We start from the raw sequence: 363,010 nt of genomic DNA, 5'->3' as shown, positions 1-363,010 counted from the left end.
GTGTGCTGGATGACGGGGTGATCGGTGCGATGTCTCCGGAGCGTTTGGACGGGGTGTTCGCGCCGAAGGTGGATGCGGCGTGGTATTTGCATGAGTTGACGGCGGGGATGGATCTGTCGGCGTTCGTGTTGTTCTCTTCGGCTGCTGGTGTGCTGGGGAATGCGGGGCAGGCGAATTATGCGGCGGCGAATACGTTCCTGGATGCTCTTGCGGCTCATCGTCGTGCTTCGGGGTTGGCGGGCAAGGCTCTGGCGTGGGGGTTGTGGTCTGCGGGGGATGGGATGGGGGGTGAGTTGTCGGAGGCTGATCTGCGGCGGATGAGGCAGGTCGGTATCGAGGGGTTGTCGGTCGAGCGTGGTCTGGAGCTTTTCGATACGGCGATGGGTCTGGATGATCCGGCTCTCGTCCCGATCCAGCTCGACCTGCCCACCCTCCGACGCACCGCCGACAACCTCCCCGAGCTTCTTCACGCCCTGGCCCCGCCGACCCGGCGACGTTCCGCCGCGGGCAAGGCCGATCCTGGCGCCCTGCGCCGGAAGCTCGATGTGCTGGACGCGGAGGGGCAGCACGAACTGCTCCAGGAGCTGGTGACCGGACTCGCCGCCGGCCTGCTCGGGTACCAGGAAGCCGGGGGCCTCGATCCCGAACGTGACTTCCTGGAGCTGGGCTTCGACTCACTCATGGCCATGGAGCTGCGGTCCGCGCTCAGCGAGGCGACAGGGCTGCGGCTGCCGTCGATGGTGGTCTTCGACCACAAGAGCGCTGCGGCGCTCGCCCGCTTCCTCCTGGACGAGATCTCCGAGGCCGGTCCGGTCTCCGGCGCAGCGTCCGCCGACGGTACGCCGGAGGCGGTGACGGGCACGGGACGCCCGTCCGGCGCGGCGGCGGACACTCTCAGCCAGCTGTTCCGCGAGGCAATTCAGAACGGCCCGCTCCAGAAGGCGATGACCATGCTGAACGCGGTCGCGGAGACGCGGCCCGCCTTCACCTCGGCCTCTGACATACCGGCCCTCCCGGTCCCTGTCCGGCTGATGGAGGGGCCCGCCGGACGTACGCGGCTGATCTGCCTGAGTACACCCATGGCTACCAGCGGGGTCTATCAGCACGCGCACATCGCCAACCACTTCAAGGGCGTGCGCGGGGTGGCGGGCATTCCATTGCCCGGCTTCGTGCGCGGTGACAGCCTGCCTGCCACGAACGACGCCGCCGCCGAGGTACTGGCGGAGGCCGCCCTCGAGGCCGCGGGGGGCGAACGGTTCGTGCTGGCCGGCTACTCGGCGGGTGGCATCCTCGCTCACGCCGCCGCCATGCATCTCGAAGAGCGCGGCCTGCGTCCTGCCGGCGTCGTCCTCATGGACTCCTATCTGCCCGACGTCTCCAACGCGCTGCTCGACGGCCTGCTGGAGACCATGCTGGAGATGGAGCAGACGTTCGACGGCTTCGACAGTGCTCGGCTGTCCTCCATGGGCCGCTACAGCACCATGCTCGGCTCGTTCCCCCTGGAAGGGCTGCGTGCCCCGGTGCTCTTCCTGCAATGTGCGAGGCCGTTTCCCGGTGCGGACACGGACGGGCCGGGCGACGCCTGGCAGGCCGCGCCCTGGAACGCGACCCAGACGGTACGAGGAGTGGGCGCGAACCACTTCACCATGCTGGAAGAGGGCGCCGCGGACTGCGCGCGGGCGATCGAGGACTGGATCGGCACGCTGGACTGACGTACTCCGGGCCTGAGCGCCGTGACCGCGGGAGCCACCGTGGTCACGGCGCCCGGGCGCCGCTCCGGCCGCAGGCGAGCGTGCGGCAGCCGAACTGTTCCCTCGCTCGCTCTCCCCGACCGATCCATGAGCAATTCGACCGAGCGACCGACGAAAGGTGATCGAACATGAGTGTGGCCGCCGGGTCCCAGCGGGCCGTGACCAAGGGCACTGTGCCGTTCGGCGAGTACCGGACCTGGTACCGCATCACGGGGGACGTGACCTCGGACAAGCCCGCGATCGTCGTGGTGCACGGCGGTCCGGGCAGTACCCATGACTACCTGCAGAACATGGCGGTGTTCGCCGACCACGGCTGGCCCGTCGTCCACTACGACCAGCTGGGCAACGGCGGCTCCACCCATCTGCCGGACCGAGGAGCGGACTTCTGGACCGTCGACCTCTTTCTCGCGGAGCTGGACAATCTGCTCGGCGCGCTGGGCATCGCCGACAACTACGTCCTCTTCGGCCAGTCCTGGGGCGGACTGCTGGTGGCCGAGCACGCTGCCCGCAAGCCCGCCGGGCTGCGTGGGCTCGTCATCGCCAACGCGCCGGCCTCCTACCCGTTGTGGCTCCAGGAGATGGAGGTGCTGCGGGCCCAGCTGCCGCCCGGCGTCAACGAGACGCTGCTGCGCCACGAGGCGGCGGGTACCACCGGGACCAACGAGTACTACGAGGCCATGGGCCCGTTCTACGACCGCCACGTCTGCCGGATCAAGCCGTGGCCGCGGGACTACCAGGCCTCGTTCTACGAGGTGTACAACGACCCCACGGTCTACTTCACGATGAACGGGCCGAGCGAGTTCCACGTCATCGGAACCCTGCGTGACTGGGGCGTGGAGGACCGCCTCGCCGACATCGAGGTCCCGACCCTCGTGCTCTCCGGCCGCCACGACGAGGCGACGCCCGTCACGGTGCGGCCGTACGAGGAGCTGATCCCCCAGGCGCGGTGGGAGATCTTCGAGGACTCCAGCCACCTGCCGCACCTCGAGGAGCCCGAACGGTTCGTCGAGGTGATGCTCGGCTACCTGCGCGAGGGGCGCTGACGACGGGCCGGCAGAGGAGTACGGGAAGGGGGGCCGCAGATCGGCGGCCCCCCTTCCCGTACTCCGGACTGTCGTGCCGTCAGGCGCCGAACAGTGCCGTGGCGCGTGTGGTGAGCGCCTTGCGGTCGATCTTGCGGTTGGAGTTGAGGGGGAACTCCCCGAGGTGCTCGTACCGGCGCGGGAGCATTCCGGCCGGCAGGATCTCCCGCAGGACCCGTGCCAGTACCGCCGGAGAGGTACGTGTGCCGGTGTAGAAGACCACCAGCTCCGAGCCGCCCTCCACCTGCTGCACCACCGTGAGGGCGTCCTCCACCCCGGGGCAGGAGCGTACGGCGTGGTCGACCTCGGCCAGCTCCACGCGCCAGCCCTGGAGCTGGATCTGTGAGTCGAGCCGTCCGAGGTAGATCAGTTCGTCACTGCCGGGCAACCGGCGTACCCGGTCTCCGGTGCGGTACCAACGGCGGCCGTCGCGCTCCAGGAAGCGGCCCTCGTCGTCCGCTGGGTCGAGATAACCGACGGTCATCTGTGGTCCGGTGACGCAGAGTTCGCCCTCGTCCTCGGCGGGCGACCCGTCGTCCGCGAGCAGCAGATGGTCGTGTCCCGGATGGACCGCGCCGATGGGCACCAGGCCGTTGACCCCGTGCTCGGCCGAGGCCACCGGGTCCCAGCGGTGGCCCGTGATGGTGATCGTCAGCTCGGTGGGGCCGTAGATGTTCTCCAGAAGCGAGCCCGGGGCGGCCTCGTGCCAGTCGGCGGCGTCCTTGCAGTGCAGCGCCTCGCCCGCGAAGAAGCTCCACCGCAGGGTGGGCAGCGAGTCCGGGGACAGCTGTCCCGTGCGGCGGACGAGGGAGATCGCGCTGGGCGTGGAGAACCACACCGTGACGCCCTCCTCGCGCAGGTGGTCGGGGAGCCGACGGTAGCTGTGCGGGGGGATGGTGGCGACCGTGGCCCCGGCGCCCCAGGCGCAGAACAGATCGAACATCGCACAGTCGAAGTTGAGGTCGAAGGTCTGCGAGAAGACGTCCTGCGGCGTGAAGTCGTACCGCTCGTCCAGCAGCTGGAAGTAGTGGTGGGTGCTGCCGTGGCTGATGGGCACCCCCTTGGGGTTGCCGGTCGAGCCGGAGGTGAAGAGCATGTAGGCCGTGTCGTCGGCGGCGACCGTCCGCGGGGCGCTCAGTGCCGCCGCGGGGTCCACGGTGATCTGCCGCCAGGGCGTCACCGCATCGGCGCCGGTGAGGACGGTGCCGTCGGCCGAGGCCGCGAGTACTGCGGTGCGGGGGGACGGGGAAGCGCCCGGGCCGTGGAGCCTGGACAGTGCTGCCGCGCCCTCCTCGTCCACGACGATCGCCTCGACCCCGGAGAGTTCGAGCATCCGGCGGGTGCGTTCCGTGGGGAAATCGGGGTTGAGCGGCACCACGGTGGCGCCCGTGTAGAGCCCGGCGAGCAGTCCGACGTACGCCGGTACGGTCTTGCCGGCCAGGACTCCGACCGCGCGGGGCGGGGTGCCGTCGGCGCACAGGGCGCCGGCCCATGTGAGGGCGAGGTCATGGGCCTCGCGGTAGCTGAGTGCGAAGGCGGTGCCGAGCCGAAGGGCCGTGCCGTCAGGGGATATCTCCAGGCCGCGCAGAAATCGGTGATGGAGCGCGTGCTCGTCGGTGCCGGACATACTTCCTCCTGTGGGTGGTCGTTTCCCGCAGGCCGCGCATTACCGTGATCCCGGCTGCCGGCCCAGGGACAGGGGTTTCCCTGGACGCGTTAAGCGGGACAGGGGTTGGTAGCGGTTGTTCGGGTTCTCACAGGGCGATTAGCGTCACCACCCTTGGACAGGTTCGCCGTTATCACCGGAACCGGAATGGGGCCCGAACACATGAGTACGTGGGACAAGGAATTCGAAGGAATCATCCGCAGCTATCTGCCGTTCCTTTCGGCGGACGAGCCGCTGGAGGAGGATGCCGGACTGCGGGATCTCGGCCTGGACTCCATGGGCACCGTGGAACTGCTCGCCGCGCTGGAGAATTCCTACGGTGTCCGCTTCGTCGACGAGGCACTGAGCATGGAGACCTTCGCGACGCCCGGAGTGCTCTGGGCCAGGACTTCGGAGCTGAAGCAGGTCACGCACGGCTGACCGGAGTCGGCCGTGCGTGTGCGGCGGGGTTCGCGGGGGCTTCGCCTCAGCGGGCCCCGCCGCGGCGTTGCGGGCGCAGTGCCAGCCGCGGATCGACCGCCGTGACCTCGAAGTTGCGGGTGGCGACGGAGACACGTCCGAACAGCGCGTCCTGGCCGGCGATGAACAGGCGGCCGACACCGCGGTCGCGGAGTGCTGTCAGCGCGTCCGGCCAGTGGACCGCGCGGACGCAGCCGTCGAGCACGAGCTCGCGCACCTCGGCCCCGGTGGTCAGGAGCTTTCCGTCGTGGTCGGAGATCACCGGCAGTCGCGGATCCCTGAACTCCAGCCCCGCCAGCGCCTCGTCCTCGATGCGTCTGCGCAGCCCGTCGAAGGCCGGGGAGTGCATGGGCGGGTGCATCACGTACAGCGGCAGCCCGCCCAGGGCGCGCAGCCGGAGCTGGAGCCACTCCAGGCGGGACCGCGACAGGGTCAGCATGGCGAAGTCGTCGTCCACCTGGCAGGTGATGTCGTGCCACTCGCCCATGGCATCCAGCTCGTCGCGCACGGTGCGCAGTGTCTCGGGCGGGGTCCGGGCGAAGGACAGGGTGACCGCTTCGCGGTGTTCCGTGGCGAAGTAGTCGTCCAGCACCCGGGCGAAGCGCGCGGTCATCGTCACACCGTCGGCGAAGTCGAGCGCCCCGGAGTGGACGGCGGCCGCCTTGTTGCCGAAGCTCGGCCCCACGCATACCGTGGGTTCGCAACCGAGGCCGGCCTCGGCCCACTGGGCCAGTGCCAGGCTGTTGACGAGGAAGGCGACCTGGGCGTATTCCGAGTAGTCGCCCTCCGTGTCGCGGTAACGGTCGATGAGGGAGTAGCCGAGCCGTTCACCGGCGGCGGCCACCAGCTTCCGGGCCTGCGGGTTGATCACCATGAATCGGGCCACGTCCTCGAACCGGGTGGGTCCCATCCCCGGGAAGACCACGGCATGGCCCGTGCGAGTCTCCTTGTCCATGGCGACAGTGTTGGCGGTGCGGGCGAGGGCACAGCACCCCTAGCCGCCCCTAAGCCGCAGGACGGGAGGCCTTTTCCGTGTCCTCCGCCGTTCAGGCGGCCGTCCCTTCGAGTACCAGAACCGCGTTGTGCCCGCCGAAGCCGAATGTCGTGGACATTCCGATGGGGCGCCGACCCGGCGCGACGCCGAGCGGTACGGCGTCCAGGACGTGCCGCAGCGCGCCGAGCGAGGCGTCGGGACGCCGCAGTCCCACGGTGGGCGGCGCCACCCTCGCGTTGAGCGCCATCAGCGTGGCGATCGCCTCGACCGCGCCTGCCGCTCCCATCAGATGGCCGGTGGCGGACTTGGTGGAGGACATCGGAAGGGTCTCCAGGGCGCCGGCGAGCACACCGCGCATCGCGGCGATCTCCAGTCGGTCGTCGCGCGCGCTGCCGGTGGCGTGCGCGTTGAGGTAGCTCAGCGCGTCAGGGGTGACGCCCGCGTCGTCGAGGGCGTGCCTGACGGCGTCCATGGCGGCCACGCCGTCCTCGGCGGGGGAGAGTTCATGGAACGCGTCGCAGCTGGAGCCGTATCCCAGAATCTCTCCCAGGACGGGCCGGCCACGCCGTTCGGCGCTCTCCGCGGACTCCAGGACCAGCACGCCCGCGCCCTCACCCATCAGGAAGCCGTCGCGTTCCTCGTCGAACGGCACGGAGATCCCGGTGGGGGACATGATTCCGGCGTTCAGGTAGGCGGCGCGCATGAAGTTGGTCAGCGGCGCCTCGGCGCCGCCCACCACCGCAGCGTCCGCCGCGCCGCTGCGGATGGCCCGAACGCCCAGGCCGATGGCCTGTGCTCCGGAGGCGCAGCCTGCCGTGACACAGTACGTCTCACCGCGCAGCCGGTGGCGGACGGCGATCTGGACAGCGGCCGAATGAGGAGCCATCATCGGCACGGCGTGCCGTGAGACCGCATCGGTGCCGTTGCGCCGCATCGTGGTCAACTGCTCCTCGAAGGTCAGCACCCCGCCGGCGACGGAGCCGATGACACACATGACGCGTTCCGGAGTGTGGGGCAGGCCGTCGGACCAGCCGGCCTGCCGGATCGCTTCCTCGGCGGCGACCAGCGCGAGCTGGCTGAAGCGGTCGGTGGTGTGGATCCCCTTGCGGCTCAGCACCGCGTGCGGATCGAACGTCTGACAGTGGCCCTCACCGTCGGTCAGCCCGGACTCTCCGTTCACCACCCGGTTGTGGAGGGCCGCCACGCCTTCGCCCATCGGAGTGACCGCACCGGTTCCGGTGACCATGACACGGCGCCGGGGCGGCGGCGGATGGCGGTCTTCGGTTTTCACTTGTCCTCCGGGAATTGTGCGATGCAATTGCACGGGTGGGAATTCTCCATGACAGCGGCGGTGTCATCTCTGGCCCATCACACATACCCTTCGATTCCTGAAGCCCGGCCACGAGCCTGGGGCTCCCGGCCTGCGAGCATGGTGCACGTCCGGAGTTCCGGAAGCGCGACGGCCTTGCAACCGCCCTGTAGAACAGTGTTACCAAGGCATTACACGCTCACCTATCGCGAGGCGAGAATAGGGGGGTGTCAAGGGAGTTGAGGGGTGGTCGATTCTGGCCACTTCGAAAGGGCCGAGGGCATACTCGTGGCGTCAGCGCGCGGCTTCCGTCGCAACGGTCAACGCCCGAGAGGAAATCCGACTGCCATGACCGCAGCACCGGCGCAATCCACTGTCTGGGCCCGGCGGTACCACCCGGCCCCGGACGCTGCTGTCCGACTGGTCTGCTTTCCGCACGCCGGTGGGTCCGCCACGTTCTACCTCCCGGTCGCCCGTGCCCTGAGCCCGGCCGTGGACGTCCTCGCGGTGCAGTACCCGGGCCGTCAGGACCGCTACACGGAACCGCCGGTGGACTCCATCCACGCGCTCGCGGACGTGGTGACGGACGAACTGCTGGGAGGCTGGGCCGACAGGCCGCTCGTCCTGTTCGGCCACAGCATGGGGGCCATGGTCGCCTACGAGGTGGCCACCCGGCTCCAGGAGCGCGGCGCACCCGCGGCGGGTCTTTTCGCCTCCGGCCGTCGCGCGCCGTCCACCTACCGCGACGAGAACGTCCACGCCGCCGACGACGAGGGCATCGTCGCGGAGATGAAGCGCATGCAGGGCACGGACGAACAGGTCTTCGCGGACGAGGAGGTCCTGCGGATGATCCTTCCCGCGGTGCGCAGCGACTACCGTGCGGTGGAGACCTACCAGCACCGGCCGGGGCCACCGCTGGAGTGCCCGGTCACCGTGCTCGTCGGCGGGGACGATCCGCAGGTGACGCCGGAGGAGGCACAGGCCTGGGAGCGTCACACCGATGCTTCGTTCCGGCTCCGCACCTACCCCGGCGGCCACTTCTACATCGTCGCCCAGGCCCCCGAAGTCCTGCGGGAAATAGGTGGGTTCACCGACAACGTGAAGCCCTCGGACGGCGCGGCGACCCCGCTCCGCTGAGCGGACGGACGCGGAGAACGACGTACGGCGTCGTCCTCCGTGCGTCCGGAGAGGGCTCGGAGGGGCGGAACGATGTACGGCGCCGTCCTCCGTGCGTCCGGAGAGGGCCCGGAAGGCGAGCTCAACGGTCCGAAGCGTGACACCGAGATTCTGGAGGCCCTCATGGGCGCCGAGAAAAGGATTCCGAACACTCAGTCCGGCCCGCGCGTAACCGCGTCCCTGTCGACCGCCGCCGCGGCGCGCCGCTCCCACCGGACTTCCGGGCGCGGCGGGACCGCGGCCGGATCCACCCCGGCCGCCGGGAGGGCTTCCCGGCCTGCGCCGCATCCACTCTTCGACGACGCGGCGGCACACGTACCCCGTGCGCCGGAGCCCGCGTTCGACGATCTCCCCGAGCTGTCGACCCTGCCGATGACTCTCGGCTTCGGGTTCTGGGTGCCTGGGGCGGGCCGTGGCGTCGAGCACCAGGCGCCGTCTCCCATCCGACAGGGCGAGGGGCGCCCGCTGCCCGGTGTCCAGTCCTCCCCCTGAGAATCCCGCACCGGCCGGGTGACCGCACCCGGCTCTCGCTCTGACGGATCGCTGACCACGGGCATGTGGTGAGCGATCCGTCGGCATGCGCCGCGGCCCGTACGGACGACAACGGCGGAACGGAATCGTCCGGTGCGCCGCCCCCGGTGCGTACGGGACCTGACCGTGAGGGCCTGGGCGGTGTGCTGCCGGCCCGGCCGTACGGCTTCCACCCGGCAGTCACCCGCGTCACCATCAGCCCCACGAAACGACACCGGCCCCGTCCGCACACAGCGAACGGGACCTGAGGTTGCACACATGCGCCGGCGGGGTCAGCCCTGGGCCCGGCCCTCCAGCGCACCGCGCCGGTCGGCCAGGCGCGTGGGCAGATTGCTCCTCCGGGTCACCCCGAGCTTGCGGTAGATACGGGTCAGATGCTGCTCGACCGTGCTCACCGTGATGAACAGCTGCCCGCTGATCTCCCGGTTGGTCAGGCCGCGCGCCGCCAGGGTGGCCACCCTGGCCTCTGCCTCGCTCAGCTGCTCGTGGACCGACGAGGCCGCCGCCCTCGGGCCCGGCACCGTCGGACCCGGCTCAGGACTCTCCCGCTCCGTGGCGGGCTCCTCGCCCCCGGTACGGCAGATCCGGGCTTCCTGCGACGCCCGACGGGCGGTGGAACGCGCCTGTTCGTTCTGCCCGGACCGCTGCAGCACACGGCTCATCGCCGCGAGAGCACGTGACAGCTCGAGGCGGTCCTGGGACCGTTCCAGATGGTCGATGGCGCGTTCCAGCAGACCCTGGCGCCGGCTCGGATCGCTGCACGACGCCAGCAGCCGCAGGGCTACACCCTTCGCTCGGACGTCCAGCCGGGGGTGTTCCAGCTCCTCGGTGACCAGCTGATGGGCGAGGACCGTGCGGCCGAGCCGCATGTTGGCCAGGGCGAGGTCGCCCCGCCACGGGAACAGCGCGGGGAAGTCCAGACCCAGGCGCTCGGAGAGGCCCCCGGCGGCCCGGAAGTCGCTGATGGCGGACAACGCCCGGTCGGTGGCCAGGAAATGGTGGCCGCGCGCCCGCAGATAGTGTGCCCCCCACACGGTGGTGAACATGGTCTCCGGTACCACCTGACGCAGGTGCTGCGCCGCCGCGTCGTGGTTGTCGAGAGCCGTGTCGACCATCATCAGGATGCTCAGCGGATAGCCGATGAACACGCCCCAGGCAGAGGCGGGAAGACGTTCGTAGCCGGTGGCGGCGAGCTTCGCCGCGGCAGCGAGATCGCCCTGCCGGAGTGCGATCGCGGCGCGGAGGCACTCCAGGACGGCGAGCCAGGTGGGGGCCAGTCGGCGAGCGGCTTCCTCGCGGAGGATGTCGCACCAGCTCACGGCCGATTCGGTCTCGCCGTCGTGCAACAGGGCGAGGATCGCCGCGACGACCGTTTCCAGTGAGACGTCGTCGAGTGCGCAGTTCTCCAGCACACGGCGGGCTTTGGCGGCGGCGTGGTCAACGCCGGTGCGAGTGGACACTGCGGCGAGATCCCAAACGGCATGCGCACAGCTGGAGGACCCACCGCCGGTCGGCTCCGCGCTGTGCTCGGGTCTGGTGGCGGGGCGGCGCCATTCCTCCACCGCCGGTCCGTAGACCCAGCGTTCGGCCAGTCTGAGGCAGGCGATCGTGCTGTCGTCGACGGCTCCACCGGATGCTTCGAGCACCTTCAGCCCCAGCGCGGCGGTCTCGGTCTCGCCCTGCCACAGTGCGTGCCGGACCAGTGTGGCTGTGTCCCGGCGGCTGAGCGTCTCCAGGTCGAGACCCTCCGGAAGCAGATCCAGGTGCAGGGCGGAGACCGCCGGGCTGGTCCGCCAGGAGGCGTGGACCAGGGCGAGCCGCGTGTCGTGCTCGGTGCCCGGAGTACAGGCGTTCATCACCAGTTCCAGGTAGCGCACGGCGGTGCAGGAGTCGTCGTGGGCGAGTGCCTGTTCCGCCGCCGCCCGCAGGACGCCCGTGGCCCAGCCCTCCACCACGATGCCGGCCTCGGCGAGGTGCCGGGCGACCGGACGGGCGCCGATGCCCTGCTGGTGCAGGAGCTTGGCCGCCTGGAGGTGCAGACGGGTGCGCTCGGTGGTGGAGAGGCTGTTGAGCAGGGTCTTGGCGATCGCCGGATGACGGAACCGGTAGTTCCCCGGCGTCGGTCCTGTGGTGAGCAGCGCCTCCGCGACCAGTGTGTGCAGCACCTGTTCCGTGGTGTCCATGCTGAGTCCGCTGAGCCGGCTCAGCGGACCGGCGGAGCCTTCGTCACCGAGTACGGCCAAGGCTTCCGCGACTTCCAGGAGTTGGGGATTCCAGCGGTAGAGACAGGCCAGCACCGCCTGCTGGTAGTGGCTCCCGACCGTCGCCGGACCGGCCGGTCCGGAACGGCCGTGGGACCCGGCGCCCGCCGTGCGCTGGTCCTCCAGCAGCGCGTCCACCAGCTTGGGGTTGCCGCCGGTCAGCTCGTAGTAGGCCGCGACCAGTCCGGGGTCGGGCTGCTCCCCGGTGCGCTGCGTGATCAGTTCGGCGATGCCGTGCTCGGAGAGCGGCACCAGCCGGATCAGGCCGTGCGGGAGCCGGGTGACCTCCGCGTAGAAGCGCGGCAGGGTGGGCTGGGCCCAGTCCCACTTGCTCAGCACGATCATGATCCGCGCCGACTCCATGCGACGGCTGAGGTAGAGCAACAGCTGGAGGGAGAACGCGTCGGCGAACTGCACGTCGTCGACGCCGATGACCAACGGGCGCTCCCGGGACAGCTGCAGCAGCTCCGCGCAGGTGTCCCGCACGGCTCGTGCACCGGATCCGGATAAGGACTCCAGATCCGGGCTGCCGGGCGGAGCGGCGACCACGGCCGGGCTGAGCAGCGCAGTGACATGCTCGGTCGTCTCGGCGGGAAGCCCGCGCGAGTGGAACAACTGGTCGACGACATCGGCCTGGAGCGACTGCAGCCCGCGCGCGGCGGTCGCGGTCAGACAGAGCGCCCCCACGCGGTCCGCTCGCGCCGCGAACTCCTGGAGGAGTTCGGCCTTACCACTCGTCAGTCCGCCGTTGACGATGAGCAGACGCCCCCTCCCCTCCGCGGTGTCCGTGAGCTGATCGCCGAGATGGCGCAGTGCGTCGACGTACTCAAGAAGCATCGGTGGTACCCCCGTTCCACACCCGAGCCCTGATAAACCACCTCGGGCTGCTGCCTATTGCTTACACCATTGACTGAAATGGTTCGCATACGAGGTTCTGTGGTGCGCGCACAAGGACTGTCCGTCGGATGGAGTAACGGCCCCCCGGCACTCAGCGGCCGACGATAGCACCCCATTCAGTGCTGCAGTACGACGCCAAAGTGAAGGCCGGATTACGCTTGATGGTCACCGGTCAATCGGATCCCCCGCGCAGGGGTCGTGTCGCCCTCGCGGAATATCCGAGTCCTGCTGGGTTCGGCGGCGGCCTGCGGTGATCAGCCGGGTGGACGTGCCCGGGGAGGGTTGGTCCTCGGGGCGGTCCCAGAGGTGGCGTCGCGACCGGATGCCCGGGGGCGGCTCGTGATACGTATACGGTCCGCCGCGCCAGGTCAGGAGTGAAGCGGGCGCGTGCGCGGGACCTTCGGGCACGCCCTTGGCGCGCCCGCCCGTCGCCCCGCCGCGCTCGTCGCGAGCAGTCCGTACCCCGCCGGCCCAGGCATCTCGTGGCCCTGGGCGGCAGCCCCTCGCGGTGCGGCCATGACCAGACGCAATTGGCCGAATCGCGGGCGTTGGCCGAAAGTACCCGGGTGTAAGCAATTGGATTCGCGGCGGAATTGCTCGAATCGGACGCCGACTGCCAGCCAATTTTCGCTCGTTTCAAGCCGCCGGGCATGTCGCAGCAATGGTGCATACGAGGTACGGGCACTTTGAAGAGGCCCTGCGGCGCGGCGGCACGGGAACTCGGGGGTACGACGACCAGGCATTCCGGGAACGCCGTCCTGCAGTGCGCCTAGGGGGCCCTAGGGGTGTTGGGCCGTGAGTGCGGACGAGACGATCGCCATACCGTTTTCATCAGGAAGGTACAACCGATGACGACCGAGCCTGCCCTCGCAGGACGCAAAGAATGGCTGGCGCTCGCAGTCCTGGCACTGCCGCTGCTGCTGGTGTCGATGGACATCTCCATCCTCTTCTTCGCCGTGCCGGCGATCAGCGCCGACCTGTCGCCCAGCGGTACGCAGCTGCTGTGGGTCTTCGACATCTACGCCTTCGTGCTGGCCGGACTCCTCGTCACCATGGGGTCGGTCGGCGACCGGATGGGCCGGCGCAAGCTGCTCATGACCGGCACGGTCTTCTTCGGTGGTGCCTCGCTGATCGCCGCCTACGCCTCCAGCGCGGGCATGCTGATCGGCGCCCGCGCCCTCCTCGGCGTCGGCGGCGCCTGCCTGCTGCCGTCCACGCTCTCGCTGATCCGCAGCATCTTCACCGACGCGACGCAGCGGGCGAAGGCCCTCGGCGTCTGGTCGGCCGTCCTGATCTCCGGTGTCTCCCTCGGCCCCGTGCTCTCCGGAGTGATGCTGGAGTTCTTCTGGTGGGGCTCGGTGTTCCTCATCAACGCTCCGGTGATGGTGCTGCTCCTGCTCCTGGCGCCCCGGCTGCTGCCGGAGTTCAAGGACCCGCAGCCGGGACCCTTCGACGCGCTCAGCTGTGTGCTGTCGCTCGGCGCGATCCTCCCGATCATCTACGGGATCAAGGAGCTCGGGGCGGACGGCTTCGAGGTCGTGCCGGTGGTGGCGATCGTGGTCGGCCTGGTCATCGCCCTCCTCTTCGTCCTGCGCCAACGCACGGCCGCCGCACCGCTGCTGGACCTGTCGCTGCTCCGGACCCGCGCCTTCCGTGGCGGAGTGGTCTTCGCGATGGTCGCCTCCTGGGTGATGATCGGCTTCGCGATCTTCACCACGCAGTATCTGCAGTCGGTCCAGGGGATGTCGGCGCTGGAGGCCTCTCTGTGGAGCCTCACTCCGTCGGTCGGCATCTTCCTCGCCACCGGAGTGTCCACGGGCCTGGCGCAGCGTGTGGACCACGCATACATCGTGGGTGGTGCGTTCGTCCTCACCGCCGCCGGTCTGCTCTTCCTCACCCAGGTCCGAGCGGACTCCCCGCTGTGGATGGTGCTGGTCGGCGCGGGTGGGCTGTCCGCCGGGGTCGCCGCCACGATGCCCCTGCTCACCGGCATGGTGGTGGGCTCCGCTCCGCCGGAGAAGGCGGGCATCGCCTCCGCCACGCTCCAGACCGGCCAGGAGCTGGGCGGCGCGGTGGGTCTGGCCACTCTCGGCACACTCGGCAGCGCGGTGTACCGCAGCAGCCTGGACGGTTCGGTGCCTGACGGGCTGCCTGCCGAGGCGCTGGACGCGGCGAGGGAGACCCTCGCGGCGGCTGTTCTGGTGGCCGGTGAACTCCCGGACGACGTGGGCGGCGCGCTGCTCACCGCGGCGCGCGAGTCCTTCACCGACGGCCTGAACGCGGCGGCGCTGGCCGGCTCGGGTGTCCTGCTGCTCGCCTCCCTGCTGGTCGTGCTGCTGCTGAGAGGCGCCGCAGGACCTGCCGTGGCGGCACCCTCCGGGGCCGGGGACGAGCAGGACGGGCCTGCCGCTGCTCCCGATGCCGTGAACCCCGTGGGCACGAAGAGCTGAGGCAAGGCGTATCTGTCACGGCCGCTGTCCCACCCTGGGTGGGACAGCGGCCGTTTTCTCATGGGCGCAATTCAAAGCGTGATTGGCTCGCTCGTTGGGGGCGGTCGTTCGGTGATCGCCAATTCGACCGAATGTCAGCAGTCATTGTCCCGAGGTGATGAATGGACCGTCTCGCCTTTACCCGGAGCGAGTTGGCACGGTGTCGGGTTTGCATTGATCCGGGAAAGGAACACCGAGTTCGGTAATCGGTGAGGCGAACTCCCCTGTGGTGCTTGTCGGTTGATCAACCTCCTCGCTCCCGGCGGCGCCCACCGCCGGGCCGCTCAGTCCGGAACCACCCAGCCGGGCACCCAGGTCCCGACGGCGTCGTGGCCGGCCGTCGTGGCGGCGAGGTGGGTGCGGAGGGTGGCCAGCGCCGGGTGGGGGTTGTCGCGGTGCCACAGGAGCGAGTGCGGGTAGACGGGCGTCGGGTCGGTCACCGGAATGCGGCGCAGGCCGTGTCCGTCGGGCCAGATGAGGCGGCTGTGCTCGCCCATGAAGGTGGCCAGGGCGGGGGTGTCGGCGATCGTGTCGAGGAGCGCGTCCGAGCCGAAGTTGGGGCCGGTGACCTCGATGGTGAGGCCGAACTCTGCGACGAGGTCGTCGTAGTAGGCGCCCCATTCGGTACCGGGGGCGATGCCGGGCATCCAGATCCGGTGCCCCGCGAGCTGGGCGACGGTCACCGACCGGGCGTCCGCCAGCGCGTGGGCGGGGCCGGTGAGGAGCTCGAGCGGCTCGTCGAGCACCCGGACGGACTCGATGCCCTCGGGAAGCGGCCGGCCGGGCGCGGCGACGGCGCGGAAGGACGCGTCGATCGCGCCGGAACCGATGGCGGTGACCGCGGTCTCGATGTCGAGCAGCATCATCACGCCGAGGTCGATCTCGGGGTGAGCACGGTGGAAGCCGCGCATCAGGCTCGACTGCGCGCTGCGCGAGGCGATCACGTCGACGCGCAGCGGACGGCGGCCGGGGCGCACGGACGCGCCCGCACGCTCGGCGACGCGGAGCAGCTCGCGTGCGTGGGGCAGGAACGCCTGCCCGTCGATGGTGAGCTCGACGCCCCGTGGCGCACGGGTGAACAACCGCACGCCGAGGGCGCGCTCCAGTGTGGCGATGCGTTTGGAGACGGCCTGCTGGGTGATCGACAGGTCGGCGGCGGCCTTCTGGAACTGGCCCGCGTCCGCGACGGCGGCGAAGGTGCGTACTGCTTCGAGATCCACGCCGACCCACCTTAGTGAACAACCAGTGGTTGTGCATTGCTGGCGCGCCGGTTGTTTGACCTGCGGTTGTCCTGCCCGCTTACCTCTCTTCGGTCAACGTCAGCTTGTCCGGGTGTGACCTCGAGGGAGTGCGCTGAGCATGGTGGGCAGGAGACGGCTGGGCCGGCGGTTCGGCTGGCTCTGGGCGTCGTACGCGATGAGCGCGTACGGGTCCGGGCTTGGGTTCGGGGCGTTGCCGCTGATCGCCGTGCTGGTGCTCCATGCCGGACCCGCCGAGGTGTCCGCCCTGTCCGCAGTGGGGCCTGCGGTGGGTGCGCTGATCGCGGTGCCCCTCGCGCCGTGGGTGGAGTTCCGGCGCAAGCGCCCGGTCATGATCATGATGGACCTGGCCCGGTTCGCGGCCATGGCGACGATCCCGGTCGCCTACGCCTTCGGACGGCTCGGTCTCGTCCAGCTGCTCGTGGTCTCGGCCGTGGTCGCCGCAGCCAGGATCGCGTTCAACGCGGCCAGTGGCGCCTACCTCAAGGCCCTCGTCCCACCGGACGACCTGCTCAGCGCCAACGCACGGTTCGAGTCCACGAACTGGAGCTCCATCGCGGTGGGCCCACCGCTGGGCGGGGCGGCGATCGGCCTGTTCGGGCCGGTCACCACCGTGGTGGCCGACGCGCTCAGCTACCTGCTCTCCGCGCTGGGCATCACCGCGATCCGCGGCCAGGAAGCAGCACCGCGAACGACCGGCAGGGGCCCGATCCGGGCGGGCGCGCTGTTCGAGGGCTGGCGGCACATCATGGGTCACCCCGGTCTGCGGCCCCTCTATCTCAACCAGATGCTCGTCGCCGGTCTGATCATGGCCACCGAGCCGCTGCTGGCCGTGCTCCTGCTCCGGCAACTCGGTTTCCCACCCTGGCAGTACGGCCTCGCCTTCGCCGTCCCCTGCCTCGGCGGGCTCATCGGCTCGCGGCTGGCCCGCCGTGTCGTGGCCCGCTTCGGGCGGCACCGGGTCTTCCGGACCGTCGGCACCCTGCGCGCCGTCTGGCTGATCGGCCTGGCCTTCGTCGGTCCCGGCGTCATCGGCCTCGTCACCGTGATGGCCGTCCAGTTGGCGATCATCATCAACATGAGCCTGTACAGCCCGGTGCTCGCCACCTACCGGCTCGAACACACCCCAGAGCATCTCGTCGCCCGCACCCTGACGGCCTGGTCGATCGGCCAGCAGGCGTCCATCGCCGTCCTCACCGCGCTCGCCGGGCTGCTCGCCGACGTCACCGGCCCACGCACCGCTCTCACGGTCGCGGGACTGCTCATCCTGGCCGGCCCGCTCCTGCTTCCCCGGCAGGACCCGACGTCACAGCACGAGCCGGAACCGTCCCGCGGCCATTCATGAGGCGTTGTGGAGGTCACCGTTCAGTGGATACGGACCTCCTGGACGAAGGAGTCCCGGGTGGGCAGGCCGCGGCTCGCAGGAACGCCGCCCCGGTCGGCCTGCCCGAGGTCGCTCCGGCACCGCGGGTGCCGGAGGGTGCTCAGACGGCCGCTGAGGTCTCCGTGTGCCGATCGGGACCATGCCGCAGCGCTGTCTCACCGGACCCCTGACCGGCGCGCGGTAGGCGTCGTCGGTCCCCCGCCGCCGACCCGCAGCGGGTGGCGGGGGGGGTGACGACGGCGTCACACGGCTGAGGTTTCAGCTGCCCGGGGAATCAGTCCGTGAGCCAGCCGGGGCTGACCATGCGGTACTCATAAGCCATGACCACGACTTGCGACCTGTCGCGGGCGCCGAGTTTGGCCATGATGCGGCTGACGTGGGTCTTCGCGGTCAGAGGCGAGACCACCAGTTGCGCGGCGATCTCGTCGTTGGTGCGTCCGGCGGCGATCAGCCGCATGACTTCCCGTTCGCGGCTGGTCAGCGCGTCGAGGCGTGGGTCGGGCCCCTGAGGGTTGTCCGGACGGTTGGCGAATTCGGCGATGAGCCTGCGGGTGATGGAAGGGCTGATGAGTGCGTCACCTTGCACGGCGACGCGCACCGCGTGCAGGAGTTCCGCCGGTTCGGTGTCCTTGACGAGGAAACCCGTGGCGCCGGCCCGCAGGGCCCCGTACACGTACGCGTCGAGGTCGAAGGTGGTCAGCATGACCACCTTCACCGCCGCCAGTGCCTCGTCGGTGGTGATGCGACGAGCGGCTTCGAGTCCGTCCATGACCGGCATACGGATGTCCATCAGCACCACATCGGGACGCAGTTCACGGCAGGCGGCAAGAGCGGCCTCCCCGTCGGCGGCCTCTGCGACCACGTGCAGGTCGTCCTCGTCGTCGAGGATGCCGCGGATCCCTGCGCGTACGAGGCGCTGGTCATCCGCCAGCAGGATCCTGATCATGTACTGCTCCGTCGATCGGCTCGTGATGGTCCGGGAACGGTAGCTGGCCCCGGACGATGAAGCCGCCCGCACGGCCGGGCCCGGCGCTCAGGGTTCCGCCCAGTGCGCGAGCCCGTTCCGTCATGCCCGTGATTCCGCTTCCGCCCTCGCGCCTGGAGCGGGTCGCACCGTGGCCGTCGTCCTGGACCCTGAGCCCCAGTCCCCGTTCGCCATGGTGGATCTCGACGGCGACGTGTCGGGCGCCGCTGTGCTTGGCGGCGTTGGTCAGCGATTCCTGGACGATGCGATAGGCGGCGAGGTCCACCGCCGCCGGGAGCGGTGAGGGGATGCCGCTCTCCTCGACGCGCACGTCGAGACCCGCGCGAGCAGCGGAGGAGACCAGCTCATCGATCCTGGACAGGCCCGGCGACGGAGCGGTGGGAGCCTCCTCGTCGACCTGGCGCAGGACCCCGAGGGTGGCTCGTAGTTCCTGCAGGCCCTCCTTGCTGCCCTGCTTGATGGCGGTCAGCGCCTCCTGCGCCTGGGCGGGATCCTTCTGCATCCGGTGGAGTGCGGAGGACGCCTGCACGTGGATCATCGACATGTTGTGGCCGATGACGTCGTGCAGTTCACGGGCGATGCGCAGCCGCTCCTGAGTGGCGCGAAGCCTGGCCTCCTCCTCGGCGTAGGCGACCCGGCCGTGGCGCATCGTGCCCAGCGCCACCACCGCGACGAGCCAGCCGGTCAGCATGAACACCGCTGTACCGTTCACGTCGCCGGTGCCGGCCAGAACACCCGCCCCGACGCCGATGACCATCACCGCCGCCATGGCGACCGCTGCCCGGATCCGTCCGCGGGCCGCCAGCGCGTACAGCGCGGCGATCGGGATCAGGACGAGTGGGCCGTCGACCGTGCTCAGCAGGTAGTAGGCGCCCGTGCCGATCACCGTGAGCCAGCCGACCGCCACCGGGTACCGGCGGCGCAGAGGCAGTGCGGCACACACCGCCACTGCCAGCAGCCAGGAGCCGATCACCGAGGTGCCCGCGTCCCAGTTCGATCCCAGCCGCTGCCCCTCGGCCACCCCAGCCAGCACCAGTACGACCCCGGCGAGCGCGACATCGGCACCTGTCCCGGTCGGCAGGCGGAGGCGCGTTGTGTCGAGGTGCGGCATTGCTTCATTCTGCCCGCGGCGCGACGGGAACCGGAACTGTATGTCCGGCTTTGCGTCGAGGTTGCGTGCTGGGGAGGTACGCGGTGGCCGTGCCGTACATCTGCTGGTGTACGGCACGGCCGTCGGCTCCTGCTCCTGGTGCAGGCCGGGTGTCAGCCGTGGGCCGACGCCCGCGCCCCGGGGCCCCGAGCAGGATCGAGGCATGTCGTCGTCTCGCGGTTCCTCTCGGATCAGCGCGGCCTTCGTCGGTGCACTCGTGGGTGCCGCTGTCGGAATCCTGCTGGTCACCGTCGCCGGAACGTTCTCGATCACGGTCAGTGGTGTGTTCGCCGGGCTGACGCTCGGTCTGCCCGCTCTGGCCGGAGGATGCGTGGGCGTGATGACCCTAGGCAACACTCGCTCGAATTCGAGGTAGGCATCATGTCTTCCCCCCGCGGCTCGGCCGCGTCCCTGGCCCCGCCTGCGCCGCAGGGCGGTTCGCCCGCGCCCGTCGGACGGTTCGGTGCCCTGTCAGGTTGGGCGCAGCGTCATCGTTGGGCCGCCATCGTGCTCTGGGTGGCCGTGGTGGCTGCCATCGCGCTGGGCTCCACCGCTGCGGGCTCCGCGTATCAGAACGATTTCTCGCTGCCGGGCACCGATTCCCAGGCGGCCACCGACCTGTTCGAGGAACACGGCAGTGACCAGGCGGGCGACAGCGTCGAGATCGTCTTCAAGGACACCGCCGGCATCACGAGCGGCAAGGGCAGCATCGAGCCGATGCTGGCCGAGGTGAAGCAGATGGCGGGGGTCGCCGACGTGCGCAGCCCCTTCGCCGACGCATCGGCCGTGTCGAAGGACGGCACGATCGCCCGCGCGTCCGTCACGCTGGACGGCAAGACGGAGGATGTCCCGAAGGAGGACGTCGCCAAGATCATCGATACCGCGCAGAGCATTGCCACCGAGCACCTCCAGGTCGAAGTGGGCGGCGAGGCCGCGCGCAACGCGGAGGACAAGGCAGGGCCGACTGCCGAACTCGCCGGGATCGTGGCGGCTCTGGTCATCCTGGTGCTGCTGTTCGGCTCGCTGCTGGCGGCGTCTCTGCCACTGGTCACCGCCCTGTTCGCCGTGGGCGGTTCCATCGGCCTGATCGCCCTGGCCTCGCACGTCTTCACCGTCGCGGACTTCACCCCGCCCATCCTGATGCTCGTCGGCCTCGGCGTCGGCGTCGACTACGCCCTGCTGATCTTCTACCGCTACCGCCATGAACTCCTGGCCGGAGCCGAGCCCTCGGAAGCCGCCCGTAAAGCCCTCGACTCCGCCGGCCGGACGGTCTTCTTCGCCGGCTGCACCGTCATCGTCGCCCTGCTGGGCCTGGTCGCCCTCGGACTCGGCTCCCTTCAGGGCATCGCCCTCGCCGTGGCGATCACCGTCCTGATCACGATGGCCGCCTCCCTGGTGCTGCTGCCCGCCCTGCTGGCACTGTCCGGCACACGGATCCAGCGCCATGTCCTCAAGCAGCAGGCCAAGGCAACCGGGAAGGGCAGGACCGAGGGCAACGGCTGGCGCGCCATGGCGCGCGCCGTACAGCGCCGTCCGATCCCGACCCTCCTGGTCGGCGTGATCGCACTCCTGGCCCTGTCCGCGCCGGCACTGGGCATGCGCCTTGGCTTCGCCGACTCCGGCAACGACCCCGAGGAGACCACGTCACGCCACGCCTACGACCTGCTCGCCGAGGGCTTCGGCCCAGGCTTCAACGGACCGCTCATTGTCCTGGTCAAGGGAGATCAACAAGCCGGAGAGACCGTCCAGGCCCAGCTCGCCACCACCGACGGCGTCGCAGAGGCCGGCCCTGCGATGCGCTCCGAGGACGGCGCCCTGTCCACTGTCATCGTCTACCCGACGACCTCGCCGCAGGCCGAGGAAACCGTAGACCTCGTCCACCGTCTGCGCGACGACGTGGTCCCGCCCCTGGAGCACACCACCGGCGCCCATGTGCTGGTCGGCGGCGCCACCGCCGCCTCCCAGGACGTCTCCGAAACCCTCGCCGACCGCCTGCCCCTGTTCGTCGCCGTCGTCGTGGGCCTCTCCTCGCTGCTGCTCCTGCTGGTCTTCCGGTCCATCTGGATTCCCGTCAAGGCCGCTGTGCTGAACCTGCTGTCCATCTCCGCTGCCCTCGGCGTGATCACCCTGGTGTTCCAGCACGGCTGGTTCGGAGCACAGCCGGGTCCCGTCGAAGCGTTCATCCCAGCGCTGATCTTCGCGATCGTCTTCGGGCTGTCCATGGACTACGAGGTCTTCCTCATCTCCCGTATCCACGAAGAATGGACGCGCACCAAGGACCCCTCGAAGTCCGTACGCGAAGGGCTCGCATCCACCGGCAAGGTCATCACCGCCGCCGCGGCCATCATGATGTTCGTCTTCGGGGCCTTCGTTCTCAGCGACGACCGTATGCTCCAGCAGTTCGGACTCGGCCTGGCCGTCGCCATCCTCCTCGACGCCGTCGTCATCCGATGCCTGATCGTCCCCGCCGTGATGCAGATGCTCGGCGAACGGGCCTGGTGGCTCCCTGCTCCTCTGGCCCGAAAACTGCCCAAGGTCTCCATCGAGCGCCCTGAGCAGAACTGACCGCGCCTCGCCGCAGCTCGGATCACTGCCGGCTTCCGCAACCTCTGGAGCCGGCGGCGCGGGTCACGGTGCACGCCGTGACCCGCGCACGAATCCACCTGAAGCAGGGCGTGGCCGAGGCCACGTCCTCAACCGCTGACCAGGCCCCACGGCTGCCCGCTACCGCGAAGCACCTCGTCCCCGGCCAGTCTGGCGCCGCGCGGCGACGCGGAGACCGTCGCCCTGGACCTTCGCGCGGCCGTCCACGGAGCCGTCTCGCTACGCGTCAACCAACCCGAGTCGCCCTGGCCCCCGCTGGATGAACAGGTGGACCGGTTCCTGACGAAGCTGGTCGGCGCCCCGCTCGCGGAGGGGTGACGGCGGTGGCGTGCGGAGGTACTCACGAACCGCCCTCTCGGAAGGCCGTGTGAAGCATGCCGAGGGCGGTGCCAAGCAGCCTCAGCAGGATTCGTCGGCCAGTTCTTCGAAGGCTTCGCGCGCCATGCTCCGGCCATCGGCCCACACCTGGCCGGGCTCCAAGGCATCGACATCCGTCAGGCGGAAGGTCACCAGGCCTGTGTACTCATAATTGAACTCAGCCTTGCCGAAGGAGATTTGGTAGGTGAGGTCGGCGAGCAGATGCTGATTCCCCACTTGCACGGCATCCCACTGCGAGGGTGCGAAGAGAGAGCAGGCTGTGACCTCGGCGTCGCAGTGGCTCGGGCACTCCTCGCCCGCGATCACCCTCGGTTACTATGCTCACTTCATGCAGGAGGCTTGCCGCAAGGGGCGGGGAACCGTCGACGGACTGCTTGGGGAGCGGGGAGAGCGGGACGACGGTCGAAGCTCCCCGGAATCGCCCCAGCGTCGTCGATCGCCGCTTCTCACCCCTACGCCCCGGAGAGGTCGTCCGTGGATTGCAAGGCTGTAGAGATGGGTGGCCTGGGAACATGCTGGAAGAGGTCGTAGCGACCCGCTATGTCACGCCTTTGCGTGAGGGTGGCTCGCTGCCCGGGATCGTCGAGGCCGACGACCTGGGCACGTACGTCATGAAATTCACCGGAGCGGGGCAGGGTCGCAAGACCCTCGTCGCGGAGGTCATCTGCGGAGAGCTCGGCAGGAGGCTGGGGCTGCGCGTGCCGGAGCTGGTGACCATCCAGCTCGACCCCGTCATCGGTCTCGCCGAGCCGGACCAGGAGGTGCAGGAGCTTCTCAAGGGCAGTGCCGGGCTCAACCTGGGCATGGACTATCTGCCCGGTTCGCTCGGCTTCGATCCGCTCGCGTACGAGGTCGGGGCCGCGGAGGCCGGGAAGATCGTCTGGTTCGACGCGTTGATCAACAACGTCGACCGGTCGTGGCGCAATCCCAACATGCTGGTCTGGCACGGTGACCTCTGGCTGATCGACCACGGCGCCACCATGATCTGGCACCACAACTGGCCGGGCGCGCAGGCGTCGGCGGCCAAGCCGTACAACGCGTCCGACCATGTCCTCGCGCCGTTCGGGCCGGACATCGCGGCCGCCGCCGCCGAGCTGGCCCCGCTCGTCACCGAGGAACTCCTCACCGAGGTGGCGGCCGATGTGCCCGACGAGTGGCTGGCCGGCGAGCCCGGCTTCGAGACCACGGACCAGCTGCGCCGGGCCTACGTGGAGCCGCTGCTGGCCCGCGCCCAGGGCATGCACGAGCGGATCCTCATGGACGCGCCGAGCGGGAAGCGCCCCTCGCAGGCCCCGGGCTGGCTCACCGAGCACCTCACGCCCTGGCCCCACCCGACGAAGAAGGACCGCGCCGCCCAGGCGGACGCCGGACGTAGCGGCAAGGACGGCGGCCGATGAGCACGCGCGATGTCTTCGAGTACGCGGTCCTGCGCGTCGTTCCGCGCGTCGAGCGGGGGGAGTGCTTCAACGCGGGTGTGCTGGTCTACTGCCGCGCCAAGTCCTTCGTCGCCGCGCGGACGCACCTGGACGAGCACAAGCTCAGGGCGCTCGACCCGCAGGCGGACGTGGTCGGGGTGCGAGCCGCGCTGCGCGCGGTGGAAGGGGTCTGCACGGGTGGCGACGCGGCGGGCCAGGCCGCCGGTGACGACCCGGGGCGGCGCTTCCGCTGGCTCATCGCGCCGCGCTCGACAGTTGTCCAGCCGGGCGTCGTGCACAGCGGTCTGACCGCCGACCCGGCGGCCGAGGTCGAGCGGCTGCTCGACCTGCTGGTGCGCTGATCCTGCCGTCGGCGCCGCCGCCCCGGAGGCCGGGAGCGGCGGCGCCGTCCGGTGTGACATGTGCCCGTGCCCCCGTGTGCCGTTGACACCGGGTGCCAGGGCTTCTAGCGTCTCGTCTGCTGAAGGTACTAAGCGGTTGCTCAGTTATCGGGAACTTCCTGACGTCCGCTGAGCCGCGATCCAAGGGCGAGGAGAACCAAGCATGTCCACCACCGAGCAGCGCGTCGCCATCGTGACGGGAGCGGCACGGGGCATCGGCGCCGCCACCGCCGTACGCCTGGCGGCCGAGGGCCGCGCCGTCGCCGTACTCGACCTCGACGAGGCGGCGTGCAAGGACACGGTCGAGAAGATCACCGACGCCGGGGGCAAGGCCCTCGCCGTCGGCTGCGATGTGTCGGACAGCGCGCAGGTGGAAGCCGCCGTCGCGCGCGTCGCCGCCGAGCTCGGCGCCCCGACGATCCTCGTCAACAACGCGGGTGTGCTCCGCGACAACCTGCTCTTCAAGATGAGCGAGTCCGACTGGGACCTCGTGATGAACGTGCACCTCAAGGGCGCGTTCCTGATGGCGAAGGCCGTCCAGTCGCACATGGTCGAGGCCAAGTTCGGCCGGATCGTCTCGCTCTCCTCCTCCTCGGCGCTGGGCAACCGCGGCCAGGCGAACTACTCCGCCGTCAAGGCCGGTCTCCAGGGCTTCACCAAGACGCTCGCCAAGGAGCTCGGCAAGTTCGGCGTCACCGCCAACGCCGTGGCCCCCGGCTTCATCGTCACCGAGATGACCGCCCAGACGGCCGCCCGGGTCGGCATGGGCTTCGAGGAGTTCCAGGCCGCCGCCGCGACGCAGATCCCGGTGCAGCGCGTGGGGCACCCCGAGGACATCGCCAACGCCATCGCCTTCTTCACCGGCGACGACGCGGGTTTCGTGTCCGGCCAGGTCATGTACGTCGCCGGCGGACCGCTCAACTGACCCCGGAAGGGCTACGGACACCATGACAACGCAGGACAGTGGCAAGGTCGCGCTCATCACGGGCGCGAGCCGGGGCATCGGCTACGGCATCGCCGAGGCGCTCGTCGCCCGGGGCGACAAGGTCGTCATCACGGGCCGCGGCGAGGACGCGCTGAAGGAGGCCGTCGAGAAGCTCGGCGCCGACCGTGCGGTGGGCATCGCGGGCAAGGCCCACGACGAGGCGCACCAGGCGGCGGCCATCGAGCGGGCCATGGAGGCGTTCGGCCGGGTCGACTACCTGATCAACAACGCCGGTACGAACCCGGTCTTCGGGCCGATGGCCGAGCTCGATCTCAACGTGGCCCGCAAGGTCTACGAGACCAACGTGATCTCGGCGCTCGGCTTCGCCCAGCAGACCTGGAAGGCGTGGCAGAGGGAGAACGGCGGGGCGATCGTCAACATCGCCTCCGTCGCCGGTGTCTCCGCCTCGCCGTTCATCGGCGCGTACGGGATGAGCAAGGCGGCCATGGTCAACCTGACCCTCCAGCTGGCGCACGAGTTCGCGCCGGTCGTGCGGGTCAACGCGATCGCACCGGCCGTGGTGAAGACCAGGTTCGCGGAGGCGCTGTACGAGGGCCGTGAGGCCGAGGCAGCGGCCGCCTACCCGCTCGGCCGGCTCGGTGTCCCGGAGGACATCGGCGGCGCCGCCGCCTTCCTCACGTCCTCGCAGTCCGACTGGGTCACGGGGCAGACGCTCGTGGTCGACGGCGGTATTTTCCTGAACGCGGGCGTCGCCTGAGGTAGGACTGCGCCACTTTGGCCCTGATTGACTCAAGTGCCCCGCCGGGCCTGCGGATTGGCTCGGTGGGGCACTGCGGTATGGTCTGCCGACCCCAAGGCTGATCGAGGAGCGTGCACGTGTTCTACCGGGCCAGTCTGCAGGTTGCTGCAGCCCTTGCTTCCCTTTCTGTGCTGGCCGGCTGCGGACTGCTGTCCGACAGCAGTTCCGAAACGGACCAGCAGATATCGGTCGGAACGACGAGCTCGCCCTCGACCCTCGATCCGGCTGCCGCGTGGGACGGTTCCTGGGAGCTCATGAGGAACGTCTTCCAGACCCTCGTGAGCTTCCCGACCGGCAGCACCAGCCCCGAGCCCGACGCGGCCGAGGAGTGCCGGTTCACCGACGCCACGAGCATGGCGTACCGGTGCACCCTGAACTCCGGCCTGAAGTTCTCCAACGGGGAGAAGATCGACGCCGAGGCCGTGAAGTACTCCATCGACCGGATCGTGAAGATCAAGGTCAAGGGAGGCCCTGCCGGTCTGCTCGGCTCCCTGGACCGGGTGGAGACCAAGGGCGACGACACGGTCATCTTCCACCTGAGCAAGGCGGACGCGACCTTCCCCTTCATCCTGGCCACCCCCGCGATGTCGATCGTCCCCCCGAGCGAGTACCCGGCGGACAGCATCCGTGACGACGGCAAGGTCACCGGCTCGGGGCCGTACATCCTCGACGCGTACGAGCCGGGCAACAAGGCCGAGCTGTCGAAGAACCCCGGCTACAAGGGATTCGCCGACCGGAAGAACACCGCCGTCACCATCCGCTACTTCGAGGACTCCGAGCCCATGGTGGCGGCGCTGAAGGACAAGGAGATCGACGCCACCTACCGCGGTCTGACCGCCGAGGAGGTCATCGGTCTGGAAGACAACAAGTCGGACAACAACGGCCTGCAGATCGTCGAGACGGTCGGCGCCGACATCCGCTTCCTCGTCTTCAACCCCAAGGACCCTGCGGCCGGGAACCCCGCCGTCCGCAAGGCCATCGCCCAGATCGTGAACCGCGACGCCCTCGTCGCCAAGGTCTACCAGGGCACCGCCGAACCGCTCTACTCCATGGTTCCCAAGGGCATCGCGGGGCACGCCACCAGCTTCTTCGACTCCTTCGGCGACCCGGACACCGCCAAGGCCGAGGCGATCCTCACCGACGCGGGGATCACCGAGCCCGTCGAGATGACCTTCTGGTACACCACGGACCGCTACGGCTCCTCCACCGCGCCGGAGTTCGCCGAGCTCAAGCGTCAGCTGGAGGCGTCCGGACTGTTCCGCATCACGCTGAAGAGCGCGCCGTGGAAGACCTTCCAGGAGGGCTTCACCAAGGGCGACTACCCGGTCTTCGGCCGAGGCTGGTTCCCCGACTTCCCGGACCCCGACAACTTCATCGCGCCCTTCGTGGGCAAGGACAGCGTCACCGGCACTCCCTACCTCACCGACGAGATCACCGACGAGCTGCTGCCGTCCTCCCGCAAGGAGAGCGACCGCGGCGCCGTCTCCCAGCAGTTCAAGCGGGCGCAGGAGATCCTCGTCAAGGACGTGCGGCTGCTGCCCCTGTGGCAGGGCAAGCTGTACGTGGCCGCGGGCGAGGACATCGGCGGCGGCGAGCGCGCGCTCGACCCGCAGACCGTCATGCAGATGTGGGAGCTGTACCGCAAGACCAGCTGGTAGGCGGGCGGCAGCAGGCTCGGCAGGTCCGTTGTCAGTGGTCCCCGGTAAGTTCTGTGGTCAAGAACGGATTGCTTACCGGAGGTTGTGGACGTGACCGACACCGACCTGCTGCCCGAGTCCTGGCGCGGCGTCCTCGGCGAAGAGCTGCAGAAGCCCTACTTCAAGGAGCTCATGGAATTCGTCGAGGAGGAGCGGGCCAGGGGGCCGGTCTATCCGCCGCGCGAAGAGGTCTTCGCCGCGCTGGAGGCGACCCCCTACGAGCGGGTGAAGGTGCTCATCCTCGGCCAGGACCCGTATCACGGCGAGGGTCAGGGGCACGGCCTGTGCTTCTCGGTGAGGCCGGGCGTCAGGACGCCTCCCTCGCTGCGCAACATCTACAAGGAGATGAACGACGAGCTCGGCCTGCCGGTCCCGGACAACGGATATCTGATGCCGTGGGCCGAGCAGGGCGTCCTGCTGCTCAACGCGGTTCTGACGGTCCGCGGCGGCGAGGCGAATTCGCACAAGGCCAAGGGCTGGGAGAAGGTCACCGACGCGGTGATCCGTGCGGTGGCCGAGCGGCCCGACCCGGCCGTCTTCGTGCTGTGGGGGAACTACGCCCAGAAGAAGATCCCGCTGATCGACCAGGACCGCCATGTCGTGGTCAAGGGTGCCCACCCCTCGCCGCTCTCCGCGAAGAAGTGGTTCGGCTCCCGTCCCTTCACCCAGATCAACGAGGCCGTCGCCGCGCAGGGTCACGACGCCATCGACTGGCGGATCCCGGACCTGGGGACCGGGGCGAACCGCCCGGCGGCTCGGGCCCGCGCCTGAGCGGGAATGCCGGTCGCTCCAGCTAGCGTCTGAGCGACCGGAACAGGCCGGGCAGTGATCAGGGAGACCTCTGAAGTGGAGCAGCGGGAAGCGTCGGGGGACGTCGTCATGACCAGGATCGGCCAGGCGATCATGCTGCTCCACGCGGGGGACAGGGAAGAGGCCCGCAACCGGTTCGGCATCATCTGGTCGGAGATCGGGGAACACGGCGACGCGCTGCACCGCTGCACCCTCGCGCACTACATGGCCGACGCCCAGGACGATCCCGGGGACGAGCTCGCCTGGGACCTCCGGGCGCTGACGGCCGCGGAGGGACTGGCCGGCGGCGGGGCGGTCGCGGGCCGGGCGGAGGGGGCCGACGAGGACTCCCGTGACGGGGACGCCCGTGGCGAGGACTTCCCTGACGGGGATTCCCGTGGCGAGGACTCCCCACCCGGGTCGGTCACGGGGTCGCCCGGGTCGGTGACCGGCCTGCCCGGGGAGCATCGGGACGCGTCGGCCGTGCGGGCCTTCTTCCCCTCGCTGCACCTCAATCTGGCGGCGGACTATCTCAAGCTCCAGCGCTTCGAGGCGGCCCGGCTCCATCTGGACCAGGCGTGGGACGCGGCCGGGGTACTGGAGGGCGACGGGTACGGCGGAGGGATCCGCGCGGCCATCGGGCGCATGGAGCAGCGGTTGCGGGGGAGTGCGGCGGGGGAGTGACCCGGCCGCCGAGGCCCCGCCCCTCCGGATGTCCGGCCCCAGGCCGGGTGTCCGGCCCCTCGGTCCGTGCCTGCCCCCTCATTTCGGGGCCCGGCCCTCGACCCGCGCCCGGGCTCCTCCGCAGGGGCCTGGGGCCCAGGCCCGGCCAGAGGTCCCGGCCCTCGCAGCGTCTGCCTCCTACTCGCCGGTCGCGCCGTCGATCCGTTCCCGTACGAGGTCGGCGTGTCCGTTGTGCCGGGCGTACTCCTCGATCATGTGCGTGTAGATCCAGCGGAGACTGAAGGGGCGTCCCCGCCTGCCCACGCCGACGGAGAGGCCGTCCAGCTCCACCTTCGCCGCGTTGGCGCGGGCCGCCGCGATCTCCGCCAGCCAGGTGGTCCTGGCCTCTTCCCAGGTGTCCGCCTCGGTGACGTGGAACTCCTTGTCCGGGTCCTCGTCCGTCCCGTAGACCGGCGGCAGCTCCTCGCCTGCCAACACCTCGCGGAACCAGCCCCGTTCGTTCTCCGCCAGGTGTCGTACGAGACCGAGCAGGGTGAACTCCGACGGGGGCACGGAAGCCTCCCGCAGCTGGGCGTCGGTCAGCCCCTCGCACTTCAGGGCCAGCGTCGCCCGGTGGTAGTCGAGCCACCCCTCCAGCATCTGGCGTTCGGCCGCGTCGACAGCCGGCTGGGACCGTTCCTGTGTCGTCATGCGGGCCATCCTCGCGCAGCGGCGACCCGCGGCACCACCGGTCAGTCCGCCGTCGAGCCGAGCATCCCGCGCAGCAGTTCGGCGCATCCCGCGCGTAGTTCGTCCTCGGTGGGCACGGCCCGGTGGTACGACCCCGCGGCGCAGGCGAACATCATGCCTTCCGCCCAGGCCACGAGGGACAGCGCGTGCCGCTCGGGCTCCGCCGATCCCGCCGAGGCCATCAGGGCCACCAGCGGTTCGCGGAAGCGCCGGCCCGCATCGTCGTAGAACGCCCGGAGTTCGGGGCGGCGGGTGGCCTCCAGGGCGAGTTCGTAGCGGCAGACCAGGAGTTCGGTGCCGCCGGTCAGATAGCGGTGCAGCGCGTGCGCCAGCCCTCCGGCGGCCTCGTCGGGGCCACCGCCCGTGGGCAGCTTCCCTGGAGCGAGCACCCGCGCCTCCAGCTCGGCGAGCCGGCGCACGGTGACTTCGAGCAAGGCCTGCCGGGTGCGGGCGTGGTTCGAGGTCGAACCCTGGGGGAGCCCGGCCCGCTCGTCCACGGCCCGATGGGTGAGGCCCCTCATGCCGCGCTCGGCGAGCAGGGCGAGCGCGGCGTCGGCGATCAGCTCGGCGCGGGAGGACGGGCTGGTGGTGCGGGCCGGAGTGGGGCGTGTGGGCATGGAGCCAATCTACCGCCGTCACTACACCTGTAGTAGCGTGGCAGCTCGTTACTACAGGTGTAGTTCCGAGGAGGTCATGTCATGGCGGCACCCCGAGCAGTGGTCATCGGCAGCGGGATCGGCGGGCTCACCGCCGCCGCGGCACTGCACCACAACGGCTGGCAGGTCACCGTGCTGGAGCGCGCCCCCTCACTCGAACCCGTCGGCGCCGGCATCAGCCTGGCCCCCAACGCCCAGCGCGCGCTCGACGTCATCGGGCTCGGCGACGCGGTCAGGTCCCTCGCCGCCTGGCAGGGCGACGGAGGCATGCGTACGCCGTCCGGGCGCTGGCTCGCCCGCACGGACAGCGCAGCCGCTGCCGCACGGTTCGGAGGGCCGCTGGTCCTGCTGCGCCGCTCCGCCCTCGTCGAACTGCTGCGCGACCGGCTCCCCGAGTCCGCCGTGCGCACCGGTGCCCCGGCGCGGCTCGTGGACCCGGGCCGGGCGGGCGGCGCCCGGGCGGTGGTCGGCACACCCTCCGGAGACCTCGAGGCCGACCTGGTCGTCGGCGCCGACGGAATCGGCTCGGCCGTCCGCACCGCGCTCTTCCCGGGGCATCCAGGGCCCTCGTACAGCGGATTCACCACCTGGCGCGTCCTCGCGCCCCCGCTGTGCCGGGCGTTCGCCCCGCACGAGACCTGGGGCCGGGCCGCACTCTGGGGCAGCCACCCCCTGAAGGACGGCTGGATCTACTCCTACGCCGCCGCCGCGGCCCCGGCCGGAGCCCGTGCCGCCGACGACGAGAAGGCCGAACTGCTGCGCAGGTTCGGCGACTGGCACGACCCGGTGCCGGCCGTCATCGGCGCGGTCGAGCCCGGCCAGGTCCTGCGCCACGACGTGCACCAGATGACCGACCCCCTCCCCGCCTTCCACGCGGGCCGTACCGTGCTCCTCGGCGACGCCGCGCACGCCATGGCACCCACACTGGGCCAGGGAGGCAACCAGGCCATCGAGGACGCCGTCGTGCTCGCCCACCATGTGACGCCCGGCGCGGACCTCGGCGCTGCGGTGGCCGCCTACAGCGCGGACCGGCAGCCCCGCACCACCACGATCGTCCGCAGGGCGGCGCGGATCTCCCGGATGATGCAGCTCTCCGCGGCCCCGGCCGTCGCCCTGCGCGCCGGGCTGATGTCCGCCGCCTCCCGCCTCGGCCCGGGGCTCGTCCTCCGCACGTTCGACGGAATCGCCGACTGGCAGCCGCCCCGGCGCACGTATGCTGCCGGGACCAGGGAAGGACAGAGCGCGCGACCGTGACAGTGCCCTGGCCGAGGCGACAGGGAGAACTTCGTGAAGGTCGGCTGCATCGGGCTCGGCGACATCGCACAGAAGGCGTATCTGCCGGTACTGACGACCCTTCCGGGCGTCGAACTGCACCTGCAGACCCGCACCCCTGCCACGCTGAAGGCCGTCGCCGGGACCCACCACATCCCCGAGCGGCAGTGCCACGAGGGCCTGGACGCCCTCCTCGCCCAAGGACTGGACGCCGCCTTCGTGCACGCGCCCACCCCGGCGCACGCGGAGATCGTCGGACGGCTGCTCGAAGCGGACGTGCCCACCTACGTCGACAAGCCCCTCGCCTACGAACTCGCCGACTCCGAGAGGCTGGTGGCCCTCGCCGACGAGCGCGCCGTCTCCCTCGCCGTCGGGTTCAACCGGCGGCTGGCGCCGTCGTACGCACAGTGCGCCGAGCATCCGCGCGAGCTGATCCTCCTCCAGAAGAACAGGGTGGGTCTGCCCGAGGACCCGCGCACCATGGTGCTGGACGACTTCATCCATGTCGTCGACACCCTCCGCTTCCTGGTCCCGGGACCCGTGTCGAACGTCGGCGTGCGGGCGCGGATCGTCGAGGGGCTCATGCACCATGTGGTGCTCCAGCTCTCCGGGGACGGGTTCACCGCCATCGGCATGATGAACCGGCTCAACGGATCGACGGAGGAGATCCTCGAGGTATCGGGCCAGGACAGCAAGCGGCAGGTACTCAACCTCGCGGACGTCGTCGACCACAAGGGCCAGCCGTCGCTGCGGCGGCGCGGGGACTGGGTGCCCGTCGCCCGGCAGCGCGGCATCGAGCAGAGCGTGGAGTCCTTCCTGGACGCGGTCCGGGCCGGGCGCCGGCTCAGTGCCCAGGACGCTCTGGAGACCCACCGGCTGTGCGAGCGGGTGGTCCAGGAGGCGTGGGAGCAGGCGTCCTGAGGGACCGCAGACCGGCTCCTGCGAAGAAGACGGCCAGCACCCCGAGCGCGCCGTACACCGGCCAGGCCCCCAGCCGCACGAAGAGGGTGGTGCCCTCGGCGAGGGGCACGTCGTACACGGCGGCCTCGCTCGCGTCCGTACCGATCGGCGCGCCCAGGCGCCGGCCGTCGGGGCCGTAGACCGCGCTCTCGCCCGTGAGGGTGGCGTGCACCATCGGGCGGCCCGTCTCCGCCGCGCGCAGCGCGCCCAGCGAGGCGTGCTGCGCGGGGGCCCAGCTGTGCTGGAACGTCGAGGTGGACGACTGGGCGACCAGCACCTGCGCCCCGTCCTTCGCCAGCTGCCTGCTCATGTCGGGGAACGCCGACTCGAAGCAGACCAGCGGACCGATCCGCACGCCGTCCGGCAGGTCCATCACCACGGGTCCGCTGCCGCGCAGCCGGTCCTCGCCCGCTGCCTTGCCCACCGAGGTCGCCCAGCCGAGCAGGGCACGGGCCGGGACGTACTCGCCGAACGGCACCAGGCGCATCTTGTCGTACCGGTCGCCGGTCGGGCCGTCCGGACCCACCAGCACCGCCGACTTGTAGATCCCGGCGCGGGCGGGGCCGTCGGTGCGGCGGGCATCCATGTTGACCAGCACATCGGCGCCGACCGCACGGGCCAGTGCCGCGACGCGGTCGGTCGTCTCCGGGCTCCGGGACAGATCCACCCCCACACTGCTCTCGCCCCACACCACCAGGTCGACGTCACGGCCGGCCAGACCCCGGGTCAGCTCCTCACCGCGCGTGAAGCGGCGTTCGATGCTGCCGGGACCCTCGATCACACCCGGCTGTACGACGGCGATCCTGACCGAGCCGGCCTCCTCGGGCCTCGGCGCCCACACCGCCATCGAGACCACGGCCACCGCCCCCGCCAGCAGGCACGCCACCGCCGCCCGGCGGGCCGCCCCCACGGCGACCAGCAGCACGACCGCCGTGTTGACGGCCACCACACCCAGACTGACCAGCCAGACCCCGCCCACCGAGGCCACGCGGAGTGCCGGGGGGACATCCCACTGGCTGGCCCCCAGCAGACCCCAGGGACCGCCCAGCCCCTCCCAGGAGCGGACCAGTTCGATCATCAGCCACCCCGATGGCACCACCACCACGGCGGCCACCGACCGGCGGACGGAGGGCGATCCGCCGATGAGCCGGGACACGAGCAGGCCCCAGGGAGCCCACAGCAGCCCGAGCAGGGCGGCGAGCACCACGATGAACACATGGAGGCTGGGCACCAGCCACTGGTGCACGGCGAGCATGAAACCCATGCCGCCGAGCCAGCCGTCGGCCGCCGCGCGCCGCCCCGTGCCCGCCGACCGGATCAGCAGCATCCAGGGCACGAGCGCGACGTACGCGAACCACCAGAGCGACGGCGCGGGAAACGTCAGGGCCGGCAGGGCACCCGCGAGCAGCGCCACGGCACCGCGCCCCGTACGGGAACGCAGCACCCGCTCGTACGGCCGTACGCCGCTCTCGTCCGGCCGCCCGTCCTGGAGCCGCCCGCCCGGCATCGGCATGCATCTCCTCCTCGACGGTCCTGCGCCTGATCCCAGTGTGGTGCAGAAGATCAGCAGCGCCCAGGGGGCGTGCCGGGGCGGGCGTGGCCATCGCCGTTCGTGGATCAGCCGGGCGGGGCCTGCGGCACGTACCGCCATTTCCGGTGTGCCGTGACCGTCCGTATCCGCCAGCCGGCCTCCGTGCGCAGCAGCTCGAAGACACAGCGGCCGCCGCTGACCAGGTCGGGGACTGCTCCTCCGGCCCCGGCCTCCGGGCCCGCCGGGGAGAGGTAGTCGGCCCGCACCCGCGCCTCGTCGCCCGGGTAGCCGCCCAGATCCTGGAGGTCCAGGCGCCGGTTCACGATCAGATGCTGGCGGGCGGGGAAGAGCCGAAAGCTCTCCGCGAGCCATCGCGCTGCCTCGGCGGCCGGCCCTTCGGTGCCGCCCGCGTCCCGGTAGTCGGCGCGGCCGTCCGGTGTGAACAGCGCCGCGTAGTCCTCCCACGCGCCGTCGTCCACCGCCGCGGCGTAGTCGGTGATCACTGCATCGATGGACAGCCGGTCCATCACCGTCGCGAGAGCCACGCGCTGTGTCATCGCCCAAGTCTCCGCCCGTGGGAGCGGCAGGCCAAGGGGCACGCACCGCCCTTGGAACCCGGAATCAGCTGGGGACGACGGCCACCGGCCCCAGGGCGTGCGTGACCGTCGTCTGAGCGACGGGCGGGAGACCGAGCCCGAGGGCCTCACCGCCCTTTCGCCGCCCGACCACGGTCAGGGCCGCCGTGGCCGACGCCGTGACCAGGGTGCGCGACGCCGAGCCACGCACCGGTTCGCGTACGACGTCGATCTGCGGGTGGTCCTCGCGCCGGCCCGCCGTGAGCTCGGCCAGGGCCCGCTCCGCCGAGGCCGCGGCCGCGTCGCTGTCGAACACGGGGCCGCCGGAGAGCATCGACGAGAACATCGTCCACCCGTGCACCAGGCGCAGCCGCGCGCCGGGCCGGAGCGCCGCCGCTTCGAACGCGAAGTCCAGGACCGCCCCGCTGCTCTCGTCGGCGGCCACGCCCGCGACCACGTCGGGAAAGGCGTCCGGGGCCTCCGCCTCGCTCTCGTCGGTAAGGCCGGTGTGGACGACCACGACCGGGCACTGCGCCATCGAGGCCGTCGCCAGGCTGTTGGACCCGATCATCAGGGAGCGGAAGCCTCCGAGCCCGCGCGAGCCGACGACCACCATCGAGGCGTCCCGGCTGAGCGAGGCCAGTGCGGCCGAAGGGAAGTCCAGCGGCGTCAGCGTCGAGACGGGCAGCTCGGGGGCGGTTCCGGAGGTCCGCAGCACACCCTGCGCGAGCAGCTCCTCGGCCTCCCGCAGCCCGCTCTCCTCGTCCTTGCGCCGAGCGGGTGGCCGCGCGTGCACGATCAGCAGCGGCAGTCCGCGGCGTACGGCTTCCGAGGCCGCCCAGTCGAGCGCCTCCCAGCTGTGCGCGGACCCGTCCACCGCGGCGATCACGGGAAGGGCGTCGGCGGTCATGAAGCCTCCAGGGCGGTCGGAGATCTCCCGGACCGTGGCCCGGAGCTCCGGGCCGGGGCGGGACGGCCCGGCACCGCGATTATGGCCCCGTGGACGGCGGGCGGCTCGGCGGGCCTCACCGCCGGGCCGGGGCCACTGTGCAGTGGACGTAACCACGCTTGATCGTCCTGCGTGACACCCGGGAAACGGACGTTTCGTACCGTCACGGTGTCAGCGTCCCCCATGAAAGGCCGTCCATGAGCGTGCCGAACCCGCAGCCGGACACTCCCGCCGAGGTGCGGACGGTCTGCTCGTACTGCGGTGTCGGCTGCGGGATCGTCCTCGACATCGGCATGGGCCCCGACGGGCGGCGCACCGTCCTGAAGGCCACGGGCGACAAGGCCCACCCCGCCAACGGCGGACGGCTCTGCACCAAGGGGGCGACGAGCGCCGAGATGCTGGCCGCCCCCGGCAGGCTCACCACGGCGCTGGTCCGGGCGGACCGCAGCGAGGAGCCGGCACCGCTGCCCATGGAGGCCGCCGTCCGGGAGACCGCGCGGCGGATGCGCGCGATCGTCGACGAACACGGACCCGACGCGCTCGCCCTGTACGTCTCGGGCCAGATGACCCTGGAGGCGCAGTACCTCGCCAACAAGCTGGCCAAGGGCTTCGTCCGCACGAGCTGGATCGAGTCCAACTCCCGGCTCTGCATGGCCAGCGCGGGCAGCGGCTACAAGCTCTCGCTGGGGGCCGACGGCCCGCCCGGCTCGTACGAGGACTTCGAGCACGCCGACACCTTCTTCGTCATCGGCTCGAACATGGCGGGCTGCCACCCCATCCTCTTCCTCCGCCTCATGGAGCGGGTCAAGGCGGGCGCCCGGCTCATCGTCGTCGACCCCCGGCGCAACGCCACCGCCGACAAGGCCGACCTGTTCCTCCAGATACGCCCCGGCACGGACCTGGCGCTGCTCAACGGCCTGATGCACCTCCTGATCGAGAACGGCCACACCGACCCGGAGTTCATCGCCGAGCACACCGAGGGCTGGGAGGCCATGCCGGGCTTCCTGAAGGACTACCCGCCCGCCTCGGTCGCGGAGATCACCGGCATCCCCGAGGCGGACATCCGGCTGGCCGCCCGCTGGATCGGCGAGGCCGGCGCGTGGATGAGCTGCTGGACCATGGGCCTCAACCAGAGCACCCACGGCACCTGGAACACCAACGCCCTGATCAACCTCCACCTGGCGACCGGCGCCATCTGCCGTCCCGGCAGCGGCCCCTTCTCGCTCACCGGCCAGCCCAACGCCATGGGCGGCCGCGAAATGGGCTACATGGGCCCCGGCCTGCCCGGCCAGCGCGGCCTCCAGTCCGACGAGGACCGCGCGTACGTCGAGGAGCTGTGGGACATCGAGCCCGGCACCCTGCGCACCGACGCGGCGGGCACCGGGACCGTCGACATGTTCCGGCGGATGGCCGACGGGCAGATCAAGGCCTGCTGGATCATCTGCACCAACCCCGTGGCGTCCGTGGCCAACCGGCGCACCGTCATCGAGGGCCTCGAAGCAGCCGAGTTCGTCGTCACCCAGGACGTCTTCTCCGAGACCGAGACCAACGCGTACGCCGATGTGGCGCTGCCCGCGGCGCTGTGGGGCGAGGCCGAGGGCGTGATGATCAACTCGGAGCGGAACCTCACGCTCGGCAGGCAGGCCGTGGACCCGCCGGGCGAGGCCTGGCCGGACTGGCGGATCATCGCGCGGATCGCCTGCGAGATGGGGTACGAGGACGCCTTCACCTACAGCAGCGCCGAGGAGATCTTCGAGGAGATCAAGCGGGCCCATAACCCGAGGACCGGCTACGACCTGCGCGGGGTCAGCTACGAGCGGCTCCGCGGGGCACCCGTCCAGTGGCCCAGCGCCTCCCCGGACGGGCCCGACCGCAACCCGGTCCGCTACCTCAACGACGGGGTCAGTCAGACCCTGACCGTCCGCCCCGACGGAAGCGTGCCCCGGCTGGCCTTCCCCACGGCGAGCGGCCGCGCGGTGTTCTTCGCCCGCCCGCACATGCCCGCCGCCGAGATGCCCGACGACGACTTCCCGTTCGTACTCAACACCGGTCGCCTCCAGCACCAGTGGCACACCCTCACCAAGACCGGAAAGGTCGCCAAGCTCAACCGGCTGAACCCGGGCCCCTTCGTGGAGATCAGCCCCCAGGACGCCGAGGCCCTCTCGATCGGCGAGGGCGACTCCGTCGAGGTCGCCTCACGGCGCGGAAGGGCCGTCCTGCCGGCCGTCGTGACCGACCGGGTGCGGTCCGGGGACTGCTTCGCGCCCTTCCACTGGAACGACCTCTTCGGCGAGTACCTCAGCGTCAACGCGGTCACCAACGACGCGGTCGACCCGGTGTCCTTCCAGCCCGAGTTCAAGGTGTGCGCCGTGACCCTGGCGAAGGTCGCCGCCGTCGCCCCCGTGCCCGCCGCGGCTCCCGGGCCCGCCGTCGTGTCCGTGCCGCTCGCGGGCCCCGCCGCCGCCCTGGCCGGGGTGTTCGGGATCGCCGACGCGGCTCCGCCCGTGCTGGCCGCGCACGAACGCCGTTACCTGGCCGGCTTCCTCGCCGGACTCGGCACGCAGACCGGGGGCACCCCCGTACTCCCGGCGCACGCGCCGTTCGAGCCGGACCACGCGCTGTGGGTCAACGGCGTGCTGGCCGGAATGTTCTCGCGCGCACCGGGCGAGGCGGCCCGGGAGCACTCCGGGGCCGAGCCGGCGTCCGATGCGGCGCCCGGCCGGCAGATCGTGGTCCTGTGGGCGTCGCAGACCGGCAACGCCGAGGAGGTCGCCACGGCCGCGGCCGAGCGGCTCGCCGCCGAAGGACGGGCGCCGACCCTCCTGGGAATGGACGACAGCCCGCTGGAGAAGCTCCCGCGCGCCGCCGACCTGCTGGTCGTCACCAGCACCTTCGGCGACGGCGACGCCCCGGACAACGGCTCCGGCTTCTGGGAGTCGCTCAACGCGCCCGACACCCCCCGGCTGGACGGCGTGCGCTATGCCGTCCTCGCCCTCGGGGACTCCTCGTACGACGACTTCTGCGGGCACGGCAGGCGGCTCGACGAACGCTTCGGTGAACTGGGCGCCGAGCGGCTCGTCCCGCGCACGGACTGCGAACCCGACTACGAGGAACCGGCGGGCCGGTGGCTCGACGACGTGTTCGCCGCGCTGGGCGCCCCGGCGGTGTCCGGCGCACCGGCCGCGGGGCCGGCCCCCGGTCCCGCGGCACCCGCCCGCACCGTCCGGAGCGCGACCGGGCGCCTCGTCGGCAACACACTGCTCAGCCTCCCCGGAGCCACCAAGGAAGTACGCCAGTTCACCTTCGACACCCGCGAGAGCCCCGTCCCCCTCACCTACGAGGCGGGTGACGCGCTCGGGGTGGAGCCGCTCAACTGCCCGGAACTCGTGGCGGAATGGCTCGCCGTCACCGGTCTGGACGCGGCGGACCCCGTGGAGCTGACGGGCCTCGGGTCCGTGCCCCTCGGCGAGGCGCTCCACCGCCACCTGGACATCGCCCGCATCACCCCCGGCCTGCTGCGCCTCGTCTCCGACCGCACCCACGACCGCACCCTCAAGAAGCTGCTGCGCCCGGACAACAAGGGTGAACTCGCCCAGTGGACCTGGGGCAGACAGGCCGTCGACGTCATCGCCGAGCACGCCGTCCGTGCTACGGCGGCCGAGTGGGCGGGCGTCCTCAAGCGTCTCAAGCCGAGGCTCTACTCCATATCCTCCAGCCCGCTCACCGACCCCGGCCTCGTGCGGCTCACCGTCTCCGTGGTCCGCTACGAGAACCGGCACGGCCGCGTCCGCAAGGGCGTGGCGTCGACCTTCCTCGCCGACGCGGCCGAAGGCAGCCCCGTCCCCCTGTTCGTCCAGCGCGCCCCGCACTTCCGCCCGCCCGCCGACCCGGCCACCCCGATGGTGATGATCGGACCCGGCACCGGGGTCGCGCCGTTCGTCGGATTCCTCGACGAACGGCGTGCCCTGGGGCACCGGGCGCCCAACTGGCTGTTCTTCGGCGAGCAGCGTCGTGCGACCGACTTCTACTACCGGGACGCACTCGACTCCCTGCGCGGCGACGGCACCCTGACCCGGCTCGACACCGCCTTCTCGCGGGACCAGCGGGCCAAGATCTACGTCCAGGACCGGATGCGCGAGCACGGCGCCCAACTGTGGTCCTGGCTCCAGGACGGCGCCCACTTCTACGTCTGCGGCGACGCCTCCCGGATGGCCAAGGACGTGGACCGGGCGCTGCGCGAGATCGCCGTGGCCCACGGCGGGCTCCAGGAGGACGCCGCCGCTCTGTACGTCAAGCAGCTCGCCGCCGACAAGCGGTACGTGCGCGACGTGTACTGAGGTCAGCTCCCCGACACGGCCGCGCCGAAGGCCGGGAGATACGCGGACGCGTGTCCCTCGGCCGTCGGGTGGACGTTCGAACTGCTGATCCATGCGTCGCTCGTGCAGATCTCGTGCCCGGCGAAGGCGGGCCGGCCGTCCACGAAGGTGAAGCCGGCCGCCTCCGCGCGGCCGGCGATCGTCTCGTTGAGCAGGTCCGAACCCGCGTTCACGGCCGTGCGCTTGGCCGAGCTGAGCCCGCCGAGGCAGAGGCCGCCCTCCTTGTAGAGGTGCGGGTATCCGACGACGACGACCTCGGCGCCGGGAGCGGCGGCCCGTACGGCCGCGTAGAGGCTGTCCAGCTCGCCCGGCAGCTCGTTCACGACGTACTCCCCGGCTGTCGCCAGGGCACGTTCGCAGGCCGACTGCGTGGAGTACTGACAGCTGAGCATGGTCGAAGCGAACCCGGAGTCGTTGCCCCCGATGCTCAGACTGACCAGCGTGGTGTCCGCGTCCAGTTCGCCGATCTGGTCGTCGAGCACATCGGGGATCTTCGCGCCGCCGCATGCGGCGAAGGTGAAGGAGGCCGGGTCGTTGGCGTCGGCCCAGAGCGCGGGATAGGCGTTGCGGCTCCGGGTGCACGCGACGTCGGAGTAGCTGCCGGCGCCGGTGCCCGAGGCGTAGGAGTCGCCGAGGGCGACGTAGTTCACCTCCGCCGCCTCGGGCGACGCGCTCGCCGTGGCCACGGGGACCGAGGCGAGCGCGAGGGCGAGTACGACGGCTCCGACCGGGCGGGTGAGGTGCATGGGTTCTCCCGTGAGAGGGGGGACGGATGGAGGCGGGTGCACGGCCGGCGGGCGACCCCGGCGACCGCGTACAACCTCCCTCCGCCGCGCCCCCGCGTCATCGGCGAAATGACTGACTCCCGGACCGAGACGGTCCGGGAGCCGGGATGTCACGCGCGGGAGAAGGGGCTCAGCCCGCGGACTCGCCCGCGTGCGGGCTCAGCACACCGGCTCCGATCAGTACGAACAGCAGGATGCCCAACAGCACGCGGTAGATGACGAACGGCATGAAGCTCTTCGTCGTGATGAACTTCATGAACCAGGCGATGACGGCGTAGCCGACGGCGAACGCGATGACGGTCGCGAAGATCGTCGGCCCCCAGGAGACGTGGCCCTCGCCCGCGTCCTTCAGCTCGAAGGCACCCGAGGCCAGCACGGCGGGGATCGCCAGCAGGAAGGAGTAGCGGGCCGCGGCCTCGCGGGTGTAACCCATCAGCAGGCCACCGCTGATGGTGGCGCCCGAGCGGGAGACACCCGGGATCAGCGCCATCGCCTGGCAGAAGCCGAAGATCAGACCGTCCCTGACCCCCAGTTCCCTGAGGGACTTGCGCTCCTTGACCACGCGGTGCTTGCCGCCGCTCTCGTCGCGCGCCGCGAGCCGGTCCGCGATGCCGAGGACGATGCCGAGCACGATCAGGGTCGTCGCGATCAGGCGCAGGTCGCGGAAGGGGCCCTCGATCTGGTCCTTGAACGTCACTCCGAGCACGCCGATGGGGATCGAGCCGATGATGACCAGCCACCCCATCTGGGCGTCGTGGTCGCTGCGCATCGAGGCATTGGTCAGGGACCGGAACCAGGCCGAGACGATCCTCGCGATGTCCTTGCGGAAGTAGATGAGGACCGCGGCCTCCGTGCCGATCTGCGTGATCGCGGTGAACGCCGCGCCCGGGTCGTGCCACCCCGCGAACGCCGCGGTCAGCCGCAGATGCGCGCTGGAGGAGATCGGCAGGAACTCGGTCAGTCCCTGAACGAGGCCCAGGACGAATGATTCGAACCAGCTCATGGGGCTTTGGCCATCCCGGAGGTGCTCATGCAACGGCCGACGGTCGCAAAGGCCGTCGGCAGTGTGCGGATGTGGTCAGAAAAAGGGGACGGGACGTCACGGCCCCGACATCCTCTGTCGGTCGCGCGCAGCGTATCGCTTGTAGGTGAACAGCCGGTCGCTACCCCCGGCTCAGCGGCCCTCGTTCAGGAGCCGCCGCCCAGCCGGTGCCGCCTGCGCCAGGCGATCAGGGCCCCGCCCACGCCGGAGAGCACGATGAAGCCCATGGCCGCCAGGAAGGCGGGCGACGTCGGAGAGGTGGCCTGGCTTCCGGCGACGACGTACGCGGCCGTGTTGGGGATCGACCCGAGCCCGGTCGCGAGGAGGAACGGCGGATAGCCCATGCGCGAGGTCGCCGCGCAGTAGTTGGCCGCGGCGAACGGCACGCCGGGGAACAGCCGTATCGCGAGCATCGAGCGGAACCCGTGCCTGCTCAGCAGCCCGTCCGCGGCCTTCAGCCACTTCCCGCGCAGCAGCGTACGCAGCGCGTCCTGGCCCAGCACCCGTCCCAGCATGAAGGAGACACCCGCCCCCAGCACCGTGCCTGCCAGGGCCGCCGCCAGCCCGGTCTGCGAGCCGAAGAGCGCGCCCGCCGCGAGGTTCAGCAGCGGGCGCGGCACGAACGCCACGGTGCACACGCCGTACGCCACCCCGAACAGCATCGCCGCCGCCGAACCCGTCAGCTGGGGTGGCCAGCCTGAGGCGAGCAGCCGCTGTGGTTCGAACAGCAGCATGCCGACCGCGGAGGCCAGCAGGACCGCCACGAGCAGGGAGAACCGGGACCAGGGGGAGAGCAGCGCCCTCGTACAGCGCACTGCGAGGCCGGCGGACGGCCGTGTTGCGGGGACGGGGTCGAACATCTGGGGAGCGTAACCGAAACGTATGTGTGATCGCCGTAATGTGCGTGCTGCAAGCATGCGACGGCCGTATCGCGGATGCGTGACAGGGACGGGGCGGACACGGATGCCGCCCGGGGTTCCGCTTCCCCTGCCGACCCTTCTCCCACGGGACCCTGCCCGTCCCGTCGGCCACCCCGATGGGGTACGAAGTCCGGTGTGGAGAATCAGACTCAGCCCGCGACCGTACGCGTGTTCATCGCCCTCGCCCCGCCGGACCACGCGAAGGAAGAACTGGCCCGGGAACTACGCCTCGCGTACGGCACGTACCCGCGGATGCGGTGGAACCGCATCGAGGACTGGCACATCACCCTGGCCTTCCTCGGGGAGCTCCCGGCCGAGGCCGTTCCGCTCCTGCGCGCGCCGCTCTCCGGCCTCGCGGCGGACCACCGGCCTGTGCGCCTGGCGTTGCGGGGCAGCGGGGTCTTCGACGACCGGGTGCTCTGGAGCGGGATCGACGGAGAGCTCGACGAGCTGAACATGCTTGCCGCGGAGGTCCGTACGGTCGTCAAGAACTGCGGTATCGCCTTCGAGGACAGGCCCCTGCGTCCGCATCTGACGCTGGCTCGGGCCCGCCGGGGAGACAGGTCGTCGGCTGCGGAGATCGCCGAGGGGCTCGCCGGATTCACCGGTCGCGGATGGCCCGCCGAACGCCTGCACCTGGTCGGCAGCAACGTCGGCCGCAGCCGTGGGCCGATCCACTACCGCGACATCGAGGCATGGGCCTTCGGCAAGGGGAACAGCACCGGAGCCTGAACGGCCCGACCCCGCACGGCCCGTGGAACGGGCGTCACGAAAACCATTCGACCCCGACGCGCCGTTCCGCCATGCTCAGGGACATGTTCCGGTACGCCTTCCTCGCAGCGCAGTCCGCAGTCGCGGACACGCCGAAGGTTGCCGTGAGCCCTGCGACCGCTGTCGCAGCAGCAGCAAACGACGCAGCGTCCACCGCTGCCGCGGCGCCCTTCGGCGGCGCCCGAAGCTGACCCTCCCCCGACAGTCCGGCGGACCCCGCAAGGGGAGGGTCGGCGGGGCCCTGGGGTCTTCTCTCTCAGCTTCGAACACCAAGGAACGAGCCATGCCCAAGACGGCATACGTGCGCACCAAGCCCCACCTCAACATCGGCACCATGGGCCACGTCGACCACGGCAAGACCACCCTGACCGCCGCGATCACCAAGGTCCTCAGCGACCGGGGCACCGGCACCTTCGTGCCCTTCGACCGGATCGACCGGGCGCCGGAGGAGGCGCAGCGGGGCATCACCATCAACATCGCGCACGTCGAGTACGAGACCGACACCCGGCACTACGCGCACGTCGACATGCCCGGACACGCCGACTACATCAAGAACATGGTCACCGGAGCGGCCCAGCTCGACGGGGCGATCCTCGTCGTCTCCGCGCTCGACGGCATCATGCCGCAGACCGCGGAGCACGTGCTGCTGGCCAGGCAGGTCGGCGTCGACCACATCGTCGTCGCCCTCAACAAGGCCGACGCGGGCGACCCCGAGCTCACCGACCTCGTCGAGCTGGAGGTCCGCGAGCTGCTCTCCGCGCACGGTTACGGCGGGGCCACCGTGCCCGTCGTACGCGTGTCGGGGCTCGGCGCCCTGCAGGGCGACCCACGCTGGACCGCGTCGATCGAGGGCCTGCTCGACGCCGTCGACACCTATGTGCCGATGCCGGTGCGCTACACCGACGCGCCGTTCCTCCTGTCCGTGGAGAACGTCCTCACCATCACCGGTCGCGGCACCGTCGTCACCGGCGCCGTGGAGCGCGGCACGGTGCGCGTCGGGGACCGTGTGTCGGTGCTCGGCGCGGACATCGAGACGGTCGTGACCGGCCTGGAGACCTTCGGCAAGCCGATGGAGTCCGCGGAGGCCGGGGACAACGTCGCGCTGCTGCTGCGTGGGGTCGAGCGTGACCGCGTCCGCCGCGGTCACGTGGTCGCGGCGCCGGGCAGCGTGACACCCAGCCGGCGTTTCACCGCACAGGTGTACGTCCTGTCGGCCCGGGAAGGGGGCCGGGCCACGCCGGTCGCCACGGGCTACCGGCCGCAGTTCTACATCCGTACGGCGGACGTCGTCGGGGACGTCGACCTCGGCGAGGCGGCGGTCGCGCGGCCCGGCGACACGGTCACCATGACCGTCGAGCTCGGCCGTGACGTGCCGCTGGAGTCCGGCCTCGGTTTCGCGATCCGCGAGGGCGGCCGGACGGTCGGCGCCGGCACGGTCACAGGCCTGCTCTGACGGCTCATCCGCGGCGCGCCTCCCCCGGCCCGGGGGAGGCGCGCCGCGCGCCGTGCTACAGACTGGGTCCCATGGCAGACACAGCTCTTGTACTGGGTGCCGGAGGCGTCACCGGCACCGCATGGGAAACCGGAATCCTGCACGGACTCGCCAAGGCGGGTGTCGACCTCTCCACCGCCGACCTGATCGTCGGGAGCTCGGCGGGGGCCATCGTGGGAGCACAACTCGCCTCGGGCCTCGTCCCCGTGGGTGAGCTGTACGAACAGCAGCTCGCCGACCCGGAGAACGAGAAGAGCCCGGCCGGCCGCCTCGGCCCCGTCACCATCCTCCGCTACGCCCGCGCCGTGATGTCCTCGCGTACGCCCGAGGAGTACGGCCGCAGGCTCGGCACCCTGGCCAGGGACAGCCGTCCGGCGGGGACCCCGGCCGAGCGGCGAGCGATGATCGCCGGCCGGCTGCCCTCGCCGGAGTGGCCCGGACGCCATCTTCTGGTCACCGCCGTGGACGCGACGACCGGCGCCCTGCACACCTTCGACCGGACGGGAGCCGTTCCGCTCACCGACGCGGTCACCGCCAGCTGCGCGGTGCCCGCTGTCTGGCCGGTCGTCACCGCGGGCGGCGGCAGCTGGATCGACGGGGGAGTGCACTCCCCGGCCAACGCCCAGCTCGCCGCGGGCTACGGGCGTGTCGTCGTGATCGCCCCCACCGCGGGCGGCAGCAGGGTGGTCGCCGCGCCGCGCGCCCAGGCCGCCGAACTGGAGGCGGCGGGCGCCCGGGTCGAGGTCATCACCCCGGACGCCGGCACCAGGAAGGCGATCGGCCGCAACTCGCTCGACCCCGCTCGCAGGGCCGCGGCGGCGAGAGCCGGGCTCGCCCAGTCCGTCGCGCACACCGAGGCGGTCGCCGCGGTCTGGAACGCCTGATCCGTCGGAAGGAGGCCCCGTCGCCCGTCACAATGGGGGAGTGAACGAGCAGATACCCGTCATCCGCGACACCGACAGCGGCACCGCCCGGCTGCTGCCCGACGTGGACCGGGACCGCGCCTGGCTGCTCACGGTCGACGGCGCCCCGCAGTCGTACGTCGACCTCGACGAGCCGGAACACCTCGAATTCGAGTACGCGCGACGGCTCGGCCACGTCGCCGACCGGGCGGGCACACCGGGCACCCCCCTGGACACCATGCACCTCGGCGGCGGGGCGCTCACCCTGCCGCGCTACGTCGCCGCGACCCGCCCCGGATCCCGGCAGGACGTCGTCGAGGCGGACCAGGGGCTCGTCGATCTGGTCGGCGAGCACCTCCCGCTGCCCGGGAACGCCGGGATCACGGTGCACGCCGCCGATGCCCGGCGATGGCTCGAAGCGGCGCCGGAGGGCTCCGCCGATCTCCTGATCGCGGATGTCTTCGGCGGCGCCCGGATCCCGGCCCACCTCACGTCCGTCGAGTACGCGCGTGCCGCGGGACGGGCCCTGAGGCCCGGCGGAATCTACGCGGCCAACCTCGCCGACAGTGCGCCCTTCACCTTCCTGCGCTCGCAGCTGGCCAACTTCGCCGACGTGTTCGAGGAACTCGCCCTCATCGCCGAACCGGCCGTGCTGCGCGGGCGGCGCTTCGGCAACGTCGTGCTCGTCGCCTCGCGCTCACCCCTCGACATCGCGTCGCTGACGAGGCTGTGCGCGGCCGACGCGTTCCCCGCCCGTGTCGAGCACGGGGCGGCGCTCAGCAGACTGGCCCGGGGTGCGAAGCCCGTGCGGGACGGCGAGGCCGTCGCCTCACCCGTTCCCCCCGACGGCGCTTTCAGCATCGGCTGACTCCCGGGCCGGCGCGGGCCGGCCGCCGATCTCCTTCACCGTGCTGCGGCGCGTCAGATTGCGTACGTCGGGGACGAGCAGCACGCCCGCCGTCACCAGCACGATCAGCGCGGCGCAGCCCCACAGTGCCTCGCTCCGGCCGACGAGGGTCTCGACCGGTCCGGCCGCGGCCGTGGCCAGCGGCACCATCGCGACCGAGCCGAACCAGTCGTAGGCGGAGACCCGGGACAGCTTCTCCTCGGGGATCTCCTGGTGGAGGGCTGTCATCCAGGAGACACCGAAGACCTCGATGGCCACCCCGGTCACGAACATGACCGCGCAGAGGCCGGCCACGGGCAGGGGCACGGCCAGCCCCGCCGACGGCAGGGCCAGCGGGAACACGCAGAGCGTTCCGGCCAGCAGCAGCCGCCGGGGCTTCCAGCGCATCATCAGCAGCGCGCCGCCCAGCGTCCCGACCCCGAACGCGGCCAGCGCGAACCCCCAGGGCCGGGCCCCGCCGAGCTCGTCGCGGGCCACGAGGGGGCCGTACACCGCCTCGGCGGCTCCGACGACGGCCACCACCACGGAGAACTGGAGCACGATCGCCCAGAGCCAGGGGCGTCCCGCCACCTCCTGCCAGCCGTCGCGGAGATCGGCGAGCAGCCCCCGGCCGGGAGCGCGCGCGGGGATGTGGCTCACGTCGAGGAAGGCCCGGAGCACACCGGCGACGGCGAACGCCGCCGCGTCGACCGCCAGCACCCACCCCGGGTCCATCGCCGCGATCATGGCGCCGCCGAGCGCGGCGCCGCCGATGGCCGCGCCGTGCATCGACATCCTGAAGAACGCGAAAGCGCGCGCGGCCTGTTCGCCCGTGACGCTGGACATCAGCATGCCCTCGGCGGCCGGACTGAAGAAGGCCTGGCCGGTGCCGCAGAGCGCCGTCAGCAGCATCATCTGCCACAGCTCGGCGCCGCCGGTCAGGACCAGCAAGGCGAACACCGCCTGCGAGACGCAGTTGAGGGTGTTCGCGGCCACCATGACCCGGTGGCGCGGCAGCCGGTCCGCGACCGCCCCGCCGATCAGCAGGAAGAGCACCAGCGGAGCGGTGCGCGCCGCCGCGACCAGACCGACGTCGCCGCCGTCCCCGCCCGATTCCAGAACGGCGAACGCCGCCGCGATCAGGGCGCCGTGGGTACCCAGGCTCGTGATGATCGCGGCGGCGGTCAGCAGGCCGAAGTTGCGGCCTGCCCGCGCGGGGCCCTGCGCGGGGGAGGGAGAAGAAACGGCGGAAGTCACCAGGGGACTATCCCCGTCCGGTGCCCCTGTCGCCAAATGGGCGGGGTACGCCCATGCCTCAGGAGGTGGGCTCCACGCCCTCCGCCAGGCGCACCGTGCTGAGGATCTTCTGGATGGTGGCGTCCGGGAGCTCGTCGTCGACACCGGCGTTGGCGTAGAGGATCCAGGACGAGTACTCGTCCTTGGCGTTCTTGAAGGTGAACGCGATCGACTTGCCGTCGGTGTCGCACTTGTCCTTGTTGGCCAGTCCGGTGGCGGTGGCCGTGACGACGCTGCCCGAGAGACCCGACTTGGTCGTGTACGGCTTGGGCTTGCCGATCTTGACCTTGTCCTTCGGGTCCTCCTGGGCGTAGGCGGCCCAGACCCAGTTGGCGGCCTCGTTGGTGGCGGCCTCGTCGGTGTTCTTGGCGCCCTGCCCGCCCTTGGTGCCGACACCGGCCAGGCCGGTGTCCTCCTTGGACCCGTCCTTGTCCGCGTCGTCGATGCACCACTTGCTCTTGTAGTACGCGGGCGCGGAGAAGCCGACGGCCGGCGGGCCGGTGGGGTCCTTCACGTCCTCGAAGCCCGAGAACACGCCGGTGCCCGCGACCTCCCAGTCGCCGGGAACGTCGAACTGCGTGCCCCACTTGGGGTTGGTCACGACCTTCCAGCCCGGAATCGAGGGCGCCGCGTCCTCACCGCCCCGCGGGTTCGCGACGGGTGACGACGCGGTGTCGGACGGCTTCGCGGTCGGCGAGGCGGAGGACTTCTTGTCGTCGGCGACGGTCGAGCCGCCCTCGTCGTCCTTGTTCATCACGACGACACCGGTGACGACCGCCGCGACGACGACCGCGGTGGCCGCGACGACGGCGACGATCGTCGTCTTCTTCTTGTCGTCCGGCTGCGGTCCGCCCGGCCCGCCGCCCTGTACGGCGTACTGCGGCACGGTCGGCTGCTGGTACGGGTTGTGCTGCCACCCCGGCTGCTGTCCGGGCTGACCCTGCTGCTGATAGGGATTCGGCTGTTGGTACCCCGGCTGCTGGTACGGGTTCTGATTCTGGTCCTGCGGGTTCTGCTCGCCCCCGGGCGGCTGCTGTCCTGGCCACATGGCCAGTAACCATAGAGGGACGGGGGTACCCGCTGCTACGGCCGCCCCTGTGAGGGGATGGTCAAAGCCTGCTACCCGCTAGTAACATCGCGGCCATGAGCACTGAAGAGATGACGGTCGGCGAGATCCTGTCCGCGAGCGTCCCGATGGTCCGGACCCTCGGCATCACCTATCTGGAGACGACCGCGGAGCGCGCTGTCCTCTCCCTGAAGGACCAGGCCGAATACCACAACCACCTCGGCGGTCCGCACGCCGGAGCGATGTTCACGCTGGCCGAGTCGGCGAGCGGCGCGATCGTCGTCGCCGCGTTCGGTGACCAGATGGCACGGGCCGTTCCGCTGCCCGTCACCACGGAGATGGCCTTCAAGAAGGTGGCCATGGGCGATCTCACCGCCACCGCGGTGCTCGGCCGCCCGGTGGCCGAGGTCGTCGCCGAGCTCGACGGGGGCACGCGCCCGGAGTTCCCCGTGCGCGTGGAGATCCGGCGGGCCGACGGCGCCGTCACCAGCGAGATGAGCGTGGTCTGGACCCTCCGCCCGAACAGCTGATCTCCGGCCGGCCACTCCCGGCCGTCCCCGAACCGGCGGTCCCGGCTGTCCCCGGCCCGCCGGTCACGCGGCCCGCGTCCGGGGGCCGCGGCGGACGCTCGTACCGGCCGGAGCGGTAGGCTGCCCGCCGTGCACCACCCGTGGTGCGCGGCGGCAGATTTCTTACGGGAGGGACCGGCGTTGCACGTCCAGGAGTGGCTCGAGACCGTACCCGCGGTCAGCATTTACCTCCTGGTGGGGGTCGTCATCGGGCTGGAGAGCCTGGGCATCCCGCTGCCGGGCGAGATCATCCTCGTGAGTTCGGCGCTCCTCGCCTCCCAGCACGGCGAGGTCGACCCCGTCGTGCTCGGCGCCTGCGCGTCGGCCGGAGCGATCATCGGTGACTCGATCGGCTACGCCATCGGGCGCAAGGGCGGGCGTCCGATGCTCGCCTGGCTGGGCGGGAAGTTCCCCAAGCACTTCGGGGCACCGCAGATCGCCATGGCGGAGCGCTCGTTCGAGAAGTGGGGCATGTGGGCGGTCTTCTTCGGCCGCTTCGTCGCGCTGCTCCGGATCTTCGCCGGCCCGCTCGCCGGCGTCCTGCGCATGCCGTACTGGAAGTTCCTGATCGCCAACATCCTCGGCGGGATCGTCTGGGCCGGCGGCACGACCGCCGTCATCTACTCGGTGGGAGTCGTCGCCGAGGCCTGGCTCAAGCGCTTCTCCTGGCTGGGCCTGCTCGCCGCCGTGCTGATCGGCCTGGTCTCGATGCTCGTGCTGAGGAACCGGGCCAAGAAGGCCGCGGAGCAGGCGGAGCAGGCGGACGGCCCGGTGACGGTGGCCGCGCCCGACGCGGTGCCCGCGGCCGACTGACCCGCCGCGTTGCCCGGGGGCGTCCGACCGGGCGTGGCCGAGGAGGCGACCGGCAGGGTGTGTGGCCCGCGAGACGACCGCCCCGACGCGTGGCCCCTGAGCCGGTGCCCGGGGCCGGAGGCGGTCCGCTCGGCCCCGGGCGGAGCGGTCAGCCCTGGTGCGCCGCGCGGTGCGCCTTCGCCAGTTCCACGTAACCGGCGGCGTTGAAGGCGATGCCCTCGCGCTCCTCGGCGGTCAGCTCCCGCTTCACCTTCGCGGGCACGCCGGCCACGAGGGAGCCCGGCGGGACCCGCATCCCCTGAGGCACGAGGGCCTGCGCCGCGATCAGTGAACCGGCTCCGATGTGCGCGCCGTTGAGCACGGTGGCCCCCATGCCGACCAGGACGTCGTCCTCGATGACGCAGCCGTGCAGCACGGCGTTGTGGCCGACCGAGACCCTGGCGCCCACCGTCAGCGCGAAGCCCGGGTCGGTGTGCACGCTGCAGTTGTCCTGGATGTTGCTGTCGGGCCCGAGGGAGATGGGCCCTCCGTCGCCGCGCAGCACGGCGTGGTACCAGACGCTGGAGCCCGCGGCCATCGACACCTCGCCGATCACGACCGAGGTCGGCGCGAGGAAGGCGTCCGGGTCGATGTCCGGTTCCTTGCCGCCGATGCCGGTGACCAATGCCTGCTCTGCCATCGCCTGCTCCTCCGGTGGGGTGTGGTGCGCTCGGCGCCCCTTGCTCGGCACGAACCGTAATGGACGTTCCCGGAGGTCCGGGCAGGTGGGGTGAACATCACAGCCCGCCGCGCGGACCCGTCGTCGCCGGGCCGACTACCGTGAGCGGGTGCCGAAGAACCGGAACATGTTCTCCTCCCTGGCCCGCCGACGACGTGGTGTCACGTCCCGCGCCGTCCACCGTGTCTGGGCCTGGGCGCAGGAGAACGGGGCGGTCACCGCGCAGCACCCGGGACGTCTCCGCTTCGGCCGGATCGGCGCGGGGACCCGGCTGGCCTTCCCGCAGGGCACGGTGTTCGGGGAGCCCTGGATCGAGCTCGGCGACCACTGCATCATCGGGGAACAGGTCACGCTCACCGCCGGCCTGATGCCCGATCTGGACCTCGGCTCCGATCCCATCCTCACCCTGGGCAACGGTGTGGTGCTGGGCAGGGGCAGCCATGTCATCGCCGATACGACGGTGACGATCGGCTCGGACACGTACTGCGGTCCGTACGTCTACATCACCTCGACCAACCACAGCTACGACGACCCCCACGAGCCGGTCGGCAAGCAGTGGCCGCGCATGGAGCCGGTCGTGATCGGGCCCGGCTGCTGGATCGGCACCGGCGCGGTGATCCTCCCGGGGGCCAGGCTGGGCCGCAACGTGGTGGTCGCGGCGGGAGCCGTCGTGCGGGGCGAGGTCCCCGACCACGCGGTGGTGGCGGGTGCGCCCGCCCGGGTCGTACGCAGCTGGGACCCGGAGGCGGGCTGGCAGCCGCCCCTGCGTACGCCCGCGCCCGTGCCGATTCCCGAAGGGATCACATCCGAACAGCTGGCCGCTGTGGCGCTCCTGGAGCAGGACCCGGCCGAAGGGGCCTGAACCCCTCCGCGGGCCGGTCCCCGAGCGGGTACTCAGCCCGTGGCCAGCAGAACCGTTCCGATCAGGGCGAGGCCGGCTCCCGCCGCCTGGATTCCGCGCAGCCGCTCGCCGAGCACGCCTCTCGCCGCGAGCGCCGTCACCACGGGATACAGCGAGGCCAGCACGGCGGCCACGGTGACCGGACCGTGCTGGGCGGCGATCGCGTACGTGCCGTTGGCCGCGACATCGGCGAGTCCCACGAACGCCAGCGCGGGGAGCGAGGCCCGCACGACGGCGGCTCCGCCGTCCTCGGGCAGCGCGCGTCCGCCGCGGCGCACCGAGACGTACAGCGCCGTGCCGCCGACCGCGATGTTCGTGACGCGCTGGACGAAGAGAGCGAGGAAGAGGCCGGTCACGGTCGTCGACGCCTCCGCGATCAGAGCCATCACCGTCCCGAAGCCGAAGGCGGCCACCAGGGTCAGCACGACCGCCCGGCGCTGGACCGGCGCTCCGCGCAGCTGCGGCCCTCCGGCCAGGACGACCCCCACGACGGCGACCGCCACCCCCGCGAACTGAGACAGCCCGGGCCGCTCGCCGACCATCAGACCCACCCCGACCGGGACCGCGACGCCGAGCGAGCCGAGCGGCGAGACCACGCCCATCGGGCCCAGGGCCAGGGCCTTGTAGAAGCTGAGCATGGCCACAGGGCCCACCACGCCTGCCGCCACCGCGAACCAGAGCAGGCCGCCCGCCTCGCTCCAGCCGCCGGTCGCGAGCACCACGACACCCAGCACCACGGCGGCGATGCACTGCGACACGACCACCACGGTCAGGGCGGGGGTACGCCGGGTGAGCACTCCGCCCCCGAAATCGGCCAGGCCCCACAGCAGGCTCGTGGCCAGGGCGAACAGTGCTGTCATCGGTGCCTCGCAGTACAGTGCGGTGGTCGGTGGGTCCACCACACCGTAGTGCACTATTTTCGACTCTGGCATCCAAAATATTGGACGGAACGTGTCTGACCTCGATCAGCTCACCCAGTCGCTCGCGCGCAACCTCAAGCTCTGGCGGGGCGAACGCGGCTTCACCCTGGACGCACTCGCGGCCCGAGCGGGGGTCAGTCGGGGCATGATCATCCAGATCGAGCAGGCGCGTACGAACCCGAGCATCGGCACCACCGTCAAGCTCGCCGACGCGCTGGGAGTCAGCATCACCACCCTGCTCGACTACGAGCAGGGCTCGCAGGTGCGCCTGGTGCCGGCGAGCCAGGCGGTGCGCCTGTGGTCCACGGAGGCGGGCAGCTCGACCATGCTGCTGGTGGGCACGGATGCCCGGGGGCCGCTCGAGCTCTGGAGCTGGCGTCTGATGCCGGGTGAAGGGAGCGCCTCCGACCCGCACCCGGTCGGGACGGTGGAACTCCTCCATGTCTCCGCCGGCGAGCTGACCCTGGTCGTCGACGGTGAGGCGCACGCGGTGCCGGCGGGTACCTCGGCGACGTTCGAGGCCCATGTGCCGCACAGCTACCGCAACGAGGGTGCCGAGCCGATGGAACTCACCATGGCGGTGTCCATCCCACCGGTCCGCAGGGAGGGCAAGTAGGCAGCCGCTGAAGGCTGTTAGCGTGACGGCATGCACGCACCCCTGGGCAACTTCGCCGACGCCTGTCCCGCAGCCGAGCGGCTGGAACTGCTCACCCCGCCCGTCGCGAACGCCGTGGCGGAGGGCTGGGGCGGTGTCCCCGCCGAGTCGGTCGTCCATGTCGACACGGACCCGGATCTGGCAGACACGGCCGTCTTCACGGAGCACTACGGCGTCGACCTGCTGGAGCGGTCGGCCAACTGCGTGGTGGTGGCGGGCAAGCGGGGCGGAGACGTCACCCTCGCCGCGTGTGTGGTGCTGTCGCACACCCGCGTCGATGTGAACGGGGCGGTACGCAGGCATCTCGGCGCGCGCAAGGCGTCGTTCGCCCCGATGGACACGGCGGTGGGCGAGACCGGCATGGAGTACGGCGGGATCACGCCCATCGGGCTCCCCGGCAGCTGGCCCCTGCTGATCGACCCCGCTGTGGCCGACGAGGAATGGGTCCTGATCGGCAGCGGCAGCCGCCGCGGCAAGCTGATCGTCCCGGGCAAGGCCCTGGCGGTACTGCCCGGCGCGGTCCTGGTCGAGGGCCTCGGGGTCTGAGTCCGGCCCCATCGCGACGGGGGCCGACCCGGCCGGGCACGCCCCTTCGCGATCTTCGCGACGGGGCCCGGACCTGCCTGGCCCTTCGCGACGGGCCCGGGTCTGCCTGGCACCCCGGCCTGGCCGAGCGGGACATCCGGTGGACCGGGCAGCGTGGGAGGACCGGCGCTCAGCCGGTGCCGGGCCGGTGCTCCTTCAGCCACTCCGTGGCGAAGTCCACCGCCGCCCGGAAGCGGAACAGGCGGCTACGGGCCGAGCCCACCGTGCCCGTGCGCACCGATCCCTCGGCGGCCCGGCGTACGAAGTCGTGCCCCAGGGCGGGAAAATCGCTGTCGTCCAGCTCGATGTCCTCGTACTGCCACCAGCGGCGTCTGCCCTCCGGGGCCACCACGCAGCGGTAGAGGCGGCGGGCCGGGGCGGGCAGGCGGTACTCCGCGAGATGGAAAGCCGTGCAGCTCCCGAAGCCCGTGCCCAGCAGCAGGACCTGCGCATCCGCCTCGTACAGCCGGGCGAGGGGGGAGTCCTCGCCGAGATGACAGTCCTGGCGGTGGCCGGCGAGCAGCTTGCCCGCCGCCGGGCCGATCGCGGCGAACGAGGTCTGCGGGTGCCCGCTGCGCAGCGCACCAGGAGTCAGCCGCACCGTCTCGGCCAGCACGCCCATGGCGCGTGCGGGAGACACCGCGGGGTCGAACGGAGGCATCGTCGCGCGCACCGCGGCACGCGCCTGCTCGCTCAGACCGCGGACGCGGTCCAGGTAGGAGCGCGAGGTGTCGGAATTCTCCGGGGTGAAGGCAGGGACGACCAGGGTCCCCTCCGGCCCCAGGGCCCGGCGGAGGGCATCCGCCATGGCCTCGGCGTCCCCGCCCGCGGAACGCATCGAGCCGTGCACCAGCACCACGCCGCCGCCCCGCACGCCCAGCCCGTCCAGCTGAGTGGCGACGCGCTCACCGCCGAGAAGGAGTCGCTGTGTCACAGCCCACATTGTCCCCGCCCGGGAGCCCCTGCGGCACCACTCCTTCCGGACAGGACGGCGCGCAGCCGCGCTGCGGGGCGCGGCCCGGGCGCGCGGTTCAGCCCAAGGCACCGGCCTGGCGCGGCGCCTCAGCCGCAGACGCCGTTCAGGCGGGGTGCTTGAGCCGGGGTATCTCGATGGCCGGGCAACGGTCCATGACCATGTCGAGCCCCGCCGCGCGTGTGCGCCCGTACGCCTCTTCGTCGATCACCCCGAGCTGGAACCAGACCGCCTTCGCGCCGGCCGCCACCGCCTCGTCCGCCACGCCTCCCGCGAGGTCGCTGTTGACGAACACATCCACCACGTCGACGGGGAAGGGTATGTCCGCCAGGGAGGCGTAGCCCTGCTCGCCGTGGACCGTCTCCGCCTTGGGATGCACCGGCACGATCCTCTTGCCGAAGGTCTTGAGGAGCCCCGCCACCCCGTAGGCCGCGCGGGAGCGGTTGCCGGACAGGCCGACCACCGCCCAGGTGTCGCCCGAGTCCTGGAGAATCCTGCGGATCGTCTCATCGTCTGCGTACATGCCCGAAGAACGGACGGCCCGGCCGACGCATTCCCCACGGGAGGGTGAATCCTCGGGGCGGACGGGCGCATAGGGTGGACCGATGCAGGAGCAGTACCGCACCGTCGCCCGCGCGGGCGTGCACGAGACAGAGGTCAGCCGATCGCGCTTCCTCTGCGCGCTCGCCCCCGCCGCCACCGAGCAGGAGGCGCAGGAGTTCGTCGCACGCGTCCGCAAGGAGCACCCCACCGCCAACCACAACTGCTATGCCTACGTGATCGGCGCCGATGCCTCCGTGCAGAAGGCGAGCGACGACGGGGAGCCCGGCGGGACGGCGGGCGTCCCCATGCTCCAGATGCTCATGCGCCGCGAGACGCGGTACGTCGTCGCCGTGGTCACGCGCTACTTCGGCGGCGTCAAGCTGGGCGCGGGCGGACTGATCCGGGCGTACGGAGGAGCGGTCGGGGAGGCGTTGGACGCGCTGGGCACGACCACCCGCAGGCGGTTCAGGCTGGCCACCGTCACCGTCGACCACCAGCGGGCGGGCAAGCTGGAGAACGATCTGCGCGCCACCGGTGTGGACGTGCGCGAGGTGTCGTACGCAGAGGCGGTGACCATCGGGATCGGGCTGCCGGACGCCGGGGTCGACGGCTTCAGGGCCTGGCTGGCGGACGCCACGGCGGGCACCGCGATGCTCGAACTGGGTGGCGAGGCGTACGGAGACGTCCGAGGCGGATGAGGGGTCCGGGGCCGGACGGCATTAGCGTGGTCGGGTCCGCCGCGGATCTCCGGGGCGGGCGGGTGCCGGACCTGTGGGGTCCTGGGGGCGGAGGAAGTGGAACATGCGGGTCGAAGCCGTCGGAGTGATGTCGTGAGGATTCTGCACACCTCGGACTGGCATCTGGGGAGGTCGTTCCACCGCGTCCCGATGCTCGACGCCCAGGCCGCCTACCTCGACCACCTCGTGGAGACCGTCCGGGCACGGTCGGTCGACGTGGTCGTCGTCGCGGGTGACGTCTACGACCGGGCCGTCCCGCCGCTCTCGGCCGTCCAGCTGTTCGACGACGCACTGCACCGGCTCGCCGCCGCCGGCGTGCCGACCGTCATGATCTCCGGAAACCACGACTCGGCCCGGAGGCTCGGGGTCGGCGCGGGGCTCATCGCGCGGGCCGGCATCCATCTGCGGACCGACCCGGCCGACTGTGCCACCCCGGTCCTGCTGCCGGACCCCGAAGGGGGTGACGTGGCGTTCTACGGGTTGCCCTATCTGGAACCCGCCCTCGTCAAGGACAGCCTGGGCGCCTCGAAGGCGGGGCACGAAGCCGTCCTCACCGCGGCCATGGACCGGGTACGCGCCGATCTCGCCGCCCGGCCCGACGGCACACGCTCGGTGGTCCTCGCCCATGCGTTCGTGGCGGGCGGAGAGCCCAGCGACAGCGAACGCGACATCACCGTCGGAGGCGTCGCCGCGGTCCCCGCCGGAGTCTTCGACGGCGTCGACTACGTGGCGCTCGGCCACCTGCACGGCTGCCAGACGGTCACGGAACGCGTGCGCTACTCCGGCTCACCGCTCGCGTACTCCTTCTCCGAGCACACGCACCGCAAGACGATGTGGCTGATCGACCTCGGCACCGGCGGCGACCTCGTGGCCGAACGCGTGGAATGCCCGGTGCCCCGCCCGCTCGCACGGCTCAGGGGACGCCTGGAGGCCCTCCTGGAGGATCCCGCGCTCGACCGGCACAGGGGCGCCTGGGTCGAGGCCACGCTCACCGACCCCGCACGGCCCGACGAGCCGATGGCCCGCCTGCTCGAACGCTTTCCGTACACCCTCAGCCTCGTCTTCGAACCCGAACGCACACCGGACGACCCTTCCGCCTCGTACGCCCAGCGGCTCAGGGGCCGTGACGACCAGCAGATCGCGGAGGACTTCGTGGCCCATGTACGCGGCGGAAGCGGCCCCAGCGCGCGGGAGCGGACGGTGCTGCGCGCCGCCTTCGACGACGTACGGGTCGACGACGTGACCGGCGAGGTGTCCCGTTGAGGCTGCACAAGCTCGCCCTCACCGCGTTCGGACCCTTCGGCGCGACCCAGGAGGTCGACTTCGACGCGCTCTCCTCCGCCGGGATCTTCCTCCTGCACGGACCGACGGGCGCGGGCAAGACCTCCGTGCTCGACGCCGTCTGCTACGGGCTCTACGGCGCGGTGCCCGGCGCCCGGCAGAGCCCCGGTACCTCGCTGCGCAGCGACCACGCCCCGGTGGACCTGCCGACCGAGGTGTGCCTCGAGCTGACCGTCGGCGGGCGCCGGCTGGAGATCACCAGACGGCCCGCACAGCCCCGGCCCAAGAAGAGGGGCGGCGGCTTCACCACCGAGAAGGCGCAGAGCTGGCTCCGCGAGTACGACGCCGAGCACGGCTGGAAGGCGCTCAGCCGCTCCCACCAGGAGATCGGCGAGGAGATCGGCGGGCTCATCGGGATGAGCCGTGACCAGTTCTGCCAGGTGGTGCTGCTGCCCCAGGGCGACTTCGCGCGGTTCCTGCGCGCGGACGCGGAGGCACGCGGCAAGCTGCTCGGCCGGCTCTTCGACACCCGCCGGTTCGCGGCCGTCGAGGAACGCCTGGCCGAGCTCCGACGCGTGGCCGAGGCCCGGGTGAGGACGGCGGACGAACAGGTCCTCGCCCTCGCCCAGCGCATCGCACAGGCGGCCGGCCCCGCGGCGGACGAGATGGCACAGCCCGAGGAGCGCCCCGGCGAACCAGGGCTCGCCGAGGGCATCCTGCGGTGGGCCGCCGTCGCGCGCAGCGGTGCCCGCGAGCGGCTCGACATCGCCCGGTGCGTCCTGGCCGAGGCGGAGGGCCGGAACACCGCCGCACGCCAGGCACTCGAAGCTGAGACCGAACTGGCCCGGCTCCAGCAGAGGTACGAGGAGACCCGTCGCCGCGCGGCCGGACTGGAGGAACGCCGCGCCGAGCGCGACCGCTGTCACGAGCAGTTGACCCGCGCGCGCAAGGCGGATCTGGTCGCCCCCGCGCTCGGGCTGCGGGACGAGGCGGAACGCGCCCATCGCACGGCCCTGGCCGCCCGCGAGCGGTCCCGGGCCGAGCTGCCGCCCGCCCTGACCGAAGCGGGCTCCGACCAGCTCGCCGAGCGGGAGCGCGGACTCCGGGCCGAGCTGGGCGCACTCGACGCCGCGCGCCGGGCCGAGCAGCGCAGCAGGGACATCGACGCCGAACGGGCCGGTCTGGAGAGGCAGTCGCGCGCCGACGACGAGCTGATCCAGGAGGCGGAGACCTGGCTGGCCGCCTGGGACGCGACGCACCGGAGCCTGAGGGAACGCGTCGAGACCGCGCAGGACGCGGCGACCAGGGCGGAACAGCTGGCCGGCCGGCTCGGCCCCGCGCGCAGGAGGCTGGACGCGGCACGCAGGCGCGACGCCCTCTCCGTGCAGGAGGAGACGGCGGCGGCCTGTCTCACGGCTGCCAGGGAGTGTGCGGTGGCCGCGCACGAGAAGTGGCTCGGGCTGCGGGAACAGCGGCTGCGGGGGATCGCGGCGGAGCTCGCGGGCCGGCTCGTCGACGGAGTGGCGTGCACCGTGTGCGGTTCGGCCGAACACCCCGAGCCCGCCCGGGCCGAGGACGGGCACGTGGACCGGGCCACCGAGGAGGCGGCCCTCGCCGCCCATCAGCGTGCCGACCTGGCGCGCACCGAGGCCGAGGGCGAGCTCGGAGTGCTGCGTGAGCGCCTCGCCGCGGCACGTTCGGAGGCAGCGGAACCGGATGACACGGGCGCGCCGCTGCCGGCGGCCGGGGGCGGTCTTCCCGTACCGGACGACCGCTACCTCGTATCCGTCGACGAGCTCCAGGAGTCCGCCGACCGGCTGGCCCGCGAGCACCGGGACGCGCACCGCCTGGCCGCCGGAACACACGCGGCCAGGGAAGCCCTCGCCGCCGCCGAGCGTGAGCACCTGGGCCGGCTCGACGACCGGCAGCAGGCGGAGCGCCGCGCCGCCGCCCGCACCTCGCAGCGGGAAGCGCTCGACCGTGAGCAGTCCGCGCTAAAGACCGAGCTGGCCAAGGCGCGGGGCGCCTGCGACTCCGTCGCTCAGCATGCCGCCCTGCTGGAGCGCCGTATCGGGCTGCTCGCGGGGGCGGCGGACGCCCTCCGGGAGGAACAGCGTGCCGCCGAGCGGCTCAAGGAGGCCGACGGGAGGCTGGCGGACGCCGCGTTCCGGGCCGGGTTCGACACCCCGGAGGCCGCCGCCGCGAAGCTGCTCGACGACACCGCGCAGCGGGAGCTCCAGCACCGGATCGATGCCTGGCAGACGGAGGCCGCCGCGGTCGCCGACCGGCTTGCCGAGGACGACGCCAGGGCGGCGGCCGACCGCCCGCCCGCGACACCGGACGCCGCGCGGGAAGCCCACGAGCTGTCCGTGAGGCTCCTGCGCGACAGTGCCGCCGCACACTCCGCGGCGCGGGAGCGCGGCGCCGAACTCGACCGGCTCTCCCGCCGGGCCGAGGACGACGTACGGGCGCTCGGGCCGCTGCGCCAGGAGTACGACCGGGTGGCCCGCCTCGCCGGGCTCACCGCCGGCACATCGGCCGACAACGAGCGGAAGATGAGGCTGGAGGCGTACGTACTGGCTGCCCGCCTCGAACAGGTGGCCGCGGCTGCCTCGGCCCGGCTCCAGCGGATGTCCTCGGGCCGCTACACCCTGGTCCACTCCGACGAGCGCAGCGGAGGCCGCAGGGCGGGGCTCGGGCTGCACGTCGTCGACTCCTGGACGGGCCGGGAGCGTGACACGGCCACCCTCTCCGGCGGTGAGACCTTCTTCGCCTCGCTGGCCCTCGCACTCGGCCTCGCCGATGTGGTGACCGACGAGGCGGGCGGCGTACGACTGGACACGCTGTTCATCGACGAGGGCTTCGGGAGCCTCGACGACCAGACCCTGGACGAGGTGCTCGACGTCCTGGACTCGCTGCGCGAACGCGACCGCAGCGTCGGGATCGTCAGCCACGTGGCCGACCTGCGCCGCCGCATCCCCGCCCAGCTCGAAGTGGTGAAGGAACGCCACGGCTCGGCGGTGCGCCACCGGGTGGCGGGCGCGCTCAACGGCTGACCGGGCGGCGGGGGAGGGGTGTCCCGCCCGCTTCCCGGCGGCAGCCACCTCGGCCCCGCCGTTCCCGTGGTGACGGAAACGGCGGAAGAGGGGGCCGGCGAGCGATCACCGGCCCCCTCTTCCCCGGACCGCCAGGACCTCGGGCTGCCGGGTCCTCAGGTCGCAAGGATCGCGCCAGGGCCCCGGCCAGGGCGGGGGATCAGAGCCGGGACAGCTCGTCCACCAGGTCGTCCAGGCCCAGCGAGCCCTGGGACAGGGCAGCCATGTGCCAGGCCTTGAGGTCGAACGCGTCACCGTGCGCCTTACGGGCGTTCTCCCGGCCCAGCAGCCACGCACGCTCGCCCAGCTTGTAGCCGATCGCCTGCCCCGGCATCGACAGATAGCGGGTCAGCTCGCTCTCCACGAAGTCGGCGGGACGGCCGCTGTGGCTGCCGAAGAACTCCTCCGCCAGATCCGGAGTCCACCGCTCACCGGGGTGGAAGGGCGAGTCCGCGGGAATCTCCAGCTCCAGGTGCATGCCGATGTCGACGATCACCCGGCAGGCACGCATCATCTGTGCGTCGAGATAGCCGAGGCGGCGCTCCGCGTCGGGCAGGAACCCCAGCTCGTCCATGAGCCGCTCGGCGTAGAGAGCCCAGCCCTCGGCGTTGGCGCTGACCTGGCCGACCGAGGCCTGGTAGCGCGAGAGGCTCTCGGCGACATGCGTCCACTGGGCGATCTGGAGATGGTGGCCCGGCACGCCCTCGTGGTACCAGGTCGACACCAGGTCGTACACGGGGAAGCGGGTCTCGCCCATCGTGGGCAGCCAGGTGCGGCCCGGCCGCGAGAAGTCCTCCGAGGGACCGGTGTAGTACGGAGCGGCGGCGCCTCCCGCCGGGGCGATCCGCGACTCGACCTTCCGCACGCGCTCGGCGAGTTCGAAGTGGGTCCCGTCGAGCGCCTCGATCGCCTCGTCCATGAGGCTCTGCAGCCAGACCCGGACCTCGTCCACGCCCTCGATGTGCTTGCCGTGGACATCGAGATGGGCGAGCGCCTCCCACGGCCCCGCGCCCGGGAGGATCTTGTCCGCCTCGGTCTTCATCTCGGCCAGCAGCCGGTGGTACTCGGACCAGCCGTACGCGTACGCCTCGTCCAGATCCAGGTCCGTGCCGTTGAACTGGCGTGCCCAGCGGGCGTAGCGCTCACGGCCCACGGTGTCGGGAGCGCCCTCGATCGCGGGGGCGTACACGTCCCGCATCCAGTCCCGCAGGACGACCAGGCTCGCGGCGGCCTGGCCCGCTGCCTCGTCCAGCTCCTCGCGCAGCGAGTCCGGGCCGTCGGCCACGAAGTCCTGGAAGAAGCCCGGGCCGTCCTGTCCGGCCCAGGCGCCCAGCTGCCCGATGAACGTGGCGGTCGGGCGCGGGCCGGCGTACAGCTTGCGCTCCAGACCGAGCGCGAGCGAGGAGCGGTACCCCTCCAGCGCGCCAGGAACGGCCCGCAGGCGCTCCGCGACAGCGGCCCAGTCCTCCTCGGTGGAGGTAGGGGTGGCCGTGAACACATCACGGACACTGTGGGCGGGGGAGTGGATGTTGGAAACGGCCCGGAGGCCCTCCTCGGCCTCGTGGACGGCGAGTTCGGCCGTCAGGCGTTCCCGGAGGAGCCGTGCGCAGCGCCGCTCCTCCTCGGTCTCCGCCCCCGGCACCTGCTCGGCGACGTCTAGTTCGGCGAGGGTGCGGCGGATGAGTTCGGCCGACGCGGCCTGACCGGTGGGCGAGAAATCGGGCAGCCGGCGGGAGCTTTCCGCGACACCGAGATAGGTACCGGTGATCGGGTCGAGTTCGATGATTGCGTCGACGTACGCGTCGGCGACCTGGCGCGGCAGTGAGCTGCTCGAAGTGTCTGACATGTGGACATCCTCGTACGGCGGAGGCCCTCGCGTCACGGGGAATCCGACTTCGGACGCAGCCATGATCCGGACGAGGCTCGTGACCAATACATCTACGACCCGGAGGAGTCGGAGGACGTCCCGGCTGCGCCGCCGGCGGACCGTGCCCCTGGCGAGGGCGGCATCAGCGGACCGCACTCCCACTGCTGGAAGATCAACCGCGTGTCCACCCGCGCCACTTCGCGGCGGGAGGTGAACTCGTCCAGCACCAGGCGCTGAAGGTCCGCGGGGTCCGCCACGGCCACATGCACCAGATAGTCGTCGGGCCCGGTGAGGTGGAAGAACGCCCGGGACTCCGGCAGCGCCCGGATCCGCTCGACGAACGGGCCGATCAGCTCCCTGCGGTGCGGGCGGACCTGCACGAGAAGCAGCGCCTCCAGACCTCGTCCGATCCTGGCCGGATCGAGCCGCAGCCGGTGCCCGAGGATCACCCCCGAGCGGCGCAGCCGCGCCACCCGGTCCAGACAGGTGGACGGGGCCACCCCGACTTCGGCGGCGAGTTCCCGGTACGTCGTCCGGGCATCGTTCTGCAGCAGTCGCAGAATATGCAGATCGACCGGATCGAGAGCGACGGATTCAGACATCCGGCGAACGTAACACGGTCACTGGGCACACTCGCCCGGATGATGTTCAGGCTGGTGACATGGACACCGAAGCCTCATCGCCGACATCCCCGGTCCCCTTCCGGTCCAGGGCGCTCGCCACCGAAGCCGTGCACGCGGGACGCGACGATCTCGCCTCTCTCGGGCTGCACGCCGCGCCCATCGATCTGTCCACCACCTATCCCTCGTACGACTCCCGTGGAGAGGCCGAACGCATCGACGTCTTCGCCACCACCGGGGCCAGGCCCGACGGGCCGCCCGTCTACGCACGGCTGGACAACCCGACGACCTCCCGCTTCGAGACCGCACTGGCCCGGCTCGAAGGCACCGAGAGCGCGGTCGCGTTCGCCAGCGGAATGGCGGCGCTCACCGCCGTGCTGCTGGCCCGCGCGAGCCTGGGGCTGCGGCATGTCGTCGCGGTGCGCCCGCTGTACGGCTGCAGCGATCACCTCCTCGGCGCCGGGCTGCTGGGCACCGAGGTGACCTGGACGGACCCGGCGGGGATCTCCGACGCGATCAGGGCGGACACCGGCCTGGTGATGGTCGAGACGCCCGCGAACCCGACGCTGGCCGAGATCGACATCCGGGCCGTGGCGCACTCCTGCGGCTCGGTGCCGCTGCTGGTGGACAACACCTTCGCCACCCCCGTGCTCCAGCGGCCGACCGAGCACGGAGCCAGGATCGTGCTGCACAGCGCCACCAAGTACCTCGGAGGCCACGGAGATGTGATGGGCGGTGTCGTCGCCTGCGACGAGGAGTTCGCGGCGACGCTGCGGCAGGTGCGGTTCGCCACCGGAGGCGTCCTGCATCCGATGGCCGGCTATCTGCTGCTGCGCGGCCTGTCGACACTGCCGGTACGGGTCCGGGCGGCCTCGGCGTCCGCGGCGGAACTCGCCCGCAGGCTCTCCGCCGACCCGCGCATCGCCCGGGTCCACTACCCGGAGGTGGGCGGCGCGATGGTGTCGTTCGAGGTCTTCGGGGACCCCCACAGGATCATCTCGGCGGTCCGGCTGATCACACCCGCCGTGAGCCTCGGCAGCGTCGACACCCTCATCCAGCATCCGGCCTCCATCAGCCACCGCATCGTGGCTGAGGGAGACCGGCGGGCCTCGGGTGTCGGCGACCGTCTGCTGCGCATGTCGGTCGGACTGGAGGATGTCGAGGACCTCTGGGCCGACCTGTGTCAGGCGCTCAGCGACGAACCTGCTGTTCCGCCTGCCCGGTCCGGGGGAGCGGCCGTGCCGCCGGTGTCACGGACTCGGCCGCAGGCCGGGCCGCGGACGGGGTCAGCCGGGCGGTGATGACGAGGGTGCCCTCCTCGATCTGGTAGTCGAGGGGCAGCGACAGCGCCCGCATCGCGGCGACCATCCCCGTGTTGTGGGCCTGCGTCACCGCGTACACGCTGTCGCAGCCCGCCTCGACGGCCAGGGCGACCAGCCGGCCGAGGAGCTCGGAACCGATGCCGCGGCGCTGCCAGTCGTCCTCGACGAGCAGGGCCACCTCGGTCTCGTCCCCGTCCCAGAGCAGGTGGCCGAGGGCCACCAGCCGTCCTGAGGCCGTCTGCACGGCGAGGGTGCGGCCGAAGCGCGGGCTGAGCAGGTGGTCCAGATAGCGGTCGGCGTCCCGGACCGGGCCGTGGTAGCGCAGGCCGAGCGTGCGCTCGGAGCAGCGGTCGTGCATCGCACGCGCGGCGTCGAGGTCGGAGCGGTCCGCGCGGCGGACGGTGATCTCGTTGCCCTCGGGCAGGGTGAGGATGTCCTCGCTGCGCGGGACGCGCGGGCCGAGCCGGGTGTCGAGCTCGACCAGGGCGCGGGCCCGGGCGAATTCGGTCGGGGTGAACGGGAGGTACGGCCGCTCGACGGTGATCACGCCGCCGGAGGGGTCGCGCAGCCGCATCACGGTGTCCTCCAGGACACCTTCCACCGGCGCGCTCTCCCCGGTGGGGCGGCCGGTGACCGACAGGGCCGGGAGCGAGTGGATGGTGCACCGGCCGAGCAGCTGGCGCAGCGCCAGCGGGAGCTCGGCGGCGTCCAGCGCGGTGCGGGTCGCGAGGCCGAGGACGCGGGTGGGCGTGTCCACCAGGTCGTGGGCATCCGCCCGCTCGATCCAGGTCGAGGAACCGCCGGCGGCGGAGATCTCCCGGCTCAGCTGCTGGGGCGTCAGCGCCGCCGGGGCGCGCAGCAGGAACTCGTCGACGGTGCCCTCCGCCAGCGGGTGGGTCTGCAGGGTCAGGATGTCGATCCGGTAGCGGGCGAGGGCGATGCAGAGGGCGGCCAGGGTGCCGGGGGTGTCCCGTACGGTCGTCCGCATCCGCCACAGCACCGTCTCGAACACCTCGTCGGCGTCGGAATCGGTGACGGCGGCGATGGCGACCGCGGGATCCGCTCCGGCGCCGGTATCCGGGGGCGGAGCGTGGCTGTGCCTGCGTGCCCACCATGTGTGGAACGCGGCCGTGGCGATCAGGGCCACGGCCGAGGCTCCGAGGAGATAGGGCCCGTCGGGCTGGTGCCCGATCAGATTGGCGATCGCGTCGGCCACGGCCACGGCCGTGAACAGTGCGGCCAGCTCGATCAGGTCCCGCCGCCAGTGGTGCGGACGGCGGGCACTCTTCGCGGATGTCACATCAGTCATGTCTCCTACTGTGACCGAACGGTGTTGCCTGATCACGAACGGATTGTGACTGATGGGTTACGTGTGGATCTGGTCGCCTTCAGCACCTTTTCCACGCCGGGGGCGGGGCCCTGCCCCGCGTTCCCGTGAGGGTCCGCCGCGCGCGGTACCGAGAGCTCCGCCGCCCGCCGTACCGAGGGCTGCGAGCCAGGCCACCGCCCGGCCCGGAACCCTGGCCGGCCTCCGGTCACTGCCCGGTGCGCCCCGGCTGCAGCACCTTGGTGAACAGGACGGCGCCGCCCTGGGCCCGAAGCCGCACCGTCAGTTCCCCGCTCCCGCCGTCGATGTCGACCTCTCCGAAGAACTGCGGCGACTCCATGGGCGACACGTTCGCCCGGTCGGGTGCCCGGAGGAAGACACGCTCCGGTCCGAAGGTGCCGTCCAGCGCGTTGGCCGGGAACCCGCCCGCGGCGAGCGGCCCCGACACGAACTCCCAGAACGGCGCGAAGTCCTTGAACGCCGCGCGCTCGGGAGCGTAGTGCTGAGCCGAGGTGTAGTGCACGTCCGCGGTGAGCCAGACGGTGCCGGTGATACGCCGGTGCTTGATGTACCGCAGGAGTTCCGCGATCTGCAGCTCCCGTCCCAGCGGCACGCCCGGATCGCCCTGCGCGACCGCCTCGAAGTCCGTGGCACCGTCCGGGACCACCAGCCCCAGCGGCATGTCCGAAGCGATCACCTTCCACACCGCCCGCGACCGCGCGAGCTCACGCTTGAGCCAGGTCAGCTGCTCGGCGCCGAGGATGCCCGTGGTGTCGTCGGACTGCCTGTTGGGGGAGTTGGCGTTGCGGAACGACCGCATGTCCAGAACGAACACGTCCAGCAGCGGACCGTGGCGCACGACGCGGTGCATGCGCCTCTCCTGGGGTGACGCCTGGAGCGTCGGTACGGGGAAGTACTCCCTGAACGCCCGCATCGAACGCGCCGCCAGCAGATCGACGTTCTTCTCCGTGTACCGGACGTCGTCGAGGATCTGCCCGGGGTACCAGTTGTTGCGCACCTCGTGGTCGTCCCACTGCACGATGGAGGGCACCTGAGCGTTGAACGCCCGGACGTTGTCGTCGAGCAGGTTGTACCGGAAGTTCCCCCGGTACTCGTCCAGGGTCTCGGCCACCTTCGACTTCTCGGGCGTCGTGATGTTGCGCCACACCCGCCCGTCGGGCAGGGGCACGCTGGGTTCGAGCACCCCGTCCGCGTAGATGGTGTCACCGCTGCACAGGAAGAAGTCGGGGTTCAGGCGGCGCATCTCGTCGTAGACCCGGTAGCCGCCGATGTCGGGGTTGATGCCCCAGCCCTGGCCCGCGATGTCGCCGGACCACAGGAACCGCACCCCGTCCCGGCGGGTCGCAGGAGCCGTGCGGAAGGTGCCGTACACCGGCTTGCCCGTGCGGCGCGGGTCGTCCGGGTCGTGGAGCGTCACCCGGTAGTGCACCCGCTCGCCGGCCGGCAGACCGTACAGCGGTGTCGTCCCGGTGAAGTCGGTGAGGGAGCCGATCAGCGGGCCGTGCCAGGTGCGTGCGCGGCGGAAGGACTCGGTCGCCGACGTCTCGACCACCATCCGGGCGGGGCGGTCCGAACGCACCCACACCAGGGCGGACGACGCCGTCACATCACCGACCTGCACGCCCCAGGACGCGCTCGGCCGGCCCGACAGCGCGAAGGCGGGCGCGGCCGCGAGCGTCGCGGGTACGGCGACGGCGGCCGAGGCGAGGAGCGAGCCGCGCAGGACTGCGCGGCGGGCCGGGGCCGGGATGCGGGGACGGTTCGACATCGATGCGCCTCCAGGGCGAGCGGGCCTGCCCGAACGGCTGCTCCGTACAGGCGGCTTGCGGACCCATACCTAGTCCCCGGCGGCAGCGGCCACGCCAACCGCAGATGAACAACCGGTCGCGCCGTGCCCACGGCACAGCCCTCAGGACCGGACCGCGTCGGCCAGGAGTCGGACCCCCCTGGTGATGACCGCGGGGGCCAGATGCGCGTAACCGAGCATGAGGGGGATCGTGCGGTCGTCGTGCTCCTGGGCGCCGCCCGCCGCGTAGGAGGTCAGTGGACGCAGCGCGACACCGGCCCCGGCCGCCCGCCGCAGGATGTCCGTCCGGGGCCCGTACCGTTCGGGGAGCCGGGCGATGATGTGCAGGCCCGCGGCGATGCCGCTGACCTCCGTGCCCGGGAAGTGGTCGGCGAGTGCCTCCGTCAGGGCGTCGCGGCGCTCCCGGTACGCGCGCTGGCAGCGGCGCAGCTGGCGGTCGTATCCGCCGCCGGTGACGAAGTCCGCCAGGACCGCCTGGTCGAGCGAGGGGTTGCCGAGGTCCATCGTGCGCTTGCGGGCCACGATCTCGTCGGTCATGGCGGCGGGGGCGATCAGCCAGCCGAGCCGCAGACCGGGCGCCAGGGACTTGCTGACCGAACCGGTGTACACGACGTGCTCCGGGTCCAGGCCCTGGAGGGCACCGACGGGCGCGCGGTCGTAACGGAAGTCGCCGTCGTAGTCGTCCTCCATGATCACCCCCGAGGCGGCGCGGGCCCAGTCGAGCAGCGCGCCGCGCCGTTCGGCGGAGTAGGCGATTCCGGTGGGGAACTGATGAGCCGGGGTCGTGACGACGGCGCGCACGCCGGAGCGCAGAAGAGGCGCCAACGCGAGCCCCTCGCCGTCGAGCGGAAGAGGTACGGTCGTCAGCCCCGCGGAGGCGAACAGCGAGGCGTGCTCCGGGCTTCCGGGGTCCTCGACGCCGACCGAGGCCGCACCCTGCGCGCGCAGGACGAACCCGAGCAGCGTCGTCGCCTGGGCCACGCCCGAACACACCACCACCCGCTCAGGATCGGCCACCACACCGCGACGCCTGGCCAGCAGGGAGGCGAGGGCCACGCGCAGCTCCGGCAGGCCGCGGGGATCGGGATAGCCGAGGGCGCTGTGCGGCAGCCGGTCCAGGGCCGCGCGGTGTGCGGCGGCCCAGGCGCTGCGCGGGAACAGTGACAGATCCGGGGTGCCCGGACGGAAGTCCACCCGCGCGCCGGGCGCACGCGGTGACAGATCCCGCGCACTCCCCGCCGAGGGCCGCACCGCACCGCCGACCCAGGTGCCCGCGCCACGGCCGGTGCGCAGATAGCTCTCCGCGGTCAGCTGCTCGTACGCCTCGGTCACCAGCCCGCGCGAGACCCCGAGATCGGCGGCGAGCTCACGGCTGGCGGGCAGCCGGGTCCCGGCCGGCAGCCGTCCGGAACGCACGGCCTCCCGCAAGGCCGACTGCAGGGCCCGGCCCCGCTGACGCGCAGGAGCGGCCACGGCGGGGAGCAGCAGCTCCCAGGCCGCGGACGCGGGCGGGTGGCCCTGCGGCGAGGACGGGCCGGACGGTGGATTGGTCCCCGAAGACGTCATGGAAGTGGACCTTAAACCGGACCGCGAGGAAATCTAGCGTCGCCCGCATGAACTCAACCTCCCTGCGCGGAGCCCTTCTCGCCGCCCTCGCCTGCACCCTCGTGGGTGCCTCCTTCACCGCCAACAGCGTCCTCGGCGACTATCCGTACGCCGGCGGCCAGGCACTGCGATACGGTCTCGCGGCCCTGCTGCTCCTGCCCTTCCTGGACCGGCGCGGCGCCCATGGGCCGGGCGCGCTGCGGAAGCTCTCACTGGGCCGGTGGGGGCGTCTGGCAGCCCTGTCCGCGATCGGAATGGTCGGCTTCAACCTGGCCGTCCTGGCGGCGGAACGGTCGGCGGAACCAGCCGTTCCAGGGGTCCTCGTCGGATGCGCGCCCATCGTCGTCGGCGTGCTGGTGCCCGCGCTCGAGGGGCGTCGGCCGTCCCGAGCCGTCCTGTACGCGGCCGGACTCGTCGCGGCCGGAGCCTTCACCGTCCAGGGCTGGGGCCGCACCGACCTGCCGGGCATCCTCTACTCGGTGGGGGCGCTGGCGGGTGAGGTCTGCTTCGCGGTCCTGGCGGTGCCGCTGCTCCGCCCGCTCGGTCCGAAGCTGCTGTCGGCGGCGGTGTGCGCCGTGGCGGCCCTGGAGTCCGCATTGCTCGGTGTGCTCGTCGACGGGGGTGGATTCCTGAGGGTGCCCACGCCTACGGAGACGATCGCCTTGCTGTGGCAGGCGGCCGTCGTCACCGTGATCGGGTTCGTGTGCTGGTACAGCGGGATGCGGCGCATCGGCGCCGAACGTGCCGCGCTCTTCTCCGGGCTGATCCCCGTATCGGCCGCGATGACCGCACCCCTGGTGGGAACCGGGACGTACGGCATGGGCCAGGGCGCGGGAAGCCTGCTGGTGGGCCTGGGGGTGGCGCTCGGGTCGGGGGCGCTCCGGCGGGGCCGCCCGGTCGCGTCAACGACTCGTGTCGAGGATGACCCGGGCGACGGCGGCGGGGTCGTCGTTCATCGGGACGTGGCCGCAGTCCGGCAGGCGTACCAGGCGGGCGCCCGGGATGATCTGCTTCGCCCTGATGCCCTGGCGGCGCAGGAGCAGCCGGTCCTTGGTACCCCAGGCGACGGTGACGGGTACGTCCGGCACGTCGTCGGCGAACGCGACGGAGAGGCCCGCCGTCAGTGTCTGATGGAAGCCGGTCGCCGTACGGAGCGCGACGGTCTCCGCGACGACGGCATCGGGTGAACGGCGCCCGGGGCGGGCGTAGATGGTGCTCGTCAGTGCCGTGCGGCCGGGCGCGCTCTTCGACAGCTGCTCTATCAGAGGCATCGGCATCGCGAGGGCCGCTCCGCGCATCGCCCGCAGCACACCGAAGGCGTACCGGCGCTCGCCCGGGGTCCAGAACCCGGCGGGGGAGAGCGCCGTCACCGACCGTACGAGCTTCTCCCTGCCCAACTCCAGTGCCAGCAGGCCCCCCAGGGAGTTCCCGGCGACATGCGGACGCACCAGGCCGAGCGTGTCGAAGAACGAACCGAGCACCGGCACCATGGTCCGTACGTCGTACGCGAGCCCGTCGGGCAGCGCCGGCGAAGCGCCGAATCCGGGCAGGTCGACGGCTATGACGTCCCGCTCGGCGGCCAGGATGCGCAGGACCGGTTCCCAGGCCTGGTGGTGATGACCGATGCCGTGGAGCAGCACCAACGGCTCGCCGGTCCCGGAGCGTTCGTACCTCATACCGACGACGCGGCGGCCGGCGGGTGCGTCGACTGCGAACGAGACCGTGGTGGTCATGCTGCTCCTCGGGACGGTCGTGCGGGCCGGACAGACAGGAATGAGACTGCCCGTCAACAATGATTACCGTCGGGTAGCTTGCAGTTCAAGGGGTGCGCGGCTCTTCAGCGGCGAGGTGAGCGCGATTCCCGCTGGACGCCCTCAGGCGCATCGGCTGGGATGGGGGAGTGACTGCCGACACCGTGACCGATCTCTTCGAAGAACACCGGCCCGTCCTCACCGGGGTGGCGTACCGCATGCTCGGACGTGTCGCCGACGCCGAGGACGTCGTGCAGGAGGCATGGCTGCGCTGGTCGTCGGAGGGTCGGGGGGATGTGCGCGAGCCTCGCGCCTTTCTCGTGACGATCACCACGCGTCTGGCCATCGACCGGCTGCGCCATCTGAAGTCCCGGCGCGAGGCGTATGTGGGGCCCTGGCTGCCGGATCCCGTGGTCACCGAATTCGGCCAGGCCGTCCCCGACTCCGCGGAACGGGCGGTCCTGGCCGACTCCGTTTCGCTCGCCGTGCTCGTCGTACTCGAAACCCTCTCTCCCCTGGAGCGCGCCGTCTTCGTCCTGCGCGAGGCCTTCGGCTTTCCGTACGCGGAGATCGGTGCCACGCTCGACCGGTCGGAGACAGCGGTGCGGCAGCTCGCCGGGCGGGCGAAGCGGCATGTGGAGGAGCGCAAGCCGCGGTACGACGTGGATCCGACAGTGCGGCGCGATCTCACCGAGCGTTTCCTCTCCGCCGCGGCGGGTGGGGACCTGAAGGAGCTGCTGACCCTGCTGGCGCCCGATGTCCGTCTGGTCAGTGACAGCGGGGGCAAGGCGAAGGCGCCCCGGCGGATCATCGAGACCGCGGACAAGGTCGGCCGCTTCCTCGTCGCCGTGGGGCAGGAGCGGTACTGGCCCACGGGTGTGGAAGTCCGGATCCGTGAGATCAACGGCGGCCCGGCCATCGTGTTCCTCGCGGACGGGGCGGTGTCGGCGGTCTTCCAGCCGGAGATCAGTGATGGGGTCATCCGCTGCGTCTACATCCACCGGAACCCTGACAAACTGGCCACCCTGCACATCGATGGCGACCTTGAGCTCAACCTTGGCGTCGACATCGGCGGCGGCCTCGACGTCGGCGGCGGCCTCGACGTCGGGGCCGGCCTCAACGTCGGGGGGCGGCCTCGACCAGGGCTCGCCCGACGGTTCATGTGACGTTCCGACAGGTCGTTCGTCAGTAGGTCGTGGGCCGGGGAGATCTGACGGGGCGTGAGTGGCCGTTCGGGGAGCCGCATCCGCCACTGCGGGCGGTCCGGGCTCACGCCGACCTGGGCGGCCGGATGGACCGTGGCATGGCCGGTGTCGACTCGACCTCCTGCGGAGCTCCCCGTACGCGGCCGGAGCCCGCACGGCCACACCGCGGGTTCCGACCGCTGGGGCACGGTGCGGTTGCTGAGCCCTCCCAGAAGATCGAGAGGACGCACCGGACAACGCCGAGGAACGGACACCCTTGGATCCTGTTAATCACATGATCCGCCGGACACGGACAGGCCATGGCGGGCCCGGCCGGGTAGCCAATGGGTGTGGCGTGGTCCTCCCAGGCTCTTGCCGCCTCTCGCGTCCCTTGCCGGCCCCGCTGTTCGACCCTGCCGCTGAGCTCCCCGGGCACGCGCATCGCGTCATCGGGGAGCTCCACGTCGTGGGGGTACGCCGTGTTGCGGGGGTGCGCCGTCGTACGAACGTCCCGTGAACGCTCTGCGGCAGGAGGCTGCCCCGCACTGTCACGGGGTGAGCATTGGTCTTGACCAAGGTCCTGCACCGTCCTAAGGTCTGAACGATAAGGCAGGAACCTTTAATAAATAACGTCGCGGAAAAGCCGCCGGGCGATTGCGGAGGACAGGGTGGGGACCACGCAGCTGGAAACGGTGCAGGAGCCGAAGTACTGGCACCTCAAGACCGTGCTCAGTGAGGCACTCGACTCGGACTTCGCGGTGGGAGAGGTACTGCCCAACGAGCGGGAGCTCGCCGCGCGCTTCGGCGTCGCCAGGGCCACGCTCCGGCAGGCTCTCGAACAGCTCGAACTCGAAGGCAGGCTGCAGCGGCGCCGCGGTGTGGGCACGACCGTGGCCCCGCCCCGGGTCGGGGTGGCTGTCGCCACCGCACAGCAGGGCTGGGCGGGCGGCGACTCAGACGAGGCGTGGCAGCCCGTCGAGTGCACCACCGCGACCGCGCCCGCGTCGGTTGCCGCTGTGCTCGACATGGACGCCGAGGCGCCCGTGCACGTGGTGCGCCGTATCCAGGCCACCCACGGCCAGACCGTCGCGGCGGAACTACTCTACGTTCCGCAGTCGTCCGTGCCCGAACTCTCCGCGATAGCAGCGCCGTCCGGACCGGCCAGGGCCCGGAGCGTCCTGCGGGAGCTGCACCGCCTCGGTCTCGACGGCCAGGACCGCTCGGTGGAACTCGGCTCCGCCCGCGTGGACGACGCGAAGGAGCTCGACCGGCTTCCGGGTGCCCCGGTCCTCGTCGTCACGACGCGGTACTTCGCCGCCGCCGGAACGGTGGCCGTCTCCGTCGCCACCTACCGGGCCGATACCTGCCGTCTCACGTTCGGGGACTCCGGAGCACTGGAGATCAGCCACGAGGAGCAGGAGCGCAAGGCGTCCTGACGCCCGGCTCCCGCCACGCGCAGGGCTTCGGGCTTTCCTGCCCTCCGCTCTGCTGCTGCCCGGACCTTGAGGCCAGCGGCTCGGCCCTGCTCCTCGGAGCGTTCCGGTCCGGGCTCGTCTCTTTCGCGGCCCGTCGCTGACAGCGGCGGGCCGCAACCGATTTCGGCTCAGGCAGCCATGGCCGTCGGCGCGCGCGGCCACGGTGCTCGATCAGTGCCGCCACGGTGCTCGATCAGTGCCGCCACGGTGCTCGATGAGTGCCGCCACGGTGCGTCTGGCGCGGGTCGGCACCGTCGTCCCCGCGGGTCGGTGTCGTCGGCGGTTCAGGGCGGTACTGCCTTTGCTCGGGTCTGCCGTCCGCTCGGGCCGGTGCCTCAGCGGCGGGCGGTCACTGAGCCTTCCACGGCGAAGAGCTGTTCCTCCACGTGGTCCAGTGCGAGCCGCAGCGCCCCCGTGGCGACGGCCGCCTCGCCGAGGAGTGACAGGGTGACCCGTGGCGGACGCAGGCAATAGCGGGCGAGCTCGTCTCGGAGCGGATCGAGGACACCGTCCAGCCCGGCGGCCCAGCCGCCGACCACCACGATCTCCGGATCGAGCGCCAGAACCAGGGCCGCGACATCGTGCACCAGCCGCTGGATGAACCGTGCGACGGCTGCCTGCGCACCGGCGTCACCGTGCTTGGCCTTGGCGAACACCGCGGCGACCGCGTGCTCGTCCAGCGGGTCGAGCGGGGTGTCCGTCGTGGACAGAAGGTGCTCGGGCGTGACATCGCGACCCAGCAGATGGAGCGCGCCTATTTCCCCTGCCGCGCCGCCGAACCCCCGGTGCAGCCGCCCGCCGATCAGCGAGCCCGCCCCCGGGCTCAGGCCGGCCAGGACGAAGACGATGTCGTCGGACTCGGTGGCCGCCCCCTTCCAGTGCTCGGCCACGGCGGCGGCGTTGGCGTCGTTCTCGACGAGGACGGGACACCGGAAGGAACGCCGCAGCCTCTCGCCGAGCGCGAGGCCGGTCCAGTCCGGCAGTGCCGTGGCCAGCCGCACGGTCCCGTCGGCCTCGACGATGCCCGGGCTGCCCACCCCGACCGCCCTCAGACTGCTCCGCTGCACCCCGGTCCGGCGCAGGACATCGGCGATCATGCCTCTGACCTGGTCGAGCCTGTCGTCCGCGCATGCCGTCTCGGAGACATCGCGCGAGCCTGCACCGATGATCCGGCCGTCCAGCCCGGAGAGCAGCGCGGAGACCCGGTGAGGGCCGATCTCGATCCCCAGCAGATACCCGGCCTCTGCCCTGAACCTGAACCGCCTCGCGGGGCGGCCCTGGCGCCGGGTTCCGCTCTCGTCGGGCTCGGCCTCGACCACCAGGCCCGCGCTGAAAAGCCCCTCGACAACTCCCTCGACCGTGGGACGCGACAGACCTGTGATCCGGGTCAGGTCCGTGAGCGTGGGGGAATCCGCTCCACGCAGGGCGTGCAGCACCACAGCGGAATTGATCCGCCGAAGCAGAGACGGGTCCCCACCGGTCAGCCGGCTCACCGTGTGTCCTCCCAGGTCGTGCGCGTGTCTGCCGGATCGTACTCGCTGCCCCCGACGGCGGCGAGCCGCCCCCGGAGAGAGACAAACGGAGCCGGTCGCGCGCCGGGCACAGGCAGGGCTCGTCCTCTGTTCAGCGGGGAGCCACGAAGCCGGACTCGTAAGCGGCGATCACCGCCTGCGTGCGATCTCTGGCACCCAATTTCGCGAGCACCGCGCTGACATGTGTCTTCACCGTCTCGACGCCTACCGTGAGCTTGGTGGCGATCTCCGCGTTGGACAAGCCCCGCGCCATCAGGCGGAGCACCACCGACTCTCGCTCGGTAAGTGCGGCGCGGTCCAGAACCGCCCGCGCCTTGCTCGTCCCGTAGTCCGCGGCGAGCTGCCGGACAGCGGCGGGAAACAGCAGTGACTCGCCCTCCGCCACCAGTCGCACCGCGTTCACGATCTCCGCAGGCCGGGCCCGCTTGAGCAGGAACCCGTCCGCACCCGCGCGCAGCGCCTCGTACACGTACTCGTCGTTCTCGAATGTGGTCACCACCAGGATCTTCGGCGGATCAGTGACGGTGCGCAGCACGGCCCGGGTCGCCTCGATGCCGTCCATCAGAGGCATGCGCACATCCATCGCCACGACATCGGGCCGCAGTTGGCGCACCAGCGGGATCACTGCCGCACCGTCGGCGGCCTCACCCACCACTTCGATGTCGGCCTGAGCCTCCAGGACCGCGCGCAGCCCCGCGCGCACCAGGGGTTCGTCGTCGACCAGGAGTACGGTAACCGGCATCCCGTCAGCGTATGTGGTCCAGCGGGAGGCTCACCCTCACCCTCCATTCTCCTTCGTGCGGGCCGGTTATCGCTCGGCCTCCCAGCAGCGCCGCCCGCTCACGTATGCCCCTCAGCCCGCTCCCGCCGCCCGGGCCGCGCGGCGATCCGGCGAGGGGGTTGGCAACCTCCAGCTCCAGGCGATCCTCCACCACGACGATCCTCACCCGTACGGGAACGGCGCCCGCGTGACGTAGCACGTTGGTGAGCGACTCCTGCAGAATCCGGTAGCCCTCGCGGGACACAGAGCCGGGCACGAGCTCCAGTGGGCCCGTCAGCTCCATCTCGATCTTCACCCCGGAGCCGCGAGCCGAGTCCAGCAGCTTGTCTGCTTCGGCAAGAGTCGGGCGACCGCTGACGGGAAGATCAGATTCCCGCAACACCCGCAGGACGCGTTCGAGATCGTCCAGTGCGTTGCGCCCCGTCTCCTCGATGGCGGCGAGCGCCCGGTCGGTGAACTCCGGATCGCCGGCGGTCCGGGCGGCCCCTGCCTGCACCACCGCGACCGTCAGCGCATGCCCGATCGAATCATGAAGCTCGCGGGCGATCCGATTGCGCTCCAGCAACTGCTCCGTGCGCTCCTCCAGGGCGGTCAGCCGCTCGGTCGGTGAAGGACCCAACAGCCCCCTGGCCGCGGCCGTGGCCACTTCTCCGCACAGGACGATCAGCCCGAGCAATATGAGGATCGGCAAGGGCGCGAGCAGGGCGCACAGCCATTGGGCCTCGATGTGACCGGTCAGCCAGTGCAGGCTGGGTCTCGCCCCGAACGAGGCGCAGACGAGGTCGAACGTCGTCGCGGGCAGCCAGACGGTGGCGAAGCCGGCCGCGGCCGCGAGCAACAGCCGGACCTCGAGCCAGGCCACGGTCCGCCAGCGCTCCGCCCATGTGGTGGCAGGCGCGACGGAGATCGAGGCGTCCGTGCGGCCCCGCTCGGCGGGGGTGAGGAGCAGTTGTGCCTGTACTCCCTCGACGAGCCGTATCGCGGGCAGGAGCCCGGCAGGCACGGCGAAGACGAAGGGCATCCACGGGGTGTCCATGGAAATGAACAGCCACACGCTGACGACCGCGGACGGAATGAGCAGATGCAGCCAGCGGCTGTATGTGACGGGAGCGGCCAGCGGTCCGAGAAAGTGGCGCATGTCCGCCATCGTGTCAGCGCCCGGCGGAGAGCGGCTCCCCCTAGCGAGGGAGATGATCCCCTCGGTCGGGGGAGGCCGGAGGACGGGGCCGGAGGCGAGGCTTGGGACATGACCAGCATCGACGTGCGTGAACTCACCAAGAATTACGGGCCCACACGTGCCGTGGACCGGCTCACGTTCAGCGTGAGGCCCGGCCGCGTCACGGGGTTCCTGGGCCCCAATGGCGCGGGCAAGTCCACCACCATGCGACTCGTGCTCGGCCTGGACAGACCCACGGCCGGGACGGCGACGATTGCCGGACTGCCCTACGCCTCACTGGACAATCCCCTGCGCAAGGTCGGCGTTCTCCTCGACGCCGGAGCGGCGCACGGGGCGCGCATCGCCCGCGATCACTTGCTGGCTCTCGCCACGAGTAACGGCATAGCCGGCCGGAGGGTTGACGAGGTGCTCGAGACGACGGGGCTCGCGGCCGTCGGAAAGCGCCGTATCAAGACGTTCTCACTCGGCATGCGGCAGAGGCTCGGTATCGCGGCGGCGCTGCTCGGTGATCCCGAGGTGGTCATGCTCGACGAACCCTCGAACGGGCTGGACCCGGAAGGCATCGTCTGGATCCGCGAGTTGCTGCGGACTCTGGCTCGAGAAGGCCGGACCGTTCTCGTTTCCAGTCACCTGATGAACGAGACCTCATCCTTCGCGGACCACCTGATCGTCCTCGGAAGAGGCCGGCTCCTCGCCGATCTGCCGATGCGGGAATTCCTCGACTCCCGCAGCCGGCCCGCTGTGCAGCTCCGTACCGCGGACTCTCCCCGGCTCCGTGAAGCCCTGATCCACAAGGGGTATGCGCCAGTGCAGGGTGATGACGGGCGTCTGACCGTGGAGGGGGCGACGGCGGAGGAGATCGGTGCCACGGCAGCACGCGAAGGCATTCCGCTGCTCGAGCTCGCCGTTGTGCGAGCGAGCCTGGAGGAGGCATACCTCGACCTGACCGCGAGCGAGACCCCTTTCGCCGCAGCCTCGCCCTCGATCGCCCGCAAGGAGGCCTGAACGCCGTGACCATGTCGACTTCGGCAGTACTGCGCTCCGAATGGATCAAGATCAGATCGGTGCCGACGGTGTCGGGATCTCTGATAGCGGTTTTCGCCGCCACGATTGCCATCACCGTGCTCGCGTTCGCGACGGTGGGTCAGGCGGAGGCGGCTGACGAGGGCAACGATCCGTTGTTCTCCGCCTTCTACGCGCTCAACTTCGGCCAGATCGCTGCCATCGCCTTCGGGGCGACCGCGGTGTCGACGGAGTTCCTCAACGGCGCGCTGCGGATATCGCTCGCGGCTGTCCCGAACCGAAGCCTCTTCTACGCGGCCAAGATGTCGGTGATCGGCGGCCTCGCCCTCACCGCGGGCCTGGTCACCAGCTTCGCAGCGTTTCTGATGGGGCAGATGTTCATGGGTGCGTACGCGATCGGCCTGGGAGACCCCGGAGCGCTGCGAGCGGCGTTCGGCGGCGGTGTCTATCTGGCGCTGATGGCTCTCTTGGCAGCCGGGCTGACAGCGGTGCTGCGCAGCGCGGTTGCCGTACTCAGCCTGCTCATCCCCTTCATCCTGATCGTTTCCTTCGTGGTCGGAGACGTCGCGGGAGACCTAGCTCAGTATCTCCCCGACCGTGCGGGACAGTTGGTGCTCCACGGGCACCAACAGGGGAGCCTCGGGCCGTGGGCGGGCCTGGCCGTCACCGCCGGATGGGCAGGGATCGCGCTGTTCGCCGGCTGGTGGACCCTGAACCGACGGGATGCCTGAGGTACGGCCTGGGCCCGCCTGAGAGCCATGTGTCAGTGCGAGAGGGTTTACTGACGGTATGACCACCGCACACCACCTCCGCCTCATCGACGGGATGCGCACCAGAGACTTTCCGACGGCGCGCGTTCCGTCAGGCTCGGGAGTCAGCGGACCTGGCTATCACACGGCATCACTCCTCGGCGGGGACGGCCAGGAGGGGGACGAAGCAGACCACATCGAGCACCGGGCGCAATGCCTGGCCGAGCACGACGCCCTCGTCACGCTGCTCACTCTGCGCTGGGGCGAACCGCAGGTCGTCAGTTTGTGGAGCGCGCAGGAGCGACTGATGGCAGGGGAGGTGATATCCGAACCCTGGGCCGAGCCGGTCGCGAGCTGCGAGTACCTCCAGTTGTGGCGTGCACAGGACCGGTGGCTCGCCCTGGTGCTCTACCTGGAGGACGAAGGGCCGGGATGTGAACTGAGCGTCCTGGTCACCGTGGTCGACCCTCCCTGAGCGACCGGCACGCTCGTGCCCCGGCACGTTCCGGACCGCCACGCTCCCGAGCGCCAGGTTTCCGCCCGGCGCACGCTCCCGAGCGCCAGGTTTCCGCCCGGCGCACGCTCCCGAGCGCCAGGTTTCCGCCCGGCGCAGGCTCCCGAGCGCCAGGTTTCCGCCCGGCGCAGGCTCCCGAGCGCCAGGTTTCCGCCCGGCGCAGGCTCCCGAGCGCCAGGTTTCCGCCCGGCGCAGGCTCCCGAGCGCCAGGTTTCCGCCCGGCGCAGGCTCCCGAACGGCAGCTTTCCGCCCGGCAGGCTCCCGAGCGACGCCTCCCGGGGGAGTCAGGAAGGGCCGGTCCGGTCGACGGGGCCCTCGGAGACCGCCGCCAGCAGACGGGCGTACTCCTCCGCCATGGTGCTCACCGTCCAGTGGGCGTTCAGACCGCTCGGATTGGGCAGTGCCCAGACCCGCGCGCCGCCCACGGTGGGTTCCTGCGGGCCGATCCGGGCACCGCGTTCACCGAAAGCAGTGCGATAGGCGGTGACACCGACGACGGCCAGCCACACCGGACGCAGCTCCTCCACCTTGGCCGACAGCAGCCTGCCGCCCTCACGGAACTCCTCCGGGCCCAGCTCGTCGGCCCGCGCTGTCGCCCTGGCCACCACGTTGGTGATGCCCAGGCCGTACTCCAGGAGCTGGCTCTGTTCCGACGGCTTCAACTGGCGGGGGGTGAAGCCCGATCGATGCAGTACTGGCCAGAACCTGTTGCCCGGATGAGCGAAATGGTGCCCTGTGACAGCGGTCATGAGGCTCGGATTGATGCCGCAGAACAGCACACGAAGACCGCCCGCGACCACGTCGGGGACGACGCGGTCGCGGGCGGCCTGGAGCTCTTCGGGAGTCATCCGGCGGTTTCGGGATTCATCCGGTGACGGAGAGGGCCGTCAGAGAATGGAGCCGGGGGCGTATGCGGCGGCCTCCGGATGCTGCTTGGCGATCTCTTCGATCCTGGACACCAGGGAGGTGACCTGATCGCCCGCCGCACCGGTGAACGACAGCTTGTCGGCCATCAGCGCGTCGAGCTCGGCACGGTCGAGGGGGATGCGCTCGTCGGCGGCGAGCTTGTCCAGCAGCTCGTTGCGCTCCGCGCCCTGCTCCCGCATGGCGAGGGCGGAGGCGACCGCGTTCTCCTTGATGGCCTCATGAGCGACCTCGCGGCCGACCCCGGCCCGCACCGCACCCATAAGCACCTTGGTGGTGGCGAGGAAGGGAAGGTAGCGGTCCAGCTCACGAGCCACGACCGCGGGGAACGCGCCGAACTCGTCGAGCACCGTGAGGAAGGTCTCCAGCAGACCGTCGAACGCGAAGAAAGCGTCGGGCAGCGCGACCCGGCGGACCACGGAACAGGACACGTCGCCCTCGTTCCACTGGTCGCCCGCCAGCTCGCCCGTCATCGACGCATAACCCCGCAGGATCACCATCAGGCCGTTGACCCGCTCGCAGGAGCGCGTGTTCATCTTGTGCGGCATGGCCGACGAGCCGACCTGACCCGGCTTGAAGCCCTCGGTCACCAGCTCGTGGCCGGCCATCAGCCGGATGGTCTTGGCGACGGACGAGGGCGCGGCGGCCAGCTGTACAAGCGCCGTCACCACGTCGTAGTCGAGGGAACGGGGGTAGACCTGGCCGACGGAGGTGAAGGCGTGGGCGAAGCCGAGGTGCCCCGCGATGCGCTGCTCCAGCTCGGCGAGCTTGCCCGCGTCGCCGCCGAGCAGGTCCAGCATGTCCTGCGCCGTGCCGACAGGTCCCTTGATGCCGCGGAGCGGGTATCGGCCCAGCAGGTCCTCCAGCCGCCCGTACGCCACCAGCAGCTCGTCCGCGGCGGTCGCGAAACGCTTGCCGAGCGTCGTGGCCTGAGCGGCGACGTTGTGCGAACGGCCCGCGATGACCAGCTCGCGGTACTCCGCCGACAGCTTGCCGAGACGGGCCAGAACCGCCACCGTGCGGTCCCGCATCAGCTCCAGCGAGAGCCGGATCTGCAGCTGCTCGACATTCTCGGTGAGGTCCCGGGAGGTCATGCCCTTGTGGACCTGCTCGTGGCCGGCGAGAGCGTTGAACTCTTCGATCCGGGCCTTCACGTCGTGCCGGGTGACCTTCTCGCGCTCGGCGATGGAGGCCAGGTCGACCTGGTCGATCACACGCTCGTAGTCGGCCAGCGCCGCGTCGGGCACCTCGATCCCGAGGTCCTTCTGAGCGCGCAGCACCGCCAGCCACAGCTGACGTTCCAGCTTCACCTTCTGCTCGGGGGACCAGAGGACGGCCAGCTCCGTGGAGGCATAGCGGCCGGCCAGGACATTGGGGATGCGAGGCTTCGCAGACACAGCAGTCACGTGTCCGGATTCTACTGGCGGTTTCTGCAGGTCCGCGCCGCGGGCCGGTCTGTGGCTTCCTACGAAGCCTGGGAGGCCGGCCTCGGTCAGCCGTCCACCCGGCGCCAGCCCGTCACCGGTCCGGGAGCCGCCACGTCCTCGGGAGTGATCCAGAACGCCTTGCCGAGTTCCGCGTCGAACTGCGCACCGGCCCGTCCGTCGCCGGACGAGCGCCCGGTGAGCCGTCGCCCGATCCAGGGCATCAGATGCTGCCGGGCGAAGCTGATGTCGTCCACCCGCCGCTGGGCCCACCGTGCGGGCGGGGACGCGGGCGCAGGCGTCTGCCAGTCGCTCTCCGCGGGCAGCCCCAGCGTCTGCCAGACCGCCTCCGCGACCCGGCGGTGCCCGTCGGCCGTCAGATGCAGCCGGTCCACGTCCCACATCCGCGGATCGCTCAGCGACGGTGCGCCGTACAGGTCGGCCACCAGAGCGCCGTGGCGTTCGGCCAGGTCGCCGACCAGCGAGAACAGCTCTTCCATGCGAGGGCGGAAGCGTTCGAGCACCGGTCCGTTCCGGCCGGGGCTGCGCATCAGCACCAAGGTCTTGCAGGACGGCGCGAGCCGCTCCACCGCCTCCTCGAGCCGACCGCGCACCATGCCCATGTCGCACTTCGGCCGGAGCGTGTCGTTGAGCCCGCCGACGAGCGTGATCACATCGGGCTGCAGCGCCGCGGCGACCGCGACCTGTTCATCCACGATCTGGCCGATGAGCTTTCCCCGCACCGCGAGGTTGGCGTACCTGAAGCCCGGTGTGCGGACCGCGAGCCGGGCGGCGAGAACATCGGCCCACCCCCGGTAGGAACCATCGGGCAGCAGATCCGACATGCCCTCGGTGAACGAGTCGCCGACCGCGACGAGACTGGTGTAGGAGGCATTCAATTCCATGGCGCTGGAAATCGTACCGCGCCGGAAGCCGGCGGCCGCGTATGAAGGGACAGCGACGGGGAGGGGCGCGACCGTGGCCGCGCCCCTCCCCGCACCGTCACGTCAACGTGCCTGGTGCCTGCCCACCAGCTCGCGCAGGACGTCTTCCATCGTGATCATGCCCGCCAGCCGCCCGTTCTCGTCGAGCACGGCCGCCAGATGCGTACGGCTGCGCCGCAGCGCGGTCAGTACGTCGTCCAGCGGCGTCGCCGCGCGCACCCGGGCGATCGGCCGCAGAGCCGAGACCGGGAAGGGGACATCGCGCGGCGCCGCGTCCAGCGCGTCCTTCACGTGCAGGTATCCGATGATGCGCTGCTCGCTGTCCATGACCGGGAAGCGCGAGAAGCCGGACTCGTGGGAGAGCCGCTCCAGCTCCTCCGGAGTCGTGCCGACCCTGGTGTACAGCACCCGGTCGACCGGCAGCAGTACCTCCTGGACCGGACGCCGTCCCAGTTCCAATGCGTGGCGCAGACGGTCCGCCGAACGGTCGTCGACGAGCCCCGAGTCCTCGGCGTCCTTGACGAGCCGTGCCAGCTCGTCGTCGGAGAAGGTGGCGGCGACCTCGTCCTTGGTCTCCACCCGCAACAGCTTGAGCAGCGTGTTCGCGAAGGCGTTGATCGCGAAGATCACCGGCTTCAGCGCCCGGGCGAGAGTAACCAGGGGCGGTCCGAGCAGCAGCACCGTGCGGAGGGGCTCCGCCAGCGCGATGTTCTTCGGCACCATCTCGCCCAGCAGCATGTGCAGATACGTGGCCACCGTCAGGGCGATCACGAACGAGATCGGGTGCACCAGGCCGTGCGGCACGCCCACCGAGTCGAAGACCGGCTCCAGCAGATGGGCGATGGCGGGCTCGGCGACGATACCCAGCACCAGTGTGCAGAGCGTGATGCCGAGCTGGGCCGCCGCCAGGAGCGCCGAGACGTGTTCGAGGCCCCAGATGACGCTGCGCGCCCGCCTGTTCCCCGCCTCGGCCTCGGGCTCGACCTGGCTGCGGCGTACGGAGATCAGCGCGAACTCCGCGCCGACGAAGAAGGCGTTGACGACCAGGGTCAGCAGACCGATGAAGAGCTGGATGGCGGTCATCGCTCGTCCTCCGCCGGCTCGTCGTCACCGGCGAGCGGTGCGTGCAGCAGGGCACGCGCGGCGCGGTGCCCCGAAGCGTCCACCACGTCGATCCGCCAGCCCGTCAGCTCGACGGTGTCGCCGACGACAGGGATGCGGCCGACCTCCGTGGCGATCAGCCCGGCGAGAGTCTCGTACGGCCCTTCCGGTACCCGCAGTCCGATGGTGCGGAGCTGGTCCGTGCGGGCCGCTCCGTCGGCGGACCACAGGGTCCGCCCGTCCGCGTCCTCACCGGCGGGCGCCAGGTCGGGGGTCTCGTGCGGGTCGTGCTCGTCCCGGACCTCGCCGACGACTTCCTCCACGATGTCCTCCAGCGTCACGACTCCCGCCGTGCCGCCGTACTCGTCGATGACGACGGCCATGGCGAGCTTGCCGGAGAGCCGGTCCAGCAGCCGGTCCACGGTGAGCGTCTCCGGCACGAGCAGGGGTTCGCGCAGCATCTCCGCCACACGCTTGCGAGGCCGCTGGTCCGCCGGGATCGCCAGTACGTCCTTGATGTGCGCGACACCGACGACCGAGTCCAGGTTGCCCCGGTACACGGGGAAGCGGGAGAGGCCGGTGGCCCGGGTGGCGTTCGCGACGTCCTCGGCGGTCGCCTGCACCTCCAGGGCGGTGACCTGGACGCGAGGCGTCATCACGTTCTCCGCGGTGAGTTCGGACAGGTTGAGGGTGCGCACGAAGAGCTCGGCCGTGTCCGCCTCGAGTGCGCCTTCCTTCGCGGAATGGCGTGCCAGAGCCACCAGTTCCTGCGGACTGCGCGCCGAGGCGAGCTCTTCGGCGGGTTCGAGACCGAAGCGCCTCAGAATCCGGTTGGCCGTGTTGTTGAGGTGGCTGATGAAGGGCCGGAACACCGCCGTGAACGCGCGCTGCGGCGTGGCGACCACCTTGGCGACGGCGAGCGGGGAGGAGATCGCCCAGTTCTTCGGGACGAGTTCGCCGACCACCATCAGGACCACGGTGGACAGCGCGGTGCCGATCACGAGCGCGAGTGAGGAGGCCACACCGGGTGACAGTCCGGTCGCCTCCACCGGCCCCCGGATGAGCTTGGCGATGGACGGCTCGGCGAGCATGCCGACCACCAGGTTGGTCACGGTGATGCCGAGTTGGGCGCCGGAGAGCTGGTAGGTGAGGCTGCGTACGGCCTTGAGTGCTCCCGCCGCACCCCGCTCACCTCGGTCTGCGGCCCTTTCGAGCTCGCCGCGCTCCACCGTGGTCAGAGAGAACTCGGCCGCCACGAACGCACCGCAGGCGAGGGAGAGCAGTACCGCCACGAGGAGCAGGAGTACTTCGGTCATCGGTTCACCTCCGTCCCAGGATCGAGCAGGGGCAGGAGGTTCGCGCGATGTCGGCGGTATCGACTACTGGGGGGCTCGCCCATGGGCGGACGCTCACACCTTTCGAAGGGGTCGGATGTTCGAGAATCCATAGTAAAGGATCAGCAAAATCGGGTGCGTGTGAGTTGCTGCGGGGCTGGTCAGGGGCCTGGGAGCACGTGCGCAGGGGTGCGCGCGGAAACGCTCACAGGGACTTGACCCAGCGCCGCCAGTGGTCCTCGCGATGGTAGCCACCTGCCGCCCATGCGTGGTGCGCCTGACCATTGGCCTCCAGGACCATGGCGTCCACCCGCCGCCCGCCCAGCGCGGCGAATCGCTGCTCCGCGACGTCCATCAGCGCCGTGGCGATGCCCTGCCGGCGGAAGTCGGGGTGCACGGCGAGGCGGTACATGGAGCACCGCCATCCGTCGTACCCGGCTATGACGGTTCCGGCGAGGCGGCCGTCGCGTTCGGCGAGGATCAGGGACTCGGGGTCCCTCTCGATCAGGCCGGCGACCCCGTCGTGGTCGTCCGTGATGCTGGTCCCCTCCGCGGCGTCGCGCCAGAACCGCAGGACGGCGTCGACGTCGGAGGGGGTGGCGGGGCGGATATCGAGATCGGTCATGGTGGGAGCCAACCAGAGTGTGCGCGGAATCAGCCATTGTTTTCGTGCGAGTCAGGTACCCCGTGGACCGCCGATCCCACCCGTCCGTCCCGGCGCCGTCTCCCGGCGCCGCGCGTGCCCGTTCCCCTTGCGAGTGCTAGCACGGGCGCGCTAGCGTGATGTCGTGCCCAAGACTCAGCTGAACGTTCGAGTGGACGAGGCCACCGCCGAGGCGGCGCGTCAGCGCGCCCTGCAACGGGGGATGAGCGTGAACCGCTACATAGAGGAGCTCGTCAAACAGGATGCGGGCGAAGTGGGACACACCTTCGTCGAGGCCGCGGCCGACTTCATGAAGCAGTACGAGTCGGTGTTCGCCGAGGAGTTCGGCACGGAGCGCAAAGGCACCCGTTGAACCTGCAGATCGACCTTTCCTGGCTGCTCATGGTCGCCGAGCACAAGACGCCCGGCGATCCCCAGGTCGTGGACTGGGGTGCGCTCGTCGCCGCTGTCAGCCGGCACGAGGCGGAGATCTTCGGCAGCCCCGTCTACAGCGATCCGCATTCCCGGGCCGCCGCCATGCTGCAGTTGCTCCTCCATGTGCCCGCGCTGGAGCACTCGAACGCGATGTTCGCCTCCGCCGTCGCCTACGGCTACCTCGTCGCCTCCGGGCTGAAGATCATCACTTCGCCCGAACAGGTGCGCGATCTCGCGCTGCTGGTGAAAGAGGGCAAGGCCGACGTCAGGGCCATCGCCGACGAGCTGCGCCGCTGGAGCCTGTGAGGACGCGTCCCATGGCGGGAGTCCCGATGCGGGAGCAGCCCCGGGGCGAGGCCGGACGCGAAGGGCCCCGCACGGCCGTACGTGAAGGGGCCTGCGCGCGATCGGCCGGAAGAGCCTCCGCCCGAGCGGTCAGGGCGAAGCCTCCGCTGACCGGTCCACCACCGCGGACCTCCGGGCCACGCCCAGCACACAGGGCGTGGTCGGCAGCTGCACGCCACGTTCAGGGATGCGGAACCGGCGGTACACCCCCAGTTCGAAGCCGGCCTCCTCCAGCGCGGTGATCGTGTCCCGTGCGGTGTGGCAGCCCCCGAAGAGCAACGGCCAGAAGGTGCGGTCCACCGTCCGCTGCGCCGCTGCCAGCGCTCCGCCCTGCGCCAGGGTGTGCTCGAAGAAGCGCAGCTCGCCGCCCGGCCTCAGCACCCGCTTGATCTCCGCCAGCGCCCGGGGCAGATCCCGTACGGTGCACAGGACCAGCGAGGCCACGGCGGCGTCGAACGCCTCGCTCTTGACCGGCAGCGCCTCCGCGGTGCCCGGCACCATATCGACCGGTACCTCCGCCCGCAGCGCGGCATCGGTCGCCAGCCGGCGCAGATTGCGCTCCGGCTCGATCGCCATCACCTCGGAGACGGCCCCCGGGTAGTGAGCGAAATTGAGGCCGTTGCCCGCGCCGATCTCGATGACCCGGCCGGAGAGGCCGGCGAGGAGCTCCTCGCGGTGGGCCGCGATGCCCGCCTTGAGATCGGCGGTCACGCTCATCCGGGCGTAGAAGCGGGCGAAGACCGGGTGGTGCACCGCGTCCCGAGGATTCTTCGTGCTGCGCCGACGCATGACGGGCCTCCTTCGAGCACGGGGAAACGGCTCCACCTCGATTCTCCCCCGTACGGGCGCACTCAGCCGCTCATGCGCGGGCCGAGTTCCCTCCGAGCTCCGGCGCCAGCCAACTCGCCGCCCGGGCCCGGAAGTCGGACGGGGCCAGTGACCCGGCTCCGGCAGGCACCGCGCCCAGGAGCGGCGCCCCCGCCGAGACAGGCAGGTCGTCGATGTTGCACCGGGAGGCCAGGTCCGGGTCGGCCGGCATGCTCCCCACCACCACACCCGGGCACACCAGCCCGCGCGACCGCAGGGCCTCCGTCGTCAGAGCGGTGGCGTTGAGGGTGCCCAGGCCCGCGGCCGCCACGACCAGCACCGGTGCCGTCATCAGCCGTGCGGCGTCCGCGAGCGTGGCTCCCTGTTCGTCGTAGCGCACGAGCAGCCCGCCCGCGCCCTCGACGAGTACGAGATCGTGCTCCGTCGCCAGCTTCTGGGCCGTCTCGGCGATCTCGTACGGGCGTACGGGCGTGAGCCCGGCGCGGCGTGCCGCCGTCTCGGGTGCCAACGGCTCCGGGAAACGAGCCAGTTCGACCGCGGTCACATGGGCGCCGGCCAGCCTGACCACCTCGGCGGCGTCCCCCGGCTCTCCCGGCGCGAGACCCGTCTGGGCGGGCTTGAGCACGGCAACCCTGCGGCCCTGCCAGGCCGCCGCCACCGCGGCCGTCACGATCGTCTTGCCGATCTCGGTGCCCGTGCCGGACACCACCAGAATCGTCATCTCAGCCTTCCCTCGCCGCCGCGCACACGGCCCGGCAGATTCGCGCCACATCGTCGTCGCCCGTCACATAGGGCGGCATCGTGTACACGAGATCGCGGAACGGGCGCAGCCACACACCCTCGCGGACCGCCGCGCGGGTCGCGGCCTCCATGTCCACCTCGTGATCGAGCTGTACGACCCCGATCGCGCCCAGCACTCTGACCTCCCGTACACCCGGCAGCTCCGAGGCCCCGGCCAGCCCGAGGCGCAGAGCCCTGCCGATCCGCTCGACCTCCAGCTCCCAGTCCTGGCCCAGCAGGAGGTCCACGGACGCGCAGGCCACGGCCGAGGCCAGTGGATTGCCCATGAAGGTCGGCCCGTGCGCCAGCACCGGCACCTCTCCGCTCGAAATGCCCTCGGCCACCCGTGAGGTGCACAGTGTCGCCGCCAGCGTCAGATAGCCGCCGGTCAGCGCCTTGCCGACACACATCACGTCCGGTGACACCCCGGCATGCCCCGCCGCGAAGAGCTTGCCGGTGCGGCCGAAGCCGGTCGCGATCTCGTCGAACACCAGCAGCACGTCGTTCGCGTCGCACGCCTCGCGGAGCACCCGGAGGTAGGCGGGCGAGTGGAACCGCATCCCGCCCGCGCCCTGGACGACGGGCTCCACGATCACCGCGGCCAGCTCGTCGGCGTGGGCGGCGATCAGCTCCCGCAGATGCCTCACGTACGCCTCGTCCGGCTCGGCGTTGAAGCCGTCCGGGGGGGCGTCCGCGAAGACCTGCCGGGGGAGGGCACCCGACCACAGCTCGTGCATCCCGCCCTCGGGGTCGCACACCGACATCGGCTGCCAGGTGTCCCCGTGGTAGCCGCCGCGCCACGTCAGCAGCCGGTGCTTGCCCGGCCGCCCGGCCGAGCGCCAGTACTGCAGGCACATCTTCACCGCGACCTCGACCGAGACCGAACCCGAATCGGCGAGGAAGACGTGTCGCAGCGGCTCAGGGGTGATCTCCACCAGCCGGGCGGCCAGCCGGACGGCGGGCTCATGGGTGAGCCCGCCGAACATCACATGGCTCATCCGGTCCAGTTGCCCGCGGGCGGCCTCGTTGAGCACCGGATGGTTGTAGCCGTGGACCGCCGACCACCAGGACGACATGCCGTCCACCAACTCGCTCTGCCCATGGGCGGGTTCGGCGAGTCTGAGACGGACCCCGGACGCGGACTCCACGACCAGCGGTTCCTGCCGCCCCGGCATCGGGCCGTAGGGGTGCCAGACGTGGGCCCGGTCCAGGGCGAGGAGTTCGGCGGGGCGGAGCGGGTCAGGCATTGGGTGCGAGATCCGTTCCGGCACCGCGTCGGCGGACGGCCACCAGGTCCGTGCGCGCCGTCAGGGGCTCGGTGGCCTCGGGCGCCCGGTCGGCGGGCGCCGCCACGGTCCCGCACACCGCCGAGGTGTCACCCGCCGTGGAGCCGGATTCGCCGCACGGAGCGCAGCCGCTCCCGTGTGAACCGCACCCGCTGCTCTCGTGCGAACCGCAGCCGCCCGCCGACTGCGCGCGGTGCTCCGGGAGGGTCGTGGTCTCCGCTCCCTCCACTTCGAAACCGGCGTCCGCGATCATGTCGAGGTCGGTCTGCCCGGCCTGCCCCTCGCTGGTCAGGTAGTCGCCCAGGAAGATCGAGTTGACCAGATTCAGGGCCAGCGGCTGCATCGAGCGCAGATGGACCTCACGCCCGCCCGCGAGCCGCACCTCGGCATCGGGGCAGACGAACCTGACCATCGCCAGGATGCGAAGGCACCGCTGCGGTGTGAGGTGCCACTCCTTGGCGAGCGGCGTGCCCTCCATGGGAATCAGGAAGTTCACCGGCACCGAGTCGGGGTCCAGCGCGCGCAGCGAGAACACGACGTCCACGAGATCGGCGTCGGTCTCGCCCATCCCGGCGATCAGACCGGAGCAGGCGGAGAGCCCGGCCGCCTGGGCCTGCTGAACGGTGTCCACCCGGTCGGCGTACGTGTGGGTGGTGGTGATGTCTCCGTACGTACCCTCGGAGGTGTTGAGGTTGTGGTTGTACGCGTCGGCGCCCGCAGACCTGAGGCGGTCGGCCTGGCCCTCCGACAGAAGGCCGAGACAGGCGCACACCTCGACGCCCTCGTGCTGATCCTTGATCGCTTCGATCGTCTGCGACACCCGGTCGATGTCCCGGTCGGTCGGCCCCCGGCCGCTCGCCACCAGGCACACGCGCTTCGCGCCACCGGCCACACCCGCGGCGGCGGCCTTCTTCGCCTCGTCCGGTTTCAGCCAGGTGTACTTGAGGATCTCGGCCTTGGAGCCGAGGCGCTGCGAGCAGTACGAGCAGTCCTCGGGACAGAGCCCGGACTTCAGGTTCACCAGATAGTTCAGCTTGACGCGCCTGCCGAACCACTGGCGGCGCACCTTCCCGGCCGCGGCCACCACGTCGAGCAGTTCGTCGTCGGAGGTCGCCAGCACGGCGAGCGCCTCTTCACGGGTCGGCAGTTCGCGCCGCAGCCCCTTGTCCACCAGCGTGTTCAGCAGGTCCATGGCGTTGATCCTGACGTACGGCACCGCCATCGGCCAAGGAGGAACCGGACAGGAGAGCCGGCCGATGCTGTGTGTATTGCCACACCCTGGCCTGTTGCGCACCCGGTTAGGGTCTGTGAGCTGCCTACAAAAGGGACCCGCTCATGTCCTACGCCCCATTCGACTGGATCGACGACGAGGCGCGCCGCCGGGCAGACGCCGGACTCGTCCGGATGCTGCGCCCGAGGCCCGCCGAGGCCGGACCGCTGGACCTCGCCAGCAACGACTACCTGGGGCTGACCCGGCACCCCGAGGTCACCTCGGCCGCTGCGGAGGCGGCGCGGGAATGGGGTGCGGGTTCCACCGGCTCCCGTCTGGTCACCGGCTCCACCGCACTCCACGCCGAACTGGAGCGGGAACTCGCCGACTTCTGCGGATTCGAAGCGGCCCTCGTGTTCTCCTCCGGTTACGCCGCCAACCTCGCGGCCCTCACCGCGCTCACCGGACGCGACTGGCTGATCGTGTCCGACGCGGGTAACCACGCCTCGATCGTCGACGGCTGCAGGCTCTCCCGGGCCGCGACCGCCGTGGTGCCGCACGCGGACCCCGAGGCCGTACGCAAGACGCTCCGCACCCACGGGGGACGGGCACTGGCCGTGACCGACTCGGTCTTCTCGGTGGACGGCGACGCGGCCCCGCTTCCCGCCCTGGCCGACGCCTGCCGGGACGGGGGCGCCGCCCTCCTGGTGGACGACGCGCACGGACTGGGGGTCCTGGGCGAGGGAGGGCGCGGCGCGCTCGCCGCCGCCGGTCTCGCGGGCGACGAGGGGATCGTCGCCACGCTCACCCTCTCCAAGTCGCTGGGCAGCCAGGGCGGAGCGGTCCTGGGACCCGCCCGGGTCATCAGCCATCTGGTCAACACAGCCCGTACGTTCATCTTCGACACCGGCCTCGCGCCGGCCGCTGCCGGCGGCGCGCTCGGCGCGCTCCGGCTGCTGCGCCGGGAGCCGGAACGCGCGGCCAGGGCAGGCGCGGTCGCCCTCGACCTGCACGGCCGGCTGACCGCGGCGGGCCTGACCGCCGTACGCCCCGACGCCGCCGTCGTGTCGGTACGCGCGCCCTCCCCGGAGTCGGCCGTGCGCTGGGCGGCGGACTGCCGGGAGGCCGGGCTCGCGGTGGGATGCTTCCGGCCGCCGTCGGTGCCGGACGGGATCTCACGGCTCCGGCTGACCGCCCGGGCCGACCTGACGCAGGACCAGATCGAGGCCGCCGTGAGCACGATCGTCTCGACGGCGCCCCCGGCCGGCTGAGTCCGGAGCCACCACGGCACCGATGCCCCGGGAAGGCCCGCGTCAGCCGACCCGGGGACCGTGCAGCCCGGCCACGAAGGACGTCCACGCCGTCCCGGAGAAGCGCAGAGGTGGGAGCGCCTCGTCCTTGGAGTCCCGGACGGCCAGGAGATTCTCGCCGAGCAGCGCTGCTTCCACGCAGTTGTTCATCCCTGTGCTGCGGCTGCTGCGCCGCCATGTGGGTGCGGGCTGTGCGGGACGGTCGGACATCGTGCCCCCCTCGGGCAGTCTGAAGTTCCGCCTAATCGCCACGGCCTACGGCGGCGATGAGGTCCAGCGAACGCTCCGGCGACAGCGCGTGGGCCTGCAACGTACGGAAGGCCGAGCTGTACGCCTCAAGGTCTTCTCTCCGCTCCAGATAGAGACTACTCGTCAAATGGTCAAGAGTGACCACATCCAGATCAGAAGTGCTCGGAAAGGAGAAGATAACGAAAGGCCCGGTGAGTCCGACGTAGCTTCCCGCCTCGAACGGCAGTAACTGCAGTGTCACGTGGGGCAGTTGAGCGGAACGTGCCAGGTGATGCAGCTGATCCCGCATGACCGCGGGGCCGCCGACCCGGCGCCGGAGCACGGCCTCGTCGAGCACGGCGCTGAACCGCAGCGGTCCCGGTGAGTACAGGACGCTCTGCCGGGCGAGTCTGACCTCCACCAGGGAGTCGAGCTGTGCGGGCGGGAGCCCGTCCAGCGAGGACCGGGTCACCGCTCGCGCGTAGTCGGCTGTCTGCAGCAGCCCCGGCACCACCGAGGTCTCCAGGGTGCGGGCCTCACAGGCCTGGGACTCCAGGCTGATGAAGTCGCGGTACTGGGGCGGGATGAGCCCGCGATAGGCGTGCCACCAGCCGACTCCGCCGCCGCCCGCCGAGCCCGCGAGGGTCTGGAGCAGTGAGCGCAGGTGTGCGTCGTCCACGCCGTAGGCGTCGAGCAGCCGGGTCACGTCGGCGGGAGTCACCCCGCTCGCCCCCGTCTCGATCCGGCTCACCTTCGACTGGTTCCAGCCCAGCATCACGGCGGCTTCCCGGCTGGTGAGTCCCGAGGCATGGCGCAGGCTGCGCAGTTCCTCCCCGAGTTTGCGACGGCGTACCACGGGGCCGTGCCGCATGCCGGCCTCCTTCCCTTGTGCGGAGGGCCGTCCTCCGCGGGACAGCCAGGAAAGGGGCCAGTGTGGTGGTTGTGTACGGCTACGGGGGAGAGTTCACCGGAATGGGCGACAGATATATGCATATCTTGGTCGATCGCTGCCCTGCGGGGCAGCATCGGTGGCAGTCTGGCGCGAAGCACAGTCCAGGCCGATCGCGGGTCGGTCAGGCGGGAAAGGGACGGCGTCGCCATGGCAGACCATCAGGAAGCAACCGTGACTCTGCCGAGCGACCCGGCCTCGGTGTCCGAGGCCCGGAGATACGTCGCACGGGTACTCGCCGAATGGGGTCTGGCCGAAGGCAGCGAGACCGCCGACGACATCCGGCTGATCGTCTCGGAACTGGCCACCAACGCCGTGCAGCACACCTTCGGCCAGTCACCCACGTTCACCGTGGACCTCCGCCTGGACCGGGACGTCGAGCTCTTCCTCGGAGTGACGGACAGTCACCCCCGATGGCCCCAGCGCCTGCCCGCGGCGGTCAGGCAGGACAACGGCCGGGGCATGGTGATCATCCGGGCCCTCGCCAAGCAGTGCGGTGGACGGCTCAGCGTCAGCCCCACCCCCGACGGCGGCAAGACCGTGTCGATCGCTCTTCCCTGGGCGGTCCCCGCGCAGACGTGACGGCTGCTGCCCTTCGACCGGCGGTGCCGGCCGCCCTCAGAGGTTGGTCGTGCCGACCACCTCGACCGGCGTCGACAGGCCGAACGGGATCACCTGGTCGAGCGCAAGGACGGCAACGCTGAGCCGGCACCCGTCAAGCCATCGCCTACGGTGCGGAGGCCCGGCCGAAGCCGCTGCGCAGCAGCGCCATCAGCGTAGAAGCGGCCGCCGTGTTCCGCTCCCCCCGGTGCGCCACGGAGATCGTCCGCCGGAACGCCGCCGGTTCCAGGCGTCGCACGGCCAGAGGTGTCGGGGACATCGTCGCGACCATCTCCGGTACGACCGCCACGCCGATGCCCGCGCTGACCAGCGCGCACACCAGCGCGTAGCCCGGAGACTCGCACACCACGGCGGGGGTCGCCCCCGCGTCGGCCAGCGCGCGTTCCACCCCGCGCCGTGGCGGATGAGCCGGCGCGCTGCTGATCAGCGGGCGGCCGGCCAGCTCGGAGACAGGCAGCGGACCGCTGCCCTCGGACAGCATCTGCCCGAGCGCGGTGACGAGCACCAGCTCCTCGACGAGCAGTGGCTCGGCGTGCACCCCCGCGGGCAGCGGATCGGGCGCCGCCGGTTCGTAGGCGTGGGTCAGCGCCAGATCCACCTCGCCCGCCGCCACCGCGGCCACCCCGGCCGGCGGCTCGTAGTCCGTGACGGTCAGCTCGACATCGGGGTGGGCGCGGCGGAAGGCGGTGAGCACCGGCGGCAGCAGATGGATGCCGGCCGTCACGAAGGTGCCGACCCGCAGCCGCCCGCCCGACAGCCCGGCGAGGCGGGCCAGCTCGTGCCGCGCCTGGTCCAACTCGTCCAGGACCCGCCTGGCCCGCCCGGCCAGCAGCTCCCCGGCGGCCGTCAGTCGCGCACCACGGTGGTGCCGGACGAGCAGCGCGGCCCCGGCCTCCCGCTCCAGTTTGGCCAGCTGCTGCGAGAGCGCTGGCGCGGTGTAGCCCAGCCGCGCGGCCGCCCGTGTGATCGAGCCGGCCTCGGCCACCGCCACCAGCGCGGCCAGCCTCGTCGGGTCGTACATTAAGCATTCCTTTTGGCAGACCCAGAAGATTCCAAGTACACGCTAAAGGCTCCGAGCGGTCAGTCTGTACGCATGGACGCACAACTGCTCGCCTTCGTGGCCGTCGCCGCAGGAATGGTCGCGCTGCCCGGCGCGGACTTCACCGTCGTCGTACGCAACGCGCTCGCATCCCGCAGGTCCGGGCTCGCCACCGCGGTGGGGGTCGCCGGAGGGCTGCTGGTGCACACCGCGCTGGCCGTCGCCGGACTCGCCGCCGTGCTCGTGACCATGCCGGTGCTGTTCCGCACCGTCCAGCTGCTCGGCGGCGCCTATGTGCTCTATCTCGGCCTCAGTGGCCTGCACGCGATGCGTCGCCGCACCACCGGGGGAGCGGGCGCCGACGAAGGGGCGGCCGGCGGTACGGCGATGGGACCGGCGCGCTCGCTGCGACAGGGCTTTCTCACCAACGCCCTCAATCCGAAGGCACCCGTGCTCTTCCTCAGCCTGCTGCCCCAGTTCGTCCCCGACGGCTCGCCGCCCCTTCCCCGGACCCTGCTGCTGGCCTCGGTGGTGGTGCTGCTCGCCCTCGTCTGGTTCCCGGCCGTGGCGCTGCTGGTGGACCGCCTCGGGCGGTGGCTGCGCCGGCCGCGTACCGCCCGCGTGATCGAGGGCGGCAGCGGCACGGCGCTCACCGCGCTGGGACTCGTCCTGGTGACAGGGCCCCTGCTGCACTGAGCGGGCAGGGGAGAGAGGTCAGCGGACCCTCCCGTACCAGACGTTGTTCGACCAGATCCGCTCCAGGCGGACCACCGCTCCGGTCTTCGGTGAGTGCCAGATCTTGCCGCTGCCGGCGTAGATGCCGACGTGGTACACACTGCGCCCCGCGTGGAAAAAGACCAGGTCGCCGCGTTTCCGCTGCGACCTGGAGATATGACGGGTCTTGTTGTACTGCTGCTGGGCCGTGCGGGGAAGTTTCTTCCCCGCCTTCTTGAACGAATAGAGAGTGAGGCCGGAGCAGTCGAACCGGTGGGGGCCGGTGGCCCCCCATCTGTACGGTGCACCCTTCTTCGAGGCGGCGATGTTGAGCGCCTTCGTCGAGTGAGCCGCGGCTTCGGCCTCGTCGACGAGGCCGGGGGTCAGCATGGTGGCGCCGACGGCGAATGTGAGAACCGAGGCCGTACCGACCCGGGCGAGAAGAGACGGGACATGAACCTGCGCAGACATGCGCAACCCTTCGTCAGCCGCCTGTGAAGGATGACCTGTCGGGTTCGGGCTGGCGAAGTTGCCCGGCCGCGCGAAGCGGTTTCACCCCGAGGACCGTCCGGATGTCCGGGCGGCCCGTTGTGCTCGGGTCCTCCACTCCTGCCGATCCACTCCTGTCGACCAGGCATCCGGACGGCGGCAGGACTCGGCGTCCGCCCGGACCGCCCCGCCGCGGTGGCGGGGGCTTGTCGTCCCAGGGATCTTTACGCACGCACTGTCGGTTTTCCTCGCTGAAGTTCCGATATGTGAGAGTCGTCACCACTGATCCGTTCGGGTGGACGCCGAGGGCGCTGTGACGGAGCGGCGTTGCCCGACCAGCCGCGTACCAGCGACGGAACGAAGGATTCCGCTCAGTGTCCGCACTCGGTGCGCAAGTTGGGCTGTCCCTCGGGCGGGGGAGCTCCTACGCCGAACGAGCGAGGAAAACTCATCGCCGGACCGGGCGTGTCGTCACAGGTCGCCGAATGGCGGGCGCGGCACCCGAGTCGGGCTCCGCGAGTGATCAACTCGACGCAGCCGGAGGCACGGCGACCCCGCCCGGCGCTCCCCGTCCAGCAGCCGTAACGCCCTGGCCAGTGTCTCCGCGTGGATCTGCGACTCGCCCCGCTCGTGCATCAGCACGAGCGCGTCACGGAGGGCCGTGGCCCGGGAGGCGAGCGCCTGGGCCGCCCGGAGCGCGCCGTAGGTGTCGCTGCCACGGGCGGGGTTGATGCGGCCGAGCTGGTCGAGCACCTCCAGATAGCAGTCGATGAACTCGGCCTCGGCGCGGGTCAGCGCGGGGAGCGGCGGGAACTGGGGGGTGAGCATCGGGCGTTCACCTCGCGGCATGCGGTGGCTGGGACGGCGTGCGGTTCTCCACGACGTGGTCCACCAGCCCGAACGCCAGGGCGGCCGGGGCGTCGAGGATGGTGTCCCGTTCGACGGCGGCGCTGATCTCCCGCGCGGAACGCCCGGTGTGACGGGCCAGCATGGCGGTGAGCAGCTCGCGCTCACGCGCCAACTCGCGTGCCGTGATCTCGAGATCGGACGGCTGGCCCTGCACCGGCTCGTCCAGAGCGGGTTGCTGGATGACTACCCGGGCGCCGGGCAGAGCATGTCGGTGTCCGGGCGCCCCGGCCGCGAGCAGCACGGCGGCACTTGAGCCCGCCTGCCCGAGGCAGAAGGTCTCCACCTCGCAGGTCAGGTAGAGCATGGTGTCGTAGATCGCCGTCATGGCATTGAAGGACCCGCCGGGCGAGTTGATGTAGAGCGACAGCGGCCGGTCCGGGTCCGCGTGCTCCAGATACATGAACTGGGCGATGAGATCGGTCGCGGCGGTGTCGTCGACGGGTGTGCCGAGGAAGACGATGCGCTCGGACATCAGCTTCGAGTACGGATCCATGCTCCGGGATCCGTATGCGGTGCGCTCGGTGAACTCGGGCAGGACGTGTCGGGCGGCGGGACGGAACATGACGGAGCCTCTCCTCGGAATCACCGCAGGCGGAACCGGCCTGTACGACCCAGTACGTAAAAAATGTACAGGACGTACAGAAGGTTATGATGGGGACTATGGCCTACGAGATTCCGGTGACGCAAGCCCGCGCAGAGCTCGCCGAGCTGATCAACCGCGTTGTCTACGGCGGCGAGAGAGTGGTCGTGACGCGGCACGGAAAGCCGCTCGTGGCGCTGGTCTCCGCCGCTGACCTGCAACGACTCGAGAGCGAGGAGCAGGCGGTCGAGGAGCAGGTGATCAGTTCCGTGTCGTCGATCCGCTCGGCGCCATCTGCTCAGGGCGAACGGCGCCGCTTCGGTATCGCCGCGGAACACCGCGGCCACGACCAGGACGACTGACCGCCGGACGCCGGCCCGGCGAACGGAAAGGCCGTGCGCTCCGCCCTGGGGCGGGAGCGCACGGCCTTTTTCCGGTGCGGAGCGGCTCAGCCGGCGAGCGCCCCCTCGGGCGTGCGGCCGACGGGTGCGGCAGCGGGCTCCGGGCGCCTGCGGCCTCCGATCAGTACGGCTGCCAGGCCCAGCAGTACCCAGAGCGCCAGCGTCAGGGCGGGGCCGCCGGACGCGCTCCCGTCGAAGAAGGCGACCGAGCGCAGCAGGGAACCGCCCGCGCCCGGCGGCAGCCACTGGCCGATCATGCCGAGCGGCTCGGGGAGCAGTTCGGGGGCGCTGGTGACGCCGGAGGACGGATTGCCCAGCAGTACGACCAGCAGTGCCCCGAGGCCGATGCCCCGCGTGCCGATCAGGGCGCCGAGCCCCGCAACCGTCGCACCCGCCGCCAGCGCGGTCAGCCCGATGGCGCCCGCTTCTGCCCACCAGTCGCCCGTGAGCACGCCGAGCCAGCTGTGGGCCATGGAGGCGGCGGCGATCCCGACCAGGGCCGCCGCACCCGTCAGTGCCACGACCGCCCACCCGCCGCGCAGCTTCATCAGGGTGACCAGGGCTCCGGCCGCCACACCGGCGAGGGTGAGCGGGAGGACGCTCGCGCCGAGCGCGCTGCCGCGCGGGTCGGTGGAGGGTGCGGCAACGACATCGGTCACCGGGACGGTGATGCCGTCCGGCGCCGCCGCCGTGACCGCCTCGGTCAGCAGCTGGGCCACGACCGGACTTGCCGCGGACGCGGTGAGCAGCTGGGGGCCCTTCGCCGTGACCACGACCGCGCCGTATACGGCCCGGTCCTCGATCGCGGCGCGGGCCGCGGCCTCGTCGTCGTAACGGTGGATCTCGAAGGCGCCCTCGCGTCCCTCGAACCGCTCGGCCAGCTGGTCGGCCGCCGGTGCCGCACCGGCGATGCCCACGGGCAGATCCCTGGGGGTCATCCGTGCCGCGGGCCAGGAGAAGGCCCAGAGTGCGAGCGTCACGATCAGGGGGACGAGCAGGATGACCGCCAGCGCGCGGCGGCTGGGGGCAGCAGGCATGGGGCGTGCCTCGATTCAAAGAGAAGGATCGTTCGTTTTACGTACGGCCCACTGTCGTGCCGAGCAGGGAGCTTGTCAAGAATGAATGTTCGTTTTAGGTTGGCTCGCATGGCACGTGTATCTCAGGAGCACCTCGACGCCCGCCGCCGGCAGATCCTCCAGGGGGCCGCCCGCTGCTTCGCCGGCAATGGCTTCCACGGCACGTCGATGCAGGACGTGCTCAAGGAGATCGGGCTGTCCGCAGGGGCCGTCTACCGCTATTTCGCGGGCAAGGAGGAGCTGATCACGGCCATCGCGGACGAGGCCTTCGCGAGCATCCGCCAGGCGTTCGAGGAGGCGGCGGACCTCACCCCGCCGCCCACCCCGGACGTGCTCCTCGGTCGGGTGATGCGCGGCATCCTGTCGGGGCAGATGTACGGACTGGAGCGCCGCGCGTGTGCCGCGCTCATCGTCCAGGTGTGGGCCGAGACCCTGCGTGACGAGCGGCTGGCGCAGGTGCTCGAGGACGGTTACGCCGGCATGCGCGTCGCCTGGGCGAAGCTGGTGGAGGCGTACCGGGCGGCGGGCATCCTGCACTCCGACGTGCCCGCCGATGATGTCGCCCGCACGATGATCGCCACGGCGCAGGGCTTCATGGCTCAGGAGGCGCTGTTCGGCGGGGTGGAGCCCGAGATCCTGGAGAACGGGCTGCGCGGGCTGATGTCCATGGATCCGCAAAAGATCAGTTAACGCGCCGGAAAAACTTTCGCCCTAACGTGCAATACCTGGCCGCGAGATCCTCTTCGCCGTTCAACAGAGTGTTGAACGCGGGATAGGGTCCCGCTGCGCCCGGGGCAGGTACCGGGCGGAAGACGAAGAGGGTGGAAGCGTGCAACTGACTCCGCACGAACAGGAACGCCTGCTCATCCATGTGGCGGCCGATGTCGCAGAGAAGCGCAGGGCGCGCGGACTGCGGCTGAATCACCCCGAGGCGATCGCGCTGATCACCTCCCACCTTCTGGAAGGCGCGCGCGACGGCCGGACCGTGGCCGAACTCATGGCCTCCGGGCGGAAGGTGCTCACCCGCGACGACGTCATGGACGGCATCCCCGAGATGATCCACGACGTCCAGGTCGAGGCCACGTTCCCGGACGGCACCAAGCTCGTCACCGTCCACGACCCGATCGTCTGACGGGGGAGCAGCAGATGATTCCCGGAGAGATCCTCTACGCGAAGGCCCCGGTGCCGCTCAACGAAGGGCGCCCCGTCACCCGCCTCACCGTCCTCAACGCGGCGGACCGGCCCGTCCAGGTCGGTTCCCACTACCACTTCGCCGAGGCGAACACGGGCCTGGACTTCGACCGCGCCGCCGCCCATGGACTGCGGCTGAACATCGCCGCCGGAACCGCCGTGCGCTTCGAGCCCGGCATCCCCGTCGACGTCGAACTCGTCCCGCTCGCAGGCCTGCGCATCGTCCCCGGACTGCGCGGCGACACCGGAGGTTCCCTCGATGCCTGAGCTCAGCCGCCCCGTGTACGCCGATCTGTTCGGACCCACGACGGGCGACCGCATCCGCCTCGCCGACACCGATCTCGTCGTGGAGATCGAGGAGGACAGGTCGGGCGGTCCCGGACGGTCCGGTGACGAGGCCGTGTTCGGCGGCGGCAAGGTGATCCGCGAGTCGATGGGCCAGGCGCGCACCACCCGTGCCGAAGGCGCGCCCGACACGGTGATCACCGGCGCCGTGATCATCGACCACTGGGGCATCGTCAAGGCCGACATCGGCATCCGCGACGGCCGCATCACCGGTATCGGCAAGGCCGGGAACCCGGACACGATGGACGGCGTCCACCCGGATCTGGTCATCGGCCCCGAGACCGAGATCATCGCCGGGAACGGCAAGTTCGTCACGGCGGGGGCCATCGACGCACACGTCCACTTCATCTCGCCCACCCTCGTCGACCAGGCGCTCTCCTCCGGGATCACCACGCTCGTCGGCGGCGGCACCGGGCCGGCCGAAGGCACCAAGGCGACGACTATCACCCCCGGCCCCTGGCACCTCGCCCGGATGTTCGAGGCGCTCGAGGGATACCCGGTCAACATCGGTCTGCTCGGCAAGGGCAACACCATGTCCCGCGAGGCGATGCACTCCCAGCTCCGCGCAGGCGCCCTGGGATTCAAGATCCACGAGGACTGGGGCGCCACCCCCGCCGTCATCGACGCCTGCCTGAGCGTCTGCGAGGAGACCGGCGCCCAGCTCGCCATCCACACCGACACGCTCAACGAGGCCGGCTTCGTCGCCGACACGCTGGCCGCCATCGCGGGACGCACCATCCACGCGTACCACACCGAGGGCGCGGGCGGCGGGCACGCGCCCGACATCATCAGCGTGGTCTCGGAGCCGTACGTCCTGCCCAGCTCCACCAACCCGACGCGGCCGCACACCGTCAACACCATCGAGGAACACCTCGACATGCTGATGGTCTGCCACCACCTCAATCCCACGGTGCCGGAGGACCTCGCCTTCGCCGAGTCACGGATCAGGCCCTCGACCATCGCCGCGGAGGACATCCTCCACGACCTCGGAGCCATCTCCATCATCTCCTCGGACTCCCAGGCGATGGGCCGCATCGGCGAGGTGATCCTGCGGACCTGGCAGACCGCCCATGTGATGAAGCGGCGGCGCGGTGCCCTGCCGGGCGACGGCCGGGCCGACAACCACCGGGCACGTCGCTATGTCGCCAAATACACGATCAACCCGGCTGTCGCCCAGGGCCTGGACCGGGAGATCGGGTCCGTCGAGCCGGGCAAGCTCGCCGACCTGGTGATCTGGGACCCGGCCTTCTTCGGCGTCAAGCCGCAGACCGTGATCAAGGGCGGCCAGATCGCGTACGCGCAGATGGGCGACGCCAACGCCTCGATCCCCACCCCGCAACCGGTCATGCCGCGCCCGATGTTCGGGGCCGTGGGCCGGGCGCCCGCGTCCAACTCCTTCAACTTCGTGTCCGTGGCCGCCGTCCAGGACGGGCTGCCGGAGCGTCTGGGACTCGGCAAGCGGTTCGTGCCGATCACCAGCACCCGGGGCGTCACCAAGGCGGACATGCGGGAGAACGACGCCCTGCCCCGGGTCGAGGTCGACCCCGACAGCTTCGCCGTCACCATCGACGGTGATCCGGTCGAACCCGCACCGGCCGCGGAACTTCCCATGGCCCAGCGGTACTTCCTCTTCTGAGGGCAGGACAGCACTTCATGACGACGCGCGCAGCCCTGCTCGTCCTCGCCGACGGCCGGTTCCCCGCCGGTGGCCACGCCCACTCCGGTGGCGCCGAGCCGGCCGTCAAGGCAGGACACATCCGCAACGCCCAGGACCTGGAGGAGTTCTGCCTGGGCCGGCTCCACACCACCGGTCTCACCTCCGCCGCACTCGCCGCCGCGGCGGCGCAGGGCCTCGACCCGCTCGCCCTCGACGAGGCCGCCGACGCCCGGACGCCCTCACCGGCGCTCAGGAACGTCGCGCGCAGGCTCGGCCGCCAGATGATGAGGGCGGCACGGGCCACCTGGCCCAGCCCCGAACTGACCGCGCTCGCCGAAGCCCGGCCGCGCGGGGCCCACCAGCCCGTCGTCCTCGGCCTCGCGGCCCGGGCAGCGGGTCTGGGGCCGGCCGACGCCGCGCACTGCGTCGTCTACGAGACGGTCAGCGGCCCGGCCACCGCCGTGGTCCGGCTGCTGTCGCTCGACCCCTTCGAGGCCACCGCCGTCCTCGCCAGGCTCGCACCCGCACTCGACCTGGTCGCAGAACAGGCCGCACAGGCCGCGCGTGAAGGCATCGACGCGCTTCCCGCCGCGTCGGCGCCACTGCTCGACATCTCGGCCGAGGCCCACGCGGCCTGGCCGGTCCGCCTGTTCGCGTCCTGACACCGACCCCCGCCGCACCACCTTCACCAGGAGCCGCATCCCATGCACCTCGACCACGCCCACAACGCGCCCGCAGCCGTGAGCGCCGACGCCGCACGCCCCGACGGCACCCGCCGTGCCCTGCGCATCGGCCTCGGCGGGCCGGTGGGCTCCGGGAAGACCGCGACCGTCGCCGCCCTCTGCCGCGCGCTGCGCGACCGGATCTCCATCGCCGTCGTCACCAACGACATCTACACCCGCGAGGACGCCGCCTTCCTGCTCCGCAACGCCGTGCTGCCGCCCGAGCGCATCCAGGCCGTCGAGACCGGGGCCTGCCCGCACACCGCCATCCGCGACGACATCTCCGCCAACCTCGAAGCCGTCGAGGACCTGGAGGACTCCGTGGGGCCGCTCGACCTGATCCTCGTCGAATCGGGCGGCGACAACCTCACCGCCACCTTCTCCAAGGGGCTCGTCGACGCCCAGGTCTTCGTCATCGACGTGGCGGGCGGCGACGACATCCCGCGCAAGGGCGGCCCCGGTGTCACCACCGCCGACCTGCTCGTCATCAACAAGACGGACCTCGCCCCCTACGTCGGCTCCGACCTGGAGCGGATGGCCCGCGACGCCGCCGAGCAGCGCGGCGAACTCCCCGTGGTCTTCACCTCCCTGCGGGGCCCCGAGGGCGTGGCACCCGTCGCCGACTGGGTACGGGCACAGCTCGCGGCCTGGGCCGCATGAGCGTCGTAGCCACGGCCCGGCTCACCGCCGTCGCCGACGGACGGGGTGCCACGGTGCTGCCGGTGCTGGAGAGCGAGGGGCCGCTCGCCCTGCGCCGAACGAGGTCCCCGGACACGGCGTACACGCGTGTCACCGTGGTCGGCGCCATGAGCGCGCCCCTGGGCGGTGACCGGCTCGCCGTCGAGGTGCGCGCGGAGGAGAACGCGCGGCTGAGCGTGGACTCCGCCGCGGCGACCGTGGCGCTGCCTGGTGCCGACCCGGACGCGGGCCCGGCCACGTACGACGTGCGGCTCGTTGTGGGGGAGGAGGCGGAACTCCGCTGGCTCCCCGAACAGCTCGTCTCCGCCCACGGCAGCGACCTGAGGATGACCACCCGGGCCGAACTCGCCGCCACCGCACGCCTGGTGCTCCGCGAGGAACAGATCCTGGGCCGGCACGGCGAACCCACGGGCCGGCTCACCACCCGTCTGACCGTCCGGAGGGCCGGCCGTCCGCTGCTCGACCAGCAGCTGGCGTACGGCCCCGGGGCGCCCGGCGGCTGGGACGGACCCGCCGTCCTGGGGGGTCACCGGGCCGTCGGGCAACTCCTCGTGGTCGACCCGTCGTTCGACGGCGGGCTTCCCGCACCACGGGCGCTGGGCCCCACCGCCGCACTGACCCCGCTGTCGGGACCCGCCGTCCTGGTGACGGCGCTCGCCGCGGACGCACGGCTGCTGCGCGCGGTACTGGACGAGGCTCTGGAGGAGCTGCTGAAGGCGACAAGCCCCCTCCGGCCGAGCTGAGTTCGCTCAGCGGGACAGCGACACCGGTTATTGGTTCGGTAAAGAAACACGTGTACGCCCTGTTCTCAGCAGGCTCACAGACGAAAGGATCCCCGGGACGCGGAAACAGCCGCGCCGCCACGCGCGGCGCAACACACAGGGGGAGGTTCCACTTGAGACGCACAGCGGTGCTCGGTTCGGCCGGCACACTGATCGCGGGCACGCTCATAGCCGGAGCGATAGCCGCACCGGCGGCCGGTGCCGACAGTCGCCACCACGGCGACCAGGAGGCGCGCGGCGTGCAGACAGCTGCCGCCCGGGCCGCGCGAGCCGGGATCGACTGGACCGACTGCCCGGCCGACTGGGCCATCGCCGCACCCATCCAGTGCGGCTGGGTGACCGTTCCGCTCGACTACAGCAAGCCGAACGGCAAGCAGATCAAGCTCGCGGTCGACCGGCATGTCAGCACGGGCACGAAGGACGAGCGCCAGGGCGCCCTCCTCTACAACCCCGGAGGCCCCGGCGGCTCCGGGATGGCCTTCCCGAAGCGCATCATCAACAAGAACCCGCTCTGGACGAAGGTCGCGAAGGCATACGACTTCGTCGGCTTCGACCCTCGCGGGGTCGGCCACTCGGCGCCGATCTCCTGCATCGACCCGCAGGAGTTCGTGAAGGCCCCGAAGGCGGACCCGGTGCCCGACAGCGAGGCCGACAAGCGCGCACAGCGCAAGCTCGCCGCCGAGTACGCCGACGGCTGCGCCGAGCGCAGCGGCGACATGCTGCCGCACATGACCACGCCCAACACCGCGCGCGACCTGGATGTCATCCGTGCCGCGCTCGGTGAGAAGAAGCTGAACTTCCTGGGTGTCTCCTACGGCACGTACCTCGGCGCGGTCTACGGCACGCTCTTCCCGTCGCACGTACGCCGGATGATCGTCGACAGCGTGGTCAACCCCTCGAAGGACAACATCTGGTACGAGGCCAACCTCGGCCAGGATGTCGCCTTCCAGACCCGCTGGGACGACTGGAAGGCCTGGGTGGCGAAGAACGACGCCGCCTACCACATCGGCGACACCCCCGAGAAGGTCGAGCAGGCGTGGCTGACGCTGCGTGCCGAGGCCAAGAAGAGCCCGCTCGGTGGCGTCGTCGGCCCCGCCGAGCTCATCGGATTCTTCCAGAGCGCGCCGTACTACGACTCCGCCTGGGCGCCCACCGCGCAGATCTGGAGCGACTATCTGGGCGGTGACACCCAGGCGCTGATCGACGCCGCGGCACCCGACCTGTCGGACACCGCGGGCAACATCAGCTCGGAGAACAGCAATGCCGTCTACACGGCGGTCGAGTGCGCGGACGCCAAGTGGCCCACCAGCTGGCAGAAGTGGGACCGCGACAACACCAGGCTGCACAAGGACCACCCGTTCATGACCTGGGCCAACGCCTGGATGAACCTTCCCTGTGCGACCTGGCCGTCCAAGCAGCAGACGCCGCTGGACGTGCGCACCGGCAAGGGGCTGCCCCCGGTGCTGATCGTGCAGTCCACGCGTGACGCCGCCACCCCGTACGAGGGCGCCGTCGAGCTGCACAAGCGGTTCAAGGGCTCCCGCCTCATCACGGAGGAGGGCGCCGGATCGCACGGTGTCACCGGCCTGGTCAACCCCTGCATCAACGAGCGGGTGGACACCTACCTGCTCACCGGGAAGACCGACCGGCGCGATGTGACGTGCACCCCGCACGCCACACCGAAGCCGTGAGCACCGTCTGAGACGGGGGCGGGCGGCCGGGGTTCTCGCGGCCGCCCGCCCTCACGCCTCTCTGCCGTGCCGCGCCAGCCAGGCGTCCTCCGCCGCGTAGTCGAAGAGGCCCTCGCCGTAGTTCGCCACCATCTTCGGGAAGGCCTGCTTCCAGTCCCGTCCCGCCAGTTGTGCGGTGAGCCATTCGACGGTCTGCGGCAGCGACTCCATGTAGTCCGTCACCGCGCGATAGCCGAGCTCCCGTTCCGCGAGCGACATGTCGTAGACCACGGGACGCGCACCGGACCACGGGGTGTCCCCGATCCCTGCCTCGGGCGGGGCTCCCGGTATCAGCACCGTCTCCGTGGTGAGGCCGAGCACGTCGTCGACGGCGGCGCCGATCTCGGCGACCGTCGGTATCCGCGGGTCTCCCGCGTTGAGCACCCGGGACCCGGGCTTCCCGGCCGCGAGCCGTATCAGCTCCGCGACGTTGGACACATGGACCGGGTGGAAGCGGCTCCTCCCACCGTGGGCGAGGACCCGTCTCCTGCGGCCGTCCAGCAGGCGCTTGACGAAGTACAGCTCGCGCGGTGTGCGGCAGTGCTCGCCGTGCACCGCACCCGCCCTCAGCAGCGTCACCGGCAACACGGCTCCGGCTGCGAGCAGTTCCTCCTCCAGGGCGACCTTCCGCGTCCCGTACGTCGCGTCCCCGGGAGCCACCGTGGGCTGCGACTCCGGGATCGGCACCGGATAGTCCGGGAAGCCGTCGGGCTCGCCCTGGGTGTCGAAACTCCGGCCGCGGTCGTCCTGGTAGACCGCGCCGCTGGAGAGGACGACCGCGGAACCGGCCCGGTCGCCGAGCCCCGCCAGCTGCACGGCGTGATCCCGGCCGAAGGCGACCATGTCGACCAGTACGTCGCAGCCGTCGCCGAGCGCTGCCGCCAGCGCCCCCTTCTCCTCCCTGTCCACCGCGACGGCGCGGACGCCGTCGTCCCAGGTGGCGTCCCGCTTGCCTCCGCGTGAGGCGGCGGTCACCTCCCAGCCGTCCTCGGTCAGGGCCCGCACAGCTGCCCGGCCGATCTGTCCCGTGGCGCCCAGCACGAACGCTCGTTCTCCGCTCATGCACCCGACGCTACGGCCGCCTCAGCTCCGGCACCAGGGAAATCTGCCGGCAGCAGATTTCACGCTCAGCGTGGCCGGCGCGGGGACTTCTTGGACTGCTCGGCCTGTGCGGCCTTGGCCTTGACGGCGTACTCATCGACGTACTCCTGCCCGGAGAGGCCGAGGATGGCGTACATGATCTCGTCCGTGACCGCCCGGATCGCCGCCTTCTGGTCCTCCAGGCCGGCGTAGCGGGAGAAGTCCAGCGGCTCCCCGAAGCGGATCGTGACCCGCTTGATGCTGGGCACCTTCTGGCCGGGCGGCTGGATCTCGAACGTGCCGACCATCGCGCAGGGGATGACCGGGACGCCCGCCTTGATGGCCATCACGGCCACCCCGACCTTGCCCTTGTACAGCCGGCCGTCGTGCGAGCGCGTGCCCTCCGGGTAGATGCCCAGCAGTTCCCCCTTGCTCAGCACCCCGAGGCCCTCGCGGATGGCGGCCTGTCCGGCCTCCTTGCCCGACCGGTCCACCGGGATCTGCCCGATGCTGTGGAAGAAGGCGGCGGTCAGCCTGCCCTTGATGCCGGGGCCGGTGAAGTACTCGGCCTTCGCGAGGAACGTGATGCGGCGCCTGAGGATCGCGGGCATCAGGAAGTGGTCCGAGAACGAGAGGTGATTGCCCGCGACGATGGCGGCACCGTCGTCGGGAATGTGCTCCAGCCCCTCGATACGGGGGCGGAACACCAGCCGGAGCAGGGGGCCCAGCACGACGTACTTCAGGACGTAATAGAACACAGCTTCTCTCCTAGCCTTCCGGACCGGGCCGGCTGCCGCGTTCTGCCGGGTCGCACATGACAGTGTTGCTCTACACCGACTCGCCTGACGAGTCATCAGTCGGCAGACCGTTCGAAGTCCGTACCTCTCCCGGGTGATCGATCGTAGCTCTGATCCCGGTTCATGAGTGGGTGCGCGGCTGCGGAAGGGGCCTCCGGCGCGTGCCGGAGGCCCCTTCCGTCGTCGGAGGAACCGTCAGTCCTGGTGAATGCCCGCCCCGGGGCCGAGCGGCAGGTCGAAGCCGTAGAAGACCGCCAGGGCGATCAGCCAGGCCACCAGGAAGGGGACGACGAAGACGAACAGGCGGGAGAGGATCGTGCCCAGCTTCGCGTCGGGTTCGTAGCGGCGCAGGATGATCAGCATCAGGAAGACGTACGGGTTCAGCGGTGTGATCATCTGGGTGGCCGAGTCGCCGATGCGGAACGCCGCCTGGGTGACCGCCGGTGACAGGCCGATGAGCATGAACGCCGGTACGAAGACCGGGGCGACCAGGGACCACAGCGCCGAGCCCGAGGTCACGAACAGGTTCAGCAGACAGACCAGCAGGACGAAGAGGACCAGCCCCGTGAAGCCGGTGAGTCCGGCGGACTCCAGGAGCGCGGCGCCCTTCACGGCCAGCAGGGTGCCGACGTTCGACCAGTCGAAGACGCCGATGACCTGGGCGATCACCAGAATCAGCACGATGTACGCGGACATCCCGGTGATCGAGTCGGCCATCAGCTCCGGGACGTCGCCCGCCTTGCGCACCTTGCCGGTGACCTTGCCGTAGACGATGCCGGCGAGCAGGAACGCGACGAACAGCAGCGGCACGATGCCGGTCAGCACCGGTGAGGGCACCAGCGCGCCGCCCTCACCGCGCAGCGCCGAGCCGGGCAGCAGCCAGCAGACGATGACCACGGCCGCGTAGACCAGGACCGTCAGCCCGGCGAAGCGGAGCCCCCGGCGCTCGGCGGCGGTGACCTCCAGGGTGGGCCGGTAGCCGCCGTCGTCGGCCGTCGGCCCGTCGTCACCCGGAGCCGTGGCCTCCACCGCGGCGGGCAGCCGCGGTTCGAGGACGCGGTCGATGAGGAAGCCGCCGATGAGGGCCAGGAAGACGCTCGCCGTCGCGGTGAAGTAGTAGTTGACGAGGATGTGGGTGGGCGCGTCCTCCCCGCCGGGCAGGACGGCGGCGGCCTGCTGGGTGATGCCCGTGTACAGGGCGTCCAGGGCGCCGATGGAGAAGCCTGCCGCGTAACCGGCGCAGACACAGGCGAACCCGCCGATCAGGCCGGCGATCGGGTTGCGCCCGGCGCCCTTGAAGACGAGCGCGGCCAGCGGCGGGATGATCAGGATCGCCACGTCGCTCATCAGGTGGCCCTGTGCGGCGACGAACGCCACCAGATGGGGAAGCACCGCCTTGGGCGCGCGGCCGATGGAGACGCGGACCGCCGTCTCCAGCATTCCCGTACGTTCCGCGACTCCGACGGCGGCCATCATGAGCAGCACGGTGCCCAGCGACGGGAAGCCGGTGAAGTTGGGGATGAAGTTCTCCAGCAGCCAGGTGATCCCCTCGCCGGTGAAGAGGCCCCTGACTTCGAGCACCTCGTCGTCGCCCGGCACCGTCACCGTGGCTCCCCCGGCGGCCAGCGCGGTGGAGACGACGCCGAGGACGACGAAGATGCAGAGGAACAGCACGACGGGGTGCGGGAGCTTGTTGCCCGCGCGCTCGATGCCGCCGAGCACCTTGTCGAGCAGAGCGTTGCCGCCCGTCGTCGCGGGGGTCTCGGTCCGTGACGTCACCGGCCCTCCTCCACCGTGTCGGGGCTCTCGGCCGCTGATTCCGTGAGCAGGTCCTTCCGGACGGCCCCGCGCTGCGCGACGAGAACGACGCGTGAGGGGTCGGTGAGTACGGAGATGTCGCTCAGCGGATCACCGTCGCACACCACCAGGTCGGCCTCCTTGCCGGCCTCCAGCGTCCCGATCCGGTCGTCGAGGCCGAGGAGCTGGGCGGAGGTGAGCGTGCCCGCGGTGATCGCCTGGAGCGGCGTCATGCCGAGCGACGTCAGGTGGAGCAGCTCGCGCAGATTGCGGCCGTGCGGAACCATCGCCGCGTCGGTCCCCATCGCGATCTTCAGCCCGTCGGCGATGGCGGCGGCGATGTTGGTCCGCGTGATGTCCGACCAGCGGAGCTTCTTCTCGTAGTGGAAGGGCTCCATGGTCGCTTTGTCGATACCGTCGAACACCGTGGAGAGTGTCGGCACGAGGAACACGCCGCGTTCCCCGGCGAGCTCCCTGGCCTGCGCGGTCATGCCGTAACCGTGCTCGACGCTGGTGACACCGCCCCGGATCGCGTTGAGGATGCCGGCCGTGCCCTGGGCGTGCGCGGCGACGGGACGGCCGCCGTGCCGGTCGGTCTCCTCCACGACGGCGCGGATCTCCTCGACGGTGAGGCCCTCGTCGTCGGGCTGGTCGTACGGGCTCGACATGCCGCCGGTGGCGCAGATCTTGATCACATCGGCGCCGGAGCGCAGCAGCCTGCGCACCGCGAGGCGGACCTCGTCGGGCGTGTCCGCGACCTCACCCATTCCGTCGCTGGTGTCGAAGCCGCAGTCGGTGTGGAAGTCGGCGTGGCCGCCGGTGTGGCTGAGGATCCGCACGGCCGTGTGCAGACGCGGGCCCGCGGTCAGGCCCTGGGCGACGGCGTCCCGGAACCCCGAGGACAGCCCGCCCAGGTCGCGGGCGGTGGTGACACCGGCGTCCAGGGTCAGCCGCAGCCGGCCGGCCGCGCGGAAGACCTCCAGGGCGGGGTCCTCGGCGAAACGGCGCACCATGTGGCGCGCCGACTCGACGCCGAGGTGCACATGGGCGTCGACGAAACCGGGGAGCACGGTGCGGCCCCCGACATCGAGGGTGCGTACGCCGTCCCGCGCCGGGGGAGCGGTGGCGGCGGGCCCGGCGTGGACGATCACACCGCGGTCGTCCACGTCGACCACGGCGTCGGCCACCGGCTCGGAACCGGTGCCGTCGATCAGCCGGGCGCCGGTCAGGCGCAGCGCGGCCGAGGCGGGCAGGACGGGGGCGGTGGGCGCGGGGGAGAGGAAGGGCGGAGTGCTCATGGCGAGCTACCTTCCAGAACCGGAATTACACGCCCGTAAAATCGCCGGATCAGGACAAGATCCCACCCCGTACGCAGGATTCGGTCACCCCATGCAGACGCAGAATATGGCGCACCCCGACGAACTGGACCTCGCGATCATCCACGCCCTGCAGACACAGCCGAGGGCGCCGTGGACGCTGCTCGGCGACGTCCTGGGCATCGACCCGGTGACCGCCGCACGCCGGTGGGCCCGGCTGGAGCGGACGGGGACGGCCTGGGTCGACGGCTATCTCTCCCCCGGCCACGACGACGGGGTCTACGCCCAGGTCGAGATCGACATGGGCGGCCTGCCCGCCGAATCCACGCTGGACAGCCTGTCCAGGGACAGCCGCATCCTCAGCCTCAAGCAGACGACCGGCAGCCGGGACCTCCTCGCCATCGTGGGCGCCGCCGACCTCGACGACCTCTCCCGCCTCGTCGGCGAGCGCATCTCCCCGCTGCCCGGCATCCGGACCACCCGCGTCCATGTGATCACCGCCGTGCCGTTCGAAGGCGACCAGTGGCGGCTGCGCAGCCTCAGCAAGGCCCAGCAGAAGGCGCTCACGGTGCCTCGGGACGAGGTGCCCGACGAGCCGCTGCGGCCGGTCGACCGGGAGCTGGCCCTCGCGCTCGGCCACGACGGCCGGATGCCGGTCCGCGACCTGGCGGCGGCCGCCGGCACGAGCACGGCCACCGTCCGCCGCCGGCTGCGGGTGCTCACGGGAAACCGGCGGCTCTCGCTGCGCTGCACGCTCGCCCGGCCGCTCACCGGCTTCCCGGTCTCGGTGGTGTACTTCGCGTCCGTCCCGGCCCGTCACCTGGAGGACACCGTCGCCTCGCTCCGCACGCTGCCCGAGCTGCGCATGTGCAGCGTGACCACCGGCCGCGACAACCTGATCCTCGACCTGTGGCAGCGCGACCTGTCCGACGTCCACAGCATGGAGGCCCACCTGGAGAGCCGGCTCGCGGATCACCAGCTGCGCATCACCGAGCGTGCGATCGTGCTGCGGACCGTGAAGCACGTCGGCCGCATCCTGGACCGGCGCGGCCGCAGCATCGGGCTCGCGCCGGTGAACTACTGGGCGGACCCCGCCTGATCCCCGGGACGGCGCCGGGCCGCCTCAGGTGTCGCGGGTGGCGAGCATGCCCAGCGTGGCCAGCCCCAGCACCACCCAGCCGAACCACAGCCAGCCGTTGCTCCCCAGTGCCACCGTGTACCCCGTCACCGCGACCAGCGCGCCGACGGTGAGCACCCCCATGGTCTTCGTGGATCCAGGCATGAGCACACGCTCCTCACCCGGCCGCACGGCCGTTGGAGCCATGGTCACCCCTGGGGCGGGCTCACCGCTACTGCCCGCGTGCCTGCAATGAGGCGAGATAGGCGTTGTACGCCTTGAGCTCCTGGTCCCCGTCCCGGTCGGCCGCACGGTCCGAGCGCTTCGCCGTCCGCTGCTCGGAGCGGTACCACTGGAAGACCAGCGCGATCAGTACCAGTACGGACGGGATCTCGCTGAACGCCCACGCGATACCGCCCGCCACCGACTGGTCGCTCAGCGCGTCGATGCCGAGCGAGGCCGGCGGATTCTCGTACGCCTTCACCATCGGCTGGCTCGCCATCATCAGCGCGATCCCGAAGAACGCGTGGAACGGCATGCCCGCGAAGAGCTCCAGCATCCGCATCACGTAGCCGGGGCGGTGCGGGCCGGGGTCGACGCCCATGATCGGCCAGAAGAACACCAGGCCGACCGCCAGGAAGTGCACCATCATCGCGATGTGGCCGGTCTTCGACTCCATCAGGAAGTCGAACAACGGGGTGAAGTAGAGCGCGTAGAGACTCGCGATGAAGAGCGGGATCGTGAACGCCGGGTGCGTGATGATCTTCATGTAGCGGCTGTGGAGGAGCTTCAGCAGCAGTTCGCGCGGACCCGTACGGTCCCGCCCCGCCACCGGCAGCGCCCGCAGCGCGAGCGTGATCGGGGCACCCAGCAGGAGCAGGATCGGCGACACCATGCTGATGACCATGTGCTGCACCATGTGCACGCTGAACATGACCATGCCGTAGTCGTTCAGGCCGGTGCACATCACCAGGGCGATGGACAGGACACCGAGGACGAAGAAGATGATCCGGTTCACGGGCCAGCCGTCGCCCCGCCCCCGGAGCCGCAGCACCCCGTACGCGTACAGGACGAGCGCGACGACGCAGCCGATGAGGAAGAACGGGTCCGCGGAGAATTCGAGCCCACGTCCCAGCGTGAACGGCGGCAGATCCATGTTCATGCCGTGCCCGCTGTGATCCATCTGTTCACTCCCGCTGGGGACGTCCCCGATTCGTGCCGGTTGTCCGGACCAGAGTAGAACCGCCCCCGGCCGCGAGTGCGGCCGGGGGCGGTTCGTGGGACGTCGTGGCGGTCAGAGAACGACCTGTGCCTCGGCGTAACGCTCGGCGGGCACCGTCTTGAGGGTCTCCACGGCGGCGGCCAGCGGAACCATCGTGATGTCCGTGCCGCGCAGCGCCGTCATCATGCCGAATTCGCCGCGGTGCGCCGCCTCCACCGCGTGCCAGCCGAAGCGGGTGGCCAGGACGCGGTCGTACGCGGTCGGGGTGCCGCCGCGCTGGACGTGGCCGAGGATCACCGGGCGGGCCTCCTTGCCGAGGCGCTGCTCCAGCTCACCGGAGAGCTGCGTCGCCACACCGGCGAAGCGCTCGTGGCCGTAGATGTCCTTGGTGCCCTGGTTGAACTCCATCGAGCCCTCGCGGGGCTTGGCGCCCTCCGCGACGACGACGATCGCGAACTTCTTGCCGTCCGAGAAGCGCCGGCCGACCAGCTCGGTCAGCTCGTCGATGTCGAAGGGGCGCTCCGGCACGACGATGGCGTGGGCACCGGCAGCCATGCCCGAGTGCAGCGCGATCCAGCCGGTGTGGCGGCCCATGACCTCGACGATCAGCACCCGCTGGTGGGATTCGGCGGTGGTCTTCAGCCGGTCCAGCGCCTCGGTCGCGACGCCGACGGCGGTGTCGAAGCCGAAGGTCACATCGGTGGAGGCGATGTCGTTGTCGATGGTCTTGGGGACCCCGACGATGGGCAGCCCGGCCTCGGAGAGCAGGTTGGCCGCCTTCAGCGTGCCCTCGCCACCGATCGGGATGATCGCGTCCAGGCCGAGATCGGCGACATGGCCCTTGGCCCGCTCCACGCCGTCACGCAGATGCGCGGGCTGGACACGGGAGGAACCGAGGATGGTGCCGCCGCGGGCGAGGATGCCGCCGACCGCGTCGAGGTCGAGCTTGCGGTAGTCGCACTCGAGGAGGCCCTTCCACCCGTCGTGGAAGCCGATGACCTCGTCGCCGTGGTCGACAACAGCGCGGTGCACGACGGAACGGATGACGGCGTTGAGGCCGGGGCAGTCGCCGCCGGAGGTGAGCACACCAATTCGCATTGCCCGGGAAACCTTTGCAACGTGGGCCGACGCCGGACCACGTCGTCCGGTTGGATCCCCGCCACCCTACCGGCGCGGGGTGACCGGACCGAACCCACTGTCCGACTGCTGGACGTCCACCCGGCGTACACCCCGCGCGCACACGTACGGACCGGCCCGTGGAACGGGCCGGTCCGCAGGGAGACCGTCAGGCCGGCTGGGTCGCCGCGGCGATCCGCTCGGCGCGCAGCGCCTCGTACCACCGGTCGTCGCTCGGCGGCAGCGCGTTCACGTCGAGGGCCAGCTTGAGCAGCAGGTCCGCGATGAGCGGGTTCCGCGCGAGCACGGGTCCGTGCATGTACGTACCGAAGACGGTGTCGTTGTACGCGCCCTCCGTGCCGTCACCCGTGCCGTTGCCCCGGCCGAGCCGCACCCGGGCGAACGGGCGTGCCGTCGGGCCGAGATGAGTGACGCCCTGGTGGTTCTCGAAGCCGGTCAGCGGCGGCAGGCCCAGGTTCGGGTCGATGTCACCGAGCACGTCGCCGACGCACCGGGCGCCCTCGCCACGGGTGGAGACCACGTCGAGCAGCCCGAGGCCGGGCTCCCGCTCGCCGAGGTCGTTGATGAACTCGTGGCCGAGGATCTGGTAGCCCGCGCAGACCGAGAAGATGATCGCGCCGTTCGACGCGGCCCTGCTCAGCCCGCCGTCACGGCGCAGCCGCTCCGCGGCGAGCCGCTGCGGCCGGTCCTCACCGCCGCCGATCAGATAGATGTCGCCCGACGTCGGGATGGGCTGGTCGCTGCGGACGTCGACGCGCGCCACGTCCAGACCACGCTGGCGCGCCCGGCGCTCCACCACCAGGGCGTTGCCCTGGTCGCCGTAGGTGCTGAGGAGGTCGGGGTAGACCCACACCAGCCGCAGGCTGTTGTTGCTCATGCTTCGTCCTCTCCGGGGGGAGCCCGCGCGGGGGTCAGTTGCCGACACGACGGCGCAGATCCTGGAAGGCGGTGTAGTTGGCAATGACCTCGATGCGGCCGGGAGGAGCCATCTGGACGGCCTCGTCCAGGGTCTCGCAGACGCGGAAGTCCAGTCCGGCCACCTCGAGCCGGACCGCGAGGTCCAGCTTCCGGTCGCCGAGCACGAAGATCGGGTGGCCGTAGAGCTGGGTGTAGTCCACGTCCCACAGCCAGGAGGTGTCCGTGCCGTCCGCGCCGCGCGCGTTCACGGAGAGGATCACCGGGGTGGGCGGCGGGTCGATCAGGGAAAACGTTTCGAGCCAGCCCGCCGGGTTCTTCGCCAGCAGGAGCCGGAGCTCACGGCCGAGGAAGGATACGACGTCGTAGCGGCCCGCCACGGCCTGCACCTGGTACATGCGCTCCAGGGCGACCTGCGGCGGCACCCCGAACACGGCGGCCACGGCGGCCGAGCTCGTGGCGTTGGCCTTGTTGGCGCGGCCCGGCAGCTGGAGGTGGATCGGCCACGCGGAACCGTGCGGGTCCAGGACGTAGTCGCCGTTCAGCGCCCAGCTGGGGGCGGGGCGGCGGAAACCGCACTCGCCGCAGAACCAGTCGTCGCCCGGGCGCTGCATCACACCGCCGCAGGACGGGCAGGACCAGGCGTCGTCCTTCCACGCCTGCCCCGCCGCTACCCACACCACATTGGGGGAGGAGGACGCGGCCCACACGATCAGCGGGTCGTCGGCGTTGGCCACGATCACGGCCTTGGAGCCGGACAGGCCCTCACGCCACTTCTCGGCCAGCATCCGGGTCTCCGCCGCGCGGTCCAGCTGGTCGCGGGAGAGGTTGAGCAGTGCGATCACCTTGGGCGTCGTGTCACGTGCCACACCGGCGAGGTACTTCTCGTCCACCTCGATCACGCCGTACTTCGCGTCGGAGCCCCCCGCCAGCGCGGAGGTGATCCCCGCGGGCATGTTGGCTCCGAGTGCGTTGGAGACGACGGGCCCCGCGGCCCGCAGCGCCTCGGCGATCAGCCGGGTGGTGGTCGTCTTGCCGTTCGTCGCGGACACGAGGATCACGTCCAGGTGCTGCGCCAGCCGCCCCAGCAGGTCGGGGTCGAGCTTGAGCGCCACCCGGCCGCCGATCACCGATCCGCTGCCGCGCCCCGCAGCGCGCGACACCGCCGCCGCGGCCTTGCCCGCCGTCACGGCGAGCTTGGCCCGCGGCGACAACGGTTCCGTGTTGCCTGCCATCGTCCTAGATCCTCCTTGCGTAAGTCCGCACCCAGCCTATCGATGTCCGGTGCCGCGACCGCACGTCGGCACCACGGCGAACGTGGAGGTCACGTGGAACGTACGCTTCTCCCCATGCGAAACCGCCCGATCCCCGGCAGTTCCGGACGCGTTCGTGCCATGAGCCTGTTCGGTGCCCTGGTGCTGCACGGCCCCTGCGACGACGTCACCGACTTCGGCCCTTCGCTCGCCCGGCTTGTCGAGGACATGTTCGCCACCATGTACGCCGCGAACGGTGTAGGGCTCGCCGCGAACCAGATCGGCGTGCCGCTCAAGGTGTTCGTCTACGACTGCCCGGACGACGACGATGTCCGCCACCTGGGCCATCTCGTCAATCCCGTACTCGTCGAGGCCGACGGGATCACCGTACGCGGGCCGGAGGGCTGTCTTTCACTTCCGGGTCTGGAGGCGGGCACGCCGCGCTTCGACCACGCGGTGGTGGAAGGACGGACCGTGACGGGGGAGTCGGTGCGGGTCACCGGCACCGGCTGGTTCGCCCGCTGCCTGCAGCACGAGTGCGACCACCTCGACGGCCTGATCTACACGGACCGGCTGACGGGGCTGCGCCGCACCAGGGCGCTGCGTGCGGCCCGGCGGGCACCCTGGGGCCGCTCGTCCGCCATCTGAGCCCCACGGGCCCCGGCCAGGGCCCCGTCGGATCTCAGAACCCCGGACCGCCCGGGAGATCGCCGGCCTCGGCCAGCCGGCCCCAGAGCAGGTCGGCGAGGCTGCGTACCAACTGTTCCCGCGAACACGGCCGGTCACCGAGCCACCAGTCGCCGGCCGCGTGCATCATGCCGACGATGCCGTGGCCCCAGATGCGCGCCGTCTGCTCGCCGTCCGGGCCGAGGTCGACCCGTTCCACGATCACCTTGCCGAGCTCCTCGCCGAGCCGCCGCAGCAGCGGGGCGGAGTGGCGGCCGACGTCGAAGCCCTGCTCGGGCGGGGGTGCCGCGTCGTCGGACGGGTGCATCAGGAAGCGGTAGACCTGGGGGCGCGCCTCGATGGCCGCGAGATAGGTGTCCAGGGTCGCCTCGACCCGCGCGCGCCGCTCGGAGGGGGCGTCGAGCGCGGCCCGCAGGGCGCTGAGCAGGGCATCGGTATGACGCTTGGCGAGTGCGCGGTACAGCCCGCCCTTGTCGCCGAAGTGCCGGTAGAGGATGGGCTTGGTGATCCCCGCCTCCGCGGCGATCGCGTTCATCGAGGCCTTCGGGCCGTCCCTGAGCACCACTCGGTCCGCGGCTTCGAGCAGCTCCCGGCGACGCCGTTCGGCCGCCGTCCGCTGCCGCTCGGCCCCTCGTGCGGTCTCCATGTCTTTTTCTCCCGCCCCACCCGGCTGTCCTGCGATTTCGTCTCTCCCCCGGGCAACGTAACACCCTGCTCCACCGGGCGCGGATCCCCTGCTGACCGGTTGACAGAAGCTACTTGCTGGTAACAGACTGTTGTTACCGCTAGTAACGGGTTTATCCATACGTACGTGGAGGGAAAATGGCCGAGTTCACGCTCGAGCTCAACGACGACCAGAAGCAGGTCCGTGACTGGCTGCACGGATTCGCCGCCGATGTGATCCGGCCGGCGGCTTCGGAGTGGGACGAGCGTGAGGAAACGCCCTGGCCCGTCATCCAGGAAGCGGCCAAGGTCGGCATCTACTCCCTCGACTTCTACGCCCAGCAGTTCTTCGACCCCACGGGCCTGGGCATCCCCATGGCGATGGAGGAGCTCTTCTGGGGTGACGCGGGCATCGCGCTGTCGATCGTCGGCACCGGTCTTGCGGCCGTCGGCGTCCTCGCCAACGGCACCGAGGAGCAGATCGGCACCTGGATCCCCCAGATGTACGGCGACGCCTCCGACGTGAAGGTCGCCGCCTTCTGCTCCTCCGAGCCGGACGCCGGCTCGGACGTGGCGTCGATGCGCACCCGCGCGGTGTACGACGAGGCCAAGGACGAGTGGGTGCTCAACGGCACCAAGACCTGGGCGACCAACGGCGGCATCGCCAACGTCCACGTCGTCGTCGCCGTCGTGGACCCGGAGCTGGGCTCGAAGGGGCACGCCTCCTTCATCGTGCCGCCGGCCACCCCGGGACTCTCGCAGGGGCAGAAGTTCAAGAAGCACGGCATCCGTGCCTCCCACACGGCCGAGGTCGTCCTGGAGGACGTCCGTATCCCCGGCCACTGCCTGCTCGGCGGCAAGGAGAAGCTGGACGAGCGCCTCGCCCGGGCCCGCGAGCGCGCCAAGTCCGGCGGGGAGCGTGTGAAGAACGCGGCGATGGCCACCTTCGAGGCATCCCGCCCCGCCGTGGGTGCCATGGCGGTCGGCACCGCACGCGCCGCCTACGAGGTCGCCCTCGACTACGCCAAGACCCGGAGCCAGTTCGGCCGCCCGATCATCGACAACCAGGGCGTCGCCTTCCAGCTGGCCGACATGCGTACGCAGATCGACGCGGCGCGGCTCCTCGTCTGGCGCGCCTCCTGGATGGCGAGCGCCGGCAAGCCGTTCACCGCGGCCGAGGGCTCGATGTCGAAGCTCTACGCGAGCGAGACGGCGAAGTCGGTGACCGCCCAGGCCGTGCAGATCCTCGGCGGCAACGGCTTCACCCGTGAGTACCCGGTCGAGCGCATGCACCGGGACGCCGCGATCTACACCATCTTCGAGGGCACGAGCGAGATTCAGCGCCTGGTGATCGCCCGCACCCTGTCCGGTATGCCGATTCGCTAGGGCCTCCTGCGCACACGCGTGAGCGGGGCCGGACCGTCACTCGGTCCGGCCCCGTCCGCGTGTCCCGCCGTCCGCTGCTACCGCGGCAGCTGAGCCTCGATGGCGGCCACGACCTCCGGGGCCTCGGGCTCGGTCCGGGGGCGGATCCGGGCGACGGGCTCGCCGGCGGGGGAGATGAGGAACTTCTCGAAGTTCCACTGGACGTCACCGGCGGCGCCCTCGGAGTCGCTGACCTTGGTCAGCTCCGCGTACAGCGGGTGCCGGCCGTCGCCGTTGACGTCGATCTTCTCCAGGAGCGGGAAGCTGACGCCGTACGTCGTCGAGCAGAACGTCTGGATCTCCTCCGCGCTGCCGGGCTCCTGGCCCGCGAACTGGTTGCAGGGGACTCCGAGAACGGTGAACCCGCGGTCCCCGTACTCCTTCTGGAGTCGCTCCAGGCCCGCGTACTGCGGAGTGAGGCCGCACTTGGACGCGACGTTCACCAGCAGGACCGCCGAGCCCTCGTAGGCCCCCAGCGTCGTCGGCTCACCGGTGAGGGTGCGGAGCGGGATGTCGTGCAGTGTCATGCGGGAACTCCTCGGTTGCGTGGCGTCGCTCTCATTGTGACGCGCCCCCGCCGGAGGCGGAGAGGCGGCCGAGTGCCTTGTAGTAGAGCGTCGTGCCCTTGAGCGTCCCGGAGGGGTCCGCCGCGTACCAGGGGATGGAGCCGCACCGGATCCACCCCGCCGAGCGGTAGAGCCGCTCCGCGACGCTGTCCGTCTCGGTGTCCAGGACGAGCAGCGTCAGCCCCTCCTCGGCCGCCCACTCCTCGACGGCCCTGAGCAGGGCGCGGCCGACTCCCCGGCCCCGTGCCGAGGGTCTGACGATGAGTTTGGCGACCTCCGCGCGATGGCGGGCGTTGGGCAGGGGGGCCTTGACCAGGCCGATCGTGCCCACCACCCCTTCGTCGTCGCGGGCGATCCAGACCCGGTGGCTCCCCGCCTCGACCGAGGCGGCCCGCTCCCGCCACCAGACGGCGGCGTCGGCGCGGTCCACCGGCGCCAGGAAGCCCACCGAGGCCCCGCCCTCCACGGACTCGATCAGCACGGCGGCGAGTTCATCGGCGTAGGTGACCAGTTCGGGGCCGGACACCAGGGCGATCTCGGTCATGGGTATGGGTCCTTTCACATTCACGGCAGGACGATGATCAGTGCGTAGCGGACCCTCTCCGGGCCCGGGCAGTGGAAGTTCGAGGGGCCGCGCAGCCGGAAGCGCAGGCAGTCGCCTTGGCGCACGGTGTGCACCGTGCCGTCGACGGTGATCTCGACGGAGCCTTCGAGCACCCAGATGTGCTGCTCCACCCCGGGGACGGGCGCGTTCTCGTACGAGACGACGGCGCCGGCGTCGAGCGTGCCTTCGATGAGTTCGGCACGCAGCCCGGCGTGCGGCGGTGAGACCGAGCGGCGTACGAAACCGGTCCGCTCGTCCCGCCAGACCTGCTGAAGCCCGGCAGGAACGAGCTGCGGCGGCTCCGCCTCCACCTCCATCAGCAGCCGGGACATCGTCCGCCCGTACACCGTGCAGAGCTGGCCGAGCACGGTGGTGGTCGGGCTCAGCTCGCCGCGCTCCAGCCGTGACAGCGTCGAGCGGCTCACCCCCGACCGTCCGGCCAGTTCGTCCAGCGACCAGCCGCGTTCGGTGCGGAGCATGCCCAGCCGGGCCGCGAGGCGGTCGTCGACGCTGCCTTCTTCTCTCATATCAGGGACTGTATCTCTTTTTTGAGACATCGCGTTCCGGTGCCCCGTGTGCCGACCGAGTGGCAACGTGCAAGTCTGATAAAGGGCAAATAAGTCGTATGGCGGCTTATGTCCCTCAGTGACAGCGTTTAGGAGGCCGACATGGCTGGAAGTGCGAGTGATACGCGGACGGGGCACGGTTCGGCCGGAGGGCGCAAGACCGCCGCGTCCGGCTGGACCGTTTTCGCCGCTGTGATGATGATCTTCGGCGGGGCCATGGCGATCTTCGAAGGGATCGCCGCCATCGCCAAGGACGACCTGTTCGTCTCGACGGACAACTACGTGTTCCAGTTCAGCCTGACCGGCTGGGGCTGGGTGCACCTCATCCTGGGCATCGTCGTCGTGGTCGCCGGCGTCGCCCTCTTCAGCGGAGCCCTCTGGGCGCGCTTCGTCGGCGTTCTGCTCGCCGGGCTCCTCGCGCTGGCCAACTTCCTGTGGCTCCCGTACTACCCGTTCTGGTCCATCGTCCTCATCGCGATCAACGTCTTCGTCATCTGGGCGCTGTGCTCGCCGCAGAAGGACGTTCGAGCCTGAGTACGAGGACGTAGGAGACCACCACGGAGACGATCACGAGCGGCATCACGGTGATGCCCTCGGATCCCAGCAGCAGCGTGGCCAGCAGCACCGATGTCATCGGCAGCCGGAGCATCGCCACGCACATCGCACCGATTCCCATCGCGAAACCCGAGGTGGCATTGAGGCCGGGCAGGTGCGAGAGCGCCAGCCCGCCCGCCGCCCCCAAGAACATCGCGGGAAAGATCGGGCCGCCTCTGAAGGCGCCCAGGGACGCGGAGTACGCGAAGGCCTTGCAGACGATCAGAACGAGCAGGGTTCCGACCGCGTACGTCGCGTCCTCGTTGAGCAGCTTGCCCAGGTCGTTCTGGCCCGAGTACAGCACCTCGGACGCGTTCCGCCCCGTGCTCTCGGCATAGAGGAGCGCGAGCACACCGACCGTCAGACCCATCACCACCGTCGTGATCACCCTGCGCTGCTCGACCCGTTCCTGAAGGGCCAGGGAGAGCCGCTTGATGCCGATGCCCATGACGGCCGCCGCCGCCCCGAGCGCGATGGCCCAGCCGAATTCCGCGAAGGTCGGATCGGGGGTGTGCGGCACGTCGGGGAGCGTCAGGGAGTACGTCCCCAGGCCGGTCCACGAGCCCAGGCCGATGAAGATCAGCGAGCCGATGCCCGAGGCGAGCAGCCCCGGTACGAGTACGAGGCCGAGCGTCATCCCGGCGAGGCCCGACGCCTCCATCAGCAGGAACGCGCCCAGGAGCGGTGATCCCAGCAGGGTGCTGACGGCGGCGAAGCTTCCCGCCGCCGCCACCATGGCGCTCGCACGCGGTTCGATGCCCGGCTTGAGCAGACGTGCGGCGTACGCGGCCAGTCCGCCGCCGATGGCGATCAGAGGTGCCTCGGGGCCGAGGACCGCACCGAGCGCGAGGGACGCCAGGGCGGCGAGGGCGACCCCCGGGAGTTCCGCGGCCGTCGGAGGTCCCGAGTTCACGAAGCCCTCGGCCGGCTTGTGCCCGCCCGTTCCGGGAAGGTGACGGATGGCCAGCGCGGTCAGCAGGCCCGACACCGCCAGCAGCGGCACCGGCCACCAGGACGGCGTGCCGTCGAAGCCCAGTGCGCGGGGGAGGTCCTCGTAGGTCAGGGACTCGACCTCGTGGATGAGCGCCAGGAAGCCGAACGCCGCGGCGGAGATGGGGACTCCGAGCGCCGCCACCATGATCAGCAGCACCGCGTAACTCCGGCTGCGGATCACCGTGAGCGGATCGGGCGAGCCCGTGCCGGGCGTTCCGGCCGGTTCGGCCATGGTCATGGTCTCCTCGGTGTCGGGTCCCGCGCGGGGCGTAACGCCCGCCCGGGGTCCACACGGTGATACCACGATGTTCGGTTATGTCCGTGATGCACCCGCTGTTGAGGTGAGGCGAATCCGCGCCCGCTACCTCCGCTCCTCCTCGGCCGCCGAAAGACGGCCCGCCGCGACCGCGTCGACCAGGGCCTGGTGATCCCTCTCGTTCTGGTCGGCGTACCGCTCGGCGAACGTCTCCAGCGCCCGGTCGAAGACGTCGCTCCGGCCGAGATACGCCGCGATGGCGATGCGGTCACCTGACCGGGCGTGCGCACGGGCCAGTGTCGACCCGCACAGCTCTCCGAAGGCGGCCATGCCGCGCGGCACCATCAGCTCCGGTTCGGCGATGCCCTTCCAGTCGCGCAGCTGGCGCACGTAGAAGTCCCTCTGCCTGCCGTCCAGACCGTCCACCCGCTCCCAGCCCAGGAAGATGTCGCCGGCCGCCTGCATCAGACGCTGGCCGGCCACCACCCGCTGACCCTGGTTGCGGTAGGTGCTCGCCCCCGCGTGCGGCGCCAGTACCGAGGTGTCCGCCTCCTTGGCCTGGAGGAAGAGCGGGTCCCCGCCGTCCCTGCCCAGCAGGAGAATGATCCAGCAGCGCGTCCCGACGCTGCCCACGCCCACGACCTTGCGGGCCATGTCCACGGGCCGGTAGTCGGCGAGCAGGGCCCTGCGGTCGGTGGGAAGGCTGCGGCCGTAGCTCCGGATCAGCTCGTGGAGACGGTCCTCCGTCGCGTGGAGCTCCCCGCCCGTCAGCAGATCCGCGAGCGGCACGATCAGCGGTGGATCGGCGGCGATCCGGAACCGCCCGCCCGACTCCTCGGTGAGCTTGGCGAACGCCTGGAGGCTGTCCCGGGAGCGGGCCTTGGTCACCGCGCTCGCCACACGCTTGCGGCCCCTGGCGGCGAGCCTGTCGCCGGCCACGGTCCTGAGGCGGGCCTCATCCGTCTTCGTGTACCAGACGTCGAGATTGCGCATCTCCGCGAACCGGATCATCGACTCCCGGTACGACCGCACGGTCGCCCGCACGATGCGGGCCCGCTCCTTGTCCGTGAAGCCGTTGGCGCGCCCGGCGATCACGAGACTGGCGGCCAGCCGCTTGACGTCCCATTCCCAGGGCCCCGGCAGGGTCTCGTCGAAGTCGTTGATGTCGAACAGCAGGTTGCGCTCGGGGGAGGCGAGCAGCCTGAAGTTCAGCAGATGGGCGTCACCGCACAGCTGGGCCCTCAGCCCGGACCGAGGTGTCCCGGCCAGGTCGGATGCCATGATCGCCGCGGCGCCCCGGTAGAAGCGGAACGGCGACTCCGTCATCCGCCCGTACCGGATCGGTACGAGCTCCGGCACCCTGGCCGCGGACTGGGCCTCCAGGAGGGCCAGTGGATCGGGCCGGTCCGACGGCGGCTCGTACGCGCGATGGCTGGACCGGGGGGCCCGTTTGCGCGCCGCCCTGCCGAGCGCGGCCCGTTCCTGCGGCGTCGCGCCCGGTACGGCGCGGAGCGGTGAGGTGCGTTCCTTGGGCATGACCGACCTCCTGGCTGCGGGCGGGACGGTGCGGGCGGCCTGTCTCCCATCATCGCGGGCCCGGCTGGATCCGGCCGCTCGGTGCGGTTCCCGGTCGGCGCGCGGCCCGGTGGGTCCGGTCCCCGCGGCGTGCGGCCCCGCGAGCGTGGTTCCCGGTCGGCGCCCACGCCGGCGGGTCCGGCTCCCGGAGGTACGGGCCGTGGTCTCAGGCCCGTCCGTCGGCCCGCGCCTGGTTCCGGCCCACCCGGTGCCAGATCGCCCGCTGGAACCGGAGCGCCCCCGCGCCCACGAAGATGAGCACCACGATGTTGACCAGGAGCTGGAGGAGGGACCCCCATGCCTCGGACCAGCTGGAGAAGGCGGTGGAGACGCTGATCGCCGCGGCCGCCGGAATGGTCGTGACGGAGATGAACACCCCGAGCAGGGCGCTCGTGCGCGCCTCGGTCAGCGACACGATGCCGACGACACCGGCCAGCCCCGCGACGGCGAAGGAGAAGAAGTTGGGGGTGTTGATCAGGTTGGAGACCGGCCGCAGTCCCCGGTCGAACGCCTCCGACTGAAAGCCGAATCCGCGGATGAGCAGGCTGAAGAGGAAGGTGACCACGATCGTCAGCAGGAGGCCCGCGCCGAGCGCGGTCAGTCCCGTCCGGACCATCGTCCGGTTCCTCTGGTCGATGCCCAGGGCCACGGCGACGATCGCCCCGTACTCGGGGCCTACGACCATCGCTCCGACGATCAGGATCTGGGAGTTGGTGACGATGCCGACCGAGCCGATCAGTCCCGCGGCGACCAGGTAGAGGTAGAAGCTCGGCGCGTACCTCCCTCCGGACCGGATGCGGGCCTCCACCTGTTCCCAGACCGGGGCGTTGGCGAGTGCCCCGAGTCTGCGCGCCGCGGCGTCCGAGACCCGCCCCGGGAACGCCATGTCGACCGGCTCGATGACGACGGATCCGCGCACGTCGACCTGGAGCAGTCGCAGTCCGCGCAGGACCTCGTTCGCGGCACCCGCCAGCACGTCGCACCCGATGGAGTCGCCGTCGGGACGGCGCGCGGCACCCCGCTGCACGATCAGGTTCAGGACGTACGGGGTGTCGGCGAGGAACCGCTCGACGCGCTCGGTGAGGTCCGGCGGGCTGACCGCGCGGATATGGATCATGTCCATGCGGTGCCTCCCCGGGGCTGCGAGGAGGCGTCCGCGGGGAGGTGGCTTCCGGGGACGTATGCCGTGAATCGGGCGGTCATGGACCGATACCCTCCCACAGCGGCACACGGTCCGGCGGGCGACGGGCACGCCGGTGCGCCGGTTTCGAAGGCTCCCGGCCGCTGACGGGACCGGCACTCACTCCTTCCGGTCGTCCCACTCCCTGCCGAGCAGCCAGCTGTCGAACGTACGCATCACGGCCACCAGCGCCGCACCCAGGCGCGGGTCGTGACCGGGCGCGTGCACATGCAGGGCATCACCCTTCGACCTGAACTCCAGCGGGACGTCCTTGCCCGCACGCCACACGACGCGCCGGGGCCCGCGTGCCGCGTCCCCGTCACCGCTGAGCAGGCTCAGCACGATGATCAGGATCTGCAGGGGGGACAGCAGCCACCACACGAACCACCAGAGGATCCGGCCCTTGAAGCCCACGGCCTCCGGGCCGCCCGCCGGAGTCACCGTCCAACGGGTGCGCAGACCCCTTCCCCTGAGGGCCTTCTCGCGCACGAGGGTGCCGAGGAGTTCGCCGTGCGCCCCCAGCACCTGGTACACCGCCACCCCGCTGCCGGCCGACACGGTCACCAGGGAAGCCAGCCGCTTCTCACGGCGCTCGTCCGCCCACAGCGCGAAGGAGCGCGCCCCGCTGCCCCGCGCCGCCCGGTAGGCGGATATCCCGCCCGGCGGGAGGTCGCGTTCCACGTACGCCACCACGGAGCCGGCCCCCTGGCCGTCGTCGCACCGCACCAGGTGGGCCACCGGAGCTGGGCCCGCACCCCCGGCCGCCGTTCCGGGGTCCCGCGGAACGGGCTCCAGCCTCAGCGAGCTGCTCAACCGCCGGTCTCCTTCGTCATTGTCGTACCGGCTTGAGAGGATTCCCCCGTGGAGTCCTCCGAGCCCTTTCCCGACGTTCCCGGGCCGCAGGCCGAGCCTGCCCCGCCCCCGGGCCGCCGTCCGGTGCGCTGCGCCCTGTGCGGGCGGCCCCTCACCGGCACGGACTCACGCCGCGCCGGCCTCGGCCCCGCCTGCGACGCCAAACTGCATCCGCCGGGGCCCGGCATCCGGACCCGCCGTCACGAGGTGGACCAGGACCCGCTCCCGGGCATCTGACTCGCCCCGGGGGCTGTCACGCGCCGTCGAGCCGGCGGAACAGCCCTTCCTGGACCACGGACACCAGCAACTGCCCCTGGCGGTCGTAGATCCGCCCCCTCGCCAGTCCACGGCCACCCGTGGCGATCGGCGACTCCTGGTCGTACAGGAACCACTCGTCCGCCCGGAACGGCCGGTGGAACCACATGGCGTGGTCCAGCGAGGCCATGTCGAAGCCGCGCGGCCCCCACAGCGGCTCCACCGGGATGCGGACCGCGTCCAGCAGCGTCATGTCGCTCGCGTACGTCAGCGCGCAGGTGTGCACCAGCGGGTCGTCGCCCAGCGGGCCGACCGCGCGCATCCACACAGCGCTGCGCGGGTCGGCGTCCTTGACCTCGTCCGGTGTCCAGCGCAGCCGGTCGACGTAACGGATGTCGAAGGGCTGGCGCCTGGCCATCCGCTCCAGCGCCTCGGGCAGGCCGCCGAGGTGCTCGCGCACCTCGTCGGCGACCGTCGGAAGCTCCTCCGGATCGGGGACGACACGGGCGGGAGGCAGCTGGTGCTCGAAGCCGGCCTCCTCGGGGCGGTGGAAGGACGCCGTCAGATTGAAGATCGTCCGGCCCTGCTGCACGGCCGTGACCCGGCGCGTGGTGAACGAACGGCCGTCCCTCACCCGCTCCACGTCGTACACGATCGGCACGCCCGGCCGTCCCGGACGCAGGAAATAGGCGTGCAGCGAATGGACGGGACGGTCCCCGTCGGTGGTGCGGCCGGCCGCGACCAGGGCCTGGCCCGCGACCTGCCCGCCGAAGACCCGTTGCAGGGACTCCTCGGGGCTGCGGCCACGGAAGATGTTGACCTCGATCCGCTCCAGGTCGAGCAGATCGACCAGGCTGTCGGCGGGGTTCGTCATGCGGTTCTTCTCCACTCTCCTGGCCGGTGCGCCGTCACAGCCGGCCCACGGCCGTGACCCGGACGACAGCCCGGCCCTCCTCGTCGGAGGCCGCGAGATCGACCTCCGCACGAATTCCCCAGTCGTGGTCCCCCGCGGGGTCGGCGAAGGCCTGCCACACCCGCCACAGCCCGTGCTCGGGGTCCTCGTCGATCTTCAGCAGCTTGGGGCCGCGCGCGTCCGGGCCCGTGCCCAGGTCCTCGTGCGCGTCCCAGTAGTCGTCCATGGCCTCGCCCCACGCGTCCTCGTCCCAGCCCGCGTCGGCGTCCAGCTCGCCCAGGTCGCGGACGCGGTCCAGCGCCGCCAGCTCCACCCGGCGGAACATCGCGTTGCGCACCAGGACCCGGAAGGCGCGGGCGTTGGCCGTGACCGGCTTGACCTCGTCGGCCTTCTCCTGTGCCTGCTCCGCGGTCTCCACCTCCGGATTGGCCAGCTGCTCCCACTCGTCCAGCAGGCTGGAGTCCACCTGACGGACCATCTCGCCCAGCCAGGAGATCAGGTCCTCCAGGTCCTCGGACTTCAGGTCGTCGGGGATGGTGTGCTCGAGCGCCTTGTACGCACTCGCCAGATAGCGCAGCACGATGCCCTCGGTGCGGGCCAGCTCGTAGTTCGAGGTGAACTCCGTGAAGGTCATGGCCCGTTCGTACATGTCGCGGATCACCGACTTCGGCGACACCGGGTGGTCACCGACCCACGGGTGGCTCGTGCGGTACACGTCGTACGCATGCCAGAGCAGCTCGCTCAGCGGCTTCGGATACGTGACCTCCTGGAGCCGCTCCATCCGCTCCTCGTACTCGACGCCGTCCGCCTTCATCTGCCCGACGGCCTCGCCCCGCGCCTTGTTCTGCTGCGCGGCCAGGATCTGCCGGGGGTCGTCGAGCGTCGACTCGACGACGGAGACCATGTCCAGGGCGTACGAGGGGGACTCGGCGTCCAGCAGGTCGAAGGCGGCCAGCGCGAACGTGGACAGCGGCTGGTTGAGCGCGAAGTCCTGCTGGAGGTCGACCGTGAGCCGCACGATCCGGCCTTCCGCGTCGGGCGTGTCGAGCTGCTCCACCACACCGCCGTCCAGCAGCGAGCGGTAGATCGCGATGGCCCGGCGGATGTGCCGCAACTGGGCCCTGCGCGGCTCGTGGTTGTCCTCCAGCAGATGCCGCATCGCCTCGAACGCGTTGCCCGGGCGGGCGATCACCGAGAGCAGCATCGTGTGGGTCACCCGGAAGCGTGAGGTCAGCGGCTCGGGCTCGGACTGGATCAGCTTGTCGAAGGTGGTCTCCGACCAGGCGACGAAGCCCTCGGGGGCCTTCTTGCGGACCACCTTGCGCTTCTTCTTGGGGTCGTCGCCGGCCTTCTTGACGGCCTTCTCGTTCTCGATGACGTGCTCGGGGGCCTGTGCGACGACGAAACCCGCCGTGTCGAACCCGGCCCGGCCCGCGCGGCCCGCGATCTGGTGGAACTCACGGGCGCGCAGCGTGCGCACCCGGGTGCCGTCGTACTTGGTGAGCGCGGTGAACAGCACCGTGCGGATGGGCACGTTGACGCCGACGCCCAGCGTGTCCGTACCGCAGATCACCTTCAGCAGGCCCGCCTGCGCGAGCTTCTCGACGAGACGGCGGTACTTCGGGAGCATGCCCGCGTGGTGCACCCCGATCCCGTGCCGCACGTAGCGGGAGAGGTTCTGGCCGAACTTGGTGGTGAAGCGGAAGCTGCCGATCAGGTCGGCGATCTTCTCCTTCTCCTCCTTCGTGCACATGTTGATGCTCATCAGCGACTGCGCCCGCTCGACGGCGGCGGCCTGCGTGAAGTGCACGATGTAGACGGGCGACTGCCTGGTGTCCAGGAGTTCGGTGAGCGTCTCGGTGATCGGCGTCAGCCGGTACTCGTAGCTCAGCGGGACGGGCCGGGTCGCGGAACGGACGACCGAGGTCGGACGGCCGGTGCGGCGGGTCAGGTCCTCCTCGAACATCTTGACGTCGCCGAGCGTCGCGGACATCAGCACGAACTGCGCCTGCGGGAGCTCCAGCAGCGGGATCTGCCAGGCCCAGCCGCGGTCGGGCTCCGCGTAGAAGTGGAACTCGTCCATCACGACCTGGCCGATGTCGGCGTACTTGCCGTCGCGCAGTGCGATCGAGGCCAGCACCTCCGCGGTGCAGCAGATGACCGGGGCGTCGGCGTTGACCGAGGCGTCGCCGGTCAGCATGCCGACGTTCTCCGTGCCGAAGAGCTTGCACAGGTCGAAGAACTTCTCCGAGACCAGCGCCTTGATCGGGGCGGTGTAGAACGTGACCTTGTCCTGGGCCAGCGCGGTGAAGTGCGCACCCGCCGCGACCAGGCTCTTCCCGGAGCCCGTGGGGGTGGAGAGGATCACGTTCGCCCCGGAGACCACCTCGATCAGCGCCTCCTCCTGAGCCGGATAGAGGGTGATGCCCTGCGATTCGGTCCATGAGGAGAAGGACTCGAAGAGGGCGTCCGGGTCGGCGGTCGGGGGGAGCTGATCGATAAGGGTCACGCCCCCATCTTGCCTGCCTCCTGCCCGGATGAGGGAACCGGAGGACCGGGTGAAGATCACGGACGATACGCTGCCCACTCAACTCGGCCGCCTCGCACAGACAATGGCGGCCCGGCCGCAGCACACGGCCGAACCACGATGGGGGCGGGAAAAGCCATGATGGGACCGGCACACTCTCTGTCAGGGGCGGCGGCCTGGCTGGGGGTGGGTGCCGCGGCCGCAGCCGCGGGCCACACGATGCCCTGGCCCGTCCTCGTCGTCGGGGCGCTGATCACCGCCGGCGCGGCACTCGCCCCGGACCTCGACCACAAGTCGGCGACCATCTCGCGTGCCTTCGGGCCCGTCTCCAAGGCTCTCTGCGAGATCGTCGACAAACTCTCCTACGCCGTCTACAAGGCGACCAAGGGGCCCGGCGACCCCCGCAGGACCGGCGGCCACCGCACCCTCACGCACACCTGGCTCTGGGCCGTGCTGATCGGCGGAGCCGCCTCCGTCGCCGCGATCACCGGTGGCCGCTGGGCGGTACTGGCGATCCTCTTCGTCCACCTCGTCCTCGCGGTCGAGGGGCTCCTGTGGCGGGCGGCGCGGGTGTCCAGCGACGTCCTCGTATGGCTGCTCGGCGCGACCAGCGCCTGGATCCTGGCCGGTGTGCTGGACCAGCCGGGCAACGGTTCGAGCTGGCTGTTCGAAGCGCCGGGTCAGGAGTACCTCTGGCTCGGTCTGCCGATCGTGCTCGGCGCCCTCGTCCACGACATCGGCGACGCGCTGACGGTCTCGGGCTGCCCGATCCTGTGGCCCATCCCGCTGGGCCGCAAGCGCTGGTACCCGCTGGGACCGCCGAAGGCCATGCGCTTCCGGGCCGGCAGCTGGGTCGAGCTCAAGGTGCTGATGCCCGCCTTCATGATCCTCGGGGGAGTCGGCGCGGCGGCGGCGCTCAACGTCATATGACGCCCCGCACCTCTCCGGGAGCGGTGGGCACGCAGCCGTAGGACCATGGCGGCATGCTGCTCGCCAGGCTCGCCCATGTGTCCCTGGAGGTCGCCGCGACCTCGGCCCGGACCCGGAAGACGGCCCTGCTGGCCGAGCTCTTCCGGGAGGCGGGCCCCGACGACGTCCCGGTCGTCATCCCGTATCTCGCCGGCCGCCTCCCGCAGGGGCGGCTCGGGATCGGCTGGAGCACCCTGCGCGTGCCGGTGACACCCGCGGAGGAGCCCACGCTGACCGTGGTGGAGACGCACACGGAGCTGACCGCGATCGGGGCCCTGACCGGCCCCGGCTCGCAGTCCGCCCGTAAGGAGCGCCTCGCCGGGCTGCTCGGCGCCGCCACCGCGGACGAGCAGTACTTCCTGCGCGGACTGCTCACCGGGGAGGTGCGCCAGGGAGCGCTGGACGCCGTCGCGGTCGACGCCCTGGCCGATGCCGCGGGAGCGGCGCGTCCCGAGGTGCGGCGCGCGGTCATGCTCGCCGGATCCCTCGCGCCCGTCGCGCGTGCGGTGCTCGCCGAGGGCCCCGGAGTTCTCGCGTCCTTCCGGCTCACCGTCGGACGGCCGGTCCAGCCCATGCTGGCGCACACCGCCCGCTCGGTGGCCGAGGCGATCGACCGGCTGGGACCCTGCGCCGTCGAGGAGAAGCTGGACGGCATCCGCGTACAGGTGCACCGGGACGGGCCGCACGTGCGCGTCTACACCCGCACGCTCGACGACATCAGCGACCGGCTCCCCGAGCTCGCCGCCGCGGTGACCGGTTTTCCCGCCGGCCGCTTCGTCCTCGACGGCGAGGCGATCGCCCTCGGCCCCGACGGGAGGCCCCGGCCCTTCCAGGAGACGGCGGGCCGGGTGGGCTCACGGCGTGACGTCGTCACCGCGGCGGACGCCGTACCCGTGGTCCCCGTCTTCTTCGACGTGCTGTCCGTCGACGGACGCGAACTCCTCGACCTCCCCCTCACCGAGCGGCACCGGGAACTGGCCGGGCTGGTGCCCGAACCGATGCGCGTCCGGCGCGTCACCGTGGAGGACCCCGGGGACGACGCGCAGCGCACGGCCGCGCTGGAATTCGCCGAGGCGACACTGGCCCGCGGCCACGAGGGGGTGGTGGTCAAGGGCGCGGAGGCGGCGTACAGCGCGGGCCGGCGGGGTGCCTCCTGGCTGAAGGTGAAGCCCGTACACACCCTGGACCTGGTGGTCCTGGCCGCCGAATGGGGCCACGGCCGACGCACCGGGAAGCTCTCCAACCTGCACCTGGGCGCACGCAGGGAGGACGGTACGTTCGCGATGCTCGGCAAGACCTTCAAGGGGCTCACGGACGCGATGCTCAGCTGGCAGACCGAGCGCCTGCGGGAGCTGTCCACCGGCGACGACGGGCACGTGGTCACCGTCCGCCCGGAACTCGTGGTCGAGATCGGCTACGACGGACTGCAGACCTCCACCCGCTACCCGGCGGGGGTCACCCTGCGCTTCGCCCGCGTCCTGCGCTACCGGGAGGACAAACGGGCCGACGAAGCGGACACGGTCGGGACGGTGCTGTCCCGCCGGACGTGACACCGGCGGTCGGTACGGTGCTCGCCGACCGGACATGACACCGGCCCCCGCCGCGAGGCGGAGGCCGGGAAGCCGGGCGGCCGGATCAGCCGCGGTGGTCCACGCCCGCGATGTGGGCGCGGAGCTCCTCCGGTGTCAGATAGGCGTCGGTGTACTCGAAATCGCGCAGGGTCGCCGGCTTGCGCGACTGGAACCCCGTGCGCACGAAGTCGTCACCGGCGATCGCGTTCAGCAGCCAGTTCGTCATGACCCGGGTCTTGGCGACATTGGTCCGCAGCGCCGCCCAGTGGTAGCCGCGCGCGGCGGCCTGGGCGGGCATGCCCCTGAGCTCGATGCCCAGCGGCTTGGACACCGCGTCCCGGCCGCCCAGGTCCACGACGAGCCCGAGGTCCTTGTGGACGTACGGCTGGAGCGGGCGCCCGCGCAGCTGCGCGATGATGTTGTCGGCGAGCGCGCGGCCCTGACGCATCGCGTGCTGCGCGGTGGGCGGGCAGATCGCACCGTCCCCCTTGGCCAGATCGGGCACGGCCGCCGCGTCGCCGAGGGCGAACACCCCGTCCACGCCGGGCAGTGACATCTCCGGGGTCACCGCCAGCCGTCCCCGCACGGTCTCGGCCTCCAGCGTCGCGACGAGCGGGCTCGCCGCGACCCCGGCGGTCCAGATCAGCGTCCGGCAGGGCAGCACCCGGCCGTCCGTGAAGGTCACCTTGTCCGGTCCGGCCTCGGCCACCGAGACACCGAGCGAGACCTCGATGCCACGCTTGCGCAGGATCTCCAGGGCGCTGGCGCCCAGCTTGTCGCCGAGCTCCGGCATGAGCTTGGGCGCGATGTCGATCAGATGCCACTTGATCAGCTTGGGATCCAGCCGGGGGTAGTGCTTGACGGCGTTGGTGGTGAGCAGTTGCAGGCACGCGGCCGTCTCCGTACCGGCGTAGCCGCCTCCCACCACCACGAACTGCAGCCGGGACGCCCGCTCCTCCTCGTCGTGGCTCGCGTCGGCGAGGTCGAGCTGGGAGATGACGTGGTCCCGGATGTAGGCCGCCTCGGCCAGCGTCTTCATGCCCCGGGCGTTGTCGAGCAGCCCCGGGATGTCGAAGGTCCGGGTGACGCTTCCCGCGGCCAGTACGAGGTAGTCGTACGGCTCGTTCACGATCTCGTCCGTGATCTTGCGGACCACGCAGACCTTCGCCTTCGTGTCCACTCCGATGGCCCCGCCCGGCACGATCCGGGTGCGGTGGCGCCGGCTACGGCGCAGCGAGACGGCGACCGACTGGGGGGTCAGTACCCCGGAGGCGACCTGGGGCAGCAGTGGCAGGTAGAGCTGGTAGGAGAACGGGGTGACGAGCGCGATCTCCGCCTCCCCGGGGACGAGGCTGCGCTCCAGACGGCGCACGCACTCGACCCCGGCGAAGCCGGCGCCGACGACGAGAATTTTGGGTCGTGCCACGGTGTGCGTCCCTTCTCGGTCCTACGCGGTCATCGCTCGCCTGCCCCGTATCCGGGGCCAGTCACTCCATATCCTTACCGGAGGGGACCGACTTCGCCTCTTGTGCGGCGGTCCCGGCGCGTGCGACGCGGCGACGCGGCCCTCACCCGTGCCAGGAGCGCCACAGAGCCGCGTAGGCGCCGTCCGCCGCCACCAGTTCGTCATGGCTGCCCAGTTCGGCGATCCGGCCGTCCTCGACGACCGCGATGACATCCGCGTCGTGCGCGGTGTGCAGCCGGTGGGCGATCGCCACGACCGTACGGCCGTCCAGCACCTTGGCCAGCGAACGCTCCAGATGACGCGCCGCCCGGGGATCGAGCAGCGACGTCGCCTCGTCCAGCACCAGCGTGTGCGGGTCCGCCAGGACCAGCCGCGCCAGGGCGATCTGCTGCGCCTGCGCCGGGGTGAGGGCCAGACCGCCCGAGCCGACCTCGGTGTCCAGGCCCTCCTCCAGCGCCTTCGCCCAGCCGTCCGCGTCCACCGCCGCGAGCGAGGCCCACAGCTCGGCGTCCTCGGCGTCCGTACGGGCGAGCAGGAGATTGTCGCGGAGCGAGCCGACGAACACGTGGTGCTCCTGGTTGACGAGGGCCACATGGGTGCGCACCCGCTCCGCCGGCATCCGGGACAGCTCCGCGCCTCCCAGGGTCACCGAACCGGCCCGGGGAGCGTAGATCCCGGCCAGGAGCCGTCCCAGGGTCGACTTGCCCGCACCCGAAGGACCGACCAGCGCCAGCCGAGTCCCCGGGGCGACGTCCAGCGACACCTGGTGCAGGACGTCGACGCCCTCGCGGTAGCCGAAGCGGACCTCGTCGGCCCGGACCTCGCGGCCCTCGGGTCCGACGCCCTCGTCACCCGCGTGCGGCTCGATCTCCCGTACGCCGACGAGCCTGGCCAGCGACACCTGGGCGACCTGGAGTTCGTCGTACCAGCGCAGGATCAGGCCGATGGGGTCCACCATCATCTGGGCCAGCAGCGCGCCCGTCGTCAGCTGGCCGACCGTGATCCAGTCCTCCATCACGAACCAGCCGCCCAGGAGCAGCACCGCGCCGAGGATCGTCACATACGTGGTGTTGATGACGGGGAAGAGCACGGAGCGCAGGAACAGGGTGTACCGCTCCCAGGCGGTCCACTGCTCCACCCGCCGGTCCGACAGCGCGACCCTGCGGTCCCCCAGACGGTGGGCCTCCACGGTCCGCCCCGCGTCCACGGTCTCGGCGAGCACCGCGGCCACCGCCGCATAGCCGGCCGCCTCCGAGCGGTACGCGGAGGGCGCCCGCCGGAAGTACCAGCGGCAGCCGACGACCAGCACCGGAACCGCGATCAGAGCGGCGAGCGCCAGGGGCGGGGCGGTGACGGTGAGCGCGCCGAGGAGCAGCCCCGCCCAGACCACGCCGATCGCCAGCTGCGGCACGGCCTCACGCATCGCGTTGGCCAGCCGGTCGATGTCCGTCGTGATCCTGGACAGCAGGTCCCCGGTGCCGGCCCGCTCCAGGACGCCTGGCGGCAGCCCGACCGACCGTACGAGGAAGTCCTCACGCAGATCGGCGAGCATCTCCTCGCCGAGCATGGCCCCGCGCAGCCGCATGGTCCGTGTGAACACGGTCTGCACGACCAGGGCCAGGGCGAACACGGCGGCGGTGCGCTCCAGATGGAGATCGGTGACGCCGTTGGAGAGGTCCTCGACCAGCCCGCCCAGGAGGTACGGGCCGGTGATCGACGCGATCACAGCGATCGCGTTGACCGCGATGAGCACCGCGAACGGCCTCCGGTGACGCCGCAGCAGGGCGCGCACATAGGTCCGCACGGTCGTCGGCGTACCGACCGGCAGGGTCGTCGCCGACTCGGGGGCGGCCGGGTCGTACGCCGGTGGGGCCAGGCCGATCATGCTCTCTCCTCGATTTCTTCGATCGCCCGGGCAGGCGGCAGGCCGTCGACCACGGCGAACTCCTCGCGTGCCGCGGTCTCGTCATCGGTCTCACGGGTGACGACCGCCCGGTAGCGCGGTTCGTCCCGGACCAGTTCGCGGTGCGTGCCGGCCGCCACGACCGTGCCGCCGTGCACGAGCACGACCCGGTCGGCGAGGTCCAGAAGCAACGGGGACGAGGCGAACGCCACCGTCGTACGGCCGCCGCGCAGCCGCTGGATGCCGGCGGCGACCCTGGCCTCCGTGTGGGAGTCGACCGCCGACGTCGGCTCGTCGAGCACCAGCACCTCCGGGTCGGTGATCAGCGAACGGGCCAGCGCGAGCCGTTGCCGCTGCCCGCCGGACAGGGATCTGCCGCGTTCGGTGATCCGCGTGTTCATGGGATCGCCGTCGGCGTCGACGGATGCCTGCGCCAGCGCGGCCAGCACATCACCGCACTGCGCCGCAGCCAGCGCCTCCTCGGCCGTGACGTGGCCCGAGGACGGCATGTCCAGCAGTTCCCGGAGCGTGCCGGAGAGCAGCACCGGGTCCTTGTCCTGCACCAGCACAGCGGTCCGCGCGGTGTCGAGCGGCAGCTCGTCCAGCGGCACACCGCCCAGCAGCACCGAGGGGACCGGCTCCGGCGCCTCGTCGGGCTCGGCGTGGCCGCCGAGCCGCTCCGCCAGCCGCCCCGCCTCGTCTGGATCGCCGCAGACCACGGCGGTGAACCGGCCCTGCGGCGCCATCAGGCCCGTCACCGGGTCGTACAGGTCGCCCCGGGGCGTGACCGCTTCGAGCGTCGAGGGGCGGACGGTGCGCCGCAGGGAGAGCACCCGGACCGCGCGCTGCGCGGACGGGCGCGAGAAGGAGTACGCCATGGCGATCTCCTCCACGTTGCGCAGGGGGAAGAGCATCAGCGTCGCCGCGCTGTACACGGTGACCAGCTGGCCGATCTCGATCCGGCCGTCCCGGGCGAGCGTCGCCCCGTACCAGACCAGCGAGATCAGCAGAATTCCAGGCAGCAGCACCTGGATCGCCGAGATGAGGGCCCACATCCGCGCACTGCGGACGGCGGCCTTGCGGACCTCCTGGGAGGCGCGGCGGTAGCGGCCGAGGAACAGCTCCTCGCCGCCGATGCCGCGCAGCACCCGGAGCCCGGCGACGGTGTCGGACGCCAGCTCGGTGGCGCGGCCCGCCTTCTCACGCTGGAGGTCCGCCCGGCGGGTGGCGCGGGGGAGCAGCGGAAGGACGGCCAGGGCCAGGACGGGGGTGGCGACGGCGACGAGCACGCCGAGCGAGGGCAGATAGAAGACCAGCCCGACGCAGATCAGCACGAGCGCGGTCGCGGCGGCGGCGAAGCGCGACAGCGCCTCGACGAACCAGCCGATCTTCTCGACGTCGCCCGTCGACACGGCGACCACTTCACCGGCGGCGACCCGGCGGGTCAGTGCCGAGCCGAGCTCGGCGGTCCTGCGGGCGAGCAGCTGCTGCACCCGCGCCGCCGCGGTGATCCAGTTGGTGACCGCGGTGCGGTGGAGCATGGTGTCGCCCACGGAGATGAGGGCGCCGAGGACGACGAGCAGGCCGCCGGCCAGCACGAGGTCCCGGCCGGAACGGTCGACGACGGCCTGGACCGCGAGCCCGACCGCGAGCGGAAGACCGGCGATCGCACAGTGGTGGAGCAGCCCCCAGCCGAGGGACTTGAGCTGACCGGTGAGCTGACTGCGGCCGAGCCAGAACAGAAAGCGTGGTCCTGAACGGACATCGGGGTCGCCGGGATCCGAAAACGGAAGATCGCGAATCTGCATGACGTCCCAAGGATCGGATGGCGGAGGCCCGAGAGGGACCTCGTGGAACAGTGGGGGACCAAACCGTGCAAGGTTCGCTTCCCGCCCCCCTCGGGGGCAACCCATTATTTCCACCGGCCACCAGGGCTCAGACGACGGGCCTGGTCGCCCGCTCCAGCTCGATGAGCGCCGAGCGGTAGCGGTGGCCCGTCGCCCGGTCCATCCCGATCTCGCACGTCCTGTTCGCCGACAGATAGGCGTCGTACGCGCGGCTGTTGACCTCCGCCGCCTCCTTGGCGGTGGCACTGTCCGGGAGCTCCTTGTGCAGCATGCCGCGGTCGCCGGCGAATCCGCAGCAGCCCGCGTCGTCCGGGACGACGACCTCGTCGGCGCACGCCTCGGCCACCGTACGCAGGTGCGCCACATCGCCCAGATGCTCCATGGAGCAGGTGGGGTGCAGGACGGCCGAGCCCGTCCTGCGGAACACCGTGAGGTGGGGGAGGAGTTCCTCGGCCGCCCAGACGAGCGAGTCGACGAACGTCATCTCCCGGTGCAGCGCCCGGTTGTCCTCGGTGAGATAGGGAACCACCTCGTGCGCCAGGCCGAGCGTGCACGAGGAGGCGTCGACCACCAGCGGCAGAGTGCCGCCCGCCGTCCAGCCCCAGGCGGCCTCCACGACGCGGTTGGCCATGACCGCGTTGCCCACGTCGTATCCCTTGGAGTGCCAGATCGTCGCGCAGCAGGTCCCGGAGACGTCCTCGGGGATCCAGACCGGCCGGGCCGCACGCGCGGACAGAGAGACGACCGACTCTGCCAGGGACAGAGCCCCGGCGTCCGCGGGACCGGCGAAGATGCGGTTCACACAGGCCGGGTAGTACACGGCGCTCGCGCCCGCCCGGGACGTGGGCGGAAGCGCGCGGGACGCCGCCCCGGGGATCTCGGGCAGCCACTCCGGCATCAGGTCGGGGCGTACGGCCTTGCGGGCGAGCCGGGTCACGGACCCCAGCAGCCGGTCACCCGCCGGGTGGCGGGTGATGAGCCCGGCCGCGCCGAGCGCGATCCGGGCCGAGGCCTCGACGGCCTTGAAGTGCTGTGCGGCCAGCGCCGCGACGCGTTCCTCGCGCGGTGAGTGACGCAGATGCCGGAAGCCCTTCATCATCGCGCCGGTGTCGATGCCGACCGGACACGCGAGCTTGCACGTGGAGTCGCCCGCGCAGGTGTCCACGGCGTCGTAGCCGTAGGCGTCGAGCAGCCCGGCCTCCACGGGGGAGCCGTCCGGCTGGCGCATCATCTCCCGCCGCAGCACGATCCGCTGACGCGGCGTGGTGGTGAGGTCCTCGCTGGGACAGGTCGGCTCGCAGAACCCGCACTCGATGCACGGGTCGGCGACCGGCTCGACCTTGGGGATCGTCTTGAGCCCGCGCAGATGCGCCTGCGGATCCCGGTCGAGGACGATCCGCGGCCCCAGCACCCCGTCGGGGTCCACGGCGCGCTTCGTACGCCACATGAACTCGGTGGCGACGGGGCCCCACTCACGCTCCAGGAACGGCGCGATGTTGCGCCCCGTCGCGTGCTCCGCCTTCAGTGACCCGTCGAAACGGTCGACCACGAGCGTGCAGAACTCGTCCATGAACGCGGCGTACCGGTCCACGTCGGCGGGCTCGGCGGCGTCGAAGGCGAGGAGGAAGTGCAGGTTCCCGTGGGCCGCGTGACCCGCGACGGCCGCATCGAAGCCGTGCACGGCCTGGAGCGCGAGCAGCGCCTCGCACGCCTCGGAGAGCCGCGAGGGAGGGACGGCGAAGTCCTCCGTGATCAGCGTCGTGCCCGAGGGGCGGGAGCCGCCGACGGCGGTGACGAACGCCTTGCGGGCCTTCCAGTACCCGGAGACCGTGGGGGCGTCCCGGGTGAACTCATTGGTCACGGACGGGGCGGGCGCCACCAGAGCGAGATCCGCGACGACTGCGGCCGCCTCCCGCTCACAGGCCGCCAGGGTCTCCTCGTCGGGGGCGCGGAACTCCACCAGCAGCGCCGTCGTGCCGTCCGGCAGTGCCGCCCAGTCCGAGGGGACCCCCTCGACGCTGACCGAGGCGCGCAGTGTGTTCCCGTCCATCAGCTCCACGGCGATCGCACCCGCCTCGTTGAACCGGGGTACCGCCGCAGCGGCAGCCGTGAGCGAGGGGAAGAACAGCAGGGCGGAGGAGACGAGGCGCTCCAGGGGCAGGGTGTCGAAGACGACCTCGGAGATGAAGCCGAAGGTGCCCTCGGAGCCGACCATGAGGCCACGCAGGATCTCCACGGGCGTCGACCCGTCCAGGAACGCGTCCAGGCGATAGCCGTTGGTGTTCTTGATCTCGTACTTGGCGCGGATGCGGGCGGTGAGACCCTCGTCCGCCTCGATGTCGGACTTGATGGCCAGCAGTTCGTCGCAGAGGCGTGCTTCCGCGTGGCGCAGCAGCTCGTCGGCGTCCGGCTCGCCCGTGTCGACCACCGTGCCGCTCGGCAGGACGAAGGTCAGCGAGGCCACCGTGCGGTACGAGTTCCGGGTGGTGCCCGCGGTCATCCCGGAGGCGTTGTTCGCGACGACGCCGCCGATAGTGCAGGCGATGGCGCTGGCGGGATCGGGACCCAGGATCCGGCCGTGGCGGGCGAGGGTGGCGTTGGCCCGCATGACGGTGGTCCCCGGACGGATCCGGGCCCGCGCGCCTCCGTCCAGGACCTCGATCCCCGTCCAGTGGTGGCGTACGTCGACGAGGATGTCCTCCCCCTGCGCCTGGCCGTTGAGGCTGGTCCCGGCGGCCCGGAAGACGACACCGCGGCCGTTCCCATGGGCGTAGGAGAGGATCGCCGAGATGTCGTCGAGGTCCTCGGGAACCAGCACGACCTGCGGGAGGAAGCGGTAGGGGCTGGCGTCGGAGGCGTACCGCACGAGGTCGGAGACCTTCCACAGCACCTTCTCCGGGCCGAGCAGGGCGGTCAGACCGGCCCGCAGTTCCGTCGGGGTCCCGGACGCCTTCCAGGCGGGCACCCGATCGGGGGACGGCGACCGGTCCGTGCGGGGACGCAGGGCTTCGGGCTTCGGCTCCAGCAGCGGCATGTCCGGGTCCCCTCGACGTCACGGTGCGGTGGCCGCACCGCATGCCTCAGCAGCGGCGGCGCTCCGGCATTCCGGCGACCAGAGCGTTCAGCAGACCGCCGAGCATCTCGCGCTGATCGGCGGTCAATGGAGCCAGGATCTCCTCTGCGGCGGCCTTGCGCGCGTCACGCATCGAACGGAGCACGGCCCGGCCCTCCTCGGTGATCTCGATCCGGACCACCCTGCGGTTGGTCGGATCAGGGGCGCGGCGCACCCGGCCCGCGGCCTCCAGGCCGTCCACGAGGGTGGTCACCGCACGGGGGACGACGTCCAGCCGCTCGGCGAGATCGGCCATCCGGGGGGCGCCGTCGTAGTGCGCGGTCGTGCGCAGCAGGCGGAACTGGGCCGGTGTGATGCCGATCGGCTCCAGCTGACGGCTCTGGATGCGCTGGAGGCGGCGTGTGAGCCGCAACAGCTGTTCGGCGAGCATGCCGTCGGAGTCGGGGGAGTCCATGAGGGAACAATATCAGGACCACGTTCATTGTGAGTAGAGGTAACAATGAGCTAGGCTCTCAAAATCGGCCCCGCATGTCCGCGCCCGCAGACCTCCGCGCCGGCCCGTGCACGCTTCGCCCCTTTCCCCGCACGCTCTCGAAGGAGCCCATGAAACCCGACGAACCCACCTGGACGCCCCCAGCCGCGGAGGCCGGGCAGCCGCCCGCAGAGCTGCGCCGCATCTTCCGGCTCTTCCGTCCCTACCGCGGACGGCTCGCCGTGGTCGGACTGCTGGTCGGCGCCGCCTCGCTGGTCACGGTCGCCTCGCCCTTCCTGCTCCGCGAGATCCTGGACACCGCGATCCCGCAGGGGCGCACGGGGCTGCTCACGCTGCTCGCGCTCGGCATGATCCTCACCGCCGTGATGACCAGCGTCTTCGGGGTCCTGCAGACCCTGATCTCCACGACGGTCGGCCAGCGCGTCATGCACGATCTGCGCACCGCCGTCTACACCCAGCTCCAGCGGATGCCGCTCGCCTTCTTCACCCGGACCCGCACGGGCGAGGTCCAGTCCCGCATCGCCAACGACATCGGCGGGATGCAGGCGACGGTGACCTCCACGGCGACCTCCCTGGTCTCCAACCTCACCTCGGTCGTCGCCACCGTGGTCGCCATGCTCGCGCTGGACTGGCGGCTCACCGTCGTCTCGCTGCTCCTGCTGCCCGTCTTCGTCTGGATCAGCCGCCGTGTCGGCCGGGAGCGCAAGAAGATCACCACCCAGCGTCAGCGCCAGATGGCGGCGATGGCGGCCACGGTCACCGAATCGCTGTCCGTCAGCGGCATTCTCCTCGGCCGGACCATGGGGCGTTCGGACTCCCTCACCAAGGCGTTCACCGAGGAGTCGGAGCGTCTGGTCGACCTCGAAGTGCGCTCCAACATGGCCGGACGCTGGCGCATGTCGACCATCGGCATCGTCATGGCCGCGATGCCCGCCGTCATCTACTGGGCCGCGGGCCTCACCCTTCAGTCCGGCGTCACGGCCGTCTCCGTCGGCACCCTGGTCGCCTTCGTCTCGCTCCAGCAAGGGCTGTTCCGGCCGGCCGTGAGCCTGCTCTCCACCGGGGTGCAGATGCAGACCTCCCTGGCCCTGTTCGCGCGGATCTTCGAGTACCTCGACCTCGAGGTGGACATCACCGAGCCCGAGAAGCCCGTCCGGCTGGAGAGCGTCCGGGGCGAGATCGCCTTCGAGGACGTCACCTTCGGCTACGACGAGAAGGGCGGCCCGACGCTGAGCGGCATCGATGTGACCGTGCCCGCCGGGAACAGCCTGGCTGTCGTCGGTCCCACCGGATCGGGCAAATCCACCCTCAGCTATCTGATCCCGCGTCTGTACGACGTCACCGGTGGCCGGGTCACCCTCGACGGGGTCGACGTGCGGGACCTGGACTTCGACACGCTCGCCCGTGCCGTCGGCGTGGTCTCCCAGGAGACCTACCTCTTCCACGCCTCGGTCGCCGAGAACCTCCGCTTCGCCAAGCCGGACGCCACCGACGAGGAGATCGAGGCCGCGGCGCGCACCGCCCAGATCCACGACCACATCGCCGCCCTGCCCGACGGCTACGACACGCTGGTGGGGGAGCGCGGGTACCGTTTCTCCGGTGGCGAGAAGCAGCGGCTCGCGATCGCCCGCACGATTCTCCGCGACCCGCCCGTGCTGATCCTCGACGAGGCGACCAGTGCCCTCGACACCCGTACGGAACACGCGGTGCAGCAGGCCATCGACCACCTGTCGAAGGGCCGCACCACGCTCACCATCGCGCACCGGCTCTCCACGGTCCGGGACGCGGACCAGATCGTCGTCCTGGACGAGGGGCGGATCGCCGAGCGCGGTACGCACGAGGAACTGCTCGCGATGGACGGGCGCTATGCCGCCCTGATCCGCCGCGACGGTCATCTTGCCCCGGCGGCCACATGAGCGGAACGGCCGTCCGGCCTCGGTGGAGACATGGCTCCGGCCTTCGCATGCGCACGACGGCCACCTGACCCTGGGGACCGCCCGGCCCAGCCGTCCGGCGGTGGCGGGACCGGAAGGCCGGGGCATCGGAAGGCCGGGGCATCGGAAGGGCGGGGCATCGGAAGGGCGGGCCCGCCCGCATGGACGCCCCGCGATACGGCATGATCGCGGCCCATGAGAGCACTGCTCGGGGTGGAACTCCCCGGATACCGGCCGCTGGACCACAACGGCGGCGAGCGCGGCGACGCCTGGACGAACGACGAGGGCGATGTCCTTTCGCTGCACTACTTCGCACTGCCGCCCGACCTCCCGGCAGGTCTGGACGACGGCCCCGCCCTGCGCGGCACCCTCACCCACTGGACGGCGCAGGCCGGCGGCGGACTGATCGAGGCCTCGGTGAAGCGGCTGGGCGGACTGCCCGCACTGCGGCAGATACTCAAGCTGCCGCTGCCCCAACAGCCCAGCGGGCAGGTGTTCATCGGCAGCTTCACGGTGCCGCGCCAGGGATGCAGCACGGTGGTCAAGATCCAGGCCCCCGAGCGCGGGATGACGGGGATGCGAGAGGCCGTCGTCATGGCGAAGGTCGGCCCCGACTCGTACTTCCGGCCGCACCCCTACGCCCCCGACGTGCAGGGCGGCCTTCCCTTCCACGCGGCCGACCACGCCCAGTGGGACACGGAGTTCCCCGCACATCCGCTCACCCGGGTGCGCCGGACGCTCGACGCGCTCGCGGATGCGGTCACCGTGGACCCGGGTTTCGCGGCTCTGCCCCCGTTCACCGGACCGGCCGCCGGAGCCTGACGGAGCCGGTCGCACGGCGGCGCCGCCGCCCCCTGGGACGGGGAGCGGCGGCGCCTTGTGCAGAGACGGTCAGACGAGCCAACCCACGAAGTGGACGACGCCGGCAAGCAGGTTGGTCAGGAAGTTCATCTGTTTTTCTCCTAGTGCGTGGTGCATCTGTGGGACATGCGCTGTAGCGGTCTGCAGCCCGCCGTGTGCGCTCAGTAATCATCAGCTGCCGCACGGGAGTTGAGCAACCAATCCTGGAACGACCACGCGTTCGAGCGAACACCCGATCCCGTGTTCGTGTGTTCTGGTGCTGCGTCGATCCGTTGTGGGGCCGCCGGTTCAGGCGGGCACCCCGCTGAGCAGCCGGTCGACCGAACGGACGGCCGCCCGCCCGGCCCGGTTGGCGCCGATCGTGCTGGCGGACGGGCCGTACCCGACGAGATGGACACGCTCGTCCCGCACGGCCCGGGTGTCCTCGACGCGGATGCCGCCACCCGGCTCGCGGAGCTTCAGCGGCGCCAGATGATCGACGGCGGCGCGGAAGCCGGTCGCCCACAGGATCACGTCGGCCTCGACGGTCCGGCCGTCGGCCCATGCCACCCCGTCCGGCGTGATGCGCTCGAACATGGGGAGCCGGTCGAGGACCCCCGCCTCGCGTGCGCGCCGTACGGCGTCGTTGAGCGGCAGCCCGGTCACGCTCACGACGCTCTGCGGCGGGAGTCCCTGCCGTACGCGCTCCTCCACCATGGCCACGGCGGCCCGCCCCTGGTCCTCGCCGAACGGTCCTTCCCGGAACACCGGAGGCCGGCGCGTCACCCAGTACGTCCCGGCCGCCACCTCGGCGATTTCCATCAGATGCTGGGTACCCGAAGCGCCGCCGCCGACCACGACCACTCTCAGTCCAGCGAACTCCGCAGGTCCGGGATAGCCGGCGGTGTGCAGCTGCCGTCCCCGGAAGGTCTCCTGGCCCGGGTAGAGGGGCCAGAACGGCCGGTCCCAGGTGCCGGTGGCATTGATCAGCGCGCGCGTGGCGTACGTACCCTCGGAGGACTCGACGAGCAGCCGCCCGCCTCTGCGTCCGGCCTCGGGCGCGGCATCGCTTCCGGGCTTGGGCACGGCGCCGCTTCCGCCTTCGTCGTCTCGCACGGCCTTGACCTCCACCGGCCGGTGCACCCGCAGGTCGAAGCGGCGCTCGTACGCCTCGAAGTACGCGCCGATCACCTCGGACGAGGGCCTGCTCCCGTCGGCTCCGGTCAGCTCCATGCCGGGCAGGGAGTGCATGCCGTGCACCTTGCCGTACGTCAGCGAGGGCCACCGGAACTGCCAGGCGCCACCGGGCCGGGGTGCGTGATCCAGCACGACGAAGTCCCGGTCGGGCTCGAGACCGGAGCGCCGCAGATGGTAGGCGGCGGACAGCCCGGCCTGTCCGGCGCCGATGACGACCACGTCCAGCTCACGCGTCCCGAAGTTGTTCACGTTTCTACCAACCCTGGGAGGCTCCGGGATCTTCCCGGAGCGCGTCCCTCCTGCCGCGCGCCACAATGGGCGCATGCCCGATTCCTTCGCCACGCACCTGCTGAACGTCACGACGGGACGGACCGAGACGGTCATGGACCTGACGGAGGACTGCGCGCAGTTCCTCGCCCGCACCGCCCACGGCAGAGACGGCCTGCTCAACATCTTCGTGCCCCACGCGACGGCCGGGATCGCGATCCTGGAGACCGGCGCCGGCAGCGACGACGACCTCCTCGCCGCGCTGCGGACCCTCCTCCCCGCCGACGACCGCTGGCACCATCGCCACGGCACCCCGGGCCACGGTCGCGACCACGTACTGCCCGCGCTGGTACCGCCGCACGCGACGTTGCCGGTGATCGGGGGGCGACTGGAGCTGGGGACGTGGCAGTCGGTCTGCCTGGTGGATACGAACATTTCTAATTACAACCGTCAGGTTCGGTTGAGCTTCCTGGGCTGACCAAGATCGCCCCCAGGGGTCGTGCCGCCGATTCTCCGTACCATGCGTGCGCGAACGGAGAGAATCTTGCACGGTACGACCCCACATGCGATCGAACGTCCCTACGACGGATGCGGTAAATGCCTGCTCGGCGTGCGGCGCCTGTCGCGCGTGAAGCTGGCGGCGTCGTCCCCTGAGCGTCAGCGGGAGAACGTCCTCACAGCCGCAGCGTCCGTTGGCGCGCACATCATCGGCTGGGCCGATGACTGGGAGGTCTCGGGCGCCACCGACCCCGTGTCCCGCCCGAAGCTGGGCCCCTGGCTCCGGGACGAGAAGGGCCCTTATGACGGTCTCGTCGCGGCCGCCGTGGACCGGCTGGGGCGCAACGTCGTCGACTGCCTGAACACCGGTTACAAGATGCGGGACGAGAAGAAGATGCTCGTCACGTACGGACACGACGGTGCGTGGGAGTTGGACGACCCGGCCGATGAGAACCGGTTCACGATGGAGGCCTGGGGCGCGCAGATGGAGCTCCGCGCGATCCAGCGCCGGAACCGCGACGCCACCATAAAGATCCGGGCAGCTGGCCGGCCGAAGGGCAAGCCTTCCTACGGCTTCCAGTACGTGCGAAAGGTCATGGGCGGCAAGGTCGACCACGTCGAACTACACCCCCACGCCTCGCAGGTGCTACGAGATGTCGCCCGTCGCATCCTGGCAGATCCCGAGAACGTCACCACCAGCAGTGAAGCGGCCCGCCTCAACCGCGCGGGCGAGGCATCGCCTGCGGACCGCCTGGCCACGATGTACGGGAAGCCGTCCGGAGGTCGGCCGTGGGCCCCGCAGAGCCTGAAGAACATCCTCATATCCGAAGCCACGCTTGGCTATTTGATGCACCAGCACAAGCCGGTGCTCGGCAAGGACGGGAATCCCGTAAGGCTCTGTGAGGGGCTGTGGGACTGGGCGACCCACGAGGTGTTGAAGCAGGTGATACTCAACCGAACGGTGCCTTGGGCACGTAACTCGAATCGTGAATACCTGCTTACGAAGATCGCCCTGTGCGGGCAGTGCCACACCCGGCTGTACACGCAAACCTCGAAGGACGCTCCTCCGCGCTACACCTGCACTGCCCGGAGTAAGACGTCGTTTCTTTTGGTGTGATCGTTCGTTGAACCGGGCATGACGGATCTCGTTGAGCGGCTGGTGCCAGACGAGTTATGGGTGTTGTTCCGGCGGGTGGTGCCGCCGACGGAGGTGGTACGTCCGCAGGGCGGGGGCCGTCGGCGGGCTGGTGACCGCGAGGCTCTGGCCGCGATCGTCTTCGTAGCTACTTCAGGCTGCACCTGGCGCCAGCTCCCGCCGGTGTTCGGTCCAAGCTGGCAGACGGTCTACCGGAGGTTCGCCCAGTGGAGCCGGGCCCGAGTCTGGGCGAGGCTGCACCGCGTGATCCTGGACGAACTTGGGGTCCGCGGAGAGGTTGACTGGTCGCGCTGCGCAATCGACTCGGTGAGCCTGCGGGCTGCAAAGGGGGGCTTCTGACGGGACCGAATCCGACCGACCGCGGCAAGTTGGGATCGAAAATCCACCTGATCACCGACAGAAATGGGCTGCCTCTGTCCCTGGGCATCTCCGGCGCCAACATGCACGACAGTCAGGGTTTGGAGCCGCTCGTGCGCGGTATCCCGCCCATCCGATCACGCCGCGGGCCGAGACGCCGCCGACCGGCGAAACTGCACGCAGACAAGGGCTACGACTACAACCACCTGCGCCGATGGCTTCGCGGGCGTGGAATCCGCCATCGCATCGCCCGTAAGGGCGTCGAGTCCTCACAACGACTGGGCCGCCATCGCTGGGTAGTCGAGCGAACCGTCTCTTGGCTGGCCGGCTGCCGCCGGCTCCACCGTCGCTACGAACGCAAGGCCGAGCACTTCCTCGCCTTCGTCGGCATAGCCGCACTCCTCATCTGCCACCGCCGATTAGCCGCTCTGCTCAGGACCTGAGCTGGCCCTGCTGCACGTCGAAACAGATCAGCCCCATCGAGTCAGCCAGGGCTGCCGCGTAGGCCGACGCTTCCTCGGCCATGCTCCAGTTCATTCCGAAGTAGATGAGCGGACCGCTTGCACCGTCGATCAAAGGCCCGACCGACCAGGGCGAGGTCTCCTCATCGTCTTCGGTGATGTCGCACCACCGCTCAAGAAGAGCGGTGATGTAGGCCGCGATGAGTTCGGACGCTGGCTCCCCGGCCTCGCCATCGAGATAGCGGTCGTAGAGGTCACTGAAGAAGCGGCGGGCGGTCTTGGCATCCGGAGGCCGATCGCCTTCCCAGACAGCCAGGTCGTAGCTCATGCCCGGAGGCTCTCACACCGCACTGACACACATTTGAGCCGGTCAACGGCACGCGCAACAGCCAAAAGAAACGACGTCTTAAGCGGAGTGTGGTGGAGTCGAGGGTCAGCAACGTAGACAACTGTCGCTTCTCAGATGTCGAGTAGTTGCCGGAGGGCGTCCGGGCTGAGGCGCTTGTCCGCATCGGTGACAGCCCCGTTGAAGCGGACCCCTGCGGTTCCGAGGATTTCTGCGGGGGTGTCCGTTCGGGTACGGTCCGCCCACTGGAAGCCGTTGCCGACTCGTCCTGCTGCATTCAAGACACGCCAAGGGCTGGGACATTGGCCGCAGGTACTCAGGTGTCTTCCGACCGGAACGGCCTGGCTGCCGATCACCGTCGCCACGTCGCCGTAGGTGGTCCACCGTCCGGCCGGGACAGCGCGCAGCAGGGTGTGCAGCTCCGTCCACTGGTGGCCCCCCACCTCAAGGCCCGCCCCGGTGCCCGGGTGCTGGTGGTGGCCCGCGGCAGCATCGGCCTCTACGTGTGCGACATCGCCCGCGCGCTTGGCGCCGGAGACGTCCTCTACGTCGACCCCGGCCCGGTACACCGCAAGCTAGCCGAGGCGTTCGGGGCCCGTACCGCTGAGTCGATCGAGCCCGTCCGGCATGGGTTCGACATCGCCGTGGAAGCCACCGGCCGCGTCGACCAGCTCACCCTCGCGCTCGGCTTGCCCCGGAAGGGTTCTGCGAGTCGGCGGGCGACCGCTTCCGCCCCGGCGGACTCCCCTGCTGGACATGTATCTCACGGGAGTCACCCTGCGCATCGCGCGTTCGCGGCCACATCCCCGACGCGCTGGCCCTCGCCGTCCGGGGAAGTCACACCGCGGCGCGTCGTCTCGCACGTCCTGGACTGGGACCAGCTGCCCGAGGCCCTGCCCGAAAGCGCCTCAAGCCCGTCTTCGTCCGTGGTGGCGACTCCGGCCATGGGGTCTAGGCCCTGTTTTGTCAGGTGGTCCGCCGGCTGGGACGGTGCTGAGCGGAGCCGTTCGGGGTGAGGGCTGCCAGGCGCACTGTGTGGTGGTGAGGGCCAGTTGGGGCAAGTTCCCTGGAATCAGCAGTGCTGCGAAGCCCCAGGCCGATGGGGGTACTGGGGCTTCGTTCATGCGGGGAAAGCGGTTGTGTGGCCGGTCAGCGGTTGAGGACTTCCTCGATCTTGGTGGCCACCTGCTTGGCCTGGATGTCGCGGCCCTTCGCGTTGGGGTGCGCGTACCAGGGGATCTTGGTGCCGAGGAGCTCGAGCTGGGATTCCTCCAGCAGGCCGCCGATGCCCCGGTCGGCGCCGTCGCACGCCGTGTTGGCGCCGGTGCTGGCGTAGAGGTCGACGTAGTCGGCGCCGCCTTCGGCGTCGGCGGCGGCCTTCTTCATGGCGTCGTTCAGCCGCTTCTGGATCTGGTCCAGGACCGGCAGGGCGTCCTGGGGGATGTCGGCGAACGGCAGCTGCGTCTGGCCGGGCGCAGCGGTCTGGCACTTGGTGGTGTCCTCGGGCACGAGCCTGGGGTAGCCGACCAGGACGCGCTTCGCGTCGGGGGCGAAGTAGCCGATGCGGTCGAGCAGCTCCTCCAGCTCATATCCGACCCGCTCGAACTGGCCGTCCAGCCACTGCTTCCCGTCCCCGGTCTCGAAGAACTCACCGCACTTGGCAGCCGGCTCATCCGTGTCCACCGGGTCTCCCGGCAGCAGAGAGGGCTTCCGGAGTTCGTCGGAACACTGCTTCAGGATGCGGTTGAAACCCAGTGTGTTGCCGCCCAGGCTTCCCACGGTCAGCTGGGTGTCCTGCTTGAGGGCGTCCTGCTGCGCCGGGAGCGTCCCGGCGCCGAAGGGCAGCTCCTGCTTCTGCCAGAAGTCATGGATGAGCGCGCCTCCGCAGGAGACGTCGGCCTGGAGGTCGAGCGTGATGTCCTTGTCGGCCAGGCGCCGGGTGGCGACGGCGGGATAGTTGTCCGTGGCCTGGAAACACCAACCCCTCTCGCTGTCCTGGTTGTTCACGGGAGAGATGCCGAAGTTGGCGGTGTAGGAGTCGCCGAAGAAGACGGTCGGCACCGGCTCGGTGGGCGCCGCGGCGGCACCTCCCGCCGGGACGGCGAGCGCCAGGCAGCTGCCGAGCGCGATCGTGGCGGCGGCCAGCCGCCGCACCCTGGGAGTGGTGGTGGTCTTACGCATGGCAGAAGACATGGCTGTGCCCTTTCATCGGGGCCCACGAAAAGAGGGAATGAGAGAAGAAAGTAACGCTATGTATTCATTCATAAACGAGACGTAATGGTCCAGTGGCAGCGAAGGGCAACCGGGCGATCTTGGTCAGCCTCGTCACGCCGGGTCGTCTCGCCTGCTCAGCGGGGGTGTCGAGGAGGAGCGGCTGCCGAGATCGAGAACGTTCATGATCCGAACGGGGAGAGCCGGTGTGGCCGCGATGCGAGCCGGACTGCGAGGCCGCCTGCTGGTGGGGCGACAGGAGTCGACACACGACCGTTCCTGTCGAACGAATGAGCGGCCGCCATAAATGTGCGCAGCAGTCGACACGGCTGCGCAGCTCGAACCGGCCAGAATTCCGCCTGCGACGAGGTCACCCAGGCTGTCTCACCCCTGAGCCTCGGACGAGGGGAGGTCCGGGAAACCGCAACACAGCCACTGGTGGATCGCCGCGACGTGAGCGGCGGCCTCGAACCGAACCGAGAGCTTGTCATAGCGAGTGGCGACCGCCTGATGCTGCTTCAGGCGGCCGATCCCGCACTCGACCGCGTGCCGGGCCTTGTAGTCCTGCCAGTCGACGGCAGGCGGGCGGCCACCCGTACGGCCACGACTCTTGCGGTTGCGCACCTGGGCGACCGGCTCGGGAGCCGTGCACCTGATCCCACGCCTGCGCAGGTAAGTGCGGTTCGCGCGAGAGGAATACGCCCTGTCTCCCCGCACCCGCAGCGGGCGAGTCCGTGGCCGGCCACCACTGGGCCTGGGAACCCGGATCGCGTTCAGGACCGGCTCGAACTGAGGACTGTCGCCCCGCTGGCCTGCCGTGACCAGCAGCGACAACGGTTTCTGACTCTGCTCGCACGCCAGATGGATCTTCGTGGTAAACCCGCCACGGGACCTGCCCAGTCCGTGGTCGTCCGGCTCATGCCCGACTCCGCCGGGCGGCTCCTTCTGCTCGGCGGCGTTCCGGCGGGCACCAACTGCGTGCTGGTGGGCACGGCAGAACGTGGAGTCGACGTTGATCTCCCAGGTGATCAGCCGGGCCGCATCGGCCCGTGCCTGCGACAACGTCAGCAACCGGGCCCACACACCATGCCGTTGCCATCTGCGGAACAGTCCGTAGACAGTTTGCCGGGGCCCGTAATACTCATGCGGCAGGTCACGCCATGGGACACCGGTTCGTACCCGCCATCGCGCGCCGTCCACGAGTCGCCGCCGGCCCGGCGACCTGCGGCTGACGCCCACCGCGGGCAGCAACGACTCCAGTACCGACCACTGCTCATCGGAAAGATCCCCGCGCCCCACAAGGCCGATCATCCCGGTGCAGGACGACAGCCAGAAGACCCACCTAAAGCACGGCCTAGTTGCAGCAGTCGCAGCCGGGGTGGCAGCCGCAGGCGTCCGTCTCCTTCTGCTGGACTCCTACTGCGGCGGCCGGGGGTGCGCAGCAGCCTTTGCCCTGCCAGGCGTCGCGGCCTTCCTTGACGGCGATGGCGGCGATGGCGAGGGCGGCGATCGGGTCGGCCCAGGACCAGCCGAGGGTGGCGTTGAGGACCAGTCCGACCAGGAGCACGGCAGACAGGTACGTGCACAGCAGGGTCTGCTTGGAGTCGGCGACCGCGGAGGCGGAGCCGAGTTCGTGGCCGGCCCTGCGCTGGGCGGCGGACAGGAACGGCATGATCGCGAGCGAAAGGGCGGCGATGACGATGCCGGGGATCGAGCGGTCGGCCTCGCCGGTGCCGGTGAGCGCGCGGACGGCGTCAACGCCGACGTACGCGGCGAGCGCGAAGAAGGAGACGGCGATGATTCGCAGGGTGCGCTGCTCGCGTGCCTCGCGGACGGCGTGGTCACGGGCGGAGAACTGCCAGGCGACCGCGGCGGCGGAGGAGACCTCGATGATCGAGTCGAGTCCGAAGCCGATCAGGGCGGTAGAGGAGGCGAGGGTGCCGGCGGTGATGGCGACGACGGCCTCGATGACGTTGTAGGTGATCGTCGCCGCGACCAGTAGCCGTATCCGCCGGGTGAGGATGTCGCGGCGGCCGGGGAGGAGCCCGAGGGATATCGGTGTCTCGGCAGCCATCTCAGCAGCAGCCCTTCTCGTCGGCATCCACGCACGTGCGGTCGGTCTCGACGGCGACTACGGCGGTGCGCAGGTCGTCGAGGGCATGGCCGAGGCGTTCGTCGGCGAGTTCGTAGCGGGTGCGGCGGCCGTCGGGGACGGTGACGACCAGGCCGCAGTCGCGCAGGCACGCCAGGTGGTTGGACAGTCGGGTGCGGGAGACACCGAGGGCCTCGGCAAGGTCGGCGGGGTAGGCGGGGGCGTCGCGCAGGGCGAGCAGGATGCGGCAGCGGATCGGGTCGGCGAGCGCGCGGCCGAACCTGGCCAGCACCTCGATGTCAGAGGCAACAGTGAGCACGCCAAGAAAGTACAGCAGATCCTGAATTCAGGAAACTCTGAATTCAGGAGGCGGGTTCCGGCGCGAGGTCGGTCCGACCTCACAGCCCCGGGCCCGCATGCTCAATCTTCGGCGGCACGAACCCGCGCTCGTCAAGGTTCGATGGCGCAGGACGTCACGCTAAGGAGTAGCGGAAGACGCCCGTGTGGCCAGTTGCCCTCAAAATCGAACATCAGATCTAATAGTTGCTATGCGTCCGCACAACTTTCCATCTGACCTCCTACGTGACCAGACCGCCTGGTGCAGCACCTACCGGCAGCTCGCGGATAGTGCCCCGGCCGCCAGCCCGACCGAAGGCCGCCGACGTCTGCTGGAACTGTCGGCACGGATCGCCGCCCACCCGTTCTGGAAAGGGCCGGCCGGAACCCCAGCTGCCCGGATGGAACTGAAGGAGCTGGCCCAGCGCAGCGTCCGCAGCACGACCCCGGTCGTCCGGGGGCGGGATGATCGACGGCCGGCGCGAGCGATGGCCGGTCAGGGAAGCCGACTGCAGGGTGGAGTGCATGTGTAGTGAGCCGATCGTCGTCCATCGCCCCTCGACGGAGGGCGGCCGATGAGTCACGGTTCACCGCCGAGCCCGTGACGAAATCCTGGACACCGCCTACTCCGACCACGACCTGGTCGTTTTCCTCGAAGCGCTCGGCCTCCCTGACTCCGACGGAGTCCTGAACGATCCGAAGTGGCTGGAGTGGCGCGACGGCCCAGACCGCCTGTGGCCCACCCCGCCTGATGGGCTCTGATCCGATTCCGTACGAGGTCGCCGTCTACGTGGGGTTCGCGTGCCGTACTACCCGCACCGGCTGGGTCCCGGCGCCCAGCGCGGACAGGCCGTGCTGCTGCTGGAAGTCGAGACTGAAGACGAACGGCAGCCCGTAGAAGCCGACCATGAACGCGAACCCGATACCGGTGGCGATCACCACGGTGCGTGAGCGGAACAGCGACAACGGCACCATCGGGTGCGCCACCCTGGCCTGCGCGGTCAGGAACACGACGAACGCCAGCACGGCCACCAGCAGGGAGACGATCACCTTCAGGGGTCTCGGTCGCCTCCTCCGCCAACGCCTTCTTGTCGAGCCCGGACGCGCCCCTACCAGACGCGGACTTAACGTCCATTCAGAGCTACAAGGTTCTCCGGCTCCTCCTGATTTGACGTCAGCGGTGGCTCGCACCGCGGTCCCACTCGTCGTAGATCCCGCTCTGCGGCACTGCCTTGCCAAAGGCCGTGGTGGCTCCGTCCGGTCCGCAACTCTCCCGGTATCCGGTCTTGCTAAGTACTGCTAGTCAGCGTTACGGTGTACCAGTACTCAACGGCGCTAACTAGCGGGAGGTGTTCCATGGCCAAGCTGTTGACGGAGATGCTCAAGGGCACCCTGGAGGGCATCATCCTGGCGTCCCTGTCCGGGCGGCCCGCCTACGGCTACGAGATCACGGCACGCCTGCGGGAGCAGGGTTTCTCCGACATCGCGGAAGGGACCATCTACGCGTTGCTCCTGAGGATGGAGAAGCGCGGTCTGGTCGACGTGGAGAAGGTCCCCTCCGAGAAGGGGCCGCCGCGCAAGGTGCACTCCCTGAACGCTCAGGGACACGAGTACCTCGAAGAGTTCTGGAGGACCTGGAGCTTCCTCACGGAACGACTGGAACAGCTCCGCGAAGGGGGCAAGTGACCATGTCCGATACCGAGAAGACCGGCCTCATTGCGAAGATGATCGGGCCCAAGAAGCGCTGGAAGGCGTACAAGGGGCGCGTGAAGGAGCTTCCCGAGGACTACCGCACCGCTGTCGAGGCGATCGAACGGCACCTGATGCATTTCGTGCCGACCGACGGCGACAGCAATGCGGCCATGTTCGAGGACCTCGCCGACCTGTTCGAGCAGGCCGCGGCAGACGGAACACCGATCCGGGAGATCGTCGGGGAAGACCCGGTGGAGTTCGTCGACGCGTTCGCCCAGAACTACTCGGAGGGCGGCTACGTCCCCGCCCGCGCCCGGAAGCAACTGACCGACGGCATCGAGCGCGCAGCCGGCAGCGAGAGCGGAAACGAAGACACGGCGGTCTGATCGGCCTCAGCCCTCTCTTCGGCACCGAGCACCACATTCATCGCCCGTCCGCACCCCGCGGCCGAGGGGCCATGCCCCTCGGCCGTGTCCCGCCGCATGCCTGCGGCACCGTCGAGAACGACTTATGCGTGCAAGGAGATTCATGATGGGAAACGGCAACAACGGCTTCTCCGAAGCAGGGCTGCGCCGACTGCGCGAGGTACTGGAAGCGCATGTGGAGTCCAGGAAGATCCCAGGACTCGTCGCCCTGGTCAGCCGGGGCGAGAGCACCCATGTCGAAGCGATCGGGACGATGCGCCACGACGGCGGCGCTCCGATGCGGCGCGACACCATATTCCGCATGGCCTCGACGACCAAACCGGTCGCGGTCGCCGCGACCATGGTCCTGCTGGACGAGTGCAGGGTGCGACTTGACGACCCGATAGATCAGTGGCTGCCGGAACTGGCCGACCGGCAGGTACTCAAGCGGCCCGACGGCCCACTGGACGACACCGTCCCGGCGAAGCGTCCGATCACCGTGCGGGACCTGCTCACCTCCACCTGCGGGCTCGGTCTGGACATGACGGCGATGGGCTCACCGGTCATGAGCGCGTACTTCGAGCAGAAGGTCTACGGCGAGAACGGATGGCTGCTGCCGCAGGTGGAGCCGGACGAGTGGATACGGCGCCTGGGCACGCTTCCGCTGATGTACCAGCCCGGCCAGCGGTGGCTGTACAACGTCGCCGACGACCTGCTCGGCGTCCTGGTGGCCAGAGTCACCGGCCGGCCCTTCGAGACGTTCCTGCGGATGCGCATCTTCGAACCGCTGGGGATGAAGGACACCGCCTTCCACGTGCCCGCCGACAAGATCCACCGGCTGCCGCCCCTGTACGCCCCCGATCCGCAGACCGGAGAATTCACCGTGGAGGACCCCGCCGAATCAGGGCACCACAGCAAGCCTCCGGCATTCCCCTCCAGCGGCGGCGGACTCGACTCCACCGCCGACGACTACCACGCCTACTTCCGGATGCTCCTCAACCACGGGATGCACGGCACCCAGCGCATCCTGTCCCGGCCGGCAGTCGAGCTGATGACCACCAACCGGCTCACCCCCGAACAGCAGGCCGCCCGGGACACCTGGGCCCGCAACGTCGTCCACCTGTCACACGGGCAGGGACAGCACGGCGGCTGGGGCTTCGGGATGGCGGTGCGCACCTACCGAGGCGACTACGCACCCGTCGGCCAGTTCGGCTGGGACGGCGGAGCCGGCACCACAACCTACGCCGACCCGCACAACCAACTCGTCGGCATCCTCCTCACCCAGACCGGAATGTCCACCCCGGACTCGGCACGCGCCATCCACGACTTCTGGACCACCCTCTACCAGGCAATCGACGACTGACCTACGCCGCCACCGAGGAAACGCGTCACCAGGCGCAGCACCTCCAGCGCGCCGGGCTCACCCCTGACGGCGCTCGCCGGCCTCGACATCGACGGGAACCACAGCCGGACGGTGCACTCCGTGCCGGTCATGCGGGCTCATTGGCAGTGGTGTCGTTCTGGCATTTCGGCTGGCCATGAGTTGCGGCCGAAGTCGGAGCCGCAGGTGTGGCAACGTCGTCGTCGTTGCCATCCCAGCCTTCGAAGCTGTCATGGCCAGTATCCGTGTTCCGCGAGACGGACCCGGACGGCCGAGGACTCGGCCAGAGGTAATCCTGGCGGACCGCGCCTACTCATCCCGTGCGATTCGGAATCACCTCCGGCGACGAGGGACCCGCACTGCCATTCCCCAGCCGTCCGAACAGGTCGGCCGCCGGCTGCGGCGAGGCCGAGACGGAGGCCGACCACCCGCCTTCGACGTCGAGGCGTACAAGCAGCGTAACGCGATCGAGCAGTGCATCGACCGGCTCGAGCAGTGGCGCGGAGTGGCCATGCAAACTCACGTACTCGGACGGATCACCCCGTCATTCGAGCACGGCGGGCGGGTATGCCGGTGCTGACCCGGTACCCCCGCCACGATCCGGGGCGCCTATGTTCAGGGCGTCCCGGCGGGGCCGGCTTTGATGCCGGGGCTCGACGGCTCGCCGCGGACAGCGGCGAGATTGATCAGCTCCTCTATGGCGTACTCCGCGCGGCCCTCTGAGCACCGCCAAAAGGCACTATTCCGTCCCACTCGATGAGGTAGCCAGTGGTTCTGAACTTTCGGCTGGTCGTTCGCGGTCACCGCGCTCGGCCTGGTCGCAGCGATACGACATCCACTAAGCCTTCCTCACCCTGGGATGCGCGCTCATCTGCTGGCGCCGACTCGCGGCAGTTCAGCGGCGCCACTCGTAAGCGCCCGGGGATGTCTCCACAACCTCCTGGGGCCACGCCGCCCGGACACGCCGCAACCGTTCGCGATGCTCCGCGGCCCAGCCCTGGGCCATGCGCACCGAAACACGGACCGATGTACCGGATCCGGCAAGGTCCTCCACCGCGACCACGACAACCCCGTCCTGGCCGGAGGGTTCGAATCGGATCTCGGGGTTGCGCCCGTCGTCCATCCAGGACGCGTCCCGCCCAGCGACAAGCGCATCCAGGACGTGTGACCAGCACTCCAGGTCCTCCGGTGCCAGGCACACTTCGAGGCGTCCTTGGGTGAACCCGCTGGTAACCACGATCTCCACGTCGAGGAAGTCGTGCCAGGACAGCACCCCCGGCATGTGACGGCCCAGAACCCGAACCAGAAGACTGCTCCCCTCGTCAGCCAGGTGAATCAGATCCACGGCGCTGCCCTCGCTCACCCTTGCTCCCCACGCTCACATCGACTGCCGCCATGATGCCGCGCACCGGCCGTCGACCCACACAGAGGCATTGCGTTAGGAGTTCTAAGGGCTTGCCGGGAAACAAGTCGTGGCTTCCAGCCGTGGGGCTCGTTGGTCTGGTATGGGGAGACCGGAGGGGATCGAGGCCGTTCTGGCGGCGAAGTTCCAGGTGTTGTTGCCGCATCTGGACGAGCGTCAGCGTCGGCTGGCCATAGGGGCGGAAGCACTGTCGCTGGGGCATGGCGGCATCGGGATCGTCGCCGCTGCAGCCGGGGTCCGGGAGGCCACGGTCTCGCGTGGGGCATCTGAACTGGACTCCGGTCAGGCCCCGTTGGGGCGAGTGCGCCATCCCGGCGGAGGGCGGAGGAAGGCGGCCGAGCTGGACTCTGGGCTGCGGCCGGCACTGCTGGCGCTGGTCGAGCCCGACGAGCGGGGCGACCCGATGTCGCCACTGCGCTGGACGACGAAGTCGACCCGGAAGCTGGCGGCGGAGCTCACCTGCCAGGGGCGCCGGGTCTCCGCCGACACCGTCGCCGGCCTGCTGCGGGAGGAAGGCTTCAGCCTGCAGGCCAACGCCAAGACCATCGAAGGTGCCCAGCACCCCGACAGGGATGCCCAGTTCCGCTACCTCAACGAGCAGGCACGAGATCACAGGGACGCCGGTGACCCGGTGATCAGCGTGGACAGCAAGAAGAAGGAGCTGATCGGCGACTACAGGAACGCCGGGCACGAATGGCAGCCCGCAGGACAGCCCGTGAGGGTCAAGACGCACGACTTCCCCGGCCAGGCCGAGAAGGCAATTCCATACGGAATCTACGACGCGACGGCGAACACCGGCTGGGTCAGCATCGGCACCAATCACGACACGGCGGCGTTCGCCGTCGCCTCGATCCGCCGCTGGTGGCAGGCGGTCGGCCGGCACGACTACCCCCGCGCCCACCGGCTGCTGATCACCGCCGACGGCGGCGGCTCCAACGGCTACCGCACCCGGGGCTGGAAGACCCAGCTCGCCGAATCTCGCCGCCGAGACCGGCCTTGAGATCACGGTGTGTCACCTGCCGCCCGGCACCTCGAAGTGGAACAAGATCGAGCACCGGCTGTTCTCTCACATCACCATGAACTGGCGAGGCAGGCCCCTGACCAGCCACGAAGTCATGCTCCAAACCATCGCCGCGACCACCAGCCGCACCGGCCTCACCGTCCAGGCCGAACTCGACAGCGGTGAGTACCCCACCGGTATCCGCGTCAGCGACGACGAGATCGCCGCCCTGCCCATCACCCACCACCGCTTCCACGGCGACTGGAACTACACCCTCCACCCCCAGCGCCCGACGGACACGGCGACCACCACCAGCACACAGGACGAGGCCCAGGCGGACGGACCGGCCTGCCTCACCTGGCGTTCGCTACAGGACCCGGAACTGACCGGGATGACCCGCCGGCAGCTCAACGAACTCATCGACGTGCTGACTCCAGCGATGGAGATTCAACGCGAGCACGTGCTCCGCACACGCAGAGGCCATGAGCGCCTGGTGGCCCCTGGCACAGGAGCCAAACCCAAGCTCACCTCAGCCGACCGGGTCCTGGCCACCGTGCTCCACCTGCGAAAACTCGCGACCATGGACCTCCTGGGCCAGCTCTTCAACACCACCGCCATGACCATCAGCCGCGCAGCAAATGACGTCCGCCCGCTCCTGGAAGCCCACGGAGTTCAGATCCCTGCCTCGACCGCCCGCTTCCGCACACCGACTGACATCGCGAGATTCCTCGACCTCGACAAAAACAAGATCAAACCGAGGTGTTGATTCCCGGCAAGCCCTAATTGAGCTCGCGCTCGCCCGGTCTGGCCCTGCTCGGCTTTAGCGTCTGCATTGACGGCCGCCAGGAGAGGGAGCCGTACGCACACTGGCTTGCCAAGCAGGTCGGACTTGCTGTCATAGGACCCGGGGAGCTGTGGTGATTCCGGAGCGCTGTGACTGACCGGACCAGTCAGCCGTAGCGCTCGGTCACACTTCGCCCCACCCCATGCCATTCTCGATCTTCGCGTTGTTCATCGGAATTCAAGCGGAGCAGCTCCGGAGTGAGGACGGCTTGGCGATGGGCGTCATGCGGTTCGGACTGCATCGGGCGTGACGGAGGATTCGCCGGCACCTCAGGCGGGCGGCACCGCGTTCGACAGGCGCCCGCGTGCAGGACAGGGCCCGGTTGAGGGTCTGGGCGGTCGGAGTGAGGTCGTGGTGCGGCCGACGCTTCATGCCCGTGGTGACCCGGGGCCCGCCGCCCTAGTAGGCCAGGTCAGGCAGGATTGGGACGTCCTGGCGCGCCCGCAGGTCCCAATGATCCGGTGGGTGCGAGCGGCGGTCATGTCGTGACTGCGTCCTGGCAGGGCCGTCGAGAGCCACAGCAGCCGACCGGACGGATCAGTCACGACCTGGACGTTCACCCCGTGGCGGCGGTGCTTGGCGGAGTAGTCGGCCCGGCCGTCGCCGACGCGGTCGCACTCGGCGAGGGTGTCGTCCAGCAGTGCGAGGTCCGGATCGCTCCCGCAGCACCTTCAGCAAGCCGGGTGCCCGTTCGGCCAGCAGATCGATGAGGTCGAGACTGGTAGAGGAGATGACCAACGAGGCCCCCGGACTGGTCGGTTGAGAAATCAGACATCTCGATCAACAACCCGAGGACCTCGCTTGTCACGCCTCACAGCCGTCACCCGATCAGGGGCCGGCCCGAAGAAGCTCACTGGTTGAGGAAGCTCCGAAGGACGGATCTCGCCGCCACGCCGCCTGTTCACGCCTGGCGTTCATGGGGCGGCCCCGGGCCGCCCCGGAGGACGACCGTCCATCGCAACGCCGTGATCCTTACGTGGACCGTGCTGGGGCGTACGCGCTCGGTGGCCCGCGGTTACCGTTGGAAGAGCCACGTGACGAGTGCCTCCGCGCCGCCACTGGCGACGGCGAGGGCGAGCAGGCGCAGGGCGGGCAGGAGAACGCGACGGACGGCCCTGGTCATGACCGTGCCGGCCACGGGCGGGGTAGTCGTGCTCGGCGTAGGGGTGTCGGTCATGGGAAGCTCCCGTGGAGACGTGCCGGATGCGTCGGTGCAGCCGGTCGGTGGACCCATGGGGCCGCTTCCGGCGGGTTTCCGGCGAGGGGGGTACCCGGCGGCGGGAGGGGAACCATCCTGGTGGGGCCAGGCATCGGAACTGTTCCGGGGGACGGGCGGGCCGGAAACACCACACAGGACGGTGCGGGACGACGGGGGAGCCGGGGGACTTGGGCGAGCAGGCGCAGAGGTTCTGGGACGAGCTGGCGGCTGTGTACGAGGCGGCTGCGCGCCCGACCCTGAGGCGGCTTGTGCGCCTGGGGCTCCGGCAGAGTCCGCCGGCGGTGATCTCGGACGCGACCATCAGTGGCTGGCTGAACCGGCGTACCGTCCCGGGGGCCGCCCACACCCGCTACTTCCTGGCCATGACGGCCTTCCTCCAAAGCGAGGCGGGCCGCGGGCCCGGCGGCTACACGGCGCGGCCGGAGGAGTGGTGGCGGCAGCTCCTCCTGCGGGCCCGTCAGGACCGGAAGGGCAGCCGCGGCGGTCGGCCCGCCCGGAAGGATCCGCCGCGTTCTCTGCCCGTACACCCCCACGCGGGGGCGATGCCGGACGCTCTGTCCACCCTGCCCACTCCCGGCACTCGCCTCGTCGGCCGCGACCGCGAACTTGAGGCGATCCTCGCCCTGCTGCGCCCGGAGGGGGCCGACGGGGCTCCCCCGCTCCCGGTGGCCGTCTCGGGCCTGGGCGGAGCGGGTAAGACTTCGCTGGCCCTCCACGTGGCCCACGCGGCACGGCGCGCCGACTTGTTCCCCGGCGGGGTGTACTTCGTCGACCTACACGGTGCCGAAGACCACCCGGTCGCCCCGGACAACGCCGTGCAGGCCATGCTCCGCGCCCTCGGCGTCGCCCCCGAGCGCATCCCGCCGACCCCTGACGAGCGTGCCGGGCTCTACCGGTCCGTGCTGGAGGGGACCGCGCGGACCCAGGGACCCGTCCTGCTGCTGGCGGACAACGCGGCGACCTCCTCCCAGGTGGTCCCGCTCCTGCCCGGCGACCCTGCCCACCGTGTCCTGATCACTTCCCGGAACGTCCTCGCGCAACTCGGCGCACAGCAGGTGCGCTTGGCCATGCTCACACCGGAGGCCTCACTGGAGGCACTGGACGGGGCCCTGGCCGCCGCCGCCCGCGACGACCGGCGGCTCGCCCGCGAGGAGGATGCGGCGCGGGAGGTCTGCCGCCTGTGCGGGTACCTCCCGCTCGCCCTTCAGATCGCGGCGGCCCTGCTGATCGCTGACCCGGGCAAGCCCGTTGCCGAACTCGCGGACGAACTGCGCGACGTGGACACGCGCATGGAGTATCTGGAGGACGGGGAGCGCGGCGTCCGCGCCGCCTTCGACCTGTCCTGCCGACGGCTCACCGGCGAACAGGCCTACCTGTTCCGGCTGATGGCGTTTGCCCCCGGCCCGGACGTCTCCGCGGAGACCCTGACCTCGAGCCACGGCGGCCCGCTTCCGCCCCGCGCCGTCGACGCACTGGTCCGCGCCCACCTGGTGGAGCCGAGGGACGGGCGAGGCCGCTGGCGGATGCACGACCTGGTACGGGCGTACGCGGTGGCCGGGGTGCGTGCCGACGAGGAGCTGCGGCTCCGTTGCGAGGAAGCCCGCATCCGCCTCCTCGACCACTACGGAGACCGGGTCGCCGAAGCCCGGAAGCTGCTGCTGACCCCGACCGGGACGCCGGCGCCGGGCGGTTTCGCCGACCGCGACGCGGCCCTTGCCTGGCTCGACGCGGAGCGCACCTCGCTGATGGCGGCGACCGCCTGGGCCGCGGAACCCGGCCACGCCGCAGCAGCCGTACGCCTCGCGCTGGGCCTGGGCGAGTACTTCGGACGGCGTCGGCTCTTCGATGACGCCGTCGTGGCGTACGAGCAGTCCGTGCGCGCCGCCCGCCTCCTGGGCGACCGCTTCGAAGAGGCCAAGAGCGCGAACAACCTCGGGGTCGCTCTGCGCCGGACACGACGGCTGGAGGAGTCCGCCGAGGCGTGTCGCGCCGCCCTGCGGGCCTACGCGGAGGTCCCCGGCACGGAGGAGTACCAGGCAAGGACCTGGTACAGCCTCGGCGATACCCTCGGCAAGCTCCGCCGCTTCGACGAGGCAGCCGCAGCCCACGGAGAAGCGGCCCGTCTCGCCGAACGCACCGGCAACGTCCGCGCCCTCGCCCGCGCGGAGAACGGCCAGGGGTCCGTGCTCCTGCACCAGGGCCGGTTCACTGAGGCCCGGACCGCCCTGGAGCGGGCCGGAGCCCTTCTGAAGGACGGGGACGAGCCCTTCCTGGAAGCCTTGGTTGTCAACAACCTGGGGCGGGTGCTGCGGCACACCGGCCACCCGGAGGAGGCCGAACACGCGCACCGGCGGGCCCGGGACGCCTTCGCCCGGCAGGAGGAACGGGAGGCGGAGGGCACCTGCCGCAACGACCGCGCCCTCGCCCTCGCGGACAGGGGCGAGTTCGCCGCGGCGCTGGAGGAACAGCGCACCGCCCTCGCCCTCCTGCGGGACGTCGGCGAACGGCACCGGGAGGCCACGGTCAGCCACGACCTCGGACTCACCCTCCAGGGGCTCGCACGCCACGCGGAGGCCGCCGACGCCTACGCGCACGCTGCCGCACTCTTCACGGACCTGCGGGACCACTACCACCTGGGCCGCGCCCGGGAGCGGCTGGCCGCCGCCCGCGCGCTCGCGGACAAAGACCGCACGGAAGGCACGGACACGCCCCCGGAACGACAGGAGGACCTGGCATGACCCCCGGCACGCGGACAGCCCCCGTCCGCCTCTCCCCGACCGCACCACTCCTCTTCGTCCAGCCGACGACCTTGTGCAACCTCGACTGCTCGTACTGCTACCTGCCCGGCCGGACACACGCCCGCCTCATGTCCTACGAGGTGGCGGAAGCCGTCGCGGAAGGCGTAGGCGCTTGGGCCGAGCACCATCCGGTCGATGTGCTCTGGCACGGGGGCGAGCCCCTGACCACCGGGACCGGCCGCTTCGAGGAACTGCTCCGCCGCTTCCCCGCCGCCCGCCGCTTCCCCGTCCGGCACGGGGTGCAGACCAACGCCGTACTCATCGACGACGCCTGGTGCGAGCTGTTCGCCCGGCGGAACATCCGTGTGTCGGTCAGCATCGACGGACCCGCCCGCCGGAACGGATCTCGCGTCGACCGCGCCGGCCGAAACAGCACCGGACGCGCGCTGGCGGGCATCAGCACTCTGCGCACGCACGGCGTCCCCTTCACCGCCGTCGCCGTGGTCCGCGCCCCCTCGGCGGCCCGGGCCCGCGAACTGTACGACTGGTTCGCCTCACTGGGATGCGCCTCCCTCGGCGTCAACCTCGTGGAACGCAAGGGGATCCAGCGCGCGGACGAGACCTCCGCCCACGACCGGGTGGTGGAGTTCTGGGCCGCACTGGTGGACTGCGCCGAGTCCGACGGACGGCTGCGGGTGCGGGACGTCGACGACGCCCTCGGCTTCGTCCGCACCCAGCTGGCGGGCACCGCCGAGGCACGCGCGGACCGCCCGCACGACCCCGTCCCGATGGTGATGTGGAACGGCGACGTGGCCCCCTTCGGCCCCGAACTCGCGGGATTCTCCTCGCCCGCGCACGGACGGTTCGCCGCGGACAACGTCCTCGGCGCGGGGCTGGCGCAGGCGGTCGTACGGGCCATCGGCCTCCCGTGGGTGGCTGAGGCAATGCGCGGGGTGGCGGCCTGCCGGGCCGCGTGCGACCACTTCTCGTACTGCCGGGGCGGTAGCCCCGCCAACAAGTACTTCGAAACCGGAAGCTTCGACGGAACCGAGACCCGCTACTGCCGCAACAGCAGGAAAGCGCTGATGGAAGGAGTGCTCCACCATGTCGGACAGTGATGAGGCTTACCCGGCCCGACGGCTGGCGGACCGGATCGAACGGCTCAGGGACCCCCTGACCGCGCTCGTGGAAGCCGTGTCACCGCCCCCGGAGCGCGGACCACGCCCCAGCGCGGGGGACCCGGGTCCGTGGGAGGGCCCGTCGGACCGGCGGTACGGACCACCGGACGACGAGAGGGCCGGCGACAAGGAGGACGAAGAGCCGGGGGCCGCCGAGGAGCGGGGCCCCGACGCTCCGTAGTGGTGCCGCCGCCGAGGCCCGGGGCGGGGACCCGGGTGCAGGCCCGCCCCCCTGTTTTCCGCTCCTGACCTTGCCTTAGTCTGGTCCCCCTCCGTCGAACGTCTGCAGGATGCAGCCGGGACACGTCATGGTCGAACGCCCAGGCGGTCTGCTATTCGTCGTTGGGCATCCCAATGCCATGCCGACAGGGCTTGAAGTCCACGAGAACCACCCAACGCCCGTCGATAGTTGGGTCCTCGACACATGACACGACGCTTTTCGGGCGCTCGTCGCAGATCGGACATGAGGAGGTGTCCGGCTCGGCTGCGAGGCGGGACCACCAGTCCGGTGCCCAGGTAGGCGCCGTCGGCCTTCTTCTTCTCTCTGCTCGAGCCCTTAGGGCGGAGAATCGGGCGGCACGGCCCAGCTGAACAATCATGATCAGCCGAGGAAGCTCAGCCGAACCTGACAGTCCGTGTTGTCGATGTTCGAGCCACGGGCCCAGGCTGGGACGGTCACGGGATCCGTGGCACCGGAGACCTAAGGGCTCCCGTTACTGCTGAGCCCACGCTGCTTCGGCAAGTCGCCGAGGACACTGTGCTCATCATGGACGGCATTCTTGTGTCCACCCGCGATCATCCAGTGGCTGAACAGCCGAAGAACCACCGACCTCTGTGTGTGGTTTTCGCTGGTCAGGCATGAGGTCGAAGCTTGAGGCCCATCGGGGCGATGCCCCCGGGCGTGAAGCGTTGACGGGTCAGGGGGTGAGGGCGTACTCGGTGAAGTGGCCGCAGCCGGTGAATTCGAGGCGGCGGTAGACGGGTTCCCCGTCGGCGGATGCCTGGAGCACCGCTGTCTCGTGGCCCGAGTCCCGGGCGGTGTGCAGGGTGGCCGCGGTGATGGCGCCGCCGTAGCCGCGGCGGCGGTCGGTGGCGAGTGCGGCGATGTTGTAGATGCCGGCGCCGCCCGCGTGCAGGAAGACCTCGGCCGAGCAGACGGGACAGCCGTCGACGTGGCCGACCAGATAGCGGGCGGGGCAGTCGGCGGTGAGGGCCGCATCGGCGGTGTCGGCGAAGAACTGGCGCACCGTGGTGGCGGCGGGTTCCAGTTCGAGGCGAGGACCGTGGCGTAGTCGGTGATGCTTCAGCCGTGGGTGGTCACCTCGCGAGGTGACCACCCACGGCTGGGCAAGGCGTGCGTGGTGATCCGGACAGGCTGAGGTTGCCTTAACGGAGTTTCGTGGAGTCGAGGGTCAGCAACTTAGACAACTGCGGAGCATGCATACAGCCGCAAAGCGGGTCTGTTATCCCGGATGTCTGGCGGGGATGCCGAGAAAGTCCTGCAGTGGGCGGGTTGGCCTGACATCATCCGCTGATGATCGTCACTCCGATACCCGGAACCCACCGGGACAACGTGCTAAGCGCTCTGCGATCCGTCTCTGTGGCTGCGGGAAACCTGGAATCGCAGCACCACGGCTCGGCCTACGGCCGTCTCCTGGCTTACCTGGAGTGGGCCAACGATTCCCTGCGCGTGTTGGTCGGCCAGATCAGTGCGAGCGACATTGATCGTCTGATCAGGACTCGGATGTATCAGTCCCTGCTGGATGGTGTGGGGCATCTGGCAGGCAGCGACCAGCAACGGTTGGTGAACGGGCTACTTACCAACGAGGTTAGGGAGCGCGTAGTCGCTCTGGATGCGGCAGTGGATGCTTTCCAAGGGCAGATGCAGCGTTGGCCGGCTATGACTTCCGTGCTTGTGCTCGACACCAGCGTGTTCATCAAGCATGAGACGAAGCTGGAGGACACTGACTTCTTTGTGCTTGCGGGCGCTGGAGCTGAAGCGGTTCGGGTGACGGTGCCGATGGTGGTTGTCGACGAGCTGGACCGGCTGAAGGAGTCGAGGGATAAGCAGGTCCGGTGGCGGGCCGGGTACAGCCTCGCGGTGCTGGACCGGCTCCTGGATAGCAATGAGCGCCTTGGTCGGGTGAAGGTCGAGGTGTTCTTCGACAACCCGGGGCATGTGCGGCTGCCAGACGAGGACGACGAGATCGTGGACCGGGCCCTCGCAGTGCACGCGATCGCGGCCGGGTCGGTGCAACTCGTTACGTATGACACGGGGATGTCGATGCGGGCGAAGTGGGCGAACTTGCCGGTGCTGAAGCTGCGGACGGACGCGGGTACGGGCCCGGAGCCGGAGACGAGGTGACCACGCAGGCCAAGGCGCAAGGCTCTCGCGTTCGTGCTCGGCAGCGTTCTTGCAGTAGCTGCCTGCTCTGCTACCTCAGGCGTGTCCGATCGGGTCGGGCGGTGCCCCGCTGCTTGTCTGGAAAACGTCGTGGCTGAGGTCTGCCGCATTGCCTAACTCGTAGTGCTCATGGACTCTGGAAGGCTTGCCACCGTGGCGGGCGTTTGGGGGATGTGATGGTACGCCCGGCAGTACGCGATGGCAGCGATCCCAAAGCTGTCCGTGACACTCGCGTGTTGGTCGACTGTCTTCAAGAGCTGGTGCGAGGTGCTTACCGGCCTGTCAGGAACTGCAGCAAATACCCCGAGGTGGTGTGGCTTGCAGATGTTCCAGAGGGGCTCGTCCGCCGCGCGAAGGACGCTGACTCCCGCATCATGGTGGTGAAGCACCGTCCGCCCCTGGAAGCACCGCGGTTGCCGGCGATTCTGCAGGGACGCGTATCAGTCGAGACCGCTGCGACCGCCGCGGCGGAGCCTCCCGAGCTGCTCGACGATGCGTCGGTCGTCAGCGAACAGGCAGACCCCTTCGCTGACCAGGACATGGACCCGAAGGCATTGGAAATCGGTAGCTCGGAGGTGCGCAAGGCCTACGAAAGCTGGGCCAGCCGATGGAAGCGGTGGGCGCAGGAAGAGCTGGCTGCTGTGCCGCACCGCCGTCTGCACCAGCAGTTGTACCGGATTGCCAAGAAGGTTCAGCAGGACGGTGACTCTTTCGAAACAGTCCTGGCAGTAGGCCTTCTGCAAGTAGGGGCCGAGCGAACGTCGGCTCGAGTGCGTAGGCACATTGTGACCGTCCCTGTCACCCTCACGGTTGATCCGAATTCGGTCAACGTCACTGTGTCTTTGGTGCCGGGTCAGTCGGGCCGCTTGGAGGACACCGAGTTTCTCAGCGAGTCCGATGGTTACACCTCGGAACTGCTGGGGGTCGTTCGCTCGGAGGTGGAGGAAGTTGCCTTCCATCCTCTGTCGGACCGGGCGTCAGAGGCGGTGCGCTCATGGTCGCAGCGCGCCTTCGGCGTCGAGCGAACACTCTCGTTTGACTCCGGCAGTGGGCATCCCGACATCACCGCCGACCCGCAGGCACGCTCGCTGCATCATGCGCCGGCTGTTATCTTGCGCGAACATGGCCAGCGCTCGGTGCTCGGCTTCTTCGAAAGCATCGCGCGAGTCTTGAAGCGTCCCGGGGCGCAAGCCCCCTTGGGGCTAGCGCAGCTGCTCTACGACCTCGAACCCGAGCAACGCACCGCCTGGGGGAGCAGCAACGGCCCCGTCCCTCCGGCGCTGCGCCCGGAACCGTTGTTCCCCATGGTCACCAATGCGGCCCAGCTGGACGTGCTGGAGAGGCTGCAGCACGACACCAGCGTGGTAGTCCAAGGCCCCCCAGGCACCGGAAAGACCCACACGATCAGCAACCTGATCGCTGCGCTCCTCGCTGATGGCAAGAGAGTTCTGGTCACCAGCGAGAAGGGCCAGGCCTTGAAGGTGCTGATCGACCAGCTGCCGCCGAACCTGCGCAGTATGTGCGTACTCCAGCGCGATCAGTGGCAGGGCGGCAGCTCCGATCTGCGCCAGTCTCTCGGAGCTCTGGCCCACCTGAGCGCGACTACGAACCCCGAGCGGCTGCAGCAGCGCATCGAGACCCAGCAATCTCAGCGGCATCAGCTCATGGCTGAACAGGCCGAGCTGCGAGAACACCTGAGAGCGGTACGGGAAGCCGAGTGGTATGAGCACCCCGACATTGCACCGGGTTACCGCGGCCGCCTCGACGAGATTGTGCAGGCTGCCGAGCGGGGAACGGCTGATTATCAGTGGCTGCCGCCGCTGCCTCCACAGCCAGGACAGCTGCCTCCTCTGGACACCGAAGAAGCACAGAGGCTATGGCTGCTGGTGACCGAGCATGGCCCGGAAATCCTCGATGCGCACATTCAGTACTGCCCCGATCCCTCCACCCTGCCGGACCCTGAAGACGTCGCCGGCCGCATCAGGGACATAGAAGCAGCCAAGGAAGGCCTTGGGCCGAAACCCGTCACACCACTAGCCCAAGCCTTGGCCGACCACGGTGACGCAGAGCTCGCAGTTGTGGAAGCTCTACTCGAGGAAGCCCAGCAGGCTCTGCAGAGCGTGGGGCTGTCTGCGGACCCTACGGCGTGGCAAGAGGAAACCTGGGCAACTCGCGCTCTGGAGGACGGAATCGCACGACGCTCGCAACCGATGTGGGACAGCATCCGCAACGCCTCAAAGCGAGCCCAGCAGACCCAACAGGAGATCGCGACCGCCTCCTTCCTCGAAGTGGAAATGCCACAGCTTCCCGAAGGCGAGGAGAAAGAACTTCTAGTCAGCGGCCGAAACGTCGAGGTGTACCTCCTGGGCAACGGGCAGCTGAACAAACGCTGGCCACGGCCAGCTGTTCTCAAACAAGCCCGAGTTCTCCTGGAACAGTGCCGAGTCGAAGGCATGGCGCCCGCTAACCGAGAACAGGTCGCCGCAGTGGTGCGCCATCTGGAGATGCGCTCCCACGCCCGTACCCTGCGCAGCCGATGGGCAGGCGTCGGATCGGATGTCGAGAAGAAGGCACCAGGCCTGCTCATCTCTCAACTCCTCGACCGGGCGTCCATGTTGCATGCCATCGACTCCTGCGTCGCGGCAATCCGTCAAGTCCACACGACACTGCTCACCAGCGGCATCCCAGCACCTGTCACCACAGTTGATCAGTGGCAGAACATCCGCCGAGACACAGCACAGGCCCGGCAACTGCTCCAGGTCAACGCGGCAAACCGTCGGCTTGAGGAGATTCTCGCCTGCCTTCCTCAGCCACAATCGCAAGGCGTCCAGGAACTACGACGGGCAGCTGACGCCCTAGCTGCCCGCAACGCCCATGCCTACGCAAGCGCAGTACAAGCGCTGACGCTGGCGTACCAGCGTGAAGCGGACCGCCGAGAAACCGGGAAGCTGTTCCAACGCCTGAGCGAAGCTCATCCCGAGCTGGCACAAGTCTTCGCCGCAGACCCCCTTGCTACTCAGTGGCGTGCCCGATTCGCCGCCTTCCCCCAAGCCTGGGCCTGGCGGCAAGCACAGGACTTCCTCGACACAGTTCTCCGCCCCGGCCGCGAGGAGCTGCTCGAAGGAGAACTCGCGCAGATCGAAGCCCGATTGCATGCTCTGGTGGAAGGCCTCGTCTGCGACCGAGCAGCCCTGCACTGCGTGAGCCGCATGACCACGAAACACAAACAAGCCTTGGCCGCCTACGCCAGCGCCATAGCCAACGCTGGCCAAGGAACAACGGACTACGGGAAACGCCATCAACGACACGCACGCTCAGTCATGCAAACAGCCCAAGGCGCGGTCCCCGCTTGGATCATGCCACTCAGACAGGTGGCCGAGACGATCAGCCCCGAACCCGACTCCTTCGACGTTGTGATCGTCGATGAAGCAAGCCAGGTTGGTCTGAACGGCCTCCTGCTGCTCTGGCTCGCCCCGCGGATCATCGTCGTCGGAGACGACCGCCAGTGCGCGCCCTACTACACCGGTAGCAAGCACGATCGGATCACACAGATCTTCGACGAACGCATGGATGCACTTGAACCCTGGCAGCGGGAAGGCTTCGACCCCAAATCCAACCTGTACGAGCTGCTTTCCTCACGCTTCACCGAAGTGATCCGCCTCACCGAACACTTTCGCTGCATGCCCGAGATCATCAAGTGGTCCTCCATGCAGTTCTACCCCGACAACGAGCTCATCCTGCTCCGCCAGCACGGCTCGGACCGGCTCCCCCCACTGAAAGTCATCCACGTTCCAGAAGGGCACTGCGAGGGACGCAGAGACAAGCTGATCAACCGCCCCGAAGCGGAAGCAGTTGTTGACCAGCTCCACCGCCTCACCCAAGACCCGGCCTATGCCGACCGCAGCCTAGGCGTCATCATCCTGCGCCAAGGTGCCCAGACCCGACTCGTACAAGACCTCGTCGACCTCCGCATCGACATGCCCGCCCGCGAACGCCACAACATCCTGGTCGGCACTCCCGAAGAATTCCAAGGCGATCAACGCGACGTCATCCTGCTCTCCATGGTCGTCGACGGCGCCAACGTCATCGCTGCAACTGGCCGCAGCCACGAGCGGCTTCAATGTTGCAGCCAGCCGAGCACGCGACCAGATGTGGCTCTTCCACTCGATGACCGTCGACCAACTGAGCAGCAAAGACCTCCGCCGCTCCCTGCTCACCTACATGCAAAGCCCGCCCCCGCCCTACACTCACGCCCGCCAGCCGGCCAACGTCACCCCAGACCAGCTATGCGCCCCCTTCGACTCGCTCTTCGAGCAGCGCGTCTACCTACGCATCAAGGAACGTGGCTACGACGTAGTGCCGCAATGGGGAAGTCAACGGCAAGCGCATCGACCTCGTTGTTACTGGGGGCCACGGACGTCTCGCCGTCGAGTGTGACGGAAGTCCCCACCACTCCACGAGGCAACAGATCCACGACGATGCCGAGCGGGAACGAGAACTACGCCGCGCCGGCTGGACCTTTTGGCGCGTACGCAGCAGCGCCTTTGTTCTCTCGCCGGAAGGTGCCCTGGCCCCCCTGTGGAAACGCTTGACCGACCTGGGTATCCACCCACGTACCACGTCAGACGCATCCGCTGATGGCATAGAACCTCGAGCGGTATGGGCGCCGGTCGGACTGGCTGAAGCCGAGCCTGAAGAGGAAGACGCGGACCCCTACGACGGTGAACTGGACGACGACGGCGAGGCAGCCTGACATGGATGACTTCGACGACAGCACTCTCGAAGAGCTGGCCGCCATGATCAGCGGTGATGAGGCAGGTATGAAACGCCGCGGGGGCTGGGAGCTGGCACCCTTCCTCCGCCGGGCCGGCTGGGACGACGTTCCCGATCACGACGGCAGCCCACGAAACCCATGGCTTCTGGACCTCCTGCGCGAACGTAAGGAAGACGACGCCGGAGACATCGAACGTGTCGTTCTACGCCTGGCCGACCGGCGCGAGTACCAACAACAACCCAGCGAGTACACCCCTGTCATCGAACGCCTCCAAGAAGTCCTGGCCCTTGAAGGACGCTGCGTCGACTACCGCAACGGCCGACCCAGCCTTACCGAATACGACCCCGACGAACCACCACGGCCGCAGCGCGTCGAACTCAAGGTCACCATCACCGACATCGTCGCTGATCCCGACTTGGCCCGCGCCGTCCAGCTACGTCTTGACGAAGCGCACACTTGTCAAGAACACGGCGCCTACACCTCAGCAGTCATCATGCTCGGCAGCCTCCTCGAAGGCGTGCTCGTACACGCAGCCGAAGTCAGGCCTGCCAGCGAGCCGCTCTCCAAGCCGCTGCGCTCGGCCGGGATGCAGGACCTTGTTCAGCATGCTTACGTCAATGGATGGATCGACCAAGACGCGAAGATGGCTTCGGAGCTCCTGCGGACCTACCGCAACCTGGTTCATCCGCTCGCCGAGAAGCGAGCCAAGCACAGCGCAGACTTCGATACAGCCGACCTCTGCTGGTCCACTGTCAACGCCGTCCTCAATGACCTGGCGGCAAGCGGCGTTTAGCCCCTAGTAGGGAAACGGGAGCGCGTAGCTAAGGTCGGCTGGTTGTCCCCATCAAGGAGGCTGAGGGCAACCAGCCGATACGGTCATTTGTGAACTCGCAAATGGGTTCGTTGTCGTCTGATGGCATGGAGCCGACCGGGCGCCACACGTCCGAGGTGGGTCACGCTAAGCGCTGTCCCGTAAATGAACTTCGATTCATCTCGGGTAGGGGTGGTCGCTGCGTGGTCGGCTTGGTTATCCGGCGAGGGCGAGGTTGTGCAGGCGGGCGATGCCGAGCATGGCGTGGTGGACTCCCTCGCCTTTGAGGCGGCAGTCGCGGAGGATCTTCCAGGTCTTCATCCGGGCGAAGACGTGCTCGACGCGGGCGCGGACCTGCTTGTGGGACGTGTTGTGCGCCTGCTTCCACTCTGGTAGTTCTTCGCCTTTGCGCCGGCGGTGTGGGATGACGAGTCCGGTGCCGGGGTAGCCACCGTCGGCGATGGTGCGGGTATTGCCGACGGCGGCCTTGGCGCCGGACTCCTCCCATGCCTTGCAGTCGTTGCGGTTTCCGGCAAGCGGTCTGCCCACCGCGACGACCATGCGGGTGTCGGCGTCGATGCCACATGATGGTTGGTGGAGTACCTGTAGTTCTTCGACTGCACGGCGATGACGTGGTCCCGGGTCGGGACCAGAGTGCCGTCCACGATCAGTACGGTGTCCTTGGGGAACCGCTGCCGCGGCTTGAAAGCAAGGAGCGGCCCGAGGTGGTTGATGATCCGGTCCGCCGCCGACTTGGACACCCCGAACAGCGGCGCGAGCTGCCGCAACGTTAGGTTCGTGCGCCAGTACGCCGCGACCAGCAGTGCCCGGTCCTCCAGTGGAAGACTCCACGGCCGGCCCTTGCGGACCGCGTCCGCACCCTCGCGCCGCAATACCGTTACCAGCTTGCCGAAGGCCCGCGGGCTCAGCCCGGTGAACGGGGCTATCCAGGACGGTTCCGACGCCGTGATCACGCGAGGCATCGCAGGATCATCGCACCTACGGGCGGCAGCCTTGGAGGCCACCTGGCCTCAGAACTCAAACCAGAGGTCGATGTTCGGGTGGACCCGTTCGCGCAGGCAGTTTGAGTGTGAATAGGCCTGCTGCCGCACGGTATCGCCTCGCACCAGGTCAACCGCACCGAGCCTGAGCTTGGTTGCTGCCCCGTCCTGGTCGAGATCGATGACCTGATAGCAGAAGCAGCAGATGGGGTTCGGGTTCAACGATGCCCTCTCAAGTTGCTGAGACAACAGCTCCGGCCGCGCTGTCCTGCAGACCCTACGTCGAACAGGACGCCGATAACGGGACAGCCCTTAGTTTCCAATGTGCTGCGCCACAGCTGCCCACCTCGCAACAGCCGCAGCAGTCTGCTCGTTTTTGGACCGCATTTGCTGTCGGACGTTTCGTTCCCGGATGGCACGGTCGACCTGCCGGAGGAGCCACTGCAGAACCGCCTGCGGCGCTTGGCCGGGTGGCTCGTAGCCGCTGCGGCCCTGTTCACTGGGGCGGTGGTACTTCCGGGGGGCGGCGTCGCCGCGGATGTGCTCGTCCTCGCAGGTGCGTTCAGCGTCGCGCCCGTCTTCCCACCCCTGCGATCTGTTCTCGGCCGAGCCGTGGCGGGACTGTCCGGTGCAGCCCCGGCCGGCAACGGAGTGGTACCGGATCCGATGCCACAGCTTCCGAGTCCCTCATCCTCCGCCATCTGCACCCGCTGTGCTGACCGATCCGCTGTCACCGCGGGAACGTCGCCAGCAGGCTGAGGAACGACCGGCGCGAACGGAACTGTCCCGTATGGAGGCCGACGAGCGTGACGACTCCTAACCAAGAATGGCGAGCTCATAGTTCGAGGGATGTGCCACGGTCGGCACTCGCGGGCTGTGACCGCTTCGGTTGCCGTTGGCACCCCGCAATGTGTTGACCTCAGCACGGGCCTGGTGGGCGTCCCCCCGGTTAGTCTGGGGTTGCCTTAACGGAGGTTGGTGGAGTCGAGGGTTAGCAACTTAGACAACTGCAGGGGCATGCCGGCTCTGGGACGCACCGCGCCCGCCGTCCCGGCCCCCTTCCGTGGGCGTGGACGGCCGAGCATCGTCTTTGCCGTGATCTACGCCCTGGCCACCGGCGTGCGAGGCCGGTGGTCAGGGTGTCACCGCGAGACACGGCTTCATCCAGAGGCAGCTCGGTACCGCTCGGCCAGGTCGCGCGCCTTGGCCTGCGCGCCGGGCGAGTGGAAGACGAGAGTGTGTGAGGTGAAGTAGTCGGGTCGGCTGGTGGTGGTCAGGACCAGTCCGTCGTCCCGCATGCGGTGTTCGGTGAAGCCGGGAAAGACACCTTCGGCAATCGGGATATGCGCCCACGGGTTGTGCAGGATGTGGAAGCCCTCGCTGAAGGTCTCACGGTCTTCGGGCCCGTAGTCCCCTACGACGTAGGCATGCTCGATGGGGCGGACAGCGTTGGGGTCCGGGTCGGGCAGGCCGCCGTAACGCAGCAGGGCGACATCCTCCGGTCCGTAGTTCAGTTCGGTGCCTATGCGGTGGAACTTGGCAACAGTGGCGCTGTTGGAAAAGATGACAGCCGACAGATGCGCCGCTTCGGGCCGGGCGAACAATCCGCTGGGGATGCTGGAGTCGCCCCGTCGGTGTTCCATGATCTCTTCGCTGGTCAGGGTAAGGATACCGTTCTCGTCGTGTGTGGCCACGTCGCGACGTCCGTACAGGTAGTTGGACAGTGGGCCGACGGTGTGGAACAAGGCGCTGAGGTGGTGAAACGACTCCAGCGCGATCACGAAGGGGCGGCCCTCTACGTGCGGTGCTTGCCAGTAGGAGTGTCCTTCGGCGGATTGCTTCGTGAGCTTGCGGCCCAGCGCCTTGGCGGACTGGAGTATAAACTCAGCCTCTGCATCGTCCGGATCTGTTGGTACGAGAGGATGCTGGCCTGACGGCAGCTGATCAAGGTCGGCTTCGGGAGATACTCCTTGGACAGGGTTGCTGGTGGTGGCTTCAATGGCCACCGCATTACTCCCCCCTATGAGGAAGTCCGGCGCGCCGCCGGTGTGTTCGAAGGTATGGCCCTGCTCGTGAAGCGCCGCGAACAGCGCTAGCTCCAGGACGCGAGGAGAGAAGCCACCGGTCTGGAACTCACGGACGAAGCTGCGGTCGGCACCGTGAAACATGGCGAAAGTTTCATCCATCAGCCGTCGGGTGGCCTGGTGAATGTGATGGTCACGAAGGATGCGGAAGCGCGGGTCGGTGACCTCGTCGGAAACCTTGCGCACGCGCTCGAACAAGCTGCTGGGCATAACGGCATGTGTACACCGGAACGCCACACCGATCCCAGGCTTCTGTCGAACAACGCTCAGCTCCACGCGTCTGTCTGGCAGTGAAGCCCCTGCCGCATAACCCGTGTTCAGGATTCGGGGTCAAGGCCATAGTGGACGCTACGTTGCTGGGTGATGTCGCTCGATGAGGAAGAGGACGATCATGGGTGAGAAGCTCCGCCGTAACTACAGCAATGCCACGGTGGCGGCGTTGATGACACTGGCTCGTGGCGGCTGCTACGCGCCTCGCTGTGGGGCCCCCACTGTGCGGACGATTGACGGAGAACCGGTGATGAACCTGGACATCGCCCACATCCGCGCCTTGAAGCCGGATGGCAAGCGGTTCGACCCGACCTGGACGGTGGACCAGCGCAACAGCTTCGCCAATCTGATTCTGTTGTGCAATGTCCACCACAAACGGGTCGACGGAGTAGAGGGTGAGCGGTACACCGTTGCGCTGCTTGAAGAGTGGAAAGTCGAGCGTGAAGCGGATGGGCAGGAGGCGCTTGCAGGTCTTACGGGGCTCACGGAGCGGCGACTGGTCGAGATGATCCATGAGGCGCAGAAAGCGTACGTCGAGCGGCTCGGCCCGCTCCTCGGGGCGATCGCGGAACGCATGCCAGAGCTGGCTTCGCTGGTGAGCCTGCTCCGCTCAGATCTGGACGAACTCCGTGGTATGCGTCCCGTGTCCCAGGACGCGGCGTGGATGCTGTACCAGGCAAGCCAAGGGCTCGGTCATTTGCAGGACAACGCTCCCTGGCTCCGCGAGGCGAGCGACGGTCTTCGGCACCTTCAGGACAGTGCGCCTCTCCTGGCAGCGGCTGCAAACGGGCTGGCCCGGTTGGCAGATCTGCCAACACAACTTGATTCAGCTGCTAACGAAGTTCGCAGTGCCGCCGCCGCGCTGTCCGACGCCCGTCGCTACTGACACGCCTGCCTCAATCCGCAGGCGGCGTCATCGAGCCCGGTTGCGACGCGGTTTCGCCAGTCACCCGTCCTTGCGTCCGAGCGGGGAGAGAATCTGCTTGCGGCGCGCAGGGTATGCGCTAGCCTGCGGGCAGGAACGGAGCCTGGGACGGTACCTGGGCCACCTCCGGTCGTCTTGAGGTACGGAGCGTCGGAACGCGCCCTCGCCACCACCTCCTTCCCGCTTCCTGCGCACCTGTTCTGTCCGGCCCTTCTGCCGGACAGCCGAAAGGCGTTTCGTTGACCATCTACTCCCAGCACACCACCCGTGGAAAGTCCCAGATCTTGGCGACCTACCAAGGTCCGGACGGCGTCGTTTCCAAGACCGTGACAAGTCTTGCCGAGCCTCACCTTGCGGTTCCGGTCGTCGACGCCCTCAACCGGATCTCCGCCTTCGCTACCACCCCTGTCAGCATCCACGACCGCCGGGAACGGCGTGTGGGCTACTACCCGCGCACGCACCTCGCCTCCCTGACCGATCCTGCCGCCCGCCCCAACCTTCTCGGCGGCGCCCACAGTCTCTGGTACGAGTACGTCTGCCTGCGGCTTCACCAGGCGCTTGCCGACCTGGAAAGTGCCGTGGCAGCTCTCCCCGACACGGTTAGCAGGGCGATCCGATCCGAACTGGATGAAGAGAAGCACGGGTTGCAGACTGGACTCGCAGAGTTCTCGGGAGCTTCCACCGAGGATGAGCCGGAGACCGAGCGCTGCTGGGAGTTCAGGCACCCCTTCGTGAAGCACGACGACGGGCTGGACACGCTGAGCGACGAGACGCGCGAGCAGCTCGACCGACGCGAGTCGGGATTCACCTCGGAGGAACGGGAGAAGGCGGTCGCTGCCCTCCGGGTGCTGGTCACCGCGCACGCCCAGGGCGGCGACGTGGGGGCTTCACTCGACGACCCCAGCTGTCGCCTCTTCGTGGAGCCGTACGACTCCGACGGCTTCTACCTGACGATCGAAGCGCCAGAGCCAGGCGACGACGAGACTTCGTGGGAGATCGAGGTCGGCCGATGGGTGCCGGACGATCCCGAGGAGGAGCCCGGGAACCACACCAGCGCGACAGGCCACGACATGGTCGGCTGTGCCCTTCCGCTCGCGCCGACCGCCGAGGAGATCGCTCTTCTGCTGAAGTCCGTGGACGAGAAGCCGCTGCTGCTCGCCGAGTGGGCTGAGACGCCCGTGGGAGCGGTACTCGCAGGGACGACGATGGTGGTGACCGAAGGCTACGACTCGTAATCCGGCTCGGCAAGGAAGCCGTGATGCCGGCGTGATGGGCTGGGAACGGCCCGCCACCGCATGCCAAGCGGATGCTTCAGCTGTGGTGGTCACCCCGAGAGGTGACGGCCGCGGCTGAAGCGGCGTGCGTTGCCATCCAGATAGGCTGGGGTTGTCCTAACGGAGGTTGGCGGATACAAACACGAGCAACACCAACCGCAGCGTCCGTCTGAGCTTCCTCGGTCAGTGAACTGCTCCGGTGCGACTGTAGAGGGAATCTTCGGCCGTACCAACTGACGAGCACCAGGTGCCCCGGGGGAGCCTGCCACATCTGTCAGCAGGTTCTTCGTCTGCTGGTGGTACACGGCTTGCATGGCGCTGACCAGCGCGAATGTGACGGCCGATGTGGATCTGGCGGTCTCTGGCCCGCATATGGTCCGGATCTTGGTTGTGGGTTGACCGAGACCTCGACTGGGTTGGGTAGGGCAACGGCACTGTTCGCAGTCGCCGAGTCTGGAGGGTTTGGCGAGGCGGATTCTGATGGGCCGGCTCCTATCTGTCTGCGCCCGCAACGCCCATACCGTGGCCGTTGACACCCGGCGAGGGGAGCTGCGAGCGCTGTCTTGAATCCGCGTCGATCGTTTCGGACATGATGCGTCGGTGGATGCGTTGCCGGAATCAGGGAGACATGAGTAGCGTGTGCAGGCTTGTGCCGTCTTGGTCTGTGGTGATGTGAGGGGACCCTTGCCCGATTCCGTCGCTTTGAGGTCTGCCGGGAGTGGGCATGCCTGACACCGATCTTCTGCGTGCCAGCCGTGACGGCGATCAGTTCCACTATCACTGGGCGGCTCGGCAGGCGCTGAAGCTGTTGCTCCCTGGTGCGGATTTGACTGCGATCGCCGTCGAGGGCGTGTCGCAGGATGACACGACGGGGCGCGACGGTGAAGACGTCATTGACATCGCCGAGTACTACGGCGCGACCGGACTTCGCGAAGCGAACCGCGTGGTGTATCGCCAGCTGAAGCATTCGACTGCGCGGGCCACCGAGGAGTGGACCGTGTCGGGACTTGGCGGCACCGTCAGCGGGTTTGCAGAGAAGTACCGACGAATCAAGCTGGAGTCGCCGGGACTTGAGCGGAAGGTCATCTTCGAGTTCCTATCCAACCGGCCGGTCCGCGACTCCGTTCTGCGTGCGATCAGGGTTCTGGCAGTGGGCGGTGAGCTCGGCGACTACGCTCACGAGGTCAAATTTCTCAAACAGTATGCGGGGTTCACGGACGACGCAGACGGCGAAGCCGGTTTCTTCAATCAGCTGCAAGTGGATCCCACAGCGCCGGGCTTGCTGCGACTCGAAGGGCTGTTCCGGCTGGATCTAGCCGGATTTCTGCCCGGCGCTCCCGATGTGCAGCCCCTTCTGCTGAAAGAGATGATCGCGCGACGCGCGACCTCGCTGGAGACGAATCACGTCGTCGACCGCTCCACTGTGCTTACTGCTCTCGGGGTCCCACCAGAGCGCCTTCTGCCTGCCCCCAACCTCATCGACCCGCCCGGACGCGTCATTGTGACTCCGCAGACTCGTGCGATCGTCGACGACATCGTGCGGCTCGCCCCGCGGCCTGTCATTGTCCACGCGGCCGGCGGTGTCGGGAAATCTGTGCTTACCACGCAGATTGAACGGAACTTGCCGGCGGGCTCCATCACTCTCGTCTACGACTGCTTCGGGAACGGGAGTTACCGGCGCTCCAGCTCGCCCCGCCACCAGCATCAACAAGGCTTGGTCCAGCTGGCTAATGAGCTTGCTGCGCATGCCGCTTGCGACCCGTTGATTCCGGCTGGTACGGCCCAGCCGACCGATTACGCGAAGGCATTCGTGGTGAGAGTCCGGGGCGCGGCAGAAGCCATCGCGGCCTCCACCCCGGAAGCGCTCTTGGTTCTCGTAGTGGACGCGGCCGACAATGCGGCTCTCATCGCGAGAGATGGTGGTGAGCGCGCCTTCGTCGCAGACCTGTTGCGGGAGGCACTACCGGACAACGTGCGACTCGTCATGCTGTGCCGCACCGAACGCGTCGATCTGCTGGAACCGCCGCCTGGTGTCCACAGAATCGAGCTCGCGGGATTCGGCGTCGCCGAATCCAGGCAGCATTTGGCGTCGGTGTTCGGAGTGGTCACGGAGGCACAGGCGGCCGAGTTCCACCGTCGTACCGGCGGCAACCCCCGGGTCCAGGCGTTCGTTCTCAGCACGGCGTCGGACATCGAGTCCTGCCTCGCCTCTCTCGGGGAGGCGAGGCATCCCGACGTCTCCTTGCTCGATGAACTCCTGCAGGGCTTGGTGGACCAGTGTAAGGACGCCAACCATCATCTGAGTGCGGAGATCGACCGACTGTGCGAGGCCATGGCCGCACTCCGGCCGAGGATCCCCGTAGGCGTTTTGGCCGAGCTGTGCGGCGTGCCGGCCTCGGTCATCCACAGCTTCGCAGCGGATCTCCGCCGCCCTCTGCTCGTCGATGGTGACGTCCTGCAGTTCCGTGACGAACCGACCGAGACTTGGTTTCGAACGAGGTATCGTCCGACCGGCCAGTCCCTGATTGACTTTATCGACCGCCTGACGCCGCTCGCCGCAGGCGAACCGTATGTGGCAGCTTCTTTGCCGCAACTGCTGTGGGAGGCGGGTCAGGTCGACACCCTGGTTGAGCTGGCGATGACCGACGGCGCCCTCCCCGAGGGGGACGATCTGGAACAACGGGAGATCGCTCAGCAGCGGGCTCAGTTCGCCCTCAAGGCCACGCTACGCGTGGGCAAGGAATGGGAGGCTGCCAGGCTTGCAGTCAAGGCTGGCAGCCTGGCCGCCGGCCACTCTCGTCGGCTTCATCTGCTGAGGAGCAATACCGACCTGGCGGGCGCGTTCCTGGACGCCAGCACGGTCGAAGACATAGTGGCGAACCGCAGCCTTGCCGCGAACTGGCCAGGTTCCAACCTTCACTGCGAAGGCGCCTTGCTCTCGTTCGCCGCAGGCCAGACCGACTTCGCCCGCAGTCGACTGCGCAGCGCGGCGGAATGGCTCAAGGCATGGGTGCGGCGGCCTGACGACGACGAACCACACCGACACCACGTCACCGCGGCGGACATTGCTGAAGTCGCCTTCGGGCTACTCAACACCGACGGTGTGGAGGCGTGCGCCGAGTACTTGGCCCGATGGCGCCCCAATCGAGTTGGCTTCGAAGCTGGAGTGATCATCACTACCCGGCTAGCCGACTCGGGCCGTATCGAGGAACTGGAGGCCCTCGGCCACGCGGCCACGCGCTTGAAGTACCTCCAGTTCGCCGTCGCCTATGCCGCCTGGCAGGCCAACCTCGTGTGCCAGGCACCGCTTGCGCGGCGCCTGGTGAGAATGCTGAAGCGCCAACGCAGACCCGTCTCCTTTCGCCGACATCCGGGTGTCCCGGAGGAGAACAAGGCACTTCCGGCGGTCGGTTGGATTATCGCCATGGGGCTGCGCCACGGTGTGCTGTCGGACGCGGAGGCCGAACGGATCCTGCGTCTCAATCTCCCTGACGACCTGGGCCGGGGTGCCGGAAGCCGCTACGGCCTGAACACCGACACACTTGCCCTCCTGTGCGGCTTCGCGCTGCTTTCTAAGATCCGGAGGCAGCCCTTCGATGCAGACATGGTTGCGGGCGACGACGTCCTGGAAGCGCGGCAACATCCTCATACGTACTCGCGCACACTGAACGACCACGAGCAGAGCGTCGTGCCCCTCGGTGCCTGGGCGAGCCTCTGGATCGACTGCCTAGTCGGAGCCTCCGGCGACACACAAGTCCCGTTCCGGGATCTCGTGGCCTCTATGCCGGGACAGCATGGTGGACATGAGGTGCCGTACTTCCTGTATCGAGGGGTCGCGCGACTCGGTGTCCGGATTCTCGCCTTCGGCTCGTCCGAGGTGACGCGTCAGCTCCTGCTCGACTGGTACCGGGCCACGCAGAGGAACATTGCAGACGAAGTCCTGATTGACGCCGTCCGCGCAGCGGCCCCCGTCGATGAATTGCAGCACATCGCTGTCGAACTCGCGGAGGCCGTCGCTGCGTCGCTCGACACCACTCAGGACAGTGCTGAGTACAAGGCGGAGCGGATGGTGAAACTCGCTCGCGCAGTCCAACGATTTGACACACGCGAGGCTCACGCCTACTTCACCAGGGCGATCGATCTGACCGACCGCGTGGGCGACGACGTACATGTGCTGTGGGGGAGCGTCCTCGCCGTCGCTCGCCGAGCCTCCGAGGGCAATCACGACGACGATCGCCGCGCACATCGCGTTGCACAGCTTGCCGAGAGCATTCAGCCCTATCTCGGGGACGGAATGGATCATGCCGCGGTCCTGAGCGTCATGGGCCGCTTGAACCCGACGACCGCGACAGTCGTCGCCTCCCGTTGGCGTGACCGTCGGTTGTGTTCTGAGGGTCCGTTCATTCAGGCACTTCTCGACGAGGAAGCGGGCCCGCTTGCTCCCTCCGCGGTCACTGCCCTGGCGACGGTGCCGTTCGGCGAGTACCGTGTCGGCGCCCTCCAGCTCGTTGAACGAGCCCTTCGCGAGGCTCCCGACGACGGCGAACGCATCGCCGGGATTCTGGGAGAGTTCCTGCGGGCACATCGTTTCAGCAGCGAGTCCTTCGAACGCCTTGACCACGCCACCAGCGAATTGGGCATCGACCTCTCTGGCACGTTGTTCGCCGTCCGGTCCCGCAACATCGCGTTCGCAGCGTCGTCCGGCTACAGCTCTCCCCGGTGGACGCGGGGTGAGGAGGACGAAGGGCGGATGGCGCGTACGCGACAGTTGGAGGCTGCCCTAGCAGCGTGTGATCTCTCCACCCAGGACGGCTGGGAGAAGGCTCGCCAACTGGATCGCGGATCGGACCACTTGCTGCGTATGGAGCAGGTCATCGACCACGCGGTCAGGGTCCCCCTGCGCAAACTCGACGACATGCTCATCGCATTCCAGTCCAACCCCCACCTCAGCACCTTCGACTACACACATCTGGTCCAGAGGCTGGAAGAGCTGCCCTTGCTGCCCCTGGCCGCCCGCCAGCAACTACGTCACCTCGCTGACACGGTCACCACGCGGTTCAGCCGGGAACTGACCACAAAGGGCTACGAGCCGATCAAACTACAAGGGCTCGCCGGTCTGGCCGGCACACCTGATGCGGATCTGCTCGGAACGGCACTCCGGGAACTCGGTTCGCAGCTTGCTGTGTTCCTCCCCGAGGAGTGCTACTACCTGGCGGCCCGGCTAGCTCCACGGCTCACCGGCGTACAGGCGCAGGTCGTCCTGGACGACTACGGGACCATGCTGGCCGGCCTCGCCCCCGAGGATTCGGCCGACGGGATGTTCGCCGATCTTCCCGCCAAACCAGCAGCGGCTGCAGAATGCTTCGCAGGCTATCTATGGGCGGTTCTCGGCGACCCCGAGCACGGCGCTAGGTGGCGGGCGGCGCACTGCGTCCGACTCCTCGCCGAACTCGGTTGCAAAGAAGCACTCGACGCGCTGCAGCGCTTCGCGCTGGGCAGTCTTGACGTCACCCCGTTCCACGATGCTCGTCTGCCTTTCTACGACCGACACGCCCTCCAATGGCTACTCTTCGCCCTTGCACGCGCCGCTCAGAACACGGCAACGCATCAAGGACTGATCGAATTCGAGCCGTTGCTGCGTAAGGTCGTCTTCGATGACGAACCGCATGTCGTGATGCAGGAAAGTGCGAAAGTGATCTGCCTCGCCCTGGCCTCTTCCGGCTACGGAAGTCTGACAGTAGACGAACTCAACATCGTAAGCAGCATCAACAGACCGAAGAATGTTGTCAGCCAGTCATGGGCTGAACGCAGGGCAAGGGAATCGAGTGATGCGGATGAGGGATCCCTCGCACTTGAGCCGAGCGATTTCCGGTTCGACTGGGACTTCAAAGACCGCTGGTGCAAACCGCTAGGGGAGGCTTTCGGGATCTCAGAGGAGACGGTCCTGCGACTCGTCGGGCACACCATCACGGCCACCTGGCAGCTCGCCTGTCGTGGCGTACATGAGGACGACCCCCGCTACGCGCTCAAGTTGTACAGGGAAGGAAGCACCTTCGCCCACCATACGACCTGGCCGGACGCCGACGATCTAGACTTTTATCTCTCCACCCACGCCGTGTGGACTGTCGCCGGGGAACTGCTGAAGACGCATCCCGTGTACCAGGACAGCGAGGCGGACACAGACCTGTTCACCGACTGGCTCGGTGACTTCCTACTCACACGCGACGACGGCAGATGGCTTGCCGACCGGCGAGACCCCTCGCCCCAAAGCGTCTTCCAGGGACCATACGACTCACCAAGACCCGACTGGATCTGGCGGTTGAACAGCCAGCACTTCAGTGAGCGTCTCCTGGCGAGCGACGGGTGGGTCACGGTCTGGGAGAGCTCCGACGACACGAGCTATGAGGCCGCGCAACAAGTCCTGATCCGCAGCGCTCTGGTCACTCCCGAAAAGGCCAGGGCGCTCGCGCTCGCCCTGCAGACCGCCCCTTCGTACATGGCATACCGCATCCCGGACGCCGACGACAGTGAGTACCAGTTCGATACCCAAGGCTTTCAACTGACGGGATGGATTGCCGTCCCGGACGGCCGCGAAGGCCAGGACAACAGAGACCCGCTAGCCGGCGGGGTCCGGTACCCGCCGTACCGGCCCGTTGAGGAATTCGTCGGTCTGCTTGGGCTGGAACCGGACGCAGACATGCGCGAATGGACCCGTGTCGACGGCCTCGCCCTCCGCAGCACTGTCTGGGACGACACAGCCGCGATCAGCTCGGACCGAGTAGCAGGAACTGAGGGACAGCGGCTGGAAATCCGGCGCGATGCCCTCCAGCAAATCCTTTCCCTGACCGGACGCAGCATGATCGTTGAAGTGATGATCGACCGCACTCGTAAAGACCACAATGAGCCCTACTCGGTGAGGTACGACCAAGACGATGACGAATCCCTCCCCCCACGCGAAAGGTCCTACAAGATTTACCTCTTCGATGACTCCGGAAGATGCGGAGAGCTTTGAGCGCACCCTCGAACTGGGCAAAGAGATCGCAGCTAGCCTCCGGGACCACGATGTACTGGGCCGATGGATGGCCCACCACATCGGCGACTTGATCATCCGCGCCGAGACAGCCTCTGAAGCGGAAGCTGACGACGTACGCCGTGAAACGGCGACCGCTGTGCTCGCGCTTTGGAACCACCGGGCGGCACTCCCCATCTCCAGACCGCCGCTCGACACGTTCGGGCCCGTCTTCACCGCTCTGGAACGGCTGAACGAGCCTCAAGACCCCTGGGACTTCTACCGGATGTTCCAGCGGGGGAGTGAACCCAGCGAGGACGACATGGCAGCAGCGCCGCTGCTTCGGATCGCATTGAACCTTGAGGAGATCGTCCGCCGCGTCGTACGTACGATCGTCACAGTCGCTGCACTGGAAGCCGCCGACAGGGAGGCGAAGTGGCTGAGGCTCTCTGGTCATGTCGAAGACGACGAGCAGCGAGCCGCGCGGGATGCGATCCTCGAGTTGGCACGAACCCTCGAAACGTACGCCGGTGATGCTGACGGTCAACCAGCAGCGGGGGATACCAGGCTCTCGAAGTTGATCACTGACCTCCTGCGAGCCGAGACTCAGCTCGCAGAAGCCCGGGGAGCACTTGAGGACCGTCTACCCGGGAATCGGTCAGAGAGCGAGTCCGGTGGTCCTGTGTGAGGGCGGGGACATCTGTTGCTGCTGATTGACCTCGGCAGTTCATGACGGCCTCATGCATTTGGCGGACTGTTTCGGCGTGTTGTGCTGAGGGGGCAGCGCGGGCATGCCTCGTCGATCGGTGGGGTGCCGTCGTCGCCTTCCTGAACGTCTCGGCGCCAACGATCATGTCCAGGTTTCGGGAGCATTCAGCTGGATGCCCAGACATGGGTCAAGCTTGTTGGTGTGCAGGCCGGTTGGAGAGCACTTCCACAACAACCTCGCCTTGATCGCCCTGCCCCGTCCCCGGACTGAGGTCGAATTGATCCTCGACGGAATTGGTTAGTCAGGTGAGGTGACCTGTCCAGGCATGCTCGTGGTCGCGCGTAAAGGACGCCATTACTGCAAGCTCCTGCCGCTGCGTCAATGACATGCTAAGGGCTGTCCCGTAAGCGGCGTCTTGGTTCGGCGTAGGGTCTGTGGGTCGGCGCGGCCGCGCGCTGCTGTCTCGGCGCATGAGAGGGCACCGTTGAACCCCAACCCCACCTGCTGCTTCTGCTACCAGATCATCGATCTCGAGAAGGACGGGGCAGCGACCGCGCTCAGGCTCGGCGCGGTTGACCCGGTACGAGGCGGAGCCGTGCGGCAGAAGGCCTACTCACACTCACGTTGTCTGCGCGAACGGGTTCACCCGGACATCGACCTGTGGTTCGAGTTCTGAGGCCAGGCCCACAAACAGGTTCGGGCCCGCGTTGAGCACGTCCTCGCCCGCATGAAGACCTGGAAGATCCTCCGCGACTGCCGCCTCAAGGGCGACGGCGTCCACCACGCCATGCTCGGCATCGCCCGGATGCACAACCTCGCCCTGGCCGGATAGGCCAGCGGGCCGCACAGCGGCCAACCACGCCCGAGGCGAACCGAAGATCATTTACGGGACAGCCCTTAGGGAGTTTGTTCATGGCGCCTCGTGTGACGACTGGGGCCGTGCTGGGTTTGGAGTGATGAACACCGCGAGGCAGCGGAATTCGCTACTTGGGCCCTCAAACTGGGTGTACGGACGCCAGGCGAGCGTGTAGGCGCCGCGCAGCACTCGGGTGTTGTCCGGGAAGGAACCGCCGGCCCACAGCAAGGTGCCGCTCAGTTGGCGCCCGTGGTGGATGCGGAACTCCTCGTCCCTGGTGGGCATCCTGTGTTGCCTGGGGCGCCACAGGGCCGCCTCGTTTGTGATGAGCAGGGCCAGCCCGTTCTGGTCCTCGCGGTCGCAGAAGCGTTCCAACCTTGCTACGTCCCGCAGGAAGTCCCTACGTGCGACGTCTGGGGCGTTGTGTCCGCGCAAGGCGTACTCCTCGGGAGGCGTCCCTGCTGTACCCGACCATCGTCGGGTCACGTACTTGAACTCGATTGCCGTACGGCTCGCCGGCCCCAGGCACAGTAGGTCCAGGTACTCCGAGGCGTTGCTTCCGCGCACCGGGATCTCGAGACGGCACCTGACATCCGGTGCGACCTCGCCTACAGCGAGGGCGAAACTGTGCTGGAGATCGGCCTCGGAGTGGAACACCGGCCGCCGCGCGCGTAGACACTCCAGGACTTCGTCCAGAGTGGCGCTACCCGCGATCGTCTCCAGAGTGGCGGGCGGGGGCGGGGGTGTTGGCATCGGCGTGGCCATGATGCCATTGAAGACTGTGCGGCCTGCCCATGTCAGCTGACGTCGACTACCGTCGACAGGACGTCGGCCACATTGCTGGACGCCGAGGCGCTCATGATCCGCCGAATGTATCTTAAAAGGGGCCGATACCGAGGATGCCGTCGGGCGGCAGCGATCTCCTAAAGAAGGTTGATACGACGGAACCCGGGCTTGCTCGACTACTGGGTGCAGCGGCGGGGTGCATCGTGACCGACGGTTATCAAGTCGCGCCTCGGGAGCACGTTCCGCACGCCGTACGGCCTCCTCTGAGGCTGGTCAGGGTGAGGGTGATGGCCGTGCTGCACCTGCAGCGGCAGCGCCACCGGTCGGTGGTCTTCCCCGGATAGGGCTCCAACGGCTCGAACCCGGCGGCGCGTGCCTCCGCGGCGGCTCTCGCGGGATCGGTTCGGCCACCGGATCGGGGGCACTTCTTGCAGCCGGTGGTTCCCGACCGGACGGATGACAGGCGCGTCATGACCTCGTTTCCGCAGGAACAGCGGCAGCGCCAACGGCCCGTGGTAAGGCCAGGGTACGGCTCCAGCGGTTCGAACCCGGCCGCTCGTACTTCGGCGGACGCACGCTCGTCGGTTGCCGAGTTGAGGGCACAGAACCGGCAGCCCTTCGAACCGCTGTTGACGTTGGAGTAGGTGGGGCTGGTTTCGAGACCGCATGTGGTGCATCGGCACCGCCACGGTGTTTGGCTGCCCGGGTAGGGTTCAAGCGGTTGGAGTCCGGCCGCGCGCATGGTTTCTTGGGCCTTCGGCGCGTTCGTGGCGGCGCGTTTCGCCTGGGCTTCCTTTGCCCGGCAGATGCGACAGCGCTGGCCCGCGTTACGGACGGCATTGAACGTCGGACGCCCCTCGTGCCCACAGGTCATGCAGCGCGAGGGCCAAGTCGCGTTGGTGCGGCCGGGATACGGCACGAGTGGCTCGTATCCCACAGCCCGCATCTCAGCGGCTGCGGCCTCCGCGTCGATGAGGACCGCGGCACGGGGGCGGCCGCCAGTTCGGGGCGCATAGGGTTTTCCTGCGTTCCGTGTTTCCTCATCGACCATGGCCCAGACCTCGGCCGCCGTGATGCGGGCTGCGGAGCAGGTCTCGGTCCAGCCGTTCGGCATGATGTCGCTCGTGAGGAAAGGAATGAGTCGGGCCTCATGCAGGCGGCCCAGCACGGCCTGCTCGACGTCGTAGGCGGCTGCGCCGGTGGTGTAGTCACGGGCCTGATGCAGTTGCCAACCCTGGCGTTCGTGTTGGATGAGGCGAGAGGTGTAGCCGGTGCAGGCACCGATCCCGATCTTGACGGCTTTCCACTCCTGGTGGGTGATCACGTAAACCTTCGACGGTCCTGCCAGGTCGATGCCGTGGGTGGCACAGAACTTGCATCCTCCACCAGCACGAATCTTCATGAGCGTCGGGGAGACCTCGTTGCCGCAGGTTACGCAACGGCACCGCCACGCAGTCACCGAGGTGGCATAGGGCTCCAGCGGCTCGAGCCCAGCCGCGCGCATGGCAGCCACCGCGATGTCCGGGTCGGTCTTTCTACCCGCTGCCGCACTCACGTCGGCACAGTGCCGACAGCCGCCCTGGCCCGCCAGAATGCCGCCCAGACTCGGTGACGTCTCACGCCCACAGCCGTTGCAGCGACACCGCCACGCCTTGTCACGACGCCCGGCGTACGGTTCGAGCGGTTCCAGGTCAGCGGCACGCATGAGGGCCTCGGCTTCGTCCGCGGGCCAGCGGCGTCGGCCACCCAGGGAGGGAGGGCAGTACGGGCATGCCCGAAGGCCGCGCCTGAGGTTACTCAACCTGATCTCGACGTCTCGGCCGCACGGGAGGTGGCGGCAGTGCCACAGCCCGCTCGGTCCTGGGTAGGACTCCAGCGGCTCGAGGTCGAAGTCCTTCGCCTCAATTGCGGCCCGGTCCCCGTCCGCGCGGGGCAGTTCGCGGCGACGCGACCATGCCCGGCTGATGCCCTGCCCGGCGTTCTTGCGCCCGCACGGGCCGCAGCCCCCTTGTCCGCCCTTGACCGACCCATGAGTGGGTGTCCCGATCGTGCCGCATGTTGTGCAGCGGCACCGCCAGGGCGTGTCGATCCCGGGATACAGCTCCAACGGTTCCAGACCCGCCGACCTCATGAGCGCGGCGGCCTGGTCCGGATCGACCGGCGCGTTCGGCGCGCACCATCGGCACGGTCCCCCTCCGCGTTTGATGTACGAGTAGCGCGGCTTGACCTCCCGACCGCACGGCACGTGCCGGCAGCGCCAAGGGGGTGTCGCCCCGGGATACGGCTCCAGCGGTTCCAGGCTGACCGAGCGCATCAACGCCACCGCCGCCTCCGGCGGAATCGATGCCGTGCCTGAGCAGTACCGGCAGCCACCCTGCCGACCCGCGGCAATGTTGCCCAGCCGCGGTGACACTTCTCTCCCGCACGCTTCATGGCGGCAGCGCCAGGGCTTATCACTTCCTGGATAGGGCTCCAGTGGTTCGAGCCCGGCATCCCGCATAATCAGCACCGGATCGCGTGGATCCTTCCGTTGACGTCCCGTCGCCACCCTGCCTCCTTCTGAAGTGCCCACTTTCGGGGTGAGGATCGCACGCGGCACTGACAACAGCCGCGTTGCCGTCGCGAGCTTGGGGCGGGCTTCCTCGCGGCGGCCTTCTTGCTTGGCCCTTCCGGGCTGTCCTGTTCGTGGCCTTCTGCAGCTTGTGGACGTTGGCAGGCCCGTTTTCGTCGCGAGTGTCAACGGCCATTTGTAATCCCCGGTGGCGGCCAGATGTCCCTCGCACTCATGGCCGACTCGACGTCCCCAGTGGCCAGGGCTTCGGCGTAGTCGCATGACGTCCGGTTCGTGATCATCCGAGGCCGAGGAGTGCGAGGGGGCGGCGAGGGTCGCGGGCGTTGCGGCGGAGGCCGGCCGCGATGTTCTTCACTCCGGCCGTGCGGAGGGCTCCGATGGCGAGGTTGCGCCAGGTGGCCATCGCGCGGGGTGCGTTGCCGGTCCGCAGTTGGGAGGCGTCCTCGGCGAAGGTGGTGTTGCGGACATGGTGCAGGGCCTCGATCTTCCAGTGGTCGCGGACGAGTTCGGCGAGCTGGGCCTGCTCGGCGGTCAGGCTGGTGACGGCGTAGACCGTCTTGACGGTGGTCTTGCCGGTCTTGCGGTCGGTGCGCCGACGCTTGATCTGGATGGCCTGGCGGGCTCCGGGGAAGAGGAGGCTGTTCACGGTGGCGACCTTGATCCGGCGGATCTCCGAGCGGCCGTGGCCGATGCCCCGGGTGCGTCCCTGAAGCGGGATGTCCTTCCAGGGAGAGGACTTGAGCTGTCGGCGCAGCTTCTTCTGGTTGCCCTTGACGATCACGATGTAGTGGGCGCCCCGGTCGAGGAGGTAGTCGGCGTGCTCGCGCTGGGTGTGCATCGCGTCGCTGGTGACGACGGTTCCGGCCAGGTCAGCGACGGTGTCCAGCAGCGGCTTAAAGCAGGTGATCTCGTTCGTATTCTCGCCGATGTCCAGCTGGGCGAGGACCAGGCCGGTGGTGTGCTCCAGTGCGGCGAGCAGGTGGATCTTGCGGCCCTTCGCCTTGGCCGCGCCGCGCAGGCTTTTGCCGTCCACGGCCAGGCCGCGCGGCCCGGCGGTCCCGGTCGTCTTGGGGCGGCGATCCGCGAGCCAGCGTCCGACGGTTCGGTCCAGTGCGTCGCCGTCTATGCGGGCCAGCAGTCGACGGACCGTTGTCTCGGCGGGCAGGACCCGCCTGGGCAGAAGCGGATCGGGATGGGCGCCGACCCGTTCCAGAACGTGCGCCGGGGCATCGGCGATCCATCGCTGACCGCCAGCAGCGAGGTCGCCCCGGCGAGCACGGCACACGCGGTGAGTGCGAGCACGACGGCCAGGCGGTGGCGCACCCCGCGCGGATCCCGCGGGTCCGGCACCTCGGCCAGCCGCTCCAGCAGGCCCGGGACCTCCTCGGATACGACGTCGGGATGCTCGCGGAGTTGGTCAAGGGCAGGCGGGATCAGCGATGATGCGTCGGCAGGCACGGTCTTCCACTCGGATCACGGGGCGTAGAGAACTCCATGATCTTGGAAGCCGTGCCTGTCACGTTCCGGGGCACTGCCGAGCTGACAGATCATCACGAACTGGGCGTCACGCGACAACGCCGAAGCCCTGCCCGCCAGGGAAGAAGCTCTCCGTCAAGCCCGACGTCAACCCGTCGGCGACCTGGTGCGATGTGTCCGTGGACGGAAAGCTTGCCGTCAGAACGGTGCAGAAATGGTGGCAGGGCGGCCGTGACGCGGCGTACTTTCTCCGTAGCCAGACCCTCGAGCGGGTGGAGAGGACCGCGGACGCGGGGCGGTACGTGTATTCCGACAACCAGGCCTTCGGCAAGACACAGGACTGCGTCGACGCGAAGTACAAGCAAGAGCTCTACACCGGAGTTCAGGCCTACGGTTCTGATCGCGAGGACGCCGACGCCATGAAGCGTCTGATCGTCCCCTTCACCGAGACGGTCGAGAAGTCGGATGCGTGTGACAGGCTGGCGCCGTGAGGGACAAGTTGCTCAATGCCGGTGATACGTCCGATGCCGTCGGCCCATGAAGGGCGGGCGTTCAACTCACCCCGCGAGTATGGGCTGCTGCTCTCCGAGAAGTGCACAGGCAGGAGCGCTGCGCGGCAGGACAGTTGTGGGCCGACCTGGCCCACAACTTCATGGTGCCGTTCGTGCGTGTAGAACCCCGCCCAGTCTTGCGCTCCAAATGGCACGCGTCGACCAGCAGCAGCGGTTCTCCTCTACTCCTCGCACACGTCGGACGGGCGGCTGTAGGTCCCGGGCGGCAAGCTATCCTCGGGGTTGCCTTAACGGAGCTTGGTGGATACCAACGTTGATAACAACAACCGTCACGTTCGGTTGAGTTTCTTCGGTGGGTGAGCCGAGCTGGCTGCACGATAGTCGGGAAGTCCGGCCGCACCAACTGGACAATCGATCCGCGTGCCGGAACCTGCCGGTCAAGCCTTGCACGAGCCCTGTTGGGCGTTCTCTGCCGGGGACGGGATTCGAACCCATGACCGCGTCGTCCCGAATGAGGTTCGGTTACTGATCTTGCCTGCCGGGACGGTGTTTGTGCAGGTCAGAGTGATGGGTTCGGCTGGCCTCGCGGGGTGCCGCGGGGCTTCGCGGAGCGGATTGGCTCCCAGACGGCTCCCCGTTCGCTTCGGGGGCAGGCCGTCGGCCGTGCAGGGCGGCCACCGTGGTGGAGAGGGCCTGCACGGTGGTCACGACGGACGACACCGCGCCGACTGCTATGCCGCGGTCATCGAGTTTCGAGTTCTTCGCCGATGCGAGGGACTGTTCGTTTCGGGCAACGCCGAGGTCACTGAGGTCGGCGGTGTGTTGCCTTGCGGCTCAGCAGCTCAAAAGGGACCGGGTGAATCTGTTCCACGCAGGGCGTGCGACATCCGTGGCTGGACAAGCTTCCCACGCCCGTCAGGTTGCATCGGAGGACCGTGGTGAGCTTGTTGAACAGTATTGTCAGGACCCGGCGTTCGCGCTCACAGGGAGTGGACGACGTGGTGTTCGCCGATTCGGGCGGCACGGGGCCGGAATCGCTCCCTGCCCTGCCGTCTGGAACCGCCACTGTTCGGCGCGTGGGTGGTCTTCGGGTCACTTTGGTCGTTCGTATGCGCAAGGACCCGGTCGAGGAGGCGCTGGTACGAGCTCGGTTCGAGGAGGCCCAGTGGGTGGTGCGGCCGCTCGGCGACAACAACGACGCCCACGACAGCAACGAGGCCGGAGGCAGCGCTGAGGTGCGCTATCGCCTGGACATGTGGCTTGCCGGGGCCAGGTGGGGAGCACGCGCGGAGGCCGAGCGGCAAGTGCGGGCACTGACCGCGGACCGTCCCGACGTGGAGGTGGAGCAGTCGGGTCTCGCTCCTCAAGACCGGGAGGACGGGGCCACCAGTCTCTGGCACATGTACCGAGAACCGACATGGAGCAGAAGCGCTCTGCGCGGCCGGTTTGCGAAGCTGTGGGTCGCGGTTGGCGGCGCAGACGTGCACCGTACAGTCCGGCTGGCGGGCCAGGGCAGCAGGCCAGAGGCCGAGGCGGCGTTGAAGCGCTTCGCGGCCCGCTGCACGGCCGAGCAGGACACCCAGGACTCCAGCGAGTACGGACGCGTTGCCGTGCCCGAGGACGCGACCGTATGCGGTACTCGGATCGTCGTCTGTGTGAGCAAGTTCGGCTCGCTGGCTCTGGTCTGCGCCGACAACCCGGGCGCCTTCTTTGGAACGGATGACGCTCAGACCGAGGGCGAACTGGACGCCGCGGACCTTGCCAAGGTCAACCGGGCGCTTGTCGAACTTGGCTATGTCGTGGTTGCCGAGGAACTGCTGGAGAGCGACCACGACGGGCCAAGCCGACTGCCATGGCACGTTCAGCGGCCCAGCTGGTGGCATCGCTTCTTCGGCATCTTTTGATGATCACGCCGACAGGGTCAGGCCGGTGCCGGCCAGGCATCCGTCGATCACCTCCGGCCTGTACTGCAGCATCTTGAGCTTGCGCTTCACAGCGCGGGTGACCTGGCCAAGGTCGGCGGCTGCCAGGTTGCCGATGTCGCGTTTGACCAGGGACCAGATGCCCTCCTGCGGGTTGAGGTCCGGGGCGTAAACCGGCAGCTGAAACACAGTGAGCCATGAGGCGTTCGACTCGAAGAACTCCCTCAGTGGCGCAACGAGGTGCATGCGCAGGTTGTCCCACACCAGCACGATCGGGCCGCCGAGCTGCGTGTGGGCGCGGATGACGAGGTCGCGGTAGTCCTTCCAGCCGAAGCCCTTCGGTTCGTTCTTGCGGCCCCGGTACTCGCGGATCGCGTAGAACAAACGAGATCGCTCACCCGGCTTGTAGCAGGTCATCCCCGCAATGGAGACTCGACCCGATCCCCGCCCGCGCACGCGGACGACCGGAGTGCTGCCCCTGCGGCCCCAGGTCCTGGCACGCGGCGGCGTCATAGACTGGCCGGCCTCGTCTTCGAAGACCACCCAACCGCCGTTCGCCGCCGCGGTGCTCTTACCCGCGGCCACACCTCTCGTTTCCACAACTCCACCGCGTCGTCGTCACGCTCGATCGCACGCCGGGGCGGCTGCTGCCAGGACCAGCCATAGCACCGCAGCAGTCGCCACGTGCCCTCCACGGTGTACGAGACGTGGAACAGCCTGCCGATCACCGCCTTCACGCGGGCCAGCGTCCACCGCTGGTCGGCCCACCCGTGTGCCAGCGGACCGAGCTCCAACTCCCGCTCCAACCTGACCATCTGCGCTTCAGATAGTCGGGGTCGACCAGGTGACCCCTTGGAGGCCACGCCGGCGTAGCCGCCTTCGCGCCACTGGCGTCGCCAACGTTCCACCGACCGTTCCGAGACCCGCAGCATGGCAGCGATCTCCCGGGTCTTCCCGTCAGTCTCGAAGCACGTCACGGCCTGGCGCCGGATCCGCTCCCGCGCGTCTCTCTCGACGTCGGTCAAGCCGCCGCCCTGCGGATATCTCACCGAACGAGGACTACCGAGGTCACCTTCACGCTGTCCGGCGAACAGCCCGACATCACCCGATCAAGTTCAGTAACGATCGTGTCCACCAGCCTTGACCACGTGTCGTCGGTGGCGACACGTGCGGCCCATGCTGCGGTCAAGGGCAAGGACCCCGCTCCGTACTTCGGACTGGATGGCACGCTCGTGTGCGTCAGGCCCGTCGTTGACCAGCCGGCCGTGGAGAACGGTCCCCTCCCGGTGGGGCACCCGGTGCTCACTTTCGAACGCTCAGGCGACGATCTATGGCTCTGGGACCCCCAGCGGGAAACATCCGCAGAGGGCCCACTGCCGACTCTCCGAGTCAGGGCGGAGCATGTGACGACGTGGGTACCCGCCGGTGCCCGGTTCTGCATCACGGGCGACGGGAGGTAAGTGGCTCCTCTATTGGGCTTCCTGTCGGATGCGCTGAGTCGCCACGAAGGGCATCGAGGCTGGCAAGCTGCAGACCGTCTCGCGGCTTATGGGTCTTTGGAGCCGCGTACGACCGCTCGTTCCGGTGGGTGCTCGTGGTCAAGGGCAACAACAGGGCGGTTGTTGGAGGGCGCCCGTCGAAGTTTCCTCGCGCCCGGTAGCACCGCACGAGTCTTGGCCGTGACCCGGTCTCATGGCTCCTGGCACCGCAGGATGCCGACGGGCAGGCTTCGCTGTGGGCAATCGGGTCCAGCCGAGATATCGCGGCCGTACCCCGCCCCGTTTGAGGAGCGGAGCCATGGCGTGGAATTGGGCTCAGGGGGCGGCGATGCTCAGTGGCTGATCGGGCATTGCCCTCCTCTGCTCTGTTCCGACGCAGAGTCAGGGCGGGGTCCGTCTTCGGACTGGTGGGCAGCGGCGATGTGGCAGCCGCCTACCCGTGCGATGGCGACGAGCAGGCGTGTGGTGCCGCGTGCCCGTGGCGGCGTGCGTAGACGCCGACGTGCCAGGCGAGCCGGTTGCGGGAGGAACTGACGCCCGCCTCGCCCCCCGGGGGCAGTGCCGTCACCCGGGCTACTGCGACAGCAACCAATCCCGGGCGTCGCTCAGGAACTCGCCCATGGCGCCCATCGACCCCGGCGCCTTCTCGAACTGGATCGACAGGTTGACCTCGTACAACTTGTACGCGGCTTCGGTCTCCCGACCGGCGGAGTTCGCGGCAGCCAGCGCCAGGACGGCACGGTCACGATTGCCGTCCTCCACCGCCTCCACGACCTTGAGCCAGAGGGTGTCGCCGATGTGGTCGACGAGAGCCATGAGGTGGGCTCCGGATCGTGCGGCCGGCTCCTTGACTGCTTCCAGCTCGGCCTCGGCCCGGTGCTGCTCCCTGTGGGTGACCCGCTCGTTCTCGTCGTCCCAGAGGTGATCGCCCCAGATCTCCTGCCACTGCTCCTCGGCTCGGACCAGCGCGGCTTCGAAGATTCGAGAGCTGGTGCGTTGGCGATGTCAACAAGCATTGTTCGCGTCCGCGGGGCGTAGGTGCTCGATCTCGCTGGCGAATCGCCTTCTATTCCCTCATGGCTGCGTGAGTCACGTTGTCCGACAATGATCATCTGGAGCTTGACCGCCATGGTGCCGCGAACCTTCGGCGCAGGCCGAGACAGCTTCCGGGAGGCCGACGAAGCCGGTCTTCAACGGCTTGAGGCTCTCAAGGCTGGCCAAGGTGATGGTCTTCTGAAGCCGACAACGCTCGTCCAGGACGTGAGTGGGCAGGACATAGAAGGTCCACTGGTCAAGGTCCAGAGGATCTAACGTCTGCTTCTCCTGGTGATGTAGAAGGCAGAACACGTACACGTCCGCGCTGCGCAGTGCATCGGCTGAAGTGATGCCGGTCCGGGCGTCCCAACCGGAGGAGGGCGCGATGCCGTAGGAGACTCTCGACGTCTGCGACTGTGCCCACGACTGGAGGTAGGCCGTCGACTTCACCTCGATACGCCAGTTCTGGGGCGTGCGGATGTCAACCGCGTCCCATTCGGTACGGGTACCGGTGGCAGCGCCCAGCGCGGTGGCCACGAGGTACTCGGCCAGCACACCGCGCATTGTGTTGTTGGTCAGGTCGGAGCACGCCCAACTCCAGAAGTCGGAGAGCTTGCCCACCGTCCTGCCGTCGGCGTGTATCAACTCGTCGCCACTGCGACGCGCGATGGCCATCGGCCCGAGCTCGGTTCCCACGCAGTCCTCCGAACGATGAAGCAGGTAGAGGGTTAAGCCTGCCAGTAGCGCCCGCCCAGTGGGGCGCTACTGGCAGGCGCCCTCTGGTCAGATGAGAAGCGGAGCGTCACCGCGATCATGCGTCTTCTCCAACGTCGTTCGTTGAGAACGTTGGCCAGCAGGCTCCTGCGCGCAGCCAGGAAAGCGGGGAACCGGTCCAGGGACCGCAGCTCCGGGGCCTGGGAGATGATCTTTTCGTTCGCCAGTCCCATGCCGCCCCCAGCTTTCGGGGGATCCGTGACATCCACGGTAACCGCCACCCAGAAGCGGCCGGTTGGTTTCGGATCTTTGTCTCCTCGTCGAGCTGATCGCCCGTAAGTGAGGCCGGTTCGCGCGCATCTCAGTCCTGCACGGGGAGGCCGGTGCCATGGGCATGGAAAGTGAGCCCGGTGATCCGGCCTGACTGAATCACCGGGCCGTGCTGAACTCCACCGTTGACGTTGTTGTGTACGGGTACCGGGTGGGCCACGGATGTGTTGACCAGCTGCCGGAGAGAGGTCAGCACCTCATGCAGCTCGGCGCTGGTGACAGAGGCCGTCTGTAGAAGCCTGTACAGGTCAGTGTGCCATCGGTCCGTGATCTCACAGGTGGCTTGCGCGTCGCCGGCAAGCAGCCTGGTCCGTGCGGCGTCAAGGTCGGCGATCGTGGTGCCGCCTGCATCAGCGCGTGACAAGAGCCGGCCGACGAGCGCACGCGCCTGCGTCCAAGAATCGGTGACCATGAGTGAGACCAACGTGGTTGCTCCCGAGGCGGCGAGAGCGGTGAACTCGGGGTCCATTGTTTCCTTTCCTGGGGTCAGATCCCGGATGTCGGTCGGGTTGTGCCGCCGGTGCTCTCAGGCCGCTCTCCGTCGTCCGGGGTGAAGGCCGCCGGCGGGTCGAACCGGCGCACCAGATCGTCAGCCGTCTCATGCTGATCCTGGTCCCTGATGGCATCGGCGAACTGCTTCGCCAGCAACCTCCTTTGGGTGTCCGCGTCCTCGAGGTCGAGAGCGATCAGTGCGTCCGCGAGGTGGTCCGCGGCCGTCGGTGCCCGGCCGAAGGGGGCTGCCTGCCGATCCAATGGCACCTGGCAGTCCTCCACCTCACGCTGCTGCGGGATGAGGTCCCGCAACCGTTCGGGAACGTCGGTGTCGTTGGCCGCGGAAGTAAGCTGGGCGAGCAGGCCGAGGTCTTCCACGGTCCTCTCGACCTTTTCGTCGTTCTTGGCGAGCCACCAGACCACGGCGCTGCCGGTGTCCTTCAGCACGTCTTCGCCCAGGTACTTGCGCTTGTTCTGCTCGTATTTCCGCTGGTGTTCCCAGACTGCCTGGTCCTTGCGTACCCCAGCGAGGCTGTCCAGGCGTTCCTGGTCGTGCTCGTGCAGGGTGAGCCGCACATCCTCCGCCATGGCGTGGAGCTGCCCGGTGCTGTCAGGAAGCAGCGAGCTGAGCGCACCGCTCAGTTCGTGCTGGACGAGTGAGACTCGACCGGGCTCCCGCTGCTCGGTGACTGCTCGGGCACGGTCCAGTACGGATTCGACTGCGAGGCCTGCTGGGTTCAGTACCCGGCCGGGACGGGAAGCGTCGAGGGCGTACCAGCGAACGGTTGCGGAGATCAAGAAGTCGTAGTCGGGCCATTGACTGGGAAGTGCCACTCGGCTGACGTGGTGCTCCGTGCGCTCGATGGGAGCCGCCGTGTGGTGTTCCTCGAAGGCGACTGGCACGGAGCCGCGACGGCGCCCGGCGATTTTGAAAACCACGCCGGGGGCTGCGACGAGGATCACCGCAACGGGCGGCCATGCCCATGTGGGCCACTGCTCCGTCAGGCCGAAAATGGTCAGCACCAGACCGCACAGGATGGTGAGGAAGACGGTTGTCGTCTTGTGGCCGGTGGTCACGGTTCGTTCCCCCTGGTTGACTCCGCGCGAGGCGGTGTGGTCGGGCGGCTCAGGCGTTGAGCTGAGCAGATCTTCTGAAGTAGCAGGTCGGTGGTGAGCGCGGCGCGCGAGGATCCGACGGGCGCGGTGCGTTCTGCGTCGCGGGCGGTCGCGTAGAGCGCGGCGAAGGCTGCACCGCGTCGGCCGTCGCACCGGTCGGCGGCACTGACGAGGAGTTCGAGCAAGAGGTCACCCTCGTGCCCGGCATCAGTCGCTGCGTGCATCCAGCGTTCTGCGTACGGCTGCCATGTCGGCCGAGGCAGCCCGTTCAGTACGGCGCGCCAGCAGGTGGTCACGGACGACTGCACGCTCTCCTCTTCCGCCAGCGTGCGTCCGTTGTCGTACGGGTCGGTCAGAGCTTCGGCGACTCCGACCCGCAGGAAAATGCCGAGGTCAGCCCGCGATAGTTCGGAGCGTGCCAGCCGGTGAAGCAACCTACGGCGCAGTCGGTGGCTCGTCTCCACCAGGTCGCTCAGCGCATGCAGCGCGCTGCCGGTGCTGTGCTCGCGGCGAGCCAGGTAGTACAGCCGGAGCATGGCCTGGTCGGGGTGGCCGGCTGCGACGACGTCGGCACAGACCTGGACCAGGACCTGGGCGAATTGCTCCTTGAGCTGCTTGCTGGTGCACCATTGGTAGATCCAGTCTCGGAGGCTCCGTGCATGTACCCGATCACCGAGACCACAGGTGAGTGCTTGGACGGCGGCCTCCAGCCCAGCCTTGCTCGCGGCCGTCGAGCCCCAGGCTTCGGCCAGCGACGCCAGTCCTTCCGGGCGACCTGTCCGTAGATACTCTCCGGCCAGCTTCGCCACGAGGCCGTCGCGGAGTGCTTGGGTGATGTGCGGGCCGTTCAGCGCCACGCTGCGCGCGGTCCACATGCCCAGATACTGGCGAAGGTCGGGCATGTGGTCCCAGAAGTGGGCGCGGACGGCGGAGTCGTGGTCCAACTCCCCGAACCGCACGTGACCGTCCGGTCCGACACCGGCGGAGATTTCCGCCAAGCGCTCTGCGAGGTCCCTACGCTGCAGCAGCGGAACATCGTCGGGCGGCAGACCCACAGTATCCAGCAGGAGTTGAGCGGTGCGATGGATCACGTCGGCGTGAGCGCCGTGGAGCATGGCGACGGTGATCAGCAGTGCCCTCTGAGGGCTGTCGCCCAACGTGGCGACGAGGGTGGCGATCTCTTCCCGCCGGTCGGCCCGTGCCTTGTGCGCACTTGTACACCACTGCGCGAACCCTCCGTCCCCCGCGGCGGCCTCGCGCGCACGCCGTACGAGGTCGGCGAAATCCGCTATCTCTCGCAGCGGCCTCGGCTCGCGGACGAAGTCCGTGACTGTGGCATCCGGGCGGAGGTAGTGCTCGCTCGGCACCCCATGCACGCGAAGGTGGCGCCGCAGGACCCGCTTGCGGCAAGGCTGCTGAATCTCGACCCTGTACTGCTGCAGGTCGGAGTCGAGGATTCCCCGATAAGGCATGACGACCACGAGATGTGCGTTCTGCTCGTGTACCGCCTTGCGGAGGGCGGAGAGACCGGCCCGAGCGGCGGCCCACCGTTCGGCCTCAGCGGCCGACATATCCAGCAGCAGGCGGTCGCCGGCTCCGACCAGTTCCGGGTCGGTGAGGGGAAGTTCGCCTTCCTCGTCTGGCAAGAGCTCCCGAAAGGCGCCGGTGTCCGTGTGGTGTTCGCGTAGGAGTACACGGGCCGTGGAGGTCCGGCCGCTGCCAGGTGCGCCATCCAGAATCACAGTGCCAGTGCCGGCCAGTTGGAGGCGGGCGTTTCCCATACCGGGTGGAGCGACCAGCACGCGCCGATGCCACGCGAGCTGGTCATCGGCGACGCGCCGGAAGGAAGGTCTGCCCGAGCTCCGCTGGTGGGCGTCGATGGTGACGTACATGTCCCCGGTGCCGTTGTGCAGGGCCCCGCTCGTGCTGGTGACCCATGTACTGCCGCTGCGTTCGCTCACCGGTCGTCGCCCTCATGTTCTTGGGCTTCACCGAACCGGTGCCTGATGTCACCGTGGTGGTCGCCCTCGAAGTACGTCATCCCGTTGCCCGAGAAGTGCCGGCCCCCCGACTCATTGCGGGAATTCTGGTAGATATCGCCCTGGCCCGTGTGCACGGGACCGGTGGAGGCTTTGATGACGGTGCCGCCGACGTCGCCGGTGAAGTCACGACTCTGTACGGCCGTGCCGCTCACTTCCCCGATCGAGTTGGTCACCGAGCCCGGTGTGAGCGGGGAGACGGCGTCACGGTCCAGGTCGCGCAGACCCGGGACGATGTCGGCCACCACGTCACCAACGCGTTTCAGACCTGCCTCGGTGTCATGTGTGCTGAACGGGACGGACTGGATCTCTGTAAGCCAGGCCAGTTCGTCAGGCAGGTCGGCTTTGTTCAGTCGGTCGGTCTTCCGGCCGTCAAGTACGGGAACGACGGTAAGCTCACAGTCGAATGCCTCCATGATCTCCTTGCGTACCCAGTCCTCGGGGTCGCGCAGCCGGCGCTGGAAATTCGTCCAGTCCGGTCCGATGACAGCCAGAACCACCGCGCAGCGACGCAGGCCCGTAAGCAGTTCATCGGGGTATGCCTGACCGGGAGCGATGGACTTCGAGGCACGGAAAATCCGGCCACTGCCGAAGCGACGCGAGAGCTCCTGGTCGATCAGGGCAGCCGTCTTGTCGCCGTCCCCTGTACGGTAGTTGATGAATACATCGGTCATCTCTAAGCCTCTCTTCAGGATGTGGGAGGGTGCGTTAACGTGCCGAGACGCGGAGCAAGCCGGCGTACGGCAGCGTGCGTGGGATGTCGAGCCAGGAGACGGGTGAGACGCCGAAGATCGATCGTGACGGTCGCGGACCGGACCGTGACCACCCCGTCGAGAAGCGACTCCGTCACAGCACAGGCGTGGTCGATTTCGCCGTCCGACGCGTAGGCCAACGCCCGGCGTATCCCGTACCGCACCTGGGTGCGGACCGCGTCCCGGGAGACCAGGACGAGCTGCCGGTCCAGTTCCTCAGCGGCCTCCCGCGGACGGCCGAGGTCGACCAGGCACCAGCCGGTGACCATGCCGACCGAGTCTGGTAGGTGCATGCTGCCGATCACCGGAGTTTCGGCGCCGCCGTCATTACGGGCAAGGAATGTGCGGGCCCGGTCCAGAGCCCGCAGACAGGCGTCACGATCGCCTGCCAGTGCATGGCCTTGCGCCTCGCGTTGCGCCGCCAGTCCGCGGATCCGCGGTGGCAGCGTGTCGCTTTGGGCCCGCTGCGCCAGCGCGACCGTCTCTGCCGCGTCATCCTGGTACAACGTGATCAGGGCCCTGCGGACCAATGCGTAGCCGCCCAGTGCGTGGTCGCCGCCGGCGGCTGCCAGATCCACCGCGCGCTGCGTCCACCAAAGTGCCGCGTGCTCGTCGCCTGTCTCCTGCATCAGCCAGCCCACGTACTCGGCGTAGCGGGAGCCGAGAGCCAGCAGATCCCGACGGGTGCCGTCATCGACGTGCACGGACAGTTCCCGCAGCGTGTGTGTCTGGGCGATCAGGCCGGGAAGTAGATAGCCGGGCTCGACGCTCTGCCCCAGACGCCGGTAGTGCGTGAACAGAGAGCGGGACGCCTCCAGCATCCCCGCGCCTGCAGCAGGGGCGACCGGTCCCGGGCCGCCCCTGCCCAACCTCATCAGCGATGCGGCGCCTGCCCCCACGACCTGTCGCCGTCCTAAGGGCTGAAACCAACTCGGGCCATCCGGTGACAGTTGCATGGTCCACTCCTCCTCATCGATCGCGCCGGAAGTCTGCACAAGCGGTGTGTCCGCAACAGGTCGGGTGGCCAGGGCGACAAGTGCTCCCTCGGCCTGGAGGACGGCGTCGCACAGACGGACGAGATCCCGGCTGGGAGCCTTGATGCCTCGTTCGACCTTGCTCAGCTGCGCCTTGCTGTAGTGCACGGCGCCGGACAGTGTGGTGAGGCTGAGTCCTGCGTCCAGACGACGCTTTCTCAACTCCTCGCCGAACCCGGTGGACGGCTGTGGCACGGGACTCTCCTGACCGACCGTCCAGGCGAAGGCGTTCGCAGGTAAGAGTGCGGCAGTGCCAGCCGGACGGACAAGGCGATCGATGCTGTTTCCCGTTTCCTTCTCCGCAGGTGAGGGGCGCTACTCCCTGAATCGGGTGCTGTTTGGGGCGTGGTGACCACAGTGATGTTGCGCGTGCGCCCCTGCATTCGACCGAGGTCCACCGCCCCGATCCCGACGGCAGCTGGTCGGCGGTGACGGGATCCGGGCTAGAGCGCAAGCCGGTGTTTATCTGGCGGTATTCGTCGAGCGCAACCAGCAGGTGCTCAGACCTGGCCACCGGATGGGCGGTGCTGGCTGTCTCGCAGGGCAGCGCGACTGGCGCCCAGGTACGACTGCCGGACTCGCGGGGCATCCGCACCATCCGTCCGTCTCGAACGAAGATCGTGCGACCTGAGAGGTGTTCGGCGGCTATCCTGCAGGTTGCCTTAACGGAGTTTGGTGGACACGAACGTCTCGAATCACAATCGGCAGGTGCGGTTGTCGTTCTTGGGTGGCGTCGGCAGGGCCTGACTGTACGGGGTACGTCCGGCCGGACCAACTGCAAGGGGCCATGGTGGGAGGCCGCACCAGTGCTCATGCTCTCCCCGGCTCCGCTCGGTGGCGGCCGGCCTCAACATGATGACTTCGGTCAGCGGACAGACCAGCCTCCTGGTCACCAATGATCCTGGCGAGGGGACCGCCAAACTACGCCGGGCCGTTGCCGAAGGCGTTCCCCTGGTGGACGAGCAGACCTATCTGCGGTTGCTGGACGACGTGCGGCCCGGTCAGGCCAAAGGCACGGCCCAGGCCGCCGTCGCCGACCGACGCCGTGCCACCGGCACACCGATACCAGGGAATGCGGCGGCCGCGACCGGCACACCCGCTCCGAAACTGCCCACTCAGCGTATCGCCGCACCGGTCGCACGAACCGCTTCCGCCAGGGCGGACCGGCTGCTCGCCGGGCGCCGCGTGCTAGTGCTGGGTGGCACCCATGAGGAAGCCGGGGCTGCGCGTGCCCGTGCTGCCGGGCTCGGCGCCTCCGTGGCGGTCAATCTCTCGGCGAGAGTCACCGACATCGTGCTGCATCCCGGTGGGGAGCCGGACCGCCGTATGAGCCGCATCAGCTCACTCGGTCTGCCTGTCCACGACGCCAACTGGCTTCTCGCACACGGTCCGGCGCCCGCCCCGGAACTCCGGCCCGTGTCGCAGAGCCCGGCAGTCGCAGGGGCGAGGGACATGGCTGAGGTCTTGGTCCGTGGTGCGGTTGTCGACCTGCCGGATACCTCTGCGGAGTGGACGGTGGCAGCCACTTGGGGGCAGCTCACCATGTGCGAAGTCGATGTCGTCGCCTTCGTACTGGACGCGCAGGAGCAGGTCGCGGGAGACGAGGACTTCGTCTTCCATGGGGCGACCGAACACCCCGACGGCACGGTCCGGCTCGCCACGGACGGCCCGACGGAGCAGGCCATCAGCGTCGACCTGGAGCGGCTGCCCCTGGAGGTGAGCAGGGTCGTGGTCGCGGCGGCGATCGACGGCGACGCGACGTTCTGCGATGTCGGCGCGGTGGAGGTCATCGCCACCTGCGGGGTCGGTGAGGCCCCCGTCGCACGGGCCGCCCTCGACGCCGCCACTACCGAGCGCACCATGATCCTCGCCGAGATCTACCGCCGGGGCGATGGCTGGCGACTGCGTGCGGTCGGACAGGGATACGACCATGCTCTCGCCGGCCTTGCCCGGCACTACGGCGTCGACATCGCCGAATGACTAAGCATCAGCACGAGGAGCGAGGCGAGACCGGGGTGCCAGGGGCGGCCGAATTCTTTATGGAGGGCCTTGGGATCGAGGGAGTCTGCATGGACGAACGCATGGACGGGCCTTCCCCCGTGGCGGTGGACACGCGGTTGGTGATCACGCGGTGAGCGTGAGGTTAGAGGTGTGGTGTCGGCGTTCGTATTCGTCGGGGCTGAGGTGGCCGTTGGCGGAGTGCCGTCGGCGGGTGTTGTAGCGGGTCAGCCGGGCGAAGACGGTCCTTCTGCAGGTGGCGGCGTCGCCGTAGCCTCGGACGCCCTGGAGGCGTCTCGCGTTTGGGGGACGCGTGGAAGCTTTCGCAGGCCGCGTTGTCCGCGCTCGAGCCGATCGCCCCCATCGACCGGGTCACTTCGAGCTGGTCACAGGGGTCGGCGAAGGCCTTGGCCGCGTATTGGGCTTCGTGGTCGGCGTGGACACCGCGCCGTCCAGGCTGCCGCGGGTGCGGGCGGCCATCTTCCGGGCGTCGGCACCCAGATCGGTGCGCATGTGGTCGGCGATGGTCCAGCCGACGACCTTCCGGCTGAAGCAGCCCAGCGCGGTCGCGACGACCAACTCCGGCGGGAGCAATGCACCCAACTCGCCGAGATGCGCGGGCGCAGGTTGCTCACCGGCAGGCGTTCCAGCGCCGCTTCGGGGTCGGCGAACTGCGAAATCGCGTCGAGGAAGTCCTGGAGTTCGCAAGGTTTCGGCGGCCCCCGGAATGGTCTACGCGATCAGGACGATACAGCGCGACTCAGCCACCTTGCACGGCATTTGTTCAGCTGCAGCTCACGTAACAGTGATGTCGGGCATGATGAGTTTGCGTAAAACTCGCTTTCATTCACAGGGGGTTGATCCATGCGCGGACACGACGGCGGCCGTTCCGCGCGAGTGCAGACGGTCGTCATCGGTGGGATCGATTGCGACGTCGCGACCTCGTCGATGCTGGAGGAGGCGGGACTCACCGGTGCGGCGCGTGAGGCGTCGCGGCACCTCGTGGTCGCGGTTCCCGTCACCGTACGGTCCGTGCAGGCGAAGTCGGACCTCGAACTGGTTGTCTCTGTACGGCTCCACGCGCCCCGTGGCTGTCCGCCCCCGGTTGCCTGTGCCCCGTCTCCGGCTGCGGAATCCATAGCGGTTCCAACGGTGTCGAGCGCGACCGTCTCGCTGGCTCCTGGCATCGGTACGGTCGGTGGTGGGCTGAATCGGACCACGAACCGGCAGGAAGTGGTCAGCGACGTCACCGGAATCGGTACGGACCACCTGCGGTGGTCGATTCCGGGGAAGCGCGGCGTACTCGCCGGCAGCCGGGAGTTCCGGTTCTTCGTCCGCCAGGACGAGGCCCGCCACGGCTGGCTCGAAGTCACAGCATGGGTGAACGCCTCGCGCGGCCTCCTGCGGCGCGGCCCCTCTGAACCCGCAGTACAGCGTGTGTGGGTGCCGCTGGTCGCCGACAGCGCCCCGCAAGCGGGCGCCACCCTTGACCTTCTGGAGGAGCCACGTGCTCCTCAGGGCCGCCGCGAGGAGCGAGGTGGCGAGACGGTGCGCCACTACCTGGGCCGGCCGCTGGATCTGCCGATCTCCCTGACGCCGCACGGGCCGGCGGTGGGCGGGACGGACGAGGACGGCACCGTGGTCGGAGCCTTCCGCTGGTTCGACAGTGTTGACGGACGCCCCGGTTTCCAATGGGTCCAGAAGTCCCCGGACCGGATCGTGCTGGGCGAGGGCCAGGGGACGGGCATCCGTCCCGGCACGACCGTATTCCTCCCGAACGAAAGCCTCCTGCGACTCCCCGACGGCCGATCCCTGCGTGTGCTGTACACAGACGGGCCGGCTACGGGCCGCCCCACCCTCCAGGACGCCCTCGACGTGTCGGTGATCGTGGACGAGGCGGTGGTGACCACGCACCTCACCGCATCGAACTACGTGACGATCGGTCGCAGTCTCAAGGACATCAGCGTCAACCGGCCCGACATCAGCCGCACCCACGGAACCCTCGAACTGTCCGACGACGGCTGGACGTACACCCACCTGAGCGGCGCTCGCGGCGCGGTGCTACTCCGTGGGGACGAGACGGTCGACGTCTGCCGCGACGCGGTCGTCCCCGTCCGACGCCACGACACGCTCGTACTCAACGACCACGTGTCCCTGACCATCCGCTGAGCGGGCGTGATGTCTCTCCGGGGACGAAAGCCTGACAGCTTGGAGGAGATCGAGCATGAGCACGTCCGCGGAGCCGTCAGCCGGGTGGCACACCGGAGACGTGATCGACGGGCTCTACCGGTTGACCCGCCTCGTCGGGCACGGAGGGATGGGTGTCGTCCACCGCGTCCGGCACCTCGGCTGGGGCATCGACCTGGCGGTCAAGTCGCCGCTCCCGGAGCTCGTGGCGCACGCCCCCGACGCGGAACGCTTCATGGCCGAGGCACAGACCTGGGTCTCCCTCGGCCTGCACCCCAACGTCTGCGGCTGCTACTACGTAAGGGTGCTGAACGACGTCCCGAGACTGTTCGCGGAGTACGTTCGCGGCGGCAGCCTGCGCGAGTCCATCGACACCGGAGCCTTGTACGTGGGAGATCCTGAAGCGGTTCTCGCGCGCCTCGTACGGATCAGCAGCCACCTGGCACGCGGACTCCAATTCGCCCACGACAGCGGCGTATTGCACCGCGATGTGAAACCGGCCAACGTACTGCTCGACGGCGGTGTCGACGGAGTCGCCAAGATCACTGACTTTGGAATCGCCCAGGCGCTGAACCCCACCTCCGGCGGCCCGACCGCGGGCGGACTGACGCCCGCGTACGCGTCACCGGAACAGCTACGGGGCAGACCGCTGGGCAAAGCGTCCGACGTGTACAGCTTCGCGGTGTCCGTGCGCGAGATGTTCCACGCGGCCGGGTCGGCGCAGGCATCCACCGTCGCGGGGTACACCCGCGCCACGTACGACGGCCCTGCGGTTTCCGAGCCGCCGGAGCGGCGGATGCCCCGGCCCCTCGCGCTTCTCCTGGACCGCTGTCTCGAACCGGAGCCGCAGGCCCGGCCGGACTCGATGGCGGACATCGCGAGCGAACTCGAAGAGATACACGCCCAGTTGGCTCCTGACGCCCCGCGCCTCGTTGCACCCACGCCGGCCGAACTCAGGGCGGCCGAGTACAACAACCGCGCCCTGTCGCTGCTCGACCTCGGGCACCGGGAAGAGGCCGACGACCAGCTGCGCAAGGCATTCGAAGCGGACCCGCAGCACCTCGACGCAACGTACAACGCGCAACTGCTGCGATGGCGGCGCGGCGAGACCAGCGACGCGGCCCTGCTCGCCGCCCTGCGCGTCGTGAGCCGGCACGCCGGAGACCCCTGGTACGCGCACCTGCTGGCGGCGCAGGCGCATCTGGAGCGCGGCGCTGTGGACAGCGCGCGCGAGCTCCTGCAACGGGTCACGCGGGACCAAGCGGACGAACCGGAGACACGGTCCGCGCAGCAGGCGCTGGACTCGCCGGACCTCGGGCACCTGTCCGCCGCCGGGACGACATCCGTCCCCTGGTACCCGGACCAGCGCTTCCCCCCGTTCGGTCAGGCCGCGTTCACGCGTGACGGAACCCAAGTGATCAGCGGCGACTCGAACGGCACGACCCACTTGTGGGACGCGATCACCGGAGAGTGCCTGCACAGCCGCGAAAGCGGGGGAACCTGGGCCAATCACGTCAGCAGCGTCGACGGAGGCTACGGCCTGGTGCTCGCCCGCGGTGAGTGCGTGCGCCTGTGGAACTTCGCGACCAAGCGCGGGCTGCGGATGTTCACCCCGGTCGGGAACGAGACGGTGCAAGCCCTGTGCCTGGCTCCCGACCAGACCACGGCCTACGCGGTGACCGGGGACGGCGAACTGCTCGGCTGGAACCTCCAGCAGGGCACGGCGGTGCCGCGCGGCGGGCTCGTGCTGAACGACCGCTTCGACGACCGGGGAGCCTTCTCCATGGCGCAGGTGAGCCCCGACGGGGGCACCCTGCTTGTCTACCACGGAGGCACGCACGGCCGCCTGCATCTGTTGTCCGCCGACTCCCGGGACCACTGGCGCGTCCTCGCGGATTCACTCGCCCGGGTCTCGGCGATGGCATGGACCGCCGACGGTACGCGCGTGGTCGTCGCGAGCGACGACGAGATGATCCGCGTCTGGAACGTCGGGAGCGGCGAGTGTGAGCGCCGCATGACGACCACCGCCGGCATCACGACACTCGCCCTCGACGCAGACACGCACTGGGCGATGACGGGCAACGAGGACGGCACCGTCTGCCTCTGGGACCTGACCACGCTGCGCTGTCTGCGTACGCTGCACGGGCACACGGCGGGTGTGTGCGCAGTCTGGTTCTCCCCGGACGGCCGGCACGCGCGGTCCGTCGCCGCCGACAACACGGTCCGCTCCTGGGAGCTGCGGGTCCCCGTCGGCTACACGGCCGCACTGCGCGTGAGCCGCCCCCACCCGGTGGTCGACCTCACGCACTTCGGCGACCGGGCCCGCGACCTGGCAGCCCGGGCCGAGGCGGCCGTCGACGCCACCCAGTTTCGCATCGCACACCAACTCCTCAGCGAAGCGCGGGCGTTACCCGGCTACGAGCGGGACGTGCGGCTCCTGCGGTCCTGGCGGGAGCTGGGCGCCCGGTTCTCTCGTACGGGACTGCGGGCGGCATGGATCAAGCGGACGATGTCCGCACCCGGGACGGCACTGCGCAGGACGGGGACGAGCGTCTCCGACGACGCGCGGTACGCGACCTGCCAGACCCTCCTCGGGGCAAAGGTGTGGGATCTGCGCAGCGGCACGCCGGTGTTCGACCTCGACGACGGTGTGCTGACGACGAGGTTCGACGCCGAAGGGCGCAGGGTCGCCGCGGTGCTGGCCTCTGGGACCCTGTGTGTCTGGTCGACGGCGGAGGGGACGAGGTCCGCCTCGTTCGTCCCGGAGGACGCGAATATCTTCACTACGGCCGGCATCTCCGCCGATCTCCACCGGGCCGTCGCGGCCGACAACGCCCACGGGCTCCAACTCTGGGACCTGGACAGCGGACGACGCCTGCGTACGCTCACCGGGCACACCTCACGTGTCAACGCCGTCCGGATCAGCGCGGACGGGCGCACGGCGGTCTCCGCGGCACCAGGGTCACTTCGGGTCTGGGACCTGTCCGACGGCGGTTGCGCGGCCTCCATTCCGGTCGACGACGCCTACTATCCGCGCGACGTGTGCGTGTCGGACGATCGCCAGGTCGTCGTCGCGTGCGGGGACGAAGCACCATACGTGCGCGCGTGGAGCGGCACTGGGGAGCGTATGCACGAGTTTGCCGGGCAGTCGGATCAGCCGGGTGCGCCGGATCAGTCTGCGCGGCCCGTGTGTCTGGCGTTGAGTCCGGACGACGAGCTCCTTTTCGTTGGAGACCTGGCAGGAAGCGTCACGGTCTGGAACCTCAGGACCGGAGACTTGGTCCATACCCTTGAGACACCGCAGAGCGGGGTGCTGGACCTGCAAGTGACGCGGGACGCGCGGCACTTGCTCGTGGGTGGGCTCGACGGCACGGCGACCCTGTGGGAACTGGACTGGGACTTCGCCGTGCCGAGTTCCTGAAACATGCAGCCGAGCCAAACACCGCTATCGCGCCGCCACCATGACGAACCTGAGGGGACCTCATGCGCAACGAACTCAACGTCGACGTAGACGTCCGCGCGGAACTCGGCGCCGGGACGGTGGACACACTGCGGTCCACGCTGGTGCCAGTGGACTGCCTGACATGTGGTGAGGAGATCGTCGCGGAGGACGTACTCAACCTCGCCGTCGACGACGTGAACGTCGGGATCTTCGCCACCCTCCACCACGAGGAGTGCCGCCCGTCCGCATGGGTGCGCCACACCCCGGAACAGGCCGGGAACCTCAAGGTCAACGTGACGTGGCGGGCGTGCGTGGTCGACCGGCAGGAAGCGGGCCCCCTTCTGGTCGTGAACCCGTCGTGCGAGGCCGCGGTGCTGTTCCGCACGAGCACGCTCATCAGGAATTGGACCATCGGCACGCTGAACAGGTGCCTGGCCGCCGGGTTCGTCCCGCCGGCTCAGGCGTCGTCACACCGAGGCGTGGAGGGACTCAAGGCGCGTCTCGAGCCGACACGGCTGACCGTGCTGGCGGAGACCGGCCCGCTGGAAGGCACCTCGTGGCACGCGGACATCTCCGAAGCGGCGCTCTCCCGAGCGCACGCACGGGGGAGCGTCCTCGTCGGAGTGACCACGGCGCTCGATCCGAAGCACGACCCGGTCTCGGAGGAACGGCTCAAGGAACTGTCGCGCGACGAAGAAATCCTTTTCTCTCTGGCCCCGGTAGAACGTCCCCAGCCGAAGGTCGACACGGAGTCCCTGATCGCGGCCATCGAACTGGTCCGCCGCGGCACGGGGGTCGTGCCCAGCGATGATCTCGTGGCCATGACGATCATGCTCTACCAGCATGGCGGCACCCTCGGCGCCATGCCCCGCCCAACCGGGCACGACCTGCTCGTCGTGGTGTCCTTGGTGGCGGGGCTGTGCTGCGGGGGCGAGGGACCCGTGCACGTGCTGTCCCATGACGACCGCACGGCACAGAGCCTCATGAAGACCTGCCGCAAGGTCTACGGCAAGGGTGGTCTCCCTGTAAGCCGTGTCGGCGAACCGAGCTTCACCTCGGAACGCCGTATCTCCGTCGGCACCTACCAGGAGGTCGCCGCGGCCAGGGCACGCTTCGACAATCAGCCCCGCCCCTCGGCAGGCGTCCTTCCGACCGCCGTGGCGGTCGACCCCGTACCCGACAGCGAACGCGACTCCGTCCGCAGCCGGTACAGCCGACTCGTCGAACTGTGAGCGGGCCGTCGCGCCAAGTGTGTCGCCCATGGCGGTTTCGTTCGGACCGTCGGTCGCTGGTCCGGGTGCGCCGTTGACCGACGCGCAGTGGGCGCGGATCGAAACCGTTGCTTCCGGACCGGGACACTGAACCGCCCGGGTGATGTGGAGGCTCGATTCCGATGGCGTCGCCCTGCGGGACCAGGTCGCCGTGAACGCCGGCGGCCCTCTCGAGAAGGCGTTGGTCGATCAGGGCTTTCAAGAACCAGGTCACCGATCCTGGAGCCGGCTTGGGCATCGATGTCGAGACCGTCGTACGCACCCTGCAGGCGACGGGGTTCGATCCAGGTCGGAGGTGACAGCGGCGGTGTCCCTGGACACCCCCGCTGTCACTGCGTTTGAGGTCTTCCTGGATTGTGGGTCGGGAGGTGTTCCAGCCTCTGCTGGTGCTCAGTTGGCCGACAGGCCAAGGCGTTGCCTGGCGTTCCTCAGGTCGGCGGTGAGCGGGGCGCTCATCGGATCCCCGGCTCGTTCCAGTGCGTCGACCAGAACAGCCGCTCCGGCAAAGGCGCTCTCCTCGGCCTCGCGCAGTGGCACGGTCGCGGTGGCGTCGCCGGTGTTCGAGGTGATCCAACGGCGGGCGGCATCGCAGAGGAGCAGTGCCTCCCAGAGTACGCGCAGTGCCGCGGGAAGGCGGTCGGATGCGATCAGCCGGTGGCCGATCCGGGCGAGCGAGGTGACCTGACGTGGCACGGCGCTGACCACATTCATCCGGCCGGTAGCCGAGAACCTGGCTCCCTCCCCGCCGCAGAGGGAAAGTCGCAGCGTCCGTATCTCCAGCGGATCCAGGGCGCCGGCCCGCACGCCACCTGCGAGCCTCGTGGACTCCGTCCGCTCTGCTTCCAGCAGTGCCTCCCGCAGACTCGGCGCAAGCACCGAACCGAACTCCCGTTCCGCCTCCGCGATCCAATCACGAGACCCGCAGGCGGCCATGGCCAGATGTTCGGCCGCCTCCGCGTCCCGCCCGGCCTCTCTCAAGTGGACACCGATCCGGGCATGAGCCCCGGAACTCCCGACTCGACCAAGTTCAGCGGCCTCAAGAATCACGCCGTCCACGGCCAGCGCCGCGTCCCACTGCCCACGCGCCGCCTCAAGCAGGGAGACCACCGGGGCGGCGAAACCGATCGCGTACGGCATCGCCTCAGGGCTGATCCGGCCCATCTCCCTGTATCGGGCGAGGGACTCCTGGCCGCATTCCAGAGCCAGTTCATGGTCCCCTACCCGCAGTTGAATCCCCGCCCCGACCGCGAGGATCCGGGCAGCGTCCGTGGACCGGTCCGAGAGGGGATTGAAGGCTCCCGCGCGCATGTACCCACCAATTGACGCGTCCAGGTCGCTGAGGGCACTGAAGGGACGGTCCCACTCGGCATGGGCCCGGGCCCTTCGTAACCGGACATCGGCCGTCAGCAAGACCGCGGGAACGGGGCCCGCCTCCTGCCGGTCACCCCGCTGCTCACCTTCCTTCCGGGTGGCGAGCTGCTCCGATTCGATCCGCAGGTACAGCTCCTCAGCCTGGTCCAGGGCAGCGACCGCACCGAACACGTCTCCGGCATCAGCCCTGGCCCGCCCCATGGCGTAGAGCAGTCCCGCTCTGGCCTGGGGAACCTCAGGCAGATCCCGGGATGCGGCGTCCAGACGGTCCAGAGCGCGCTGCGCCCGCGCGAACTCGGCCAGCGCCTGCGCCGGCCCCTGGGTCTGCTCGGCGGCGAGCCCCCGTTCGTAGGCGGTCCGGTACTCCTCGATCGCCTGCTCGGTACGATCCCGATCCCGCGATGCTCCGCCCCGCCGAAATATCTTCATCTTCCCTGCATTCCCCTTGGGTTGACCATCCAGCTGCCCAGCGAACCATCGGCATCCTGCCACGGCGCCTCCACCGGATGCCTTCGTTCACTTCGAAGGGGTCTGTCACAGGGTTTGCCACTGGTTCCCTGGCCGACTTGTGGCGGTCCGCGTGGGTGTCGGCGAGGCGCGCGTCACCTGCAGCTCACCTGCCGAGGTCGCCGTACCGAGGTGTGACGGCGATGGCCGGGACCCGCGAGGGGGCAACACATCACCCCCCCAGCATCAACGCGCCGCCACAGCCCGGATGCGGGCCGGCTTCTCAGGCTTCCGCGTAGCGCAGCGCCCACTCCAGTGCGAAGTCGGCGACTTCTTCCCAGCCCGGCTCCGCGCAGGTCCAGTGCGACCGTTCGGGGAACTCGTGGTAGTCGGTGACGGTCCCCGGCGCCTTGTAGTGGCGTCGGTTGGACTTGTTCACCGAGGGCGGCATGATGTGGTCGCGCCCCCCGGCGAGGAAGAGCAGCGGGGCCCGGTCGGCGTTGTGGAAGTCGACCCAGGTCTCCCGCCGGCCGGGAGTGAGGTTAGCGATCAGCCCGTAGGTCCACACCCAGCTTCCCGGCGCCGCGATGGCGTACCGGTCGTAGGCCGCCCTCGCCTCGTCCGCGGGGAGGGTGTTGGTGAACGCGTAGTGGAACTGCTCAGGGGTGAAGCCCGCCGCCCGATGGCGCTTGGCCGGGTTGTTGAAGATGGGGAAGAGGGAGCGCAACTGCGACGGCGGGTTGACGCGGATGCCCTCCGGCGGCGCCGAGTCGATCACCACCCCGGCCGCGCCGTGCCCCCGGTCGAGAAGGAGCTGGGTGAACACCCCGCCGAAGGAGTGGCCGATGAGGATCGGCTTCTCCGGCAGTGCGGTGATCACCTTCTCCAGGTGGGCGACGGTCTCCGGCACCGTCAGCGACGCGATGGGGGAGGGGTCGGCCCGCAGCGCCTCCACCTCGGCTTCGAATCCGGGATACGCGGGCGTGAGGACCGTGTGCCCCCGGGCCTCGTAGTACGGGACCCAGTGCTCCCAGCTGCGCGGTGTCACCCACAGCCCGTGAATCAAGACGATGGTGCTCATCGGCCGTACCTCTCCAGGAAGGCGTACAGGTCCTCGCAGAGGATCTGCTTGTGCGTGTCGGTCAGTCCGTGCGGCGCGTCCGGGTAGACGAGCAGTTCGGCGTCCTTGACCAGCGCGGCCGACGCCCTGCCGCCGACCTCGAAGGGGACGACCTGGTCGGCGTCACCGTGGATCACCAGCGTGGGCACGTCGAAGCGGGCCAGGTCGCCGCGGAAGTCGGTGGCGGAGAACGCGGCGACGGACTCGTAGGCGTTGCGGTGCCCGGCGGCCATCGACTGCAGCCAGAACGCGTCACGCATGCCCTGGGAGACGGGGCTGGTGGGGTGGTTGAAGAACGGGCCGTCGGCGAGGTCCTTGTAGAGCTGGGACCGGTCAGCGATCGAGTCCGCGCGCAGCCCGTCGAATATGGCGACCGGGACGCCGTCCGGGTTGTCCTCCCGGCGGACCATCAGCGGCGGCACCGCGGCCACGAGCACGGCCTGCGCCACGCGGGCGGTGCCGTGCCGGCCGATGTAGCGGGTGATCTCCCCGCCACCGGTGGAGAACCCGACCAGGGTCACCTCTTGCAGGTCCAGGTGGTCCAGGAGGGCGGCGAGGTCGTCGGCGTAGGTGTCCATCTCGTTGCCGTGCCAGGTCTGCGTGGACCGGCCGTGACCGCGCCGGTCGTGCGCGATGGCGCGGTAGCCGTGCTCGGCGAGGAAGAGCTGCTGCGCCTCCCAGCTGTCGGAATTCAGCGGCCAGCCGTGGCTGAGCACGACGGGGCGGCCCGTGCCCCAGTCCTTGTAGAAGATCCTGGTGCCGTCGGCGGTGGTGACGTAGTTCATCGTGCTGCCTTTCCGATGAGGGCGGCGGTGATCCGCGGCTGGGAGATCATCGCCGCGTGCGAGGCCCCGACTTCGACGGTGTGCGCGCCGGCCCGGCCGGCCATGAAGCGCTGTGCGGCGGCCGGTATGAGGTTGTCCTCACGGGCGACGAGGTAGTACGACGGGACCGTCTTCCAGGCCGGCTCGCCGGACACCTCGGAGAGGGTCGCGGTGTCACCGGGCCGCTGTGTCGCCCACAGAAGGTCGGCCTCCGACCGGGACAGGTCGCCGGCGAACACCTCGCGGAAGGCGGAGCGCCTGACATAGCCCTCCACGCCGTGCGGGTGATGGCGGAATTCCAGCGCGGCCTCGGTGAGCCGGGTGCCGGGGAACATGGACTGCAGGCCGGGCACGGCCTCTCCGGCGTCGGGGGCGAAAGCCGCCACGTAGACCAGCGCTCGTACCCGCTCGATGCCGCGGGCGGCATTGGTGATCAGCATGCCGCCGTAGGAGTGCCCGACCAGTACGAGGGGGCCGGGGAGCGTGTCGAGGAAGGCGGCGAGGTAGGCGCTGTCGGCGTGCACCCCACGCAGCGGGTTGGGCGGGGCGATGACCGCGTGGCCCTCGCGGGTGAGGTGGGAGATGACCCGGGACCAGCCGCCGGAGTCGGCGAAGGCGCCGTGCACCAGCACGATCGTCGGCTTCGGCCGCTTGCCTGGGCTGCTCGCGGCGGCGGGGCCGGCGGTGGTGGCGGCTGCGGCGGCAACGGCCGCTCCGGCCAGGATGGTTCTGCGGGGGATGGGCGGAGACATGGATGGACGCACCCCTGTTCTCGGTCTCTTCTGCACAGCCCGATCGGGCCGTACGACGAGGAAATCAGCGCCTCGACCGGCGGACCATGCAGAACGACATGCAGAACGCCGGGCTGCTGGTCGTCCGGCGCGGTTGGATCCCACGGGGCGCGGGCCGCCCGCGATGCGTGCGCGATCGGGGAATACCGCGCGCGGACCGTACGGCCCGTCAGCCGTCCAGGGCGGCCAGGGCCCTCCTCGCCTCCTCCGCGGTGCTCTCGGACAGGGGTGTATTCCGCACAGCGTCCACGACCCAGCTCAGAGCTGCCCGTGCGGCCTGACGGTCGCCCAGTTCGGCCAGGGCCAGCCCACGGGCGAGCTGGACCAGACAGACGAGCCCGCGCGTGTCCTGCGTCACCCCGAACGAGGCTGCTTCACCTGCATGTGCCAATGCCTCACGGGGCCGTCCGAGGCGGGCCAGTACGTGCGCGGTGTAGACCGTGACCCGGGCGCGCGCCGACTCACCCGGGCCGGCCGTGACGGGCCGCGCCGCGAGTTCCCGCAGCGTCCGGCGGTAGGTGGCAAGGGCTTCCTCGTACTGCCCGAGCCGGTCCTGCAACCGCCCCACGCGCACCAGCAGATGGACGTACCCGTCGTGGTCTCCGGCCAGGTCGGCCGGGCCCAGCGCCAGGAGAACGGTCTCCAGCGCCTCCGCACGACGCCCGTCGTGGTGAAGGGCGTCCGACGCGTACTGCAACGCCCACACCTCCTCCTTGTGGTCGCCCTCCGCCACCGCGATCTCCCGAGCCGCCAGTGCGCTCGCCAGCCCCTCCGCGTGACGCTGGGCGGCCGTAGCTGCCCAGGAGTAGTAGTTGAGGTGCGTTGCTTCGAGGCGGCGATCGCCCAGCGCTGCGGCGGACGTACGGGAAAGCCCGTACACCTCGTACCAGCCGCGCCAGGCGATGGCCGTGTCCGAGAACCAGTGCAGCGCCTCGGCGGTCTCCACCACCTGCCGGTGCTCGCCCGCCTCGGCGGCGATCCGCAGGGCCCCCAGCCAGTTCTCCGCCTCGGACCGCAGCCAGTAGGCGGCCTCATCTGCGGTGGCGAGCGGCACCGGACCGGCCCAGGTCGCGGGCGGGGCACCGAATCCGGGCTCGAACCAGCGGCCCGCGGTGACCGTGATCTCCAGCAGACGCCGCGCCATGCCGAGCCGGACGGCCGCCCGCTCACCCTCCGGTTCCTCTCCCCGCAGCCGCTCACCGGCGAAAAGCCGCAGCAGGTCGTGGAGTTGGTAGCGGTCGGCGGCGCGCGGCTGGAGCAGCCCCAGCTCCACCAGCTCGTCGAGCACGTCCACAAGGTCCGCCGGGTCGTCACCGGCCACCAGCACGACCAGCGGGGCGGTGAAGTCCGGTCCCGGCAGGTGCGCGAGACGCCGGAACACCCGCCGCGCCGCGCCCGAGAGCTGTGTGTGGGAGAGGGCGAACGCGGCACCCACACTGACGTCGCCGGTGCGTAGCGCGGCCAGTCGCCGGTCCTCACCCGAGAGCCGATCGAGAAGGTGACGCACCGACCACCCTGACCTGGTGGACAGCCGGGTGCCGGCGATGCGCAGCGCCAGCGGCAGGTGCCCGCACAGCCGGGACACCTCCGCGACATCCCCCGCCGCCGAGGTCAGGGCCGCCTGGTCGGCGACCGCCCGCAGCAGAGCCGCCGACTCCTCCGGCGCCAGCGGAGCGAGGGCCAGCCGCCGGACGCCCTCCAGGCCGCTGAGCACCCGCCGGCAGGTCACCAGCACCAGCCCTGCACCCACGCCCGGTAGCAGCGGTCGTACCTGCGCCTCGTCGGCGGCGTTGTCCAGCACCAGCAGGCAGCGCCGCTCCCGCAGCACCGCCCGCACCTGCGCGCACCGCTCCTCGTCCGACCCGGCGAGCGCCCGTGCCGGTACGTGCAGCGCCCGCAGCAGGCGTACGGCGACGTCGCCCCCGGAGGGCGGGGCGGGGTCGACGCCGCGCAGGTCGACGTAGAGGCAGCCACCGGGATAGTCGTTCCTGAGGGCCTCGGCGGCCCGTAGCGCGAGGGTGGTCTTGCCGACTCCCGCCTGCCCGTGCACGAGGACGACCGGGGCCGGGCCGCCGCGGTCGCCGTCGGCCGCGGTACGGCGGACCGCCGCCAGCTCGTCCGCCCGGCCGATGAAGTCGGCAACCGAGCGCGGCGGTTCGCAGGGCCCCGGGCGGGCGTCCGTGCCGACGCGGCGCAGCGCGCGGACGTCCTCCTCCAGCCGTCGCCGCTCCTGATCACTCACCTTCAGCGCGGAGGCGAGCGCGGTGAGCGTGCGGGGCTGCGGCGTGCGGCTGTGCCCCCGTTCCATGTCGCTGATGGCCCGGGCGCTCACCCCAGACGCCTCGGCCAGCTCCTCCATCGTCAGACCGGCAGCCTGCCGCAGCTCGCGAAGCCGCATTCCCAGTCTCATGATGTCCCCTCCACATCTACGGACGAGCCGAGTTCCTGCGGCGTGGAACGGAAGGAGCCGCAGAAGGCGCGTACGGAGCCACGCCGTCCAGGGACGACGGACACCGCGGAGCCGAGCCACGTCGTCCCGCCGGTGGTCTGCGGCGAGGCGACAGCCGGGTGCGGGCGGCAGCGCCAGGGGGGCTCGTCCAGGACGCACTCGACGGATGGCGCCCGGACCGTCGGTGGCGTGGAGGGTGAGGGCCCGGAGTTCCGGGCCTCCAGCCGCTCCCGGGTGCCGCCCCGGGACGCCTCGTGGTCGATCGTGCGGCTGCCCGCCTCTCGCCGTCGCGGCGTACAACCCCTGGGCCCGCTCGGCGGCCGGTGGCCGGCGGATCGTCCGGTGTCGAGAACCAGCACATCGCCCCCGCGCATGATGACGGCCACGGCCGCGCCGGGCTCCCCTCCGAAGTGGTCGCCGAGCCCCGGCAGCGCGGCGAACGCCACACCGGGGCTGCGGACACCGTGACTGTAGGCACCCGGTCCGCCGCTGTGCTGGCTGTCACCGCACTGTCCCTGGCTGTCCGCGCACAACCCGCCGCCCGGAGGGGGAGCCCTCCGGGCACACCGTCCGGATCCGAGTCCGCGTCCGGCGCACCACTGCGGACCGCAGCACCTGTCGGCCTGTCGGTAAAATGACCGCAGCGACCAACCACCGTCGCGTTCCGGGGGGTTGCTCATGGTCATGGTGCTCGACACGGCGGACATCGCGCCTGCCGACCGCGCCGAGGCGATGTACACGGCCATGATCAGCGCCAGCGTCCCCTGCTTCCTGGTGCAGGAGGAATCCGGCGCCGCCATCCGGGCCCGGATGGACGTCTGGCCGATGAGGACCATGCAGGTGTTCAGCACCGAATCCACCGGTATCCGTCTGGTGCGCACTGCCAAGCAGGCCAGGCAGGACGACGCGGATCCCCTCATCGCCTTCGCCGTGCAGACGGCCTCCCGGGGGCGGCAGAGCCACCTCGGGCATCAACGGCTGGTGCCACGAGGGCACCTACTGATGATGGACCACTCCGCTCCGTACGACTACGCGTGGTCGGGCGAGGGAGCCTCACGCTGCATCCAGGTCTCCCTCGACCAGCTGACACTCCCCGTCGACGTCGTACGCAGGGCGTTGCCCCATCTGACGGCGAGCCCCCTCTACCCCCTGGTCACCGACCACATCGCGCACCTCACCGGCGGCATCGAGGATCTCCTGAACGACCCGGTTGCCGCAGGCATCGAGGAGATCACGATCGGCCTCGCACGCGCCCTGATCGCCTCCGCCGTCCGGCAGGACCACCACACACGCACCGCCCTCGCCGAGACGCGGCTGACACAGATCCGTGCCTACGTCCGGCGGCATCTGACAGAACCCGACCTCCGCCCCGCCCGCATCGCCGCGGCCCACCACATCTCCGAACGGCACCTGTACAACCTCTGCGCGCAGGCTGGATTCAGCCTCACCCGGTGGATCATCGAGCAGCGGCTCGAGGGAGCGCGCGAGGAACTCGCCCGTCCCTCGGGCGGCGGCCGCACCATCGCCGCCGTCGCCCGGCGCTGGGGCTTCAGCGACCCCACGCACTTCAGCCACCGCTTCAAGGACGCCTACGGCATGTCCCCCCGGGACTGGCGCGCCGCGGCACACGAGAAGAGCTGACGACGGCGGGGCGGCCCCTGACGTCGCGCGGCGAGCTGCGGGAAGACCGCTCCGTCGGACCGTCGGGTCCGCAGGCGAGGCCTCGCCCGCGCGCTGGTCATCGCCACACCCCGTCACCCAGCGGCTCGGCCTGCTCGCCCGCCCGCACTATCCGACCACGGCCGCGTCTTCACGCCCTCGGGCCGGTCAGGTCTGTCACCTGCGGCCTCTCCACGCGGATGTGGTGGCTGCCGGCGCCGAGCACCGCATCGGCGGCGATCACCTCGCCGTCAGCAGTGATCCGTGAGTCGGATCCTGCCGGCAGGTCCAGCAGGATGCTGGTGTTGAACGGTACTGCGACATCGATCACCAGGGCGTCCTCCTCCAGCGTCCAGGCGAGGCAGGCGCGGCCGTGGCCCGTCTCGATCCCGGCACGGGCGTGGCCGAACCGGGCCAACCGCCGTGCGCCGTCGACCATCTGCCGATCAGGGCCCGAAGCGGTGCACGAAGGCTCGCTCAGGATCTTGTTACGAGCTCGTAGGGGCCGAGCTCCTCGCATCCATGTGTGCTGCCCCACTGAGCCGAAGCACGATAGTTGTCACATAGGCAGGCTTGTTGTCACCGGCCCGCCGTTGGCCTGAGGTCACCGGTTGAGCAGCGAGTCCGAGATCGCGACGGAGGATGGAGCGATCCGGGTCCCACCGTCGTCAATGTCCCAGAGCGAGTTTTGCAGCAGCCGTCCCAGGGTCCAGCCGGTCGCGCGTGCGCGGTCCAGGCCGAGGACATCGGTGAGCAAGTCGAAGCGGCGCCGCACGATGCGCAGGGTGTCGCCCTTCGCCACGACGTCGTCCCACCTACTGTCCAGGGCGGGCCACAGGTCGAATCCTGGGTCGCCGGCGAGTGGCTCGGGATCGATGGCGATCCACGGCTCGCGCTGCCCGGCGAGAACGTTGTCGTAGTGCAGATCCCAGTGCAGCATCCGGTCCCCGGGGTCACCGGCCAATTCGGCCACCGCCGATGCCCAGTTGCGCAGGAGCTGACGGTCGGCCGGGTCGACCAGCTTCATGATCGCCTGGGGGGCCTGATCCACCATCTCGGAGGCGATGTCGCCAAGACTGCGCAGTCCCCGCGGCGCGGGGACCGCGACCAGCCGTGCGTGGAGCTCGGCAAGGGTACTCATCGCCATGTCGTCATCGTTGATCGAGGCCAGCGTGCGAGCTCCGTCCAGGCGCTCCAGGAGCATGCTGCTGCTCATAGGGTCGTGATCGAGCAGTCGCACCATCCCCTGACCGTTCCAGGTACGAAGGCCGATCACCGCGGCGGTGGTCTCCTGCCGGGGCATCTGGAGTCTCAGGACCGCGGGCGTACCGCGGCGCAGCACCGGCAGTACCACTGACGCTTCTCCGGCTCTGGCACTGCCATCCCGCTCCAGATCCCAGCGTTCCAGCATGTTCGCCGTGAGAGACGGCAGTCGGGCGATCCAGGCTCTCCCCTCCTCGCCGAAGGCCGCGACGTACGACGCCGCCAGGTGATGCGGGACCTCGTCTCCTGACGTGCTCACATCGGACCTCTTTCGCGGAGAACCGGGTTCGCACCGCAACCTACCGGAGGTCGACGGACGGCCTGCCGTCGCGGCGCGCCAGTTCAGCTCGAAGCTGTTTCGGATACCAACGTGACCTCGTGAACCACCGCAAGCAGCAGAATTCCGATCGCTGCCGCTGGTGACAGAAAGACTTGGGCACGCCGACGCTGCCCTGATACCGGACACCGCCGCGAGCCCTGTCCCTCCAAGTGGCCGAGGCCGCATCCGCCGGCCACTTCGCCGAGGTGGGCTGGCGGCAGGGCAGCAAAGGGCCGATGACCTCACGGTTTGCGGTCCTGGCCCTGCGGCCGGCGGGCAAGCAGCCCTTGGCCGACGCCCAGGCCGCAGGCGGCCGACACATCCGGTGGGACGGCGTCCTGCCCGTCTCCACCGTGCTGGTGGAATGGCCCGAGGACCAGGGCAACCCGACGGGCTGTTGGATATCGAACCTGCCGCCCGCCACCCCGGCCGCCGAGTTGGCGCGGTGGGCGAAGATGCGCCGGCGCATGGAGTGTGGTCAGTTCTTATGCGCGGTTACCAGAGCGAAGGAGAGGAATTCTCCGCGGTCTGTGGTGAGCATGTCGATAACGGGCTGGTTCGCGCTCTGGCCGTCGGGATGGTGTTCGGCGCCGGCCCGGGCCCACAGGAGCCAGTCCTGCCAGGCGTTCTGCTGCAGCCGCGCGGATGTGACGTTCACCAACTCGGTGATGTCCCAATGGAAGCGCCACCACTCCGCCGTGTGCCAGGCGATCGCCTCCCAGCCGACCACTTTCTTGATGTGGGGCGGGATCATCCCGAGTTCACGGATCTCCCGTGTCATGGCGGGGGTCGCCATGCCCAGCTGTCCGCCGGGCCGGAGGAAGCGCAGCAGATAGGGCAGGAAGTTGTCCGCCGTGCCGAAGTACTCGAAAGCGTCCACGCTGACGATCGCGTCGAAGCTCTGCTCCTCGAACGGCAGGGAGTGCGCCTCCGCCCGCACGGCCTCCACCTGGTGGCCGACACCCGCCTCGGCGAAGACCGCTGCCGCCTGTTCGGGGGCGATCCACAGGTCGGCCGCGACGACCTCGACTCCGTACTCGCGGGCCAGGAACACTGACGTGGCGCCCTTGCCGGAGCCGAGGTCGAGAACCCGCATGCCCGGGCGCAGGTCGAGATCACTGGCGAGGTCTTCCAGTAGCCACAGTGGGTTCGGCCCCATGTCGAGGTTGAGCAACCAGGCGGGGTCATACCGAGAGGAGCGTGGATAGAGGTCCGGGCGTACGAGATCGTTCAGTGCAGTCACGAGTACGCACCAAAGCCGATCATGTGCCCGGTCGCAACCCGTTTTGGCCCACGTCGGCTCTTGGTCCACATGGGAGGGTGCGGGCGGCAGTCAGACATGCCTCCGGTCACGAGCGTAGCCAGATCAGAAGCGCTGCGGCGGTGACGGTGCCGAGGAAGACGTATGTATTGAGCCGCAGGGTTGTTCACTCGGCTGATCGGGGGCGGGCTTCCGGCTGAGGTGTGGCAGCGGTGGTGGTTACAGGTGTGGAGGAAGTCTGCCAGGGCCGCTGTCCGCTCGTTGTCGCGCAGGTCGCGACCTTCTCTTCGCCGTGGACTTCGGTGTAGAGGCTGTTCCGCACGTCGTGGTCGTTCGGGGTTCGGCGGTCAGCTGGGGATGGGGCGTGCTCCCCTCCGAGTGCCAGAAGGGGTGCAACCACCGCCGAGCCGCTCGAACAACAAACTCATCCCTTGATGAACTCGATGATCTGCGGGGCGATCTTCTTCGGAGCCATGACGACGGCGCCGTGGTTGAGTCCGGGCAGAGCGCGGTGGTCGGCCTGCGGCAGGATCTCGGTGACGGCGAGGGCGGCGCGCTGGAACGCGGCTGGACTCTTGCCACCGGTCAGCACGCGGGTGGGTACGGCCACCCCTTTCCACTCCTCGGCTTCGAGCGGCTTGCCTTGCTGGGTATCGCCCATGACCGCGATGTCATAGGGCAGAGTGCCGGCCAACTTGGTGAGGTTCGCCCACATCTTCGGCATGAGCTTCATGAAGAACACGGCGATGCCGGGCATGCCCTGCACCCTGGTCATGAAGTACTTGACCGCGTCGCTGTGCCGGCCCTCCGCGAGCAACGCGGTGATCTGCTGCGCGAGGTCCTCAGGCGGTCCGTCGTCGCCTTCGCCGACCACGAACGGCGGCTCGTACAGAGCCAGGCGGTCGACGTTGACTCCGGCCGCGGCCGCGCGCAGGGCGAGGACCGCTCCGGAGGACGAGCCGAACAGTGACGCCGAACCGCCGACGTGTTCGACCAACGCGGCGATGTCTTCAATCTCGCGGTCGGGGGCGTACGTATCGGCGTCGCCGCTGGCACCGCGTCCGCGCCGGTCGTAGTTGATCACAGTGAAGTGGTGGGCGAGGAGAGCCGCGAGTTCGGTCGTGTCCGAGCGGTCTGCCAGTGCCGAGGCGACCAGGACGACGGCCGGCCCGCGGCCCGACTGCTCGAATGCGATCTCGGTGCCGTCGGCGGAGGTGACTCGGGCCTCGGCTCCGGCCGACTGCTCTCGCGCTGTTGCCATGTTTGTCTCTCCGGTTCACGTAGGGGCCGTACTGCTGTGGTGTGCGTTGCTGCCATAGGACCCCCGCAGTGCGGGAAACTCATCTGTGCGCCAGGCGTTCGGTGCCGAAGTCCTCGCATCTCGGCGAGGACGAACCCTCTCACGGGGAATCGAGGGCATGGGGCGGCAGCGGCAACTGGGACGATCCAGTTGTGACTGGTGTGATTACGGCATCGCAGCCGTCCTGGACAGCCCCGTTCGCCGGGCTGAGCCTGCGTTCCTTCGGAAAGCTGGTGACGGTCTCGCAAGGTGAGGGTGCGGACGCCGTTGGCAGAGGGCGCCCGTGGAGCCTGCCTCTGGAGGACCGGACGCTGCTGGTCACGGCTCACTGGCGAACAGGCTGTGCCCGCCTCCCTGTGGCGGTGGGTGTGCCCTCCCGGCAGGCCGCGCGCCAGGGCAGGCAGGCCGCTTGTGGACGCCTCACTCCGGGGAATCGGTGCAACGCGTCGGAAGTTGCCTCCTGTTCCCCCAGTGACATCCGGGGCGGTCGGGGGTTACGGTGCCAACGAACAGGGTGACAACGTTGTCAGCGTGTCAGGACTCGAAGGGAAATACCCCATGCGGTTTGCTTTCAGACCGTTCCGTCCCCGTGCTTCCGGTATAACAGCCGGTCTGATGGCCGCCGTACTCGTGAGTGGTGGAGTGGTCGGCATCGCGCAGCCCGCCGCCGCCGCGGACGCGGAACCGATCGATCTGGTCAATCCGTTCGTCGGAACCCAGAACTTCGGCAACACCTTCCCCGGGGCGAGCGCGCCGTTCGGCATGGTCCAGGTCAGCCCGGACACCGGCGGCCAGGGCGGATACGACTACAAGCAGGACTCGATCTACGGCTTCAGCCAGACGCACCTGTCCGGCGTCGGCTGCGGCGTCATGGGCGAGCTGCCCGTCATGCCGACCACGGGCGCGGTCGACTCCGTGGACCCGAACGCCTACCGTTCCCCGTACAGCCACGACGACGAGCAGGCCGGTCCCGGCTACTACCGGGTGGGGCTGAAGAAGTACGACGTCGACGCGGAACTCACCGCCACCGAGCGCACCGGATGGCAGCGCTACACCTTCCCCTCAACCGGTTCGGCCAACGTGCTGTTCAACACGGGCAAGGCCAACCAGCCCGTGCTGGACTCCGAGGTGCACGTCGTCGGTGACCGCACCATCGAGGGCCGGGTGCACGCCGGGGGCTTCTGTGCCGGACACGACGAGCACACGGTGTACTTCAGCGCCACCTTCGACCGGCCCTTCAAGGCCCACGGGACGTGGGACGGCGATGCCCCCAGGCCCGACACCCGCGACGCTGAGGGGAGTGGCGCCAACGGCGCCTGGGTGACCTTCGACGCGACCACCGACCGGGACGCCGTCCTGAAGGTGGGGCTGTCCTACACCGGCGTGGAGGGCGCCCGTAAGAACCTGGCCGCGGAGACCGGGAAGTCCTTCGACTTCGACGCCACGCGTGCGGCGTTGCAGGACACCTGGAAGAAGCAGCTGGATTCCATCCGGGTCGGAGGAGGCGAGGCTGACCGGCAGAAGGCCTTCTACACCGCGCTCTACCACAGCCAGTTGCACCCGAACCTCGCCGGTGACGTCGACGGCATGTACCAGGGGTTCGACAACAAGACGCACACGGCGAAGGACTACACGCCGTATCAGAACTTCTCGCTCTGGGACACCTACCGGCCGCAGAACCAGCTTCTGCAGATGCTGGAGCCGAAGGTCGCCAGGGACGTCGCGCTGTCGGTCGTCGCGGCAGGCCGGGACGGCGGCTGGCTGCCCCGCTGGGCGCTCGCCAACAGCGAGACCAACATCATGACCGGTGACCCGGTCACGCCCTTCCTCGTAGAGGCGTGGTCGAAGGGTCTGCTCGCCGGACACGAGGCGGAGACCTACGCGTTGCTGAAGAAGAACGCGACCAGCACCCCGCCCGCCGACTCTCCGTACAACGGACGCTCGGGATCGGACCACTACACCGAACGCGGCTACATCCCGTCAGATCTCGCACTCGGCAAGGACTGCGCGGACAAGGGCGGCGACAACGACTGCAAGCACCCGGCGTCGGCGACGATGGAGTACTCCGCCGCCGATGCAGCGCTCGCGCTGATGGCCGACGGGCTCGGACACAAGTCGGACGCCAAGATGTTCGCCGCGCGGGGCCAGTGGTACCGGAACCTGTGGGACTCCTCGATCCAGCAGTTCCGGCCGCGGACGGCCGACGGCACCTGGCTCACGCCCTACGACCCCGTCGAGGCGGCGCACCAGTTCCATGAGGGCGGCGCGTACCAGTACCAGTGGCTGGTACCGCAGGACCCGGCTGGTCTCGTCAGTCTGATGGGCGGCCGGAGCGCCACCGAGAAGCGGCTCGACTCCTTCTTCGTCCACGACAAGCTGCTCACCGACCCGGTGGGCACCGCTCGGAACGACTGGATCTCCCAGCCGTACGACTACTACGGCAAGCCGACGTACAACCCGAACAACGAGCCGGACCTGCACGCCCCGTACATGTACAACTGGGTCGGAGCCCCGGCGAAGACCGCGACGGTGGTGCGTGCGGCGATGACGCTGTTCACCGACGGGCCGGACGGGATGACGGGGAACGACGACCTGGGCACCATGTCGGCCTGGTACGTCTTCTCCTCCCTCGGCCTCTACCCGACGATGAGCGGCGCCGACTTCCTGGCCGTGTCCAGCCCGCAGTTCGCGTCGGCGACCGTCCGGATCGGCAGCTACCCCAAGGCGTCCGGCACCAAGGGCCAGGGCGGCACGCTGACGATCGAGGCACCGGGAGCGAGCGACGCGAAGCGGTACGTGCAGAGCGTGGCCCTGAACGGCAGGGACGTGCCCCAGACCTGGCTGAGCTGGAACAAGCTCGCGCACGGCGGAACGCTGGCCCACCGGCTCGGCACCTCCCCCTCCTCGTGGGGCACGGGCAAGGGCGCCCAGCCGCCCTCCGTCAACCAGGCGTCCCCCGACAGCCGCAAGCACGTCGACGCGTCCCTGCGGCCCGCCTCGGCGGTCGTCCCCACGGGCGACACCGCGCAGACCACGAAGTTCACGCTGGACGTCCTCGGGCAGGCACCCGGCAAGCTGAGCGTGTCGGTCACGGCGAAGGTGCCCAGCGGCTGGAAGGCCACCACGGCACCGCGTTCACCACTGGTGATCGATTCCGGACACCTTCCGGTGCAGAGGAAGGTGTCACTCGACATCACCGTGCCGCCGGGCGTCGCCGCAGGGTCCTACCCGGTGGAGGTGAAGGTTGCGGGCCGAGGGGCGAACCAGGTCACCCGCAAGGCCACTGTCACGGTGGGAGCCGCCACGACCTGCGCGAGCGCGGAGAACGGGCAGTGCGCAGTGGACCTGCGCGCGGACCTCGGCCACGACGGCACGGCCACGGTGGCGAACTCCGACGAGGGCGACTTCGACGGACATGGCTGGAGCTATGACGGCGACCTGCTGCCGAAGGCGGGGCCGGTCACCTGGGACGGGGTGAGGTACGACGCGCCGGACCCCACCGGCACGGCGAACAACTTCCTCGAAGCAAGCGGGCAGGCCCTCCTGCTGCCCGCCGGACAGCACAGTGCGCTGCGGCTGGTCGGCTCGGCGCACAACGGTCCTGTGACCACCACACTGACCGTGCACTACACGGACGGCAGCAGCACGGAGGCACCGGTGACGTTCGGGGACTGGGCGGGCTCCGCGCCGAACGGCGGCACGGTCGTCCTCGACATGCCACACCGCATCAAGCGGGGCAGCGGTGTCGACGGGCCGTCCATTCGGCTCTTCGGTACGGCCGTCGAGCTCGACGGGGGCAAGACGGTCCGCTCGGTCGCGCTGCCGGACGACTCCCGCGTCGAGATCTACGCGATGACGCTCGTCTAGAGGGACGGCGGACCGCCGAGAACCAGCCGGCGGTGCGCCGTTCCGGATCGGCGCACCCATCTCATCGGGGCCCCGGCGCGAATGCGCCGGGGCCCCTCGCGTGCCGGCCCCCGGCATCCGGCCCACCGCCAACAGGCGCCGACGCCTGGCATCGCGCGGAAGACCAGCGGCGGCCCGTGGAGCCTGGCCTTCGAGGACGAAGCCGTCTTCCCATGACGCCGTCGCAGGTGACTACATGGCGGTGTACGCCCGGGAGAGATCACCGGCGAAGGGCTCGATGAATGAGCAGTGCTGCGCGGTGATGTGCGCCTGGGGAGGATGTCATCCGCGAGGAACTCGGCATCACGCGCATCGAACCCGTGCTGACCGACCATGCCCCGGCCTGACCTTCGCCAGGCCATCGCAGGCAGTCGCTGACGTCCGCCGCCGGGGCGCCCGGGGAATCCGTCCCTGGGGAGCCGTGGAACGCTTGACCTGGAGTGCACTTCAAAATGCAGACTCCCCTTCGAGCCCGGACGGCCGGGCTCGAAGGGGAGGACAACCATGAAATACCGCACCATAGGCACCGACCCTGCCCACCGGCGTGAGGTGAGCGTGCTCGCGCTCGGCGCGATGCTGTTCGGTTCGCTCACCGACGAGAAGACCTCCTTCGCCCTTCTCGACCGCTACGTCGAAGCGGGCGGTAACTTCATCGACACGTCCGACAACTACGCCTACTGGACCGACGGGGGACAGGGCGGTCACAGCGAGAACGTCCTGGGCCGGTGGCGGCGCAGCCGGGGCGTCGGTGACGAGATCGTCATCGCCACCAAGCTCGGCGCCCGTCCCCTGGCTCCCGGCACCGGCTTCATCGACAACCCGGAGGGTCTGTCGGCCAAGATGATCCGCGAAGCGGCCGAGGCCAGCCGGGAACGGCTGGGTGTCGACAAACTGGACCTGCTGTACGCACACATCGATGACCACTCCGTACCGCAGCAGGAGACCGTCGAGGGATTCGGCGCCTTGGTCGCGGAGGGTACGGTCGGCCTCCTCGGCGTCAGCAACCAGGCGATGTGGCGGGTCGAGCGGGCCCGGGCGCTGGCTGCCGGCGCCGGGCTGCCCGGATACGAGGTGCTCCAGTACCAGCACAGCCACCTGCGCCCCCGGTCCGACGTGCCGAGCGACCTCTTCCCGGACGGCAGCCTCGGCCACGCCGGCCCCGAATTGTTCGGCTACCTGCGGGCCGAGCCCGCCCTGACCCTCGTCGCCTACTCCCCGCTGCTCGCCGGTGCGTACGTACGCGAGGACAAGCCGCTGGCGCCGGACTACGACCACCCGGGCACCCCGGCCCGGCTCGCCGAGCTGCGTTCCGTCGCCCGGGAGACCGGCGCCACCGTCAACCAGGTCGTCCTCTCCTGGCAGATCGGCAGCGAGCTGCCGGTCATCCCGCTGGCCGGGGCGTCGTCCCTGGCGCAGCTGGAGGAGAACCTGGCCGCGGTGGACCTGGAGCTGACAGCTGATCAGCGAGCCCGGCTCGACGCCGCCCACTGACGGTCCACGCGGCAGACGTTCCCGGCGTGACGTGATGGCGCAGATCCAGTCCTGGACAGGTCCCGGCACCTCCATCACCGCCACCCGGGCGGCGGAGTCCCGCCCGCGTCTCCCGGCGCGGGCCGGCCTTCGGTGCGGGGTCCCCAAGGCGTGCCGGTGGACGGCAAGGGAGCCCCCGCACCGCCTGTGACCTGCGGTTCGGCATTCTCTAGACTTCGGGTGACCGTGCTCCGGGGGTGCCGGGGGACACGGGGGACGAGGAGTGAGAGTGACCGACGACCATGGAGGGTTCGGGGCCGCGCTGCGCGAGCTGCGGATCGCCGCTTCGCTGACCCTGGAAGGGCTGGCCGAGGCGTCAGGGGTCAGCGTGCGGGGCATCGGGGACCTGGAGCGTGGACGGCGTGCCGCGCCGCAGCGACGGACGGTGGCGGCGCTCGCGGACGGCCTGGGGCTGGGCGGGACGGACCGCGAACGGCTGCTGGCGACCGCCCGCGCGGGACGCAGCACCGGATACAGCCCGGCCGGGGTACAGGCCTTCCCGCGTGGGATCGACGACTTCGTGGGCCGGGCACAGGAGCTGGACGTGCTCCGCGCGCTGGCGGACTCGGCCACCGCCAGGAGCAGCGACCGGGCCGGGGACGGCGCGCAGCGGCCGGCCGCGCCGCCGATGACCGTGGCGGTCTCCGGGCCGCCCGGCACCGGCAAGACCACACTGGCGTTGCACGCGGCCCGGGAACTGGCCGGCCGGTTCCCGGACGGGCAGCTCGTGGTGGACCTCCGCGGCATGGACGACGAGCCGCCGCGGCCGGCCGAGCTGATGCTCACCGTGCTCAAGGCGCTCCAGGTGTCCGACCGCGAACTGGCGAAGGCCGGTCCGCAGAACCAACCCGGTCTGTACCGGCGGCTGCTGGCCGAGCGGCGCTGCCTGCTGGTGCTGGACAACGCGCGCGACGAGAGTCAGGTCCGCCCGCTGCTGCCGGGCAGCGGCGCGGGGATGGTCGTGGTGACGAGCCGGCGCATGCTCACGGGCCTGGAGAGCGTGCACCGGCTGCCGCTGGGCGAACTGACCCCGGCGGAGGCCGCCGGCTTCCTTGCCGGGCTGGTGGGCCGGGACCGGGCGGCGGCCGACCCCGGGCCCCTCGCCGATGTCGCCCGGCTCTGCGGGCACCTGCCCCTGGCGCTGCGGGTGGCGGGCAACTGGCTCGCCACCCGCACCGGCTGGTCGGTGCGTCGGCTCGCCGACCGCCTCGCGTTGGAGGACCGCCGGCTGGACGCCTTGACGGCCGGGGACCTGCGCGTGTCCGCCGCCTTCTACCTCTCCTACCGCCAGCTGACGCCGGCGGCGGCCGGGATGTTCCGGCGGCTCGCCCTGGTGCCGGGCCCGGACGCCGGAGCCGCGGCCGCCGCGCAGCTCACAGGACAGGAACTCTTCGACGCGGAGGACACGCTGGAGGAGCTGGTCGAGGCGGGGCTGCTGGGCGCCGACGGCGACCGGTACCGGCTGCACGACCTGCTGCGCCTGTACGCACGGACCCGGCTGTCGGCGGAGGAGAGCGCCGACGAGTCGGCCCGCGCGGCAGCCGCGCTGGACGACTGGCTGCTGCGGACGGCGGTCGTGGCGGGCCGCTGGTTCGAGCCCGACCACGGGGCTCCTCCGGCCGGCTGGCAGAGCGAGGTCGACCTGTCGTCGGCCGACCGGGCACGCGGATGGCTGAAGGCCGAGGGGCTCAACTGGCTGGCGGCGCTGCGCACGGCCGCGGCGCAGGGCCGGCACGCCACGGTGGTGGAGGTGGCGGAGGCGCTGCACTGGTTCTCCGACCAGTGGATTTCCTGGGGGCACTGGACGGAGGTCTTCGCCACCGCCGCAGCCGGCGCCCGGGCGATGGAGGATCCGCGGCTGGAAGCCACGCAGATCAACTACCACGCCTGGGCGTTGATCGTCTGCGAGGGGCGTTTCCACGACGCGGTCACCCGCGCCGGCCAGGCCCTGGCAGCGGCGCGACGGGCGGGCGACCCGTCGCAGGAGGCATGGGCTCACCAGTACCGCGCCTGGGCCCACCGCAAGATCGGCGACCACGCGTCGTCCGGCGACGACATCGGCCGGGCCGCCCGGCTCTTCGACGCCGCGGGTGACGTGCACGGCAGCCTCCAGTGCATGCACGGCCATGCCCTCAGCCTGATGGCAAGGGGCCTGCTCGAGGAGGCGCTGACGGCGTACCGGCGTACGTACGCCTTCCTGGAGGAGGCGGGTGCCCGCGTGGAGCCGCACATCGCCGACATCACCCGGCTCGAACTGCACTCCAACATGGGGATGGCGTATGCCCGGCTGCGGCGCTGGGAGGAGGCCCTGGACCAGTTGTGGACGGCGCTGCGGGTCTGCCGCGAGACGGACAACACCTCCCTGGAGAGCCGCAGGATGATCGACCTGGGCGGGGTCCTGCTCGACGCCGGACGCCCGGAGGAGGCCCGCGAGGTCTACTCCCGTCTGCTCGCCCTCGGTCCGGACGCCGACCGCCGCACCAAGGCCGAGGCCCGCGCCCGGCTGGAGGAGCTGGGCGTCGCCTGAGCTCTGCCCGGCGCCCTCCGTGGCGGCCGACTGCCGCGCCCCGCCTCCGTCCACGGCATGCGCACGGAGGCGGGATCTGTTCCGCGCGCATGGTCACCGCTCTCCCGGCGCGCGGGAGGGGGCGGCCGGGCGTGTACTGCCGGGAACGAGTCCTCGCGGGCCGAGCCGCTTCACCACGAGCGCCTGATGCGTACGCCCGAGGGCCCCGACGCCCCCTGTCGCCCGGCCGGCCCGGTGCGTCCCGCGCCACCCCGTCCGCGCGTTTCTGCCTGTCTTCTGCCTGGAGCGGGGGATTCGCCCCTGATTGGCTGGACGCGGCGGAGAACAGGGGCCGCGACGATGCCGCCCCTGGTACCGGCCGGGGCGGGTTCCCGGCGGGTCGTCCGCGCAGGAACGTGGTGTCCGCCCTCGTCAGGTGCGGGTGGTCCCGCCCGCGTGAGCCGCGGGCCGGACGACGGGCCCCGGACGGGTTCTCCGCCTCCACAGTGCGACGGAGAGGGGAACCAGGTGAACCTGGTGACGGCGAGAGGTGCGGGCGCCGAGGGGGACGGCACGGCGAGCGGGAGCGGCGCCCTGGGCCGGGCGCTGGTGCCGATGTCGGTCACCCCGCACGGCGGGGAACCGTTCGACATGCGGGTCACCGGTGGGTCGCTCGGGCATCTGCGGGTGACCACCGTCGAGGCCGGCCCGCTGCGGGCCTCCCGCACGGCGCGCCACATCGCGCTCCCGGCCGGTCAGCGGCCGCCCGGCGGTGACTTCGTGGCGTTGGGCGTCCAGACGTCGGGGTCGGTGACCCTGGTCCAGGACGGCCGGCGGTCCGTGGCGGGCGCGGGCGACCTCGTCGTGTACGACACCGCTCGGCCGTTCTCGCTGGACTATCCGGAGCGCTTCTCGACCCATGTCGTGCACGTGCCGCACCGCACCCTCCCGTTGCCGGACGGGGACGCGCGGCTGGTCACCGGCACGGTGACCGGGTTCGGCGCCGTGCTGACACCGTTCCTCACGGCGTCCGCCGGAGCCGGGCAGGCGGTCGCGGGCCGGCTGGGCGCGGGCGTCGTCGACCTTCTGGTGACCCTGGTGGCCGAGCGCACCCGGCTCGCGGAGTCGGACCGGGAGGGTGCGCCCGGCCCCCTGGTGACGCGGGTGCGCGACCACATCGACCGGCATCTCGCGGACCCGGGGCTCTCGCCGGAGGCGGTGGCCCGGGCCCATCACATCTCGGTGCGTTACCTGCACCGGCTCTTCGAGGACGAGGACATCACCGTGCGCAAGCTGATCCAGCGGCGCCGGCTGGAGGAGTGCGCGCGGGTGCTGGCGCGCGGCGGGAGACCAGCGCCCACCGTGGCCTCGGTCGCACAGCGCTGGGGGTTCGTCAATCCCGCCCACTTCAGCCGTGCTTTCCGCGACACCTTCGGGGTCTCCCCGCGTGAGTGGCGCGGTCTGCGGGGCGCGGGCCCCGGTGCGGGCGGTGGCAGCACGGAGCCTGCCGTGTCAGCGGGCCGCCCGGAGCCGGCAGCCGTCGACGGGGCCCGCTGAGCGGTGCGACAACCCGGTGCACGGGGAGCGCAGAAGCGGTGCGTGGTGGGACAAGTCGCCCCGGCCTGCCGCTCGTACGGTGGGGCCGGGACCGAGCGGGCCGACCGCACCGACCCCCGCAGTTCCGAAGGAACAGCCGACGGAACAGCCACCCCCCGACAACATTCAGGAGACGCACATGCCCGACGCCGTGGAACCCGTGGCGCCCGTACTGGAGCCGGCCGCCGCCGCCTTCGCCGAGGCCACCGCCAACCCCCCGTACCTCTTCGACCTGGCGCCCGCCGAGGGCCGCAAGGCCGTGGACGAGGTGCAGTCGGGCGACATCGAGAAGCCCGCGGTGGACGAGGAGTGGATCACCGTCCCCGGCGGACCCACGGGCAGCGTCCGGGCGCGGATCGTGCGGCCGGCCGGAGCCACGGGCCGGCTGCCGGTCATCTTCTACATCCACGGCGCCGGCTGGGTGTTCGGCAACGCCCACACCCACGACCGGCTGGTGCGCGAACTCGCCGTCGGAGCGAACGCAGCCGTGGTCTTCCCGGAGTACGCCCTCTCTCCCGAGGCCCGCTATCCGGTGGCCATCGAGCAGAACTACACGGTCGCCCGGTGGGTCGTCGAGCAGGGCGCCTCGAAGGACCTGGACGCCGGCCGACTGGCCGTCGTGGGCGACTCGGTCGGCGGCAACATGGCTGCCGCGCTCACCCTGATGGCCAAGGAGCGGGGCGATGTCCCGCTGGTCCAGCAGGTGTTGTTCTACCCGGTCACCGACGCATCCTTCGACACCGGTTCGTACCACCAGTTCGCCACCGGCTACTTCCTGCGCCGCGACGGGATGCAGTGGTTCTGGGACCAGTACACGACCGACGAGAGCGAGCGCGCGCAGATCACCGCGTCGCCGCTGCGGGCGACCACCGAGCAGCTCACCGGCCTGCCGCCGGCGCTGGTCATCACCGGCGAGGCGGACGTGCTGCGCGACGAGGGCGAGGCGTACGCCGCCAAGCTGCGCGCCGCGGGCGTCCCGGTCACCGCCGTGCGTGTCCAGGGCGTCATCCACGACTTCGTGATGCTGAACGCCCTGCGCGAGACCTATGGCGCCCAGGCGGCGATCGACCTGGCCGTCAGTACCCTGCGCACCGCTCTCGCCGCACGCTGACCCGGCCGGATCCCCCGCTTTCACCGAGGAGAAGAACACACATGACCACTCAGCCGTCCCCGACGGTCGTCCTCGTCCACGGAGCCTTCGCCGACGCCGGCAGTTGGTCCGGGGTCGTCACGGAGCTGCAGAACCACGGGGTGCCCGTGGTCGCGCCGCCGAATCCGCTGCGCGGACTGGCGGCGGACTCCGCCTACATCGCCTCCGTGGTCTCCCGGATCGACGGTCCCGTCGTGCTGGTGGGCCACTCCTACGGCGGCGCGCTGATCACCGTGGCGGGCACCGCGGAGAACGTGGTCGGTCTCGTCTACGTGGCGGCGTACGTGCTCGAGGAGGGCGAGAGCCTGGGCGAGCTGCAGGGCCGGTTCCCGCTCACGCCGCTGGTGAGCAATCTGAGCGAGGGCGCGTATCCGGTACCGGGTTCGGAGCCGGCGGTGGAGGTCACCATCAACGCCGAGGCGTTCCCGGAGATCTTCGCCGCGGACGTCCCGGAAGCCGTCACCAAGGTCCTCGCCGTCTCCCAGCGCCCGCTCTCGGCAGGCGCCTTCACCGAGACGGCGTCGGCCGCCGCGTGGAGGACCAAGCCGTCCTGGGCCCTGGTGGCCGGCGCGGACAAGGCCATCAACCCCGAGGTCGAGCGCTTCGGCGCCGAACGGGCCGGAGCGACCGTCGTCGAGCTTGAGGGCGCCTCGCACGCCGTCGCGGTGTCGCAGCCCAAGGCCGTCGCACAGCTGGTCCTCGACGCGGTCCGCGCGACGGGCTGACCCTCCGGCCGTGTCCTGCCGGGCCGCCGACGATCCGGCCGCCCGGCACCCGAAGCCGTGCGCACGCACCCGATCCGGGTCCGTGCGCACGGCTTCGGCATGCCCGGAAACGGCGGCGCCGCGGTGTGCGCGGACGGTCATCTCGGCGTGCGCTGCCGGTCAACGAGGGACGTACGCGAGCACCTAGCGTCGGCCGGGTACGTACATCACCACGCCCCGCAGGAGGCGCACCATGACCACCACCCCCCACTCTCCCGCCGTCGGCGGCAGTCAGCCCCTGTTGCATCAGAAGGGGGAGGTGGTCCAGGAGTTCGGGACGGTCAAGCAGTTCCCGATCGGCCTGTCGTACGAGGCGCGCATGTACTCCTGCCAGCGCCTCAACCAGCTTCTGGCGGACACTCAGATCCTCTACGGCCTGTACAAGAAGCACCACTGGCTGATGCGCGGCGCGACCTTCTACCAGCTCCACCTGGTGCTGGACAAGCACGCGGGGGAGCAGCTGGACATCGTGGACGCACTGGCGGAGCGCGTGCAGACGCTCGGCGGGGTGGCGGTGGGCGATCCGCGGCACGTCGCGGAGATCACCTCGGTCCCGCGGCCACCGGACGGCGTGGAGGAGGTTCCCGCCATGCTGTCGCGGCTGCTGGAGGCCCACGAGACGATTCTGGCGGCGGCGCACGACGCTGCCGCGCGGGCGGCCGGACTCGGCGACGACGGCACCAACGACCTGCTGGTCTCGCAGGTGATCAGGACCGGAGAGCTCCAGGCGTGGTTCGTCGCCGAGCACCTGGTCGACACCCCGCTGGTCCGCGCCTGACCCGCGCGCCGGGGTCCCGCCCCGGAGGCTGAGCCCTGGGGCCTCTCGTTTGGATCTTGGCGGGCTCGCGTGCCCTGGCACGCACTCCCCCACACTCCGTCCGGGGGTACCCCCACGCCGCGTTGTCGTCGGTCTTCCCCGAGCTCTCGGCTTCGCTCGAGCAGGGGAGACCCCAACCGCTCCGCGTCGACTCCCTCCTGCGCCTTGCGATCGCACGCACCAGACCCCGCTCCCTGATCCGCCCTGATCCAAACGAAAGGCCCTGGCCGTTCCCGTCGCGCGAAAGCGCGTACGGGCCGGCGGGCGGCGGGTGGTTCCGGTCGCCCGCCCGCCCGTACGGCGTGGCCCCGCGCCCGGCCGCCTCAGCCGTCGCTACCGCTACGAACGACCTCCTCGCACCTCCTCGGCCTTCCTCCTTCTCGCATCCGGCCTCTGCTGCTGCGGACGACTCGTCCGGCTCACGCCATGGGAACGTTCCGTGGGCCGGCCGACCCCTATGGAGCCGGCCGGCCAGTGCGGCATCGATCTCAGGCCCGCACGGGATCTGCTCGACGACCGCTCATGCACCGTTTCTGCCCTCCCCAAACCGCGCGGGCGCCGGCAGCGCCGCGCCTGCACCATCCTGCGGGCGGCCCTGCAGCCTCGTGCCAGCCGACGGCCTTCCCCCCGGCCGGTGGCCCCGCCATCGTTGACGTCACAGACGGATCGCCGCCCGGCCGGGCCCCTCGGGGTCCGGGGGGCCGCGCTGCCGTACGGACCTGTGGCGGCAGCCTCCGGGTGCCGTCCAGGCTGACAGGAGGAGGGAACATGCAGCAGGTCAGAACGCCGGGCTGGGCCGCGGTCGGTCCGCTCGACGAGAGAACCGAGGGGCAGGCCTTCGGCGGTGCGGCGCCGATCGCCGCCACCCAGGTGATCGTGACGGTCGCCGCCGCCGTGGTCATCGCCTACGCGGCCGGAGCCATCATCGGCAGCACCACCGAACCCTCGCTGTGACCGGCGCCCGGTGGGCGACGGCCTCCGTCTGCCCCGCCACCGCGGTCACGACGCGTGCCCTGTCCGAGAGCGACGCCGGGTACACCGGTCCGGCCGCGAGCCCGATCGCCTCGGTGCAGATCGTCGTGGCGGAGTTCGTCGTCGGTCCGGCGATCGACGGCACCGGCGGCACCCACGAGCCGCAGCTCTGAACAACCCCGCAACACCGCCCCACACACCTTCACACCCTAGGAGGAAGTCCATGAACGCTGCCGTTTTCCAGGCCGTCCCGGCCGCAGCACGCCCCCTGACCGAGAAGGACCCCGGTCACACCGCCACGGGCACGGCCCCCGTCGCGGCCACGCCCGTGATCGTGGTGACCGCGTTCGCCGCCGGCGTCGCGGCCGGTGTGGCGCTCTGCGACGCGATCGGCGACACGTCGCCCGTCGAGCAGTGATCGAGACCCCCACTCGGACAGGAATACGGACAAGGAGAGCCAGATGAATGACGTTTCCTTCCTGACAAGACCCGGTGCCCTCACCGACATCAAGGTCGACGACCCGCAGGGGCGGGTCATCATCACCCAAACACCTGTCATGGCCACGCCAGCCGTGGTGGCCGGCGTGATCATCGGCGCGGCCCTGGTGAACGCGTTCGTGGCCGGGCGGGACGGTGGGCCCCTCGAGCCCCCCATCGACGTCTCCGTCCCCTCCTGACACAGACGTTCGGTCCCGGCCGGAGCGGCGTGCCGCTCCGGCCGGGACCGGACGGGGACGGCCGGACACCGGCCTCCCGCACCGGAGCGCATCCGTATCCGGCAGTCCGCACGCCGAACGCCCCGCCGGTCCTGCCCGACTTCCGTCCAGGAGTACCTTTCATGCTCGCTCGCTTCGCCAAGCTCAGAGCCTCCGGGCCCACCGCTCGCGCGGCGCTCTCGGCTCTCACCGGTCCCCTGCCCGTCTCCCGCAGCCAGGCCATCGGCGCCTCCGAACGGATCGCGGCGGTCACCTCCCTGCTGTCCAGCCTCGAGCACCTCACCACCCCGGACCGGAAACGGCCGGGCGGACTGAACGACTGGGCGCTCGCCCGGTACGGGGTCGCCCACTACGGCAGACCGCTGCGCAAGCTGCTCGACTTTGTCGCCGACGAGCGGACCAGCCGGACGCTGCACGCCGCCCGGGTGGCCGCGAGCGCCGCTCTCCTGCTGCCGGGCGACAGCCGGACGCGCGGAGCGGCCAACCTCTTCCTCGGTCTCAGCGGTGCCCTGCTCTATCCCACCCACCGTTACGGCACGGACGGCTCCGACCAGGCGTCCAACCTGGTGCAGACCGCGACCGGCCTGGCCCGGCTCGCCCCCTCGCCCGCCGCCCAGGACGCGCTGGTGTGGTACGTGGCGCTCCAGTCCAACCTGTCGTACGTCGTCTCCGGCTGGATCAAGCTGCTCGGGAAGGACTGGCGCAACGGCTCCGCCCTGACGGGTGTCATGCGCACCAGGACCTACGGGCACGAGAAGGTGTGGCGGCTGACCCGCCGTCACCCCCGGTCCGCACGGGCCCTGGCGCACGGTGTGCTGGCCATGGAATGCCTGTTCCCGGTGCTGTACCTCAAGGGCGGTCTGCTGACCCGCCCGGTGATCGCGGGCGTCGCCGCCTTCCACGTCGCCAACGGCTCCGTCATGGGACTGGGCAGGTTCATCCCGGCCTTCACCGCGATGCATCCGATGGTCGCGTACACCAGCACGCCCCGCAGCCACCCCGCCGTCGCCGGACGGGACGACCGGATGCCGGCGGCCGCGGCACTGCTCATGGCCGGCGCCGCGGCAGCGGCGGGCGCGGTGGCGGTGCACCGCAGACTGCGAGCCACCGATCACGTGTTCGGCTCCACGGTCACCACCCGCCACGGCAACGAGCTGGCCCACGACGGCACGGTCAGCCGGACGGGCGAGGGCCCGGTGGCCGTCCTCGTGCACGGACTCGGCGCCCTGCCCGCCCACTTCAGCTGGTACGCCAGGGCACTCAACGCCGACGGACGCCAGTGGCTGGCCTACAGCCGGGCGGGCTACGGGGCGAGCAGACGGCACGCCCCGACGCCGTACCACCTGGGTGAATCGGTGGACGACCTGGTCGACCTGATCGAGGCAGCCGTCCCGGAGGGACGCCAGGTCTCGCTGGTCGGGCACTCCCTGGGCGGAGAGCTCGCCAGACGGGCGGCCGTCCGGCTCGGCGAGCGGGTGCACTCCGTCGTCTACGTGGACAGCTCCCACCCCCAGCAGCTCGACCGGTCCGGCCAGCAGGGCGCGAACGCCCGGCACGTCGAGGAGATGATCCGTTCCACGTCCGTCAGCTTGCGGATGGGCCTCGGCGCCCTCATGCAGACTCCCGGCTGGATCCGGAACCTGCCGGCCCCGGTGCGCGGCAGGGCGATGGCCGAGTACACCGACCACCGCGTGTGGACCGCCGCACTGCGGGAATGGCGGGCCGCGGAAAGGGACTTCCGGTCCTTCGAGGGCCCCCTGCCACGGCTGGACGCCCACGCGCTGGTGCTGTCCGCCCAGCACACCGTCGACCGCGACCCCGACCACCTGCTCCTGCACAAGGACCTCGCCGACGCGCACCTGGCCGGCCGGACCGTCCGCAGCACCGTCGTCGAGGCCGCCGACCACGACGGCATCCTGACCGACCCGCAGCTCGCCGGCGAGGCCGCCCGCCGTCTCGTGGCCTTCCTCGGCGACACCACGGCCGTGCCGCCCGCCGCCGAGGGACAGCCCTCCGCCACGGCCGGCCAGGAGGGAGCCCGATGACCGGCACCGCTTCCGCCGCCTCGGCTGGCCGGCTGCTCGCCCGCCACTTCGGCGGCGCTGACGGCAACGTACGGCTGCTCGCCGGCCTGCTGCTGCTGGGCACCCTCTGTACCCAGCACCCCCAGCCGACGTTCAGCAGGCTCGCCCGGCTCGACGTCTTCTCCACGCTCTTCCCGAACTGGCGCTTCTTCGCACCGACTCCGGCCCAGCACGACCTGCAGTTCTACTGCCGCACCCTCGACGAGGCCGGAGAGACCTCCGACTGGGCGCCCGTGGAGGTCATCGCGGGGCGCAGGGCCCACCAGATCGTCTGGTTCCCCGAGCGCCGGGCCGAGAAGGCCGTCTTCGACCTGGGCACCGAGGTGATGCGTCACCTCGACAAGGGGTTCACCACGGCCCGCGCCCTGCCCGGATACCGCATCCTGAGCGCCTATTTCCGGGCCGGCATCGAACGTTCGGGCGCCACCGGCATCAAGGGTTTCCAGTTCACGCTGGTCCGTAACGCCGGCTACGACGACTCCGAGGAGCCGGAGATCATCTTCGTCTCTCCCTACACCCCCATGAGCAACCCGTCCGCTCCGGCGGCAGAAAGCGAGCAGGCATGAGCACCGCGACCGCACCGTCGGACACCGCCGCCCCCGCGATCGTGGACATCGGCTACGGCAGGGTCTTCGCCGACTTCTACGACCGGCTCTTCCCCCAGGACGGCTCGGCCGACCGCACGGCCGCGACGCTGGCCGACTGGCATCCTGGCGGGTCCGCCCTCGAACTCGGCGTGGGCACAGGCCGTATCGCCGTACCGCTCGCGCGTCTCACCGGCGACGTCGTCGGAGTGGACTCGTCCCCGGAGATGCTCGAACAGCTGCGGATCGCCGTCGAGGCGTCCGGGGCCGCCGTCACCCCCGTGCACGGCGACATCCGCACCTACGACGACGGCGAGCAGCACGGACTCGTCTACTGCGTCTGCGGCACGATGTCGCTGGTCCTCGACCCGGAGGGCCAGCGCGCCGCCGTCGCCGGGGCCGCACGACGCCTCACCCCCGGGGGAACCCTCGTGGTGGAGACCCACAACCCGGGCTTCGTCCACACCCTGCACGAGGGACTCAGCCGCACCTCGTTCTTCGCGCCCTACCCCGCACCCGGGACCGGGCTCCAGACCTACTCCACGCTCCTCGCCGAACAGGGGTTCTGGCACACCTCGCACCTGCTGCACGAGCCCGGGGGCACCCGGATAGGAACCGAGATCACGCGCCTCACCACCCCGGAGGACATCGAGGCCTACGCGGCCGAAGCCGGACTCGAACGGGTCAGCCTCCACGGCGACTGGTCGGGCGGGCCGTTCATCGCCGCCCAGAGCCCCGTCCACATCAGCCGGTTCGTCCGCGCCGACCGTACGGAGCAGTCATGACCGGCACCACGGCCGCGCCGCGTGGCCTCGTCGCGGAGCTGACCCGTGCCCAGACCCGGCTCCTGACGGGCGGGGTGCTGCTCGGGATCCTCGGCGTGGCCTCCACCCTCGTGCAGCCGAAACTCGTCGCGCACCTCATCGAGGCGGTCGGCCGGCACGAGCCGGTCGCGCTCCTCATCACCCTGCTGGCCGTCCTGTTCGTGGCGGACGCCGCGCTCTCCGCGACCCAGGGATGTCTCATCGGCCGGGCCGGCGAGAACATCGTCCGCGACGCCCGGGTCCTCCTCTCGGGCAGGGTGCTGCGCGCCGAACTCTCCTATCTCAACACCCAGCGGCAGGGCGACGTCCACACCCGGCTGGTGGGCGACACCGCGCTGATGAAGATCGCGCTCACCCAGAGCCTCGCGCAGATCCTCCTCAACGGGCTCATCGTGGTCGGCGGCGTGGTGATGATGGCCCTGATCGACGTCTGGCTGCTCCTGGTGACCATCGGCTGCCTCGGTGTCGCCAGCGTCGCCTCCATCGGCGTCGCCCGCGGGCTGCGCCGGGCGGCCCTGGTCAACCGCGCGGACACCGGCGAGTTCGGCGCGGACCTCCAGCGGGTGCTCGCCGCCCTGCCCACCGTGAAGGCCGCGGGCGCCGAGGGCCGCGAGGAGGACCGGCTCGCGGCGCGCGCGGACAAGGTCCGCCGGTCCGGAAACCGGGTCACCGTGCTCAACGCCCTGTTCTCGCCGGTCCTGAACGTCGGCCTCCAGGCCTCGCTGGCCGCCGTGATGGGCATCGGCATGGCCAGGGTGGCGACCGGCTCCCTGAGCGTCGCCGACTTCACGGCCTTCACGATGTACCTCTTCTACCTCGTCTCCCCGCTGGTCCTCGTGTTCCTCTCGCTCGGCACCTACCAGCAGGGCCGGGCCGCCGTGCAGCGCGTGGACGAACTGGCCGGCATCCCGCAGGAGCACACCGCCGCTCCCGCGGCGGACCCAGGCCCCGGGACCGACGCCGCGCCGGGGCAGGCGCGGGACACCGCGCCGCCCGCTCCGGAGGGCGGGCACCCGGCCGTCGAATTCCGCGACGTCCGCTTCGGCTACGGCGACCGGCCCGTCCTGGACGCGGTCTCCTTCACCGTCCCCCCGCGCGGGCTCACCGCACTGGTCGGTGTCTCCGGCGCCGGCAAGACCACGGTCTTCCAGCTCATCGAGCGGTTCTACCGCCCCGGGCGCGGAGCCGTGCTCCTGGACGGCAGGGACATCGCGCACCTGACACCCGCCGAGATCCGCGGCGGTGTCGGCTACGTCCAGCAGGACAGCGCCGCGATGCGCGGCACCCTCCGGGAGAACATCGTCTACGCCGCACCCGACGCCACCGAGGCCGACATCGAGGAGGCGGTCGAACTCGCCGGGCTCACCGACGTGGTCGCCGCCCTGCCCGAGGGCCTGGACACACATCTCGGCGACCAGGGCACGGGACTCTCCGGCGGCCAGCGGCAGCGGCTCTGCGTGGCCCGGGCGCTGCTGCAGAAGCCCGCCGTGATCCTCCTCGACGAGGCAACCGCCCACCTCGACTCGGAGGCGGAGGCGGCCCTGCGCGACAGCCTCAGGCGCATCGCCCGCCGCTGTGCGGTCGTCGCCATCGCGCACCGCATCTCCACCGTGGTCGAGGCCGACCGCATCGTGGTCCTCGACGAGGGCCGGGTGCGCGCCGTCGGCACCCACCCGCAGCTCATCCGGGACGACGCGCTCTACGGCCGGCTGGCCGCCGCGCAGTTCGCGGACGGAGCCCGTGCCGAGGCCGCGGCCGAGGCGGCCACCGGCGTGCGGTCCGGGCAGCCCTCCGCGGGAGTGGCCGGATGACCCCCGCACCCGCCCGCCCCGTGCCGTCGGGGGCCCTGCACCGCTCGCCAGGCCGCCGCGTCGGCCGGCCCTCCGCCGGCGGCACGGGACGCCCCCGGTGAGCGGAGCGGACGCTGCCGTCGTCGGCAGCGGTCCGAACGGCCTCGCCGCCGCGGCCGTCCTGGCCCGGGCCGGACTGCGTGTCGAGGTGTACGAGGCCGCCGGCACCCTGGGAGGCGGGCTGCGCGGAGCCGACCTGTTCGGCTCCGGCGTGGTCCACGACATCTGCTCGGCGGTGCACCCGATGGGCATGTCCTCCCCGTTCTTCAGGGAGTTCGGCCTCGCCGAGCGGGTGGACATGCTCCGCCCGGAGATCAGCTACGCCCACCCCCTCGACGACGGGCGGGCCGCCCTGGCCTGGCACGACCTCGACGCGACCTGCGCCGGGCTCGGGCCGGACGGACCGCGCTGGCGCCGGCTGATGGAACCCCTGCTGGCGCACGGGACGGACCTTGCCGGGCTGCTCCTGTCCGACCTGAGACGGCCTCCCGGGCTCCGGGCCGCCCCGGCTCTGCTGAGCCGGGTCCTGCTCCACGGGACCCGGCTCGGGCCGCTCGCCTTCCGCGGCGAGGAGGCCCGGGCGCTGCTGGCCGGCGCCGCCGCGCACCTGACAGGCCCGCTGCCGTCGCTGCCCGGCGCCGCCGTCGGGCTGCTGCTGGCCCAACTCGCCCACGGACCGGGCTGGCCGGTACCGCGCGGCGGCAGCCGGAGCATCGCGGACGCCCTGGCCGCCGACATCCGGGCACACGGCGGAGTCCTGCACACCGGCCGGGAGATCACCGACCTGCGGGAACTGGACGGCGTCCGGGCGGTGCTCCTGGACGTCTCTCCGACCGCACTGGCGTCCCTCGCCGGGGACCGCCTGCCCCCTCGCTACGCCCGGGCGCTGCGCCGCTATCGCTACGGCCCGGCGGCCGGCAAGGCCGACTTCCTCGTCTCGGAACCGATTCCCTGGTCCGCCCCCGGTGTCGGCCGGGCGGTGACCGTGCACCTCGGAGGGACGGCGGGGGAGGTCTTCCGGCAGGAGACGGCCAACGCCCGGGGCACGTCCGGCGAACGGCCCTTCGTGCTCGTGGTGGACCCGGCGGTCGCCGACCCGGGGCGTGCCCTTCCCGGGCGCCGTCCGGTGTGGGCGTACGCACACCTCCCGCACGGCTCCACCCGCGACCCGCTGCCCCTGGTGCGGGCGGCGATCGAGCGGTACGCCCCCGGCTTCACCGACACCGTGGTCGCCGAACGCGGTGTCTCGGGAGCCGCGTTGGCCCGCTACAACCCCAACTACGTCGGCGGGGACATCGCGACGGGGGCACTCGGCCTGCGGCAGTCCGTCCTGCGGCCCGTCGCCCGCTGGGACCCGTACCGCACCCCCTTGCCGGGGGTCTACCTCTGCTCGGCCGCGACCCCGCCGGGCCCCGGTGTGCACGGGATGTGCGGTCTGCTGGCCGCCCGGACCGCTCTGCGCCGGGAGTTCGGCCTGCGGGTGCCGTCGCTGGGGCGGACCGGGGCAGGCCTCGCCGACCGGGACGGAGCGGCGGCCGGGTGAGGCCTCGCGGCGGAGCCTTCGGGTACGGGCCGGGCCGTACGGGGGTCGTCGGCGGTCCCGCGACGGCCGACGACCGGGGGCCGCCCGCGGGACGGGTCCTGCGGCAGGAGGGCGCGCCGGCCGGAGGACCGTCCGGCGGGCGGGCCCTGCGACCGCCGTTCCGGGCGGTCCTCCGGCCCGGGGCGGCACGCTCACACCCAGCCGCGCTCACGCGCGAGCAGCGCGGCCTGGGCCCGGTTGACGGCGCCCAGCAGACTCAGCACGTCGGAGATGTGCCGCCGGTAGGTGCGGAGGGACATACGGGCCTGACGCGCGCCCGTCTCGTCCTTGCTGACGGCACACATGACGGTGAGGACCAGGCGCTGGGTGTCGGTGAGCCGGGCGACCTGCCCCGTGTCCGCCGTCACCAGGCCGGCGAAGTCGGTCGCGGTGGCCCACAGCCGCTCGAAAAGTCCGACCAGGCTGCTCACCAGCCCGCTCTCCTCGGTGTACAGGGCGCCGCGCCCGGTGTCCCGGGCGTCGATGGGCACCAGCGCCGCGTGCCGGTCGTAGACCAGAACCGTCTCGGACAGCTCGTCCGCGACCCTGATGGCCGCCCCGCCGCGATGAAGGTGCCGCATCCGGTCGAGACTCCCGGCGTCCCCGAGCGCCGTCACCCGCACGAGGACCCGTACGCGCACCGTCCTGCTCAGCCGCCCCAGGTCGAGGTGCCGGGCATAGCCGGCGCTCTCCGGCGTCGACGCGTCGCAGGGGTCGGCCGCGAGCACCTCCGACCGTGCGTTGAACGCCAGTTGGCCCACCCGGGCGCGTACCTCCCGCAGATCCTCCAGCCGTAACAGCGTGGCGGCGCCGTTTCCCGGAGCGGCCGCATCGAGCACCGGTCTCTCGTGCCGCAGGGACCGCAGGATCGGTCGTACGTCGACGAGCTGACGCATCGTCCGGTGCGCCGTGTCCAGCCGCTCCGCGGCCAGCCGGGGCACGGCGACAAGGGGATCCACGGCCCAGGTGTCCGCGTCGTCCCCGTGCAGCAGGCGCAGCTCCCGGAGTCGCGCGACGGCCCGCGCCCCGCTCTCCCGTTCGCCCGGTGACGCCCCGGGGACCTCACCCTTCGGTGTTCCGGGATTCCGCAGGAAGTGGCGGTAGACGGCCTCCTCGGTGCTGGTCAGACCGAGTACGGACATGCTGTTGGTGCTCATATGGCCTCCCTGAGGGTCCCGTCCGGTCGCCCTGTGCGATCACCGGCCCACGCTAGCCAGCGCCCCAGGGCGGTGGAGTCCCACAGGGGTCTCACAGGAGTCTCAGAGCCCGATCCGGTGTGCGCTCTTCTCGTCGCGAAGCCCGGTCAATAGGGTGTCGCCGTGATCGACGACGGGCCCGCGGGAAGCGTGGTGGGAGACCTCATGAGCGAGGCGGCGGCGACCGGTGCACCGGCTCGGGGGACACCCGAGGTGCTGCGGGTGGCGATGGAGCGTCACCGGCTGGTCAACCTGACGGGACCGCTCGGGAGCGGCAAGTCCTGGCTGGTGTCACGTCTGTCGCCGGCACGCGTGCTGGACCTGTCCCGCGGTGACGCCCCGGACGCCGTGCGGGCGGCGCTCGCCGAGTCCACCACCCGGCCGCTCGTGCTGGACGGAGCCGACGGCCCGGAGGCCCTCGCGGCGCTGGAGCACGCCCGGCTCCCGCGCGAAGCGCCCGCCGCACCCCTGCTCGTGGTCAGTCGGCGTTCCTTACTGGCCCAGCCCGGCTGGACGCTCTCGGGAGCGGCTGTCATCGAGACCGCACCGTGGTCCGACGACCGGATCGCCCGGCTGGCGGCCGACGCCCAACTGGCCGGCCCGGTGCCACGGGACCTGGTCGTCCGCATGGCCGGGGGCAACCCGCTGATCGCCTGCGCGGCCTGCCGGGCCCTGCACGCGGGCGCCCCGCCCGACGCCCCCGGGGCCGTCGCCGACCAAGTGGTGCGGGAGATCACCGAGCGGCTCTCCCGCGAGCGGCTCTCCCACGGGTGGCAGCGCGCCCTGGACAAGCTCGCCTCCGTCTGGGGCGGGGACCGGGAACTCCTCGAAGAGAGCCGGGAGCTCTTCGAAACGCTGGGCCGGCTCAGCCTCGTGACCCGTACGGAACTCGGTCTGACCGTCCAGGAACCGTTCCGCGCCGTGTTCGAACAGGCCCACCGGTGGCGGCAGCCCGCCGCCCACCAGGGCTTACGGTCCCGCGCGCACACCCACCGGAGGCGGCAGCTGGCCGCGGAGGCGAGCGTCGCCCGCAGGGGCCGGCTCGCCGAGGCGACCATGGCCCTCATCGACGACACCGTCGTACGCGAGACGCTGTTCCCGGCGAGCGCCGGCGACGGCGCGATCCAGACCGCGACCCCGGGCGACGCCGATGACATCGGCGGGCTGATGCACCAGTGGGCCCGCCAGGGGGGCATGGACACCCGGCGCACGGAACGCCTGGTGGAACGGTGGCTGCACGACGACCCCGCCGGCTTCCGGATGGCCCGGGACCGCGACGGCCGGACCGTGGGCGTCATGGGCCTGGTCCGCGTCGCCGACCGCACCGTCGGCAGCATGGAACCCCTGCTCCAGCAGCACACCGACCGGCTGATGGGCGGGCAGCGGACCCGGTCCCTGGTCCTCGGGGCCGCGTACTGCCCGGAGCGCGGACTGCACGCGCGGTTGCTCCGGGACCTGCTGCACCACGTCATGTCCAACAGCCTGCTGCTGACGGTCTCCACGCCGAGCCCGCGCTACCAGCAGCTCCTGACGAACTTACGTTTCCGCCAGCACGGCACCACCACCGACGACGTCTACCGGTGCGGCCGGAAACCGGAGATCTACAGCCAGGACTTCGGACACGACGCGATCACCGAGTGGGTGGAGCGGCTCGCCCTCGTGCCGGGGCAGGGCGGCCCCTCGGCCACCGGCCGCGAGGTGGGACAGGCCCTCGCGCACCTCTCCGACCTCGCCTGGCTGGCACACAGCCCGCTGCGCTCCCCGGGCACGCAGACGGCGGAGGACCTGCGGAAGGCGCTGCGGGACGGAGTGGCCGCCCTCGCGGAGAGCGACCAACTCGAAGACGCCGAAGCCGGGCAGATCCTGCTGCACTACTACCTCGGGCGCCGGCAGACCCATCAGCAACTGGCCCGTCGGCTCCATATGAGCCGGGCCACCTACTTCCGCCGGCTCCGGCACGGACTGGACCTTCTCGGGCAACGGCTGGCAGCGGACCGAGTCCACAGCACCGGTGGCGCGTGAGCCTGCGATGCCCGGCCCCGGCTCTGTGATGAGAGGGGCCCTCAGGACGAACCCGTCACTCGGGTCTCACGGGCCTCGTCCGTAACCAGGAGCCAGCGCAAGCCCCGGACCTGCCGGCCGGGTCAGTAGAGCCAGCGGTCCAGGTGCGCCGGCCAGAGAAACCCCTCGTAGCCGCCGAAGGACGCCGGATCGATCGCCTTGAGCTCCTCGGCCAGGCGGTTCAGCTCGTCGAAAGCCCGCTCCTCCTCCTCCTGACGATGGGCATCCGCCCTGAGCGACTGTCACCTCCTGCCACAGGGGCCGACGAAGGGACAGAGGGACCGGGGTTAGATTCTGCGTATGCCTTCCCATCTCAGTCATGGAGCTTCCGGAGCCCTCCGACGCTTTGCCGGATGGCTCGCCCGGGGGTCGGTGGGCCACCCGATGCTCGAAGGGATCGACTACTGGCAGGAGTTGCGTGACGCGCCCTCGCAGATGGAGACCTGTGTGGCGATCTTCGCGAACGTCCTCGAACTGGATGAGCAGGGGGAACCGGTCAACGAGAAGCACGCGGAGCGCAGGGCCGCGGTCTGGCTCTACCGGTACTGCACCGGGGAACTCCCGCAAGGGGAACCGGACATCGAGCTGTGGGAATGCCGGCTCCACTGACCGGCAGGGGCCAGGCCGTGCAGGCGGGCGATGCCGGGCATCACGCGCCCGCACACCACGTACCGGCCGGCACGACCTCTGCCTAGGACAGGGCGGACGTCTGCGGGGAGCGGAGCACGAGCAGGGTGATCTCGCTGGGGGCGAAGACGCGGAAGGGCGGGCCCCAGAAGCCGGTGCCGCGGCTCGTGTAGAGGAGGGTGCGGGGGCCGTGGTGGCTGAGGCCGGCCACGGCCGGCTGGTCGAGGCGGACCAGGTGGTGGAAGGGCCAGATCTGGCCCCCGTGGGTGTGGCCGGAGAGCTGGAGGTCGATGCCTTCGGCTGCCGCGCGGTCGATGAACTTGGGCTGGTGGGCCAGGAGGAGGACGGGGAGATCCGGGTCTGCGCCCTGGAGGGCCCCGGCGAGATGGGCGCGGTGGCCCGCCAGTCCGGAGGACTCGGCGGTGACGTCGTCGACGCCGGCGACCACGAGGGAGTCACCGCCGCGTTCGAGCAGCAGATGGCGGTTGCGCAGCGGTTCCCAGCCCAGCTCGTCCATCAGATCGACCCAGCCCTGGGCCTCGGTGTAGTACTCGTGGTTGCCGGTGACGTAGACCCGGGCCCGAGTCGCCCGCACGGTGCCCAGCGGGGCGGCCTGCGCGCGACGGCGCTCGGCCGTGCCGTCCGCGATGTCACCGGTGTGACAGACCAGGTCGGCCTCCAGGGTGTTCACCCTCTCGCAGACCCGTGCCGACCAGCGGGCGCGGTCGAGCGGACCGTAGTGGGTGTCCGTTATCAGGACGACTCGGGTGCCGTCCAACCCGGCTCCCAGACGGGGGAGTTCCACGTCGAGCCGGCGCACGCGCGGCACGCGGCGCGCCTCCGCGTACCCCCACGCGAGCAACACGACGGCCACGCCGAGGACGGCCCAGGTGACGATGCGCGCCCGGTCCTGACCCTCGCCGACGCCGGCCGCGGTCAGGGCGAGCCGCAGCAGGACGCCGAGCAGGACGGACCAGGTGAACAGGACCCAGATGCTGCCCAGAAGCGTGTCACCGACGATCGCCGCCCCGTCGTGCTGGCGGCGGCCGTGGCCGCGCACCATGGCGAGCGGCATGGCGACCAGGCCGAGGGCGAACACCGCGGTGCCGGTCAGCGTCACGGGGAGCGGCCAGTGCTGACCGGTGTGCAGGAGAACCCAGCACGGTACGGCCCACAGCAGGACGGGGGCGATCAGAGGGATGTAGCGCATCAGGCGCTGCAGTCGGCTCCGTGGCGCCTCCTGCGCGCCGCCGGCGGCGGATCGGGTGTCGCTGGTCTCGGTCACGCTTCCCCTCCTGAGGGTCTGTCCGACGGATCGTGCCGTATCGGGGCCGCTCGGTGGCCCGGCCCGGTCTGCGTACGGGCCGGGCGCCCGTGGCGCCGACATGATCTGCCGCCCACGTTCTGATTCTGCTCCGGCCTCAGCAGCCGGAGACCACCAGGGCCCATTGTCCGCCGTCGCGGAACGGACCGTCCCCGGGGTGCGGCGAGTCCGCTCCGCCGGAAGCCGAGCCGGCCTGACGGGTGTTCCGGCGGTCTCCGTCGCCCTGCGACCGGAGCCACGGATCATTGCTCGCCTGGGGCCAGGCCGAGTCGCACCCGCTCGTCACGGTCGCAGTGCAGTGTGCCGTCGACGACCCGCGCCGCGGCGACCTGGAGCGAGGAGCGGCGGGTGGCGTAGGTGTCGTCGTTCTCGGCGGTGCCGACGCGGCCCGGGTGGGTGAAGTAGAAGATGTAGGCCGTTTCGTCCTGGACGACCACGTCGGCGTGGAGTCCGATCGTCCCGTCGTCGGGGCGGTTGCCCGGCTCGTCCAGGATCAGTCCCCGGTGTTCCCACGAGGTCAGGTCGTCCGAGCGCAGCACACCCTGGCCGCGCCACTCGTCGACCAGCATCCAGTAGGAGCCGCCGAGTTCGAAGACGTTGGGTCCTTCGTGCGGCCGGTGGACGACCGCGGGGCCGGTGGGCCGCCACCGGTACAGGTCGGGGCTGTCGGCGGCGTGGGTGAGTGAGCCCCGGGACTCGTCCTTGAACCACATGCGCCAGCCGCCGCCCGGCAGCGGGTACACGCACGCGTCGATGACCCGGTCGGAGCCGAGGTCCAGGGCGCCGTGATACCGCCACTCCAGCAGGTCGGGGCTCGTGTAGTGGCGGATCCGGGCGGGGCCCGTCCAGGAGCCGGGCACTCCGGGGAGGTAGCTCACGTACAGGTGGTAGAGCCCGTCGTGCCAGATGATCTCCGGTGCCCAGAAGGTGTTCCTGCCCGGCTCGGTCTCCAGACCGGTGAGGGTGCCCCGGTACGTCCAGGTGCGGCCGCCGTCCGCCGACGCGGCCACACCGAGATCCGTGCCGTGCACCCAGGCGACACCGGGGCCGGGGGCGGTGGTGCGGCGGTTCGTGTACACCAGCCACCACTCGCGGCTTCGGCGGTTCCAGACCACGACGGGGTCGGCGGCGCCGTCGTACACGGGGTCGCGGAAGAGCGGGGCGTCGGACATGTGGTTCACAGGACCTTCCCTGGTTCTGCAGGTCCGCCGCCTGCTCGGTCGCGGCTCCGTGGGCTCGTGGCTTCGTGGTCAGGCCCGGGTACGGTTTCGCCCGGTCCGGCGGCCCGGGCACGCGGGCCTGTTCCTGGTGCGCTCTGTCGACGTTGATGATGCCCCAGATGCGCACGGAGCGGTCTGCTTCGCCGGGATGCTCCCCAACCAGTGGGCGGTCCGCGGGACTTCTCCCCATCGCCGGATCCCCCTGAGGGCCCGGGGGCCGTCACGCACCCGGAGCGGGGCCGTGCGTCCGTACGGAACCGAGCCGCCCGGACCGCCTGTTCGTCACCCGCCTCGTCCCGCCGTACCGCCCTGCGGCTAGTTTGTGTGCAGAGGACGGACAGGCAGGCCCGTGGTGGGACAGGCGCACGGGGGACGGGAGGTCGGGAAGAGTGTCGCTGCGCGGAGGCGATCCAGTCGAGATCGGCGGCTATCCACTCGAGGCGAGGCTCGGCTCGGGCGGCATGGGCACGGTCTTTCTGGCCCGTACGAGTTCGGGGCGGCCGGTCGCGATCAAACTGATCCACCAGCAGTTCGCCGGGGACGACGAGTTCCGCATCCGCTTCCGGCAGGAGGTGGCCGCCGCACGGCGGGTCAGCGGTGCGTTCACCGCGGCCGTGGTCGACGCCGCCCCCGAGGCCGAGCAGCCATGGATGGCGACGGCCTACATCGAGGGCCGGACGCTCGCCCAGCGCATCGCCGAGAACGGCCCGCTGGACGGAGCGGAGCTGAGAAGGCTCGCCATCGGGCTGGCCGAGGCGCTGCGCGACATCCACCGGGTCGGGGTCGTCCACCGTGACCTCAAGCCGTCGAACGTCGTCCTCTCGCCCGAGGGCCCGCGGGTCATCGACTTCGGCATCTCGCGCGCCGCCGACCAGCAGACGCTGACGATGACGGGGCGGGTCATCGGTACGCCGCCCTTCATGTCGCCCGAGCAGTTGCAGGCGCCGCGTGGTGTGGGGCCGCCGTCCGACGTCTTCTCGCTGGGGACACTGCTCGTGTACTCGGTGACGGGTCACGGGCCGTTCGACGCGGACAGCCCGTACATGACGGCATATCAGGTGGTGCACGAGGAGCCGTCGCTGGGCGCCGTGCCCACAGCTCTGCGTGTGGTCGTCGAGTCGTGCCTGGACAAGGACCCCGAGGGGCGCCCCTCGGCGGACGAACTCCTCGTGCTGCTGCGCGACCTGCCGGCCGATCTCGGCGGGACCGAGGAGAGCGGGGCCGGCCCCGGGCGTACCCGCGACATGATCACCCAGCACCACCTCGCGACGCCCACGCCTGCCGGCACGGCCGGTTCCGGGGCGGGGGGCGCCGGCACCTCGCTCGGCCGGCGTCTGCGCGGCCGATGGCGGCCCGTGCTCGCGGCCGCCGTCGCGGTCGCCGCGATCGGCGGGGGAGTCGCGACGCTCACGGCGGGCGGCACCGGGGGGAGCGGCGCCGCGGGCAAGGGCGACAGCGCCGCGACGCCGGGCCCCGCGCTGCCGGACGGCTTCGAGCCGTGGCGAAAGAGCGTGCTGGGCGGTCGCGAGGACATCCCCGACGAACTGCGGTGCGTCGGGCGCGAGGACGCGGTGTTCTGCGGCGGCGGCAGTGTCGTCGCGACCCGTATCGACGTCCGGGACGGCTCGCGGGCGTGGACGGCGAACAGCCCAGGCGTGCCCATGCAGGGCATGCACCTGGTGGGAGCCACCGACGACACGGTGCTCGGTTACCGCTTCGCCGCCGAGGACGCCCCGCAGGGCCCTCCCGTCGAGGTGGTGGCCGTGGACGCGGCCGACGGCCGGGAGCTGTGGTCCGTGCCGTCCGGCGCCCAGTCGACGGCCGTCACGGGCCGCACGCAGGACGCCGTCGTGGCCGGCTCCGCCGTCGTGACGGTCGACGCCTCCAACTCCCGCTTCGAGGCGAGGGACGCGCACAGCGGTGACGTCACCTGGAAGACGGCCTTCCCCGCAGGCACGCAGTGCGCGCCCGTCACCGCGGGGTCACAGCTCTTCGCCATGTGCGCGACGGACGCGGAGGTGGACGACCTTGAGGTGCGCCACCCCGTCCTGCGCACGCTCGACCCGGCCTCCGGGACACTGGGCAGGTCCCTCGCGGTCGACGGCCCCGCCGTGCCGATGGGCGTCGCCGACGGCAGTCTCGTACTCCTCCAGGAACACCGGGAAGGGCCGGCGCTGACCGGCTACGACGGGGTGGCGCGGGTCGACCCGGCCTCGGGGAAGGTCACGTACTCCCGACTGGCCCAGACGTACGCGGGGACGCCCGGCATGGCGGACGGCACCCTCTACGTCAGTGGGCAGACCGGCCTCGTCACGGCGATCGACTCCGCGACCGGCCGGAAGGAATGGTCGCGGCAGACCGGCGTCGAAGGTGCGTCGGGTCCCGCCGAGGGCGCCGACGCGCTGTACTTCAGCTCGGCCACCGGCCGGGTGGTCGCCCTGTCGCCGCGCGACGGCAAGCCGCTGTGGTCGACCGACCCGCAGGCCGACGGCCTGACGGGCGAGCAGGGCGCGAGCTCACGCGTGACCGTCGCGGGGCGGGCGGTGATCGTGGCCGCGGCCGGGAACACGCTCTTCGCCTTCGACGCGCAGAAGCCGCCGAAGTCGGGCTGACCCCGGCGGCGCACCCGATGCTCGGCCGGGTGCCGGGTGCCGGGTGCCGGGTGCCGGGTGCCGGCTGCCCGGGACGCCTCGCCCCCGTGGCGGGGCCTCATCCGGCCGAGGGGCCGACGCGGCCCGGGGCGTCCCGCCCCCGTAGAGGCATGCAGTCCACGACCGTTCCCGCAGGCCACGGGGTGTCCGGTGCCGGTGCGGCCCTGGATAGACTCGTCGGTATGGCCCAGTCGTCCCGCACCCCTTCGAGTCCCGGGATGTGGCGGCGCGAGGCGGGCACCGTTGTGCGCCGGGCCGCCGCGCTCCCCGAGCAGCAGGCCGGGGCGCACTTCGCCATCAGCGCCGGTCTGCGGATCCCCAGCGTTCCCACGGAGTGGTCGCCGCACTCGCATCCCCGGCACGAGCTCGTCTGGGTGCGCGGGGGGACGCTGACGTCCAGGGTGGAGGACCGCGTCTTCACGGTGTCCGAGGGGCACGGGCTGTGGATGCCCGCAGGAGTCGTGCACGGGGGGCGGGCGACGGCGGGCGCGCAGTTCCACGACGCCTTCTTCGCCCCCGACCGCACGCCGTTCGCGTTCGAGGAGCCCAAGGCGATCGCGATGACGCCGCTGCTCGAATCGCTGCTGACCCATCTTTCCCGCTCGGATCTCGACGCGGAGGCCAGGGCGCGTGCGGAGGCCGTCGTGTTCGACGTGCTCCAGCCGTCGGAGCGCCAGCTCGTGCTGCAGCTGCCCGGCGACCCCCGGATCGACGCGATCGCCGAGGCCCTGCTGGACGATCCCGCCGACGACCGCTCCCTGGAGGAGTGGGCGCGGGCACTGGGGATCAGTGACCGCACGGTCACCCGCGCGTTCCGCCACGCCACGGGCCTGTCCTTCGCGCAGTGGCGGCAGGTGCTGCGGGTGCACCGGGCGCTGACCCTCCTCTCCGAGGGGCTCGACGTGACGACCGTCTCCGAGGTGCTCGGCTACGCGCAGCCCAGCTCCTTCATCGCGGCCTTCCGGCGGGTCATGGGAACCACGCCCGGCGCGTTCTTCGACACGGCCGACGGCACCCCTCAGGATGTCCGGAATCCCGTATCGCGTGTCCGTAACTCCTGATTGCCGACATCGCGAGCGGAATATAGCCTTCCCGGAGTTAGGTAACCCTTAGTTGTTGCTCGACGCGAACGGTGCGTTCCGTGCGTGGGAGAGTCTGCGGCGCCCGGCCGGCGAAGGCCGGACGGAGGGTGCCGCGGCCCCTGCCCCTCCGACCTCCGGAACCCACCGATGTTCATACGCTCCTCCCGGCACGCCGGTCGCCCGGCGTCCGGCGACGCCACGCCTGCCGCCGCCCTCGACGGGCACGACCTGGTGCTGCGTTACGGCGGCAAGCCGGTCGTCCACGGCGTCTCGCTGAGCCTGGAGCCCGGCCGCGCCACCGCCCTCGTCGGACCCAACGGCAGCGGGAAGTCCACGCTGCTGCGAGCGCTCTCCCGGCTGCACCGGCTGGACGGCGGCCGGGTGACGCTCGGCGCCACCGACGGGCAGCCCGAGCGCGACGCGGCCCTGCTGAGCGCCCGCCGGTTCGCCCGCGAGGTCACGCTGTTCTCGCAGTCCAGGCCCGCACCCCAGGGGCTGACGGTCGCGGAGGTCGTGGCGTTCGGACGCCACCCCTACCGCCGGGGCTTCGCCGGACTCACCGCCGACGACCGGACCGCGGTCGACCACGCCATGGGCGTCACCGGCGTACGGGACATGGCGGACCGGCCGGTCGGAGAACTCTCCGGCGGGGAGATGCAGCGAGTCTGGCTCGCGGCCTGCCTCGCCCAGGACACCGGCGTCGTGCTCCTGGACGAACCCACCAACCACCTGGACCTGCGCTACCAGATCGAGACGCTCGACCTGGTGCGCGACCTCGTCGAGGAGCACGGCATCGCCGTCGGCATCGTGCTGCACGACCTCGACCAGGCGTCCCGCGTCGCGGACACGCTGGTCCTGATGCGCTCCGGCCGCGTCCACGCCGCCGGGGCACCCGCCGACGTCCTCACCGCCGAGAACATCGGCGAGGTCTACGACATCCGCGTCGAGGTCGGCACCGATCCCCGCACGGGGCGGCTCCGCATCGACCCCATCGGGCGGCACCCCGCCTGAAACCGGGCTGCCCCCGCACGCAGCGGCACATCCGCCGCTCCCACACCGATCGAGAAGAGGATCCTTCATGAACCGTGCCCATCGCCTGGCGGCGTCGGCCTCCGCAGGGCTCATCGTCCTGGCCGCGACGGCCTGCGGCACGACCAGCGTCGACGAGGCAGGCAGCAGCACCAGCGCGCCGCCCGCGTCGAAGAGCTGCGCCGACGACACCACGGCCACCTCGACCGAGCCCGTCTCCTTCAAGGACGGCGTCGGCCGGCAGGTGAAGCTCGACAAGCCCGCCGAGCGCATCGCGGTCCTGGAATGGCAGCAGGTCGAGGACGCGCTGACCCTCTGCGTCACCCCCACCGCGGTCTCCGACGCGAAGGGCTACAGCACCTGGGTCAGCGCGGAGAAGCTCCCCGACGGAGTGACGGACATCGGCACCCGTGAGGAACCCGACCTCGACACCCTCTACGCGGCGAAGCCCGACCTCATCGTCGTGGAGGCGTTCGACGCCGACGACGAGACCGTCAAGAAGCTGGAGAAGCGCGGCGTCCCCGTCATGGTGACGCGAGGGGCGAACCCGAAGGACCCGATCGGGAACATGCGGGACGTCTTCAGCATGATCGGCGAGGTCACCGGCCGCACCGAGCGGGCCGACCAGGTGCTCAAGCAGTTCGACGACCACCTGGCCGAGGCGAAGCAGCAGGTCATCGACGCCGAGCTGCCGACGAAGGACTTCCTCTTCTTCGACGGCTGGCTCCAGGGCGGCAACCTCACCGTCCGCCCCTACAGCGACGGCGCCCTCTTCACCGAGATAGGCAAGGAACTCGGTATGAAGCCCGCGTGGACCAACGACGTCAACAAGGCCCACGGCGACGGCGGCGTCGACCCCTCCTACGGCCTCGCGCAGACCGACGTCGAGGGCCTCACCGCGGTCGGCGACGCCAACCTCTTCTACGCCAACGACGAGGGCGCCGGCGGCTACGTCGCCGCGCTCGGCAAGAACCCGATCTGGAAGTCCCTCCCGGCCGTGAAGGAAGGCCGCGCGCACGCCTTCCCGGCGCGGGTGTGGGGCGCGGGCGGTCCGCGCTCCTGCGAGCAGGCGATCGACGCGTACGTCGACGTACTCGACAAGAAGTGAGCACAGCGCGGACGACGGCACTCGGTGGGGAGACGCTGCCGCGCGACGAGCGCGGCGGCGGCCCCACCGGGGTGGCCGTCCTGGCACTCCTCCTCGCCGTGACCACCCTGGTGGGCATGTGGCACCTGACGCAGGGGACGTCGGGCGTCGGCGTCGGCGACCTGCTGCGCCACCTCGCCGGGGAACGGGAGGACACGGGCGGGGCGCCGGTCGGCGAGATCCTCACCGGCTCGCGCCTGCCGCGCCTGCTGGCGGGCGTGGCGGTGGGCTTCGCCCTCGGCTGCGCGGGCACGCTCCTCCAGTCCGTCACGCACAACGCGCTCGCCTCCCCGGACACCCTCGCGGTCACGGCCGGGGCCTACTTCACGATCACGCTCGTCGCCGCCTTCGGTTTCGCCGTCCCGCTCTGGGCGTCGGGAGCCGTCGCCTTCGCCGGCGGCCTGGTGGCGGCGGCCCTCGTGCTGCTCCTCGCCGGCCGGGCCGCGGGCACCGCCGGCACCCGCCTCATCCTCGCCGGATCGGCGACGGCGATGGCCCTGGACGCGGCGACCGGGATGCTCCTCATCCTGTTCGACCAGAACACCACCGGACTCTTCGCCTGGGGGAGCGGCTCGCTCGCCCAGCTGAACATCGACGCGTCGATACGGGCCTTCCCCCTCGTGGCCGTGGTGCTGTGCGCCGCCCTGGCGCTCTCCCGGCGGCTGGACGTGATGAACCTCGGCGACGACGCCGCGTCCACCCTCGGTGTGCCGATCAGGTCCACCCGTGTGGTCGCCGTGGTCTGCGCGGTGCTCCTGACCAGCACCGCGGTGACGCTCGCGGGCCCGATCGCCTTCGTCGGCCTCGGCGCCCCCGTCCTGGCCCGCCTCATCGCGGGGCGGGTCAGGGCGCTGCGCAAGCATCTGCTCCTGCTGCCCGCGGCCGGGCTGCTCGGCGCGCTGCTCATCCTGCTCGCGGACGCCACGCTGCGCGCGATCCAGGGCGCGGACGGCGCCGCCTCCATTCCCACGGGCGTGCCGACGGCGCTGCTCGGCTCCGTCGTGATCGTGGTCCTCGCGATGCGCCTCCGCGACACCGGCCGGCTCCGGCAGCCGCCGCACGCGCGGGTCGCCGTGCGGTCACCTCGCGCGTTCCTCCTCGTCGTCCTCGGCGCGGTCGCGCTCCTGGCCGCCGCCGTCCTCGTCGCCGTACTGGCGGGAAGCCTCTGGCTGCGTACGGGGGACATCGCGCTCTGGGCCCGGGGCGCCGCCCCCGGCCTGATCGGCCAGGCGCTCGACGACCGGGTCCCACGGGTGGCCGCAGCGGTCCTCGCGGGTGCCGCACTCGGACTGGCCGGATGCGTCGTGCAGAGCGCGGTGCGCAACCCGCTGGCGGAACCAGGTGTACTCGGCATCACGGCGGGCGCCGGCCTGGGCGCGGCGAGCGTCGTCACCTCGGGCATCCCGGGCGGGCGGCCGGTGCTCATCGCCGTCGCGGTCGCGGCAGGGCTCGCCACGTTCGGGGTGATCGCCCTGCTGGCCTGGCGCGGCGGCTTCCTGCCCGACCGGTTCGTCCTGATCGGGATCGGCTGCGGTTACGGCCTCAGCTCCATCACGACCTTCCTCCTGCTGCGCGCCGACCCGTACAACACGCCCAGGATCTTCACCTGGCTCTCCGGTACGACCTACGGGCGCACGCTGCCCGACGTCGTACCCGTCGCGGTGGCCCTGGCGCTCGCACTTCCCGTGCTGTTCGCCATGCGGAGCCGGCTCGACCTGCTCGCCGTCGACGAGGACACCCCGCGCATCGTCGGCGTCAGGCTGGAACGCACACGCTTCGTCGCACTGGCCGTCGCCGCGGTGCTGGCGGCACTCAGCGTGATCGCCGTCGGAGTCGTCGGCTTCGTCGGCCTCGTCGCCCCGCACCTCGCCCGGTCCCTGGTCGGCGCCCGGCACGGCCGCGCGATCCCGGTCGCGATGCTGCTCGGCGGCCTGCTGGTCTGTGTGGCGGACGCCCTCGGCCGTACGCTCGTCGCCCCCGCACAGATACCCGCCGGCCTGATGATCGCCCTGGTCGGAGCCCCGTACTTCATCTGGGTGCTCCGACGGTCGCGCGCATGACACCAGGCAGCGGCACCCCCGCGCACGCGACGGTCGTCGGAGCGCCCACGTCCTCCCGCAGCCGGCGGCCGTCGGCGCGTCCACGTCCTGCCGGATCCGTCAGGAACACCTCATGCCACCTCAGCAGGAAGCACCCGTGAACAGCATCGTCGTCCCCTTCGAGCCCGACACCTCACCGGCCCCGCTGGAGCGGCTCGCGCACCACGAGGTGCTGGAGCGCTGGCACGCCGTCGACCGCTCGGCCCACGACCCCCGCATCGTGGCCGTCCCCGGTGACGACGGCGAGGGCTGGACCGCCGCCGCGCTCGTGACATCCCGCCCGCACACGGGCTACCTGAAGATCGTGGACGCCGTCGGCGACGTGCGGGCAGCCGTGGCAGCCGTCGTCGCCCACGCGCACGGCCGGGAGCTCGCGCAGGTCAAGTGGGAAGGATGGACGGCGCGCCCCGAGGACGCCGCCGCCTGCGGCTTCACCCCCCTGTGCCCTCCGCTCGGGCAGTCGGAGGAGGAGGCCGGGCCCGGCACCGGTTACGTGCGCTGGCTGCACGACGGCACGGTGACCGAGCCCCCGTACTACGGGCAGACCACGCACTTCACCTGCGGCGCGGTCACCGCCCTGGTCGCGCAGGCGCACGCGGGGACGCTGCGGCGGGACGAGCTCGACCGCCCGGCTGAGCTGACGCTGTGGCGCGGCGCGACCAACTTCCCCGCGTGCGAGCCCGTCGGGCTGGGCGTCGCCGTGCGCCGGGCGTGGCCGGCGTCCCCCGTCGAGGTCCATCTCGACACGGACGAGCCCGTCCTGCTCGGCCACCTCGCGGAGGGCGAGCAGGTGTGGCGCGCCCTGCTTCAGCGGGCCTCGCGCACGGACGCCGAACACGTCGGCGTACCCATCGATCCGCGCCACCTCCCCATGTCCGGCATCCGCAGCGTGATCGGCCGGCAGGGACATGTGCTGCTCCTGGTCTCGCTCGCCGGGATGCAGGGGTTCGACGTGCCGCACTGGGTGCTCTGCCACGGCGCCGTGCCCGGCGCCGTCGTGATCGAGGACCCGTGGTCCAACGCGGCAGCGGGGGACACCTGGGTGGACGCCCATCTGCTGCCCGTCCCCGACCCGGAGCTCGACACGATGTCGACGATGGCGCCGGACGACTTCCGCGGGGCCGTGACCATCGGCTGACGGCTGACGGCCGGTGAACCGCGGGTCCCGCCGGCCCGCACGTCATCTGTCGCGGGGCCGTGGCCGACGGGAGCCGTAGCCGCTACGCTGCCCGGCACAGCCCAGGGCACCGCCGTCGTCCCGCGCCGTCGAGGTGCCCCGTCTTCCGCCAGGGCGCATCCTGGCCGTTGAGAGGCTTCGCGGTGGTGTCCGGCTGCCGCCGTGACCGAGGGAGGTGACGCCGTGGCGGCTGGCTCTCACGATGCCGGAGGGTGGGACCGGGACTCGGTCCTCGCCCGGGCGCTGCTCTCCCAGGACGACATCGCGGTCCTGGAGCTCGACACGGAGTTCCGCCCCGTCCGTACGAACGCCGCCTACAAGGCGATGCGCCCGGACGGCGCGGGCGAGGAATGGCTGCTGGACCTGCCCGGCACCGGTGCCCACGGGACCGTACGGGCCTTCACGGCGCGGGTGGCTGGCACCGGGAGACCCGTGGTCGCGGCGGAGTACCCGCTCGGGCCGCCCGGATCCGACCGGGTGGTGTCGCTCACCTGCATCCGCCTCGACGGCCCCCTCGGGGCGCCGGTCGGGGTCGCGATCGCCGCCGTCGAGGTCACCGAGCGGCACAGGACCCAGCAGCGGCTGTCGGCGGCGTACCGCGACGCCTTCGAGATCGGCGGCTCGCTGGACGTCGTGAACAGCGCCCGCGACCTGGTCGCCGTTCTCGTGCCCGCCCTCGGTGACCTCGCGTGCGTCGAATTTCCCGAGGACGTCCTCAGAGGACGTGACCCGCAGCCCGGCTACATCGGCCGGGAGGCCTCGGCTCCGCGCCGTGTCGCGGTCAAGGCGGTGGACGGCACGTGGCCCGCCGCTCTGGCACAGGTCGGCGAAGCCCTTCCGTTCGTCCCCGAGCAGCCCGCGACCGCCGCCCCCGCAGTCGGGGGAGCGCTCATGGCGGACGCGGAGACCGCCCGTGCCTTCCTCGGCCACGACCCGGAGCTGATCGAGCGCTTCCTGCCGGAAGGACTGCGGCACGTGCTCGGCTGCCCCCTCCACCACCGCGGGCGGTTCTTCGGCTACGCTCAGGTGTACCGCGTGGACGATCCTGAACCGTTCTCGGACGCGGACGTCGAGCTCATGCAGGACCTGTGCCACCGCACTGCCCTCGCGATCGACAACGCCTTCCGGTTCACCCGCGAACACCGGACGGCCGTCGTCTTCCAGCAGAGCCTGCTGCCGCCCGCGGCCACCGAGACCGCGGCCGTCGAGACCGCCGGGGTCTATCTGCCCGCGGGCGGTGGGCTCAGCGTCGGCGGGGACTGGTACGACGCGTTCCCGATCTCGTCGCTGAGGATGGCCCTGGTCGTCGGTGACGTCATCGGCCACGGTCTGCAGGCGACCGCCACCATGGCCAGGCTGCGGACAGCGGTGCAGACCCTCGCCGACCTCGACCTGCCTCCGGACGAACTGCTCACCCGCCTCGACGACCTCGTCCAGCGCATGATGGGCGAGTCCGAAGAACCGGACACCGTCGGCGCCTCCTGCCTGTTCGCCGTCTACGACCCGGTGTCCAGGGTGTGCCAGATGGCCAGCGCCGGGCACCCGGCGCCGGTGATCGTGCTGCCCGACGGAAGCGCCGAGTACGCGCCCGTGATCCCCGGGCCGCCCCTGGGCGTCGGGGACATTCCCTTCGAGGTGTTCACCACGACGCTTCCGGTCGGCAGCGTGCTGGCCCTCTACACCGACGGCCTGCTCCGGCGCGACGAGGAAGCCGGCCGGACCAGCGCGATCGCGCAGGGAGCGGGACTCCCCGCGGAGCTGGGGCAGTTGGTGGCGACCGGCGACAGCCTCGACGACATCGCCTCCTGGATGACCGGCCGCCTCGCCGAACCTGAGCAGCTCGAGGACGATGTCACCCTCCTGCTCGCCCGTACGCGTGCGGTGGCCGAACAGGACACGGCTACCTGGGAGTACGCCGCCGACCCCGCGGCGGTCCACGACGCCCGTACCGACGTCCTCGGCCGGCTGGCCGTCTGGGGGCTGGAGAAGGAGGCCTTCGCCACCGAGCTCATCGTCAGTGAACTCGTCACGAACGCGATGCGCTACGCCAGCGGCCCCATCGTCCTCCGGCTCATCCGCGACCGGGTGCTCGTGTGCGAGGTCTCCGACCCCAGCAACACCCAGCCGCGCCTGCGCCGGGCACTGAACACGGACGAGGGCGGGCGGGGCCTGTTCCTGATCGCCCAGCTCTCCACGCGGTGGGGCTGCCGCTACGGTGCCCGGGGCAAGACGATCTGGACCGAGCAGGTGCTTGAATCGGGGTGATGAGGGGGCGAGGGGCCGAGTGAGGCGAACACGTCATCTCATCCGGCTTCGTCTCATCGGGGGTGGGTATGGACCGGACGGTCTTCGACGCCGTCAGGTACTCCGCGGTGTGCCAGGACTGCGATGCGGAGCTGGAGTGCTGGGGAGTGCAGGCCCTGGTGAACGGCCAGTTGCGCTGGGACGTCGAATCGGTCTGTTCCGCCTGCGGCTCTGCCACGTACGCGTGCGACGGCGACATACCGACGGAACGGCGAGCCCAGTTGCTCTCCGAGCATGGCCCCGCGTCGCTCCGGGTGAGCGCTCCGCCGGCTACGGGTGTCGCGGTCCTGCGCATGCTGCGGGCCGCGCTCGGCATCGACCTGCGTGACGCCAGAGCTGAGCTGCGCCGTGTGCTGGACGGTGACTACTCGGGAACGCTTCCCGAGATGGAGTATCTGGCCCGCGCGCTCCGGGAGTCCGGCATCCCCGCCACTGCCACGCGTCCTTGAGCGTCCGGTCCGGACGGCCCAGCCGGTTGTCCCGGTGCCACCCGAACCGGGGGTACCGCGTGGGCGCACGCCCGCATGCTGTCCGCACACTTCTGCGCCCGCGTGGTGAGAATCGACCAGTCCAGGTGAGCGTCACCCACGCGCGGGGCGGCCGGTGCGACCTAGCGTGGACGGTGCGCGGGCCTCGCGCCCCTCCCGCCTCCGCACTCACCGAGGACAGCACCCCATGCCGATGCAACCCTGGTTCCCCGACGCCAAGTTGGGCATCTTCATCCACTACGGGATCTACGCGGTCGACGGCGTCCCCGAGTCATGGGCGTTCTACACGGGACAGGTGCCGCACGAGCGGTACATGCGGCAGCTGGACGGTTTCACCGCGTCCAGGTACGACCCGGGCGCCTGGGCGGACCTGTTCGTTCGCGCCGGTGCCAGGTACGCCGTACTGACCGCGCGTCATCACGACGGTGTGGCGCTGTGGGACACCGCCCACGGCGACCTGGACGTCGTACGCCGCACACCCGCCGGACGCGACCTCGTGGCCGGTTACGCCGACGCCCTGCGGGAACGGGGCCTCAAGGTCGGCCTGTACTACTCGCACTCGGACTGGAACCACCCGGACTACGCGAGCGTGGTCCATCCCGAGCCGCCGACCGAGGACGTGGCCACCCACCCCCTCGTCACCCCGGAGGACGGCGTGGCCGACCCGGAGGCCTGGGCCAGGTTCGTCGCGTACCGCGACGCCCAGGTCGGGGAACTCGTGTCCCGCTACCGGCCCGACCTCCTGTGGTTCGACGGCGAATGGGAGCGCAGCGAGGAGCAGTGGGGGATGGGGGAGCTGGCCCGGCAGATCATCGCGGGGAACCCGGAGACCGTCCTCAACGCGCGCATGCTCAGCCACGGCGACTACGCCACCCCGGAACAGGGCGTACCGCTGCTGCCCCCGGACGGACCCTGGGAACTGTGCCTGACCGTCAACAACTCCTGGGGCTACCAGCACCACGACCACGACCAGAAGTCCGTCCGCCGGCTGGTGCGCTACTTCGCCGAGACGATCGGCGCGGGCGGCAACCTCCTGCTCGCCGTCGGACCGCGCGAGGACGGCACGATCCCCGCGGAACAGGCCGAGCGGCTGGAGGGCCTCGGGGCCTGGATCGCCAAGCACTCCGCCGCCGTGTACGGCACCGGGGCGGGCCTGCCGGCCGGGCACCACTACGGCCCCAGCACCCTCTCGGCCGACCGGCGCACCCTCCACCTGGTCTGCTTCGACACCCCCCGGGAGTCGGTCTCGCTGCGCGGCCTGCGCAACAAGGTCCGGCGGGTGAGCGTCCTCGGTACGGGCACCGAGCTGGCCCACCGCTTCACCGGAGGACTCGGCGACGTACCGGGCGTGCTGTGGATCGACGCGCCGAGCGGGACGGACCTCGACGAGCAGGCGACCGTGCTGAGTGTCGAACTCGACGGTGAGCTGGACCTGTACCGGGGCAGCGGCCGCAGCTGAGCCGCCCTGGTCGGTCAGCCGCCGGCGCGGACGGCGCGCGGGGAGGCGCCCAGTTCGCGCCGGCACGCCTTGTTGAAGGCCTGGAGGTCGTCCATGCCGACGGCCGCCGCGATCGCCTGGATCGGCAGCGTCGTCTCCCGCAGCAGATGGCGTGCCCGCTCCATCCGCCGGCGCCGGATGTACGCCACGACCGTGCCGCCGGTCTCCGCGCGGAACAGCCGGATCAGCTGGTTGTGAGACACCCCGGAGGCCCGCGCCACCTCCGGGACGAGCAGACGCTCCGCGAGATGCGACTCGATGTGCGCGACGGCGCCGGAGAACGAGGCGTGCGGTCCGCCGCCCCGCCCCTTCGGCTCGGCGAGCTCGGCCAGCCGCCACAGGGCCGCCCACACCTCGGCATCGGCCCGCCGCGCACTGCGCGGCGCGGCGGCGATGGCCCCCAGCAGCAGCCCGGCGAACTCCGGGGTCTGCGCGCCGGCGTCCTGGACCACCGGCACGGTGAGCGGCTCTCCCGTGCCCGGCAGCCGCAGATGCGCGTACAGGTGCTGGGACCGCCCGCGGTAGCGGTAGCGCACCTCGGCCCCCGGCGGGACCAGGCTGACGTGTCCGGGCCGCACGGCATGGAGCACTCCGTCGACGACCAGGTCGGCGCTGTACTGGTACAGGTGGAGCTGCCACAGGTCGGGGAGCCGGAAGACGTCGACCGCGCTCGTCGTCCCGTGGACGCCCCTGCCGAGGCTGAGCACGCGCGGCGGCTCGTCCAGCCGCACCGCGCAGGACCGCCCGGGCCGGACCCAGGCACTCTCCGTCATGCGAAAAATCTACCAGTGGCCCTGTCCGCCCACGGCACGGTCGTGCGGGGCCCGCGGAAAGACCATGACGCCCCACCCGCCAGCCCGTCAGGCGCGTACCAGCTTCGCCTTCTTCTCGCTCTTCCAGAAGCCGGAGAACGTGATGCGGTCCTTCGGGAGGCCCGCGCGGACGAGGTGACGGCGGCCCTCGGTGGCGAGCGTCGACTCGCCGACGACGAACGCGTAACCCGCCTCGTCGACGGTCTCGTGGCGGCGGAGTTCCTCCAGTGCGGCGGCGCCGGGCACCGCGGTCGCGTCGTCGCGGACCACCCAGGTCACGGAGACACCGGCCGGTGCGTCGAGCGGGCGGCGGTCCTCGGCGAGCGGGATCTCCTGGATGACGCGTCCCGTGGTGTCGCGCGGGAGGGAGCGCAGGATGCCGGCGGTCGACGGCAGGCCGCTCTCGTCGGCGACCACGAGCACCTCGGAGGCGTCCTCCGGGCGGTCGAAGATGAGGCCCTGGTCCAGCACGGCGACCGGATCGCCGGAGCCGGCCGCGCAGGCCCAGATCGCCGCGGCGCCCTCGGGCTCACCCTCCGGGCCGCAGTGCACGACGAAGTCGATGTCCATCTCGGCCGCTTCGGGGCGGAAATCGGCGACGGTGTAGTTGGCGCAGTGCGGCCGCACGTCCTGCGGAATGGCGTAATAGGGGTCCCACCATCGCGAGCCCGAGAGCTCGGGAAGCACGAAGTCCGCCTGGTGAGGCAGGCGCAGGAAGAGACGGAACCAGTGGTCGTACCCCAGCCAGGGGAAGTCGGCGAGATTGGCGCCGGTGATGGTCACCCGTTGTATCGACGGGGAGAAGCGCTCGCTGCGGACCACTTCGCCACGGAACAGACCGGGTTGCTTGGGCATGAGCCTGGGGGTTTTCGACACGCAATGAAGGGTAGCCTAAGCTAAGTTTCCGTCAAACCCCTGGTGCGCCACAGAAAATCGTGAGAGCTCCCCGCCGGGCGAGGTGAGTACGGCCGGAGCGCCGACCGGCGGAGACACCGGGGCCGCCAGACCCGTGTCCCGCGCTCGGCCATCTGTCCCCGCACCGGTGGCCTGGTCTACGGCTTGTGCTCCTGCCGCCGCACCATCTCGTCGATCCAGACGGGCGCGAACGGAGACGTGCAACCGGGGGAGACCGGGTAGTCCTTGAGCACTCCCAGACGCTCGCCGATCCCGATCGCATGGGCGCGGTGCTCCGGGTGCTCGATGCCGATCCGGGCCAGGCAGTGGTTCATCGCCCACTGCAGTCGGTCCGGGGCGTCCGCGAGCTCCGCCTCGATGACGTCCAGCAGCCCTTCGAGGTCGAGGCCCCCGGGCTTCTTCGCCACGCGTTCCGTGGTCAGAGCCCATCCGGCACTCGCGACCACCGGGTCCGGGTCGGCCGACCAGGACACGCGCAGCTCCTCGGAGTGCGGGCTCTTCTTCACCACGTGGTTCACGAGCCAGTCGTGCACCTTGGGGGTGCCCGCCTCGCGGATCATGGCGTCCAGCTCGTCCAGCTCGTCCCGCTCGAACGCCTTCGGGCGGCAGATGAGCGTCGTGAGCAGTCGCGCCGCCGTGTCACCCGTGCCCCAGAGCTCGCGCGCGAGGTCCTGCCGGGTCTTCAGCCGCTTCGCCAGTGCGCGCAGCCTGCCGAGATTCACGCCGTGATCGTCGCCGTGTCTCTCGTTGACCGCGCGCACCTTCGGGTCGTCGAGCGCGGCCAGCTCGGCCATCACCTCGGCCACCGTCGTCTCCGCCACCTGGGCCTCCTCGGTCTCCGGTCCCGCACCTGCGAGCAGCCTACGGCGCACTCCCCGGCGGCCGGCCGGGAGTGCCTGCGCGAGATCGCGGACGGCGAGCCCGGCAGTGCGCGCGCCCCGCCGCCGGGCGGGGCGGGCCTCACCCCGACGGCGTACACCCGCTCGTACGGCCCCGGGGCGCGGGCGAGAGTGGCACAGACCGTGCACCTGTGCCGCGTGCCCGGCCACCGCATGCCGGCTGTGAGGGAGATCCAGATGTCCCGGACCACGGAACCCCGTCCCGAGCACCGGGCAGACGGGGACGGCCGACGGCATCCGGTGCTCGCCCGGTGAGCCGGCCCCACGGAGCTGCCGCATGACGCACCCCGGCACGCTCGTCCTGATCATGGCGGCAGCCGTACTGGCGCCGCTGCTCGTGTACGCGACCGGACGCAGGCTGCGGATTCCGCTGGTGATCTTCGAGATCGCCCTCGGAATCCTCATCGGCCCCGACGTGCTCGGCTGGGCGCACACGGACACGGTCATCGACACCCTCGCCGACCTCGGGCTGTCCATGCTGATCTTCCTCGCCGGTTACGAGATCCAGTTCGCGGCGGTGCGCGGCGAGACCCTGCGCCGATCCCTGTGGGCCTGGCTGATCTCGCTCGCCGCCGGCATCGGGCTGGCCATGCTCATCACCGCAGGCCAGGTGTTCGAGGCGTTCGTCATCGGTACCGCGCTGACCAGCACGGCCCTCGGCACGGTGCTGCCGATGCTGCGTGACCGGGGGGAGCTGAAGGGCCGCTTCGGCACGGTCATGACGGCGTTCGGAGCCGTCGGCGAGTTCGGTCCCGTCGTCGCCATGGCGCTGCTGCTCAGCGGGCGTCGCCCGGCCGAGTCGGCGGCCCTGCTGGCCGCGTTCGGGGTGATCGCCGCCGCGGCCGTCTTCTGGGCGACACGGCCCCGGCCGCCGTGGTTCACACGGCTGACGGAACGGACCCTGCACAGCAGCGGACAGTTCGCCGTCCGGTTCGTGATGCTGCTGCTCGCGTGCATGCTGGGCCTCGCCGAAGTGTTCGGCCTGGACGTGCTGCTGGGCGCGTTCGCCGCGGGCATCCTCACCCGCCTCGTCCTGCACAGGGCCGCGCCCGAGAGCAGCGAAGAGATCCTCGGCAAGGTGGAGGCGATGGGCTTCGGCTTCCTCGTACCCCTGTTCTACGTCGTCACCGGCATCGAGTTCGACCTGGACGCGCTCCTGCACGACGTGGCCGCCCTGCTGGTGGTGCCGTTGTTCCTGCTGCTGTTCGTGCTGGTGCGGGGCGGCCCGGTGTACGCGTTCGCTCCGAAGGACCTGGGCTCCGCCGACCGGGCGGGCCTGGCCCTCTACGCCTCGACGTGCCTGCCCCTGGTCGTCGCGATCACGACCATCGGCCTGGACCAGAAGCTCCTCGAATCCAACGAGGCGGCGTCGCTGGTCGGTGCCGCGATGCTGTCGGTCCTCGTGCTGCCGCTGCTCGCGACGCGACTGCGGGCGAGGGCCGACGGGCCGGGCCGGGCGCCGGCCCCCACCGACGAGGCGGCCGGCACCGAGGCGTGGTGAGGGCGCTTCGCCGGGCCGCGCCGTGTGACTCGACCCATAGGCCGCAGATCACATACGAGGCGCGGTAGTAGGGCCCGGTGCACGGGCCCGCCGTGTTCGACCGCCCGGGCCGGCCCGACGGGCACGGCCTACGCAGGCGCGTAGTACCACCGCTCCTTGCCGTCGCTCCGGCGTGCCGTCAACCATGGATTCACGCCCCGGGAGCAGTCGCCGCGGACCGGCCGGTCACCGCGGAGCCGTACACACGGACCTCGCCGCGCACCGCCGCCCCGCTGCCGCAGCCCGGTGGCCGTCCTGCCGTCAGACCGAGGAGAGTGCTTCATCCGTACGTCCGCCACGCCCCTGACCACCGCCTCCCGTGCCGCCCGGATCCGCAGGTTCTCGGTTTCCGGACTGTGCGCCGCAGGAGCCGCCGCAGCCGCCCTGACCCTCGCCCCGTCCCCCGCGCACGCCGCCGAGCCCGCCTCGCACAGCGTGTCCACGGCCGGAGCCTCGGCGGACAAGGACAAGCTGGACGGCTGGATCCGGGAGTCCCTGGAGATCATGGACGAGGAGGGGATCCCCGGCACCTACGAGGGCCTGCACCGCAACATCATGCGCGAGTCCGGCGGCGACCCCGACGCCTCCAACGGCTGGGACGTCAACGCGCAGAACGGCACCCCCTCCAAGGGGCTGCTCCAGATGATCCAGCCGACCTTCGAGGCGTACCACGTCGACGGTACGCCGAAGGACCTGACCGACCCGGTGGCCAACATCACCGCGGCCGCCAACTACGCGGCCGACAAGTACGGCTCCATCGACAACGTCGACTCGGCCTACTGAGCACGACCGCCCCGGACCGGCAACGCGCCGGTCAGTCGGTGAGGCCCAGCGCCCCCGCCGCCTGGATCGCCAGCCAGACCTCGGCCATCGCGCCCGTGGACGACAGATCGCGGTCGGCGAGAGCGCCGAAACGGCGCAGCCGGTAGGCGAGGGTGTTCGGATGGATGTGCAGCGCCGCCGCGGCCGACTCGGTGCGGCGGTCGCGCTCCATCCAGGTACGGACGGAGACCAGCAGATGCGAGTCGTGGGCCTCGTCGTACCGCAGGACACCGCCGAGCACGTGCTCCACCAGCGCGGTCAGCACGGCGGGATCGTCGGGCAGCCACCGGCCCGTCGCGTCGTCGCCGTACCGCACGACCGGACGGCCGGACTCCACGGCCTTCGACACGGCCCAGAGCGCCTCGCGCTCGGCGATCTTCAGCGCGACGCCCGGCGCGAAGGGACGGCTCATCCCCGCCGCCACGCCGGCCAGCCCGCCCACGGCCTCCGCCAGCTCCGGCGCGCCCAGGACATAACGGTCCTCGCCCCTGGTGAGCAGCAGATGCGGATGATCCTCCAGGCAGCTCAGCAGCGCCTCGTCCGTGGTGCGGCGGACCACCAGCAGCGCGGCGTCCCCCTCGATCCGGTGCCGGGCGAGCCGGCGTCTGGCCGTATCGGGGTCGATCACCTCCTGCAACAGCTCGGCCAGTGTCTCCGCTCCCTCACGGCGCAGCACCTCGCGCTCGTTCCGCACCATCGCCAGCCGCAGCGCCGCCACCGTGGCGATGTGCTGGACGACGGCGAGCCCCGCGGGCTGGGCGCCCTGACGCTCGTACGCCACGAGGAAGCCCGCCGGGCCGCCGGGCGCGGGCACCGGGAGCACGAAGCCGCCGGGCACCGTGGGCGGAGCGTCGACGGAAGCGGGCAGGACCCCGGGATCGGGTGTGGGGACACCGGGCAGCAGGGGACGGCCCTGCGGTGTGCAGAGGTAGACGTCGTACCCCGACAGCCCTTCGAGCCTGCGCAGCAGTGCCGGGGTGTCGAGGTTCTCGGCGACCAGCCAGCGCAGGGAGCCGAAGACCTGGAGCTGCGCGCCCAGCCGGTGCCGGGCGTCCTCCTGGACCGAGGCCGCGACCTCCTGGGCCACGGCGATGAAGGGGACGGCGAGCGGGACCTCCAGGACAGGGAAGCCCCGCTCCTCGGCCGCCTCGAAGAACGCGTCGTGGAGCGGCGGCATGTGCAGTTGCGCCGACAGGGCGAGACCGGACACGCCCGCGTCGTCCAGCCGCTCCAGATACGCGCGCTGCTCCGCCGCGCCCCGGGGGACGGCCAGGCCCGTCGTCATCATCAGCTCGGCGCCCAGCAGCCAGGGGGTCGGATCGGCGAGCTCGCTCGCGTGGGCCCACGAGACGGACCGGCGGAGGCCGCCGCTGCCCGCCTTCACCGAGAGCTGGAGCGCCGGGAAGGAGAGGAGATCCTCGACCGTGAGTTTGTTGCTGGCCACAGACCGGACCCTACATCTTTGTGCTGACCACAGTTGTCGCTGATCGTCGGCGGGCCACAGACTGCTGGGACCCCTACGCACGAACGGAAGGTGAAGTGTCCGTGACGAACTCGATCACCGAAATCGAGACCAATGGTGTCGAGCGGATCCCGGACGAGGACCGCACGGCCCGCCCGCTCGATCTGTTCCGGCTCGCCTTCGGCGGCGCCAACACCTTCGCGACCTGCGTGCTGGGCGCGTTCCCGATCCTCTTCGGTCTCTCCTTCTGGCAGGGGCTCGCCGCGACCGTCCTCGGTCTCCTCGCGGGCGCGCTGCTGCTGGCCCCGATGGCGCTCTTCGGACCGGCCAACGGCACGAACAACGCCGTCTCCTCCTCCGCGCACCTGGGTGTGCACGGCCGGGTCGTCGGCTCGTTCCTCTCGCTGCTGACCGCGATAGCCTTCTTCTCGATCTCGGTGTGGTCCTCGGGCGACGCGCTCGTGGGCGGTGCCCACCGGCTCGTGGACGTGCCCGAGTCGGACGTCACCTACGGGATCGCGTACGCCCTCTTCGCCGTCCTCGTGCTGGTCGTCTGCATCTACGGCTTCCGGTTCATGCTGCTGGTCAACAAGATCGCGGTACTGGCCGCCTCCGCGCTCTTCGTCCTCGGGGCGTTCGCCTTCGCCGGCGACTTCGACCCCGGTTACGCGGGCGCCTTCGCCTCGACCGCGGACCCGCTGTTCTGGCCCTCGTTCATCGGTGCCGCGCTGATCGTGCTCTCCAACCCGGTCTCCTTCGGCGCGTTCCTCGGCGACTGGTCCCGCTACATCCCGTCCGGGACCCCGCGCCGCCGGGTGATGGGCGCCGCGTTCCTCGCCCAGGTCGCCACCCTGCTGCCGTTCCTCTTCGGCCTGGCCACCGCGTCGATCATCGCCACCAAGGCCGCGAAGTACGTCGATCCTGCCGCCCCCAACTACGTCGGCGGGCTGCTCGCGATCTCGCCCGGCTGGTACTTCCTGCCGCTCTGCCTGATCGCCCTGATCGGCGGTCTCTCCACCGGCACGACGGCCCTCTACGGCACGGGCCTGGACTTCTCCAGCGTCTTCACCCGCTTCAGCCGCGTCCAGGCCACCTTCTTCATCGGCGTCCTGTCCATCGCCTTCATCTTCGTGGGCCGCTTCGCCCTCAACCTCGCGCAGTCCATCTCCACCTTCGCGACGCTGATCATCACCTGCACCGCACCGTGGATGATCGTGATGGCCCTCGGCTACGTCACCCGGCGCGGCTGGTACGACGCGGAGGCGCTCCAGGTTTTCAACCGCCGCCAGCGCGGTGGCCGCTACTGGTTCACGCACGGCTGGAACTGGCGCGGCATGTCCACCTGGCTCGTCTCGGCCGTCGTGGCGCTCCTCTTCACCAACCTGCCCGGCCAGTTCGTCGGCCCGCTCGGCGACCTCGCCGACGGCGCGGACATCTCCCTGCCGGTCGGCCTGGTCCTCGCGACCGTCCTCTACCTCACCCTGCTCAGGCTCTTCCCCGAGCCGCGCGCCGTGTACGGACCGGACGGACCCCGCTTCGTCCGGGCCTCGGACACCCCCGTGCCCCCGATCACCAGCGACACGGAGAAGAGCCTCCCCGAGACCGCAGCGGCCGGCTGACCCGCGCCGCCACCCCCGACCGGGCGTTCCGGCCATGGCCGGAACGCCCGTGACCAGGAGCAGAACATGAGCACCACCACCGTCCAGGAGGTCCGCGACGCCGCCGGCGCGCTCGTCGCGGCCTTCGCCGAAGGCCGCGTCGACGACTACTTCGGCGCCTTCGCCCCCGAAGCGACCTTCGTCTTCCACACCACCCCCCAGCGCCTCGGCTCCACGGCGGAGTACCGCGCCCTCTGGCAGCAGTGGGAGGAGCAGGACGGCTTCCGGATACTCGGCTGCGTCTCGTCCGCCCAGCTGATCCAGCCCTTCGGCGACACCGCCGTCTTCAGCCACGACGTCGAGACACGGGTCGCCACGCACGCGGGTGAGGAGACGGTCCACGAGCGGGAGACCATCGTCTTCGCCCGGGCCGCCGACGGCCGCTGGAGCGCCGTCCACGAGCACCTTTCCGCCCGCACCACCGTCTGACCAGGAGCGACGTTCCATGAGCACCACCTTCCGCAACTACATCGACGGTGCGTTCGCCGACGCCCGTGACGGCCGCACGCTCGACGTGGTGGACCCCACCACGGGCGCCGTCTACGCGACCTCCCCGCTCTCCGGCGCGGCGGACGTCGACGCGGCGATGGCGGCCGCGGCCGCCGCGTTCCCGGTCTGGCGCGACACCACCCCCGCCGTGCGCCAGCGCGCGCTCCTGAAGATCGCCGACGCGATGGAGGCGCGGGCGGACGAGCTGGTCGCCGCGGAGAGCCGCGACACCGGCAAGCCGCTCCACCTCACCCACAGCGAGGAACTCGCCCCCGCCATCGACCAGGTGCGCTTCTTCGCGGGCGCGGCACGGATGCTGGAGGGCCGCTCGGCCGGCGAGTACATGGAGGGTCTGACCTCCATCATCCGGCGCGAGCCGGTCGGCGTGTGCGCCCAGGTCGCGCCCTGGAACTACCCGCTGCTGATGGCGGTCTGGAAGTTCGCCCCGGCGCTCGCCGCGGGCAACGCGGTCGTGCTCAAGCCCTCGGACACCACCCCCGCGTCCACGGTCCTGATCGCCGAGATCATCGGCGGGGTGCTCACCGAGCTGGAACTGCCCCGCGGCATCTTCAACGTGGTCTGCGGCGACCGTGACACCGGTCGCCTGATGGTGGAGCACCCCACCCCGGCGATGGCGTCCATCACCGGTTCCGTACGGGCCGGTATCCAGGTCGCCCAGAGCGCGTCCAAGGACGTCAAGCGGGTCCACCTGGAGCTCGGCGGCAAGGCTCCCGCCGTGGTCTTCGAGGACGCGGACCTGGCGAAGGCGGTCGAGGACCTGGTGGTCGGCGGCTTCTTCAACGCGGGCCAGGACTGCACGGCCGCCACCCGCATCCTCGTCCACGAGTCGGTCCACGACGAGTTCGTCGCCGCCCTCGCCAAGGCGGCGGCCGACACGAGGACCGGGCAGCCGGACGACGAGGACGTGCTGTACGGCCCGCTCAACAACGCCGGACAGCTCGCCCAGGTCAGCGGTTTCGTCGAGCGGCTGCCCGAGCACGCCACGGTCGAGGCGGGCGGCCACCGGGTCGGCGACAAGGGCTACTTCTACGCCCCCACCGTCGTCTCCGGCCTGCGCCAGGACGACGAGATCGTCCAGAACGAGGTCTTCGGCCCGGTCATGACGGTCCAGTCCTTCACCGACGAGGCCCAGGCCGTGGAGTTCGCCAACGGCGTCGACTACGCCCTGGCCTCCTCCGTGTGGACCAAGGACCACGCACGGGCGATGCGCATGTCGAAGAACCTCGACTTCGGCTGCGTGTGGATCAACACCCACATGGCACTCGTCGCCGAGATGCCGCACGGCGGGTTCAAGAAGTCCGGCTACGGCAAGGACCTCTCCGCGTACGGCTTCGAGGACTACACCCGGATCAAGCACGTCATGACCTCGCTCTGACCCAGCTCCGGTATCGGTACGTCCGCCGCCCCGCCCGTCACCGGGCCGGGCGGCGGACGTGTCCGCGGGCGAGCGGGCGAACACTATGAACGCAATGAGCGGGAGTCTGTCCCGCTCACCGAGGTGCTCCCTAACATCCCGGGCTGCGGCGCAACTTCGCGCCCAGGACCCACAGGAGCCGCGCCTTGAACACGCCCGACGCACCCCCGGACACCTCTCGGCCGCTCCGGCGCCGCTCCACCGCCCTGATCGCTGCCGGGCTCGCGGCGGTGCTCCTCGGCCCGCTCGGCAACGCCACAGCCGTCGCGCGGACCGAGCGCCCCACCCCCACCGCCTGCCCGGAACGCCTGGCGGCGAAGGCGCGGTGCTACACGGGGCAGGACGCCGACGGGGCCCACTACGCGATCGCGGTCCCCGCACGATGGAACGGCTCTCTCGTCGTGCACGCCCACGGGGGCCCCGATCTGGGCGACTCCTCCGACCCCGCCCGCAGCACCGACGACCTCGCACGCTGGGCCGTCATGGTCGACGAGGGATACGCCTGGGCCGGCTCCTCCTACCGCCGCGGCGGATACGGGACACGCATGGCCGCCGCCGACACCGAGAACGTACGCCGCCTGTTCGTCGCGGAGTTCGGCCCGCCCGGGCGGACCTACGTCCACGGCCAGTCCTGGGGCGGAAACGTCGCCGCGAAGGTGGTGGAGACGTACGGTTCGCGGCCCGGGGCCTACGACGGGGCGCTGCTGACCAGCGGAGTCCTCGGCGGCGGCTCGCGCGGCTACGACTACCGCGTGGACCTGCGCGTGGTCTACCAGTACTACTGCCGGAACCATCCTCGGCCGTCCGAGCCGCAGTACCCGCTCTGGCAGGGACTGCGCGCGGGCTCGACCATGACGAGCGAGGGGCTGCGCGCCCGCCTCCAGGAGTGCACCGGCCACACCTCCGCCCCCGAGGACCGCACCGCGCTCCAGCAGCGCAACCTCGACGACATCCTGTCCGTCACCGGCATCCCCGAGCGCTCCCTGGAGTCCCATCTGCGGTTCGCGACCTTCACCTTCCGCGACCTCGTGTCGAACAGGCTCGGAGGCCGGAACCCCTTCGGCAACCGCGGGGTGCGGTACACCGGTTCACACGACGACCAGGCCCTCGACGCCGGAGTCGAGCGCTTCACGGCCGACCCCACCGCACGCCGGGACCTCTCCTACGACAGCGACCTCACGGGCCGGATCTCCCTCCCCGTCCTCACCCTGCACGCGATCGGCGATCCGACGGCCTTCGTCGAGCACGAGGCGGCCTACCGCGACACGCTCCGGGGCGCCGGCCGTGCGGGCGATCTCGTCCAGACGTTCACCACGGAGACCGAACACAGCGCGCTGAGCGACTCGGAGTACGCGGGCTCCCTCGCCGCCCTGGACAGGTGGGTGCGCTCGGGCAGCAGGCCGACGGCGCGCTCGGTCGCCGCCTCCTGCACCACGTTCGACCGGACCTACGGGAGCGGCTGCTTCTACGACGACGGCTTCCGGCCCCAGGCGTACGCCTCCCGGGTCCGGCCCCGGCCCGGCGGGCTCTCCTGGCCCGCCATGACCGCCGCCCAGGAGCGGGCATGGAGCCGGATCCCCGGTGTGGGCATCGCGCCCTGAGCCGGGTGCCTTCCGCGCGGCCGGCCCGGCAGCGCGCGGACCGGCGGGGGTCCGTCGCGATGTCGGGCACCTCGCAGGAGCTCGCCCACGACGAACGGCTCCGGCAGATCTATCCCGGACTCCGAGGCGGCTCCGCACCGGAGGCGACGGCCGCGAGCTCCTCGGGGGTGCGCGGCCCCGGTGCCCCCGCGTCCAGCAGTCCGTGGGCGCGCAACAGCCGGGCCGTGGCGATGCCCCAGGGCAGCCGCAGCCCCGCCTCCCGCAGGAGATCCGTCCGGGCCAGCACCGTGGGCGCGGGACCGGAGCGGACACCTCCCGGGGTGAGGACCGCGCAGTCGTCGGCCCAGCGCAGGGCGAGATCGACGTCGTGCGTGGCCATCACCACGGTCGTGCCGCTCGCGCGGAGCGTGCCGAGGGTGTCGAGCAGCCGCTCCTGGCCGTCCGGGTCGAGCCCGGCGGTCGGCTCGTCGAGGATCAGCACACGCGGGCGCATCGCGACCGCCCCCGCGATGGCGGTCCGCTTGCGCTGGCCGTAGGAGAGGAGATGGGTCGGGCGGTCGGCCAGGTGCGTGATGTCGAGGGCGGCGAGCGCCTCGTCCACCCTGCCCCGGACCTCGGTGTCGGACAGCCCCAGATTCAGGGGCCCGAACGACACGTCCTGCGCGACGGACGCGGCGAACAACTGGTCGTCCGGGTCCTGCACGACCAGCTGCACCGTCGTCCGCAGCCGGGTCAGCCCCTTGCGGTCGTAGGTGACCGGGTTCCCCTGGACCGTCAACAGGCCCTCGTGCGGGCGCAGTCCGCCGCTGAGCAGCCGCATCAGGGTGGTCTTGCCACTGCCGTTGCGGCCGAGCAGGGCGAGCGCACGGTCCTCGCGGGCCTCGAAGTCGAGGCCGCTCAGCACCACCGGCCCGTCCTCGTAGGCGAAGGACGCGCCCCGCAGGGCGAGGAGTACGGAATCGCTCATGACAGCGGCCTTTCCAGGACGAGGGTCAGGGCGGCGAGCGCCGCGAGCAGCGTGACGCTCGCGGCCGTGAACCTGACGGAGACGCGGGCCTCGGGCACCAGGACGCGCAAGGTGCCGTCGTAACCGCGCCCGGCGAGCCCCGCCTGGAGCCGGGCCGCGCGGTCGAAGGCCCTGACGAACGCGGTGGCGCCGAGCCCGGCCAGGGAACGCCAGGCCGCGGCCCGGCCGGTGTGGCCGAGCCGGGCGGCCTGCGCCTGCCTGATCCGGCGCATCGAGTCGAGCAGCAGGAAACTCATCCGGTACGTCACCAGGGCGACGTCCACCACCGGCGCGGGCACCCCCGCCCGGACCAGACGGGGCAGCAGGTCGGACATCGGGGTGGTGAAGGCGAACAACAGGACACCGAGGGAAGCGGCCGAGGTGCGCAGCAGCAGCTCCCCGGCGCGTACGGGACCGCCGTCGGCCAGGGAGAGAAGCCCCTCGGGGCCGCCGACCTGGACGAGGAGGGTGGCGGCCCCCGTGGCGCAGAAGCCCAGCGGCACCCGGTAGGCCCGCCACAGCCGGCGCCCGGGCACGCCCGCCGGGCCCAGCAGCACGGCGAGCGCGGTGACGAGGACGAGCGCGGCTCCGGGCCAGGGCGGCAGCGAGATCGCCAGCACCGTGAAACCGAGACCGAGCACGGCCTTGTCCAGGGGATGGCGGCGGCGCCAGCGACTGCTGTGCGCCGCCGCGTCGATCGGCAGCACCCGCGCTCAGGCCCCCCGCGCCGGGGACTCCTCGGCACCGCTGCCGGTGCCCGCGGCGTCGAGCCGTGCCGTGGCGCGCAGTTCGCCCTGGCGACGTCCGCGCCGCAGGCCGAAGTAGTACGCGAGGACGCCCGCGCCGAGCGCGGCCTGGAGGGCGAACAGGGCCGACTCGATCTCCCCGGACGGCGGTTCGTAGAGCGGGGAGAACCAGGGTTCGTAGTCGGGGTCGATCTCGGTGATCGCCGTCTCCGCCTGGGCGTCGGCGCCGGTGAACGGCTCCTTCTCGTCGTCGCCGAGGCCGAGGGCCAGAGGCAGGACCGCCAGCGCGGCCACGACGAGCAGCAGCAGGCCGTTGATCTTCGTGTTCCTGTTCATCACGCCACCGCTCCGGTCTTCTCGGCCGTCTTCGTGCCGGTCCGCTTCCCGCTGAGGAACACGCCGAGCCTGGTCAGCTCGCCCTTGCTGGACTGCACGAGCAGCCGCATCACCAGCACGGTGAGGAGCCCCTCGCTCACCGCCAGCGGGACCTGGGTGACCGCGAAGATGGAGCCGAACTTGCCGAGCGCGCCCAGGAACCCGCTGCCCGGGTCCGGGAAGGCGAGTGCCAGCTGCACGCTGGTGACGCAGTAGGTGGACAGGTCGGCGGCGAACGCCCCGAAGAACACCGCGGTCATCAGCGGCACGCCGCACCTGCGCAGCACTCGGTAGAGCGCGTAACCGGCCCAGGGTCCGACGATCGCCATCGAGAAGACGTTGGCGCCGAGCGTGGTGAGGCCGCCGTGCGCCAGCAGCAGGGCCTGGAACAGCAGGGTGATGGTGCCCAGGACCGCCATGATCGGCGGGCGGAACAGGATCGCTCCCAGCCCCGTGCCGGTGGGATGCGAGCAACTCCCAGTCACCGAAGGGAGTTTCAGCGCGGACAGAACGAACGTGAAGGCCCCGGCGGCCCCGAGGAGCAGCGTGCTCTCGGGATTCTCCCGGACCTCACGGGTGAGTGAACGGACTCCGTGGACGACGAACGGCGCGGACGCGACACCCCAGGCGATCGCGTGCGCCGGAGGCAGAAAACCCTCGGCTATGTGCATGGCTCAGCAGACCCTCTCCAGCACCTCGTGGATGGTTGAAGTGCCTTGGCCGGTCTCCTGGCTTACGGGTGACACCGCCCGTGCTCCGCCTTCCCGGGTCCGAGGACCCAGTGGCTGCCCGTGAGGGCCGGAGCCGGACTTCCCGATCACAGTGGCGAGGGCCGCACCGGTATCGCACCGATTTCCCGTTCACCAAGGCGTGGCGACACTAGCCCCAGGCCGGGGACGGTGACAAGCGGGCCCACCCGCGCGCGACCTGCGGGACTCCCCGTGCGGCCCGCCGTGGGCGGTTCCGGAATCACGGCGGCCGACCAGGCATGCTGGGGGCCGCGACCACCACGCCGGAAGGTGCTGGAACGGGGCGCGCGACGTACGAGCCGTGAGGGGTGAGGGAGACCGGATGTCGGAGGACGGGCGCTCAGGGGTGCCGCAGGAGGAGGCCGCCGAGGTGATGGCGGGCCGGCTCAAGGAGCGCATCTACGCCACGATCACGATGATCGCCGTGGTGGTGGGCCTGTCCCTGAGCAACGCCGGTGTCCCAGGCGCCCTGGCCACGGTCCTGACGACCGCGCTGGGGCTGTGGCTCGCGGCGATCGTGGCCGACCAGCAGGCCCACCGCACGGTCCACCGCCATTTCGCCAGGGGCCACGACCTGCGCCGCATGCTCTACGTCAGCAGCCCCCTGCTGTCGTGCGCGGTGAGCCCGTCCGTGATGATCGCCCTCGCCGCCCTGGACGTCCTGTTGCTGTCCACCGCGCTGATGACGGCTGCCGTCCTGGGTGTCGTCTCGCTCTTCCTCTGGGGCTGCGTGGGTGGAGTGCGCCTGGGAGGGGGCGTGTTGACGGCGGCGCTGGCGGGCCTGGCCGACGCGGCGATCGGTGTCGCGGTCGTGCTGGTGAAGGTGTCCGCCGGGCACTGACGCTGCCCCCCGCTACCCGCCGGCCCGTCCTGCTCCGCCCGGCCGCCAGGCGCCGTGGCGTACGCCACCCGGATGCACCCGGAGCAAGTGTTTACCGCTGTGCCGACGGGTAAGGGGCACTGTGGTTGCCGGAAGTGACATTTCGGTTGAAAGTATGCAGAAACGACAGGATGAGGAGGGATCGATGTCCTCGAAGCGACGTCGCAAGAAGAAGGCCCGCCGCAAGAACGGCGCGAACCACGGCAGCCGTCCGCAGACCTGAGGGCGCGCCGACGGACCGGGGAGCGGCACCCGCCGCTCCCCGAGGCGTCTCCCGGCGGTCTCAGTCCTTCAGGTGGGTCCACCACCAGGCGATGCTCTCGATCGGCAGCGGCTTGTCCGCCGACGCGCGCAGCGGGGCGGTCGCGGAGCCGGACGGCAGGTCGGCGGGGTTCTCCGGATTGACGTACCGGTTGGTCGTGAGCGACCAGTCGTAGTCGGCGCGGATCCAGGAGTCGCAGCCCGTGACCCACCGGCGGAGCTCGGGACCCGCGGTGTCCAGGATCTGGTCGCGGAGTCGCAGGTAGAGAGTCATGGCGCTGGTGTGCATGGTGGCGGCCTCGGCCACCGCCTCGTCGAGCGGGCAGTTCCGCTCGTGGGCGATCAGGTCGACGATGTTCCCGTATCCCTCGTGGCTCCGTTCGCGTTCCTTGTGGTACGAGACCAGGTCGTTGGACCAGCCGATGATCGCGGCGAAGACCTCGACGAACGCCCGTACGTCATGGCGCTCGTAGTCCGCCGCGGGCAGGTCGTACCCGTGGATGATCTCGCTGAGCGTCGAGAAGATCTTGACCCCGGAGGAGTCCAGCCGGACCGCCAGATGGTCGGAGAGGGTGGGGATCCGCCCGTAGGCACTGTTGGCGGCCATCCAGACCTGACCCTGGAGGTACGCCCGGAAGCTGGCGGCCCAGCGGGCGGTCTGCACCGGTGTCGTCAGCGAGTCGAGCCGCATGCGCAGCTCGTGCAGCGCGGCGCTGTAGTTGTCGTCGGTGGCGGCGGTCCAGGGGACGTCGATGATCCGCTGGAGTTTGGTGATCATCAGCAGGGTGGCGTCGGGGGACGTCGCGACCGGCCCCTCGTCGCAGTACTCGTCGTCGAACGCGAAGAGCCACATCAGGAAGTCGGCGGTCCACTGGAGGGGCGCGAGTTGTCCCTCGGGCGCTCCTCGGCTCGTGATCTCGCCCACGGCTATGCGCGTCAGCCGTTCGCGTTGCGCCGGGTCGGAGTAGAGGCCGTAACGGTCGAGCCAGGCAGCCGAGTTGGCGTCGATCTCACGCCACTTCGGGTGGATGCCCGAGGGAAGGGGAACCCACAGCTGAGGGATCTTGGGCGCTGGAGCCGGGGAGGTCATGTACTTCCCTTTCACACGTACGTCTCACTAGCCTCTGGGACCGGGAAGTTAGCAAGGCGTACGAGCAGCGGCTACGGCCGATTCGAGCCGGGTTGGACTTCCGCGCGGGTATCCACCGAGTGGCGGAGTCGTCGTGCGGCGGCGCCATTTGGCCTCGTAGAGGGGGCAAATGCCGTCGATCATGCATGATTCGCGGGTGATCGCCTCCTGGGCGCGGTTGGCCTGAAGTCAACTCTTGTGCTGACGGTCCGTCCGTTCCTCCGGGCCGTGGTGGACGGCACCCGGGGAAGCTCCCGTGCCGATGCCGGGAGGCCCCGGGCCCCCACGGGCCCGTGGGGGCCCGGGGCCTCCCGGCATCGGCTGGTTCAGGCCAGCAGCTGGTTGCGGTGCGAGGCGCGGCGGGCGGCGGCCAGCAGGGCGTGGATCTGAGGGCCCGCCTGATCGATCCGGGTCACGGCCTTCGCGAACGGCAGCCGGACGTCACGGTGGCTGCCCGGGTACTCCAGGCGCAGCGTCACGCCGTACCGGTCCATGGCCAGCGGGTGCACACGCAGGACGCCTTTGTCCGGCTGCGGTTGCACGAGGCGCAGCAGCAGCGGGACGAGTTCGCCGTGCTCGTCCACGAGGTGGGTCAGCATCCCCGCCTCGCTGGTGGCGATGGGGTCGGGCTGGGTGTCCTGAAGCTCGTCCAGCGTCACGAAGGCCCGCCCCGTGTGGTCCTCGATGACCGCCTGCCCGAACTCCATGCAGGTGCTCTCCGCCGTCTCCGTGCTGTACGGGGCCGAGAGCAGCCCGGTCACGGTGACGCGGGCGCGCATCCGGTCCCGTACGGGGGTGGGGGCGATGTCGGTGAACTCCAGCCGGACCGGGATGCGCGGCCCCGGCTGCGGCCGGCCGGCCTCGGCCGGTTCGTGCAGGTGGATGTGGCCCATCGCGCCCGTGCCGTCGAGGCGGTGGACCTCGACGGGCTCGTGACCGTCGCTCACCACCGTCATCGAGTGGGCCGCCATCAGGATGGACAGCACGCGTTCGGCCGGGGTCGGGTGTGTGGCGCGGGAGGTGAAAGGACGCATCCAAGTTCTCCAGGGGAGCGGGGTGGGGGAGACCTCATGGCGATTACTTAGGCATGCCTAACCTAACCTATTAGTCGGATTCCGGGTAGCACGGCACCCGTATCCATGGGCGATTCCCTGTCCCACGCACGCCTGAGCGGGCACCGGGCGGCCTGCCCGGCGCCCGCTCAGGCGCTGCGCGGTGCCCGCGCGAACGGGCCCCGCTCCGCTACACGGCCGAGGGCCCGGGTGCGGGGGGCACGGGGCTCAGGAGTCCCACCCGGGTGCTCCACCCGTCGGGGAAGACGATCCCGATCGTGCCGTCCGGTGCCGGGGACGCGTGGGCGAGGCGGCCCGGCCGCGGCAGGTCGTCCCGTATCCGTGGGTCCGACGTGAGCACGACCAGGGTGGCCAGCAGCCGTGTGCCGCCCGGGTGGTGAGGCAGACGCAGCAGGGGGGTCGCCGAGTGGCGGCCGACGGCGTTGCGGTCGAGGGCCTGCTCCACCTCGCCGTCGGGCAGCCGCCCGTCCTCGTCCCATCCGAGCACCCCGAAGAGCGCGGACGTCAGCCCGTCGCGCCTGCGGGCCACGGCCCAGCCCGGGCCCGATGTGCCGACGGGCGGAGCGTCGTCGCGGGCCACGGCCCAGCCGCCCTCGCGTACGGAGCTCCCGGCGGGCGCCCGGACCAGGTGCAGGCGCATCTCCCACGGGCCGTGCACCACACAGGCCGAGACGATTCCGGGGGAGCCCGCCTCGTCCCCCGACGGCGCGTGCCAGGACGCCGCCTGCCGGTCATGGACGTACAGGGGGTGGATGCGGCCCCTGAACGTGGGGACTCCCGCCGGCCCGAGCAGGGCGATGTGGTTGTCCGGCCCGTCGGGTCCCTCGGGCGGTGTCTCCGGGGCCGTCGCGCTGGAGTACGCGAACCGGCTGTAGTGGGGGCTGGGACGGGACGGCGCGGGGGGCGGCGGGAGCCGGTCGCTGCCGTGGTTGACCAGCCGGACGATTCCGTCGGCCGCCGTCGAGTGGAGCAGCCAGCCCGGGGCCGGAAGGGCCAGGTAGCGGTCGGCGGTGTCCACCGGCGACGGCTCCTCGGGGGCCGTCCAGACCGGGTGACCGGCCGGGAGCAGCAGACCGAGGAACGCCTTGGCCGCCCAGTAGGGGGAGGCCGGCCCCGAGTACGGCTGGGTGGCGGGCAGGAAGGGGCGGTACCACCCGAGGCTCAGCAGTCCGTCCCGGCCCGGCACGGCGCCGCGGTCCGCGAAGTGCTTGAGGGCACCCGAGGCGATGCGGCGGGTCCGGCCAGGTGGCAGCGGGGAGACACCGGCCAGCGCCCCGGCCCACAGCGGAGCCGAGGTGGCGAACCGGTAGGTCAGCGAGCGCCCTTGGTGGACCGGGGCGCCGTCCGCGCCGAAGAAGTGCTGGTGGTCCTCGATGAAGGACCTCAGCCTGGTGCGGTGTTCGGCGACCCGCGCCGCGTCCGCCCGGTCGCCCGCGATGCGCTGCCACAGCACGGGATACAGATGCAGCGCCATGGCGTTGTAGTAGTCGAACTTGCGGCCGTCGCCGTCCGTGTACCAGCCGTCCCCCCTGTACCAGTCCTCCAGGCGGTCGAGCCCCGACTCGATCTCGGACCTCCGGTGGCGGGCGCCCACCGACGCGAGGAACTCCTCGGTGACGACCTGGAAGAGCCGCCAGTTGGAGTCGTTGGGCCGCGCCCCCACGAAGCCCTCCAGCCAGGAGGCGACCCGCTGCCGCACCGCGTCCGGCAGCCGTTCCCACAGCCAGGGGCGCGTCTCGTGGAGGGCGACGACGACCGACGCCGCCTCCACCATGGACTGCGAACGGTCCGTGATCGGCGGCCAGTGCTCCGGGTCGTCCGGGTCCGTGCCCGCCGCGAGACCGGCGGAGTAACGGCTGATCAGCTCGCTGATGACCGTACTGCCTGGGGCGTCACGGCCACCGGCCCCCGCGATGCGGAAGGCCGCCAGCATGAACGAGCGTGCGTAGCCCTCCAGGCCGTCCGACCATGCTCCCGCGTGTCCGGCGCGGCCGGGCAGGCGGTACTGGGCGAGGTGCGGGGTGGCGTAGGGCGTGAGGCCGGCCAGCAGCCTGTCCGCGTGGGCCTCCCAGTGGGACCGGGTGTACCCCGTGAAGGGCGAGAGGGCGGTGTCCGGGGGCGGCAGGAGGGAAGGGGCGTACGTGCGGGGTGCGGTCATGCGGGGGCGAAACCTCCGGTGGTGTGCGGTACACGGTGCGCCGCGGGGGCACCCACGCTGTCCCGCACGACGATGTGGGTGCCCAGCACATGGTGGGCCGGGGCGGACCATTCGTCCGCGTCGCGCAGCGCCAGGCGTACGGCGGCGCGCCCGAGCTCCTCGGCCGGTGTGCGGACGGTGGTGAGCGGGGGGTTGAAGTCCTGGGCGAGAGGGATGTCGTTGTATCCGACGACGGAGATGTCGTCGGGGACACGCAGCCCGGCGTCGGTGACGGCACGCATGGCGCCGGCCGCGACCATGTCGTCCCCGGCGAACACGGCGGTGAAGTCGCTCCGGCGGGACAGGAGTTCGGTCATGGCGCGATGCCCGGCCCCGCGGCCGAGGCCGCAGTCGACGACGTCCTCGCCGCCCGCGTCGATCCCGTGCTCGGCGAGCGCGGCGCGGTAGCCGGCGACCCGTGCGTCCAGCGCGCTGTTGCCGGGCAGGCCGCCCAGGAAGACGATCCGGCGGTGGCCGGCGGAGACGAGGTGGCTGGTGACCGCCCGCGCACCCGCCTCGTTGTCGAACTCGACCACGACGGCGGGGATGTCGGGATCGGGCGACGGACGGCCGCACAGGACGAGACGCGAACCAGCGGCCTTCAGGGCATGGGCGTAACGTGCCACCCGCTCCCGGTAGGCGTCGTCCTCGACGATCCCGCCCACCAGGATGACCAGCCCCGCACCCTCCTCCCGCATCAGCTGCACGAGTTCCGTCTCCCGGCGTGGATCGCCGCCGGTGGAACCGACCAGGCACAGCCGGCCGTGGTCCGCCGCCTCGGCCTCGACCCCCTCGGCGACCTGCGCGTAGAAGGGGCTGGTGAGCTGCCGCAGCACGACGGCCACCATGCTGCGACCGCGCCCGACCAGGGCCCTGGCGTGGGCGTTCGCCACATAGTCCAGGGACTGCGCGGCCTTGAGCACACGGGCCCGAGTGGCGGGCGGCACAGGGTAGTTGCCACTCAGCACGCGGGAGACCGTCGCAGGGGACACCCCTGCCCTGTCCGCCACCTCGCGGATGGTGACCCGCCCGTTCGCCGCCATGCTGATTCCTCTCGTTCCCGTGTCCGCCCGCCCGCGCCCGCCGTCAGCTGTTGGCGGCGTGCTCCTTCGCGAACTCCTCGGCTATTCTGTCGCCGCCCCGGCTGCGCCACTGCTTCACCGCCGCGTCGAAGTCGGCCATCGACGACCGGCCCGCGACCACCGCCGTCACGGTGTCCTCCATCAACGCCTTCAAGGTGGCCCCCTGGGCGACATCGGTGCGCGAGACCAGGCCGAAGGACGCGTTGCGGATGGTGACGGGGACGACCTTCTGCTGCCAGGCGTGCAGAGCGCGGACCGCCTCGGGCCGTCCGGGCACGAAGAGCACCTGGGGGCCCTCCGCCAGATAACGGAAGGGCAGATTCGTGATGTTCTCGACCTCCCCGAGCTTGTTGCGCTGGGGCGCGCCGTCCTTGCCGCGGGTGAAGTGGACGCCTTCGACGCCGTACTGCAGCAGCTCCCACTCCTTGGTCCCGAAGGGCGAGGCGAGGTGGTCGAGAACGCGCAGGAGCATCTCGATGCGTTCCTTCTTCGCCTTCTTCAGGATCGTGTAGCCGAAGGAACGGCGGGCGGCGACGGCACCTCCCGGGGTGCCGTCCACGGCGTACGGCAGTGCGGGGGCCGGCGTCAGCAGTCCCTTCGAGTCCGGGTAGAGGGAGGTGTACGCGCCGAAGCCGTTCTGCATGGAGCCGACCGTGCCGTTGAGGAACAGCGTGCTCAGATCGGGGGAGGACAGGGACGTCGCGTCCGGGTGGAAGGCCCCGGCCTTGCGCAGCCCGGCCTGGAACGCGACGGCCGCCTTGAACCGCTCGTCGGTGTAGTTCGGCTGGAAGGCGCCGTCCTTGTCCACGGCCCAGCCCTGGGGGGAGTGGTGGGCGGCGGAGTGCACCGCGTTGCCGAACAGCGACCCCTTGGCGGCGCCCAGGGCATAGGTCTTGCCCCTGGTCGCCTTCTGCGCGACCGCCGCGAAGTCCGCGGCGGCCCAGCCCTCCTTCATACCGGCGTCGGTGAACATCTCCTGGTTCAGCCAGAGGGTGGAGCCCGTCAGCGGGCGCTCCAGCGGGATGCCGTACAGATGACCGCTGACGCGGCCCATGTCCCGCCAGGCGTGGGTGGGGATGCCGGCGAGGTTGGGGTAGTCGCGGATCGCCTCGCCCGACAGGTACGGCGTCAGGTCCTGGGCCCGCTTCTGGACGAACTGCGCCTCGCGCGGCAGGGTGTAGCCGGAGAACATGTTGATGATGTCCGGCAGCGAGTCCTCCTCGCCCGCCATGACCGTGGCCATCTTCTTCTGGTAGTCGGCCTGCGGGATGACCGTGAACTCGATCTTGACGCCGAGCGCCTTCTCGACGGCCCGCCAGTACTGGTTCTGCGCCGCCGCCTTCGGAGGCGTGCCGAACGTGACGGACATGACCCGGACGGTGCTTCCGTCGCCGGGGGTGCGCTTGACCGAGGTGGTGAGCTCCGCCGGATAGCTGGTGTACCCCGCCTGGACACCGCTCGCCGTGGGGGCCAGGTCCGGCTTGGCGCCCGGTGCGGCCTCGTAGGCGGGCCAGGCGGCGAGCTTCTTGCCGGCGTTCGACACGTCGCCGCCGGAGGACGAGGAGCTGGAGCAGCCCGTGAGGAGGGAGGGCACGGCGGCGGCAGCACCCGTGGCTGCCATGGTGCGCAGCACGGTGCGCCTGGACATTCTGGGCATGGCTGTTCGACCTTTCGGAGTGCGGCTCTTGAGGGGAAGGTCAGCTCTTGATGGCGCCGGTGAGCACGCCCTTGGTGAAGTACCGCTGGAGGAACGGGTACACGAGGAGGATCGGGACGGTGGCGATCACCAGCACCGCCATCTGCACGGTCTGCGGGGCACTGACCGTGCCCTCGCCCGTCGTGGTGTCGGTCAGTCCCTCGCCGGCGACGACGTACGTGCGCAGCACCTGCTGGAGCGGCCAGTGATCGCTCTCCATGTACAGCGAGGCGTAGAACCAGGAGTTCCAGTACGCCACCGCGTAGAACAGGCCCACGACGGCGAGGGCCGCCTTGGAGAGGGGGAGCACGATGGACCACAGGATGCGGAGATCACTGGCTCCGTCGAGCCTGGCCGCCTCGTACATCTCCTCCGGTATGCCCTGGAAGAAGCCGCGCAGGACGACGAGGTTGAACACGTTGACGAGCACGGGCAGGACCAGCGAGGCGTAGGAGTCGAGCAGTCCGAGCTCCTTCACGACCAGGAAGCTGGGGATCATGCCGGGCGGGAAGAGGAACGTGAACAGGACGAGCAGCAGTACGGGCTTGCTGCCGTACACGTTCGGACGGGCCAGGGCGTAGGCCAGGAAGACCGTGCAGAGGAGGCTGAGTGCGGTGCCGACGGCCGTGACGCCGATGCTCACGCCCAGGGCGTGGGTGACGATGCCGCCTTCGAGGATGTCCCGGTAGGCGTCGAACGTCGGTTCCTGCGGCCACAGGACCCAGCCGCCGTTGTCGACCACCTCGCGCTGCGAGGCGAGCGACGTGGAGAGGATGGTGAGGAAGGGGACGCACACGAGCGCCACGACGACGACCAGGGCGATCACCTTGCCGGCCTGGGTGAGCGGGTGGGGCTTCTCCATCCATCCGGGGCGTGTCTGCGTGCTCATCTGTAGACCCCCTGCTCGCCGAGGCGGTGCGCCACCTTGTTCGCGGCGTAGACGAGTGCGGCCCCGATGAGGCCCTTGAACAGGCCGGCGGCAGCGGCGTAGCCGTAGTCGCCGCCGACGATGCCCTGGTAGTAGACGAAGGTGTCGATGATCTCGGCGGCCTCGGGCCCGACCGCGTCCCGCTGCAGCAGCATCTGTTCGAAGCCAACCGACAGGATGTCGCCGAGACGCATGATGAGCAGGAGGACCACGACCGGCCGGATGGCGGGCAGCGTCACGTGCCAGAAGCGCCGCCACGGGCCGGCCCCGTCGATGGCAGCCGCCTCGTACTGCTGCTCGTCCACCTGGGCGAGCGCCGCCAGGAAGATGATGGTGCCCCAGCCCGCGTCCTTCCAGATCACCTGCGCGACCACGAGGGGCTTGAAGGCGTCGGGGTTGCCGACGATGTCGACGGTGTGCAGCCCGGCGTCCTGAAGATAGCCGTTCACCATGCCGGTGTCGCCCAGGACCTGCTGGAAGAGCGCGACGACGATGACCCAGGAGACGAAGTGCGGCAGATAGGCGATCGACTGGACGAAGCGGCGGACCGTGCCCCAGGTGAGGCTGTGCAGCAGCAGGGCCAGCGCGAGGGGCACCGGGAAGTAGAAGACGAGCTGGAGGACCGCGATCACGATCGTGTTGATCACGGAGTGCCAGAACGCGTCGTCCTCCAGCATGCGCTGGAAGTTGCCGACGCCGACCCACTGGCTGCCCCAGATGCCGTCGAAGGGGACGTAGTCCTTGAAGGCGATGACGTTGCCGGCGAGCGCGCCGTAGTGGAAGACCACGAAGTAGGCGAAGCTGCCGAACATGAGCAAGGACAGCGCGATGCTTCGCTTGCGATGGAAACGTTTTAGCTTGGTCTGAGCGCCTGGCGGTGACTGGGAAGCGCGGCTCTGTGCCGATTTCCCGGGGCGCTCGCGCAGCAACGCTGCCACGGAGCCTCCTCGGCTGTGGTGTGGAGTGGACGGAAAATTAAAACGTTTTCAGAGTGCGGTCAACGCTTGTGACACGATCCGAGGCTTGTGCGCGATCCGTCGCGCGGAGGATGTGCTCATGCGCGCAGCAGGGACGCGTCCGCCGAGACCGCGTGCAGCGGTGCCGACCCGGCGGCGATGCGCCGGAGTTCCTCGACGACCAGCCGGCCCATGGCCCGGCGCTCCGCGCTCACGGTGCCCGCCACGTGACCGGTGAGCATCACGTTGGGCAGTGCGTACAGGGGCGAGCCGGGAGGCAGTGGTTCGTCGGTGGTCACGTCCAGCACCGCGTAGAGGTCCGGGCGTTCGCGCAGGACGTCGGCCAGCGCCTCCTCGTCGACCACCGCGCCGCGCGCCGTGTTGATGAGCGTCGCCCCGTGGGGCAGGCGCCGCAGGAGGTCTCCCGTGACCAGTTTCTCCGTCTGCCCGGGGATCAACGGGGCGTGGACGCTCAGCACCAGCGACCGGGCGAACAGGGCGCCGAGGTCGGCGACGGGCGTGATGCCGAGCCGGCGCAGTGTCTCGGGGGGTACGTGCGGATCCCAGGCCATCACATCGGACTCCAGGTGGCGCAGCCGGGCGGCGACCTTGCGGGCGGTCGAGCCGAACGACACCAGGCCGACGGGCTGTCCGTAGATGCCGGGGATGCCCTCCAGTGGCGGCAGCCCCGTCTCGCTCTTGATCCGGTGCGCCCGGCGGTGCACGTCCTTCAGGGCGAGCACCGTCTGCGCGTAGACGTACTCGGCCACCGGCTCGTTGTTCGCGTCGGCGGCCGAGACGACGACGATGCCCCGTGCCCAGACCGCCTCGCTGACGACCTTGCGGATGGAGCCCGCCGCGTGGACCACCGTCCGCAGCGAGGGGAGCTCCCCGAGCAGCTCCTCCGTCAGCCGGGGCATGCCCCAGGACGTGATGAGCAACTCGGCCTCGTGACGGCGGGGATGCAGGCTGAGCGCACCGGCGTCCTCGCAGTCCGCCACGATGTCGGCCGCCTCGGTCAGGTCGGCCCAGCCTGCGGGACCGAACACGTCGTGCCTGAGCGAGGGGCTCAGCACGACGGCTGCACACGGATGGGTGGAACGGGTCGAGGACAAGATCGGGCTCCTTCGGAGAACATGAGCGGCAACCCGTCGTCGGGGGCTGCCTCGTGACCGGCCGTGCGCCGGGGCCTGGGCGGACGGGGTGTCCCGGGGGCCGCACCGGCCGTGGGCCGGGGCCCGGACGGACGAGGCGTCCGGCGGACGCCGTCTCACCGCAGGAGCCGCAGCCACGCGCGGGCCAGCACGGCGTGGCCCGCGGCCGTCGGGTGGACACCGTCCTCGGCGAGGAGGGCGGGGTCGCCGCTCTCCCGGGCCGCCTGCTGGAGGAGCCCGTCCGCGGCGAGCAGCGACGCGTCGAACTCCGCCGCCAGCCTCCGTACGACCTGGATCTTCGCGTCCAGATCCTCGCGCCAGGACCACTGTTCGTCGCGTACGGGGACGAGGAAGGGCTCGACCAGGACGAGCCGGGGTCCCTGGGAGGCGGCCTGCCGCAGGAGTTCGCGGTAGGTCGCCTCGAAGGCTTCGGGAGAGGTGGTCTCGCCCCGGTCGTAGCGCCGCCAGGTGTCGTTGACGCCCACGAGGACCGACAGCACGGCCGGCCGCAGCGCGAGGGTGTCCTGGTCCCAGCGCCGGAGGAGGTCCGAGGCGCGGTCGCCACCGACCCCCCGGTTGTGGACCCGGGCGGATGGATGGGAGGCCGCGAGCGCGTCGGCCACCAGCCTGACGTAGCCGTGCCCCAGGTCGTCGGCTCCGCCGGGAACGCGGCCCGCGGCGGTGATGCTGTCTCCCTGGAAGAGGATGCCGGCAGATCCCGGTAGCCGAATGGACATGCACGTTCCTCTCATGCGACAGGTCGACGAAGGCGCCTGAACGCGTTCCTGAAGAGTCCGCCCTGGAACGATTCATCGTGCGGGCGGTGCGACGTCCTGCATTGTGCACGCCCATCACGGTCCGAACAATAGACTTCACAAAGATTCAGATTGATTCATCTGTCTGGTGTGGGCGCCGACTTGAGATGGTCCTCGCCTCGGGGCCGGCGGTTCTCATGCCGTGCGAAGCGCCGCCGGGGAGATCTGATCGCGATGAATGCGGCGTTTTGTCGCGGAGTGCGGCACCCAGCGCGCGGCAGTGCGGAGGAGACGGGGCGCGCGTTTTGCTTCAACTCTGGTCCATCTGATGCGTCTGGTGTAAGCATGTCACCGCGGCGCGGGCCGCTGGAGGCAGACGGACCCGGCCCCGGGCCGGCCGCCGCCTCGCGACCGGTTCCCTCCGGGCAGCCCTCGCCCCGGCGTGCCACGGGCCCGCCGTCACCCGTATGTGCTCGGCGATGTGATCCCGACGGTCCGCGAGCACCCGGGAGCAGAACGCCCGGTCATCTCTTCCTTCACCAGCCGTCCACCGGCGAGCGCTCCGGCGCCCGCGCAGAGGAGTTGAACACTGTGGGACAGATCAGCCGACGGTCCGTACTGACATCCGCCGCCGCGGGAGGTGCGGTGGCATGGCTCAGCTCCACGACGGCCGCCCACGCCGAGACCCCGCTCGGCGCGCCGGCGGCGGCCCCCGTCCGGGCCGACGGCCACGAACCGGTCACCCTGCGCTGGCTGGAGAAGGACGCCCCTGCCGAACTCGCGGGCGGGACCACCTGGGGCGTGCCCTGGCCCGCCGGGTCGTTCGCCTCCGACCAGGCGTTCTCGCTGACGACGGAGTCGGGCAAGGACGTGCCCGTCCAGAGCTGGCCGACCGGCTGGTGGCCGGACGGCTCCGTGAAGTGGACCGCCCACGCCATCAGCCAGGCCGCCCCGCGCAGCGACACCTACCGGCTGTCGGCCGGGGCCCCGGCCGCGCCGGCCGCAGCCCTCACCGTGCACAGCGGACGTGACCAGATCACCGTGAACACCGGTGTTGTCGAGGTGGTCTTCCCCCGCAAGGGCGACCACGTCATCAAGTCGATCCGCCGCGGTGCAACGGTCATCGCGAAGAACGGCCATCTCGTCGCCTCCCGGCAGGACAGGCCGGGCACCGAACCGGCCGCCGTGGTCAAGTCCGAGTCGTACACCGGCATCGTGAGCACCGTGACCGTCGAGCAGGACGGCCCGGTGCGCGCCGTGGTCAAGGTCGAGGGGAAGCACCGCAAGGGACGGCGTGCCTGGCTGCCGTTCGTCGTGCGGTTCTACCTGTACGCCGGATCGGACGGCATACGCACCGTGCACACCTTCGTCTTCGACGGCGACGAGCGGAAGGACTTCATCAGCGGCCTCGGCATCCGGTTCGGCGTGCCGATGCGCGGTGAACCGCACGACCGGCACGTCCGCTTCGCCGGACAGGACGAGGGCGTGCTCGCCGAGGCCGTCCGCGGCATCACCGGGCTGCGTCGCGACCCCGGTGCGGCCGTGCGCACGGCACAGTACGAGGGGAGGGCCACCCCGGACACGAGCACCTGGGACAGCCGCGTCACCTCCCGGCTGCAGTACATCCCCGCCTTCGGCGACTACAGCCTCCGCCAGCTCAACGCCCACGGCTTCGAGATCCACAAGCGCACGAAGCCCGGCCACTCCTGGGTCCGTGTGGACGGCGGCAAGCGCGCGGAGGGCCTGGGCTACGTGGGCTCGCCCACCGGCGGTCTGGCGTTCGGCATGCGCAACTTCTGGCAACTGCACCCCACCGAACTGGAGATCGCCGGCGCGGCGGGCGCGGAGGCCCAGGTCACGGTGTGGATGTGGTCACCTCGCGCCGAGGCCATGGACCTGCGCTTCTACCACGACGGCATGGAACAGGACACCTATCCCGAGCAGCTCGAAGGCCTGGAGATCACCTATGAGGACTACGAACCCGGCTTCGGCACCCCCTACGGCGTCGCCCGTACCACCGAACTGACCTTCTGGGCCCTGGAGGCGACCCCCACCGCGGAACGGTTCGCCGCACTCGCCGCGGCCAACGCGACACCGCCCCTGCTCGCCAGCGGCCCCGAGCACAACCACAGCGCGAAGGTCTTCGGCTCATGGAGCCCGGTGGACCGCTCGGTCCCCGCCAAGGCGGAGATCGAGGACAAGCTCCAGGCCATGCACCGCTACCACCGCGAACAGGTCGACCAGCGCTCCTGGTACGGCTTCTGGGACTACGGCGACATCATGCACAGCTACGACGGCGACCGGCACACCTGGCGGTACGACGTCGGCGGCTACGCCTGGGACAACTCCGAGCTCTCCACCGACCTGTGGCTCTGGTACCACTACCTGCGCACCGGGGACGCCGCCGCGTTCCGCTTCGCCGAGGCCATGACCCGCCACACCGGCGAGGTGGACATGTACCACATCGGCACGTACCAGGGCCTGGGGACCAGGCACGGAGTGATGCACTGGGGCGACAGCGCCAAGCAGGTGCGCATCAGCAACGCCGGCTACAAGCGCATCTTCTACTTCCTCACCGCGGACGAACGCGTCGGCGACGTCCTGCACGAACTCGTCGACTCCGACCGCAGCTTCCTCGTCCTCGACCCAGGCCGGAAGATCAGGGAGGGCGACCCCTTCGAGCCCGAACCCAAGGCGATGTCCGTCGGCACGACAACGGACTGGGGGGCGCTGGCCATGGCATGGCTCACCGAGTGGGAACGGCACGGCAGGTCGATCGCGCGCACGAAGCTGGTCAACGGGGTGTCCACCCTCGCGGCGCTGCCCAACGGCTGGGTGCAGAGCGGGGACATCACGTACAACCTCGCGGACGGGAAGTTCACGGGGTCCGCCGAACCGAGTGTCTCCGTGGGCTCCCTGAGTTCCGTCTTCGGGCTGATCGAGGTGATGACGGAGATCATCGAGCTCGTCGACGACGACGCCGTCAAGGACAAGTGGGTGCAGTTCTGCCGCCTCTACAACGCGTCGAAGGACGAACAGCGGGCGGTCACGGGATCGGACTGGGGCAACCTCAACCTCCGGCAGGCGTATGCGAGAGCCACCGCCTACGCGGCCGTCCAGCTCGAGGACGACGCCCTCGCCCTGCGCGCGTGGAAGGAACTGCGGACCGGTCACGCGGGATACCCCGAGGACCACGACTTCAGCTCCCACCGGATCGAGGGCCCCGCCGTGCTCAACCCCGTCGACGAGGCGGACCTCTCCGCGAACGCCAGCGCACAGTTCGGGCTCGCCGCCATCCAGTGCCTGGCCCTGGTCGGGGACAAGGCCTGATCCAGGAATGCACGTGAGGCCGGAACGCCCCAGCTCAGAGCAAGATCGATCATTCTCCTCTAGGATTGTCAGAATCTGTTCACCGGAGGGGACGCCATGACCGACATGCTCGTCGCTCAGCGACGCGAGCAACTGCTCAGTGAGCTGAGGGCCTCCGGTGGCCTCAAGGTCGTCGAACTCGCCGCACGTCTCGGGGTGTCCCGGGCCACCGTGCGGCGAGATCTCCTCGATCTCGAGGACGAGGGCGCGCTGAGCCGGGTGCGCGGCGGCGCGATGCTGGCCACCCCCGGTTCCGCGGCCGGACACGGCGCCGCGCGGACGTCGGCGGGCGGCGGGCAGCCGTCCCGGGCGACGCGGACCCTGGGGCTCATCGTCCCCTCGGCGACGTACTACTACCCGCGTGTGGTCGCCGGCGTGCAGGAGGTGGCCGCCGCCCACGACGCCCGTGTCGTCATCAGCCTCACCGACTACACGCACGAGAGCGACGCGCAGCGCATCGAGGAGCTCGCGTCCTCCGGAGCCTCGGGGCTGCTCGTCGCCTCCCCGGGCGGACACGACCTGCCCGACAAGACACTCGAAGAGCTGGAGAGCACCGGCCTGCCGTTCGTCCTGCTGGAGCGGCAGCCCCACGACCCGTTCGCCTCCTGCGAGTTCGTGGCCACCGACCACCGGCAGGGTGCCTTCGCCGCCGTGCGCCACCTCGTGCGGCTGGGCCACCGCGAAGTGGGCCTCTTCACGAACGGCAGCCCCACCGCGGCCCTCGTGCGCGCGGGCCACGAGGCCGCGGTCGACCGGCTGCGGCTGAAGGGGAAGGCGCCCGTGCTCGACAGCGGACGGCCCACGCTGGGATCGGGGGAGGCGGCCGCGCGGTACGACCAGTTCATCGAGGAATGCCTGGCGGGCGGGGTCCGCGCCGCGCTGGTGCACTCCGACCACGACGCGATCGAGATGATGCGGCGCATGCGCCTGCGCCGGCTCCAGGCACCCGAGGACCTGGCCCTCATCGCCTACGACGACGAGATCGCGTCGCTCGCCGATGTGCCGCTGACGGCCGTCGCACCGCCCAAGCACGAGATCGGGCAGCAGGCCGCGCGTCTGCTCCTGGACCGCCTCGACGCCCCCGACCCGCATGCCGTCCCCGTCCGTCAGCTGTTCGTGCAGCCCCGCCTCACGATCCGGTCCTCCTGCGGCACGCCGGCGGGGTCGGCCTGACACCTCCGGGTGGCGGTCGCACCTGCGGGCCGGGCGGCCCGACACCTCCCGCCGACGACCTCACGCGAAACCCGGGCTGGATGGCCCCCTGCGGCCTCACACGGGACCCGGGCTGCCTGACACCACTCCCGGCGGTCGCACACGCCGGTGCGGCGGAACACCCGTCCCGCCGCACCGTCCCGCCGTCGTGACCTCTCAGCGGACCGCCCGCGCGGGCACCAGCCCCTGTGCCAGCAGCTCCTCGACGACGATCCCGGCGAAGGTCTTCGCACCGTGGACGGAGGTGTGGGTGTTGTCCCCGTTGACCTTCGTCAGATAGAGGTCCTTGGACGCCTCGATCCCCAGGCCCTCGACCAGCTCCTTCGTCCGGTCGGTGAGGTCGACGACAGGAATGCCCAGCTCGGCCGCCAGCGCCCGCATCTCGACGGGGAGGTTCGCCGTCATCACGTGCTGGGCCACCGCGTCGAGGGTGCCGTCCTTCTGCATACGCCGCCTGACGATCGGTGTGACGAACACCGGCTCGCCCCCACGAGCGATCACCCGCTCCGCCATCTCGGCCAGATTGGCGCGGTACTCCTCGGCGGTGGTGGTCTTGTCGTTGTGTGCGAGCTGGATCAGTACCAGGTCACCGCGGCGCACCTCGGACTCCACGGCGTCGAAGAGCAGCGGATCGGCGAGGAAGCTGACCGTGCTCTCCCCGCCGTCGGCGTAGTTCGCGACGGAGACACCCACCCTCAGCAGCTGCGGAAGCTCCTGGCCCCAGCCCGCATAGGGATCGTTCCGCTGGTCGCAGACCGTGGAGTCGCCGGCCAGCAGGATCTGCGGGGTGTGGCGCGCGGGTGTCACCCGCAGCCCGGCGAGCAGCGGGGCCGACCCGCGGAATCGCAGGTCGAGCCCCGGAGTTCCGGCCTCCTGCGTCGGCTCGCCCTCGGCGGCCCTCACGTTCACGGTGAAGCTCCTGCGGACGACCCGTCCCGCATCGGTCGCCGTCTCCGCGAGCATGGTCCGGCGCTGCTCGGCGCTGATGTACGTACTGCCCGCGGCGGTGCCGCCCAGCAGCGCGGTCACACGGTAGTTGCCCGGCTCCACGTCGAAGTGGCAGTCCACCCCGTCCGCGGTGGCGGAGCATCCCCGGGGCAGTGCGCCCCGGCCGGTGGTGCCGGCGTGCGCGGGTGAGGCGAGCACCGCGGTGAGGGCGGTGAGAGCGGTCAGCATCGCTACGCCGCCGGCGTATCGGGTGGTGCGGACGTGCGGACGCATGGGGGAGTCCCTTCCCGAAGTGGTCCGTGGATGAGGTGAAGGGCGACCGGGGCGGGGCGTACGCGGCCGGCTCATGGCCCCGAGCGCCGGAGGGAGTGCGCGGCGATGCCGGACGGGCGAGCCGCGCCACTGCACTGTGCTGCAACGTCAGGCACACGTCAACAGAAAAGTGCAATCCTGTTCTGAAGCGTTCAGTCTGATGCAGCGAGCGGTGCGGTGTCCTCGGGCTCGTGCCGAGGTGGAGGGCGTATCTGCGCTGGGAGAAGCCTTGTTGGCGTGATGGAACCTCACTCCTCTTCCGTCCCAGGCATTGACGGGCGGTGCAGATGGACACCAACATGCGTCGAAACGAAGCATGTTGAAACACCGGGGCGTCGAGAGCGCGTCCGCCGAACGGGGCGGTGCGCGTCAACGGGACGAGGGCGGCCCCACAGCATCCGCAGACGAAGCCATGGAGGTCTTCGTGCACCCGCACCGAAAGCAACGCACGGGCAGGGCATGGGGGGCGGCGGCCGCGGCAGCGGCGGTTCTCGCCGCTGCCGCAGCCCTGCTCCCAGGTCCGCCACAGGCCGAAGCGGCCCCCGGGGCCGCCCGCAGCAGCGGAACGGCGGCGGTCGCCCGGACGATGGAGAACCTCGACCGCGCCGTGGTGGCCGTACGCAGGAACAGTGCCGAGGTCCTGGTCTCGTGGCGGCTGCTGGGCCTCGACCCCGCGAGCACGGGCTTCAACGTGTACCGCTCGACGGACGGAGCGTCCTCGACGAAGCTCAACTCCCAGGTTCTGACCGGCGCGACGAACTTCACCGACGCCACCGCCGACCTGACGAAGAGCAACAGCTACCGCGTACGCCCGGTGGTGGACGGCAAGGAGCAGGCTTCCAGCAAGGCCTTCACCCTCACCGCGGACCACGCCCAGGAACCCGTCGTCCGCGTCCCCCTCGAAGCGGGCGGCCCGGTCAAGTTCACCTGGGTCGGGGACCTCGACGGCGACGGGACGTACGACTACGTCGTGGACCGCCAGACCTCCCCTCAGAAGATCGAGGCCTACCGCAGCGACGGCACCCTGCTCTGGCGCATGGACATGGGCCCCAACAGCACCGACCAGAACAACATCGAGGGCGGCTCCGCCACCATCGACGTGGGGAACTGGGACGGCGTGACCGTCCACGACCTCGACGGTGACGGCCGCGCCGAGGTGGCGGTGCGCATCGCGAACGGCGTCACCTTCGGCGACGGCGAGACCTTCTCCTACGGCGACGACGAGCACCAGTTCATCGCCGTGCTCGACGGCCGCACGGGAGCCGCGCGGGCCACGGCGCCGGTGCCGGACGACTACATCGCCGACGGCCCCATGTACGCCCGCTTCGGGGTGGGTCACCTGAACGGATCCACCCCGAGCCTGGTGGCGTTCATGAAGAACCGCGTCGGCAGCGGCAGCTTCAACCTCATGATGACCGCGTGGAACTTCGACGGCGACACCGTCGAACGGCAGTGGAAGTGGCTGCGCGGCGACCAGGCCGCGTCCGACGGACACAACACCCGGATCATCGACGTCGACGGTGACGGCAAGGACGAGATCGCCGAGATCGGCTTCGTCCTCAACGGCGACGGAACGCTGCGCTACTCCCTGAGCTCCCAAGGCGTAGTCCACGGCGACCGCTTCTACCTCGCGAAGATGGACCCCGGCCGCCCCGGCCTCCAGGGCTACGGCATCCAGCAGGACAACCCGAGCGGACTGCGCGAGTACTACTACGACGCGACCGACGGCAGCATGATCTGGCAGCACAGCGAGGAGGGCGTCAGCGACGTGGGCCGCGGCCTCGTCGGGGACATCGACCCCCGCCACCCGGGGATGGAGGCATGGTCGTTCTCCGGCGTCCACAACGCTCCCCGCAACGAGCTGACGGAGCCCGACACCTCGCTGGCACCCTGGCCGGCGCTGGGCATCTGGTGGGACGGTGACACCACCATGGAACTCCTCAACAACGGCAAGCTGGAGAAGTGGAACCCCGAGACCCCCTCACCGAGCAACAGCCTCCCGAGGGTGCTGACCACGTCCAGGTTCGGAGCGACGGGCGTGGGGAGCGCGGGAAACCCCACCCTGGTCGGCGACATCATGGGTGACTGGAGGGAGGAGGCGGTCTACACCGACTCCGACCACGACGAGCTCATCGTGTTCACCACCGACCAGCCGACCAGCACACGGCTGTACACACTCGCCCACAACCCCGCCTACCGGAACGACATGACGGTCAAGGGCTATCTGCAGTCGCACGAGGTCGACTACTTCCTCGGCGACGGCATGAGCGAGCCGCCCCGGCCGGCCATCGTCTACGCCCCGCGGGCGGACTGAGAGGGCGCGCCGCCCCCCCCCCCCCCGCCGACCCTGCGCGGGGCGCCCCGCCCCGCCGACCTTGACCCACGGCCCCGGGCCGACGACGAACCGCGTCGCCGGCCCGGGGCCGTGGCGCGCCGCCCGCCCGAGCAGACCCGGAGGGAGAAAACGCCGTGCCGCCCGCACCCGGGAGCGCCCCGCCCGTCCTGGACTTCGGAGGCCATGCCGTCCTCGACCCCGGCACAGGGGCGACCGTCGGCCTCACCGACGGCTCCGCTTCCCGCGCGTTCGTGATGCCTTCCCGCGTCGACGGCCGGCCGGCCCGCAGCAGTGACCCGTTGGCCGACGACCAGGACCGGCATCCGTTGCTGTGGATGCGAGCGGAGGGCGACGCCGGCCCCAGCGGCATACGCGGCTGAGGCGGGACCGGCTCCCGGTACAGTCGGGCGCGGCGGTGCGCACCACTGGCGCCCCCGACGACACACCGCTCACGCACCGGCAGGCCCGAGGCCCGCGTGCGACACGCGAAGGAGTACCGGCCCCGTGACGAACCGCTGGGTGGGTGTGACCGTCGACTGCCTCGACGTGGCGCGGGTGTCGGCCTTCTGGAGCGAACTGCTCGACCGCGAGCCGGGCCCCTCCCGGCCCGGCTGGGTCTATCTCGGCCGTCACGACGACCCCCAGCCGCGCCTGGTCTTCCAGCCCGTGACGGAGCCGAATCCGGGCAAGGTGCGCCTGCACCTGGATGTCCTGGTCGACGACATCGACCAGGGGATCGCCCAGGTCATCGCCCTGGGAGGCCGGTCCACCGGTGAGCGGCACGACTACGACGAGGGGGTGGTCGTCGTGATGGCCGACCCCGAGGGCCACGAGTTCTGCCTGTCGCAGTTCTTCTGATCCGCCCCCGTATCTCTCCGGTCCCGCTCGCTGCCGGGCCGCCTTTCACGAACACGCATCCGGCCTGCCCCCTTGCGGCCCGTTCGCCCCGCCCCGAGCCGCGCGGCGGACGGGGGTGCCCGTGGTGTCCGTGTGTGAGGACCGTTGACAAAAGTCCGGGCTGCTAGAAACCTGTCTCCGCGACACCGCAAAATATTGACTGCATCACTCAAAATCCTAGGCAATATGCGCGAGTTCCGGCGGGAGGTGTGCTCCCTCTCCTGTCGGCGTCCCGGCACACCCCCCATCGGCGAGGCCAACGGAACAGAGGACAGCATGAGATGGAAGCAACTCGGCCGGCGGTTCGTCCTCGGCGCGGTGACAGCCGCGCTGATGACCGTCGGCCTCCTGCCGGTCAGCGCCACGGCAGCCGCACCACGCACCGACCTGGCCCTCGGCAAGCAGGTGACGGCCGGCGGTTCGCACGGCGCCTATCCGGCGTCGAACGTCACCGACGGCAGCCAGCAGACCTACTGGGAGAGCCCGGGCACCCTCCCGCAGTGGGTCCGGATCGATCTCGGCGGGCGCTTCGACGTCGACCAGGTGGTGCTCAGGCTCCCCACGACCTGGGAGGCGCGCACCCAGACGCTCGCCGTCCAGGGCAGCACGGACGGAGACACGTACAGCACCCTCGCCGCCTCCGCCGCACGGGTGTTCAGCCCGTCGGCGGCCAACTCCGTCACCATCGACCTGACCGCGGAGCAGGTGCGCTACATCCGCGTACAGGTGACCGCGAACACCGGCTGGAACGCCGCGCAGCTCTCCCAGGTGGAGGTCTACGGCGACGAGGACTCGGGCCCGCCGCCCGCGAACGGCTCCAACCTCGCACTCGGCAAACCCATCGAGGCCTCGTCCGTCGCACAGGCCTATGTGGCGGCCAACGCCAATGACGGCAAGCCCGGCACGTACTGGGAGTCCGCCGGCCATCCCGCCACCCTCACGGTGAAGCTCGGCGCGGACGCCGACATCGAGGCCGTCGTCGTCAAGCTCTCCCCGGAGCAGGCGTGGGCCACCCGTACCCAGAGTCTCCAGGTCCTCGGGCGGGCGCAGTCCGCCACCGGCTTCACCTCGCTGAAGGACCGGGCGGACCATGTGTTCAGCCCCTCCGGCAACGAGAACACCGTGACGATCCCGGTCAGCGGGCGCTACGCGGACGTGCAGCTCAAGTTCTTCGCCAACACGGGTGCTCCGGGCGCCCAGGTCGCGGAGATCCAGGTCGTCGGCACCGCCGCCCCCAACCCGGACCTGACCGTCTCCGAGCTGACATGGTCGCCCACCGAGCCGTCCGAGAAGGACGGCGTCACCGTGAACGCCACCGTACGCAACACGGGCACCTCGGACGCCGCAGCGACGGCCGTCGACGTCAGCATCGAAGGCGTCGTCGCGGGCAGCGCCCCGGTGAAGGCCCTCGCCGCCGGAGCGTCGGCCACCGTCGCCGTCGACGTCGGGAAGCGACCGGCGGGCTCGTACACCGTCTCGGCGGTGGTCGACCCGACGGACACGGTCGTCGAACAGGACAACGGCAACAACAGCCGCACCGCCTCCACGAAACTCGTGGTCGGCCGGAGCCCCGGACCCGACCTGGAGGTGCTCGCCATCACCTCCACACCGTCGAACCCCGCCGTGGGCGCAGCCGTCACCTTCAGCGTCTCCGTCCACAACCGCGGTACGTCGGCGGTGAGTTCCTCGACCGTCACCCGCCTCCTCGTGGAGAGCACCACGCTGGACGGCGCCACCGGACCCGTTCCCGCCGGGGGCACGGTCACCGTGCCCGTCAGCGGGAGCTGGACCGCGAAGAGCGGCGGGGCCAACCTCACCGCGACCGCCGACGCCACCGGTACCGTCGCGGAGACCGACGAGAACAACAACGTCTTCTCGCGCGCCATGGTCGTCGGCCGCGGGGCGGCGGTCCCCTACACCGAGTACGAGGCCGAACAGGGCGCGTACAAGGGCACGTTGCTGAAGTCCGACCAGAAGCGCACCTTCGGGCACACCAACTTCGCGACCGAGTCCTCGGGCCGGGAGTCCGTGCGGCTCGACTCCGCGGGCGAGTACGTCGAGGTCACCTCCACCGTGCCGTCGAACTCGATCGTGGTCCGCAACTCCGTGCCCGACGCCCCGGGCGGCGGAGGGGCGGAGGCCACGATCAGCCTCTACGCCGACGGCACCTTCGTCCGGAAGCTGACCCTCTCCTCCAAGCACAGCTGGCTCTACGGCGACACGGACAGCCCGGAGGGCCTGAGCAACCGGCCGGGCGCGGACGCCCGCCGGCTGTTCGACGAGTCCAACGCCCTGCTCGGCCGGAGCTACCCCGCCGGTACGAAGTTCCGCCTCCAGCGCGACGCGGGCGACACGGCCGCCTTCTACGTCATCGATCTGGTGGACCTGGAGCAGGTGGCACCCGCTGCCGCCCAGCCGGCCGGATGCACCTCGATCACCACCTACGGAGCCGTCCCGAACGACGGGATCGACGACACGGACGCCATCCAGCGGGCGGTGACCGCCGACCAGAACGGTGACATCGGCTGCGTATGGATCCCGCCGGGGCAGTGGCGGCAGGAGCAGAAGATCCTGACCGACGACCCCTTGAACCGGGGCCAGTTCAACCAGGTCGGCATCAGGGACGTCACGATCCGCGGTGCGGGCATGTGGCACTCCCAGCTCTACACCCTCACCCCGCCCCAGGACGCCGGAGGCATCAACCACCCGCACGAGGGGAACTTCGGCTTCGACATCGACGACAACACCAAGATCTCCGACATCGCGATCTTCGGCTCGGGCACCATCCGGGGCGGGGACGGCAACGCCGAGGGCGGAGTGGGCCTGAACGGGCGCTTCGGCGAGGACACCGCGATCACCAACGTCTGGCTGGAGCACGCCAACGTGGGTGTCTGGGTGGGCCGTGACTACGACAACATCCCGGACCTCTGGGGACCCGCCCAGCGCGTCGAGTTCACCGGCATGCGCATCCGCAACACCTACGCGGACGGCATCAACTTCGCCAACGGAACACGTGATTCGACGGTGTTCAACTCGTCCCTGAGGAACACGGGGGACGACGCGCTGGCGGTGTGGTCGAGCAAGTACGTGAAGAACCCCTCGGTGGACGTCGGCCACGACAACCACTTCCGCAACAACACCATCCAACTGCCCTGGAGGGCCAACGGCATCGCGATCTACGGCGGTTACGGCAACACGATCGAGAACAACATCATCTCCGACACGATGAACTACCCCGGCATCATGCTGGCGACCGACCACGACCCGCTGCCCTTCTCCGGGCAGACGCTGATCGCCAACAACGCGCTGCACCGTACGGGAGGGGCGTTCTGGGGAGAGGCCCAGGAGTTCGGCGCGATCACCTTGTTCGCGGCCGGGCAGGACATCCCCGGTGTCACGATCCGGGACACCGACATCCTCGATTCGACGTACGACGGCATCCAGTTCAAGTCGGGCGGCGGGTCCGTGCCGGGAGCGCGGATAACGGGTGTCCGCGTCGAGAACTCGATCAACGGCGCGGGGATCCTGGCCCATGGAGGCGCGCGGGGCAGTGCCACGCTCACCGATGTGACCATCACCGGTTCCGCCGACGGTGACGTCGTGGTCGAGCCGGGGTCGCAGTTCGTCATCCAGGGCGGCACGGGGAGGGCGAGCGCCCGTGAGTAGAAGCGAACCTGCCGTCACCGGACGGTACGGACGCGGGTGCTCCCCGGAGCGGGGAGCACCAGTGAGCAGGGGCTGACCGGTCCAGAACGGGCCAGGGGCGGCCGTGCCGGTGGCACGGCCGCCCCTGGCGGCCGGCGCGCTCATGGCGAGGTCCGGCTGCCGCCACTCCGAGAAATCGATGCCCCGTACAGGCCGCTCCCATGGGACTTGCATTCAGTTTCGGCGGGTGGGAGAAATGTGGTGGAGAGAGAATTATGCGACGTTTCGTCGGTTGAGGTGAACTTCATGGGCAAGATGGCCTCCGCGCTCAAGCACGTGCGCGGTCGGATGATGGAAGCGGACGGCAAGGCCCTTCAGAACCCGCGGCTGCGGGAAGAGGGCCGCCGCCTCCAGGACAAGGAGCCCCCTCCGGGGCACTCGGCCTGATCCAGGGGGAAGGGCTCTACGCTCCGGCCCCGTAGATCCCGTGAGCGGGTGATCCCGCCGACTCGAAGATGTGGACCGAGAGCCCGCCCGGCGTCGTCCTGTGGCTGACCAGCCGCAGACCGGCCGGGGCGCCGCCGTCCGGGAAGAGCCGTCGGCCGCGGCCGACCACGACCGGGGCGATCGCCAGCCGCAGTTCGTCGACCAGGCCCGCCGCCAGCAGGGACTGGGCCAGCAGGGCGCTGCCGTGGATCTGGAGGTCCCGGCCGGGCAGGTTCTTCACCTCGGCGACCTGGGCCGGCACATCCCCGTTCAGGACCGTCGTCGGATTCCAGCTGCCCGTCGTCAGGCTGTGGGAGGCGACGTACTTCGGCAGGCCGTTCATCAGGGGCGCGAACGGGTGGTCGGTCATGGCCGGCCAGTCCCGCGCGAAGTTCTCGTACGTACGACGGCCGAACAGCAGCGCGTCCGCCGTGCCGAGCCAGGAGGCGGCCACCTCCTCGAAGACCTCGTCCATGTGCGGCACGAACCAGCCACCCTGGTCGAAGCCGTCACTGCGGTCCTCGTCCGGTGCCCCCGGGCCCTGCGAGACCCCGTCGAGCGTCAGGAACTGCTGTACGACAAGCCTCATCACGCACCACTCTCCTCCGGTCCGGGCCGGCCTCTTCGCCGCGGGCCACGATTGTGCCCACGTCCCGGACGCCATGGCAGGCGAGAACTCGTCGGTCCGCGTGTCGCGGGGCCCGGAATCCGCGGCCGTGCCGGCCGTACGGGTCAGGCCTGTTCGGACGTGTCCCTGACCGGTGAGTCCTCGACACGGGAGCCGGGGGCCCCGCGGTCGTCGGCGGCCGGGCTGTGCGCGTGCTGCGGCGGGGCCTCGCTGTCCGCGCTCTCCGGCGGGATGCGCAGGACCAGCAGTGCGACATCGTCGCCGCTGGGGTCGATGCGGGCCAGGAGTTCGTCGAGGAAGTCCTCGATGTCGTGGCCGGCCAGGTCCGCAGCATGCGCGCGCAGCGCGGCGAGGCCCTCGTCGATGTCGCGGGTGCGGCTCTCGACCAGTCCGTCGGTGTAGAGCAGGAGGGTCGAACGGGGCGGGAGGTCGGCGTGCGCGTCGGGCCAGGCCGGCCCCATGTGCAGGGCCGAGCTGAGACCGAGCAGGGGTCCGTGGCCGCCTTCGAGGAAACGCGCGTCCCCCTCGGCGGTGATCAGGAGGGGCGGCGGGTGGCCGGCGTTGACCCAGTGGAGCCGCCGGGGGCCGCCCGCCTCGCCCTCGATGCGCGCGAAGACGCAGGTCGCCATGGGGGCGTCGCTCGTATGCGTCATCGCCTCGTCCAGCCGGCGAATGATCAGGCTGGGCGGCTCCGTCCGGTCCCAGGCCAGGGCGCGCAGCATGTTGCGGACCTCGGCCATGTGGGCGGCGGCCTTGAGGTCGTGGCCGACGACGTCGCCGATGACCATCGTCAGGACCCCGTCGCCGAGGAGGAACGAGTCGTACCAGTCGCCGCCGATCTCGGCCGCGCTCTCGGCGGGCCGGTAGCGGGCCGCCAGCGTCAGGTCGTCGACCTGCGGCAGGGGTGTGAGGAGCTGGCGCTGCATGGTCTCGGCCACGTGGCGCTGCTGCTCGAAGAGCACGGCGGCCTCCATGACGAGGCCGGCCCGCCGCGCGATGTCCGTCAGCACGAAGAGCTCGGCCTCGGTGTACGAGGAATCCGGATCGACGCGCGCCACGGTCAGCACGCCGAAGACCTGCCGCCGGGTGTGCAGGGGCACCACGACGGCGCAGGTGCCGCCCAGCCGGTCGAACAGACCCCGGTGCGCTGCCGCGAGCGGGCTGTCCGGCCGCTCCGTGAGGGCGTCCGCGTCCATGACGACGGGCTCGGCGTTCCGCAGGGCCTGCACCACGGCCGAACGGGTGGACTCGGGTACCGGCGGCAGCGGCCCCGTGAGCGCGGCCGTCGCCTCGTGTCCGGCGGTACGGACCGTCACGCGCCGCATCCCGCCCGGATGCCCCGCCGTGTGCACGTCGATGGCCGACCAGTCGCCCATGTCCGGCACGAGCAGGGCGGCCAGCCTGTTCAGCATCTCCGGGGTGTCCAGGGCGGAGATGAGGACCGTCGAGACCTCCGCCACCATCGTCAGGCGGGCGGTGAGCCCCTCCAGGGCGGCGAGATAGGCCGCGGTCTGTTCGGCGGCGTCGCGGTGCAGGCTGAAGTCGTGGAAGACGACCACCGCGCCCTCCACACTCCCCTCGTGCCGCAGCGGGGTGGCCGCCCAGATGACCGGGACCAGGCTGCCGTCCCCGCGCAGGAAGAGTTCCTCGCTTCCCTCGGCGGGCCGGCCGGTGTCCAGGACGGCCATCAGGCCGCACTCGTCGCGAGGGATCGTGCCGCCGTCCCGGCCCCGGTGCAGCAGATCGTGCATGTCCCGGCCGAGCATCTCCTCCTGCGGACGGCCGAGGAGGTCCTGCGCCCGCGGATTGCTCGCGGTGAGACTGCCACGGGTGTCGGTGACGAAGACCCCGGCCCCCAGGCTGTCGAACACCGTGCGCATGAAGCCGATCTCCAGCAGCCCGTCCGTGGACCTCATCGTGCGGCCCTCGCCGTACCGGGGCAGGTCTCGGCCCGGCCCGCCGCCGGGACCGTGGTCCGGGAGGCCGTGCGCGCGGTCCTACCGATCAGCATCTGTTCATCATTCATCCGGAACGCCGGTTTCGCCGCTCGGGGGACGGGGCGTCGACGGGTAAGGAGCCGGGCGGGCTCAGTGGCCCGGCGGTGTCGGCCGTGCAAGACCGTCGCGGACCAGGCCGACGGCCCTCTCCAGCACCGTGACCGCGTCCTCGCCCGCATCGGGGCGCCAGCACGCGACGGCCGCCTGCTGGGCGGCGAAGGCGACCGCCGCCGTGGTGCGTACATAGAGGTCCGTGTCCGGGAGGCCGGTGCGGGCCGCCACGGCGGCGACGACCGCGTCCTCGACCGCGCGGTTGGTCTGCGCGATGCGCGGAAGCAGCTCCGGACGCTCCCGGAGGAGGGCCGCGCGCCCGAGGAGGATCCCGCCGGTGGTCAGCTCGCCCAAGCGCTCGGCGAGCACCGCGTGGACCGCCTCCAGAGGCGTCTCGTGTGCGGGACGCTCGGTGATCCGTCGCCGGATCAGCTCGGGGGCGCCCTCCTCCAGAACGAAGACCGCCTCCTCCTTGGTCGCGAAGTAGTTGAAGAAGGTGCGCGGGGACACGCCGGCGTCGGCGCAGATGTCGTCCACGGTGACCGCCTCGGGCCCGCGCTCACGGAACAGGGCCACCGCCGAACTCTGCAGCGCCTTCCTCGTCGCCCTCTTCTTGCGCTCGCGCAGTCCTTCTCCGGAACCGGTCGTCACTGTGCCGTCACCCTTCATCAGTGCAGTACTGCAATAATGCAGTACTGCACGTACAGGGACGGCCGGATCGCCGGACCCGCCGCACGACCGAGGAGCCCCCGTGGCAGAACAGACCCATCGCCCCCGGGGGGTGCCCACGGCGAGGACCGTGGCGGAGGCCCTGTGGTTTCCGTTCGCACTCTTCCTCGGCTTCCTGTTCTGCTTCGCGCCCGCACTGCACGCGCCGCAGCCCCACCACGTGAAGGTCGTGGTCGCCGGCCCGGCGGCCGCCCCGGCGGTCGCGGACGACCTGGCCCGGAACCACCCGGGCGGCTTCGACGTCACGGCGGTGGCCGACGAGCGGGCCGCCCGGCAGGCGGTCCTCGGCCGGGACGCGGCGGCGGCCTACACCTCCCACGGCCGGCAAGCGGTGCTCCACGTCGCCCAGGCCAACGGGGCGTCCTTCGAGCAGACGCTGCGCGAGGTGTTCGAAGGTGTCGCCGAGCGCGGCGACCAGCGGCTCACCGTCCAGGACGTGGCGCACACCGTGCACAAGGACCTGCTCGGGTCGACCGTGCTCTACTTCGGCATCGCCTGGAGCGTCCCCGGCTACATCCTGGCGACCACCCTGCTGCGCGCCGTCACGCTCGGCCGCCGCGGAAAGCTGCTGACCATCGCGGGGACCGCGGCCCTGTTCGGCGCCGTGGGATGGGGAGCGGGCGCGGCGCTGGGCTATCTGCCCTCCGACCCGTCCGTGATGGCCGTGGCCTTCCTGCTCACCACCGCCGTGGCCACCTTCTCCTCGGGCATCGCCCCCTTCGCCCGGCAGTTCTTCCCGGCTGCCGGCATGGGCCTGTTCATCGTGCTGTCCATCCCCACCAGCGGCGGGGTCGTCGCCGCCGGGATGCTCCCGCCGTTCTTCCAGCACGTGCACGCCGTGATGCCTCTGGCCAACGCGGTCGACGCGCTGCGTGGTGTCCTCTACTTCGACGGAGCCGGTGTGCCCGAGGCCGTCGTGGTGCTGTGCGCCTGGATCGCCGCCGGTGCGGCTCTCATGGGTCTCGACGCCCTGCTCCAGAAGCGCAGGGCCCCGGGGGCGTACGCCGGGGGTGAACCGCCGGAGCCGCCGGTCGAGGACCCCGCGCTGGAGACGCCCGTGCCCACCGCGCTGCCCGTTCACCGGCACCACTTCGGCGAGCCGGTCCCCACCCTCGCGGGCACGGTCCACGACGCGGCAGGGCACTCCGTACGGGGAGCCGCCGTCATCGTCATGGACACGGCCGGGCGGCAGCTGCTCCGCACCAGGACCGACGAACGGGGCGACTACGCGGTGGCCGGTCTGCCCGAGGGGTACGTCACCCTCGTCGTCGCCGCGGCGAACGGCGGTCCGCTCGTCCGGCAGCAGCTCATCCGGCCCGGTGAGATCGCCCGTGCGGACTTCACCCTGCACCGCCGGGGCGCGGGCAGGGAGCCCGCGCGCCGGCCCTGACACGGCTGTACCGGCCGGGCAGGGTGGTTCCCGCCCCGGCCGGTACGAGTCCGACGCGCCGTGCCGTCTACCTCTCCAGGACCAGCGCGGAGCCCTGGCCCACGCCGATGCAGAGCGTCGCCACACCGATCCCGGACCCTGCTGCCTTGAGCTGATGGGCGACGGAGCCCGCCAGACGGGCTCCCGACGCACCGAGCGGGTGGCCGATCGCGATCGCGCCGCCGCGCGGGTTGAGCACGGACGGGTCGAGGCCGGGCCACTCGGCGACGCAACCCAGCACCTGCGCCGCGAACGCCTCGTTGAGTTCGAGGGCCGCGAGATCGTCGAACGTCCTGCCCGCCCGCTCCAGCGCCCTGTTCACGGCCTCGACGGGAGCGAGCCCGAAGTAGTGCGGCTCGTTGGCGGACACGGCGGAGGCCGTGATCCGGGCCAGCGGCTCGCGGCCGGTCGCCCTCAGGCCCTCCTCGTCGGCCAGCAGCAGCGCCGCCGCACCGTCGTTGAGCGGGGAGGAGTTGCCCGCGGTGACGGTGCCGTTCTCCGTGCGGAAGGACGGGCGGAGCTTGGCCATGGCCTCCAGGGAGGCGTCGTCCCTGATGCATTCGTCCCGGTCCACGACCAGGGGATCGCCCTTGCGGCGGGGGATCGTCAGTGGGGCGATCTCGTCGTCGAACAGCCCGGCGGCCCGCGCCGCCGACGCCTTGCGGTGGGACGAGAGCGCGAACTCGTCCTGCTGCTCACGGCTGATGGCGTGCTTCTCCGCGATCAGCTCGGCGCTCTCGCCGAGCGGCACCGTCCACTGCGGATCCATCCGGGGGTTGACCATGCGCCAGCCCAGGGTGGTCGAGTACATCTCGGTGTGCCCGGCCGGGAAGGCGCGGTCGCTCTTCGGCAGGACGTACGGGGCACGGGTCATCGACTCGACGCCGCCGGCCACCACCAGCGAGTGGTCGCCCAGCGCCACGGCACGCGCCGCGTGCACGACGGCCTCCAGCCCGGAGGCGCACAGCCGGTTGACCGTGACGCCGGGGACGGAGACCGGCAGCCCGGCGAGGAGCGCGGCCATCCTGCCGACGTTGCGGTTCTCCTCGCCCGCGCCGTTGGCGTTGCCGAGCACCACGTCCCCGATGCGTGCCGGGTCGAGCTCCGGGGTGCGGTCGAGCAGCGCGCGGATGGCATGGGCGGCGAGGTCGTCGGGCCGGACCTGCGCGAGCGCCCCGTCGTACCTGCCGACCGGGGTGCGGACGGCGTCGACGATGTAGACGTCGCGGGGGCGGAAGCTCATGAGGCGACCCTCTCGGCCGTACGGACCGGAGCGGCGGTCTTCGCCAGCACGTCGGCGATGCTCACCCCGGGGGCGGTCTCCACCAGCACCAGGCCGTCCTCGGTCACGTCGAGCACCGCGAGGTCGGTGATGATGCGCTGGACGCACGCCTTGCCGGTCAGCGGCAGCGTGCACTCCTCGACGATCTTCGGACTGCCGTCCTTGGCGGTGTGCGTCATGGTCACGATGACCCGGCGGGCGCCGTGCACGAGGTCCATGGCGCCGCCGATCCCGGTCACCATCTTCCCCGGCACCGCCCAGTTGGCGAGGTCGCCGCGGGCGGACACCTCCATGGCGCCGAGCACCGCGGCGTCGATGTGACCGCCGCGGATCATGCCGAAGGAGAGCGCCGAGTCGAAGAACGAGGCGCCCGGCCGGACGGTGACCGTCTCCTTGCCCGCGTTGATCAGGTCGGGGTCGACGTCCTCGTCGTACGGGAAGGCGCCGGTGCCCAGGATGCCGTTCTCGGACTCCAGGACGACGTTCACGCCTTCGGGCAGATGGTTCGGGATGAGCGTCGGCAGCCCGATGCCGAGGTTGACGTACTCGCCGTCGCGCAGCTCCGCGGCGGCCCTGGCGGCCATCTCGTTCCGGTTCCAGGCCATCAGACCCGTGCCTCCCGCTCGGTGATCGTCCGCTTCTCGACCTTCTTGTCCACGGCCTGCTCGGCGGTCAGCGCGACCACCCGCTGCACGAAGATGCCGGGCAGATGGACATGGTCCGGATCGATCTCGCCCGGCTCCACGAGCTCCTCGACCTCCGCGATCGTGATGCGGCCGGCCATGGCCGCGAGCGGGTTGAAGTTGCGGGTGGACTTGTTGAAGACGAGGTTGCCGTGCCGGTCGCCCTTCGCCGCCCTGACGAGGGCGAAGTCGGTGCGGATGCTGTGCTCCAGGACGTATTCGGTGCCGTCGAAGTCGCGTACTTCCTTGGGCGGGGAGGCCACGGCGACGCCGCCCTCGCCGTCGTAGCGCCAGGGGAGTCCGCCGTCGGCGACCTGCGTGCCCACGCCCGCGGGCGTGTAGAACGCGGGTATGCCGGCCCCGCCCGCGCGCAGCCGCTCGGCCAGGGTGCCCTGCGGGATGAGTTCGAGCTCGAGCTCGCCCCCGAGGTACTGCCGGGCGAACTCCTTGTTCCCGCCGATGTACGAGCCGGTGACCCGGCTGATCCGGCCCGCGGAGAGCAGCACGGCGAGACCGGTGTCCATCGCCCCGCAGTTGTTGGATACGACTCCGAGCCCGCTCACGCCGCTCGCGTGCAGGGCATCGATCAACACGTTCGGCACACCGCTGAGACCGAAGCCTCCTACCGCCACCGAGGCGCCGTCCGGCACGTCGGCGACGGCCAGCGCCGCCGACGCGACCACCTTGTCCATGGAACCGTCCATCCCTTAGTGTTCGCATAGTGAAGTTTCCTTCACTATGATGCGATGAGTCTGCCGCCCGCATCCGGGCTCTGTCAACGGTCCCGACCCCTGCCGCCACCCAGCCGACGGAGAGCACATGGCACCGACCAGCACGTCACAGTCCGGCGCGGAGGTGCCCGCGGAGGCCGTCGCCCCGCTCATGCGCGGCATCGCCGTGCTGCGGCGGCTGACCGACGCGGACGGCTCTCTCAGCCTCAGCGACCTGGAGCGTGCCACCGGACTCGCCCGCTCCACCGTCGACCGGGTCACGCTCACCCTCGCCCGCACCGGATACGTCCGGCTGGACGGACGGACCGTCACCCTCGCCCCGCGCCTGATGGAGCTGGGCAACGCCTATCTGTCCTCGGTCCGCGTCCCCGGGCTCCTCGGTGAGGCGGTGGACGCCCTCGCGGACGAACTCGACGAGTCCGTCTCCCTCGCGGTGCCCGACGGAGAGGGCATCCGCTTCGTGCACCAGGCCACCCGGCGCCGGGCCATGTCCCTGCGCTTCCGCATCGGCGACCTCCTGCCCGCCGAACGCACCGCCCCCGGCACGCTCTTCGCCACCCTCTGGGGGCCGGGGGAGTGGCAGGCCTGGAGGAAGAGGCGGGACGACGATCCGCAGGGCGCCGGCTTCCCCTCCCTGCCGCAGCGCACCCCCGCGGCCGACGACCGGTTCGAGGAGCGCGTGGAGGCGGCGCGGACCGACGGCTGGGCGCTGGACGACCAGCTGATCGAGCCGGGGCTCCTCGCCCTCGCCGTGCCCGTACGCGACCCGGCCGGAGGCATCGCGTGCGTGCTCAGCGTGGTCAGCCACACCAGCCGGCACACCGCGCGAGGGCTCCGCGACAGCCTGCTGCCCCGGTTGCGCGAGGCCTCGGCGGCCATGGAGTCCCGGCTGCGCGACGCGCCTCCCGCCCCTGCCGCACCCGCCCCCGGGCCGCTCGCCTCGTGGACGGCGGCCTCGAAGCAGGAGCTGGGGCGTGAGTTCATCGAATCCCTCGCCAGGGGCCTGACCGTCATCACCGCCTTCGGCGACACGGGCCCCGCCCTGACACTCAGCGCCGTCGCCCGCGCCACGGGGCTCTCCCGGGCCTCGGCGCGCCGCGCGCTGATCACCCTCGAGCACCTCGGCCACGTCGCGGTCGACGGGCGCGAGCACCGGCTCACCCCGCGCGTCCTGGGGCTCGGATACCCGCCGCTCTCCCGCATCACCCTGGCGCGGATCGCCGAACCGCACCTGGCCGCCCTCGCGGGGAGGATCCACGACTCCGCTTCCCTGGCCGTGCTGGTGGACGACTCCGTCCAGTACATGGCGCGTGCCGCGACCCACCGCATCATGAACGTCAACATCACCGTCGGCACCCGCTTCCCCGCCTACGCGACCTCACTGGGCCGTGTCCTGCTGGCGGACCTCTCGGCCGGCGAGCTCAGGTCGGTGCTCGCCCACGCCGAGCTGCGTCCGCTGGCCCCGCACACCCTGACCCGCCGCGCCGCACTCGAAGCGGTCCTGGAGGGGGTGCGCGAGAACGGGTACGCCCTGGTAGACGAGGAGCTCGAAGCGGGCCTGCGCTCGATCGCGGTGCCCGTCCGCGACCTGGCGGGCACGACGATCGCCTCCATCAACGTGGCGATGCACAGCAGCAGCCGCACGATCGCCGAGTGCCTGGAGCACGTGCTGCCCCAGCTCCGGCTCACCGCCGGGGGCATCGAGTCCGAACTCCACACCGCGTCCCGGTTCACCCACGTGGCGGTGGTGTGACCGGTGCGCTCCGCGCCGACGCGGGCCGGGCCACCCGCCGGCCCGGCCCGCGCGGGGTGATCAGGACCTGGCCCGGGTGCCGACCCACCGGCCGTCGCCCCGGTTGCCGGTCGTCTCCCACCCGGAGCGGAACGAGCCCAGCCACTTCAGCGCCGGTCCTGCCTCGGCCTCCGACCGGACCGGGGTGCCGATGCGCAGGTCGCCGAGGCCGTGCCGGAGGACCAGCTTGCCGCCGGACGCCCTGAACGCCCTGAGGTCCGGGTCGGTCGCGTCGTACATGCCCTCGTTCGGCCGCACGATCTTCTCGTAGTACTCCTTCGTGAACCTGACGTCTTGTACGTCGGCCGGGGCCGCGGGCTGTCGAAGATCCGGTAACGGATGGTGTCCTCGACGAAGTTGACGTCGCCGGTCGATCCGGTGGCGGTGCTCGGCGCGACAACAGAGGATGCGAAGAGTGGCGAGCCGTGCCGACCGGCCCCGTCGCGCCGAGAAGCGACATCCGGGGGAGACAGGGAGACACACCATGGCGCCCGAACGATCCTCCTCCGGCAGCACCGCGTCGCGGGACCCCGGCCTCGCCCGCCCGGTGGCCGAACGCGCCGGCTGGAGCGACGTGGACCTCCGGGCGGTGGACACCGTGCGTGTCCTCGCGGCCGACGCCGTGCAGAAGACCGGCAACGGCCACCCCGGTACGGCGATGAGTCTGGCACCGCTCGCCTATCTGCTGTTCCAGCAGGTCATGCGGCACGACCCGGCCGACGAGCGCTGGCTGGGCAGGGACCGCTTCGTCCTCTCCTGCGGCCACACCAGCCTCACGCTCTACATCCAGCTCTACCTGGCCGGCTACGGCCTGGAGCTGGACGATCTGAAGGCCCTGCGGACCTGGGACTCCGCGACCCCCGGCCACCCGGAGTACCGGCACACCCGGGGCGTCGAGATCACCACCGGCCCGCTCGGCCAGGGCATGGGCGCCTCCGTCGGGATGGCGATGGCGGCACGCCGCGAGAGGGGGCTGCTCGATCCCGACGCCGCCCCCGGTGCCAGCCCGTTCGACCATCACGTCTACGTGCTGGCGTCCGACGGCGACATGATGGAGGGCGTCGCGTCCGAGGCCGCGTCCCTGGCCGGTCATCAGCAGCTCGGCAACCTCATCACCTTCTACGACTCCAACCACATCTCCATCGAGGACGACACCGACATCTCGTTCAGCGAGGATGTCCCGGCCCGCTTCGCCGCGTACGGCTGGCACGTCCAGACCGTGGACTGGACCCGCACCGGCGACTACGTCGAGGACGTGGACGCCCTTCTCGCCGCGATCGAGGCGGCCAAGGAGGAGCGCACCAGGCCCTCGCTGATCATGCTGCGCACGATCATCGGATGGCCCGCGCCCACGAAGCGGAACACCGGCAAGGCGCACGGCGCGGCCCTGGGCGACGAGGAGGTGGCCGGCACCAAGCGGCTTCTCGGCTTCGACCCCGGGACGTACTTCCCCGTCGAGGACGAGGTCCTCGCCCACACCCGGGCGGTCGGGGAGCGCGGCAGGGCCGAACACAAGCGCTGGCGGCAGACGTACGAGGAGTGGCGCGCCGCCAACCCGGAGCGTGCCGCGCTGCTGGACCGGCTGCGCGAGCAGGAACTGCCCGACGGCTGGACCGACGCGCTGCCGGTGTTCCCGGCCGACGCGAAGGGCATGGCCACCCGCAAGGCCTCGGGCGAGGTGCTCAACGCCCTCGCCCCCGTGCTCCCGGAGCTGTGGGGCGGCTCGGCCGACCTGGCCGGAAGCAACAACACGACGATGGACGGCGAGCCCTCCTTCGTCCCGGCCGACCGGCAGACCGCGGAGTTCGCGGGAGGCCCCTACGGCCGGACGCTGCACTTCGGCATCCGTGAGCACGCCATGGGGGCCGTACTCAACGGGATCGCCCTGCAGAGCCTGACCCGCCCCTACGGCGGCACGTTCCTCACCTTCAGCGACTACATGCGCCCCGCGGTCCGGCTCGCCGCGCTCATGAAGCTCCCCGCCACCTATGTCTGGACCCATGACTCCATCGGGCTCGGCGAGGACGGCCCCACCCATCAGCCCGTCGAACACCTGGCGGCCCTGCGCGCGATCCCCGGCCTCGACGTCGTACGCCCCGGCGACGCCAACGAGACCTCCGTCTGCTGGCGGACGATCCTGGAGCACACCGACCGCCCCGCCGGATTCGTCCTGACGCGGCAGAACCTGCCGGTGCTCGACCGCGGCGACGGCGTCCACGCCCCCGCCGACGGCGCGGCGCGCGGCGCCTACGTCCTCGCGGAGGCGTCCGGAAAGACCCCCGACGTCATCCTGGTGGCGACCGGGTCCGAGGTCCACATCGCCCTCGGCGCCCGCAAGCTGCTGATCGACGAGGGACTGGCCGTGCGCGTGGTCTCCATGCCCTGTCGCGAATGGTTCGCCGAACAGCCGTTGTCCTACCAGGACGAGGTGCTGCCGCCCGAGGTGCGCGCCCGTGTCAGCGTCGAGGCCGCCGTCGGCCAGGGCTGGCGCGAGGTCGTCGGCGACGCGGGCCGGATCGTGAGCCTGGAGCACTACGGCGCGTCCGCCGACTACCAGCGGCTCTACGAGGAGTTCGGCATCACGGCCGAGGCGGTGGCCGCCGCCGCGCGCGGCAGCATCCGCGACGCGGTGGAGGTTCCCAGGCCGGGCGGGCAGCGGGTCCGGGGCGCCGTTGGTCCGGCCTGACCGGAACGAGCGCCCCCGGCCGTGCTCCCCGGCGGGAGCACGGCCGGCCCTCAGCTCATCTGGCGGCGCACCAGTTCATGGAGCTGCCCCGACGTGTCCGCGAGGAGTTCGGCGGGCGGCCCCTCCTGGACGACGCGGCCGTCCGCCATGACGATCACACGGTCGGCGTCCAGCACCGTGGACAGCCGGTGCGCGATCACCACACGGGTGGCCCGCAGGGACCTGGTGCTCTCGATCACCGTGCGCTGCGTCTCGTTGTCGAGGGCACTGGTGGCCTCGTCGAAGAACAGGATGCGCGGGCGCCGGACCAGCGCCTGCGCGATCATCAGACGCTGGCGCTGGCCGCCGGAGATCGAGCCGCCGCCGGAGATCATCGTGTGCAGTCCCATCGGCATCCGCTTGATGTCCTCGGCGAGCCCCGCCAGAGCGGCGGCCTCCCAGGCCTCCTCCTGGGAGTAGACCTCGGCGCCGCAGATGCAGTCCAGGATCGACCCGGCCAGGGGCTGGGCGTTCTGCAGGACGACGCCGCACTGACGCCGCACGGCCGCCTGGTCGAGCGCCGTCAGGTCCTGGCCGTCGTACAGGACGCTGCCCGAGACCGGCTTGTCGAAGCCGATGAGCAGCCGCAGCAGCGTCGACTTCCCGCAGCCGCTGGGGCCCACGACCGCCACGAACTCGCCCGGCCGCACGGTCAGCGACACCTCGTCCAGCACGAGGGGGCCGTCCTCGGAGTAGCGGAACGAGACACCCCGGGCCTCGATCTCCCCGGACAGGGCGCCCGGCTGGGTGCTGGCGCCGCGCACCTCGGGCGCCTCGTCGAGCACCGGCTTGATCTGCTCGAACATCGGCAGCACCGCCGCGGCCGACACGAACGCCCCGGTGAGCTGCGTGACCGCCGTCAGCAGCATCGTCACGGACGTGTTGAAGGTCAGGAACTCCCCGGCCGTGAGCGAGCCGCGCGCCGGCCCCGCCAGCAGGACGAAGATGATCAGTGAACACAGCGGCAGATGGACCGCGTTGAGGACCGTCGTCAGGTTCTTGATCCGGCCCGCCCGCTTCTGCAGCTCACGGCTGCGGGCGAACTCCGCCGCCCAGGCGCCGTACGCGAAGCTCTCCGCCGCGGCGACCCGCAGCTTGGGCAGCCCCCGCAGCGTCTGGAACGCCTGGTTGTTCAGCTTGTTCCCCAGCTCCACCAGCCGGCGCTGCCAGCGCAGCTCCCACAGGCCCATGGTGAGGAAGACCCCGGCGATCACGACCAGCATCGCGACCGCCGTGAGCGCCAGCGGGACGCTGAACCACAGCAGCAGACCCAGATTCATCGCCCCGAGCGTCCCCGCCTGCACCACGACGGGACCGGTGCCGGACAGCACCCGGCGGATGGTGCTGACACCCATGGCCGCGCTCGCGAGTTCCCCTGTGGAGCGCTCGGTGAAGAACCTCGTCGGCAGCCGCAGCAGACGGTCCCAGACCGCGGGCTGGAGCGTGCTCTCGACGCGCCCCTCCATCCGCAGGATCGTCAGATTCTGCAGCAGCATGAAGGCCGCCGAGACGACGCCGGTGATGATCACGGCCAGCGAGACCTGAACGATCAGGTCCGTTCGGGCGTTGGGCACGTACACCCCGAGGACCTTGCCGGTCGCGAGCGGCACCAGCGAGCCGAGCGCGACCGTCACCAGGCCCGTCAGGACCAGCCTCCGCAGGTCGCCCCTGGTGCCGAACAGACCGAAGCGGAGCAGCTGCCGTCTGCCCAGCGGCCGGTCCGGCAGCGGCCGGTAGAACATCACGGCACGCTCCTCGAACTCGGACGCGGACGCGCTGTCGACCCTGCTGCGCCGGCCGGTCAGCGGGTTCACCGCCTCGTAGCGGCCACGGCGCCACAGCAGGGCGACCGGCGCCCCGGACGCGGCCCGGTGACCGACCAGAGGTCCCGAGTTCTCCCGCCACCAGCGTCCGTCGAGCCGCACCGCCCGGGTACGGACGCGCGAGGCGACCGCCACCCGCTCGACCGGGTCGACGCGGTCGCTCAGCGCGCCGCCCGCCGAGGGCTCCGCGAGGACGATCCCCGCGTCCCCGGCCACCAGGCGGCAGGCCGCGTACACCGCGTCGTCCGAGGCCCCCGGGGCAGCCGAAGCCCTCCTCCCGGACCGCCCGATCGAGGTCAGCAGGGCCTGGTCCGCCTCCTTGCGCACGGCCTCGCCGGCCCTCATCCCGGCCGCGGTCCGGTCCTCGTGCGCGCGCTCCAGCTGCTCGATCCAGCGGTCCAGCGCCGACAGCAGGCGGTACTGCTGGTTGACCATCCCCTGCCACATCGCCGCGTCCACGAGCAGATCACCGGCGGCCTCCGCGCTGAAGGCCGCGCCGTACTGCACACTGCCCGGCGAGACCGGCAGCCAGAGGATGTCGTCGTCGCCCACCGAACCGTCGAAGGCGGTCCGCCCGTCGAGCGGGGCCTCGAACAGCACACGCTGGCTGCGGCCCACACCGAGCGAGAACGCGTGCTCCAGCAGGCTCAGCGCCGCGTCCCCGGTGTCGTAGTGACTGCGGTACTGCCCGTCGTACCCGTGGTCGGGGTATTCCGGCCGGTACAGCTCACGCAGCGGGATCCGGCGCAGCACGCACTCCTGCGAGGGACGTCCGACCAGGGTGTGCTGCGGGCCCTCCACCGGGCCCAGCACGAGGGTGCCCGGTTCCAGGCGGCCCAGGAAGTGCCAGTGCCCCTGCTCGGCCGCGTCGACCGCGAACAGGTCGAGGGCACCGCCCACGACCAGCCAGAGAACCTGCGGGCCCTCCAGCGACAGACTGCGCAGCCCGGTGCAGTCGACGGGCGCGCCGAGCGCTCCCAGCGCGCCGACGACCGGGTCCTGCCCGGGAGCCTCCGTGCCCGCGAGGGGATGTGCGGATGCCACGTCAGTGCTCCCTGACCAGTTCGGCGTACGGACCTCCGGCGGCCACCAGCTGCTCGTGCCGGCCGCGTTCCACGACGGTCCCGTGGTCCAGGACCACGATCTCGTCGCTGTCGCGCACCGTGCTCAGCCGGTGCGCGATGACCACACAGGCGCAGCCCCGCCGCCGCAGGTTGTCGATGATGATCCGCTCCGTCTCGGCGTCCAGCGCGCTGGTCACCTCGTCCAGCACCAGGATGCTGGGGCGGCGTACGAGCGCGCGGGCGATCTCCAGGCGCTGACGCTGCCCACCGGAGAAGTTGCGGCCGTCCTGCTCCACCCGGCTGTGGATGCCACGGGGACGGCGGGCCACGACGTCGTACAGCGCGGCGTCCCGCAGGGCCTCGGCCACCGCCTCGTCCGGCACCGAGGGGTCCCACAGCGCCACGTTGTCCCGGACGGTCCCCTCGAAGAGGAAGACGTCCTGGTCGACGAAGGAGACGGACGCGGCCAGCGCGCCCCTGGGGATGTCCTCCAGACGCTGCCCGTCGATCCGGATCGTGCCCTCCCACGGGCTGTAGAGCCCGGATATGAGCCGCGAGACCGTCGACTTGCCGCTGCCCGAACCGCCCACGAGCGCCACCTGCTGCCCCGGCCCCACGGAGAGGGAGAAACCGGTGAGCAGCGGCTTGTCGAGCGGGCTGTAGCCGAAGGTGATGTCCTCCAGCGTCACATGACCCTTCAGCCGCCGGGTGCTCGCGGCGGGTTCGGGGCGGGAGTACAGCGCGTCCACCGGGAAGTTCTCCACATCCTTCAGCCGGGCCACATCGGCGGCGAAGTCCTGGATCCGGCCCGCCACCCCGTTGAGCCGGGTCACCGGCGCGGTGAAGCGGGTCACCAGCGCCTGGAAGGCGACGAGCAGACCGATCGACAGATGCCCCTCGACGGCCCGCAGACCACCGATCCACAGGATCAGCGCGCTGTTCAGCGTCGCCAGCGCGGGGGCGACGACACCCAGCCAGGCGCTCGGCACCCCGAGGCGCTGCTGCTCCTCCAGCGTCGTCGCGTGCTGGCCCGCCCACCGGCGGAAGTAGCCGTTCTCGCCGCCGGTGGCCTTCATCGTCTCGATCAGCTGGAGACCGGTGTACGACGTGTTCGTCAGCCGCGCGCTGTCGGCCCGCAGCTTCTGGGTGCCGGTGGCCCGCAGTCGTACGACGATGCGCATCGCGACCACGTTGAGCAGCGCGATCCCCACACCGACGACGGTCAGCTGCGGATCGTACGTCCACAGCAGAACGGCGTAGAGCAGGACCACGATGCCGTCCACGCCCGCCGCGGTCAGATCCCGGGCGAGCGTCTCGGCCACCGCGTCGTTCGACTGGAGGCGCTGGACGAGGTCGGCGGGGCTGCGCTGGGAGAAGAAGGTCACGGGCAGCCGGAGCAGATGCCGGAAGAAGCGCGCGCTGCCGAGCGTGGAGGAGATGATGCGCCCGCGCAGCAGATTCGCCTGCTGGAGCCAGGTCAGGACGACGGTGAGGGCCACCGTGGCGCCCATGGCGGCGAACAGCACACCCAGCAGGGAGGTCTGTTCACCGATCAGGAACATGTCGATGTACGTACGGCTCAGGGCCGGGAGCGTCGCACCGACGGCCACCAGCAGCAGGCTGGCCAGCAGGGCGGCCAGCATCGTGCCCGTGGTGCCGCGCAGCCGGGCCGGCATCGCGGACAGGACACCGGGCTTCCGGCCGCCGCGCCGGAAGTCCTCGCCCGGTTCGAGCACGAGGACGACCCCGGTGAAGCTGGTGTCGAAGTCCTCGGCGGGGACGAACCTGCGCCCCTTGTCGGGGTCGTTGATGTACACCCCGCGCCGCCCGAGCCGGCGTCCCGCTCCGTCGTAGACGACGTAGTGGTTGAACTCCCAGAACAGGATCGCGGGCCCCTGGACCTCGGCGAGTGCCGCCGGTTCCATCTGCATGCCCTTGGCCTGGAGACCGTAACTCCGGGCCGCCTTGAGGACGTTGCTCGCCCGTGAACCGTCACGTGAGACGCCGCAGGCGATGCGCAGCTCCTCCAGGGGCACATGCCGGCCGTAGTGGCCCAGAACCATCGCCAGTGAGGCGGCGCCGCACTCCAGGGCCTCCATCTGGAGCACGGTGGGGGTGCGCACGGTCTTCGTCCGCCCGGGCTTCGGTGCGGGACGCGGGCGCCGCCTGTTGCCCGGCGAGCTCTCCGGGCGGTGTCTGCCGCGGCCGGGGGGCGCCAGTTGCTGGGCGGTGGGGGAGGGGTGCGGTGCGGTCACGGGAGCAGCCAATCGATCGGGCGCTGGTCGGCGAGACGGACGGAGCCGGTGGCCAGGGTCATGGAACCGATCGCGTACGGAGGGCCCTCGGCCGAGGACCAGCGGTAGCCCGACTCCGTGGAGTCCGACCGCTCGATCCTCACCAGGACCGCCAGCGGCCTGCCGTCACGGGAGAACTCCTTGCCGAGCTGCGCGTCGCCGAGGAAGCGGGTGATCTGCTGCTGTGTCTGCGCGGACCTGCCGACCGCGGCCACCTTGCCGCGCAGCACCCCGTACTGCTGGGAGGGCACGGACTGGACGGTGAGGTCGACCGGGGCGCCCACGGGGACGGACGCCGCGCTGCTGCCGGACACGTAGAGGAGGACGACCAGCGGGTCGTCGGCGCCGTCGATCCGTTCGACGCTCGCCACGTCCGCGCCGGTGGTGACCACGGCGCCGATCGTGGCAGTCACCGAGGTGAGCCGGCCGGCGTCGATCGTGCGGACGACCCGCTCGCCCTGCTCCGTACGGACCTTGAGCAGGGGGGAGTCGCGGGGGAGGGTCTCGCCCTCGTCGGCGAGCACCTCGGTGATCTGTCCGGCCACCGGGCTCTGCAGGATGTAACTGCCGCGTGAGTGCGTGAGGATGCCGGGCGCGTCGAGGGTGCTGGCGACCGAGCCCGTGACGGCCCAGAAGCACGCGGCGGCCATCACGGCGACGGTGACGGCCAGGACGAGCAGCCCCTGTGGACGGGCGAAGCGCACCGGGAGATCGAGCTGTTCGGGCGACTGCAGCTTGGAAAGGGCCTGTTGGCGGAACTGCACGGAACTCTTTCCTCACCTGTCAGCGGTCGGCACCGAGCCCCGGAACCGACGGGTTCCGGGGCTCGGCGGGTTACTGCCGTCTCTCAGAGACCGGCGGTCAGGCCGGAGGCCAGACCGGTGACCGCGCCGGTGTTCACGCCGGTGGCACCCTCGACGAGACCGGTGACCGAGCCGACGACGCCGGCGACCGGGACGATGCCCTCGACGGTGCCGGCAACGTTGCCCACGAGGCCGCCCACGAGGCCGCCCGAGACGTTGTCGAGGTCGGCGTCGGAGATCTCGGCGGTCTCGACCTGGGGGGTGTAGTTCATGATGAGCGCTGCCCTTCGTATGGAAATTGCCTATATACGGAAACCCGTTGTGCGGCCTCCGTATGGCCCAGGATCAAAGCACGCCTCCACCACGAACAGCCAATCGAACTGAGGCGGATCTGCGGTTGTCGGGCCGCTTGAACGGCCGTACGTGCAGAAGTGTTCATTCTGTGGGGGCAGATCCTTCACGAACTTCACCGGATGAATTCCGCACCGTCGCAGGAGCGCTCCCCTCAAGTAGGGCAGTCCTACCCCAAACGACGCCCGGACCGGTTCGGACCAGGCATTCCGTGCGGGGGTGCGTGATCGGTGTGCGCACGCCGTGTGCAGGTTTTTTCGATTCCGCTTGCCGGGCAATTACCCGTCGATTCGAGTGCTCCGCGGGACCGGCTCGGAATGTATCGGTATTCACGACGACGTAAAGATGAGTGTGGCTCTATTTTTCGGGTGCGTCGAATGTGATCGAGCGGCGCATTTGTGGAGCGCTTTCCTGCCTGCCGTGCATTACGGGTCACATGCGTGCGGAGGTGTGGAGGAGCTGTGTCGCGTTCCTGCCGTCCGTGGATGACGTGGAGGGCCCGGCGCCCGGGTGTACGGATGGTGCGGAACGAGGGTCGGCTGATTCATCCGATGAAACGTGTGCACCACCCTTCTCTCGGGCGACACGCGGCGCTACCATCGGGTTGCCTTGTGGGAGCGCTCCCATCTCTGTCAGTCCCGTACCGCCGCTGTGCGGCGGACCAGCTCGGAGAGGACGATTCCGTGCGCTTGAGCGCCAGACCCATCGCCGCCCTACTGGCGGCACTCGCCCTGACAGCCGGGTTGTCGATCACCGGCACCCAGGCGGTGGCACGCTCCGACGAAGGGCCCGCCTCGGCCGAAGCATCGGATGTGTCCATCGCGGCGGACACCTACACCTGGAAGAACGCGCGGATCGACGGCGGCGGCTTCGTGCCCGGCATCGTCTTCAACCGGTCCGAGAAGAACCTCGCCTACGCGCGCACCGACATCGGCGGCGCCTACCGCTGGGACCAGTCGGGCAAGCAGTGGAAGCCGCTGCTGGACTGGGTGGACTGGGACCGATGGGGCTGGTCCGGGGTCGTGAGCCTCGCGTCGGACACCGCCGATCCCGACAACGTGTACGCGGCGGTCGGCACGTACACCAACAGCTGGGACCCGACGAACGGAGCGGTCCTGCGCTCCTCGGACCGCGGCGCCTCCTGGAAGGCCACCACCCTGCCCTTCAAGCTCGGCGGCAACATGCCGGGACGCGGGATGGGGGAGCGGCTCGCGGTCGACCCGAACAAGAACTCCGTGCTGTATCTGGGCGCCCCCAGCGGCAAGGGCCTCTGGCGCTCCACCGACTCGGGAGTCACCTGGTCCGAGGTGACCGCCTTCCCGAACCCCGGCAACTACGCGCAGGACCCGTCCGACACCAGCGGATACGGCAACGACAACCAGGGCATCGTGTGGGTGACCTTCGACGAGCGCTCCGGCAGTGCGGGCAGCGCCACGAAGAACATCTACGTCGGCGTGGCCGACAAGGAGAACACCGTCTACCGATCCACGGACGGCGGCAGCACCTGGTCCCGCATCGCGGGCCAGCCGACCGGGTACCTCGCGCACAAAGGCGTACTCGACTCCTCGACCGGCTACCTCTATCTGACGACGAGCGACACCGGCGGCCCGTACGACGGCGCCAAGGGACAGGTCTGGCGCTACGACACCGCGTCCGGCGCGTGGAAGGACGTCAGCCCCGTCGCCCTCGCCGACACCTACTACGGATTCAGCGGTCTCTCCGTCGACCGGCAGAAGCCCGGCACACTGATGGCCACCGCCTACAGCTCCTGGTGGCCCGACACCCAGATCTTCAGGTCCACGGACAGCGGGGCGACCTGGACGAAGGCGTGGGACTACACCAGCTATCCGAACCGCGCCAACCGCTACACCCAGGACGTCTCCTCGGTCCCGTGGCTCAGCTGGGGCGCCAACCCCTCCCCGCCCGAGACCGCGCCCAAGCTGGGCTGGATGACGGAGTCGCTGGAGATCGACCCCTTCGACTCCAACCGGATGATGTACGGCACGGGTGCGACCGTCTTCGGGACCGAGAACCTCACCGCGTGGGACACCGGCGGTCAGTTCAAGATCACCCCCATGGTGAAGGGGCTGGAGGAGACGGCCGTCAACGACCTGGCGAGCCCGCCGTCGGGCGCGCCGCTGCTCAGCGCGCTCGGTGACATCGGAGGCTTCAGGCACACGGACCTCGACGCGGTGCCCGCGATGATGTTCACCTCGCCGAACCTGGACTCGACCACCAGCCTGGACTTCGCGGAGACCTCGCCCGGGACGGTCGTACGGGTCGGCAACGCCGACGCCGCCCCGCACATCGGCTTCTCCACGGACAACGGCGCCAACTGGTTCCAGGGCTCCGAGCCCTCCGGGGTCACCGGCGGCGGCACGGTCGCGGCCGCGGCCGACGGCAGCGGATTCGTCTGGAGCCCGGAGGGCGCGGCCGTCCACCGCACCACCGGGTACGGCAACTCCTGGACCGCTTCCACCGGTATCCCGGCAGGGGCGACGGTCGAGTCGGACCGGAAGAACCCCAAGAAGTTCTACGGATTCAAGGCCGGCACGTTCTACGTGTCGACGGACGGCGGGGCGACGTTCACCGCGAAGGCGACCGGCCTCCCGGCCGAGGGCAACGTCCGCTTCAAGGCGCTCCCCGGCACCGAGGGAGACATCTGGTTCGCGGGCGGCGCGGCCAACGGGACGTACGGACTGTGGCGTTCCACCGACTCCGGCACGAGCTTCACGAAGTTCTCCGGAGTGGAGCAGGCCGACAGCGTCGGCTTCGGCAAGGCCGCGTCGGGAGCCTCGTACCAGACCGTCTTCGTCAGCGCGAAGATCGGCGGGGTGCGCGGCATCTTCCGGTCCACCGACGCGGGCGCGACCTGGACGCGGATCAACGACGACGCGCATCAGTGGGCCTGGACCGGCGCGGCGATCACCGGCGACCCGAGGGTCTACGGCCGGGTGTACGTCTCGACGAACGGGCGCGGCATCCAGGTCGGCGAGTCCTCGGACACCGGCGGCGGGGGCACGGACCCCACACCGACCCCCACGCCGACCCCCACACCGACTCCGGACCCGACGGACCCCCCGGCGGACAAGGAGTGCGCGGTGACCTACACGATCACCAACCAGTGGTCCGGGGGCTTCCAGGCCGATGTGACGGTCACCAACACGGGTGACTCGGCCTACAACGGCTGGCAGCTGGGCTGGACCTTCCCCGGGGACCAGAAGGTCGGCCAGATGTGGAACGCCACCCACACGCAGGACGGTGCGAAGGTGACCGCGAAGAACGTCGGCTGGAACGGCACGGTGGCACCGGGCTCCTCGGTGGGCTTCGGCTTCACCGGCACCGGGACGTCCGTCGGCACCGAGCCGTCCGCGTTCACGCTGGGCGGTGAGGCCTGCAGCGTCAGCTGACGCGCCGCGGGGCCGGTGCGGGGGAGCGGCCCCCGCACCGGCCCCGCGGGCACCGAATGGACACCGCTCCCCGGGCGTGCTGCATTGGAGGGAACGCACCTCGCCTGGGAGGCACCCGTGGTCGACGTCGATGTGCTGGTCGCAGGGGCGGGTCCGGTCGGCCTGACGGCCGCGTCCGAACTGTGCAGGCGGGGGGTGTCGTGCAGGGTCGTCGACCGGCTCCCGTCGCGTCTCCCGTACGCGAAGGCGGTGGGTGTCCAGCCCCGGACGCTGGAGATCTGGGACCGGATGGGGATGATCCGCGAGGCGCTGGAGACCGCTGTTCCGTTGAAGGGACAACTTCTCTATGTCAACGGGGAGGAAGGTCCGCGGATCGATCTGGAACTCCCGCCGGAGGTGCCCTACGGATTCGCGGCCCTCCCGCAGTACGAGACCGAGCGCCTCCTCGAAGAACTCCTGGAGCGCTGGGGCGGCCGGGTCGAGCGGGAGACCGAACTTCTCTCCTTCGAGCAGGACTCCGGCGAGGTCAGGGCCGTCCTCACCCTGCCGTCGGGCGCCACGGAGGAGCTGACAGCCCGCTACCTCGTGGGCTGCGACGGCGCACACAGCGCCGTACGCAAGGGGCTGGGCCTGTCCTTCGAAGGCGCGGCACTCCCCGAGGAGTACATGCTGGGAGACGTCGAGGTCGACTGGGACCTGCCGGCCGGTTACGGCGTCAGGGCCTCGCACGTCCTCGACGGGCACACCGACGACATGATGGTGTGCATCCCCCTGCCCGGCGAGCGCCGTTACCGGATATCGATGCCCACCCCGCCCGAACTCTCCCGGGAGGCACGGCCGGACGCCGACGGTGTGACGCACGGCCTGAGTGGCGAGAAGGGACCGCTGCCGGGGATCGAACACATACAGGCGGTACTCGACCGTCTCTCGCCCCGGCCCACGACCGCGTCCCGGCTGCGCTGGTCCTCGGTCTTCCGCATCAGCCACCGCATCGTCGACCGCTACGGCCGGGGGCGGGTCTTCGTGGCCGGCGACGCCGCGCACATCCATCCGCCCACCGGCGCCCAGGGGATGAACACCGGGATCCAGGACGCCTTCAACCTGGGGTGGAAACTCGCCGCAGCCGTACGGGGCCACGCGGGCGAGGGGCTGCTGGAGAGCTACAGCGCCGAACGCCACCCGGTCGGCGAGGAAGTGGTGGCGCGAACGCTCCGGCACGCCCGGAGCGGCATCGGCTCGGACCCGGACGACTTCGAGACGATCATGCTCCGTGAGGCCCAGCTCCTCGTCGGCTACCGGGGCAGCCCGCTCGTGGGGCCGGCCGGCCCGGCGTGCGAGGGCCCGGCCCCCGGCGACCGCGCACCGGACTGCGGCGGTCTCCGGTACCCCTTGGCAGCCTTCCCCGTCAGGCTGTTCGGCCTGCTGCGGGGGCGGGAGCACACCCTGCTCCTCTACGCGGACGACGAGGAGCAGTCGGCCTCGTTCGACGACGTGGCCGCCGCGGCCCTGAAGGCGGCGCCGGGCCTGCTGAACGCATGCGCCGTACTCGCACCCGGGCTGAAGGCCCCCGCCCCGCACCTGCCCGCCGTCCACGACGGCCTCGGCGAATTCCGGCGGATGTACGGGGCGCGGGGCGGCGAGGCCGTCCTCGTACGGCCCGACGGCTACATCGGACTGCGCACCGCTCCGGCGGACGGACCGGAGCTCCAGGACCATCTTGCGCTGCTCTTCGGGACGTGACGGAACGGGCCTCCAGGGACCGCCGGGCCTGAAACGGCCGGGGGTGGAGGGTGGGGGGAAAGTGTGTGGGCGGGCAACCGCGTGACGGCCGGTGCTGTCTTCTGAGTCGGCGAGTGCTGCTCCACGAGCCGGACTTGCCCCGACCGCACGCCATCATGAGGGAACTTCGATGACTCACACGTCTCCGGGCCGCCGCCTGTCGCACACCGCTGTCGGCGTACTCGCCACCGTCGCCCTGACCGGACTCGGGGCCGTGCCCGCCGGCGCCGCCGACGCGGAGCCGGACCTCGGGATCGGGCCGCTGGCACCGGTCACCGACGCGCGGCCGGGCAGTGGGGTCGATGTGCCGTTCACGGTACTGAACAAGGGCACCGAGGAGGTCGGGAAGGTCTGGGTGACGTACTCCGTCACGCAGGGCCTCGCGCCGGGGGCCTCCTATGCGAACTGCGCGTACTCGACTCAGCCGTCCGCCGACGAGGAGCCGGAGAAGCAGATCGCGGTGTGCGCCGTCGAGCAGCCGCTCAAGCCCGGCGTCCTCTACGCGCCGGAGCAGCCGCTCGGGCTGAAGGCGCGGGACAACGCGCTGCGCGACAAGGTCTCCATGAGCGTCGGGGCCACGGACCCCGGACCGTCGGACGGCGGCGGGACGGAGCCCGTGCCGGGCACGGGCGCCCCGCTGAAACTGGTCGAGAAGGCCCCGGCGACCGACGGGGACCGGGCGAGCCACGACGCGGACCACGCCTCCACCGAGGTCGCCGCGGTGAACACGGCCGACTTCGCACTGACCGGCGCCCGGCTCCGGGGCGAGGTGGGTGACAAGGTCACGGCGACGGTGAAGTTCGTCAACAAGGGCCCGGCCTGGGTCTACCGCGACCTCGGCCAGGGCGCGGCGACCGTCGACGTCCGGATTCCGCCGGGCACCTCCGTCGTCAAGGCCCACGACTTCTGCAGCCCGGTCACCGCGACGCACTACAGCTGCGGAACCTCGCAGTCGTGGGTGGACGCCTCGGGCGGCGAGACGTACCCCTTCGTCCTGCGGATCGACAAGGCGGTCGAGGGCGCGACCGGCAAGATCTCCTTCACCGGGGCGGCCAGGCCCTTCGACACGAACGCCGGCAACGACACGGCGGACATCGTTGTCGACGCGGGAACCGGCACGACGGGCGGCCCCTCGGCGGGCGGTCCGGCGGACGGCGGCTCCTCGGCCGGAGGCTCCTCGTCCACCGGCGGCACGGCTGACTCGGGCGGCTCCACGTCGGGCGGCTCCGGATCGGCCTCCACATCCGGTGGAGCCACCGCCGGGGACTCCGGCTCCCCGGCGGCCGCCGGCGGTGACCTGGCGGCGACCGGCTCCGGCTCCACCCTCCCCCTGGCGGGCGCGGCGGCGGCAGCGGTGATCGCGGGCGGTGGCCTCTTCTACGCCGTCCGCAGGCGGAGGGCCTCCGGCGCGTAGCAACACGTACGCCCAGGGCAGGGGGCATGACGCGGGGCCCGGCAGCGACTCGCTGCCGGGCCCCGCGCCGTCCGATGAGCCGACTCCGCTCATCTCACCCCGGCTCAGGGGAAGGACACCACCTGCGACGGGATGGTCGATGTACCGGATGTGGGGGAACCGGTGTTGTTGATGACGTGTTCGTACTGTCCCTGACCGCCGAGTGAGACGACGAGCAGGTCGTGGAACTTCACTCCGGGCTTCACGGGTGCCTGGAAGCCGTGCTGCTGGCGGATGGTCGGGTCGACGTTGAAGTAGCAGTAGCTGCCCATGCCCCAGCCCTCGTGGGTGGTGACGGAGTCGGCGACCTTGTAGGCGGCGTATCCCTTGATGTCGCCGTTCTGGATGGCGGCCTGGTTGGGTGCGTCGTAGGCCTTCTCGTTCTGGAAGAAGATCGTCTTGCCGTTCTCGCCGTTCCACTGGACGTCGTACTTGTTGAAGTGCTCGACGAACAGTCCGGTGGCCAGTACGTCGTCACCGTTGACGGTGAGGCCGAAGTCGGAGCGGTTGGTCTCCCAGCCGACCCCGTCACCGTGGTCGGCGCGCCACAGCCAGGTGTGGTCGATGATCGTGTCGTCGCTGTTGACCACCAGACCGGTGGTCGCCTTGCCGGCGCCCGCGCCGCCGACCCGGACGAACACGTCCTGGAGGCTGGTCGGGTTGGCCGAGTGGTCGGCGGAGGAACCCTGGGGGCCGACCTGGACCAGGACCGAGGAGTTCTGCGTCCCCGCGTCGACGAGGAGTCCGGCGAGCTTGACGCCGTCGACGTCGCCGACCTTGATCGCGGTCACGCCGTTGTCCGGGATGATCGTGGCGAGGCCCAGACCGAGCGCGACGGTGTTCGCGCGGTTGATCTCGATCGGCTCGTTGACGTGGTAGATGCCCGGAGTGAACAGCAGGTGCAGGCCCTGGCGGACGGCCGCGTTGATGGTCTGCGCGGTCGCGCCCGGCTTCACGACGTAGAACTGGCTGAGCGGGATGGACTCGCCCTGCGGGGTGCCGTTCCACGAGACGCCGCGCGCGTTGGTGCGCTTGGCGGGGACGAAGACCTTGTAGTCGTTGCCGTCGAGGTAGAGGAAGGGCTTCTCGCGGGAGACCGGGGTGTTGTTGAGGGTGGTGTAGGGCGGTTCGGGGAAGCTCTGGGCGGGTGCGCCCTCGACGCCGGAGAAGGTCATGTTCCAGACGCCGTTGCCCCAGCTGCCGATGGAGCTGTCGCGGGTGTACCACTGCTGCTGGGAGTAGGGGGCGACCTGGCCGTCGATCTTGCTGTCGGCGATGTAGCCGCCGCTGGCCCAGCCGTAGCCGTTCGGGGCGAGGTTGAGGCCGCCCTTGACGTGCATGCGGCGGAAGGGGGCGGCCTGGGAGACGGCCCAGCGGTTGGTGCCGCTGACGGGGTTGAGGGCGAGGTTCTCGGCGGAGCGCCAGAAGTTCTGGGTGGCGTTGCCGTTGAACCAGCCGGCGTCGACGGTGACGTCGCCGTTGAAGGTGGTGTCGTCGGGCTTGAGACCGAGGCCGGCGATGGAGGTGTAGAAGCCGATCTGAGCGTTGATGTTGTTGTAGGTGCCGGGCTTGAACATCAGCGCGTAGCGGTCGCTGCCGAACTGCGCGGACTCCTGCTTCTTGAAGATCTCGTCGACCTTGCCCTGGATGTTCGGGGTCGAGGGGTCGAAGACCAGGACGTTCGGTCCGAGGTCACCGCCGCCGGGGATCTGAGGGTCGCCCCCGCCGGTCGTGCCGAACACCTGGAACTCCCAGAGCGAGTGGCCGTATCCGGTGGCGCGGGCGGTGCCCGTCAGCCGGACGTAGCGTGCGGTGCCGGAGACGTTGAGGGTCTCCGTGCCACCGGGACCGGTGGTGGTGGAGTAGGCGGTGCTCCAGCTGTTGTTGTCCGAGGAGAACTCGATCCGGTAGCCGGTGGAGTAGGCCGCCTCCCAGCGCAGCACGATCTGGTTCACCGAGGCGGCGGCGCCCAGGTCGACCTTGATCCACTGAGGGTCGGAGAAGGCGCTCGACCAGCGGGTGCCGGTGTTGCCGTCCACCGCGGCGGCGGCGGGGGTGCCGTCGTTCTCCTGGCTGGAGGCGGTGACCGGCTTCCCCTGGGAGAGCAGTGAGGGCGCGGCGCCGGCCGGGGTCTGGGGCAGGAAGGCCAGCAGCGAGAGGACGAGCCCGGCGATCACGGCCAGGACGCCGCTGCGTCGTCCGGTCCATGCGGGTACGGGTCTGTGGAGGTTCGGAGGTGCGTACATGGGGGTCTCCTGAGTCGTGGGGCGGGAACACGACGCGCACAGCCGGAGAGCGCTCTCTCCGGCTGTGCGAGATACTCCACCCTTGTTACGAACGCGTCAAGAGATGTGCAACATCAGGTGTATCAGGGCCTGTTGTCGACAAGAACTGATGACGGCTCCGCGATGACGACCCTCCGTGGCGGACCTCCTCGGTGACGGAGTGTGAGATCTGACGAGGTGTGGTTTCAGGAATTGACGGATCGGCTACCGGGCGGCGTACGTCCGTACGTAGTCGAAGTCCGCCGTCGCACCCGACCGGTTGTGGGAGACGAGGCCGATCTTCAGCTCGCCCCGCACCGGCAGGGTCCACACCCCGCTCACCGACCAGTGGACGCCGTCGCGGCTGGTGGACGCGCGTACCTCGTGCTCCCCGTTCGCGGTGTCGTGGTGATGGGCCATCCGCAGCCACATGGTGCCGGCCGCGGGTCCTCCGAACATCGGGGCGTTGGCCACCGCCGTCGGCGGGGTGGTCGTGGGCCGCTCGCCCTCCTTGCCGAACTCGCTGACGTCGAGCACGGCTCCGTCGCCGTTGGTGAGCGGCAGCACGGAATGGACGAGCTTGAACCAGCGGTCGTCGTTCTCGTACAGCACGAGCCCGGCCTGCTGGGCGGCCCGGTCGGGGGCGAACCGCAGCTTCGTCTCGACCGTGTAGTCGCCCTCCGGCGCGTCCCGCAGCAGCACGGAGGCCGTGTTGTCGCCCAGATACAGCTCGGCGTTCTGGGTGGGCCAGGACAGTGCGCCACCGGTCATCGTCACCCCGGCGGCCTGCCCGCGCACCCACTGCCAGGGGGAACCGGGCTCCGTGCCCGGGACCGCGGCGGTGTCGAACTCGTCGCTGTGGCCGGGGAGCAGCCGCCCCGGCGGGGCCGGAGCCACCCGCTTCGTCACCGGCTCGTACAGGGCCACCGCGCCCACGTTGTCCGCCGCCGCGCCCGTGCCTCGTGCCGCGGCGCCCACCGCGCCCTTGCGCACGGCTGCGGCGGGCAGGTCGCGGACCTGTACGGCCACCGGATCGCGCAGCCGGTCGTCGGTCACCTCGGCCGTCAGCCCGGTGCCGCGCAACTCGACGGACACGTTGTGCCAGGTGCCCCAGGAGAACCCGGACGGCAGCGCCGTCACCTGCTCGCCGCGGCTCCTGCCACCCACCCGTACGTCGGTGACGAGTGCCGAGCGGGCGCGGTCCAGCCAGGCCACGACCCTGTTGCCCGGGTCCCGGTAGGCGACGGTGAGCCCCGCCGCGCCATCCTGTGCGGTCACCTTCAGATCGGCCTCGGCCCGCAGATCCGCCGGTGCGCGCCCGTCGGCGACGAGATAGGAGGCGTCCGTCCCCGGACCCGTCGGGGTGTGGGCCGCGTACCCGCCCGCGTCCTGGTCGGACGGCGTGGACCAGTCGGCGGCGCCCGCGCCCTCGGCGCTCCAGCCCGCCAGACCGCTTCCGTTGAACGTCCCCCCGGTGTCCCACGAGGTCACCGGCGCGGCCGTCGGCCCGTCCGACGGTCCCGCGCCCGCCCGTACGACGGGCCAGCCGTCGATCCAGTCGAGCCGGTCGATCAGCATCGGACGCCGGGTCAGCTTCAGTGTGCCGTTGGAAGCCGGTGCCAGATCGGGCGACTCGGCGGGGATGCCGTGGTAGACCAGCCAGTCCTGGCCGGCGAGGTCGGTCTGGATCGCGTTGTGGCCCGGTCCGATCCACCGGTTGCCGTTCGCTCCCGCGACGAATCCCGCCTTGCTGGTGAGGGCCATCAGATCGGTGCCCTCGTCGTCGGTGAACGGACCGGTGGGGCTCGTCGAGCGGCCCACCTTCACCTGGTAGCCGCTGTAGGCGCCGTCGCAGCAGCCCGCGTCGGAGTAGAACAGGTAGTAGTGGTCGTCGCGCCGCACGACGAAGCCACCCTCGACCCTGCGGCCACGGGCCACCTGGGTGACCTCACCCTCGGTCCTGGTCAGGTCGGCGTTCATCCGCGCGACGCAGATGGTGTCGTAACTGCCCCAGTACAGATAGGGCGTTCCGTCCGTGTCAGTGAACTGCGCCTGGTCGATGTTCCCCGCGGGGCAGCCGCTCGGCGACGGCAGCACGGCACCTTTGTCGGTCCAGGGCCCCGTCGGGGTGGCGGACGTGGCGAGCCCCACGGTGTTGCGCCCGGGGACGGAGTAGTAGAGGTGGTACAGACCGGCCGCGTACCGCACGTCCGGTGCCCACAGCCGCGAACCGTTGTGCCAGGCGGGCTTGTTCGCGGGCGTGAAGACCTCCCCGGCGTACTCCCACTTCACCAGGTCCGCCGAGCGCAGGATCGGCAGCATGCGCTCCCCGTCCTCGCCCTTGCTCTGCATGACGGGGTTCTGCGTGCCGTAGGCGTACCAGAGGCCGTCCTTGCCCCGGATCACCGCAGGATCGGGGAAGGTGTCGACGGCCCCGGTGGACACCGGATTCGTGTACGTCGGCGCGGCGGCCGGGCGCTTCTGCTCACCGTAGGAGGGCGTGCTCGCGAGCGTGGACAGGAAGAGCAGTGAGACGGCGCCGGCCGCCCACCGGGACAGCCGGCGGGGACGTGCCGTTCCTCGCGTGCGTCTCATGTGGTCTCCGTGAGAGTTCCGTCCGGACGCGAGGCCGCGGTCCAGGTCGTGTCGTCGTTCTCGAAGGCGCTGAGGCTCGGGTCGTAGTCGGACGCGCCGATGTCGTACATGGACGTCATCCAGTGGTAGAAGTTGTCGCCCCGGTCCCGCAGCAACGTGTACAGCCGCCGCATCAACCGCCGTCGGACCGAACGGAACTCGGGGTGCGTGTAGCGGTTGCTGAGCTCGTGCGGGTCCGCCTCCAGGTCGTACAGCTCGTTGACCGACTCCGGATTGACGACGAGCTTGTAGCGGTCGTCACGGATCATGCGCTGCGGGTACGGGAAGTGGTGGCCGTGGAACTCGGCGACCAGCTCCGGTGCCCAGTCGGGACGCTCACCCCTGACCAGCGGCACCAGGCTGCGGCTGTCCACCGCCGGGGACGGGTCGCAGCCCGCAAGTTCGAGCAGCGTCGCCGTGCAGTCGGTGAGGCTGACGAGCTCGTCCCTGACCTGCGGTGCGGCACCGGGGATGCGGACGATCCCCGGGATGCGGTAGATGTCCTCGTACATCGCCGGCCCCTTGTCGTGGAGCCGGTGCGCGCCCGTGAACTCGCCGTGGTCCGCCGTGAAGAACACCGAGGTGGAGTCGCTCAGCCCCAGCTCGTCGAGCCGGGTGAGGATGCGCCCGATCTGTTCGTCGATCAGGGTGACGTAACCCCAGTAGACGGCGATCAGCTTGCGGGTCGTCTCGATCGGGATGGTGTCGAAGGCCCAGTGCGCGCTGTAGTTGCGCTGCACCGGAGGTTTGCCCTCGAAGGTCTCGGCGATCGACGGCGGAAGCTCGACCAGCTCCGGGTCGTAGAGGTCGAAGTACGCGTCCGGGAGCAGGTACGGCAGATGCGGACCGAAGAAGTGCGTCGCCAGGAAGAAGGGCTCCTCGCCGGCCGCGTACCGTTCCAGATGCTCGATGGCGCGCGTGGCGAGGTAGTGCTCGAACGTCGCCTCCACCGGCTGGTGCAGCCGTGCGGCCAGCAGGTTCCCCGCGTTGCCGCCAGGCGCGGTACCCCGGATCGGCTCCGAGATGCGGTACGGGGGCAGCCCCCGCTCCTTCAGGTACGCCAGGTAGTCCGGATGGTCGACGGGGTTGTGCCAGCCCGGCAGGTCCGGGCCCTCGAAGCCGTACGAGGCGGCGTTGCGGTGGGTGCCGCCGTGCCACTTGCCGATCAGGCCGAGCCGGTAGTCGCGCTCGGCCAGGGCCGCCGGGAAGGTGAAGGCGTCCTCGCGCAGGTCCTCCAGATAGCCCACGTTCCGCTCGTAGTTGGCCAGCAGCCGGTGGCGGAACGGTGCCTGCCCGGTGAGCAGGCTCGCCCGCGCGGGGGTGCAGATCGCCGTGGGCGTGTAGAAGCGGTCGAAGCGCGTCCCCGTGGCCGCCAGCCGGTCCAGGTTCGGCGTGGCGACATGCGGGTTGCCGTAACAGCCGAGCGTGTCCACCCGGTGCTGATCGGTCATCAGGAAGAGCAGGTTCACTTGTACGCCTTCGTGTAGAGGGCGCCCTCGTAGTACGTGTCCGCCGCCGGGGCCTTCTCGAGCTGGCCCGTGCTCACGAAGAACTCGCCGAGTCCGTCGAGCCAGCCGTCCACGGTGCCGTCCTCGGTCTTCGAGACCAGGTCGGCCGTCGACAGCGTCTCCACGTTGGCCGCGTCGGCGGCCACCTTGGCGCGATCGGTCTTCAGCAGCGCGGCTGCCGCGTCGATGGACTCGTCGGGGTGTGCGGCACGCCAGTCGTTGGCCTTCTGGAGGACCTTGACGACCTTGGCGTTCAGTGCGGCGTCGCTCTTCGCCGGAGCCACGAAGGCCGTGGGGAAAGCCCGGTCCTTGAAGTCCGCCGTGCTGGCGACCTCGTTGAGGTCCGGCTTCTTCGCCTTGATGGTGTCGATCAGCGGGTACCAGAGACCGGCCCCGTCGATCTGCCCGGCGACGAACGCCGAGACGATCGTGGAGGGGTCCATCGGGACCTTCTCGACGTCCTTCTCCGACATCCCGGCCTTCTGCAGGGCGAGATTGAGCGCCATCGCACCGGAGGTGCCCTCGGGTACGCCGACCTTCTTGCCCTTGAGGTCCTCGACGGACGTGATGCCCGGCTGGGCTATGACCCGGTCGGCGCGGGCCAGCGTGTTGATCGCGACGACCTTCGCCTTGCCCGACGCGGGCAGCCACATGGCGCCCGGGCCGATGTAGCCGAAGTCGAGGTCGCCCGAGCCGAGCGCCTGGATCTGGAGCGGGCCGTTGGTGAAGGTCTTGAACTCCGGGTCCAGCCCCTGCTCCTTCCACAGTCCCTGCTTGTCGGCGATGGCCAGCAGGCTCGCGCCGTTGTAGTCGCTGATGTAGCCGAAGCGGACGGTGGAGGCGCCGTCGGCCGAGGAGTCACCGGAGCAGCCGGTGACGGAGAGTGCCAGGGCGGACACGGCGACAGCCGCCGTCAGGGCGCGCTGAGGTAGACGCATGACGCAGGGTTTCCTTAAGGGAGCGGGAGAGGGGGGCGGGGGTCTCAGGCGGCCGGTGCGGCCGGGGTCTGGTGGTAGACGGAGGTCCACACGGCATTGCGGATACGGGCGAACTCGGGGGAGAGCCGGATCTCCTCGGTACGCGGATACGGCAGGTCCACATCGATGACCGAGTGGATCCGCCCCGGCCGCGCCGCCATCACCACGACACGCCGGGCGAGATACACGGCCTCGTCCACGTCGTGCGTGACGAACAGGACCGTGCGCCGGTCCCGGCTCCAGGTGTCCAGGAGCTGGTCCTGCAACTGGACCCGGGTCAGCGCGTCCAGCGCCCCGAAGGGCTCGTCCATCAGCAGCACCTGAGGATCGACGGCGTACGCACGGGCGATGGCGCAGCGCTGCTTCATCCCGCCGGACAGCGTCTTGGGCAGCGCGTCGGCGAAGTCGGTGAGACCGACCAGCTCGATGGCGCGCTCCGCTCGCAGCCTGCGTTCCGTCGCGTCCACGGAGGCCAGTTTCAGCCCGAACTCGACGTTGCCGCGTACGGTCAGCCACGGGAACAGGGCGTACTGCTGGAAGATCACCCCGCGCTCGGGCCCGGGCCCGGTGACCGGCCGGCCGTCGACGAGGACCTCGCCGGACGTCGGGGCCGCGAGTCCGGCCGCCAGGTTGAGCAGGGTGCTCTTGCCGCACCCGGACGGGCCGACGACGGTGACGAACTCCTCGTCACCGATGTCGAGCGACACCTCGTCCAAGGCGGTGAAGGTGGTCTTCTTCAGCGGAAAGGTCCGTGACACGTTCCGGAAGGAGATCTTGGCGGTCATCGTGTCTCCTGCCAGCGGGTGAGGCGTCGTTCGGCGAGCAGCAGCAGCCGGTCCATCAGGAGGCCGAGCACGCCGATGGTGATCAGGCCGACGAAGATCGTCGGCAGGTCGTAGTAGAGCTGGGCCGTCTGCATCCGGAAGCCGAGGCCCTCCTGAGCGGCGATCAGTTCCGCGGCGACGAGGGTTCCCCAGGCCGAGCCGAGCCCGATCCGCATGCCCACGAGGATGAACGGCGCCGAGGCGGGGACGACCACCTTGAGGAAGATCGTCCCGTCACGGGCGCCCAGCACCCGCGCCGCGTCGATGAGCGTCCTGTCCACCCCGACCACGCCCTGGAAGGCGGCGACGACACTCGACAGGAACGCGGCCAGGAAGATCACGAACACCTTGGGCACCTCACCGATGCCCAGCAGCACGATGGCCAGCGGAATCATGGCCAGCGGCGGCACCGTGCGGAAGAACTGGACGTACGGCTCGAGCAGCCCGCGCGCCACCGGGTACCAGCCCATCAGGAAGCCCACCGGCACGGCGAGCAGCGTGCCCAGCGCGAAGCCGGTCAGGACGCGGCGCAGGCTGGCCAGCGAGTCGTCGAGCAGCGTGCCGTCCGAGATCAGCTCGCCCGCCCTGCCCGCCACGGCAGCGGGTCCGGGCAGCGCCTGCACCCCGAGCGAGGCCAGCCAGGCCCATACGCCCACGCCCGCCACCAGGGCGATCAGATTCAGGGCGAGCGCGGGGAGGCGGATGCCCTTCCGCCGGGGCGCGGGGGTACGTTCCGCGCCGTGCTGCACCGGTGCGGCCCGCTTCACGGGTGTCTCCGTGGAACTCATATCGCGTCCTCGGGAAGGTCGTCCTCGCCCGGAGCCGGGTAGCGGGCGAGCAGAGGGGATTCATGGAGGGCGAGCGCGACTCCGCCGAGCGCGCCGCCCGCCTCGCCGAGACCGGCGGGCAGCAGCTTCACGCGCCCCCGGGCCAACGGCAGGACATGGGCGTCGAGCGCCTCCTGGACCGGGCCCAGCAGCGCCTGGCCCGTCCGGGCGAGCTCGCCGCCCAGCACGATCACACCGGGACCGACGGCGTTGACGACCCCGGCCAGGACCGTGCCGGTCCGGGTTCCGGCGACGCGCAGCACCTCGTGCGCCGCCGCGTCGCCCTCGCCGAGCGCCGTCAGCAGCGCGGGGAAGCCGTCGGCACGTCCGCCGCGTTCACGGAAGGCGCCGAGGACGGGCCCGATCGACGCGATGGTCTCCAGGCACCCCCGGCCACCGCACTCGCACGGACCACCCTCGGGATCGGCGGTGATGTGGCCGAGCTCGCCGGCCAGACCGTCCACACCCCGGTGCAGCGAGCCGTTCACGACGAGCCCGCCGCCCACCCCGTGCGACAGCCGCAGATACAGCACGTCCTGGCTGGCGGCGGCGGCGCCCCAGGTGGACTCGGCGAGCGCGGCGAGCCTGGTGTTGTTGTCCAGCAGGACCGGGGCCCCGAACCGCTTGCCCAGCAGTCCGGCGAGCGCCGCCAGGGGCTTCTCGGGCGCGCCCCCGTCCGTCCGCACCGGGCCGACGACCCCGACGCCGACCGCGCCGGTCGTCCCGAGGGCGGCCAGCCGGAGCGTCCCCCCGGCCAGCGAGGCGACCAGCCGCTCGGCCAGCTCCACCCGGCCCTCCCAGGACAGCCCCGGGGGATGGGCACGGCTCGCCGAACCGATCACCTCGTGAGCCACGTTGGCAGCCGCCACATGAACGGCACGGCGGGCGAAATCGATGCCTACCGCCTGCCCGGCCGCGGGGTTGAGCGTGAGGTGTTCCACCGGCCGGCCACGCCTGCGCGGCCCGGGCTCCGCCGCGGCGGCCACCACCGCACCGCTCGCCACCAGGGTCCCGACTATGTCGTACAGCGTGGTACGCGAGAGACCGGCCTGGCGGCCGAGCTCCGCGCGGCTCTGCGGTCCGTGCCGGCGCAGCAGACCGAGTACGCGTTCCTCGTGCCCACGTCTCAGCCGCGAGAGAGGTCCACCGTGTGAGTGCATGGCGACCAGCATGATGACCGCGCGATTTTTTCGTCAATGACCCGGAAAAATATTCATGTTGCCGCAATGACGGCGGGATCAGGCCGAGCGCACACAGCGGAAACCGAGATTCCCCGTGGTGCTGTCGGGCGTGTTGCGGGTACGGGCGGCCACCCGGTAGCGGTTGCAGTACGAGCGATGGCACAGGTAGGAGCCACCCCGCATCACCTTGGTGTCACCCGCGCCCGGACCGCGCGGGTCGCTCCGGCGCCCGGCCGGATGCGTGGTTCCCCACCAGTCCTGGCACCACTCCCAGACATTGCCCGCCATGTTGTGCAGACCGAAGCCGTTCGGCTCGTAGGCGTCGACGGGCGCCGTGCCCGCGTAACCGTCCTCCGCCGTGTTCTTCGTGGGGAAGTGCCCCTGCCAGATGTTGCACCGGTGCTCGCCGCCCGGGGTCAGCTCGTCGCCCCACGGGTAGCGGGCCTGCTCCAGGCCGCCCCGCGCCGCGTACTCCCACTCGGCCTCCGTCGGCAGCCGGGCACCTGCCCAACGGGCGTACGCGCGGGCGTCGTTCCAGGACACATGCACCACGGGGTGGTCCACGCGTCCCTCGGTCCCGCTGCCGGGACCCTCGGGCCTGTCCCACCGGGCGCCCTCCACCCCGCACCACCACGGGGTGCCGTCCGGCCTGCCCGCGCCACGCCGCAGCGCGGCCGGAAGGAACCCGGCGAAGACGTACGACCAGCCGAAGCGCTCGGCCTCCGTGACGTGACCGGTGGCCGCCACGAACCGCGCGAACCTGCGGTTGCTGACCGCGTGTGCGTCGATGCGGAAGGCGGAGACCCGCACCTCGCGGACCGGCCCCTCGCCGTCGGCCCGGAAGCCCTCGGGATCCTCGGTCCCCATGAGGAACGACCCGCCGGGAAGCAGCACCATGCCGTCGTGGCCGGGTCCGCCTCCGGACGCGGCCGCGGGCTTGGGAAGCGCGGCGGAAACGCTCCCGGACGGGCCGTCAGACTTCCCGCGACCGGGAGAACAGCAGCTGGAGGGGGTGGTGTCGGTCATGGCGCGATCCTACGAGCCCCGCGACCACGCCTTTACACCCATGATCATCGCCGCCCAAACATGCCCCCGGCGTGGCGTGCCGTCCAACGGGTGACATCTGGCTCCCTGTCACACGATGGGCCCACCGACTCCCTCGAATGCGCCCGTCCCGAGTGGTGGGCCCCCAGGTTTCAGCTGACGGTGGATCACGTCGCACCCGTGATCCGATGAGCCGACAACCAGCCGGCCAGCGCGGGGGTGGCGAAAGGACTGTGTATCCATGCGCTCTGCCCGCACCCTGTTCGCATCGGCCGCCGTCACGGCGGTCCTCGCGGTCTCCGTCCCCGCCGCATACGCCGTGACCTCGGCCGACGGTTGGGACAAGGACAGCGGCTCCACCGCAAGCAGCAACGACGACCGTGAGAAGCCGGAGTCGTGGAAGCACGACAAGCCCGAGGGTGGTGTGCACGCCGGTGGCGGTGCGCTGGCCGGTGTGTCAGCTGATGACTGGGAGAAGGACAAGGGGTCCGGTAGCAATGCGGACCGTGAGAAGCCGGAGTCGTGGAAGCACGACAAGCCCGAGGGTGGTGTGCACGCCGGTGGCGGTGCGCTGGCCGGTGTGTCGGCTGATGACTGGGAGAAGGACAAGGGGTCCGGTAGCAATGCGGACCGTGAGAAGCCGGAGTCGTGGAAGCACGACAAGCCCGAGGGTGGTGTGCACGCCGGTGGCGGTGCGCTGGCCGGTGTGTCGGCTGATGACTGGGAGAAGGACAAGGGGTCCGGTAGCAATGCGGACCGTGAGAAGCCGGAGTCGTGGAAGCACGACAAGCCCGAGGGTGGTGTGCACGCCGGTGGCGGTGCGCTGGCCGGTGTGACGGCTGAGGACTGGGAGAAGGACAAGGAGTCCGGCTCCTCCAGCTCCGGGGACGGCGAGAAGACCTGGAAGCACGAGAAGCCCGAGGGCGGCGTGCACACCGGCGGTGGCGCGATGGCGCTCTCCGGCAGCGGTCTCGCCGCCGGTTCGGTGCTGATGCTCGGTGGTCTCGGTGCCGCCGCGTACAAGCTGCGCCGCCGCAACGCCTCCGGTGCCGCCGCGGTCTGACGGGCGCCCGAACCACCGAATGGATCATGCCGTGGCCGCCGCCCTCCCCAGGGCGGTGGCCGCGCCGATTTCCCCGCACACCTGCCGGGGTCCCTCCCGTTCTCCCGCACCTCCGCACGCGAAAGGCAGCATGCGCATGGCCGCCCAGCAGCCGTCCGAAGCAGACTCCGCCTCCCCGGCCCTCGGCCGCTCCCTGCTGTGGCCCGTCGCGGCGGTGGGCCTGGGTTTCCTCCTCGTCTACAACTCCTTCGACGCGTCGGCCGGAGTCCCGCCGACCCCTTCCATGGTCTCCCTGCCCGCCCCGTCCGCCTCGTCCGCACCGGCCTCACCGACGCCCTCGGCCTCACCGTCCACCGCCCCGCCGGGGCTGCCTCCGTCCGAACCCGAACGGATCTCGATCAAGTCCATCGCGGTCGACGCCCCCTTCACACCGCTCGCCATCGGACCGTCCGGACAGCTGAACGCGCCGCCCGCGAACGATCCCAACCTGGCCGGCTGGTTCAAGGACGGCGCGACCCCCGGAGAGCGGGGCACGTCGGTGGTCGCCGGGCATGTCGACACCAAGACGGGGCCCGCCGTGTTCCTGCTGCTCAGCACCCTCAAGGCAGGGAACACCGTGGACATCACCCGCGAGGACGGAAGTGTGGTCACCTTCAAGGTCGACTCGGTCGAGACGTTCAGCAAGGCGGACTTCCCGAACGACCGGGTGTACGCCGACAAGGGGAGCGCCCAGCTGCGGCTGATCACCTGCGGCGGTTTGTACGACAAGAAGGCGAAGGACTACAAGGACAACGTCGTGGTCTTCGCCCACCTGGCCTCCGCCAAGAACACCTGACGCCCGTCCGGGAACACCTGACGGCCGTTCGGGAGCACCTGGCGCCGTACGCGGCAACGCCTGATGCCCGGCCGGATCGGAGCGGCGCGCGGTCCCTGGAGGAGCGGCAGGGCACAGGCGGCGCCGGGCACGCACCGGCCGGGGAGCTGGGCCGGGCCACTACTATCCGACGGTGACCAGGACCCCCGCCGACGCGCGGACACACCAGGCGACGAGATCTCCGGCGCCGCGCCTCGTCGCCGAACGCCTCGACGGGCCGCACCCGCCGACCGCCCCGGCGGAGCTGGCCGCGCTGGCGGAGCTGCTGCCGCACGACGTGCCCCGGCAGCCGGAGGAGTCGCTCCTGCTGGCCGGGCTCTACGGGCGGCTCGGCATCCACCTCCCGGGCGGGCGGCTTCCCCGCTGGCGTGAGGCCGGGATGCCGGTGCGTGTGCGGATCGCCTGGACGCGGGCCGAGCTGCTCACGCGTCCCTCGGCGCTGCGGGACGAACGGCGGGGGGAGCTGCTCTACCAGGCCGTACGGAGCATCGACGCCGGTGACGCCCCCCGCCCCGACCTCCTGGTGGCCGAACTCGCGGGCACCGGTGACCCGGTGCTGCGGACCGAGGCGGTCAGGCTGATCCGCCAGGGACTTCATGCCGGTCTGCTCGCGCCCGGCCTCGCCAGGACCCGTCTCGACCGGCTGCTCGACGCGGGGGCGGGCGACGTGCGGCCGGGCGAGCGAGCCGTGGCGGCCGCCGTCCTGGAGGAACTGGCCCAGCCGTGGGCCGCCTCGGACCCGCTGCCCCAGGCGCGTATCGCTCCCTACCTCGCCCCAGGCAGGCCGGTCCCCGTCGCCGTCCTCGCGCTCGACGCCGCTGTCCGGCACGGCCATGGAGGGCTGCTGCCCCGGGTCGCGGCCGACACCTCCGTACCTCCCCTCGTACGCCGGGCGGCCATGGAACGCCTCGGCGGACTGGCGGAACGCGGTGACATCGGGGCGCTCCTGGACATCGCGGCGGAGGACCCGTTGCTGCTCGCCGGGCCCGCGGTGACCTGCTTGCAAGGGCTGCACCGGCGCGGGCACTTCCCCGAGGAGTCCAGGGCACCGGATGTCGTCGGGCTGGCGCTCGCCGATCACTCCATCGATCCCCGCACGGTCGCGACGATTCTCTACACCTGCCGAACGGCCGTGCTCGGCCTGCTCGTCGAGGCGCCGCCGGACGACCCGGGCTGGCCGCGCCGGATCGCGCTGCTCGTCGCCCTGGCGGAGCAGGGCACCGGAGAGCTCCCGATCGGAGCGGCCCTCACCCGTCTCCTTCCCTCCGCCCCAGTCCCCGGGCCCTTCCTCGAAGCGATCCGCGAACTCCGGTACGAGGAAGCCGAGGAGGCCGTGCTCGACCTGCTGCCCCGGGCACCAGAAGCGGCTCTCCGCACCCTCGAAGCCATCGGCGGACCCCGCACCGTCGCGACGCTGGCCCAGGCCCTCGGCCCGAGTGCCGACGGCCGTGACATCGCGGTCCATCTGCGCCCCGTCCGCCACCGGGCCGTCGAGCTCCTCTGGCAGCTGAACACCGATCCCGGCCTGCGGCGCGACCTCCTCGCCCGTCTGGATCCCGCCGCCCTGCCGCCCGCCGTCGCGGCCGACCTGGGAGCCCCGGACGAGCGGGAACTGACCCTGCTGCACGCGCGACCCGATCCCCCCGACCCCGTCGCCGCGCTGTGCGCGCTGGCTGCCCACGGCAGCGCGGCCGGCCTGCCGGCCGTCACCGCACTCCTTCTGCGGACCGTGAGCGAACTGGCCGCGTCGTGGGAGACGGTCGACACCGGCGCACAGCCCGAACCGGCCCGCGCCGGGGAACCCGTCGTGCCCCAGGAGATCCTGCACGCGATACGCGGCCTCGGCGCCCGGCTGCACGAGCGGCGCCGGATACGGCCGTCCTGCCTGCTCGACGCCCCCGGTCCCGGAGCGGCGGGCGACGCACTGCTGGCCGGGATCGTGCTGGACCTGCTGGAGCGGCCCGGGCTCCCGGCCCGTCAGCAGTCGATCCTCCTCGAAGCCCTGCGGCACGCCCCCTCGGCACGGGCCCGCCCCCGCGTGCACCGGCTGCTGCGCCACCCCGATCCTCAGGTGCGCAAGCAGGTGATCGCACTTCTTGCCATGGACGCGGAGGGTGAGGACGCACAGGCGCTGTCGGCCACACTGATCGCTCTGACCAGGGCCGATGACATCCAGACCGTGCGTCAGGCGCTGCTGGCCCTCGGCCACGCGCGGGCGCGCTGGGCCTGCCCCGCCATCACCGCCCAGCTCGGCCACCCCACCATGAACATCCGGAAGACCGCCGCGACGGTGCTGGCCCGCGCCGGGACGCCCGCGGCCGTGCCCGGCCTCCTTCACACCCTCGGCCACCACGACAACCCCGGCCTGCGGGCCGAGGCCGTCACAGCGCTGGAGGCGATCCTCGGCGACGCCCGCACGGCCACGGTCCTGGCCGCCGCCGCACGCGCCCGCGATCCCCGGGAGCGCACCCTGCTCCTGCGCAGCCTCGACCGGCTGCCGGCCTCCCGCACGGTGCTCGCCCTGGCCGAACAGGGCTCTCCGGTCGTCCCCGGCCTGCTCGCGCTCCTCGCGGACGGCCGAATACGCCTCGGTTCGGGGAGCGCCGCGGATCTCGGGGAACTGTTCGCCGCGCACGGCATCACCCGATCCGCCGACGTGGCCGGCGCGCCCTCGCCGGCCGCCGACGCCGACGTGCTCCTCACCCACGGCTGGAACGCCACGACCGCCCTGCGCATCGCGGAGAGCCCGGACGTCCTCGATCCGGCACGCCTGCGGGGGCTGCGGCCGATGCTCGCCGCGTGGCTCGGCCTGGCCCGCTCGTCGCCGGCCGCCGCCGCGGGCCGGGTGCTGGGCCTCGTCCTGCGGATGTGCCCCGCCCCGTGGACGGACGACGAGCTGCGGATCCTCGCGGGTTCCGCCCGGACGCTGGCCGACGGGCTCGCCGGTGACCGGGAGCGGCGGCCCGGGCTCCTCGCCGTACTCCGCGCCGTGGCACCGTTGCTGCCCGGTGCCGAGCGCGCGGTCCTCGCCGAGGCCGTACGCGCCCTGTCACCCGCACCGCACCTGCCCGCACTGCTCCTGCTGAAGGCGTGCGGGGCCGTGCTGACGGGCGACGATCTGGACCGGGCGCTCGCCGCCGCCCGCCTCGACACCGATGCCCCGGACGCCGAAGCCTCCGTTCTGCGCGAGGCGTTCGGAGCCCCCGTCCCGCACGCCGACGGCGACGCGGAGGGCTGGCGGACCGGGCTGCGCGCGGCGGCCCGCTCGGGGGAGGCTCTGGAGGGGTTCCGGCGCCTGGAACAGCCGGCGCCGGGCTCCCGGCACCGGCTCTCGGCCCTCATGGAGGTCTACCCGGAGGCCGGTGACGACCGCGCGCGTGCCCTGCTCGTCGCCTGGATGACGGCCCTTCAGCCGCTCGGCGTACCCCCGTGGACCCTCGCGGAGACCACGGGCCCGGCTTCGGAAGTCGTACACGCCCGGGATCTCGACCAGCCGCGTTCCGCCGCGCAGCGCACCCGGCTGCTGGAGATGCTGGAAGCGGCCGATGCCGGCCGCAGGGACGCGGCGGCCACCCGCCTCCTCGACTGGCCCGAGCCGGAGGCCGCACGCGCGGTGCTCCACGCGTATCTGCGGGGCCGCGTGCGGACGCCGCCCGGGAGCCGCCTCGCCCGTGCCCTGACCACCGTCGGACCGGCGGGTCTGGAGGACGGTGACATCGTGCCCGGCAGGGTCGTCGGACTCGCCCGGTACCTCGGGCCCTGGGACCTCGTCCCCTTCGTCCCGCTGCTGCTCGGGTGGTGGGAGGACGGCCCCGCCGCACTCCGCGCGGAGACCGCCCTCGCCCTGCGTTCGGCCCCGGCCGATGTGCTCGCGGACCGTCTGCGGACCCGGCTGGAGGCGGGTGCATGGGGGTTCCTGGACCTGCTGGCGGGGCAGCGGCTGTCGGTGTCACCGGAGATGACGCGTGTCCGGGACCGGCTGCGCGCCGAGGGGCGCGACGACCTCGCCGACGGGCTCCTCCTGGACGAAGGACCCGGCTCCGCCCCTCGTGAGGCGGCCCCGCCGACGGCCGTCCACCGCCCGGGGCGTACGGAGCTGCTGGACCTGGCCCGTACCGGAGGTCCTGAGCAGATCCGCCGGGCGCTCTCCCGGCTGGTGGAGGAGCACGGGGGCCGGAGCGCCGACCGCGACCCGGAACTGAGGGATGTGATCGGCGTACTGCTGACCCATCCCAGGCCGAAGGTCAGACTGCACGCGCACCGGACCTCGCGGTCCGTGCTCGACCGGCCCTCCCACCTGCTCCACACCGCCGTACTGCTGGACGACCCGCAGCCGGACATCAGACGCATGGCGATCAGGACGCTCTGCCACGCCTCCTGGGAACCCGCCGTCCCCACGGTGGTCGCCCTGCTCGACCACCCGCACCCGGCGGTCCGGGCGGAGGCGGCCGACGGGCTGCTGCTGATGGGCCCGGCGGCCGTTCCGGCTCTCCGGCACGCCGCCGCCCGTGCCCGCCCGGACAGGCGGACCCGCTACACCGAGGTGCTGGACCGCCTCACCGGCCCCGGGGGAGAGGGGGCCGCCCTCTGAGAGCGGTCAGTCCTGCCGGTCCGCGACGGCGACCTGGTGCAGTGTGCGGCCCGTGCGCGCAGAACGCGCGTGGTACGGATCGGGCGTGCCCGGCCGGTCGTGGACGGCCTGGCGGTCGTTGGCCTTGATCAGGAGCCAGGCCTCGGGTCCCGGCGTCCCGTCCTGGTCGTCGATGCGGAAGCGGGTGAGGGCGAACTCGCCGCGCAGCTTGGTCCCGTCCAGCCAGAACGTCGCGTGACCGCGCTCCAGGGACTCGGCGAACGGAACCGGATCCCCCTCGAGGTCGTGGCTGAGCGGTCTGTAGGTGCCCTGGTCCCAGACGATCACGGTGCCGCTGCCCTGCTCGTCCTGCGGGATGACTCCCTCGAACTCGCGGTACTCCAGGGGATGGTCCTCCGTCGGCACGGCCAGCCGTTTGTCCCGGGGGTTGTCCGAGGGGCCGCGCGGCACGGCCCAGGACTTCAGGACGCCGTCGACCTCGAGACGGAAGTCGAAGTGCATACGCCGGGCGTCGTGGATCTGCACCACGAAACGCCGTGTGCTCTCGCTGTCCACGCCTGATCCTTCCGCCGGGATGCCGCCGGACGACGCGCGTCCCGTCCCGTGGAGGCCGCGGGAACCCGGCACCGTCCCTGCCCGTACCTCCACTGTGCCGCCGCCGACCGCGCGCCGCACGACGGCCGCCGTACGGGCGGTCCGCTGCGGACGGGCCGGTCAGCCGGTGTACCGCGCCAGCGCGGCGTCGGCCGCCGCGCGGGAGCGGTGCCACCAGGTGGTGACCGGCTCCCAGACCCGGATTCCGTCCGGAGACCCCAGGGACGCGGCGCCGAACGTCCGGCCGCGGTGCGCGGGGTCGGCGGCGACCGTCAGCCGGTCCACCACCCGCAGCTCCGTCGCCGCCGGGTCCAGGGTGCGCACGGCCGCGTACGCCGAACCGCCGGCGGGTACGCGGAACGCGCCGCTCCCGCCCTCGGGCACCGGCAGGGCAGGGCCGTCCAGGTCCCCGAAGACCACCGTCGGGACGCGGTCGACCACACAGGCGTGCCGGCCGTGGTTGGTGACGCCGATCCGCAGCGTCGAGGGCCGCCCCGAGGCCTTGGCGGTGACGGTCAGGACGCTTTCCCGGCACGCCGGGGGAGCGGGGGTGGCGGCCGCGGGTGAGGAGGCCGTCGCGACGCCTGCCGGGGCCGACAGGGCGAGAGCCAGGAGGAGAGCGGCGGGAAGGGCGACTTCGGTACGGATGCGCATGAGTTGTCCGTTCCCTGCCGCGGCGACTTCTACCCGTACCCGCCCGGTCTGGACCAGATCCTTGACGGGTCTTCGGCCGCTGCATTAAATCAAGTGTTGAAAGATGCGCGTGGGGCCGGTGTGCCAAGCGTTCACCTCTCAGCGCGTATCTGTCATGCGCATGACTTGTTCCCCCACAGTTTCCCCCCACAGGAAATGATGTGATGACCGTGCCATCCCCCCACCACGCAGTGCGGCGCCTCTCCAGGAAGCGCCGCGCCACGATCTACGCGCTCTCCCTGCTCTGCTGCTCCGTCGCCATGACCGCCCTTCCCGCCGGAGCCTCGGCCGCACCCGACCCCCGCACGGCCGCGTCCTCCTCCACGTCCGGCGCGGCGGCCGTCGCCTTCGCCGACGAGTTCGACGGGCCGGCGGGCTCCGCCGTCGACGGTGCCAAGTGGCTGACCGAGACCGGCGACAACGTCAGCAACCACGAACGGCAGTACTACACGGCCGGCACCAGCAACGCCGCCCTCGACGGCCAGGGCAACCTCGTCATCACCGCACGCAAGGAGAACCCCGGCAACTACCAGTGCTGGTACGGGACCTGCGAGTACACCTCGTCCCGCCTCAACACCTCGGGGAGGTTCACGTCGACGTACGGTCATGTCGAGAGCCGGATGAAGATCCCGCGCGGTCAGGGCATCTGGCCCGCGTTCTGGATGCTGGGCGCCGACATCGGCAGTGTGGGATGGCCCAACAGCGGTGAGATCGACATCATGGAGAATGTCGGCTTCGAGCCCGGCACCGTCCATGGAACCCTGCACGGTCCGGGGTACTCGGGTTCGGGCGGCATCGGCGCCGGTTACACGCTGCCGGGCGGGGCGGCGTTCGCCGACGACTTCCACACCTTCGCCGTGGACTGGGCGCCCGACTCGATCACCTGGTCGGTGGACGGCACGGTGTACCAGCGCCGCACGCCCGCCGATCTCAACGGCAACCAGTGGGTGTTCGACAAGCCGTTCTTCCTCATCCTGAACCTCGCGGTGGGCGGCTACTGGCCGGGTGACCCCGACGGCAGCACCACCTTCCCGCAGCAACTCGTCGTCGACTACGTCCGCGTGACCACCGGCGACTGACCACGGGGAACCGAGCACGGGGGGCGGGGCCGGCGGTGGACACCACCGCCGGCCCCGTCGGCATGTCCGCGCTCCGCCGCGACGGCCGGCGCGGCCCCGTGACGAGGATCGCCGCCCAGGCCTCCGCGAGGAGTGGTGGAGCGGGCCCGCCGCCGGCCGCGCGCGCCGACGTAGCATGATCCGCATGGAGCAGCGCACACTCGGCAGGACCGGCCGTGACGTATCGGTCGTCGGACAGGGCACATGGCAGCTGGGCGGGGACTGGGGCGAGGTGCGGGAGGCCGACGCCTTCGCCGTCCTGGACGCCGCCGTCGAGTCCGGGGTCACCTTCTTCGACACCGCGGACGTCTACGGCGACGGCCGCAGCGAACAGCTCATCGGCCGCTATCTGAAGGACCGGCCGGACGCGGACGTCTTCGTCGCCACCAAGATGGGACGACGCGCCGACCAGCTTCCCGCGAACTACGTCCTGGACAACTTCCGTACCTGGAACGACCGCTCGCGCGCCAACCTCGGCGTCGACACCCTCGATCTCGTACAACTGCACTGCCCGCCGACGGCCGTCTACTCCTCGGACGCCGTCTACGACGCACTCGACACCCTCGTCGCCGAGCAGCGCGTCGCCGCCTACGCGGTGAGCGTCGAGACGTGCGCCGAGGCGCTCACGGCCATCGCCAGGCCGGGTGTCGCCAGCGTGCAGATCATCCTCAACCCGTTCCGCCTGAAGCCCCTCGACGAGGTGCTGCCCGCCGCCGTCGAGGCCGGGGTCGGCATCATCGCCCGGGTGCCTCTCGCCTCCGGGCTGCTGTCCGGCAGGTACACCGCGGAGACCGTCTTCGCGCCCGAGGACCACCGCACGTACAACCGCCACGGGGAGGCGTTCGACCAGGGTGAGACCTTCTCCGGCGTGGACTACGCGACCGGTGTGTCCGCGGCGGCGGAATTCGCCGGGCTCGCTCCCCAGGGTGCCACCCCGGCGCAGACGGCGCTGCGCTGGATCATCCAGCAGTCCGGCGTCACCAGCGTCATCCCCGGTGCCCGCTCCGTCGAGCAGGCCCGCGCCAACGCGTCGGCCGCCGCGCTTCCGGCACTGCCGCAGAGCACGCTGGACGCTGTGCGCGACCTGTACGACCGCCGGATCCGCGCGGAGGTCCACTCGCGCTGGTGACCCGGGGGCTCAGTCGTCCTCGTCGTCCTGCCCGTCGTCGTTCCGACCGCCGCCGTCCTGTCCGCCGTCGTTCCGGGCGGGCTCGGCGGCCGGATCGGCGGAGGGGTCCGACGCGGGGTCGGCCTGGGCCGGCGTCCCGACGCCGGCCGTGGGGGTGGAACCGGGGTCCGGGGTGTCCGCCGCCCCGGTGTCCGGAGCGAAGAGGACCGTCCCCAGGTAGACCGCCGCCACGAAGGCGACCGTCCCGGCCACGGCGCTCGCCACACGCGGGCGGCGCCGGATGGCCTCACTCGTGCTGATCCGGCGCGTGCCCGCCGATCTGGACGCCCTGGGGGCGGGCGCCGCCCGTCTGCGGCCGGTGGCCTGCGGAAGTCTGTACGTCGACATGCCCCCGGTGGAGGGGGAGCCCGGGGCCTGAGCCGGTGCGGACACGACCGGGGGAGCGGCCCGCCGTGCGGCGGGCGTGTGCCGGGGCAGCGGCTCGGGGCGCCCGCGCCAGGCATCCGTCCGGAACCAGTCGGAGACCTGCTGCGCGCTCGGCCGGTCCTCGGGCTTCTTCGCCAGCAGGCCCAGCAGGTACGAGTCGAAGGCGGGGGAGACGTCCGCACCCCGCTGTCTGACCGGCACCGGAGGCGTGTCCACGTGCTGATAGAGCGTTGCGGTCGCCGTGTCCGAACGGAACGGCGGCTGGCCGACCAGCAGTTGGTAGATGACACAGCCGAGGGAGTACATGTCCGACGCGGAGTCCGCCGTACGGCCCAGGGCCCGCTCGGGAGCCAGGTACAGACTCGTACCGACGATGTGGCCCGCCGTGGTCAGCGCCGTCGAGGGATCGTCGACGAACTGCGCGATGCCGAAGTCACCGATCTTCACCGACCCGTCGGCGTCCAGCATGAGGTTGCCGGGCTTGATGTCGCGGTGGACGATGCCCTGCCGGTGCGCCGCGGCCAGACCGGCGGCGGCCTCTCCCGCGATGCGCGCCACCTGTTCGGGATGGACGGTCTCCTGGGACTCCAGCAGATCCCCGAGGCTACGGCCCTCGACCAGCTCCATCACCAGATAGAAGCGGTCCTCCCAGGAGCCGAAGTCGAAGACGGCCACCAGATGAGGGTGGCTCAGGCGCGCGGCCGTCTGTGCCTCCAGGCGGAAACGCGCGGTCGACGAGGCGTCGGCCTGGTCCCCCAGCAGCAGCTTCACGGCCACGGGGCGCCCCAGCACTTCGTCCGTGGCGCGCCACACCTCACCCATACCGCCACGGCCGATGGGGGATATCAGCCGGTACCGTCCAGCAACCAGCACCTGTGCACACCAATCTCGAATTGTGGCCCGCTCCGAACTGCCGCGGCGGTGACCTCGTCGGGCTCAAACGCCTCGGTACGGTGCGTCGGGTGCGCGGCATGATCAGGATATCCGCCCGCCGGACCTCCGGACGCCCGGGCATCCGCAGGGACGCCGATTCCGGCCAATCCAGCTGTCCGACCGGCTCGTTCCCGCTCAGTCGGCGGCAAACCAGTCGAGGACCGCGGCAGCCCGGAACTCCGCCTGCCCGCCAGCCCGGGAAGAGCAGCTCCGCCTCCCGGAACGCGGCCTCGTCCGCGGCCGTTCCGGCGTAGGGAACGGCGACGCAGCGCATGCCCGCCGCGTGCGCGGCCCGGACGCCAGGGACGGCGTCCTCCAGGACCACGCAGGAGGCCGGCTCCGCGCCGAGCCGCCGCGCGGCCTCGAGGAAGACATCCGGCTCGGGCTTTCCGCGCGCGACCTCCTCGGCGGACACGTACACGGGGATGTGGGCGTCCAGTCCCGTGACCGCGAGCGTGGCCTCGATCGCCGCCCGGGACGAACCGGACGCCACCGCCATCGGGACCCCTCGGCCGTGCAACCGCTCGACCAGGGCGCGCATCTCGGGGAAGGCGGTGGTGGATGTCCCCGCGAGCTCCAGGTAGAGGGCGTTCTTGGCGGTCAGCAGCTCGTCGACCGGCGCCTGGATCCCGTACTCCGCACGCAGGACGGTGAGGGTCTCGCGGGTGCCGATGCCGATGAAGCGGGTGTGGTTCTCCCAGCTGAAGTCCTTCACGCCGTACCGCGCGAGGAGCCGGCGCCCGGCCTCGTAGTAGTTCGGCTCGCTGTCGACGAGCGTTCCGTCGAGATCGAGGAGGACGGCCGGGGCCTGTACACGCGGGGAGCTCATGGCCCCCAGCATGCCCGACGGCTACCGGGCGGGACCTCCGGGGCCGCGAGGTCCCCGTGCCTGCCGCCATGCCCCCGCCGGGGTGTCCGTGGTGCTAGCCGGAGCCTTCCGCCCTGCCCGGCTGCGCCCGGCCCGAGCCGTCCGCCGTGCGGCCCACCGCTTCGACCAGCGGCAGCACCCGGTGGGCCACCCGCTCGCGCAGGGCCACGTCGGTCCGGGTCCTGACCACGCCCGGGAGCTGGATCAGCCGCTGGATCACGTCCTCCAGATGCCCGTTGTCGCGGGCCACCACCCGGGTCAGCAGATCCCCGCCCCCGGTGGTCGAGAACGCCTCGATGATCTCCGGTACGGCGGCGAGTGCGTCCCCCACCTCGTCCAGATGCCCCTGGGTGACCTCCAGATGGACGAACGCGAGCACCGGGTGGCCGAGGGCCGCAGGGGACAGCGCCGGGCCCGTGCCCGTGATCACCCCGTCCCGCTCCAGCCGGTCCAGGCGCGCCTGGAGGGTGCCGCGCGCCACTCCGAGGATGCGCGCGTACTCGCGCACGCTGGTGCGCGGCTGCTCGATGAGCAGCCGCAGGATGCGGGTGTCGAGGGCGTCCACCGCCATGGCCGGCCGTGCTCCTTGGGGCTGGGTGATCCTCCTGGCCGGGAGATCAGTGGCACGACTGTACTTCCTGCTCACGGGAACCGGCGGACGCCCGTTCGGAGCCCCGCGTCCGGCCCCGGACCGGTCCGTACCGCGCCGTCGCGGCACCCGGTCGGGTGCCGTGACGGCGCGGGGGTCGACGGGTCCTGGGCCCGTCAGCGCCCCCGGGACGGGGTCAGCCGCAGCAGCGTTCCCTCGCCGTCGCCCGACAGGACGAGTGATCCGTCCGGCGTGGCGGCGATCCCGGCGAAGCGGCGGGCCATCCCCGGCAGGCCGTTGGCGAACAGCGCGGGTTCCTCCTCCCGGGTACGGGGCTCCTCGCCCGGAGCGCGCCCGAGCGGCAGGTCCTCGGCCTCGGTCCAGCTCGTCCGGGAACTCAGGGAGATGCCGCGCACCCTGCGGTGCCCGGTCTCCACCGCGTACAGCTCGTCGCCCAGGATCGTCAGGCCCTGCGGCGCGCCGAGCCCGTCCGCGACGACGACGGGCGGCGCGTCCAGCTCGAGACGGAGCACGGTGCCCGCCTCCTCGTCGCTCACGTAGCACCGTCCCGCGGAGTCCAGGGCCACGTCGACCGGGCGCCCGAGCCCCGTGGCGAGCACCGTGACCGTGTCGTCGTCGGCGACGGAGACGACCCGGCCGCCGTCCGCCTCCGCGACGACGAGCGCACCGGCGGGATCCACCGCGATGCCCATCGGCCGCTTCAGGCCCCGCAGGCGCGTCCGCAGGGTTCCGTGCCGGGGGTCGTAGGTGCGGACGTCCCCGAACTGCGAGGTGAGGTGCAGGACTTCACCGTCTGCCGCGATGCCGTGGGCGAAGGGGGCCAGGACATGGCTGGTCACACCGCCCGCGTCCGCCCCGGACGCGTCGGCGGCCGGCACCCCCTCATGGGTGGCCGAGGGGCTCGCCACCCGGTAGTGGTCGGCCGCGTACACCGTGCCGCCGGGGCCGACCGTCACGCCGTACGGGCCGTCGAACCCGCGGGGCACGATCACCCGGGTCCGCCCGTCCGGGTGCAGCTCGGTGACGCCGCCGCTGGCGTAGCTGGAGACGAACATGCGGTTCTCCGCGTCGAAGGCCGCGTTGTCCAGCCCCACCAGGCCACTGGTGACCGGGGTGCGGGAGCCGGTGCCGTGCAGGTCGATCCGGGTGACCCGGCCCTCGGGGCCCATCGACAGGACGTGCAGCACCCCGGCGAGGTCGAAGCGCACCGCGACCGGCCGGTCCACCTGGTCCGCGACCATCTCGGGAGCTCCGCCGTCCGGAGGGATGCGCCAGATCTGCTCGCTGATCATGTGCGGGTAGTAGAGGTACCCGTCCGGGCCCAACTGCATCGCGTTGCCCATGGCGAGCCCCTGGGTGAGCACGACCGGCTCGCCCCCGTCCGGGAAGAGCTCCAGCAGACGGCCGTCCGGCTTCATCTCGTTGACGAACAGCCGGTCGCCGACGCAGGTGATGCCGTTGGGGTTGTGGACCTCGTCGCAGACCAGGGAGTACTCGCCCCCCGGGCTGCGCCGCCACACGCGGCCCGGCACCAGGTCGGCGATGTACATCGATCCGTCCGCCCCGAAGGCGAGATCGTCCGGTGACTGGACCGGCCCGCCCCTGGGCACGACGACGTCGAGGTCCCCGCCGTCGAGGTCGACCGCGCTGATCCGGCCGCCCAGGAACTCGGCGACGTACAGCCGCCCGTCCGGACCGAACGCGATGCCGTTCGAGCCCCACAGCGGGTTGGCCGGGTTGAGCCTCTCGGCGGACGGATGTGCGCCGCGCGCACGTGTCCCGTCGAACCTGCTCGGGCGGGTGGCCTGCCGCTGGTCCCCCTCGCGCACCCGGCTCACTCCGTCCCTGCCATGACGTCGTTCATGCCGTCGCCCTCGCGCCACTGCCTGAGCAACTCGTGGAAGGCGACCGGGCCGTCACCGAAGGACTCGCTCCGCGCGCGTGGCCTGCCCTCGTTGTTGTAGTACCCCGGGGTGCACTCGGCCTGGAACTCGTGGAGGCTCGCCGCCTTCCGGCGGATCGTCGCCACCCACTCCTCCTGTGCCTCGACCGTCGGCTCGACGAAGCGGGCCCGGCGCTCGCGCGACGCGGCGACGACCTCCGCGACGTGCGTGGCCTGTTCGTCGAGGATGTGGACGTAGTTGACGGAACTGGCGTTCTGCAGCGGTCCGAGCTGGAAGAAGTTCGGGAAGCCGTGGCTGTAGAACCCGTGCAGCGTCCTGGGGCCCTCGCTCCAGGTCTCCAGCAGGGACGCGCCCTCCCGGCCGTACACCGGGAGCTTCCCGGAGAGGACACCGGACACGCCGACCTCGAAGCCGGTGGCGAAGATGATGCAGTCGACCTCGTACTCCACCCCGTCGACCACCACGGCGTTGTGGGTGATGCGCTCGACGCCATGGCTGTCGGCGGTGTCCACCAGGGTCACGTTGGGCCGGTTGAAGGTCTGGAGGTAGTGGTCGCTGAACGTGGGCCGCTTGCACATGTAGCGGTACCAGGGCTTGAGCTTCTCGGCGGTCGCGGAGTCCTCGACGACCGAGTCCACCCGGGCACGGATCTCGTTCATCTTCTGGAAGTCGGCCAGCTCGTAGGCGCGTTCACGCTCCTCGGCGGGTACGTCCGTATAGGCATCGGTCGGGATGAGTTTCTCCTGGAGGCGGGCGGTGCTCGTCCAGGCGTCGTTCACGAGGTCCTCGTCCACCGGCTTCCCCGTGACGACCTTCAGGAAGTTCTCCATCCGGCGGCGCTGCCAGCCGGGTTCGAGCGACTTCGCCCACTCCGGGTCGGTGGGCCGGTTGTCCCGCACATCGACCGAGGACGGGGTGCGCTGGAACACGTACACCTGCCGCGCGTCGGCTCCGAGGTGCGGGACGACCTGGATCGCGGTCGCGCCCGTACCGATGAGTGCCACCCGCTTGTCGGCGAGCCCGGTCAGGCCACCGTCCTGGTCGCCACCGGTGTAGTCGTAGTCCCAGCGGCTGGTGTGGAAGGTGTGGCCCTCGAATGCCTCGATCCCCGGGATGCCGGGCAGCTTTGCCTGGCTGAGCGTTCCGCTCGACACCACGACGTACCGCGCCCGGAAGCGATCGCCGCGGTCGGTGCCGATCGTCCACTCCGACGCGGCCTCGTCCCACCGAAGTTCGACGGCCTCGGTCTGGAAGCAGGCGTCCCGGTACAGATCGAAGTGCCGGGCGATCGCCTGCGCGTGCTCGCGGATCTCCTCACCCGGGGCGTACTTCCACTTCGGTACGTAGCCGACCTCTTCCAGCAGCGGCATGTACGTGTAGGAGTCGATGTCGCAGTGGATGCCCGGATAGCGGTTCCAGTACCAGGTCCCGCCGAAGTCCCCGCCCTTCTCGATCACCCGGATCGACCCGACGCCGGCCTGGCGCAGCCGCGCTCCGGCGAGGAGTCCGCCGAACCCGCCGCCGATGACCACCGCGTCGACCCTGTCGTCCAGGGGCTCCCTCGTGAAGTCGCGGTCGGCGTGGGGGTCCGCGTCGTAGTAGCCGAACTCACCTGCGGTGCGCCGGTACTGGGCGCTGCCGTCGGGGCGGATACGCCGGTCGCGTTCCTGCCGGTACTTCCGGCGCAGCTCTTCCGGATCGAAGCCCAGCTCGTGCGTACCGGTGTGTTCGTGCGTACCGGTGTGGGGGGAGGGCATGTGTGGCCTCATTCCTCTGGATTCCTGTTGGGGGTGGATCCGGGCTGATGTCCTGCGCGTGGGCCTGTGCGCCCGGCGGGGCGGGGCGTGGGAGGCGGCCGTCACTCGCTGCCTGCGAAAGTCTCCGGCCGGGGTCGTCCACGGACAACTTCCCTCGGCTTGCCGGGGACTTGCGTTGTGCACCGTACATCTTGAGTGCAGCATACATATCGTGTGGTCAATGCATATTGAGGGCCCGGGGCGGGTGGTGACGGACTGTCCGGAAAACGCCTCCGGCCCGCGTGTGCCGTCGGGGGAAGTGGTGCACGCGGGCCGGAGGGTGAGGCTTGGTCAGACCGCGGACCAGCCGTTGTCGACGGGGAGGATCGCCCCGTTGATGTTGCTCGCCGCCTCGGACGCGAGGAAGGCGATGGCCGCCGCCTGTTCGTCCGCCTGCGAGGGGGTGCCGACGTTGCCCATGTAGGGCGCGAGGGCGGCGGGTCCATGGGCTCCCCGGTCGGCGTCGACCCGGATGTTGGTGAGGGTGCCGCCCGGGGCGATGGCGTTCGAGCGGATGCCCTTGTCGCGGTACATGACCGCAAGCGACTTCGTCAGACCGGCGATGCCGTGCTTGGAGGCGGTGTAGGCCGCACCCGCCGCACTGCCGCGCAGGGAGGCCTCCGACGCGGTGAACACGATGGCGCCCCTGCCCGCGGCGAGCATGTGCGGCAGCACGGCGCGGGTGAGGCGGAACGGGGCCGTGAGGTTGATGCCGATGACGCGCTCCCACTCGTCGTCACCGGTGTCGGCCGCCGCCGACATGCTGTCCATGATCCCGGCGTTGTTGACCAGGACGTCTATCCCGCCGAACTCCTCGGCCGCCGTTGCCGCGACCCGGTCGACGACCGCCTGGTCGCGCAGGTCCCCGATCACGGTCACCGCGGTGCCCCCGGCCTGCGCCACCTCCTCGGCGACGGTGGCGGCCGAGGCGGAGTCGACGTCGGCGATCACGATGCGCGCGCCCTCCTGCGCGAACCGGAGGGCGGCGGCCCGGCCGATGCCCGAGCCGGCTCCGGTGACGATGACGCTGCGGCCGGGGCCGCTGGTGGTGACGCTCACGAGATGCTCCTTGCGATCGGTGTTTCCGCCGTCACGCTACTTTATTGGCGCGCAGTGCCAAAATGGCGAGCAGTGCCAGAAAAGCTATCGCTACGATGGGCGCAGCCGGTAAGGAAGGTGGCCGAAAGTCGTGCAGACCCCACACGTCGGCGGGACGAAGGACCGTTCCGTCGCCACCGCCGGAACCGCGGCGGGAAGCGGAGCGCGCCTCGGGCGCCCCCCGCTGACCGAACGCCGCAAGGCCGCCACCCGGCTGGAGATCGCCCGCGAAGCCGTACGTCTCTTCGCCGACCGGGGCGTGGCCGCGACGACCGCCGAGGAGATCGCCGCGGCGGTGGGAATCTCGCAGCGGACCCTGTGGCGCTACACCTCGTCGAAGGAGCTGTGCGTCAGCCCGCTGCTGACCTACGCCCTCGACTCCGCCACGGTCCTCATGAGGTCGTGGCCGCGTGACCGGCCGCTCGCCGAGGCCTTCGCCGGGGACCCGTCCGGCCCCACGGGCGAGTCCGCCTCCGCCGATGCCGAGGCTCTGCGTGACCTGGTCCTGCTCACCCGCACCGAGCCTGGGCTGCGGGCCGTCTGGCTCCAGGTCCACTACGACGCGGAGCGGGTCTTCGCCGAGGTCATCGCGGAACGCACGGGCAGGACCCCGGACGACCTCGAACCACGGGTACAGGCGACCCTGTTCAACAGCGCACTGCGCATCGCGGTCGAGCAGTGGGCCTGGGGCGAGGACCCGACTCCGGACTCGCTGCCGGGTGCGGTCGCCCGTGCGCTGGGCATCGCCAGGGCCGGCCTGTCGGGCTGAGGGCGCGACCCGGGCCGTGGGTCGGGCCGGGGAAGGGGTGCGGCGGCCGGGCCGGTGGGTTCCGGGTGGTCGGGCTGAGGGGTGGAAGCGCCCCCGGGCCGTGGGTTCGGGCCGAGGGGCGTGAGTTCCGGACGTGTCCGGGCGATCGGGCCGTCGTTGATCAGGGCATGAACCTGCGGTCGATGTCCCTCGTGCTCGTCGCCCTGCTGGCCACGGCCGGCTGTGTGTCCGTACAGCCCGGGACGGACAGACCCGCCCCCGCGGCCTCCGTGCGCAGCGGCAACGACCCCGCCGTTCAGGCGTCCAGGGTGCCGACGGCCCCTGCGGCGGTGCACGACGCCTTGGGGAAGGCCGGGGAGCGGCCGCGCGGCAAGGAGAAGCGGAAGCGGAAGGGGGCGGCGAAGGCGGGGCCGCAGGTCCGCCGGCCGGATGTGGTGGCGCCCCCGGCCCGCCGGAGTACCGCCGACGGGCCGCGACACCAGGCCCCGCCCCGTCCCGAACCCCGCCGCGCCGGCTCCCCGCACGTGACCCGGCCGCCGCAGCCGCACGACATGCGCACCGTCTGCGCGACGGGCCGGGGAGTGGCTGCCGCCGACATCGTCGACCTCTGCCGGGCCACGTACGGGCGTTGATCCGGCGCGGACGCGGCGGGCCCCCGCCCTTCCGGCCATTGGCCGACCCGTGGTACACATGCGAGCCAATCTGCTGTGCCAATGGTTCAGTGGACGGGCGGACGTTTGAGCCAGAAGTCCTCCCCGTGGTGTGATGGTTCCGTCGATGGCGCTGCGGGTAATCCGTGGCGCCCTTTTTCATGGGAAGAGGCGGGGCATCTGTGCTGAAGCGGGCGTTCGTGGCACCGGACCCGGGGCGGGCGCGTCTGCGTCACGCGACCAGGGCCGTCCTGGGTATCGGACTGGCCGTCGTGGTGTGCGGTCTGGCCGGTCACTCGCTCGTCGGCGCCATCACCGGTGGGCTCGCCGCGCTGCTGGCCCTCTTCACGGTGACCGACCCCACGGTGCGCGGGCAGGCCGTCACCACGGCGCTCCTGCCCGTGGTGGGGCTGCCCGTCCTCGCCCTGGCCGCCGTGCTGCACGACCAGCCCGTGGCGCGTGACGCGGCCTTCCTCGCGGTCATGGGCGCCGGTGTCTACGCCAGGCGCTGGGGCCCGCGCGGCCACTCGCTCGGGGTGTTCGCCTTCATGGCCTTCTTCATCACCCAGTTCCTCCACACCCTGCCCGAGCAGCTCCCCGAGGTGTACTCCGCGGTCCTGCTCTCGGTCCTCACCGCCTCGGCCGTCCGCTTCGGGCTCTGGTGCTACGAGCGCCGGCTGCCCGTGGCCGCCGTGCTCGCGCCGCCCGCCGCCCGGGGCCTCGCCAGGGCCACCACCCGCCAGGCCGTCCAGGCGACCGTGGGAGGGGCCCTCGCGCTGCTGGCGGGGCAGCTCCTCTCCGGGGAGCGCTGGTACTGGGCCGTGGGCGCGACGTGGTGGGTCTTCGTCAACACCGCGTCGCGCGGCGAGACCCTGGTGCGGGGATTCCGGCGGGTGCTGGGGACGCTGGCGGGCATCCCTGTCGGGCTGCTCGTCATCGCCCCGCTGCACGGGGCCGCCCTGCCCTCCGCCGCCTTGGTGGCGCTCGGCGTCTTCGGCATCTTCTACACCGCTGCCGTCTCGTACACCTGGATGATGTTCTCGGTGACCGTCCTGGCGGGGACGCTCTACGGGCTGCTGGGCGTCCTCGACCCGGCGCTGCTCGCACTGCGCCTCACGGAGACGGGGGTGGGTGCGCTCGGCGCGATGGCCGCCGTGCTCGTGGT

The 363,010-nt window shown here is 70.7% G+C and carries 291 protein-coding genes, 14 pseudogenes and 2 riboswitches (1 of these 307 cut by a window edge); of the genes and pseudogenes, 147 read left to right on the top strand and 158 right to left on the bottom strand.

Translation table 11 applies throughout. The annotated features are described in order from the left end of the window. A partial coding sequence (locus AMK10_RS24920) for a KR domain-containing protein (protein WP_241839659.1) occupies positions 1 to 1,712 on the top strand: 1,712 nt, incomplete at its 5' end. 167 nt (positions 1,713 to 1,879) lie between these two features. After that, positions 1,880 to 2,794, top strand: a complete 915-nt coding sequence (locus AMK10_RS24915) for a proline iminopeptidase-family hydrolase (RefSeq protein WP_073750112.1) — start codon at positions 1,880 to 1,882, stop codon at positions 2,792 to 2,794. A gap of 79 nt (positions 2,795 to 2,873) precedes the next feature. Here the strand turns inward: AMK10_RS24915 and AMK10_RS24910 are convergent, their stop codons facing one another. Further along, positions 2,874 to 4,460, bottom strand: coding sequence for an AMP-binding protein (locus AMK10_RS24910; RefSeq protein ID WP_073750111.1), 1,587 nt, complete (start codon positions 4,458 to 4,460; stop codon positions 2,874 to 2,876). A 201-nt stretch (positions 4,461 to 4,661) separates the two neighbouring features. Here AMK10_RS24910 and AMK10_RS24905 point away from each other — a divergent pair, with 201 nt between their 5' ends. Further along, positions 4,662 to 4,919 (top strand): phosphopantetheine-binding protein, encoded by a 258-nt coding sequence (locus tag AMK10_RS24905; RefSeq protein WP_198959773.1) that lies wholly within the window; start codon positions 4,662 to 4,664, stop codon positions 4,917 to 4,919. A gap of 46 nt (positions 4,920 to 4,965) precedes the next feature. Here AMK10_RS24905 and AMK10_RS24900 read toward each other — a convergent pair whose 3' ends face one another. Further along, positions 4,966 to 5,913, bottom strand: a complete 948-nt coding sequence (locus AMK10_RS24900; protein ID WP_073750109.1) for an ACP S-malonyltransferase — start codon at positions 5,911 to 5,913, stop codon at positions 4,966 to 4,968. A 91-nt stretch (positions 5,914 to 6,004) separates the two neighbouring features. Next, the gene (locus AMK10_RS24895; protein WP_241839658.1) at positions 6,005 to 7,243 is read right to left on the bottom strand and encodes a beta-ketoacyl-[acyl-carrier-protein] synthase family protein; all 1,239 of its coding nucleotides are present in this window, start codon (positions 7,241 to 7,243) and stop codon (positions 6,005 to 6,007) included. Positions 7,244 to 7,609: 366 nt separating this feature from the next. Between AMK10_RS24895 and AMK10_RS24890 the strand changes: the two genes are divergently transcribed. Next, positions 7,610 to 8,398, top strand: coding sequence for a thioesterase II family protein (locus tag AMK10_RS24890; protein WP_073750107.1), 789 nt, complete (start codon positions 7,610 to 7,612; stop codon positions 8,396 to 8,398). A gap of 842 nt (positions 8,399 to 9,240) precedes the next feature. Here AMK10_RS24890 and AMK10_RS38540 read toward each other — a convergent pair. Then, on the bottom strand, positions 9,241 to 12,066 hold the full coding sequence (locus AMK10_RS38540) for an ATP-binding protein (protein ID WP_073750105.1): 2,826 nt from the start codon (positions 12,064 to 12,066) through the stop codon (positions 9,241 to 9,243). 908 nt (positions 12,067 to 12,974) lie between these two features. Here AMK10_RS38540 and AMK10_RS24875 point away from each other — a divergent pair. After that, on the top strand, positions 12,975 to 14,576 hold the full coding sequence (locus tag AMK10_RS24875; RefSeq protein WP_073750104.1) for an MFS transporter: 1,602 nt from the start codon (positions 12,975 to 12,977) through the stop codon (positions 14,574 to 14,576). A 323-nt stretch (positions 14,577 to 14,899) separates the two neighbouring features. On the opposite strand, the gene AMK10_RS24870 is transcribed toward AMK10_RS24875, so the two are convergent. Next, entirely contained in the window at positions 14,900 to 15,835 is a 936-nt protein-coding gene (locus AMK10_RS24870) for a LysR family transcriptional regulator (RefSeq protein ID WP_073750103.1), read from the bottom strand. A 139-nt stretch (positions 15,836 to 15,974) separates the two neighbouring features. On the opposite strand from AMK10_RS24870, the gene AMK10_RS24865 reads away from it, so the two are divergent. Then, the gene (locus AMK10_RS24865) at positions 15,975 to 17,219 is read left to right on the top strand and encodes an MFS transporter (protein WP_073750102.1); all 1,245 of its coding nucleotides are present in this window, start codon (positions 15,975 to 15,977) and stop codon (positions 17,217 to 17,219) included. Positions 17,220 to 17,532: 313 nt separating this feature from the next. Here the strand turns inward: AMK10_RS24865 and AMK10_RS24860 are convergent, their stop codons facing one another. Next, the gene (locus AMK10_RS24860) at positions 17,533 to 18,204 is read right to left on the bottom strand and encodes a response regulator (protein WP_073750101.1); all 672 of its coding nucleotides are present in this window, start codon (positions 18,202 to 18,204) and stop codon (positions 17,533 to 17,535) included. Further along, positions 18,179 to 19,354, bottom strand: coding sequence for a sensor histidine kinase (locus AMK10_RS24855; protein WP_073750100.1), 1,176 nt, complete (start codon positions 19,352 to 19,354; stop codon positions 18,179 to 18,181). Before AMK10_RS24855 ends, AMK10_RS24860 begins: the two co-directional genes overlap by 26 nt. A 202-nt stretch (positions 19,355 to 19,556) precedes the next feature. Between AMK10_RS24855 and AMK10_RS24850 the strand changes: the two genes are divergently transcribed. After that, complete coding sequence (locus AMK10_RS24850; protein WP_073750099.1) at positions 19,557 to 19,769, top strand: hypothetical protein; 213 nt, start codon at positions 19,557 to 19,559, stop codon at positions 19,767 to 19,769. Between the two features lie 5 nt (positions 19,770 to 19,774). Continuing rightward, positions 19,775 to 21,958, top strand: coding sequence for an MMPL family transporter (locus AMK10_RS24845; RefSeq protein ID WP_079180857.1), 2,184 nt, complete (start codon positions 19,775 to 19,777; stop codon positions 21,956 to 21,958). A 438-nt stretch (positions 21,959 to 22,396) separates the two neighbouring features. Here the strand turns inward: AMK10_RS24845 and AMK10_RS24835 are convergent, their stop codons facing one another. Further along, the gene (locus AMK10_RS24835; protein WP_158070901.1) at positions 22,397 to 22,681 is read right to left on the bottom strand and encodes a hypothetical protein; all 285 of its coding nucleotides are present in this window, start codon (positions 22,679 to 22,681) and stop codon (positions 22,397 to 22,399) included. Between the two features lie 206 nt (positions 22,682 to 22,887). On the opposite strand from AMK10_RS24835, the gene AMK10_RS24825 reads away from it, so the two are divergent. From AMK10_RS24825 to AMK10_RS24795, 7 genes are all read left to right on the top strand, one after another. After that, positions 22,888 to 23,772, top strand: a complete 885-nt coding sequence (locus AMK10_RS24825; RefSeq protein WP_073750096.1) for a HipA family kinase — start codon at positions 22,888 to 22,890, stop codon at positions 23,770 to 23,772. Continuing rightward, a complete protein-coding gene (locus tag AMK10_RS24820) occupies positions 23,769 to 24,152 on the top strand; it encodes a DUF3037 domain-containing protein (RefSeq protein ID WP_073750095.1) in 384 nt (127 codons plus the stop codon). The genes AMK10_RS24825 and AMK10_RS24820 overlap by 4 nt, the downstream gene beginning before the upstream one ends. Before the next feature lie 202 nt (positions 24,153 to 24,354). Continuing rightward, positions 24,355 to 25,116, top strand: coding sequence for a 3-oxoacyl-ACP reductase FabG (gene fabG, locus AMK10_RS24815; protein ID WP_073750094.1), 762 nt, complete (start codon positions 24,355 to 24,357; stop codon positions 25,114 to 25,116). A 22-nt stretch (positions 25,117 to 25,138) separates the two neighbouring features. Continuing rightward, positions 25,139 to 25,894, top strand: coding sequence for an SDR family oxidoreductase (locus tag AMK10_RS24810; RefSeq protein ID WP_073750093.1), 756 nt, complete (start codon positions 25,139 to 25,141; stop codon positions 25,892 to 25,894). 119 nt (positions 25,895 to 26,013) lie between these two features. Next, positions 26,014 to 27,594: an ABC transporter substrate-binding protein gene (locus AMK10_RS24805; RefSeq protein WP_073750092.1), complete on the top strand. Its 1,581-nt coding sequence runs from the start codon at positions 26,014 to 26,016 to the stop codon at positions 27,592 to 27,594. Between the two features lie 90 nt (positions 27,595 to 27,684). Next, positions 27,685 to 28,404, top strand: coding sequence for a uracil-DNA glycosylase (locus AMK10_RS24800; protein ID WP_073750198.1), 720 nt, complete (start codon positions 27,685 to 27,687; stop codon positions 28,402 to 28,404). Positions 28,405 to 28,479: 75 nt separating this feature from the next. Further along, positions 28,480 to 29,106 (top strand): hypothetical protein, encoded by a 627-nt coding sequence (locus AMK10_RS24795; RefSeq protein WP_073750197.1) that lies wholly within the window; start codon positions 28,480 to 28,482, stop codon positions 29,104 to 29,106. A gap of 177 nt (positions 29,107 to 29,283) precedes the next feature. On the opposite strand, the gene AMK10_RS24790 is transcribed toward AMK10_RS24795, so the two are convergent. Both AMK10_RS24790 and AMK10_RS24785 read right to left on the bottom strand, forming a co-directional pair. Next, the gene (locus tag AMK10_RS24790; protein ID WP_073750091.1) at positions 29,284 to 29,796 is read right to left on the bottom strand and encodes a DinB family protein; all 513 of its coding nucleotides are present in this window, start codon (positions 29,794 to 29,796) and stop codon (positions 29,284 to 29,286) included. 41 nt (positions 29,797 to 29,837) lie between these two features. Next, positions 29,838 to 30,452, bottom strand: coding sequence for a TetR/AcrR family transcriptional regulator (locus AMK10_RS24785; protein ID WP_073750090.1), 615 nt, complete (start codon positions 30,450 to 30,452; stop codon positions 29,838 to 29,840). Between the two features lie 81 nt (positions 30,453 to 30,533). Between AMK10_RS24785 and AMK10_RS24780 the strand changes: the two genes are divergently transcribed. Both AMK10_RS24780 and AMK10_RS24775 read left to right on the top strand, forming a co-directional pair. Continuing rightward, positions 30,534 to 31,745: an FAD-dependent monooxygenase gene (locus tag AMK10_RS24780; protein ID WP_073750089.1), complete on the top strand. Its 1,212-nt coding sequence runs from the start codon at positions 30,534 to 30,536 to the stop codon at positions 31,743 to 31,745. Between the two features lie 33 nt (positions 31,746 to 31,778). Next, positions 31,779 to 32,684, top strand: a complete 906-nt coding sequence (locus tag AMK10_RS24775; protein ID WP_073750088.1) for a Gfo/Idh/MocA family protein — start codon at positions 31,779 to 31,781, stop codon at positions 32,682 to 32,684. Here AMK10_RS24775 and lnt read toward each other — a convergent pair. From lnt to AMK10_RS24760, 3 genes are all read right to left on the bottom strand, one after another. Further along, entirely contained in the window at positions 32,608 to 34,236 is a 1,629-nt protein-coding gene (gene lnt / locus AMK10_RS24770) for an apolipoprotein N-acyltransferase (protein ID WP_079180856.1), read from the bottom strand. The two genes, AMK10_RS24775 and lnt, sit on opposite strands and share 77 nt — an antisense overlap. Before the next feature lie 104 nt (positions 34,237 to 34,340). Next, positions 34,341 to 34,811 carry a nuclear transport factor 2 family protein gene (locus tag AMK10_RS24765; protein ID WP_073750087.1) on the bottom strand — a complete coding sequence of 157 codons (471 nt, stop codon included), beginning with the start codon at positions 34,809 to 34,811 and terminating at the stop codon, positions 34,341 to 34,343. Positions 34,812 to 34,875: 64 nt separating this feature from the next. After that, a complete protein-coding gene (locus tag AMK10_RS24760) occupies positions 34,876 to 35,739 on the bottom strand; it encodes a universal stress protein (protein WP_073750086.1) in 864 nt (287 codons plus the stop codon). Positions 35,740 to 35,975: 236 nt separating this feature from the next. Between AMK10_RS24760 and AMK10_RS24755 the strand changes: the two genes are divergently transcribed. Next, on the top strand, positions 35,976 to 40,115 hold the full coding sequence (locus AMK10_RS24755; RefSeq protein WP_073750085.1) for a bifunctional nitrate reductase/sulfite reductase flavoprotein subunit alpha: 4,140 nt from the start codon (positions 35,976 to 35,978) through the stop codon (positions 40,113 to 40,115). A gap of 2 nt (positions 40,116 to 40,117) precedes the next feature. Here AMK10_RS24755 and AMK10_RS24750 read toward each other — a convergent pair whose 3' ends face one another. The 3 genes from AMK10_RS24750 to AMK10_RS24740 all read right to left on the bottom strand — a co-directional run bounded on the left by AMK10_RS24750 (position 40,118) and on the right by AMK10_RS24740 (position 42,841). Next, on the bottom strand, positions 40,118 to 40,900 hold the full coding sequence (locus AMK10_RS24750) for an SGNH/GDSL hydrolase family protein (RefSeq protein WP_073750084.1): 783 nt from the start codon (positions 40,898 to 40,900) through the stop codon (positions 40,118 to 40,120). Between the two features lie 169 nt (positions 40,901 to 41,069). After that, complete coding sequence (locus tag AMK10_RS24745; protein ID WP_073750083.1) at positions 41,070 to 41,942, bottom strand: undecaprenyl-diphosphate phosphatase; 873 nt, start codon at positions 41,940 to 41,942, stop codon at positions 41,070 to 41,072. Positions 41,943 to 42,127: 185 nt separating this feature from the next. Then, entirely contained in the window at positions 42,128 to 42,841 is a 714-nt protein-coding gene (locus AMK10_RS24740; RefSeq protein ID WP_073750082.1) for a TVP38/TMEM64 family protein, read from the bottom strand. A 195-nt stretch (positions 42,842 to 43,036) separates the two neighbouring features. Between AMK10_RS24740 and thpR the strand changes: the two genes are divergently transcribed. The 4 genes from thpR (at position 43,037) to AMK10_RS24720 (ending at position 46,934) form a co-directional block, all read left to right on the top strand. After that, entirely contained in the window at positions 43,037 to 43,633 is a 597-nt protein-coding gene (gene thpR / locus AMK10_RS24735; protein ID WP_073750081.1) for an RNA 2',3'-cyclic phosphodiesterase, read from the top strand. A 322-nt stretch (positions 43,634 to 43,955) separates the two neighbouring features. Beyond that, on the top strand, positions 43,956 to 45,125 hold the full coding sequence (gene tuf, locus AMK10_RS24730; protein WP_073750080.1) for an elongation factor Tu: 1,170 nt from the start codon (positions 43,956 to 43,958) through the stop codon (positions 45,123 to 45,125). Positions 45,126 to 45,196: 71 nt separating this feature from the next. Then, a complete protein-coding gene (locus AMK10_RS24725) occupies positions 45,197 to 46,048 on the top strand; it encodes a patatin-like phospholipase family protein (protein WP_073750079.1) in 852 nt (283 codons plus the stop codon). Between the two features lie 40 nt (positions 46,049 to 46,088). Continuing rightward, a complete protein-coding gene (locus AMK10_RS24720) occupies positions 46,089 to 46,934 on the top strand; it encodes a spermidine synthase (RefSeq protein WP_073750078.1) in 846 nt (281 codons plus the stop codon). Here the strand turns inward: AMK10_RS24720 and AMK10_RS24715 are convergent. Together AMK10_RS24715 and AMK10_RS24710 are read right to left on the bottom strand one after the other, a co-directional pair. After that, positions 46,896 to 48,209 carry an MFS transporter gene (locus tag AMK10_RS24715; RefSeq protein ID WP_073750077.1) on the bottom strand — a complete coding sequence of 438 codons (1,314 nt, stop codon included), beginning with the start codon at positions 48,207 to 48,209 and terminating at the stop codon, positions 46,896 to 46,898. The two genes, AMK10_RS24720 and AMK10_RS24715, sit on opposite strands and share 39 nt — an antisense overlap. Positions 48,210 to 48,267: 58 nt before the next feature. Then, positions 48,268 to 49,296 (bottom strand): hypothetical protein, encoded by a 1,029-nt coding sequence (locus AMK10_RS24710; protein ID WP_073750076.1) that lies wholly within the window; start codon positions 49,294 to 49,296, stop codon positions 48,268 to 48,270. A gap of 110 nt (positions 49,297 to 49,406) precedes the next feature. On the opposite strand from AMK10_RS24710, the gene AMK10_RS24705 reads away from it, so the two are divergent. Both AMK10_RS24705 and AMK10_RS24700 read left to right on the top strand, forming a co-directional pair. Further along, complete coding sequence (locus AMK10_RS24705; protein WP_073750075.1) at positions 49,407 to 49,844, top strand: DUF4442 domain-containing protein; 438 nt, start codon at positions 49,407 to 49,409, stop codon at positions 49,842 to 49,844. Positions 49,845 to 50,024: 180 nt separating this feature from the next. Next, on the top strand, positions 50,025 to 50,696 hold the full coding sequence (locus tag AMK10_RS24700) for a DedA family protein (protein WP_073750074.1): 672 nt from the start codon (positions 50,025 to 50,027) through the stop codon (positions 50,694 to 50,696). 148 nt (positions 50,697 to 50,844) lie between these two features. Here the strand turns inward: AMK10_RS24700 and AMK10_RS24695 are convergent, their stop codons facing one another. Then, entirely contained in the window at positions 50,845 to 51,375 is a 531-nt protein-coding gene (locus AMK10_RS24695) for a gamma carbonic anhydrase family protein (RefSeq protein WP_073750073.1), read from the bottom strand. Positions 51,376 to 51,523: 148 nt separating this feature from the next. Here AMK10_RS24695 and AMK10_RS24690 point away from each other — a divergent pair, with 148 nt between their 5' ends. Next, positions 51,524 to 52,276, top strand: coding sequence for an acyltransferase (locus AMK10_RS24690; protein ID WP_073750072.1), 753 nt, complete (start codon positions 51,524 to 51,526; stop codon positions 52,274 to 52,276). A 32-nt stretch (positions 52,277 to 52,308) separates the two neighbouring features. Here the strand turns inward: AMK10_RS24690 and AMK10_RS24685 are convergent, their stop codons facing one another. Continuing rightward, positions 52,309 to 53,175 carry a DMT family transporter gene (locus AMK10_RS24685; RefSeq protein WP_073750195.1) on the bottom strand — a complete coding sequence of 289 codons (867 nt, stop codon included), beginning with the start codon at positions 53,173 to 53,175 and terminating at the stop codon, positions 52,309 to 52,311. A gap of 91 nt (positions 53,176 to 53,266) precedes the next feature. On the opposite strand from AMK10_RS24685, the gene AMK10_RS24680 reads away from it, so the two are divergent. Continuing rightward, positions 53,267 to 53,851, top strand: coding sequence for a helix-turn-helix domain-containing protein (locus AMK10_RS24680; protein WP_073750071.1), 585 nt, complete (start codon positions 53,267 to 53,269; stop codon positions 53,849 to 53,851). A gap of 30 nt (positions 53,852 to 53,881) precedes the next feature. Continuing rightward, on the top strand, positions 53,882 to 54,436 hold the full coding sequence (locus AMK10_RS24675; protein WP_073750070.1) for a YbaK/EbsC family protein: 555 nt from the start codon (positions 53,882 to 53,884) through the stop codon (positions 54,434 to 54,436). Between the two features lie 169 nt (positions 54,437 to 54,605). On the opposite strand, the gene AMK10_RS24670 is transcribed toward AMK10_RS24675, so the two are convergent. Beyond that, a complete protein-coding gene (locus AMK10_RS24670; protein ID WP_073750069.1) occupies positions 54,606 to 55,418 on the bottom strand; it encodes an aminoglycoside N(3)-acetyltransferase in 813 nt (270 codons plus the stop codon). Positions 55,419 to 55,554: 136 nt separating this feature from the next. Further along, complete coding sequence (locus tag AMK10_RS24665; protein ID WP_073750068.1) at positions 55,555 to 55,971, bottom strand: CoA-binding protein; 417 nt, start codon at positions 55,969 to 55,971, stop codon at positions 55,555 to 55,557. A gap of 82 nt (positions 55,972 to 56,053) precedes the next feature. On the opposite strand from AMK10_RS24665, the gene AMK10_RS24660 reads away from it, so the two are divergent. From AMK10_RS24660 to AMK10_RS24650, 3 genes are all read left to right on the top strand, one after another. Further along, positions 56,054 to 56,689 carry a YigZ family protein gene (locus tag AMK10_RS24660; RefSeq protein WP_073750067.1) on the top strand — a complete coding sequence of 212 codons (636 nt, stop codon included), beginning with the start codon at positions 56,054 to 56,056 and terminating at the stop codon, positions 56,687 to 56,689. A gap of 132 nt (positions 56,690 to 56,821) precedes the next feature. Further along, the gene (locus AMK10_RS24655; RefSeq protein WP_073750066.1) at positions 56,822 to 57,991 is read left to right on the top strand and encodes an exonuclease SbcCD subunit D; all 1,170 of its coding nucleotides are present in this window, start codon (positions 56,822 to 56,824) and stop codon (positions 57,989 to 57,991) included. Continuing rightward, on the top strand, positions 57,988 to 61,065 hold the full coding sequence (locus AMK10_RS24650; RefSeq protein ID WP_073750065.1) for an AAA family ATPase: 3,078 nt from the start codon (positions 57,988 to 57,990) through the stop codon (positions 61,063 to 61,065). The genes AMK10_RS24655 and AMK10_RS24650 overlap by 4 nt, the downstream gene beginning before the upstream one ends. A gap of 199 nt (positions 61,066 to 61,264) precedes the next feature. Here the strand turns inward: AMK10_RS24650 and AMK10_RS24645 are convergent, their stop codons facing one another. After that, a complete protein-coding gene (locus AMK10_RS24645) occupies positions 61,265 to 62,950 on the bottom strand; it encodes a DUF885 domain-containing protein (RefSeq protein WP_073750064.1) in 1,686 nt (561 codons plus the stop codon). Positions 62,951 to 63,042: 92 nt separating this feature from the next. After that, positions 63,043 to 63,573: an Lrp/AsnC family transcriptional regulator gene (locus AMK10_RS24640; RefSeq protein ID WP_073750063.1), complete on the bottom strand. Its 531-nt coding sequence runs from the start codon at positions 63,571 to 63,573 to the stop codon at positions 63,043 to 63,045. A gap of 59 nt (positions 63,574 to 63,632) precedes the next feature. Here AMK10_RS24640 and AMK10_RS24635 point away from each other — a divergent pair, with 59 nt between their 5' ends. Further along, on the top strand, positions 63,633 to 64,892 hold the full coding sequence (locus AMK10_RS24635; RefSeq protein ID WP_073750062.1) for a trans-sulfuration enzyme family protein: 1,260 nt from the start codon (positions 63,633 to 63,635) through the stop codon (positions 64,890 to 64,892). Here AMK10_RS24635 and AMK10_RS24630 read toward each other — a convergent pair. From AMK10_RS24630 to pdxR, 3 genes are all read right to left on the bottom strand, one after another. Continuing rightward, positions 64,783 to 66,222 carry a GNAT family N-acetyltransferase gene (locus AMK10_RS24630; RefSeq protein WP_241839657.1) on the bottom strand — a complete coding sequence of 480 codons (1,440 nt, stop codon included), beginning with the start codon at positions 66,220 to 66,222 and terminating at the stop codon, positions 64,783 to 64,785. The genes AMK10_RS24635 and AMK10_RS24630 overlap by 110 nt on opposite strands. A gap of 226 nt (positions 66,223 to 66,448) precedes the next feature. Continuing rightward, the gene (locus AMK10_RS24625; protein ID WP_073750060.1) at positions 66,449 to 68,029 is read right to left on the bottom strand and encodes an alkaline phosphatase D family protein; all 1,581 of its coding nucleotides are present in this window, start codon (positions 68,027 to 68,029) and stop codon (positions 66,449 to 66,451) included. A 141-nt stretch (positions 68,030 to 68,170) separates the two neighbouring features. After that, positions 68,171 to 69,634, bottom strand: coding sequence for a MocR-like pyridoxine biosynthesis transcription factor PdxR (gene pdxR / locus AMK10_RS24620; protein WP_073750059.1), 1,464 nt, complete (start codon positions 69,632 to 69,634; stop codon positions 68,171 to 68,173). Positions 69,635 to 69,681: 47 nt separating this feature from the next. On the opposite strand from pdxR, the pseudogene AMK10_RS38750 reads away from it, so the two are divergent. After that, positions 69,682 to 70,095 (top strand): annotated as a pseudogene (locus AMK10_RS38750) (EamA family transporter); the annotation flags it as partial. A 480-nt stretch (positions 70,096 to 70,575) separates the two neighbouring features. Here the strand turns inward: AMK10_RS38750 and AMK10_RS24610 are convergent. Then, positions 70,576 to 71,406, bottom strand: a complete 831-nt coding sequence (locus AMK10_RS24610; protein ID WP_073750057.1) for an alpha/beta fold hydrolase — start codon at positions 71,404 to 71,406, stop codon at positions 70,576 to 70,578. Positions 71,407 to 71,573: 167 nt separating this feature from the next. On the opposite strand from AMK10_RS24610, the gene sigJ reads away from it, so the two are divergent. Then, positions 71,574 to 72,590, top strand: a complete 1,017-nt coding sequence (gene sigJ, locus AMK10_RS24605) for an RNA polymerase sigma factor SigJ (RefSeq protein WP_079180854.1) — start codon at positions 71,574 to 71,576, stop codon at positions 72,588 to 72,590. 686 nt (positions 72,591 to 73,276) lie between these two features. Next, positions 73,277 to 74,044 carry a GntR family transcriptional regulator gene (locus AMK10_RS24600; RefSeq protein WP_073750056.1) on the top strand — a complete coding sequence of 256 codons (768 nt, stop codon included), beginning with the start codon at positions 73,277 to 73,279 and terminating at the stop codon, positions 74,042 to 74,044. Between the two features lie 374 nt (positions 74,045 to 74,418). Here AMK10_RS24600 and AMK10_RS24595 read toward each other — a convergent pair whose 3' ends face one another. From AMK10_RS24595 to AMK10_RS24585, 3 genes are all read right to left on the bottom strand, one after another. After that, entirely contained in the window at positions 74,419 to 75,576 is a 1,158-nt protein-coding gene (locus tag AMK10_RS24595) for an ROK family transcriptional regulator (protein WP_073750055.1), read from the bottom strand. 130 nt (positions 75,577 to 75,706) lie between these two features. Then, positions 75,707 to 76,357 (bottom strand): response regulator, encoded by a 651-nt coding sequence (locus AMK10_RS24590; RefSeq protein WP_073750054.1) that lies wholly within the window; start codon positions 76,355 to 76,357, stop codon positions 75,707 to 75,709. Between the two features lie 4 nt (positions 76,358 to 76,361). After that, positions 76,362 to 77,534, bottom strand: a complete 1,173-nt coding sequence (locus tag AMK10_RS24585; RefSeq protein WP_073750194.1) for a sensor histidine kinase — start codon at positions 77,532 to 77,534, stop codon at positions 76,362 to 76,364. A gap of 108 nt (positions 77,535 to 77,642) precedes the next feature. On the opposite strand from AMK10_RS24585, the gene AMK10_RS24580 reads away from it, so the two are divergent. The 3 genes from AMK10_RS24580 to AMK10_RS24570 are packed head-to-tail and all read left to right on the top strand — an operon-like array spanning position 77,643 to position 79,820. Beyond that, complete coding sequence (locus AMK10_RS24580; protein WP_073750053.1) at positions 77,643 to 78,578, top strand: ATP-binding cassette domain-containing protein; 936 nt, start codon at positions 77,643 to 77,645, stop codon at positions 78,576 to 78,578. A gap of 11 nt (positions 78,579 to 78,589) precedes the next feature. Beyond that, positions 78,590 to 79,327: an ABC transporter permease gene (locus tag AMK10_RS24575; RefSeq protein ID WP_198959783.1), complete on the top strand. Its 738-nt coding sequence runs from the start codon at positions 78,590 to 78,592 to the stop codon at positions 79,325 to 79,327. Positions 79,328 to 79,385: 58 nt separating this feature from the next. Beyond that, positions 79,386 to 79,820, top strand: coding sequence for a hypothetical protein (locus AMK10_RS24570; protein ID WP_073750051.1), 435 nt, complete (start codon positions 79,386 to 79,388; stop codon positions 79,818 to 79,820). A 323-nt stretch (positions 79,821 to 80,143) separates the two neighbouring features. Here AMK10_RS24570 and mug read toward each other — a convergent pair whose 3' ends face one another. The 6 genes from mug to AMK10_RS24540 all read right to left on the bottom strand — a co-directional run bounded on the left by mug (position 80,144) and on the right by AMK10_RS24540 (position 86,211). Beyond that, a complete protein-coding gene (gene mug, locus AMK10_RS24565) occupies positions 80,144 to 80,707 on the bottom strand; it encodes a G/U mismatch-specific DNA glycosylase (protein ID WP_073750050.1) in 564 nt (187 codons plus the stop codon). A gap of 39 nt (positions 80,708 to 80,746) precedes the next feature. After that, positions 80,747 to 82,189, bottom strand: a complete 1,443-nt coding sequence (purB, locus tag AMK10_RS24560; protein WP_198959772.1) for an adenylosuccinate lyase — start codon at positions 82,187 to 82,189, stop codon at positions 80,747 to 80,749. Between the two features lie 86 nt (positions 82,190 to 82,275). After that, positions 82,276 to 83,112 carry an SGNH/GDSL hydrolase family protein gene (locus AMK10_RS24555; RefSeq protein ID WP_073750048.1) on the bottom strand — a complete coding sequence of 279 codons (837 nt, stop codon included), beginning with the start codon at positions 83,110 to 83,112 and terminating at the stop codon, positions 82,276 to 82,278. Positions 83,113 to 83,214: 102 nt separating this feature from the next. Further along, complete coding sequence (locus tag AMK10_RS24550) at positions 83,215 to 84,234, bottom strand: hemolysin family protein (protein WP_073750047.1); 1,020 nt, start codon at positions 84,232 to 84,234, stop codon at positions 83,215 to 83,217. After that, on the bottom strand, positions 84,231 to 85,568 hold the full coding sequence (locus AMK10_RS24545) for a hemolysin family protein (RefSeq protein ID WP_073750046.1): 1,338 nt from the start codon (positions 85,566 to 85,568) through the stop codon (positions 84,231 to 84,233). Before AMK10_RS24545 ends, AMK10_RS24550 begins: the two co-directional genes overlap by 4 nt. A 223-nt stretch (positions 85,569 to 85,791) precedes the next feature. After that, positions 85,792 to 86,211, bottom strand: coding sequence for a GNAT family N-acetyltransferase (locus tag AMK10_RS24540; protein WP_073750045.1), 420 nt, complete (start codon positions 86,209 to 86,211; stop codon positions 85,792 to 85,794). 163 nt (positions 86,212 to 86,374) lie between these two features. On the opposite strand from AMK10_RS24540, the gene AMK10_RS24535 reads away from it, so the two are divergent. Both AMK10_RS24535 and AMK10_RS24530 read left to right on the top strand, forming a co-directional pair. Beyond that, positions 86,375 to 86,602 carry an antitoxin gene (locus AMK10_RS24535; protein ID WP_073750044.1) on the top strand — a complete coding sequence of 76 codons (228 nt, stop codon included), beginning with the start codon at positions 86,375 to 86,377 and terminating at the stop codon, positions 86,600 to 86,602. Next, complete coding sequence (locus AMK10_RS24530; RefSeq protein WP_073750043.1) at positions 86,599 to 86,970, top strand: fic family toxin-antitoxin system, toxin component; 372 nt, start codon at positions 86,599 to 86,601, stop codon at positions 86,968 to 86,970. Before AMK10_RS24535 ends, AMK10_RS24530 begins: the two co-directional genes overlap by 4 nt. Positions 86,971 to 87,099: 129 nt before the next feature. Here the strand turns inward: AMK10_RS24530 and AMK10_RS24525 are convergent, their stop codons facing one another. From AMK10_RS24525 to bioB, 4 genes are all read right to left on the bottom strand, one after another. Next, positions 87,100 to 87,798 (bottom strand): class I SAM-dependent methyltransferase, encoded by a 699-nt coding sequence (locus AMK10_RS24525; RefSeq protein ID WP_073750042.1) that lies wholly within the window; start codon positions 87,796 to 87,798, stop codon positions 87,100 to 87,102. A 70-nt stretch (positions 87,799 to 87,868) separates the two neighbouring features. Beyond that, positions 87,869 to 88,558, bottom strand: a complete 690-nt coding sequence (gene bioD, locus AMK10_RS24520) for a dethiobiotin synthase (protein ID WP_073750041.1) — start codon at positions 88,556 to 88,558, stop codon at positions 87,869 to 87,871. A 1-nt stretch (position 88,559) separates the two neighbouring features. Further along, complete coding sequence (locus tag AMK10_RS24515; RefSeq protein WP_073750040.1) at positions 88,560 to 89,864, bottom strand: adenosylmethionine--8-amino-7-oxononanoate transaminase; 1,305 nt, start codon at positions 89,862 to 89,864, stop codon at positions 88,560 to 88,562. Further along, positions 89,857 to 91,095 carry a biotin synthase BioB gene (gene bioB, locus AMK10_RS24510; RefSeq protein WP_073750193.1) on the bottom strand — a complete coding sequence of 413 codons (1,239 nt, stop codon included), beginning with the start codon at positions 91,093 to 91,095 and terminating at the stop codon, positions 89,857 to 89,859. The genes AMK10_RS24515 and bioB overlap by 8 nt, the downstream gene beginning before the upstream one ends. 143 nt (positions 91,096 to 91,238) lie before the next feature. Here bioB and AMK10_RS24505 point away from each other — a divergent pair, with 143 nt between their 5' ends. Continuing rightward, on the top strand, positions 91,239 to 92,384 hold the full coding sequence (locus tag AMK10_RS24505; RefSeq protein ID WP_073750039.1) for an 8-amino-7-oxononanoate synthase: 1,146 nt from the start codon (positions 91,239 to 91,241) through the stop codon (positions 92,382 to 92,384). Between the two features lie 42 nt (positions 92,385 to 92,426). Here the strand turns inward: AMK10_RS24505 and AMK10_RS24500 are convergent, their stop codons facing one another. Continuing rightward, positions 92,427 to 92,633, bottom strand: coding sequence for a DUF397 domain-containing protein (locus AMK10_RS24500; RefSeq protein ID WP_073750038.1), 207 nt, complete (start codon positions 92,631 to 92,633; stop codon positions 92,427 to 92,429). A gap of 31 nt (positions 92,634 to 92,664) precedes the next feature. Next, entirely contained in the window at positions 92,665 to 93,522 is an 858-nt protein-coding gene (locus AMK10_RS24495) for a helix-turn-helix domain-containing protein (protein ID WP_073750037.1), read from the bottom strand. A 228-nt stretch (positions 93,523 to 93,750) separates the two neighbouring features. On the opposite strand from AMK10_RS24495, the gene AMK10_RS24490 reads away from it, so the two are divergent. Next, the gene (locus AMK10_RS24490; RefSeq protein WP_073750036.1) at positions 93,751 to 94,182 is read left to right on the top strand and encodes an ATP-binding protein; all 432 of its coding nucleotides are present in this window, start codon (positions 93,751 to 93,753) and stop codon (positions 94,180 to 94,182) included. A gap of 145 nt (positions 94,183 to 94,327) precedes the next feature. On the opposite strand, the gene AMK10_RS24485 is transcribed toward AMK10_RS24490, so the two are convergent. Continuing rightward, complete coding sequence (locus AMK10_RS24485) at positions 94,328 to 95,242, bottom strand: LysR family transcriptional regulator (protein ID WP_073750035.1); 915 nt, start codon at positions 95,240 to 95,242, stop codon at positions 94,328 to 94,330. Positions 95,243 to 95,314: 72 nt separating this feature from the next. On the opposite strand from AMK10_RS24485, the gene AMK10_RS24480 reads away from it, so the two are divergent. Further along, entirely contained in the window at positions 95,315 to 95,956 is a 642-nt protein-coding gene (locus tag AMK10_RS24480) for a LysE family translocator (protein WP_073750034.1), read from the top strand. A gap of 18 nt (positions 95,957 to 95,974) precedes the next feature. On the opposite strand, the gene AMK10_RS24475 is transcribed toward AMK10_RS24480, so the two are convergent. From AMK10_RS24475 to AMK10_RS24465, 3 genes are all read right to left on the bottom strand, one after another. Beyond that, on the bottom strand, positions 95,975 to 96,445 hold the full coding sequence (locus AMK10_RS24475) for a C40 family peptidase (RefSeq protein ID WP_073750033.1): 471 nt from the start codon (positions 96,443 to 96,445) through the stop codon (positions 95,975 to 95,977). A 3-nt stretch (positions 96,446 to 96,448) separates the two neighbouring features. After that, positions 96,449 to 96,621, bottom strand: a riboswitch (cyclic di-AMP (ydaO/yuaA leader). Between the two features lie 313 nt (positions 96,622 to 96,934). Further along, positions 96,935 to 97,291 carry a hypothetical protein gene (locus tag AMK10_RS24470; RefSeq protein ID WP_241839656.1) on the bottom strand — a complete coding sequence of 119 codons (357 nt, stop codon included), beginning with the start codon at positions 97,289 to 97,291 and terminating at the stop codon, positions 96,935 to 96,937. A gap of 7 nt (positions 97,292 to 97,298) precedes the next feature. Next, positions 97,299 to 97,934: an ATP-dependent Clp protease proteolytic subunit gene (locus AMK10_RS24465; protein WP_073750032.1), complete on the bottom strand. Its 636-nt coding sequence runs from the start codon at positions 97,932 to 97,934 to the stop codon at positions 97,299 to 97,301. Between the two features lie 98 nt (positions 97,935 to 98,032). Between AMK10_RS24465 and AMK10_RS24460 the strand changes: the two genes are divergently transcribed. Next, complete coding sequence (locus AMK10_RS24460; protein WP_073750192.1) at positions 98,033 to 98,314, top strand: type II toxin-antitoxin system Phd/YefM family antitoxin; 282 nt, start codon at positions 98,033 to 98,035, stop codon at positions 98,312 to 98,314. Positions 98,315 to 98,400: 86 nt separating this feature from the next. On the opposite strand, the gene AMK10_RS24455 is transcribed toward AMK10_RS24460, so the two are convergent. Next, positions 98,401 to 99,390: a hypothetical protein gene (locus AMK10_RS24455; RefSeq protein WP_073750031.1), complete on the bottom strand. Its 990-nt coding sequence runs from the start codon at positions 99,388 to 99,390 to the stop codon at positions 98,401 to 98,403. Positions 99,391 to 99,498: 108 nt separating this feature from the next. On the opposite strand from AMK10_RS24455, the gene AMK10_RS24450 reads away from it, so the two are divergent. From AMK10_RS24450 to AMK10_RS24415, 8 genes are all read left to right on the top strand, one after another. Next, positions 99,499 to 100,119: a TetR/AcrR family transcriptional regulator gene (locus AMK10_RS24450; RefSeq protein ID WP_073750030.1), complete on the top strand. Its 621-nt coding sequence runs from the start codon at positions 99,499 to 99,501 to the stop codon at positions 100,117 to 100,119. A gap of 139 nt (positions 100,120 to 100,258) precedes the next feature. Continuing rightward, positions 100,259 to 100,561 carry an urease subunit gamma gene (locus tag AMK10_RS24445; RefSeq protein ID WP_073750029.1) on the top strand — a complete coding sequence of 101 codons (303 nt, stop codon included), beginning with the start codon at positions 100,259 to 100,261 and terminating at the stop codon, positions 100,559 to 100,561. A 14-nt stretch (positions 100,562 to 100,575) separates the two neighbouring features. Continuing rightward, the gene (locus AMK10_RS24440; protein WP_073750028.1) at positions 100,576 to 100,887 is read left to right on the top strand and encodes an urease subunit beta; all 312 of its coding nucleotides are present in this window, start codon (positions 100,576 to 100,578) and stop codon (positions 100,885 to 100,887) included. After that, the gene (locus AMK10_RS24435; protein WP_073750027.1) at positions 100,880 to 102,601 is read left to right on the top strand and encodes an urease subunit alpha; all 1,722 of its coding nucleotides are present in this window, start codon (positions 100,880 to 100,882) and stop codon (positions 102,599 to 102,601) included. The genes AMK10_RS24440 and AMK10_RS24435 overlap by 8 nt, the downstream gene beginning before the upstream one ends. 17 nt (positions 102,602 to 102,618) lie before the next feature. Continuing rightward, positions 102,619 to 103,284, top strand: a complete 666-nt coding sequence (locus tag AMK10_RS24430) for an urease accessory protein UreF (protein WP_073750026.1) — start codon at positions 102,619 to 102,621, stop codon at positions 103,282 to 103,284. 42 nt (positions 103,285 to 103,326) lie between these two features. Next, a complete protein-coding gene (gene ureG / locus AMK10_RS24425; protein WP_073750025.1) occupies positions 103,327 to 104,004 on the top strand; it encodes an urease accessory protein UreG in 678 nt (225 codons plus the stop codon). Beyond that, on the top strand, positions 104,001 to 104,786 hold the full coding sequence (locus AMK10_RS24420) for an urease accessory protein UreD (protein WP_073750024.1): 786 nt from the start codon (positions 104,001 to 104,003) through the stop codon (positions 104,784 to 104,786). Before ureG ends, AMK10_RS24420 begins: the two co-directional genes overlap by 4 nt. Positions 104,787 to 104,938: 152 nt before the next feature. Further along, positions 104,939 to 106,516 (top strand): alpha/beta hydrolase, encoded by a 1,578-nt coding sequence (locus AMK10_RS24415; RefSeq protein ID WP_073750023.1) that lies wholly within the window; start codon positions 104,939 to 104,941, stop codon positions 106,514 to 106,516. Positions 106,517 to 106,567: 51 nt separating this feature from the next. Here the strand turns inward: AMK10_RS24415 and AMK10_RS24410 are convergent, their stop codons facing one another. The 4 genes from AMK10_RS24410 to AMK10_RS24395 all read right to left on the bottom strand — a co-directional run bounded on the left by AMK10_RS24410 (position 106,568) and on the right by AMK10_RS24395 (position 111,527). Then, on the bottom strand, positions 106,568 to 107,596 hold the full coding sequence (locus AMK10_RS24410; RefSeq protein ID WP_073750022.1) for an NAD-dependent epimerase/dehydratase family protein: 1,029 nt from the start codon (positions 107,594 to 107,596) through the stop codon (positions 106,568 to 106,570). An 86-nt stretch (positions 107,597 to 107,682) separates the two neighbouring features. Continuing rightward, positions 107,683 to 108,393 (bottom strand): lysophospholipid acyltransferase family protein, encoded by a 711-nt coding sequence (locus tag AMK10_RS24405; protein WP_073750021.1) that lies wholly within the window; start codon positions 108,391 to 108,393, stop codon positions 107,683 to 107,685. 234 nt (positions 108,394 to 108,627) lie between these two features. Next, positions 108,628 to 110,211: an AbgT family transporter gene (locus AMK10_RS24400; RefSeq protein ID WP_073750020.1), complete on the bottom strand. Its 1,584-nt coding sequence runs from the start codon at positions 110,209 to 110,211 to the stop codon at positions 108,628 to 108,630. Further along, complete coding sequence (locus AMK10_RS24395; protein WP_079180853.1) at positions 110,208 to 111,527, bottom strand: metal-dependent hydrolase family protein; 1,320 nt, start codon at positions 111,525 to 111,527, stop codon at positions 110,208 to 110,210. The genes AMK10_RS24400 and AMK10_RS24395 overlap by 4 nt, the downstream gene beginning before the upstream one ends. A 91-nt stretch (positions 111,528 to 111,618) precedes the next feature. Here AMK10_RS24395 and AMK10_RS24390 point away from each other — a divergent pair, with 91 nt between their 5' ends. Then, positions 111,619 to 112,644: an Lrp/AsnC family transcriptional regulator gene (locus AMK10_RS24390; protein WP_073750019.1), complete on the top strand. Its 1,026-nt coding sequence runs from the start codon at positions 111,619 to 111,621 to the stop codon at positions 112,642 to 112,644. Positions 112,645 to 112,668: 24 nt separating this feature from the next. Here the strand turns inward: AMK10_RS24390 and AMK10_RS37070 are convergent, their stop codons facing one another. The 5 genes from AMK10_RS37070 to AMK10_RS24370 form a co-directional block, all read right to left on the bottom strand. Then, a complete protein-coding gene (locus AMK10_RS37070; protein WP_107428491.1) occupies positions 112,669 to 112,827 on the bottom strand; it encodes a hypothetical protein in 159 nt (52 codons plus the stop codon). A 67-nt stretch (positions 112,828 to 112,894) separates the two neighbouring features. Continuing rightward, positions 112,895 to 113,845 (bottom strand): cytochrome c oxidase assembly protein, encoded by a 951-nt coding sequence (locus AMK10_RS24385; protein ID WP_073750018.1) that lies wholly within the window; start codon positions 113,843 to 113,845, stop codon positions 112,895 to 112,897. Positions 113,846 to 113,956: 111 nt separating this feature from the next. Continuing rightward, on the bottom strand, positions 113,957 to 114,982 hold the full coding sequence (locus AMK10_RS24380; protein ID WP_073750017.1) for a 6-phosphofructokinase: 1,026 nt from the start codon (positions 114,980 to 114,982) through the stop codon (positions 113,957 to 113,959). 187 nt (positions 114,983 to 115,169) lie between these two features. Next, positions 115,170 to 115,898, bottom strand: coding sequence for a type 1 glutamine amidotransferase (locus tag AMK10_RS24375; RefSeq protein ID WP_073750016.1), 729 nt, complete (start codon positions 115,896 to 115,898; stop codon positions 115,170 to 115,172). A gap of 34 nt (positions 115,899 to 115,932) precedes the next feature. Continuing rightward, entirely contained in the window at positions 115,933 to 117,171 is a 1,239-nt protein-coding gene (locus AMK10_RS24370) for a Mur ligase family protein (protein WP_073750015.1), read from the bottom strand. 114 nt (positions 117,172 to 117,285) lie between these two features. Here AMK10_RS24370 and def point away from each other — a divergent pair, with 114 nt between their 5' ends. Continuing rightward, entirely contained in the window at positions 117,286 to 117,837 is a 552-nt protein-coding gene (gene def, locus AMK10_RS24365; protein WP_073750014.1) for a peptide deformylase, read from the top strand. Between the two features lie 34 nt (positions 117,838 to 117,871). Here def and AMK10_RS24360 read toward each other — a convergent pair whose 3' ends face one another. Continuing rightward, complete coding sequence (locus tag AMK10_RS24360; RefSeq protein ID WP_073750013.1) at positions 117,872 to 118,522, bottom strand: TetR family transcriptional regulator; 651 nt, start codon at positions 118,520 to 118,522, stop codon at positions 117,872 to 117,874. Between the two features lie 176 nt (positions 118,523 to 118,698). Here AMK10_RS24360 and AMK10_RS24355 point away from each other — a divergent pair, with 176 nt between their 5' ends. Next, positions 118,699 to 119,925 (top strand): acyl-CoA dehydrogenase family protein, encoded by a 1,227-nt coding sequence (locus AMK10_RS24355; RefSeq protein WP_073750012.1) that lies wholly within the window; start codon positions 118,699 to 118,701, stop codon positions 119,923 to 119,925. Between the two features lie 77 nt (positions 119,926 to 120,002). On the opposite strand, the gene AMK10_RS24350 is transcribed toward AMK10_RS24355, so the two are convergent. From AMK10_RS24350 to AMK10_RS24340, 3 genes are read right to left on the bottom strand one after another with little or no spacing between them, the layout of a single operon-like run. Beyond that, positions 120,003 to 120,491: a glutathione peroxidase gene (locus tag AMK10_RS24350; RefSeq protein WP_073750011.1), complete on the bottom strand. Its 489-nt coding sequence runs from the start codon at positions 120,489 to 120,491 to the stop codon at positions 120,003 to 120,005. Positions 120,492 to 120,522: 31 nt separating this feature from the next. Then, entirely contained in the window at positions 120,523 to 121,074 is a 552-nt protein-coding gene (locus AMK10_RS24345) for a GNAT family N-acetyltransferase (RefSeq protein WP_073750010.1), read from the bottom strand. A 20-nt stretch (positions 121,075 to 121,094) separates the two neighbouring features. Then, positions 121,095 to 121,661 carry a helix-turn-helix domain-containing protein gene (locus AMK10_RS24340; RefSeq protein WP_073750009.1) on the bottom strand — a complete coding sequence of 189 codons (567 nt, stop codon included), beginning with the start codon at positions 121,659 to 121,661 and terminating at the stop codon, positions 121,095 to 121,097. 141 nt (positions 121,662 to 121,802) lie between these two features. Between AMK10_RS24340 and AMK10_RS24335 the strand changes: the two genes are divergently transcribed. Beyond that, positions 121,803 to 122,234 (top strand): DUF7144 family membrane protein, encoded by a 432-nt coding sequence (locus AMK10_RS24335; protein ID WP_073750008.1) that lies wholly within the window; start codon positions 121,803 to 121,805, stop codon positions 122,232 to 122,234. On the opposite strand, the gene AMK10_RS24330 is transcribed toward AMK10_RS24335, so the two are convergent. From AMK10_RS24330 to AMK10_RS24315, 4 genes are all read right to left on the bottom strand, one after another. Then, on the bottom strand, positions 122,191 to 123,525 hold the full coding sequence (locus AMK10_RS24330) for a chloride channel protein (protein WP_382567268.1): 1,335 nt from the start codon (positions 123,523 to 123,525) through the stop codon (positions 122,191 to 122,193). The genes AMK10_RS24335 and AMK10_RS24330 overlap by 44 nt on opposite strands. A gap of 123 nt (positions 123,526 to 123,648) precedes the next feature. After that, a complete protein-coding gene (locus AMK10_RS24325) occupies positions 123,649 to 125,079 on the bottom strand; it encodes a DUF2252 domain-containing protein (RefSeq protein WP_073750007.1) in 1,431 nt (476 codons plus the stop codon). Positions 125,080 to 125,284: 205 nt separating this feature from the next. Further along, positions 125,285 to 126,241 (bottom strand): DUF389 domain-containing protein, encoded by a 957-nt coding sequence (locus tag AMK10_RS24320; RefSeq protein ID WP_073750006.1) that lies wholly within the window; start codon positions 126,239 to 126,241, stop codon positions 125,285 to 125,287. 177 nt (positions 126,242 to 126,418) lie between these two features. After that, the gene (locus AMK10_RS24315; protein ID WP_073750005.1) at positions 126,419 to 127,111 is read right to left on the bottom strand and encodes a hypothetical protein; all 693 of its coding nucleotides are present in this window, start codon (positions 127,109 to 127,111) and stop codon (positions 126,419 to 126,421) included. A gap of 48 nt (positions 127,112 to 127,159) precedes the next feature. Here AMK10_RS24315 and AMK10_RS24310 point away from each other — a divergent pair, with 48 nt between their 5' ends. Beyond that, complete coding sequence (locus AMK10_RS24310) at positions 127,160 to 127,387, top strand: DUF6011 domain-containing protein (RefSeq protein WP_073750004.1); 228 nt, start codon at positions 127,160 to 127,162, stop codon at positions 127,385 to 127,387. A gap of 16 nt (positions 127,388 to 127,403) precedes the next feature. Here the strand turns inward: AMK10_RS24310 and AMK10_RS24305 are convergent, their stop codons facing one another. Continuing rightward, positions 127,404 to 128,279: an acyl-CoA thioesterase gene (locus tag AMK10_RS24305; RefSeq protein ID WP_073750189.1), complete on the bottom strand. Its 876-nt coding sequence runs from the start codon at positions 128,277 to 128,279 to the stop codon at positions 127,404 to 127,406. 34 nt (positions 128,280 to 128,313) lie between these two features. Beyond that, positions 128,314 to 130,827 carry a DEAD/DEAH box helicase gene (locus AMK10_RS24300; protein WP_073750003.1) on the bottom strand — a complete coding sequence of 838 codons (2,514 nt, stop codon included), beginning with the start codon at positions 130,825 to 130,827 and terminating at the stop codon, positions 128,314 to 128,316. A gap of 156 nt (positions 130,828 to 130,983) precedes the next feature. Between AMK10_RS24300 and AMK10_RS24295 the strand changes: the two genes are divergently transcribed. Next, positions 130,984 to 131,775: a metal-dependent hydrolase gene (locus AMK10_RS24295; RefSeq protein ID WP_073750002.1), complete on the top strand. Its 792-nt coding sequence runs from the start codon at positions 130,984 to 130,986 to the stop codon at positions 131,773 to 131,775. Between the two features lie 53 nt (positions 131,776 to 131,828). Further along, positions 131,829 to 133,364, top strand: a complete 1,536-nt coding sequence (locus AMK10_RS24290) for an ATP-dependent DNA ligase (RefSeq protein ID WP_073750001.1) — start codon at positions 131,829 to 131,831, stop codon at positions 133,362 to 133,364. Between the two features lie 85 nt (positions 133,365 to 133,449). Here AMK10_RS24290 and AMK10_RS24285 read toward each other — a convergent pair whose 3' ends face one another. From AMK10_RS24285 to AMK10_RS24265, 5 genes are all read right to left on the bottom strand, one after another. Next, positions 133,450 to 134,811, bottom strand: a complete 1,362-nt coding sequence (locus AMK10_RS24285) for an NAD(P)/FAD-dependent oxidoreductase (RefSeq protein ID WP_073750000.1) — start codon at positions 134,809 to 134,811, stop codon at positions 133,450 to 133,452. 142 nt (positions 134,812 to 134,953) lie between these two features. Beyond that, positions 134,954 to 136,735, bottom strand: coding sequence for an ABC transporter ATP-binding protein (locus AMK10_RS24280; protein ID WP_073749999.1), 1,782 nt, complete (start codon positions 136,733 to 136,735; stop codon positions 134,954 to 134,956). After that, on the bottom strand, positions 136,732 to 138,561 hold the full coding sequence (locus AMK10_RS24275) for an ABC transporter transmembrane domain-containing protein (RefSeq protein WP_073749998.1): 1,830 nt from the start codon (positions 138,559 to 138,561) through the stop codon (positions 136,732 to 136,734). The genes AMK10_RS24280 and AMK10_RS24275 overlap by 4 nt, the downstream gene beginning before the upstream one ends. Positions 138,562 to 138,688: 127 nt before the next feature. After that, positions 138,689 to 141,634, bottom strand: coding sequence for an FAD-binding and (Fe-S)-binding domain-containing protein (locus AMK10_RS24270; RefSeq protein ID WP_073749997.1), 2,946 nt, complete (start codon positions 141,632 to 141,634; stop codon positions 138,689 to 138,691). 46 nt (positions 141,635 to 141,680) lie between these two features. Then, positions 141,681 to 142,127, bottom strand: a complete 447-nt coding sequence (locus AMK10_RS24265; RefSeq protein WP_073749996.1) for a MarR family winged helix-turn-helix transcriptional regulator — start codon at positions 142,125 to 142,127, stop codon at positions 141,681 to 141,683. 149 nt (positions 142,128 to 142,276) lie between these two features. Here AMK10_RS24265 and AMK10_RS24260 point away from each other — a divergent pair, with 149 nt between their 5' ends. Together AMK10_RS24260 and AMK10_RS24255 are read left to right on the top strand one after the other, a co-directional pair. Further along, the gene (locus AMK10_RS24260; RefSeq protein ID WP_073749995.1) at positions 142,277 to 144,082 is read left to right on the top strand and encodes an ABC transporter ATP-binding protein; all 1,806 of its coding nucleotides are present in this window, start codon (positions 142,277 to 142,279) and stop codon (positions 144,080 to 144,082) included. A gap of 213 nt (positions 144,083 to 144,295) precedes the next feature. Beyond that, positions 144,296 to 144,922 (top strand): hypothetical protein, encoded by a 627-nt coding sequence (locus tag AMK10_RS24255; RefSeq protein WP_073749994.1) that lies wholly within the window; start codon positions 144,296 to 144,298, stop codon positions 144,920 to 144,922. Between the two features lie 327 nt (positions 144,923 to 145,249). Here AMK10_RS24255 and AMK10_RS24250 read toward each other — a convergent pair whose 3' ends face one another. Continuing rightward, positions 145,250 to 146,386, bottom strand: coding sequence for an FAD-dependent oxidoreductase (locus AMK10_RS24250; protein ID WP_073749993.1), 1,137 nt, complete (start codon positions 146,384 to 146,386; stop codon positions 145,250 to 145,252). A gap of 73 nt (positions 146,387 to 146,459) precedes the next feature. Here AMK10_RS24250 and AMK10_RS24245 point away from each other — a divergent pair, with 73 nt between their 5' ends. The 3 genes from AMK10_RS24245 (at position 146,460) to AMK10_RS37065 (ending at position 148,858) form a co-directional block, all read left to right on the top strand. Then, complete coding sequence (locus AMK10_RS24245) at positions 146,460 to 146,882, top strand: secondary thiamine-phosphate synthase enzyme YjbQ (RefSeq protein WP_073749992.1); 423 nt, start codon at positions 146,460 to 146,462, stop codon at positions 146,880 to 146,882. Between the two features lie 66 nt (positions 146,883 to 146,948). Further along, complete coding sequence (locus AMK10_RS24240; protein WP_241839655.1) at positions 146,949 to 148,019, top strand: recombinase family protein; 1,071 nt, start codon at positions 146,949 to 146,951, stop codon at positions 148,017 to 148,019. Positions 148,020 to 148,037: 18 nt separating this feature from the next. Beyond that, positions 148,038 to 148,858, top strand: a protein-coding gene (locus tag AMK10_RS37065; RefSeq protein ID WP_382567254.1) for an IS5 family transposase whose coding sequence is annotated in 2 segments (ribosomal slippage) — positions 148,038 to 148,385 and positions 148,388 to 148,858 — 819 coding nt in all. Because the reading frame shifts where the segments join, the coding sequence is not laid out codon by codon here. Here AMK10_RS37065 and AMK10_RS37500 read toward each other — a convergent pair. After that, the gene (locus AMK10_RS37500) at positions 148,848 to 149,204 is read right to left on the bottom strand and encodes a hypothetical protein (RefSeq protein WP_073749989.1); all 357 of its coding nucleotides are present in this window, start codon (positions 149,202 to 149,204) and stop codon (positions 148,848 to 148,850) included. The two genes, AMK10_RS37065 and AMK10_RS37500, sit on opposite strands and share 11 nt — an antisense overlap. A 131-nt stretch (positions 149,205 to 149,335) precedes the next feature. Further along, positions 149,336 to 149,665, bottom strand: coding sequence for an MGMT family protein (locus AMK10_RS24220; protein WP_107428488.1), 330 nt, complete (start codon positions 149,663 to 149,665; stop codon positions 149,336 to 149,338). Between AMK10_RS24220 and AMK10_RS38745 the strand changes: the two are divergent. Continuing rightward, positions 149,651 to 150,177 (top strand): annotated as a pseudogene (locus AMK10_RS38745) (zinc-dependent alcohol dehydrogenase); the annotation flags it as partial. The gene AMK10_RS24220 and the pseudogene AMK10_RS38745 overlap by 15 nt on opposite strands. A 194-nt stretch (positions 150,178 to 150,371) precedes the next feature. Here AMK10_RS38745 and AMK10_RS24210 read toward each other — a convergent pair. The 5 genes from AMK10_RS24210 to AMK10_RS24190 form a co-directional block, all read right to left on the bottom strand. Next, the gene (locus AMK10_RS24210; RefSeq protein WP_241839654.1) at positions 150,372 to 151,415 is read right to left on the bottom strand and encodes an SGNH/GDSL hydrolase family protein; all 1,044 of its coding nucleotides are present in this window, start codon (positions 151,413 to 151,415) and stop codon (positions 150,372 to 150,374) included. 402 nt (positions 151,416 to 151,817) lie between these two features. After that, positions 151,818 to 152,732 (bottom strand): IS5 family transposase, encoded by a 915-nt coding sequence (locus AMK10_RS24205; protein WP_382566309.1) that lies wholly within the window; start codon positions 152,730 to 152,732, stop codon positions 151,818 to 151,820. A gap of 55 nt (positions 152,733 to 152,787) precedes the next feature. Beyond that, positions 152,788 to 153,507 (bottom strand): cation transporter, encoded by a 720-nt coding sequence (locus AMK10_RS24200; protein ID WP_073749986.1) that lies wholly within the window; start codon positions 153,505 to 153,507, stop codon positions 152,788 to 152,790. 1 nt (position 153,508) lies between these two features. Continuing rightward, on the bottom strand, positions 153,509 to 153,844 hold the full coding sequence (locus tag AMK10_RS24195) for an ArsR/SmtB family transcription factor (protein ID WP_073749985.1): 336 nt from the start codon (positions 153,842 to 153,844) through the stop codon (positions 153,509 to 153,511). An 803-nt stretch (positions 153,845 to 154,647) separates the two neighbouring features. Then, entirely contained in the window at positions 154,648 to 154,911 is a 264-nt protein-coding gene (locus AMK10_RS24190; protein WP_198959771.1) for a hypothetical protein, read from the bottom strand. Between the two features lie 306 nt (positions 154,912 to 155,217). On the opposite strand from AMK10_RS24190, the gene AMK10_RS24185 reads away from it, so the two are divergent. The 4 genes and pseudogenes from AMK10_RS24185 to AMK10_RS24170 all read left to right on the top strand — a co-directional run. Then, a complete protein-coding gene (locus AMK10_RS24185) occupies positions 155,218 to 155,547 on the top strand; it encodes a PadR family transcriptional regulator (protein ID WP_073749984.1) in 330 nt (109 codons plus the stop codon). A gap of 2 nt (positions 155,548 to 155,549) precedes the next feature. Further along, positions 155,550 to 155,939 (top strand): DUF1048 domain-containing protein, encoded by a 390-nt coding sequence (locus AMK10_RS24180; RefSeq protein WP_073749983.1) that lies wholly within the window; start codon positions 155,550 to 155,552, stop codon positions 155,937 to 155,939. A 145-nt stretch (positions 155,940 to 156,084) separates the two neighbouring features. Then, positions 156,085 to 157,320, top strand: a complete 1,236-nt coding sequence (locus AMK10_RS24175; RefSeq protein WP_073749982.1) for a serine hydrolase domain-containing protein — start codon at positions 156,085 to 156,087, stop codon at positions 157,318 to 157,320. Positions 157,321 to 157,552: 232 nt separating this feature from the next. Next, positions 157,553 to 157,867: pseudogene (locus AMK10_RS24170) on the top strand (transposase); the annotation flags it as partial. A gap of 366 nt (positions 157,868 to 158,233) precedes the next feature. On the opposite strand, the gene AMK10_RS24160 reads toward AMK10_RS24170, so the two are convergent. After that, positions 158,234 to 158,701, bottom strand: a complete 468-nt coding sequence (locus tag AMK10_RS24160) for a DUF5959 family protein (protein WP_073749980.1) — start codon at positions 158,699 to 158,701, stop codon at positions 158,234 to 158,236. Between the two features lie 142 nt (positions 158,702 to 158,843). Between AMK10_RS24160 and AMK10_RS24150 the strand changes: the two are divergent. Continuing rightward, positions 158,844 to 160,527, top strand: a pseudogene (locus tag AMK10_RS24150) (ISAzo13 family transposase). 255 nt (positions 160,528 to 160,782) lie between these two features. Here the strand turns inward: AMK10_RS24150 and AMK10_RS24145 are convergent. Then, positions 160,783 to 161,316: pseudogene (locus AMK10_RS24145) on the bottom strand (transposase family protein); the annotation flags it as partial. A 304-nt stretch (positions 161,317 to 161,620) separates the two neighbouring features. Then, positions 161,621 to 161,782: a hypothetical protein gene (locus AMK10_RS37495; protein WP_158070900.1), complete on the bottom strand. Its 162-nt coding sequence runs from the start codon at positions 161,780 to 161,782 to the stop codon at positions 161,621 to 161,623. Positions 161,783 to 161,991: 209 nt separating this feature from the next. On the opposite strand from AMK10_RS37495, the gene AMK10_RS24140 reads away from it, so the two are divergent. Genes AMK10_RS24140 through AMK10_RS24130 form a run of 3 tightly spaced genes read left to right on the top strand, consistent with a single transcriptional unit; the run spans position 161,992 to position 165,921 of the window. Next, positions 161,992 to 164,562 (top strand): tetratricopeptide repeat protein, encoded by a 2,571-nt coding sequence (locus AMK10_RS24140; protein WP_073749979.1) that lies wholly within the window; start codon positions 161,992 to 161,994, stop codon positions 164,560 to 164,562. Continuing rightward, positions 164,559 to 165,680: a cyclophane-forming radical SAM peptide maturase AmcB gene (amcB, locus tag AMK10_RS24135; RefSeq protein ID WP_073749978.1), complete on the top strand. Its 1,122-nt coding sequence runs from the start codon at positions 164,559 to 164,561 to the stop codon at positions 165,678 to 165,680. Before AMK10_RS24140 ends, amcB begins: the two co-directional genes overlap by 4 nt. Beyond that, positions 165,667 to 165,921 (top strand): hypothetical protein, encoded by a 255-nt coding sequence (locus AMK10_RS24130; RefSeq protein WP_073749977.1) that lies wholly within the window; start codon positions 165,667 to 165,669, stop codon positions 165,919 to 165,921. Before amcB ends, AMK10_RS24130 begins: the two co-directional genes overlap by 14 nt. A 736-nt stretch (positions 165,922 to 166,657) precedes the next feature. On the opposite strand, the pseudogene AMK10_RS24120 reads toward AMK10_RS24130, so the two are convergent. Continuing rightward, positions 166,658 to 167,040: pseudogene (locus tag AMK10_RS24120) on the bottom strand (GNAT family N-acetyltransferase); the annotation flags it as partial. Between the two features lie 234 nt (positions 167,041 to 167,274). Between AMK10_RS24120 and AMK10_RS24115 the strand changes: the two are divergent. The 4 genes and pseudogenes from AMK10_RS24115 (at position 167,275) to AMK10_RS24105 (ending at position 173,711) form a co-directional block, all read left to right on the top strand. After that, a complete protein-coding gene (locus tag AMK10_RS24115; RefSeq protein WP_073749975.1) occupies positions 167,275 to 168,105 on the top strand; it encodes a PIN domain-containing protein in 831 nt (276 codons plus the stop codon). 215 nt (positions 168,106 to 168,320) lie between these two features. After that, positions 168,321 to 172,154 (top strand): annotated as a pseudogene (locus tag AMK10_RS38200) (AAA domain-containing protein); the annotation flags it as partial. Positions 172,155 to 172,531: 377 nt separating this feature from the next. Further along, positions 172,532 to 172,897 (top strand): DUF559 domain-containing protein, encoded by a 366-nt coding sequence (locus AMK10_RS38195; RefSeq protein ID WP_158070905.1) that lies wholly within the window; start codon positions 172,532 to 172,534, stop codon positions 172,895 to 172,897. A 1-nt stretch (position 172,898) separates the two neighbouring features. Then, positions 172,899 to 173,711 (top strand): hypothetical protein, encoded by an 813-nt coding sequence (locus AMK10_RS24105; protein ID WP_073749973.1) that lies wholly within the window; start codon positions 172,899 to 172,901, stop codon positions 173,709 to 173,711. A gap of 234 nt (positions 173,712 to 173,945) precedes the next feature. Here AMK10_RS24105 and AMK10_RS24100 read toward each other — a convergent pair. From AMK10_RS24100 to AMK10_RS24090, 3 genes and pseudogenes are all read right to left on the bottom strand, one after another. After that, a pseudogene (locus AMK10_RS24100) lies at positions 173,946 to 174,712 on the bottom strand (transposase). A gap of 48 nt (positions 174,713 to 174,760) precedes the next feature. Next, positions 174,761 to 174,952, bottom strand: a complete 192-nt coding sequence (locus tag AMK10_RS24095; RefSeq protein ID WP_073750188.1) for a hypothetical protein — start codon at positions 174,950 to 174,952, stop codon at positions 174,761 to 174,763. Between the two features lie 938 nt (positions 174,953 to 175,890). After that, positions 175,891 to 177,024 (bottom strand): hypothetical protein, encoded by a 1,134-nt coding sequence (locus AMK10_RS24090; RefSeq protein WP_073749972.1) that lies wholly within the window; start codon positions 177,022 to 177,024, stop codon positions 175,891 to 175,893. A gap of 181 nt (positions 177,025 to 177,205) precedes the next feature. Between AMK10_RS24090 and AMK10_RS24085 the strand changes: the two genes are divergently transcribed. The 6 genes and pseudogenes from AMK10_RS24085 to AMK10_RS24060 form a co-directional block, all read left to right on the top strand. Next, on the top strand, positions 177,206 to 177,970 hold the full coding sequence (locus tag AMK10_RS24085) for a hypothetical protein (RefSeq protein WP_073749971.1): 765 nt from the start codon (positions 177,206 to 177,208) through the stop codon (positions 177,968 to 177,970). 278 nt (positions 177,971 to 178,248) lie between these two features. Further along, positions 178,249 to 179,244, top strand: a complete 996-nt coding sequence (locus AMK10_RS24080; protein ID WP_073749970.1) for a hypothetical protein — start codon at positions 178,249 to 178,251, stop codon at positions 179,242 to 179,244. Positions 179,245 to 180,007: 763 nt separating this feature from the next. Continuing rightward, positions 180,008 to 186,295, top strand: coding sequence for an ATP-binding protein (locus tag AMK10_RS24075; RefSeq protein ID WP_073749969.1), 6,288 nt, complete (start codon positions 180,008 to 180,010; stop codon positions 186,293 to 186,295). Beyond that, positions 186,267 to 186,980, top strand: coding sequence for a hypothetical protein (locus AMK10_RS24070; protein ID WP_143194983.1), 714 nt, complete (start codon positions 186,267 to 186,269; stop codon positions 186,978 to 186,980). Before AMK10_RS24075 ends, AMK10_RS24070 begins: the two co-directional genes overlap by 29 nt. 505 nt (positions 186,981 to 187,485) lie before the next feature. Beyond that, complete coding sequence (locus AMK10_RS37050; RefSeq protein ID WP_073749967.1) at positions 187,486 to 187,677, top strand: hypothetical protein; 192 nt, start codon at positions 187,486 to 187,488, stop codon at positions 187,675 to 187,677. 3 nt (positions 187,678 to 187,680) lie between these two features. Beyond that, positions 187,681 to 187,833: pseudogene (locus AMK10_RS24060) on the top strand (transposase); the annotation flags it as partial. Positions 187,834 to 187,911: 78 nt separating this feature from the next. Here AMK10_RS24060 and AMK10_RS24055 read toward each other — a convergent pair. The 4 genes and pseudogenes from AMK10_RS24055 to AMK10_RS38190 form a co-directional block, all read right to left on the bottom strand. Further along, the gene (locus AMK10_RS24055; RefSeq protein ID WP_241839653.1) at positions 187,912 to 188,622 is read right to left on the bottom strand and encodes a hypothetical protein; all 711 of its coding nucleotides are present in this window, start codon (positions 188,620 to 188,622) and stop codon (positions 187,912 to 187,914) included. Between the two features lie 238 nt (positions 188,623 to 188,860). Beyond that, positions 188,861 to 190,198: a hypothetical protein gene (locus tag AMK10_RS37485; RefSeq protein WP_158070898.1), complete on the bottom strand. Its 1,338-nt coding sequence runs from the start codon at positions 190,196 to 190,198 to the stop codon at positions 188,861 to 188,863. Between the two features lie 1,453 nt (positions 190,199 to 191,651). Next, positions 191,652 to 192,326 (bottom strand): annotated as a pseudogene (locus AMK10_RS24045) (ISAs1 family transposase); the annotation flags it as partial. Between the two features lie 11 nt (positions 192,327 to 192,337). Beyond that, positions 192,338 to 192,673: a transposase family protein gene (locus tag AMK10_RS38190; protein WP_241839652.1), complete on the bottom strand. Its 336-nt coding sequence runs from the start codon at positions 192,671 to 192,673 to the stop codon at positions 192,338 to 192,340. A 197-nt stretch (positions 192,674 to 192,870) separates the two neighbouring features. Here AMK10_RS38190 and AMK10_RS24040 point away from each other — a divergent pair, with 197 nt between their 5' ends. Together AMK10_RS24040 and AMK10_RS38185 are read left to right on the top strand one after the other, a co-directional pair. After that, a complete protein-coding gene (locus tag AMK10_RS24040; protein WP_143194982.1) occupies positions 192,871 to 193,182 on the top strand; it encodes a hypothetical protein in 312 nt (103 codons plus the stop codon). A gap of 1,019 nt (positions 193,183 to 194,201) precedes the next feature. Further along, a complete protein-coding gene (locus tag AMK10_RS38185) occupies positions 194,202 to 195,107 on the top strand; it encodes a hypothetical protein (protein WP_241839651.1) in 906 nt (301 codons plus the stop codon). 3 nt (positions 195,108 to 195,110) lie between these two features. On the opposite strand, the gene AMK10_RS38740 is transcribed toward AMK10_RS38185, so the two are convergent. From AMK10_RS38740 to AMK10_RS23975, 8 genes are all read right to left on the bottom strand, one after another. Further along, a protein-coding gene (locus tag AMK10_RS38740) for an IS630 family transposase (RefSeq protein WP_443333123.1) occupies positions 195,111 to 196,174 on the bottom strand; the annotation gives its coding sequence in 2 pieces (ribosomal slippage) (positions 195,111 to 195,727 and positions 195,727 to 196,174; 1,065 coding nt in all). 1,023 nt (positions 196,175 to 197,197) lie between these two features. Further along, complete coding sequence (locus AMK10_RS24015; RefSeq protein ID WP_073749965.1) at positions 197,198 to 197,440, bottom strand: hypothetical protein; 243 nt, start codon at positions 197,438 to 197,440, stop codon at positions 197,198 to 197,200. 273 nt (positions 197,441 to 197,713) lie between these two features. Then, positions 197,714 to 198,355 (bottom strand): hypothetical protein, encoded by a 642-nt coding sequence (locus tag AMK10_RS24005; RefSeq protein ID WP_198959769.1) that lies wholly within the window; start codon positions 198,353 to 198,355, stop codon positions 197,714 to 197,716. 379 nt (positions 198,356 to 198,734) lie between these two features. Next, on the bottom strand, positions 198,735 to 199,172 hold the full coding sequence (locus AMK10_RS23995) for a hypothetical protein (protein WP_073749961.1): 438 nt from the start codon (positions 199,170 to 199,172) through the stop codon (positions 198,735 to 198,737). Positions 199,173 to 199,189: 17 nt separating this feature from the next. Continuing rightward, positions 199,190 to 200,272 (bottom strand): hypothetical protein, encoded by a 1,083-nt coding sequence (locus tag AMK10_RS37750; RefSeq protein WP_073749960.1) that lies wholly within the window; start codon positions 200,270 to 200,272, stop codon positions 199,190 to 199,192. Then, positions 200,269 to 202,272, bottom strand: coding sequence for a hypothetical protein (locus tag AMK10_RS23985; RefSeq protein WP_073749959.1), 2,004 nt, complete (start codon positions 202,270 to 202,272; stop codon positions 200,269 to 200,271). Before AMK10_RS23985 ends, AMK10_RS37750 begins: the two co-directional genes overlap by 4 nt. Continuing rightward, positions 202,269 to 203,024, bottom strand: coding sequence for a toll/interleukin-1 receptor domain-containing protein (locus AMK10_RS23980; protein ID WP_073749958.1), 756 nt, complete (start codon positions 203,022 to 203,024; stop codon positions 202,269 to 202,271). The genes AMK10_RS23985 and AMK10_RS23980 overlap by 4 nt, the downstream gene beginning before the upstream one ends. A gap of 14 nt (positions 203,025 to 203,038) precedes the next feature. Continuing rightward, the gene (locus tag AMK10_RS23975; protein WP_073749957.1) at positions 203,039 to 204,331 is read right to left on the bottom strand and encodes a helix-turn-helix domain-containing protein; all 1,293 of its coding nucleotides are present in this window, start codon (positions 204,329 to 204,331) and stop codon (positions 203,039 to 203,041) included. 639 nt (positions 204,332 to 204,970) lie between these two features. On the opposite strand from AMK10_RS23975, the gene AMK10_RS23970 reads away from it, so the two are divergent. After that, the gene (locus AMK10_RS23970) at positions 204,971 to 206,116 is read left to right on the top strand and encodes a TerD family protein (protein WP_241839650.1); all 1,146 of its coding nucleotides are present in this window, start codon (positions 204,971 to 204,973) and stop codon (positions 206,114 to 206,116) included. A gap of 390 nt (positions 206,117 to 206,506) precedes the next feature. Here AMK10_RS23970 and AMK10_RS23965 read toward each other — a convergent pair whose 3' ends face one another. Beyond that, positions 206,507 to 206,737, bottom strand: a complete 231-nt coding sequence (locus AMK10_RS23965) for a hypothetical protein (RefSeq protein WP_143194980.1) — start codon at positions 206,735 to 206,737, stop codon at positions 206,507 to 206,509. Between the two features lie 261 nt (positions 206,738 to 206,998). On the opposite strand from AMK10_RS23965, the gene AMK10_RS23960 reads away from it, so the two are divergent. The 3 genes from AMK10_RS23960 to AMK10_RS23950 all read left to right on the top strand — a co-directional run bounded on the left by AMK10_RS23960 (position 206,999) and on the right by AMK10_RS23950 (position 212,995). Next, positions 206,999 to 208,303 (top strand): hypothetical protein, encoded by a 1,305-nt coding sequence (locus AMK10_RS23960; protein WP_143194979.1) that lies wholly within the window; start codon positions 206,999 to 207,001, stop codon positions 208,301 to 208,303. Between the two features lie 55 nt (positions 208,304 to 208,358). Further along, positions 208,359 to 211,742: a protein kinase domain-containing protein gene (locus AMK10_RS23955; protein WP_073749954.1), complete on the top strand. Its 3,384-nt coding sequence runs from the start codon at positions 208,359 to 208,361 to the stop codon at positions 211,740 to 211,742. Positions 211,743 to 211,804: 62 nt separating this feature from the next. Then, on the top strand, positions 211,805 to 212,995 hold the full coding sequence (locus tag AMK10_RS23950) for a hypothetical protein (protein ID WP_073749953.1): 1,191 nt from the start codon (positions 211,805 to 211,807) through the stop codon (positions 212,993 to 212,995). Positions 212,996 to 213,424: 429 nt separating this feature from the next. Here AMK10_RS23950 and AMK10_RS23945 read toward each other — a convergent pair whose 3' ends face one another. From AMK10_RS23945 to AMK10_RS23925, 5 genes are all read right to left on the bottom strand, one after another. Further along, entirely contained in the window at positions 213,425 to 214,834 is a 1,410-nt protein-coding gene (locus AMK10_RS23945; RefSeq protein ID WP_073749952.1) for a hypothetical protein, read from the bottom strand. A 301-nt stretch (positions 214,835 to 215,135) separates the two neighbouring features. After that, positions 215,136 to 215,933, bottom strand: coding sequence for an alpha/beta hydrolase (locus AMK10_RS23940; protein WP_073749951.1), 798 nt, complete (start codon positions 215,931 to 215,933; stop codon positions 215,136 to 215,138). Further along, positions 215,930 to 216,757 carry an alpha/beta fold hydrolase gene (locus AMK10_RS23935; protein WP_073749950.1) on the bottom strand — a complete coding sequence of 276 codons (828 nt, stop codon included), beginning with the start codon at positions 216,755 to 216,757 and terminating at the stop codon, positions 215,930 to 215,932. The genes AMK10_RS23940 and AMK10_RS23935 overlap by 4 nt, the downstream gene beginning before the upstream one ends. After that, entirely contained in the window at positions 216,754 to 217,548 is a 795-nt protein-coding gene (locus AMK10_RS23930; protein WP_073749949.1) for an alpha/beta fold hydrolase, read from the bottom strand. Before AMK10_RS23930 ends, AMK10_RS23935 begins: the two co-directional genes overlap by 4 nt. Before the next feature lie 208 nt (positions 217,549 to 217,756). Continuing rightward, positions 217,757 to 219,997 (bottom strand): ATP-binding protein, encoded by a 2,241-nt coding sequence (locus AMK10_RS23925; RefSeq protein WP_079180845.1) that lies wholly within the window; start codon positions 219,995 to 219,997, stop codon positions 217,757 to 217,759. Positions 219,998 to 220,720: 723 nt separating this feature from the next. Between AMK10_RS23925 and AMK10_RS23920 the strand changes: the two genes are divergently transcribed. Next, entirely contained in the window at positions 220,721 to 221,677 is a 957-nt protein-coding gene (locus AMK10_RS23920) for a helix-turn-helix domain-containing protein (protein ID WP_241839649.1), read from the top strand. A gap of 169 nt (positions 221,678 to 221,846) precedes the next feature. On the opposite strand, the gene AMK10_RS23915 is transcribed toward AMK10_RS23920, so the two are convergent. Together AMK10_RS23915 and AMK10_RS23910 are read right to left on the bottom strand one after the other, a co-directional pair. Continuing rightward, the gene (locus tag AMK10_RS23915) at positions 221,847 to 222,134 is read right to left on the bottom strand and encodes an alpha-L-rhamnosidase C-terminal domain-containing protein (protein ID WP_073749947.1); all 288 of its coding nucleotides are present in this window, start codon (positions 222,132 to 222,134) and stop codon (positions 221,847 to 221,849) included. Positions 222,135 to 222,299: 165 nt separating this feature from the next. Then, positions 222,300 to 223,217: an aminoglycoside phosphotransferase family protein gene (locus tag AMK10_RS23910; RefSeq protein ID WP_073749946.1), complete on the bottom strand. Its 918-nt coding sequence runs from the start codon at positions 223,215 to 223,217 to the stop codon at positions 222,300 to 222,302. 197 nt (positions 223,218 to 223,414) lie between these two features. Between AMK10_RS23910 and AMK10_RS38735 the strand changes: the two are divergent. After that, positions 223,415 to 223,750, top strand: a pseudogene (locus AMK10_RS38735) (IS701 family transposase); the annotation flags it as partial. 5 nt (positions 223,751 to 223,755) lie between these two features. On the opposite strand, the gene AMK10_RS23900 reads toward AMK10_RS38735, so the two are convergent. The 3 genes and pseudogenes from AMK10_RS23900 to AMK10_RS23890 all read right to left on the bottom strand — a co-directional run bounded on the left by AMK10_RS23900 (position 223,756) and on the right by AMK10_RS23890 (position 225,799). Continuing rightward, complete coding sequence (locus tag AMK10_RS23900; protein WP_073749945.1) at positions 223,756 to 224,520, bottom strand: SAM-dependent methyltransferase; 765 nt, start codon at positions 224,518 to 224,520, stop codon at positions 223,756 to 223,758. Between the two features lie 164 nt (positions 224,521 to 224,684). Further along, positions 224,685 to 224,804 (bottom strand): annotated as a pseudogene (locus AMK10_RS37035) (IS481 family transposase); the annotation flags it as partial. Positions 224,805 to 224,962: 158 nt separating this feature from the next. Further along, a complete protein-coding gene (locus AMK10_RS23890) occupies positions 224,963 to 225,799 on the bottom strand; it encodes an alpha/beta fold hydrolase (protein ID WP_073749943.1) in 837 nt (278 codons plus the stop codon). Positions 225,800 to 225,990: 191 nt separating this feature from the next. Between AMK10_RS23890 and AMK10_RS23885 the strand changes: the two are divergent. The 17 genes and pseudogenes from AMK10_RS23885 to AMK10_RS23805 all read left to right on the top strand — a co-directional run. Continuing rightward, a pseudogene (locus AMK10_RS23885) lies at positions 225,991 to 226,176 on the top strand (IS5/IS1182 family transposase); the annotation flags it as partial. A gap of 277 nt (positions 226,177 to 226,453) precedes the next feature. Beyond that, positions 226,454 to 229,705 (top strand): GH92 family glycosyl hydrolase, encoded by a 3,252-nt coding sequence (locus AMK10_RS23880; RefSeq protein WP_073749942.1) that lies wholly within the window; start codon positions 226,454 to 226,456, stop codon positions 229,703 to 229,705. 543 nt (positions 229,706 to 230,248) lie between these two features. Next, positions 230,249 to 231,235 carry an aldo/keto reductase gene (locus AMK10_RS23875; RefSeq protein ID WP_073749941.1) on the top strand — a complete coding sequence of 329 codons (987 nt, stop codon included), beginning with the start codon at positions 230,249 to 230,251 and terminating at the stop codon, positions 231,233 to 231,235. A gap of 268 nt (positions 231,236 to 231,503) precedes the next feature. Continuing rightward, positions 231,504 to 233,801: an ATP-binding protein gene (locus AMK10_RS23870; protein ID WP_073749940.1), complete on the top strand. Its 2,298-nt coding sequence runs from the start codon at positions 231,504 to 231,506 to the stop codon at positions 233,799 to 233,801. A gap of 516 nt (positions 233,802 to 234,317) precedes the next feature. Further along, positions 234,318 to 235,337, top strand: a complete 1,020-nt coding sequence (locus AMK10_RS23865) for a helix-turn-helix domain-containing protein (protein WP_241839648.1) — start codon at positions 234,318 to 234,320, stop codon at positions 235,335 to 235,337. Positions 235,338 to 235,515: 178 nt separating this feature from the next. Further along, on the top strand, positions 235,516 to 236,487 hold the full coding sequence (locus tag AMK10_RS23860; RefSeq protein WP_073749939.1) for an alpha/beta hydrolase: 972 nt from the start codon (positions 235,516 to 235,518) through the stop codon (positions 236,485 to 236,487). Positions 236,488 to 236,528: 41 nt separating this feature from the next. After that, positions 236,529 to 237,251 carry an alpha/beta fold hydrolase gene (locus AMK10_RS23855; protein WP_073749938.1) on the top strand — a complete coding sequence of 241 codons (723 nt, stop codon included), beginning with the start codon at positions 236,529 to 236,531 and terminating at the stop codon, positions 237,249 to 237,251. A gap of 232 nt (positions 237,252 to 237,483) precedes the next feature. After that, positions 237,484 to 238,068, top strand: coding sequence for a Dps family protein (locus tag AMK10_RS23850; protein WP_073749937.1), 585 nt, complete (start codon positions 237,484 to 237,486; stop codon positions 238,066 to 238,068). 807 nt (positions 238,069 to 238,875) lie between these two features. Then, positions 238,876 to 239,061 carry a hypothetical protein gene (locus tag AMK10_RS23845; protein WP_073749936.1) on the top strand — a complete coding sequence of 62 codons (186 nt, stop codon included), beginning with the start codon at positions 238,876 to 238,878 and terminating at the stop codon, positions 239,059 to 239,061. Then, positions 239,058 to 239,252 carry a hypothetical protein gene (locus AMK10_RS23840; protein WP_073749935.1) on the top strand — a complete coding sequence of 65 codons (195 nt, stop codon included), beginning with the start codon at positions 239,058 to 239,060 and terminating at the stop codon, positions 239,250 to 239,252. Before AMK10_RS23845 ends, AMK10_RS23840 begins: the two co-directional genes overlap by 4 nt. A gap of 50 nt (positions 239,253 to 239,302) precedes the next feature. Continuing rightward, a complete protein-coding gene (locus tag AMK10_RS23835) occupies positions 239,303 to 239,497 on the top strand; it encodes a hypothetical protein (RefSeq protein ID WP_073749934.1) in 195 nt (64 codons plus the stop codon). A 43-nt stretch (positions 239,498 to 239,540) separates the two neighbouring features. Then, entirely contained in the window at positions 239,541 to 239,756 is a 216-nt protein-coding gene (locus AMK10_RS23830; RefSeq protein WP_073749933.1) for a hypothetical protein, read from the top strand. 161 nt (positions 239,757 to 239,917) lie between these two features. Continuing rightward, a complete protein-coding gene (locus tag AMK10_RS23825) occupies positions 239,918 to 241,840 on the top strand; it encodes an alpha/beta fold hydrolase (protein WP_241839647.1) in 1,923 nt (640 codons plus the stop codon). Beyond that, positions 241,837 to 242,445, top strand: coding sequence for a hypothetical protein (locus AMK10_RS23820; protein ID WP_073749932.1), 609 nt, complete (start codon positions 241,837 to 241,839; stop codon positions 242,443 to 242,445). Before AMK10_RS23825 ends, AMK10_RS23820 begins: the two co-directional genes overlap by 4 nt. Further along, entirely contained in the window at positions 242,442 to 243,248 is an 807-nt protein-coding gene (locus tag AMK10_RS23815; RefSeq protein WP_073749931.1) for a class I SAM-dependent methyltransferase, read from the top strand. Before AMK10_RS23820 ends, AMK10_RS23815 begins: the two co-directional genes overlap by 4 nt. After that, entirely contained in the window at positions 243,245 to 245,098 is a 1,854-nt protein-coding gene (locus AMK10_RS23810; protein WP_073749930.1) for an ABC transporter ATP-binding protein, read from the top strand. The genes AMK10_RS23815 and AMK10_RS23810 overlap by 4 nt, the downstream gene beginning before the upstream one ends. A gap of 97 nt (positions 245,099 to 245,195) precedes the next feature. After that, positions 245,196 to 246,680, top strand: a complete 1,485-nt coding sequence (locus tag AMK10_RS23805; protein WP_073749929.1) for a phytoene desaturase family protein — start codon at positions 245,196 to 245,198, stop codon at positions 246,678 to 246,680. A 191-nt stretch (positions 246,681 to 246,871) separates the two neighbouring features. Here the strand turns inward: AMK10_RS23805 and AMK10_RS23800 are convergent, their stop codons facing one another. Beyond that, on the bottom strand, positions 246,872 to 247,876 hold the full coding sequence (locus AMK10_RS23800; protein WP_073749928.1) for a hypothetical protein: 1,005 nt from the start codon (positions 247,874 to 247,876) through the stop codon (positions 246,872 to 246,874). A gap of 162 nt (positions 247,877 to 248,038) precedes the next feature. Between AMK10_RS23800 and AMK10_RS23795 the strand changes: the two genes are divergently transcribed. Both AMK10_RS23795 and AMK10_RS23790 read left to right on the top strand, forming a co-directional pair. Then, the gene (locus tag AMK10_RS23795) at positions 248,039 to 249,937 is read left to right on the top strand and encodes a hypothetical protein (RefSeq protein ID WP_241839646.1); all 1,899 of its coding nucleotides are present in this window, start codon (positions 248,039 to 248,041) and stop codon (positions 249,935 to 249,937) included. A gap of 339 nt (positions 249,938 to 250,276) precedes the next feature. Continuing rightward, entirely contained in the window at positions 250,277 to 250,585 is a 309-nt protein-coding gene (locus AMK10_RS23790) for a DUF7677 family protein (RefSeq protein ID WP_073749927.1), read from the top strand. A gap of 82 nt (positions 250,586 to 250,667) precedes the next feature. Here the strand turns inward: AMK10_RS23790 and AMK10_RS23785 are convergent, their stop codons facing one another. Beyond that, a complete protein-coding gene (locus AMK10_RS23785) occupies positions 250,668 to 251,888 on the bottom strand; it encodes a metallophosphoesterase (protein WP_073749926.1) in 1,221 nt (406 codons plus the stop codon). 281 nt (positions 251,889 to 252,169) lie between these two features. Continuing rightward, positions 252,170 to 253,099, bottom strand: coding sequence for a glycosyl hydrolase (locus AMK10_RS23780; protein WP_073750180.1), 930 nt, complete (start codon positions 253,097 to 253,099; stop codon positions 252,170 to 252,172). A 437-nt stretch (positions 253,100 to 253,536) separates the two neighbouring features. Between AMK10_RS23780 and AMK10_RS23775 the strand changes: the two genes are divergently transcribed. The 9 genes from AMK10_RS23775 to AMK10_RS23735 all read left to right on the top strand — a co-directional run bounded on the left by AMK10_RS23775 (position 253,537) and on the right by AMK10_RS23735 (position 266,583). Then, positions 253,537 to 255,759: a serine/threonine-protein kinase gene (locus tag AMK10_RS23775; RefSeq protein WP_073749925.1), complete on the top strand. Its 2,223-nt coding sequence runs from the start codon at positions 253,537 to 253,539 to the stop codon at positions 255,757 to 255,759. A 257-nt stretch (positions 255,760 to 256,016) separates the two neighbouring features. Then, positions 256,017 to 256,859, top strand: a complete 843-nt coding sequence (locus AMK10_RS23770) for a helix-turn-helix domain-containing protein (RefSeq protein WP_073749924.1) — start codon at positions 256,017 to 256,019, stop codon at positions 256,857 to 256,859. 168 nt (positions 256,860 to 257,027) lie between these two features. Continuing rightward, a complete protein-coding gene (locus tag AMK10_RS23765; protein ID WP_073749923.1) occupies positions 257,028 to 257,891 on the top strand; it encodes an ABC transporter ATP-binding protein in 864 nt (287 codons plus the stop codon). 67 nt (positions 257,892 to 257,958) lie between these two features. After that, positions 257,959 to 259,017, top strand: a complete 1,059-nt coding sequence (locus tag AMK10_RS23760) for an ABC transporter substrate-binding protein (protein WP_073749922.1) — start codon at positions 257,959 to 257,961, stop codon at positions 259,015 to 259,017. Further along, positions 259,014 to 261,116, top strand: coding sequence for an iron ABC transporter permease (locus AMK10_RS23755; RefSeq protein WP_073749921.1), 2,103 nt, complete (start codon positions 259,014 to 259,016; stop codon positions 261,114 to 261,116). The genes AMK10_RS23760 and AMK10_RS23755 overlap by 4 nt, the downstream gene beginning before the upstream one ends. A gap of 112 nt (positions 261,117 to 261,228) precedes the next feature. Then, entirely contained in the window at positions 261,229 to 262,293 is a 1,065-nt protein-coding gene (locus tag AMK10_RS23750; RefSeq protein WP_073749920.1) for a peptidase C39 family protein, read from the top strand. 222 nt (positions 262,294 to 262,515) lie between these two features. Next, a complete protein-coding gene (locus AMK10_RS23745; RefSeq protein WP_073749919.1) occupies positions 262,516 to 264,597 on the top strand; it encodes a SpoIIE family protein phosphatase in 2,082 nt (693 codons plus the stop codon). Positions 264,598 to 264,665: 68 nt separating this feature from the next. Then, positions 264,666 to 265,085, top strand: a complete 420-nt coding sequence (locus AMK10_RS23740; protein ID WP_073749918.1) for a hypothetical protein — start codon at positions 264,666 to 264,668, stop codon at positions 265,083 to 265,085. Between the two features lie 226 nt (positions 265,086 to 265,311). Continuing rightward, positions 265,312 to 266,583 carry an alpha-L-fucosidase gene (locus AMK10_RS23735; protein ID WP_073749917.1) on the top strand — a complete coding sequence of 424 codons (1,272 nt, stop codon included), beginning with the start codon at positions 265,312 to 265,314 and terminating at the stop codon, positions 266,581 to 266,583. A gap of 14 nt (positions 266,584 to 266,597) precedes the next feature. Here AMK10_RS23735 and AMK10_RS23730 read toward each other — a convergent pair whose 3' ends face one another. The 3 genes from AMK10_RS23730 to AMK10_RS23720 form a co-directional block, all read right to left on the bottom strand. Continuing rightward, entirely contained in the window at positions 266,598 to 267,395 is a 798-nt protein-coding gene (locus tag AMK10_RS23730; protein ID WP_073749916.1) for an AraC family transcriptional regulator, read from the bottom strand. Positions 267,396 to 267,482: 87 nt separating this feature from the next. Further along, the gene (locus tag AMK10_RS23725; RefSeq protein ID WP_073749915.1) at positions 267,483 to 268,310 is read right to left on the bottom strand and encodes a siderophore-interacting protein; all 828 of its coding nucleotides are present in this window, start codon (positions 268,308 to 268,310) and stop codon (positions 267,483 to 267,485) included. A 176-nt stretch (positions 268,311 to 268,486) separates the two neighbouring features. After that, positions 268,487 to 269,170: a DNA alkylation repair protein gene (locus AMK10_RS23720; protein WP_073749914.1), complete on the bottom strand. Its 684-nt coding sequence runs from the start codon at positions 269,168 to 269,170 to the stop codon at positions 268,487 to 268,489. Between the two features lie 355 nt (positions 269,171 to 269,525). On the opposite strand from AMK10_RS23720, the gene AMK10_RS23715 reads away from it, so the two are divergent. Next, positions 269,526 to 270,749, top strand: a complete 1,224-nt coding sequence (locus AMK10_RS23715; protein ID WP_073749913.1) for a cation:proton antiporter — start codon at positions 269,526 to 269,528, stop codon at positions 270,747 to 270,749. A gap of 156 nt (positions 270,750 to 270,905) precedes the next feature. Beyond that, entirely contained in the window at positions 270,906 to 271,571 is a 666-nt protein-coding gene (locus AMK10_RS23710; protein WP_241839645.1) for a transglycosylase SLT domain-containing protein, read from the top strand. Between the two features lie 31 nt (positions 271,572 to 271,602). On the opposite strand, the gene AMK10_RS38535 is transcribed toward AMK10_RS23710, so the two are convergent. Next, positions 271,603 to 273,054: a PucR family transcriptional regulator gene (locus AMK10_RS38535; RefSeq protein ID WP_073749912.1), complete on the bottom strand. Its 1,452-nt coding sequence runs from the start codon at positions 273,052 to 273,054 to the stop codon at positions 271,603 to 271,605. Between the two features lie 101 nt (positions 273,055 to 273,155). Between AMK10_RS38535 and AMK10_RS23700 the strand changes: the two genes are divergently transcribed. The 4 genes from AMK10_RS23700 (at position 273,156) to AMK10_RS23685 (ending at position 278,255) form a co-directional block, all read left to right on the top strand. Then, on the top strand, positions 273,156 to 274,691 hold the full coding sequence (locus tag AMK10_RS23700; RefSeq protein ID WP_073750178.1) for a purine-cytosine permease family protein: 1,536 nt from the start codon (positions 273,156 to 273,158) through the stop codon (positions 274,689 to 274,691). A 66-nt stretch (positions 274,692 to 274,757) separates the two neighbouring features. Continuing rightward, entirely contained in the window at positions 274,758 to 275,159 is a 402-nt protein-coding gene (locus AMK10_RS23695) for a YybH family protein (protein WP_073749911.1), read from the top strand. 16 nt (positions 275,160 to 275,175) lie between these two features. Next, positions 275,176 to 276,615, top strand: coding sequence for a gamma-aminobutyraldehyde dehydrogenase (locus tag AMK10_RS23690; protein ID WP_073749910.1), 1,440 nt, complete (start codon positions 275,176 to 275,178; stop codon positions 276,613 to 276,615). Between the two features lie 185 nt (positions 276,616 to 276,800). Then, positions 276,801 to 278,255 carry a hypothetical protein gene (locus AMK10_RS23685; RefSeq protein WP_073749909.1) on the top strand — a complete coding sequence of 485 codons (1,455 nt, stop codon included), beginning with the start codon at positions 276,801 to 276,803 and terminating at the stop codon, positions 278,253 to 278,255. A gap of 109 nt (positions 278,256 to 278,364) precedes the next feature. Here the strand turns inward: AMK10_RS23685 and AMK10_RS23680 are convergent, their stop codons facing one another. Genes AMK10_RS23680 through AMK10_RS23665 form a run of 4 tightly spaced genes read right to left on the bottom strand, consistent with a single transcriptional unit; the run spans position 278,365 to position 281,053 of the window. Beyond that, a complete protein-coding gene (locus AMK10_RS23680) occupies positions 278,365 to 279,222 on the bottom strand; it encodes an energy-coupling factor ABC transporter ATP-binding protein (protein ID WP_073749908.1) in 858 nt (285 codons plus the stop codon). Next, positions 279,219 to 279,968 (bottom strand): cobalt ECF transporter T component CbiQ, encoded by a 750-nt coding sequence (gene cbiQ / locus AMK10_RS23675; RefSeq protein ID WP_073749907.1) that lies wholly within the window; start codon positions 279,966 to 279,968, stop codon positions 279,219 to 279,221. Before cbiQ ends, AMK10_RS23680 begins: the two co-directional genes overlap by 4 nt. Before the next feature lie 6 nt (positions 279,969 to 279,974). After that, a complete protein-coding gene (locus tag AMK10_RS23670) occupies positions 279,975 to 280,343 on the bottom strand; it encodes an energy-coupling factor ABC transporter substrate-binding protein (protein ID WP_073749906.1) in 369 nt (122 codons plus the stop codon). Beyond that, entirely contained in the window at positions 280,343 to 281,053 is a 711-nt protein-coding gene (locus AMK10_RS23665) for an energy-coupling factor ABC transporter permease (protein ID WP_073749905.1), read from the bottom strand. The genes AMK10_RS23670 and AMK10_RS23665 overlap by 1 nt, the downstream gene beginning before the upstream one ends. A 30-nt stretch (positions 281,054 to 281,083) precedes the next feature. After that, a riboswitch (cobalamin riboswitch) is annotated at positions 281,084 to 281,265 on the bottom strand. A gap of 188 nt (positions 281,266 to 281,453) precedes the next feature. Between AMK10_RS23665 and AMK10_RS23660 the strand changes: the two genes are divergently transcribed. Beyond that, entirely contained in the window at positions 281,454 to 281,972 is a 519-nt protein-coding gene (locus AMK10_RS23660) for a hypothetical protein (protein WP_073749904.1), read from the top strand. Between the two features lie 184 nt (positions 281,973 to 282,156). Then, complete coding sequence (locus AMK10_RS38730) at positions 282,157 to 282,234, top strand: 50S ribosomal protein bL37 (protein WP_371604899.1); 78 nt, start codon at positions 282,157 to 282,159, stop codon at positions 282,232 to 282,234. A 60-nt stretch (positions 282,235 to 282,294) separates the two neighbouring features. Here the strand turns inward: AMK10_RS38730 and AMK10_RS23655 are convergent, their stop codons facing one another. The 9 genes from AMK10_RS23655 to AMK10_RS23615 form a co-directional block, all read right to left on the bottom strand. Further along, positions 282,295 to 283,362 carry a terpene synthase family protein gene (locus tag AMK10_RS23655; protein ID WP_073749903.1) on the bottom strand — a complete coding sequence of 356 codons (1,068 nt, stop codon included), beginning with the start codon at positions 283,360 to 283,362 and terminating at the stop codon, positions 282,295 to 282,297. A gap of 365 nt (positions 283,363 to 283,727) precedes the next feature. Next, complete coding sequence (locus tag AMK10_RS23650; RefSeq protein WP_073749902.1) at positions 283,728 to 284,435, bottom strand: DUF2470 domain-containing protein; 708 nt, start codon at positions 284,433 to 284,435, stop codon at positions 283,728 to 283,730. Between the two features lie 208 nt (positions 284,436 to 284,643). Beyond that, positions 284,644 to 286,632: a DUF2264 domain-containing protein gene (locus AMK10_RS23645; protein WP_073749901.1), complete on the bottom strand. Its 1,989-nt coding sequence runs from the start codon at positions 286,630 to 286,632 to the stop codon at positions 284,644 to 284,646. Beyond that, complete coding sequence (locus AMK10_RS23640) at positions 286,629 to 287,714, bottom strand: LacI family DNA-binding transcriptional regulator (protein ID WP_073749900.1); 1,086 nt, start codon at positions 287,712 to 287,714, stop codon at positions 286,629 to 286,631. Before AMK10_RS23640 ends, AMK10_RS23645 begins: the two co-directional genes overlap by 4 nt. 43 nt (positions 287,715 to 287,757) lie before the next feature. After that, on the bottom strand, positions 287,758 to 289,410 hold the full coding sequence (locus AMK10_RS23635; RefSeq protein ID WP_073749899.1) for an extracellular solute-binding protein: 1,653 nt from the start codon (positions 289,408 to 289,410) through the stop codon (positions 287,758 to 287,760). A gap of 40 nt (positions 289,411 to 289,450) precedes the next feature. Further along, positions 289,451 to 290,338 carry a carbohydrate ABC transporter permease gene (locus tag AMK10_RS23630; protein ID WP_073749898.1) on the bottom strand — a complete coding sequence of 296 codons (888 nt, stop codon included), beginning with the start codon at positions 290,336 to 290,338 and terminating at the stop codon, positions 289,451 to 289,453. Further along, positions 290,335 to 291,189, bottom strand: coding sequence for an ABC transporter permease (locus AMK10_RS23625; protein WP_073749897.1), 855 nt, complete (start codon positions 291,187 to 291,189; stop codon positions 290,335 to 290,337). Before AMK10_RS23625 ends, AMK10_RS23630 begins: the two co-directional genes overlap by 4 nt. Positions 291,190 to 291,431: 242 nt before the next feature. Next, positions 291,432 to 292,448 carry a hydroxyacid dehydrogenase gene (locus tag AMK10_RS23620; RefSeq protein ID WP_073749896.1) on the bottom strand — a complete coding sequence of 339 codons (1,017 nt, stop codon included), beginning with the start codon at positions 292,446 to 292,448 and terminating at the stop codon, positions 291,432 to 291,434. Between the two features lie 155 nt (positions 292,449 to 292,603). Further along, positions 292,604 to 293,224: an SGNH/GDSL hydrolase family protein gene (locus AMK10_RS23615; protein ID WP_073749895.1), complete on the bottom strand. Its 621-nt coding sequence runs from the start codon at positions 293,222 to 293,224 to the stop codon at positions 292,604 to 292,606. A 609-nt stretch (positions 293,225 to 293,833) separates the two neighbouring features. On the opposite strand from AMK10_RS23615, the gene AMK10_RS23610 reads away from it, so the two are divergent. Both AMK10_RS23610 and AMK10_RS23605 read left to right on the top strand, forming a co-directional pair. Beyond that, complete coding sequence (locus tag AMK10_RS23610; protein ID WP_073749894.1) at positions 293,834 to 296,572, top strand: exo-rhamnogalacturonan lyase family protein; 2,739 nt, start codon at positions 293,834 to 293,836, stop codon at positions 296,570 to 296,572. A 96-nt stretch (positions 296,573 to 296,668) separates the two neighbouring features. Next, positions 296,669 to 297,784, top strand: a complete 1,116-nt coding sequence (locus AMK10_RS23605) for a LacI family DNA-binding transcriptional regulator (RefSeq protein ID WP_241839644.1) — start codon at positions 296,669 to 296,671, stop codon at positions 297,782 to 297,784. 195 nt (positions 297,785 to 297,979) lie between these two features. Here the strand turns inward: AMK10_RS23605 and AMK10_RS23600 are convergent, their stop codons facing one another. Then, on the bottom strand, positions 297,980 to 299,044 hold the full coding sequence (locus tag AMK10_RS23600; RefSeq protein WP_073749893.1) for a rhamnogalacturonan acetylesterase: 1,065 nt from the start codon (positions 299,042 to 299,044) through the stop codon (positions 297,980 to 297,982). Positions 299,045 to 299,507: 463 nt separating this feature from the next. On the opposite strand from AMK10_RS23600, the gene AMK10_RS23595 reads away from it, so the two are divergent. The 5 genes from AMK10_RS23595 to AMK10_RS37480 all read left to right on the top strand — a co-directional run bounded on the left by AMK10_RS23595 (position 299,508) and on the right by AMK10_RS37480 (position 306,407). Beyond that, the gene (locus AMK10_RS23595; protein WP_241839643.1) at positions 299,508 to 301,397 is read left to right on the top strand and encodes a rhamnogalacturonan lyase family protein; all 1,890 of its coding nucleotides are present in this window, start codon (positions 299,508 to 299,510) and stop codon (positions 301,395 to 301,397) included. A gap of 155 nt (positions 301,398 to 301,552) precedes the next feature. Next, positions 301,553 to 301,798, top strand: coding sequence for a hypothetical protein (locus tag AMK10_RS23590; protein WP_073749892.1), 246 nt, complete (start codon positions 301,553 to 301,555; stop codon positions 301,796 to 301,798). A gap of 124 nt (positions 301,799 to 301,922) precedes the next feature. After that, positions 301,923 to 302,276 carry a VOC family protein gene (locus tag AMK10_RS23585; protein WP_073749891.1) on the top strand — a complete coding sequence of 118 codons (354 nt, stop codon included), beginning with the start codon at positions 301,923 to 301,925 and terminating at the stop codon, positions 302,274 to 302,276. A gap of 315 nt (positions 302,277 to 302,591) precedes the next feature. Continuing rightward, positions 302,592 to 305,981 (top strand): CARDB domain-containing protein, encoded by a 3,390-nt coding sequence (locus AMK10_RS23580; protein WP_073749890.1) that lies wholly within the window; start codon positions 302,592 to 302,594, stop codon positions 305,979 to 305,981. A 285-nt stretch (positions 305,982 to 306,266) separates the two neighbouring features. Beyond that, positions 306,267 to 306,407, top strand: coding sequence for a hypothetical protein (locus AMK10_RS37480; RefSeq protein ID WP_158070897.1), 141 nt, complete (start codon positions 306,267 to 306,269; stop codon positions 306,405 to 306,407). Positions 306,408 to 306,423: 16 nt separating this feature from the next. On the opposite strand, the gene AMK10_RS23575 is transcribed toward AMK10_RS37480, so the two are convergent. The 3 genes from AMK10_RS23575 to AMK10_RS23565 all read right to left on the bottom strand — a co-directional run bounded on the left by AMK10_RS23575 (position 306,424) and on the right by AMK10_RS23565 (position 309,773). Then, positions 306,424 to 307,035, bottom strand: coding sequence for a dihydrofolate reductase family protein (locus AMK10_RS23575; RefSeq protein ID WP_073749889.1), 612 nt, complete (start codon positions 307,033 to 307,035; stop codon positions 306,424 to 306,426). Positions 307,036 to 307,178: 143 nt separating this feature from the next. Continuing rightward, positions 307,179 to 308,990 (bottom strand): SpoIIE family protein phosphatase, encoded by a 1,812-nt coding sequence (locus tag AMK10_RS23570; RefSeq protein WP_073749888.1) that lies wholly within the window; start codon positions 308,988 to 308,990, stop codon positions 307,179 to 307,181. 171 nt (positions 308,991 to 309,161) lie between these two features. Then, the gene (locus tag AMK10_RS23565) at positions 309,162 to 309,773 is read right to left on the bottom strand and encodes a TetR/AcrR family transcriptional regulator (RefSeq protein ID WP_198959768.1); all 612 of its coding nucleotides are present in this window, start codon (positions 309,771 to 309,773) and stop codon (positions 309,162 to 309,164) included. 100 nt (positions 309,774 to 309,873) lie between these two features. Here AMK10_RS23565 and AMK10_RS23560 point away from each other — a divergent pair, with 100 nt between their 5' ends. Continuing rightward, complete coding sequence (locus AMK10_RS23560; RefSeq protein WP_073749886.1) at positions 309,874 to 311,241, top strand: carboxypeptidase regulatory-like domain-containing protein; 1,368 nt, start codon at positions 309,874 to 309,876, stop codon at positions 311,239 to 311,241. 67 nt (positions 311,242 to 311,308) lie between these two features. Here the strand turns inward: AMK10_RS23560 and AMK10_RS23555 are convergent, their stop codons facing one another. The 3 genes from AMK10_RS23555 to AMK10_RS23545 are packed head-to-tail and all read right to left on the bottom strand — an operon-like array spanning position 311,309 to position 313,937. After that, positions 311,309 to 312,523 (bottom strand): thiolase family protein, encoded by a 1,215-nt coding sequence (locus tag AMK10_RS23555; protein WP_073749885.1) that lies wholly within the window; start codon positions 312,521 to 312,523, stop codon positions 311,309 to 311,311. Beyond that, complete coding sequence (locus AMK10_RS23550; RefSeq protein WP_073749884.1) at positions 312,520 to 313,167, bottom strand: CoA transferase subunit B; 648 nt, start codon at positions 313,165 to 313,167, stop codon at positions 312,520 to 312,522. Before AMK10_RS23550 ends, AMK10_RS23555 begins: the two co-directional genes overlap by 4 nt. Continuing rightward, a complete protein-coding gene (locus tag AMK10_RS23545; RefSeq protein WP_073750176.1) occupies positions 313,167 to 313,937 on the bottom strand; it encodes a CoA transferase subunit A in 771 nt (256 codons plus the stop codon). The genes AMK10_RS23550 and AMK10_RS23545 overlap by 1 nt, the downstream gene beginning before the upstream one ends. Before the next feature lie 127 nt (positions 313,938 to 314,064). Here AMK10_RS23545 and AMK10_RS23540 point away from each other — a divergent pair, with 127 nt between their 5' ends. Continuing rightward, positions 314,065 to 315,729: an IclR family transcriptional regulator domain-containing protein gene (locus AMK10_RS23540; RefSeq protein ID WP_073749883.1), complete on the top strand. Its 1,665-nt coding sequence runs from the start codon at positions 314,065 to 314,067 to the stop codon at positions 315,727 to 315,729. A gap of 60 nt (positions 315,730 to 315,789) precedes the next feature. Here AMK10_RS23540 and AMK10_RS37475 read toward each other — a convergent pair whose 3' ends face one another. Then, positions 315,790 to 316,026 (bottom strand): hypothetical protein, encoded by a 237-nt coding sequence (locus AMK10_RS37475; RefSeq protein ID WP_158070896.1) that lies wholly within the window; start codon positions 316,024 to 316,026, stop codon positions 315,790 to 315,792. Positions 316,027 to 316,252: 226 nt separating this feature from the next. Between AMK10_RS37475 and tkt the strand changes: the two genes are divergently transcribed. Next, the gene (tkt, locus tag AMK10_RS23530; protein WP_073749881.1) at positions 316,253 to 318,454 is read left to right on the top strand and encodes a transketolase; all 2,202 of its coding nucleotides are present in this window, start codon (positions 316,253 to 316,255) and stop codon (positions 318,452 to 318,454) included. A 50-nt stretch (positions 318,455 to 318,504) separates the two neighbouring features. Here the strand turns inward: tkt and AMK10_RS23525 are convergent, their stop codons facing one another. The 4 genes from AMK10_RS23525 to AMK10_RS23510 form a co-directional block, all read right to left on the bottom strand. Continuing rightward, complete coding sequence (locus tag AMK10_RS23525; RefSeq protein ID WP_073749880.1) at positions 318,505 to 321,360, bottom strand: NHLP bacteriocin export ABC transporter permease/ATPase subunit; 2,856 nt, start codon at positions 321,358 to 321,360, stop codon at positions 318,505 to 318,507. A 1-nt stretch (position 321,361) separates the two neighbouring features. Then, a complete protein-coding gene (locus tag AMK10_RS23520) occupies positions 321,362 to 323,635 on the bottom strand; it encodes an NHLP family bacteriocin export ABC transporter peptidase/permease/ATPase subunit (protein WP_073749879.1) in 2,274 nt (757 codons plus the stop codon). Next, positions 323,632 to 324,438, bottom strand: coding sequence for an HlyD family efflux transporter periplasmic adaptor subunit (locus AMK10_RS23515; protein WP_073749878.1), 807 nt, complete (start codon positions 324,436 to 324,438; stop codon positions 323,632 to 323,634). Before AMK10_RS23515 ends, AMK10_RS23520 begins: the two co-directional genes overlap by 4 nt. A gap of 83 nt (positions 324,439 to 324,521) precedes the next feature. Beyond that, positions 324,522 to 324,749: a hypothetical protein gene (locus tag AMK10_RS23510; protein WP_073749877.1), complete on the bottom strand. Its 228-nt coding sequence runs from the start codon at positions 324,747 to 324,749 to the stop codon at positions 324,522 to 324,524. Positions 324,750 to 325,511: 762 nt separating this feature from the next. On the opposite strand from AMK10_RS23510, the gene AMK10_RS23505 reads away from it, so the two are divergent. From AMK10_RS23505 to AMK10_RS23495, 3 genes are all read left to right on the top strand, one after another. Continuing rightward, on the top strand, positions 325,512 to 328,238 hold the full coding sequence (locus AMK10_RS23505; RefSeq protein ID WP_382566446.1) for a cellulose binding domain-containing protein: 2,727 nt from the start codon (positions 325,512 to 325,514) through the stop codon (positions 328,236 to 328,238). A gap of 117 nt (positions 328,239 to 328,355) precedes the next feature. Next, positions 328,356 to 329,978: an FAD-dependent monooxygenase gene (locus tag AMK10_RS23500; RefSeq protein ID WP_073749876.1), complete on the top strand. Its 1,623-nt coding sequence runs from the start codon at positions 328,356 to 328,358 to the stop codon at positions 329,976 to 329,978. A 169-nt stretch (positions 329,979 to 330,147) separates the two neighbouring features. Next, positions 330,148 to 331,431 carry an LPXTG cell wall anchor domain-containing protein gene (locus tag AMK10_RS23495; protein WP_073749875.1) on the top strand — a complete coding sequence of 428 codons (1,284 nt, stop codon included), beginning with the start codon at positions 330,148 to 330,150 and terminating at the stop codon, positions 331,429 to 331,431. A gap of 104 nt (positions 331,432 to 331,535) precedes the next feature. Here AMK10_RS23495 and AMK10_RS23490 read toward each other — a convergent pair whose 3' ends face one another. The 8 genes from AMK10_RS23490 to AMK10_RS23455 form a co-directional block, all read right to left on the bottom strand. Then, a complete protein-coding gene (locus AMK10_RS23490; RefSeq protein WP_073749874.1) occupies positions 331,536 to 333,716 on the bottom strand; it encodes a discoidin domain-containing protein in 2,181 nt (726 codons plus the stop codon). A gap of 243 nt (positions 333,717 to 333,959) precedes the next feature. Next, positions 333,960 to 336,329, bottom strand: coding sequence for a family 43 glycosylhydrolase (locus AMK10_RS23485; RefSeq protein WP_107428485.1), 2,370 nt, complete (start codon positions 336,327 to 336,329; stop codon positions 333,960 to 333,962). Beyond that, positions 336,326 to 337,837, bottom strand: a complete 1,512-nt coding sequence (locus AMK10_RS23480) for a sulfatase-like hydrolase/transferase (RefSeq protein WP_073749872.1) — start codon at positions 337,835 to 337,837, stop codon at positions 336,326 to 336,328. Before AMK10_RS23480 ends, AMK10_RS23485 begins: the two co-directional genes overlap by 4 nt. Continuing rightward, positions 337,834 to 338,814, bottom strand: a complete 981-nt coding sequence (locus tag AMK10_RS23475; RefSeq protein WP_073749871.1) for an aliphatic sulfonate ABC transporter substrate-binding protein — start codon at positions 338,812 to 338,814, stop codon at positions 337,834 to 337,836. Before AMK10_RS23475 ends, AMK10_RS23480 begins: the two co-directional genes overlap by 4 nt. Positions 338,815 to 338,858: 44 nt before the next feature. Beyond that, the gene (locus AMK10_RS23470; RefSeq protein WP_073749870.1) at positions 338,859 to 339,638 is read right to left on the bottom strand and encodes an ABC transporter ATP-binding protein; all 780 of its coding nucleotides are present in this window, start codon (positions 339,636 to 339,638) and stop codon (positions 338,859 to 338,861) included. Beyond that, positions 339,635 to 340,465: an ABC transporter permease gene (locus tag AMK10_RS23465; protein WP_073749869.1), complete on the bottom strand. Its 831-nt coding sequence runs from the start codon at positions 340,463 to 340,465 to the stop codon at positions 339,635 to 339,637. The genes AMK10_RS23470 and AMK10_RS23465 overlap by 4 nt, the downstream gene beginning before the upstream one ends. Next, positions 340,462 to 341,676, bottom strand: a complete 1,215-nt coding sequence (locus tag AMK10_RS23460) for an ROK family protein (protein ID WP_073749868.1) — start codon at positions 341,674 to 341,676, stop codon at positions 340,462 to 340,464. Before AMK10_RS23460 ends, AMK10_RS23465 begins: the two co-directional genes overlap by 4 nt. A 66-nt stretch (positions 341,677 to 341,742) precedes the next feature. After that, the gene (locus AMK10_RS23455) at positions 341,743 to 342,711 is read right to left on the bottom strand and encodes a formylglycine-generating enzyme family protein (RefSeq protein WP_073749867.1); all 969 of its coding nucleotides are present in this window, start codon (positions 342,709 to 342,711) and stop codon (positions 341,743 to 341,745) included. A 259-nt stretch (positions 342,712 to 342,970) separates the two neighbouring features. On the opposite strand from AMK10_RS23455, the gene AMK10_RS23450 reads away from it, so the two are divergent. The 3 genes from AMK10_RS23450 to AMK10_RS23440 all read left to right on the top strand — a co-directional run bounded on the left by AMK10_RS23450 (position 342,971) and on the right by AMK10_RS23440 (position 349,257). Further along, a complete protein-coding gene (locus AMK10_RS23450) occupies positions 342,971 to 343,792 on the top strand; it encodes a hypothetical protein (protein WP_073749866.1) in 822 nt (273 codons plus the stop codon). 136 nt (positions 343,793 to 343,928) lie between these two features. Next, a complete protein-coding gene (locus AMK10_RS23445; protein WP_073750174.1) occupies positions 343,929 to 344,627 on the top strand; it encodes a class F sortase in 699 nt (232 codons plus the stop codon). A gap of 172 nt (positions 344,628 to 344,799) precedes the next feature. Further along, positions 344,800 to 349,257: a HEAT repeat domain-containing protein gene (locus AMK10_RS23440; RefSeq protein ID WP_073749865.1), complete on the top strand. Its 4,458-nt coding sequence runs from the start codon at positions 344,800 to 344,802 to the stop codon at positions 349,255 to 349,257. A 6-nt stretch (positions 349,258 to 349,263) separates the two neighbouring features. On the opposite strand, the gene AMK10_RS23435 is transcribed toward AMK10_RS23440, so the two are convergent. After that, positions 349,264 to 349,812, bottom strand: a complete 549-nt coding sequence (locus AMK10_RS23435; RefSeq protein ID WP_241839642.1) for a DNA polymerase ligase N-terminal domain-containing protein — start codon at positions 349,810 to 349,812, stop codon at positions 349,264 to 349,266. Positions 349,813 to 349,971: 159 nt separating this feature from the next. Continuing rightward, a complete protein-coding gene (locus tag AMK10_RS23430) occupies positions 349,972 to 350,505 on the bottom strand; it encodes a DUF4232 domain-containing protein (RefSeq protein ID WP_073749864.1) in 534 nt (177 codons plus the stop codon). A gap of 203 nt (positions 350,506 to 350,708) precedes the next feature. On the opposite strand from AMK10_RS23430, the gene AMK10_RS23425 reads away from it, so the two are divergent. Together AMK10_RS23425 and AMK10_RS23420 are read left to right on the top strand one after the other, a co-directional pair. Next, positions 350,709 to 351,623 carry a glycoside hydrolase family 16 protein gene (locus tag AMK10_RS23425; RefSeq protein ID WP_073749863.1) on the top strand — a complete coding sequence of 305 codons (915 nt, stop codon included), beginning with the start codon at positions 350,709 to 350,711 and terminating at the stop codon, positions 351,621 to 351,623. 175 nt (positions 351,624 to 351,798) lie between these two features. Next, positions 351,799 to 352,791, top strand: a complete 993-nt coding sequence (locus AMK10_RS23420; protein ID WP_198959767.1) for an aldo/keto reductase — start codon at positions 351,799 to 351,801, stop codon at positions 352,789 to 352,791. 9 nt (positions 352,792 to 352,800) lie between these two features. Here the strand turns inward: AMK10_RS23420 and AMK10_RS23415 are convergent, their stop codons facing one another. From AMK10_RS23415 to AMK10_RS23390, 6 genes and pseudogenes are all read right to left on the bottom strand, one after another. Then, a complete protein-coding gene (locus tag AMK10_RS23415) occupies positions 352,801 to 354,039 on the bottom strand; it encodes a serine/threonine-protein kinase (protein WP_073749862.1) in 1,239 nt (412 codons plus the stop codon). Between the two features lie 246 nt (positions 354,040 to 354,285). Next, a pseudogene (locus AMK10_RS23410) lies at positions 354,286 to 354,979 on the bottom strand (HAD family hydrolase). Between the two features lie 94 nt (positions 354,980 to 355,073). Then, positions 355,074 to 355,589, bottom strand: a complete 516-nt coding sequence (locus AMK10_RS23405; protein ID WP_073749861.1) for an Lrp/AsnC family transcriptional regulator — start codon at positions 355,587 to 355,589, stop codon at positions 355,074 to 355,076. A gap of 194 nt (positions 355,590 to 355,783) precedes the next feature. Then, positions 355,784 to 357,457 carry a hypothetical protein gene (locus AMK10_RS23400; RefSeq protein WP_107428484.1) on the bottom strand — a complete coding sequence of 558 codons (1,674 nt, stop codon included), beginning with the start codon at positions 357,455 to 357,457 and terminating at the stop codon, positions 355,784 to 355,786. A gap of 5 nt (positions 357,458 to 357,462) precedes the next feature. Further along, a complete protein-coding gene (locus tag AMK10_RS23395) occupies positions 357,463 to 359,289 on the bottom strand; it encodes a flavin-containing monooxygenase (RefSeq protein ID WP_073749859.1) in 1,827 nt (608 codons plus the stop codon). Positions 359,290 to 359,619: 330 nt separating this feature from the next. Further along, positions 359,620 to 360,387: an SDR family NAD(P)-dependent oxidoreductase gene (locus AMK10_RS23390; RefSeq protein ID WP_073749858.1), complete on the bottom strand. Its 768-nt coding sequence runs from the start codon at positions 360,385 to 360,387 to the stop codon at positions 359,620 to 359,622. 130 nt (positions 360,388 to 360,517) lie between these two features. Between AMK10_RS23390 and AMK10_RS23385 the strand changes: the two genes are divergently transcribed. The 3 genes from AMK10_RS23385 to AMK10_RS23375 form a co-directional block, all read left to right on the top strand. Then, positions 360,518 to 361,195 (top strand): acyl-CoA-like ligand-binding transcription factor, encoded by a 678-nt coding sequence (locus AMK10_RS23385; protein ID WP_382566461.1) that lies wholly within the window; start codon positions 360,518 to 360,520, stop codon positions 361,193 to 361,195. Between the two features lie 182 nt (positions 361,196 to 361,377). Continuing rightward, entirely contained in the window at positions 361,378 to 361,827 is a 450-nt protein-coding gene (locus AMK10_RS23380; RefSeq protein ID WP_241839641.1) for a hypothetical protein, read from the top strand. A gap of 200 nt (positions 361,828 to 362,027) precedes the next feature. Further along, positions 362,028 to 363,010: the 5' portion of an FUSC family protein gene (locus AMK10_RS23375; protein WP_073749856.1), read on the top strand. Its footprint extends 529 nt past the window's final position; 983 of the gene's 1,512 nt are visible here — the first part of the coding sequence; its start codon is at positions 362,028 to 362,030; its stop codon lies off the right edge, out of view.

Source organism: Streptomyces sp. CB02058, assembly GCF_001905505.1.
In the GTDB taxonomy this organism is placed as follows: Bacteria; Actinomycetota; Actinomycetes; order Streptomycetales; family Streptomycetaceae; genus Streptomyces.
The sequence above is the reverse complement of the archived record's forward strand: the minus strand, read 5'-3'. Positions and strand labels throughout refer to the sequence as shown.

Bases quoted from the DNA above. Each gene is read 5' to 3' on its own strand.
- AMK10_RS24670 (WP_073750069.1), bottom strand. From the start codon at position 55,418: ATGTGGGCTGTGACACAGCGACTCCTTCTCGGCGGTGAGCGCGTCGCC.
- AMK10_RS24450 (WP_073750030.1), top strand. From the start codon at position 99,499: ATGGCACGTGTATCTCAGGAGCACCTCGACGCCCGCCGCCGGCAGATC.
- AMK10_RS24275 (WP_073749998.1), bottom strand. From the start codon at position 138,561: ATGCAGATTCGCGATCTTCCGTTTTCGGATCCCGGCGACCCCGATGTC.
- AMK10_RS24175 (WP_073749982.1), top strand. From the start codon at position 156,085: ATGGGAAACGGCAACAACGGCTTCTCCGAAGCAGGGCTGCGCCGACTG.
- AMK10_RS23790 (WP_073749927.1), top strand. From the start codon at position 250,277: ATGCCTTCCCATCTCAGTCATGGAGCTTCCGGAGCCCTCCGACGCTTT.
- AMK10_RS23575 (WP_073749889.1), bottom strand. From the start codon at position 307,035: ATGAGGCTTGTCGTACAGCAGTTCCTGACGCTCGACGGGGTCTCGCAG.
- AMK10_RS37480 (WP_158070897.1), top strand. From the start codon at position 306,267: ATGGGCAAGATGGCCTCCGCGCTCAAGCACGTGCGCGGTCGGATGATG.
- AMK10_RS24395 (WP_079180853.1), bottom strand. From the start codon at position 111,527: ATGAGCACTCCGCCCTTCCTCTCCCCCGCGCCCACCGCCCCCGTCCTG.
- AMK10_RS24480 (WP_073750034.1), top strand. From the start codon at position 95,315: ATGGACGCACAACTGCTCGCCTTCGTGGCCGTCGCCGCAGGAATGGTC.
- AMK10_RS23395 (WP_073749859.1), bottom strand. From the start codon at position 359,289: ATGCCCTCCCCCCACACCGGTACGCACGAACACACCGGTACGCACGAG.
- AMK10_RS23770 (WP_073749924.1), top strand. From the start codon at position 256,017: ATGTGGCGGCGCGAGGCGGGCACCGTTGTGCGCCGGGCCGCCGCGCTC.
- AMK10_RS23550 (WP_073749884.1), bottom strand. From the start codon at position 313,167: ATGGCCTGGAACCGGAACGAGATGGCCGCCAGGGCCGCCGCGGAGCTG.
- AMK10_RS23940 (WP_073749951.1), bottom strand. From the start codon at position 215,933: ATGAGCACCATCGTCTTGATTCACGGGCTGTGGGTGACACCGCGCAGC.
- AMK10_RS23820 (WP_073749932.1), top strand. From the start codon at position 241,837: ATGACCGGCACCGCTTCCGCCGCCTCGGCTGGCCGGCTGCTCGCCCGC.
- AMK10_RS23915 (WP_073749947.1), bottom strand. From the start codon at position 222,134: ATGGTCGACGGCGCACGGCGGTTGGCCCGGTTCGGCCACGCCCGTGCC.
- AMK10_RS24245 (WP_073749992.1), top strand. From the start codon at position 146,460: ATGCCCGATTCCTTCGCCACGCACCTGCTGAACGTCACGACGGGACGG.
- tuf (WP_073750080.1), top strand. From the start codon at position 43,956: ATGCCCAAGACGGCATACGTGCGCACCAAGCCCCACCTCAACATCGGC.
- AMK10_RS24320 (WP_073750006.1), bottom strand. From the start codon at position 126,241: ATGGACATGATCCATATCCGCGCGGTCAGCCCGCCGGACCTCACCGAG.
- AMK10_RS24910 (WP_073750111.1), bottom strand. From the start codon at position 4,460: ATGTCCGGCACCGACGAGCACGCGCTCCATCACCGATTTCTGCGCGGC.
- AMK10_RS23415 (WP_073749862.1), bottom strand. From the start codon at position 354,039: ATGGGTGAGGTGTGGCGCGCCACGGACGAAGTGCTGGGGCGCCCCGTG.
- AMK10_RS23690 (WP_073749910.1), top strand. From the start codon at position 275,176: ATGAGCACCACCTTCCGCAACTACATCGACGGTGCGTTCGCCGACGCC.
- AMK10_RS24865 (WP_073750102.1), top strand. From the start codon at position 15,975: ATGGTGGGCAGGAGACGGCTGGGCCGGCGGTTCGGCTGGCTCTGGGCG.
- AMK10_RS24905 (WP_198959773.1), top strand. From the start codon at position 4,662: ATGAGTACGTGGGACAAGGAATTCGAAGGAATCATCCGCAGCTATCTG.
- AMK10_RS24015 (WP_073749965.1), bottom strand. From the start codon at position 197,440: ATGGCTCTCGTCGACCACATCGGCGACACCCTCTGGCTCAAGGTCGTG.
- AMK10_RS23695 (WP_073749911.1), top strand. From the start codon at position 274,758: ATGAGCACCACCACCGTCCAGGAGGTCCGCGACGCCGCCGGCGCGCTC.
- AMK10_RS24335 (WP_073750008.1), top strand. From the start codon at position 121,803: ATGGCTGGAAGTGCGAGTGATACGCGGACGGGGCACGGTTCGGCCGGA.
- AMK10_RS23950 (WP_073749953.1), top strand. From the start codon at position 211,805: ATGCGCAACGAACTCAACGTCGACGTAGACGTCCGCGCGGAACTCGGC.
- AMK10_RS23995 (WP_073749961.1), bottom strand. From the start codon at position 199,172: ATGGACCCCGAGTTCACCGCTCTCGCCGCCTCGGGAGCAACCACGTTG.
- AMK10_RS24890 (WP_073750107.1), top strand. From the start codon at position 7,610: ATGACCGCAGCACCGGCGCAATCCACTGTCTGGGCCCGGCGGTACCAC.
- AMK10_RS24390 (WP_073750019.1), top strand. From the start codon at position 111,619: ATGCAGACGCAGAATATGGCGCACCCCGACGAACTGGACCTCGCGATC.
- AMK10_RS23765 (WP_073749923.1), top strand. From the start codon at position 257,028: ATGTTCATACGCTCCTCCCGGCACGCCGGTCGCCCGGCGTCCGGCGAC.
- AMK10_RS24290 (WP_073750001.1), top strand. From the start codon at position 131,829: ATGCTGCTCGCCAGGCTCGCCCATGTGTCCCTGGAGGTCGCCGCGACC.
- AMK10_RS23715 (WP_073749913.1), top strand. From the start codon at position 269,526: ATGACGCACCCCGGCACGCTCGTCCTGATCATGGCGGCAGCCGTACTG.
- AMK10_RS23855 (WP_073749938.1), top strand. From the start codon at position 236,529: ATGACCACTCAGCCGTCCCCGACGGTCGTCCTCGTCCACGGAGCCTTC.
- AMK10_RS23600 (WP_073749893.1), bottom strand. From the start codon at position 299,044: ATGCGTCCGCACGTCCGCACCACCCGATACGCCGGCGGCGTAGCGATG.
- AMK10_RS24470 (WP_241839656.1), bottom strand. From the start codon at position 97,291: ATGCTCACCCCCCAGTTCCCGCCGCTCCCCGCGCTGACCCGCGCCGAG.
- AMK10_RS24280 (WP_073749999.1), bottom strand. From the start codon at position 136,735: ATGATCGGCCTGGCCCCACCGGCGTACGACCCGGCCGCCCCCGAGTCG.
- AMK10_RS24475 (WP_073750033.1), bottom strand. From the start codon at position 96,445: ATGTCTGCGCAGGTTCATGTCCCGTCTCTTCTCGCCCGGGTCGGTACG.
- AMK10_RS24265 (WP_073749996.1), bottom strand. From the start codon at position 142,127: ATGGACTCCCCCGACTCCGACGGCATGCTCGCCGAACAGCTGTTGCGG.
- AMK10_RS24630 (WP_241839657.1), bottom strand. From the start codon at position 66,222: ATGACTGATGTGACATCCGCGAAGAGTGCCCGCCGTCCGCACCACTGG.
- AMK10_RS24900 (WP_073750109.1), bottom strand. From the start codon at position 5,913: ATGGACAAGGAGACTCGCACGGGCCATGCCGTGGTCTTCCCGGGGATG.
- AMK10_RS24785 (WP_073750090.1), bottom strand. From the start codon at position 30,452: ATGCCCACACGCCCCACTCCGGCCCGCACCACCAGCCCGTCCTCCCGC.
- AMK10_RS24350 (WP_073750011.1), bottom strand. From the start codon at position 120,491: ATGACACTGCACGACATCCCGCTCCGCACCCTCACCGGTGAGCCGACG.
- AMK10_RS23930 (WP_073749949.1), bottom strand. From the start codon at position 217,548: ATGTCTCCGCCCATCCCCCGCAGAACCATCCTGGCCGGAGCGGCCGTT.
- AMK10_RS23980 (WP_073749958.1), bottom strand. From the start codon at position 203,024: ATGACCGATGTATTCATCAACTACCGTACAGGGGACGGCGACAAGACG.
- AMK10_RS23460 (WP_073749868.1), bottom strand. From the start codon at position 341,676: ATGCTGGTCGCCATGCACTCACACGGTGGACCTCTCTCGCGGCTGAGA.
- AMK10_RS23450 (WP_073749866.1), top strand. From the start codon at position 342,971: ATGCGCTCTGCCCGCACCCTGTTCGCATCGGCCGCCGTCACGGCGGTC.
- AMK10_RS23485 (WP_107428485.1), bottom strand. From the start codon at position 336,329: ATGAGACGCACGCGAGGAACGGCACGTCCCCGCCGGCTGTCCCGGTGG.
- AMK10_RS24440 (WP_073750028.1), top strand. From the start codon at position 100,576: ATGATTCCCGGAGAGATCCTCTACGCGAAGGCCCCGGTGCCGCTCAAC.
- AMK10_RS23555 (WP_073749885.1), bottom strand. From the start codon at position 312,523: ATGAGCTTCCGCCCCCGCGACGTCTACATCGTCGACGCCGTCCGCACC.
- AMK10_RS24435 (WP_073750027.1), top strand. From the start codon at position 100,880: ATGCCTGAGCTCAGCCGCCCCGTGTACGCCGATCTGTTCGGACCCACG.
- AMK10_RS24055 (WP_241839653.1), bottom strand. From the start codon at position 188,622: ATGGCCACGCCGATGCCAACACCCCCGCCCCCGCCCGCCACTCTGGAG.
- AMK10_RS37070 (WP_107428491.1), bottom strand. From the start codon at position 112,827: ATGCCTGGATCCACGAAGACCATGGGGGTGCTCACCGTCGGCGCGCTG.
- mug (WP_073750050.1), bottom strand. From the start codon at position 80,707: ATGACTCCCGAAGAGCTCCAGGCCGCCCGCGACCGCGTCGTCCCCGAC.
- AMK10_RS24660 (WP_073750067.1), top strand. From the start codon at position 56,054: ATGCAGGAGCAGTACCGCACCGTCGCCCGCGCGGGCGTGCACGAGACA.
- AMK10_RS23850 (WP_073749937.1), top strand. From the start codon at position 237,484: ATGACCACCACCCCCCACTCTCCCGCCGTCGGCGGCAGTCAGCCCCTG.
- AMK10_RS23380 (WP_241839641.1), top strand. From the start codon at position 361,378: ATGTCCCTCGTGCTCGTCGCCCTGCTGGCCACGGCCGGCTGTGTGTCC.
- AMK10_RS23875 (WP_073749941.1), top strand. From the start codon at position 230,249: ATGAAATACCGCACCATAGGCACCGACCCTGCCCACCGGCGTGAGGTG.
- AMK10_RS24665 (WP_073750068.1), bottom strand. From the start codon at position 55,971: ATGTACGCAGACGATGAGACGATCCGCAGGATTCTCCAGGACTCGGGC.
- def (WP_073750014.1), top strand. From the start codon at position 117,286: ATGCGAAACCGCCCGATCCCCGGCAGTTCCGGACGCGTTCGTGCCATG.
- AMK10_RS24790 (WP_073750091.1), bottom strand. From the start codon at position 29,796: ATGACGACACAGGAACGGTCCCAGCCGGCTGTCGACGCGGCCGAACGC.
- AMK10_RS23465 (WP_073749869.1), bottom strand. From the start codon at position 340,465: ATGAGTTCCACGGAGACACCCGTGAAGCGGGCCGCACCGGTGCAGCAC.
- AMK10_RS23890 (WP_073749943.1), bottom strand. From the start codon at position 225,799: ATGGCAACAGCGCGAGAGCAGTCGGCCGGAGCCGAGGCCCGAGTCACC.
- AMK10_RS23825 (WP_241839647.1), top strand. From the start codon at position 239,918: ATGCTCGCTCGCTTCGCCAAGCTCAGAGCCTCCGGGCCCACCGCTCGC.
- AMK10_RS23845 (WP_073749936.1), top strand. From the start codon at position 238,876: ATGCAGCAGGTCAGAACGCCGGGCTGGGCCGCGGTCGGTCCGCTCGAC.
- AMK10_RS24570 (WP_073750051.1), top strand. From the start codon at position 79,386: ATGACCACCGCACACCACCTCCGCCTCATCGACGGGATGCGCACCAGA.
- AMK10_RS24385 (WP_073750018.1), bottom strand. From the start codon at position 113,845: ATGGATCACAGCGGGCACGGCATGAACATGGATCTGCCGCCGTTCACG.
- AMK10_RS23425 (WP_073749863.1), top strand. From the start codon at position 350,709: ATGACCGTGCCATCCCCCCACCACGCAGTGCGGCGCCTCTCCAGGAAG.
- AMK10_RS24575 (WP_198959783.1), top strand. From the start codon at position 78,590: ATGTCGACTTCGGCAGTACTGCGCTCCGAATGGATCAAGATCAGATCG.
- AMK10_RS24505 (WP_073750039.1), top strand. From the start codon at position 91,239: ATGTCCTACGCCCCATTCGACTGGATCGACGACGAGGCGCGCCGCCGG.
- AMK10_RS24625 (WP_073750060.1), bottom strand. From the start codon at position 68,029: ATGTCGAACCGTCCCCGCATCCCGGCCCCGGCCCGCCGCGCAGTCCTG.
- AMK10_RS23880 (WP_073749942.1), top strand. From the start codon at position 226,454: ATGGCCGCCGTACTCGTGAGTGGTGGAGTGGTCGGCATCGCGCAGCCC.
- AMK10_RS24875 (WP_073750104.1), top strand. From the start codon at position 12,975: ATGACGACCGAGCCTGCCCTCGCAGGACGCAAAGAATGGCTGGCGCTC.
- AMK10_RS23760 (WP_073749922.1), top strand. From the start codon at position 257,959: ATGAACCGTGCCCATCGCCTGGCGGCGTCGGCCTCCGCAGGGCTCATC.
- AMK10_RS24375 (WP_073750016.1), bottom strand. From the start codon at position 115,898: ATGAGCAACAACAGCCTGCGGCTGGTGTGGGTCTACCCCGACCTCCTC.
- AMK10_RS24555 (WP_073750048.1), bottom strand. From the start codon at position 83,112: ATGGAATTGAATGCCTCCTACACCAGTCTCGTCGCGGTCGGCGACTCG.
- AMK10_RS23580 (WP_073749890.1), top strand. From the start codon at position 302,592: ATGAGATGGAAGCAACTCGGCCGGCGGTTCGTCCTCGGCGCGGTGACA.
- AMK10_RS23605 (WP_241839644.1), top strand. From the start codon at position 296,669: ATGACCGACATGCTCGTCGCTCAGCGACGCGAGCAACTGCTCAGTGAG.
- AMK10_RS24295 (WP_073750002.1), top strand. From the start codon at position 130,984: ATGATGGGACCGGCACACTCTCTGTCAGGGGCGGCGGCCTGGCTGGGG.
- AMK10_RS24855 (WP_073750100.1), bottom strand. From the start codon at position 19,354: ATGCCGCACCTCGACACAACGCGCCTCCGCCTGCCGACCGGGACAGGT.
- AMK10_RS24105 (WP_073749973.1), top strand. From the start codon at position 172,899: ATGGATGACTTCGACGACAGCACTCTCGAAGAGCTGGCCGCCATGATC.
- AMK10_RS24380 (WP_073750017.1), bottom strand. From the start codon at position 114,982: ATGCGAATTGGTGTGCTCACCTCCGGCGGCGACTGCCCCGGCCTCAAC.
- AMK10_RS24485 (WP_073750035.1), bottom strand. From the start codon at position 95,242: ATGTACGACCCGACGAGGCTGGCCGCGCTGGTGGCGGTGGCCGAGGCC.
- AMK10_RS23495 (WP_073749875.1), top strand. From the start codon at position 330,148: ATGACTCACACGTCTCCGGGCCGCCGCCTGTCGCACACCGCTGTCGGC.
- AMK10_RS24780 (WP_073750089.1), top strand. From the start codon at position 30,534: ATGGCGGCACCCCGAGCAGTGGTCATCGGCAGCGGGATCGGCGGGCTC.
- AMK10_RS23475 (WP_073749871.1), bottom strand. From the start codon at position 338,814: ATGCGTCTACCTCAGCGCGCCCTGACGGCGGCTGTCGCCGTGTCCGCC.
- AMK10_RS23405 (WP_073749861.1), bottom strand. From the start codon at position 355,589: ATGGCGGTGGACGCCCTCGACACCCGCATCCTGCGGCTGCTCATCGAG.
- AMK10_RS24330 (WP_382567268.1), bottom strand. From the start codon at position 123,525: ATGACCATGGCCGAACCGGCCGGAACGCCCGGCACGGGCTCGCCCGAT.
- AMK10_RS24465 (WP_073750032.1), bottom strand. From the start codon at position 97,934: ATGTTCCGTCCCGCCGCCCGACACGTCCTGCCCGAGTTCACCGAGCGC.
- AMK10_RS24500 (WP_073750038.1), bottom strand. From the start codon at position 92,633: ATGTCCGACCGTCCCGCACAGCCCGCACCCACATGGCGGCGCAGCAGC.
- AMK10_RS23860 (WP_073749939.1), top strand. From the start codon at position 235,516: ATGCCCGACGCCGTGGAACCCGTGGCGCCCGTACTGGAGCCGGCCGCC.
- AMK10_RS24645 (WP_073750064.1), bottom strand. From the start codon at position 62,950: ATGTCAGACACTTCGAGCAGCTCACTGCCGCGCCAGGTCGCCGACGCG.
- bioB (WP_073750193.1), bottom strand. From the start codon at position 91,095: ATGGACCTGCTGAACACGCTGGTGGACAAGGGGCTGCGGCGCGAACTG.
- AMK10_RS24355 (WP_073750012.1), top strand. From the start codon at position 118,699: ATGGCCGAGTTCACGCTCGAGCTCAACGACGACCAGAAGCAGGTCCGT.
- AMK10_RS23955 (WP_073749954.1), top strand. From the start codon at position 208,359: ATGAGCACGTCCGCGGAGCCGTCAGCCGGGTGGCACACCGGAGACGTG.
- lnt (WP_079180856.1), bottom strand. From the start codon at position 34,236: ATGCCGATGCCGGGCGGGCGGCTCCAGGACGGGCGGCCGGACGAGAGC.
- AMK10_RS24260 (WP_073749995.1), top strand. From the start codon at position 142,277: ATGAAACCCGACGAACCCACCTGGACGCCCCCAGCCGCGGAGGCCGGG.
- AMK10_RS24695 (WP_073750073.1), bottom strand. From the start codon at position 51,375: ATGGCAGAGCAGGCATTGGTCACCGGCATCGGCGGCAAGGAACCGGAC.
- AMK10_RS24130 (WP_073749977.1), top strand. From the start codon at position 165,667: ATGTCGGACAGTGATGAGGCTTACCCGGCCCGACGGCTGGCGGACCGG.
- AMK10_RS24610 (WP_073750057.1), bottom strand. From the start codon at position 71,406: ATGACCACCACGGTCTCGTTCGCAGTCGACGCACCCGCCGGCCGCCGC.
- AMK10_RS24725 (WP_073750079.1), top strand. From the start codon at position 45,197: ATGGCAGACACAGCTCTTGTACTGGGTGCCGGAGGCGTCACCGGCACC.
- AMK10_RS23835 (WP_073749934.1), top strand. From the start codon at position 239,303: ATGAACGCTGCCGTTTTCCAGGCCGTCCCGGCCGCAGCACGCCCCCTG.
- AMK10_RS24845 (WP_079180857.1), top strand. From the start codon at position 19,775: ATGTCTTCCCCCCGCGGCTCGGCCGCGTCCCTGGCCCCGCCTGCGCCG.
- AMK10_RS24585 (WP_073750194.1), bottom strand. From the start codon at position 77,534: ATGCGCCACTTTCTCGGACCGCTGGCCGCTCCCGTCACATACAGCCGC.
- AMK10_RS38730 (WP_371604899.1), top strand. From the start codon at position 282,157: ATGTCCTCGAAGCGACGTCGCAAGAAGAAGGCCCGCCGCAAGAACGGC.
- AMK10_RS24760 (WP_073750086.1), bottom strand. From the start codon at position 35,739: ATGACCGCCGACGCCCTTCCCGTGATCGCCGCGGTGGACGGGTCCGCG.
- bioD (WP_073750041.1), bottom strand. From the start codon at position 88,558: ATGACGATTCTGGTGGTGTCCGGCACGGGCACCGAGATCGGCAAGACG.
- AMK10_RS24490 (WP_073750036.1), top strand. From the start codon at position 93,751: ATGGCAGACCATCAGGAAGCAACCGTGACTCTGCCGAGCGACCCGGCC.
- AMK10_RS23420 (WP_198959767.1), top strand. From the start codon at position 351,799: ATGATCCGCATGGAGCAGCGCACACTCGGCAGGACCGGCCGTGACGTA.
- AMK10_RS24580 (WP_073750053.1), top strand. From the start codon at position 77,643: ATGACCAGCATCGACGTGCGTGAACTCACCAAGAATTACGGGCCCACA.
- AMK10_RS23445 (WP_073750174.1), top strand. From the start codon at position 343,929: ATGGCCGCCCAGCAGCCGTCCGAAGCAGACTCCGCCTCCCCGGCCCTC.
- pdxR (WP_073750059.1), bottom strand. From the start codon at position 69,634: ATGACGTCTTCGGGGACCAATCCACCGTCCGGCCCGTCCTCGCCGCAG.
- AMK10_RS24590 (WP_073750054.1), bottom strand. From the start codon at position 76,357: ATGCCGGTTACCGTACTCCTGGTCGACGACGAACCCCTGGTGCGCGCG.
- AMK10_RS24915 (WP_073750112.1), top strand. From the start codon at position 1,880: ATGAGTGTGGCCGCCGGGTCCCAGCGGGCCGTGACCAAGGGCACTGTG.
- AMK10_RS23625 (WP_073749897.1), bottom strand. From the start codon at position 291,189: ATGTTCGGCAGCTTCGCCTACTTCGTGGTCTTCCACTACGGCGCGCTC.
- AMK10_RS24325 (WP_073750007.1), bottom strand. From the start codon at position 125,079: ATGCCCAAGGAACGCACCTCACCGCTCCGCGCCGTACCGGGCGCGACG.
- AMK10_RS23670 (WP_073749906.1), bottom strand. From the start codon at position 280,343: ATGAACAGGAACACGAAGATCAACGGCCTGCTGCTGCTCGTCGTGGCC.
- tkt (WP_073749881.1), top strand. From the start codon at position 316,253: ATGGCGCCCGAACGATCCTCCTCCGGCAGCACCGCGTCGCGGGACCCC.
- AMK10_RS24850 (WP_073750099.1), top strand. From the start codon at position 19,557: ATGTCGTCGTCTCGCGGTTCCTCTCGGATCAGCGCGGCCTTCGTCGGT.
- AMK10_RS24550 (WP_073750047.1), bottom strand. From the start codon at position 84,234: ATGACCGCCATCCAGCTCTTCATCGGTCTGCTGACCCTGGTCGTCAAC.
- AMK10_RS23545 (WP_073750176.1), bottom strand. From the start codon at position 313,937: ATGGACAAGGTGGTCGCGTCGGCGGCGCTGGCCGTCGCCGACGTGCCG.
- AMK10_RS24710 (WP_073750076.1), bottom strand. From the start codon at position 49,296: ATGTGGCCAGGACAGCAGCCGCCCGGGGGCGAGCAGAACCCGCAGGAC.
- AMK10_RS24070 (WP_143194983.1), top strand. From the start codon at position 186,267: ATGACTCCGGAAGATGCGGAGAGCTTTGAGCGCACCCTCGAACTGGGC.
- AMK10_RS24860 (WP_073750101.1), bottom strand. From the start codon at position 18,204: ATGATCAGGATCCTGCTGGCGGATGACCAGCGCCTCGTACGCGCAGGG.
- AMK10_RS23945 (WP_073749952.1), bottom strand. From the start codon at position 214,834: ATGAAGATATTTCGGCGGGGCGGAGCATCGCGGGATCGGGATCGTACC.
- AMK10_RS24765 (WP_073750087.1), bottom strand. From the start codon at position 34,811: ATGACACAGCGCGTGGCTCTCGCGACGGTGATGGACCGGCTGTCCATC.
- AMK10_RS24515 (WP_073750040.1), bottom strand. From the start codon at position 89,864: ATGCCTGACCCGCTCCGCCCCGCCGAACTCCTCGCCCTGGACCGGGCC.
- AMK10_RS23660 (WP_073749904.1), top strand. From the start codon at position 281,454: ATGTCGGAGGACGGGCGCTCAGGGGTGCCGCAGGAGGAGGCCGCCGAG.
- AMK10_RS23800 (WP_073749928.1), bottom strand. From the start codon at position 247,876: ATGAGCACCAACAGCATGTCCGTACTCGGTCTGACCAGCACCGAGGAG.
- AMK10_RS23735 (WP_073749917.1), top strand. From the start codon at position 265,312: ATGCCGATGCAACCCTGGTTCCCCGACGCCAAGTTGGGCATCTTCATC.
- AMK10_RS24540 (WP_073750045.1), bottom strand. From the start codon at position 86,211: ATGACCGATCTCGATATCCGCCCCGCCACCCCCTCCGACGTCGACGCC.
- AMK10_RS23455 (WP_073749867.1), bottom strand. From the start codon at position 342,711: ATGACCGACACCACCCCCTCCAGCTGCTGTTCTCCCGGTCGCGGGAAG.
- AMK10_RS24525 (WP_073750042.1), bottom strand. From the start codon at position 87,798: ATGCGTCGGCGCAGCACGAAGAATCCTCGGGACGCGGTGCACCACCCG.
- ureG (WP_073750025.1), top strand. From the start codon at position 103,327: ATGCACCTCGACCACGCCCACAACGCGCCCGCAGCCGTGAGCGCCGAC.
- AMK10_RS23490 (WP_073749874.1), bottom strand. From the start codon at position 333,716: ATGTACGCACCTCCGAACCTCCACAGACCCGTACCCGCATGGACCGGA.
- AMK10_RS24705 (WP_073750075.1), top strand. From the start codon at position 49,407: ATGACGGTCGGCGAGATCCTGTCCGCGAGCGTCCCGATGGTCCGGACC.
- AMK10_RS37500 (WP_073749989.1), bottom strand. From the start codon at position 149,204: ATGAGCTACGACCTGGCTGTCTGGGAAGGCGATCGGCCTCCGGATGCC.
- AMK10_RS23570 (WP_073749888.1), bottom strand. From the start codon at position 308,990: ATGAGGTCCACGGACGGGCTGCTGGAGATCGGCTTCATGCGCACGGTG.
- AMK10_RS24495 (WP_073750037.1), bottom strand. From the start codon at position 93,522: ATGCGGCACGGCCCCGTGGTACGCCGTCGCAAACTCGGGGAGGAACTG.
- AMK10_RS37495 (WP_158070900.1), bottom strand. From the start codon at position 161,782: ATGACCGACACCCCTACGCCGAGCACGACTACCCCGCCCGTGGCCGGC.
- AMK10_RS24185 (WP_073749984.1), top strand. From the start codon at position 155,218: ATGGCCAAGCTGTTGACGGAGATGCTCAAGGGCACCCTGGAGGGCATC.
- AMK10_RS23665 (WP_073749905.1), bottom strand. From the start codon at position 281,053: ATGCACATAGCCGAGGGTTTTCTGCCTCCGGCGCACGCGATCGCCTGG.
- AMK10_RS23935 (WP_073749950.1), bottom strand. From the start codon at position 216,757: ATGAACTACGTCACCACCGCCGACGGCACCAGGATCTTCTACAAGGAC.
- AMK10_RS24685 (WP_073750195.1), bottom strand. From the start codon at position 53,175: ATGACAGCACTGTTCGCCCTGGCCACGAGCCTGCTGTGGGGCCTGGCC.
- AMK10_RS23655 (WP_073749903.1), bottom strand. From the start codon at position 283,362: ATGACCTCCCCGGCTCCAGCGCCCAAGATCCCTCAGCTGTGGGTTCCC.
- AMK10_RS24635 (WP_073750062.1), top strand. From the start codon at position 63,633: ATGGACACCGAAGCCTCATCGCCGACATCCCCGGTCCCCTTCCGGTCC.
- AMK10_RS23740 (WP_073749918.1), top strand. From the start codon at position 264,666: ATGGACCGGACGGTCTTCGACGCCGTCAGGTACTCCGCGGTGTGCCAG.
- AMK10_RS23730 (WP_073749916.1), bottom strand. From the start codon at position 267,395: ATGACGGAGAGTGCCTGGGTCCGGCCCGGGCGGTCCTGCGCGGTGCGG.
- AMK10_RS23650 (WP_073749902.1), bottom strand. From the start codon at position 284,435: ATGCGTCCTTTCACCTCCCGCGCCACACACCCGACCCCGGCCGAACGC.
- AMK10_RS24740 (WP_073750082.1), bottom strand. From the start codon at position 42,841: ATGTTCGACCCCGTCCCCGCAACACGGCCGTCCGCCGGCCTCGCAGTG.
- AMK10_RS24360 (WP_073750013.1), bottom strand. From the start codon at position 118,522: ATGGAGACCGCACGAGGGGCCGAGCGGCAGCGGACGGCGGCCGAACGG.
- AMK10_RS23510 (WP_073749877.1), bottom strand. From the start codon at position 324,749: ATGAACTACACCCCCCAGGTCGAGACCGCCGAGATCTCCGACGCCGAC.
- AMK10_RS23615 (WP_073749895.1), bottom strand. From the start codon at position 293,224: ATGTCCATTCGGCTACCGGGATCTGCCGGCATCCTCTTCCAGGGAGAC.
- AMK10_RS24675 (WP_073750070.1), top strand. From the start codon at position 53,882: ATGCACGCACCCCTGGGCAACTTCGCCGACGCCTGTCCCGCAGCCGAG.
- AMK10_RS23540 (WP_073749883.1), top strand. From the start codon at position 314,065: ATGGCACCGACCAGCACGTCACAGTCCGGCGCGGAGGTGCCCGCGGAG.
- fabG (WP_073750094.1), top strand. From the start codon at position 24,355: ATGTCCACCACCGAGCAGCGCGTCGCCATCGTGACGGGAGCGGCACGG.
- AMK10_RS23750 (WP_073749920.1), top strand. From the start codon at position 261,229: ATGCCACCTCAGCAGGAAGCACCCGTGAACAGCATCGTCGTCCCCTTC.
- AMK10_RS24755 (WP_073750085.1), top strand. From the start codon at position 35,976: ATGAGCGTGCCGAACCCGCAGCCGGACACTCCCGCCGAGGTGCGGACG.
- AMK10_RS23920 (WP_241839649.1), top strand. From the start codon at position 220,721: ATGGTGCTCGACACGGCGGACATCGCGCCTGCCGACCGCGCCGAGGCG.
- AMK10_RS23630 (WP_073749898.1), bottom strand. From the start codon at position 290,338: ATGAGCACGCAGACACGCCCCGGATGGATGGAGAAGCCCCACCCGCTC.
- AMK10_RS24305 (WP_073750189.1), bottom strand. From the start codon at position 128,279: ATGACGAACCCCGCCGACAGCCTGGTCGATCTGCTCGACCTGGAGCGG.
- AMK10_RS24340 (WP_073750009.1), bottom strand. From the start codon at position 121,661: ATGAGAGAAGAAGGCAGCGTCGACGACCGCCTCGCGGCCCGGCTGGGC.
- AMK10_RS24200 (WP_073749986.1), bottom strand. From the start codon at position 153,507: ATGGCTGCCGAGACACCGATATCCCTCGGGCTCCTCCCCGGCCGCCGC.
- AMK10_RS24430 (WP_073750026.1), top strand. From the start codon at position 102,619: ATGACGACGCGCGCAGCCCTGCTCGTCCTCGCCGACGGCCGGTTCCCC.
- amcB (WP_073749978.1), top strand. From the start codon at position 164,559: ATGACCCCCGGCACGCGGACAGCCCCCGTCCGCCTCTCCCCGACCGCA.
- AMK10_RS24210 (WP_241839654.1), bottom strand. From the start codon at position 151,415: ATGTCTTCTGCCATGCGTAAGACCACCACCACTCCCAGGGTGCGGCGG.
- AMK10_RS23640 (WP_073749900.1), bottom strand. From the start codon at position 287,714: ATGGCGGCGAACGGGCGGGTCACCATCCGCGAGGTGGCGGACAGGGCA.
- AMK10_RS24270 (WP_073749997.1), bottom strand. From the start codon at position 141,634: ATGCCGCTGCTGGAGCCGAAGCCCGAAGCCCTGCGTCCCCGCACGGAC.
- AMK10_RS23925 (WP_079180845.1), bottom strand. From the start codon at position 219,997: ATGAGACTGGGAATGCGGCTTCGCGAGCTGCGGCAGGCTGCCGGTCTG.
- AMK10_RS24115 (WP_073749975.1), top strand. From the start codon at position 167,275: ATGATCGTCACTCCGATACCCGGAACCCACCGGGACAACGTGCTAAGC.
- AMK10_RS24545 (WP_073750046.1), bottom strand. From the start codon at position 85,568: ATGACCGAAGTACTCCTGCTCCTCGTGGCGGTACTGCTCTCCCTCGCC.
- AMK10_RS24745 (WP_073750083.1), bottom strand. From the start codon at position 41,942: ATGAGCTGGTTCGAATCATTCGTCCTGGGCCTCGTTCAGGGACTGACC.
- AMK10_RS23680 (WP_073749908.1), bottom strand. From the start codon at position 279,222: ATGAGCGATTCCGTACTCCTCGCCCTGCGGGGCGCGTCCTTCGCCTAC.
- AMK10_RS23780 (WP_073750180.1), bottom strand. From the start codon at position 253,099: ATGTCCGACGCCCCGCTCTTCCGCGACCCCGTGTACGACGGCGCCGCC.
- AMK10_RS24810 (WP_073750093.1), top strand. From the start codon at position 25,139: ATGACAACGCAGGACAGTGGCAAGGTCGCGCTCATCACGGGCGCGAGC.
- AMK10_RS23960 (WP_143194979.1), top strand. From the start codon at position 206,999: ATGCGCGGACACGACGGCGGCCGTTCCGCGCGAGTGCAGACGGTCGTC.
- AMK10_RS23430 (WP_073749864.1), bottom strand. From the start codon at position 350,505: ATGCGCATCCGTACCGAAGTCGCCCTTCCCGCCGCTCTCCTCCTGGCT.
- AMK10_RS24420 (WP_073750024.1), top strand. From the start codon at position 104,001: ATGAGCGTCGTAGCCACGGCCCGGCTCACCGCCGTCGCCGACGGACGG.
- AMK10_RS38540 (WP_073750105.1), bottom strand. From the start codon at position 12,066: ATGCTTCTTGAGTACGTCGACGCACTGCGCCATCTCGGCGATCAGCTC.
- AMK10_RS23815 (WP_073749931.1), top strand. From the start codon at position 242,442: ATGAGCACCGCGACCGCACCGTCGGACACCGCCGCCCCCGCGATCGTG.
- AMK10_RS24370 (WP_073750015.1), bottom strand. From the start codon at position 117,171: ATGGCAGGCAACACGGAACCGTTGTCGCCGCGGGCCAAGCTCGCCGTG.
- AMK10_RS24085 (WP_073749971.1), top strand. From the start codon at position 177,206: ATGGGTGAGAAGCTCCGCCGTAACTACAGCAATGCCACGGTGGCGGCG.
- AMK10_RS23810 (WP_073749930.1), top strand. From the start codon at position 243,245: ATGACCGGCACCACGGCCGCGCCGCGTGGCCTCGTCGCGGAGCTGACC.
- AMK10_RS23470 (WP_073749870.1), bottom strand. From the start codon at position 339,638: ATGACCGCCAAGATCTCCTTCCGGAACGTGTCACGGACCTTTCCGCTG.
- AMK10_RS24640 (WP_073750063.1), bottom strand. From the start codon at position 63,573: ATGTCTGAATCCGTCGCTCTCGATCCGGTCGATCTGCATATTCTGCGA.
- AMK10_RS24180 (WP_073749983.1), top strand. From the start codon at position 155,550: ATGTCCGATACCGAGAAGACCGGCCTCATTGCGAAGATGATCGGGCCC.
- AMK10_RS24075 (WP_073749969.1), top strand. From the start codon at position 180,008: ATGCCTGACACCGATCTTCTGCGTGCCAGCCGTGACGGCGATCAGTTC.
- AMK10_RS24345 (WP_073750010.1), bottom strand. From the start codon at position 121,074: ATGACCGAGATCGCCCTGGTGTCCGGCCCCGAACTGGTCACCTACGCC.
- AMK10_RS24255 (WP_073749994.1), top strand. From the start codon at position 144,296: ATGAGAGCACTGCTCGGGGTGGAACTCCCCGGATACCGGCCGCTGGAC.
- AMK10_RS23830 (WP_073749933.1), top strand. From the start codon at position 239,541: ATGAATGACGTTTCCTTCCTGACAAGACCCGGTGCCCTCACCGACATC.
- AMK10_RS24090 (WP_073749972.1), bottom strand. From the start codon at position 177,024: ATGCCCAGCAGCTTGTTCGAGCGCGTGCGCAAGGTTTCCGACGAGGTC.
- AMK10_RS24455 (WP_073750031.1), bottom strand. From the start codon at position 99,390: ATGCCTGCTGCCCCCAGCCGCCGCGCGCTGGCGGTCATCCTGCTCGTC.
- AMK10_RS24460 (WP_073750192.1), top strand. From the start codon at position 98,033: ATGGCCTACGAGATTCCGGTGACGCAAGCCCGCGCAGAGCTCGCCGAG.
- AMK10_RS23635 (WP_073749899.1), bottom strand. From the start codon at position 289,410: ATGCCCAGAATGTCCAGGCGCACCGTGCTGCGCACCATGGCAGCCACG.
- AMK10_RS24825 (WP_073750096.1), top strand. From the start codon at position 22,888: ATGCTGGAAGAGGTCGTAGCGACCCGCTATGTCACGCCTTTGCGTGAG.
- AMK10_RS24750 (WP_073750084.1), bottom strand. From the start codon at position 40,900: ATGCACCTCACCCGCCCGGTCGGAGCCGTCGTACTCGCCCTCGCGCTC.
- AMK10_RS24820 (WP_073750095.1), top strand. From the start codon at position 23,769: ATGAGCACGCGCGATGTCTTCGAGTACGCGGTCCTGCGCGTCGTTCCG.
- AMK10_RS23645 (WP_073749901.1), bottom strand. From the start codon at position 286,632: ATGACCGCACCCCGCACGTACGCCCCTTCCCTCCTGCCGCCCCCGGAC.